Origin of the sequence: Paenibacillus sp. UMB4589-SE434, from assembly GCF_030226685.1 — a bacterium.
GTDB lineage: Bacteria > Bacillota > Bacilli > Paenibacillales > Paenibacillaceae > Paenibacillus_B.
Window position 1 is genome coordinate 1,384,110 of sequence record NZ_JASOYK010000001.1, and the last position, 461,373, is coordinate 1,845,482.

Annotated in this window: 392 protein-coding genes, 3 pseudogenes, 3 CRISPR repeat arrays and 4 riboswitches (2 of these 402 running past the window's edge); of the genes and pseudogenes, 74 read left to right on the forward strand and 321 right to left on the reverse strand. The window is 44.6% G+C overall.

All coding sequences use genetic code 11. The annotated features are described in order from the left end of the window. The 3 genes from fabD (QP775_RS05560) to QP775_RS05570 form a co-directional block, all read right to left on the reverse strand. Window positions 1-1,423 carry the start of an ACP S-malonyltransferase gene (gene fabD / locus QP775_RS05560; RefSeq protein ID WP_285104309.1) on the reverse strand. 1,964 nt of this gene lie to the left of the window's left edge, so the window shows 1,423 of its 3,387 coding nt (coding positions 1-1,423); it begins with the start codon at window positions 1,421-1,423; its stop codon lies off the left edge, out of view. 89 nt (window positions 1,424-1,512) lie between these two features. Next, a complete protein-coding gene (locus QP775_RS05565; protein ID WP_285104312.1) occupies window positions 1,513-2,328 on the reverse strand; it encodes a hotdog family protein in 816 nt (271 codons plus the stop codon). Window positions 2,329-2,344: 16 nt separating this feature from the next. After that, on the reverse strand, window positions 2,345-13,267 hold the full coding sequence (locus QP775_RS05570) for an SDR family NAD(P)-dependent oxidoreductase (protein ID WP_483311990.1): 10,923 nt from the start codon (window positions 13,265-13,267) through the stop codon (window positions 2,345-2,347). A 954-nt stretch (window positions 13,268-14,221) separates the two neighbouring features. On the opposite strand from QP775_RS05570, the gene QP775_RS05575 reads away from it, so the two are divergent. After that, window positions 14,222-14,920, forward strand: a complete 699-nt coding sequence (locus QP775_RS05575) for a DUF4386 domain-containing protein (protein ID WP_285104316.1) — start codon at window positions 14,222-14,224, stop codon at window positions 14,918-14,920. Window positions 14,921-15,106: 186 nt separating this feature from the next. On the opposite strand, the gene QP775_RS05580 is transcribed toward QP775_RS05575, so the two are convergent. From QP775_RS05580 to QP775_RS05600, 5 genes are all read right to left on the reverse strand, one after another. Next, complete coding sequence (locus QP775_RS05580; RefSeq protein ID WP_285104318.1) at window positions 15,107-15,709, reverse strand: class I SAM-dependent methyltransferase; 603 nt, start codon at window positions 15,707-15,709, stop codon at window positions 15,107-15,109. A gap of 36 nt (window positions 15,710-15,745) precedes the next feature. Further along, window positions 15,746-18,361: a phosphoenolpyruvate synthase gene (gene ppsA / locus QP775_RS05585; RefSeq protein WP_285104320.1), complete on the reverse strand. Its 2,616-nt coding sequence runs from the start codon at window positions 18,359-18,361 to the stop codon at window positions 15,746-15,748. A gap of 386 nt (window positions 18,362-18,747) precedes the next feature. Beyond that, window positions 18,748-20,658 carry a M56 family metallopeptidase gene (locus QP775_RS05590; protein ID WP_285104322.1) on the reverse strand — a complete coding sequence of 637 codons (1,911 nt, stop codon included), beginning with the start codon at window positions 20,656-20,658 and terminating at the stop codon, window positions 18,748-18,750. Next, window positions 20,658-21,068, reverse strand: coding sequence for a BlaI/MecI/CopY family transcriptional regulator (locus QP775_RS05595; RefSeq protein ID WP_285104324.1), 411 nt, complete (start codon window positions 21,066-21,068; stop codon window positions 20,658-20,660). Before QP775_RS05595 ends, QP775_RS05590 begins: the two co-directional genes overlap by 1 nt. A 206-nt stretch (window positions 21,069-21,274) precedes the next feature. Continuing rightward, window positions 21,275-22,012: a hypothetical protein gene (locus tag QP775_RS05600; protein ID WP_285104326.1), complete on the reverse strand. Its 738-nt coding sequence runs from the start codon at window positions 22,010-22,012 to the stop codon at window positions 21,275-21,277. Window positions 22,013-22,420: 408 nt separating this feature from the next. Here QP775_RS05600 and QP775_RS05605 point away from each other — a divergent pair, with 408 nt between their 5' ends. After that, window positions 22,421-22,975, forward strand: a complete 555-nt coding sequence (locus tag QP775_RS05605) for an SMI1/KNR4 family protein (protein WP_285104328.1) — start codon at window positions 22,421-22,423, stop codon at window positions 22,973-22,975. A 127-nt stretch (window positions 22,976-23,102) separates the two neighbouring features. On the opposite strand, the gene QP775_RS05610 is transcribed toward QP775_RS05605, so the two are convergent. The 14 genes and pseudogenes from QP775_RS05610 to QP775_RS05675 all read right to left on the reverse strand — a co-directional run bounded on the left by QP775_RS05610 (window position 23,103) and on the right by QP775_RS05675 (window position 36,265). Continuing rightward, window positions 23,103-23,546, reverse strand: coding sequence for a DMP19 family protein (locus QP775_RS05610; protein ID WP_285105725.1), 444 nt, complete (start codon window positions 23,544-23,546; stop codon window positions 23,103-23,105). Window positions 23,547-23,673: 127 nt separating this feature from the next. Then, window positions 23,674-25,341, reverse strand: coding sequence for a DUF6138 family protein (locus QP775_RS05615; protein WP_239327904.1), 1,668 nt, complete (start codon window positions 25,339-25,341; stop codon window positions 23,674-23,676). An 84-nt stretch (window positions 25,342-25,425) separates the two neighbouring features. After that, a complete protein-coding gene (locus QP775_RS05620; RefSeq protein WP_239327905.1) occupies window positions 25,426-26,133 on the reverse strand; it encodes a DUF4274 domain-containing protein in 708 nt (235 codons plus the stop codon). A gap of 47 nt (window positions 26,134-26,180) precedes the next feature. Continuing rightward, window positions 26,181-27,473 (reverse strand): DUF1963 domain-containing protein, encoded by a 1,293-nt coding sequence (locus QP775_RS05625; protein ID WP_285104331.1) that lies wholly within the window; start codon window positions 27,471-27,473, stop codon window positions 26,181-26,183. Between the two features lie 30 nt (window positions 27,474-27,503). After that, window positions 27,504-27,848 (reverse strand): hypothetical protein, encoded by a 345-nt coding sequence (locus tag QP775_RS05630; RefSeq protein ID WP_285104333.1) that lies wholly within the window; start codon window positions 27,846-27,848, stop codon window positions 27,504-27,506. Between the two features lie 92 nt (window positions 27,849-27,940). Next, window positions 27,941-28,615, reverse strand: coding sequence for a hypothetical protein (locus tag QP775_RS05635; protein WP_285104335.1), 675 nt, complete (start codon window positions 28,613-28,615; stop codon window positions 27,941-27,943). Window positions 28,616-28,746: 131 nt separating this feature from the next. Next, a pseudogene (locus tag QP775_RS05640) lies at window positions 28,747-29,543 on the reverse strand (hypothetical protein). Between the two features lie 83 nt (window positions 29,544-29,626). Further along, the gene (locus QP775_RS05645) at window positions 29,627-30,478 is read right to left on the reverse strand and encodes a metallophosphoesterase family protein (RefSeq protein ID WP_285104336.1); all 852 of its coding nucleotides are present in this window, start codon (window positions 30,476-30,478) and stop codon (window positions 29,627-29,629) included. Between the two features lie 176 nt (window positions 30,479-30,654). Continuing rightward, window positions 30,655-31,971: a WD40 repeat domain-containing protein gene (locus tag QP775_RS05650; protein WP_285104338.1), complete on the reverse strand. Its 1,317-nt coding sequence runs from the start codon at window positions 31,969-31,971 to the stop codon at window positions 30,655-30,657. 339 nt (window positions 31,972-32,310) lie between these two features. After that, window positions 32,311-33,063 (reverse strand): class I SAM-dependent methyltransferase, encoded by a 753-nt coding sequence (locus QP775_RS05655; RefSeq protein ID WP_285104340.1) that lies wholly within the window; start codon window positions 33,061-33,063, stop codon window positions 32,311-32,313. 183 nt (window positions 33,064-33,246) lie between these two features. Further along, window positions 33,247-33,567: a thioredoxin gene (gene trxA, locus QP775_RS05660; protein ID WP_239327912.1), complete on the reverse strand. Its 321-nt coding sequence runs from the start codon at window positions 33,565-33,567 to the stop codon at window positions 33,247-33,249. Between the two features lie 168 nt (window positions 33,568-33,735). Continuing rightward, window positions 33,736-34,656: an NAD(P)/FAD-dependent oxidoreductase gene (locus QP775_RS05665; protein WP_285104343.1), complete on the reverse strand. Its 921-nt coding sequence runs from the start codon at window positions 34,654-34,656 to the stop codon at window positions 33,736-33,738. Window positions 34,657-34,791: 135 nt separating this feature from the next. Further along, complete coding sequence (locus QP775_RS05670) at window positions 34,792-35,178, reverse strand: Rrf2 family transcriptional regulator (RefSeq protein WP_285104345.1); 387 nt, start codon at window positions 35,176-35,178, stop codon at window positions 34,792-34,794. Window positions 35,179-35,236: 58 nt separating this feature from the next. Then, window positions 35,237-36,265, reverse strand: a complete 1,029-nt coding sequence (locus QP775_RS05675; protein ID WP_285104347.1) for an AraC family transcriptional regulator — start codon at window positions 36,263-36,265, stop codon at window positions 35,237-35,239. A 148-nt stretch (window positions 36,266-36,413) separates the two neighbouring features. Here QP775_RS05675 and QP775_RS05680 point away from each other — a divergent pair, with 148 nt between their 5' ends. Next, window positions 36,414-36,995, forward strand: coding sequence for an NAD(P)H-dependent oxidoreductase (locus QP775_RS05680; RefSeq protein ID WP_239327916.1), 582 nt, complete (start codon window positions 36,414-36,416; stop codon window positions 36,993-36,995). Between the two features lie 645 nt (window positions 36,996-37,640). After that, window positions 37,641-38,648, forward strand: coding sequence for an alpha/beta hydrolase family protein (locus tag QP775_RS05685; protein ID WP_285104350.1), 1,008 nt, complete (start codon window positions 37,641-37,643; stop codon window positions 38,646-38,648). Window positions 38,649-38,710: 62 nt separating this feature from the next. Here QP775_RS05685 and QP775_RS05690 read toward each other — a convergent pair whose 3' ends face one another. The 5 genes from QP775_RS05690 to QP775_RS05710 all read right to left on the reverse strand — a co-directional run bounded on the left by QP775_RS05690 (window position 38,711) and on the right by QP775_RS05710 (window position 45,062). Beyond that, on the reverse strand, window positions 38,711-41,302 hold the full coding sequence (locus QP775_RS05690; protein WP_285104352.1) for an ABC transporter permease: 2,592 nt from the start codon (window positions 41,300-41,302) through the stop codon (window positions 38,711-38,713). Beyond that, on the reverse strand, window positions 41,299-41,982 hold the full coding sequence (locus tag QP775_RS05695) for an ABC transporter ATP-binding protein (protein ID WP_239327919.1): 684 nt from the start codon (window positions 41,980-41,982) through the stop codon (window positions 41,299-41,301). The genes QP775_RS05690 and QP775_RS05695 overlap by 4 nt, the downstream gene beginning before the upstream one ends. 95 nt (window positions 41,983-42,077) lie before the next feature. Next, window positions 42,078-43,079 (reverse strand): sensor histidine kinase, encoded by a 1,002-nt coding sequence (locus tag QP775_RS05700; RefSeq protein ID WP_285104354.1) that lies wholly within the window; start codon window positions 43,077-43,079, stop codon window positions 42,078-42,080. Then, entirely contained in the window at window positions 43,080-43,763 is a 684-nt protein-coding gene (locus QP775_RS05705; RefSeq protein WP_285104356.1) for a response regulator transcription factor, read from the reverse strand. It abuts the gene before it with no gap. A 396-nt stretch (window positions 43,764-44,159) separates the two neighbouring features. Next, window positions 44,160-45,062, reverse strand: coding sequence for an ArsR/SmtB family transcription factor (locus QP775_RS05710; RefSeq protein WP_285104358.1), 903 nt, complete (start codon window positions 45,060-45,062; stop codon window positions 44,160-44,162). Window positions 45,063-45,273: 211 nt separating this feature from the next. Between QP775_RS05710 and QP775_RS05715 the strand changes: the two genes are divergently transcribed. Next, window positions 45,274-47,022 carry a glycoside hydrolase family 2 protein gene (locus tag QP775_RS05715; RefSeq protein WP_285104361.1) on the forward strand — a complete coding sequence of 583 codons (1,749 nt, stop codon included), beginning with the start codon at window positions 45,274-45,276 and terminating at the stop codon, window positions 47,020-47,022. Between the two features lie 73 nt (window positions 47,023-47,095). Here QP775_RS05715 and QP775_RS05720 read toward each other — a convergent pair whose 3' ends face one another. The 3 genes from QP775_RS05720 to QP775_RS05730 form a co-directional block, all read right to left on the reverse strand. After that, entirely contained in the window at window positions 47,096-48,121 is a 1,026-nt protein-coding gene (locus QP775_RS05720; RefSeq protein ID WP_285104363.1) for a YdcF family protein, read from the reverse strand. A gap of 56 nt (window positions 48,122-48,177) precedes the next feature. Continuing rightward, window positions 48,178-48,306, reverse strand: a complete 129-nt coding sequence (locus QP775_RS05725) for a hypothetical protein (RefSeq protein ID WP_275444555.1) — start codon at window positions 48,304-48,306, stop codon at window positions 48,178-48,180. A 112-nt stretch (window positions 48,307-48,418) separates the two neighbouring features. Beyond that, on the reverse strand, window positions 48,419-49,546 hold the full coding sequence (locus tag QP775_RS05730) for an NAD(P)/FAD-dependent oxidoreductase (RefSeq protein ID WP_285104367.1): 1,128 nt from the start codon (window positions 49,544-49,546) through the stop codon (window positions 48,419-48,421). A gap of 593 nt (window positions 49,547-50,139) precedes the next feature. On the opposite strand from QP775_RS05730, the gene QP775_RS05735 reads away from it, so the two are divergent. After that, window positions 50,140-51,480, forward strand: a complete 1,341-nt coding sequence (locus QP775_RS05735; protein ID WP_483311991.1) for a lytic polysaccharide monooxygenase — start codon at window positions 50,140-50,142, stop codon at window positions 51,478-51,480. A gap of 98 nt (window positions 51,481-51,578) precedes the next feature. Here QP775_RS05735 and QP775_RS05740 read toward each other — a convergent pair whose 3' ends face one another. Beyond that, the gene (locus QP775_RS05740; RefSeq protein ID WP_285104369.1) at window positions 51,579-52,469 is read right to left on the reverse strand and encodes a GNAT family N-acetyltransferase; all 891 of its coding nucleotides are present in this window, start codon (window positions 52,467-52,469) and stop codon (window positions 51,579-51,581) included. Window positions 52,470-52,630: 161 nt separating this feature from the next. Beyond that, complete coding sequence (locus QP775_RS05745) at window positions 52,631-53,149, reverse strand: hypothetical protein (RefSeq protein ID WP_285104370.1); 519 nt, start codon at window positions 53,147-53,149, stop codon at window positions 52,631-52,633. A 486-nt stretch (window positions 53,150-53,635) separates the two neighbouring features. Beyond that, window positions 53,636-54,080: a CRISPR direct-repeat array (repeat unit 32 nt; unit sequence GTCGCACTCTACATGAGTGCGTGGATAGAAAC). 186 nt (window positions 54,081-54,266) lie between these two features. Between QP775_RS05745 and QP775_RS05750 the strand changes: the two genes are divergently transcribed. Further along, the gene (locus QP775_RS05750) at window positions 54,267-54,428 is read left to right on the forward strand and encodes a hypothetical protein (RefSeq protein ID WP_285104372.1); all 162 of its coding nucleotides are present in this window, start codon (window positions 54,267-54,269) and stop codon (window positions 54,426-54,428) included. Between the two features lie 526 nt (window positions 54,429-54,954). Here QP775_RS05750 and hpaB read toward each other — a convergent pair. The 7 genes from hpaB to QP775_RS05785 all read right to left on the reverse strand — a co-directional run bounded on the left by hpaB (window position 54,955) and on the right by QP775_RS05785 (window position 63,716). Beyond that, window positions 54,955-56,406, reverse strand: a complete 1,452-nt coding sequence (hpaB, locus tag QP775_RS05755) for a 4-hydroxyphenylacetate 3-monooxygenase, oxygenase component (protein ID WP_285104374.1) — start codon at window positions 56,404-56,406, stop codon at window positions 54,955-54,957. Window positions 56,407-56,945: 539 nt separating this feature from the next. Then, a complete protein-coding gene (locus QP775_RS05760) occupies window positions 56,946-58,409 on the reverse strand; it encodes a HAMP domain-containing sensor histidine kinase (protein WP_239327930.1) in 1,464 nt (487 codons plus the stop codon). Beyond that, window positions 58,385-59,086 carry a response regulator transcription factor gene (locus tag QP775_RS05765; RefSeq protein WP_239327931.1) on the reverse strand — a complete coding sequence of 234 codons (702 nt, stop codon included), beginning with the start codon at window positions 59,084-59,086 and terminating at the stop codon, window positions 58,385-58,387. The genes QP775_RS05760 and QP775_RS05765 overlap by 25 nt, the downstream gene beginning before the upstream one ends. 21 nt (window positions 59,087-59,107) lie before the next feature. Continuing rightward, on the reverse strand, window positions 59,108-60,406 hold the full coding sequence (locus QP775_RS05770; RefSeq protein ID WP_239328671.1) for a hypothetical protein: 1,299 nt from the start codon (window positions 60,404-60,406) through the stop codon (window positions 59,108-59,110). A gap of 329 nt (window positions 60,407-60,735) precedes the next feature. Continuing rightward, window positions 60,736-61,353, reverse strand: a complete 618-nt coding sequence (locus QP775_RS05775) for a DUF3298 and DUF4163 domain-containing protein (protein ID WP_239327932.1) — start codon at window positions 61,351-61,353, stop codon at window positions 60,736-60,738. 204 nt (window positions 61,354-61,557) lie between these two features. Further along, window positions 61,558-62,289: a phosphonate ABC transporter ATP-binding protein gene (locus QP775_RS05780; RefSeq protein ID WP_239327933.1), complete on the reverse strand. Its 732-nt coding sequence runs from the start codon at window positions 62,287-62,289 to the stop codon at window positions 61,558-61,560. Between the two features lie 248 nt (window positions 62,290-62,537). Further along, window positions 62,538-63,716: an MFS transporter gene (locus QP775_RS05785; RefSeq protein ID WP_285104379.1), complete on the reverse strand. Its 1,179-nt coding sequence runs from the start codon at window positions 63,714-63,716 to the stop codon at window positions 62,538-62,540. 428 nt (window positions 63,717-64,144) lie between these two features. On the opposite strand from QP775_RS05785, the gene QP775_RS05790 reads away from it, so the two are divergent. Then, window positions 64,145-64,798, forward strand: coding sequence for a beta/gamma crystallin family protein (locus tag QP775_RS05790; protein WP_285104381.1), 654 nt, complete (start codon window positions 64,145-64,147; stop codon window positions 64,796-64,798). 341 nt (window positions 64,799-65,139) lie between these two features. On the opposite strand, the gene QP775_RS05795 is transcribed toward QP775_RS05790, so the two are convergent. Together QP775_RS05795 and QP775_RS05800 are read right to left on the reverse strand one after the other, a co-directional pair. Continuing rightward, window positions 65,140-65,481, reverse strand: a complete 342-nt coding sequence (locus tag QP775_RS05795) for a hypothetical protein (RefSeq protein WP_285104383.1) — start codon at window positions 65,479-65,481, stop codon at window positions 65,140-65,142. Window positions 65,482-66,134: 653 nt separating this feature from the next. Continuing rightward, window positions 66,135-66,395, reverse strand: a complete 261-nt coding sequence (locus tag QP775_RS05800) for a DUF6794 domain-containing protein (protein ID WP_239327937.1) — start codon at window positions 66,393-66,395, stop codon at window positions 66,135-66,137. Window positions 66,396-67,081: 686 nt separating this feature from the next. On the opposite strand from QP775_RS05800, the gene QP775_RS05805 reads away from it, so the two are divergent. Together QP775_RS05805 and QP775_RS05810 are read left to right on the forward strand one after the other, a co-directional pair. After that, on the forward strand, window positions 67,082-67,996 hold the full coding sequence (locus QP775_RS05805; RefSeq protein ID WP_285104386.1) for an ArsR/SmtB family transcription factor: 915 nt from the start codon (window positions 67,082-67,084) through the stop codon (window positions 67,994-67,996). Window positions 67,997-68,084: 88 nt separating this feature from the next. Next, the gene (locus tag QP775_RS05810) at window positions 68,085-68,861 is read left to right on the forward strand and encodes an HAD family hydrolase (protein WP_285104388.1); all 777 of its coding nucleotides are present in this window, start codon (window positions 68,085-68,087) and stop codon (window positions 68,859-68,861) included. 138 nt (window positions 68,862-68,999) lie between these two features. Here the strand turns inward: QP775_RS05810 and QP775_RS05815 are convergent, their stop codons facing one another. From QP775_RS05815 to pdhA, 8 genes are all read right to left on the reverse strand, one after another. Then, window positions 69,000-71,357, reverse strand: a complete 2,358-nt coding sequence (locus tag QP775_RS05815) for a type IA DNA topoisomerase (RefSeq protein WP_285104390.1) — start codon at window positions 71,355-71,357, stop codon at window positions 69,000-69,002. A gap of 202 nt (window positions 71,358-71,559) precedes the next feature. Then, window positions 71,560-73,047, reverse strand: coding sequence for a glutamate synthase subunit beta (locus tag QP775_RS05820; protein WP_285104392.1), 1,488 nt, complete (start codon window positions 73,045-73,047; stop codon window positions 71,560-71,562). A gap of 242 nt (window positions 73,048-73,289) precedes the next feature. Next, window positions 73,290-73,781, reverse strand: a complete 492-nt coding sequence (locus tag QP775_RS05825) for a dihydrofolate reductase (protein ID WP_285104394.1) — start codon at window positions 73,779-73,781, stop codon at window positions 73,290-73,292. Window positions 73,782-73,861: 80 nt separating this feature from the next. After that, window positions 73,862-74,656, reverse strand: coding sequence for a thymidylate synthase (gene thyA, locus QP775_RS05830; protein ID WP_285104395.1), 795 nt, complete (start codon window positions 74,654-74,656; stop codon window positions 73,862-73,864). A gap of 279 nt (window positions 74,657-74,935) precedes the next feature. After that, window positions 74,936-76,351 (reverse strand): dihydrolipoyl dehydrogenase, encoded by a 1,416-nt coding sequence (gene lpdA / locus QP775_RS05835; protein ID WP_239327944.1) that lies wholly within the window; start codon window positions 76,349-76,351, stop codon window positions 74,936-74,938. Window positions 76,352-76,355: 4 nt separating this feature from the next. Then, the gene (locus tag QP775_RS05840; protein WP_239327945.1) at window positions 76,356-77,648 is read right to left on the reverse strand and encodes a dihydrolipoamide acetyltransferase family protein; all 1,293 of its coding nucleotides are present in this window, start codon (window positions 77,646-77,648) and stop codon (window positions 76,356-76,358) included. 35 nt (window positions 77,649-77,683) lie between these two features. Continuing rightward, window positions 77,684-78,661, reverse strand: coding sequence for an alpha-ketoacid dehydrogenase subunit beta (locus QP775_RS05845; RefSeq protein WP_239327946.1), 978 nt, complete (start codon window positions 78,659-78,661; stop codon window positions 77,684-77,686). A gap of 78 nt (window positions 78,662-78,739) precedes the next feature. Further along, window positions 78,740-79,807: a pyruvate dehydrogenase (acetyl-transferring) E1 component subunit alpha gene (pdhA, locus tag QP775_RS05850; protein WP_239327947.1), complete on the reverse strand. Its 1,068-nt coding sequence runs from the start codon at window positions 79,805-79,807 to the stop codon at window positions 78,740-78,742. Between the two features lie 303 nt (window positions 79,808-80,110). Here pdhA and QP775_RS05855 point away from each other — a divergent pair, with 303 nt between their 5' ends. Continuing rightward, the gene (locus QP775_RS05855; protein ID WP_239327948.1) at window positions 80,111-80,842 is read left to right on the forward strand and encodes an alpha/beta hydrolase; all 732 of its coding nucleotides are present in this window, start codon (window positions 80,111-80,113) and stop codon (window positions 80,840-80,842) included. 166 nt (window positions 80,843-81,008) lie between these two features. Here the strand turns inward: QP775_RS05855 and QP775_RS05860 are convergent, their stop codons facing one another. Then, on the reverse strand, window positions 81,009-81,488 hold the full coding sequence (locus QP775_RS05860; RefSeq protein ID WP_285104399.1) for a low molecular weight protein-tyrosine-phosphatase: 480 nt from the start codon (window positions 81,486-81,488) through the stop codon (window positions 81,009-81,011). Between the two features lie 151 nt (window positions 81,489-81,639). Here QP775_RS05860 and QP775_RS05865 point away from each other — a divergent pair, with 151 nt between their 5' ends. Together QP775_RS05865 and QP775_RS05870 are read left to right on the forward strand one after the other, a co-directional pair. Next, window positions 81,640-82,299, forward strand: coding sequence for a thiamine diphosphokinase (locus QP775_RS05865; protein WP_285104401.1), 660 nt, complete (start codon window positions 81,640-81,642; stop codon window positions 82,297-82,299). Between the two features lie 353 nt (window positions 82,300-82,652). Then, on the forward strand, window positions 82,653-83,285 hold the full coding sequence (locus QP775_RS05870; protein ID WP_285104403.1) for a C40 family peptidase: 633 nt from the start codon (window positions 82,653-82,655) through the stop codon (window positions 83,283-83,285). Window positions 83,286-83,324: 39 nt separating this feature from the next. Here the strand turns inward: QP775_RS05870 and QP775_RS05875 are convergent, their stop codons facing one another. From QP775_RS05875 to metH, 28 genes are all read right to left on the reverse strand, one after another. Further along, complete coding sequence (locus QP775_RS05875; protein WP_285104405.1) at window positions 83,325-84,110, reverse strand: winged helix-turn-helix domain-containing protein; 786 nt, start codon at window positions 84,108-84,110, stop codon at window positions 83,325-83,327. A 138-nt stretch (window positions 84,111-84,248) separates the two neighbouring features. After that, on the reverse strand, window positions 84,249-85,451 hold the full coding sequence (gene chrA, locus QP775_RS05880; RefSeq protein WP_285104406.1) for a chromate efflux transporter: 1,203 nt from the start codon (window positions 85,449-85,451) through the stop codon (window positions 84,249-84,251). 28 nt (window positions 85,452-85,479) lie between these two features. Next, on the reverse strand, window positions 85,480-86,154 hold the full coding sequence (gene thiE, locus QP775_RS05885; RefSeq protein WP_285104407.1) for a thiamine phosphate synthase: 675 nt from the start codon (window positions 86,152-86,154) through the stop codon (window positions 85,480-85,482). Beyond that, a complete protein-coding gene (gene thiD, locus QP775_RS05890; protein ID WP_350338960.1) occupies window positions 86,151-87,113 on the reverse strand; it encodes a bifunctional hydroxymethylpyrimidine kinase/phosphomethylpyrimidine kinase in 963 nt (320 codons plus the stop codon). Before thiD ends, thiE begins: the two co-directional genes overlap by 4 nt. Continuing rightward, a complete protein-coding gene (locus QP775_RS05895; protein WP_285104408.1) occupies window positions 87,110-87,886 on the reverse strand; it encodes a thiazole synthase in 777 nt (258 codons plus the stop codon). Before QP775_RS05895 ends, thiD begins: the two co-directional genes overlap by 4 nt. 7 nt (window positions 87,887-87,893) lie before the next feature. After that, complete coding sequence (gene thiS, locus QP775_RS05900; RefSeq protein ID WP_239327956.1) at window positions 87,894-88,097, reverse strand: sulfur carrier protein ThiS; 204 nt, start codon at window positions 88,095-88,097, stop codon at window positions 87,894-87,896. Between the two features lie 17 nt (window positions 88,098-88,114). Continuing rightward, window positions 88,115-89,305 carry a glycine oxidase ThiO gene (gene thiO / locus QP775_RS05905; RefSeq protein WP_285104410.1) on the reverse strand — a complete coding sequence of 397 codons (1,191 nt, stop codon included), beginning with the start codon at window positions 89,303-89,305 and terminating at the stop codon, window positions 88,115-88,117. A gap of 43 nt (window positions 89,306-89,348) precedes the next feature. Continuing rightward, window positions 89,349-89,963 carry a thiamine phosphate synthase gene (locus QP775_RS05910; RefSeq protein WP_285104412.1) on the reverse strand — a complete coding sequence of 205 codons (615 nt, stop codon included), beginning with the start codon at window positions 89,961-89,963 and terminating at the stop codon, window positions 89,349-89,351. 237 nt (window positions 89,964-90,200) lie between these two features. Further along, window positions 90,201-90,306: riboswitch (TPP riboswitch) on the reverse strand. Between the two features lie 95 nt (window positions 90,307-90,401). Continuing rightward, window positions 90,402-91,373 (reverse strand): hypothetical protein, encoded by a 972-nt coding sequence (locus QP775_RS05915; RefSeq protein ID WP_285104414.1) that lies wholly within the window; start codon window positions 91,371-91,373, stop codon window positions 90,402-90,404. Further along, on the reverse strand, window positions 91,360-91,911 hold the full coding sequence (locus QP775_RS05920) for a hypothetical protein (RefSeq protein ID WP_285104416.1): 552 nt from the start codon (window positions 91,909-91,911) through the stop codon (window positions 91,360-91,362). Before QP775_RS05920 ends, QP775_RS05915 begins: the two co-directional genes overlap by 14 nt. Before the next feature lie 11 nt (window positions 91,912-91,922). Beyond that, entirely contained in the window at window positions 91,923-92,306 is a 384-nt protein-coding gene (locus QP775_RS05925; protein ID WP_239327961.1) for a hypothetical protein, read from the reverse strand. Window positions 92,307-92,327: 21 nt separating this feature from the next. Further along, window positions 92,328-92,807, reverse strand: a complete 480-nt coding sequence (locus QP775_RS05930) for an ABC transporter permease (RefSeq protein ID WP_239327962.1) — start codon at window positions 92,805-92,807, stop codon at window positions 92,328-92,330. Between the two features lie 12 nt (window positions 92,808-92,819). Then, a complete protein-coding gene (locus QP775_RS05935) occupies window positions 92,820-94,769 on the reverse strand; it encodes a GTPase SAR1 (RefSeq protein WP_285104418.1) in 1,950 nt (649 codons plus the stop codon). Window positions 94,770-94,908: 139 nt separating this feature from the next. Continuing rightward, entirely contained in the window at window positions 94,909-96,861 is a 1,953-nt protein-coding gene (locus QP775_RS05940) for an ATPase, T2SS/T4P/T4SS family (protein WP_285104420.1), read from the reverse strand. Beyond that, a complete protein-coding gene (locus tag QP775_RS05945; protein ID WP_285104422.1) occupies window positions 96,834-97,769 on the reverse strand; it encodes a hypothetical protein in 936 nt (311 codons plus the stop codon). The genes QP775_RS05940 and QP775_RS05945 overlap by 28 nt, the downstream gene beginning before the upstream one ends. Beyond that, entirely contained in the window at window positions 97,759-98,490 is a 732-nt protein-coding gene (locus tag QP775_RS05950; protein WP_285104424.1) for a hypothetical protein, read from the reverse strand. Before QP775_RS05950 ends, QP775_RS05945 begins: the two co-directional genes overlap by 11 nt. A 23-nt stretch (window positions 98,491-98,513) precedes the next feature. Further along, the gene (locus tag QP775_RS05955; protein WP_285104426.1) at window positions 98,514-99,704 is read right to left on the reverse strand and encodes an SAF domain-containing protein; all 1,191 of its coding nucleotides are present in this window, start codon (window positions 99,702-99,704) and stop codon (window positions 98,514-98,516) included. Window positions 99,705-99,736: 32 nt separating this feature from the next. After that, entirely contained in the window at window positions 99,737-101,281 is a 1,545-nt protein-coding gene (locus tag QP775_RS05960; protein WP_285104427.1) for a serine/threonine protein kinase, read from the reverse strand. A 206-nt stretch (window positions 101,282-101,487) separates the two neighbouring features. Next, entirely contained in the window at window positions 101,488-102,567 is a 1,080-nt protein-coding gene (locus QP775_RS05965; RefSeq protein WP_285104429.1) for an SAM-dependent methyltransferase, read from the reverse strand. 53 nt (window positions 102,568-102,620) lie between these two features. Next, window positions 102,621-102,953: a thioredoxin family protein gene (locus tag QP775_RS05970; RefSeq protein ID WP_285104431.1), complete on the reverse strand. Its 333-nt coding sequence runs from the start codon at window positions 102,951-102,953 to the stop codon at window positions 102,621-102,623. Further along, window positions 102,950-103,288: a cyclic-phosphate processing receiver domain-containing protein gene (locus QP775_RS05975; protein WP_285104433.1), complete on the reverse strand. Its 339-nt coding sequence runs from the start codon at window positions 103,286-103,288 to the stop codon at window positions 102,950-102,952. The genes QP775_RS05970 and QP775_RS05975 overlap by 4 nt, the downstream gene beginning before the upstream one ends. A gap of 67 nt (window positions 103,289-103,355) precedes the next feature. After that, window positions 103,356-104,255, reverse strand: a complete 900-nt coding sequence (locus tag QP775_RS05980; protein ID WP_285104435.1) for a deoxyribonuclease IV — start codon at window positions 104,253-104,255, stop codon at window positions 103,356-103,358. 75 nt (window positions 104,256-104,330) lie between these two features. After that, window positions 104,331-105,140 carry an Fpg/Nei family DNA glycosylase gene (locus QP775_RS05985; RefSeq protein ID WP_285104437.1) on the reverse strand — a complete coding sequence of 270 codons (810 nt, stop codon included), beginning with the start codon at window positions 105,138-105,140 and terminating at the stop codon, window positions 104,331-104,333. Window positions 105,141-105,168: 28 nt separating this feature from the next. After that, window positions 105,169-106,002, reverse strand: a complete 834-nt coding sequence (locus QP775_RS05990; protein ID WP_239327974.1) for a TIGR01457 family HAD-type hydrolase — start codon at window positions 106,000-106,002, stop codon at window positions 105,169-105,171. Between the two features lie 161 nt (window positions 106,003-106,163). Beyond that, the gene (locus QP775_RS05995) at window positions 106,164-107,249 is read right to left on the reverse strand and encodes a Gfo/Idh/MocA family protein (protein WP_285104440.1); all 1,086 of its coding nucleotides are present in this window, start codon (window positions 107,247-107,249) and stop codon (window positions 106,164-106,166) included. Window positions 107,250-107,551: 302 nt separating this feature from the next. Beyond that, window positions 107,552-108,523 (reverse strand): metal-dependent hydrolase, encoded by a 972-nt coding sequence (locus tag QP775_RS06000; protein WP_285104442.1) that lies wholly within the window; start codon window positions 108,521-108,523, stop codon window positions 107,552-107,554. Window positions 108,524-108,657: 134 nt separating this feature from the next. After that, entirely contained in the window at window positions 108,658-109,578 is a 921-nt protein-coding gene (gene rnz, locus QP775_RS06005; RefSeq protein ID WP_239328673.1) for a ribonuclease Z, read from the reverse strand. Between the two features lie 137 nt (window positions 109,579-109,715). Next, on the reverse strand, window positions 109,716-113,153 hold the full coding sequence (gene metH, locus QP775_RS06010) for a methionine synthase (protein ID WP_285104444.1): 3,438 nt from the start codon (window positions 113,151-113,153) through the stop codon (window positions 109,716-109,718). A gap of 175 nt (window positions 113,154-113,328) precedes the next feature. On the opposite strand from metH, the gene QP775_RS06015 reads away from it, so the two are divergent. After that, a complete protein-coding gene (locus tag QP775_RS06015; protein ID WP_239327978.1) occupies window positions 113,329-113,871 on the forward strand; it encodes a 1,2-dihydroxy-3-keto-5-methylthiopentene dioxygenase in 543 nt (180 codons plus the stop codon). Window positions 113,872-114,022: 151 nt separating this feature from the next. On the opposite strand, the gene QP775_RS06020 is transcribed toward QP775_RS06015, so the two are convergent. The 5 genes from QP775_RS06020 to QP775_RS06040 all read right to left on the reverse strand — a co-directional run bounded on the left by QP775_RS06020 (window position 114,023) and on the right by QP775_RS06040 (window position 117,032). Beyond that, window positions 114,023-114,451, reverse strand: a complete 429-nt coding sequence (locus QP775_RS06020) for a FixH family protein (RefSeq protein ID WP_239327979.1) — start codon at window positions 114,449-114,451, stop codon at window positions 114,023-114,025. Between the two features lie 278 nt (window positions 114,452-114,729). Beyond that, on the reverse strand, window positions 114,730-115,542 hold the full coding sequence (locus tag QP775_RS06025; RefSeq protein ID WP_239327980.1) for an HAD family hydrolase: 813 nt from the start codon (window positions 115,540-115,542) through the stop codon (window positions 114,730-114,732). A 20-nt stretch (window positions 115,543-115,562) separates the two neighbouring features. Next, window positions 115,563-116,081, reverse strand: a complete 519-nt coding sequence (locus QP775_RS06030) for a methyltransferase (RefSeq protein WP_239327981.1) — start codon at window positions 116,079-116,081, stop codon at window positions 115,563-115,565. Window positions 116,082-116,319: 238 nt separating this feature from the next. Beyond that, window positions 116,320-116,529, reverse strand: a complete 210-nt coding sequence (locus QP775_RS06035; RefSeq protein WP_239327982.1) for a DUF896 domain-containing protein — start codon at window positions 116,527-116,529, stop codon at window positions 116,320-116,322. A 125-nt stretch (window positions 116,530-116,654) separates the two neighbouring features. Next, entirely contained in the window at window positions 116,655-117,032 is a 378-nt protein-coding gene (locus QP775_RS06040) for a LysM peptidoglycan-binding domain-containing protein (protein WP_285104449.1), read from the reverse strand. Between the two features lie 193 nt (window positions 117,033-117,225). Between QP775_RS06040 and lexA the strand changes: the two genes are divergently transcribed. Beyond that, window positions 117,226-117,855: a transcriptional repressor LexA gene (gene lexA, locus QP775_RS06045; protein ID WP_239327984.1), complete on the forward strand. Its 630-nt coding sequence runs from the start codon at window positions 117,226-117,228 to the stop codon at window positions 117,853-117,855. A gap of 179 nt (window positions 117,856-118,034) precedes the next feature. On the opposite strand, the gene QP775_RS06050 is transcribed toward lexA, so the two are convergent. The 4 genes from QP775_RS06050 to QP775_RS06065 all read right to left on the reverse strand — a co-directional run bounded on the left by QP775_RS06050 (window position 118,035) and on the right by QP775_RS06065 (window position 125,142). Beyond that, entirely contained in the window at window positions 118,035-118,787 is a 753-nt protein-coding gene (locus tag QP775_RS06050) for a YhcN/YlaJ family sporulation lipoprotein (RefSeq protein ID WP_285104451.1), read from the reverse strand. Window positions 118,788-119,098: 311 nt separating this feature from the next. Further along, the gene (locus QP775_RS06055) at window positions 119,099-120,403 is read right to left on the reverse strand and encodes an MFS transporter (RefSeq protein ID WP_285104453.1); all 1,305 of its coding nucleotides are present in this window, start codon (window positions 120,401-120,403) and stop codon (window positions 119,099-119,101) included. 37 nt (window positions 120,404-120,440) lie between these two features. After that, complete coding sequence (lanKC, locus tag QP775_RS06060; protein WP_285104456.1) at window positions 120,441-123,143, reverse strand: class III lanthionine synthetase LanKC; 2,703 nt, start codon at window positions 123,141-123,143, stop codon at window positions 120,441-120,443. Window positions 123,144-124,263: 1,120 nt separating this feature from the next. Further along, complete coding sequence (locus QP775_RS06065) at window positions 124,264-125,142, reverse strand: LysR family transcriptional regulator (protein WP_285105732.1); 879 nt, start codon at window positions 125,140-125,142, stop codon at window positions 124,264-124,266. A 111-nt stretch (window positions 125,143-125,253) separates the two neighbouring features. Between QP775_RS06065 and QP775_RS06070 the strand changes: the two genes are divergently transcribed. Next, window positions 125,254-126,534, forward strand: a complete 1,281-nt coding sequence (locus QP775_RS06070) for an adenylosuccinate synthase (protein ID WP_239327988.1) — start codon at window positions 125,254-125,256, stop codon at window positions 126,532-126,534. Between the two features lie 114 nt (window positions 126,535-126,648). On the opposite strand, the gene QP775_RS06075 is transcribed toward QP775_RS06070, so the two are convergent. The 5 genes from QP775_RS06075 to QP775_RS06095 all read right to left on the reverse strand — a co-directional run bounded on the left by QP775_RS06075 (window position 126,649) and on the right by QP775_RS06095 (window position 134,045). Continuing rightward, on the reverse strand, window positions 126,649-127,638 hold the full coding sequence (locus QP775_RS06075) for an inorganic phosphate transporter (RefSeq protein ID WP_239327989.1): 990 nt from the start codon (window positions 127,636-127,638) through the stop codon (window positions 126,649-126,651). A gap of 259 nt (window positions 127,639-127,897) precedes the next feature. Beyond that, window positions 127,898-128,341: a MarR family winged helix-turn-helix transcriptional regulator gene (locus QP775_RS06080; protein ID WP_239327990.1), complete on the reverse strand. Its 444-nt coding sequence runs from the start codon at window positions 128,339-128,341 to the stop codon at window positions 127,898-127,900. Window positions 128,342-128,637: 296 nt separating this feature from the next. Further along, window positions 128,638-129,927, reverse strand: a complete 1,290-nt coding sequence (locus QP775_RS06085) for an alpha-L-fucosidase (RefSeq protein WP_285104459.1) — start codon at window positions 129,925-129,927, stop codon at window positions 128,638-128,640. 312 nt (window positions 129,928-130,239) lie between these two features. Next, on the reverse strand, window positions 130,240-131,076 hold the full coding sequence (locus QP775_RS06090) for a YitT family protein (RefSeq protein ID WP_239327992.1): 837 nt from the start codon (window positions 131,074-131,076) through the stop codon (window positions 130,240-130,242). 308 nt (window positions 131,077-131,384) lie between these two features. After that, a complete protein-coding gene (locus QP775_RS06095; RefSeq protein WP_285104461.1) occupies window positions 131,385-134,045 on the reverse strand; it encodes a phosphoenolpyruvate synthase in 2,661 nt (886 codons plus the stop codon). A gap of 212 nt (window positions 134,046-134,257) precedes the next feature. On the opposite strand from QP775_RS06095, the gene QP775_RS06100 reads away from it, so the two are divergent. Continuing rightward, window positions 134,258-134,890, forward strand: coding sequence for a TetR/AcrR family transcriptional regulator (locus QP775_RS06100; RefSeq protein WP_239327994.1), 633 nt, complete (start codon window positions 134,258-134,260; stop codon window positions 134,888-134,890). Window positions 134,891-135,035: 145 nt separating this feature from the next. On the opposite strand, the gene brnQ is transcribed toward QP775_RS06100, so the two are convergent. From brnQ to QP775_RS06130, 6 genes are all read right to left on the reverse strand, one after another. Further along, window positions 135,036-136,367 carry a branched-chain amino acid transport system II carrier protein gene (gene brnQ / locus QP775_RS06105; RefSeq protein ID WP_285104463.1) on the reverse strand — a complete coding sequence of 444 codons (1,332 nt, stop codon included), beginning with the start codon at window positions 136,365-136,367 and terminating at the stop codon, window positions 135,036-135,038. Window positions 136,368-136,564: 197 nt separating this feature from the next. Continuing rightward, window positions 136,565-137,560 carry a class 1b ribonucleoside-diphosphate reductase subunit beta gene (gene nrdF / locus QP775_RS06110; protein WP_239327996.1) on the reverse strand — a complete coding sequence of 332 codons (996 nt, stop codon included), beginning with the start codon at window positions 137,558-137,560 and terminating at the stop codon, window positions 136,565-136,567. 13 nt (window positions 137,561-137,573) lie between these two features. Beyond that, entirely contained in the window at window positions 137,574-139,628 is a 2,055-nt protein-coding gene (gene nrdE, locus QP775_RS06115) for a class 1b ribonucleoside-diphosphate reductase subunit alpha (protein ID WP_285105734.1), read from the reverse strand. Between the two features lie 10 nt (window positions 139,629-139,638). After that, complete coding sequence (gene nrdI, locus QP775_RS06120) at window positions 139,639-140,010, reverse strand: class Ib ribonucleoside-diphosphate reductase assembly flavoprotein NrdI (RefSeq protein ID WP_239327997.1); 372 nt, start codon at window positions 140,008-140,010, stop codon at window positions 139,639-139,641. A gap of 436 nt (window positions 140,011-140,446) precedes the next feature. After that, on the reverse strand, window positions 140,447-142,015 hold the full coding sequence (locus QP775_RS06125; RefSeq protein ID WP_285104466.1) for a diguanylate cyclase domain-containing protein: 1,569 nt from the start codon (window positions 142,013-142,015) through the stop codon (window positions 140,447-140,449). A gap of 229 nt (window positions 142,016-142,244) precedes the next feature. Beyond that, a complete protein-coding gene (locus QP775_RS06130; RefSeq protein WP_285104468.1) occupies window positions 142,245-142,769 on the reverse strand; it encodes a hypothetical protein in 525 nt (174 codons plus the stop codon). A gap of 448 nt (window positions 142,770-143,217) precedes the next feature. Here QP775_RS06130 and QP775_RS06135 point away from each other — a divergent pair, with 448 nt between their 5' ends. The 4 genes from QP775_RS06135 to QP775_RS06150 all read left to right on the forward strand — a co-directional run bounded on the left by QP775_RS06135 (window position 143,218) and on the right by QP775_RS06150 (window position 148,500). Further along, the gene (locus QP775_RS06135) at window positions 143,218-145,266 is read left to right on the forward strand and encodes a serine hydrolase domain-containing protein (protein ID WP_285104471.1); all 2,049 of its coding nucleotides are present in this window, start codon (window positions 143,218-143,220) and stop codon (window positions 145,264-145,266) included. A gap of 187 nt (window positions 145,267-145,453) precedes the next feature. Then, window positions 145,454-146,302, forward strand: coding sequence for a DUF72 domain-containing protein (locus QP775_RS06140; protein ID WP_285104473.1), 849 nt, complete (start codon window positions 145,454-145,456; stop codon window positions 146,300-146,302). An 85-nt stretch (window positions 146,303-146,387) separates the two neighbouring features. Then, window positions 146,388-147,077: a response regulator transcription factor gene (locus tag QP775_RS06145; protein WP_239328002.1), complete on the forward strand. Its 690-nt coding sequence runs from the start codon at window positions 146,388-146,390 to the stop codon at window positions 147,075-147,077. Beyond that, complete coding sequence (locus QP775_RS06150) at window positions 147,058-148,500, forward strand: sensor histidine kinase (protein ID WP_239328003.1); 1,443 nt, start codon at window positions 147,058-147,060, stop codon at window positions 148,498-148,500. Before QP775_RS06145 ends, QP775_RS06150 begins: the two co-directional genes overlap by 20 nt. Before the next feature lie 122 nt (window positions 148,501-148,622). Here QP775_RS06150 and QP775_RS06155 read toward each other — a convergent pair whose 3' ends face one another. From QP775_RS06155 to QP775_RS06175, 5 genes are all read right to left on the reverse strand, one after another. Next, a complete protein-coding gene (locus QP775_RS06155) occupies window positions 148,623-149,099 on the reverse strand; it encodes a C40 family peptidase (RefSeq protein WP_239328004.1) in 477 nt (158 codons plus the stop codon). 525 nt (window positions 149,100-149,624) lie between these two features. After that, the gene (locus QP775_RS06160; RefSeq protein WP_239328005.1) at window positions 149,625-150,488 is read right to left on the reverse strand and encodes a DUF421 domain-containing protein; all 864 of its coding nucleotides are present in this window, start codon (window positions 150,486-150,488) and stop codon (window positions 149,625-149,627) included. 113 nt (window positions 150,489-150,601) lie between these two features. Beyond that, window positions 150,602-151,189 (reverse strand): histidine phosphatase family protein, encoded by a 588-nt coding sequence (locus tag QP775_RS06165; RefSeq protein ID WP_285104477.1) that lies wholly within the window; start codon window positions 151,187-151,189, stop codon window positions 150,602-150,604. 289 nt (window positions 151,190-151,478) lie between these two features. After that, window positions 151,479-152,357 carry an AraC family transcriptional regulator gene (locus tag QP775_RS06170; RefSeq protein ID WP_239328007.1) on the reverse strand — a complete coding sequence of 293 codons (879 nt, stop codon included), beginning with the start codon at window positions 152,355-152,357 and terminating at the stop codon, window positions 151,479-151,481. Window positions 152,358-152,603: 246 nt separating this feature from the next. Further along, a complete protein-coding gene (locus tag QP775_RS06175) occupies window positions 152,604-153,758 on the reverse strand; it encodes an AI-2E family transporter (RefSeq protein WP_239328008.1) in 1,155 nt (384 codons plus the stop codon). Between the two features lie 306 nt (window positions 153,759-154,064). Here QP775_RS06175 and QP775_RS06180 point away from each other — a divergent pair, with 306 nt between their 5' ends. Beyond that, the gene (locus QP775_RS06180) at window positions 154,065-154,274 is read left to right on the forward strand and encodes a hypothetical protein (protein ID WP_239328009.1); all 210 of its coding nucleotides are present in this window, start codon (window positions 154,065-154,067) and stop codon (window positions 154,272-154,274) included. 63 nt (window positions 154,275-154,337) lie between these two features. On the opposite strand, the gene QP775_RS06185 is transcribed toward QP775_RS06180, so the two are convergent. Together QP775_RS06185 and aspA are read right to left on the reverse strand one after the other, a co-directional pair. Further along, window positions 154,338-154,847 carry a GNAT family N-acetyltransferase gene (locus tag QP775_RS06185; RefSeq protein ID WP_239328010.1) on the reverse strand — a complete coding sequence of 170 codons (510 nt, stop codon included), beginning with the start codon at window positions 154,845-154,847 and terminating at the stop codon, window positions 154,338-154,340. Window positions 154,848-155,443: 596 nt separating this feature from the next. Beyond that, window positions 155,444-156,868, reverse strand: a complete 1,425-nt coding sequence (aspA, locus tag QP775_RS06190) for an aspartate ammonia-lyase (RefSeq protein WP_285104482.1) — start codon at window positions 156,866-156,868, stop codon at window positions 155,444-155,446. Between the two features lie 324 nt (window positions 156,869-157,192). Between aspA and QP775_RS06195 the strand changes: the two genes are divergently transcribed. Both QP775_RS06195 and QP775_RS06200 read left to right on the forward strand, forming a co-directional pair. After that, window positions 157,193-157,717, forward strand: coding sequence for a DinB family protein (locus tag QP775_RS06195; protein ID WP_285104484.1), 525 nt, complete (start codon window positions 157,193-157,195; stop codon window positions 157,715-157,717). 93 nt (window positions 157,718-157,810) lie between these two features. Next, the gene (locus QP775_RS06200; protein ID WP_285104486.1) at window positions 157,811-158,728 is read left to right on the forward strand and encodes a DMT family transporter; all 918 of its coding nucleotides are present in this window, start codon (window positions 157,811-157,813) and stop codon (window positions 158,726-158,728) included. A gap of 195 nt (window positions 158,729-158,923) precedes the next feature. Here the strand turns inward: QP775_RS06200 and QP775_RS06205 are convergent, their stop codons facing one another. Further along, the gene (locus QP775_RS06205; protein WP_285104488.1) at window positions 158,924-160,147 is read right to left on the reverse strand and encodes an MFS transporter; all 1,224 of its coding nucleotides are present in this window, start codon (window positions 160,145-160,147) and stop codon (window positions 158,924-158,926) included. 224 nt (window positions 160,148-160,371) lie between these two features. Between QP775_RS06205 and QP775_RS06210 the strand changes: the two genes are divergently transcribed. From QP775_RS06210 to QP775_RS06230, 5 genes are all read left to right on the forward strand, one after another. Next, a complete protein-coding gene (locus QP775_RS06210; RefSeq protein WP_239328015.1) occupies window positions 160,372-160,977 on the forward strand; it encodes a TetR/AcrR family transcriptional regulator in 606 nt (201 codons plus the stop codon). 192 nt (window positions 160,978-161,169) lie between these two features. After that, window positions 161,170-162,642, forward strand: a complete 1,473-nt coding sequence (locus QP775_RS06215; protein WP_285104491.1) for a spore germination protein — start codon at window positions 161,170-161,172, stop codon at window positions 162,640-162,642. Beyond that, a complete protein-coding gene (locus QP775_RS06220; RefSeq protein WP_239328017.1) occupies window positions 162,639-163,736 on the forward strand; it encodes a GerAB/ArcD/ProY family transporter in 1,098 nt (365 codons plus the stop codon). The genes QP775_RS06215 and QP775_RS06220 overlap by 4 nt, the downstream gene beginning before the upstream one ends. Further along, window positions 163,733-164,851, forward strand: a complete 1,119-nt coding sequence (locus tag QP775_RS06225; protein ID WP_275444558.1) for a Ger(x)C family spore germination protein — start codon at window positions 163,733-163,735, stop codon at window positions 164,849-164,851. The genes QP775_RS06220 and QP775_RS06225 overlap by 4 nt, the downstream gene beginning before the upstream one ends. 206 nt (window positions 164,852-165,057) lie before the next feature. Beyond that, window positions 165,058-166,530, forward strand: coding sequence for a flavin monoamine oxidase family protein (locus QP775_RS06230; protein WP_285104494.1), 1,473 nt, complete (start codon window positions 165,058-165,060; stop codon window positions 166,528-166,530). Window positions 166,531-166,593: 63 nt separating this feature from the next. Here the strand turns inward: QP775_RS06230 and QP775_RS06235 are convergent, their stop codons facing one another. Both QP775_RS06235 and QP775_RS06240 read right to left on the reverse strand, forming a co-directional pair. Continuing rightward, window positions 166,594-166,800, reverse strand: coding sequence for a cold-inducible protein YdjO-related protein (locus QP775_RS06235; protein ID WP_028545394.1), 207 nt, complete (start codon window positions 166,798-166,800; stop codon window positions 166,594-166,596). A gap of 222 nt (window positions 166,801-167,022) precedes the next feature. Continuing rightward, window positions 167,023-167,339, reverse strand: a pseudogene (locus QP775_RS06240) (magnetosome magnetite crystal formation protein family). A gap of 605 nt (window positions 167,340-167,944) precedes the next feature. Between QP775_RS06240 and QP775_RS06245 the strand changes: the two are divergent. The 6 genes from QP775_RS06245 (at window position 167,945) to QP775_RS06270 (ending at window position 173,913) form a co-directional block, all read left to right on the forward strand. After that, window positions 167,945-168,871: an ABC transporter permease gene (locus QP775_RS06245; RefSeq protein WP_239328021.1), complete on the forward strand. Its 927-nt coding sequence runs from the start codon at window positions 167,945-167,947 to the stop codon at window positions 168,869-168,871. A gap of 1 nt (window position 168,872) precedes the next feature. After that, window positions 168,873-169,832 carry an ABC transporter permease gene (locus tag QP775_RS06250; protein ID WP_285104497.1) on the forward strand — a complete coding sequence of 320 codons (960 nt, stop codon included), beginning with the start codon at window positions 168,873-168,875 and terminating at the stop codon, window positions 169,830-169,832. A gap of 13 nt (window positions 169,833-169,845) precedes the next feature. Beyond that, window positions 169,846-170,880 (forward strand): ABC transporter ATP-binding protein, encoded by a 1,035-nt coding sequence (locus QP775_RS06255; protein ID WP_285104499.1) that lies wholly within the window; start codon window positions 169,846-169,848, stop codon window positions 170,878-170,880. Beyond that, complete coding sequence (locus tag QP775_RS06260) at window positions 170,861-171,814, forward strand: ABC transporter ATP-binding protein (protein ID WP_285104501.1); 954 nt, start codon at window positions 170,861-170,863, stop codon at window positions 171,812-171,814. The genes QP775_RS06255 and QP775_RS06260 overlap by 20 nt, the downstream gene beginning before the upstream one ends. 63 nt (window positions 171,815-171,877) lie before the next feature. Next, entirely contained in the window at window positions 171,878-173,527 is a 1,650-nt protein-coding gene (locus tag QP775_RS06265) for a peptide ABC transporter substrate-binding protein (protein ID WP_285104503.1), read from the forward strand. A 2-nt stretch (window positions 173,528-173,529) separates the two neighbouring features. Next, entirely contained in the window at window positions 173,530-173,913 is a 384-nt protein-coding gene (locus tag QP775_RS06270; RefSeq protein WP_285104505.1) for a DUF3899 domain-containing protein, read from the forward strand. Window positions 173,914-173,970: 57 nt separating this feature from the next. Here QP775_RS06270 and QP775_RS06275 read toward each other — a convergent pair whose 3' ends face one another. Then, on the reverse strand, window positions 173,971-175,197 hold the full coding sequence (locus QP775_RS06275) for a family 8 glycosyl hydrolase (RefSeq protein ID WP_239328027.1): 1,227 nt from the start codon (window positions 175,195-175,197) through the stop codon (window positions 173,971-173,973). 511 nt (window positions 175,198-175,708) lie between these two features. Here QP775_RS06275 and QP775_RS06280 point away from each other — a divergent pair. Further along, window positions 175,709-176,422 (forward strand): GntR family transcriptional regulator, encoded by a 714-nt coding sequence (locus QP775_RS06280; protein ID WP_239328028.1) that lies wholly within the window; start codon window positions 175,709-175,711, stop codon window positions 176,420-176,422. Between the two features lie 161 nt (window positions 176,423-176,583). Here QP775_RS06280 and hutG read toward each other — a convergent pair whose 3' ends face one another. The 12 genes from hutG to QP775_RS06340 form a co-directional block, all read right to left on the reverse strand. Continuing rightward, window positions 176,584-177,549: a formimidoylglutamase gene (gene hutG / locus QP775_RS06285; protein ID WP_285104508.1), complete on the reverse strand. Its 966-nt coding sequence runs from the start codon at window positions 177,547-177,549 to the stop codon at window positions 176,584-176,586. Beyond that, entirely contained in the window at window positions 177,546-178,841 is a 1,296-nt protein-coding gene (gene hutI / locus QP775_RS06290) for an imidazolonepropionase (RefSeq protein ID WP_285104510.1), read from the reverse strand. Before hutI ends, hutG begins: the two co-directional genes overlap by 4 nt. A gap of 17 nt (window positions 178,842-178,858) precedes the next feature. Then, a complete protein-coding gene (hutU, locus tag QP775_RS06295) occupies window positions 178,859-180,523 on the reverse strand; it encodes a urocanate hydratase (protein ID WP_285104512.1) in 1,665 nt (554 codons plus the stop codon). 125 nt (window positions 180,524-180,648) lie between these two features. Next, a complete protein-coding gene (gene hutH, locus QP775_RS06300) occupies window positions 180,649-182,211 on the reverse strand; it encodes a histidine ammonia-lyase (protein ID WP_483311992.1) in 1,563 nt (520 codons plus the stop codon). A 281-nt stretch (window positions 182,212-182,492) separates the two neighbouring features. Then, window positions 182,493-183,350 carry a fumarylacetoacetate hydrolase family protein gene (locus QP775_RS06305; RefSeq protein WP_285104514.1) on the reverse strand — a complete coding sequence of 286 codons (858 nt, stop codon included), beginning with the start codon at window positions 183,348-183,350 and terminating at the stop codon, window positions 182,493-182,495. Between the two features lie 56 nt (window positions 183,351-183,406). Then, window positions 183,407-184,180: an SDR family NAD(P)-dependent oxidoreductase gene (locus QP775_RS06310; protein WP_285104516.1), complete on the reverse strand. Its 774-nt coding sequence runs from the start codon at window positions 184,178-184,180 to the stop codon at window positions 183,407-183,409. A gap of 12 nt (window positions 184,181-184,192) precedes the next feature. Then, window positions 184,193-184,579 carry a D-ribose pyranase gene (rbsD, locus tag QP775_RS06315; protein WP_239328034.1) on the reverse strand — a complete coding sequence of 129 codons (387 nt, stop codon included), beginning with the start codon at window positions 184,577-184,579 and terminating at the stop codon, window positions 184,193-184,195. After that, entirely contained in the window at window positions 184,576-184,785 is a 210-nt protein-coding gene (locus tag QP775_RS06320) for a hypothetical protein (RefSeq protein WP_239328035.1), read from the reverse strand. The genes rbsD and QP775_RS06320 overlap by 4 nt, the downstream gene beginning before the upstream one ends. 23 nt (window positions 184,786-184,808) lie before the next feature. Next, window positions 184,809-185,489, reverse strand: a complete 681-nt coding sequence (locus tag QP775_RS06325; RefSeq protein ID WP_285104520.1) for a cyclase family protein — start codon at window positions 185,487-185,489, stop codon at window positions 184,809-184,811. Between the two features lie 11 nt (window positions 185,490-185,500). Continuing rightward, window positions 185,501-186,292, reverse strand: coding sequence for an SDR family NAD(P)-dependent oxidoreductase (locus tag QP775_RS06330; protein ID WP_285104523.1), 792 nt, complete (start codon window positions 186,290-186,292; stop codon window positions 185,501-185,503). 80 nt (window positions 186,293-186,372) lie between these two features. Beyond that, a complete protein-coding gene (locus QP775_RS06335) occupies window positions 186,373-187,533 on the reverse strand; it encodes a UxaA family hydrolase (protein WP_481857258.1) in 1,161 nt (386 codons plus the stop codon). A gap of 16 nt (window positions 187,534-187,549) precedes the next feature. Next, on the reverse strand, window positions 187,550-187,864 hold the full coding sequence (locus tag QP775_RS06340) for a UxaA family hydrolase (protein WP_239328039.1): 315 nt from the start codon (window positions 187,862-187,864) through the stop codon (window positions 187,550-187,552). 144 nt (window positions 187,865-188,008) lie between these two features. Here QP775_RS06340 and QP775_RS06345 point away from each other — a divergent pair, with 144 nt between their 5' ends. Beyond that, on the forward strand, window positions 188,009-189,025 hold the full coding sequence (locus QP775_RS06345; RefSeq protein WP_239328040.1) for a LacI family DNA-binding transcriptional regulator: 1,017 nt from the start codon (window positions 188,009-188,011) through the stop codon (window positions 189,023-189,025). Between the two features lie 140 nt (window positions 189,026-189,165). Here QP775_RS06345 and QP775_RS06350 read toward each other — a convergent pair whose 3' ends face one another. The 3 genes from QP775_RS06350 to QP775_RS06360 all read right to left on the reverse strand — a co-directional run bounded on the left by QP775_RS06350 (window position 189,166) and on the right by QP775_RS06360 (window position 190,955). Next, window positions 189,166-189,522 (reverse strand): DUF1048 domain-containing protein, encoded by a 357-nt coding sequence (locus QP775_RS06350; protein WP_239328041.1) that lies wholly within the window; start codon window positions 189,520-189,522, stop codon window positions 189,166-189,168. Window positions 189,523-189,526: 4 nt separating this feature from the next. Then, complete coding sequence (locus QP775_RS06355; protein ID WP_275444559.1) at window positions 189,527-189,829, reverse strand: PadR family transcriptional regulator; 303 nt, start codon at window positions 189,827-189,829, stop codon at window positions 189,527-189,529. A 367-nt stretch (window positions 189,830-190,196) separates the two neighbouring features. Beyond that, window positions 190,197-190,955: a DUF4184 family protein gene (locus QP775_RS06360; RefSeq protein ID WP_285104527.1), complete on the reverse strand. Its 759-nt coding sequence runs from the start codon at window positions 190,953-190,955 to the stop codon at window positions 190,197-190,199. A 390-nt stretch (window positions 190,956-191,345) separates the two neighbouring features. Between QP775_RS06360 and QP775_RS06365 the strand changes: the two genes are divergently transcribed. After that, complete coding sequence (locus QP775_RS06365; protein WP_239328043.1) at window positions 191,346-191,990, forward strand: metal-dependent hydrolase; 645 nt, start codon at window positions 191,346-191,348, stop codon at window positions 191,988-191,990. Between the two features lie 136 nt (window positions 191,991-192,126). Here QP775_RS06365 and QP775_RS06370 read toward each other — a convergent pair whose 3' ends face one another. From QP775_RS06370 to QP775_RS06380, 3 genes are all read right to left on the reverse strand, one after another. Continuing rightward, window positions 192,127-193,128 carry an AI-2E family transporter gene (locus QP775_RS06370; protein WP_239328044.1) on the reverse strand — a complete coding sequence of 334 codons (1,002 nt, stop codon included), beginning with the start codon at window positions 193,126-193,128 and terminating at the stop codon, window positions 192,127-192,129. 335 nt (window positions 193,129-193,463) lie between these two features. After that, entirely contained in the window at window positions 193,464-194,387 is a 924-nt protein-coding gene (locus QP775_RS06375) for a DMT family transporter (protein WP_239328045.1), read from the reverse strand. A gap of 155 nt (window positions 194,388-194,542) precedes the next feature. Further along, window positions 194,543-194,692: riboswitch (FMN riboswitch) on the reverse strand. A 286-nt stretch (window positions 194,693-194,978) separates the two neighbouring features. Beyond that, window positions 194,979-195,380: a VOC family protein gene (locus tag QP775_RS06380; protein WP_285104531.1), complete on the reverse strand. Its 402-nt coding sequence runs from the start codon at window positions 195,378-195,380 to the stop codon at window positions 194,979-194,981. A 460-nt stretch (window positions 195,381-195,840) separates the two neighbouring features. Between QP775_RS06380 and QP775_RS06385 the strand changes: the two genes are divergently transcribed. Together QP775_RS06385 and pdaA are read left to right on the forward strand one after the other, a co-directional pair. After that, window positions 195,841-196,623, forward strand: coding sequence for a polysaccharide deacetylase family protein (locus QP775_RS06385; RefSeq protein ID WP_285104533.1), 783 nt, complete (start codon window positions 195,841-195,843; stop codon window positions 196,621-196,623). 60 nt (window positions 196,624-196,683) lie between these two features. After that, the gene (gene pdaA / locus QP775_RS06390; protein ID WP_483312005.1) at window positions 196,684-197,433 is read left to right on the forward strand and encodes a delta-lactam-biosynthetic de-N-acetylase; all 750 of its coding nucleotides are present in this window, start codon (window positions 196,684-196,686) and stop codon (window positions 197,431-197,433) included. 46 nt (window positions 197,434-197,479) lie between these two features. Here pdaA and QP775_RS06395 read toward each other — a convergent pair whose 3' ends face one another. Further along, complete coding sequence (locus tag QP775_RS06395; protein ID WP_239328049.1) at window positions 197,480-198,445, reverse strand: NAD(P)H-dependent flavin oxidoreductase; 966 nt, start codon at window positions 198,443-198,445, stop codon at window positions 197,480-197,482. A 212-nt stretch (window positions 198,446-198,657) separates the two neighbouring features. On the opposite strand from QP775_RS06395, the gene QP775_RS06400 reads away from it, so the two are divergent. After that, a complete protein-coding gene (locus QP775_RS06400) occupies window positions 198,658-198,912 on the forward strand; it encodes a hypothetical protein (RefSeq protein WP_239328050.1) in 255 nt (84 codons plus the stop codon). Between the two features lie 98 nt (window positions 198,913-199,010). Here QP775_RS06400 and QP775_RS06405 read toward each other — a convergent pair whose 3' ends face one another. Then, window positions 199,011-200,168 carry an MFS transporter gene (locus QP775_RS06405; RefSeq protein WP_275444585.1) on the reverse strand — a complete coding sequence of 386 codons (1,158 nt, stop codon included), beginning with the start codon at window positions 200,166-200,168 and terminating at the stop codon, window positions 199,011-199,013. A gap of 169 nt (window positions 200,169-200,337) precedes the next feature. After that, the gene (gene infC, locus QP775_RS06410) at window positions 200,338-200,811 is read right to left on the reverse strand and encodes a translation initiation factor IF-3 (RefSeq protein WP_285104540.1); all 474 of its coding nucleotides are present in this window, start codon (window positions 200,809-200,811) and stop codon (window positions 200,338-200,340) included. 63 nt (window positions 200,812-200,874) lie between these two features. Between infC and QP775_RS06415 the strand changes: the two genes are divergently transcribed. Further along, the gene (locus tag QP775_RS06415) at window positions 200,875-201,183 is read left to right on the forward strand and encodes a hypothetical protein (RefSeq protein WP_239328053.1); all 309 of its coding nucleotides are present in this window, start codon (window positions 200,875-200,877) and stop codon (window positions 201,181-201,183) included. A 53-nt stretch (window positions 201,184-201,236) separates the two neighbouring features. Here QP775_RS06415 and QP775_RS06420 read toward each other — a convergent pair whose 3' ends face one another. From QP775_RS06420 to QP775_RS06435, 4 genes are all read right to left on the reverse strand, one after another. Next, complete coding sequence (locus tag QP775_RS06420; protein WP_239328054.1) at window positions 201,237-201,836, reverse strand: DedA family protein; 600 nt, start codon at window positions 201,834-201,836, stop codon at window positions 201,237-201,239. A gap of 8 nt (window positions 201,837-201,844) precedes the next feature. Beyond that, window positions 201,845-204,007, reverse strand: a complete 2,163-nt coding sequence (gene secD, locus QP775_RS06425) for a protein translocase subunit SecD (protein ID WP_239328055.1) — start codon at window positions 204,005-204,007, stop codon at window positions 201,845-201,847. A gap of 76 nt (window positions 204,008-204,083) precedes the next feature. Continuing rightward, a complete protein-coding gene (locus tag QP775_RS06430) occupies window positions 204,084-204,443 on the reverse strand; it encodes a hypothetical protein (RefSeq protein ID WP_239328056.1) in 360 nt (119 codons plus the stop codon). Between the two features lie 261 nt (window positions 204,444-204,704). After that, on the reverse strand, window positions 204,705-205,937 hold the full coding sequence (locus QP775_RS06435) for an amidohydrolase (protein ID WP_285104544.1): 1,233 nt from the start codon (window positions 205,935-205,937) through the stop codon (window positions 204,705-204,707). A 204-nt stretch (window positions 205,938-206,141) separates the two neighbouring features. On the opposite strand from QP775_RS06435, the gene QP775_RS06440 reads away from it, so the two are divergent. Beyond that, the gene (locus QP775_RS06440) at window positions 206,142-207,035 is read left to right on the forward strand and encodes a LysR family transcriptional regulator (RefSeq protein ID WP_285104546.1); all 894 of its coding nucleotides are present in this window, start codon (window positions 206,142-206,144) and stop codon (window positions 207,033-207,035) included. Between the two features lie 56 nt (window positions 207,036-207,091). Here the strand turns inward: QP775_RS06440 and QP775_RS06445 are convergent, their stop codons facing one another. From QP775_RS06445 to QP775_RS06460, 4 genes are all read right to left on the reverse strand, one after another. Continuing rightward, the gene (locus QP775_RS06445) at window positions 207,092-207,796 is read right to left on the reverse strand and encodes a hypothetical protein (RefSeq protein ID WP_239328059.1); all 705 of its coding nucleotides are present in this window, start codon (window positions 207,794-207,796) and stop codon (window positions 207,092-207,094) included. Further along, the gene (locus tag QP775_RS06450) at window positions 207,793-208,677 is read right to left on the reverse strand and encodes an ABC transporter ATP-binding protein (RefSeq protein ID WP_285104548.1); all 885 of its coding nucleotides are present in this window, start codon (window positions 208,675-208,677) and stop codon (window positions 207,793-207,795) included. Before QP775_RS06450 ends, QP775_RS06445 begins: the two co-directional genes overlap by 4 nt. Before the next feature lie 229 nt (window positions 208,678-208,906). Beyond that, the gene (locus tag QP775_RS06455) at window positions 208,907-209,518 is read right to left on the reverse strand and encodes a hypothetical protein (RefSeq protein ID WP_285104550.1); all 612 of its coding nucleotides are present in this window, start codon (window positions 209,516-209,518) and stop codon (window positions 208,907-208,909) included. Between the two features lie 133 nt (window positions 209,519-209,651). Further along, window positions 209,652-210,353, reverse strand: coding sequence for a DsbA family oxidoreductase (locus tag QP775_RS06460; protein ID WP_239328062.1), 702 nt, complete (start codon window positions 210,351-210,353; stop codon window positions 209,652-209,654). Between the two features lie 201 nt (window positions 210,354-210,554). Here QP775_RS06460 and QP775_RS06465 point away from each other — a divergent pair, with 201 nt between their 5' ends. Both QP775_RS06465 and QP775_RS06470 read left to right on the forward strand, forming a co-directional pair. Next, complete coding sequence (locus tag QP775_RS06465; protein WP_285104552.1) at window positions 210,555-211,298, forward strand: YwaF family protein; 744 nt, start codon at window positions 210,555-210,557, stop codon at window positions 211,296-211,298. 461 nt (window positions 211,299-211,759) lie between these two features. Next, window positions 211,760-212,155, forward strand: a complete 396-nt coding sequence (locus tag QP775_RS06470) for a hypothetical protein (RefSeq protein ID WP_239328064.1) — start codon at window positions 211,760-211,762, stop codon at window positions 212,153-212,155. A gap of 69 nt (window positions 212,156-212,224) precedes the next feature. Here the strand turns inward: QP775_RS06470 and QP775_RS06475 are convergent, their stop codons facing one another. The 9 genes from QP775_RS06475 to QP775_RS06515 all read right to left on the reverse strand — a co-directional run bounded on the left by QP775_RS06475 (window position 212,225) and on the right by QP775_RS06515 (window position 235,472). After that, window positions 212,225-213,331 carry a hypothetical protein gene (locus QP775_RS06475; RefSeq protein WP_239328065.1) on the reverse strand — a complete coding sequence of 369 codons (1,107 nt, stop codon included), beginning with the start codon at window positions 213,329-213,331 and terminating at the stop codon, window positions 212,225-212,227. Window positions 213,332-213,380: 49 nt separating this feature from the next. Continuing rightward, a complete protein-coding gene (locus tag QP775_RS06480; RefSeq protein WP_239328066.1) occupies window positions 213,381-214,523 on the reverse strand; it encodes a radical SAM/SPASM domain-containing protein in 1,143 nt (380 codons plus the stop codon). Window positions 214,524-214,591: 68 nt separating this feature from the next. Further along, complete coding sequence (locus QP775_RS06485) at window positions 214,592-214,861, reverse strand: acyl carrier protein (protein ID WP_239328067.1); 270 nt, start codon at window positions 214,859-214,861, stop codon at window positions 214,592-214,594. Between the two features lie 42 nt (window positions 214,862-214,903). Continuing rightward, on the reverse strand, window positions 214,904-218,422 hold the full coding sequence (locus tag QP775_RS06490; protein ID WP_285104556.1) for a beta-ketoacyl synthase N-terminal-like domain-containing protein: 3,519 nt from the start codon (window positions 218,420-218,422) through the stop codon (window positions 214,904-214,906). Then, the gene (locus QP775_RS06495) at window positions 218,419-222,546 is read right to left on the reverse strand and encodes a type I polyketide synthase (protein WP_285104558.1); all 4,128 of its coding nucleotides are present in this window, start codon (window positions 222,544-222,546) and stop codon (window positions 218,419-218,421) included. Before QP775_RS06495 ends, QP775_RS06490 begins: the two co-directional genes overlap by 4 nt. A 35-nt stretch (window positions 222,547-222,581) precedes the next feature. After that, window positions 222,582-226,406, reverse strand: a complete 3,825-nt coding sequence (locus QP775_RS06500; RefSeq protein ID WP_285104560.1) for a non-ribosomal peptide synthetase — start codon at window positions 226,404-226,406, stop codon at window positions 222,582-222,584. 24 nt (window positions 226,407-226,430) lie between these two features. Then, entirely contained in the window at window positions 226,431-229,574 is a 3,144-nt protein-coding gene (locus QP775_RS06505) for a cyclic peptide export ABC transporter (RefSeq protein ID WP_285104562.1), read from the reverse strand. Between the two features lie 43 nt (window positions 229,575-229,617). After that, entirely contained in the window at window positions 229,618-230,871 is a 1,254-nt protein-coding gene (locus tag QP775_RS06510; protein WP_239328072.1) for a macrolide family glycosyltransferase, read from the reverse strand. Between the two features lie 71 nt (window positions 230,872-230,942). Further along, window positions 230,943-235,472: a non-ribosomal peptide synthetase gene (locus tag QP775_RS06515; protein ID WP_285104565.1), complete on the reverse strand. Its 4,530-nt coding sequence runs from the start codon at window positions 235,470-235,472 to the stop codon at window positions 230,943-230,945. A 513-nt stretch (window positions 235,473-235,985) separates the two neighbouring features. Here QP775_RS06515 and QP775_RS06520 point away from each other — a divergent pair. Further along, window positions 235,986-236,285: a hypothetical protein gene (locus QP775_RS06520; protein ID WP_239328679.1), complete on the forward strand. Its 300-nt coding sequence runs from the start codon at window positions 235,986-235,988 to the stop codon at window positions 236,283-236,285. Window positions 236,286-236,407: 122 nt separating this feature from the next. Here QP775_RS06520 and QP775_RS06525 read toward each other — a convergent pair whose 3' ends face one another. From QP775_RS06525 to QP775_RS06570, 10 genes are all read right to left on the reverse strand, one after another. Beyond that, entirely contained in the window at window positions 236,408-237,268 is an 861-nt protein-coding gene (locus QP775_RS06525) for a hypothetical protein (protein ID WP_285104569.1), read from the reverse strand. A 64-nt stretch (window positions 237,269-237,332) separates the two neighbouring features. Next, entirely contained in the window at window positions 237,333-238,961 is a 1,629-nt protein-coding gene (locus QP775_RS06530) for a multicopper oxidase family protein (protein WP_285104571.1), read from the reverse strand. A 550-nt stretch (window positions 238,962-239,511) separates the two neighbouring features. Beyond that, entirely contained in the window at window positions 239,512-240,249 is a 738-nt protein-coding gene (gene gpmA / locus QP775_RS06535; protein WP_285104573.1) for a 2,3-diphosphoglycerate-dependent phosphoglycerate mutase, read from the reverse strand. Between the two features lie 85 nt (window positions 240,250-240,334). Then, a complete protein-coding gene (locus tag QP775_RS06540; protein ID WP_285104575.1) occupies window positions 240,335-241,282 on the reverse strand; it encodes a D-2-hydroxyacid dehydrogenase in 948 nt (315 codons plus the stop codon). A gap of 3 nt (window positions 241,283-241,285) precedes the next feature. Next, window positions 241,286-241,858 (reverse strand): TVP38/TMEM64 family protein, encoded by a 573-nt coding sequence (locus QP775_RS06545; protein WP_285104577.1) that lies wholly within the window; start codon window positions 241,856-241,858, stop codon window positions 241,286-241,288. A gap of 167 nt (window positions 241,859-242,025) precedes the next feature. Further along, the gene (locus QP775_RS06550) at window positions 242,026-242,952 is read right to left on the reverse strand and encodes a hypothetical protein (RefSeq protein WP_285104579.1); all 927 of its coding nucleotides are present in this window, start codon (window positions 242,950-242,952) and stop codon (window positions 242,026-242,028) included. Between the two features lie 256 nt (window positions 242,953-243,208). Then, window positions 243,209-243,901, reverse strand: coding sequence for a DUF1266 domain-containing protein (locus tag QP775_RS06555; protein ID WP_285104581.1), 693 nt, complete (start codon window positions 243,899-243,901; stop codon window positions 243,209-243,211). 18 nt (window positions 243,902-243,919) lie between these two features. After that, entirely contained in the window at window positions 243,920-245,302 is a 1,383-nt protein-coding gene (locus QP775_RS06560) for a J domain-containing protein (RefSeq protein ID WP_285104583.1), read from the reverse strand. After that, a complete protein-coding gene (locus QP775_RS06565) occupies window positions 245,299-246,996 on the reverse strand; it encodes a molecular chaperone HscC (RefSeq protein WP_285104585.1) in 1,698 nt (565 codons plus the stop codon). The genes QP775_RS06560 and QP775_RS06565 overlap by 4 nt, the downstream gene beginning before the upstream one ends. A gap of 83 nt (window positions 246,997-247,079) precedes the next feature. Beyond that, window positions 247,080-247,595: a ClbS/DfsB family four-helix bundle protein gene (locus QP775_RS06570; protein WP_285104587.1), complete on the reverse strand. Its 516-nt coding sequence runs from the start codon at window positions 247,593-247,595 to the stop codon at window positions 247,080-247,082. 269 nt (window positions 247,596-247,864) lie between these two features. Here QP775_RS06570 and QP775_RS06575 point away from each other — a divergent pair, with 269 nt between their 5' ends. Both QP775_RS06575 and QP775_RS06580 read left to right on the forward strand, forming a co-directional pair. Next, window positions 247,865-248,770 (forward strand): helix-turn-helix transcriptional regulator, encoded by a 906-nt coding sequence (locus QP775_RS06575; RefSeq protein WP_285104589.1) that lies wholly within the window; start codon window positions 247,865-247,867, stop codon window positions 248,768-248,770. 105 nt (window positions 248,771-248,875) lie between these two features. Continuing rightward, entirely contained in the window at window positions 248,876-249,718 is an 843-nt protein-coding gene (locus QP775_RS06580; protein ID WP_239328084.1) for an undecaprenyl-diphosphate phosphatase, read from the forward strand. Window positions 249,719-249,841: 123 nt separating this feature from the next. Here the strand turns inward: QP775_RS06580 and clpP are convergent, their stop codons facing one another. The 8 genes from clpP to QP775_RS06620 form a co-directional block, all read right to left on the reverse strand. Then, complete coding sequence (gene clpP, locus QP775_RS06585; protein ID WP_285104592.1) at window positions 249,842-250,420, reverse strand: ATP-dependent Clp endopeptidase proteolytic subunit ClpP; 579 nt, start codon at window positions 250,418-250,420, stop codon at window positions 249,842-249,844. Window positions 250,421-250,443: 23 nt separating this feature from the next. Then, window positions 250,444-251,187 carry an RNA polymerase sigma factor gene (locus QP775_RS06590; protein WP_285104594.1) on the reverse strand — a complete coding sequence of 248 codons (744 nt, stop codon included), beginning with the start codon at window positions 251,185-251,187 and terminating at the stop codon, window positions 250,444-250,446. Window positions 251,188-251,339: 152 nt separating this feature from the next. Next, window positions 251,340-251,786, reverse strand: a complete 447-nt coding sequence (locus QP775_RS06595; protein WP_239328087.1) for a MarR family winged helix-turn-helix transcriptional regulator — start codon at window positions 251,784-251,786, stop codon at window positions 251,340-251,342. Window positions 251,787-252,438: 652 nt separating this feature from the next. Beyond that, window positions 252,439-254,493 carry a serine hydrolase domain-containing protein gene (locus tag QP775_RS06600; RefSeq protein ID WP_285104596.1) on the reverse strand — a complete coding sequence of 685 codons (2,055 nt, stop codon included), beginning with the start codon at window positions 254,491-254,493 and terminating at the stop codon, window positions 252,439-252,441. A gap of 136 nt (window positions 254,494-254,629) precedes the next feature. Continuing rightward, the gene (locus QP775_RS06605; protein WP_285104598.1) at window positions 254,630-255,901 is read right to left on the reverse strand and encodes a sensor histidine kinase; all 1,272 of its coding nucleotides are present in this window, start codon (window positions 255,899-255,901) and stop codon (window positions 254,630-254,632) included. A 1-nt stretch (window position 255,902) separates the two neighbouring features. Continuing rightward, the gene (locus tag QP775_RS06610; RefSeq protein WP_285104600.1) at window positions 255,903-256,643 is read right to left on the reverse strand and encodes a LytR/AlgR family response regulator transcription factor; all 741 of its coding nucleotides are present in this window, start codon (window positions 256,641-256,643) and stop codon (window positions 255,903-255,905) included. Between the two features lie 885 nt (window positions 256,644-257,528). Continuing rightward, window positions 257,529-258,860 (reverse strand): methyl-accepting chemotaxis protein, encoded by a 1,332-nt coding sequence (locus tag QP775_RS06615; protein WP_285104602.1) that lies wholly within the window; start codon window positions 258,858-258,860, stop codon window positions 257,529-257,531. Between the two features lie 76 nt (window positions 258,861-258,936). Then, window positions 258,937-259,350 carry a DedA family protein gene (locus QP775_RS06620; RefSeq protein ID WP_285104604.1) on the reverse strand — a complete coding sequence of 138 codons (414 nt, stop codon included), beginning with the start codon at window positions 259,348-259,350 and terminating at the stop codon, window positions 258,937-258,939. A 230-nt stretch (window positions 259,351-259,580) separates the two neighbouring features. On the opposite strand from QP775_RS06620, the gene QP775_RS06625 reads away from it, so the two are divergent. Then, window positions 259,581-261,572 carry a serine hydrolase domain-containing protein gene (locus tag QP775_RS06625; RefSeq protein WP_285104606.1) on the forward strand — a complete coding sequence of 664 codons (1,992 nt, stop codon included), beginning with the start codon at window positions 259,581-259,583 and terminating at the stop codon, window positions 261,570-261,572. Window positions 261,573-261,830: 258 nt separating this feature from the next. Here the strand turns inward: QP775_RS06625 and pepF are convergent, their stop codons facing one another. The 12 genes from pepF to QP775_RS06685 all read right to left on the reverse strand — a co-directional run bounded on the left by pepF (window position 261,831) and on the right by QP775_RS06685 (window position 276,274). Beyond that, window positions 261,831-263,645 carry an oligoendopeptidase F gene (gene pepF / locus QP775_RS06630; RefSeq protein ID WP_285104608.1) on the reverse strand — a complete coding sequence of 605 codons (1,815 nt, stop codon included), beginning with the start codon at window positions 263,643-263,645 and terminating at the stop codon, window positions 261,831-261,833. Between the two features lie 328 nt (window positions 263,646-263,973). Continuing rightward, window positions 263,974-264,756 (reverse strand): formate/nitrite transporter family protein, encoded by a 783-nt coding sequence (locus QP775_RS06635; RefSeq protein WP_285104610.1) that lies wholly within the window; start codon window positions 264,754-264,756, stop codon window positions 263,974-263,976. Between the two features lie 37 nt (window positions 264,757-264,793). Beyond that, window positions 264,794-265,141, reverse strand: coding sequence for a nitrite reductase small subunit NirD (nirD, locus tag QP775_RS06640; protein ID WP_285104612.1), 348 nt, complete (start codon window positions 265,139-265,141; stop codon window positions 264,794-264,796). Between the two features lie 23 nt (window positions 265,142-265,164). Continuing rightward, window positions 265,165-267,606, reverse strand: coding sequence for a nitrite reductase large subunit NirB (gene nirB, locus QP775_RS06645; protein ID WP_285104615.1), 2,442 nt, complete (start codon window positions 267,604-267,606; stop codon window positions 265,165-265,167). Between the two features lie 258 nt (window positions 267,607-267,864). Next, entirely contained in the window at window positions 267,865-268,998 is a 1,134-nt protein-coding gene (locus QP775_RS06650; protein ID WP_285104617.1) for a Ger(x)C family spore germination protein, read from the reverse strand. Next, window positions 268,995-270,116: a GerAB/ArcD/ProY family transporter gene (locus QP775_RS06655; protein ID WP_285104619.1), complete on the reverse strand. Its 1,122-nt coding sequence runs from the start codon at window positions 270,114-270,116 to the stop codon at window positions 268,995-268,997. Before QP775_RS06655 ends, QP775_RS06650 begins: the two co-directional genes overlap by 4 nt. A gap of 24 nt (window positions 270,117-270,140) precedes the next feature. Continuing rightward, window positions 270,141-271,649, reverse strand: coding sequence for a spore germination protein (locus QP775_RS06660; protein ID WP_285104621.1), 1,509 nt, complete (start codon window positions 271,647-271,649; stop codon window positions 270,141-270,143). Window positions 271,650-271,895: 246 nt separating this feature from the next. Next, window positions 271,896-272,570: a ribose-5-phosphate isomerase RpiA gene (rpiA, locus tag QP775_RS06665; protein WP_285104623.1), complete on the reverse strand. Its 675-nt coding sequence runs from the start codon at window positions 272,568-272,570 to the stop codon at window positions 271,896-271,898. A 54-nt stretch (window positions 272,571-272,624) separates the two neighbouring features. After that, a complete protein-coding gene (locus tag QP775_RS06670) occupies window positions 272,625-273,164 on the reverse strand; it encodes a GNAT family N-acetyltransferase (RefSeq protein WP_285104625.1) in 540 nt (179 codons plus the stop codon). Between the two features lie 205 nt (window positions 273,165-273,369). Further along, window positions 273,370-274,140 (reverse strand): class I SAM-dependent methyltransferase, encoded by a 771-nt coding sequence (locus QP775_RS06675; RefSeq protein ID WP_285104627.1) that lies wholly within the window; start codon window positions 274,138-274,140, stop codon window positions 273,370-273,372. Between the two features lie 88 nt (window positions 274,141-274,228). Then, a complete protein-coding gene (locus tag QP775_RS06680) occupies window positions 274,229-274,822 on the reverse strand; it encodes an MFS transporter (RefSeq protein WP_285104629.1) in 594 nt (197 codons plus the stop codon). Then, a complete protein-coding gene (locus tag QP775_RS06685; protein WP_285104631.1) occupies window positions 274,823-276,274 on the reverse strand; it encodes an FAD-binding oxidoreductase in 1,452 nt (483 codons plus the stop codon). 255 nt (window positions 276,275-276,529) lie between these two features. Between QP775_RS06685 and QP775_RS06690 the strand changes: the two genes are divergently transcribed. After that, on the forward strand, window positions 276,530-276,763 hold the full coding sequence (locus tag QP775_RS06690; RefSeq protein WP_285104633.1) for a DUF3951 domain-containing protein: 234 nt from the start codon (window positions 276,530-276,532) through the stop codon (window positions 276,761-276,763). On the opposite strand, the gene QP775_RS06695 is transcribed toward QP775_RS06690, so the two are convergent. From QP775_RS06695 to QP775_RS06705, 3 genes are all read right to left on the reverse strand, one after another. Then, a complete protein-coding gene (locus QP775_RS06695; protein WP_285104635.1) occupies window positions 276,760-277,038 on the reverse strand; it encodes a hypothetical protein in 279 nt (92 codons plus the stop codon). The genes QP775_RS06690 and QP775_RS06695 overlap by 4 nt on opposite strands. Before the next feature lie 170 nt (window positions 277,039-277,208). Then, the gene (locus QP775_RS06700) at window positions 277,209-277,730 is read right to left on the reverse strand and encodes a GrpB family protein (RefSeq protein WP_285104637.1); all 522 of its coding nucleotides are present in this window, start codon (window positions 277,728-277,730) and stop codon (window positions 277,209-277,211) included. Between the two features lie 97 nt (window positions 277,731-277,827). Next, a complete protein-coding gene (locus tag QP775_RS06705; protein ID WP_285105739.1) occupies window positions 277,828-278,286 on the reverse strand; it encodes a DinB family protein in 459 nt (152 codons plus the stop codon). Between the two features lie 382 nt (window positions 278,287-278,668). Here QP775_RS06705 and QP775_RS06710 point away from each other — a divergent pair, with 382 nt between their 5' ends. Next, window positions 278,669-279,187: a DUF1572 family protein gene (locus QP775_RS06710; RefSeq protein ID WP_285104639.1), complete on the forward strand. Its 519-nt coding sequence runs from the start codon at window positions 278,669-278,671 to the stop codon at window positions 279,185-279,187. A gap of 66 nt (window positions 279,188-279,253) precedes the next feature. Here the strand turns inward: QP775_RS06710 and QP775_RS06715 are convergent, their stop codons facing one another. The 4 genes from QP775_RS06715 to QP775_RS06730 all read right to left on the reverse strand — a co-directional run bounded on the left by QP775_RS06715 (window position 279,254) and on the right by QP775_RS06730 (window position 283,895). Further along, entirely contained in the window at window positions 279,254-280,381 is a 1,128-nt protein-coding gene (locus QP775_RS06715; protein WP_285104641.1) for a sensor histidine kinase, read from the reverse strand. Next, window positions 280,378-281,052, reverse strand: coding sequence for a response regulator transcription factor (locus QP775_RS06720; protein ID WP_285104643.1), 675 nt, complete (start codon window positions 281,050-281,052; stop codon window positions 280,378-280,380). The genes QP775_RS06715 and QP775_RS06720 overlap by 4 nt, the downstream gene beginning before the upstream one ends. Before the next feature lie 32 nt (window positions 281,053-281,084). Then, a complete protein-coding gene (locus QP775_RS06725; protein ID WP_285104645.1) occupies window positions 281,085-282,863 on the reverse strand; it encodes an ABC transporter ATP-binding protein in 1,779 nt (592 codons plus the stop codon). 201 nt (window positions 282,864-283,064) lie between these two features. Beyond that, complete coding sequence (locus tag QP775_RS06730; protein ID WP_285104647.1) at window positions 283,065-283,895, reverse strand: NUDIX hydrolase; 831 nt, start codon at window positions 283,893-283,895, stop codon at window positions 283,065-283,067. A gap of 133 nt (window positions 283,896-284,028) precedes the next feature. Here QP775_RS06730 and QP775_RS06735 point away from each other — a divergent pair, with 133 nt between their 5' ends. Beyond that, window positions 284,029-285,054, forward strand: a complete 1,026-nt coding sequence (locus QP775_RS06735; RefSeq protein ID WP_285104649.1) for an alpha/beta hydrolase — start codon at window positions 284,029-284,031, stop codon at window positions 285,052-285,054. Between the two features lie 50 nt (window positions 285,055-285,104). On the opposite strand, the gene QP775_RS06740 is transcribed toward QP775_RS06735, so the two are convergent. From QP775_RS06740 to QP775_RS06750, 3 genes are all read right to left on the reverse strand, one after another. After that, window positions 285,105-285,599 (reverse strand): GyrI-like domain-containing protein, encoded by a 495-nt coding sequence (locus QP775_RS06740; RefSeq protein WP_285104651.1) that lies wholly within the window; start codon window positions 285,597-285,599, stop codon window positions 285,105-285,107. Window positions 285,600-285,642: 43 nt separating this feature from the next. Beyond that, a complete protein-coding gene (locus QP775_RS06745) occupies window positions 285,643-285,876 on the reverse strand; it encodes a hypothetical protein (protein ID WP_285104653.1) in 234 nt (77 codons plus the stop codon). A 202-nt stretch (window positions 285,877-286,078) separates the two neighbouring features. Next, on the reverse strand, window positions 286,079-286,564 hold the full coding sequence (locus tag QP775_RS06750; protein WP_239328110.1) for a DinB family protein: 486 nt from the start codon (window positions 286,562-286,564) through the stop codon (window positions 286,079-286,081). 193 nt (window positions 286,565-286,757) lie between these two features. Here QP775_RS06750 and QP775_RS06755 point away from each other — a divergent pair, with 193 nt between their 5' ends. Further along, a complete protein-coding gene (locus tag QP775_RS06755; protein ID WP_285104657.1) occupies window positions 286,758-288,422 on the forward strand; it encodes a helix-turn-helix domain-containing protein in 1,665 nt (554 codons plus the stop codon). A gap of 180 nt (window positions 288,423-288,602) precedes the next feature. Further along, entirely contained in the window at window positions 288,603-289,886 is a 1,284-nt protein-coding gene (locus QP775_RS06760; RefSeq protein WP_285104659.1) for a chitinase, read from the forward strand. A gap of 63 nt (window positions 289,887-289,949) precedes the next feature. On the opposite strand, the gene QP775_RS06765 is transcribed toward QP775_RS06760, so the two are convergent. The 9 genes from QP775_RS06765 to QP775_RS06805 all read right to left on the reverse strand — a co-directional run bounded on the left by QP775_RS06765 (window position 289,950) and on the right by QP775_RS06805 (window position 300,145). Next, complete coding sequence (locus QP775_RS06765; protein ID WP_239328113.1) at window positions 289,950-290,429, reverse strand: MarR family winged helix-turn-helix transcriptional regulator; 480 nt, start codon at window positions 290,427-290,429, stop codon at window positions 289,950-289,952. Between the two features lie 18 nt (window positions 290,430-290,447). Then, window positions 290,448-291,263 (reverse strand): ABC transporter ATP-binding protein, encoded by an 816-nt coding sequence (locus QP775_RS06770; protein ID WP_239328114.1) that lies wholly within the window; start codon window positions 291,261-291,263, stop codon window positions 290,448-290,450. A 92-nt stretch (window positions 291,264-291,355) separates the two neighbouring features. After that, window positions 291,356-292,387, reverse strand: coding sequence for an NAD(P)/FAD-dependent oxidoreductase (locus QP775_RS06775; RefSeq protein WP_239328115.1), 1,032 nt, complete (start codon window positions 292,385-292,387; stop codon window positions 291,356-291,358). Window positions 292,388-292,466: 79 nt separating this feature from the next. Further along, a complete protein-coding gene (locus QP775_RS06780; RefSeq protein WP_285104664.1) occupies window positions 292,467-294,182 on the reverse strand; it encodes an ABC transporter ATP-binding protein in 1,716 nt (571 codons plus the stop codon). Window positions 294,183-294,236: 54 nt separating this feature from the next. Beyond that, window positions 294,237-295,271, reverse strand: a complete 1,035-nt coding sequence (locus tag QP775_RS06785; protein ID WP_239328117.1) for a FecCD family ABC transporter permease — start codon at window positions 295,269-295,271, stop codon at window positions 294,237-294,239. 2 nt (window positions 295,272-295,273) lie between these two features. Beyond that, on the reverse strand, window positions 295,274-296,329 hold the full coding sequence (locus QP775_RS06790; RefSeq protein ID WP_239328118.1) for a FecCD family ABC transporter permease: 1,056 nt from the start codon (window positions 296,327-296,329) through the stop codon (window positions 295,274-295,276). Window positions 296,330-296,750: 421 nt separating this feature from the next. Further along, on the reverse strand, window positions 296,751-297,926 hold the full coding sequence (locus QP775_RS06795; RefSeq protein ID WP_285104668.1) for an MFS transporter: 1,176 nt from the start codon (window positions 297,924-297,926) through the stop codon (window positions 296,751-296,753). A gap of 33 nt (window positions 297,927-297,959) precedes the next feature. Then, window positions 297,960-298,931 carry an ABC transporter substrate-binding protein gene (locus QP775_RS06800; RefSeq protein WP_285104670.1) on the reverse strand — a complete coding sequence of 324 codons (972 nt, stop codon included), beginning with the start codon at window positions 298,929-298,931 and terminating at the stop codon, window positions 297,960-297,962. A 233-nt stretch (window positions 298,932-299,164) separates the two neighbouring features. Continuing rightward, on the reverse strand, window positions 299,165-300,145 hold the full coding sequence (locus QP775_RS06805; RefSeq protein WP_239328121.1) for an AraC family transcriptional regulator: 981 nt from the start codon (window positions 300,143-300,145) through the stop codon (window positions 299,165-299,167). 162 nt (window positions 300,146-300,307) lie between these two features. Between QP775_RS06805 and QP775_RS06810 the strand changes: the two genes are divergently transcribed. After that, window positions 300,308-300,691: a MerR family transcriptional regulator gene (locus QP775_RS06810; protein WP_239328122.1), complete on the forward strand. Its 384-nt coding sequence runs from the start codon at window positions 300,308-300,310 to the stop codon at window positions 300,689-300,691. Further along, entirely contained in the window at window positions 300,679-300,999 is a 321-nt protein-coding gene (locus tag QP775_RS06815; RefSeq protein WP_239328123.1) for a thioredoxin family protein, read from the forward strand. The genes QP775_RS06810 and QP775_RS06815 overlap by 13 nt, the downstream gene beginning before the upstream one ends. 90 nt (window positions 301,000-301,089) lie before the next feature. Here the strand turns inward: QP775_RS06815 and efeB are convergent, their stop codons facing one another. The 9 genes from efeB to QP775_RS06860 all read right to left on the reverse strand — a co-directional run bounded on the left by efeB (window position 301,090) and on the right by QP775_RS06860 (window position 309,008). After that, window positions 301,090-302,409: an iron uptake transporter deferrochelatase/peroxidase subunit gene (gene efeB / locus QP775_RS06820; RefSeq protein ID WP_285104674.1), complete on the reverse strand. Its 1,320-nt coding sequence runs from the start codon at window positions 302,407-302,409 to the stop codon at window positions 301,090-301,092. Between the two features lie 287 nt (window positions 302,410-302,696). Beyond that, window positions 302,697-303,215 carry a DUF2569 domain-containing protein gene (locus QP775_RS06825; protein WP_285104676.1) on the reverse strand — a complete coding sequence of 173 codons (519 nt, stop codon included), beginning with the start codon at window positions 303,213-303,215 and terminating at the stop codon, window positions 302,697-302,699. A 26-nt stretch (window positions 303,216-303,241) separates the two neighbouring features. Further along, on the reverse strand, window positions 303,242-303,787 hold the full coding sequence (locus tag QP775_RS06830; RefSeq protein ID WP_239328126.1) for a GNAT family N-acetyltransferase: 546 nt from the start codon (window positions 303,785-303,787) through the stop codon (window positions 303,242-303,244). A gap of 81 nt (window positions 303,788-303,868) precedes the next feature. Further along, on the reverse strand, window positions 303,869-304,522 hold the full coding sequence (locus QP775_RS06835; RefSeq protein WP_239328127.1) for an HD domain-containing protein: 654 nt from the start codon (window positions 304,520-304,522) through the stop codon (window positions 303,869-303,871). A 151-nt stretch (window positions 304,523-304,673) separates the two neighbouring features. Further along, the gene (locus QP775_RS06840; RefSeq protein WP_285104678.1) at window positions 304,674-306,368 is read right to left on the reverse strand and encodes a M3 family oligoendopeptidase; all 1,695 of its coding nucleotides are present in this window, start codon (window positions 306,366-306,368) and stop codon (window positions 304,674-304,676) included. 122 nt (window positions 306,369-306,490) lie between these two features. Then, a complete protein-coding gene (locus QP775_RS06845; RefSeq protein WP_239328129.1) occupies window positions 306,491-306,895 on the reverse strand; it encodes a RidA family protein in 405 nt (134 codons plus the stop codon). A 118-nt stretch (window positions 306,896-307,013) separates the two neighbouring features. Beyond that, window positions 307,014-307,379, reverse strand: a complete 366-nt coding sequence (locus tag QP775_RS06850) for a glyoxalase superfamily protein (RefSeq protein WP_285104681.1) — start codon at window positions 307,377-307,379, stop codon at window positions 307,014-307,016. 237 nt (window positions 307,380-307,616) lie between these two features. Then, the gene (locus QP775_RS06855; protein WP_239328131.1) at window positions 307,617-308,018 is read right to left on the reverse strand and encodes a DivIVA domain-containing protein; all 402 of its coding nucleotides are present in this window, start codon (window positions 308,016-308,018) and stop codon (window positions 307,617-307,619) included. A 174-nt stretch (window positions 308,019-308,192) separates the two neighbouring features. Beyond that, entirely contained in the window at window positions 308,193-309,008 is an 816-nt protein-coding gene (locus QP775_RS06860; protein WP_285104684.1) for a phosphotransferase family protein, read from the reverse strand. Between the two features lie 113 nt (window positions 309,009-309,121). Here QP775_RS06860 and csaA point away from each other — a divergent pair, with 113 nt between their 5' ends. Next, window positions 309,122-309,451 (forward strand): chaperone CsaA, encoded by a 330-nt coding sequence (gene csaA, locus QP775_RS06865; RefSeq protein ID WP_239328682.1) that lies wholly within the window; start codon window positions 309,122-309,124, stop codon window positions 309,449-309,451. A gap of 113 nt (window positions 309,452-309,564) precedes the next feature. Here the strand turns inward: csaA and QP775_RS06870 are convergent, their stop codons facing one another. The 8 genes from QP775_RS06870 to QP775_RS06905 all read right to left on the reverse strand — a co-directional run bounded on the left by QP775_RS06870 (window position 309,565) and on the right by QP775_RS06905 (window position 316,028). Continuing rightward, on the reverse strand, window positions 309,565-310,299 hold the full coding sequence (locus QP775_RS06870) for a class I SAM-dependent DNA methyltransferase (protein ID WP_285104686.1): 735 nt from the start codon (window positions 310,297-310,299) through the stop codon (window positions 309,565-309,567). A 123-nt stretch (window positions 310,300-310,422) separates the two neighbouring features. Continuing rightward, a complete protein-coding gene (locus tag QP775_RS06875; protein WP_285105742.1) occupies window positions 310,423-311,214 on the reverse strand; it encodes a lipid II flippase Amj family protein in 792 nt (263 codons plus the stop codon). 396 nt (window positions 311,215-311,610) lie between these two features. Continuing rightward, entirely contained in the window at window positions 311,611-312,312 is a 702-nt protein-coding gene (locus QP775_RS06880) for a DUF1361 domain-containing protein (RefSeq protein ID WP_285105744.1), read from the reverse strand. A 329-nt stretch (window positions 312,313-312,641) separates the two neighbouring features. Further along, window positions 312,642-313,289, reverse strand: a complete 648-nt coding sequence (locus QP775_RS06885) for a 3'-5' exonuclease (RefSeq protein WP_285104688.1) — start codon at window positions 313,287-313,289, stop codon at window positions 312,642-312,644. Between the two features lie 223 nt (window positions 313,290-313,512). Next, window positions 313,513-314,028 carry a DinB family protein gene (locus tag QP775_RS06890; protein ID WP_285104690.1) on the reverse strand — a complete coding sequence of 172 codons (516 nt, stop codon included), beginning with the start codon at window positions 314,026-314,028 and terminating at the stop codon, window positions 313,513-313,515. 181 nt (window positions 314,029-314,209) lie between these two features. Then, entirely contained in the window at window positions 314,210-314,749 is a 540-nt protein-coding gene (locus tag QP775_RS06895; protein ID WP_285104692.1) for a histidine phosphatase family protein, read from the reverse strand. A gap of 199 nt (window positions 314,750-314,948) precedes the next feature. Next, window positions 314,949-315,224, reverse strand: coding sequence for a hypothetical protein (locus QP775_RS06900; protein ID WP_239328138.1), 276 nt, complete (start codon window positions 315,222-315,224; stop codon window positions 314,949-314,951). 93 nt (window positions 315,225-315,317) lie between these two features. Beyond that, window positions 315,318-316,028: a DsbA family protein gene (locus QP775_RS06905; RefSeq protein ID WP_285104694.1), complete on the reverse strand. Its 711-nt coding sequence runs from the start codon at window positions 316,026-316,028 to the stop codon at window positions 315,318-315,320. A gap of 318 nt (window positions 316,029-316,346) precedes the next feature. Here QP775_RS06905 and QP775_RS06910 point away from each other — a divergent pair, with 318 nt between their 5' ends. After that, a complete protein-coding gene (locus QP775_RS06910) occupies window positions 316,347-317,078 on the forward strand; it encodes a response regulator transcription factor (RefSeq protein ID WP_239328140.1) in 732 nt (243 codons plus the stop codon). Continuing rightward, window positions 317,075-318,505: a sensor histidine kinase gene (locus tag QP775_RS06915; RefSeq protein ID WP_285104697.1), complete on the forward strand. Its 1,431-nt coding sequence runs from the start codon at window positions 317,075-317,077 to the stop codon at window positions 318,503-318,505. Before QP775_RS06910 ends, QP775_RS06915 begins: the two co-directional genes overlap by 4 nt. 112 nt (window positions 318,506-318,617) lie before the next feature. Here the strand turns inward: QP775_RS06915 and QP775_RS06920 are convergent, their stop codons facing one another. From QP775_RS06920 to gcvH, 3 genes are all read right to left on the reverse strand, one after another. Continuing rightward, window positions 318,618-318,980, reverse strand: a complete 363-nt coding sequence (locus QP775_RS06920) for a VOC family protein (protein WP_285104698.1) — start codon at window positions 318,978-318,980, stop codon at window positions 318,618-318,620. Window positions 318,981-318,985: 5 nt separating this feature from the next. Continuing rightward, the gene (locus QP775_RS06925) at window positions 318,986-320,839 is read right to left on the reverse strand and encodes a sigma-70 family RNA polymerase sigma factor (RefSeq protein WP_285104700.1); all 1,854 of its coding nucleotides are present in this window, start codon (window positions 320,837-320,839) and stop codon (window positions 318,986-318,988) included. A gap of 450 nt (window positions 320,840-321,289) precedes the next feature. Next, window positions 321,290-321,679 (reverse strand): glycine cleavage system protein GcvH, encoded by a 390-nt coding sequence (gene gcvH, locus QP775_RS06930; RefSeq protein WP_285104702.1) that lies wholly within the window; start codon window positions 321,677-321,679, stop codon window positions 321,290-321,292. Window positions 321,680-321,977: 298 nt separating this feature from the next. Next, a riboswitch (glycine riboswitch) is annotated at window positions 321,978-322,080 on the forward strand. Window positions 322,081-322,332: 252 nt separating this feature from the next. On the opposite strand from gcvH, the gene gcvT reads away from it, so the two are divergent. The 4 genes from gcvT to QP775_RS06950 all read left to right on the forward strand — a co-directional run bounded on the left by gcvT (window position 322,333) and on the right by QP775_RS06950 (window position 326,900). Further along, window positions 322,333-323,439 (forward strand): glycine cleavage system aminomethyltransferase GcvT, encoded by a 1,107-nt coding sequence (gene gcvT, locus QP775_RS06935; protein ID WP_285104705.1) that lies wholly within the window; start codon window positions 322,333-322,335, stop codon window positions 323,437-323,439. Window positions 323,440-323,518: 79 nt separating this feature from the next. Continuing rightward, window positions 323,519-324,880 (forward strand): aminomethyl-transferring glycine dehydrogenase subunit GcvPA, encoded by a 1,362-nt coding sequence (gene gcvPA / locus QP775_RS06940; protein WP_239328146.1) that lies wholly within the window; start codon window positions 323,519-323,521, stop codon window positions 324,878-324,880. Continuing rightward, window positions 324,877-326,385, forward strand: a complete 1,509-nt coding sequence (gene gcvPB / locus QP775_RS06945; RefSeq protein WP_483311993.1) for an aminomethyl-transferring glycine dehydrogenase subunit GcvPB — start codon at window positions 324,877-324,879, stop codon at window positions 326,383-326,385. Before gcvPA ends, gcvPB begins: the two co-directional genes overlap by 4 nt. A gap of 191 nt (window positions 326,386-326,576) precedes the next feature. Then, window positions 326,577-326,900, forward strand: coding sequence for a hypothetical protein (locus tag QP775_RS06950; protein ID WP_239328148.1), 324 nt, complete (start codon window positions 326,577-326,579; stop codon window positions 326,898-326,900). Window positions 326,901-327,161: 261 nt separating this feature from the next. On the opposite strand, the gene QP775_RS06955 is transcribed toward QP775_RS06950, so the two are convergent. The 5 genes from QP775_RS06955 to QP775_RS06975 form a co-directional block, all read right to left on the reverse strand. Next, window positions 327,162-327,398, reverse strand: coding sequence for a hypothetical protein (locus tag QP775_RS06955; protein ID WP_239328149.1), 237 nt, complete (start codon window positions 327,396-327,398; stop codon window positions 327,162-327,164). A 42-nt stretch (window positions 327,399-327,440) separates the two neighbouring features. Further along, a complete protein-coding gene (locus tag QP775_RS06960; RefSeq protein WP_239328150.1) occupies window positions 327,441-327,920 on the reverse strand; it encodes a spore coat protein in 480 nt (159 codons plus the stop codon). Window positions 327,921-327,946: 26 nt separating this feature from the next. Further along, on the reverse strand, window positions 327,947-328,327 hold the full coding sequence (locus tag QP775_RS06965) for a spore coat protein (protein WP_239328151.1): 381 nt from the start codon (window positions 328,325-328,327) through the stop codon (window positions 327,947-327,949). Window positions 328,328-328,468: 141 nt separating this feature from the next. After that, window positions 328,469-328,921: a hypothetical protein gene (locus QP775_RS06970; RefSeq protein WP_239328152.1), complete on the reverse strand. Its 453-nt coding sequence runs from the start codon at window positions 328,919-328,921 to the stop codon at window positions 328,469-328,471. 244 nt (window positions 328,922-329,165) lie between these two features. Next, window positions 329,166-330,194 (reverse strand): serine hydrolase domain-containing protein, encoded by a 1,029-nt coding sequence (locus tag QP775_RS06975; protein ID WP_239328153.1) that lies wholly within the window; start codon window positions 330,192-330,194, stop codon window positions 329,166-329,168. A gap of 299 nt (window positions 330,195-330,493) precedes the next feature. Here QP775_RS06975 and QP775_RS06980 point away from each other — a divergent pair, with 299 nt between their 5' ends. After that, entirely contained in the window at window positions 330,494-331,933 is a 1,440-nt protein-coding gene (locus QP775_RS06980) for a magnesium transporter CorA family protein (protein WP_239328154.1), read from the forward strand. A gap of 36 nt (window positions 331,934-331,969) precedes the next feature. Here QP775_RS06980 and QP775_RS06985 read toward each other — a convergent pair whose 3' ends face one another. From QP775_RS06985 to QP775_RS07015, 7 genes are all read right to left on the reverse strand, one after another. Continuing rightward, window positions 331,970-333,520, reverse strand: a complete 1,551-nt coding sequence (locus QP775_RS06985; RefSeq protein WP_239328155.1) for an ABC-F family ATP-binding cassette domain-containing protein — start codon at window positions 333,518-333,520, stop codon at window positions 331,970-331,972. 96 nt (window positions 333,521-333,616) lie between these two features. Then, window positions 333,617-334,465, reverse strand: a complete 849-nt coding sequence (locus QP775_RS06990; protein ID WP_285104712.1) for a sugar phosphate isomerase/epimerase family protein — start codon at window positions 334,463-334,465, stop codon at window positions 333,617-333,619. A 57-nt stretch (window positions 334,466-334,522) separates the two neighbouring features. Further along, the gene (locus QP775_RS06995; RefSeq protein WP_285104714.1) at window positions 334,523-335,569 is read right to left on the reverse strand and encodes a DUF6005 family protein; all 1,047 of its coding nucleotides are present in this window, start codon (window positions 335,567-335,569) and stop codon (window positions 334,523-334,525) included. After that, window positions 335,566-335,865, reverse strand: a complete 300-nt coding sequence (locus QP775_RS07000; protein WP_239328158.1) for a phosphopantetheine-binding protein — start codon at window positions 335,863-335,865, stop codon at window positions 335,566-335,568. The genes QP775_RS06995 and QP775_RS07000 overlap by 4 nt, the downstream gene beginning before the upstream one ends. Next, the gene (locus QP775_RS07005) at window positions 335,862-337,115 is read right to left on the reverse strand and encodes an AMP-binding protein (protein ID WP_285104717.1); all 1,254 of its coding nucleotides are present in this window, start codon (window positions 337,113-337,115) and stop codon (window positions 335,862-335,864) included. The genes QP775_RS07000 and QP775_RS07005 overlap by 4 nt, the downstream gene beginning before the upstream one ends. Window positions 337,116-337,138: 23 nt before the next feature. Then, the gene (locus tag QP775_RS07010) at window positions 337,139-339,070 is read right to left on the reverse strand and encodes an IucA/IucC family protein (protein WP_285104719.1); all 1,932 of its coding nucleotides are present in this window, start codon (window positions 339,068-339,070) and stop codon (window positions 337,139-337,141) included. A gap of 116 nt (window positions 339,071-339,186) precedes the next feature. Continuing rightward, entirely contained in the window at window positions 339,187-341,178 is a 1,992-nt protein-coding gene (locus QP775_RS07015) for an IucA/IucC family protein (RefSeq protein ID WP_285104721.1), read from the reverse strand. Window positions 341,179-341,450: 272 nt separating this feature from the next. Between QP775_RS07015 and QP775_RS07020 the strand changes: the two genes are divergently transcribed. The 3 genes from QP775_RS07020 (at window position 341,451) to QP775_RS07030 (ending at window position 344,694) form a co-directional block, all read left to right on the forward strand. Beyond that, complete coding sequence (locus tag QP775_RS07020) at window positions 341,451-342,461, forward strand: FecCD family ABC transporter permease (RefSeq protein ID WP_239328162.1); 1,011 nt, start codon at window positions 341,451-341,453, stop codon at window positions 342,459-342,461. Next, window positions 342,454-343,500, forward strand: coding sequence for a FecCD family ABC transporter permease (locus QP775_RS07025; RefSeq protein ID WP_239328163.1), 1,047 nt, complete (start codon window positions 342,454-342,456; stop codon window positions 343,498-343,500). Before QP775_RS07020 ends, QP775_RS07025 begins: the two co-directional genes overlap by 8 nt. Before the next feature lie 195 nt (window positions 343,501-343,695). After that, on the forward strand, window positions 343,696-344,694 hold the full coding sequence (locus QP775_RS07030; RefSeq protein ID WP_285104724.1) for an ABC transporter substrate-binding protein: 999 nt from the start codon (window positions 343,696-343,698) through the stop codon (window positions 344,692-344,694). 224 nt (window positions 344,695-344,918) lie between these two features. Here the strand turns inward: QP775_RS07030 and solA are convergent, their stop codons facing one another. From solA to QP775_RS07055, 5 genes are all read right to left on the reverse strand, one after another. Continuing rightward, window positions 344,919-346,088, reverse strand: a complete 1,170-nt coding sequence (gene solA, locus QP775_RS07035; RefSeq protein WP_285104727.1) for an N-methyl-L-tryptophan oxidase — start codon at window positions 346,086-346,088, stop codon at window positions 344,919-344,921. 121 nt (window positions 346,089-346,209) lie between these two features. After that, on the reverse strand, window positions 346,210-347,406 hold the full coding sequence (locus QP775_RS07040) for an amidohydrolase (protein WP_285104729.1): 1,197 nt from the start codon (window positions 347,404-347,406) through the stop codon (window positions 346,210-346,212). Between the two features lie 61 nt (window positions 347,407-347,467). Beyond that, on the reverse strand, window positions 347,468-348,220 hold the full coding sequence (locus QP775_RS07045) for an amino acid ABC transporter ATP-binding protein (protein WP_285104731.1): 753 nt from the start codon (window positions 348,218-348,220) through the stop codon (window positions 347,468-347,470). A 34-nt stretch (window positions 348,221-348,254) separates the two neighbouring features. Then, the gene (locus QP775_RS07050; protein WP_285104733.1) at window positions 348,255-349,601 is read right to left on the reverse strand and encodes an LLM class flavin-dependent oxidoreductase; all 1,347 of its coding nucleotides are present in this window, start codon (window positions 349,599-349,601) and stop codon (window positions 348,255-348,257) included. 133 nt (window positions 349,602-349,734) lie between these two features. Next, window positions 349,735-350,655, reverse strand: a complete 921-nt coding sequence (locus tag QP775_RS07055; RefSeq protein WP_285104735.1) for a LysR family transcriptional regulator — start codon at window positions 350,653-350,655, stop codon at window positions 349,735-349,737. A 365-nt stretch (window positions 350,656-351,020) separates the two neighbouring features. Here QP775_RS07055 and QP775_RS07060 point away from each other — a divergent pair, with 365 nt between their 5' ends. Further along, window positions 351,021-351,653, forward strand: coding sequence for a nitroreductase family protein (locus QP775_RS07060; RefSeq protein WP_285104737.1), 633 nt, complete (start codon window positions 351,021-351,023; stop codon window positions 351,651-351,653). 110 nt (window positions 351,654-351,763) lie between these two features. Here QP775_RS07060 and QP775_RS07065 read toward each other — a convergent pair whose 3' ends face one another. Then, window positions 351,764-352,192, reverse strand: a complete 429-nt coding sequence (locus tag QP775_RS07065; protein ID WP_239328171.1) for a YuzC family spore coat inner layer protein — start codon at window positions 352,190-352,192, stop codon at window positions 351,764-351,766. A gap of 247 nt (window positions 352,193-352,439) precedes the next feature. Here QP775_RS07065 and QP775_RS07070 point away from each other — a divergent pair, with 247 nt between their 5' ends. Next, a complete protein-coding gene (locus QP775_RS07070; RefSeq protein ID WP_239328172.1) occupies window positions 352,440-353,012 on the forward strand; it encodes a thymidine kinase in 573 nt (190 codons plus the stop codon). A gap of 69 nt (window positions 353,013-353,081) precedes the next feature. Further along, window positions 353,082-353,444, forward strand: coding sequence for a VOC family protein (locus tag QP775_RS07075; protein WP_285104740.1), 363 nt, complete (start codon window positions 353,082-353,084; stop codon window positions 353,442-353,444). A gap of 80 nt (window positions 353,445-353,524) precedes the next feature. Here QP775_RS07075 and QP775_RS07080 read toward each other — a convergent pair whose 3' ends face one another. The 9 genes from QP775_RS07080 to QP775_RS07120 all read right to left on the reverse strand — a co-directional run bounded on the left by QP775_RS07080 (window position 353,525) and on the right by QP775_RS07120 (window position 362,843). Further along, window positions 353,525-354,019 carry a DUF3939 domain-containing protein gene (locus QP775_RS07080; protein WP_239328174.1) on the reverse strand — a complete coding sequence of 165 codons (495 nt, stop codon included), beginning with the start codon at window positions 354,017-354,019 and terminating at the stop codon, window positions 353,525-353,527. Between the two features lie 294 nt (window positions 354,020-354,313). Next, the gene (gene metE, locus QP775_RS07085; protein WP_285104743.1) at window positions 354,314-356,680 is read right to left on the reverse strand and encodes a 5-methyltetrahydropteroyltriglutamate--homocysteine S-methyltransferase; all 2,367 of its coding nucleotides are present in this window, start codon (window positions 356,678-356,680) and stop codon (window positions 354,314-354,316) included. A 367-nt stretch (window positions 356,681-357,047) separates the two neighbouring features. After that, window positions 357,048-357,237, reverse strand: a riboswitch (cobalamin riboswitch). A 355-nt stretch (window positions 357,238-357,592) separates the two neighbouring features. Then, on the reverse strand, window positions 357,593-358,015 hold the full coding sequence (locus QP775_RS07090; RefSeq protein WP_285104745.1) for a GTP pyrophosphokinase: 423 nt from the start codon (window positions 358,013-358,015) through the stop codon (window positions 357,593-357,595). 99 nt (window positions 358,016-358,114) lie between these two features. After that, a complete protein-coding gene (locus QP775_RS07095) occupies window positions 358,115-358,366 on the reverse strand; it encodes a YolD-like family protein (RefSeq protein WP_239328177.1) in 252 nt (83 codons plus the stop codon). A 53-nt stretch (window positions 358,367-358,419) separates the two neighbouring features. Then, a complete protein-coding gene (locus QP775_RS07100) occupies window positions 358,420-358,875 on the reverse strand; it encodes a macro domain-containing protein (RefSeq protein WP_285104747.1) in 456 nt (151 codons plus the stop codon). A gap of 312 nt (window positions 358,876-359,187) precedes the next feature. After that, window positions 359,188-359,469: a HesB/YadR/YfhF family protein gene (locus QP775_RS07105; RefSeq protein WP_239328179.1), complete on the reverse strand. Its 282-nt coding sequence runs from the start codon at window positions 359,467-359,469 to the stop codon at window positions 359,188-359,190. A 186-nt stretch (window positions 359,470-359,655) separates the two neighbouring features. Beyond that, complete coding sequence (locus tag QP775_RS07110; protein WP_285104750.1) at window positions 359,656-362,070, reverse strand: heavy metal translocating P-type ATPase; 2,415 nt, start codon at window positions 362,068-362,070, stop codon at window positions 359,656-359,658. Between the two features lie 182 nt (window positions 362,071-362,252). Further along, a complete protein-coding gene (locus tag QP775_RS07115; RefSeq protein ID WP_285104752.1) occupies window positions 362,253-362,453 on the reverse strand; it encodes a cation transporter in 201 nt (66 codons plus the stop codon). Between the two features lie 27 nt (window positions 362,454-362,480). Then, window positions 362,481-362,843, reverse strand: coding sequence for a metal-sensitive transcriptional regulator (locus QP775_RS07120; RefSeq protein ID WP_239328182.1), 363 nt, complete (start codon window positions 362,841-362,843; stop codon window positions 362,481-362,483). Between the two features lie 222 nt (window positions 362,844-363,065). Here QP775_RS07120 and QP775_RS07125 point away from each other — a divergent pair, with 222 nt between their 5' ends. After that, window positions 363,066-364,025, forward strand: coding sequence for an L-lactate dehydrogenase (locus QP775_RS07125; RefSeq protein WP_285104755.1), 960 nt, complete (start codon window positions 363,066-363,068; stop codon window positions 364,023-364,025). A 437-nt stretch (window positions 364,026-364,462) separates the two neighbouring features. On the opposite strand, the gene QP775_RS07130 is transcribed toward QP775_RS07125, so the two are convergent. From QP775_RS07130 to fabD (QP775_RS07145), 4 genes are all read right to left on the reverse strand, one after another. Next, window positions 364,463-365,212, reverse strand: coding sequence for a thioesterase II family protein (locus QP775_RS07130; protein WP_285104757.1), 750 nt, complete (start codon window positions 365,210-365,212; stop codon window positions 364,463-364,465). After that, a complete protein-coding gene (locus QP775_RS07135) occupies window positions 365,209-366,162 on the reverse strand; it encodes a 4'-phosphopantetheinyl transferase family protein (protein WP_285104759.1) in 954 nt (317 codons plus the stop codon). Before QP775_RS07135 ends, QP775_RS07130 begins: the two co-directional genes overlap by 4 nt. 92 nt (window positions 366,163-366,254) lie before the next feature. Next, window positions 366,255-366,473 carry a hypothetical protein gene (locus tag QP775_RS07140; protein WP_285104761.1) on the reverse strand — a complete coding sequence of 73 codons (219 nt, stop codon included), beginning with the start codon at window positions 366,471-366,473 and terminating at the stop codon, window positions 366,255-366,257. A gap of 183 nt (window positions 366,474-366,656) precedes the next feature. Continuing rightward, entirely contained in the window at window positions 366,657-367,967 is a 1,311-nt protein-coding gene (gene fabD, locus QP775_RS07145) for an ACP S-malonyltransferase (protein ID WP_285104763.1), read from the reverse strand. Window positions 367,968-369,534: 1,567 nt separating this feature from the next. Here fabD (QP775_RS07145) and QP775_RS07150 point away from each other — a divergent pair. Then, complete coding sequence (locus QP775_RS07150; RefSeq protein WP_285104765.1) at window positions 369,535-370,812, forward strand: hypothetical protein; 1,278 nt, start codon at window positions 369,535-369,537, stop codon at window positions 370,810-370,812. 637 nt (window positions 370,813-371,449) lie between these two features. On the opposite strand, the gene QP775_RS07155 is transcribed toward QP775_RS07150, so the two are convergent. From QP775_RS07155 to QP775_RS07260, 22 genes and pseudogenes are all read right to left on the reverse strand, one after another. Next, entirely contained in the window at window positions 371,450-371,587 is a 138-nt protein-coding gene (locus QP775_RS07155) for a hypothetical protein (protein WP_285104767.1), read from the reverse strand. Window positions 371,588-371,822: 235 nt separating this feature from the next. After that, a CRISPR array of direct repeats spans window positions 371,823-372,593; the repeat unit is 32 nt; unit sequence GTTTCTATCCACGCACTCGTATAGAGTGCGAC. Between the two features lie 189 nt (window positions 372,594-372,782). Continuing rightward, a complete protein-coding gene (locus QP775_RS07160; RefSeq protein ID WP_285104769.1) occupies window positions 372,783-373,688 on the reverse strand; it encodes a DUF6602 domain-containing protein in 906 nt (301 codons plus the stop codon). Further along, entirely contained in the window at window positions 373,685-374,560 is an 876-nt protein-coding gene (gene cmr6 / locus QP775_RS07165; RefSeq protein WP_285104770.1) for a type III-B CRISPR module RAMP protein Cmr6, read from the reverse strand. The genes QP775_RS07160 and cmr6 overlap by 4 nt, the downstream gene beginning before the upstream one ends. Next, a complete protein-coding gene (cmr5, locus tag QP775_RS07170; RefSeq protein ID WP_285104772.1) occupies window positions 374,557-374,940 on the reverse strand; it encodes a type III-B CRISPR module-associated protein Cmr5 in 384 nt (127 codons plus the stop codon). The genes cmr6 and cmr5 overlap by 4 nt, the downstream gene beginning before the upstream one ends. Then, window positions 374,940-375,887, reverse strand: coding sequence for a type III-B CRISPR module RAMP protein Cmr4 (gene cmr4, locus QP775_RS07175; protein ID WP_285104775.1), 948 nt, complete (start codon window positions 375,885-375,887; stop codon window positions 374,940-374,942). The genes cmr5 and cmr4 overlap by 1 nt, the downstream gene beginning before the upstream one ends. Before the next feature lie 35 nt (window positions 375,888-375,922). Next, a complete protein-coding gene (cmr3, locus tag QP775_RS07180; RefSeq protein WP_285104777.1) occupies window positions 375,923-377,344 on the reverse strand; it encodes a type III-B CRISPR module-associated protein Cmr3 in 1,422 nt (473 codons plus the stop codon). Then, window positions 377,322-379,139, reverse strand: coding sequence for a type III-B CRISPR-associated protein Cas10/Cmr2 (gene cas10, locus QP775_RS07185; RefSeq protein ID WP_285104779.1), 1,818 nt, complete (start codon window positions 379,137-379,139; stop codon window positions 377,322-377,324). The genes cmr3 and cas10 overlap by 23 nt, the downstream gene beginning before the upstream one ends. Further along, window positions 379,139-380,728: a type III-B CRISPR module RAMP protein Cmr1 gene (gene cmr1 / locus QP775_RS07190; protein WP_285104781.1), complete on the reverse strand. Its 1,590-nt coding sequence runs from the start codon at window positions 380,726-380,728 to the stop codon at window positions 379,139-379,141. Before cmr1 ends, cas10 begins: the two co-directional genes overlap by 1 nt. Before the next feature lie 880 nt (window positions 380,729-381,608). Beyond that, window positions 381,609-381,935 (reverse strand): annotated as a pseudogene (locus QP775_RS07195) (IS4 family transposase); the annotation flags it as partial. Between the two features lie 148 nt (window positions 381,936-382,083). Further along, window positions 382,084-382,440 carry an Imm3 family immunity protein gene (locus tag QP775_RS07200; protein ID WP_285104783.1) on the reverse strand — a complete coding sequence of 119 codons (357 nt, stop codon included), beginning with the start codon at window positions 382,438-382,440 and terminating at the stop codon, window positions 382,084-382,086. 93 nt (window positions 382,441-382,533) lie between these two features. After that, window positions 382,534-382,830, reverse strand: a complete 297-nt coding sequence (locus QP775_RS07205) for a deaminase domain-containing protein (protein ID WP_285104785.1) — start codon at window positions 382,828-382,830, stop codon at window positions 382,534-382,536. Then, entirely contained in the window at window positions 382,831-383,169 is a 339-nt protein-coding gene (locus QP775_RS07210) for a hypothetical protein (RefSeq protein WP_285104787.1), read from the reverse strand. 1 nt (window position 383,170) lies between these two features. Beyond that, window positions 383,171-384,043: a hypothetical protein gene (locus QP775_RS07215; protein WP_285104789.1), complete on the reverse strand. Its 873-nt coding sequence runs from the start codon at window positions 384,041-384,043 to the stop codon at window positions 383,171-383,173. 131 nt (window positions 384,044-384,174) lie between these two features. Further along, a CRISPR array of direct repeats spans window positions 384,175-384,966; the repeat unit is 32 nt; unit sequence GTTTCTATCCACGCACTCGTATAGAGTGCGAC. Window positions 384,967-385,475: 509 nt separating this feature from the next. Next, a complete protein-coding gene (locus QP775_RS07220) occupies window positions 385,476-386,444 on the reverse strand; it encodes a serine/threonine protein kinase (RefSeq protein WP_285104791.1) in 969 nt (322 codons plus the stop codon). A gap of 152 nt (window positions 386,445-386,596) precedes the next feature. After that, window positions 386,597-388,102, reverse strand: a complete 1,506-nt coding sequence (locus tag QP775_RS07225) for a nicotinate phosphoribosyltransferase (RefSeq protein ID WP_285104793.1) — start codon at window positions 388,100-388,102, stop codon at window positions 386,597-386,599. A gap of 44 nt (window positions 388,103-388,146) precedes the next feature. Then, on the reverse strand, window positions 388,147-388,701 hold the full coding sequence (locus QP775_RS07230; protein WP_239328193.1) for a cysteine hydrolase family protein: 555 nt from the start codon (window positions 388,699-388,701) through the stop codon (window positions 388,147-388,149). Between the two features lie 111 nt (window positions 388,702-388,812). Beyond that, window positions 388,813-389,223: a PaaI family thioesterase gene (locus QP775_RS07235; RefSeq protein WP_285104795.1), complete on the reverse strand. Its 411-nt coding sequence runs from the start codon at window positions 389,221-389,223 to the stop codon at window positions 388,813-388,815. Between the two features lie 173 nt (window positions 389,224-389,396). Continuing rightward, a complete protein-coding gene (locus tag QP775_RS07240; RefSeq protein ID WP_285104797.1) occupies window positions 389,397-391,115 on the reverse strand; it encodes a long-chain-fatty-acid--CoA ligase in 1,719 nt (572 codons plus the stop codon). Between the two features lie 66 nt (window positions 391,116-391,181). After that, window positions 391,182-392,981: an acyl-CoA dehydrogenase family protein gene (locus tag QP775_RS07245; RefSeq protein ID WP_285104800.1), complete on the reverse strand. Its 1,800-nt coding sequence runs from the start codon at window positions 392,979-392,981 to the stop codon at window positions 391,182-391,184. 1 nt (window position 392,982) lies between these two features. Next, entirely contained in the window at window positions 392,983-394,233 is a 1,251-nt protein-coding gene (locus tag QP775_RS07250; protein ID WP_483311994.1) for an acetyl-CoA C-acyltransferase, read from the reverse strand. 18 nt (window positions 394,234-394,251) lie between these two features. Continuing rightward, on the reverse strand, window positions 394,252-396,654 hold the full coding sequence (locus QP775_RS07255; protein WP_285104802.1) for a 3-hydroxyacyl-CoA dehydrogenase/enoyl-CoA hydratase family protein: 2,403 nt from the start codon (window positions 396,652-396,654) through the stop codon (window positions 394,252-394,254). Between the two features lie 228 nt (window positions 396,655-396,882). Continuing rightward, window positions 396,883-399,084, reverse strand: a complete 2,202-nt coding sequence (locus QP775_RS07260; protein WP_285104804.1) for a (Fe-S)-binding protein — start codon at window positions 399,082-399,084, stop codon at window positions 396,883-396,885. A gap of 270 nt (window positions 399,085-399,354) precedes the next feature. Between QP775_RS07260 and QP775_RS07265 the strand changes: the two genes are divergently transcribed. After that, window positions 399,355-400,170: an electron transfer flavoprotein subunit beta/FixA family protein gene (locus QP775_RS07265; protein WP_239328200.1), complete on the forward strand. Its 816-nt coding sequence runs from the start codon at window positions 399,355-399,357 to the stop codon at window positions 400,168-400,170. Window positions 400,171-400,195: 25 nt separating this feature from the next. Beyond that, window positions 400,196-401,194 (forward strand): electron transfer flavoprotein subunit alpha/FixB family protein, encoded by a 999-nt coding sequence (locus QP775_RS07270; RefSeq protein WP_285104807.1) that lies wholly within the window; start codon window positions 400,196-400,198, stop codon window positions 401,192-401,194. Window positions 401,195-401,393: 199 nt separating this feature from the next. On the opposite strand, the gene QP775_RS07275 is transcribed toward QP775_RS07270, so the two are convergent. From QP775_RS07275 to QP775_RS07530, 52 genes are all read right to left on the reverse strand, one after another. Next, complete coding sequence (locus QP775_RS07275) at window positions 401,394-401,810, reverse strand: YlbF/YmcA family competence regulator (protein ID WP_285105750.1); 417 nt, start codon at window positions 401,808-401,810, stop codon at window positions 401,394-401,396. Window positions 401,811-401,957: 147 nt separating this feature from the next. Beyond that, window positions 401,958-403,511 carry a tRNA (N6-isopentenyl adenosine(37)-C2)-methylthiotransferase MiaB gene (miaB, locus tag QP775_RS07280; protein WP_285104809.1) on the reverse strand — a complete coding sequence of 518 codons (1,554 nt, stop codon included), beginning with the start codon at window positions 403,509-403,511 and terminating at the stop codon, window positions 401,958-401,960. A 561-nt stretch (window positions 403,512-404,072) separates the two neighbouring features. Further along, window positions 404,073-404,642, reverse strand: a complete 570-nt coding sequence (gene pduL / locus QP775_RS07285) for a phosphate propanoyltransferase (protein WP_239328203.1) — start codon at window positions 404,640-404,642, stop codon at window positions 404,073-404,075. A 113-nt stretch (window positions 404,643-404,755) separates the two neighbouring features. Further along, on the reverse strand, window positions 404,756-405,622 hold the full coding sequence (locus QP775_RS07290) for a 2-oxoacid:ferredoxin oxidoreductase subunit beta (RefSeq protein ID WP_239328204.1): 867 nt from the start codon (window positions 405,620-405,622) through the stop codon (window positions 404,756-404,758). 1 nt (window position 405,623) lies between these two features. Further along, complete coding sequence (locus QP775_RS07295) at window positions 405,624-407,357, reverse strand: 2-oxoacid:acceptor oxidoreductase subunit alpha (protein ID WP_239328205.1); 1,734 nt, start codon at window positions 407,355-407,357, stop codon at window positions 405,624-405,626. A 206-nt stretch (window positions 407,358-407,563) separates the two neighbouring features. After that, window positions 407,564-408,523 carry a dipeptidase gene (locus QP775_RS07300; RefSeq protein WP_285104812.1) on the reverse strand — a complete coding sequence of 320 codons (960 nt, stop codon included), beginning with the start codon at window positions 408,521-408,523 and terminating at the stop codon, window positions 407,564-407,566. A 260-nt stretch (window positions 408,524-408,783) separates the two neighbouring features. Beyond that, complete coding sequence (locus tag QP775_RS07305; RefSeq protein ID WP_006286829.1) at window positions 408,784-409,044, reverse strand: stage V sporulation protein S; 261 nt, start codon at window positions 409,042-409,044, stop codon at window positions 408,784-408,786. A 277-nt stretch (window positions 409,045-409,321) separates the two neighbouring features. Next, on the reverse strand, window positions 409,322-410,116 hold the full coding sequence (locus QP775_RS07310) for a TIGR00282 family metallophosphoesterase (protein ID WP_239328207.1): 795 nt from the start codon (window positions 410,114-410,116) through the stop codon (window positions 409,322-409,324). 72 nt (window positions 410,117-410,188) lie between these two features. Then, window positions 410,189-411,733: a ribonuclease Y gene (gene rny, locus QP775_RS07315; protein WP_285105752.1), complete on the reverse strand. Its 1,545-nt coding sequence runs from the start codon at window positions 411,731-411,733 to the stop codon at window positions 410,189-410,191. A 292-nt stretch (window positions 411,734-412,025) separates the two neighbouring features. Further along, a complete protein-coding gene (locus tag QP775_RS07320; protein ID WP_239328208.1) occupies window positions 412,026-412,700 on the reverse strand; it encodes a regulatory protein RecX in 675 nt (224 codons plus the stop codon). A 107-nt stretch (window positions 412,701-412,807) separates the two neighbouring features. Then, window positions 412,808-413,863: a recombinase RecA gene (recA, locus tag QP775_RS07325; RefSeq protein WP_285104860.1), complete on the reverse strand. Its 1,056-nt coding sequence runs from the start codon at window positions 413,861-413,863 to the stop codon at window positions 412,808-412,810. A gap of 402 nt (window positions 413,864-414,265) precedes the next feature. Next, entirely contained in the window at window positions 414,266-415,522 is a 1,257-nt protein-coding gene (locus QP775_RS07330) for a competence/damage-inducible protein A (protein WP_285104862.1), read from the reverse strand. A gap of 84 nt (window positions 415,523-415,606) precedes the next feature. Next, complete coding sequence (gene pgsA, locus QP775_RS07335; protein WP_028545224.1) at window positions 415,607-416,185, reverse strand: CDP-diacylglycerol--glycerol-3-phosphate 3-phosphatidyltransferase; 579 nt, start codon at window positions 416,183-416,185, stop codon at window positions 415,607-415,609. Then, the gene (gene rimO, locus QP775_RS07340) at window positions 416,182-417,510 is read right to left on the reverse strand and encodes a 30S ribosomal protein S12 methylthiotransferase RimO (protein WP_285104866.1); all 1,329 of its coding nucleotides are present in this window, start codon (window positions 417,508-417,510) and stop codon (window positions 416,182-416,184) included. Before rimO ends, pgsA begins: the two co-directional genes overlap by 4 nt. A gap of 178 nt (window positions 417,511-417,688) precedes the next feature. Beyond that, complete coding sequence (locus tag QP775_RS07345) at window positions 417,689-418,177, reverse strand: YajQ family cyclic di-GMP-binding protein (protein WP_239328211.1); 489 nt, start codon at window positions 418,175-418,177, stop codon at window positions 417,689-417,691. Between the two features lie 132 nt (window positions 418,178-418,309). Continuing rightward, on the reverse strand, window positions 418,310-418,474 hold the full coding sequence (locus QP775_RS07350; protein ID WP_211234327.1) for a hypothetical protein: 165 nt from the start codon (window positions 418,472-418,474) through the stop codon (window positions 418,310-418,312). Window positions 418,475-418,601: 127 nt separating this feature from the next. Further along, the gene (locus QP775_RS07355; protein WP_239328212.1) at window positions 418,602-419,516 is read right to left on the reverse strand and encodes a helix-turn-helix domain-containing protein; all 915 of its coding nucleotides are present in this window, start codon (window positions 419,514-419,516) and stop codon (window positions 418,602-418,604) included. A gap of 57 nt (window positions 419,517-419,573) precedes the next feature. Beyond that, window positions 419,574-420,338 carry a DUF3388 domain-containing protein gene (locus QP775_RS07360; protein WP_239328689.1) on the reverse strand — a complete coding sequence of 255 codons (765 nt, stop codon included), beginning with the start codon at window positions 420,336-420,338 and terminating at the stop codon, window positions 419,574-419,576. Between the two features lie 227 nt (window positions 420,339-420,565). After that, entirely contained in the window at window positions 420,566-420,820 is a 255-nt protein-coding gene (locus tag QP775_RS07365) for a DUF3243 domain-containing protein (protein ID WP_239328213.1), read from the reverse strand. A gap of 124 nt (window positions 420,821-420,944) precedes the next feature. Continuing rightward, on the reverse strand, window positions 420,945-421,691 hold the full coding sequence (gene ymfI, locus QP775_RS07370) for an elongation factor P 5-aminopentanone reductase (protein WP_239328214.1): 747 nt from the start codon (window positions 421,689-421,691) through the stop codon (window positions 420,945-420,947). Between the two features lie 103 nt (window positions 421,692-421,794). Continuing rightward, window positions 421,795-423,075, reverse strand: a complete 1,281-nt coding sequence (gene yfmH, locus QP775_RS07375) for an EF-P 5-aminopentanol modification-associated protein YfmH (protein WP_285104873.1) — start codon at window positions 423,073-423,075, stop codon at window positions 421,795-421,797. Window positions 423,076-423,078: 3 nt separating this feature from the next. Next, window positions 423,079-424,368, reverse strand: coding sequence for an EF-P 5-aminopentanol modification-associated protein YfmF (yfmF, locus tag QP775_RS07380; protein ID WP_285105754.1), 1,290 nt, complete (start codon window positions 424,366-424,368; stop codon window positions 423,079-423,081). A 183-nt stretch (window positions 424,369-424,551) separates the two neighbouring features. Continuing rightward, window positions 424,552-425,310: a spore cortex-lytic enzyme gene (gene sleB / locus QP775_RS07385; RefSeq protein WP_239328217.1), complete on the reverse strand. Its 759-nt coding sequence runs from the start codon at window positions 425,308-425,310 to the stop codon at window positions 424,552-424,554. Between the two features lie 86 nt (window positions 425,311-425,396). Then, window positions 425,397-428,168: an FtsK/SpoIIIE family DNA translocase gene (locus QP775_RS07390; RefSeq protein WP_285104876.1), complete on the reverse strand. Its 2,772-nt coding sequence runs from the start codon at window positions 428,166-428,168 to the stop codon at window positions 425,397-425,399. A 178-nt stretch (window positions 428,169-428,346) separates the two neighbouring features. Beyond that, entirely contained in the window at window positions 428,347-428,562 is a 216-nt protein-coding gene (locus QP775_RS07395) for a YlzJ-like family protein (RefSeq protein WP_239328219.1), read from the reverse strand. 2 nt (window positions 428,563-428,564) lie between these two features. Continuing rightward, complete coding sequence (locus tag QP775_RS07400) at window positions 428,565-429,470, reverse strand: ClpP family protease (protein WP_483312006.1); 906 nt, start codon at window positions 429,468-429,470, stop codon at window positions 428,565-428,567. A gap of 223 nt (window positions 429,471-429,693) precedes the next feature. Further along, window positions 429,694-431,370 carry a ribonuclease J gene (locus QP775_RS07405; RefSeq protein ID WP_028545212.1) on the reverse strand — a complete coding sequence of 559 codons (1,677 nt, stop codon included), beginning with the start codon at window positions 431,368-431,370 and terminating at the stop codon, window positions 429,694-429,696. 391 nt (window positions 431,371-431,761) lie between these two features. Beyond that, window positions 431,762-432,655 (reverse strand): 4-hydroxy-tetrahydrodipicolinate synthase, encoded by an 894-nt coding sequence (gene dapA, locus QP775_RS07410; RefSeq protein WP_285104880.1) that lies wholly within the window; start codon window positions 432,653-432,655, stop codon window positions 431,762-431,764. 65 nt (window positions 432,656-432,720) lie between these two features. Continuing rightward, entirely contained in the window at window positions 432,721-433,938 is a 1,218-nt protein-coding gene (gene dapG, locus QP775_RS07415) for an aspartate kinase (protein WP_239328221.1), read from the reverse strand. A 71-nt stretch (window positions 433,939-434,009) separates the two neighbouring features. Beyond that, window positions 434,010-435,053: an aspartate-semialdehyde dehydrogenase gene (locus QP775_RS07420; RefSeq protein WP_239328222.1), complete on the reverse strand. Its 1,044-nt coding sequence runs from the start codon at window positions 435,051-435,053 to the stop codon at window positions 434,010-434,012. A gap of 78 nt (window positions 435,054-435,131) precedes the next feature. Then, window positions 435,132-435,734, reverse strand: a complete 603-nt coding sequence (locus QP775_RS07425; protein WP_285104883.1) for a dipicolinate synthase subunit B — start codon at window positions 435,732-435,734, stop codon at window positions 435,132-435,134. Further along, window positions 435,731-436,630, reverse strand: coding sequence for a dipicolinate synthase subunit DpsA (dpsA, locus tag QP775_RS07430; RefSeq protein WP_285104885.1), 900 nt, complete (start codon window positions 436,628-436,630; stop codon window positions 435,731-435,733). Before dpsA ends, QP775_RS07425 begins: the two co-directional genes overlap by 4 nt. Before the next feature lie 193 nt (window positions 436,631-436,823). Then, window positions 436,824-437,282 (reverse strand): dUTP diphosphatase, encoded by a 459-nt coding sequence (gene dut / locus QP775_RS07435; RefSeq protein WP_285104887.1) that lies wholly within the window; start codon window positions 437,280-437,282, stop codon window positions 436,824-436,826. Next, a complete protein-coding gene (locus QP775_RS07440) occupies window positions 437,251-438,525 on the reverse strand; it encodes a M16 family metallopeptidase (protein WP_239328225.1) in 1,275 nt (424 codons plus the stop codon). Before QP775_RS07440 ends, dut begins: the two co-directional genes overlap by 32 nt. A 54-nt stretch (window positions 438,526-438,579) precedes the next feature. Then, window positions 438,580-439,584: a polysaccharide deacetylase family protein gene (locus QP775_RS07445; RefSeq protein WP_285104890.1), complete on the reverse strand. Its 1,005-nt coding sequence runs from the start codon at window positions 439,582-439,584 to the stop codon at window positions 438,580-438,582. Between the two features lie 181 nt (window positions 439,585-439,765). Further along, window positions 439,766-441,973, reverse strand: coding sequence for a polyribonucleotide nucleotidyltransferase (pnp, locus tag QP775_RS07450; RefSeq protein WP_285104892.1), 2,208 nt, complete (start codon window positions 441,971-441,973; stop codon window positions 439,766-439,768). Between the two features lie 267 nt (window positions 441,974-442,240). After that, window positions 442,241-442,510 carry a 30S ribosomal protein S15 gene (rpsO, locus tag QP775_RS07455; protein ID WP_028545203.1) on the reverse strand — a complete coding sequence of 90 codons (270 nt, stop codon included), beginning with the start codon at window positions 442,508-442,510 and terminating at the stop codon, window positions 442,241-442,243. Window positions 442,511-442,653: 143 nt separating this feature from the next. Further along, window positions 442,654-443,601 (reverse strand): bifunctional riboflavin kinase/FAD synthetase, encoded by a 948-nt coding sequence (locus QP775_RS07460; protein ID WP_285104895.1) that lies wholly within the window; start codon window positions 443,599-443,601, stop codon window positions 442,654-442,656. A gap of 112 nt (window positions 443,602-443,713) precedes the next feature. Further along, the gene (gene truB, locus QP775_RS07465) at window positions 443,714-444,637 is read right to left on the reverse strand and encodes a tRNA pseudouridine(55) synthase TruB (RefSeq protein ID WP_285104897.1); all 924 of its coding nucleotides are present in this window, start codon (window positions 444,635-444,637) and stop codon (window positions 443,714-443,716) included. Beyond that, entirely contained in the window at window positions 444,634-445,644 is a 1,011-nt protein-coding gene (locus QP775_RS07470; protein ID WP_285105758.1) for a DHH family phosphoesterase, read from the reverse strand. The genes truB and QP775_RS07470 overlap by 4 nt, the downstream gene beginning before the upstream one ends. Before the next feature lie 52 nt (window positions 445,645-445,696). Next, a complete protein-coding gene (rbfA, locus tag QP775_RS07475; protein ID WP_239328231.1) occupies window positions 445,697-446,059 on the reverse strand; it encodes a 30S ribosome-binding factor RbfA in 363 nt (120 codons plus the stop codon). A 28-nt stretch (window positions 446,060-446,087) separates the two neighbouring features. Beyond that, entirely contained in the window at window positions 446,088-448,823 is a 2,736-nt protein-coding gene (infB, locus tag QP775_RS07480; protein ID WP_285104899.1) for a translation initiation factor IF-2, read from the reverse strand. After that, entirely contained in the window at window positions 448,816-449,145 is a 330-nt protein-coding gene (locus QP775_RS07485; protein WP_239328693.1) for a L7Ae/L30e/S12e/Gadd45 family ribosomal protein, read from the reverse strand. The genes infB and QP775_RS07485 overlap by 8 nt, the downstream gene beginning before the upstream one ends. Next, complete coding sequence (gene rnpM, locus QP775_RS07490; RefSeq protein WP_239328233.1) at window positions 449,132-449,446, reverse strand: RNase P modulator RnpM; 315 nt, start codon at window positions 449,444-449,446, stop codon at window positions 449,132-449,134. The genes QP775_RS07485 and rnpM overlap by 14 nt, the downstream gene beginning before the upstream one ends. A 108-nt stretch (window positions 449,447-449,554) precedes the next feature. Then, window positions 449,555-450,652 (reverse strand): transcription termination factor NusA, encoded by a 1,098-nt coding sequence (gene nusA / locus QP775_RS07495; RefSeq protein WP_028545195.1) that lies wholly within the window; start codon window positions 450,650-450,652, stop codon window positions 449,555-449,557. 98 nt (window positions 450,653-450,750) lie between these two features. Continuing rightward, on the reverse strand, window positions 450,751-451,212 hold the full coding sequence (rimP, locus tag QP775_RS07500) for a ribosome maturation factor RimP (protein ID WP_239328234.1): 462 nt from the start codon (window positions 451,210-451,212) through the stop codon (window positions 450,751-450,753). Between the two features lie 247 nt (window positions 451,213-451,459). Beyond that, window positions 451,460-455,776 carry a PolC-type DNA polymerase III gene (locus tag QP775_RS07505; protein WP_239328235.1) on the reverse strand — a complete coding sequence of 1,439 codons (4,317 nt, stop codon included), beginning with the start codon at window positions 455,774-455,776 and terminating at the stop codon, window positions 451,460-451,462. Between the two features lie 126 nt (window positions 455,777-455,902). Beyond that, on the reverse strand, window positions 455,903-457,351 hold the full coding sequence (proS, locus tag QP775_RS07510) for a proline--tRNA ligase (protein ID WP_239328236.1): 1,449 nt from the start codon (window positions 457,349-457,351) through the stop codon (window positions 455,903-455,905). Window positions 457,352-457,427: 76 nt separating this feature from the next. Further along, window positions 457,428-458,702: an RIP metalloprotease RseP gene (gene rseP, locus QP775_RS07515; RefSeq protein ID WP_239328237.1), complete on the reverse strand. Its 1,275-nt coding sequence runs from the start codon at window positions 458,700-458,702 to the stop codon at window positions 457,428-457,430. Window positions 458,703-458,836: 134 nt separating this feature from the next. Beyond that, a complete protein-coding gene (locus tag QP775_RS07520) occupies window positions 458,837-459,982 on the reverse strand; it encodes a 1-deoxy-D-xylulose-5-phosphate reductoisomerase (protein ID WP_285104905.1) in 1,146 nt (381 codons plus the stop codon). Window positions 459,983-460,013: 31 nt separating this feature from the next. Beyond that, window positions 460,014-460,811, reverse strand: a complete 798-nt coding sequence (locus QP775_RS07525; RefSeq protein WP_239328239.1) for a phosphatidate cytidylyltransferase — start codon at window positions 460,809-460,811, stop codon at window positions 460,014-460,016. Window positions 460,812-460,829: 18 nt separating this feature from the next. Then, window positions 460,830-461,373, reverse strand: partial view of an undecaprenyl pyrophosphate synthase gene (locus tag QP775_RS07530; protein ID WP_239328240.1) — the 3' portion only. It continues 227 nt past the right edge of the window; the window shows 544 of its 771 coding nt (coding positions 228-771); the start codon falls outside the window, past its right edge — the gene reads right to left on this strand; the stop codon is at window positions 460,830-460,832.

Sequence of the window (461,373 nt, forward strand, 5' to 3'; positions counted from 1 at the left end):
GGGGATGCTGTTTGAGCACGCGGCTGACCGTCTCGCCGTCTAAGCCGATTACAGCTGCCATTCCGCCACCCGCAGCGCGACTCATCAGCTCCCCCCTTTTTTTCACCAGCTTCAGTCCGGTAGGGAAATCAAAAGCACCCGCTGCAAATAAAGCATTATACTCACCCAAGCTATGTCCTGCAAGCAGATCGGGTTTGACCCCTGAGTCCTCTTTCGCTTTCAAAAACATCAATGCATTTACGGTATAAAGAGCAGGCTGGGTGTAGTCCGTCTGATTCAATTTCCCTTGCGGATCTTGCAGGCACAACTCTTTTATCGAATAACCGAGTATTTCATCCGCTTGGTTCGTAATTTCAGGAAATCGATCGAACAATTCCCCTCCCATTCCTTTCCCTTGAGATCCTTGTCCCGGAAACACATAAGCAAGCATCGGTTTCTCCTCCTTGGTCACCGTAACCTTGTTCTTGCTTGAATACTGGGCCACTATACGGCTTACATTTGACGTCTCATGCTGAAAAGGCGTTAGCACAGGCAGAATGATTTCAGTCTCAGCGCTGTTTATCGAGCGTTTCATCAGGGCAGCAAGTGTTCCCGAAGGACCCAAGTCCAAATAAACGCCACGCCTTATATGTTTCTGCAGAAAAGAGATTGCGTTGGTAAACAGAATCGGCATACGCACGGCTTTCCATAAATAGTCCTGCTCCAATTGATCGATCTGTCTGCCATAAACGCTTGATATAAATGGAATTTGTGGATTCTGAAACTTAAATCTTCTTAAAAAGCCGATATACTCAGCTTCCGCCGGATCGAGCATGGAAGAATGAAAGCCTTGGGTAACAGGAATATTCTGGCATAAAATACCTTGAGCCTTGACATGTTGCTCTACTTTTTTTATTGATTCTCGAGCTCCCGCTACAACAAAATGGGCCTCGTTATTGATTGAGCCGATTTCACAAATCTCGCGCAGAACAGAGTCGGAGTTGTACCATGCGCGATCATGTAATATCGCAAGCATACTGCCTGGTAAACACAAAGATTCCAATTGTATTGCTTGAACGGCAATCGCATGGAGCGCGTCTTCAACACTAATAACTCCAGCTGCTACCGCTGCGGCAAATTCCCCCAGACTCGACCCAACCACAATGTCAGGCTGCAATCCGCTCGTTTTCAACAATTCGGTCAAGGCATGCTCCACCATAAAAATAGCGCAATGTGTGTACAGGGTGCGATCGAAGGGTGTGCTGCGGCTTTTTTCTGGATGGTACAGCTCGTTCAGTATCGATTCGCCAATCCATTCTTGTAATTGGTTATCCATACGCTGCATGTGCGATCGAAATATTGCATCCTCTTGAAACAACGTCCGTCCCATCTGATAGTATTGTGATCCCTGACCCGAATACATAAATATGATAGGTTGTCTCACCATTATTGCTCCTTCTTACGCCAGCTTCCTTCATCATGAAATAGCTTCCAGTCTCAGCAAGCGACTATACTTCTTGAGGCGATCTTATATTAAGCCTGTGCTGTGCTCCAATAATGAACAAGCTCCGAAATCTTGCTTCCATTGGAAGCAAAAAACTCGAGCGTCGTGAGATGCAGCTTAGGTTTGCGTTCTACCGGCTTGGCGATTCTAATCCAGCATTCCTTGTCCATTGTCCTAGCTGCACGGAAGGATTCGCAATACAGTGGTATGAACAGTTTCTGCTCCCCATTCATTGCTTGCGGGAACCATACTCCGCTCCCGATAATCGCGCCTTCAATCAGTGCAGGATGGAACATGAACCCGGTCGCACCGGGGAGTGCTTCTTTCCCCAGCACAACCTTCAAGCAGCATTCACCGTTCTCTCCTTCATATCTTATCCCTTCCACAAGCATAATTCCTTCATGAAACAAGTTCTGCTGGCGACATTTTTCGTAATATGCAGCTAGGCGCTCTTCCTGGTTGGTTTCAAGTTGAATGCGGGCAATATCCAATCTTTCATGAAACACCAAGCTCTCACGCATATACATTCGCGCCGTGATCAACAACTGACGCTCATTAAGCCGTTTTCCACTTGGTTCTTCTTCGCTTTCAATTCGAATGTCCCAAGATCCCGCTTCTATCTCTCGGGATTGAATACATAACAGAACATCCTTGTCATTTCTGATGAGAAATGGGGCATAGACGGTAAGATTGCGGAGCTCAAGCCGTGTAAAATCATATCCCTGCTCGCGAAACAACTGGAAGATGAGATCAAAATACGAGCTAACGGGAAGCGAGCCTTGCCCTTCATACTTATGATGTTTGACAATCGGATGGTCCATTCGAATTAGAAACTGTTCTTTCATGAAGGCACCTCATTCCTTACATCTGTCTCCATACATTGCCTCCGCTCCACACAGATCGAGCGGAATTCTGGCAGCGAATATCTTTGGGCTGCAGCAAAGGAAGTGGCTTCGGAGACCTTATATTCATCCTTTGTAGCGCCTCTTCCAAGTCCCCAATAATTACATGGGCGTTAGTTCCCCCATCTCCAAAGCAATTGACGGCTGCAATACGAGCTTCCATGTTCCATGGAGCCGTATCACGGCAAAATTTGAATGGGCTGCCGCTCAGGTCAAAGTGCGTTAACGTTCCTTCTCCGGATAGGAAAGGTACATGCTGTCGATGATGAAGCATTAATACTACTTTTATAAAGCCCGCAATACCTTCGGCAAAAAGAGGGTGTCCGATATTCGGTTTCATGGACCCGAGACCGAGCGGCGCCGAAGAGTCGGAACGGTAAGCCGAATATATGGTCTTCAACTCCAGAATATCTGTCGCGATTGTGCCCGAACCATTTGTCTCGATATAAGAGACTTGCTCTGGCCGCAAACCGCTTTTGGTCAATGCTGCTTCCAGGACATGCTGTTGTCCTTCTAGATTGGGGATAGATATACCAGCCGTTCTGCCATTATTATTGATCGCTATTCCTTTGATAACCCCGTAAATTCGATCCCCATCTCTAAGCGCCTGCTCCACTGTCTTCAGCAGCACCAAGCCTGCGCCCTCACCGGGAATGACTCCCGAAGCTCGGTTATCGAATAGATGGAACTGGGGCTGTTCGTTCAAAATGCCGCGCAGCTTGAACATTCGGTGGGTGGCATCAGTTGACAGCAGGTTAGCGCCACCTACGACGGCGGCCTCAATGTCTCCGCCTTGAAGTGCCTGCACGGCCATATTCATCGCAACCAGAGCTGATGAGCATGCAGTATCCACTACGGCACTCGGTCCCCGCAGATCAAAAAATTGCGATATGTTGGCCGCTAAATAGTTTTGCCCGACGGCAAGAATAGGGTTGGCTGCGCTAAGCAGATCCAGTTCACTCTGCATGTAGTTGCTGCGGGCACCGAGATATACGCCGATCGCTCGGCCTTTGACCTCCTCATAATCGTATCCCGCCTGATGCCATAGCTTAAGGGCTTCCTCCAACAGAAGCAGAGCTTGCGGGTCCATCACCTTCGCGTCTTGTTCGGAAATTCGGAAGAAAGACGTATCAAACTTGGTGATATCGTCAAGCAGCCCCGCATAGTAGTTCGTCGAATACTCCCAGCGTGAATAGGGTACTTGACGGATTACGGATCGTCCTTCGGTCAACAGCTTCCAGTACTGCTCAGGCGAATCCGCTCCAGGTAGCCGGCAGCTCATGCCTACGACTGCAATATCCGAGCTTCTATGCGCCTGCTTGTCCTGTATCCAAGAGACTGCTTGCCCATGCTCACAAGCAGCATCCGATTGCAAAAACTGACCAGCTGTCTCGAGGGCTTGTGCCATCTTAGCCGGCATAGAAGCATCGTTGTGTAATGTGATCAACACAGCATTCAGTGCATCCTTATAGCTTCGTTCCAAGTAGCTCGCCAGTGCTCTAATGGTGTGATACTCCATCAAGAGAGACGGATCGAGCTGCTGCTCTAGAGTCTGTCCGATCTTTTGCAGCAGCTGTGCTTGAATGATGGAGTCTATTCCATATTCATGAATCTCTGTGTCCGTATCGAGAAGAGACGGATCCATCTTTAATTCCTTGGCAAACAAACCAACGAGCCAAATCTCGGCTGAACGTCCCTCTCCATTACCGATCCCCTGTTTCCATGACAGGTTCTCCATGATAGTCCGTGTATTGGCTTGTCCCCTACCGCTGACTGCTTTTATTTCAGGGGGTGAGCAAAGTTTGGCAGCTGGCCTGCCACGATCCGCTCTGTCTAGCTGCAATAGTGTCGTTGGTTTCCAAACTGCTGGATTGACGATAGCCGGCATAAGGACCGGTCCGATTTTTTTAGCAAGCACATAGTCCAGAAATTCGAGACCCTCCTGATTCGTGATGGGGACAAGGCCCGTTAGATCATATGCCTTGTTCCGAATTTCCCCCATGCCTGTTTCCTGCCAACTCGGCCACTGCAAGCTGACGATGGGCAGTTCCTTACTTCTCGCTGCGGCGACATAGTCCATATAGGTGTTGCCGACTGCATAGTCGCTCAATCCCGCTGCCAACGAAGGAAGCAGAGCTGACACAGAAGAGAATGCTACAAAAAATTGCAAAGGTTCTTCCCGAAAACAGGAAATTAAATGATTAATACCTGTTATTTTCGGCTCCAGCACTTGGTTGATCCCGTTCATGGTTTTGCGGATGAACGCTGGATTGTCCTTATCCAGCGAGCCTGCACAATGCAGCACGCCCCCGACAGGACCAAAGCGCTGATGAATTTGCTGCAAGCTCTGTGCGAGTGCCCGCGCATCTGAAAGCGGAACAGATAACACTTCCACTGCTGCTCCATCCTCTTCCAGCGCTAAAATGGCCCGAATTTTTCGAGCGGCGGAGGTATGCTGCTCGGTATACATATTCCATTGCTCTCGCGGAGGCAGACTCTCACGCCCAGTCAATACCAGACGCTTGACACCGTAGTGTTTGACAAAATGCTGGGCACATAAAAGTCCGATACCTCTCGTTCCTCCCGTAATCCACAGCACGTGATGCTCGGGGAAAGACAAGCGCTCCCCTTGAAGCCCACCTTTTTCTCGTTCACGAAGCACAGGACGGTAGCGTCGGGAATTTCGATAACAGATTTCCATTTCACCGCTATCCGCCAAATATTCCTGCACGATCAGTCGAGCAAGTGTCGTCTCGTCACTCGATCCCTCTATATCCAAATGTCTTGAACGCAAGTGGGAATACTCACATTGCAGCATGCGGTACAACCCTGCTCGCATTGCTCCTGTCAAATTGACTTCATCGTGATCACCAAACCGTTCAAGGTCTTGAGTAACGCCCAGAAGCATCAGCCCCTCCCGATGTTTCTGGTCAATCAAGAGCTGCAGCCACCGCATCCAATCGGACGAATCATGACAATCCTGTGTGCAGCCCGCTAGATCGATCAGCCCGTCAAAAGCAGACCAATCGAATTCTTCTGACACATGACGCACATCAAACAATCGACTGTGGGGTAGAAGATTCGCAAGCTCTGCGGACAGTGCGCGCAACTCCGGCGTCGCCAGAATGGCCACCATGCCGTGCGCACGGCGAGGTGATCTAATCTCGCACAGCTCCCATTCTTTTGTGACAAACACCTTCTGTCGCATCGGATCAGATTGATGTAGAGCTAATTCATTTATCGTATTGGGAGACGCTCCATAAAGTGGCTGCTGCGGAAGCGATCCGCATTCCGTCGGAAATCGGTATCTCTCCTTGGCGAAAGGATAGCCAGGCAGTGAAATACGCCGCGGTTGGTAATTCATAAACAGGAATCGCCAATCGATGGACATCCCTTTCACCCATAAGCCGAGAAGCTTGTCGTATTTCTTTTTGGCGGACCATGACTTGATGACAATCTGCATATCCTCATCATGGGTTAGAAGACTCAAAGCTTCTTTGTATTCTTTAGCCTGTCCCCGGTATACGGAGCCCCCTTTGCTGCCAGTCAAAAAGTCTTGCAGCTTCGAAGTCAGTTCTTGAAGCGATCCAGCAAGTAAAGCTAACCGCTCCTCCATCGGTTCCCGGCCAGTCAGCAAAGTAAATGAGATGGCGGGAAGGTCGGCGTCCGTATATAGGCCACTGTAAATGGCCTCCACCAGTTGTTTTGCCTGCATTTGCAGGCGGTCGGTATGTTTGGCTGAGAGCAGGAAAATAAACGAAGTCCCCATTATATCAAGCTTCGGCTTCGTGTCCTCTGCCATGTATTCACAGACAATCGCATGGGCATTTGCTCCCCCGGCACCGAATGACGAAATGCCCGCGATACGAGGGATTTGCTTTATCTCACCATCAATCTTTATGTCCGGCCGCTTCCAATCGCTAAGTTCACGTGAAACGATGAATGGAGTATTGGCAAAATCAATATTTGGGTTTAGCGGGTCCGAATGGAGAGACGGTGCGATCTGCTTGTGCTTAAGCTGCAGCAGGACTTTAGTCAAGCCGGCAATACCTGCACTGGCTTCCAAATGGCCGATATTCGACTTAAGGGAGCCGATCGCACAGAACTGCTTGTCCTTCGTATATTTGGCAAATGCATGCGTCAAACCACTAATCTCAATGGGGTCTCCAAGCGCCGTTCCGGTGCCGTGAGCCTCAATGTAACTTATCTTCCGCGGGTCCATATTCGAGCGCTCCAGCGTTTTCAGGATGACGCCTGCTTGCTCGGTTGGATTCGGTACAGTATAGCCGTTGGTCTTCCCACCATGGTTCACCGCGGTCGCTTTGATAACTCCATAGATATGATCGCCATCTTTGATCGCGTTTTCCAATCGTTTCAGAAGGACCGCGCCTACGCCTTCTCCAGGAACATAACCGTCACCATCGGCGCCGAAGCTCCGGCACTTGCCGTCTGTCGACAGAAATCTGTATTGACTCAAAAACAAGTACTTGCCCGCACCAATTGATACATTAACGCCGCCTGCAATGGCGATGCTGCTTTCATCCGTTATAAGGCTTTGACAAGCTAAGTGGAGAGCTGTGAGCGAAGCCGAACAAGCTGTATCCACGGTTAAGCTCGGACCATTGAAGTTGCAGAAATAGGAGACTCGATTGGCAATACTGTACAAGTATCCACTAGGACTTACGTGCTCGCCATGTGACTGTGCTATTGCTGCAAGCTCCTGATAAGGCTGCCACATCGCACCCACAAACACGCCTACCGTGTCATCGGAAAGACTTTGTCTCGTATACCCTGCATCTTCAAGCGCATGCCAAACGACTTCCAGAAATAATCGTTCCTGCGGATCCATCAATTCAGCTTCGCGTGGGGGAATGTTAAAGAACATCGGATCGAATTCATCAACGTCTTGCAGGAAGCTGCCCCACTTGCTATACAGTTTGCCGTGCTGCTTATCGGGATTGTAATAATGCGAACGATCAAAGCGATCGAGCGGGATCTCTTCGGTACAATCCCTGCCGGACCGAAGATTGTCCCAGAATTCAGCGAGCGATTCCGCTTGTGGATAGCGCCCAGCCAGTCCAATAATCGCAATATCGCGCGAAGCCGGAGCATGCCTTTCGGCATGGGCCACAGCAAGTGCCTCAGGCTTTATGGTCACTTGTGAGATGACTTCACCTTCTGCCAACGGATTGTCGCATACATCCACGACAAGATTGCTTATTTCTGGAGAGGATTCTGGCGGAGCAATTAGGTCACTTGGTGTCTCTGTGGGGATGAGCAGCTTATCGCGCAGCATATCTGCATGCTCGTCTACGAAGTAGTCGATTAATTCTGCTAAATTACGATATTCGAAAAACAGCGTTTTGGACAAGCCGGCATCAAACGCATCCTCAAGCTGTTTGTTCAACTCCAGAATCAAGATGGAGTTGATGCCGTATGACTCGAATGGCTCGTCTGGCACGATCATTGTCTCCTCTAGTCCTATTGAATCCGCCACGAGCTTACGAAGGAATTGTGCCGCATGTTCCTTTAGCATCTCTGCTCCAATCTGACCATCAATTGGTAATTCAGATTCCTTCATGTTCCCTTTCCCCTGACCTGACTTTATCGCAAGTCCATCCTGCATGTCTTTCCCAACTCGCAACTCGTCCAAAATTCTTTCATCCGTCTGCTGCGCAGCTGATTTATCGTACTTTACCACTTTAATCGAAAAGTTGGTCAAGCGTGCTGCCACAACCCCGTCTTCCCCACATACCTTCAGATTAAATTTTTTGATATCCGGATTATCTTTTGTTTTAAGGTTCATCTCGCAATACACATGACATTGGCGAGGGATTATACCTATCATCTCCACACAATCGATGCCTACAGGAATAAAGTCGCGATCATCATCGCCATGATAGCGATTGTTTATCAAAGCTGTCTGAAACACGCCGGTTAACATGGTCGGATGGAGCAGGTAATCATCATATGTTCCATCGATGTTCTCCGGGAGCTTTAGTGTTGACAAAGCCTCACTCTCACTTAACACGATTTCTTGCATCGGCATAAAGCTTTCCCCAACGATAAGACCTTCGGCATGAATTTGCTGATACACCTGTTCCCGTGTCCAGCTTGTCGTGCATCGCTGTCTGATTGCTATCAAATCAAGGAATTCATTGTTTACTGCTGACGAATCAAACTCGGCATATTGCAGTTCTCCTGTTGCATGAACAACGGATTCCGATTGCTCCATACTGTATATTTCATAAGTAGTACGGCTGCCTTTTTGCATCAATTGAATATAGACATCAAAAGGCTCTCCTGCCGAGGAAAGCTGCTTGGCCCAATAGCAGTTGAGCAGTTTGTTCACCTTCTTGGTCGGCAGTAACAGTGCCCCAGCTTGCCTTGCCATTTCCGCATAGCAGGCGCCCGGTACGTTATACTTGTTATCCACAACATGATCCAGCTGATAAAACTCCGTATTGTCGTACCGACGCTGAAACAAGGATCGATCCCGTTGAACCGTATGCAGATCGATGAGCCCAGTACTCCGATAGAGCGGAGCTAAGGCTCCAAGCTTGCCGTACTGTTCAGCAATCGTTGCACGATGCTTGTCCTGCAGCAGGAAATCTACAATTTGCTGCGGCGTCCCATATTCAAAGAGTAGAGTCGGCTTAAAATCAACGCCTAGACTCTCGGTAATTAGCTTGGAAATAGTCAACAATGACATCGAATCGACTCCCAGTTCATGCAGTGGCTGTTTCGCACCGATCTCATCGAACGGCAGGTGCAGCACTTGCGCTAGGATCGTAAATAAGTCGCGTGTAACCAAGTGAGTAAAATCAAGTTTCTGCTCTGTTTTGTTGTCTTGAAAAATTCCAAAATGACGGTTAATTTTTATCTGATCCCCTTCAATGCCGACTATGTGTGAATAACCTTTACGACGTGCCAACCCAAGTGCTTCTTCGAACAGCTGCAAGCCACGACTCGCTGCAAGCGGCTGCATTCCAAACACGTTCCAGAGATGTTCCCGCTCTTCCGGTTCCACCTGCATCCCGCCGTTTGCCCAAAGCGGCCAATTAATGGAAATCGTGAGACCACTTCGCTGCCGAGATGCTACGAGCTGACGGCGATAGTTTGCATACCCATCCATAAAGCTGTTGCCGGAGGCATAGTCGCCTTGTCCTTGGTTTGGCATCAATGCCGCTATAGACGAGAACATAACGAAAAAGTCCAATTCATCACCAGCCGTAGCGCGATCAAGATGAATCGTGCCTGCTAGTTTTGGCCTTACTACATTTTCAAACGAATCGGCGGTTTTACGCAGAATAAAACCATCATCGATCATGCCGCCTCCGTGCAATACGCCATCAATCTTACCGTATTTCAAACGAATCATTTGTACTGTCTCTGTGACCTGAGCTTCGTTCCCTAAATCCACCGGGATATATTCGCCCGTGCTGCCCAAGCGCTCCAACTGAGCAAGCTGTGCTTTAATCTGTTCCGTTAGCGGTCTGCGGCCAAGCAGAACGATCGATGCCTGTTGGGTCTCTGCTAAGTAGGAAGAAAAAATGCGGCCGAGTCCGCCTGCCCCGCCTGCAATGAGATAAACTCCGCCACGTTTTAGAAGCGTCTTCTCTGGCATTGAATCGCCCTGTATTGCAGACATGATTCGTGCATGCCGCAAGCCGGATTCATACTTTACTTCATGCAGCGGAGCCTCGGATGATGTGAACAACTCCTCTAAAAGCGCGTGGCCGCAGCTGTTGAAGCTCTGGTCAAAGGTTACAATCTCTAGCCGGAGGCGCGGATATTCATATTTCAGTGTACGGGCAAACCCGCCAGCAGATAGCAGCGCGGGCAATTGTTTCTCACGCACAAGTTCACTGGCATAGACCATTTTAATCGCCTGTTTGAACTTAGACTTGATTACGACTTGTGCCAATAAGAGCAGCATTTTTAAATCTTCCGCACCAGGACTCTCCGCCGGCACAATCATTTGCCGCAGCGGAAATCCGCTTTCTTTCAGTGCAAGAAATGCCTCCAGACAGGCCTCGTGGTCATGGGGCTTAATTTTCAAATGCAGAAATGGAACTTTGTCGGCAAGCTCCGTCAACATCTGCTCTTCCAACTGCTCAGAACCGTTCACGAGAAGTAATCCTTTTACTTCTACTTCCGGAGCACATACTTCCTGACGCCAATCAGATGTATAGAACAGCATGGGCTGCACCGTTGGAATCTCTAATATCTTTTGAGTTTGGATAGATGTTAAAGGTCTTTTCGTGAAATTTTTCACTATACCAAGCACATGTCCTTGCTCATCGCAATAATATAGATCGAACCGGAGCGATCCCTTTTTATTTCCTTCATGCTGCTTTACATAATAGAACCTGACCGTTTCCAAGGTGCTGTAGAATTGGAATGTTTCCGCAAAGTACGGCACATATTGCGCTTGTGAAGCCGTTTGATTACTTACGCTTAAGCCCACCGCAGCTTGGAGGGCACCGTCAAGCAGTCCTGCTCGAATTCGTTCCGAACTTGATGTGACTATCTCGGCAAGTGCCTCTCCGCGAGAATAACGGAGTTTGCCTATTACCCGGAATGAATCCCCGTAACCCAAGCCATGTTCGAAAAAAAGATCATACAGCTCATCCTGCACTAGTTCCGTTACGCAGCGCTCCCGAATGGCCTGCAAATCAATTCGTTTATCTGTCATATCAGCGTTGCCGGCAAGCATCATGCCTTGGCAATTCTGGTCGTTGCCAGTATGAAACTGCACAAATTCCCCGTTTCCCCTCGCTTCGACAGTCAGTTCCACATTACGTGATTCCTTTTCTAATACGAGTGGCTTCAACCAATATATATCTGCAAAGGTCCAGACAGCTCCTGCTTTCTGTTCCAAGGTTCGTGCAATCAAGTCAAGATACCCTACTCCAGGCATTACCTTTTGTCCATGTACGAGATGATCCTGCACGAGCGGATCGCGATTCGAAATGGTGAGCCGAATCGGTGCTACTGGGTATACAGAAGTAACGACAGACGATCCAAATGATGGTTCCTCATCCACTGCCCTTGTCTTTACTGAGTCTGAATCAGCAGGCGCAACTGATTTCTGTTCAAACCAACAAGGAATGCGCTCGAACAGATACCCTGGAAGCACAATGCGGCGACCGTCGTAGATTTCCTCTGCCCATGCAAGCGGTTCGCCCCTTACCCACTGCTCTGCGAGCATTGACGGACTATCCGTTTTGTTAGGAACGATTAGAGCTTTGTCCTTTTTCACTACAGCAATGCCATGAACACATCCTGTCGTGTCCCCGCGTAAGAACCGTTCCAACTCGTTTAGAACCTGCGTCGTAGACTCTGCAATAACAGCCAGGCGTTCCTCGAATTCATCTCGTCCGAACATGAGTGTAAATGCCAAATCATCCAAGCTTACCGCTTGTCCAGCCTTACTTCGCAAAAAGGTCACAAGCTGCTGGACCGTCGCCTGAAGTCGCCCTTTTTTTGCAGAAAGCAGGATCATTCGTTCACGGCTTGTCCCCTTTCTACGCTGTTTTAAGGGAGGTGATGGCTCCTCCAATATCACATGCGCATTGACTCCACCCATGCCAAATCCGCTCACTCCAGCTTGTCGTGACAGCGTCTTGCCATTGATCCGGCGTCTCTTCCATGTTGTTGGAGCGGTAACCAGAAAGAACGGTGATTGCACGAGCGATATGTAAGGATTTGTTTCTTTATGGTTGAATAAGCCAGGCAGTAACCCATGCTGCATTGCGAGCAGCACTTTAAAGATTGAAGCCATGCCTGCCGCGCTTTCCAAATGTCCGATATACGTCTTCACCGATCCTAATCCGCAGCTGTTCTCATCAGGTTCAAATCCCTTTTCTTCAAAATACTGTGTATATGCTTTCTTCAATGCGTTGATTTCGATCGGGTCTCCTAGAGGTGTGCCCGTCCCATGTGCTTCGATGTAAGAAATATTTCTGGGATCAACATTGGCATGCCGTAGAGCGCTGTAGACGACCTCTGATTGAGCATCCACGCTCGGTGCTGTCAGGAAATTAGAGCGTCCCCCATGGTTGATCGCTGATGATTTAATAATGCCTAGAACGTTATCACGATCCTTTCGTGCTTGAGTGAGCGGCTTGAGGAACATCGCTGCCACACCTTCTCCCCTAACATATCCATCTGCAGAAGTATCGAATGTCTTACATTGACCATCCGCTGACAGCATCCCAGACTTGGCGTGGGAAATATACATGCGTGGACTCAGCAGCGCATTAACCCCGCCGACGATCGCCGCCTCACATTCTCCTTCCCGGATATCCCGACATGCATGGTGCAGTGCGACTAGCGAGCTGGAACATGCGGTATCGATCGCTTCACTCGGTCCCCGAAAATTAAAAAAATGGGACACACGATTTGCCAAAATTGAATGTACAGTCCCAGTAGAAACAAATGCACTAATATCTTCGGTGTTAAGCAGCTCCGCATAATCATTTTTTGAAACTCCGGCATAGACGCCGACCTTCTTGCCAGACAGGCTGTTCGCCCGGTAACCGGCGTTTTCGATTACCTGCCATACCGTTTCCAGAAAGATGCGGTGCTGCGGATCTATATAGTTCGCTTCTTTAGGTGAAATGCCAAAAAAGAGTGGATCAAACTTGTTAATATCGGCAATAAATCCGCCCCATTTGCTGTTTGTCTTGTTCTTTTCCTTTTGCGGATCGCCGTATACATCCTGCCAGTTCCAGCGCTCGTTCGGAATCAGAGTAATACTATTGATGCCTGACTGCAGATTTTCCCAAAACTCCTGAACACTAGCCGCTCCCGGAAAACGACCAGCAATTCCGATGATGGCTATGTCTTGCTTCGGCGTCATAGTCATTTCTCTCACTCCACTTTTATTAGTTTGTGAACACAAAAAAAGAGGAGAATCTCCTCTTTCTTCATCATCTAATATTCATTTATTAAGGGCAGACCCTTCCCAGGTCGTCTGTAATCAATTACACACTACAATACAAACAACTATGTCCCACACCGGCTTTTTAACGTACCGCAGCATCGATTAAAAATCCCAGTGTGTTCACAAAAACGGGCATTGGGGTGTCTATTAACGCTCTAGGTGTTGTGTTCAGGTTGATGAAGAGATATCAGATCTGCTACCACATTCATGTCGTTAAATGAAATACGTCAAATTGAAAATTCACCTGATGTTGAATGTGTCGTATAGAAGTTTGTTGAAGCAGGAGGTTAGCGATAATTCTCATTAACACTAACAGTTAAAAGTGCGGGAAATCTAGTATTATTATCCATCAATATCCGCCAAAAGTAAATATCTGCGATGCTGTAATAACACTATTTATGAATTCTTTACGGCAAATCTATGAATAGTCGTTGAACTTATTAATCTAACTATCCATTATGTTTACATATAATTAACATGCTGATTTATAACACTGCGAAAGAACATAACACATCATAAATTCATAAAAACATAACATCTCTAAGGACGTTGTGTTGTGAAGAACCATCAAAAGAAAGAACACTAAAATAAACCATTGGTCAAATTATAAGGGGACAGTATATGGATGAGAAATACCAGCAGCAGGGTGAGTTTGGACTGATGGATCATAGCGAGGACGACGGGAAACATTCGCCAATAAGATATTGTTCAAAACGTAAACAGGTGATGCCAATTCATGTACTAAAGGCAGTTTCAGCCCCGTAAAGTAAAAATAAAAAGCTACTATATCGATTCGGAACAGGGATCATTTTTTTGCAGCAGCTGGGGCTTCAATTGCAGGTTCTGAAAATGCCGCAAAGGTTAGGTACAATAAGGAGGTTAAGTATGTTGACGAAGCGTGCAAAACCGGGTAAAAGGTCTGCCTTAATTACGGGAGTGTTATTATTAGTCGGGTTGCTTACAGGTATATTTAGTGTTGTTCCTGTTATAGATGGAGCAGGCTATCTTGTTAAATCTTCTTTAAATGAAAACCAAGTGATAACAGGTTCATTTTTCCAGTTGTTAATGATTGCTGCCTATGTAGGTATTCCTATTTTGATGTATCCGATTTTAAGCACGTATAATAAAGGTTTAGCTCTTGGATCTGTTGCTTTCGGCATCATTGCGGGTGTGTTCATTATTATTGGTGTAATCATTCTTCTGCTGCTATTGACATTAAGCCATGAATTTGCAAAAGTTGGAACTCTGAATGAGTCGTATTTTCAGACCCTTGGTGGATTGTTACGGGAAGGCCGTGATTTGGTGAACCATGTGGCAACGACACTGACATTCGTTTTAGCTATGTTCTTGTATAACTGCATATTTTACCAAACCAAATTGGTTCCACGTTGGTTGTCAGTTTCGGGCCTTATCGGGTCTACATTGTCCGTCTTGGCAAGCTTATTATTTATGATTCGGTTCATCGGTCTGGATGAAGCCTATATGATATTGAACATTCCGATAGCCTTTCAACAATTGGTTTTGGCTATATGGCTAATCATTAAAGGATTCAATCGGCCGACACAGGATTCTGTATCTTACTGATAAACATATCGTTGTTAGAAATGAATGAGCCGTTTCACCACATATTCCGCCGTTATTTATGGTACGGTTCTCCGCGCTATCCATAGCGGAAAGTTTAAAGGCCGCCCTTCACGGGTGGCCTTTTGCTGATCTCGTTATCTTAATCGTTTCACGTATCTAGTTACGGGATAATTTCCGCCCACAAGTTTACTTTTGAGCATCAAGAATAAACATAGATGCATCTTGTCCCATGAATATTTTACTTCCATGATAAAAAGTTTTGGATTGAATATTTTTGTACCCTATTTTAGTCATAATGTCAGTTAGTTTTGCTTGATTAAATCCATTATGAACAATATCTGATACTACTTTTTCATTTTTATTAAAATCTACGATTAGCACATGTCCCCCTTCATTGAGAACATCAAATAGTTTTGATAAAACGAATTCAACATCATTAATATGGAGCAAAACCTGAACCATAAAAATATAGTCAGCACGCAAATCCGATAATACGCCCTTTTCAAAATCAAAGCATAATGTATCTACATTCTGAATATTAAAATCAGAAATTTTTTGCTTTATTTGATTAATCATGTTTTGTGAAGTATCCAGAAAAAGTATAGAATTAAAATCGTTTAACAAGTTCATGCCGACAAGACCAGTTCCACACCCAAAATCAATCGCTTTCTTACGATTAGCATCAACTACATACTCACGAATGGCATCCGATGATACCTTTGCAATATGAATTCTTTCAGAAGTGTCATAACTATGAGCTATCATTTCAAACTTATCTGTATTTCCCATTATTATCTCTCCAATCTGCGGTAACCACCCTATTATCTATATTATTTCGATATACCCTTCTGTTCCATGCACGCGAATTCGCTGCCCATCTTTTATTAGTTTGGTAGCATTCTCCACTCCGACAATTGCAGGCAAGCCATATTCACGTGCGATTACGGCTCCATGGGTCATCAGTCCACCAACTTCTGTGACTAGTCCTTTTATGGATACAAACAATGGTGTCCAGCTAGGATCAGTAAACGCGGTGACTAATATATCCCCATCCGCCAGATCAGCATCTTCCATGTTTAAGATGACACGCGCTCGTCCCTCTATAACTCCGGAAGAAACAGGTAGACCTACAATCGCTTCGGCTGGGAGATTTTCTCGCTTGTACTCACCTGCAATGATTTCACCATCAGACGTGATAACACGTGGTGGGGTTAGTTTTACATATAATTTGTACTCGTCTTCTCGTTTGCTGATGATCTGGTGATCTAGTTTATTGGTGCGTACGACTTCTTGAAGTTCTTCAAAAGTGAGAAAATATATATCTTCTTGTTTATGAATAACGCCCGCTTGAACGAGTTGTTCGGCTTCTTTCAATAGAGCCCGCTTGTATGCGAAGTAGCGATTAACCATACTATACTTTGGATATTCCCTATACCCGCTGAAGTTACGGATCAGATCGATCATTTGTTTTGTTTCAATGGCTTTTTGTTCACCAGCTGGTAATTGCTTCAATCGCTCTAATAACTCTTGTTCTTTTTGTGCAGCTTCCTGTAGCCCTTGCTCAAATTTTCGATCACCAGCATTTGGCTCATGGTTTTTGATATTACTAAGAATCATGGGGATCAGTGTAGTTGGCTTTTCGCTCCAACGAGTTTTAGTTATATCGATTTCTCCGCTACATCGCATCCCGTATTTATTGAGATAAGCATAGATAGCGGCTTGCGTTTCCTGGCCACCGTCAAACGCAACCAGTTCGTCCAAAAAGTTATCGTCTTTTACATGTTGTAAATAATAGATGATTTCTGGATAAGGACGAATCACATCTGCGACATTCAATAGCGCCAGACCCATTTCCGAAGTAATATTGCTTTGTACAGATTGAGAAATCGTATCTGCTGCGTTTTTTTCACCTAACCACTTGTTCATGTTTTCATTGATCCATGTTGAAGCATCCATAGCCGCCATAATTATACCCAAGCTTTGTGGGTCAAACAAAATCTTCTTTAATTGCTGAATATCTTCTAGAATAAAATCAAATAAATCTGATCCTGATTTCGTTTGGATGTTTTGTATTAGCTCTTCTATCGAAACTTGACTACTCTTAATCAGTTCAGAAACAATTGTTGGATCATTTTCGATTTGTGCTTGAAAACCCGCAGGCGACTTACGTTTATTGATATTACTGAGACGTGGTTCTTTTTTATCATTTGATACCGATTTTATAAAATCTCCTCGCTCTATTAGAGTCACAAGTGCGTCTTTAATGAGCGGATCCGATTGTCCCAGGGAATTCAATAAATTGTCTCGGCTATCAGGTGAAGCCAACATAGGTGTAACATCAACAAATAACCTTCCACCAGCTTTAAACCTGGCTCCAAAAGATGTTAACTGAAATATAGACATTCCTAATGGTTTCAAGGGTTCGGTCATCATTTGTTGATGACCGACTGATACGTAGACGTGACCTTCTTGATCATTCGCTTCAGGGATTGGATATAAAGTCGTGATTGGCCGGCTCTGGACAATATAAAAGGTATCATCAACCAAACACCACTCAATATCTTGCGGACAATCAAAATAAGCTTCGATCTGTCTTCCAATGCGTGCCAACTGTAATATTTGTGGCTCCGTAAGTGTTTGAGTCGTCTGCTGATCAGGATCGATCTGCTTTGTCTCAGTACCGCCTTCTTTTCGGCCATAGATAGCCAATTTTTTAGTTGCTATCCTCTTATCAACGATTTTACCTTCCTGTACTTTATAACAATCGGCAGATACCAAGCCAGCGACCAATGCTTCTCCAAGTCCATAACTGGCATCGATTGAAAGCAGCTTCCGGTTAGAAGTAATCGGATCGGCGGTAAATAAAATTCCTGAAGCCTGTGGGAAAACCATTCTTTGAACGATTACGGATAAATTCACTTGACTGTGATCAAATCCATTTTGCATACGGTAGATTACTGCGCGATCCGTAAATAGGGACGCCCAACACTTGCTGATATGCTGCATGATTGCTTTTTTGCCGATGATATTTAAATAGGAGTCTTGTTGACCAGCAAAAGAGGCATGAGGCAAATCTTCAGCAGTCGCACTAGAACGCACTGCGTAAGCATGTTCTTCTCCTAACCGGGAGAGATAATGAGTAACTGCATCCATAACATCGGAAGGAAGTTCTACTTCCATTATGATTTGTCGAATTTGCCTGCTGATTTCACCAATCTCATTTCGATCTTCTGCTTTCAGTATGGTTAGTCGATTGAGCAAAGCGTAATACGCTTCGTTTTGTTCGAGAGCTCTTTGATATCCCATTGTTGTAACACAAAATCCTTCTGGTACTTTTATTCCTTTAATTTTTGACAATCCCCCCAGATTTAAACCTTTTCCGCCAACGAGCAATAGCTGCGTTTTATCTATTTCTTGAAGATCGAGCACCAAAGAACTCATTCAACATCTCTCCTAACCATTAAATTGAGAAAAACATTTGACATGAGTTTACCAGCATGATATAATTAGATTGTAAAATGCATTAATTATGTCTTATTTATTTTTAAAATCGTGATTTGATTATAACATTGTGTATGTTGATATGCAATATTAAAGAACCTGATTAAACGATCCAGGTTCTTTTTTTATTTCTCGCTATCTTAAGTCACATTAAACGATGGATAGAGTCTAACTCTATTTATTCGAAGTTTGCAATCTAATTTTTAACCCCGTACTGAACTTGGTGAGAGATATATTAGTCCTTGTTCAAATAAAATAACCCATACAACCCTATTTTCAGGACTGTATGGGCTTATAATTCAAGACCTATATCTGGATCAAGAATATTATTTCTCTACGGCTGCTTTCAGAATTTCGATCTTCTGTTCCCTGCTCATATCCGATGAGGTTGAAATACTATATTCAAATTGGTCGGTATTCCAGAAAACATATTTTGGATATATATGCTTAGGGAAGTTATCCTCGAAGAATCCCTTTTTATCAGTTTCTCCTGTGTCTAGCATATATCTAGAAATAGTTAACGTGTCTTTCCCATTCGTGTACTCTAAACGGAGGGTTGCAGCCTCGTTCCACTCCATCTTTTTCGTATAGAGAGGTTTGCCACTCTTTTTGCCCTCGGCTCTTAGGTCATCAATGAACTTGCCCTCTGTTGCTGTTGGACCATCAATCCTTGCTTTGGAGAACGTATATCCCTTTGGAAGATTATTAGGTTCCTGCACGAGAGGCCCCTTCAAAACAGACGCATTTTTTAAATAGTCCTCGTAGGAAGTGTATTCAAGTGACACGCCTCCCCAAAAGCTAAGATCAAATCCACTATTCAAGTCCTTATATTTATGGTACATAACATAAGAAACACCTGTTTCTTTTGGCAATTCCTTCACTCTCTTAGTTTCATCCTCGATAAACTTTTTTTCCTCTCCGGTTAGAGCCTTAGCTGCTGCTGCGGCTTTTTCAAGATTTTTTTCCACTTCTTTCTTGTAAAGCGTGCGGTCTATATCCCCTTCCGGATAGATAATCTCTGGCTGACTGTTCACAGCGGCTTTGGTATCCTGTTTCAATTGAACGGAAGCTGCTTGTAGCTCACTCCCAGCATTGCTTTCCTTTGCGTTAACTAACGTCACACTGCCAAGCGCGAGTATCATCGTGATCCCCAGAATGGACAGGCGATATGATTTTTTATTAAAATGTTTGATCATTATAAGTCTCCTTTTCATTTGTTTATGCGTAGCAGATAAACCAGCAAGTCCCGGCTTATGATGGTTTCCTGAAAAATGCTCCAGCACATGGATGATCGTTTGCCCGTATGCACTGTTTTGCTGTGGACTCATCTGATCCAGCACGCATGCATCGCAGGCCATCTCCTGATCCTGTCTTGCTTTATATACGGCAAGCCATAATAGTGGATTAAACCAGTGGAGTATCAGGATGCTGTGCACGATCCAATTCACCAGTACATCTCGTCGCCTAATGTGGGCGAACTCATGCGCCAGAATATACTGAAGCTGATCCTTTTGCAGCGTAACGAGTAGACTTGGCGAAATGACGATCGCAGGCTTGCGAAAACCGACCACGGCTGGCCCAGGAATACGCTCGCTGGCTACAAACTGCACTTTGCGCTGCACGCCCAATAATTGTTTTGTCTCCTGAAACACGGATGATAAATAAGGCGTTTCAATATATCGGCCTGCACGCAGGGCTTGTTTCAAGCGAACTTGATCGAATACCGTTTTCGCGGCAAACAGCAAAACACCTACAAGCCAAACCCACATCAGCATATTTATGAAATCCAGTTGCTTGAACCCGCTCCACCAGAAATGCCTTTCCTGCACGGTTCTCGATTCATACGACGGAACTGATACTTGCACGGATCCCCTTATATGGATGCTTTTCTCTGCGTTAAAAGAATGTACTACATGAGCTGTTGGTTCGCCCATGTCCACTGATCCCTTCCACAATTTGTACCACAACGGCGAAATTTGACCTTGCTGCTGAATACCGGGCGCCATGCTCTCCAATGAAAAGACATTGTAGAGGCTAAGCGAAGACTCCGGTGCCCACGGAAGCAGTAAACGGATAGCCACAGGTAGCCACAACAAATATATCCATCTTGCTTCAAGCTTGTTTTTCAGAAGAAATTTCAGGATCAGGACAAGCAAGACCAAGATGCCGGCCATGATCGATCCACGAATTACCCAGCCAAAAACTGACATTAAACTCCCTTGTAATGTAAGACTCATCAGCTATCTCTCTCTTCTCGCTCACCGCCACTGTCATTATCATCAAATAATGCCTTCAGATCCTCGATCTCTTGCCTGTTCAGCTTTTTATCCTCCAAAAAGTTAGCCAACATCGGCTTTAATGCCCCGCCATACAGCTTTTTCATAAAGGATTTGGTTTCAGATCTCAGGTAGTCTTGCTCACTGAGAAGTGGATAAAATAATTGAGCACGTTTCGAACCCTTTTCTAACTTTGCCCCCGCCGCTTCTTTCTGTACTAGACGACTGAGAAGCGTCCTGGTTGTATTCGGGCTCCATCCCATCCGATCCGTCATGTGCTTGACGACCTCGCTGGAAGGGCAATCCGGATTTATCCACAACACGCGCATAATTTCCAGCTCAGCATCCGTAATAGGTGGTATTTGGTTCATGCATGTAACCTCCAAAGTCAATTTAATCAGACCACGTATGTAGTTATAATTAATGCTACAATTGTAGTTTGATCATGTCAATACGTTTTGTGCATCTCCTTTGTTCTCATTGCGGTTACATGCATACATAATACTTACCACTGCGGGAATGATGGTCAGCACGTGAGTTCACAAGCCACTTTTTAGGGATGTCCAATAATGAAATATTATTTCTTTATTGCTGCTTTCAATATTTCAATTTTCTGTTTCCTAGTTATATCTGATGAAGTTGAAATGCTGTAGCCAAATTTGCCGCCATCCTGCCAATAAACGTATTTTGGAAAAACTTTCGCCGGGAGGTCATCGTCAAAATATCCTTTTTTCTTACTTCCCTTTGCATCTACCGTATACTTTGAAAAGGTCAGCGTATCTGTTCCGTTTGTGTACTTAAGACTGATCGTTGCTGCCTCTTTCCAATCCAACTTTTTCGTGAAGATAGGTTTTCCACTCTTTTGACCCTCGGCTCTTAGCGCTTCAATGAACTTTCCACCTGTTGGACCTTCAATTATGGCTTTGGAAAACGTATATCCCTCTGGAAGGTTTGAAGGCTGCTGCAAAATGGATCCCTTTAAAATAGAAGCTTTTTTCAAGTAATCCTCGTAAGATGTGTATTCGTGTGTGAGCCCCCAATAGCTGATATCTAGTCCGCTATTTAACGCCTTGTATTTATAATACAAGACATATGTATCACCCGACGCTTTGACCAGTTCCTTTACTCGCTTGACCTCATTTTCGATAAACTTTTTGTCCTCCGCAGGTATTGCTTTTGATGACTTGGCTGATTTATTAACAGCGGCTTTTGGGACATTCTCGTTCGGTTTCGCTTCGGCCATCAAATTCACCGTCGAACCTAGTAATAACATACTGCTTAGTGCTGCGACTGCTACTTTTGTTGCTGTTTTCATGTTTTACTACTCCTCTCCTAATCGTTCTGCAATATTTGAACTACAGACGTAGTTATAAGTTAATACTACAACTGTAGTTTTATAATGTCAACACTATTCTTTTTTGCATTGCTTTCCAGTATTTCGCCTCCTACATGCAACACGGGTAATGCGAAAGTATCTCTCATTCCTAGTTAATTTTTTTATGTTGTATATTTCGAAATGAATATCTTGTCTAATGCAGTAGATAGATTGGAGCAAATTGTTCTGACACGGGCGGTGATCCACAGTGGACAATTATCGATATCTCCCTATATAGTAGGACATGTTGGGGTAGGATTAAGGCTGGTTTATATAACAGAATAAATTGAGATGAATCTAATATGAATACGTAATCATTCAGCAAGATTTCAAAGGAGGTATGACGGAATGAACTGGAAATCCGTATTCGAAGTGCGTTATCAAGAGCTTCCCGGAGTGACAGAACAAGAATTGGAACACGTTCTGGACAATTGGAACAAACCGTTATCCAAGGACGAAATAATAGAAATTTCGGGGAGACAACGCAATCCCTTTCCTAAGTCTGATCCCATGCATCATTTATTCCAGCCTTTTGATCCGTCAAAATGGTCCATTCCAAGAAAGCGTCTGCCTGCCACATATCTTGATCTACTTCGTTATTCCAATGGCGGCGAATTCGCAAATGGTGAGCGGCATTTTCAGTTTTTTAGCGCCGATGAGTTAAGAGTCATGCTTCTGGCTTATGAATTTCCACAATATATGCCGGGGGCGGTCTCCTTTGCCATGGATGGGTGCGGGCATCATTATGCTTGGGATATGCGCAGTGATCAGGAGCAGACCGAATATCCTATTCTCGTGACTCACTCGGGAAATCTAGGTTACGAGGACGCAGTACATATTGCGGGTACCTTTATTGAACTATGCAAGGGGACGATTTCAGTAGAAGATTTGCTATATGAGTAAGGATTTTTTAGTACGCATTAAAGACGTATTGGTCAAGCAACGAAAAGAGCCCACGTTCGATGAACGCGGACTCTTCTTTTTTAGTAATGGAAAAGCCACTTTGCAGCGGCATTCGCAATCTTCTCTTCTACGGGGTGTGGATACCTAACGTCTCCACGTAATATCGATGTGCCATTTCCGCGATATGGTCCTGGTCTTCCCAATATTGCTCATCCAGCTTATCCAGCCGTTCGATCTCTTCCTCAGTAAGGTACTTCGGAATATCCCATAGCTGTGCAAGGCGCTTGTCTCCAGACAAACGGTCGATACAGGAATATCCGGACTGAATGATTTCGAGTGCATGCACCGCTCCAATTGCTTGTAACGCTCGAATCGCATGGAGATATGCCGCTTGTCCCCAATTGCAGAAAAACTGAATAAACCCGCCGTTATAGAGGTCAGCTTCCAGCAGCCACAATGCAGCAATCTCTTGTTCCTCCGAGGTCAAAGCGTCCCAGCCGGATTCATTCTTCTTATCCACAAAGGCCATGGCAAAATTGAACCATGTGTCGCAGATATCCGTCTCTTCCATTTTATTTCCCCCATTATGTGCATATCTTCGTTTATTCATAACATCATTTATACACTTCATCATCTATAAGCAAAAAGTCGCGGCCATCCTAATTATTTATCTTTTCGCTTAAATTATTTCAAATGCGTTAACAGCGTGAGAGCGCGAGCAATTGCTCCAGCCTTTCTTTTAGCGGTGCTTTAGCTTTTCGTACCGCTCCCTCCAGCTTCTTCACGCTTCCAAAGACTCGGCACACAACCATCTCACATTGATAATTCTCTTTGTCTTTCAATGCTTCGATAAGCGCCTCGGCAAGCTCAGGGCGGTCGATAGTCAGATTTTTTACCTTTGTCCCCTCATCAATGCCTCCCAGGAGCATGGAGACGATCACTGGCATATGCTCTGCCTTGACGCCATGCGCCTCTATAAATGCCTGTGGATAGCCGTCCTGCACCATTTGATGCTCCGTATCCACCATGCCCATATAACGGGATACCAGCGGGAAATAATCCTCGCTGAATAAGCCAAGACCTAATACGGCATAAGTGCCCGGCATAGCCGATTTCTCGCTCGGCTCCACATCACCGTACCATGCGAACTCCTCCATTGCCGTATCCGCATATTCTGCAACTTTGGGGAACAACGCCGGATAGCTGAGTGCATTGGCAAAAAAACGATGCAGCTTGGACTTCGCCAGCTTTTTATACGGAAGCACATGCTTTTGGCTGCTTTTCAGCTTAAGGTTGTATTCTTTGGGAAATTCCTGCCGCAATAGATCGATGATATAATCGAGCGCTTCACCGTAAGCCGCTTCCTCTTCAGAGAGAATCCGGATGTCGATCGTCTTCGTTACGTCATTGTTGCGGGCCTCTACTTTCTCTCCCCGATAGGTGCTCGCAAATTTACCGCTGCCTATTTTCAAATAATCTGCTGCTCGCTTGGAACCCAATTGCGCCGCAAGTTCCAGATACTTCAGCCGATTATCTGGCTCGGTTAAGCCAATCTGTAGGGCTGCATAAATAAAGAACTCCAATTCTTCAGCATCTGCGGAAGAACGAATCGCTTCCTCCTTCAGCACCCATTCGTTACTATAATAACCGGTTTGGTTAAAATGCTGCGGTAAAAAGTGATCCTCTGACCAACGTTTGAAGGTATAAGTATATCGGTGGCTCCAATCCCGCTTGCGTTTCTGGTTCTCCTTCAGCTTGTCATTCAGTCTTCGGATCAATGGTTCGATCTCTTTTACTTCCTGCTTCATGAGATCAGGATTAATCAAATGGCTGGCAAAAAAGAAATAGTCATCTTGTGCGGGTTGCACAGGGGGATCAGATAACACCTTTGTTTGAATAAACTGCTCTAGTGTCTGTTTCAGTTGATTTAACTTTGGCTCATTTATGAACTGTTCGTTAAGTGATAATTTCGACTGTTCCCATTCAAACTCCAATACAACTTCAAACTTATAATCAAAAAAACGCGCTCCCAACTCCTCAGAGTGGAACAGTCGCTCTACACGATCGCACAAAGCAGGAAAGAATTCCTCAATGAGAAGTTCATCGGTTAACTCCGTGATGTATGCACCTGCTTTGACTTTATATGAATTGTCACTCCAGGATAACGGCTTGTAGTCATCGATATGAATGTTCCCCGCGGCCCAGGTAAACTTGCCTTTTCTCCATGCGATTCGAAGATAATCCTTGACCCCAGCCTGTAAACTTCTTTTATCCTTAAACTCGTTGAGCCTTTTGCTTTCTTTTGCGTAAATCGAATTAATTTCCTCCCATACATCATTCAGAAATGCTTCAACAGCTCGATTCAATGGTTTCTCCTCCTGCTCAAAACATAAATATATGTTCACCTTCTACACTGCTGTCCACCATACATGTCGACATGAAAACTGGCCTCAGTTCGCTAAGGTCTGCTCCAATCTCCCCTTCAACCCTACAGCAAGTTCCTTCCAACGCATCCCCTCTGTTGATTTCTGGAGCTTCGACTCATCCTTCTCCAGCCAGTAATCCCCTTCCAGCAGCTCGTACATGTCCAGTAGAGTGATCTCCAGGATAGCGGGATTCTGAAAGGCGGCCAACATTGGTTCCGACCCATCGTCCCAGTTGTAGCCATTCACGACAGCATGAAGCAGTACGGGAGAATCTAAGAGACGAATCTTCTTACTCATCATACTCAGAGATTCCTCATATAAAATCTCATCAACGGTCTCCTCTTCTTGCGCCGTCAACGTTAGACGAACCGCTCCCTTTGTATCAAGCAGCAGATCAGCGAGTCTGTTGTCGCCGCGAGCTGCATTCCAAGCGGTGGCTAAGATGCCCCGCGGCGAGTCGAGCTTGGCACCTGCCTCGATTAGCTTCATTATCGCATCAGGTTGCTTGAACTTGATCGCTTTTTTCAATGCCGTATCCCCAAGCTTGTCCTCCAGCTCAAGCGCAGCCCCCTGTTCAATCAATACCTCGATTGCATGAACAGGCATTCGATTCGTCAGAAACAGCATCAGCGGCGTTCTGCCCCGCTCGTCCCGTTCATTCACATCCAGTTCGGCAGCAGCCGTTCGAACGACATTGAGGTCTTTCGTCTTGCTGACTTCCTTCCAATTCACTAATAGATCCTCCCTTGTTATAAGACAGGGAATTGAGCATGTATGAATCAGCTTTGCTGATACAATGTCGCCGTCAACCTATCCTCTGTACAAATAAACATATAAAAAATGCCTTCACCATACTGGTCGAAATCCGCCCAGTCCAGTTGACCGATAAACCGCATTCTTGTGGCACAGCAAGGGCAAAGCGGATATTCGGCATCCTGTACCCAACTTGGATGCCCCCCGATTTGCGAATCCAGCTGAGTCAATGCCCAACTCGCAGCAAAGTACGGAGATTGCGGCTCGGATGCTAGGCTAAGCTTAGCTGAGGCTGCTGCAGCGCTGCTGTCCTCATCATCCAAACCAGGCAAATAATCGGGCTTCTCGTTATACTGGCTCCAAATCGGCACACCCTGATGATCGAGCTCCATGTAAATGGTGTTGAAGCATCCGCATTGCTCGCATGATGCCACTTGCAGGCGTTCTATAGACAGGCCGAGATAGGCCAAAGATGGATGAGTGGTGTCAGCATCTATGAAAACAGTCAGCTTCCTCTCGCACCATGGGCAATTCGAATTGCTCGTTTTAAGGAAATGAGCATCAGGCGTTTCTCCTGTACAATCCTGTTGTTCATCCGTTGCCCGAATCGCATAACACAAATTACTGATTAATTCGCGTCTTTCCCCATTCGATGCAAGCTCCCATCCCCCCTCTAATGCATACATGTCAGGATTGACGAATAACTGTTCCGCCCACTTTGGCGGATTCAGCCGCCATTCCTCAAACTGTCTCACAACCTCAGCGTCACCAATCCAGCTTAATATGAGCAGGAGATGATTGCGGTTATCATCGTCCCATTTCACCTGCTGCAGCAGCCGGTTACGGATCTCGGGCGGCACATCCTTAAATAAGATCGAGGAATGATACATATCACGCTCTATTAGCTTGGGCAGAACTCCTGAAATATCATCATTGCGGTAACATACGAGCGATAATAGGATTTGCTCTGCTCCATCCTCATTGCCCGCATCCAATAGCTCCACCGCATACCTCAGCATTTGACCTGCCTCTTCAGCCGTTATTGATACATATACCTGCTCTTTACTTAACGGGTAAGGAACATACTGAATCAGCGGGTCATACCGCCTCGGCTCATGCATGATCTTCAAAATGTCCACTCGGCCCGTCAAATCTTCATACAAATCCACCGTTCTCCGATGCTGTTCAATATACGCTTGCCGTTTTTGCCGTTCCTGCTCCTGATGGCAGGGCATACAGAACCCGCCTGTTTTGGCCGCCGTGGTTGGCAGAATCGTCGCGCCGCAGCCTTCCGTTTTACATGGAATCCGTTCAATCATTGCCTAAGTTACCTCCGTCACATAGAACGTTCATTTACTACATAATTTCGGAAATCTCCCTTGAAGATAGGACTCCCATAAGCTATTGATAAATTCATGATCATGATTGCTGTCGAAAGCTTTGGCAATGAGGCCAAGGTCATCAGACACATAACCAGCCAGCTCGGGATTTTGCGTGAGCCGAAACGTTTGCTTGAATGTAAACTCCCTAATATTCCTAATAATTTCATTCTCAGATGGATCTAAATCATGTACTGTTTTGTAGCTAGAGTTCCATGCCTCATCGAATGCAGAAGAATCTCTAGCATCTAATTCTGCATCCCAATCCACTTCTTTTTGGAAAACACGCTCAAAAAATCCGTCAGCACGAATCATAGTTGAGATCTCATTCGGTGTTATCAACGCAGCCTCGCCTCTTTCAACTCTTTTTTGTCACATATTATCACGCATCAACATACAACTTCCGTTCACGATCCGATATACAGCTTGTGCTCTGAAAAGGTTGCGAAATACCCTAGTCGATACAGCTCGAAATACGCGTCGAATGGGTCGCCCTTAAGTCCGTAACGGTGCCATTGCAAATAATAAGAGATCCAATAATCGCAGGCAATCGAGTAATAGGCCTCATCCAGAATTTCAATCGGTGCATCGTAATCCTTGTGCTCACTCACAACTTCAAATAGCGCCTCGTACACATGAGGATCATGTGCTTGGCGGATCGTGTTTATTTTCCCATGCGGTAGAAGCTGAACTTCTTTTATTCCTGACAGGTATGCCGCAGCATCTGCCACACCATCCAAATCTTCAAACTCATCAAGCAGCTCCTTCAGCCCTTTAATAAGCTGCTCACCATATCTTATCAGCACATCTTGAGGCACATCTCCAGTTTTGCTGTTGAAATAGCCGGGCACTGTGTCTCCGTTGAAATCCTCTGGATCTAGCAGTTCATACATCCGTTTAATCCGCTGTAAATAGGCATCTCCATCTTCAAGTGGCGCAAATGTAGCTTCTACACCTTCTCCACTAGGCATGTACATTTGAAAATATCCATATAGCTCATTATCTTCGATGACTGCATCATCGGAATCTACTTCCTCATCCATAAGACGGAGTAGATATCTTGCGTACGACTGCTTATCCATATGTACATTCTCCTTTTCGCAAGTAAGCGCAGTTTTGTAACCCAATTAATCCACGCTATCAGGATAGCTGGCCGTGTCCTTTCCAAATTTCTTCTGCGCCATCTACATGTTTAACTCATCATCGTAGAAAACTAGAGATATTCTCCGAAATAGAACTCAAGCTTCTCCGAAGAATAGCCATCCTCGCCTCTCCAGGTAGCCATTGACATAAAGTCAGTTCCCCTGCCGCGCTCTTTACGGTAATCATTCTGGGATTGCAGCAGACCAGCATATCCCCATATTTCCAGCACACAGTCTCGTTCATGCTGATTGGAAGGAAAAATATCCTTCCACCGCTTTTCCAACTGCCTCGCTGCATCCTTTTCCGTGCTGTCCTCTATGGCTTGAATCATTTGGTTCAGGATCGCCATATCCTCGTCTTTGACTTCAAGCTCCTCTTCTTTGCTGAGGAGTTCCAGATCCATCAGGCAATAGATCAGCCAATTTAAACGGACGCCCCCCATTTGATTCGTTCAAAGTTAAGCACGTTCAAATCTTCGTTAACATAATGCTCTTTCGCCATGAGCTTCCTGTCATTGCAATCACCGCAAGCACAGTAGCTTATATGTATTGCCGGGCGCTGTGCGAACGTGTGCGGCGCTAGATCATGCGTCAATGCAAAACTGGATATAGCGCTTCTCAAATACACCTTGCGCGTGGACAGACTGTGTAGAAATGCGCGGACCGCTTTTTCTTTAGTGATTTTTTGCTCGTGCAGCTCTTTTAACTTCTGGATACATTCATCGTGTGACAGAGACACCGCGTCGAACATCAGGCCCTTGCCTTTCGCATATTCAAAGTCCTCATCCGAGCAGAAGAAACCTCCCGCTCTCCAGCCACCGGCGCTCCAAAAAGCGTTCATCAAAACTTTCTTGGCTTTGGGATCCATCCTATTCCGCCTCCTATTATATGAATGGATTTTGTCTGCTCATCAGTCTAGCTATGTTTAACCACTGCAAACCTTACAGTTACCTAATCCATTTCTGCAGCGGTGAATACGAGCACACGCCCATCTGCATTGATCACCTGAGTGCCGTTGTCTAACTCTGCAATCGCCTGATCCCAATGTACGTGTCCGCAGCAGATTAGCATTGGAGGAAAAGCTTCCACCATCCGCCGCATACCTGCGTGGCCGGGAAGTCCTTGACTAGGAAAGTCGGGTCCCTGATGAAGCATGAGTACCTGAGGACCACGGTGAAGCAGCTTTTGTAACGTGTCCAAGTACTTCTCTTCTGGCATACGGTTCGGCTTGTCTGCTCTTCCGATAACGCCACCCAGTCCGGCAACGGTCATGCCACAATATGTGGCTATTTTAGGCTCGGCAAATAAATTCACGCCTGAAGCAGCCTTCAGCCAGCCTGCTCCCTCCGCCGTAAATAAATCGTGATTGCCTGCCACGCCAAGCACGGTACCGAAATGCTGATGGAAGGCCTTCCATACTGGAAGCGGATCTCCGCTCGCTCCTCTTTTAAGCGGATCGCCATATAAGTCGCCGCACAGCAGCACACCGACTCGTTCAGGATCATATTGAGGCAGGATACTTTCCAATAGCAATGCCACTATTTCAGGCAATTCCTCACCAACTAGCTTGGAGGAATGTTCCTCGCGGGTTCCATGACCTGCTATGCCCTGAAGATCAGAAGTCACGATCAAGGCATCTAACTCGGCTGGAAGTCCTAGTATTTCTCCTAGGTATATCGGCAAATAGTCGTAAGATACGCCTTGGCTCCCCGATGAGGCGGTGGTGTAGGCAAGCTGTTCGATCGGTTCCTTTGCCATACAAATTACCTTTAAGGGCGCTTGTCCTCCGGCACGTTTTTTCATCGTGGCACTCCTTATTTCGTCTTTATCCGATGGCAGATAGTATATTTCCGTCCTGATCTATGTAAAAGAATCGGCGGAAAATGGAATGAACACATTAAATCGCCGATATAACATGAATACGAAGCTTGCTTTTCGTATTATCAATGTATATTTTTTTAAATGTCATGCAAGCTAGCCTACCAACGCAGCGGCTCCTGATTTTTCCACAGCAGCCAGCGGTCTGTTTCCAGAATTGGTGCTGTTCCGATACTGTACTCGCTCTTCTCACCGCTATCCAGCCTCAGGAGATGGAGCATGCCTCCGTACGTCCCGACCGCCAGTATCTTTTCGTCAGCGCTTACCGTCATCCCAAAGATCGTACTGCCCACAAAATAACGCCAGATTTCATGTCCTTCCCCATCGATCAATTTAAGATAGCCGTAGGCATCACCTAGAATGTGTCCCTCTTTTAAAGCAGCAGCAGCATAAACCCGCATCTCCTCATTCATTTCGGGCCATTCTTCAGCAATGCCATCAGGAAATCCCTCTTCGACCTTCTTGAGTGGTACCTTAAATGTCGACCCATTATAAAAATGGCAAGCGTTGTACCACACCTCTCCATTATCCTTGGAAAAGCGGGCAAAATGCGGATAGCTGGATGTCGGTTCAAATGCAAACACTTCACCGCTTCGCATATCCTTCAGCAAATGCTCCCTGCTCTGCGATCCGTACGCCAACCACCGCCCGTCAGGGGATACGTCACCATGAACCATATCTATGATCGTGTCCTCGATTTCGAACTCTTTCAACTCTGAGAGTGCAGGATGAAGCAGCTCAGCTTCTCCACCGACACCCAGCAAATAAATTCCATATCTGCTTACGAGCAGCAAACTTCTTCCCTCGTTAAAAGGAATGACTTCCTCTATCACGCTCTCGGGGTGCTCCTCATCGGCCAAGGATTTAAAGTCTGATATTGATTCTTTAAGCTTGCGCTGTACATCCTGCCAAGAGTAAGCGGTAACTTCCTCTCCTTCTGAGTCGGCAGTCATGTTGCTGACTACCTGAATTCCCTGCTCATTAACAAGCGCAACGTAAGCGCCGTCCCGTGAGCCTCCGGCGTGGCTCACTCCGGGAACTATATCGAGGTTTTCTCCGTTCACCATGTACACGGTGCTACGTAGACCTAAACCTCCAACATGCACCAGCAAACTCCCGTCCTTCAAAAAAGCTACAGGTTTTACTGGCTGCAATTGATCCTCAAACTTCGACGTAATCGGCCAGGATGAAGGCGGTATTTCCTCACGTAATATCTTTGTTTCTCCGGCACGATTAGCCGCACGAATCATCTCGACGATCTTGGTTGCGAAGCTGCTGCGTTGATCTTCTTTCGGAGTCTCTAAATTTTCCGACCAACCCTGTTCCATGCCGATCTGTACGTATTTATTAATTTCGGAGGCGTACCGTTTTCCTTCAATCCGCCAACGCTCTGCTATTTCTTTGTTCAACCAGGCCATTAAGAACATTCTCCTTATGTAAGTTAATAGGCAAGCAGTGCTTATGCCCGTATTGGCACGATCACATGCTTTCGCGCCATGCCTTTGATTATAGATATAACTCGACAACTGCCCCATCGATGTAAGTTGATAACTGAGCTAATCCTATCTTTTCATAATACACTTGAAAGGTCTGGAAGCGACAGGTGTAAATTACCAAAAAGACTAAAGACCGCATGCTACCTTAATAGCCGATCCTATTCGAAGGATCGGCTATTAAGGTAAACAATTCAGTTATAAACGCTTATAACCACATCAAAAGGAAGTAGTAATTCATAATTCGTTTCTACGACGATAAATCTATTTATGTGATACCTTCCTACAGACAGTAATGATAGATGAAGAAAAAGTAGAAAACGGAGTTTTATCCCAGTCCGAATATTGGCTTTCGATACAGAATCCGTTGCTTGTCAACATAGACTTAAGGGTATCATTATCGGTAAACCGACAGGCAATTCGGGAAGTAGATTTCTTATGTCCCCAATCACGGAAGGTGACCCAGTGCATAATATGATTCGTGTCATCATAGGATTGCGTTCCAGATACCTTCACATGATGTCCATCCTTATCTATAAATTGCCCCCAAGTTGATTCTTCTTGGCTTGATAAGTCAGTTCCCAGCGGGTTACGTGTTTCAAAGACAAATATCCCATTAGGTTTTAAATGCGTATAAACGGTTTTGAGCAAGCAAGTTTGGTCTTCATCGCTCAGAAATGCTTGAAATGCATTTCCTGTTAAATAAATCATGGAAAAACGCTTCTCCGATTTAAATGTCCGAGCATCCCCATCAAGAAAAATGGCAGGCAGTCCTTTTGCTTTAATCCGTGCATATTCAAGCATTGTTGGAGAAATATCAACACCCGTAATATTTATACCAGACTGTGATAAAGGTATTGTTGTTAATCCTGTTCCACATGCAAGCTCTAGAACTTCTCCTGGGTTCGATTTAGCAAGCTCAATATAAAAATGATATTTGTTAATCTCACCACCAAATTCTAGATCATAATTTATCGGGTCTAGATATTCTTCGAGATTATTGTGCTCAATCATCATAGTATCACCCACCATTTATAAGTATTTTGAAAAGATATAACGATAACAGCAGCTTCTATTACGGACTCCTTATAGTGTACTATAAAGGTGCTATTGATTTCTCCTGATCTGTGACAAGTTTATCCACCTGTTGATACAAGCCGCCGATTGTGCGGGCGGCTTTCGTTTGGTGTTCTGCGTTGTTTAATTCATTTTATTTATTATGAACTGTTTTAATTTATCAATGGGAACAGCCCCAATCATTTTATCGATCGGCTCGCCATCTTTAAAAAGAATCGTAGTTGGCAGACTCATAACCCCATAATGAGAAGAAATATCCGGGTGTTCATCTACATTGACTTTCAATACCCTCACTGATTTGCGATACTCCTGATCGAAACCCTCGAGTATAGGTGCAAAAGCGCGGCAGGGCCCACACCAAGGCGCCCAAAAATTAACCAATGTAAAACCATCATTTTGCAAATCACTTTTAAAGGTTGAATCCGTAGAGTGACAAATCGTCATGTGTATCTCCCTCCATTTCAATATTATTTACACATGTAAAATAACAGCTAACGAACTTCTCTGGATCTCATCACCTCCTTTAATTAACACGTTTGAAATCGAAAGCGCGTAGGACGTATATGTTTAATTCAATTTTTATGAGATATTAAAGGCATTTTATATCCGCAATTAGACATGGGGTAAACTACTAGTAAAATACTCTTCCGTCAAATCCAAATTCACACTCATAGCCGTTTGGCTGCCGTCTGCTGCAGCAAAAACCACTTGGGAGGGAGCTACGTAAGAAGTATCTCCAGCGATATATAATCCAGGTATTGCGGACCTCCCCTTTCCGTCCGTTTTTATCCCACCCGCGGCTAACATTTCACAGCCCAATCGTTCTGCAAACGGGGCGCTTTGCACAAAGGTAGGAGTCACAAAGCCACCAGCTCTTGGAATTTGAGTGCCGTCTGCAAAGCAAACATGTTCAAGCCGCCCATTCTGGCCGATGAAAGCTGCAATCGCTTGCTCCATGACCACAATCCCTTTTGATTGAAGCTGCTGTTTGTGCTTATCCGTCAGAGAAGCCTTTCCGTTCGTACAGACAACCAAATCCTTGCTCCAATTGAGCAGCAATTTGGCCATATGAAACAGGTTTGAAAATTCAGAAACAACAACAAGCGCTTGATCTTGGAGTTCCCATCCGTCGCAATAGGGACAATTGAACAAGCTCTTCCCGTAAAGCGGATAAAAGCCTTCAATCTCTGGATATATCTCCTTTACACCTGTAGCCAAGATTAGCTTTCGTGCTTGCAGACGGTGGCCAACAGAATCAACTAACTCAAACCCGAATGGGGTAGTGTCAACGGACACAACTTCGGATTGCAGATGATCCACTAACGGATAACACTTTACCTCCTCAAGCGCAATTCTGCGAAACTCGGCTGGCGTTACGCCGTCCCTCGTAATAAAGCCGTGAGACGCATGTGTAACAGCATTTCTGGGTTGATTGTTGTCCATAATAGCCACCTTTCTCCTTGCTCTTCCAAGGATGAGGGCTGCATTCAACCCGGCTGGTCCACCACCAATAATGGCGCAATCGTAAATCATATACACAACCCCCTTATATAGATATTACAGACTTATTATATCTTTAATTGAATTAAAAAAATCTTGTACTACGCAGCAGTGTGCAACCGACTATACCTCCTTTCCGCATAAAATAACGTAAGCTTAAACTTTCGCTTACTTTTGAATCAGATCTGTTAACTTTGTATTTTTAAGATGGCTTTCCATCTTCTCTTCCGCTTCCTTCATTACAGCTTGAATCGTGCATTCGTCGCCGTGGACAAAGTCACATTCAAATAAAGATGCGTTGCCCTCGATCGCATGGATTATATCCAAAAACGTAATATCGTCTTTCTTGCGAGATAAGCGGTAACCTCCGTTGACCCCAGATACGGACTCGATCATCCCTGCTTTCACAAGCCTTGTTAAAATTTTGGATAAATAGGTTGGTGAAACACCTTGTAATTCTGCTAACTGCTGAACACCTATCGGCTTAACCTGAGAAGCCTCATTAAGCGCAAGCATGGTGTGCAAAGCGTAATTGGTTGCTTTAGTAAATTTCACGGTTACACCTCATTTAAAGACTTATTGTATCTATAATATCTCCGAATTCGATTAGGTGTCAAGTTATACTCTTTTTATCTAGTACACGTATTTGGTTACGATATTGTCCTGGTGTTAAACCCGTCCACTTCTTAAAAGCGCTTTGAAATGCACTTGGCTCCGAAAAATGCAGCAAATAGGCGATATCGCCAATGGAATACTCTCTTTTTTGCAAATAACTCATGGCCAGTTCCTTGCGTACCTGTACAGATAACTCATTATAGGATGTTTGCTCAGCCTTTAGTTTATTTTGGAGTGTTCTAATGCTTATTGTGAAATATTCCGCTGCTTGCTGCAAGGTCGGAAAAAAGGAAGGAACACTTTCTTTCATCCACAGAACTACCCGATCTGAAAACAGACTTGACTGGGTCAGCTCATCTTTGGTTTCTCGCGCCATTTTCTCAAAAACACCCAGCAGTTTTGAGTCAGAGTACAGAATCGGATAATTCAGCACGTCCTTACTCATGCGCAGAACATTATCTTTCCCGCCAAAACATGGTTCTTTGCCGAATACCTCCATATAGGGTCGTAAATCTGCCGACGCCTCATGTACAAACCGAATTTCATGCAACAGGATGTGTTGGTTACTAAGCTTGTTGATCAAATGATACAGCGAACTCGCCATCTCTTCTACGACATGACGCGAAATGTGACCGGGAAGCTGTAAAGAAAAAAAGATAAGGACATCATCGCCCTCCATTTCCCATTTCAAAGTGAAAACGCTGCATAGAATCACATTGTATCTCTGATAAGCACTCAGTGCATCAACTACGGTTTTCGAGTGAAGGATCACATAACCGAGAATGCCCATATCGGCAAGCTCTATGATTTGTCCTTGGTGCAAGCCAAAATGATTGTCCTGCGTGTAATTTGCGGCAGCAATCATCAATCGCTCCAATTCCTCTTCAGAAATACGAGCCTCCGTATCCTGCAATAAATTGCAGTCAAATGAAGAATACCTAAAATATTCCTCTATATCAAATCCTTTATGAACAATAGACTTCATAATCGGATATACCGCTGTAATGGGAACTCCCGGGTTCTTCAATATCCACTCTCCCTTTGCGTAAATAAGCAAGTTTATTGCGCTTTTGATGATACATTTATCTTTCGATTCGTACTATTCTAATTGAAGTCATGCATTATATTATATCGCAAACCGTAAATGAATTCGTTACAACAGGAGGAAACTGGTTATGAAATCAAAAATTCTCGTTATTAATGGACACCCCGACCCACAAAGCTTTTGCGCAGCCTTGTCCGATGCCTATATGAAGGGGGCTGTGGCCAGTAAAGCTCAGGTTCGCTCTATAGAGTTGAGCAAGATCCAATTTGATCCGAACTTAAAGTTTGGATATCGAAAAAGAACGGAATTAGAGAAAGATCTGCTAGAAGCGCAAGACCTTATCCGCTGGGCGGATCACCTCGTATTTATTTATCCTACATGGTGGGGGGTAATGCCGGCTATCCTTAAAGGATTTATCGATCGGATTTTTCTCCCTGGCTTTGCTTACAAATACCGAGAAAATTCTTATGCAGTGGACAAGCTTTTAGCCGGTAAGTCATCGCGTTTGATCGTCACTGCTGATACTCCGCTCTGGTACAATAAGCTAGCATATAAAAACGCAGAATACAATGTGATGAAACGCAACATACTGAAATTTTGCGGAGTATCGCCTGTACGGGTTACTGAGTTGGGGCCGATCAGAGGATCATCAGATAAAGCGCGAGCGAAGTGGCTGGCGAAAGTGAGTCAGCTCGGGTCGCAATTAGCTTGAAACGGCAATAGTCATGTAGTTACGTTAAATAATATCTACGTAGGATTGAATTCAGATCTCAAGTGCATATTCAATAAGGAAGCGATATTGCGATCGCTTCCTTATTCTCCTTTTGCTCCCCCTTATACCACAGTTCTGGCGAATGAAAAAGGCAAGCATCATTCCTGAACGATAGATGCCTTTCGATTTTTTGAATATACTCATACCTTATGCATGAATTAAATTCGTTCGATTGTCGCCACTCTTGCAGAAGTATCACCTCCCTTTAATACCGCACATCCCCCTAACCTCATATCCAAGCGTGTTCATTTCTATGTCCTCTCTATAAAATTAAAATTAATCATTAAGACAAATACTACTTGACCTTAGGTCTGGCCTAAAGTGTATCGTTGAGGTATTCAAAGCTCAAATCTCTTTTAAAACAAAAGCTTCCATAAAGTTAAAAAGCTATTTTGACAGTAGACGCAGCACATAGTGCAAACCAAGCCACACTCAGATGTGCTTGCCTTGATGTCGTAGGGCTTAACCTACGTGCCAAGGATTTGGATGAGAACTGCTTCGTGCAGCATCTTGTGTTAAATGAATTAAAATGGAATTAAATGGTATTTAAACTAAAGTAATCAGCAAAAACGAAGGAGCCATCATATGAAACATAAAGTTACCATTTCTATATTAATCATCTTCCTGCTGGTTGGCGGTGCAGGACTTTATATTATGATGCAAAACAGCTTTAACATGGTTGAGCAAGCGGTTGAAATCCAAACGCCTCAAGGCAAACTGACCGGCACCTTAGTACTTCCAAAAAACTACACGAGTAAGCTGGGATTAGTATTGTTTATTCATGGTGACGGCCCCATTGACGCCTCTCATGATGATGGCTATAAGCCGCTATGGGAGCGGCTAGCTTCTCTTGGGTATGCTTCTTTGTCTCTTAACAAAAGAGGCATTAACGGTTCGGAAGGCAATTGGGAGCATCAAAACATACAAGACCGTGTGGAAGAAGCCCGTCAGGCTATTGCTTGGGCAAAAGAGCAGCCAATGATTGATGAGAAGCAAATTGGGGTGTGGGGAGCGAGTCAAGCGGGCTGGGTCATTCCGAGGCTTGCCAAACAGGAGACGCTTGCTTTTAGCCTACTTCTATCTCCGGCGATCAACTGGATTAGTCAAGGTCAATACAATACACGCAGTGAAATGCTGGCTGAAGGAAAATCGGAAGCAGAAATTCAAGATAAACTGGCTTATAACCAACAAGTGCGACAATTATTAGAGAAACATGCCTCCTATGAAGAGTATGTCAAAATCGCACGTGAAAATAGCTTGATGTCGAGAGACAGATGGATATTCGCCGGTAAAAATTTATTGTCAGATGCTACAGATGATCTTCGCAACTTCAACTCGCCTGTACTATTGATGCTAGGTGAAGAAGATATAAATGTCGATGTGAAGGATACAGAGCGGGTTTATCGAAATGTTGTAAAACCTGAACTGCTGCGTGTAGCTGTCTTCCCTGACGCTGATCACTCCATGCTTGCCAAGCAAACAGCGAATTCGAATTTGCGGGCAATCCTCATTAGTCTTTTTGCTCCCAGACAAATTACGATACCGGGGTATATGGATGAGATCGAGCAGTTTCTGAGGAAACTTCCTGAATAACATCATAGCCAGCCGTCGATTTGTGGTCGACGGCTGGTTGCACAAGTTTGTGAGCCTGCAATTTATATACTCTCCTGCTTAAGTGCATCAATAATGTTTTCCTTTTTTACTTTCGCGCTGGAATATAACATAGCCGCACTAACAATAACAAAAACGGCAGCAATGACAGAAAGAATGCTCATCCATGGAAACACAAACCCATAGCTGAATTTTTTAGCCAATGCCCTGTAGATCAGATACATCACTACGAAGCTAATGGGAAGCCCGAACAGCAGCGACTTCAACCCATAAAAAATGCTTTCGTAATTCATCATCTTCGCAAAGCCTTTAGGCGTCATGCCAACCGATTTCAGCATCGCAAATTCCCGCTTGCGAAGCGTTATGCTCGTCGAGATCGTATTGAAGATATTCGCGATTGAGACAGCTGAAATTAACACAATAAAGCCATACGAAAAGACAGACATGATCAAAATCCTTTGTTCTTCCATTACTCTGGACTGGTATTCATTTAAAAAGAACAGGTTAGACGCTCTGAATTCTTCGATCTCCTGCTGTGTTTTCATAGGATTTTTGCTTTTTAAAAATAATTGAGATTGAACGAATGACATACTCTTTTCGTCCATGAGTCGCTCCATGACACGTTTGGATACGATAATATCTAAGGTCCCTAATTCTGCTGAACGCATTCCCATAGGCAATTGATCCGTCATCGCAGCGATGGTTACCTTATTTAATTGCGTTTCTTTATTTGTCTCTTCGTTTATATAGCTCAAATTGAGGCTTTGACCATTTTTTGCATGAATGGCTTTCGTGTTTACAAATTTACCGGACGTCTCGTCTTTATAGTGAATCGTATCCACAACGATCGCGGCGGGATGATCTGGATTCGTCAGCTGTTCGTAATTTGCGCCGACCGCTTTGGCATAGGCTTGCAAGCTCGAATCGTTCATTGCATTAATCTTTATGCCATAAAGGTATTTCCCTTCCTTCAGTGCACTTCTATCCTGCTTAACTGCCTTCCGCAGCTCATCAGCAATTGCTGCTTCATCAAACCAGGCATTCACCATGTTCCATTCAATCACATTGTATTCGCTCACATCGTCCAGGGATGCAATCGATTGAACTGTCGAATCGTCTAATGGTTTCCAATTGCTGTACCAGATTTGAATGTCGTAATTAACACCTTCCTGTGAGAGTGCTAGAGATTGCTTTAGATTGGCGGTAAAAAAGGACACAGTTAAAAACAAAACGATACTGATAACGAGTGAAAATACGGTGGCATGGTATCTTCGCTTGTTTCGTTTAATATTTTTTAATCCAATCTCGGCTTCGATGCCGATGAACTTGCGCATGAGCTTCGACGTTTTCACGGCTTTCGGTGTAAGTTTCACATCGGCAGTTTGGCGCATTGCGTCAATCGCGGAGATTTTGGAAGCTTTTATTGCCGGGACAAATGTCGAAATGAAAATCGTCAACATCGACACAACACAGGCAATCAGGAGCGACATTGGCGTGATGATAAGTGTCAATTTTTCCGTAGTCCCCAGTGCCCCTTGGATGATGGAATTAATGAACAAGAAAGTTATCCCTATCCCAGCAAGGCCGCATAGGATCCCGATGGGGATGCTAATTAATCCGATAATGACACCTTCAAAGAACACCGAGTTCCGCTTCTGCCGCTTTGTAGCACCGACGCTTGCAAGCATCCCTAGATGACGGGAACGTTCCGAGACAGATATCGCAAACGCATTGTAGATTAACGAAATCGAGCCGATCATGATGACTGCCATAATAATGAGCGCCAAGGAAATAATCGTGCTGCTAGAGGCTTTGCTTTTTGACAAGCCATAATAGTGAAGCAAATCGTGATTATATTCGACAGAGTCGATGTCGTTCATTTTCGCCAATTGATCTGCATGGTCAAACAAAGATCGATCAATAGTTTTCAGGGCGACGGCTGCATTAACTCGATCGGTTGCCTTCATGTTGGTATCATCGATATAACTTATGATCGTATACCCAGGGGCCCACGCCGGTTCCATGACGGGACGTTTGATGAAACCTACCACTGAAAGTTCTCTGTTTGTGATTTGCTGTAAGGATTCATTCAATTTTCCATCTTCACGACGCAATAGCTCAGATTGATCCAGTGGTTTATCGCTGCCCTTTTCGAAGCGTTCACCAACTGGGAGTGTTAAATGATCACCGATTTCATATTTTACCTTTGCATTTTTCACTATGGCTTCCGAAATCACGATTTCCTTGTCCGTTTTGGGCAGCCGCCCCTTGCTCAACTGAATGGGAAATTGCGTGAAACCTTGCTCGTTGTATGCCTGAATAAACAAATAGGGCTTGGTCGAGTTGTCTGCTCCTACTAATCTGGCATAGCCCAGATCTTTGGTGATCGTGACGACTTTGGTTGCATCGTCGTTTTGAATAGCTGCGAGTTGTTCCTTGCTCACATCTTTATAAAGGACATGCCATTCTCCACCCTCTGCGATGGTCTGCCTTTGCATAAGATCCAAAAAAGAAAAGCCGAGCGTGGCCACAGCCGTCACCATGGCAACCGAAATGATGACACCGATGATCGTGACCAGCGTACGCCTCTTATTTTGCTTCAGATGTCTGATCGTGAGTCGATTGACGATGTTCATGGACGGATCACCTCGTCCTTGGCAATTCTTCCGTCTTCAATGGAAATGATCCTATCGGCCTGCAGGGCGATTTGTTCGTCGTGTGTAATCACAATCAGCGTCTGCTGATAGGTCTTATTTAGCATCTTTAATAACTCAACGATCTCACTGCTATTTTTGCTGTCCAAATTCCCAGTCGGCTCATCTGCAAGCATAATCGCAGGATTGCTAATGAGTGCTCTGCCAATCGAAACCCTTTGCTGCTGCCCGCCAGATAACTGATTAGGCAGATGGTTTAGCCGATGCTTCAGATCCAATGTCTGAACCAGCACGTCCAATTGTTTTTGATCTACCTTCTGTTTATCCAGTAGAAGCGGCAGCGTCATATTCTCTTCCACTGTCAGGACAGGAATGAGATTGAAGAACTGATAAATCAGCCCGATTTGTCTGCGCCGAAAGATGGCCAGCTGCGTTTCGTCCAAGGTATACATATCCGTATCCTCTACGAATACTTTCCCACTAGTCGGTCGATCCACACCCCCCAACATATGCAAAAGTGTCGATTTCCCCGAACCGGACGGGCCGATGATGGCGACGAATTCCCCTTTTCGTACTGAAAAAGAAATATCATCAAGCGCTTTTACCGCAGATTCGTCTTTCCCGTATTGTTTAGACAGATGTTCGATTCGTAAAATTTCCATAGTTATAACCTCCATAGCATCGCTGATGGATATCATTTTATCTGTCCAACATGACTTTCAAGTGACTTGGAAAGTGACGATTTAGTCACTTACGGTTAGATCACTTGTTTATAAAATTTAATTCGAAACTCCGTGCCATCTACGCTGCTGCTCCTTACATCAATCACTCCGTTCTGATTGGCCACAATGCTGTGCGCCATTGCAAGACCGATGCCGATGCTCCCCTCAGCAGCATGCTTCCCTTTATAAAACCGTTTAAAAATGTAGGGCAAATCTGCTTTTGGAATGCCTTTTCCGTTGTCAGCAATGATGATTTCAGTAAATAACGCGTTCTCGGTAAAAGAAATGGAAATTGCTCCGCCCTCTTGGGTATGTTCGACACCGTTCTTCAAAATGTTGATGACCGCTTCAACAGTCCAATTAAAATCCCCTATAAAAGAGACGCCGTCATCTCCTTTGATCGATACCGTCTGTTCCTTAATATCCATCGGAATCAAGACAGGGTCTAACGCCTTCCGGATAAGCTCTTTTACTAGTATTCGATCTCTTTTGAATGGAATTGTTTTGGCATCGATCTTCGATAGCTTCAACAGCGACGACACAAGCCAATCAATTCGTTCCAGTTGTATCCGAATGTTGTGAGTGAATTCCATTCTTTTGGCTGGTGGCAGGTCAGATCCGCTTAACAATTCCGCCATAACCGTCATGGAGGTAAGCGGCGTTTTGAGCTGATGCGAAATATCAGAAATGGCGTCCGTCAGTTGCATTTTGTCTCGCTTTAGAAGCGAACGCTGTTCAGATAACATAAGCGTCACTTTATAAATATCATTCTTTAAGATGCTAAGCTCGCCTTCTTGATTATCGCGAACGTCAAGTTTGTCATTACCGCTGCTAATTTCGCGTAAATAGACGGATAGCTTCTCAAGTTCGCGGTATCTCCAGCTTGTAAATATATAGCAACTTCCCATAAGCAAAAGTGACAGGATAACAACGAGCACCACCGCAGCAGGTGATATATAAACAGCGGTAACGAGTGCCGTTAAGCTGATCAAGCTCATGACGAGCAGTAATAGTTGAATTTCTCGATTACGCAGCATCTAGTCACCGACCTTATATCCGAGACCACGGACCGTTTTGATCAAGGTTGGGCTCTGCGGATCATCCTCCAGCTTTTCCCGCAGCCTTTTGATATAAACGGTTAACGTATTGTCGTTTACGAAATCGCCTGCCACATCCCAGATTTGTTCTAAAAGCTGATTCCTCGTGAGAACTTGACCAATATGGTTGCCGAAGATCAACAGCAAGCGGTACTCTAGTGCCGTCAACAGAATTTCAGCTCCGTTTTTAGACACCGTTCCCTCCATAGTGTTAATGTGTACATTGCCGATATCCATGATTGTTTTCGCCTGAGATGGCTTTTGGTATCTCCGCAAGACAGACTTGATTCGAGAGAGAAGCTCACGAATTCGAAAAGGCTTCGTAATATAATCATCAGCCCCCATATCCAGTCCCATCACGACATTGACTTCATCGTCGATAGCTGTTAAGAAAATAACCGGAATATCTCTTCGCTCCTTTACCAGCTTGCACAGCTCATATCCGCTCCCATCCGGAAGCGATAAATCAAACAAGCATAATGTAATCTGCTCGATGCCTTCGGAGAGCTCCTTTTGAGCTGATGCGACATCATGGCACAGGATCGTAGAAAAGCCATCTTGCTGCAGCGAATATTCCAGACCGGTTGCGATTGTTTTATCGTCCTCAACGACTAATATCTTCATAAATTAGATCATTCCTACTCTTTAATGAGATTCATTCTTTTTAAGTTAGTGTCATTATTATACTCCATCATTTTCTGTACTGCTCTTAAGTAATCTTATTGCATGAGATGTAATCATCTTTTTTCTGGATTGTTCTTGCCTCTGTTAAAAAAACAATATCCCTACGTTTAGAAAGTAGTAAACCAGAACTATCAGGAAAACTGAAAGTAACCCCTTAATAACCGGCATTCCATCTATGCAAATGGCCGACAGCATCTCATTCGAGTTGCTGTCGGCCATTGTTTCGCTTCTTCTCAGAACTCGCTATTCAGTCGGGTCACTTCAATCATCTCATCACTTTTGCGTTAAAACGCCCTCACGATTGGAAGGTCACAGCTGCTTTTCATTAATTAACGATTAATAATACATATTCACCACGATGTCCTGGTCGTAATTACCATATCCCGCGCCAAATAGTGTTACTCCTCCGCAATTGTCCGCTGTTGTTGGCGATGCTATTCGTAGTCTTACCTCTTTGTTAAATTCAATGCCAAGCATGTGTACCGACACATCCGAAATCCGAACCCCGTCCATGTAAGTACCCTCTTCCATAACAGCGATCGTCTTGAGCAGGCCATGCTGCGTGCCGTGATTCCACCAGTCCGGTGTGTATAAGCCACGTTTGTTACCAAAATCGCCTGGTGACGTCCACATACCAACTTCGACTCCATTGATAAAGAAACTAATATCCGATGGCCACAGCTCATTGAATCCAGGCGCCTCCGAACATATTTCAAATGAAATTTCTAACCGTTTGAGCTCCTGATTGCTCAGCAAAAAATTTGGAAGACAATACTCGACCCATCCGCTGCCAAACCATAGAAGATTCGCCTGCACATGTTCTGGATCGGCAAAATAACGAGGATCATCAACCATACCAATCATTTTAGATGCCGAAGCAAGACCACATGTCGCATTCACATCGAAATTGGTGTAGTGACCAACTGGTATCGAGGCCACGTAGCTTTTTTTAGGCTGCGCCTGCCTTGATCTGAATTGCAAATGAATACAATCCAATTTGAGAAAACATAGCTTCTGCATGCCTCGCTTGCCAACAGTACTTTCGCACGCTATGATCCCCGCACGCTCCATCTTCTGAATATGCTTCGTGATAATCGCAGAAGAAACGGCAAGCGCCTCGGCTAACTCTCCAATATTCATGGGTCTATCGTTTAACATTTCAATGATTCTAACCCGAGTAGCCGACGATAAGCACTCAAGAAACGACATGTTATCAATGCTTACTTCAATGGATTGCATGATGTTCCTCCCATTTCCTCATTTCTTACATCTATTATATAACTTTTAAGTTAACCAATCTACAAAATTTGTATCCATGCTATACATTCTATTTAATTAGGGGCGAGAATCACATTGACAGATGATGAATACGCCACTATTATGATGGTGTATCGTTATAATACGTTAATTAATTAACTTTTTAGTTAAGTATAAAACAAGGAGGATTCTTATGCCTACAAACAAGTTACCCCGTCCTGAATATCCAAGACCACAATTTATACGTGAACAGTGGATAAATTTGAATGGAGATTGGCAGTTCGAGATGGATCATGGATGCAGTGGGAAGGCACGCGGTTTACAAAAGGATGACGTCACATTAAACCAGTCGATCGTTGTGCCTTTCTGTCCAGAAAGCAGCCTATCCGGCATTGGCAATACCGACTTTATGAATGCCGTCTGGTACAAACGCAGCTTCGCAACGCCTGAAGCGTGGTCCAACGGCAGAACACTGCTTCATTTCGGAGCTGTTGATTACAAAGCAGAGGTGTGGATTAACGAGAAACTTGTCGGGTCACACCGTGGGGGCTACTCATCGTTTTCGTTCGATATCACGCACGCCTTGAAGCATGGTGACAATACCATAACGGTATATGCTGAGGATCATATTAGATCTGGTCTCCAGCCGCGCGGCAAGCAATCTGGCGAGTATCATTCCCATGGTTGTGATTATACGAGAACAACTGGCATTTGGCAGACGGTATGGCTCGAATATGTACCCCAGACCTATATCTCATCCTTCCGCATAACGCCAGACCCTGAGAACGCATGCATACATTTGGAAGCAAAAATAAACGGCGCTGTGAAGGGGCTTCAACTTACTTGCGATGCTTCCTTCGAGGACAAGTCAATGGGTTCAGCATCTGTGAACATCGGAAGCTCATTGGCAAAGTTGACACTTTCATTAACAGATGTTCACCTATGGCAAGTAGGTTCGCCCAACCTGTACGATTTGAATTTAAGTCTCGTTTGCGATGGTTCAATCATCGATTCCGCCATCTCCTATTTTGGTCTACGTTCTATCCATCTCGATGGAATGGCTGTCCGAATTAATGGCAAATCGGTGTTTCAGCGGCTTGTCCTTGACCAAGGGTTCTATCCGGAGGGTATTTATACCGCTCCAAGCGATGATGATCTAAAGCGCGACATCGAAATATCGATTGGACTTGGCTTCAACGGTGCAAGACTTCATGAGAAGATGTTCGAACCCCGTTTCCTATATTGGGCTGACAAGCTAGGCTACCTAGTATGGGGTGAGCATGCTAACTGGGGATTGGATATTTCTACTCCGCAAGGACTCTTGCGATTTTTGCCGGAGTGGATAGAAGGCGTTGAACGTGACTTTAATCATCCGAGCTTGATCGGCTGGTGTCCTTTCAATGAAACATGGGATTCAGGTAATGGTGCACGTCAAGATAATGAAGTATTGCGGATTGTATACGAAACGACCAAAGCACTTGATCCGACTCGGCCTGTAATTGATACGAGCGGTAATTTCCATGTTGTGACCGATATATATGATGTGCACGACTACGATCAAAATGTAGATACGTTCCGTGCTCGTTATGCACCTATGGCTGAAGACGGCGAAGTGTACAACACTTACCCGGATCGCCAAACTTACGGAGGACAGCCTTATTTCGTCAGCGAATATGGCGGCATCTGGTGGAATCCGAGCCAACTGGATCAGAAATCCTGGGGGTATGGAGACCGACCGCAGAGTGAAGAGGAATTTATTGCGCGTTACGCTGGCCTCACGACAACTTTGCTCGATAATCCAAAGATGTTCGGCTTCTGCTACACACAGCTGTATGACGTGGAACAGGAAGTCAATGGTTTATACACTTACGATAGAACAGCTAAATTTGATCCGAAGATTATTCGCGCGATTAATACGAAAAAAGCAGCAATCGAGGATTAGATACAAGCTTTTCAACCAAAGAATAATAAAGGATGGGCTATATGCGACAAGCACAATAACCCATCCTTACTTTCTACTTGGTGATATATAATATCGTCATACCAATTAGTGATAAACCTAGTACTATTCCGACTACGGTACCATGACGCTTTTTATTCATGACTACAACGGCAATATATTCGCGAATCATCGCGTTCGGCCAATAGTACAGAGCCGTCTTAGCCCCGATGCCTTGACTGGACAATCCTGCTGCTCGCGCAAACAATCCAGAACGGAACAAATGAAAATTATTAGTTGCGAAAATACTGTTGTATCTATCTTCATACATAGTGTCCATGATCTTCTTGGAGAACACCATATTCTCAAAAGTATTCGTCGAACGATTCTCTTGTATCGTATGTTCGATCGGGATCCCCTTGTCCACTGCATAAGCTTGCATCGCTTCAGCTTCCGACACAAGCTCATCTGACCCTTTTCCACCAGATAAAATGAGGGTAGGCGGTGTTGTCACTGCTTCCTGCCTACGGTAAAATTCAATCGCTTTATCAATTCGATTTGCGAGTAGTGGAGGGACCTTGTCGCCCATTAACCCGCTTCCAAGCACAATAATGAAGTTTTGATTTAATTTCGGCTTGTTGAACTGATACAAGAAATACGCGGATAAAAAGCTAAATAAATTTACAAGAAAATAGAGTAGTATGAACATGACCCCGGAATAAAACAGCTGTATTTCCTGTGGCAAGTATCGAACTGGCTTCATAAATGAGAACGTAATAAAGATCAAAATACAAATCCCCAATAATAACGTGAGATAATTCGAAAATTTTCTTCCTTCTTTACGAATCAATATTTTGGCATTGAGCAGAAGTGCAATTACTAATGCATATCCCCCAAAGGTTAACATGAGTCCAAACAGAATAATTGGAACGATCGCAAGTATCATAAGAAAAGGATTACCGGATAAGAAAGCTGCAGAAATGCCTAACAATCCAGTCGAGCAAATAAGAATATTAAATAAAAAGCCATTAATCGTTCTTCTCGGATCTCTTAGGTAGAACCAAAGGAAAAGAACAAGCAATACGATCGGAACCAACCACATTATTGCATACATACTATGTTGAACACTCCATCCAGACCATTATTTCTAGGCAGTCGTTAATCAATAAAATTGATCGCCTCTTCTACAAGTACAAAATCTGTCCGATTTGCTTTGCCAATCACAAGGCCATCATAATAACAAGCCATACCATCGTTCTTAGCAGCGTTACTCCATACTGCCCTCAATACATGGCAAAGCAAATTTCTCTATTAGTGGATGGCGAGAAACGAATCATTCTTACGTTAGGAAGTTAGCGGCGCTTCTTTTTGCATGCTGAATCGAATTGAACCTAATTGATCAACTTTCATCCATTGCCTTTCGAATATCGTAATCATCAAGATCGATATCCAATTTCATTTCGAGTGCCAATTTTGCAAGTTGGCAGCCTAGAAATGGGCCTACTGTCAATCCGGATGATCCCAGCCCATTTGCTGTGATAAGCCCCTCCCAACCTGGGACAGCGCCGATCACCGGAAGAAAACCAGGTGTGAATGGGCGGAATCCGACTCTTATCTCCTGCACGGTGCTATTAACTAACTGAGGTGCTACTGTTAGCCCTTTATTCAGAATTTCCTGTATCCCCCCTGCTGTGACTCTCGTATCATAGCCTTCTACCTCATTTTCATGAGTTGCGCCGATCACGATCTTTTGATGATCAAAAGCAAGCAAATACTGATCCGATGGCGGTATAATTAAGGGCCAAGTACCCGTGTCTTGTGGATCGGGAACCTGTAAATGCATAATTTGTGCTTTTTGATAACTAACCTGAAAGGGAATACCCAGAGGCTGAAACAGTGAATTTGCCCATGCCCCCGCACAAACAATGACATGATCAGATGAAAAGCTTTTTGTTCCCACACTTACTCCGGTCACTCGGTTAGACACATATTGAAGCGAGGCATCCCCGTTTATACGGATTGCTCCGTTTCTTTGTGCGGACCGCAGCAGCGCATCGCGCAGTGCACGACCGTCCACTCGTGCAGCACCGCTAATATGTACGGAGTGATAACCTTCTGCTAGCAGCGGAAATCGTTCTCGAGTTTCTTCTTCATCAAGCAAGGTAATCTCACCAATTTCCGGTGCATCAGCTTTTCGTACATGTGCTCGTTCCTCTATCTTGCTGAGCTTCTCCGTATCATTATGAATACACAGAGCTCCAACTTGGGCATAGCCTGTCTCTGTTTCTCCCTCGCTGCTTAGTTCTTGAATCAACTTAGGATAAAAATGTGCCCCTGCCTTTGCCAACTTGTACCAAACTTGATTACGTCGCTGTGATAGCCATGGACAGATTATTCCGGCAGCAGCGTCCGTAGCCTGTCCATTATCATTGCGGTCAACTATCAGGACGTCCATCCCCATTTTGGCTAAATGGTATGCAGTCGATACTCCAAGAATCCCTGCTCCCACTATGATGACTTTCTTCATGATGACATTCCTTTCTGAACTCATTGTGTGTCCATTATAACGAAATTCGCATAAAAACATACTATGACCTATGTATTTTACAGGTTTGTCGAACGTAATCCCATCTTAATTCTATAAAATTTACAATCAAACATGTTCAAAACTAGTTGCTACTGAAAACGTATAATGATATATTTTATTGCATAGTAATATTTGGGTTATTGATATAATACTTTCACACGAATCACTTTTATCTACACAAATGTATCCGTTTACACGCGATCTTACCTAATAATCAACGATTAAGCAGCATAGCTATATTCGTTGCAAGTTCAACTTGATTACGATAGTCCTCCAGATAACTACCCTATGATATGAATTACATCTGCATGATACCGCTTCTTGTGCTCTAGATTACACCGCTGACAATTCGACAATTCCATTCATACATTTCTTCATTAGTAGTCTGATCAAGCGATTCATTTGGTCTTGATAGATACTGTTATAAGCTCCTATACGAGTTTATATATACATTTATCTTACACAGGAGGTGTTATCAGAACAGAACTAAATAAGGGATTACCAATAAAATGAATGAAGTGGAGGAATTTATGATGTTTAATGTATGTTTATCCGATGCAAAAAGGCTAAAATTTCTGATTACTGGCGGTACCATGCTCGCACTTCTTTTTGTGATGTCCCTTACACTCGCGGATACAGCTTCTGCCCACGGTAACGTGACCAACAGCCGTGCAGGTCTTTGTGCAGATGGCGTTAATAAGAACTGTGGACTGATTATTTATGAACCATATAGTTTGGAAGCACTTAAGGGATTCCCCGCCGGCGGCCCTGCTGATGGGAAGATTGCTAGTGCAAATGGTGCATTTGCGCCACTTGACCAACAATCAGCAACCCGCTGGTCCAAAGTTAATATTAGCTCAGGACCTACTACATTTAATTGGAAGATTAAAGTCCCACACGCAACAGCGAGCTGGAAATATTACATTACAAAACAAAACTGGAATCCTGACGCCCCCCTTACTCGTGACTCGTTCGATTTAACACCATTTTGCAATGTACCATACAACGGTAAAATGCCTGGCAACACATACTCCGACACGTGTAACGTTCCGAGCCGGACTGGGTACCAAGTTATTCTTGCAGTTTGGGAAATTTCGGATACCTTAAATGCTTTCTATAACGTAATTGATGTTAATTTTGGGGGAGACGTCGACAATGTAGCTCCTACTGCCCCAACAGGAGCGGCAGTATCCAATATTGGGTCGACAAGCGCAACCATCTCATGGAGCGCTTCCACGGACAACGTTGGCGTAACTGGCTACCGGATCTTTAGTGGCTCCAACCAAATCGGAGCAACAACAGGACCGTTAACTTCAAACTTGACTGGTCTGACTTCCAATACCTTGTATACCATTACGGTAAAAGCGGTCGATGCTGCAGGTAATCTATCCGCAGCAAGCAATACGGTAAGCTTCACAACACTTCCTGTGACTGGACCGGATACAGCAGCGCCTACAGCGCCAAACAGTCTTCATGTCATGGGAAGCTCAACTTCTACAACGGTACCATTAATGTGGAATGCTTCCACAGATAATGTTGGTGTAACGGGATACCAAATATTTAAAGGCACGACGTTGATAGCAACAGTCTCTGGATCAACAGTCGAATACCTTGTAACTGGTTTGACGGCAAACACGCTTTATACTTTCTCCGTTAAAGCGATCGATGCTGCTGGCAACGTATCACCTGCAAGCAATGTCCTGAACGTTACTACACCGCCCGCTCCAACTACATATCCAGCTTGGAGCGCAGCGGCAGTGTACGTAGCTGGAAATAAAGTTACACATAATGGCGTAAATTACGAAGCAAAATGGTGGACACAAGGTGAAACACCAGGCACCTCAGGAGCTGACGTGTGGAAAGTAATCTCTTAGGTCCTGTGTGTCATCCATAACTGTAATAGGGCTGACAGCATCGCATTGAGATGCTGTCGGCCCTTTTTACGCACTTGATTCCTATTCCAACTGCTTCCTTATGAATGTGAAGTGAGTGGCATGAAGAAGTGTTTTTCCCCTATTTCAAAAAACGGACGAATAAACAAAGTATCTTCCGCCTCTGTTATGAACGCTTTATGCAGGAGTTCATAATCATAATCAGGTGTAAAATAAAAATGAATGCTCTCTATATCCGCAGTAACAATGTAAGGTAACAATTTGTTGTACTCCACTTTTTGTTTGCTGATGATATCATAAATATGAAGCTGCCTATCCTCTTCCCTAATAAGGACGATAACATCCATCTCTTTAATATAATAAATCGAATCGTGAAAGGCGACGATAAAATAAAACATTAATAAATGCTCATTATTCTTCACACCCATTATTGAAGATACAGGTATTCTTTCAGCGGCAAACTGCTCCATCATTCGGAAATCGTCTGTATTGTTTATCTCTAACCTACGCATCGTATGTGTTGTTGCAGGTTGTAGTGCCAGTTCTGACATGTTCAGCGAGAAACTACTTTCTTGCACACTAACAAACCCAAATCTAGGATAAAAGTCTAGCACCGATTCATTGGCAAATAAGTAGATAAAATCATAATCTTGTTCATATTTCTCAATAATATGGTTTAGCAATTTTCCTGATAATCCTTGATTGCGGTAATCAGGGTGTGTCATCACTGTACCCACTTGTATAGCGTTATACTCTTTACCATTTAATACAAATGTCATTTTGTTTATGGAAGCATTTGCAATTATTTTATCTCCATCAAGGTATGAGTAGCATATATAATTGTCGGTCCAGCACCCTTTTTCATACCATTTTTTGAAGTCGAGCTCAAATACGATTTGTGCTAATTCATTAAAGCTTTCCTTATATCTATTGATGTCCTTGTAATCACTGATAAGTTGATAATTAGTCATATGGTTATATAATCCTTTCTTTATGTAGTTTCTTAAAATTACCACACCTGAGAATCAAATGTAATACAAATTAAACCTTTCATCAAGCTTCAAGCTGCTGCTCAAATTTATTCCCCGCCAAATTGGCTGCTTATTGCAATCTATTACTCTGCCATACGATTTTAAGGTGATGCAGCGGTTATACTAGAATATAATACGTTTTCTTGAAAATCCAACCCTCGAATAACGGGCGAATGCAATAGGTCTGTAACAGTAAAAAAGATTCTACGATCGTCATTCATCGTTAGGATGATAATGCTGCTCTGGTCAATAGAGTCTATTGCAACCTTACTAATGCTTGCATCCTGTATCTCACCTGTAATTACGGAGTACATTCGATTTCTAGAAAAGTTCCAATTCATCTTTTGCTGTGTTGGCTGGGGGATAATGATTGAAGATAGGATTTTATTTTCATAAAGAGTAAAGGCATAAATATTATTTGATTGACGTTTGTGGCAGAAAACCAACGTATGTGCATTTATTTCGGCTACTTTCAAGCTGTCTTCCACACAGTTTTGATCATAGTTCAGGACAATTCTAGCAGTGGAGTTTTGAGGGTGAATAGTAAACATCAAAGTTAAAACGAGGACGGATATACATATAACATATAATGGAACGGTGCTGTTATTTATCTTAATCATTTGGAATCTCCTTTTTGAATTTTACTTTCATTTTTAGTACATATATTCTAAAAGCTAAATATGTAGTATCGTAATTGTTGATTATCCTATCCTATAACAGTATCACTGGAGGGATATCTATTCACGCGACTGTATGCTGAAGAAGTTGCAGGCATAAATCTTATGATTAGTAATCGCTTAGCACGGAAAAAGTGTTTTGGTGTGAATCTTAAGTGTACCCAGAGATTACTTTTTGGAATTGTATTCTACTATTTAATAAGCGATAATTATAATAAGTGAATTATGTATCTAATATCAGTTTGTTATGGTGCGAATGTGAGGTGCACATGAAATCCCCGGGAGATCCGCACCAAATATTTTCTATTTTGTACCATTTATAATAGATTTCACAAGTCTCTGGTTGATCTAATTAAATGTTTTGTTCTTTATTTTGATGTTTTCACTCATATTTATTGTAATTTTGGATTTTAATGATCAAATTTCGCAGTCGCACTCTACATGAGTGCGTGGATAGAAACAACGGGAACCATGATGGACTTAGTAACGAGCCCGAACGTCGCACTCTACATGAGTGCGTGGATAGAAACACCAAAGTAAGGGGGTGAGGTAAAAATATGGCTGATGGTCGCACTCTACATGAGTGCGTGGATAGAAACACAAAATGAGGCTAACTCAGCTACTCAGCAAAACAATGTCGCACTCTACATGAGTGCGTGGATAGAAACATAAAACGCGCAATCGATGAGTATTGGACGCCGGAGACGTCGCACTCTACATGAGTGCGTGGATAGAAACCAGCCTTATGCTAACCAGCCAGGACAAGAGCCAAAGGTCGCACTCTACATGAGTGCGTGGATAGAAACCTCAAGCTCTCTTTCAACCGCTTGCGGGATTTTCTCGTCGCACTCTACATGAGTGCATGGATAGGAAATGATAGAGCGCTTAACATCTTCATAATCACTCCTATGCACTCTATACGAGTGCAACGATAGAAACATTAACAAGAAAGCCCTCTCATTTACTGACCAAATGGAAATAGCAGACTTCTAGATCAAACAAGGATAAGAGATTAAGCTTGTTTTAATGATGGTAAATCGCCGAAGCTCCAGCTATTATTATGATCAAAACCGAGAAGTTTCGAAGTAAAATGGGAAGTGAGGAACCCTTGCAGCCAGACTATTCCTATCAAAAACGAGGTACACGTATAACGGATGAGCAAATTGAAGAATGTCTTATGGAATTGACTGCAGACGATAAACGATTGCTGCATTACAGGTGAGGATTGCATTTTCGAAATCCAATCACTAATCGATGAGTAATCGTTCCAATGCAGCTTACCATATCGGGCTAAGCTGCAACGTGCTGTGCTGAAGCGTCAATTATTTGGTATACCTCCAGTGCCAGCACGTCGCCTACATCATAAATGAACCGTAGATTTTTTATTATGTCATTGAATCGCCTGTGAAGTGCTTGGAGTTGAGTATGAACCCCCTCATGGAGATTGGTTTTTCGTTTACCACTATTTCCTTAAAAAGGTACATATAAACACTAAAAGAACAAGCTACAGCAAGTGTACTATCTGTAACGTTATTCAGCTCAGTAAGAAGAGCACAAACAGTAGATGTGTGATGAGTATTTTGCGTATACTCGCCTTCCCCCATGCTTGCTTACCCTGCCATAGCCCAAAATAAAAAGAACCGGAATCAACGCGCTCTTAGTTTTCCTATCTAACTTGTTATAGGTATAAACACGTAATATTGCCTGTTTCAGTTTATCTTAATGCCCATATAATTATGATACCTCAGTTATGACAAAAAGGTTTTGATCCGATCCATATACTTGTGCCTGCCACCTTGGTAATCTGTATAGAGACGCTTGTTCACCATAGAGGAATTTCCAAAGAAAAAACGCTCATAGACGGTCTGCCGACCACCAAATGAACTGACACTTAGCTCCCATGCTAATCTGGACAACTGCACATTTTTTTTGGCTGAAATGTCTATGTTCTTCATATATCGATTCAATTGATTGCTCATATCGGTATTAAATTCTTTTTCATCCAGAATCATAATCAAATTACTGGCACCAATTAATTGAACGATTTCAATTAAACGTGGATATATCTTTTGAAAATATACATTCGCAGCCAACAGCGGCTTCTTATTAGGAAGCATAGAGCCCCATTGATCTAGAGCTGCTCCATTCTCTGCCGCAAGCTGAAATGCTTTAAGTGTCTCTAAAGCTACGATTACCTCGGTAACTTTCTCGATAATATGGTCATGACTATCCAATCCAGCAGCTTCAACCATCATTTCTATAGTCCCCAACAAAAACTCCGTTTTGGCAATATTTTTGCACATAATCTGTGTGCCTGCATGGGTATGAAAATGACTTTCTTCCATTAATCGGGACGACATATTTTCATCACCGTACACAAAGACACGGTCCCAAGGAACTGTTACATCATCAAACAGGACAAGCGTATCCATTTCTTCAAATCTAGAACTGAGCGGATAATTATAAGTGGATTCTCCGCCTACAAAGCTCTCCCTGCACACATAACTAACACCTTTAAGATTGCTTGGAACAGCAAAAGCAAATGAATGAGGACTTTCCTCAGCTACTGACAATGAGAATGGCGGAGGAAACACAAAAATCTCGTCCGAAGTTGCTCCTTGTGTATCTAAAAGAAAAGCTCCACGAATTACGATCCCATCTTTATTTTTCTCTACTACTCGAGCGGATTCCGGCTCCTCGAATGTCCGAAGGAAAGTAGAGGCTCTTCCCGCTTTAGGTTGAATGAACACGTGAGAAAGCGTAATATCATTCTCCTTGCAATATTCGTAATACCGCTTCAGGTTAGAAGCATACTCGGGATACTTCTCTTCAAGTACCCCCGCTGCAGCGGAGAAAGCCATAATGGCGGTGTTCATGTAGTCTGGAGAACGTCCCAGAAAGCCGTGATGGACGCTTGCCCATGACTGCATCATCTGCCTGCGCATAACAAGATCTCTTTTGGTTTTGGGCTGTTTGAAGGACAACCCGACCGGATCGCCTGTCAAGGACGAACAATAAATCATTGTTGCTTGCGATTCCTCGGCATGCTGCATGTCATACATAGAAGCTTGTGTAGCCATGAGTCCTTTGAAGGCTTTATGTTCCGAGATAGGTCTCTGTACTCGCTCTCCAGCGATCCAGACATCGGGGAGATTTTGGTTTATCCGCTCTATATACTCGCTGCCGGTCTTTACTGGCATTATAATCGCCTCCTCGCTTCTATGGATACTGTATTCTTAACAGGGCTGATTGGCATAAACGAATACCTAAGCACAGCTTCATTATTGTAAAATACCGCGCACGATTGCATGTACCAAGCTACGCTTTTGTCTTGGCCGGGAACGGTTGTTTCTGCATTGGGCGTCATACTGCTGCTCCTTTCACTTACGAGTCTTGTTTATGTAGTATAGTAATTTCATCATAAGAAGTAGGTGTTTTTCACGGAGTAAAGGATATTTACACAACTTCGAGGAGTGTTACATGAGAAATATCAAGAAACATAAATAAGGCCCTTCCAACTTCTTATTAGGAAGCGAAAGGGCTGATGATTCATGATCTCGTTTAATGCTGGAGTGCTTAATCTATAACCGTAAGTTTTAACCATTCTTCAATACGCTGTTCAGTCGCAAGGCAAATACGAACGAACATATCTCGTAAATCTGCAATCATGTGCGCAACAGTCTCGTCCAAGAAATACGACAATAGAGTACCGACGCCAGCTTGCAGCCTAGCTTAGTTTCTATATGCTTGTCCGATTCATCGCAACAGGCGGCTCATGACGACTCGGCAAGGATACCAGCACGGTTGTGCCTTGTCCTGCCTCACTTAGGATCGTCATCTCGCCACCGTGAACTTTAATAATTTCATCTGTTATGGCCAGACCCAGTCCCGTACCTCCACGATCAGGGTTCACCTGATAAAACTTATCCATCACTTTAGTCAGATGATCTTCACTTATGCCAATACCTTGGTCAATTACACGAACCTCGCATTGTTGATCATTCCACTCCAGCCTGACGGTGATTGTAGAATGCAAAGGTGAAAACTTAATAGCATTATCGATTAAATTAAGAAATACTTGCTTTAATCGATTCGTGTCTCCATACAATTCACATTCTGAGTGGAATGATTCAGAATGTTCCAGTTTAAGTGTAATATCCTTCTGATCAGCTTTCATCTTAACCTGGAACAGCGTCTCTTCCAGCAAAGAATGGAGCTTAACAGGCTGCCAATGAAGCTGAAGACGATCCTGCTGGAGCTTTGAGAAATCAAGCAATTCCTCTACCAGACCAATAAGACGATCTGTCTCCTTCGTAATGATGTTCAGCCCAAGCTTCATTTCTTCCTGGTCGGTCATACTGCCTGACTGTAATGTCTCACTCCAGCCTTTGATACCTGTTAAAGGTGTTCGAAGCTCGTGAGATATAGAAGAGATAAAATCATTTTTTAATTCATTACTGCGTACGATCTCGTGTGCCATAAAATTCAGTGTCTTGGCCAAATCACCAAGCTCATATTTATAGCCTTCTTTCACTTTGATGTCAAATCTCCCTCGTGCCATCTGTGCAGACGCTGCTGTAATTTCATTAATGGGGCTGACAATTGAGTTAGCTAACCCAAAACTTACAATTAACACTAACACCAGCACAGAAATAGATACCACAATGGACAACAATACGATGTTGTTTAACCTGCTGTTTACGGTTTCCATTGATGTTACCAGCCTAAGTATATACTGTATATCGCCTTTTCCCATTAGCGGAGTAGCCAGCGACATGACCGTTTCTCCCGTACCGATCTGCTTGCCAACCCACCTTGTAGTCTTCAGATCTTGCGAGGCGGTAATCACGTCTGATGTCTTGATCACATCACTGATCTGAAATCCACTTGAAGAGATGAGCACATTGCCGTTCTTATCCAATATTTGCACTTCTGCTTTTTCCAGATGAAACAGCTTCAGTAATTCTGGCAGCCAGGTTCGATCATCTTCAGAATACAAAATGCTAACGTATCGTTGATAGTAAGATGATGTCGCAGAAGCGTGGTACTTGAGATGATTGGAGACTGAATCATAATAATAAGTCCGTACTGCCAGCATAAAGATAATTTCCAATATCAACATCGTTAAAAACACAACGATAAAATAGTGCATTACGACAGAACGTCGAATGCCTGGTTTTATGAAGAAACGGTTCCCTTCCATTTGTATCCATGTCCCCAAACTGTTTCAATGTATTTTGGTGATGAGGGCTCGTCTTCTATCTTTTGACGTAAACGCCGAACGTTCACATCCACAATCTTTGGATCACCCATATAATCTTTGCCCCATACATGATCCAATAAAATATCTCTGCTAAGTGTCATTTCTTCCTTTTCCATAAAATATTGGATTAAGGAAAATTCCGTTGGTGTTAAGTCAATGACCTCGTCGTGTTTGAGAAATCGCTTTGCGATCAGATCCAACGTAAATGGTCCTGAATGATAAATCACTTTCTGAGATGCTTGCTGGTACGAATGTACACGCCGCAATAATGACTGAATACGCGCAACAAGCTCTGTTGGACTGAAGGGCTTGCTGACATGATCATCAGCACCGACAGACAAGGCATACACCTTGTCCTGCTCCTGCACTTTGGCAGTCAAGAATATAATGCCGATTCGTTCATTTTGCTCCCGAATGCGCCTACATACTTCGAATCCATCTATCCCAGGCACCATCACATCCAGGAGAGCAATATCAATGGTGGGATCTACTAACAGTTTCTCCAACGCTTCATTACCATTTGAGGCCTCCACAACCTCAAACCCATTTCGTTTCAAGTTAATGACAATAAAGCTGCGAATGGACTCTTCATCTTCCATAATTAATATTTTAGTCATTTCTGGTGACTCCTTTCTACTTTACGGCTTTACTGCTTCCTCGGGTTTGGTCTGTTCTACGGTTGGCAGCTTAGGCGTACCGTCGTTCAGCCGCAGTTGTTCTTTGCTGTATATACCGATGACTTCGTCACCATAAGCAGCTAAATAAGTCCACTTATCTTTGTAACGCTCCCATGTCTCGACACTGAAGAAGCGAACCTCCGCTAATGTTTCATTGGTGTTAAAATCAATAAATCTTAAGTATTCATTAATATTGGACTTTGTATCAATGGATACGCGTCCATACCAGGACACAGGAATCGTAAAATGGAACCGCTCCATATAATCTCTGAACTGCTTCTGGACAAGCCGTAAATCATTTTTTCCATCCCATTGATAATAACTTTGGAAAAATGGGATCTCATACTCTTCATAATAGTCTTCCCAACCCTCAGGACGCTCTGGGATGGGGATCTCAATAATACCATCTGCGTTAATATCCGAACTTAAAATCGTTCGTTTTTTGATTGTCAGATCCTTCGGAAATACTTCTTTTAGCTCTCCAGATTCTGATAAGGTAACCGCTATTGTAAAACTGTAATTAGCACCCGCGTTAGCATCCATAACAATGCCCCGCTTGTCCTTGCTAATATAACCAGACATGACATTCAAGAACCCATTGATCTCATTGTCCATCACTTTTTCCGTCATCTTCTTCAACTTGTCTTCATCGTATTTATACTGACTTAATACCGGTGGCTTCGACTTGTGGTTCGTGACTACATACAACTCGTTCTTCATATTCCGATCAAGATCGTCAATGACATATTGTGCATACGGCTGCTCAAATATTTTAGTTAATTGATTGTTATTAAATGAATAAATAATCATTCCCTTATTGGAATCTGATTCCGGGTAACTGTATCCAATCACCAGGTCCAGCGTATTATCATTGGTCAAGTCCACGATATCGACGCGATCCAGTTTAACGCCTTCTCCATCAAAATCAACCGTCTTGCTCCATGTCTTGCCATCACTTTGTAGAATCATCCCGTGTATTCGAACTTCGCGGTCAGGTGTCTCGTAGAATACGATAGCCTCAGCTTGTCCATCGTTATTCAGATCGGCAATCCGGATCGCACTATTGTCCGACGAATTCGTTGGACGAATAATAGCGCCTCCCTCCGGCAGATGCGAAGTTATGATGCTCATCAGGCTCGCCTGTTCATCAGGCAATCTAGGCACACTTAATAAGGATTTGGGGTCTTGCACCCATTCGCAACCGCTCAGCAGAAAAGTGAACACAACGAGCACTATCCATACGCTGCGTCTTGAGCGCACGCTTCTCAATCTCATCCCTCTTTTCATACCCATTTCTTGTTTACATTGTTCGCAAACAATACTTAATTATACGAGTTATTTGGTGAATTAGTAACGAGAATACATATTCTATATATCTAGTTAGCCTTGTGCTGAACATTTACTTACAACTGAAAGCGCACATTCACTTTTATGTTGCCGAGTTCAGTCTTAGTCATCAGGATTAGAGACCCATACTGCTCCCTGCGCACCTTTCTCATTATAAAAAAAAAATGTCACCAATAGGTGACAAACCCATTACAAAGCAAGTTGCTCTTCCTCGTGAATAGCACAGCGTGACCTGCTTAATATTAGTACCACAATGTATCTATGACACCATTTTCAGCCTTAATATCATTCAGATCATAAATGGAAATCGGAAAATATAAAAAACCATAAACATAAGCAGCCAATTCATACAAACCAAAGAAAAGGACCAGTGCTTTATCGGTCATGTAAAAATCCTGATCCGGTCTAATTTTAGTAAAAGGTTCCAGCGTAGGGATGTCTCTTTGCTTAATCTGTCGACTCACATTGGCGCTTAATAACTCCACATAAGGGGCGCTTGGCTTAAATAAATCAGACAACATATACAGCTTTCCTGTATTAACATCAAATGTCAGGCCACGCTGATAAGTCATGCCATGCGCTGCTCCTTGCGGATATCCGTACACAGTTAACGTTAAGCTGAGCAATCCTCTTTCGTTTAGCTTGATTTCAAAAGACCCCATAACTTCTGTCTGTTCGTTTTCTTCATAACCAGTCATCCGAATGAGCTCAATGACGGTTTGGTGAATCATCTGATTGATCGTCTTGGCTGCGAGCGGGGCTTGGGCATTTAAAATTTGCGGCACATATACTTCTAACTTCGGTTTATTGATCTTGTGAGGTACGATAGGCACAGGAAGCGGATATAACGTCGTAGCCATCTTAACACTCCTTTAGACTATACTAATAAAAGAATATGACAGCAAACGGACATTATTAACAATCCCCATCAATTACATTTGATAAAAATAATATTCATCCTCACGATAACAACGAATGGACACTTCCTCCATAATAAACAAATAACAATCCCACCTTTGAAATGGCTGTTGTTCCTTCCATTTAAACGGGCGGGATTGTTATTTTTATAGTGATAATTTCATCTTTTCACCATGCAGCAGCCTACGGCCGCGAATATCAACTTTAATCTCCCCATCAGCCAGTCCCCAAATTCTCGAACAATATTTCTCTGCTAATTCGACTTGATGAAACACCGCAATGACCGTACATTGCTCACGTTCACACAAATCTTTGAACGTGCTCAGAACTGACTCGGCTGATTTCGGATCTAATCCCAATACAGGTTCATCTGCCAAGATCACCTTCGCGCCATGCACCAATGCTCTTGCTATAGCTACTCGCTGCTTTTCTCCACCGCTGAGATTGGATGTAATCATATGCGCTTTATCGAGCAAGCCGAGTTGTTCAAGCGTATCCATCGCTCCCATATAATCATCGTTCCGGATCATCCCTGTTACCATCCGCCATAACGGTGTTTGATGCGCTCTGCCAATTAACACATTTTTTAACGCTTTTCGGTTAGATGATAGTACTGGATTTTGCTCCAAGTAAGCGCATTCTCGTTTGACTTTACTTTTACCTGATGATCCAAGCTTAAAAATGTCTGTACCATCAATTGTATATTTACCGCTTGTCCAACTCTCCTGCAGCGCCAAGCATTTCAGCAATGTCGACTTTCCGCTTCCGCTAGCACCTACAATACCGATAAACTCTCCATTATGGATATCTGCAAATACGTTACGCAGCACCGTCGTTGAAGGTGGATATTGTTTGTTCAGCCTCTCTATTTTTAACATGACCTTGTCTCCTCCCCAACCCTAATCCATGATCACAAGCTTACACCAATGCCGATTTCTTCCTTTATACGTCAAAATGGATTCCTACTTAAGTCTACCAGCGCCTCTTTATATGTAATTATCTTCACTTAGACGCTATCCTTAAATTATAGAAAAGGTCGCCACTTCGTGCAAGCGTCTTCCAACTCTTGAACAAAGTAACGACCTGAATGAAAGTTTACATTATGATCGTGATAATAACGGAATCATCATGCTGCTTCTCTTACTTTCCCACGGAAACGGAAGCCCATCACCGAGAATAAAATGTACCAGATGCCAAGCAGGTAGAACATACTTCCAATCGAGACATATTGAATACCCAGACCACCGAGATTAGGGCCAATAATACTTCCGATACTGAAATGGATGGATGCTATGACATTGGAAGATGGCAAGTAAGCGCGCGGCAATATATCTGCCGCATATGCCAAACCAAGGGAGAAGAACGATCCCACTAATCCACCCACTAACATAAATAATACGAGAATAGCCCAAGGGTTATCTCCAACTAGTGGGATGAGGAAAAATCCTCCCCCTCCAAGCAAGCCGCAGCTGATTAATACGGCTTTACGATTAACCCGGTCACTCAGCATACCTAATGGCAATTGAAGAATTAGCCCACCTATGCCGAAGAACGGCAGTAAATAGGATATCCAGTGCTGCTCAAGCCCAATGCGGAGCGCATAAATTGGGAAGTTGCTGTTCATTGATGCTTCCATATATCCATACAGAAGCGGCGGCAGCAAAGCGAACCAAGCCCACTGGTATGAGCGGCGGTAGCGCTTCTCCGGGCGTTCTGCGCCATGAACTGCATCTGCTTGCTGGCTAGGAAGCTTCCACCACACGATCAAAATGACAACCAAGAACATACATACGATCGCGATAAATGGAGCAGCATCGCTGATTTTCAACAAATTGATACCTAACGGCCCGAAACTGAAGCCTACTCCATACGCCATGCCGTACAGCGAGATATTCCGGCCGCGACGATTGGCAGGACTTACAGACACTGCCCACAGCTGCGTCGCATAATGCAAGGCGCTGTCTCCCATGCCAACGATAATTCTCAACACAAACCATACGCCTATGCTAGGAAACAATGGGAACAATCCCAACGCCACCGTAACTACGATCATTCCTCCAAGGAGCATCCGCTTGTATCCGACCTTAATTAGGATACGTTCAACTAAGAACATCATGCCAAAAACACCTACATATAAAGCTGTGGCATTTAATCCATTGACATCGGACGGAACCCCCATCCTTTCCAAAAATATCGTCAACAAAGGTAGCAATAAGCCTTGGCTCAGCCCTGTGAACATAACAACTACGATTAAGATAACAAACTGCCACGTAGAGGATGTTGTGGGACGACGAGATGCTAACATTTCATTCCCTCCACTATATCTGTAAATTACACAACAAAAAGCATGGATACGATCTGACCCATGCAATGACAAGCCAACCTTTTAACATTATATGATGAGTGCTTAACAAAGCAACCTTTTGTAGCAAGGTTTCCACCCGTGACTACATACAAAAATCACAAAAAAGTCACAAAAGCATGGGATTAGTAAAGCATCAGCCCTTTTTAATGTTTAATTAAACATATGTCAATTTTATTGCGTATTTAAGTTATATAGTTTAGCAACAAAACAAAATATAAACATAAAAACCGGTATCTATCAATGTAAAAGTTATAATTATACGTAGTATCCCAAATAAATGAACAATTCACATTAATTCTAATTGCCATATTTTGATAAATGCAATAGAGTATATCTGTATTAAAAATTAGCTAATAGGAGGGATTTACATGAAAGGTGTAGTTAAGTTAATAGGAGCTTTTACAACGTTTGTGCTGGTATTTATCACACTAGGGTCAATTCCAGTGTCCGCGGGCATATTCGACCCACCACCTCGACCAGTTGCCTATTTATGCCAGGATGCTGACTATCAGGGTTATTGCATAGATCTAGTTCCAGGTGTTATTTATAGGCTTGATGAGCGTGGCTTCAATGACAAGGCTTCTTCTATCAGATTTGTAAGTGATCGTGCACAAGTTACTGTATTTGAACATCTAGCTTATCTTGGTCGCAGCACCTCTTATAATTTTAGCGATCGAGACCTGAGTGATGAGTATATTGGAAACGATACCGTCTCCTCTATCATTGTTTCAACTTACGACAGTAACGCTGATCTTTTCGGTGTTTACTTGTATGATCATGCTGGAATGAGCGGTGATTGGATTAGATTACTTTCTAGCGCGAACACTATTCAACTCAATGATAAAGTTTCATCGATTCGCATTGTAGGAGCATATGACATAACCATCTATGAGCATGCCGATTTTACTGGAAGAAGCTTAAGTTTCAGGGGCGCAGCCATTTATCCCGGAGTGGAATTAAGCGACTTGGTTCCTTATGGATTTAATGACATTACATCTAGTATAATCATTTCAAAACTCTGAACTCCAAATTCCTCTTGTCTTCCTATCACCTGTAAGACATCACGTCTTAGCCTCCATAATTAATTTATGACTTACCTTCTTCTCTTTTATTTATCGAAATGCAATTCCTCTCTATTCTCTCAAATCTCCTTAGTGACAACATCATATGGAAAATAGTCATTTCTGTCCTGTTCCTTTAGTACTTTTCAAACCGAATAGAATCCAAGCAGCCAGAATCTCACGGACTTGGATTCTATTCCTTCTTAAAGAAACTAATCTACTTTACCAAAATAATCTTTTTTCATTAAATATTCCCCTTTAGATTATTCTGAGATTTCACTATCCCCCAAGAAAGTCAGCTTTTATTCTTGTTTAAGTGCATCTAAAGGCACTAAATAAACCTCCATACTGCTATCCTCTACAAGAGCCAAATTTTCTTTCTCATACTCGTGAAGTAATACAAGTTGCGTATGTGCTGAAAGTCCCTCTATTGATTTTGTTATCGTAACGATCTTCTCTGTTTTATCATCTGGATAATAATTAGAGATTTGAAGCAGCTCAGAATAAATCTCATCTAATTGAAAAGTTAATTCGGTATACCTGTTCCTAAGAACTTCATCAGTTTCTTTCGAAGATAGCTCATTATACTCGTCTGCCAATGTTGCAATTTTCTTTGACACTTCAAATGTATTATTAATATTCATGCTGTCATCTCTCCCAAAAAGATATTATTTAACTATAGGGTTTATAAATTGTCTCCACCTTATTGTTCAGGCTTAGAGGAGCCTCTTCCGTGTTTCAATAAGGGCGCTTGGGTTGGTATACGGACGAAGGGAAAGCCAAGGTGGAATGATTTGAAGCATGTCAAAACGGAACCGGAAACACGCTTTCGTATACGCCTGCCTCAGACTCTTACTGCATTTGAGGTATAATGAGGCCATTTTTCATTTGTAAACATCTCAAGTCTCAGTCCACCACTACATTTATCGTATTTTTATTGACAGCTCATCTAAGAGAAAGTCACCATGTTCAATACGAATCTGTTGTTTTTCGCGGTAATATTTCCAACCCTTATCAATGGCATATGCAATTAAAATAGCACAAGTCCGTGGATGATGCAGGTTTATGAACCAATTACTACCCCAAGAGAAAAACACCTCGAAATAGGATGTCTTTGTATTGGAGGGATAAATCCTAAAACAAACCGATTTATTACTTGGAATTTCATTAATCACACATATAAACATAAATCCATTTAAAATCACTGTTCTCGTCTGCTTTTTGAACTTATTCATCCCCATTCAAAGGTGTGTTTTGACATCATGTTTAGTCGCCTTCTATTTCATAAAACCACTTTTTAAGCACTATCAGTTAACTTTCTATGGATTTCTTTTAATACCATCAATGAAACGTCGTCTCTATGAGTTGGAAAGAATGAATCACCCTCATCAAAAATCACGTCATACTTATTCCGTACATGCATCCCTAAGGTAAAATGTAAATTGATAATTTCGCTGCTATCCAGTTGAACAACAAAATCCCTTGTTTCTTGATCAAGGTCATTTGCAATTATGTATGCTGCTGCCTCTGCAACTGAATTGAATTTCTTTCTAGCCATGAGGAATCTCCCCTATAATCATCGTTTATTAATCGAAAGACCATTTTATAATTTCATCGGTGTTAATACTTTTAAAGAAGGCCATCTCATCCGATTTAATTGATATTGAGAAGTTCTTCCTGTTTAAAGTCCTAGTAACTTTTTCTACTGTACTTTGATAAGTCGTATTACTATCGAAAACTGATACATGCCGATAGAGTGAATCATGCGTTTGGACTGTCACGGTTAACACATAACCAATCCTTTCTTAATTAAAGTAAATAACTACTACAGTAACTTCTGCTTAGCTTGAATTAACCTTCTTTCAAATTTCAAGTTTAGGTAATATATCCCCATGTTTCTCATAAACAATCGGCTTGAATGCATATATTGCATGTGCCAAAACTCTATACCAACTTCAGTTATTCTTTTTTGTTTCTATATATAATACATAATCTATCTTAAGAAATATTTCCATGATATCTCTAACCATTTGATCAATCTCATTGGCATTATTATGACTTACTTCGCTGATCATCTTCAAAAATCTATTCTGACAAACCCTTTCCACTTTATAGCAATAAATTTGATTTTGTAAGAAGAATATCGAGGCATTTCAACATTATAGTAGACAATTGTATGCAATTCAATTCATAATGAATAAGTAATACCGACCATAGAACCCTTATCTAAGGAGGTTCCAACGCATGTCCCTTCATGTTCGTATCGATTGCTCACCGATCTATGAGCTTATTGGCAGTTACATGCTGTACGTGCATCGGAAATGGATTCGTAACGTGGAAGGCGGTCCGAATTGGATTCAACAAGTGGAAGCGCAACTATCGACAGATGCGATTGAACAATCCACCCTGCTTCGAAAATATTCCATGCATGAATTTGATATATTTTTTGCAGCCGCCCTGGAAAGAGAACACCCACACGACATTCCGTTATTTTTGACTCAACTGGGTCGCATGAGCGAAGATGACTGGTCGCGCATCATTCAATTGTACGGTCTGCCTTATGATCAAGCATGTATAGATCGGATTCGCCAGGTTTACATACCCGCCCTCATCCTGTGGTATGATCACTACTTAAGATGGTCTGTGCCATTATGGGAACCAGCATTAATTGCGGATGCGAATGAAAAGCGCCGACTTATGAGCAAAATGAATCCAACAGATCTGATTGAAATTGCCACTAACGGTGTTGTGTTGGATACGGATGGGGAAATTCAAGAGGTCGTGCTTGCACCGATGTGGCACTATCGGCCGATTAACAATACGTGTACGTTTAAGCATTCCACTCTGATGCTGTATTCCATCGATTTGCCCGAAGACACGGCGGATACGCCTCCGCAATCGTTAAAAAGGATGATCTCAGCCCTTGCAGATGATACGAGATTGCGCATATTACGAATGATCGCAGTTAACCCTGTTACATTTGCAGAGTTGTCTGAGCATCTTAATCTAGGCAAAAACGCGGTTCAGCATCATCTAGCTGTGCTGCGTTCAGCCGGCTATATTCGCACCTATTGGAGCGGAAAAGTAGAACAAATCGCTTTAAGGCAAGAAGGTTTGGCGGACTTATCCGTCTTTTTAGAAGATTACGTGCAGCCTTGACGCTTTCGAGTTTATGCAGTTGACTTTATACGCTTTATAAGCTAAGTCATTTCCAATCGAACGTCAAGCAAGCTTGGAGGTGACTGTGATGCCTAACGCATCCAAACATTCAAACCAAACGATACTGTTTGATCTAGACGATACACTTGTATACTGCAACAAATACTTTGACGCTGTAAGTGAACAATTCCTTGATTTAATGACGACCTGGTTTGCAGCTTATCGCGTTAACGCGCAGGATGTGCAGCGTGTTCAATCCGAATTTGACATCACAGAAGTACAGAAAACCGGATTTGTAAGTGAACATTTTCCACAATCACTACAACACACATTAATACATTTCAGCACGCTGACCGGAAGAGAAGTCTCTCCACAAGAGATGGAACTGCTGTGGAAACTCGGCATGAGTGTGTATGAGACTGAAGTAGAGCCGTACCCCGGTATGATTGATACGCTGGACAAGCTGCGTGACGAAGGACACGAGTTGTTCTTATACACTGGTGGAGAAGCTGTCATTCAACAGCGCAAGATTGACCAGATGCAGTTGTCTACCTACTTCGGCGATCGAATTTTTATCCGTCAGCATAAGACAACTGAGGCATTGGAATCCATTGTCGAGCACCTTAGACTAGATCGCTTCAAAACTTGGATGATTGGCAATTCTCTGCGTACAGATGTAATGCCTGCATTAACCAACGGACTTAATGCTATCTATCTGAAGCAAGCTACAGAATGGGCTTATAATTTGGTGGATCTCACAGTCAAACCTCAAGGAGCTTTTGTAACGATTGAGAAGCTGGTGCAAGTACCCCAGGTTATTCTGGATTGGCAATCTGGACAAGGAACACCCAAGTTATCCCTTTAATCTTGCTCATGATTGCAGACATGCATTGTGACACTTTTCTGACATAAAGATTGGACGATGATCATATCGCTCACTCTTACTCACAGAAAGCACACCCCTCATCGTGGAGGAGTGTGCTTCTTTTTGTTCCCTACAGTATTAAGCTTCTGTTTGTTCTATGCTGAGGTCGCCATTCACCGGATTAGACAATAACAATCTGCCTTTAAATTTGCTTCCCCCGTTAGTAAAGGAAAGTAGTTGCGTCCTGCCCTTCGTCAGCAAGTCCAGCAGCATCGTCTCCGAAATCGTCTTACCGGACGCTTTTTGCTTCTTCCAAATGACAAATGAGCATCCTTGCTTAAAATGCGTGCATCCGTAGCCCTTACGACCTTCGATAATTAGCCCGCCACATCCCGACCGCGGACACGCTCCAAAGCCTGTATTGGTGCGGAGCGAGGGGGACGAGTTGGAAGAATCGCTTTCAGGCAGCCCTTCGGGAGCTTGAACAGAACTTTTTTCTTGACCTTTTCCTTTGGCCCGATTCGAGATTGACTCTTTTTTAGACTTGCCAGCAGTCTTTGATCCCCGTTTCTTGCTGCCTTCCTCTTCCATCTGCTGCACGAGCTCTCCAGATAAGGGACGCTGCTTGTCCACACAATCAATCACATGAAGCGTAAATTTCCGTACAGCTTCCATAAAAGTAGTGTTGGAAGCTTCTCCACGAGCAATTTGTGTCAACCTGCGTTCCCACTGTCCAGTCATCTCTGGCGAAGTTAGCAACTGAACACCTGCATGACGGATGAGTTCCACTGCCGTCTTACCTTTTAGCGTTAAGGTGATGCGCTTTCCTGTCATCCCTACATACCCTACTTGCTTTAGACGCTCAATTGTTGCCGCACGTGTAGCTGGCGTACCTAATCCTGAATCTTTCATGGCATCACGAAGTTCTTCATTTTCCAGCTGCTTGCCTGCACTTTCCATCGCCTTCAGTAAAGTACCCTCAGTGTATGCCTTCGGCGGCTGTGTCGTCTTCTTTTCTACCGCCAACTGCTTGACACTTACCGTATTGGCAGCATCCACATGAAACGGTTTGTCACCATTCCATTCTTCTGGCTCATCCTGCCGCCCTTTCTCTCCGTCATCGTCTGCTGGCGATCCTGGGCGCGACTTCTTGCTGCTCGATTTAGTCCGTTCATCTTGGTCGTAAAGTACTTTCCAGCCCCGATCTGTCCACTGCTTCACATTTGTCTTAAAAGTTTCTGTATCCACTTCTGTAAGTACAGTATATAAAGTGAAGGTTGCAGGTGGATAAAAATGAGACAGCATCCGGCGCACAATCATATCATATACTTTCATCTCATCGGGTGCCAACGTACCTGGTCTCTTTTTGGTTGGCAAAATCGCATGGTGATCTTCTACTTTAGATGGCTGACAAATGGCCTTGTTTCCAGTGTGAACGCGATTCGGCTCTGCTTTTGACACCCATTCGCGATATTGATCCATACTGTTCAGCATACGCAGCGCATCATGCATAGACCCCACATTCTGTTCCGTTAAGTAGTTGGAGTTCGTACGCGGATAAGTTATTACTTTATGTTTTTCATACAAAGACTGTGCAATGTCAAGTGTCTTCTTCGCTGAAAAGCCATACTTTCCATTAGCTTCACGCTGCAATAACGTAAGATCATACAATCGATAAGGAAATTCTTTGCCATCTTTGATTTGATAATCCGCAATCCGGCCAGGCTTACCTGTTAACTTAGCTTTCAGCCGTTCAGCCTCCTCTTCACTGCGAATCCTATCCCCTACCCGTGTTCCTTTGTAAATGAGTTCTTCCTGCTGAAATTGTGCAGTCACCTCAAAGTAAGAATCCGATTCAAACTTGTCAATCTCCTGCTGACGATCGTAAATAAGCGCCAACACCGGTGTCTGCACCCTACCGACTGATAGCAGCGTCTTGTGTCTAGTCGTAAAGGCGCGCGACGCATTCATGCCAATTAGCCAATCCGCTTCACTCCGCGCCCGTGCTGCCGCTGTCAAATTTGCGTACGCGCTCGCATCCTGTAATTCATCAAACCCTCTCCGAATCGTTTCCGGTGTCAAGTCCGATATCCAAAGACGCTTAACAGGCTTGCGCCATTTCCAATACTGTTCGATCAAAGCAAAAATATACTGTCCTTCACGTCCGGCATCACACGCGTTTACAATCGAGTGACACTGCTTGCCCAATTCTCCAATCGCTTTAAGCTGATCCATCGTCCTGCGTGAAGCCACAATCTTAAAAGCATCAGGCATAATCGGCAAATCACGGAAATTCCATCGTTTATATTTAGGATCATAAGAATCCGGCTCAGCAAGCGTAATCAAATGGCCTATTGCCCATGTGATGATATAACGTTCACCTTCTAAATGTGTACGATACTTTCTGGCTCTTGGTTCAATCACTTGCGCAATCGTCCGTCCCATGTCGGGTTTCTCTGCAAGGACAAGAATTTTGCCTCCATTCAGGCTGTCCATCCACGCCCCCCTCTCTGCTCATCTTTCTTAGTGTATCAGATTGCAGCGCTTCCCGTCAGGCATAAATTGCAACGACCAACAAAAAAACTGCGCACTAGTAACTAGGCGCAGCTTCCAGCTGTCTTCTTCAAAACGAACATCTATATGCTACTAACGAACATTTGATAATAATCCAATTCTGTGCAACATACTGGATCAAAAATTAAGGCAGCAACGTTGTTCCCATCAAATGACGGTCCACTTCACGGGCAGCCTCACGACCCTCATTAATAGCCCAAACAACCAAGCTCTGCCCTCTGCGCATATCACCTGCCGCATATACTTTGTCTACATTAGTTGTGTACTTGCCGTATGGAGCCTTAACGTTAGAACGACGATCTGTTGCCAGACCTAATTGCTCGATGATCGTTTGCTCTGGCCCATCAAAGCCGATTGCCAGCAGAACTAACTGGGCCGGGAATACTCGTTCCGTACCTTCTATCGGCTTATATATCTTGCGTCCCGTCTCATCGACGATACGTTCAATCTGAACGGTATGAAGCTCTTTAACGTGTCCATTCTCATCACCAACAAACTTCGTGGTCATGATCGAGAATTCACGCGGATCTTCGCCGTACAGTGCCTTTGCTTCTTCATGAGCATAGTCAAGTGTATATACATTAGGAAACTGAGGCCATGGATTATTGACGGTATCACGCTCAAGAGGAGCTTTGTTATGTGTCCCGAACTGTGTAATGCTGCGACAGCCGTGACGAAGAGCTGTGGCTACACAGTCTGTACCTGTGTCTCCTCCGCCGATGACGATAACATCCAGGTCCTTGGCGCTAATGTATTGCCCATCCTCCAGCTTAGAATCGAGATAGCTCTTAATGCTGCCGTTCAAGTAATCCATAGCATAGTGGATGCCTTTCAGCTCTCTACCCTCGATGTTGAACTCCCTTGGCTTGGTAGCACCCCCGCAGAGTACGACGGCGTCAAAATCTTGCGTAAGTTGTTCCGAAGCAATATCCTTGCCGATCTCCGTGTTTGTAATGAATTGAATCCCTTCCGCATCGAGCAAATCTACACGACGTTGAACGACATCCTTCTCCAACTTCATCGTCGGAATTCCGTAAGTCAGCAATCCGCCAATTCGATCTGCGCGTTCGTACACTGTAACTAGATGTCCTGCTTTGTTCAACTGTGCAGCGCAGGCTAGCCCTGCGGGCCCAGATCCTACTACAGCTACTTTCTTGCCAGTCCGCTGCTTCGGCGGCTCAGGGCGCACCCATCCTTCGTCAAATCCGCGATCGATAATCTCTTGTTCGATTGTCTTAATCGTGACGGGCTTGCCAATCAAACCCACTGTACATGAGCCTTCACAAGGGGCTGGACATACTCTGCCTGTAAACTCGGGAAAGTTATTTGTCTTATGCAAGCGTTCCAACGCTTCACGCCATAGACCTCGGTAAACCAAACTGTTCCACTCTGGGATTAAATTGTTAATCGGGCAGCCTGAGGTTCCACCCGTAATCTCAATGCCGGTATGACAATAAGGTGTTCCGCAGTCCATACAACGAGCTCCTTGAAGTCGAAGCTCTTCTTCGTTCATATGCTTGTGAAACTCTTCCCAGTCCTTTAATCGTTCCAATGGATCCCGATCAGCCGGGATTTGTCTTGTATATTCCATAAAGCCAGTAGGTGTTGACATCGTATTTATCCTCCATCCGTCTGTCCGTATCTCTATTCCCATGTAAATTTATCTAACAATATATACTTACCGCGTCACTGTGCAACAATATTTTATGTGATTTTCGACAGTCTATTTCACAATATCTTATTAGAAGCACAGTAGATTGGACATAGAGTAAACGTCCTAACATTTGCACTAAATGACGAATGAAATACGCATTTAATCATCAGATCGTTCGGTAATGAATACAGCTCATTGAATTAGCATTTCCGCTGATATATTGTAAATCGATGAGCATATCGGTTCAACTCATCAACTACACCAGGTATATCCTCTACTAATTTCCACTCTGATTCATCGTAATCAGGAAAATAATCATCACCTTCAAATTCATGTTCAATCCGTGTTACATATAACTTATCGGCATAAGGCATCATCAGACGGTAAATCTCCGCCCCCCCAATGACCATAATCTCTTCATCTCCGGCTGCCTTATCAACCACGTCCTGAACGCTATGAATGATCTCTACTCCTTCGTGAGACCAATCCAAATTGCGTGTCATCACGATATTTGGCCGTTTTGGAAGCGGCTTGCCACCAATAGAATCAAACGTCTTTCGTCCCATCACAATCGTCTTGCCCCGCGTCTGTGCACGAAAAAACGCCATATCATTCGGTAGGTGCCACGGAAGCCCATTGTCCTTGCCAATCAGACGGTGACTATCCATGGCCCATATCATACTAATACCCATATCTAGATACCTCCCTCCCTACTTAGTATCGTTATCCGATTGAAGTGGTCTCAATCACGAGTTATATACCTAACATGCTATCATACCGCCACAATGGCTTTAATTGTGGGATGGTACTCATATCCCTCAAACTCAAAGTCTTCAAACTTATAATCAAATATAGAAGCAGGCTGACGCTTGATCACAAGCTTAGGTAGTTGGAACGGTTCTCGTGCAAGTTGGGTGTGCACCTGTTCCATATGATTGGAGTAAATATGAACATCTCCACCTGTCCAAACAAACTCTCCAACATCCAGTCCACACTGCTGGGCTACCATATGGGTAAGCAGCGCATAGCTTGCGATATTAAATGGAAGCCCTAAAAACGTATCAACAGAACGCATATTCAGCATACAGCTCAGTTTTCCGTTTGCCACATAAAACTGAAACACGTAATGGCAAGGAGGCAATTTCATATGTTCCACCTCACCAACGTTCCAGGCAGACACAAGCAATCGACGAGAATCCGGATTCGTTTTGATCTGCTCTATTACGTTTGTAATCTGATCAATGACCCTGCCGTCCTTTGTTTCCCAATGTCGCCATTGCGAGCCATACACGGGACCAAGGTCGCCGTTCTCATCTGCCCACTCATCCCAAATCCGAACGCCATTCTCTTTCAGGTAACGAATGTTAGTCTCTCCGCTAAGAAACCAGAGCAGTTCGTGCACGATTGATTTTAGGTGCAGACGCTTTGTCGTTACAAGCGGGAATCCTTGCTGCAAATCAAAGCGTAACTGCCGTCCAAATACGGATACCGTCCCGGTTCCGGTTCGGTCCTCTTTATGTACGCCATTATTCAACACATCCTGCAGCAATTCCAAGTAAGCTTTCATTTCTACATTTCACTCCGTTCTAATTCCTCAAGGTTGAGTTTCATTTTAACATTGGTGACCTCAAAAAGTCACCAATCTAGACGAATCGTATATTTGGTAGCCGCTATAAAAACAATTAATCACTTTTGCTATTGACTATGCTGCATTAACGCTTTGATCATGCACTTAACAGGCGTCTGATAAAAAAATCCCCCGCAGCTCCAGAGCCCGGGGGTATCAGCATTATATATAGAACCGTAAACAGAATTCAAACAGAACCTTACAGAAAGAGTGAGACAATTATTTTACAGTGTGAATCGGGTGGCCAAGAACAACCTCAGCCGCTTCCATTACGATTTCACCAAGAGTTGGATGCGCATGTACAGTCAATGCCAAGTCTTCCAATGTAGCTGCCATCTCTACTGCCAAGCCGAGCTCAGCGATCAAGTTGGAAGCTTCTGGTCCAACGATTTGGGCACCAATTACTACACCTGTCTCAGCGTCAGCAACGATCTTCACAAAGCCATCAACGCTGCCGCCAAGGGACAACGCACGTCCGTTACCCGCATACGGGAATTTACCCGACTTCACGTTTAAGCCTTTGCCTTTTGCTTCAGACTCAGACAAGCCTACGCTTGCACACTCTGGATCTGTAAAACATACAGCCGGCATCGCTTTGTAATCCACAACGCTAGACATTCCGGAAATAGCTTCCGCAGCTACTTTACCTTCGTACGAAGCTTTATGCGCAAGCGCAAGACCAGGTACGATGTCGCCAATCGCGTAGATGTGTGGAATACTTGTGCGACCTTGGTGATCAACTTCGATCAAACCACGATCCGTCATTTTCACGCCGATCATGTCAAGACCAAGCTCTCCGTCTGTGTTTGGACGACGGCCTACCGTAACCAACAGGTATTCAGCAGTTACTTCTTTTGTTTCTCCGCCAACAGAGAATTTAACTGTAACGTCTTTGTCTGTTTGGGTAGCGGACTCCGCTTTAGCACCCGTAAAGATTTCAACGTTAGTTTTCTTCATGTTTTTGGATACGATTTGTGTCATATCTTTATCGAAGCCTGGCAATACCATGTCAGCGCCCTCGATAACTGTTACTTTTGTTCCGAACTTGGAGTACATTTGACCAAGCTCAGCGCCGATATATCCACCGCCGATAACGATCATGCTTTTTGGAATTTCAGGCAATTCAAGCGCTTCTGTCGAGGACAAGATACGGCCGCTAAACGGGAATGCCTTCAATTCAATCGGACGGGAACCTGTAGCGATAATACAGTTGTTGAACTTGTAACGTGGTGCTTCTTGGTCATTAAACAAACGAGCTTCTGTCTCATTGATGAACATTGCTTCACCTTTGAAAACTTGAACTTTGTTTGCTTTTAAGAGCGCGCCTACGCCGCCAGTCAATTTTTTAACTACGCCTGCTTTGAACGATTGGACTTTGGAGAAGTCAACGGTTACGTTCTCAGCCGTAATACCAATTGCTGAAGCGTGCTGTGTTACTTCATATTGATGAGCTGCGCTGATGAGAGCCTTGGATGGAATACAACCACGGTTCAAACATACGCCGCCAACTTCGGACTTATCAACGATCATTACGCTTTGACCCAGCTGTGCAGCACGAATAGCTGCTACGTAACCGCCAGGACCTGCGCCAATAACCAAAGTATCAATATTTAAAGATGCGTCTCCCACTACCATTTGGTTACACCTCCATTACAAGCAATTCAGGATTAGCCAGCAATTGCTTGAGATAGTTCATAAAGTTTTGTGCTGTTGCGCCATCAATGAGACGGTGGTCAAAGCTCAAGGACAGAGCCATCACTGGTGCTGCAACGATTTCACCATTTTTAACAACGGCTTTCTCGGAAATACGGCCTGTACCCAAAATAGCAACTTCTGGATAGTTGATGATTGGAGTAAAGAACATACCGCCAGCAGAACCGATGTTTGTAATCGTGATTGTGCTGCCTTTTAATTCGTTAGGACCCAATTTGCCGTCACGACCGCGACCAGCAAGGTCTTTAATATCATCCGCGATCATCCAGATGCTGCGACGATCTGCGTCTTTAATAACCGGTACGATAAGACCATTGTCTGTGTCTGTTGCGATACCGATGTTGTAGTATTTTTTGTAGACGATTTCTTGGGCTGCTTCGTCGATCATTGCGTTCATAGCTGGGAACTGACGGCAAGCTGCTACCAATGCTTTAACGATAAATGGCAAGTAAGTTACTTTTGTACCTTTCTTCTCCATGATCGGTTTCAAGCGAGTACGGAATGCTACGAGATCCGTAACGTCCACTTCATCCATAATCGTAACGTGAGGAGCTGTATAAGCCGATTTAACCATTGCGTTGGAAATCGCTTTACGGATACCTTTAAATGGTACACGCTCTTCTTCAACGTTGCGATCTGCAGCAGCCACAGGAGCAGCTGCTTTAGCTGCAGGTGCTGCTTCGGAAGTGTTAGCTTCTGCTTTAGGTGCTGGAGCTCCGCCTTTAGCAAATGCTTCTACATCTTCGCGGGATACTTTGCCGTTGTTGCCTGTGCCAGGAACTTCAGCAATGTTAACACCCAATTCACGAGCCAGTTTACGCACGCTAGGTGTCGCCAACACTTCATGATTAGGTGCAGCAGGTGCCGCTGCTTGAGCATCAGCTTTAGGTGCTTCTGCTGCTGGAGAAGCCGTTGTGTCAGCTCCACCTTTAGCTGCTTCCGCTTCTGCTGCTGGTGCAGCTTGCTCAGGCACGTCGCCTTCAGCATCGATAATAGCTACAACTTCGCCCATGTGCATAACTTGACCGTCTTTAGCCAGCACTTCAAGTACTGTACCGTTAACAGGACATGGCACCTCTACGATTGCTTTATCGTTTTGTACTTCCATGATGATATCGTCGTCCGTAACTTTATCACCTGGTTTAATAAGCATTTTAATAATTTCGCCTTCGTGCAATCCCTCGCCAAGCTCAGGGAAGCGGTATTCAAATTTTGCCACTGCAAATTACCTCCTCTATCTGTTGCGGTTCTATATTAGAAGTTCAAAACTTTGTTAACAGATTCTACGATACGCGCTGGAGTCGGAAGCCATTGATCTTCGATCTGTGCGTATGGATACACCGTATCAGGACCTGCAACACGAAGTACTGGAGCTTCAAGGTGAAGAATCGCTTTCTCGTTGATTTGGGCAATAACTTCAGCAGCAACACCGGATGTTTTTTGCGCTTCTTGCACGATAATACAACGGTTTGTCTTCTTAATAGAAGCAACGATTGTATCGATATCAAGCGGCATCAATGTGCGCAAATCAATTACTTCTGCTTCAATGCCTTGTTTTTCGAGCTCAGCAGCAGCTTTCATTGATGTATGAACCATTAAGCCGTAAGAGAGGATCGTTACGTCTTTACCTTCACGCACAACGTTAGCTTTGCCTAGTTCTACTGTATATTCGCCTTCAGGTACTTCATCACGGAAAGCATGGTACAAGTTCAAATGTTCCATGAAGAAGACAGGGTCATTGTCACGAATCGCAGAGATGAGCAAGCCTTTTGCATCATATGGATTCGAAGGAATTACAACTTTGATACCTGGAGTTTGCACCAACAAACCTTCCAAGGAGTCTGTATGCAATTCAGCCGCTTTTACACCGCCACCAAAAGGTGTACGGAAAACGATTGGTGAATTGTAACGACCACCGGAACGGTAACGCATACGTGCAGCTTGTACGCACATTTGGTCGAGAGCTTCATAAATAAAGCCTACGAATTGGATTTCAGCGATTGGACGGAATCCTTGTACGCCAAGACCTACTGCCATACCGCCAATAGCGGACTCTGCCAACGGCGTATCAAATACACGATCCTCACCAAATTCTTTTTGCAAACCTTCTGTTGCACGGAATACCCCGCCCACATGACCTACGTCTTCACCGAACAAGATTACGTTAGGGTCACGTTTCAATTCTACGCGCATTGCGTCACGAATCGCTTCTTTCATATTCATTTGAGCCATTGCTTCGTTTCCTCCTTACCGTTATCGCAAAGTCCTTATGCTTTGCAGTCCCGTTCAAGCTGTATCAGCTTCTGAAATTTATTTAAAATCCGCTTTTTGTTCTTCTAAATGTTGTGGTGTCTTTTCGAACATTGTGTCGATCAGACCCGCAATTGTCATTTTTTCTGTTTGCTCAGCGCGTTTGATTTCTTCATTGACTTTCGCTTTCGCTTCGTCTTTTACGCGAGCTGTTTCTTCTTCAGTCCACAGACCTTTTTTCTCCAGGAACTTACCGAAACGAACGATTGGATCTTTGATCGACCATTCTGCTTCTTCGTCTTTCGTACGATACTTGGTTGTATCGTCCGCCATGGAGTGAGGACGGAAACGGTAAGTCAACGCCTCGATCAGTGTAGCACCTTCGCCTTTACGTCCACGTTCAGCAGCCATTTGAACGGCTTTGATAACAGCCAATACGTCCATACCGTCGATTTGCATGCCGTGAATACCAGCTGCAACCGCTTTGTGAGCAATAGACTTAGCTGCAGTTTGCTTAGCAAATGGCGTTGTGATGGCATAACCGTTATTTTGTACAAAGAAAATAACAGGCAATTGGAATGCGCCTGCGAAGTTCAAGCCTTCGTAGAAGTCGCCTTCGGAAGATCCACCGTCACCTGTATACGTAATTGCAACTTGTGGCTGTTTTCTTAACTTAAAGCCCTTCGCAATACCCATAGCATGCAAAATTTGCGCACCAATGATGATTTGCGGCATAAGAACATTAACGCCTTCTGGAATCTGTCCGCCGTGCTGATGACCGCGGGAATACAAGAATGCTTGATACAGCGGCAAACCATGCCATACGATCTGAGGCATGTCACGGTATGCAGGAACAACAAAGTCTTCCTTTTGGAGCGGATACACGCTACCTACCATGGAAGCTTCTTGACCAGATACTGGCGCGTAGAAGCCCAAGCGGCCTTGACGACCTAAGTTAATCGCACGATCATCCCATGCGCGTGTAAATACCATACGGTACATAACTTCTTTTAATTGCTCGTCAGTCAATTCAGGCATCATGTCTGGATTGATGACTTCGCCTTCCGGAGACAACACGGACAATGGTTGTACATCTTCCGTCTGAACTTCAAATGGGAACTTGCTCATCATTTTCACCTCAATAAAAGTTTGAAGAATTTGTTTCTCTGTTATAGAATTATTATACACCTGTTTTAGTCGTTTGGTCAAAACATATCGCGAAAAAAGTGAATATTTTGAGAATTGTTGTTATAACAGGCGTATTTAAATACTATAACAGAGTACTACAAAATTGTCTAAGTTGTGAAAAATAGTTGAAATCTTATTCATCCTTTTCACATGTTTTCAACCCTTTAATTACAAGCGGTATGTACATCATACTGCGATAGTGTTTCCTAATTTGGATAAAATATTGCATAGGTGGTGCTTAACATGACTGATTCTGCTTATCTCAAGCGTACTGTCGTTAAACATGAAATAGCCTGTCCGCTATTAGCAAGCGGCAGCCGTCCCGTTCGCGTCTATTTACCTCCAGGATATCAAGCAGTACTCAGCTATCCTGTTGTCTATTGTCAGGATGGAGAAGACTTCTTTAATTTTGGCCGAATTGCGACAATCGCCAACAAGCTTATATTAGATGAAGATATTGAACCCTTTATTATAGTAGGAGTCGATGTCGACAAAAAAATACGAACAGAGGAATATTCACCAGATGGAGAGCTGTTTGAATCATATACGCGATCATTTGCTGAATATATCGTACCAGCCATTGAGAAACTGTATCCCGTTCGTACCGATTGGACCAACATCATCGTGGCAGGTGATTCACTTGGTGGTACGGTATCTCTTCATCTGGCGCTGCTTTACCCTGAGAAATTTAGACAAATCATCTCACTCTCTGGTGCCTACTATGCTGCATCGCAGGCTATCATTACTGAACAACGTGACCTGAGTTGGCTGCATCTGTTTATGATTGTTGGTTTGCAGGAAACAGCATTTGATACAGACCGCGGCACTTTTAACTTTGTGGAATTGAACCGTCAGGCAAGAAGCTTGTTTGCTGACAGAGCAGCTAATTTCCACTACGAGGAGCTCGACGGGAAACACCAATGGGGTTTCTGGCAGCAGCATATCCCGCAGGCACTTCGATTTTTCCTGGAATAACATGTGCCTATTCTCAAATGGTGTTCCTTCTTATTGAAACAAATGAAAGAAGTGACATACAAGGATGTATGTCACTTCTTTATTAAATGGCGATTGTGATCGATATCGTCATAACCCGTACTTACAATACGATCAATAGAACCAACTCTCAAAACGCAATGAGTTCTCAAACTGACAAGTGATGTTCACGAACAATCTTAGCCAACAGCTGCTTGCAACCTTCTGACACCAGACGATATACTTCATCAAAGTTGCCTGTATAATAAGGGTCTGGCACGTCTGTTATTGGCTCTTCAGGCAGCAGCGACATAAAACGAAGCACTTCAGCTGTTCGATCATGAGCACCCTTCCATGCCATAACATTCCGTTCATTATTTTCATCCATACACACTATATAAGTAAAATTCGTGAAATCATTTTCTTCTACCTGTCTTGCTTTCATTCCTGCATATGAAATTCTCACTTGATCAAGCATCTGGCGAGTTCCTTCATGCGGCGAATGGCCGATATGCCAATCCCCTGTTCCAGCGCTGTCTATTTGAATATGTGTAGACAACTCTGCCTCCTCTACCTGATGACGCATCACAGCTTCGGCCATTGGCGAACGACATATATTGCCCAAGCACACAAAAAGTACAGAGATCATCTCAATTCCCCCTCAACAAGCAGCTTCTTTATTGTAACGTTTGTTCATTTCTGTTTCAACTCTTGGTACATCCAGCAGAACAAGATATACTAAGATGTAACATTCCTACGATAAGAAATGTAAGAACTTTGGATTAAAGGAAGGTCTACTAATGAAACAACACAGAGATCCACATCAGCGTGAGATTGTAATCGTATCGGGTGGAAGCCCAGATGCAGACATCGCTACTGTATTGGCACAAGCTGATTATATCATTGGTGCTGACCGCGGAGCTGCCGTTATTCTTGCACTTGGATATACGCCTGACCTTGCGCTTGGTGATTTTGATTCCGTTCACGAATGGGAACGCGAACATATTCAAACTTCCAGTCATCACTACATAGGCTGTGATGCCATTGACAAAAATTATACGGATACGGAGCTTGCCTTTCTAGCGGCCCTTGAACATCAGGCAACTTCCATCACTTTATGTGCAGGCACTGGAACAAGACTGGATCACACGTTGGCCAATATTCACTTGTTAAAACGAGCTCTTGAATTACAAATCGACATGCGTATTATAGATGGACATAACTGCATTCGTCTTGCGGATCGACAGTTAACGGTTAAAAAAGAGCATTACACCTATTTATCCTTACTCCCACTGTCGTTGGAAGTACATGGTATTAACCTGATTGGGTTTCAGTATCCATTGCACGATGCGTCACTTGTTATCGGTCAATCCCTGGGCATTAGCAACAAATGGATAGCCGAGGAAGGCAGTGTGTCCATCAGAGAAGGTCTGCTGCTTGTCATTTGCAGCAACGATTAGATTCCATCCCATCAATTTGTAGGTCTAACGTCATGTAAGTAATATATCAAAAGAAGCCACCCTTCTCTGTGATTGCAGACACTGCTTTTCCATCAAGGTGGCTTCTTTAGGTTTCTACAAAAGGTCTTTACAAGTATGATAAAAAGAGCTCTCCATGAATGTCCTTACGACTCAAGGCATGCCCCTTTTTGGATATGAAAGCGCAGTAATGGCACTCATCAATTTTTAATGTAAACGCTTACTGTGTTAATGGGCAAAGGATTGCAGACATTTAGTATATTTTAGTATATAAACATAGTAAATACACTTTGTTATACTTTTGTTGACAAAAAAGTAACGAAAGGATGACAAAGATGACACTTTTAACATATCGCCGCATCGCAGTCGTCGCCATTATGACAGTTGCTCTTACAGGTATGTTGCCTGAACATACAGCATTAGCCGATTCAGCTAATAGCGGAAGTATCACTTCAACTAGACAGACTCAACAAGCGGATTCTAATACTGATGCGCAGCAGACACAAGCAACCTATACAACCAACACTTATACTGCACAAGCCGCTAGCAATATCCTTAGAAAAGGTGAAAAATACTTAGGAACACGTTACGTCTTTGGTGCGAAAAGCTTCCAGACGCGCAGCTTTGACTGTTCTTCTCTGGTTCAATACTTATTTAATCAAGAGGGTGTTGACCTGCCTCGAACCTCCTACGAGCAGGCTAAAAAAGGCACTCACATTACACGATCAGCGCTACAAAAAGGAGATCTGATCTTTTTCTCTAGTGGTCGCCCCGGCAAAGGAAAGATCACTCACGTTGCTATTTATGCAGGTAACAATAAGATCCTGCATACTTTCGGGAAGCCTGGAGTTACTTACTCCAACTTAAACTCAGATACGTGGAGTGATCGATATGTAACTGCACGCCGCGTGTTGCTGCACAACAATCCACATATCATTCATACACCTGAATCTAATTACTATAATTAATCATGCCAAAAATCGCTAGTTGAGCAGATGGAAAACAAGTTACCTGGTCGGATCTTTAAGTTGATAACCGTAGCCTCTTACGGTATGGATCAGCTTAGGGTTCCGGCCTTTATCGATCTTGCGCCGTAAATATCGAATATATACATCGACAATATTGGTTGTTGTATCGAAGTCTATGCTCCATACATGTGCCATCAAGAACTTGCGACTGACAGGCCGACTATGATGCTGAGCCAAAATAACCAAAAGTTCATATTCGCGCGCAGTCAGCTGCAATTCTGTTGTGCCCCGTCTTACTGTGCGCGATTGCGGATTAATAATCAGATCGCCAATCTGATATATATTTGTGGAATCATCGTCTTGCGTCAATACATTCAGCTGCGTACGCTGTAATCTGCAGTCCCATTCCATGCGGGAACATGGGAACTGTATGACATCATCACCACCCAAAAGCAAAAATGTATAACTGTCGGGTTCAGGTTGATGAGGCACAAACAGCATACATATTAGAAGTTGTCTGCAAGTCAGTCTTGTACTCATTCTCGCTGTATATAATGAAGAGATTTCCGTGATCACCTGCTTCCATTGACAGGATAACGATCCTGCTCCTTCTACAAACAACAAAACACGCCTCTTCACCATCAAATTGCTGCTTGTATCGCCTGATAAGTTAAAATCAATCTCAAGCTGCTCACAAATGAGATTTGCGTTCCATTCCTTGATTCGAGTCACATCTGTACCCGACTGCTCGAGCCATAGAGCGGCCTCGTCAGCGAGCTCTGTTCCATCATCAAGTATCCATACCTCAACAGGTTCCGTTTTCATTCATATTCCCTTACTGCTTATCTTCTAAAATAAGAGATAAACATTACAATGTCTACGTGCACCTATTGTGTACATTATTGATAGATTTATACAGCCATCATCTAACTGAATGTTGGCTTAACATCATTGCAAAACTGCTTATGGTGTAAAGAGCAGTGATCCAGCTATAGCAGAAACAAACACAATGCTCCACGGAGGTAATTTCCAGTATACGAGTAATACTAATGCTGTAACCGCAACGACAAACTGCAGCGGCGTCTGAACCGCCGAAGTGAATATAGGGTCGTACCACGCTGCAATCAATAGTCCTACCACTGCGGCATTCGCGCCTTTCAGCGCCCTAGAGATCCAGACGATACGATAAATGTTCTCTATAAAAGGAAGCGCTGCTCCCATCATCAGATAAGAAGGAAGGAAGATAGCAACTAACGCAATACTTCCGAACATAACTGCTTGAGCCCCTTCTCCGATGGAGGCTCCTATATACCCCGCATAAGTAAACAATGGTCCTGGTACCGCTTGGGCTGCGCCGTAACCGGCAACAATGGTCTCTTCCGTCAGCCATCCCATATGAGCAAGTTCACTCTTAATCAGTGGCAATACGACATGTCCTCCGCCAAATACAAGCGATCCTGTTCTAAACATCATATCAAACAAACTTAAAGCGATGCCTGAGAACAAGGAAACCAGCCACGGAAGCAGACATAACCCGCTAATAAGTACTATTAAACTTACAAGACCACTTTTTCGTGATATCAAGGGGGCGATCATATGATTATCAACAGGTGACACTGTTATTGCTTCATGTCGGTAGAGCCAACAGCCAGCACATGCTGCTAAGATCATAATAACCACTCCAGTATAGGGCGAAGCAAAGAAATAACTTGCAGCTAACGCAGCAACTGCTATACTCATCCGTTCCCGATCGGGAGTAAAGTGTCTCGCCATTCCCCATACCGCATGCGCAACCACTGCCACAGCTACCAACAAAAGGCCCTGAAGCCATCCCGTCTGGCTCGAGCTCCATGATTCTAGACCAAGTGCAAACGACATCAACAAGAGAGCTGAAGGCAATGTAAAGCCTAGCCAAGCCGCGGCCCCTCCTAGCCATCCAGCTCTTAGCATACCGATTCCAATCCCAAGCTGGCTGCTGGAGGGCCCAGGCATGATTTGACACAAGGCATTTAAATTACCGAACTGCGTCTCATTTATCCATTTTAGACGTTCAACATATTCTTTATGAAAGAAGCCGATATGTGCAACTGGTCCGCCAAAAGATGTTAACCCTAGTTTTAATGCTGTAACAAATACTCCACCTATTGCACGCCACCTAAGTGACACTTCATATTCCTCCTCTAACGAGACATCGCTACCCAATACTACTTACACAAGTGTACAATGCGCCCACTTCCAGCTCTATTTCTCTTGCTGCCGAGATCGCCTGTACTACCGCAATCCCATCTGCGCCAGCATCCATGACCTGTTTCACTCTTTCCCTGCGAATGCCACCTATACCGACAATCGGTATAGTCAGCTTTTCAGCACGAATGGAGGAAATAACAGACGGTCCTGAAACCTGCTGAATGTCCGGTTTAGTAAGTGTATGAAACATCGGTCCCACACCTAAATAATTAGCCCCATCTGCGACGGCCTGTCTTGCTTCTTCAACATTATGCGCGGACATTCCGATAATAACATGCCGTGGTAATATTTGTCTCGCATGAAAGACCGACATATCTTCTTGTCCCAGATGAACACCGTCTGCCTCCAGCTCTACAGCCATGTTCACATCATCATTTACAATAAACATAACTTTGTGAGCTGTACACCATTTACGAATACGACGTCCCAAGAGTGTTCTCTGCTTTGCTGTCAGTTCAGACTCGTAACTTTTCTCCCGCCATTGAAACGATGTTATGCCTCCCTTCAAAGCAGCCAGCAGTGTATGCTCCAAGCCTAATGGACAGTTGGCAGTACCGGCCACAAACATTAGCTTTAATTGATGACGAAGGGTTCGCTCACTACTCATTGTTTTGTTTATCATGATCCCCCCTCCTTTGCATACCTTTGTCGATGTGCCCAGTGATTCACTGGCCCCTGGCCATGACCGATCTCCAGCGGTTCACTGATTGCAGCGTACACAAACTGTTTTGCATGAAATACTGCCTGAGCAACGGACGCGCCACCTGCAAGAAATGCAGCCATCGCTGCTGATAACGTGCAGCCTGTTCCATGTGTATGAGGCGTTATTCTTCTCTCACTGGAGAACCACCAAGTTGTGTAACCATCGTAAAGCAAGTCATCGCAAGTGGACAACTTGTTGTCGTGTCCTCCCTTGATATACACATATTGAACCCCATTTGCGTGGATACGCTCAGCCGCCTGAATTCGATCTTCGAATGTGTGAATCCTCATTTCAGCCAGCGCTTCTGCCTCAGGAATATTTGGTGTCACTATTGTGGTCAGGGGCAGTAGCTCCCTTCTCAGCGTATCAATTGCTGAAATACTCAAAAGTGTGGACCCACCCTTCGCGATCATGACAGGGTCTACCACTACATTTGACCATCCATAGGTTCTCATTCTATCGCTGATTATACGAATCGTTAACTCATCCACCAGCATGCCCGTTTTGACTGCATCCGGGACAATATCCTCTTGAACAGCATCGATTTGTGAAGTGATATGTTCAAGCGGTATAGGATGAACATTTCGAACCCCATACGTATTTTGGGAAGTTATTGCCGTAACGACTGACATGCCATAAGCTCCACACTCTTGAAAGGTCTTAATATCCGCCTGTATTCCCGCGCCACCGCTGCTATCCGAGCCCGCTATTGTAAGTGTTCGCGGAACACACGTAAGTGACAAATGAGATGCGTCAAAAGACCCTGACTTCTCCATTTTAATCCTCTGTGCCACCCCATCAAACGGCGCTTGATCCTGTACAGCTTCAAATAATGTCCTTTCATTGAGGTGTGGAACATCTTTAGATACAACAATCATACGGGCAATCCTTCTACAGGACTACTTGCCGATGCATATCGTTTCATCGGAATTCGACCAGCAATGTAACCAAGTCGCCCAGCTTGAACAGCTAGCTTCATCGCCTCCGCCATCTTAACCGGATCAGTCGCTCCCGCCACAGCCGTATTCAACAATACACCATCTGCACCAAGCTCCATTGCCTTGGCTGCATCTCCGGGAGTACCTATTCCTGCATCAATAATGACTGGGACAGTCGCTTGCTCCATAATAAACGATAAGTAATGAGGATTAAGCAAACCCAACCCAGTTCCGATAGGAGAGGCACCCGGCATAATAGCATGAACCCCTAGCTCTTGCAGTCTTTTAGCCAAAATAACATCGTCTGATATGTAAGGGAGTACAGTAAAGCCTTCTTCCAGCAATATCTCACATGCGCGATAGGTCTCGATCGGATCTGGCAGGAGTGTCTTTGCATCTCCGATCACCTCAACTTTAATCATGTCACACAATCCCGAAGCTTGTGCAAGACGAGCAATGCGAACCGCTTCTTCTGCATTGGATGCTCCTGCGGTATTAGGCAGCAATGAATATTTGGAAAGATCAAGCTGTTCTAGGAAATTAGGTTGATTGGGGTCAAACACGTTCATTCGACGTACGGCAAATGTTAATATTTGAGTCTCCGATACTTCAACCGCTTGCTGCTGTACTTCAAAACTTGAAAACTTCCCCGTACCTAACAGCAAACGTGATTGAAAGCAATGGGATCCTATTTGTAAATGTGATGTTTTCATCTTCTAGTCAGCCTCCTCCAACAAAGTGTACAATTTCGATACGATCACCGTTCATGATAGTAGTCGCCTCGTATTTATGTTTTGGTACAATCGTGCCGTTATGTTCCACAATTACAATCCTGTGTGTCATATGCAAATGTTCAATCAGATGCTGGATATGCGCCTCCTGCATCGATAATTCCATATCATGGCCATTGACCCTTAGCTCCATCGTAAATCCCACCTTATCTAATAATTACTCGTTCCCACCAGCTGCGTGGCCTTGCTACGTTCAGGATTAAACGCTTCCATCCACATCCATGGCACCTCACCTTTTAATAGCCACCTCGTCATACCGATAGCTGTAGCGGCACTTAACAAAATCCCGTTACGAAAGTGGCCTGCCGCTATCCAAAGGCCTTTAATATGAGATATTGGTCCCATAAATGGAAGTCCATCTGCCGTTGCAGGTCGAAGACCAGACCAAGCTTGTTCCCACTCCGAATGCTCCAGCTCAGGAATGCAACGACACGCCTTTTCCATAAGCTTCATGACGGAACCGACTTCAACAATCTTGTCATAACGATTTGGATAAGAGGTTGCACCGATAAATATTCGTCCCCTACCCTTTGGAACAATGTATACACCATCTCCATACATCACACTAGACATGGTTAACTTGGACCGAACAACAGCCAATTCACCTTTCACTGGGTGGAGAGGAAGACTAATTCCACATTTATCAGTTAACATATTGCTATCCAATCCTGAACAGATCAGCACATGATCGCTGTACCAGCTGCCGGATCCAGTACGAACTCCTTGGATACGCCCATTTTCAATTAAGAAGTCAACCACCTGTTCATGTTCATGGAACTGGACACCTAGTTTTTTACTGGCTGTGAACAAAGCTTCCATCAATTTTATAGGAGATAGATGGCCTTCTTTAGGTAGCATATACACCCCCTCAATGGCGGAGTCGTGATAATAAGGCAGAGCTTGAAGCATCGAATTATCGATCCACTCCACCCCATAATTAATTCCATTTGGATGTGATTCGACTGCTTTGTGAAGCTGAAGACCAATTGCTGTACAGTCACTTCCTTTCATCACAGGAACATGAATCCCTCTCAAACGCAGTTCAAGATCGACTTGCGATAGTTCCCACAACTGTTCACTCCACCCTGGGAATAGATCATGACTAGTACAAGCAAATTGCGCGAGTTCATCATGTTGGATACGCTCTGCAACAGGAGCCAGCATCCCTGCTGCAGCCCTAGAAGCTCCTTCTCCGATCCGGTCCTTCTCCAATACAGTTACTTTCAGTCCATTTAATGCTGCCTCATAAGCGATCGCACAACCAATTACTCCCCCTCCTACAACAATCAAATCAGCATGATTTATGCTCATGGTTGAAGCTGCAAGTACAGATGCTGGCATGTGTATCACTCCTTTCAATGGTCATCATGGAATCTATAGTTACTCAATGAACAAGAGAATGCATGGCGTCTCTATAACGCCGCACCATATTCAAAGGTGATGATGCTTCCCATATTGGTGACATGACAGCAACTCCAGATGCCCCTGCGTTTATCACGCTTGTAACTCGCTCCGGTGTAATTCCACCAATAGCAATAATAGGAATATCACTCTGTTGCCTGCATGATATTAATCCCGCAAGCCCACGACCAGCCAAACCTTGCTTGCATGTTGTCTCGTAAATATGTCCGTACATCGCATAATCAGCGCCGCCCTCCGCACAAGACATGATCTCTGCCGGACTATGAACAGATACCCCTACTGTCAGCTGCGGATATAGTGGTCTAATTGTATAGACAGGTAAGCTGTGATACGCTAAATGGACACCTCTCACACCACAGGAAGCGGCCACATCCGCACGGTCGTTCACAATCCACTTATGCATGGGGATACCCTCTAATCTCGCTGTTTCTAGAACATTCCACATTTGAATGGCACTCCATTTTTTCTGTCGCAGATGAACAGCATCTACCTCGTGAGCAAATAACTTCACGGTCTGAACGATGACCTTCGCAGACACACCTTCAGGAGTAACAATATGAAGCCATGGCACAATCACACTATTCTCACCTCTTCTTTTACCCAAGTGTCAACACATGAACTAACACAAAAAAACCACTCTCACGTAGAGAGTGGTTGAAGATTGGCCTCATTCAGGTTCCTACTCCCAATCCAATTGGAAGTAACGAACACCTAGTGAAATCAGGTAGTTATTAGTTTGCACTAATACACTTCGAACGGGATATTTATCCAACTAAATATCATTAATTCGGAGTGTCACCATGATTCACTTGAAGAATTCCAATCCACACTTCCCTACGCTGGCATGATCCAGATCAGGTGCTAAGGGTCCGAAGCTTACGCTTCATCTCAGCCGATATACGGCCCCCCTAGTGATGGATAACTATGACAATAATTTGATTGCTACGCTAGTTTATCACGAAACTTATATTTTGGAAAGAGACATGCCCTCGCATGTCGTGGTCACACGTGGCAGTTATGAACAATACTTTACGTAATAGCCTCGCTTCACAGCTTCTCTAGAATTAGACAGCACCTCTTCCACAACAAGTGGTTTACATTTCTCCGGAAGGGCTATCTTAATCCCATCCCGCACGGTTCCATATAATAAATCCTTTCTTATTAACCGCGCACCACCAATAGCATAATTGTTGTACTTATAAGCACCCATTGGAAGATCCTGTACGAAAGCCAGCACACCAACATCGTTTATAGAATTGTTCCATTCCTCTTCTGATATAGTAGGAAACGTAAAATTGTATGCCGTACCTATCCGTTTCGAATAATAATTATGCCTGTTTATTCGATAGGCAAGCTCGTCCTGCACCTTATTCACAATCGTCGTGCGCCGAACGGATTCAAATAGGGTTCCATCCCTTAACAGGGGTAACGCTGTATGCTGCATAAGCTCTCGCTGATAACCTTTAATCCATAACTTCAACTTCGGTAAGTACACCGTAACATAATCGTCTAATGTGAAAGCATAAACGTAACCGTTTTGATCGGTGTAGGTAAAGGGGATTTTAGGAAGCCATACATGTTTTAAATGTGATTTCCCCGTACTATCAACATATTCCTCCTCTGTCCAGATATCGAGTCCATCATAGTTCACAATAGCTATTGCCGGGATATAAGACATAAGCATATCTTGGCTAATTCGATCATCCACAATATTAATATTTATGAAAAGCGTTTCCAAGAACGCTCTTAATGCAGCTTCCTTATTAATTGAAATTAGCTTCGGTGATTCGTAACCCATTTGCTTATCGATGTCAGTTGGATTTGCGTGGAGGCTTGTCGCCGCATCATCGACGGCAGTGTCTAGAAAATAATTATACGACTGTACGGTACGTAAGTGCCGTAACTGCTCCTCGGCCTGTAAACGATTATTCCAAAACCACGGAAAACTGATGGCTACCATAAGGAGAGCGAGCTTAATAATCTTCATTTCGAACCATTCCTCCAACTGAGACGTCAATTCGCTTCCATTCAGCAAATGAGGACGTCAGCCACTCCAACATAACATCATCTGCTGTTTGTTGCCGGTTATGAACGATTACTTGTACATAATCGCCTATCTTCAGCAGGTATCGGCGAGTTAATGCTTCTTTCGGTTCCGTATTATTCGGAAATAACACCTCCATAATGCCTGCTGTATTTGTAATTTCGTGGCGTACAAGGAATTCCTCGTGAAAGGTGGCTGGCTCTAATGGATCATCGTAAATTGGATCATACTGCTTCGAAAAATGCTCCATGTTAATATCCATCATCATACCAAGCTGCGTAATCTCGTCCTGAAAATCTAACCACATTCGCGGTGTAATATAGCCCTTATCCCGGATTGCATCCGTAAATTCAGTCGTACTCTTAAACACATTTAAGTACTGAATATCCGCCTGCCTTGCGTACGACTCTTGCAATGGAAATATAAATAGGAGAAGAATGGCTATGATGATTCCTAGCAGTTTTGACAATGCATCAACCATCACATGTCACCTTACAAATAACGTATACGAACAATCCGGCCTGAACGATCACGATATGTTGTCTCACTATATGATTTATTCAGCTTGATCATAGATACATTAACCTCCTCAAGGTCCTTGGCATTTAACTGTACTACCTCATTTCCAATGACTATTTCAATTGTTTCCTCCTGTAAGAAAGCAAGGGACATCACGATGTCAGCTCCTGTCAAGGTTGACTCAGATACCATTCCGATTGTGGAATGAACTGTGTGATCTTTGTTTGTATTAGCTGCACTTAATTGCTGAAATGTTCTTGCTGATGTCTGTGCGCAGGACAACGCGTGTATTAAGGAGAATACAAACAGCAGCACAGCAACAGACAATTCCACCGCATCTCTACCATTAGAACCCATAAATCACTCCACTCGTCTATATTAACGTTGTTCAAATACAATTCCTCTAGTTACATTTGATGAATCAACGATTAGACTTGCTTTAAATTTACCGCTTGGATTTACGTATGTATCTAATGATTCTGTAGTTGCCAGCAACATCGTGCTATTCGGATTAATGGTATTGTTAATCGTACCGTCTAGGTTTACATCGTAACCATAGGAGATTCCAGGGTGGCCTGCATTAGTAACTTTGTTTTTGCCCGTAATTACACGTATACCGAACTGTTCCTTTTGATTAAATTTTCGAATTGCGTTAACAACCTGCGAGCCACTTACAGTTGTATTGTCATAAACAGTAAATGAAGCTTTGCTTAATTCTGTCTGTATAGAAGAGAACTCGTTCTGTGCTGTCTTTGTCGCTTCTTGTGCTGAAACAAACAACAGTACAACGATCGTAATCAATGCAATAGTCAAAAATATGCCTGCCGCCACTTTAAGTGCCGATTGTGCATTATTCATTTACATCATCCCCTAAAGATGTTGAATTTGTGTGAAAGACTGATTCATCTGTCGTGCGCTTATCCATACCAATGGAAGTACTAAATATAAAAACGTAATTGCATACATCGGAGCAAATCCAAGCCACTGGCCCCAGACTGCTTTCACCTCTACACTTTGCTCTTCCTGTTGACGTCTCCACTCTTGGTCAAATAGCCAATTCTGCTCCACATCATCAAATGCTTCTTTTAATGGTACGTGCTCATACGCCGCCTCCAATTGATCAACAAACCTTACAAATTCGGGGTACGGAATATCACGCCGAAGCGTATTAAGCGCTTCTTCTGCACCACTTTCCCACATCATCTGACAATGTAACAAAGCCCCACGGCAACTGCTTGAGCTTCGGGCCATCCAATCAATTAATTGTTCTGCCGTCATTCGCTCAAACGATCTTAATAACATCGTCAAAGAGTAAAATTGACTTAATTCAATACGAATGTCCATCGTGCGTATACGCTTTTTAAGAACAAGCTGTACACTTGGGAAATAATAACCCATTCCGCTAGCAGCTATAACTAGCAGCACTTCCCACCACTTAAATCCGTTGCGTATAAGTTCAGTAGTCATTTCTACAAGGCGTTCGCTAAGCCTGTTTACCGCCTGCTGACTCCATTGCGGGTATTGTACGGCTATCTGCTCTTGCAGCGCTTGTTGCTGCCCACTATTTGTAAAGGAAGACGGTTTTGCGTCCTTCACCAAGTGTTTGAATTGTTTTATACGTTGTCTGTCTTCATCCGTAAGTTTACTTTCGCCGTTTACGCTCGACACTGGCGGTTGCCATCCCGAAAGTGCAGTTGTTGTTGGCAACAAGGCTGTCCACCTCCTGTCCTTATTCCAAAATTCATAGTCAATACTCACATGGATGCCAATACATATTATCGAACTGACGGCGAGACAAATAACTGATGTAAGCAGGCGGCGCTTGTACCACGCAACGATAGATATCCCTATATTTGACTCCTGCAGCGAGCGCACATTTGCCTGAAGTGTTCGGCTCGGAATGTGTCCTATCCAACTTAGGACAAAACTAGTGACCCACCTTGCCTGTGGGATGCGTTTAGCGGAAAAAACTTTGTAAGGTGTACGGACAGTAGTAGCTTTGTGATATTGCAGCTCTCCAAGTAAGCGATGGCATGCTAATACAATTGCTATTACAATAACTTTCACAAACCATCCCCACTTACTGGTATAAAATTCATTCATTGAAGGAAAACAAGTTCTGGCCCACTGCTCGATTGGTGATGCAAAAAGTACAGGGATGACTGCGATTACCTTAAGTCCACTCATGTGCATGTTAAGTTTATGACGCAAAAGTTGTTCCGTGTGCATCTCGCGAATCAACATCGAGATACCCTGCAAGAAAACAGATCGATGTTCGTCCACAGGATCGCCATATTCGGAGACCATTCTGCTCAATCGGGCAAATAATCTAAAGTATCGATGCGGCGCCGCTTCATCATAAGCCGCCAATGCAGACTCATCCTCCGTATCGACTATACAATGCAATAGCCTCTCGCCATGAGGTCTTATTAGTGGGGCCGCACGTTGTAACGCCTCTTCAATGGAAAGCTCAATCATACGATGCCGATGATAGGCATGCCGAACATAAGATAACATGCCGATGGATTGATGAAGCAATTTCCTTTCCGCCTTATCTATAACTAAATCTATATATAAGCTTTCAGCCACACTAAGTACGATTAGAAGCATCAATATTGAAATCCAGTCCTGATCAAACATACAGAACACAATAATTACAGCAGCAATAGTTCCAAGAACTCCCCAGATAACTTTTGCCGTCTGTTCCCGCAAAAGCCACTCATTGTAACCATATAACCCACTCAGCCTGAGACGTACATTTCTTACTTTGAACTTAAGTAAGGGAATACGGCACAAATAACGATAACTTTTCCGAATCACTTTTCGTATACTTGAAACTTCTGTTCGGTGCTGGAAATAAATAGACTTATTCCACGGCGACCGCTCTAACCTTTTGATCCTAATCCACATTACCAGGGCACACATACTACTTAATAAGAGGATAACAACTAATATTAAGTTAAGAGACACGTGACTTCCCCCTTGAAGATAACCAATCTTGGCATGCCTGATTATCTTCCTCTGTCATTTCCTTAAGCATGTTCGTTGTTAATTGCTCCGTTAAACCATTCACCCATATGTATTGGTCATTCTTAAATTCCACAATGTTACGATAATCATACAAATTTTGATTTAAACACTGTTTGTAATAGTTGCTTGCCACCTCAATAAAAGGCGACCAGCTGTTGATCGGATAGTTCCCAGTTATCCCCTCTGCAGCTCCATCTAACAAAGAAGCAGTATGTCCTCTCCTTGATAGTGGAATGCACTCCGTAATACGTTCAATATAACGCTTGCCTGAAGTGTCTCTTCCCAAATGTACATTAACATGAATAATTGAAGCCACTTGTTGTTCCGCAATTCTTTCGTCATGAAACATCCCTGTCTTCAGCAATGAATTCCGCAAAGACATTATCAGGTCTGGAAACGTCTTGGCATGATGCGTGAACACAGTAAATAAACTGGCTACTTGGGCCATCTGAATCATCCATGCCGCAATTGGATCAGTAGACACCTCGCCTAATATATGAACAGATCCATCCGTCTTCTTTTGAACGTCTAGACCAGCTTGCCCACTAATACGTTCCGTCTCTCGTAAAGTCAAAATGTTGCGCTCCGGGTATAGTTGACGCAAATGAAGCTCAAATGCCTGTTCTTGTACACGAAGCGGGTAAAATGGATAGATGGCTTCCACTATTGCCATCAAAAGCGTTGTCTTACCCGAGCCTTGCGCGCCAGTTATCGCCGTTACGCAAGCTCCCTTCATCAAATATCGCAGCAATTGAATTACGTCCTGTGAGCCTTTATCAGGGATAAGCTTCTCCAGAGAAGGGTTCGTCCGGTCAAACTTTCTTAAAAAAAATGCCCACGACTCTGAGAAAGGAGGACGCATGACCACGATCCTTGAGCCATCTTTCAAATCATTAACTCGATAACCATCTGCTTCTGTTAAAGGCCCTGGTGTTCGGTACTTGTAAATGTTATGGCATACACGTCTAAGTTCTGCTTCATTACCAAAGCTTAAAAATGACATTCGAATAGACTTTCCTTTGTAGAACAACCACACACTGTCATAAGAGAGTGGAACAACTGAACGAGGTTGCTTCCCGTCTATCTCGTTTGCACGGAAGCCACTAGCATATACTTGCTCAAATGTTGAGGTGGACATTCCGCTTACTCCTCCAGATATGCCATCTACACGTTGATCACGCAGCTCATCTATTACGGACAAACCTTTATATTGTTCGTAAATACGCTGAGAAATAAGGCGAATTCGCATTTCGTCCTGTAAATGAAACCGTTCTTGACGAAAGGCATCATTAATATCCTCTTCGCTAATTTCATAAGATGGTTCCCATTGTCCACTTGAGCTATAGCGGCGCCTCATTTGATCCCATTTATATTTCTGGATGAGCTCATGCATGGCATCTGCACCGAATCGATCTATATATACAAACAATAAAATATCAAATTTATCTTTAATGCACATTTCGGATGACTTCTGGAATGGAATTAAAATATTGTACTGCTCTTCTGACCAAACAACATGTGTAGTGATCAGCTCTGAAATCATATCCTTTACGAACTCCTTCTGAGTTCGATCCCCGCTATTACATACACGCAATGCACGACGCAAAGATTCTCGCCTTGTATAAACCCTACGATACGTCTCATCACTGTCGTAATGGTCCAGCAGTGGATCACTCGTCCATTGCTGGAACGTCTCACGTACAAATTGGGCCAGCTCCTCCCAGTTCCACATTGTTGTAGGGGGATGGTAAGCTTCGTGCTTCCACATCCATTTTCGTCGAATCAGCCAAATGATGAGAATTGTTATAAGCAATGTCGTAGTAACAATCAAGAGCACCCCATATGGCCCCAATATTATCCCCACTGCCTTGCACCATCCCATGACTGGCGTCCTACTGTATTGGAACAGAGGATGATATGTTCAACAACCTTATCGATTCCTCTTAATAATGGCACATGCTCTCCTTGCCCCATGCGATAGCTTAGCCTCATTAAATATGGTAATAATGTGCCACCCGCACTGCTATTTCGAAGTGCTGAATCGTAAGGAACTGCAAACACTGGTTGCGACTTGTATTTTCGCCTTATATGCGTTAAATTTATTAACAATTCCGGATCATACATGTTTATTAAGCCTAATCGGTGCTTAATTGGCGATACACACTCTAAGGGATCTGGATCTAGACGAAGCACATGCGCAGCCTTGTCCTTGTCGGTACGCACCTGACTCATGATCTGAATTAGGCCGTACGATTCCTCTGTAAACCAGTTAAATAAGTTATATTGATTTAATATGCTGCTCTTTTCTTCTTCCTTCTTCGTTACAGAAGAAATAAGAATGTCTCGGACATTCAAGTCCCATATTATAATGTCATAAGCAATAGTCATCCATTGAATACAACTCGGCATAAGCTCATTCGTTTCATTTGAATCTTCTTTTCTTGGTTGAACAAGACCTGTAACTCGAATAATGTCCAACTTTGGAATTACTGGAGTCGTACACGACACAAGCAGCTCAGAATTTAACTGATGTGACCTTAAATATCGTTGTACCGCAGTCCAACCATCAGGCACATCACCATATCGCTCAGTGGACGCTATCATGTGTCTCGAATGAAGTTTTGAGCTGCACAGCAGTTGCTCTGACCCACTATTTAACTCGTCATTATGTACGATTAACACGCGCATCCCGTGTTGAGCAGCCAACCTAACCGCAATGATGGATGCCATAGTCGACTGCCCGAATACATGACGAGATGCAGTAGATAAACACCAATGCTTACATGGCATTATGTAACCACATCCCTTTCTGAGGCTGTTTCATGCAATGACGCCACACTTTGTCAGCAAGGGGTCCGAAATGCGATTCCACAATCTTTCGCCATGCCAACTTGGTAGCTCGTGCGTATATCGATACATTGATCATATCCTCAGTTTCGTTGTGCATCTTTGCTGTCCAATCGGATTCATCGTAAGGTATGACAACACTTTCACTGACAGAATGATAACCTGAAGTATTTAAAAGTCCCTCTACGTATAACTGATCCTGCTCCTTGTCTACTGCATGCAGAATGATAAACTGCAGCTTGCCATCCAACTTTGTGTCGTGCAGCAAGCTAAATGTTGTCAACCATTCCAGGTTCCTGTGCAACGAATGACTTTCAACCGTCTGCACAATATATCTAGCATGTGCCTCTATAAATAGATTAGCTTCACTAAATGCAACACGATCCGTATCGATAAAAATATCATCATATTCACTAAGTTGAATATTGTACCCACTAGCTAATTCTTCAAGCTCATCCCAATTCATCACGGTAGACACCGTATCGATACCTTTCCAATGAGACCATTTTTCTTTCGTTAACCAAGTTTGATTGCGATACTTTAGCCATGGTGACGACATTGCGTCTACTAACAACACTCGCCGATTCAATCTGCTCAGCAGTGTACATATTCCGAGCAGCATGTCACTCTTATCACATGCACCCACAAAATAAGAAAGCTTCATCAAGTTTACAGCTCCTTGTAGACTTATTGAGATTGTTTCATTTCAAGCTCTGGCGCTAATTTACTAACTTCATTATTAGTTGAATTGGGTACGTGTGGACCAGCATCATTTGAAGTTTTCGGTTTAGCAACGGGTTGTCGCGGTATATTCGGCTGCTGGGAAGCTGCGGAAGGGCCCCCGGCTTCTTCAGACACACTTAGCGTGTTATCCTTCTGCTGCCCTGTAAATGGAGAATCGTATTCCATAATAGAATCATGACCTGTAAATGGTGACAGCGGGAGAACATTTGGAGTCTGACTGATCTTGCTGGGAGTGGACGAGAATGGATTCTGGCTGCCTTCATAAGTACTCGCTTGCCCGCTAAAGAAGTTACTTCGCTCAGGTTCAATTACTCGCAACTTATCCAAGTGGGACTCCAATACACGACGAGATTGGGCCGACAATACCGCATTGGAGGTCTTAACTATGTTAGGGTCTTTCTCAATCAATGCCATGACTTCAGCATTTACCGGGTAGTTAATAATAGCTCGTTGCTGCAGCATGGGGTCAACATAACGAACAGCGTATAATTGAGCACTATTCACATAAGCATCGACACAAGCACTTGACATCATCAACAGTTCCTGCTCTGAAAACTGCATCCATATGATAGCCGGTTTGAGTTTCTCCACCCTTTTATGAGACAACACAACAAAATCTTGCCCATCTGCAAACCGGATTCGCACATCCAAAACGTCACCTTCCAATAATTCAAGCGGGAGTTGAATAGCTGTTGTCTCAATCCAGCGGACATCGTCCACTAATCCATCCCCTTCTATAAGCATGGATGCCAACACAGGCGTCCTTGCGGTCACATCCAATTTGAGCAGCTTGCCCACGATATCCTCCTTTTTCGTAATTTGCTGGTCAGGAATCCAAATTGACGGAAGCACAATCCGTTCAATGTCCTGCTCAGTTAATCGATATCCCGATTCCAAAGGCTTCTTGAATCTCCATACATGCTTAACTCCAGATGAAGAATTTGTGATCAACTTAGGGGAGGATGCGGCTTGCTTCCTCGCTTTCTCTAAAGCTAATTCCAATTGTTGGCGTTCCTGTGACCACACTTGCTGCGAGTAGATCATAACAGTTCCACTAATAATACCTACACACCCTGCACTCATTGTTACAGCAACTACAATCAGCTTCGTTCTTCTCGTCCAACGTCTGATCACAGCTTCACATCCTTATCACAATCTCACTTTGCTCATAACTTTCCTGAGGGAATAAGCCACTTCGGCCATACAAGTCTGCGCTTTGCGTGTCTATTGATCCCCGTCCAGGATCGTATCCACTCCCATACATCTTCATTTCCACTAAACGGGTCAGCACAAGTCGGTATAGAAACGACATGCTGACTAGCCTTCTGCGCAGGGTGCTTGAGGAGATCAGCGTTCTCATAATGTGGCACGCCATAACACCAATAGCTATATTTCCTCGATGCAAAAATGTTAATAGCTGCTATCGTCTCTTGTTGACGCCAAATAGCAGACGATCCCACTAATAAACTGTAGGATGCTCTCATAAACTCATCAATACCGGTATGTGCGTGCACACTTCCCAAGTCAAGAACAACGTAGCTGTATTGCGTCTGCAAATGCGGTAATATGTGACCTTCATGCTGCTCTTTAAGTTGTTGCAAGCTTAAGTACGTGACCCCCCTCCACTCAAACGGCTCCTCTGTATCTCGCCATCCGTTTTCCCCTTCTACCGCCTGTATAATTGGCTCGACAACCGAACAAGAATGTTTCTCGTTACTATAGTCCATATAAGCAACCTGAACCTTAAGCCAATTACTTAACGCATGTGCTATCATAATCGATGTATGGGTAGTGCCCATGCCAGCGCCTGATCCCATGACGGCAAACACTTCTCCCCGTGATGATTGCATACTCTTACCCGATTTGCCTTTAGGAGGGGCAACAGATCCCCGTGTTCTTAAATCAATATCGTTACTTTCCGTATACTCTTGTAAGACATCGCGTAATTGTTCTGCGCTCTGGTACCTATCCTGCGGATTCTTTTCTAACAGCCGCAGCAATACGATTGCAAATTGTTCAGGCACGTCCGAACGAAGCATTTCACATCTAAAATCAGACATGCCATACCACCGCCCATCCGTTAGCATATGTGCCATCAAAGCACCAACTGCATATAAGTCTGTACGCGCATCACTTTGCTTGCCGGCATATTGCTCCGGTGCTGCAAATCCAACTGTACCTAGCTTGATTGTGTCTCCTTGTGTGTCCTCCCGCATCTGTCGCGCAATACCAAAATCAATTAACTTAACTCCGCCTTGAACTGTGAGCATCACGTTAGATGGCTTCATATCCCGATAAATAATAGGGGGAACATGCTGGTGTAAATAGGCCATTGCTGCGCATAACTGAATGCTGCAATCAATCGTTTCCAAAAATGAAAATGACTTTCGTGTCATACGCTCGGCAATAGTCTCCCCCTCGATATATTCCATCACTAGATAGGCGTGGCTGCACTTATCATCCGGGGGAAAGAAGTCTACAATTAATGGCAAATTAGGATGCTTTAATTCCGTTAGCCATTGGGCCTCCCTAACTAAATGGTACTGATTATGCCTTAACGGGATGGATTCTTTAATAGCCCATTGCTTGCCCATTAGTCTCTCATCCTTGGCAAGGTAAACGTAGCTCATTCCTCCAGAGCCAATTAGTTTCATAATGCGATAACGCTGCTCAAACAATCTGCCCTCCTGCAACCTTGATGGTACACGCACTTTATCCCTCCTTATTCATGTAAATAAACACAAAAAAACCCGAACACAGCCTATGGCCGCGCTCGGGATGCTTTCCCACATTTGAATATTTTGGTACGTGTTGATGTCATTATAAAAGGCACACGTTCATTTGTCTACACTTTTTTCCATACAAAAATCCGGAAATGCATTTTTACATGGTTAATCGAATTAAATATTGTACTACATTAATACTTCATCATATACAACGTAATTTCATCTCGATTGTGAAACAACTGCTTCGCACGAACAATCTGTAGATGTTCTGCAAACATCTCCATGCAATCCCGTATTGTTTGCAGTGGCTTCTTGTGCATTAACTTGACCGTAACGATAACAGTTCCCCCTGGCATCACAGCTTCAAGCAACTGGATGACAAGCTGAGCTGTATGTTTTGGGCTCCAACTCATATCACATACGAGCAAGTCGAACTCATGCGGTTCAAATGCAACCTCTCCTGCATTTCCTTTAATAATCGATAATTGCGGATGGTCAATCAGACTCGGATGCATATTGGCAGGATCCACTGCTGTTACTGTCAGACCTCGCTCTAATAGCAGGCTTGTCCATCCGCCTGGGGCTGCTCCTATATCCAACGCATGCTGATAAGCGGACAAATCAAGCCCTAACGTGCGTTCAGCCTCCAGCAGCTTAAACTTCGCACGGGATATTTGTCCTACTTCACGTTGGAAACGAATTGCTCCACCAGGCCAGTCAGAACCTTGATTAGAAAGTGTCGCCAAACCTGCGTAGATATTACCTTGATGTTCAAAAATTGAAACGATATACTGAGGCTGCTGAAGGACCACCTGGGCCCCATGCCGTTCCAACGCATCTTTAATAAATGACTTTAGCGAACGCTGCTCCGCTTCATCCGCTCCTTTGCCACTTCGACGCAAATGGATCGATACAGCATCCATAGATTTAAACGCAATACCACTTCGTTCTTGCATGATCACTAAGATCTGCTCAGCTTGCTCTGCGGTAGTTAGTTCTACGGCTTCCACTACGACTTGAACTGGAAACATGTCCCTAACAAAAATAACAGGTTCGGCGTTCATATCCTGCCAAATGTCTTGGACTGCACGCGGAAGTTCCATAAGTGCCACTTCACCCGAGACAAAGATCTGACTTTTGAGCTCAGCATACCTACGTCGCAGCTCTTCCTGAGCGTATGGGATATAACCATGGTTAGACGTTATAATCCAGTGCGACGATCCCTCATAATTTACTGGTAATTGTATTTCCTGCATATTTATTTCTGACAAAATAAAATTCCTCCACGACTGCTTGTTTCTTTGCGTTTGCCCAGTTCTATTATTCAGCCACGTCCTCTACTGAGCTGCTCATACAAATAAGTCACCGATTGCATGGCGTATATGTATTGAGCAGGTGCTGATGTGTCTTGACGATCCCATATAATAAGACAGGGCACGCTTGTTATTTGTAATAAAATAGCCGCCTTCGCTGCATCATTAATGTTCATCCGATATATTCGACATTGTGGCAGTGCTTCAAGTGCAATCGTCAGCATCGTCTCACCTAACGCACAAGTTCCGCATAAAGGCGAGTAGACATACACTGCATCCAACCTATCTCGTAAAGTGCCATCCTGCACCTGATCTATTAGCTGTTGCGCGGATATCGACTTCATAGCCTCCCTGCACTTACTAACAACAGCACTTCAGGGGGCATAGGACCATTTATAAGCAGCACATGATCAGGCTTATGCTCATATAACATCTGATACATACGTTGTCTCCCAATTGCACTGGAAGTATGCAAATAAATACGACGAGCAAACAGCTTTCGATTAATCATCTCACGAACGAGTTCAGTACCTGTTGGCTCATCTGGTCCTAGGTCATGATCGAGCGATAAAATATCCGTCTCTTCATTTTCAAGCAGCAGCAAGCATTCCTCAGCATTTTTAGCTAATACGAATCCCGCCGGGCATCGCCGCCAGTCATCCAAATAAACATGTATCATGCTGTACACCCCCATGCCATTCATTCTGTGTAGGAAGTTACCTCATCACAATAAGTTAACTATTCTGCTATTTATGATGGGATGTATGATGGTCCAGAGCATACCATGCTCGTATTAATTGCCACTCTTTACTATGCAGCCGTTCACCCGATTCAGGCGTTTCTAAAATCAACAGCTTATCTCGGAGTTCTGCAGACGTTAACAACTGCTCCATCGCTGTAGGACTGATCCTGCCCTGCCCAATTGCCGCGTGTCTGTCTCGCTTACTGCCATAGGCCTCTTGGGCATCATTCACATGAACAGCAGAAACATATGGCCAATAGTCCATATTCCGTCCATGCTCCAGCAATTGGGACGTTCCTTCCGTATGATCTGCATTCCACATCCCACTGACATAGGCATGGCAGGTATCTAGACAGAAACCGATCTGGTCTGGTTTATGGCACAATTTACGAATCTGTACACATTCATCCAGCGTGACACCCAATCCGCCATGTAGACCCGCCTGATTCTCCAACAAGATCAATGCATTTCCATGCCAAGAGTCAGTTACTACATTCAGCATCGTGATTATATCACGATATCCCTGTAATTTGTCACTGTGCTTAATCACACCAAAATGAACGACAACCCCAACTGCCCCACAGGCATCAGCGATGACAAGATCATTAAGCAAGCTCATCGCATGAGCCGTAAACAATGTACTGTCCGGTTGCATCGATGTAGCTATATTCAACACATATGCAGAGTGAATAATCGTCTTAATTGAAGCCGTTTCTAACAATGACCTGCACTCGTGAGCATCCTGCTCGTAATCCAACTTTAGCTGTAAGCTGCGTGGATTTTTAGCAAAAAACTGAAAGCAGCTGCATCCCTCTAGTTCAGCTAACCGGATGGCTTTGTTCCCCATTTGTGTAAAGCTGCCATGTGAACGAAGGTGACATCCGTAACGAAGTGTACCTTTCATCGTATACATCCCTACGCTGACCGCCGTACCAAAAGCCCATCAACAGCTACATATCCGGCATGCAGGCCGCAGCCGCTAGACGCCTTGCGGTTCACTAACCTTTACATGCTCATGTTGGCAACTCGGACAGTATACCGCCGTTTTTCCATTAATGCGCAGCTCTTCTAGTTTTGTTTCGCATTGGAAACAAGGTTCTCCCGTGCGCCCTGTTACCGCATACGTATGCTGAGTAGCTTGTGATTCATCAATCGCTTCATGCAGCCATTCTACCATCGCCCGGTACAATTCCGCCCAATCTTCCTCCGTTAACGTTTCAATGCGAACAGAAGGGAGTAGACCTGCTCGGAAACTGATCTCATCTGCTATCAATGGTGTCAAACCTGCAATTAAAGCCGGATTTGTTAACGCCGTTTTTAAAGAAGAACGACGTTTGGCAAATCGACGTTTGAATAGTTCGAACGTCAAATTACGCGACAGCGGCTCTGGTCCCCAAGCTTTTAGCTGCTCATCAAGCTCTTTTGCCGTTATCCATTGGAGCGACAGCGTGCGTGCTCCAGCTATGCGCCAGCTGCCTTGTTCAAATTTAATTTCCAATTGCTGTTTGCTCGAATCCACTTCGGCCTCAGCATCATCATGGCTAAAGCTGAAATATGCATCTACGCCTACATGCAGCAATAGACGTTTTCCATCATCCAAATGAAAAATAAATGCCTTACCTCTACGTTCAACAAAAAGCAACTGACGACCTGTCACAGCAGCAGACAACTCGCCTAGAGAAATATTTATCCAGGATTCCTTTTGTACCTGTATTTCACATATGCGCTGTCCTACAAAATGTTGGTCGATCTTTCTACGCTGCTGTTCAATTTGCGGCAATTCAATCATGCTTACATCTTCCTCTCTATCTCTATAATTATCGGCCCAGTTGTTTCGCCAGCCACTTTTTCATTTCATGAAGATGCTGACAGACAACCTCAGGGTTTACACCAGACTTCTCTTTATACGATGCTAAATTATCAGAAGTGGTCACACCTGTAAGGACTAATGCCGTGCGGCACCCCGCGCTAGCCCCTGCTAACATATCCGTCATCATATTATCCCCGATTACAAGCGTCTCTTCCGCCTGACAGTTTAATCGATCCAATGCAACATTCATAATGATCGACGATGGCTTGCCGATAATAATAGGTTCTGTTGCGGATGCAGCTTGAAGCGCCGCCATTAACGTCCCTGCCCCCGGAGAAAATCCTTTATCTGAAGGTAGCATGTAATCCGGATTGGTGGCAACAAAAGCTGCCCCGCCTCGAATCGCACAAGCGGCCGCCTCAAGTTTCTCATATGAATACTGGCGGTCAATTCCCTGCACAACTACGTCAATCTGCTTTTGCCATACATCTGCGGGTTGATCCGTCCATTCCACCCCTGCTTCTGTAAGCGCCGCACGAAGTCCTAGTTCTCCAATCATATAAACAGTCTTTCCAGCAAACATGCTGGAAATATATTGAGCTGCTGCCTGAGCAGAAGTAAGCACATCTTCCGCCTTCGCCGGAATCCCCATTGATTGAAGTACATCCGCTACTTGCTCTGGCGAACGTGATGAATTGTTAGTGACAAATAAAAATGGAACGTGCCACTCTAACATGGCGTGTATGAGTTCATCTGCCCCTTCGATTCTTGTTGACCCCTGAAACATCGTTCCGTCCAGATCGATAAGAGCGTGAAGCCGACGCTGATTCGTTACATTCATCTCATAATTCCTTTCTTTCTCGACAACTGCTTATGTTAAAAGCATGACAAATCCTCGAGTAGAAGATATCGAGCGGTCAATGTACCTTATGATACCAAAATATTCAGGTTTTTTTCGTTCTTCACACCCTTAAATCTCATCTACTCCTCATGCTCAGACCTCTATTTGCGGGATTGTGAAGCAATAATATGATCTATCCAGCGTTCTACCGCATATCCATCTGCTAGCGTAGGAGCAATATCAGTCCATCTCAGATCCCCTGCTTGTCGAAGCACAAAGTGATGAAGCGCCGCAAAATGACTATCCTGAAATACGCCCATCGTAGCTTTCTCATCTGGAAGTAACTGTATGGCATCAGGCACAGGTAGTGTAGAAGATGAACCGCTAATGAGGTGCAGCGAAGGTTGCGTATCCCGTTCCAAGTCGCAGATAATACTGCCTTTTGAACCTACGATATCTATTCGGAATTCATCCGCGCCCAATGCTATTCGTGATACTTCAACTTGTCCTCTGACTCCCTGCTCAGTCTCGTAAGTCATCGTTGCCCAATCATCTACGTTAATGTTGGTCATTTCAGCAGAGCCAGCAGCCGTTGGCCTGCGGGGGACAAATGTATGCGTCTTGCCTTCTACGTACTTATATTCACCGAACAAGTGACGAATCAAATCTAATGCATGAACTCCGATGTCTGTTATAGCGCCTCCCCCTGACATGGAGTCGCTTAAACGCCAACTAACAGGCCGATTTGCATTAAGGTAGCCAGAACGCATATACGAAATCTTGCATTGCAGCACATCCCCAATAATATCCTCTTGCAGCCAAGCTCTTGTCCGCAGAACAGCCGGATGATAACGAAATACAAATGCAAGCTGTTGCGGATAACCAACCGGCACATCCTGAAGCAGCGACGCAGTCTGAACCGCAGATTCTGTTACTGGCTTTTCACAATATATAGCTAGTTGATTGGACACTGCTAGACGAACTTGGTCCGCATGCATTGCATTAGGCGTACAAATGCTTATAGCCTGCGAAGTCCCCTCAGCCAGCGCTTCCTGCAAATTGCTCGTTACATGACGAAACCCAATCTGTTCTGCCTGTTCACGCAATGTATCAGGTCGACGAGTAACTAATGTATCCAGAACCGGTGTAACCGGAAGTGACTTTATAATCGGCATGGTGCGTAATGCTACCATATGCGTTTTGGCAATCGCCCCGAATCCTACAATTGTAAAACCAAGCTTGCTCATGGGGTTACCACCTTTCTATGTATGTAACATGTGTGCGTTCACTACCGATGCAGCTTCATTCATTGTAATGAACCACTCGACAGCATGCAAGGGCTGGAGCACAGCAGTTTCGACGAAAAATGACGTTGTCAACGGAAGTTATGACAGAATTACTCCCATCTAAGGGTTCTTAAAGGACAAAGCTGTCATTTCCTGCGCTTTCCCGGAAAATAATAATAAATTGGATACTTTAACTTCTGGCGGATGAAAAAAGAAACGGATATTTCACCGTCTCTTGTTTTCATTTTAGTGTATCATATTTATTAAACGTAAGGGGGCTCCCAGCCCTTCTTATTCCAGCCCATTTTGGTATCTATCACATTATATTCCACGTCCAGCTCCACTTCGACTCGAAACGGAAGCCGGTGGTTGTGCCAGAAACGAACATCACTGCAAATGACCCGATAGCCTTCCTGCCATTGTTGACATTGCACGTTTACTCGCTCCGCAAAAGACAGAAATGCTCGTACCCCATCTGTTGTCATCGCTCGGCTAACCGCCTCCGGCTGCGTAGGCGATTTAACATAGGTGTCTTCTTCTCTAATGAATCGATTGTTAATAATCCAGCCAGTTACAAAGCAATCTTCCTGTTCCACTAGGAACTGCCAGCGCGACCATCGGATGCCGGGAATTAGCTGTACATGAACCGCATCTGCATAGGCCAGTCGAAGCATTGAACGTACATACTCATGCACAAGCGTTCTCCAGCCAATATACAAAGCGGTAAGCACATACACACTAACAAACCACATTACTGCATCTGTTCGTGGCAGCCATAGCCAACTGGACAACGCAGCAGCATGAATGATAAACAAAAAAGGATCAAACAAACACAACACATCTAAATGCACCCATTTACGTGTCCAGGGCCTAAGTACCTGTATACCATATGCGTTAAATGTATCAAGGACGATATGAATCATGACAGAAGCACAGCTCCAAATCGCTATGATTGGCCAATAATCCCACACACCAAACAAGGCCGCCATTGGCAAAGCAATAAGGAGAGGCCACAGTAAAATGGCTGGGAGCGTATGAGTCCACCCCCGATGATGCCTTATATACGCTGAATAGCTATGAAGCCGGGTTACGGTATCAAAGTCTGGTGCGTGAGCACCAATCAACGATGCAGTCAAAACCGCATAAAATAATTCTGTATGTCCGGCAACAGAAGGGTCCGCGCATGCCAACCCTGCCAAAGTGGCGCCAAACAACAAATGACTTCCCGTATCCATAAGAACTCCTCCTCGGCATTAGAGGGTGGCATTCTTGTGCTAAGCTTTCGTATTGACATTGACGTTCAGCACATACCATAGCCCTTCCTAGCAAGAGCATACCTAAGGAGCGTTAACAGAACATTTTATCCATGTTAAGATGTCGTAATGATGTGATGTTCGTCTGCCAGTTCCGTATTTGGAAAAATAGACACAGCCTCTTCCAGCAATTGTTGTATTAAATCATCATCTTTGTATCTAGAACTGAAATGGGTCAATGCCAACTTCTTGGCGCCTGCTCTTTGTGCAATCGTAGCCGCCTGCTTCGCAGTAGAATGCCCAAATTCATGTGCATTTTCCGCCTTCTCCTCCAAGAAAGTCGCTTCATGCACCAACAAATCAACATGACGTGCTAATCGAACTGCATTGTCACAAGGTCGGGTATCCCCCATTATTGCTATTTTCTTGCCTGGAATCGCCTCTCCCAGCACAGAAGCTGCAAATACTAACTCGCCGTCTGGTAATTGTACGTCTATACCTTGCTTTAATTGTCCATATAAAGGTCCTGGCGGAATTCCCTTATCTCGCAGCATCTCAAACTTTAACCGGCCAGGACGATCTTTCTCTTGAATTCGATAACCAAAGCTGGGAACACGGTGTTCTAACGGCAGTGCCGTAACTGAGAACTGGTCATCAGACCAGATGACTCCTGCTTCAATTTCTTTGATCAGCAATGGATACGGCACCTCCGTCTGGCTGACCTCAAATACAGTCTTCATATACTTTCCGAGCCCTCTTGGTCCAAACACGGTTAAGGGTGTTGTGCCACCTTGATGAGCCCTGCTGGATAGCAGGCCTGGGAGCCCAAATAAGTGATCTCCGTGCAGATGGGTAATAAAAATAAATTCACACTTACTTAGTTTGAGAGGCGAACGCAGGATTTGATGCTGCGTCCCTTCTCCACAGTCAAACATCCAAAAACTTCCTCGTTCTTCATACAATCGAAGAGCCATACTGCTGACATTACGTCTTGTCGTTGGCATACCTGCTCCTGTACCTAAGAAGTAAACGTCCAAAATAACACTTCCAATCATTATTGATGTAATTAATATTTAACGTAGTTATATCAAGAAACATGTTATATGTTATGGTATTGCCGAAAAGCCCCTGCATCTAGTCCTAGATACAGAGGCTTTATTATCCCTACATTTCCCTATGCTTTATCCACGTTAAAGTATTGTGCTTGTGGATGTGCAAACACCATCGCGCTTACAGACGCCTCCGGTTCCATCATGCAGCCCTCTGTTAGTATAACACCAATATCCTCTGGCTGCATTAAGCGAAACAGCGGCTCCTGGTCCTCCAAATTCGGACACGCAGGATAACCAAACGATACTCGAATCCCTTGATATCGTGCACCAAACCGTTCCTTCATCGTCATATCCTCACGGTCTGGATAGCCCCAAGTCTCACGCATCATATGATGGATACGTTCGGCCAAGCCTTCAGCCATCTCAAGGGCCAGCGATTGCAGCGCATGCGAGCGCAAATACTGCCCTTCCTGCTTCATTACTTCAGCATGATCACGAATTCCTCTTCCGGCTGTCACAACCATAAAGCCTACGTAATCCATTACGCCGCTTTCCTTGGAGCGAAGGAAGTCGGACAGACACAAGTACGGCTCCACTTGTTGACGTGGGAATGTAAATGTATGCAGCACCTCTGACACATTGTTCGGATTATAAATGAGAATGGAATCGCCTTCGGATTGAGCTGGGAAAAAGCGATACATGGCGTTAGCCTGAAGCCAGCCTTTCTGCGAGCCTTCACGGAACAATTGATCAATCGTTTCCTTTAGATCAAGCGCCTTTGGATCTCTTGCCGCGAATAGCTGATCAACATTCCCTTTTAAGCCAAGATGGTGACCGAGCAGCATCTGCATATTGACATAAGGAATGATCTGCGGAGTAGGTATGTCCCTCAGCACATGGCGATCCAAGTCAGGTGGGATGTATACATCTGCCTCCTTGATGTTGGAACGCACCGCTCTTGTCAGCTTAGGCAGCGATTGCTGTTGTTCGCCTTCCCTTGCCAATCGTTCCTTATGGGAGCGCAGCTCTTCTACAAGCACTCGACGTTCATTTGAGTTCATAATCTTATTCGCCAAGTCTAACCCGTCCATGGCATCCTTCGCATATAACACAAGTCCGTCATATTCCGGACTAATCCGATTCTTTGTAAACTTTCGAGTTAATGCTGCGCCACCGACCATAATAGGCACATCAATACCTGCTGTGCGCATGTCTTGAGCTGTAATGACCATCTGCTGCGCTGATTTCACAAGCAAGCCCGACAACCCGATTGCGTCTGGTTTCTCGCGGCGATAAGCTTCGATTAGATCCTGGGGAGGAACTTTTATGCCTAAATTAACGATCTGGTAGCCATTATTGGCAAGTATGATCTCTACCAAGTTCTTACCGATATCGTGTACATCACCTTTTACAGTAGCCAACAAAATTTTCCCTTTAACAGCGGATTCGTTCTTTTCCATATAAGGTTCAAGGAAAGCAACAGATGCTTTCATCACTTCAGCACTCTGGAGAACTTCAGCCACGATCAGTTCATTGTTGTTAAACAATCGACCGACTTCCTCCATCCCCGCCATCAACGGGCCGTTGATGATTTCGAGCGATGTATATTTGTCGAGCGCCAAAGTGAGGTCTGGAATTAGTCCTTCTTTTGTTCCTTCTACAATATAGGCGCCTAGCCGCTCTTCCAAAGGTAAATTGCTAGTTTTCTCTTTCTTCTCCACCTTGCGGTCCCGGAATGCTGCTACAAAGGTAGCAAGTGTCTCATCATTAGTATCATAAAGCAGGGCTTCAGATAACTTCCGTTCATGTTCAGGGATAGAGGCATAACGTTCCAGCTTTTCCGTGTTCACGATTGCATAGTCAAGCCCTGCCTTTGTACACTCATATAAGAACACAGAGTTCAGCACTTCTCGCCCAGCCTCCGGCAGCCCGAACGAGATGTTGCTGACACCAAGTATCGTCTGACAGTTCGGCAAAGCTTCTTTGATCAGGCGTATTCCTTCTATCGTCTCTTTGGCTGAACCGATATATTGCTCATCGCCTGTCCCTACCGGGAATACGAGCGGATCAAAAATAATATCCTTCGCTTGGATACCAAATTGATGAACTAAAATATCAAAGGAACGCTTGGCAACTTCTAATTTGTCTGCTCTAGTAATCGCCTGACCGCGCTCATCAATCGTACCCACGACAAGCGCCCCTCCATAACGATGGACGAGTGGAACAACCTGTTCGAACTTCTCCAAGCCGTCTTCGAGATTAACTGAATTGATGATCGCTTTGCCTTGTGTATATTTTAATGCCAATTCAAGTGCCTTCGAATCTGTCGTATCAATGACAAGCGGCACTTTGACCTTCTTCACAACTTCTTGTAAAAATAATTTCAAATCTTCAGCTTCGTCTCGGTCTGGATCCTGCAAGCAGACGTCAATGACATGTGCACCGTTCTTGACTTGAGCGCGTGCTACTTCTGCCGCTTCCTCTATTTTACCCTCAGCAATTAACCGCTTAAACTTTCTTGATCCAAGTACATTCGTACGTTCACCAACCATGTAAGGTCGGCCTTCATTTTCGATATATACGGTCTCAATTCCAGATACAGCAGGTGGATGCTCGCCAAACTGACGTCTAGGCTCATATCGAGCAAGTGTCTCCGCAAGTACACGGATATGTTCAGGTGTCGTACCACAACACCCGCCAGCAATGTTCAACCAGCCCTGCTCTGCAAATGCAGCTATTTTGCGTGCTAATGATTCCGGTGATTCATGATAGTGTCCATTCTCATCGGGCAAACCTGCATTTGGATAGCAGCTAACCGCTGCGTTGGCGATTCCAGCCAACGTTCTGAGGTGATCTCTCATAAATTCCGGACCTGTTGCACAGTTCAAGCCGATTGAAATCGGCTGCAGATGTTCTAACGATACATAGAAAGATTCAATATTTTGCCCAGCAAGTGTCGTTCCCATCGGTTCAATCGTGCCGGATATCATAATGGGGAGTATTTTCCCCCTTGCTTCCATTGCACGTTGAATACCGATTGAGCCTGCCTTTACGTTAAGCGTGTCCTGTGATGTCTCTAGCAAAAGGGCATCTACGCCACCGTCTATTAATGCAAGTGCCTGCTCGTAATAACTCTCAACCAATTCGTCAAACGTGACCCCACCTGTTACCGATAGCGTCTTGGTTGTAGGTCCCATAGCCCCTGCTACATAGCGCGGATGGTCTGCCGTTGTATACTTATTAGCAGATTCAACGGCAAGTCTAGCTGCTTCCAAGTTTAACTCTACTGCACGGTCTTGCAGATCATATTCAGCAAGAACAACACTAGTAGAACCGAACGTATTGGTTTCAATAATGTCGGCACCTGCCGCAAAATATTGATCATGGATGCTGGAAATGACATCCGGACGAGTTAATACAAGCATTTCATTACAGCCGTCCAAATGCTCCCCGCCAAAGTCTTCCGGCGTGAGATCAGCTTGCTGTATCATAGTACCCATGGCACCATCTAAAATGAGAATGCGGTCTTGAAGACGCGCTTGTAATGCCGGTTTATTCATTCCTCAGCCCACCCTCTATGTCTGCTCTGTCTAAAAACGTTAGAACTAAGTTTAACAGAACTCTTACCAATAGGAAAGATGGGGATTAACATGAATGAAAATGTTTCTTGCCCAATCATTTCCTCTGTACTATAATACGAATAAAGTAATCATATTGGAGAAGTGAGGGATTCACATGGCACAGATTCGAATTCGCAACACGGACGAATTAATCACCGGAGAAGAGAACATTCAAGCCTTTCTGGAGGCACAGGGCGTACTATACGAACATTGGGATGCTGGCAAGCTTGCGCCGGCATTAAGAGATAAATTTGCTTTATCAGATGATGAGAAGCAACAGATTCTGGAAACGTTTGATGTTGAGATTCGTGATCTAGCGCAACGTCGTGGTTACTTGACGTGGGACTTGATCTCACTATCAGACGCTACACCAAATATCGAAGAATTATTGAAGAAATTCGAGCAGGTCCACACGCATACGGAAGACGAGGTACGTGCGATTACAGCTGGCGAAGGATACTTTGTTATTAAAGGTTCCGACGATGTTGGTTATATGGATGTGCTAGTTGAGCAAGGCGACGTTATCTCTGTACCAGAAAACATTCCTCATTTCTTTACATTATCGGAAAGACGTGAAATTGTCGCTGTCCGCCTATTCATTGAGACAGAGGGCTGGATTGCACATCCTTTCGAAGACCCTGCATTTATTAAAGCTTAATAAGCTTAGCTTACGATCCCGACAGGCTGCTCCTGTCGGGATATTTTCACCCTGCTGCGCCTTGCCACTCGTGCGTGTATTTACATATTTTGAATACAAAAAGAACAGCCTCTTATGCTTAGAGCCTGTCCCCTTATTTCATCTTCCTACCTTAATTCTTAACTTCAAACGATTTCTTTGGCATCGAATGCATTCCATTCGCCGAGACATGAGAGATGATCGTATACTTACCTGGCTGATCAAATGTTTGTTCTAATTCATAGTTACCATCCGCTTTAACACTGACTTCCCTCTTCTGATGCTCTGCACCTTCCAGCCACCATTCGAATTCAACTTTTTCAGCGTCATTGATCGGTTGTTCCTTTAACGTAACATGTGCTGTAAATACAGCTGGCTCATTGACCTTTATATTTTCGGGAATTTTTAGTTCAACGGCAATCAACTCCATCTGACCACCAGTTGCTTGGGTCTCCATCTCCATACTGTGCCCTTCATGACTTGAGTTGGTCCCTTTGTCATTCGAGCACCCCGTTATAAGCGCTAATACCAGCATGGCTGATAAGGCTGTTTTCTTCCACATCGCAAGTTCACTCCTTATGTATACTTGTCACACTGTGTTTGTTTACATTATATCCATGATATACCTTTTCGTTATGGCCCGATAGGGCTATATCATCACTTTAACTGTGAACTAATTATGACAATTATCACATACAACATAACATAAGTAATAGGTTTACTTCTAACTCCTCCTACAAAAAAGAACCTGCACATGTGCAGGTTCCCTCTTAAATGATGATCCATTTAGTTTAGTTGTTACATAATTGCTGCAAATCAAGCTCACGTTAATGATCGTCCTTATACAGCAGCTTGCTGATTGTTAATTATGCGGATAATTTCGGATATTTGTTGTAAACTGTTGATTTCAAACTCCGGATGTACAACTCCTGATAGCTCTTGATTAGTTCGGTTAACCCAAGCGTTATGCATGCCGACATTAATAGAACCTTGTATGTCAGTGGTCAATTTATCCCCTATCATCAATCCTTCATGTGGCTCAATGCCAAGTAAAGACATTGCATGTTCAAACAAACTAATGGCTGGCTTGCCCTCTGCAAAATTGCCAGATATCACAATATGGTCAAAGTACTCAAGGATACCCGGCACGCCATCAAGCTTCTCCTGTTGAAGGCATGGAGCTCCGTTCGTAAGGAGCAACAACGGGTATTGTGCCTTTAGCTGTGCCAATACTTCAAATGTTTCTGCATATACATAAGGTCTCTGCCGGCGTTCTTTCATAAATAAATCAGCGCAGACTCTTCCTAGACCCTCATCTTCTATGCCAAGCGCACGAAGTCCATGCGTCCACGCTTCAACGCGATACTGTGGAACAACATGCTCCAACCTGCGAAACTCTTCATGCTCCCCGCCTGTGAAATGAGCCCACAAAGCTTCAAATGGGTTAATGCCAATCAGCTTCGTAAACTCAAACGTATCATATGATGCATATAACGTGCGAGCTGCTTCACGTACTTCTTGTTGCAGGGCGTCGGGATTAACTCCCGACACCGTTTGAGCATACTTGCATGTTTCTGAAAATGCTTCCTCTACACTGCGGTCATCCCATAATAACGTATCGTCCAGATCAAATAATACTGCTCTGATCGTCATCCCTTTCCCCCCGCTTCCACTTACTTCGACAGTTGCTCAAGCTCAATCTGATGTTGATTTGCAAACTTAGTTAAACGCGCACCCATTAGCTCTGTATCGTAACGATTCATCACGCGAGAGAATACCCAATTAGTACCGCGCTTTGATTGCTGAACAACAACATATCCAGGTTGAATCGTAATCTTCTTGATATCCTTAGCGTACAATACACGTACTCGATTCCATTTAGTAGTCATAATGTTGTCTCGACCAACCTTCAGGAACGGCCGCTTTGCAAACAACACCAAGCCAAGTCCGATATACGCAATTACAGTCACCCAATACATCAATGTAGATTGTTCCTTGCTCCAAAACATACTTCCGATGACAGCATACATCAGTGCTAAAATAATGAGAACAGATGGCAGAATAAAGTTTCTCCCCCTATACTCGTCATATTGCTCTTGCCCAGCTTGAATAACCGGTTTGCCGTCCTTCTGCAGCTTCTTGTTCAATACTGAACTATTCTTGCGTACTTTACGTTCCCAACTGCGTGACATTACAATAACTACCTCCTAGATATAGGTGTAAACGGCTATATACATCAAGCAAAGATCGAAAAAAAATTCACATAGCATGATAGATTGCGACCGTTTGCTGGAATAGTACAGCACTTGTTCATTATAAACAGATGATCGCCTAACTCTTATCACGTTCATGCCACTGCCAATCTTGCTCGAAAATGTGCAAGAAGCGAACCACTATAGTAGTGTTCGCATCTCACATGATCTATTTAATTTAGTGAACCGTACCTGAAGACGGACCTTGTTGCTCTTCGTCTTCCGCCCACCGAATAGTGTCCAAATTATTACGTACTTGCTTCCTGAATAAGGCTAAATACTGTTCACGCAACTGGGCACGTTCTGCTACTTCCTCTTGAGTCAGACCAACCGTCTTATGCTTGCGTGCCAGCTCATTAATACGCGCTATCATCATATCGATGTTCATATTCTACCTCCATGTTGTACTGGCGTTAACCTTTACTTTGACATGGTGGAAGATCGTTGTCAAGCTTGATGGTATGACAGCCTATAACAATAACAGCTCGAGTATGAACGTAAGCTCTAGCTTCTCTATGGTGAAGAAAAAAGAGGAACCTCGATCACATCACCTGCTTGTATTAGCCCGCCATTCAAGTCGTTGTTCTTCATAATGATATAAACGTAATCTCGGATGTCCATGTCAGCGGACAGATGTTCCTTTGCAATGGCCCACAGTGTATCTCCCGGTTGGATGATAACACGGATAGAAGTCTTGGCAGGTATCCCCCTCTCACTATCATTATCATTAGAGGAAATAGCTTGAACAATGGTACCAAATGCAATAAACAGTCCAATAATTACGGTTATCGCCAAAGTAAATCTCTTGATACGCAACTTGCGAGCTGACTTTCCGTTATATGTAGGTCTAGTTGATTGAGTGTAAATTGAACGATATGTAGTATACATCATGGTAATTCCCCTCCAAACGTGCGTTCTCTTATTTAAGCAAAAATTTAGCACGAACACACGTTTGAGTCAACACTTTTCTTAGAACATTCGTTCCCTTTTTTTAGTTATCGCTATCCCTTAGAACTTATGTTTGTACGAACGGAGGTTCTGTGATATAATCTTTGCAAAAGTGTACTCATTGGAGTTGATTCTATTGTCGAAAATTTCAAGCCGTCAACAAGCGATTCTTGAATTTATACGTACTGAAGTTCGATTGAAAGGCTATCCCCCTTCTGTCCGAGAGATTGGTGAAGCAGTAGGCTTAGCTTCCAGTTCCACTGTTCACGGGCATTTAGATCGTCTAGAGAAGAAGGGCTTTATTCGGCGTGACCCAACCAAGCCTAGAGCGATAGAACTGTTAAGCCATGATCAATCTGAGCGCGGCAGCGAGTTCAGTCACACTGTTGTACGTGTGCCGATCGTTGGTAAAGTAACCGCTGGCGAGCCAATCACAGCAACAGAGAATATTGAAGATTATTTCCCATTGCCGTTCCATATGGCAGGCGACGATGATAACGTCTTTATGTTGTCGGTTCATGGGGAAAGTATGATTGAAGCCGGCATACATAATGGAGACTTCGTTATCGTTCGTCAGCAGCAGACTGCGAATAATGGCGATATTGTGGTTGCTATGACAGAAGAGAACGAAGCTACGGTGAAGACATTTTATAAAGAGAAAGATCATATCCGTCTTCAACCAGAGAACTCGGCCATGGAGCCCATTCGTTTGACGCATGTCACTATTCTTGGCAAAGTTGTTGGCTTGTTCCGCGACTTTCATTAATAATAAGCACTTGCCTATCATGCATTCAGGTTCAAGTTAGCAGACACTTCCTTTTTAAGCTTCTTGCTTAATACGAAGTGTCTTTTTTTACGTGCTGCACATCAAAAAAGCTCACCTCATACAACTGGAGGACGAGCTTCTCGTTATTTATGGCACAGAGCACAGTCTAACAGTTCAAGCTACTGATTTCTAGGCAGCATGCGGGTACGTTTATCATCAAGCCTATCCAGCGGGAATACATAATTCGCTAAATTTTGAAATTCTACATTCAGGCCGCTTAATTGGTGACCTTGTTTGACGTACTGCGTGTACTGATTTAAACGTTCGATCAAGCTTGAATCAGTAGAAACGAACACTTCTTGACAGTTCGGTTCCATTTGTTTTACTTCTTTTTTAATCTGGGAGATCAATTGATTACTTAATATTTGGGATTGCATCCCGGTATTGGACGTTCGTGCATGATAAGAACCCATACGTTCAGTATCCATATAATCCGTCTTCATGCGGCTGTTACGACTGCCTTGTTTATTAGTTATGGATGCCCTTAATTTCAAGGCAACGCCAACGTAAGCATTTCGATCCGTTACCAGTACTTTTGCGGACTGAATCTCATGTATGCCTTCTAATCGTTTAGCAATCTTATCGTTCATAACCATCTTTTTAAAAGAATGTTTGGAGCCATTGTTAGTGGTGACATAATTTCGATCTATCGGATTAGCCGTTTGTGTATGATTAACGTTATAAGTATAGTACCGTCGTTCCAACTGTTTAGCGCTGATATTGGATGATTTGTTTGATTTGGGATGAATTGCTGTCTGTGTCTGTGGATGTGACGTTTTTGCTTCCATATTATTATTTGAACCACAACCTGTCATTCCAATCACAAGCACGCTGCTGGCTATGACACTCCATACAACAACCCTCATATTCATAAATGCGCACTCCTATCTGACTAAAATTCAATTCGACTTGTTGTAGCATGCGCATTTAACATCATCTTATACGGTGGTGCAGCAATCACCACAACACTAATTTCTAGTTCATTTACATTATGCAGCAACTCAACACCTTGCTGGCATGTACTGATGGTACAAAAATCACACTGCTTTACATTTGATGACGTTGGAGTGCTGACAAGACAAGCAAAAGAGCCGCAAACGATTGCTACGACTCTTTTCTGAGATCACCCTATTGGAACACTGAATGTACTTATCAGGAGGAAGAAACTAAGCGCTTTAGGAAATCACCGTGATGACGTGATACCCGTTTGCGCAACCAGATCCTTCTTTGTGTGCGACTCATAAATGGTGTGCAGGCGAAGCGTCCTTATTTCCTTTTTAACTCCTATAAAGGAAGCACAGCACAAAAACCAAATCCCCCCTACAATATAGAGTGGTGCTGCGCCAAAGAAATCTGCTGCATATCCCCCTATTAAACTGCTTATAGGGATAGCAATCACCGCAAGACTGGATGAGATTCCCCAAGCTCTACCTCGATATTCTTGGGAGATCACTAATTGGATCGCTGTTCCCATCGCAATATTAGTCATCGTCATGCCAAGCATACGAATGGTAAACAGTAACAATGTAAGCGGAAGCCAGGAAGACATCGCAATACCTAGTACAGACAAGCCAACAATACATAAACCTATGATCATGACACGTCCAGCACCAATTTTTCGTTCCAGAGAGCCAGCGAATAACCCGGCCAGAATTGCTCCAACAACGGCAGCTGCCTCAATGCTGCCCAATGCCGCTGCTCCAGCATGAAGCTGTTGATCAACCAATCCTGGCAGCAGAGGCCCCATAAATGAAGCTACATTAATGAGCATGCCTAACATAATAATCGTTTTTAATACAGGGATTTTGGTTACTTCCTGCCAACCATTCCTCATCTCGCGCAAGAAGGAAGACTTTTTAACTGGATCTTTATCCGACTTTGTGTTTACCGGCAATTGGAGGGGGAGAATAAATAGTGCCGCCGCCAGAAAAGAGCATGCATTAACTATAATCGCTGATAGTACTCCGTAAAAGGAAATGAAAATACCTGCAACACTACTACCTACGATATAAAATACACGAGATAAGATGGAATAAGTGCCAGTAGCGTCTGCGAGCAATTGAGGTCCTACCACATCAGGTATAACTGAACTTTGTGCAGGCGTCATAAATGTCGTGATACCATTGAGGAGAAATACAAAACAAAGTGTTACAATGACGGGAGGATTATCCCACTTCCAGACAACAACAGCCAGTAATCCAATAATTGAACTTGCCAAAATATTTGTTGTTACCATAATCAATTTACGATTGTAACGATCAGCTACAGTACCTGCTACAAATCCCATCAACAGACGATTGACATGCCAGACGACTTGTACAAGTGAAGATTGAAGCATGGATTGACTATGCGAATAGACAGCCCAAACAATCGCAATGTTAAAAAATATATCTCCAACTAAGGAAATAATCCCGCCGCTCCACAGCATCATCAACGTACGATTCCTGAACAACTGCGAATAAGTAGATAGATTAAATGAAGGCTTCATACGATCATCACTCTTCCTTGGTACTCTATATGATGCATTACACCATAACGCTGGAATCCTTACATAGATGAGTTTTGCTGTCAGGCTCCAAGAGATAATCAAGTGTAAAGTTAAAATTGCTCAATTTCTGCTCACTGTGTGCCAGACGATGCAAAAATAATGCCACGCCTGCTGAGCCGGTTGCATAATCTGTTGATACTTTCATTAGTTGTTCACCTGGGAACGTAATGCCGTTAGGTCGCTCCAATCGGTACAGCATCACACCACTTGCAGCTCGATGCGCTGCTTCAAGATAGTACTCATCATTTGTAAATTGGTACATATCTATAAGCAAGTTGCCTAGGCCAGACAGCCCTTTGAATAAGCAAGGGAAATTGGTGTACTTTTTGCACGTATCTTTCGCAAGCCTTGTTAAAACATGATAGTATGGGGACTTTGCAGTATGTGCCCAGTATCGAACCAGTACACTGGCCACGCCTGCTGAACCGTCCTGCCAATAATGCGATAACACATGGTCTGGGGCATCCACCTTGCCGCGTGGAACACTTAAATGACCTTCCTCGATTTCCCCTAAATGTCCAAGCTCAAATGCAAGCGCTTGTTCACCTGCCTTCAAATAGCTGGAGTCATTCGTCGCAATGCTCAAGTACAACAAATACAACGCGACACCGCTTGATCCATTCGCGAGACCGTACCAAGCTTCACCTTCAGCATCCAGCCAATAACTCCCCTCCTGTGCATCCTGCTTGGAAGCAAGAATATAATCACCTACCCGTATAGCTTGCTGCAACCAATGATCGTCTTTTGTTGCATGGTAAAAGTGTAAACAAGCCATGCCATATCCTGAAGCTCCTGTAAATAAATTCGCTGATTGCCATAACATTGGGTGCTCCTGAATGTTGTGCATCAGACGTTCGGCCGGTTCTCGCAAACCTGCATCTAACAGTACCCATGCTATTCCAGAGGTTCCTGTAAATAGCCCTGGCGGAATATGTTCGATTGACATCGTACGTGCCAACATCCAAGACAACACCGGCTTAGGCACTTCGCCCGTAATAATGCGTAGCGAATGGGCAACCCCGGCTGCACCATGCGCAATACTAAGCGGATTCAGTTGGAATAGTATGGGATCTCCTGGAAATAGACGGTCCGTCCGATAATAATCTGCGTTATGCATGACGTATCTGACCATGCCATCGATTGTGTCTAGTAATTGTTCCTCCGTTATTCGTACGAGTGGTTGCTCCGGAACGATTTCAATTTGCAAGTTCTCCAAGCATTCCACGATGTTCTGAGCGGTTGGACGCGTTGAAGGATCAGGATGTATACAAGACCGTATTAAATGCTGCATACCCGTCGGCATACCCAGATCCATCGCAAACGCTTCTAAAAATGTATCTTTTTTTGAGGGATCAAGTTCATAAATACTATTTACAGGCAGCAGCAGCGCCAGCATAATGGCTCCTAATGAATAGATATCATCCTCGAACCTTGGTGCCTGGTTCACATCTCGCGTAGAATAGCCAGGCGTAAAAATTGAACTGTAGCGATCCGTTCCATTACGAAAACCTGATTCCATGTCAATGAGCGTTACGCAGCCTTCTTCTACATCACGCAGTATAACATTAGTGATAGATAGGTCACAGCAAACCAGATTGTGATCATGGCATTTCGCAACACAAAGAGCGAGTGACATCCATATCTTTTTTAAGTTGCATAAATAATGGTGTTTCATTTCGTCACTTGGGTCCCCATACATAAGCGGTGTGTGTGTCACAAAGAAGCGGTTAAGTGGTATGCCAGCAATGAACTCTTCCACCAGAAAGGTATGCTCCCAATCCTGGAACAGATCAAGGGGTTGTGGTGCCACTTTTGCTTCAGAGAGGAGCCTCAAAATATCATATTCTTTTCGGAGACGGTATACAGCATCGTGTCCTTGTTCGTCCACTTGTGTGTATGGTCTCGCTTCCTTCACAATGACTTCCTGATTGGTCGTCATATCTGTCGCGATGTACACACCTCCATGCATGGAGAAGCTTAATGCACTATCAATACGGTAACGTCCATCTTTTAGATAAGGGGAATCACTGCTGTCTTCATTGTCGGGGAAAGGATCATCCACCCATGGCGGTGGAGTGAAATACGGCATGCGCATATCGGGGTGGTAATCTCCCTCTGGTGACACTAAGTAGTGCCGTCGGTCCCCCATCGGCGTTAATAACGAGAATCCATCAAACCCTCCGTACCGATAATAGACCGTACTGGAATCTTTGTACCTGCGGTCCGTTAATATGTAAGGTCCTTTGTATAGTTGCAAGGCTTGTCTCAACTGTTCGATGATTGAGGTAAATATATCTTCATTTTTGGGGTATATAGTAATAAACTTTCCTCCGGCCTCACGTCGCCACATCTTTCCCCCTGACAATCGAGCTAATCTTGTATCTCGTAAAAATTTAAAAGGTATGCCCTCTGCAAACAACATATCTGCAACTACCTGCAGTACTTCACAGCAATGTTGGGGAATTGAAGAGATATGGATTTTCCATCCCTGACGCGGCTGCTTATATCCGAATGGTGTTACATAGCACCATACATTAGATTGGCGGGTCACCCATTCTGACGGCAGCATGGGGTGAATGACCGCCATAAGTTCATGCGTTGGGATGTATCTATCAAAAGATTCATAATATTCACTTTTAATTACTCGGTTTAATTGATACCTCAGAAATTCCTGCTTCATAGGATCAACATGCCTCCTTTATTCCAAATACACACGACTACAATTAAGTAGAAGGACAGTGTGAATCACACTGTCCTTCGCTCATCCATTTACAATTAGCAGCTTTGAGAATCACAAGAAGAAATGCTGATTGCCTCTTGATCCAAGTCAGACCACTTGCTTGCCGTTTGCAGCTTTTGAAGATTGAGAATTCTACCCATCTGGATAACCTCCCTTCAAATATAAATGGATAATTATTTCATATATGTATTTTCTTGTTTGTAATGCTATAATATACATCTTTTTTTCAAATGTCAAGTAGATTTAGAATATTAATTTCAAACAAATTTTCTCTATTTTGACGACCAGAAATCATGTAAATAGACATGGTTATACTTCTCCGACAAAGGAATAATTGTTATTACCATTCCAAGGGTTTAATTTGTAAGCGTATTCAATTAAAATGTAGACATAATGAAATAAACCTACTCAAATCCAGTAAAAATCTGAGGCGCTATAATAGCTAAAAAAGTATGGCCTATTCAGAAAACAAAGGGCAATTGCTGAACATTTTCTAATATAAGATTAGGAGAGGTTACTACTGTTAATGAATGTAGAGTTCATTCAACATAAACAGAAGTTATGCATCATTGAATATAATGTAGTCTGGAGGTATGAGAAGTGAGTAATGAAGGAGAGCACATAGAAAGACGATATTGAGAAAGGAGATCATGTGGATTCAATTCAAATGGAGATCATTATTCCAAAATTCAAGTTAATGGATGAATACGATTGGAGTAAGCAGCTCACAGCCAAGCAGTTGGGAAGGATGTCCTACATTCGAATGGTGTGTAATGCACGGAGGAAAGTCTGGGTGACCTCATTAAGGAGACGAGCGCGATGAGCGTGGTTCCACCTGACAATCAATAGAATAACAGGTAATGACGTCATCATATTAATATAACTAATATAATATAGATGCTAAGCTAAATCGTCAATAGCTGAATTGTATTCAATCCAGCTACCTACTCGACCACTACAATAGATATATGCAGTTAATAGTAATTCCTGTCCGCATACATAAGATCACACTTCTAAATAAAGTTATCATTTACTTACTACTATCATGATGTATCACCCCCTAAGGTAGCAGTTCTAAGAACCGGGCAGAAGCAGCAGAAAGCGGTACTCCACGCAGTGTCGCAATACCTATTTGACGCTCAGGTATAGGAGGAACTAGAGGAATCTCAACTAAATCTCCAGAAAAAAGTTCGTTCTCCACGTAGTTACGTATCACAAAAGCGAGTCCAAAGCCGCTGCGCGCAAACTGTACAAGCAAATCGATGCTGCCCAATTCGAATTCAGGTTGAAGGGTTACACCAAGTTTGGAAGCATACGCATCAATAAAATGCCTGGTACTGCCTCCTGATTCCAGCATCAATAGTGGATAATTATGAATATGTTGAAGCGGCAAAGCTACACCTTGGTTGTCTGCGTAACGTCTGCCCCCCACAAGACAATCTTGCAATATGGAGCTTGTACGGAAATCCACTTTATGGTCTTCCACCGGCAAATTAACGATGCCAAAATCGATTTTCCCTTCTTTCAACAGCGAAAGTGTCTCCGGCGTTGTACGGTTAGTGACTCGAATCCGAATGTCGGGGTACTGCTCATGATACTGCTCCAAATACGGCAGTAAATAATGTTTGCATAACGTATCACTTGCTCCGATATTTATTTCTCCTGTTTGGAGCTTGTGCATCTCACCAATTTTTTTCTCGCCAGCCGCCATAAAGCTGAACGCTTGCTCTACATATTTGAACAACACCTCCCCTTCAGTTGTTAACTTCACTCCCCTAGATGTGCGAACAAACAATTGCCCTCCAAGCTTCATCTCCAATTGCTTCAAGGTGTGACTTACCGCAGGCTGCGAAATGTGCAGCCGCTCGGCTGCTCTCGTTAAGCTGCTCGTGCAAGCGGTCCAATAAAAGACACGATACCATTCCATATTAATTTCCATCACTCATTATCACTCCTTATGACAGATATAACTAATATCAATTTTATTTATGAATATGACTTCATTATAATAAGGGATGTAGCATAATCACAAGCTCGGGAGGCGGAGAAATTGACAGTTACAGCAATAGTGGGTGCAAACTGGGGCGATGAAGGCAAAGGAAAGATGACGGATGTTCTTGCTACAGCGTCAAGTTATGTCGTACGTTATCAAGGCGGCAGTAATGCGGGACATACCATCATTAACGACTTTGGAAAGTTCTCATTGCATATGTTGCCATCGGGTGTATTTTACTCCAATGTGACCAATATAATTGGCCCAGGCACAGCGCTAGACGTTAATGTATTGCTGCAAGAGCGAGCAGCATTAATAACAAGAGGCGTGCCAGAACCAAAACTTGTTATATCTGATCGTGCGCAGATTGTCCTGCCTGTGCATCGCCTGTTTGATGAACTGGAGGAGCTGCGTCTAGGTGCTCAGGGTTTTGGTTCAACCAAGCGAGGCATCGCTCCATTCTACGCAGATAAATATGCCAAGCTGGGCATCCAGGTTGCTGATTTATATGATAAAGTGCGACTTCGCAGCCGTCTTGAACAATCACTAGCATCTAAAAATGTATTGTTGGAGCATTTATATCAGCACAAGCCTGTACAACTTGAGCAGATGCTGACGGAGCTTCTAGAGCAAGCAGAGCTGCTGAAGCCATTTGTTGGCGATACGACTGCTATGCTGCATGAAGCTTATGCCAATGGTGAAGATATCTTACTGGAAGGACAGCTTGGTGCACTTCGCGATCCTGATCACGGGATCTATCCTTACTCGACCTCTTCCTCAACGCTTGCGGGATTCGCTCCTGTAGGAGCAGGACTTCCTCCCTATGCGATAACAAGGGTCATGGCCGTTGTCAAAGCATATTCGAGCTGCGTCGGTGCCGGACCTTTTGTTACCGAATTGCATGGAGCTGAGGCAGAACAATTACGGCGACTTGGTGGCGATGCGGGCGAATACGGTGCAACTACAGGCAGACCGCGCCGTGTCGGTTGGTTGGATACAGTCGCGACTCGTTATGGATGCAAGCTTCAAGGTGCAACCGAAGTTGCGTTAACGAATCTGGATGTACTTGGTTATCTGGATGAAATTCCGGTGTGTATCGGCTACAAGCTGAGCGATACAAGCGTAATCAGTCATTTTCCTGCAACAGCCCAACTGGAAGCTGCAACTCCTGTCCTGCAACATCTACCAGGTTGGAAATGTAATATATCACATGTGAGATCATTTGCAGATCTTCCAGTGGAAGCCCAACAGTACGTCCATTTTGTAGAGGCTGCAATTGGAGTAAAAGTTGCAACCATATCAGTTGGCCCACGGAGAGAACAAATTATTACCTGCTAAAATCAATAACACAAATGATAAATCACATTCAATCATAAATGTTAACGAAGCATATCCTCATTAAAAAAGGGTTGAATGAATCGCCACAACTGGCGAGCCATTCGACCCTTTCTCTTAGAACAATATCTTATATAATATGCCAGCTAGCAAGGCAGTTATCGGAATCGTAATAAACCATGTAACAACGATTCGTCCAGCAAGTGACCATTTGACTGAAGAGAAACGCTTGGCAGAGCCGACACCAAGAATAGCAGAAGTGATAACATGTGTCGTACTGACCGGCAGATGGAGCATCGTTGCCGTAAAGATTACACTGGCTCCAGTAATATCGGCTGCAAATCCATTAATCGGTTCGATCTTGAATATTTTGGAGCCCATCGTCTTAATGATCTTCCAACCGCCAACGGATGAACCTAATGCAATTGCTGTGGCGGCAGACAACTTCACCCAAAGCGGCACAGCCAATGTATCCTGCGTGCCTGCTGAGACGAGGGCAAACGTAATAATGCCCATCGCTTTCTGCGCATCATTTGTGCCATGCGTAAAGGCTTGAAGTGCAGCCGTAAAAATTTGCATGGTACGAAATCCTCTATTGACGGAATGCGGATTACGGCTGGCAAATATCCATTTGAGCAGCTTCATAATGATGTACCCAATTGCAAACCCAATCAGCGGTGAGAAGATGAGCGCCTTTACAATATCGATAAAACCATTCCACTTTACCATGCTAGAGCCAGCTCCAACAAAAACTGCCCCTGTCAGCGCCCCAATTAAGGCGTGAGACGAGGAAGAGGGAATGCCAAACCACCAGGTCACCAAATTCCATATTATCGCGGCAATAAGTGTGGCGATAACAATCTGAATACCATTATCCAACTCGGCGGGGTTAGCAACGCTTCCCCCTATCGTTTCAGCTACCCCTGTGAATAAGATAGCACCGATAAAATTCATTACAGCGGCAAGGATAATCGCAGCCTTAGGTGTTAACGCCCGTGTTGAAACGGAAGTGGCGATCGCATTAGCTGTATCGTGAAATCCATTTATAAAGTCAAAAGAAAGTGCCAGTACAATAACTAATCCCAATATCCAGAAGTTAATATCCATGTCCGAGCCCCTAATTCATATGTAGAATGTATGTAATATTCAGACATGCAACTTACGTCTTCATCTTATTCATTCTCTTTTTGCAGCTCATATATTCGCCTATCTTGTCCATATACTCAGCTCCCTCATGCTGTTGATCCTGAAAATCCTTACCTAATTATATCACTTTGTGAAACGAAGCACTAAAGTGATCGATAACCCTTACAAAACCGTGCCAAAGCTTTACTACACACGGCTTTTTTAAGCATACCTGCATGGGTTATAGATTGTTTAACCGCCAATCCTTCATCGTATCCGTATATCGACACAATAGGTCAGCAAACTGCTTGATATCGCCTTCATCCCATTGCTCCAATATTCTTTCTAATCCATATGCACTCTTATCCAAAAACTTCAACAGCTCCTCTTCCCCTGTCAAGGAGATGCTAATCATACTGGATCGCAGATCAGCAGGATCTGACGTCACCGAAATATGACCGGATTGCTTTAAAGCTTGAATACGTCTAGTAATGGAAGAAGGGTTAAAATGAAGCTCGTTGGCAATATCAGACGGTCGTATTCTACCTCGATTCTTGACCATCATCAATATTTCAAACGTAATGCGATCCACTTCAGTTCGCAGCTCCTGCGCTTTCTTGAACTCTTGAACGAGACGAATGGTTCCGAGCGCGAGCTTGCGTAACTCGTCGTGTGAAGATGACATATGAACCCTCCGATAAATTATATAGTTAAATATAATTTATTTGTTTGCTCAAAGCAAATAAATAATTTTACATCTTCTCAACATTAACAAACATATACAATATGCTGCCCACTATCTCCCACAGCCGCTAGTTCAGTACAGCCAGCCGCACGATATCAGCATCATATTTGTGTCGTTTCATTTTAAGGACAAAAATAAAAACAACGGGGACGTTCCCACGTTGTTTTTATGAGTTATCGATATCTCAAAATAGATAATTAAACTACCTGAACCTAGCATTCAAAGGGTTCTTCCCCTTAATTATGGGTAACTACAGCACCAGAACCTCCGTACATATCAAGCTCACCTTCAAGTTCCAATTTAAGCACAGTGACCTGCTCATGCGTATCCTCTGGGGTCATATGAATCCATGTCGTTCCTGGAATGTTAAACCAAGGCACACCACCATGTATATCATGTGTTAGCTCTTTACCTGAATGCAGAACGGTAATTTTATTAATCTTATTAGACAGACCTTTTAAACAAATATTTTCCTTAGGAGCATCATATACGAACAAGTATAAAGATCGTTTGTCCTCCGATACCGTACTGCCGCCAAGGTAGTAACGTGTATGGATACCTTCAGTTGTCCCAAACACAGCTTCCTCATGCGTACGAATCCAGTCACCCAAGCCAAGCAAAATATCTTCCTGCCGCTTATCGATGGTTCCATCTTCCAATGGTCCAATATCAAGCAGCATGTTACCTCCCATGGTGATACAATCACAGAACATACGAATAATCTGATGAAGTGATTTATAATGGTCATCTTTCGGCTGATATCCCCAAGAACTATTAATCGTCGTACAGAACTCCCAAGGCCCTTCTGGCCGAGTTATCGGTATCCCTTGTTCCGGCGTTTTATAATCACCATGTCCTTGCAGACGGGAGTTTATAATAATGTTTGGGTTAAATGATTGCAAATACTGCTTGAACTCCGGCAAATTCCATTGTTCTGCGCTTCTTTCCCAATCACCGTCAAACCAGAGAAGATCCACCTGGCCATAATTCGTTAACAATTCGCGCAGCTGGTTATTATTAAATTCAAGGAACCGCTTCCATTTCTCTTCATCTTGAACACCGTCGATTGGGCTAGAGAATCGATTAACCGAACTCAGATCCTCTGGTACTTTGCCACCTTCAAATACGCTTGGATAATCCGGATGGGACCAGTCAATTAAGGAATAGTACATCCCAAGCCTGATTCCCTTCTTGGTGATGGCATCTGCATACTCTTTTATGAGGTCACGCTGCACAGGCGTCTGCTTCACAACATTAAGATCGCTGTACAACGTATCCCATAACGCTACTCCATCATGATGCTTTGTTGTAAGCACCGCATACTTAGCACCTGACTGCTCGATCAAGTCAGCCCACTTGTCCGCATCGAACTTGCTGGCAGTAAAGCCGCCTAGTTGCTTCATGTACTCCTCGTGGGAAATGCGTCCGTTGTAAAACGACCAGGATTCAGCTATGCCGTCAACTGCATAAATCCCATAATGAATAAAAATGCCAAGCTTGGCTTGTTCGAACCACTTTTGTACCAAGGTCATACTCCTCCTTTGAGTGGGTAGTCCTCCGTATTATCTCACACTTTGTCTTCAAATGGTTTATATATTTATAAATTGTGCATTTGTGCATTTACTACTTTGGTTAGCCCTTAATCCAGACCTGCCCTTTGTCCTTGTTGCAAAACAAGAGGCTATTTCCAACATCTCAATTGGAAATACAGCCTCTTTTTTAGCCCCTATCTTGTTATCAATACAAATATTCACGACCGTATGATCAAATATTCTGCATATTAAGAATATCGCATGTCCATTCATCAACTTCAATATCCAGTGGACCACTGTAATATACTACTTCGTAATATCAATAAAACCCTCACCAAACACATCGCGTACATCGTGGATCGTAATGAAGGCATCCTTGTCGGTTGATCTGACGATCTTCTTTAATGCAGATACTTCCTGCTTGCTGATGACTATATATAAAATTTCTTTTGGATCTTTGGTGTAATAGCCATGCCCTGAATATACGGTAACCCCGCGATCCATCTGTACATTCACTTGCTCAGCTATTTTGTCAGGTTCCGTCGAAATAATCGTCACGGCTTTCTTTGGATTGACCCCTTCAATAATAAAGTCCATCACTTTTGTGCCGACGTACAGCATCGCTATCGTTAACATCAGACTTTCAGCACCAATGATAAAATAAGAAGAGAACGCTACTATCAAATCAAAAAATAAAAGACCGTAACTAATATTCCAATCCAAATATTTGTTTGTAATTCGAGCCAAGATCGTTGTCCCAGCTGTCGTGCCTCCTACTCGAATAATCATGCCAATGCCCACACCTGCAAAGACGCCGCCAAATATAGCGTTGATCATCAGCTCATCTGAAGGAATATGCCAATTTTTCGTCAAATGTAAAAACAAGGAGTTAAAAAGGACAGCTATAATCGTATAAACCGTTGTAGTCTTATCTAAGAATTTATAGCCTACAATCAATAAAATAGCGTTTAGGATGAGATTAACTAGGCCCGGCGACCAGCTAAATAAGTAATAAAGGATAATCGTTATGCCGGTAACTCCACCTTCACCAAATTGATTGGGGATAACAAAAAGATTAACAGCTAATGCAAAAATAAAAGCGCCTGCCATAATGATTAGTATATCTTTAATTGTCTTCTTCATGAAATGCCCACCCTTTATAAGACAGCAAATTTGCGTTATTAATGTTCTCCGTAACAAACACAAATATTAGTCCGTTTTGACACACAATTCATGAATTATATCCAAGCTAAAAACGTTAGTCAATACGGGAAAATACGATATTAGCTATATGCAATCATGAAAATATGCGTATTTCTTCAGATATATACATGTTTGCACCCTTTTTGCCATGTTTTTATATTGTTCTCGCTTAAAATGTATATTTTACACTGGTTTGGAGCACAAAAACGTCGATAAGAGGGTCTACTCCTATCGACGTCCGTATTGTACTACACTTGTTGCTGAGCTTCCTGTAGCACCATTACATGCCCTTGGGTCCCATCCAATCGAATCCAATCGCCATTTTGGATGCGTGTTGTTGCACGTTCAATACCAACAACAGCAGGGATGCCATACTCACGGGCAACGACCGCGCCGTGTGTCATCACACCGCCGATTTCAGTAATAAGTCCCTTCGCCTGCAAAAATAGCGGTGTCCAACCCGGATCTGTATACGGCGCTATTAATATCTCGCCCGCTTTAAGAGCAGCCGTGCTTGGGTCCAATATGATTCTTGCTTTTCCCTCAACGACGCCAGGCGAAACTGGTGTTCCAATTAATGAACCTACTGGCGCATCTCCACTATCCATTCTGCCTTCAATGATTTCACCTTCACTTGTCATAACACGAGGTGGATGCAATCTTCGATAGTGCCTGTAACTCTCTTTGCGAGTCATGATCAGCGACTGAATGTCTTGCTGCATTGAACCCGATATGACCGCCTTCATTTCAGGCAGGGTCAGATAAAAAATATCATCTCTTTGCTGAAGAATACCTTGTGTGATGAAGCTATCGGCAAGATCAAGCAAAGCCCGCTTATAGTGCCAAAAATGACGGACCAGCACGAACTTATGATGCTCTCTTAAACCCATAAAACTGCGATATACCGTAATAAGTCTGGAAATGATACGTTCCTTAAAAAGTCCATCTTCCCTGCTGCGAACTTGTGATAAAATATGTGCAGCCGCCCTGTCAGCCGCAACTTCTCCTTGCTGGAAACGTTCACGGTGCTCCCCTTGTTTAACGCTGTCCATATGTCCTACAATTGATGAGATCAGCATGTATGGACGTTCCGACCAGCGTATTCTCGCGATGTCGATCTCACCAGGACAGCGCGGTCCATATCGTACGAGCCACCGCTCGAAGGCTGCCTTAAATTCCGTTCCCCCGTCAACAGCCGCTAGACCTTCCATAAATCCAGGTTCTGGAGCATGTCTTAAATAGTCAGCCAGTTCTGGGTATGCCCGGGCAATATCAGCCAAATCACCTAATTCAAGTCCCATTTCACCTGTGACATTATAAGGCAAGGATTTATTAAGTGTAATTAACTCTCCACTATCAAATTCCCACCATTTTGCAAGCAGTTCAAGCAGCTGCTGTGCGACGACCGCTGCCATCATATAATGAAAGTCTTTACTCATAAAATTTTGGAATACAAACTCGCAATTTTGCTGAATATACGTTATTTTGTTGGCTCCCTGACTTGCTTGTAATTGCTGACGGCACAGTTCCAAGCTATCCTGCGCATTCCCTTCCACCTCTGCATATGCAACTTTTCCGTCTCCATCAAATAAATCCTTTAATACCTGTGTAGCAAGGATGGGAATCAGCTCTGCCATTTGATCTTGATGTAGTGACGGCGCTTCTTGTGCAGGTATACGATCCATAAGTTGTTTAGCTGCGTTACCGATCAAAGCATCCATCTTCCCAAGAATCTGCAGCATTATTTTTCCGCCTAAGCCAGACTGCAGCGTATGTGTCATATCCATAAATAATCTGCCGCCTGCTTCTAGAAATGAATCTACGCGGTTGTCATCCGAAGAGCCTCGTTCCATTGGTACTTTCCACAGCGAAATAGCTGCTGGTGACATCACATCTGTCATCATTTGCAAATGGCCAAACGAGCAAAAAACGCGCAGTCTATCATCCCCCACAATGGGTATTGGGAACAGGGAAGTAATCGGTCGAGCCTGTACGATAAAAAATTGTCCTTCTGACAAGCACCATTCGATGTCTTGCGCCGATCCATAATGGTGTTGAATTTGCTCGCCTAATTGGGCCAGAACTACAATCTGTTCATCTGACAGTGCCTGTACCATTTGCTTGTGATCAGGCACTCTTTCAATGACTGTACCTCCATTGTCACGGGGAAGCACCGTCGTCTGTTTACGCGAGACTTGTTTCTTCACAATTGCACCGTGTCGTACCTGGTACAAGTCAGGTGTCACAAGTCCCGCGACAAGAGCCTCTCCCAACCCAAAACTCGCATCGATTGAAATGGTGCCGCGATGTCCTGTAACGGGATCAGCCGTGAACATAACCCCTGCCACTTCAGGTATGATCATACGCTGGATAATGACAGCTATACGAACTGCACGATGATCAAAGCCATTTCTTATTCGGTACGCAATCGCTCGCTCGGTGAACAATGATGACCAGCACTGTCGTATAGCTTCAAATAGCTGCTGCTCGCCCTTCACATTAAGCAGCGTATCTTGCTGCCCCGCAAAAGAGGCAGTAGGCAGATCCTCAGCCGTCGCACTGGAACGAATGGCATATACGCCATGTTCCCCCATCTGATACCAAGCGTCCAAAATAGCTGTCATCAGGTCACTCGGGATAGATAAACCTAAGATATGCTGCTGCATATCTTGGCTGACGCGTCGAATCGCAGCTGCATCCTGAACCTGTAAGCGGTCAAGCTCAGTGTAGAAACAAGACATTCGATCCGATTGCTTGATAACTGAGTCATACGCCGAAGTAGGGACACAAAATCCGGGAGGAACAGAAAACTTTGCTTGTATTAGTTCTCCTAAATTAGAACCTTTTCCACCCACGAATGGCAAATGGGTTCGATTTACTTGCTCCAAATGCAGGATATGAGTCGCCAACAGCTTCAACTCCTTCATAAGATAGGTTTTAATCCCCACTAATGCTAGTTCATGCATGTATTGTTGCTATTCATCCAATTGGATGTTTATAATTCTACCAAGAGTTGTTAGTTGTTCAATGCGCAGGTTTCTCTCTTCTGTTCATTACCGTACAAAGGAAGCCGATTTGTTGATTATTTGTAAATTATTTTCGAACAAGAAGGTGATTAGGAATGCCCAATAAGTCCAACACGGCGGATCGACGGGTCAAAAGAACAAAAAGAAAAATAAGACGCGCACTAATCGAATTGTTAAACGAGAAAGATTTCGGGGCCGTCACGGTGCAGGATATTGCCGAGCGAGCTGATATTAACAGGGGAACCTTTTATTTGCATTATCAAGATAAGTATGACTTATTTGAGCGAATGGGAGATGATATGCTGGAAGAACTATCTAAATCCATCGGCCCAACGGATAATGAGAAGCGGAACACCTCCCACACTTATCCAGAACAGCAGGTAATCCGATTATTTACCCATTTTCATCTTCATCGTGCTTTTTACAAAACGATGTTCAGCCACGATGCAAGAACGTACTTTCACAAGCGTTTTCTGGAAATGCTGTACCAGCAATTCAGCCAAGCCTTTGAGACGTTAAAGCTGATGCCCTGCACTGTAAACGGTATGAACAAAGATATTGTGAGCCACTATGTACTATTTGCCCATCTAGGTGTATTAGTCAGTTGGTTGGAGCAGGATACACCTCATACCCCTGAATATATGGCCAAGCAATTGGAATCAATCTACGATTATGCCTACCCATTTACGCGACCTAGCGATGTACATCTGAATCGTCGAGATCGATAATACTCCGCTTAACAATATCTTGTCTTGTTAATTATCATGCGGCCTGATCATCGTTTTTCATTATTCGATCGCCAAATAAAAGAGCCTTTCAGAATAAATCCCCTGAAAGGCTGCATGCATTGTCGTTCCTTATTTATGAAGTGATTTATTTCCCAGTGGCTTGGGAGTGTTTGCTATTTATTCGTCCCCACACATATCCAATACATGCACCGACTATCGCTGGGATGACCCAGCCTACCCCTTGTTCGTACATCGGAATATGCTTTAAGTACGGTACAGCAAAGTCAATGGATATCTTAGCTGCCTTTAATCCATCAAACAAACTAATCAGTGCTGCTCCTAGCAATGCGCATCCGTACACGGCTGGGATGCCTCTAAACCATTTATGCAGGAAGGATAACAAGATAAGTGTAATCGATACCGGGTAGATAATAAGCAATATCGGCTTAGATATGGATAAGATGGTATCCAGCCCTAGATTTGCGACTATTAATCCTAACAAGCAAATCCCGAATGTAACCCAGCCATAGGATACCCGTGTCTGCAACGATGCAAAATATTGACTGCATGCGGATACAAGCCCAATACATGTCGTCAAACAAGCCAAAGTCACAATTACGGCCAGCAGAATCAAGCCATAGTCACCAAACAATTGCTGCACGACTAGTGTCAGCAGTTGACCGCCGTTATTCGCATATCCTAGTGACACGCTTGTAACGCCCATATAACCTAAAGCCGCATATACTAACGATAGGCCAATACCAGCGATCACACCAGCTTGAATGGTTGCTTTGGTAATCATCTTCTTGTCTTCTACACCCTGATCACGGATCGAATTAATAACGATAATACCAAATGCTAATGCGGCAATGGCATCCAGTGTCAAGTAGCCTTCCATAAAACCTTTTATACCCGGAGAGTCCACGTATTCATTGAGAGCAGGGCCGCTTTCACCAAGCGGAAATAGCATGGCCGCAATAAATAAAGCAGCTATCGAAAGAAGCAGTAAAGGCGTTAAAATACTACCTATCGTTCCAACAAGTTTGGAAGGATTTAAGCTCAGCCAAAATACGAGCGCAAAAAATAAGAACGTGTACAAGAACAGCGGCCAATGGTTAGTAGCCAAGTCTGTACCAAGAAAAGTGCTGAAGCCCATCTCATAAGAAACGTTAGCCACACGAGGGATCCCCATGGATGGTCCAAGCGATACGTATACAACAATCGCAAAAAAGATACCAAACTTCGGACTGACCCGGCTAGCAAGGTACTGCATGTCCCGACCGGTTAACGCGATTGCAATCACAGCCAGCAACGGCAGACCAACACCTGTAAATATAAAACCTGCAATCGCAGGGATAAAATGCTCTCCTGCTTGCTGACCTAAAATGGGTGGGAATATAAGGTTTCCCGCGCCGAAAAACAAAGAAAACAACATTAAGCCGATAAAAAATACATTTTTGTTTGATATGCCCTTCAAGCTGTAACCCCCTAGATGTCTTAACCCAGATGTGCCATCCCCTATTCGTGTAGTCGTATACACCTCGTGAACAATATGGAGATGGATGAGTAACGGTGCAACGGTATGTCATATCGTATATACACCACGTACAACTGCTTGTATCTCTCATTTATAACAAAACAACTGGGTCTTTCAACCCAGTTGTTGTTTATTACTTAGAAGATATCGGATTGCTTAACACGATCATTCAGCACCACAAAGTCCTTGTCCTGTAATGGCTCGACTTTGCCCTTCTGATATCCGCTGCCCTTTGTCGAGAAGAAATCATGTGTGCTCGTTTCTGTACGGATACCGTTAAGAACAACAGGATTCACTTCTTCTTCTGGGAAATGCGGTTCGAAGCCCAAGTTCATCAATGCTTTATTACCGTTGTAGCGGATATACTTCTTAACCTCGTGGGTCAGGCCGATTGCATCGTACAGGTTCTCGGTATACTCCAACTCATTCTCATATAGCTGGATAAGAAGCTCATGTACATAGGTGTACAACGTTTGCTGTTCCTGTTCGCTAAGGCGGCTATAAATTTCTTGCGCCAACAAGCCCACATAGACACCATGAACACTCTCATCGCGAATAATAAGCTTAATAATCTCGCCACTCGCCACCATTTTGCCTTGTCCTGCGAGGAATAAAGGATAGAAGAATCCGGAATAGAACAAGAAGCTCTCCAAAAATACAGAGGCAACCATCGCTTTATACAAGCTGACAGGATCATTGTCCGTAATTCCTTTATAAATATCGTCAATGATTTCTGTTTTATGCTGCAGATGCTTGTTGTCTTTAACCCACTCAAACGTCTCTTCGATCATGTCAGAGCTTGCTACAGTCGTAAAGATCGTGCTGTAGCTCTTCGCATGAATTTCTTCCATTGCAGCTTGAAAGATAAGAATCGCTTTCTTCTGCTTGCCTTCCACATGTTGAGCGATTAGAGGCATTCCCACATTACCTTGCTCCGTATCAAGCAACGTTAAGCCGCCCAATACGTGCATATAGGTCAATTTTTCGTCGTCACTCATCTTGGACCACGCTTTTAAATCTTTGGATATCGGAATTTCCGTATCTAACCAAAATTGAGAAGTGTTCTGCGTCCAGAGCATCTCGATATAGTCAGATTCAGGAGCATTCCAGTTTACAGCTTCAAATTTTCTCATGGATCAACTCTCCTTAGATGACACAACTGACACATTCATCAATCGTCTTTTTTCTCGTACGTGTATAATACAGCGTTTTTAAGCCTTTTTTCTGTGCGTAAATGTAGTATTTCGCCAGATCGCGTGTTGTCAGATCGTCTTTGACAAACAAAACAGTTGAGATAGCCTGATCAATATGAACCTGTACATCAGCTACCAAGTCGATCAAATTAAACATGTCCATGTCATAAGCTTCTTTATAGTAGAAATAGTTCTCTTCGCTTATAAACGGCATTGGATATATAGTTTTGGAGTCACCATATTCGCGTTCTTCAATCTTCTGTGTAATCGGGGCAATAGAAGCCGTTGAAGACTGCAAATAAGAAATTGAACCTGTTGGGGCAATCGCCAAGCGATAAGCATGATACAAGCCATGCTCCATTACCTGCTCTTTCAGACGTATCCAATCTTCCATCGTTGGCATCGCATGCCCTTCAAACAACTGCTGCACACGTTCCGTTTGTGGACGGAAATCCTTTTTCATATAAACATCAAAGTAAGCGCCACTTGCGTACTCACTCTTCTCAAAATCTTTAAACGTCTCATTACGCTCCTTGGCAATTAACATCGAACGTTCAAGGGAATAGAAATTGAGCATCATAAAGAAGGCACGTACGAAGTCTCTAGCTTCCTTCGATTCGTAAGCAATTTTATTTTTGGCCAAATACCCGTGCAAGTTCATGGCGCCCAAGCCAACGGAGTGAAGCTCGCGATTCGCTTTTGCGACTGATGGCACGATGCTGATATTGCTCTTATCCGTCACTTCTGTTAAAGCGTCCATTGAACGGTGAACCGTTTCTTGCATTCGTTTGTTAGCCATAACATTTACGATATTAAGCGAGCCGAGATTACATGATATATCACGGTTTATGACGTCATCTACGCCGTAATCGTTAATGGTTGAAACCTCGCTAAGTTGCGCGATTTCGCTGCAAAGGTTAGAAAATTTCACTCGCCCAAGCTCTTTTAACGCATGGTACTCGTTTGTATTATCTACAAACATGATGTAGGGATAACCGGATTCCATTTGAATCTGGGCGATCTTCAGTATGAGGTCACGTGCAACAATCTTTTTCTTGCGGACGTTCGGATTGTTGACCAGTTCATCGTACATTTCAGAGATGTCCATATCGTCCATATGTACACCATATTCCTGGTATATCGTGTGCGGATAGAACAGATACATATCTTTATCTTTCTCAACCAGCTCAATAAACTTATTTGGTGCGACAACACCAAGCGATAACGTCTTGATTCGAATTTTCTCGTCACTGTTAATCTTCTTCGTGTCCAGGAACTCATGAATATCGGCATGGAACACGTTTAAGTAAACGACGCCGCTGCCGTCACGCTGCCCGAGTTGATTCGCGTAGGAGAACGCATCTTCAAACAACTTCATGACAGGAAGCACGCCACTCGCCTTGCCGTCCAGTCCTTTGATCTGTTCGCTAGAGCCGCGAATCTTACTTAAGTTAAGGCTGACGCCTCCACCAATCTTGCTGAGCTGCAAGGCTGAGTTGATCGCAAAACCGATCGAATTCATAGAATCATCTACTTCCAGAAGGAAGCAGCTTACCAATTCACCTCTGCGCTTCTTACCTGCATTTAAGAACGTTGGTGTTGCAGGCTGGTACTCTTGCGAGATGAGTAAATCTGCATATTCCATCGCTTTCTTCATATCCCCGTTTGCCAAGAACAAGGAGACAACTGCCAGGCGATCTTCATACCGTTCCAGGAACTTCGTATCGTCATTTGTTTTCATCGCATAATTGTTATAGAACTTAAACGCGCTCATAAATGAAGGGAAACGGAATTTTTTTGAATAAATATACTCATACAATTTTTTGACTTCTTTAAACTCATATTTGTTAAACAGATTGTCCTCATAGTACTCGTGCTCGATTAAATAATGAATCTTTTCTTCGAGGTTGTGGAAAAATACTGTATTTTGATTCACGTAATCGACAAAATAACTTTTTGCCGCTTCACGATCCTTATCGAATTGAAAGCTTCCATTTTTCTGAACCATGATCTCATTGTTAAGCTGTATCCACTTTGGTATCAATGTTATGGACCTCCTGTATAAATTGTTCTACGTCTTTTCTTGTGCCGCTAAGCTCAAATTTCATCAGAACAGGTACGGAATAGAGCTCGGCAATATGATCCGCAGCCATTCCATAACGCATCCCCCAGTTCATGTTTCCGCTGGAAACGACACCTCGCAGCAGATGGCTTCGCTGCTTCAAGAAGTCCATCGTTGACTGTGGCGCCTGCCCAAAGCCTGTCGTATAGGTGACAAGGACAAACGGTTCGTTTGTCTCTGCATCTTCGGACACCCGCACACACTGCAAATCAAGCTTGTCCACGAATCGTTTCACGTTACCAGTCTTAGAATCATAGGCAATAAGCACGTGATCCCTCCGTTACTATGTTTGGTGCAACAAACGAAATAAGCTTGTCTCGCAGCAAATGAAAGAAACGACAGCAGTCATGACAGCCCAAATAATGTATCTTTTAACAAACAGATACATATCAAGCCTCGTCCAGCCGTATCTTTTCTCCATTTTGTATACTGCGAAACCATCAAGAGCAGGCAGTTTGACCAAGTTGCAGGGTCAGCTCTGGATTATACCAGAATCCCAGCTCCAGCGTCACATTCCATTTATTTACTCAACATATAGTATGATAACAAATTATTTCTCACTAAATGTAGTGTTACGTTGTAGCATAAACAATTTCTACACAATAATCAAGTTCATTCTTAGGCCGTCTGATGAAGCTAGATAGCCTCTAATCTCTCGCATAATACCCCAAAAACGCGTATCCCGCGTTTTTTGAATATTGCTATCATTTTATAGCGCAAGCAGCACCTGCAGCTTTGACTCTATTTCTACCTTCCGTCTTCGCTTCATATAAAGCCTTATCCGCTAGACGGACGAGATCCGAGGATGCTGCTATGCCTTGCTGACGTCGAGATGCAACCCCAGCGCTAATAGATACCACTCGACCTGCTTTTGACGATTCATGAGGTATCGCAGTCTCCTCTATTTGGCTTCGAACTCGTTCAGCCGTTATACGCGCTTGCTCCAGATCAGAGCCCGGCAGCAAAATGGCAAACTCTTCTCCCCCGTAACGAGCCAGCACATCATCATTAGCAAGAGTACTCTGTAACTCTCTCGCTACTTTCTTCAGGCAATCGTCACCACTCTGATGACCGTAAGTGTCATTGTATTGTTTAAAGCAGTCAATATCAAGCATAATTAGTGATAATTCGACATCGTGCTTTGAGGACTGCTCCCATAATTTTATCATATCCTGATCAAAGCTTCTCCGATTTGGAATATCCGTCAGCCCGTCTATTGTAGAAAGCTTTTGCAGCATTGCATTTGCCTCTCTCATCTTGGCTTCGGCTTCTTTCCGTTCCGTTATATCAGTCGCGACTCCCAAATAACCAGCCGCCTGACCGGAGCTGTCCGTAATAGATGTTACGATTAGGTTAACAGTGATAACATTTCCATCCGATTTCCGATAAGTCCATTCACTTTCATATGAATTCGATGTATGAAGTACATTCAGAAATATTTCACTACCCGATAGTTGATAAGCCGCTGACTCGGATTGACTGCGTGTAAGTTCCGAAATTTCAATGACATGGTCAAACAGCATGCTAGTTGATCTACCGACCATCTGCTGTTCTGTATAGCCGAGAAGGACCTCAGCCCCCTTATTAAATAACGAAATGCGGCCCTTGTGGTCTGTAGCAATGATGGCGACGCCAGTTGCTGATTGAAGAATAGCTTCCAAATGAGAGTGAAGGAGCCGATAACGTTCTTCATTAGCCCTCAGCTCGGTCTCCTGTTTGTTAGTGGACATAAAGTAGCGAACAAGAATAGCTTTAAACAATCCACCTACCATCACGAGCACGCCAAATAGAGGCAGGATGGCATGACCTTCGTCACCCAACAAAATATAAGTACAAGTCGACACCACGATAATACTAAATACAAGACTATAAATCCATTTCCTCCAATAACCTCGAGTGTAAGTGCAAATGAAACCACAGCCGATGCCGACCGTCAACGCACTTGTCATCGCAATAATGGATGAAGAGTTTAATGTGCCAGAAAATATTCCCCTACCGATCACAATGATTAAACTGCTTATGAGAGCAGATGGGATGCCACCAAAAAAAGCTGCGCTAATAATTACAATTTGCCTGAAATCCAAAATGACGGTTGGTGTTGCATTCACGCTGAACAGCATTAACAAAATACCAAACGATCCGTATATCACTCCTACTATCATTTTCGTTTTGATGTCCGAATGAATACCGAAAGGTTTACTCTTGTATATCAAACTAAACAAAAACGATACGGCTAACATAAGTGAGAGATTCGCTACCAAATTAATCATCATCGATGTAGAATTCACCTCAAAAACGACAAAATATACGTTATTATATCATACCTCAACCTATTCATTATGAAGAGGTTTAAAACTTTTCCAAAGATAGCAAGGATATGTTCCATTCTGTAATAAAAAAATCCCGCAGTGCGCAGTCTGCAGGATAGATGAAGTATATTACGTTAGTGCTGCCCATTTTCTTTCCTAATAGTACAAGTAATTGTTATAATGAAGACTAAAGCTATTCAACATTAATACGTTCAGGTACTGGAATACTCCAATTCAGACCTGTAAATAATTTATCTGTTACTTTCCGTGTTAACGTGAGCTGCTCCGGTACATGCTGCAAACCGTCAATGAGGGCAAATGGTCGTGCTTCAGGGGTCCCCCCGCTTAAGGTAAGTGTCATTCGATCATCTTGTACATGATGATAAGAAGCTGAGCCCGATCCATTGATGTATACCTGATAATCCTGACCGTTTTCATCAACAGCCACCCATTCATCATGAGTAAAGTTATTAACAAACTCACCCGAGACGATCAGCTTTAAAGAAGTTCCTTTACCGTGCTCAACATAAGGACGTGAATCTGCGAATCCAACTACTTTCTCTACAGTCAGCACATCACCTTGTGTCTTCCAAACAGCAGCTTGTGTCTTTAATTGTGCTAAATTAATAGTTATCGAATCCGTTGTTTGCACGGGAAGATTGTAATTTTTAATTACAATTCGAGCTGGTTCGGGCACGTTCTCCCTGATGTTATACACGGTGTACATACAGCTGATAACATCAGATTCCCCCTTGTTGTCATCGCGGCAGTACATGCTGCCTAAACTGCTGCGGTAATCCTCATCCTTATGGATACTCAGGAGCCAGACGATAATCGACGGCCAACACGATGATATCCATCTTTTTAAACATCGATACATTCCCAAAATTAAAAAATGGAATTAAGCTGTTAATTGTACCATACATTTCCCAATTATTTGACCATTGCTCTTATCAACATTTTTATTTGTCCTCAAGTTATCAAACATTATAGATGATCAACTAGCAAAAATATCACTATTTTTTCCAACATAAAAAGCTTAGAAAAACTTCATTTTTGAATATTTTGAAGGGCAGTGAACGGATACTCCTGTCTTATTGGATAGTAACGAACGAAGCCCTATTATGGTTTGCCTTTCACTCATCTAAATAAAGGAGGAACGTGTAATGACCATTGAACGACATGCCGCTCCCCGCCGGTCCGGCAAAAAAGCGCTTATCACCACAATTGCGCTTGCAACAGCCATCACCTTTTTCCACCCGCTCTGTTTATCAGATGCATCCGCAGCCGAGTCCCCGACTACAGCTTCACATCAAACTTTACCTACAGCAGCAGGTCCGACCTCTCCCCAAGAAGTAGAAGCATTTGCCGACAAACTATTCGCGTCATCCAAGATGAAAGACATCCCTGGCGCTGTATTTGTAGTCGTAAAGGATGGAAAGCTGTTATTAAATAAGGGATATGGATATTCGGATGTTAAAGCAAAAACACCGATGGACCCAGACAAAACGGTTATGCGAGTGGCATCCATCACCAAGCCATTTACAACTGCGGTGCTGCTGCAGCTTGCCGAGCAAGGGAAGCTAGACTTAAAGAAAGACATATCCGCTTATTTGGGGGACCTACACATTCCTCGCAAAGTAGAGGGTGATTTAACTGCCGAGCACTTAATGACCCATACAAGCGGATTTGAATTCCCTGATCCCCCTTTAAGCACCCATTTGACAACTAACGCTGAATACTTACGACACTACACGCCTACGGTTGTTCGCAAACCGGGAGAATCCTATATGTATGACAATATGGGCTTTAGCCTTCAAGGGTATATTGTTGAGAAAATTACAGGTGAGCCTTTTGACAAATATGCAAAGAAAAGCTTGCTTGATCCGCTTGGCATGACACATAGCAGTTTTATTATGACCCCTGACACAAAAACTGCGTTGTCGCTGTCATATGATTCGAATGGCGAACCAATGCCTCCATATGAGATTAATCCAGCTGACTCCCCAGATGGCAGTTTATTGTCCACGGGTGGTGACATGGCCAAGTTTATGTTCGCTATGCTTAATGCAGGCAGCTATAATGGTCAACAAATCTTAAAACAAGAGTCCGTACGCAGCATGCTTGAGGTTAAAGTATCTTCAGTTGCCGAACTGCCTAACACTTCGTATGGATTTGAATCCCTTTTCCGTGAAAACTTCAACGGTCAGAAAGTGCTTGCCAAGGGTGGTGATCTCCCCGGATTTAGTTCCTGGATGTGGTTATTGCCTGATCAAAAGACTGGGGCATTTGTTATCTTTAATCGTAATGACGCGGCTAATGCCTACTTCCGTGAGCACACTTTCACCTCTTTTATGAACCATTATTACCCGGACAATAAACCGGCTCCCACTATCTTAAAGTCAACGCAACAAGAATTGCAGCAGTTTGCAGGAGCTTATCGTGACCTTCGCTTAGGCTTTGAACTTATACGAGTAGAAGCAAAACCTGAAGGCGTGCTGGAATTATCAAGCTCAACGGCCAAACAGCAATTACAGCAAGTCGGCCCGCTCCTATTTAAGACCGAGTCGAACAAACTCATTGGTTTCAAACGTGATCCTAAAGGAAATATAACGTACATGGATCAGGGAAATGTATCATGGCTGCAGAAGCTGCCAGCACCAAGCGTAACCATTAGTGACATTAACGAGAATCATCCTTATCGCAACTATATAGATGATTTGCTCCTGCGCGGTGGCATTGAATTGGGATCAGGGAATACATTTTTACCAGATCAAGAACTAACACGTGGTGACTTCATCTCACTGCTCATTTCCAGTATGCATATTAGAAAATCGGATAATACCTCTTCCTTTGCGGACATTAAAGGACATAAATATGCAAAAGACATTCAAACGGCTGTCGAGTTTGGTCTAGTTACAGGAACACATACGAATCAATTTAGCCCGGACACACCTATAACACGTCAAGAAGCAGCCGTAGTCATATGGAGATTAGTCCAACTTATGGGGGCTGATGCTCTGGATGCCAAGCTGGTTGGCGAAACTGATAAATGGGCCCTGACTGCGGTGAAGTATGCTGTCGCAAGCCAGATTTATGGTCCCGAGGTATCCCCTCGTGCTGACGGTTCAGTAGACTATGGCTCTAAACGTAACTTGGTACGAAAAGAAGCCACAGCCATGATCAGTCTGCTTCTGTCTGGACCGATTTCATAGGACATTTTTCCATATCCAAATACGCTATCGCGTATAAATAACACATAAATCTATCCTATTCTCCAGCCTGCAAATCTATAGCCTCGTTCCGTCACACTGGAACGGGGCTTTTTGATCTTTGTAATACCCTTTATTTGATTTTAAGCTTAGAACCCTATATCTTTTTTATAACAGGAGGGGAACAGCAATGATTGAAATTGGTCTTGCGGGCTGGGGAGATCATAACGACCTGTATCGCAGCGGAGTCGCAGCCCGCAACAAATTAAAAGCATACAGCTCCCATTTTCCCGTTGTGGAAGTTGACAGTTCCTTTTACGCGATTCAAGCAGCTTCAACATTTGAGAAATGGTCGAAAGAAACACCTGATGAGTTTGGTTTCATCGTCAAAGCCTATCAAGGAATGACCGGACATGACCGCAAAGGGATGGCTTATGACGCTGAAGCAGAAATGTTCCGCAAGTTTATCCACTCTATTGAACCAATAAGACAGTCAGGTAAGCTCAAATCGGTCTTGTTCCAATATCCGCCATGGTTTGACTGTACACGTGAACATGTACATACGCTAAAAAAAGCTCGGCACCTCATGGGTAATATGCCCTTGTCGCTTGAATTTCGCCATCAGAGCTGGTTTACCCCTGATATGAGGGCAAGAACTCTAACCTTTATGGAACAGCAGCACTGGGCGCACAGCATATGTGACGAGCCTCAAGCAGGACAAGGATCTGTCCCCATAGTGCCGCATCCAACAAACCCTGATGTGACCCTTGTACGGTTTCATGGACGTAACGTTAGTGGATGGAAATCACATGGCCAGACGAACTGGCGTGATGTCAGGTACTTGTATCATTACAATAAGCAAGAATTATCGGAATGGAGGGATCGCTTGCTTACCCTTCAGCAGCATTCAAAGCATATTTATGTCATCTTTAATAATAACTCTGGTGGGCATGCAGCCCAGAACGCAAAAGATTTAATCCAATTGCTAGGGATTACCTATGAAGGGCTCGGACCACGGCAGTTGGATCTGTTTGAGTAAAAAATCTTAATATCCATGGATTAGCATGTTCCCCTGCTCCTCGGGCATAATAAATGCAAATTAATCGTAATGCGAGTTGAGCATGATGGATGCAGACAAAATTTTGCTAGTAGAAGATGAACACAACGTTTCTCAATTTATTCAATTAGAGCTTGAACATGAGGGTTATGAAGTAACAGTGGCACAAGATGGCGAACAGGCATTGGAATATATCAGTCAGGACAGTTGGAGTCTCATCCTGCTCGACTGGATGATCCCCAAACTGAATGGACTTGAAGTATGCCGCCGAATCCGCAAGACGAGTGATGTTCCTATTATATTAGTAACTGCACGAGATGATATTGGCGACCTGATTGCGGGCCTGGATACTGGAGCTGACGATTATATTACCAAGCCATTCGAAATTGAAGAAATGCTGGCTCGTATCCGAACTGTTCTCCGCAGATATAATTGCGCTGTTGGTACGCCGAATGCTGCTCTACATCAAATTGAAGATTTAGTCGTTGATGTAAAAAAGCGTCTTGTGAGCAGAGCCGAGTCACGCATTGAACTGACACAAAGAGAATTTGATCTCCTCTTATTCCTGCTAGAGCATCAAGGTGAAGTCATCTCAAGAGAGAGGCTGTTATCTGCTGTATGGGGCTTTGATTTTGTAGGAGAGACAAACGTTGTTGATGTTTACATTCGATATCTTCGAAACAAATTGGATCGTAAATATAATACAAAACTTATACATACGGTTCGAGGCGTGGGATATGTCATACGATCAGAATGAGGAAGCTATGCCCCAGCATGGGAAACAGACACTAAGAGCACGGCTTGTGCTCAAAATGAATACCCTCATGTTTCGATTTACATTTTGGTATGTGCTCAGTTTGCTAACGGTTATCTTATGGATAGGCTTGTTTATCATCGGCAACGTGAGTCATTACTTTATTGCCGATACAAAGTTGGAGCTGCTTGCCGTCGAGCAAAAACTAAAAAGTACCCTTCAAGATGAAATTCATGAGGACTGGAATCTGACTTTAAATGATCTGCTTTACCCCGAGCATGTGAACTACGACGTCAGGATCGTAGATGCCGCGGGTAACACAATGGCTCAATCAAGAGGTTGGGATGATAATATTAGCAATGAGGAAATCGAAGTTGACCTTAAATGGACCGATACCATCTGGTGGAGCTGGAAAGGCGGCTTGTTCTTTCAGGATGAAGTCAAGTGGCGGCAAGCTAATGGAAAATGGGGTACCTTCTATATTCATGTTCACCTCAATGCAATCGAACGTTTGTTAAAAATTATTATTAAAGTACTATTATTTACGGCCATTATTAGTGGAACGCTAGGGACGTTTCTCATTTACCATATTACACGCAGAAACTTGTCCCCCCTGTTCTCCATTACCAATGCCGTTCGTAGAATGCGTAATCTGCCGAACTTGAATCAGCGTATCCCGATTCCTGTAACACCAATCGAGCTAACAAATCTGGCACGTACGATTAATCAGCTATTAGACGAGCATAAGGGACTGCTGGAGCGTGAGATGCACTTTATTACGAACGCTTCACACGAATTGCGTACACCGCTTACTGCTTTTCGCGGGCACGTCAACTTGATCAAACGTTGGGGTAATCAGAATCCAGTTGTGCTGAATCAGTCCATTCAAGCGCTGGATCAAGAAAGTCAACGCATGCAGCGGCTCATTATTCAATTACTGGCTGTTGCACGAAACGCAAATATATCCATTAAAAAGGATAAAGTCGATTTGACCTCGCTACTTGAAGAGGTACTACGTCAGTTATGGAAGCAAGAGTATCAAATATCGCTTCAGGTTCATTATGACCAACCCATTTATGTCATAGGCGATAGAGAGCAATTAAGACAAGTTGCCGTCATCTTAATCGAGAATGCGATTCGCTACACCAATCCATATGGTCGTATCGATATATGTGTAACGCAAAGCCCACAACACGTATGTTTCTCCGTTGCGGATACCGGGATTGGTATTCCGCAAGCAGAACAAAGCAAAATATTTGACCGTTTCTATCGCGTAGACAAAGCACGCTCTCGTGTAACCGGAGGCACCGGTCTCGGGTTGTCGATTGCAAGGCAATTAGTCAACAACCATAATGGAACGATAACGGTTGAGAGCGAGTTGGGACGCGGCAGTACGTTTACCGTCTGTTTTCCTTCACCTGTCTAAGCTATGTACGGCAAGCTATAGAAACGGAGTGAACGTGGCTCCTTTCTATAGGCTTGTCCGGTCTATCTATAAATCACTGCGTGTATGAGCTACACAGTACGAATACTCGAATAAATGGCACGTTACAAAACTCGACGAATCTTAGTGATTCGTGAATTCCAAGTGCTGAGCTTGGACACCGTCACACCCGGTTTACCATAAGTGTGCAATATCTTGCCGTTACCCATGTACACAGCTACATGATGAATCGGAGAGTAGAAGAAGATTAAGTCTCCTTTTTTGAGTTGGCTTTTCTTTACTGCATGACCCACTTTGGACTGCTGCCTAGAGTCCCTTGGCAATTTAATTCCATGCTTTTTAAAAATATATTGAGTAAAGGAGGAGCAATCAAAGGATCTTGTTTGTCCAGTTGCAGCTCCGAACTTATATCGAACTCCCATATATTTTTTCCCAGTCGCAATAATTTGATTTGCCTTTGAACTTGAAGTTATTGTAGCCGCTTCCGCAGATTGCAATGGAGCAACTACGCTCCCCGCAAACAAAAATGATGCACTTAAACTTACACATACGAGCAATTTGCCGAATTTGACTTTATTCAACAATCGAACTCATCTCCTTCAGTTATTTTTTTGGGGTGGTTAACCCTTTCCTAAGATAACACAAGGTATTTCCCCACAATTTACCGCCGATTGTTGTAAGCCAGTACTGCTCATGCTTCAAGCGATTCTATGAAAAGACCATTATAAAATTCTCATTAAATTCACCTTGACAACATAAGAACAAAACAAAATCAGGCGGGACGTGACTTATATCCCCCCCTTCGTCGTCGAGCCGCTTCGAAAAATAAGACACTACAAGTGAAAAACGCAGTTACGAACAGCTACGCGGGCACTCATTAAGAATCGAATTCCTCCAAAATAACATGCGGCTGTTTACATGTGTTCTGCAAAAACATTCGCTTTTTCCTGATTTGCGACAGCTACAAGGTTGATTGTTATTCCGAAGGCTTGATGTCCTCACGTCGTCAGTACATACTAAATAGAGCGCTTAAGAGGTCAACCCCTAAGCGCTCTATTACATGTATTAAGATGAAAAATGCTAATCTGCTACACCTGAAGCTTAGGTCATTTCTTTGAAAGCTCGGTAATATCGGGCATTACCCGTTCCAAATCAGACCTAAAACGTTCATACAACTGCTGTAGTTTCACATCATCATCTGTACCTTTTAACTTCCTCAATTCTGCCTCGCATTGCTTAAGCAGCATAGTTAATTGCACGTTCGGTTTCTGCTGCGTCCCTACACTTAATTGATCGTCATACAGATCAATATACAACTGATTATTGGAATCCACTTGTCCAAGAAATACTTCTTCCAACTTATACCCAACCTTCTCCAGCTCATGATGAAGCCAATTAAGGTCTAATCCCAATGCTCGCAGCGGTTCAGGCAGCAGCTTGCCATCCATAATAACGAGTTGGGGTTCTTTCTCGTTCGGCAGCACAATTCCTAAATCCTTGGCTGTCAACGGTTGATTTTCCTTCTTCAACAGCACATTGATTTCGCCACTCGGTTCAATCACCGCAAATTCTACATCAGCTACTCGGAATGCATTATTCTTGCGTAACTGCTGCATAAGTTCATCTGAGGTAATGCGTTCTTTATGTAAATTTTTCTCAAGTACTCTACCACCCTTTATTAACACGGTTGATTTGCTGTCAATAAAGTTCCGCAATTTTTTCGTTTTGATCTGCAGATATTCGATTCCGAGTGAGAATCCAACCCACACCACTAAAGAAATTATGCCCAAATACCACTTTGCTTCTGCGTCCAACGAAATGTAAGCAGCAATGCTGCCAATCGTTATGCCTGTAATATACTCAAATAGTGAAAGTTGTGATACCTGTCTTTTCCCTAGCAACTTGGTTAAAAAAAAGAGTACAACAACGGATACCAATGTTCGTATGGCAATTTCAAATCCCTCAAGCAAGTATGTTCCTCCATTCTTTTAACGTGCTGTTGGATTTAATATTTGCCATACATCACAAAGTTATGCCTCACTGACCATTTGAACAGGCCTACGACCTTCTCAAGTCGCGTTCGTTATAGATTTGTTGATGTCAGATGCTGTGTACAATTGTGCAGTTCGCAGGACCATCCCTTTTCGGCATGGACCACACAAGTGAGAGAGGTATTGTCCAGTGGTCCATCACGGTCTGGATGAGGAACAATCTCGTTTAACATATGTTTAATAAAGGCACCGTGGCTCACCACAAGTACGTTCTTTCCGTAGTGTTCACGAAGCAGCACCTCAAACGCGGACATACCGCGTGCCACTACACTCTCTTTACTCTCCATACCTAGATCGATTTCCCACCATTTTAAGCCCCATTTTGCTACACGCTCCGCTTCTGTCGTTCCTTCTATCTGTCCTCCGCTAGCTTCTCTTAATCGATCATCCAACAGAAGTGGAATGCTGCCGAACTTTCCCTGAATAATTTCTGCCGTTTGCTTGGCCCTCAAGAGAGAGCTCGACACGATTAAATCCCACGGTTCTAAGCAAAGTCTTTCCCCCAAGAGGTGAGCGTCACGTTCACCTGCTTCATCAAGCGAAATATCGGAGTTCCCCTGTGCTCTGCCTTCTTTATTCCAAGGTGTGCTGCCATGTCGTATAATGCCAAATCTTGTCATGAGATATCCTCCGTAATCATGTTAGTTGTTAGATGAATCTATACTAATAGTATACACAAACGACTCCTGCCTTTCTAAATTACACAAAAACACTTGGAAACCCAAGTGTTTTGTTCGACAAGAATATTGTCACATCCATGCAGACGTTTAAAAACATAGTTTTATTACAACTTATGTATGACCGATACGCAGCCATATTAGGCAGCCATAAAATATGGCTAATTGCTGCACGGGAGACTCGAGAATTAGTTCTGCTTCCTTCCTGCTTACTTGGCTAATAACCTGCAAACTAGACGGATTGCTTGATTGGGATATAAATAGACATCTTCATCTGATCCGGATAACGGGAGTGACCCACGTCTGTTATTTCGAAGTCAGGTCCTTCCAATCGTTCATAATTGGAATTGGGCAACCAGGTTCCGTATATAAAACGTCTTGTATTCTGTACCTCATCAGCATGTCCATGAACCTTAAATTCAGCATATAGGCCTTTTGGAAGGCTATATCGAATAAGATCTTTTGTCAGTACATCATCTGAAGGGTATACAGCCTCACCTACGATAAACGAAAATTGACCATTGTCCTGAAATCGGCACGAAACGCCGTATGCCATCCCTGGAGCAGCTTGATGGGGAATGTGCAAGTAATACTGCTGTTCACCAAAGTGATGATAGAAGCCTGGAATGTCGTGAAAATAAGCTTCCTGCTGAAGATTGGTTATATACTCATACCCAACGATATCTACGGTCGCCAGCGTGGTAATACGAGGTTTATTCATTTGCAAGTCTCCTTTTGCCTGATTTCGATAATCTATAAAGTTTATCTTCAATTGATACGCCAACTGCTGGCCAGATGCTCGATATTTAGCTGGTGTAACGCCAAAGCAACTATCAAAAGCACGGGTAAACGCCTCTTGTGAACTGTACTGGTAGTCTAAAGCCACATCTAATATGTTCCGGTCTGTTGACTTAAGTACGATGGCTGCTTCTGATAAGCGTCGTCTGCGAATATAAGTTTGGACCGAGAAACCAGAAATCGCCTGAAACAACCTCTGAAAATGAAAAGCTGAAAAGCATGCAGACCTTGCGATTTGCTCAATACGGAGATCCTCTTGTAAGTGCAGTTCCATGAAATCGATAGCTGCTTGGATCCTATTATAATGGTCCATCTATCTCTGCTCCCTTCCAGACATAATGATGTATCGTTATTGTACATGATGTTCTCAGTCCCATTTTGATAGGTTGTGCTTTTTTATTTATTACAGTTGAAATAAGCAAAAAAAAGACCACATCCGGCGTAAACCGAAGCAGTCCTGTTGCTTACATGATGATAGCAACCGCAGTGGTACTATCTAGGTGTAACTTATAATCTGAACAGCCTTAGTTCACTTGCTGAGCTCACGATCCGACACGGGCTATGTGTCATACAGTCCAGAACGCGACTTGAACCATTGGAACAAATGGGTAGCAACTACTTTCAGCACAGCATAGCCTGGTACGGCTAGTATTATGCCTACGATACCAAATAGGTTACCGGCTGTTAAAATAACAAAAATAATCGTAATAGGATGGATTTTTAAAGTCTTGCCCATAATTTGCGGAGAAATAAATTTACCCTCCACCAGTTGGACGACAGTCCAGACAATAACCATCTTTAGCAGCATAACGGGAGATGTAACAAGTGCGATGATTAAAGCTGGCGTAATAGCAATCGCTGGGCCCAGATAAGGAACGATGCTCGTACATGCCGCTATAACAGCCAGCACAAGCGAATACTCAAGACCGATAATCAAGTAGCCAATATACAATAAGATCCCGATACAGAAGCTGACAATAATTTGTCCACGGATATAGGAACTGATTTGACCGTTAATATCTGACATCACTTTGTAAGAGCGCGAGCGGAGACCCATCGGGACAAAGTTGGTGATATAGCCTGGAAGCTTTTTCCCATCCTTGAGCAAATAAAATAATATAAACGGCACAATGACAAAAGCCAACACAAACTCTGTTATTTTCCCTAAAAATGCCCCTAATCCTTTAAACGTATCATTAAAGAAGGACGATGCTTTCGCGGTTAGGTTCTGCACAAGCTCAGAGGCGTTAAAGCCTAGACTTTGCTGGACCTGATTAAATACATCACTGCCAATCCAGGTTTGGAACAACAGCTGTGCTTCATGATAATACTTAGGGAAGTTCTCCGATAAACTTATGATTTGATCACGTACAAATGGAACGATGGCAACGATCAGGAATGTCACCAATCCAGCAATGAGCAAATACAACACCAGTATGGAATAAATACGTTTGATCCGAAAACGCTCCAGCACATCCACGATCGGATTAAGTAAATAATACGCCACACCTGCTAAAATAATGGGCAGTGAGACGGTTGTGAGCAGTACTTTAAAGGGCTCAAAAACGTATGATATTTTGGTAAATACATATACGTTTAATCCAACCAGCAGCAGAATAAGTAAGAACAGAACAAATTTCTGGTGGAGGAAAAATTGCAGCAGTTTACCGCTCCAATTGGTTGGTGACTTGACACGCGATTCGTCCGAATTCAAGTACGACTCACTCCTTATTATATTGTATATAAGAGAGATCTTTCTCTACTCCCTGTCCAATGTACTACGCACAAAGTTGATCATAAGCGTCATAAATGTCAGCATTATTCTGAGTGTTATTGGCAAGCCTATGGTGAACTTTTCATCAATTGGTTGAGTTTTCATTTTATTATATGATTTGTTTGGGCCATGCTCAACTCGTTTGGAATAAGATGATACGCTCACAATCCACACATAACCCGAAACCAGTTTAGCACCGCTTTCGTATCGTCTGTAAAATGGAATTCGAAGAGGAGGCATTCATGTATGATGTCACGTCTCAGTACAGTCACCTATAAAAAATTTGGTATTGTGGCATTTGCAGCTATAGTATTAGGTGTTATTATTGCGCTTGTACCTAGTGGTATGGTTCGCACCCTTGCTATTATTGCCATTACGCTTATTGCATTTGTACTGCAAGGTACGATCATCAGTGACAATAATACCAGCATAGATCAAACAGACGATAAAGATTGAAGCACTTTGGAACCCCTTCTTAATTAAGGGACACAGATCTCCTCTTCCCATTGTCGTCTATCCCTATGACGGAACAATGGGAATCCAATACTTGCATATCCCGTTCTGAATTGACGTAAGGCGTCCATGGTTGGCTTCAACCACCCTCCTGGACGCCATATTGGTTTCATCTACAGTTAGCAGTACTTCCTGCAGCGCTCTGTTACATGCTTCCTCTAGTAATAACTTTAAAATAATCGTCCCATATCCTTTATTCCGTTCGCTTGGTCTGATTGCATAGCCAATATGGCCGCCTCTCTCTGCTAAAGATTCATTTAGATAATGCCGTAACTTCCCAAGTCCAACAGGCTGATCATTCGAGAGAAGCCAGTAAGAGGTTTGCGGCACAAAATTTGGTGCCAAAGCTAGCCCACGTGACATCTTCTCAGACTGACTCAAAGCAAGTCTGAACTGCTTGGGTGTTAATCCGTACAAGCTATTGTGAAATCCGTTCTCGCCTGGTCCCATTTCTTGCGACATCTCATAGTAACGATAATCATCGAATTTCGTAAACCTACGAAGTTTGATATTCATAATCGTCTCCCCCTCAAATAACACTTTATGATGCGCTGGAACTAAAAATGAAGCATACATATAGGGTTGAGCCTAACAGTTACTCGGTCACCGAGCCAATTCGAAACCTCATCTGAGTCGCATTCGGTATTCCCCACTCATTTTTGGCCATTCCGAACCCTTGATTTACGAGTAAGAACCCTACTCTCGCCATCAAGACGGAACCGCTAAATTTCTGCTTCGATACTGCAGCTATACACTTCCTTTAGAAGTTTGCAGTACTTTGCCACTTCTGGTATCGTCGTTTGCATATATCCTTTGGAAGCAAAACAAGTTCGTTGCGGATAACAATATGGTCGTCATTTTATCTGGCAATAAGCCATTAGACGGATCGGTCATTTTGATTAAACCTTCCAAGAACCTATAAGTTCTATTATTGTCTCACAGGTTCTGTTGTCGTAACAAAGATAGTTCTATGATACAAACTGATGTTACATTAGCTTTCAAAATGGCTTGCTTTCTGTTTGCCATTAAATAAAGAATGTCAGCATTTAATGGATATTTATATCACAAAAGGCAGCCCTTAGGGGCTGCCTCGTCAATAAATAAAGTATGTTCTATTCTCTATCAAATAAAGCTGCCCCTGCAATCCCAGGCTTGGTCATCTCATGAGCGTCCAAAATAACATCCAGTTCCTCTTCTGTTAACACTTGATACATCAAGCATAGCTCTCGAACGGACTTCCCGCTTTCTGTCGCTTCGCGAGCAATACGTGCAGCAACCTCATAACCCAGATGCGGGCTAATCGCTGTAATGATCCCTACACTATTCTCAACGTACAAGCGACAACGTTCCTCATTGGCTTCGATTCCTTCAAGGCAATGTGTGCGGAATACTTTAAAGACGTTGTTCATCATGCTCAGTGATTGCAGCAAGTTAAACACCAGTACCGGCTCCATCACATTAAGCTCCAACTGCCCTGCCTCAGATGCAAGACAGATCGTATGATCATTGCCAATCACTTGGAATGCGACTTGGTTCACCACTTCACACATGACCGGATTCACTTTCCCTGGCATTATCGAAGAGCCAGGTTGGCGTGCCGGTAAGCGAATCTCACCGAATCCGGTACGGGGTCCAGATGCAAGCAGACGCAAATCATTTGCAATCTTGGACATATTCATCATACAGACCTTTAACGAGGCGGACACTTCCGTATACGCATCCGTATTTTGCGTGGCATCGATAAGATGCTCAGCATGCTTAAGAGGCAATCCGCTTAACTGTGCTAACAATTCCACCACTCGTTGAATATAACGCGGGTCGGCATTTAAGCCTGTTCCAACCGCAGTAGCGCCCATATTTACTTCATACAAATGTTCCTTTGTGTGCTCGATTCGCTTAATGTCTCTAGCAAGCATTCGGCAATAAGCTTCAAACTCTTGACCTAGACGAATAGGAACGGCATCCTGAAGATGCGTACGTCCCATCTTAATTACATGATCAAACTGCTCAGCCTTATCACTAAAGGTCTGATGCAGCTCTCGCATCGTGATAAGCAGCTTATCTATAAGCGTTAAGACAGCGATGTGTATCGCAGTCGGAAAAGCATCATTAGTAGATTGTGCGCGATTCACATGGTTATTTGGGCTTAAGCTCGCATAATCGCCTTTAGCCTTGCCGAGCAGCTCCAGCGCGCGGTTCGCAATGACTTCATTGGCATTCATATTGATCGAAGTACCGGCTCCACCTTGAATCGGGTCAACGATAAATTGCTCGTGCCACAGACCTTGAATAATCTCATCAGCCGCTTGTGTAATCGCTTGGCACAAGTTAGGCTGTAATTGCTTCACTTCCATATTGGCAATCGCTGCCGACTTCTTGACAATCGCTAACGCACGGATCAACTCTTCACTCATCCGATATCCGGTAATTGGGAAGTTCTCTACTGCCCGCAGCGTCTGAATACCATAGTATGCCTCGTGGGGCACTTCTTTTTCTCCAAGGAAATCTTTCTCTGTTCTTGTTAAAAGTGTAGCCATAGGATTCACTTTCTTTCTGTAGGTAATAGAAAACAAATCAGTAACACACTAGTAAGCGTTTACAGGATAAGTATACCATTGATTACCATACTTATCTATTATAATCTTATGATTTTCATCACATAATTTTAACCAGTGTATTATTATGATTGATATTTTGACCACTCCTTCAATAAATACCATATTTTAATCATTGCATTAGATACTCAAAAATTTAAATATTATGATCTAAACGCAAATGGGAAATCCATCATTTTGTGTTGATTTTATTTGACTGAAACGAGATTCGATGAAATATTAAATATAAAAACTGGAGGAGCAGACATGGATTCCAAACAAGCCTTTACAAGGTTTGAAGAACTCTCGCAAGTTTACATAACAACCATTAAACGCTATAGTTACGAGGAACTACTATTTAAACCCTCTCCTACTTCCTGGTCGCTTGGCGAGTTGAATAACCATGTAGTGGGTACAGGCTTCATTCAGATGGAGACTTTAATGAATTGCAGGACAGCCGCGGCACTGCCAAAGAAGAAATCCTGGTCTGGCAGGATTGTTTACTTTATCGGTTCGATACCACCAATTAAAGTTAAAATGCCCGAGACTATTGAACACACACCTTTCCAACCGTGCAGCAAAGATCAACTGTTAGAGCGCTGGCATTCCTTTTTGAATACGATGAGAGAACTGGAAACCCTTGTATCTACCATTCCTCGAAATCAAAAAATAGAACAGCCCTATCTGGGTTATCTGAATGCAGAAGAATGGTATGAGCATATTGTGATGCACGTTGCTCACCACTTGCGACAGCAGACACGTATCGAGCGCCTGCTCCGCAAGCGGGTATAAGACCACAATTAAGATTCACTTAGCGCTCATTTTACTGTATACTTGCTGATGGTTGAATTGATCAAAATCCATCGTGTCGAGGTGTTAAGCAGTATGACGTCCAAGAAATCACTGCATTTGTATATTTGTATGTTTATCGGTATCATTGCGATTTCATTTTCGGCTATTATCGTCAAATGGTCGGAGGCTCCTGCTTCTATACTGGGCATGTATCGACTACTGCTTACTAATCTGCTGTTGCTGCCATGGATGTGGTCTTATCGTGAGGAGTGGAAGACCGTTCGCGTGAACGATTGGTTCCGGCTGGCAGCATCTGGATTATTCTTAGGCATCCATTTTTTGCTGTGGATGGAATCACTGCGTTACACCTCCGTATCCAGTTCTACTGTCATCTTGACCTTAGAGCCTGTACTGATCCTTATTGCTTCCTATTGGCTGTTTCAGCACCGTATTAAGCGTTCCGCAATCTATGGTCTTGGTCTTGCCTTAATTGGTATGGTATTGATCGGTTGGGGCGATTTTCAGATTTCCGGTCAAGCCTTATACGGGGATCTTTTGTCCGTGCTTGGCACGATTGCTGTTGTTATACATATGTTATTGGGTCAAGACTTAAGGAGCCGCGTCACCTCATACGTCTACAATTTTTCCGTATTTCTAGTAGCTGGGGTCAGCTTGGCCGTATACAATTTATGTACAGGTATTGCTCTAGGTGGCTACTCTTCCAATGAATGGCTCCTATTCGCCTTAATGGCAGTCATTCCAACCGTGCTAGGCCATATGTTGTTTAACTGGCTGCTCAAATATTTAAGCGCCACTTCGATCTCGATGAGTATCCTCGGAGAACCGGTGGGTGCTAGCTTGCTGGCTTGGATACTGCTCGGTGAGACGCTTGGTACGTTACAGTTGTTTGCTTGTGTGCTGCTCATTCTCGGTGTCTGGATCTTTCTGCGGAATGATAGGCCTTCAACCGCGTCACATCATGCGGCTTCACAACCTATCTCTCCACAATAAAGAGTGCGTCAATGAGGCATTTTATAGAACGAGTGATCGATTTTCCAACAGAATAGATCATCGTCTATAAAAATAGAACCCCCCGCATCACTATCGTAGTGGTGCGGGGGGTTCGTTTAATTACTTAGAAGTGGTGTTACACTATGAGAGAAACAACCCCATCTTCAATCAGCATAAATGAGCATTTTATAAGCATTAACTCATGTGGGATTCAATCGCTGCTTTGTTCGCCGACTTAGAAGAGTTCCTTCCCCATATGACCGACAAACCAAAGCTTATCACAAGAATGATGGCACCAAACGAATAGGGCAGATCCAAATGAATGTCAAATAATATACCTGCAAGCGCCGGACCAAAGATGTTACCTAGACTCATGTACGCATTGTTCATACCAGCTACGAACCCTTGCTCCTCGCCTGCAAGCTTAGACAATAACGTGTTAATCGCAGGACGTAATATCGATGTAAACGTAAAGAAGAGCACGATCATCACAAGCATATACGACATATTCCCTGAAAATAACATCAACACCAACGTTACTGCTGATGCCAGAAAGGTTACATTAATCAGCCTACGCTCCCCAAACTTCTTCAGTAATTTATCGATAAACAACGCTTGAATAAACACACCAACCAATGCTCCCACAGTAATTAAAATCGAAATGTCACGTGCTGTATAACCATATCTTTGATCAACAAAGAGTGGAAAAATAGCTTCAAAATTCGCCAAGCCAAATGTTAAAGTAAACATGAGGAACAAAAAGATCCAATAGGGAGCTTTTATAGACTGAGCCAATTGTTTGAAAATATTTTCGGCTTTCTGCTTATGCTTCATCAACTGTTGCCGCTGTTCAACCGACAACGTCTCTGGGAGTACAAGCAAGGAGACAATCATAGCGATCGCACCTACACCTGCCGATACATAAAATGGCGCACGAATGCCCAGTTCAGCTAAAAATCCGCCAATACCAGGCCCAATTACAAATCCTAGTGACATCGAAGCGCCAAGCATACCTAGTCCTTTGCCTCGACTTTCAACACTGGTTACATCCGCTACATAGGCCATCATGGAAGGAATCATAGCCGCAGCACCTATTCCTCCAATAAACCGAGATACATAAAGCATCCACATTTGATCTGCAACTGCAAAGATTAAATTGGAACCACTAAACAGAAGAAGACCTGCAATGATTAACTTTTTGCGTCCGAATCGATCGGACCACTCACCTGCGATCGGTGAAAAAATAAACTGCGTCAATCCCATCGCTGCCACCAGATACCCCGCAGCCTTACCACTAGCACCGAATTCCTTTAAAAACTCAGGCAGTACCGGGATAATCAGACCGATACCTAACATGGCAATAAACATGTTAACCATCAAGATCAGCAATGGCCCTTTATTCATTTCCTTACCAGACATAGTTGTTTGCTCTCCTCCACTTCAGAACACTTATTCCATTCTGCATGATTGGTTTGTTACTATCTTTTTTTCTGTAAGAAGAAGTATATCTCACAGATTGACCCAAAGTCAATCTGTGAGATATTAAATTTTTCCCTTTAGCCAATTGCTTGACAGTTCTTTCAGACACGCTCTATCATAAATAGGTCTTACATATGTAAACCAGTAGGGGGGAGGATGGCAAAGTGGCCAGAAATGAAGAGAAGGACCGAGAACTTCGCAAGGAACGTTGCGAGCAGATTATGTCTGCGGCAGTTGAGTTATTTGCCAAGAATGGAATGAACTCTACGAAGATATCTGATATCGCCAAGCAAGCCGGCATGAGTCACGGACTTGTCTATAATTATTTCAAATCCAAAGATGAAATCTATGTATCTCTTTTAAATAAAAATATAAACAGCTTTAAGCATGAATTGGCTCGTATTACGCAAATGCAAGCAACTGCAGACGTAAAATTAAAGTGTCTCGTGGAACAAGTATATGTATACAACTGGGATGATGCTTTATTTCATCAATTGTTTATGGAACAATTTATGACATCCGATTCGACTAGTGTGGAATTAAAGGCTGCTGTGAAACTGCAGATGAATGATAATTTACAGATGGTTGCCTCCATAATGGCGGATGGCCAAGCTTCCGGACATATCGTTGACGGATCACCAAGTGTGCTCGCTTATTACTTTCTAGTTTGCCTTCAGTCCATTCTTCTAGCCGAAGCAAAAGATCTGTCATTTATCGAGCAAGATTCGGCCATGCACATTTTACATTTATTTCTACGCCATCAGCACTAATTCAACAGTCACACAGTCACTTATCGAAAATGGCCTCATCAGCTGCATGTTGATCGAGGCTGCTTTCAACTACCTCCCCCTTACTTCCGCATCCTACCTACGATCCCATGTTCACATTCAATGCGCTACTGCATAAAAAAAGAAATATTTACGCAAACTTCCCACATTATGAATAATGTTGGGGATGAGACTATGGCAAGTTCCAATGGAACAGTACACGAACAGTTGCAGCACAATATTTCACAATTGCAATCGATCTTTACGCTGGCTCCAGACCTTGTCATACGGAGCATGGATACCGAGCAAGGTGCGTCTGCAGTTGTTGCCTACTTTGAAGGACTTGTAGACATGAATTCCATTAATAACGATGTGCTTCGTCCCTTTTTCCAAAGCATTCAAAATCAGGAAGGTGTTGTTCCTGTTACTGTTGGCAACATCAAGAACACAACGATGTGGAGTGAAATAGAACACGGTTTATTAATCGGTAAATCTGTCGTTTTTATGGAAGGACAAGCAGAAGCTTATCTGTTAGACACGAGTGGATGGCCACAGCGCGCCATTGAAGATCCACAGATAGAAGCTTCGATTAAAGGTGCTCATCAAGGGTTCGTGGAGACAGCGCAGCTGAACATTGCGCTTATTCGCAGATACATTCCTAATCGTGAATTAAAGATAACGCAGTTGATGGTTGGCGAGCGCGGCAAAACAAGCATCTCCATTATGTATCTCAATGATGTCGCCAATCCCGAGATACTTGAAGAGCTTGTTGAACGTATTGGCAAAGTTAAAGTTGATGCCATTATTAATACGGGAGAATTATCAGAATTTGTGGAGGATCGCTCGCTCTCCCCTTTTCCACAGCTCTTAATGACTGAGCGTCCAGACTCTGCCGCATCCCACATCTTGCAGGGGCGATATGTGATTGTCGTCGACCGTTCACCAAGTGTCTTAATCGCTCCTGTCACTTTTGTGTCGTTCTTTCAAAGTGTAGATGATTACAGTATGAGATGGTCGATTGCGACCTTTATTCGTTTACTACGCATTTTTGCGTTTATGATCGCCTTGTTTTTACCTTCTATTTATATCTCATTTTTAACCTATAATTTCGAAGTCATCCCGATCCAACTCGTACTATCGATCGCCGAGTCCAGAGAAAAAGTTCCCTTTCATCCGTTCCTAGAGGCCGTGATGATGGAAATAACACTGGAGATGATGCGCGAAGCTGGCATTCGTCTACCTGCACCTATTGGGCAAACCGTCGGCTTGGTAGGGGGCATAATAATTGGACAGACCGCAGTACAGGCAGGAATTGTAAGTAACATTATGGTTATCGTAGTATCCGTTACGGCCATTGCCTCGTTTATCATCCCGAACTATGATATGGGCGCGGCCATTCGTTTCCTCCGATTTCCGATGATGCTGCTTGCGTTTATGTTTGGCATAGTAGGCCTAGTCTCCGGAGCCATGATGCTTGTTTCACACCTAACAGCCCTGACCTCGTTAGGAGCTCCTTATGGCAGCCCGTTGTCACCCTTAAAATTTTCAGATTGGAAGGATGCATTTGTTCGATTACCACTTTGGAAAATGAGTTCCCGCCCCACCAGTTCCATGCCAAAGCAAAGTAAGCGGCAGGGAAACAACAAACCAGATGGTGATGCAACATGAAAAGAAAACCCGTCATTACATTCCTGCAATTCTCGCTCCTGATCCACAGCATGCAAGTTGGCACGGGAATATTGTCACTCCCACGGCAGCTGGCTGAAGTTGCGGGAACAGACGGCTGGATCTCCATCATACTGGCCTGGATGATGAATGTAGGGTTTGGCATCGTTATGGTTTTGGTTATGCGACAATATCCGAATGATACACTGCCCGACTTGTGTATGCGCCTGTTTGGCAAAGTAATTGGGCGAGTATTTATTCTGCTGCTGGTCATTCATTTTGTGTTTTTCAGTTGGAGCGTGCTGGTGAACACCATGTTGTTTATTCAAGCCTGGTTCCTGCCTTCAATGTCCATGACGATGATTATGGCTTTGTTTGTTGTTCCTGCTTATATGATGGCACGCCATCATATTTTAGCAGTAGCCAGATACTGCGAATTTGTTTTTTTTCTCTCGTTATGGATGGGCTTAGTATTTATCATTCCTTTGCGCGAGGGTCAGTTGATACACATGCTTCCTCTCATTAAGGAGGGGTGGCAGCCTATCCTTAATGCTGTAAACACGACAACCTTTTCATTTATTGGATTTGAGATTATCTTTCTGACCTATCCATTTCTGAAGCGGAAAGAGTTGGCCATACGTGGTGTTTTGCTAGGAAATACCTTTACGCTGCTGCTTTATGTATTCAGTACGATTGGTTGTTTTGTGTATTTCAGTCCTGATGAGATTACACAATACAACCAGCCATTCTTATCGCTGCTTAAAGTGGTGGAATTCCGCTTTCTAGAGCGGTTCGACATTATCTTTTTAGCGATGTATTTATTTGTCGTCTCAACAGCATGGGTACCTTATATTTATTCCGCCGCGTATTGCAGTTCTCGCCTGCTCGGTACATCCAATCATTCCATGCATGTGCTTGTGTTTTGTCTAGCTTCGCTTGTGCTTGTTACCATTACACAGCCGTCATGGAATCAATCTGAACTATGGAAGACATGGGCTGGCTATTCAGGGCTGATTGTCGCTTATGTACTCCCGGTGCTGCTGCTGCTGTATATCAAGTTGATACAGCTAGTTCCGAAGAAAGAGGTCCATACATGATAAATCGCTGGCTGTTACTCCTTGTGTGCCTCTTAACCATGTCGACAATTTCAGGCTGCTTTGATCAGCACAGTATCGAGAATCTTACAATTACGATGGTAGTAGGTGTGGACGTCAACGAAGATGGACAGCTCATTATTTCACAATCAAGTCCCGTATTCAGTTCAGAGTCTAAAGAAAACGAAGAAGACTATGAAGTGGTTGCCAACTCCTTGCGCAGCGCGCGGGATCGTTTCGATACACTTGCACTAGGTCTCACTTCGTCAAATAAGGCGCAGGTCGTGCTAATTGGGAGGAATCTAACCAAGGTAAAGGGCTGGCAAAGCTTGATTGACGTCTTCTTTCGGGACTCTCGAAACACTGTAAGTTCACGTATGGTCTACGTCGATGGGCCTGTAAGTGACATCATTAACTTCAAACCAAAAGACAAGCCACGACTGCCTTTTCATCTGTCTAAGCTCATAGACACAGCCCTGAAGCGCAATGATACGACCAGAACTACGATCCAGGACTTTCATCGTCAGATCCACGAGAAAGGAATTACCCCAAGCCTTACTGCTCTGCGGAAAGAAAAAGATATTGTATTACTGGGGACGGCCTTGCTAGATCGGCAAGCTGCATTTCAAATGAACATTACACCTGGCGAGACAAGACTGCTCTATATTTTAGAGAATAAGACACGAGGAGAGTTTCCCTATACACTGATTATGCCTATGAACGAGCCTGTAGGGCTTATTAATCAGAACATCCTTAGTTTTAATATCCAAAATATTAACACAAAGGTAAAAGCGTCGTACAGCGAAGGCAGGTTTAAATTTAATGTACGTGTAAATGGTCAAATCTACCTAACTGAAAAGTTGTTCACAAAAGGGATCCGTAACAGTTTTCATGAGATGGAACATAAGATTAGCGCGCTGATGAAGCGAGATTTTATAAAGTTAGTCACGAAGTTGCAACGAGCCACCATCGACCCTGCTGGCTTTGGTATGTACGCAAGAGCTTATGCTTATCCAGAATGGAAAAAAGTGCAGGAGAATTGGAGCGAAGCGTTTAAGGAGGCTGAGGTTAACGTTGACGTTAACTTCAAATTAATGGGTGTCGGTGCAGTAGATTAGTGATTCACAGTTGCACACACGCAAGAAAAGCAGACGATTAGGTCTGCTTTTCTTGCGTTTGGGAGGACGTAAATATTCAAGCTTAATACCTCTCACCCTAATTGTATTCTTGTGGCTAAATATAGACAAAACAGAGCATATATGCCCATATCAGCACATAAAATGGGTAAGCTGACTCTAAGCCTATCGTGAGAGGAGCAATTCGAATGTCTCTTGCCGCTGCCTATCAACTGCCACCTCAACAGATGATTGATATGATTCATAACGGACTACCTGCTGCCAAGCAGCCACACCGCATCCTAATTGTAGGAGCTGGCATGTCAGGACTAGTCGCTGCATCGCTTCTGCGATCAGCTGGACATGAAGTTGAGATTATCGAAGCGAACAGCCGAGCTGGCGGCCGTGTGTTCACGATCCGCACCCCGTTTAGCAATGGTTTATTTTATAATGCAGGAGCCTACCGGATTCCAGATGTCCATTATTTAACGATGGCATATGTAAAAAAGTATAATTTGCCTCTCGACAAACTACGACAATCAGATCCATTGGATCTATTATATGTAAACGGTCAAAAAATACGTCGGATTGAGTATGAGCGCAATCCCGCTTTGCTTCGATACCAAGTAGCTCCCCACGAAGAAGGACTAACTGCATCCACTTTATATCAGCTCGCGCTTCAGCCCATTGTAGATTACTTTCATCAAGATCCCACGCAGCATTGGCCGCATATCGTAAGCAGCTACGATTCATTGTCCTTGGATAACTACTTGAGACAGTGCCCGTCTGCCTTCGGTGTCCCCCTGTCTGCTGGCGCCATAGAAATGATTAACGTCTTGCTTGATAACGAAGGAATGAAAGAGTATTCCTTGCTCGAATTTCTTATGTCCGCACTAACCTACAATCAGCCAGGAGTCACATTTTACGAGCTGGTAGGCGGAATGGACCTGCTTCCCGATGCATTTCTCCCCCAGTTGTCAGACGTGATCCACTATAATAACAAGGTAACCAAAGTGATACAGCATGCTGACCAGGTAACCCTATCAGCCAGACAAACACGTACGAATCAAGTGTCCACCTTTTCAGCAGATTATTGCATCATCACCCTGCCCTTTTCCGTTCTCCGACAAGTGGAACTCCTGCCTTTTACGAGCTTCTCGCTTCCTAAGCGTCAAGCCATTCGTGAACTGAGATATATGTCAGGTACCAAGGTAGCGATTGAATTTAAGCATCGCTTTTGGATAGAGCAAGATCTGAATGATCGTCTCACTGTCTCAGATCTACCGCTGCGAATGACGTATTACCCCGATCATGTGCCCGTCTCCACAGGCTCTGGTATTATATTAGCTAGCTATACATTAGGCAATGATACGACAAGTTGGGACGGTTTAAACAATGAGGAGCGAGTCCGTTCTGCTCTGCAGCATCTCGCCGTGCTGCACGGTGAACAAGTCTACACACATTTCGTTAAAGGAACCTCATTTAGTTGGAATCATAACCCCTATTCATGCGGAGCTTTTTCATACTTAATTCCCAACCAGGCAGGAGAACTGTATCCACATCTATGCACACAAGAGGGCAAAGTATTCTTTGCTGGTGAGCATACGACGTTTACCCATGGATGGGTGCAAGGAGCCATTGAATCAGGAATACGGGCTGCTTATGAAGTGAATCTCAAGTAACGGATCAAATAAATAAAAACGGTCGCAGGCTTGTCGCACGCAGCCGTTTTGCTGTGTAATCGTTTAGAATTCGGATTTAGGTTTGCGCGGCTTAGGCTTTACTTTATTCTGAACCTTAGCTAGATGCTTAATACTGCGAATCATAGGTCCTTTACATAGCGGACATACTTGGTCTGCAACTGCAAATTCTTCTCTGACCCATGCTTTACAATCTGCATTTCTGCACTTCAAAATCTTGGTAGGCATTAATTGCGGCTTTTCTTCTTCCATAGTTGTCACTTTATTACATCCCTTTCTCTCTGCTAGTAACACAAGACTGAGTAGAAAATATATCACTGATACCGTATTCAAGTCAAAAAAAAATCCTGATAACACAAAACGACTGCTTGTCTAATGGGAAGCAGTCGTGCCAAATGATATTTCAAAGCCTATTTCGTTATCCAGTTCGTTACTTTTCTTCTCTCGTTCGAATACGGCAGCAAAAGGATTACATTAAACTTCTTTTAATACACGAACACCCTTAACTACATTCCATACAAAATAATAAATGCCCACTACAAAGGAAACGATATATGTTAAGGATATTCCAATCCCAAGAGATGTCACATTCTGGATGCCAAATCCAACACCTGCAGAGACAATTAATCCTGTGATCAGTAACGCATAGGGTACAAAATGCGTCCACAGAGCTTTTTTGGCATGTGCTTTGACTTCATCTTCAGCAACAAGCCACACGATAATGGGCAGCAGAAACGGTGCAAAAAAATACTAAAGTAGCATAAAGAAGATAGAACATTATTGGTTTTCATATTTAATCACCTCGTGGTTTATTGTTTATCTCTTGTTGATAGTCCCATTATCCCACGAGTCATCTTCATGTCCTATTTAATTCCCTTTCAGTTAACTGGCATTTTTGTAAGGAAGCTATCGTTCACTTCATTTGTTACAGGAGAATTGCTCATCATGTCTTGCATCCACATATTTTTGAATCAGACCATCTATTACGATCAGCAATGTTTTTACCTTATAACGTAATCCGCGCTGCGTTTTCCTGACAGGATCCTGCTGTGTAAAAAGTTAAAATTTTGCTGAAAAAAACTCAAATATCTGTTTAGTTCATATCATTTCTCATATGCGCACTAATTATTTTAATCTTTTTTATGAATGCGCTAACAAGCACAGCACGTCTCATTTCCCCCCCTATTATTACGACCTTATGGCCCTCAAAAAATGAAAGTTTTACATATTGACACGTTGACATTCCCCCTTCACTGCCCTATTATTCATACTAATCCTATCAGATTTAATATTTAACAACTGGTTAAAAAGATCAGCGTTAACACTTTTCCATAGCTATTTATCCTACTATACATAGTGTATTACTTAATTTAAATAGACAGGAGAAGAAGATGTTATGTATGTTGTAAAACGGCTGTTTACGATGCTAGTGACTTTATGGGTTATCGTCACCTTAACCTTTCTCATTATGCATCTAATACCTGGGGATCCATTTGCTACTGATTCCAAGGCCATTCCTGAAGCCGTACTGGAAAATATGCGGGCCAGGTACAACCTGGACAAGCCCTTGTCCACGCAATATGTATTGTATTTAAAAAATTTGCTGACTTTTGATCTAGGCCCTTCCATCCAGTCGAAGACCACGGATGTGAACACACTTATTGCCAGAGGGTTTGTCCCCTCTGCCTTATTGGGAATTCAGTCTATGCTGTTGGCGCTTTTTGCAGGCATTATGCTGGGCACGATAGCCGCGCTGCACCATAATCGCCCCTTGGACTTTATATCCATGTTTATTGCGATGTTAGGGATTTCTATCCCAAGCTTTATTTTGGCGCCCTTGCTTATTAAGTATATGGCTGTGCAGTGGGGATTGCTTCCCGTCGCGGCGTGGGGCACATGGAAGCATACGCTGCTGCCAACATTCGCATTGGCCGTCACACCTATTGCGATCATTGCGAGATTCGTGAGGACAAGTATGCTCGAAGTCCTTCATCAGGAATACATTCATACGGCAGAAGCCAAGGGATTGCCGACATGGAAAATCGTACTCAAACACGGCTTAAGGAATTCATTGATCCCGGTGCTGTCCTTTATCGGACCATTATTTGCCTCTGTTGTCACAGGTACTTTTGTCGTAGAAAAGATATTCGCCATACCTGGAATTGGAAAGTATTTTGTGGACAGTATTTTTAATCGAGATTACCCCGTCATTATGGGAACGACAATATTTTATAGTATTGTCCTCGTTGTAACCTTGTTCTTGATAGATCTGTCATACCGCTTTATCGATCCAAGAATCAAATTGTCCAGCAAAGGAGCTTAGCATGAACGTTACTTCAACCAAGTTGGATCAGCCTTTGGATCATTTGTTCCATCCTGTAGACCGTAGTACATTAGCTGATCAGACATTAGCCTATACAAGTGTACCGATGTGGAAAGACAAAATAAGAAAGCTTGTACGAAACAAACTAGCAGTCATTGGGCTAGCCCTGCTGCTGTTGATTATGCTGCTTGCAGCAATAGGCCCTTCATTGCTGCCCCACTCGCCAAGTGCGCAGTCCTTGACACAAACGAATCTGCCGCCATCCGCGGAGCACTGGTTCGGTACGGATGATCTCGGTCGCGATGTATGGGCACGAACGTGGGCAGGAGCACGAATATCGCTCCTGATTGGATTTGCGGCAGCTGCCATAGACTTGGTCATCGGCATTATAGTCGGAGGAGTTTCCGGCTACATGGCTGGCAGAAGCCGTTTTGGAGATCGGATCGATAGCATATTGATGCGGATTGTGGAAATTTTGTATAGCATTCCGTACCTGTTGGTGATTATCTTGCTTTTGGTCGTCATGAAGCCAGGTATATTGACAATGATCGTAGCGCTATCCATTACAGGTTGGGTAGGCATGGCCCGGGTTGTGCGCGGGCAAATGCTGCTGTTGAAGCAGCAGGAGTACGTGTTGGCCGCTTCAAAGCTGGGAACATCACATGCCAAAATTATTTTTAAGCACCTGCTGCCAAATGCAGCAGGCATCATTATCGTCAATTTGACATTTACAATTCCGGCAGCCATATTTTCCGAGTCGTTCCTGAGCTTTCTCGGCTTGGGTGTGCAAGCCCCTATTGCCAGTTGGGGCACTATGGCCAATGACTCACTTGGTGTCATTTTAAGCGGACAATGGTGGCGACTGTTTTTCCCGGGATTTATGATATCCCTTACGATGTTTGCGTTTAATGCATTCGGTGACGGGCTGCAGGACGTTCTGGATCCCCGCTCACATCACTAAAGGAGGTGCTCACATGAAGCATTTGCTCGAGGTTCATCATCTGAATGTCGTGTTCCGCTCCCGTGAGAAGGAACTTCAAGCCGTGCGTGACGTGTCCTTTCATATTAACGAACGAGAGACGTTAGCCATTGTAGGCGAAAGCGGAAGCGGCAAAAGCGTAACAGCTCGCGCCATCATGGGGATGCTCCCCTCTCCATATGGACTGATTAAAGATGGGGAGATTCAATTTAAGGAACGGAATATTACACGCCTCTCCAAAAAGGAAATGCAAAAAATTAGAGGTTCTGAGATCGGTATGGTCTTCCAAGATCCGATGTCGTCCCTGAACCCGACCATGAAAGTCGGCGAACAAATCAGTGAGGGTTTACGCCAACATCAAAAATTAACAAGATCCGCTGCTCGTAACAAAACAATCGAATTACTGATGCTTGTAGGCATTCCCGATGCCAATAATCGTTATCAGCAGTACCCGCACGAATTCAGTGGCGGCATGCGGCAGCGTGTTTCCATTGCAATCGCACTTGCCTGCAGCCCGAAACTGCTCATTGCGGATGAACCAACGACGGCTCTTGATGTGACGATCCAAGCACAAATATTGGATATGCTGACTGCTCTGCAAGAACAAATGGGAAGCTCTATTTTGCTCATCACCCATGACTTGGGCGTGGTAGCAGAAGTGGCCCATCGGGTTGCCGTCATGTATGCCGGAATCATTGTGGAGACAGGTACGGTAGCGGACATATTTGATCGCCCTAAACATCCTTATACATGGGGATTGTTGCAATCCACTCCGAAGTTGGATGCAGATGATCAGGAGCGCCTTATTCCCATTGAAGGGACGCCGCCTTCCCTGCACGCATCAATTGATGGATGCCCTTTCGCCGAGCGATGTCCTTACGCCATGGATGTCTGTGTCCATCATTTACCTGCATCCATATCATTTACAGAGCAACATAGCGCGCGCTGCTGGCTGAACGATCCTCGATCTCCTGCCCTGCACACGCCTGCCGTATCTAGGAGGGATAACTATGCCGAAGCCTATTCTTGAGGTTCATGAGCTGCGCAAACATTTTAGTACCGCAGCGGATCAGGTCGTCAAGTCAGTTGACGGCATAAGCTTAACGATTCAACCGGGTGAAACGTTGGGGCTTGTAGGGGAAAGCGGAAGTGGCAAGTCAACCCTTGGCAAAACAGTCGTCGGACTGCTTGAGGCGACTTCTGGAAAGGTGGTGTTTCATGGACAAGATATTGCAACTGCACGAGGCAGTCAGAAACGAGAACTGAATCGCAACATGCAGATGATCTTTCAAGACCCGCACGCTTCCCTTAATCCAAGATTTCGAATTGGAGATATTATCGCTGAGGGTATTGATGCCCATCGCTTAGCGCGAGGGCAAGCAAGAAGAGATCGTGTGGCCGAGCTGTTAGAGCGAGTTGGTCTGCACCCGGATCACGCTGCACGATATCCACATGAATTCAGCGGTGGGCAAAGACAACGGATCGGCATTGCACGAGCGTTAGCGGTAAAACCGCAATTCATCGTTGCAGATGAACCGATCTCGGCACTCGATGTATCCATTCAAGCTCAAATTGTTAATCTGCTCAAAGACTTGCAGAAAGAAGAAGGACTCAGCTACCTGTTTATCGCACACGATCTCGCCATGGTCAAGCATATAAGTGATCGCATTGGGGTGATGTATCTAGGCAAGATGATGGAGCTTGCAGACCGCTATTCTCTATTTGCGGAACCACTACATCCCTATACAAAAGCATTGTTGTCCGCAATACCAGCTTCTAATCCATCAGCCAGACGACTACGAGAACGCATAGTTTTACACGGGGACCCGCCAAGTCCGCTCTCACCGCCAGCTGGATGTCCCTTTCATGCTAGATGCCCGGCTGCAACTGAAATATGTGTAAGTCACATGCCAGAAAGCAAAGAAGTACGTCCTAATCATTGGGTTGCATGTCACCTGTTTTAACTTTCTCGATGTAAAACCTGTTATGAAGCTTAACATTTAATCTTATGTAATGGAGGAACAATCATGAAAAAATGGAACATCATGTTGGCAATTTTAATTCTCACTGCGGCGGCGCTTACTGGCTGCTCTGGCAGCGATAACAGCGGCGCGAAAACAACTGAGCCTTCGAAGGACACTGCTGCAGCTGGTGTGCCCCAAGTACTAACTGCGAATCTATCAGGAGGCGAGCCTTATACGTTAGATCCTGCCTTTGCATCTGATACGACTTCTTATTTTATTATCGACAATCTGTACGAAGGTCTGTACACCTATGATAAGTCCGGCAAAATTGTGGAGGGTGCTGCTAGTAAAGTAGACATATCCTCTGATGCCAAAATCTATACGTTTACCATTCGTGACGGTGCTAAATGGTCCAATGGCGACCCTGTAACTGCACACGATTTCGAATATTCGTGGAAACGTATTTTAAATCCGAAAACAGCAGCCTACGATCCGTCTTCCTTGTATTACATCAAGGGAGCAGAAGAATATAATAAGGGAAAAGGCAGTGTTGAAAATGTCGGGGTCACGGCCAAAGACGACCGCACGCTTCTTGTTGAGCTTAAGGCTCCGCTCGGTATTTTCCCAACGATTGCAGTAGGCCATGCTTATCTTCCAGTCCGCTCGACAGTTGTAGACAAAAATGACAAATGGGCAGCGGAATCCAATACGATCGTTGGCAACGGACCTTACAGCACACAAGAATGGAAACATAATGAGCAAATTACACTCACTAAAAATGCGCAATATTGGAATAAGGATGCGATCTCTATGGAGACGATCCATTTCAAGATGGTACAAGATGCAACAACCTACTATCAAATGTACAAAACGGGAGATCTGGATCTGATTCTGGCACTTCCGCTTGATACAATCGATCAGGAGAAAGACAACAAAGAATACTTGTCCCACCCTTCGTTCAGCGTGTATACATACTCGTTTAATGTGAAGGAAAAGCCATTTACTAATCGTAAAATTAGACAAGCCTTCTCATATGCAATCAACCGCGAAATACTCACAAAGAACGTGACAAAAGGCGGAGAAAAAGCGGCCTTCGGTTATGTGCCTTATGGTGTTTCCAATCCATCAGGCAAAGATTATCGTGACGAGGCGCCTGAAAAATACTATGAGTTCAACGCAGAGAAAGCAAAGCAATTGCTTGCAGAAGGATTAAAAGAAGAAGGCTTGACGCAGCTGCCTACTGTGACGTTTAAATACAACACAGCTGACAATCATAAAAAAATTGCCGAAGCACTGCAAGCGATGCTTTTGGAAAATCTAGGAGTTGAAGTAAAGCTCGAAAATCAGGAATGGAAAACGTACATCGATACATTTAAACAAAAGAACTTCCAAATTGCCCGCATGGGATGGGAAGGCAACTATTTAGACCCGCTCGGTGTTCTTGGTCATTATACGTCCAGCAACTCCAATAACTTTACGAATTGGAGCAACAAAACTTATGATGAGTTGATTGAAAAGTCAACGTATGAATTAGATGCGAACAAACGCGTGGCACTGACCCAGCAAGCCGAGAAAGTACTTATGGAAGACTTGCCGATTATCCCTATTCTATTCTCGGCGGATACCGCACTTGTTAGTCCGAAAGTCACCGGCATCATTTTTGATGCTCGCTCCAATCCGGATCTGCGCTTTGCAACACGAGTTGAGAATTAAGCATGCGTAAGCATTATATACTTGCCTTTAGCCTGGCCACTGTCATGCTCTGCGGCGGATATATTCCGATCGTGTCCGGCTACAGGAACGTAGATTTAACAATCATCAATTCATTATTCCTGTACGGCCTATCCGCGTGTATAATTGGGGCCGTTATGTACGTGATCCGAACTGGCTTTCTCACGCCAGTGTATCGAGGCTTTGCGACGATCAGTTCGGCTTTTCTACCAAAGTCTAGGGCATTGCAAGAGGAAGAGAAGCATTCTTCCCACACTGCTCCGTTCGCGTGGAAGAACGCTGCTGTTCAAAAGCTGGGTGCCTATTTTCTCGGCGGAGGTATAGGAATACTGACTGTCTCTGTGATCATGCAATTATATTATTTCTAAACATTTAAATCAGGCTATCCTGCATGTGCAGGATAGCCTGATTTTAGTCATATGCTTTTAAGGTGTCCACCAATTACCAGACATCACAATCAAGGAAAACAGCTTGATGCTGTCCTCATAATATTCTTCCGCAGCACTATTGGCAACATGTGTCCACACCGAATTTAGCCAGCTCTGATTGGAGCTGTTAGTCATGGCACTTACACCGAATGGTGCGTGGAAAGCACCGCTGTTGTACGAGCCATAATTGCTGCCATTCAGCTTATAGCCGTCAACAATGTTGGCAGGTGAATTGCCTGTTTTTGCCTTGATCCAGCTGTTTAATTGATTCAACTGTGACAGTGCACGGTTATCCCCGCTAATTAAGTAATCGGTTGTAATACGCCAAGGTGTGCGGCAGGAATTGTAATGATAATGACCGTCATGTTCAGATTCGATTAATTCTCCTGAGACTGGCTTATAGACTCCACCTGATAAGATGACAAAATCAGGCAGCAGCCCGGTATTCGGACTATTGTTCGTATATAAAGTGTTAATGATGCTGTAGGTTTTGTTAATGACGTTCGTCCATTTGGCATCGCCCGTAGCTGCCCCAAACGCTTTCATATGACTCAACATAAAATCAGAAGGACGTGTAGCCGTGTCCTCAGTTCCGCTTGTAGCCCAATCACCCAGCCTTGTGGTCCATTTGGATTGATTCACATCTTTTGCCATGATCGCATTGATCATGTTAATCGCTGCCTGCAAATAGTTGATTGTGCCACTGCTGCCCCATTGTTTGTCAGCAAGCAGCAAGGCGTAGGCAATATCCATGTCGCCATCTGTAGCAGAATTCGCACCTCCTATATTTTGGAAACTGCTGTTCTGCTTCCAAGCCATCAAGTATGAATTATTGTTGCTCGGGTGGGCTTTGTAATATTGATACAATCCATCGAAGTAGCCTTGAGCGTTTGCTTCATGCCCAGCCATAATTACGGTGAGCAGCATGCCGTAACCATGCGCTTCGGACACCGTTTCTCCTTTTGAATTGTATTTGACATAATATTTTCCTGTACCTGCTGGTTTTAAGTATTTGGATTTCCAACTGTTCCATTTACTTTTAACTGTATTATCCATCGCGCTTTGCGTAACATGATTAGGCTTAATAGATCCACTTGTGTAACTAGTATGCTGCGGAAATGGTCTGTCCGGACCCGCTGCAGACACGATCCCGCTCACGGGAACAAGCATTGCCACTAGAAGAGCAATCATCGCCGTCGCCTTAAGCTTATAGCTCTTGAACATAAAGGTAAACACTCCTTCATCATGAATTGGGTTTCTTCAGTCCATGTGACAAGTTACATTTGCCTCATTACAGCAGCCTAACTTCTGTGATTATCCATGTGGGCTTGTTCTCATTTGTATCGTTCTACGTTGGATTTGAACTTCTTACACCACCTCCTTCATAAACAGACCACGTTTACAGTATGACATCGCAGTTATGCTTGCGATTGAAGGTTACAATCACAGCACCAAGCAGCTTTTTTTATTTTGTTGGATTTGTGTTGGATAAGTGATGACATAAACGGTTTCATTTGGGTTGCACACAGGAGTGGATTAAAGAGGAGTGAATCCTGGAATTGACCATACAATTGGTAATTACCTTTTCTAAATCATAGCTTTTGTAATGACATATGTCAATTTCATTCTTAACTAACTTTATTACGCTATCACTGTATCTCATGCAAATATCTGGGAATACACTCCAAACTTCTATATAATAACTTTATAGACTTCGTATCGGGGGAAATTGGTTATGACAAAGAGACACACGGATTCATTGTATGTAAAAGTTAAGGAACAAATCCTAAAGCATATCCACTCAGGCGTTTATCCGGTCGGCTCCAAAATACCCACAGAAGTGGAAATGTGCAGGATGTACAAAGTAAGCCGCACGACAATCCGTACGGCCCTGCAAGATTTAGAACGTGACCGTTTACTAGAACGTACACAAGGCCGAGGTACGTTTGTGAAGAAACACGAGCTTCAGATGAAGCCAACCCGCAGCTTTGCTGATGATGTGCTTGCTTACGGCAAACGGCCCAGCAGTAAAGTTGTGAAGACAGCAGTTGTGCCTGCCACCGCACCACTGGACGAACTGCTAGGCATCCCGTTGAACTCGGCGGTGCACCAAGTACTGCGTGTCCGTTACGCCGATGATGAGCCTGTCCTGTACGAACAATGTCATATTCCGTGGAATCACGCACCCGGACTTGCCAGTGAATTAACGGATGGGTCATTATATGAACTATTGCAGTGCAAATACAATCTGCATGTGCGAACCTCCACTGAAAAGCTGAAACCTGTACTCGCCGATAACACAGCCAGCAGGCTGCTGGGCATTGAAGAGGGCACTCCGTGCCTGCAAGTCGTTACGTTATCTTATCTTGACGATGAAGTACCGCTTGAGTATACGTATGGCATTTTCCGCGGGGATGTATCCTATTATGTAATTGAACGAACCTTTTAATATACATGAAGAGCTGCCGGATTCTAAATCGGCAGCTCTTTAGGTTTCTACTTTTTAGTATCCATTTGACGGACTTATCCTTATCCGTACAGACATTGTGCTTCACAACCCTCTTGCTGCCAGATGAAAAGCAGGCGTCTAAGGTTCATATACTGTTTCGTTTAACACCGACGTGCCATGCCGCTGAGAAAACTTAACATAAATTGGACAGCCATCCGTGAAGTCACGTTCCGTACATCAACCGTGGGATCAATACACACAAAGTCGAGTCCCTGCACCTGCGGCATTGCGCCCAGCCGATAAAGCGCATCCAGTGCGTCCCATGGATTCATTCCCCCTGTCCCTACGGCAGGACAGCCAGGGGCATATGCTTGGTCAATGACATCCACATCAAAGCTGACGTAAATGGCTTCTGTTCCATCCCCAGCTAACGCTACTGCCTGATCCAGCACAGCATCAATTCCGAGTCTACGTATATCTCGCGATGTATAGATATGCACACCATGGCTCTTCACGTAATCATGATAAGGCTTAGAATTCATAAACCCTCGAATGCCAATCTGGACAATGTGTTTCCCTTCGACGGAGCCCGACTCCAATATTCCACGGAATGGGGTCCCATTCGTGACGCCCCCATCTTCAAAGTTCCGTACGTCATGATGGGCATCAAAATGGATAATGCCCACCTTTTTTGAGCTGTATCGTTCGACGAATGCTTTCACAGAAGGACACGTAATGGAATGATCCCCACCAACAATAATAGGTACAATATGGGGTTGGACGGTGTACAGACTTTGCATGCTCTCTTCAATGCGTCGATGACATTCGCCAATATCAGTTGCGTGCATTCGAATATCCCCGAGGTCACGTACCGGAAGATGCTGCAAGTCTACGTCATACTCCATGCTATATGTCGTAAAGGATTTAAACGCGGCGCGAACCGCTGCAGGCGTGCTGAACGCACCGGAATGGGAGATAGAGGACTTCGAGAGCGGAATCCCAACAATCCCTGCTAGCAGTCGTTCCTCGCCATCCCACTGTCTCAGCCAATGAGCTACTTTAGTCTCCATCTGATCTCGGAATACGGCCGCCTCTGGAGCCGTCAAATAGGGAAAATGGCTGCTCATTCAACATCGCCCTCTCTGCTGACGCGCTGACGATTCCACACGACTGTCTGACCACGCTTCACTACGCCAAATGTATGATTGATGCCAAAATGGTAAGGCAAGTAGGAAAGATTAGTCGCATTCCACACGGTTAAGTCCGCTTGCTTCCCAATCTCGATAGAGCCTATTGAGGACTCACGCCCAATGGCAGCAGCCGCATTCAGCGTACAGGCCGTTAAGATTTCCTCTGGCGACATCTTAAGATTTAATGAAGCAAGCATCATGATAAGCTGAATCGATTCTGTTGGGCATGATCCTGGATTATAGTCTGTTGACAGCGCAACTGGCAATGCGAATTTATCGATCATGTCGCGGGCACGCGCATGCTTCGTCAGCCCTAAATTAAACGATGTACCAGGCAGTACCACAGGAACGACACCTGATGCCGACATTGCAGAGAGCCCTTGGTCAGTTGCTGCCAATAGATGCTCCGCGGAAATAGCATGAATTTCACCAGCCAACTCAGCTCCACCTAGAGCGACGATTTCATCAGCATGGATTTTGGGCTTAAGTCCATAACGCTTCCCTGCCTCCAAAATACGTCTAGATTGCTCCACTGAAAAGACGCCATGTTCACAGAACACGTCACAAAATTCAGCCAACCTCTCTGCAGCAATTACAGGCAGCATTTTTTCAATAATATCATTTACAAATTCATCGGTTCTGCCCGCATATTCAATCGGAACAGCATGCGCTCCCATAAAGGTCGAGACCAAGTCAATGGGGTGTGACTCCTGCAAGCGCTGCACCACTCGAAGCTGTTTTAACTCAGCTTCGAGTTCTAGACCGTAGCCACTCTTCGCTTCAATCGTAGTCACGCCTTGTAATAGCATCTCGTCAAGACTTCGCTTGGCTTGATGATACAACTGCTCTTCACTTGCTTCACGTGTCGAACGTACCGTACTTAAGATGCCTCCACCTTGAGCCAGAATGTCCAAGTACGGTACCCCTGATCGTTTTAAAGCCAGTTCATGCTCGCGCGAACCACCGTGAACGAGATGTGTATGCGGATCAATCAAGCCTGGTGTTACCATGTTGCCCGCTGCATCAAGCGTTCTGTGAATAGAACGTCCCTCCAGCTCTTGCTGTAACTCCGCTTCCTTGCCTATAGCTACGATATAGCCTTCATGTACGGCAATGGCCGCGTTTGTAATTTCGCAGACCTCGCTCATGTCGCGACCTCGGCGTGCCTGCTGCCCAATCGGGGTAACAAGCCTTCCGATTCCCTTTACTAGCAGATCAAGCTGTGACATATGAAGATCCTCCTGTTCTATGACTGGATTCGCATCGGAATTCGAATCTGATGCTGCTCGGCCGTCTGAATAGCTTCCTCATAACCCGCGTCCACGTGTCGAATCACACCCATGCCAGGATCAGATGTCAGCACGCTGCGCAATCGTTCAGCAGCCTCATCTGTACCATCTGCAACTACTACCATGCCGGCATGTAGAGAGTATCCCATGCCTACGCCTCCCCCATGATGAACAGACACCCATGATGCACCTGCTGATGTATTAATAAGCGCATTTAATATCGCCCAGTCGCCTACTGCGTCAGACCCGTCCTTCATACTTTCCGTCTCACGGTTAGGTGATGCGACTGAACCACAATCCAGATGATCGCGGCCAATGACAATCGGTGCGCTTAATTCGCCGCTCTTGACCATCTCGTTAATAGCAAGGCCAAACTTGGCACGCTCTCCGTATCCTAGCCAACAGATTCTGGCTGGAAGACCTTGAAACGCGACCCGTTCGCGTGCCATCGTGATCCAGCGGCGCAGATGCTCATTTTCCGGAAATAACTTCAGAACAAGCTCATCTGTCTTTCGAATGTCTTCTGGATCCCCCGACAAAGCTGCCCAGCGGAAAGGTCCCTTTCCTTCACAGAACAGCGGCCGGATATAAGCCGGCACAAACCCAGGAAATTGAAACGCCTCTTTCACACCTTCGTCATAAGCAACTTGGCGGATATTGTTGCCATAATCAAATACGATCGACCCTGCCTGCTGCAGATCCAGCATAGCTTGCACATGCAAGGCCATACTGGCCTTTGACAGCGCAATATAACGATCTGGATCTTGTGCACGGAGCTCCGCAGCTTCTGATAAGCCCATACCTGCTGGAATGTATCCAATCAACGGATCATGTGCGGAAGTCTGGTCCGTCACAAAATCGGGCTTAATACCGCGACGAACGATTTCTGGATATATTTCGGCGGCGTTGCCTAGCAAACCGATCGACAACGATTTTTTTTCGTTTTTTGCGGTCATAGCTAATGCAAGTGCTTCATCCAGCGTCTCCGCAATGACATCGCAATAACGTGTTTCAATGCGGCGTACAATTCGCGTTCGGTCCACTTCAACCGCAATGACGACCCCGCCGTTCATCGTAACAGCTAAAGGCTGTGCTCCCCCCATACCACCTAATCCCGCCGTCAGCGTTAACGTACCTGAAAGAGTACCACCTGTATGCTGCCGTGCCGCTTCTGCGAATGTTTCATAAGTCCCCTGTAAAATACCTTGTGTGCCAATATAAATCCAACTGCCAGCCGTCATCTGTCCATACATCATCAAGCCTTTTTGCTCAAGCTCGCGGAAATGCTCCCAATTCGCCCAATTGGGTACAAGCACGGAATTCGACAGCAATACGCGTGGCGCACGCTCATGCGTACGAAATACACCTACAGGCTTGCCGGATTGAATAAGCAGTGTCTCATCACTTTCCAGTCGTTGAAGCTCACGCACGATAGCCTCATAGGAAGGCCAGTTGCGAGCAGCTTTGCCAATACCTCCATATACGACCAAATCTTCTGGCCGCTCAGCCACATCTGGGTCTAAATTGTTCATCAGCATACGCATTGCCGCCTCTTGAACCCAGCCTTTACAGGACAGTTCGGTTCCTCTCGGTGCGCGAATCGTTCTTGTTGTTGTATTCATGGACATACTCCTCCTCAAGAGAAACTATATTGTTGAATCGCAAACAAACACTTCTACGAACGACCTTACAGCAATCACGCAGCTGCCTTAATGACTGAACATGAGCTGCGAAATTTTAGCTCTACCTAGTAAAGTGGCCCACTAACATCCTCAATAAAAGGCAAAAATTCCCCCTGAAGCAAAGCGGCAGCGATCCGCTCAATATCAGCGCTCGTCGAACGATCCGTTAATACGGGAGGCACCAGCTCTCGCACCTTGTCAAATAATACACGTGTAGCCGGGGCCAACAGTTCTTCCCCGCGAAACTGAATCGCTTCTGCCGCGCAGATCAGCTCAATAGCAAGCACCTTGGCTGAATTGGCGATCACTTGTGCGGCATGCCGCGCCGCAGTTGTCCCCATGGAGACATGATCTTCCTGGTTCGCGGATGATGGAATAGAATCAACGCTTGCCGGATGAGCAAGCACTTTATTTTCCGACACTAAGGATGCGCTTACATATTGTGGAATCATCATCCCCGACGCGATGCCAGGAGTATGGCTTAAAAAGGCTGGCAAACCACCTGACAGTGCTGGATTCACCAACCGTTCAGTTCGGCGCTCTGAAATGTTAGCAAGCTCGCTCATGCCAATCTTGAGGAAATCCATTGCAAAGGCAATCGGCTGGCCGTGAAAATTGCCACCCGATATGACAACCCCCTCCTCCATGAACAGTAACGGATTGTCGGTAGCCGCGTTCATTTCGATCATGAGTTTATCTTCAACATAAGCTAACACTTGACGAGTTGCACCGTGCACTTGCGGCAAACAGCGCAGAGAGTAAGCATCCTGCACACGCAATTCACCTTGTCGCGTTGCAAGCTTGCTGTCAGTCAACAAGACCCGCAAGTTCTTGGCCACTCCGATCTGCTCTGGATAAGGACGAACCCGCTGGATCTCCTCTGCAAACGCATCTGTAATGCCTTGCAGGCATTCGGTAGTCAGCGCCGCGATCACGTCGGCCATCTTCGCCAGATTTTGTGATTGAATATATGCCAATGCACCTATTGACGTCATAATCTGGGTGCCATTAATAAGCGAGAGTCCTTCTTTCGCCTGCAATTGAATTGGCTTAAGTCCTGCGCGGGCCAGCGCTTCTTTGCCTGACATACGCTCACCTAGATAAATGGCCTCTCCTTCTCCCATTAGTACAAGCGCCAGATGCGACAAAGGTGCCAGATCACCGCTCGCTCCTAGTGAACCCTGCTCTGGCACGACAGGATGTACTCGTCTGTTCAGACAATCAAGCAGCAATTGTAATGTGTCAAGTCGAATACCGGAATAGCCTTTTGAGAGCGCATTTGCGCGCAACAGCATTAATGCTCTCACCGTAGACTCCGGCAGCGGCTGACCAACAGCGCAAGCATGGCTTCGAATCAAATTTGCTTGCAGTTGGGCGCTGTCCTCGGGGGAGATGGTCACATCACTGAACTTGCCGAACCCGGTTGTGACACCATATACAACCTTGTTTGACGCCACTAATTTTTCGACCATCGTTCTACAATCCGCAACGCGCTGCACCGCTTCTTCTGCAAGGACTACAGGTGTAAAGTCATAAGCAATTGCACGAACTTGCTGTAAAGTTAATTCTTCTCCATTCAATACGATAGCAGTTGGAACAAAGTCGTTAGGTGTTGATTGTACGCTCAATTTTGTCATCCCCTTTCTTGCTTTAGCAAAAGAAAGAGGCTGTGCGGAAGGTACTCTCTTCCACACAGCCTCTTATTAAAAGAGTGAACTATGAAATTGTTATCACATCTTCGATGATCGATAAAAATCATGAGCCACACTCTTTTCTCAGGTATTTTTAACCATTTGTTCCACTATCACATGAGTATGGCATTCTGTCAAGTCCCGTTCGAATGTTTATCGTCGATTTCATATTTATTTATCGCAAGACCAGGTTTGCACTCATTTAAGTTTGGTGCATTTCATTCCCTGATCATTTCATTGACCATCCGATTTGTCAGTTTGCCCAAACCTTCTATTTCAATAGTGACAATGTCTCCATCCTGCAAATAGACTCGTTCTTCCGGTGGCAGCCCAAGGACTACACCCTCGGGAGTTCCCGTCAATATGATATCTCCTGGCGCCAAGCTCATATGCTGCGAAATATAACTGACGATCTCATCACAATAAAAGATCATGTCCGATGTGTTGGAAGATTGCCGCACTTCTCCATTAACAGTACAGGAGATAGCCAACTGATTCGGGTTGCCCACCTCATCCGCAGTAACCAGATAAGGACCAAGCGGACTAAAACCGTCACACGATTTGCCGAGCAGCCATTGCTGCGTGCGCATTTGCAAATCACGCGCAGATAAATCATTGACATTACAATAACCAAATACGTGCGCAAGCGCTTGATCCTTATCCACGTACTTTGCCGCTTTGCCTATTACAATAACAAGCTCTGCCTCATAATCCACTTCAGACGTCACTTTGACAGGCAAAGCAATGTCATCACCGCATGCCGCAACTGTATTGTTGAATTTGTTAAACAAGATCGGGTACTGCGGGATGGAGGCATTGGTCTCTTCCGCATGCTTGCGATAATTTAAGCCTACACAGATGATTTTCCCAGGATCAGGAACACAAGGCCCAAGCTGCAGCTTAGTTTCATCCAGATAGTGATCTGATTGCTCAGCCGCTGTACGCGCTTGTTCTAGCTTCACCTTATCGGCAATAATCTCATGCATAGTTCCCACATTGCTAATATCAACTATCCCATGACTGGTCTTGACTCCTGTTTTAAGAGAATGATTTTCGTAATAAGTAAGCAGCTTCATCTTCGTATTATGCCTCCTCTTTTTCCTTTACTTCTCACATCAGTTTATTATGCGTTTTATGCGTTTTTCCCAAATACAACGCCCCCATCAATATATAAAGGAGAGCCCATCATAAACTTGGATTCATCTGAAGCTAAAAACAAAGCAGCTTGCGCCACATCTTCAGGTGTACCGAGATCGCCGCTCAACTGACGTTTCTTCAACGATTCATAGGCTTCATCTGGATTGTCATAGGATTGACGCAAGTATTGCTCGACAAATGGCGTTAGAATCGTGCCCGGAAGCAGCGCATTTACTCGTATATGATAAGGTGCATAATCGACCTGCATCGACTTGGTTAAGGACAGCACAGCTCCTTTAGTTGCCGAATAAGAAGCCCGCCGAGCAAGACCTATCTCGGCAATGCAAGAAGACATGTTGATGATAGAGCCCCCACCTTGCTTCATCATGTGGGGAATTATATACTTACAGGGCAAAAACACGCCCCGGATGTTAATGTTGATCACACGATCCCAAGCATCGGGTTCAATTTCATGGATAGCACCTATGCCGCTGACGCCTGCATTGTTAAACAATACATCGATGACACCATATTGATGGATGACTTGTGTCACCATCTCCTGAACTTGCTCCGGGCTCGTCACGTCTGCCTTGATAAAAACAGCTTGCCCACCTGCTTGCTGAATGAGTGCAACCGTCTCTTCACCTTTTTGCTCGTCAAGATCATTTATGATTACGGTCGCTCCTTCTCTAGCAAATAATAATGCAGTACTTTGTCCGATGCCAGAGCCTGAACCAGTTATAAGACACACTTTTTGCTGAAGACGCATCTATCATCCCTCCTAACCAGATACTAATATGACGTTTGCATATGGAATTGTATCCCCTGTACGAACGACTGCCCGAGATTGTTCACTTAACGCTTTAAATTGAACGTGCGGAACAGCAACTATTTTGATGTGCGGCAGCGCCAGTTCCAAGGCTTCAACATGTTTGGGACTGATGCTCTGCATCTCCTCGGTAAGAATAATCCGATCAATGCTAAACTCTGCATGAATGCTGCGCACAACATCCAATACCGTTGGCAGATTGTCCGTCAGCGCCAGATCTACCCGTTCTACCTGAACAGGAATCGGAAAGCCGCGGTCTGCCACTGTGATATAGTCTGTATGTCCTGTCTCAGCCAACACGCGGTTAAGCTGAGGATGAAGAATGCCGCCTTTTCTCATTGTTCTGCCTCCACCATGCTTTGCTGATTTAAATCGGCACGCTGCTCCAAAGTGATCTGTTCCCGCAATGTAGGCAGAGGACGCTTAAGATGGTATCTTTCAGCTTGATTGCAACAGGTAACACTAACTAATTCCCATCCTAAGATCCCCACTTCCTGCAGCTTTGTTATTGATTCTGTGCTCATATACTCCCACTGTACGTACATTTGGCACTCTCCTTTGTACATCTCTATCTCGAACACGTCCATTGCAACGCTACAATTCGGGCAGGAGCTCCACTGCTGTCCCTAATCTTGACAGGCATCGCAAACACATGCCAATCCCCCTGCAGCAGCTCCGTATCATTTAGCTGTAAACCTTCCGCAATCCAGATACCCGCTCCTAGCAGAATACGATGCGTTTCTTCATTGTCGTGTCCGGTTCCCCCAATGCTGAAATGATCGATGCCAACAGCTTTTACCTGGTTATCTATTAAATAGCGGGCAGCCTCATTCGACAAATAAGGCGACTCATAAATCCATTCCTTTGTCCAAGCCCGTTTCTCACCCCACCCTGTATAAAATAATACGATCGTATCCGCAGTTAATTGTTTACTGTAGGGTATGATATCTGAAACTGCAATCTGTTCACCTGCAATTTTAGAAGACACATCCACCAGAACCATCTTTCCTTGGAACTGATCGATGGGAAATTGATCAAGCGTCTTCTCAAATTCCCCCATATGAGCAGGTGCATCCATATGCGTGGCAGTGTGAAGATTCATTGTAATCTGCTCCAGCTTCCAGCCGTCGCGGGGGCCTACACAAATATAATCCAACTTTGGCGGCTCAAATGCGGGAAGCACTGGGCACAGATGATATATGTCCTGCGACAGGTCAATCATCTTTTTGATGCTTGGTATATTATTCAATCGACACTCACCTACCGTTCCATATGGTCATCTGGCTGTGCCGCCTTTACCGTCAATCCGCCATCCACCATCAACAGATGCCCATTCACCTGCATGGCCTCGTCGGAAGCAAGGAACACAACGGCATCACCAATCTGCCGCGCTGTGCCGAGTCGTTTCATCGGATTTGCTTGGATTTCTTTTTCGCGCATACCAGGTGCCGCTAAATACTCCGTACACATGTCCGTGTCCACTGTACTCGGCCCGACCGCATTCACATTAATGTTGTACGGACCAAGCTCAATTGCCATTCCTTTGGTCAGCATATGCGCTGCTGCTTTGGAGGATTGATAATGTGGGATCACCGGACTAGTCACGACAAGACTTGCCGTGGACAATACGTTTACAATCTTGCCGTATCCCTGTTCGATCATGGAAGCAGATGCCCGCTGCGAACATAAAAAGATCGATTTGACATTTGTATTGTAAGTGCGATCCCACGTTTCTTCCGTGACCTTCAAAAAGGACTCGAACGGTGCTATGCCAGCATTGTTCACGAGGATCTCTACTTTACCCAGCTGACTCTCCACTTCTTGGAACATGGTTTGCACATCATCAAATTTACCGATATCCGCTTTCACGATAATAGCTCGACGCCCGATCTCCTCGACCTTCAGCTTCACTTCTTCAGCCTTCGCTTTAGACGCATCGGTATGATAATTAATGGCGATGTCAGCCCCCTCCTCAGCTAATCGAATAACGATGGCTTCTCCGATTCCGCGGCTGCCACCAGTTACAAGTGCAATTTTATGAAGTAAACGCATAGTCCTGTACCTCCACTATTCATTATCAAATTAATTAACTTAGCGATAAATGCTGTAAGCTTCACAAGTCATCGACAAACTTATAGACTCGGACCAATACGATTGATGCTAAATTCGGTATGCCCCAGAATCTCAGCTTTAGTTAGCTTGCCCCCTGCTACAGCCTGAATTTCTGACCATATGGTATGACCGCTATCCTCGAGACTCGTTCCCCCTCCCATTAGCGCGCTTACGTCTATGTCCATATTGTCAGACATTTGTTTGTACATCGCCGCATTCCCAGTAATCTTGATAACTGGGATAACGGCAGCGCCTGTAGGTGTGCCCCGCCCCGTCGTGAAGCATACAAGATGAACTCCGCCTGCCGCCATCCCGGACACACATTCGATATCGTTGCCAGGCGAATCCATAAAGTACAACCCACCACTCGGCACCTGCTCCGCATACTCGACAATTCCTTCAATTGGCGCCGTTCCACATTTGCTGATACAGCCGAGCGACTTTTCTTCAATCGTACTTAGGCCGCCTGCGATATTGCCTGGACTCGGATTGCCACCGCGCATATCCGCTCCCATGCGCTCCACTTCTCGCTCAAAGCGATTCACAATGTGGTAAAGACGTTTAGATGTCTCCTCACTGCGGCACCGTTCCGCCAGTACATGCTCAGCTCCGATGATCTCGGTTGTCTCGCCAATGACAACCGTCCCGCCAAATTCAATCAGTCGGTCTGCTGCCACGCCCAAAGCAGGGTTGGAAGCGATCCCTGATGTTGCATCTGATCCACCGCATTTTACACCGATCTTCAGCTCGCTAAATGGGATCGCTTCCTTTTGCATCATATCCAGCTTCGCTTGCATCTCAGTTGCAAGGCCTACCCCATGCTCTATCGCCTTAATGGAGCCACCAATAGATTGGATATCAAATACTTCTACCAGCTTGCCTGTGCTGCGTATCTCGTCTGCTAATGCGATCGGATCGACTACTTCACATCCCAGACTAACGATAATAACACCACCTACGTTCGGGTTCTTGCCTGTACCTGCTAATACATCAAAAGTCCGCTGCTTGTCTGCCCCAATCTGGCTGCAACCATGCTGATGGGGAATTGCAATGCTGCTTGGAACAAGCTGCTGAATACGATTACAAACTTGATTTGCACAAATGACCGTCGGAATAAGAAGCAAATGATTTCTGATACCGATAACATTTTTATTGCGACGATAGCCTTGAAACGTAGATATCATATCAAATCTCCTCCTACTGACGGGCTTGATCTCCCCGTCCTCTAATACCTTCTAGATTGTGGACGTGCACATGCTCACCTACAACAATTGTACGTGCAGCTCTGCCTATCACTTCTCCATATTTGCGTACCAGCACACCAGCCTCCATGTCTAAGAGTGCTAGTTTATGACCTAATATAATGTCCTGTTTCAACCGAACACTATACTCTTGCCCTTGTACGATATAACTAACCTGCTCGCCAGACTGAAGGAACTGTAAAGCTGTAGCAACATGATCCCGTTCATCCATGACGATAATTTTGGCATTGGTTTGAATCGGAGTGGACATATAAACACCTCCATTTACTGGGATGATACCGATATCTCAAAACTATCATTTAACCCCCTTGCTGTCAATTCAAAATTTAGACTACAATAGAGATAGCACTTTTTTTAATGGATGATCACATTTCACACGGAGTGATAACAACGAATGACCACGATATATGATATTGCCAAGCTTGCTAATGTTTCACCGATGACGGTGTCGAGAGTTATTAACAATAATGGCAGAGTGAGCGATAAGACTCGGGCCAAAGTAAAAAAGATAATGAAAGAATTGCATTACGTTCCAAATTCCATGGCACGAAGCCTTGTCCTGCAGCAAAGCCACATCATTACGCTGCTCATTACAGATATCGCGAATCCGTTCTATACCACCGTCGCACGTGGCGCGGAAGATGCTGCAAACCGTAATGGCTACAAGTTGATGTTCGGCAACACGGATGAAAGTCTGTTTAAAGAGCAGGAGTATGTAGATACTTTTCTCTCTATGCGAGTTGATGGTGTCTTGTTTGCGCCGGTCGGCGACGATTCCAAGCCGCATCTAGAGCGGCTGCAGCAGAATAATATGCCGCTTGTCTTAATCGACAGAGAGGTGCCTGGCATTACAGCTGATGCTGTCATCGGGGATAGTAAAGATGGTGCACGCAAGCTGGTTGAGCTGCTCATCCAGCAGGGGCATACGCGAATTGCGCTTGTGAATGGTTCTAGTCATGTATCCACGGCACGTGAGCGTTTAAATGGATACATGGAAGCTTTAAAACTGAACGATCTGCCAGTAGATCCAAGCTATGTTACCGAATGGAAATATAATCAGACTGGCGGTGACCGTGAAGTGATTCGAGGCTGGATGGAACGAGAGGATCGGCCTACGGCAATCTTCGCAGCTAATAATATACTCGCACTGGAAACGTTAAAGCTGCTTCGTTCGATGGACATTCGTGTGCCGGACGACATTTCGCTGGTGAGCTTTGATGACTTCGGACAAGCCGACGAGGTGTCACCGTTTCTGACCGTCGCCTCACAACCTGCTTACCAATTTGGCGTCCTCGGCATGCAGATGCTTATCGAGCGCATTCAGAACAATGAACAACCTGCGCGCAAGCTGGTACTGCCTTGTTCTATTATTAATCGTACATCCAACATGCCACCATCCCACTTGCGCTGATCATCAAACTGAGCCTTCAGCTGTCAGAAAAGAAAGCATTAGACTGAGCCTAGAAATGGAAACAGCGATAGCCAAGGACGAAAAATAAAGTCCTGGACTGTCGCTGTCCGTGGTAGTCTGCTCCCTGATCTCTTTATCCATTACTTTCCCAGTTTTTTCAGAATGTCACGGTTGAACGCTTCGCGCCAGTTTTCCGTGTATGTGCTGACACTGCGTAAAAGCTCCTCGCAGAACGCGGCTACGTCCTCGCCAGTAATCTCCAAAACATGTTTGCCGTCCGCCGCACCGGCCTCAAATAGATCTATCAGGCCATAATGGATCTCCATCATGTCATATCCGGATCCCGCCGCGAACTTCCACATGTGACCCTGAATTTTCTTGAATACATATTGATAGTCTTCCGGCAGAGCCTCTACTCTTGCCATCTGTAGCTTGTATTCGCGCTTGCTCTCAATGATTTTTTTGATATTCAAGTAATTATTAAAAAACTCAGACATTTGATTATTCCTCCCTTAATTGATTAATTTTCGACGCGACGAACTCCCACTTTTTCCAGAACCGACGCAGTTCCTCGTACCCTGCATCGTTGAGACTGAAGAAGTTTCGTGCTGGCCCCTTGTCGGATGGCTTTTTGGTGACATGTACCAGCTTGTTTTTTTCAAGCCGGAGCAGTATGGTGTATACCGTTCCTTCTACCACATCGGTGAAGCCGAGAGCGTTCAGCTGTCGCGTGATTTCGTAGCCGTAAGTTTCTTTGCGGCTTAAAATTTCAAGTACGCAGCCCTCAAGCACGCCTTTGAGCATTTCCGTCAGGTTTTCCAGAACAATCCCTCCTTTATCTATTTTGTATCACTGGTATGCAGTATTACTTACTACCACTATAAAGTAACACTAAATAGTTAGTTTTTCAATACCGTTTGCTCTGATACGCATTTTACATTTTCAACTATCCTGCCCCGCTTAATGAAAACTCGTCAGTCTACAACTTTATTTTTCCAGTTTATCAAGACCTAAATTTATAAATTTCTGTAATAATAAAGGGTTCTGCATATTAGTCATGACTAATATGCAGAACCCTTTATATGATTTGATGTTCTTAAGTTTAGGTCATGATAATTCCGAGTCCAATACTTTATTACTTCAGACATCGGCATTCCGTTTAGGAAATGACTTAAGACTCAGTTCTTGAATGAGCGATGACATATCCACAAGAAACGATAATGATCGCAGATGTTACACTGCTCATCATCGTTACAATCCATACTCCGTATGCATAAACAGAGATTCCTCCCCGTAAATAACTGCTTAGCCCGAGGATGACTAGCGCAACAATCGCAATTAGCAGCCAGAATTTCAATTTAACAGATACTGATACAATAGGAGCAAGATTTTGCCCCTTATCTCTTATCCGATAAGCCCACACGATCACACAGATCCCGCCGATGAGCGTGCTGCCATGCTGAGCCAACTTATAGAATGGAATGTGCCAGTACCCGATCTCTATCGAAGCAGCCAATAAAGGGATTCGGGTGACCGCATAACCTTGTACATGCGTAAATGCATCCCACGCCACATGTGTCGCCATTCCTAGCAGCGCAGAATAAACAAATATAATAAAGGAATGAAGTGAGTGTATCCCCCATGTTTGAACTGCATGTGTCCTATACCAAGTTGAGATCGGTTCCGGCAAATGTGGAATGAGCATTCGTTTTACGATACCGTGATACACATAACTGCATAAGAAAACAAGCGGCAAATTAAAGTATAAAAAACCTGACCATGAATGTCCGATAAGCCCATGCGGTGCGAAATATATAAAGTACTCAAAATCTGGTGCCATACTGCCGAGCACTAGCGCTGTAAAGCAAAACATATGTTTTCGCTTATATAAGGGAACAACAACAGCTGGGTGTGCTAACGTAAAAGGCATATATTAACATCCCTTTCATATTTACATACATAGTTTCGTCATTGCAGTAACTTGGCCCAAGGTAACTACACAGGAATGACAGTCTTCGAACAGATGTAGAGTCACAACACTTATTCTTTATATAACTCCCGCAATTCTCTTTATCAGCTTATACGAAGTGCTCACCCGATTCAATCTAATGTCAGCTACACGCTGCGCATGGTTCCAGTTTCCAGTCGTCGCCTCATCCTGAGATATGGCAATATACTTAGTTACGCTAGTAACCCCGCAATAAGCGAGTTATAACTTAAGGGTTGCCCTCTGTTGTCTCCTTCGTCGCATTGCTGTATAATCAATTAGCAAACATATGTTTGCATTAACATCTAGAGATACATAACGAAGGAGGACACAATGAAAGGAAGGACACATCTTGGGATAGGCTGCGCAATTGGAGTGGCAGCTGCAGCCTACTACCCATTTACCTGGCAGAATGCCACACTCTACATTGCAGTGTCGGCCTTCTCAGCGCTGAGTGCTGATCTGGATGGCCCAAGTCTATTAACGAGCAAGCTTGGGAAGGTATCCAAGCTGCTTCGTGAGTTAGGACTGTGGATAGGGGCCTTGATGGTGACGGGTATCATTTATCTATATGCCAATAATTACGAGGTACCTCCTGGTCTCTCCTTATGCGCAATCGCAGTCATGTTGCTCGGTATCGTAGCACGGGATGGATTTATCCGTAATGTACTCGCCTGCCTAGCAGGCTGCGTAGTCGTTTACTTCGGTTATCGAGAACAGATGGATTGGCTGCTTCTGCTCGGCTTGTTTATCGCAATCGCCCCTTGGCTTAAACACCGGGGCATGACACATACGATCTGGGCAGTCATCCTCTGGGGGTATATCGGATCTGGACTGGAAGGCTATTTGCAGCTTGAAGGCATCATGTGGACAGCAATCGCAGGATACGTCTCTCATCTAGCAGCAGACACCGTCACGCCAAGAGGTGTGAAGTGGCTATTTCCTCTTTACAAAAAATCGATACGTCTCCCCTTCTAGTTGACGTCCCACACCAATTTAGCTTATAAGTCTAACTGATAAATGGTGGAATACAAAAAGGGCAGCTCTCCGCAATTATTGCGGGTGAGCCTGCCCTTATTTCGACAAGTTGACTGTAGACATCTGTTATGAATCGTTAATCGACCTGTTTCTTCACATCTAATATATCCAACAGGAAGACAAAGATCGGAATACCGATAATTAAGCCCCATACTCCCATAAAATGCTCGGAGAACAAGAGGACTAGGAACGTATAGAAGACAGGAAGATGTGTCTTGGAAGACATCAGCTTCGGATTCAGCATGTATGCCTCAACAGCATGGATGACCGTAATTAATATGATTACGTAAATGATATACTTCAGTCCGCCAATGCTGAACGCAATCGTACACAGCGGCACTAATGATATAAACACACCAGCTACTGGAATAAGACCCAATACAAAAATGATAAGCGCTAATCCGATAAGCTGAGGGAAGCCAAGCATCCACAAAGCAAGTGTAGTCAGAATACAATTGATCAACGCAATCAACAACTGAGTTTCGAGTACTTTTCCGAATGTCTGTACAAATTTGACGCCAAAGTAAGCTACTTCATCAAAGAACCAAGATAGTTTACTGGACTTGAATTGTGCTGTAAATTGCGTAACCTTCGTCTTCTCCAGCAAGAAGAACAGACTCAAAATTAAAGAAATAAACAATTGTAAACCAAAATGGCTTATCTTAAACACAAAATCCATGCCCGGCTTGATGTATCCTTTAATGTCAAAGGAATGCAAGAATGACACCACGTAATCAGGAAGTCCGTTAGCCCTAGGATGTGTATAAATGGCCACAATATAATGATACAACTGCAGAACCTGCTCCCATATCATCGGGAACAACTTATACGAACCGAGTACGATAATTGCTACAAGCAAGACGTACAATATTGGCAGGACAATCTTAGGGTGAATTCGCATAACCCGGTTAAGCGGCTTGGTCACCATCTCATGCAGCCTGCCCATCAGAAAAGTAAAGATAAACGTTAGCAATATAACATTCATCATACTTCTAACGCTGTACAACACAAAACAGAAAAGAGCCAGTATGGCAAATCGTCTAACGCTCTTACTCTCAACAATCCTCTTCCAATCCATAAGATTCCTCAATTCTATTTAAGTAGACTGAACAATTGACTATACGTATGACTTCATGAAAAGAAACAAATACTTCATTATCATAACGTCTGTCCAATTATTTTACAAATAGTGAGCATGTTCTTTTTAAATATACAATGAAGCACACCTTGTACAGCTCCTCTATACATACTTATTCATGATTGTCGTGGTTTCTTCCAATTTTTTCTCCTCTCATAAAAATAACCAGACAAGCCGCTCGGCAGTGCCTGGTTATTAACCATATATAAAGTTCGATCCGGTGATCCAACAAGCTAATTAGATTTTGATATGAGCTAGGCTACTTTCAACCATGATCATTGCTGCCTGGATACAAGATACAAGGCTACCCATATAAGTGCAAACCCTGTGACTTGAGCTGTCGTCACAATTTCTTGAAACACAATCCAGTTCATCAACATGCCTACCAGTGGAAATGAAAGTTCTGCCAGCGTTGCATAAGAAGCCTTCGTTGTAGACAAGCCCCGGTAGTACAGCAGCAAGCTCACAAGTCCTGGAAGCAGCGCCTGCAGCAGAATATAGAACGTCACCGTGCCCCATTCGGAGCCGGGCACATTCCAGCTTGGAGCTTCCGTCCATGTGATGACAAACAACAACGGGAGCGCTAGCAAGAAGCGCAGTGAAGTTACGGTTTCGTATTTCATCTTGCCGAGCATATATCTGCCCATGACTGTTGAGCCGCCCCATAAAAACGCCGCCCCTAGTGCCAGCAAACTGCTTGTTCCAATGACATCGCTCATATGACCAACAGGTGATGACCAGCCGAATGTTAATAAATACGTTCCTATGACAGCTAGCAATAGCAACGATGAGAAACCTTTCGGCAGTGACTCCTTAAGCAGGATTCTCGCCAACAATACGGCGAAAATAGGTTGCAGCTTTTGCAGCAGCAGTACACCATTTGGATTGCCTTGTGCGAATGCATCTGTAAACATAATGGTGGCAAACACAGAACCGCCCCACGAAATAAAGAGCAACGCAAACAAGTGACGCCATGAACACCCCTTTAACTCATGGCGATGCAGCCATAAGACAGGCGCCGCAAAGACAAACAAGATCAAATGCTCAATCAGTACAATCTGTGATGAAGTTAATAACTCCAACAACAGCACACGGAACAGAGGTCCAATGCCCCATAAAGCAGCTCCCATTGCAACCAGCCATACGCCAGTGCGCGAACTCCCCATTCTGCCTTGATCCACGTTCAATCGGTTCTCCATATTCAATAACCTCCCAAGGTCGTTGAATATAGGATCTAGACGTGCTTGAAGAAGACATACCCCACCCAACTATAGAACTATAGCTGGTTGTGGTATCAGCGAATTTCACTTTCGATCTGTAGTTACAGTTCATCCTGTGGAAATGCTTGCTAACATGCGATCTTCTTCCATCCGGACTTTACCGTCGGCCTTGGATTCCCACCAAGTCAGTCGCTGTACACGCTTGCTGTACTACGAGTCGCGGGCTTAGCGTCAAATAACGCCTTACCGCCGGTCAGGAATTTCACCCTGCCCTGAAGATCCTATTTCAATTTATGTAGTAACAAAGTCAACTCGAATACGATAGATGACTAGTCCCGTTATTTATTATAACGTCATTTCACTATAGAGCAATGATGATTTATGTAATTGACAATATTGGACTTATATGCAGATAACGAGATGTAATCCGCTGCATCAGTGTATTTACTTGTGAAAGGGTTACCAACGTTGAAAATCGAAAATATAAATATGCCTCAGTAATGACAGAAATGAGATTATCCGGGTGTAAAAAACGCCGGTGACCTTAAGCAGGTGGCCGGCGTTTCCATATTAGCGTTTCGGCATTTTGCTCTCATCCATGTACAGCAGGTTCCAGCGGTGACCGTCCAGGTCGGCAAATCCTGCGCCGTACATCCAGCCGTCCATTTCACTTGGCTTGCCAAAGATGCTTCCTCCGGCAAACTCTACTTTTTGAATAAAGGCATCTACTTCTTCTCTGCTTTCCGCACCAATCGAAAATATTACTTCTGCGCTATGGGAAGTATCTGCGGTTTTTGAACCTGTAAATTTCTCAAACGCCGCATCCGGGAACAGCAGAATTGTTGTTTGACCTATAGCAAGCTTCGCTCTCTCGTTACCAACGCTCAGCGCATGGAATCCAATCTCATTGAAAAAGGCAGTTGACCTCTCAACATCTTTGACCGGCAGGTTAATCCAAATCTCCTGTGACACGGGCTGTCGCCTCCTGGAATATATTTCAACAACTCTTACTATACTCTACTTCTGGCAGCAGAAGCGAATCTTATAAAAGAAACTGCAATGTATGGCATTCCTGTCCTGCATCCTGTGGTTTCCGTAGTGAACTTATTTACTTGTCTGCTCCAGCATTGTCTCAATCAAGGGTTCGATCTGGCCAAAGAATGGATTTCACATCAAAGTAGAAGTGTGTTTTGTATTACAGCGGAACAACAATGCCGATCTAAACGGCCGGAAGTCCTTGCCAGATTTTACTTTTGGCAAGGACTTTATCTGCTCTTCGAATGTTTTCGTATACGAAGTGTTACAAAAATAATCGCTCTACATAGGCTTTTTTATTTCCAAAAACATTCAGTTTATTTCAACTTCAAGATTCGCACAATAGAGTAAATAATACCTGCTGGAAAGACTTAAGCTTCCTGAAAAGGGGATACATATGTTACGAATAGTTGTGAGTGTAATACTCTGCTTTTGCTTGTCCTTTTTAACAATAGAAGTTAACGCCTGGCCTACCCAAAAGAGCAGAGAAGATTATGAGAAGCAGGGCCACATAATATGGGAGGCAAAGACGGATCAACGCGTTATGGCTTTAACTTTTGATGACGGGCCTGATCCGATTCAAACAACCGCCATATTAAATGTTTTAAAACAGTATGGTGTAAAAAGTACTTTCTTTGTGCTCGGTCGCAGAGTGAAGCAGCATCCCGAAGTCGTTAAAAAAATTATTGCCGAGGGGCATGAGATTGCTAATCACACGTTCTCTCATACCTATTTCAACGCCAGATCGACCGCTTCCTTTATCCGTCAAGAGATTGAACGGACCCAACTCGCTGTTTATGAGGTGACAGGAGCAAAGCCTACTTTGTTTCGACCACCAGGAGGTAATTACAACGATCGAATCATCAACACAGCTCACCTGCTGGGCTTAAAATCAGTGATGTGGTCATGGCATCAAGACACCAAGGATTGGACGCATCCCGGTGTCGGCAAAATATGTGATAAGGTGCTTAAAAACGCGCACAACGGAGATATTGTACTATTCCATGATTATGTGCCTGGAAAAACTCAGACCGAGCAAGCGCTTGAAACTATTTTGCCTGAATTACAAAAAAAAGGGTTCCAGCTTGTTACCGTTTCAGAGCTAATACGTATCAGCGGCAATCAGCAGAAGGTCATTCACCCGGATCAACGCTCCAAATCAAAGCAAGTTGTGAAATAACAAAATTGGAGGAGTCACATGCTAAAACCATATCTAGCTTCGATGGTAATCGTGGTCCTTATGTTGGCCTCAACGGCAGCATGGTGCACTAACGTTCATGCACATCAAGGCCCAGCCTATCACTTTGGTTTCAAAAAAAGCCAAAACGGAAGTATGCCATCAATTAACGAGGAAGGATTCAAGCCCATCGTCGACAAATATGGAGCCGTATTTCTAGGAGATACAAACCGCAAAGTATTATATTTAACCTTCGACAACGGCTACGAAAATGGATTTACTGGTAGTATCCTGGATACACTAAAGGTTAAAAAAGTGCCAGCTGCATTTTTTGTAACAGGCCATTATGTTAAGACGCAGCCCGATCTACTGAAACGGATGTATGCTGAGGGTCACATTATCGGCAATCACTCTTGGAGTCACCCTGATATGACTCAAGTGTCCTCCCTACGCTTGCGAGAAGAATTAGACAAAGTGCAGACAGCAGTGTCCCAAGTAACCGGCCAACAAGAGATGCGGTATCTTCGTCCGCCACGTGGCATCTTTAACGAGCAAACGTTGGATGCGAGCCGACAATTAGGGTATGTGAATGTGTTTTGGTCCATCGCCTATAAAGACTGGGATGTAAATCAGCAGCGCGGGGCGCAATACGCATATGATAATGTCATTAAACAATTGCATCCTGGGGCTGTCATTCTTTTGCATGCTATCTCAAAAGACAATGATGGCGCCTTAGGCCGCATTATAGACGAGGCGAATAGACAAGGCTATCAATTTGTTAGCTTGGATGAGCTAATTGCTGGCAAGCGCTGATTTTTGTAAATCGTGTATGCTGAGAAAAGTGAACACCCTTGGTCTTTCAGCCAAGGGTGTTCCATCTCTCCGTAAAGCCAGCAGATTGTCTGAACTCTTGCTTTAGTTGATTCACAAGCTCACTAAGTGGCAGCACCCTATCTACGTCTCCTACTCCCTGCCCAGCCGACCATATATCTTTCCAAGCTTTCGCCTTCGTATCCAGATTCACCATACCAGCATGACGATGCGGATCAGAGAGGCTTAGGCTTATTCCAGCGTTCTCTAAACTGCTCTTTAAGTAATTAGCCTTTACCCCACTTACAGCATCTGTATAAATAATATCGTCTAAAGTTGACTCGATCAGCATCTGCCGATAAGCATCATTCGCTCCGCTCTCGACTGTTGCGATAAAGCGCGTCCCCATATAGACCGCGTCCGCTCCGATTGCTATGGAAGCACGAATATGCTGACCATTGGAGATGCAGCCTGCCAGTATTGTTATGCCCTTCCACCAGCGCTTTACCTCTGCCACAAAAGCATAGGGATGAATGGTTCCACCATGACCACCAGCTCCATTGCATACCAAGATAAGACCATCAACGCCGCAATCGGCTGCCTTTCTCGCATGTGTAATCGTACTCACATCAGATAGTACAATTCCTCCATAATCATGTACGAATTCAACAACCGATGCAGGATTGCCAAGTGAAGTAATGACGATTGGCGGCTGGTGTTTACGAATCAGCGTGGTGTCCTCCATCCATCGTTTATTACTGCGATGAACAATCAAGTTAACCCCCCACGGGCCAATCTTCTGTTCTGGATGGGAGTCGCGGAACGCTGTTAATTCCTGTGCAATGGATGTCATCCATTGATCGAGTTGTACGGTCGTACGAGCATTTAAGAGGGGAAAGGTTCCAACTAGGCCTGCTAGACAGCTTTCAATAACCATACGGGGATTGGAAACGAGAAACATCGGGGCAACAATGACCGGCAGCGATAAATCGCTTAACCACCGTGAGGAAATCATCTAATTGCTCACCTCTTTTTCATTGAGAAAGCATTTTATATTTAGTTTATTAGTTCACGGCGTCCATAATGACTGCCAACACGCTTTCTAATGATTCTATTCCAGTGCGTAAGCTAATGTTATATTATGGTAAAGTCATTGTTTCTCTCTACTTGTTCTTATATGCTCTAGTAGCAGGAAGAATCATACTAATTAGTTGTGGAGGGACTTCAATGCACAAAGGATTAAGGTCTGCCGTTTTATGTGCCGCAGTAGTTGTTTCCATGTGGGGTTCGACTTCAGCTGCTTCTGCTCATCCTCTAGTGAACCTTCACAGTTATACCAGCTTTAACACTTATCTGGATGCACTAACAAAGCAATACTGGACTGATGGCAGCAATGCGCATGACCAATGGGAGCTTGACGAACAGAATGCACAATATGAGGCCGACATCGCTGCTGCAAAAATTTATTTTGGCATCGAATAAATTATTTGTAATCCTATAAATAAAATGCGTTAGCTTGAAGCTCCTAGCTCTTTAGGAGCTTCCTCTGTATTTCTACGGCGGCACAAAAATAAGCACCGCTACATTTTAGCAGGTGCTTTTCTAACCTTTACTGCCGTTAATGCTAATACGGCCGCTACGGCTCCAGTAATCGCAAGTGTCAGGAACAAGCTCTTATTCGAACCATTCATGAGCAGTGAAGCAGCCATAGGTCCTGCTGCCACCCCTACGAAGCGCATACTGCTGTATAAAGAACTAATCGTACCTCGCTGTTCCTTCTCAATTCCCTCTGTTATAAAAGAGTCTAAACACGGCAAAGACGCGCCTAACCCCAATCCTGCAGCGCTGAGGCAAGTCATTATTCCAACCACTGACTGAAACAACAGACAAAGGATAACTGCGATGGTGGACACTGTGAATCCGATACAGACGATCCATTTCATTGCATACTTGTTTTCGCCTATCGACTTGCCTGCAATGTATGAAGCCACACTCAAGACGGCTAATGGAATCGCGATAATGCAGCCTTTTACAATACCTTTGTAGCCATGGGCTTCTTCTAATGTCTCAGACAAATAAAATAGCGAGCCAAATAACATAAACATGCCTATGCCGCCGATAACAAACAGTGCCATTAACCATCTGAAATTATCTTTAATCAATTGGATTGTGGTACGCAAAAAGTCTCGCACAGGGACGGATTTATGCTCGGTTGCAGCAGTCGGTTTTTTGACTAGAAACAGCACCAACAATATGGAAATAAAGCATAATACTGGCACAGCCCAAAAAGGTAAATACCAGACAATGGCAACCAAAGCCGAGCCCAAAATAGGGCTTAAAACTTTCCCGATTGTGTTGGAGGTTTCAATCAAGCCAAGACCACTGCTTACATCTTTTTCATTTTTGAACATGTCCCCGACTAACGGAAGCACAATCGGCATCGCCCCCGCTGCTCCAATCCCTTGCAGCACCCTGCCGATTAAAATAATGGAATAGGACTTATCCATCCAAACTGCTGCAGCGCCGCATATACCACCACCTATACCCGCAATAGCAAGACTCGGAATAATAACCGCCTTACGCCCAATGCGGTCTGATAAATATCCTGCGATTGGTATTAAAATAATGGCCATGACGGAGTAAGCGGTAATGAGCAGGCTTGTTTGAAAAGAACTGACTTTAAGCTGTCTCCTTATCTCCGGTAAGACGGGAATCAACATGGAATTGCCTAACGTCATAATTAAGGGAATAGATGAAAGCGCTAATAAATCAGATCGCTTGTCAGCTTGCAAAATCGGCACACCTCCGCACAAATAACCCATTTACGGACCTTAAACAGCTTCCTAAAATGATAATCTGCACGTCAATGACCTTATTTATGCCTGCACATTTATGTACCCCGTTAGTTTATAGTGGATTCACTTGAACGCATGCTTGTTTACCGCTTAATTGAATACCCGATTGCTTGTTGCCGGCATGTGCCAAGTCCACCAGCATTCGCTGCAGCAGCGCTTTGGCCTGCTCCCCTTCCTTACCGGTTATTTTGACAACCAATTGTACCGAATCTCCAGACTTTAACAATCTTTCTGCCTGATTAAGCTTGGTTTCATAATCGTGATCTTCAATTCTTGCCGTTAGTCTAATTTCTTTTACTTTAGAATTCTGTTCCCGTTTGCGGGACTGCTGTGCTTCTTCTTTCACCGCACCTGATCGAACTAACCTGCATGGTGGTGGACTGCTCATTAATGAGGTGCACACTAAATCGACTTTGTGCTGCTTTGCCAAGACCAGTGCCGCTTTTGTGGACATAATACCTAAGTCTTCACCATTGATACCCGTCACATGAACTTCTGCGGCTTTTATTTTTTCATTCTTTATCATTGTGATAACCCCTTTAGCTTCGCTATAATGAACCCATATTAACGTGATTAAGGAGATTAAGCAATGAACTCTAAAGAAATGGAAGAACAAATGATTCAAAGTTATCAGCAGGATGAAAACATGATGATTCTTGTATTTGCGCAATGGTGCGTTAACCATAAGCTGGACCCGGAACAATTGTACCAGCGTGCATATCCCCAACAGACTGCTAATCACGCACTGCAACAAGCAATAGAATTGACCGTCCCAGCAGATGAAGCTGGTGAGATACCCGATCACACGCTGCTTGCTGTCCTTTCCTTATTTGGAAACGAGGATTTGGCTTACATCGTGACAGAAGAGATTCAAAAGAGACCTCCTACGAAAAAATAAGCTTAACGAAATACAACCGACTGCCCTAATTGAGAGCAGTCGGTTGTATTAATTCAGACGAGTTTTACTTTTCGTTTTACATAATGATAAACAACAAAACAAACTAGAAGTACTGCGATTACTATCGCTACAGGCATCAAGTAGGCTTTTGCGAGTGGAGCAACGTCCTTCCATTTTGGCCCCAGACGATAACCCAGATACACATATAAGCTGGTAATCGGCAGCATGGCAGCGTAAGTGTAAGCAATAAATTTAACAAGACTCATGTTAGCCATACCGCATGGCAATGATATGGCAGTTCTTACGCCCGGAATAAATCGCCCAAAAAATGCAACTCCCGCGCCATATTTAGCAAAGAAACGTTCCGAAGCTACTATTTCCCGTTCGCGAATCAAGAAATACTTTCCATACTTCAAAATTAAAGGTCGCCCACCATATTTGCCAAGTGCATATAAGGTGAGAGGTCCTGTAACGCCTCCTATCGAACCCGCTAATATGGCAAGCCACAAGTTCATATCACCTTGAAACACCCAATAGCCTACTAAAGGCAGCACGATTTCCGCAGGGATAAATTCAAAGGTTAGCGCCATAATAATACCAGCATAAGATAATTGTTTAAACTGATGCACGATGTCAATAATAAACTGTTCCATTCCTCACCTCATGAAGATTTGCCAGATAAAGCTGATTTTTTTAATACGAGCCATACTTGTCCCGCAATAAACAAGGAAGAGCATACACCAAATATAAGTCCAAGTGTCATCGCAAGGGAAAATAACTGGATCGATTCACTTCCGAATACATATAAAATTAGCGAGGCCACCATTACTGTAAGTCCCGTATTCATCGACCGTACAAAAGTCTGCTTGATGCTGTTATTAACAAGTGCCGACAAGTCGTTCACGTTTTTCAGTGTAGCAAATCTTAAATTTTCCCGTATGCGGTCAAAAATAACAATCGTATCATTGATCGAGTACCCGATAATCGTTAGAATCGCAGCGATAAACGGCAGATTCACTTCCAACTGCAGTAGTGAGAATAGGGTAATTACCATAAATGCGCTGTATAACAAAGCAAGTACAGAAGCAAGTGCAAAGCGCCATTCAAATCTAACAGCTACGTAGATGATAATGCCAATACTGGCGAGTAAGACAGCATAAATGGCTTTTAAACCAAGCTCTTGCGCAATTCCCGGGTCGACCGTATGTTCTTCGCCAGATACTTGATCTCCATATGCCTTGCGGAAAGCCTGTATAATCGATTCAGCCTCTCCTTTGTCACTATTAAGCACCTTGTCAAAGCGAATTGTAATACGATCCTGCTCTGTTCCACCGATTGTCATTGTGCCAGGTACTAGTCCTGTCGATTGAACAATCTGATCCGCTTCGGGCTTTGTTATTGATTTCCCTATCGTAATGTCTATGGATGTGCCTGCCTTAAAGTCCACTCCGAAATTAAAACCTAAAGTCATAAGCGAAATAATTCCCGCCACTGTCATTGCAATAGACAGACTGAATGCCACCTTGCGGTATTTTACAAAGTCAAACTTCCCATTAGTTTCTGTGATCTGGCGAGTAGTGTTTGCTTGTTCAGCAATAGACGTGATCTGTGATGGCTTTACTCCCAAGTATCCAGGCTTCGTAATCAAATTACTCTTGAGCAATAATTGCAGCAAGAATCGAGCAAAGATTACATTCGTGACGATGCTCAGCAAAATACTTAAAATAAGGGTTAGTGCAAAGCCTTGGATCGCACCTGTCCCCATATAATAAAGTACAGCACCGGCTAAAATAGTCGTGATATTGGCATCCATAATCGTCCGGAAGGAATGTTTAGATCCTGCCTTTAACGCGGAGACCATGCTTTTTCCGCTTCGAATCTCCTCTTTGATCCGTTCATAGGTAATGATATTAGCGTCCACTGCCATCCCAATTCCTAGTACAAATGCGGCAATCCCAGGCAAAGTGAGTGTTGACTGTATAGCATTCATAACTAGGAGAAGCGCCCAGGCATACGTAATTAACGAGATGCTGGCCACAATTCCGGGAACCCGGTACAAAATAATCATAAACAGCAAAATAAATATAGAGGCCAGCGTTCCTGCCTTTACCGTCTGTTCTAACGATTGCTGCCCTAATGTTGCGCCTACAGATTGCGTATATTTTTCGGTCAGCTTAAGCGGCAGTGCCCCCATATTAATAACCTCAGCCAACTCGCGTGCCTCAGCTTGAGTATAGCTGCCTGTAATCGACGCGTTGCCATCTGTCAACACGGATCTGACAACAGGTGCCGACAGCTCTTCCTCATCCAAATAAATGGAGAGCGGCTGGTGAAGCAGCTTCTCTGTGACTTGCTTCAGTTTATCCTTGTCGCGTACTTTGATCTGGATTAACGGTTGATGAAGATCATCAAAGCCTACCTGAGCAGCACCTTCCACAAAATCACTGCCATGCAGCTCGATCTTGCCGTCAGGACCTCTAAACGTCAAGTTAGCTGGCTTCTTCATCATTTCCCGGACAGTTTGTTCGTCGGCTACGCCGGCAATTCGCGCACGAATTCGGTTCGTGCCCTCAGGTGTCACTTCCGGCTCAGCAACTCCGTAAGCATCGGCACGCTTTTCTAAGCTCCGTGCCGTCTGACGAAGCGCTTCCTTCGTGATCGTTCCGCCTTCTTCTACGGGCTGTGCTTCATACAGAATCTCAAAGCCACCTTTGAGATCAAGTCCGAGCTTCGTGTTCTGGATGAGCTGTGGTGATGTCACTGCAATGATTATAAAAGTGATCATAACCGTACATATAAATGCAGCAAGTCTTTTCATTTTCATAACGTTAACGCTCCCTTTATCGGCAATGTAGGCTGAAAAAGAGCAGCACAAAATAAACAGGCTGCCCTGTTTGCTGTTAAAGAGAGCAGATAATGGCTGTCGTTGTCCGTTTGATGGGCATTAGAAATAAACGTCTTATAGCGGTAGCAATATACGTGGAATGATAAGGGAAGCATATTCGTCTAATGGAGCTGATAAACAAACGATACATCACTACAATTAATATCAAATGCAGCAGTGTATATTTAACAGATAGAGCCGACTTGCGTACAAGCATCGCATCTGCCGATTCCAAGTTACTTCCAAATTCTATTGTTTGATGGATAGTAGGTTCACTCTGTGCTGCAAGCAGTGGAAGGCATAACGAACCCAGCAGCACGAGCACCATCATTATAACTGTGAAGAAATGATATCGACTATGAGTCTGCTTCGTCAACTTGCCACACCCCCCTACCATGATTTAAAGCATAATCTTATCATACGGAGCAAGAAGCAGACAAGCGATGAAAAAGGCAAGACTTTTTAATACTTCTAACAGCACCTGATACAGGCAACATTACGAATGGAGCGACTGTATCAAGCCCAGAATCCCACAACGTGTGCACAATATATAACACGATTGAGCAAAAGAAATCTTTGCCCAATCGGTTGTATTACGCTACTATTCCTCTAGCTTAAGCATCAAAAATGTACAGCTTTACTCCTCGCACATGCTTCCATACACTAGTGCACCTTTGTGAATAACCGCTTTTCTCACTGCTCGTCTGGCTACAGCTTCGGCTGTGCAGCTTGCTTCTACTAGCACAAGGCTGGCTTCATCGCCAATAGATGGCCACACTTGGTTTCCCTGTTCGTCTAAAGGTGAAATTCCATTGGTAATATATTTAATCGACTGGGATAATGCGAACTCAGAGCTATACCCGTACAATTCAGCCAAACGTCCTACCTTCTCCAGATTGTCTCCATTGCCGAATGGAGACCAATGATCCGTCACGCTGTCAGTCCCAAGCATGACAGGTACTCCATGATGGGACATAAGTGGGATGGGCATATTCATCCTGCCTATCGGCACCGTTGAAGTTACAGCTATGCCAAGCTCTCCAAACCGTTTGGCAAGCGCAGTAACTTCTTCCAATGCATTAGTAGCAAATGCAAACGCATGGCTCACGGTAACTTTGTCCTGCCATCCTGCTTCCTCCGTCAGGTCGGCCAACCTGACAAGGGTTTCTAATCCCACGGCACCCTGATCATGAATATGCACATCAATGCCTGCTCCCGTCTCAACAGCAATATCCATGACCGTTTGCAAGGAGCGCTCGATATCACGATCTACAGTCGCCGGATCAACAGCCCCTACAAACTGGGCACCATTTTGCACGGCTGCTCTGACAAGTGCTGCGGAGTCGGAGTGAAGCAGACCATGCTGCGGAAAAGCGACAAGCGCAGACGTAACTCGGCCTTTGTAATCATCGAGTGCCGAAAGTGTCGACTCCAGCATCCTCAAGCCGCTCACTGGATCGATATTCACATGTCCTCTCACATGAGTCGACCCATGAGATAACAGAAGATCAAGGAGATGGCCCGTACGCTGACGGGCTACAGGAATTAACTCCGGGAGTAGTTTACGTTCCTGCTCTATACGCTCAAATATGCTCGCTGCTGGGCGAACAGCTCGCCAACTTCCACCATAAAATGTCTTGTCCAAGTGAATGTGCGCGTCATGGAAGGAAGGAATCAGAAGCTTTCCATTTGCATCATACGTTGTCAACTGCTCGTCAACGATTATACTAGATCTCGGAACAATTTCCTGTATGAGTCCATCGGCTATCCGAATGTGAAACAATTCCGTACAGGTTCCTACCACTTGCTCGTCTTCATATAAGTATCCTGTGTCCAGACTGACATTTTTAATCCAATATGACGTTTTCATCTTAATACCTCCAATATCCAGCTAAGTCCATCGTCTTGATAATACGAGGTTGTCCCTGCCTATTATTATATAGATGCGCTTCAGCAATCACTCCATGCCTCATGCACGCTGCACACTTATGGTACCATTGGATTTCATATATGAAAAATATATAATAGATTGGGTTATCATATCTTTAACATATGAAAAGGTGGTGCAATCAGCATGGATATTAGACAGCTTCGTTACTTTATAGCCATCGCCGAAGAACAAAATATTACTTCTGCAGCCAGACGGCTGCATATCGCGCAGCCTCCTCTAAGCCAGCAGCTCAAACTTATGGAACATCAATTAGGAGTGGAATTGATTGCACGAAGAGGTAGAACACTAGAACTCACAGAAGCCGGTCGTACCTTGTATAAACATGCTTTGCGAATTACTGCTTTAATGGAGGAATCACAACTTGAGGTTCAAGAGACAGGTGCGGGGCAACGTGGCAAGTTATCCATTGGAGTCAACACCTTACCTTATCCCGACCTGCCTAACCTGCTCGTTCAATTTCGCTCGTCTTTCCCAATGATAGACTATAAGATTAAACAGAATGAATCTGCCCATCTATGTCAGCTTTTACGGGACCGCCAGATCGATTTAGCGATTATTAAATTGCCTTTGGAGCTGCAGGATTTCTCCGTAATTAACTTAATAACGGAACCGCTTCGTTATATAGCGTCACCTACCTATCGGTATCCCCGCAAGCAAGTCACTTTCGCTGAGATGGAACAAACGGCTCTTCTTGTCCCCAGTACAGAAGGTTTAGGTCTGCATCACATTATTGTGGAGCAATTTGCCAAAAGAAGTTTAAATCCCTGCTTTATATGCGAGTGCTCGGATATTTACACCATGTTGGAGCTGGTCAGGTCTGGATTTGGTGCAGCTATTGTCCCTGAATCACTACTGCAAGTTCATCGTGCAACAGAATTAAACATTTATACCATCGAAGATCTGCATGCCACTTCTTCCACAGCTCTGATTTGGATGCGTGATCATTATTTATCCAAGCCTGCCCAGCATTTTATAAATATGGTTAAGCAGAATCTTAGTGAGAAAGAAGCCCATTAAATCAGGATAATCGCTAAGCAAGCAGGCCAAGTAAGGTAAATGCACAGTTAATCCGATTATCGATAATGACGACTGTTTAGCCTGAGAAGCACCAGAACTAGCGCCCCTATGTAAACTGGCGTCATCAGAAGTACACAGTATAAGTCCCAGTTTGATCGTTTGCCTGCATTCATTAGCACGTCCATTACATGGTAAGCAGGCGGAATGAACCAGCTAAGCGGCAGCAGCCAATCTGGAAAGTTGTGCAAAAAAGCTCCTTGACATAAAGATAGGATTAAAGTTAGCACTAATCCTCCGAGAACCACGCTCCGCTTGCCCACTCCTTTGGATTGAAAACATGCTGTAATACACGCGGCTAGAATGGCTAACTCTAAATGGCCGATCAATCCCAATAGCATATCTTTCCATGTGACTGGTCGATCAAATACTTGCATGAGCACCGGTAAAAGGACAACAAACAAGCAACTGATGCCTATTAATACGCTTGCTGCAATTAATTTACTTAAGAAATATAAATTCGGGTTCTTTATGTGGACAATTGATATCATCTCTTGATAAGGATGCTCCGTGTGGCCGAACCCATAACAGAACCATGCCGAAATAAAAAACAGCATCACGGCACTAGCTGCATAACTATCTAATACTGGATTAGGTTGCATGGAGTACAGCATCATCAGACACAATCCTAACACCGCCAAAGGCGGAAAATAACGATTAGAGCGCACATATTGCCGTAGTAAATATGTAATCATCGTGCTCATGCTGAACAATCCTCCTCATCAGACACGGTACAGATCGTAGCATCTATTTTAAGCAGCAGACGCAGCATGTCATCACAATGATCGGCGGCAACTACCAGCGTATGCCGCTCTTCTGCAGTTATCCAGCCCATAAATCCGATCTGCTGCTGAATCACCGTCATTTGATCGTTGTGCCGCAAGCAGCATTTAATGCGCTTGTTATGTTGAGACGTGTTGTGACACTCACTATACTCCATGCCTATGACCAAGGACTCTAAATGGTCTGCCTTGGAGTAGGACTTTAATAGCTTGCCGCCGCTCAATTCCACCACTTGATCTGCATCTTTCGTTAATATGGATTCGTGGCACGCCGCAACAATCGTGGCCCCCCGCTCCCTATATGCCAACAATTGTCGTCTCAGCTCCTGTTGAGCCTCCTGATCGAGACCAGACATCGGCTCGTCGAGCAGCAGAAAGTCGGGTTGATGAAGCATTGCTTGCATCAGATTGACTTTCTGCAGCATGCCTTTTGAGAAGGTGCCCATGCGCTTATACTGCGAGTGGCTTATGCCCCACTGCCGGTGCAATTCTTCTATTCGTTGACTTAGTATTGTCTTGCTTATCCGGTGAACACGCCCCATAGCGGTGAGGTATTCGCTCGGCGTAAGCTGCAACAGCGGCATTCGTTCAGGTGCATAACCTATAGCATCCACGCGCGGGTCTATGCTGATCTTGCCTTTATCAGGCGCGGCCAGCCCAGCTAGCACTCTCAACAAGGTACTTTTTCCAGAGCCGTTTTCACCAACTAGTACAAGCAGTTGACTTGACTCCACAACCAGGGATAAGTCGTCAAGTACCCTTCTGTTTTTATATCGATATGTAAGTTGACTTACTTGAAGCATACAGTTGATACCTCCACAAAAATAACGAGCCTAGCAAGAGACTATTTCTGACATTTCTGATCCTTCTCTCATTTATTTATTATACGACTAAACAGCAGCATTTCCCAATAGATAGAGAATATAGGATACAATACGCCAGTTTCATAAGATGCTGCTTGTTTTTCTGAAAAAGGGATAACAAAAAGAGCCGTGGACAATGCCCCACGACTCCTCTACTGCATACAAAATGTTACATCTTCTTGCTGCCAGTTAAGCGACTCTGAATAATAATCCAACCTAATGTTGTCAGAATAACACTAACGAGCACAAATAACAGCAATGGACTAAAGGTAGAATCAAGCTGACGACTAGGCTTAGGCAGCTTGGCCTCTATACCATGTACAGCCAAATATTGCGTAAAATGCAATTGTGCATGGGGATCATCCTGCTGCTGCACTTTTGTGTCCTTTATGCGCACCATGCCATTAGTTCCGCCGACAGGTGTCATGAGATTAGTATCTAAGTCCCGCTCCAGAAACAATAGATACTCCCCGCCTGCATTCTGATGATCAAGAGCTCCCTGTTGATCATCTCGGTCAATTCCTGCGATTATCATTCTGGGGCAATACCCCTTTATAACGTGAGAGACCGTAAAATTATATCCTTCCCACATCGATGATTGATCTGCGGTGGGGTCGTTAAACGTATATATGCCTGTAACTACAAGTTGAGCCCGCTGAACGACCATTTCTGGCTCCATCCGAATCCAGCTGGTGGCGTGCACCTGATCGTGAACGTAGACATTAAGCAGCAGAACTATTCCTATTACACGAGCCCACAAAATCCTGCTTCGAATAAACACATGGATCCTCCTCGGCAGCAGCATACATTCATCTCTTACAAGCTTCTGTAAAATAGACGTAAGCTTGACCAATAAGGTTACATGTTATTTACATTTCATTATATGAACAATAACGCCAAGCAAGTTCACCATCTTAAATCGAACAAGCACCATCTGAGCATGAATCTCCTGTGCTTGACCCCGCTACCCCTTCTTGTGTTGCGGCTTCGTTCCAGGCTTTAAGCAGTTGTTCTGCAAATGCTTCCGTTGGTTGCGCACCAGAAATACCATACTTCTCGTTCAAGACAAAAAACGGCACCGCACGAATGCCAAGTCGTCCCGCTAATTGCTCATCAAAACGCGCATCCTGAGCATATTGCTCGCTCGCCAGCATCTCTAGAACTGCCTCTCGATCGAGGCCAACACCAACAGCTAAATCAGACAACACGTCATGATTGCCAATGTGCTTGGAGTCCGTAAATACGGCACGGAACAAAGCTTCGTTCATCTCTCGCATCTTGCCGTTCTGAGCGGCAAAGTGAGTCAATCGATGAGCATCAAACGAGTTGCTCAGCACCATCGTATCAAAATGGTAAGTCAATCCGACACTCTTCGCTTGCTCCGTAATGTTATCATTCATTGATTTTGCTTGCTGTACACTCATATTGTACTTTTTCGACAGCATCGTATGGACATCATAATCAACATCACGGGCAGCTTCAGGATCAAGCTCAAAGCTGCGGTAGATCACTTCTACTTTATCCTTATGCGGGAATTGATCCAGCGCCTCCTCAAAACGGCGTTTACCAATATAACAAAATGGACACATGTAGTCAGACCAAATTTCAACTTTCATAATAGACCTCCACATTTGATTGTCATCATATTTAATTAAGTACACTCATTGTAACTCTTATAGTTACAACAATCAAGTAACTTACTTTTATTTTGTTGAATATCGTTTCCCCTACTCAAATTATATATGCATCTTGTTCCTTTTATTGTAAAATAAATAATAAAAGTACATCACTTGGAAAGGAGTGACGAGGCTTCCGATATGAATCGTTATTTTGATGTCAATCATACCCAGCTCTTTACGTTTTATTCACCTGCACACTTGAGTGCATTATCTGCATTTGTGTTATGCCTGATTTTGTTATATGTCAATCGTCAGCGCCTTCACAAAAGCCACTATCGTAAATACGGACGATTTATCTTGGCTGCTGTTCTAGTACTATGTGAGGTGACACTTAATATATGGTACATCACACAAGGCGTTTTCCGTCTTCAGGACACACTCCCGTTGGAATTATGCAGCATTTCATTATATCTATGTGTTTTTATGCTGCTGTTTAATAATCGGTTTCTATTTCAGATTGTCTATTTCACTGGAATTGGTGGGGCACTTCAAGCCATACTTACGCCCGCTCTCACCTTTGATTTCCCTCATTATCGCTTTCTTGAGTTTTTTATTGCCCACTTTGCAATCATGTTGGCTGTGCTCTATATGGTATGGGTGGAACAATACAGGCCGACGTTTAAATCCGTAGGGCTAGCGATGGCATTCTTAAATGTATTGCTGGTAGTAGTCGGCTCCATTAACTATGCCGTAGGTGGGAACTATATGTTCCTGATGAAGAAACCGGACACAGCCTCTATGCTTGATCTGTTAGGTCCATATCCATGGTATTTACTATCTTTAGAAGCTGTGGCGTTTGTATTGTTTATATTGCTTTACTTGCCATTTATTTTTGTTGCACGGGCTCAGCTGTCACGCAATAAGCTCCCATTGTCCGAGTAACGGATCACTGTGAACACTGGTTCACATACATTCAATACGTTTCAGAATAAGAGGCTATCACATTTCGGCGGAGATATCAGGGCTCCGCTCTTTGTGATGCCAAGAATAATAAAATGTAAAAAAACGCTTCCAAAACAATTGAAACAACTAACCAAGTGTGATATAAATAATGTTAATAGAATTGCCATTTAACAACCCGCTTCGTAACGTTTGGCCGCCGACAATTATTAATCCTCATACCCTCATTAATTTTTGCTCGACACTCAACTTTTCATCATCCCATGTTAGCCTCTATTTTCTTTCTTTATTAATTCGGATATTCTCACTAATAGACGATACAGATGGACTGGCTCGAAATAATAGAGTGCTGGGGGAGGTGGTTGCAGCTCATACTGTTTAGCTTGCTCACAGCTATGGGTCGACACATGTAGCTTATACAAATCGAAGGGTGATGATGATTGATGAAAAGATTGTCCGGTGTTATTTTTTTGTATGTTATGGTAGCACTCTTATTCTCCTCACCAGCATCTGCATATGAAGGTTATCAATATTATCAACACAACACATATAGCCATCTGAATGTCAAAATTGATGTTGCATATAAAGGTCCTGAAACAAGCGGTACACGTCAGTTTGTCGTTAGATTGTTTAAGATTACCCCTTGGGGTGAGATGCCTGGAGAAAATGATATTTTTATTAATTTTGATTTATCAGAGCCCAAGCCTCATCCTAATGCCTATCGTATCAAAACGGTGGTTGATACCTTCTTCCAACTTGATCCTGGCCAATATGTGATCCGAGTATATGCTGACGGCGGTGCTGATAAATGGTCATACAGCATTGCGGCGCCTTATTAATTAGAACTTAAGAAGTTCAACCAAAAAGAGCAGACCTTCCAGTAGCATGGAAGCGTCTGCTCTTCTTATTTATGATATTGTGGCAGGCTCACTTGTATATACAGTTACAACCCTTTTATCAAGGGAAGACCGCTCGATGCCATTATTGACACAGAGCTCGTCAAGCAGTTGATCCAACACTACTTTTTCAGTCGTGAACAGTGTCTCAAGACCTTCATCTATTTTATCCAACAAAGCGGGAAGCGTTGTAAAATAATACTTTAACAACAAATTTCTCAGCTTCAGTGCCAAACGCTCCATACTTTCATATGCCTGAAGTGTTGTGCTGTCGGCATTTAGATACCCATGCTGTTGCAAATAACGAATTCGCTGCACCATAAATCTTTTGTGCTCCCAGAGCAAATGCAGAGGACGAACGTCTAAGGCAATCTGATCCTTCCCCAGCAGTTTGAAATAATGCTGTAGCGCCTGATAAACTTTCATTCCATATACACCTGGTTCCAAGTTGCGATATAAGCCCATCCGCCGGGATGAGTTAATGCCGTGGAGATACTCTGTCAATGATTCCATCATCACACCGAGATCAAAATCATATAATCCGTATTTCAAGTCATACTTGGTTTGTTCATAATTGTCAGCTTTACGGAACATACTAATATAGTTGTGTGTTGTTGGACTATTGTAGGCCGTCTCAAACTCTTCAAAACTAATTTCCCGGCAGCTAAAAGCCCGATCCCTATTAAAACCCGCAACCGTATAAGTCTGTTTGTCCAAATTGTACCCTAACACTAGCAGATCATGGGTCATGTGCCGGAAATTATAGCACAACGTGTTTGGAATGTAATATTCATCGATATAAGAGAAGAAGTAAAAGCCCCGATCTATATGATCGATAATAAAATCACGTATGTTGATATTCATTCGGGTCAACATCTCTTTATCCGTACGATGATAATCCAGCCAAGGCACATTGCCAAAAATAATTAACAGGTCCGGGTAAAAATCCAATCGATACTCACCTAGATCAATGTACTGCTGTGTTATATGAAGCTGAACATAGTTTGTGTAAAACCAATCCATACAGCGCTCGTCATCTTGAAGAACACCAAGTACATAGGCATGCCCCAGAAAACCATACAATTGTGGCTGGCTAAAAGGTAATATGTTCTCCCGCATGAAAATCCTCATTTCTTATCTGAGTAGTATAGTAGGTCAATAAAATGGATTAGAAAGAATCTTTATCTGCAAACATGCGGACACATCGATTACAAACCAATAAATTGTCATTTCGCATATAATTGCGGAATTTGACTGCACGTTCCCCTTCCCACATATCCTGGAACGTATCTTCGTAAATGTTGCCATATTTATAATCCGGGAAATCTACACAAGGGTATACATCCCCAGTACGACGGACAACCAGCTCATGCCATGGTGCAACACATTTGGTATGGCCAAATACGTTATCAATGTCGGTGAAATATTCATGAATATCGATATACTGCGAGGAATCGACTCCCTCCGAACGCCATATTTCTTCCATATCACGCTTTAATAATTGGGTATCGATGCCGATATCTTCCTCAACAAAGCCCTGCCAAGCAGGAGATACGTTGCAATCCAGATGCTCTTTCATTTGTTCTGCGTACATTAAACCGCGTTCCTGTGACGTAAACAGCAGTGGAGCGAAGTTAACCGACATATCGCGGCGCTTTGTCCAAGGTGTCTTCGTGTCATGCAGGACAATGTTGGCGTCCTTGAAGCGATCTCTGAGCGCTTGCATAAAGTTTTTGGTACTTTTGTAGTTATACTTGGACAATACCATCGTAATGTTGATAAACGGAAACATTTTATTGTTTCGTTTTTTCTCTTGAATCAACATTTCAACATTTTCACAGACCGTATTAAAGCTGCCTTTGCCTCGAATGGAATCGTGGAATTCTTCAGGTCCGTCCAGAGAAATATTCATGGCTACAATATTTTTCATAATAAACGGAATCTGCTTCTTCATTAATGAACCATTTGTCAACAAATAAATGTTGGCCTTTTTACTGCGCAGATGTTCAACCAGCTCATTTAAATGCTTGTACAGCATCGGTTCGCCGCCCGTAATTATGACACCCAACTTCTTGTTGTTCGCCGTCACCTGATCGATAAACCCTTTCAGAACGTTAATGTCGAGCTGTTCACGAATGACACGCTGCGGCTCCTTTAACGCCCAACCTGTCTCCCCCCAAATGTGGCAGAAGCTGCAACGATAATTGCACATCTCAGACGGGAAAAGTGTTAATTGTTTAATCTCTGGTGTTAAATTGCGGACATAATCATTTAGTGCTTCATCTCTTAAACCTATTGCTTCAGTTAACATATTAGTTTCCTCGCCTTCATCTTCTATATATAGGGTTGTGTTGCAGGGTCAACAGGCACATAGCAGGATTATTCGTTCTCGCCATCCGAAGATAAAATGTAGTTCATAATGCTGTTAATTGTCATAAAATTACGAAAATCCAAATCTTCATCTTTCCAAGTCACACCAAACTCCATTTCTGCAGCTATAACCAGCTTAATAAACGTAACCGAGTTGACTCCTAACACCGTCAGCTCATCATCTGGGCCTAGTTGGTCCAAAGCATCACTGTCATCAACATTGTCCTTCAGCATTTCAATTACACGTGCCCGCAAGTCGTTTTGAAGTTCGGTTGTCATTGTAAATTCCTCCTAAAATGTTTGAATGATGGATTTATATATTTAATTGCAAGGTGTAAGCAGCAGTTGGGTCAAGCGACGTTCTTCCTCCACAACTTCCTGTAACCTGATGCAGCAGGATTGGAACACTTCTGGTTTGTACACAGGCAGATACAAATAACGAACGACGCCTTTACGTACTTCATCCCATTTTTTAATGATGCGTTCGATGGACTGCAAAGTATCACTCTCAACTCCGTATAACTGCCTTATGCGATAGCTGTCCACATGTTTGGCGTTAATCACTTCGTTGCAGAATGCAATCGTATCGTCCAAATGGAGTTTGAGCTGCTCCTCATCGGATGTCCAGCGACGGAATGACTCGATATAAAGGGTAAGCGCCTGCACACTTTGTTCCAACAAATTCAAGCGTCCATTCAGCAGTGAGACATAAGCGTGAAGCGGCTGTTTGACTTCTCCATGGATTGTCAGGGAGGAAGATTCAGCGCTGAAAATATAGTGAGTCGCCTCATGTCCGCGATGCAAAAAGCGTTCACGGAAGCCAAGGTGTCCCTGCTCCAGGTCTGTGAAGGACAGAACACATTTCTTGTATGACAAGTTTTCTCGACGGTCATGCTCTATCACATGGAACATCTGTGCCGCCTTGTTGTAACCATATACAAGCAGCGTATGATCCAGATGTTCCTTTTCAAAAGTATCTTTGCGTATCGATTCGTGGTAAGCATCGACCCACACCACTACAGGACTACCATGTGAAATTGCTTCTATTAGCTCGGCCACAATGTTACTGGAATCTGCTCGTATATCCACCTTAATATTCAATTGCTTAAACATCTGCTGCATCGGATATTGCTCGTCGTAACGGATGCGGTACCCTTTGTCCAGATTTGCCTCATGCTGCCCGCTCTCTGCCTCGTGGTCATATTCATATAGAATTAGATCGTTAAGCATTATGCGCAGTGGGTCTTGACCAAAGTGCCGCACGATTGGAAATACCGAGTTAAAGAAACAATTTTTGTAGAACACATCGTTAAATGGCTCAATCGCCGGAATGATCACCTGTAGCGGTGTTCTATTCATCTCAGAGTCGGTCAACTCAACGAGTGCTGCTTCAGCTTGAGACACTTCTGCAATAGTCGCAGCAGCTTCTGTATGAGCGACTGACATTGTAGCGCTTGGCTCTTGTATATCATTTGATATTGCCTCATGACTTGAACCGACTACGTATGCAGCTAGCTCTGTGATTGAGCTAAATCGATACAGATCATCTGAGTTGATCGTGACGTGTTGCCGCCCCAACTCTACCTCCATTCGGATAGCTTGAATGGAGTTGCCGCCTAGCTCAAAGAATGAATCGTAGACGTCAATTTCAGTTATCCCAAGCAGCATTCCCCATACATTTGCAATTGTCTGTTCCGTCTCGCTGTATTGCCTGCTGTCCCTGCCCGTTAATTTCACAAACGCAATCGAAGACGAAGCTGCACTCACAACTGCCGCTTGATCAGGTAAGACAGGACCTCGCTCACCAATATCAGACGAGTACTTATCACCCCCTTTTTCTGCCTTTCTGTTCTCCTCTGTATAATCAGTCATTGATTCCAACCAGCAGCGTGACCGCTGAAACGGGTAGGTCGGTACACTGACCGTATATCGTTCTTCATCCAAATAAAGCAGTTCCCACTCGATGTCGGCACCTTGCGTATAAAGATGACATACCTCATACAGTCCGTCTGAATACGCTGATGTACGAGCCAGCATCTGTTGAATCAGTTCCCTGCACCGCTCATTCTTAGTTCTTAGTTCTTCACTTGTCAGTGCCCCTACTTGGCTTTCTCCTCGCTGTACATTTCGAATCCGATGCTCGCCGTAGTACACGCCCTCGAGCTGAAGAACTGGAGTTAGGTCTGTTTGTTGAAGTTGAGTCAGCTTTTGCCAAAGTTCTTTCTTGTCGTGTGCGGTTAAAGCTAATCGATATCCGTAATGTCCTCTACCCGTATTTGCTGTATAACAGATGGATTGTAGATCCGCTGATGAGTTAGGCAGTAAAGCTGCATACTCATCAATAAGCTGCTTAATTCCTAGTTTGCTTTTAGCCGATAAGCACAAGGCCACCAGCTCTTGCTTAGGCTGCTCAGCCACTCGATTAGTGGTCAAGAGCGCATGCTCAGTAGGCGCTTCCTCCAACACAACATGACAATTCGTTCCGCTAAAGCCAAAAGAACTGACTCCACATCTCAGTGGGGTATCCCCTCCTTCCCAGTTACGTAGTTGGTCATTTACATAAACTGGCGAGCTTTCAAATGAAATTTTGCGGTTGGGCCTCATAAAATGAAGGGTTGGCGGAAGCTGCTTATATTGAAGCGCAGCTATCGCTTTCACAAGCCCAGCTATGCCAGAAGCGCTATCCAAATGGCCCACATTCGTTTTGACCGAGCCCACCGCGCAAAACTGCTGCTTACTTGTGCGTCGTCTAAAGGCGCGCTGGATACCGTCAATTTCGATTGGGTCACCAAGCTTGGTACCCGTACCGTGAGCTTCGATGTAGGTGATCGACTCCGGCGGAATACCTGCGTCTTTCCATGCTTGCAGAAGCAGTTGTTCCTGCGCCTGCGCGTTGGGTGCAGTAATGCCTGCTGATGCTCCATCCTGATTAACCGCGCTGCCTTTGATGACCGCATAAATACGGTCCCCGTCCTCGACAGCCCGCTCCAATGGCTTCAGCAGCAATGCTGCTGTACCTTCTCCCCAGACCGTACCGTCTGAGCTGTCGTCAAAAGTGCTTGTTCTAGCATTTGACGATTCGATTCCAATCGCAAACACATCGTCCACTGGCATGAGGCATACCTTCACCCCTCCGGTGAGCGCTTGATCACAATCCCCGTTTCGTAGAGCCATACAAGCCAGGTGTACAGCTACCAAGGAGGAAGAGCAAGCCGTATCCACCAGAAAGGCTGGTCCTTTAAAATCTAGCAAATAAGAAATCCGGCTCGCGATTAGAGATGGCGTATTCCCAATACTAGCCATATCCACCAGTGTTGGCTGCCGCTTCGAAATGTATTGACCATATACGGGCCAATCTGCATAACCTAGGTATACCCCCGTACGACTTCCTTTCAACCGATTCCCGCCATATCCAGCGTCCTCGATTGTTTTCCAAGCCGTTTCCAGAAACAGGCGCTGATTCGGGTCCATTAATGCCGCTTCTTTGGGAGATAAGTTAAAAAATCCGTAATCAAATTGATCAATTCTATCCAAATATCCGCCTTGGCTGAAAGTAATTTCTTGTTCATCAAGGCTCGTAAATTGTGTAATAAACGGTCGAGTATCCTGCTGCCTCTCAAGCGGCAAGGGTCTGACAAATTGTTGGCCATCGCGAATATTAGCCCAGAACTGCTCTAATGTGTTCGCTTGAGGCATGTCCACACCAACGCCAATCACCGCAATATCCTTCACGCTGGGCGCGTGTTCCTGCAACTTGAGAGCCTTCAGAACTTGAAGTCCTGTCGCTCGATCCATCTTGCCGGCAGCCACATGTTCAAATATGATCTGAGCAGCTTTCATACTCGAACCACCTCCATTAAACGGTAACGTTCAACAGCTTCAGCGATCGTCAACGTTCCTGCCTCAATATGATCGAACCATGCGGACACCTCGGCCTCAAAACGGTCTTCCTCTTCCATTGGGACTGGCGCCGAAGCTTGCAGGCCAAAGCTAACATATTCGGCTAGCTTGGCAATGGTGGCATAGGAGAACATATCAGATATCGTCACCATGCCCGGATATTGAGCTTCAACCAGCGCATGTACTTTTGTGACCAGTATTGAGTCGCCGCCAATTTCAAAAAAGTTAGCGTGAATATCCAATTCCTCATAACCTAAAATGTGCCGCCAGGCTTCAGCAATACTCCGCTCGATGTTCGTATAATGACTATCTGCCTTCCCCTTAAGAGCAATTGCACTTGCTTTAATTTGCAAAGCAGGACTGCCTACGCCTTGTCCCTTGACGTGATCCTTCGCTTCAATCCCGATTACCCGTTTCTCCAACTGTTCTTGAACACGTTCAGTCATGCGGAACGGCAGCTTGTCCCCTAACTGGAACAAGACAGAATTTACATTTAATGGACCTACATACATTTGTGTAACTTCATGCCTTAACGCGTCAGCAAAAGCTTCGATCCCTTTTTTTACTGGCAGTACTTTAAACAGCTCTTTGTCTTCATCAACTTCCGAGTTCTCTGACAGACCCGTGTTATCCCATGCAGGCCAATTCAAGACAAACGTCCGCTTGCCTTGAATCAATGAACGGTTTGCCGCAACAGCATCAAGATAAGCGTTGGCAGCCGTGTAAGGTCCCGAGCCCATACCACCGACAAGTGTAATGGCAGAGGAGAACAAAGCAAGAAATTCCAGATTGTCATCTCGCAGTACCTGATCCAATACCCATGTGCCCTGCACCTTCGCTGCCATCACTTTTTCGAAATGATCCTGTGTCAACCGTCCGCTTATGTCTCCTTCAGCAATTCCTGCTGCATGAATAACACCTGTAACGAAACCGTATCGTGATCTAATATCGTCCATGATTGCCTTTATGTGCGTTTCGCTCGTAATATCAGCTTGTATACATACAATCTTTGAGCCTGATCGCTCTATTTCTTGTAGAGTAGCGATGGTACGACTTAAGTAGCCACCTGTCATATGCTGTTTCATTTGAGGTGCATGATGAGATGGATCTGTATTAGAAATTTCATGTACAGCTGTATGTGAAACGTCGTAAGAATTGTCAATTGTAAAATGGTGATTATGATCGGATAAACGTTCCTGATGTAAAACGTACTCGTGGTGGGTGGGTTGTTCTTGAAGAATATGGTTCCATTGTGTTTGCTCCGGGAACGGAGATCGGTTAAGCAAGATGATCTGAACAGGCTGTTGCGAAGCCAAGTATCGGGCTATGTGAAGTCCGATGCCTCCAAGTCCTCCGGAGATCACGTACACGCCATGAGGCTTGATCACCGGCTGATTGTCATCCATTTCTTTGTTTGGATTTGGCAAGTCCAGCTTGTCCAAGCGCTCTACGTAACGGATACCTTGTCGGTAAGCTGTTACATACTCTGCTGCGGGTGTATTGATTTCATGTATACAGCAATCCATGTCTGAATCCGAATCCATATCCAAACATCTGATGTGGATGTATGGATATTCCCATCCGATTGCTTTGCTGAATCCAAATAAGGACGCATGCTCAGGCAGCAACGGATCGGGCAGACCTTCAAACGACGCCTGCATCTTGCCTCCGATTGTCGAGGTGCCGCGGCGGGCAATGATCGTTAACTCCAATGCTTCATTCCACTCTTGACGAATGATCGCTTTAATGATGCGGTGGAGCCGATATACCCCGCTCTCCAAACGATTCTGGAGATCCGTAAGTGTTGCAGGTACTGTCGCTTCTTGTATCGTGCACATAAATACAATGTGGCGAACGTTCCTTTCCTTAAGCTGCTGCAGCAGTTTGTCATAGTCGGCTTCGCTGTCTTCTATCAGGTATGCATCCCTATCAACTTGCTTGTAACGTCCGGCATAACCAACTTCAATAACAGTTGTTCCTGACTGGCGAAGCTTATCATTAAAAGCTGCAGCAGCCCCATCGTCATTTTTGAATACAAGCGTTGTAGCTCGTCTCATCCCAGCCGAATAGTCCCCGGATAAGGGCTGTGGTTGCCATACAGTATGGTAGTAGCGATTATCATCTGTAGTCGCGGTTGTGTGCTGATCATAATCCGCCAAATTCAGCCAGCAACGTTTGCCTTCAAACGGATAGCTAGGTGCATGCAGCCTGTTTGGCCTTACTCTGCGATACAGCGTATTCCATTGAATTTCGGCACCATGCGTATATTTCTCAGCTACTTGGTAACACGCTAGTTGGTCCGATTCCATATAATTAAGCAATGCTCTATTACCTGCTAATGACAGTTCTTTGCGGTCACTATCGGATTCAGGTCCAGCATCATAATAGTAGTAATGCACTTGTCCCTGACGGAGTCCTTCTTGCTGTATCGTAAGCAGAGTGGATCTGAGATGCTCACTACTTCCCGTCACTACGGCCAGTCGATGCTGATATTCGCCTCTACCGGTCTGCAACGTATAACATAGATCACTTAAATTCATATCAGTTCCAACGTCTAAATAATGGATGTAATCTTTAACCGACTGCTGCAGTGCGTCCCTTGTTAAGGCAGACAGTACAAAAATGTATTCCTTCTTATCCGTCTGTAATCGGGGAGCGGAATTCAGATCCGTCGATTGACGATTTTTGACAGGTTGATTCGCTTCTTCCAGAACAATATGGCAATTCGTGCCGCTGATACCAAATGAACTAACGCCGCAGCACCGTTTTTCAGCAGGATTGCTGGTCCACTCGCGCAGCTTGTCATTTACATAAACGGGTGAATCCTCGAAGCTGATCTTACGATTCGGGCGCATAAAGTGAAGTGTAGGGAACAGCTCCTTATACTTTAAAGACAGTGCTGCTTTGACAAGACCGGCAATACCAGCCGAGCTGTCCAGATGTCCGATATTACTCTTCACGCCACTTATCGCACAGAATTGCACCTTGTTCGTATATCGCTGGAACGCACGCCGGATGCCATCCATTTCAATCGGGTCACCTAATTTGGTTCCGGTTCCGTGAATCTCAATATATCCCATTGCTTCGGGATTAATATTGGCACGAGACCATGCTTCGGCAAGCACCTGCTCCTGCGCTTCCGCATTTGGTGCGGTTATACCTACAGAAGTACCATCTTGGTTGACTGCGCTTGACTTGATAACCGCGTAGATCGCGTCGCGGTCTTCCTGCGCTTGTCGCAGCGGCTTCAACAATATGGCTACAGCGCCTTCTCCCGTGCCTGTTCCATCAGCGCTATCATCCAGTGCTCGTGTTCTTGATGTGGATGATTCCACCCCCACTTCAAAATCACGCACTGGAATGAGATGAAGCTGTATTCCGCCTGCAATCGCTAGATCGCACTCTCCATTGCGAATCGCCTGACAAGCCAGATGAATAGCAACCAATGACGAGGAACAGGTCGTATCTACGGTCATGTTAGGGCCTTTCAGATCCAGCAAATACGCAATTCGACTCGCGATCATCGGCCTAACATTGCCTGGCATAGACATGGAATAGGCCTCAGGCTCCACTAGGCTAATCATGTTTTTGTAATCAGCATCTGAACCATAACCAAGATATACGCCCGTGTTGCTGCCCGTCAGCATTGCTCCCCCATATCCTGCATCTTCGATGGCTTTCCATGCCGTCTGTAGAAACAGACGTTGATTGGGGTCCATCAATGCTGCTTCTTTGGGTGACAACTTAAAGTAGCCATAATCAAACTGATCAATGCCCTCCACATATGCCGCTGCACCATATTGAATGGTATGGGGATCTTTGCCGATATGATAAAAGTACCGATCCGTATCCTTTCGGCGCGCTTCCGGAAGATCACGGACACAATCTTTTCCTTCTCTGAGATTGTGCCAATATTGTTCCACAGTGTCGGCAAGCGGCAGCTTTAACCCGATTCCGATAATCGCAATATCGTAGGCCTCATCTACGTCGCTCTGGAATGGATCGGGAGCTGCTGCTGACTCCTCAAACAGCGAGTTTTTTAATGTAATGGAGCTAAAATCCAACAATCCCACCTCCTTCTCATCAAGCACACGTTCTTTTACGTACGAGCATAACGTTCAGACAACTGATGCAGCATATCTTGATAAGCTTGCAGCAATGCCGATATTTTCTCTTTCTTCAGTCGCTTATCATTAAATCTAAAGCTTGCAGTCAGGCCTGACCCTACCTCTTCTTCGTCCAATAGAAGCATCAGATCGTATGTCCTTAACCATTCGCTTCGCTGTGACACCTCCGTGTTATACGCTGCCAGCGAAAGTATTTCTTCATTTCCTTTAGACTTATGAACTAACATACGAGGCGCTGTGTTTATCGAATAGCGTACCTGAGGTTCTGAGCGTGTTGTATGCACAATACTGAACAACTGTGCAAACCCCTGCAATTCTGACAAGTTAATGGCTAGTGGAATGACTTGTTGACCATCTTCATCCATTAACTGGATCGTCGATTCCGTGCTGCCGTTAATCTGTGTTAGCAAATAGGCATACATGGAAAGCAGGAGATCAACTAACTCCGTTTCATGATCAAGCGCCATTTGTCTTAAAGAAGTCACTGTTCCATGCTCAAGCTGGCATTTAATAGACATTGAACCACCAGCTAAGGGTTGGTGCGAAAAGTATTCAGCTGGCAGGCGCTGGTAGGCAATTTGGGGAACCTCTGAAACTTGTGCATGCTTCAGATCGACATATTTTGCAAGCTTAGCAATGGTCGTATGTGTAAATAAATCAGTAACGGTCGTCCCCCAGTTGTACTTCTTCTCCAGCTTAGTATGGAGCTGCATAAGCAGGATCGAATTGCCTCCTGCCTCAAAAAACGGCTCGTGTCGTCCTATATGTTCTCTTCTCAGCACGTCCTGCCAAGCCTCAAGAATAAGCGCCTCCGTGCTGGTCAAATCTGTCTGATCGCCATCTTCCAGTGGATCATGCAGTCTTTGGTTAATCGCCTGCAGCGCCTTTTTGTCCACTTTACCGTTAATGGTTAACGGTACGGCATCCATGCGGTACATCACCGCTGGCACCATGTACGCAGGCAGTTTGTCCGCTGTGTATTCTCGTAATGTTAGCCCTGCACGCTCAGTCTCCGAATCATTTGTTAGCTGAATATAAGCCGCCAGCATCTTGCTCCCATAGCCATCATCTACTGCCATCACTATAGCTTCCTGAACAGCCGTATGATTGCGCAAATGGTGTTCAATCTCTCCTAATTCAACTCGATATCCCCTGATTTTGACTTGTTCATCGCTGCGGCCGACATAGTGGATGCTTCCGTCCGGCAACCACTTGCCAAGGTCACCTGTCCGATACATTAGGCTTTGTCGGTGTACAGGATCGAGTACAAACTTCTCTGCCGTTAACTCACTCCTATTCATATAACCTCTTGCAACACCATGTCCTGCTATACATATTTCACCAACCACACCAATTGGCAGCAGTTGAAGATAATCGTCCATTATATACACGTTATAATTGAAAATAGGTCGTCCGATCGGTACATCCTGCTGCTCGCTGCCTGTACAACGATGATAAGCCGCACACACGGTTGCTTCTGTGGGTCCGTACGTATTGTAAACCCGCCCCACTTGGACTAGCTGCCGGATATACTCGGGCTTTAACACATCTCCTCCACTAATATATGTGTGCACGTTTGGCAAACCATGGCGCTTGTTTATCTCATTCAACAACAGCGGCGAGCACGACACGATACTTACGTTATGATCGCGTGTGAGCTGTGCCAACCGTTCCAGATCGAGCACATCCTGCTTGTCGGCAACAATGACGGTTCCTCCTACTAGGAGCACGGGATACACTTCTTCCACGAATTGATCAAAAGAACAAGAGGACTGTTGAAGAAAGCGATCTGCACTTGTCAGCTGAAACTCTTGTTGAAAGGCTGCAGTGTAAGCCAATAACTGACGATGTTCAACGATTACTCCTTTAGGCTTGCCAGTTGAACCAGAGGTATAAATGATATAAGCAGCTTGTTGGGCTTCTACGTGTTGTGGCAAATTCTCAAAGTCTCGCTGTTCTACGCAGTCAGACTCCGCCGTCTCCAATCCAGGTTCCATCTGCAGTATTGTACCATTAAATGAAATACGGCACTGCCATTCCTCACTTGTGATTAGCACCTTAGCGTGGCTGTCCTGTAACATGTATTGAATTCGTTCCTCGCTATATTGATCATCTATCGGAATATAGACACCGCCAGCCTTTAGAACTCCAAGCATGGCAATGATCGTGCAAGCTGATCGTTCCAACAGAATCGCAACCGGCTGTTCTGACAAGAGTCCTTGTTCAATTAGACGCTTAGCCAGTCGATTCGCCTGTTCGTTCACCTGCTTATAATTGATAGGATTGCCGCGATGCACAATTGCCGGTTGATCACCAAAGACTGCAGCTTGTCGCTCAAATAAACGATGTACGGGTTCAACCGCATCCTGCGCAGCAGCAGGCTTGTTAAAACAAGTGGTGATGACGCTCCACTCTTCCTCGGTCAGCATAGCTAACTGGCATACCGGCTGCTGAGCGTCTCGAATGATGCCAAGAAGCATCGTCTTCAGATGACCAGCCATTCGTACCATCATGTCCATTGAAATGCGCTGCGGATCAAAGGAGAGATCAAATTCAATTATGTCCATCGTCATGACACCTAAAGTAACGTCGTAATGTGTCATTTCATGCATATGATAGCTGTCAATCTTCAAGATACGATTTGAGCGTATTCGTTCATCCAATGGATAATTTTCCAGAACGACAATCGTGTTAAACAATGATTCCGCCCCAGACAACCCGCTGTAAGTTCCAATGTCGATCAACGGTGTATGCTCAAATTCTTCTCGTCTTTTACATTGCTCATGAATACGGTTCACCAGTTCCAATGCTGGCTCTTCTTCCTTCATTGTGATACGCAGCGGAATGGTATTAATAAACAACCCCACCATATCTTCCACACCATCTAATTCCGGCACTCTTCCCGACACCGTAGTGCCTATTACGATGTCAGAAGACTGTAAGTACTTTTGCAGCACACTTCCCCACGCCGAGTATAAAAGGGATGCGAGAGTTATTCCATGCTGTCGTACAAAAGCAGAAACCTCATCCGACTCTATACCGGATAGGTTGACAGTTACATGCTTTACAGATGAGGCTGCTCTTTGCGCAATAAAAGCCTCGTTAGCCATCGGAAGCGACTTTCCTGCTTCTACACCGCTAAGCAAGTCATTCCAATATCTACGCTGTTTGTCGGCGTCCTGATTCTTTAGCCACTTTACCAGCTCTTTAAATTTTGTTTTTTGGGGCGGAGTCTCTCCGGAAGACATTGATTGTGTTGATAACCGTTCATATTCCTCCATCCATTCCTTCAAGACAACTCCATTGCTCCACCCGTCATATAAAATATGGTGCCAACTGATGATCATCTCGCATTGATCCGCCTGGATTAACAGCAGCGCAATACGAAACGGTTGCTCCTCTAACGTGATTGCAAGCTGTTCCGTACATGACAGTTCTTCTCTCCTTGCAAGCAGTTCGTCTTCTGCCAATGTGGTTCCATCGTACACATGCAGTACAGCAGGTTTATGCTTTAGTACAACTTGAATCGGACTCTCCAGTTTATCCCAACGATAGAGTGTTCTTAACATCTCATTTCGTGAGATGACGGCATCCCACGCCGAACGCATATGATCGACAGCAATTTGGCCTGTCAGTGTTAATACAAGCTGCTGCACATAAAATGAACGATTTTCCTGTCTAACATAATGGAACAGCATACCTTCCTGCGTAGGTGTTAACGATACGATGTCCTCTACATTTGACTTGTCTATTTTGTTGGATTGCCCAGTAGCAGCCACAACATTCATCCTCTCCATGTTCCATTGTGCTCCATATATTGCTTACGACAATGATTTCTTCTCGGAACTTGCAGTTGCTGCGATCTCAGGCAAGCGTCCAGCTTCCTGACGTACAATCTGGCCCATGTCCATCTTAATAATGTGATCCGCCAGTTCGAAGAATCGATCATCATGTGTAATCGCTATGATACATTTGCCCCGCTGCCGAAGCTCTGGCAGCAGCGTATGGTAGAAAAAGGCACGGAATTCTGGATCTTGATCTGCCGCCCATTCATCAAACAAATAGATGGGCCTGTCTTCTAAATAACTGATCAGCAGCGCCAACCGCTTGCGCTGACCGGTTGAGAGCTTAATCGTATTCAGCTTACCGTCTTCAATATTGACTTTGTCCTGCAGATGCAGTGTACGTAAATAAGTTTGAATTTCTGTTTCTTTATGTTCTGTTTCCAGTCCGTATAGTTTCTCGAACAGATGAAAATCGCTAAAAATGGCAGCGTATTTTTGACCAAGTGTTAGACTGTCAACGACCTGTCCATTGATAAACACTTCGCCCTTTGTCGGTGTATAGAGACCTGTGATCAGCTTGGCAAGTGTTGACTTTCCACTTCCGTTGCCTCCAGTAATGAACGTAATCTCTCCCGCCCGGAAGGAAAAATGAATCGGCCCTACCGTAAAGGTATCACCTTCCTTATTGTCATACTGATACTCTACAGCTCGCAGTTCTACATCAAGCGGCTGCTCCTCCACCTTCGTATTAGGTGACGTATGATCAACTTGTATCCGTTGCTGTTGTGCCCGATATTCGTCCAACTGCTTTGATAACTCACTGATCCGATTCCAACTTATCCGAACTCGGAATATATTCGGAATCGTTCCTAATATGCCATGGACAGGTCCTGTCATGTATAAAAGAACAAAGACATAGTTTCTTAACGCGTTCACTTTAAGATCAGTGAATAACAGCGGAAATAGAAAGGCCACAGCTCCAATAACTAAAGTAAACAATAGTTCACCGATAACGTTGACGTTGGCAAACTTCAATCCACCTTGAATCCGTTTCTCACGATACGTGTTGCAGCTTGCTTGCATATCCGCCTTAAAGTCCTGCTTTTTGCCGTCATGCAGACTCAGTTCTTTAAAGCCGGTAATCAAGTCATTTATAAACTTAAAAAATACATTTTGAATATCTCTTGTTTGTTCCCACAACTTGTTGGCCTGACGACCAATTGCAAAGTGTAATCCTGCTGCAATAAAAATAAAAGCTACCGACACAATTAGGCCATACACGCTGATAATGCCCATATATACAAAACAGCATATTAACGTAACAAAGCTGGTCGCCCCGGTAATTACGATACCGGAAAATTCGCTGATCGTTTCTGTGTCGTTGTTAAGCGAGGCCTGAATCGATCCGTCCTCTAAACCTTCGATCCGCTGGTAGGGAGTATCCAGAATTTTATCGATCAACTCTGCCCTTTTCTCATAAACCATGTCATTTGCAATGTAAATTAATCTTGTCCGAACCAGCTTCTGACCAACTACGTAGATCGCAATCCCCACCGCAAAGTACAGCAGAAGCCCACCCTGAAAGCCATCATCCCGATTAAGGGTCTCATTGACGATAAAAATAATAAGTGCGTTCCCGAATCCACTCGCTATGCTTAACAGCGTCAGCGTAAACATCGAGCGATCATTCTTCTTAGGAAATAACGTGGTCCAAATGAAGTAAAAGTTAAACAGCAGCACTGCAAAAAATAACAATATAATTGCTGTGATAAAGCTCTGTGGAGCCCACACCTTCACAAAACTCCACGATAACCCGCCATAAATCACATCTGGAATCCGGTACAAGCAGTACGTGAATCCTGACATAAACAGCAGGGAAATAAGCAGATTGGCTGCCAGCTTGCTGCCGCTACCGGCATACCGCCGCTTGCCTCTCACTGCTTCCCATACAGCAGTACCCGAGAACCAAATGATCATAAGCATCGCGGGAATAGAGATAAATAAGATAGCAGATGCGGTATTGTCCATGCTTTTATATTGATCTGTAGCAGGATCGGGAAGCTCTTTGCCTAACAGCATTTGCATAATCCCGTGTCCAATAGTCTGTGTATACGTCGAGTTCAGATTAGCGAGTACACCTACGCCGATCCCATCCTGCGGTCTAAACAAAAAGGCGGATGAAAAGTTGGGGTTCTCTCCCCCGTGTGTAATTTCACCGCTGCCCCGTTGGTGAACCGTCCAACCAGCAGCGTAGGACGATCCATCTCCACCTGGCATCACCGTCCGATCAGGTGCATGCGACTTATCGATAATTTGCTGTGGAAATGTAGGTGCGATACCGTCTTTCTGACCAAGCTGGATGCTCAACCATCTGCCGATATCATTGGCACTGGACATGACATAACCGGCTGGCGTGTTCCCTCTATATACAGGTGCATCGTATTCAATGGTTCTGAGCAGATTGAACTTATATCCTTTAGCCATCTCTTCAGCAGGAACGTCGCCCCGAAATAAATAAGTATGCTGTAATCCAAGCGGATTGAGTACTTGCTCAGTCACATATTGCTCATAGGTCTTACCTGTTACGAGTTGGATGATATAACCGAGCACATCATAGTTAATTGTAGCGTAAGAATACGTTTCCCCAGGCTTATCGTCCAACTCAAGACCTTCGAGTGTCTTCACCGTCTGTAGAAGCGCATCATCTCCGTCTGCTATCGGTATGTCACCGATCGTGTCAAACGGAATTCCGCTTGTGTGGTGAAGAAGCTGATACAACGTAATATCTACAGGTTTTCCTTCATACGTAACCTTAAATGTAGGAATATATCGATTTATGGTATCCTCCAAATGTAATTTGCCTTCTTCCACAAGGCGAAGCACAGCAATTCCCGTAAATGCTTTACTTGTCGAGCCTAATTCGAAGACTGTATCAGACGTTACCGGAGTAGACGACGATTGGTCAGCATAACCAAACCCCTTTGTAAACACCGGCTTATTATTCTGGAGAATGACAATGGATACCCCTGGTATGTCCCCTTTGGACATCTGCTGCTCAATGTAGGCTTCAATCTCTTTTTCCTTGCCCGCGAACAGATCAGCCGCCGACACTGATCCCATTGGAATTAGCAGCAAACAGCAGATAATAGCCAATATCGGAAAATGCTTTAGTCGAATCATATCGGACCCTCATTTACGATTTAATGGTTATGGAATAAGCGCCTCAACTATGGACTGTACTGCCGTAAAACTGGTTTACGTACTGGAAAATTCGCTCCACTGCGGCAGCTAGTCCACCTGCCTCGTCGAATCTTCGCTTCACATCCAGACAGTTTGTACGGTAGCAATCGTCACCAAGCACCCGCTCTACAGCCTGTTGAAGCATAACCGCAGTCGGCTCACGATCCGTCACATACAGGCCTGCTCCAACTCGATCCACCATCATCGCTCCCATAAATTCGTCGAACACTTGTGGGACAACGACCATTGGGACGCCGTGGGCAATACTTTCATAAATACTGTTTGCTCCACCGTGCGTAATAAACACGTCTGCCCGCTCTAATATTTGTAATTGCGGGACATAGGGCCGAACGATAAAGTTATCTGGAATATGCCCAAGCTCGGTAAGGGCAACTTGATGTCCTACCGACATGATGACTTGGCAATCTGAATCTGCAAAAGCTTCAAAGCACGCTTTGTACGTATCTATCAGCTGATTATAGATTGTGCCAAATGCCAAATAGATCAATGGTCTGCCATCTAATCGTTCAAACGGAAATTCTACAGCTTCTGCACGCGGAAAGATCGGGTACCCCAAAAACAAGTAACTGTCGTCAAACGCTTCTTCATGAAGTTGAAAAAAACGTGAGGAAAAAATAAGATTCAACGGCTGCTTGCTGCAAAAAATGTCATTGATGACATTCACATGCAACAAGCCGTATTTCTTGCTAATAAGCATTGACATCTTGTCGAGCAGCTTGCGATAAAGGATGCTGCTACCTTTAAATTTCTGATATAAGGGATCATTGGATGCCCTTAGAACATGTTCCACGAAAAAATCCGGATCCAGATCCGCCATCTCATCGATATACGGAAAGTTAGCACATAAGGATATACCTGGCACTCCGAGGCGTTCAGCACATACTTTTCCCCAATAACAAAAGGCGTCATGAATAATATAATCAGGCTTCCAAGCGGCGATCTCGTCATAAAAACGTTCTAGCACAGCTTCGGTTCGACTCAAAATAAAGTCAGCAAACACTAGAAATGTATCGATGCCGTGCCCATCATGGGTAGCAAAACCAACGGTTCCCTCATAACTTCGAAACTGCGCCCCCGTCTGTTCGACCTTCCCCTGAAACTGATTGCTGGCATAATAGATGACTTCCTCGCCGGATTCAACCAGCTTGTGAATCAACCCCAACGTCGGATTTACGTGACCATGGAGATCCACGCTAAAATATAGCACCTTTGCCATAGTAGCCCCCCATCCCCCACTTATAGATTGTTGTCTCTAATCTAAATAATCTGGCTCTTTCATTTATAGTTTCAATTAAACAGCTCGTCCAAATCATCCTGAGTAATCTGAACGGCATCAAAATCGGATGGCGTATAGTCCTGATCTGTCTTACTGCAACAGTGGTTCACGAGTTGACTCAACTCATCCACATACATGGCAACTAGTTCTTTTCCTTCACTTTCATTAAAATGCATGTGACTGCAAACCACTTCAACATGCAATTGTTGATCGATCACAATCGCCTGTACATCAAGTAAAGCAGTCATTACGTTTCGCAAATCACTCTCTGAACCTGAAGGCTCATGTGCCATGCAGAACCAATCGTTGTTAAAGGTGGTATCCACATCGCCCAAGTAATTAAATCGTATAGGTGGCTGGAGACGGGTATCCTTTAACGTCTTTGTATAATACCGAAGTACCCCATACCCAATTCCGTTATAGGGAATAGATCGCAGTAATTCTTTAATCGTTTTAATTTTATGGGTAATAGGTCCCGTATTATTCTGAATCCGCACTGGATAGATTGAAGTAAACCATCCTACTGTCCTCGACAAGTCCAAGCTGCTGTCTAACAGTTCTCTACCATGTCCCTCAAGCTCTAATACCACTTCATCAAGCTCGAACTTATGGAATATGGTCAAGGCTAACGCCGTGATTAGTAAGTCCTTAGGCTCTGTTCGGTATGCTTTATTTGCATCCCTTAAAAGATTAGCGGTTATACTTTTGTCAAATACGTGATGGTGCGTATGTGAAGTTGCAAGCACTGCCCCTTTTGTTGAGTCCTGAACGGGAATAACAGGGGGATCATGAATGACGGCTTCCCAATACGCCTGCTCTTTTCTTGCTTCTGCCTCAAGTCTAGTCATATATCCAGACCAATCTTGATAAGAAGATGTCTTGTCCGGCAAGTTAATCTTCCCGTAGTCCAACACTGATTGCTCCAGCAACTGAACCAAATCCTCCAGCAAAATACGCCATGACACACCGTCTACAACAAGATGATGGCCGATTAGCAGCAGGCGAATTCCTTGCTCTCCCAGATCAAACAGATGGGCTTTAAACATCATTCCGCGATGGATATCCATTTCCGACTTAAGTTGACAGCCTGTCGACTCCAGTCTTTTACGCTGTTCTTCTGCACTGTATCCAGTCAGATCGGTCTTTCCTATGGAAATCGTACGATCTGCATATTCTGCATGTTCCATATAAGCTAATTGCTGATCCTCTGCTCTAACATAGATTCGTAGGGAATCGTGATGATAAAATAAGACATTTAACATTTCTGTCAGTCGTTCTGTACTCACATCCTGCTTTAATTGCAGCAGTACGGACTGTGTATAATGGTTAGGGTGCTGCAACGCCAATTCACGAAACCAGGTTATGATTGGTGTTGCGCCGATTGTCCCTGTACGAGGGGACTGATCGATTTTAATTTCATCGTGTAATTGACGTACCTGCTTCACCATTTCGATTAATACAGGGTTGGATAGTATGTCTTTCACCTTTAATTGATAGCCTATGCTTTTGAACTTAGATGCCAGTTGAATGGCTTTAATTGAATCGCCGCCCAGATAAAAGAAATGGTCTTGCCATGACAAGCTGTACTGATTGAGCACTTGTTCAACTGTGGCCATAAAGATAGCTTCCAGTCCATCAATCGGTATACTCCGCTCGATCCTATCACTAGCTATCTTCGCAACTAAGGGCTCTGGCAGCTGTTTACGGTCTACTTTTCCATTTGCCGTTAAAGGAATGGAATCTAGTTCGACGAAATAAGCGGGAATCATATAATCTGGCAGGCTTTGCTTCAGGATAACTCGGATCTCATGCTCGGTAATTGACTCTTGCTTGATGATATAGGCACATAAATACACTTCGCCATTATCGCGCGTTCGATCAATCACAACCGATTCCTTGATCGCTGTCATACTGGTAAGGGCATGAACAATCTCGCCCAATTCTATACGATAACCTCTGATTTTCACCTGATGATCAATTCGTCCCATATAGATAATCGAGCCATCTTCCCTCATGAACGCAAGGTCTCCAGTCCGATACATCCGATATTCAGGATGGAAGGGATTGTCGATAAAACGGGCTGCGGATAACTCTGGCTGGTTCCAATACCCTCTGGCGACACCGTGGCCTGAGATATAAAGCTCACCGATACCGTAACACGGAAGTGGGTTCAAATGAGCGTCCAAAATATAGATCATTACATTGTCCGCAGGAACACCAATCGGGACAGACAAAGTTAACTCCGTACGATCGTATTGATGAATCATACAACCAACTACTGTCTCTGTTGGTCCATATTCATTATAAATTTCGATCTCATGATCAAAGCAGTCCTCTACCTGCGAAGCAAGTGACGTCTTTAAGTCCTCTCCGCCTACGATAAAACGTTTGACTGAGCTGTTCGGATAACGACGTTCTTGCAACAAGGACAAGTGGGCTGGTGTCAGCTTGATAACTGTTGCTTCGTTGTCTGCCAATATACGAAACAACACGAACTCATCCTCGTCATCACGGTATATTGTGACCAGTCCTCCACCAATTAACGGTGTGAAGATAGACGTTATCGTCAGGTCAAACGCTAGTGAAGAATATAGAGGGAATACGGCGCGTTCATTTTTCATATAAGTTTCTTTGGCCCACCAACTATAATTGACCAACCCGCGATGTTCAATCATTGTTCCTTTTGGGGTACCTGTAGAGCCCGATGTGTAAATAATATAGGCTAGATCGGAAGGATCACTTCCATTCGCTAAGTTTGACGCATCTCCGCGATAAAGGGATGCCTGACGGAGATCAATCACTTCACCTACATACCCTATATCTGCAAATAGATTGGTATTCGTCAACAATACGGCAGCTCTTGTATCCGCCAGCATATAGGCAATTCGTTCTTCAGGATGTTTCGGATCTAAGGGGAGATAGGCTCCGCCTGCTTTCATAATGGCCAATATGCCAATAATCGACTCCATCCCGTGCTCCGTGTACAATCCCACAATCGAACCGCTGCGTACACCTTTGGCATGCAACACGCGTGCTAATTGGTTTGACTTCTCATTTAACTGCTGATAACTGCACTGTTCTCCCTTAAATTTCACGGCAATGTCATGCGGTGTCCGTTCGACCTGCTCTTCAAACAGTCTTGTTATCGTTGTTTGTTCCGGATAAGGTACTTTTGTATCATTAAATCGAATGATTTGCTGCTGATATTGCTGCTCTGAGAGCAAGCTAAGCTCGTCAAGCGGTCGTTCTGGATGCGACATGATCTGTTCTGACATACTCATCATTCCGTTTATCATCATGGACACATACTGTTCATCATAATCAGTCGGTTTATAGTCGACATCCAGCGTAATACATCCTGTATCAGACCATTCCTTGATGACAAGCTGTTTCGCGTACAATTGATATCCATTATAGAATTCTTCATTTACTACTGGACAGCCATTCCAATCATTAACGTGCTTGGAATTGTAGTAATTGACACATACGTGAAACAATTGATCGAATCCCTGTCGTTTAAGTTCCAGGTCCTGCACGAGCAAATCATATGGGTATTTTTGGTGGAAATAGCATTCAATTAGCTGCTTGCCCATATGAGTCAGCATGTCAATAGCAGATCGATTTCCGTCTATCTGATAAGCAAACGGCATTGTACTCGTAAACATACCGATTGTTCTCTTCTCCTTGCGACCTGAACGGTTCAAGACTGGCGTACCGATCACTATTTCTTGTTGGTTGGTTGTTTTGTACATAAAGAGTAGGTATAGCATCACAAACAGCGTATTAAGAGAGGTCTTATGTATTGCGGTGAAACTTTGCATGCGAGCAGAAGTTAGCGGGTCTAAGGTGTGGGTGATCCTAGTTCCGACGATATGATCTGTGCCGTAGGACATATTCACATCAGGCAATGGCGTAAACTTATTAATCCAAAAGTGTCTATTCTTGTTATAACGTTCGGATTGTAAATAATTGCGTTCCGAATCAATGACGTCCAAATAGGAAGGGGCTGCTGCTGATTCGCTATTTTCGCCATTACTAAATTTGTTGTATGCATCGTATATTTGCTCCGTCATGATCTGCGTGGACCAACCGTCAGCAATAATATGGTGCAGCTTAATCAAATATCCGCTCTCACCGTCTGAGATTCTGAATAATTTCAAATCGTACAGTGGAGACTCTGTAAGCTGAAATGGTGTACGCGCTTGTTCTGACAGCCATAGCTGATAGGAAGCTTCAGGATCGCTGCTGCCAGAGAAGTCAACAAAATTTAAGCGCTCTTCTGGTACTGTACTCACATATTGGTATATTACATGATCCACCTCACGAAGACGAATCCGCAAACCATCGTGCTGCTGAATGACATGTCTGATCGCTGCCTCCAGCACATCCAAGTCAACGTGACCTTTAATACGGATCGTTCCTCCGATGTTATGAATCGGAATCGATGGATAAATGTTTTCGATATACCAAATACGTTTCTGCGGATGAGTCAGCTCATGCAGAACAATTGGTTCAGGTGCGAGATGAGCTGTATGGCTCATAGTCAATCCCCCATCATATGAGATTCATAATAGCGACATTCAGTGTATTGGAAATAATGCGTAACAACAGGAAAGGTGTATCGCGGAAGGGTGTGTTCAGGATGTCCGCAATGTATGAAACAGCAGCTATACAGCCGGGGAATGCCTAGTATGCAGAAATAATCTCGATGTAGATCTTGCGGATTCTTGCGAATCTATTTTTATATTAGCAAGTGCGATTTAGCTTTTCAAGGGTCCAAAGCGTGAACAAATCATAATATGTCGAGAACTGTAAAAAAGATAAGCGCTCTAATTTGTTGCTGCATCAATGTTTTTTAGATTTTTTCTCATGTTCAAATAGCATCAAGCTGAATAAAATTTTACCTAATCTTTAGCAAACAGACAATTTTAATAACCACTTAATCCCATTTATTATTAATGTTGTTACACTTATCTTGTGCATTCATTTTGTTATACTGAAATTAGACACAAGTAATCTACAACAAATTGTGAAGATAAAGGGTGAAGTATGGAATGGCTTTTGGCATCAATAGACAGGAACTCATCCAGTGGAAGCAGGACGTACTACGTGGTGAAATTGCGTATCTTACCCACTATTGGTTGGATGATCGCTATCCAGGCATCACTTCCGTCACAAAGGTTGGCTGCGCGGACATCATACGTTTACAGGAATGGTGTGTCAAGCACAAACTGCCGGTTCAATATATCCATAATCGAATTCCCTTTCCTCATTTTGATCTGATCGGAACACGTCAAAGGCCTATTCTTGAACAAGAAGGTCAATGGGGGCAGATCAAGCGCTTTAACTTATAAAATGTGTTGAAATCCATCATTTTAACATTCAAGCAGGACAAAGAAAACGGTCACAACAGATGTTTGAACTGCTGGTGACCGTTTCCTGTTATCATCAAAATGGTTTGTCTACCAACAAGTCCTTAAACCCCGTTCGCATACTGCTGGATACGTGCTATGCGCTCCGGCTCATGTGCGATCAGCCAATTATCGTGGCGTAAGCATTCGTAACTCCGAGCAAAGTAACGTCTTGCTTCTTCCTTGCGATGCAGCATAAGCAGGCATTCCGCCATCTCTTCATACACATATCCATCTGGCGTACTCGTTAACTCTGTTTCTGCCAGCAAGGCTTGCTGAATTACTAGCGACTCCTCTACCCGCTTTAGCAGGCGCAGTACTTTCGCCACACACCATCTGGCAATAAACAGTGCACCCGGTTCCCCTTGAGACTTGCGAAATTCTAAAGCACGCTCAAATAGGTCAAGCGCCTCATCAAGAGCCCCCGTCTCTACCTTTGCCCACTCGATATTGTTATACAAAGAACCCAACCATTTTCCGGCTTTAGGACTCTGTTCCGCGTGAGACAAAGCCTTCATGTTCCATGCCAGACGTGTCTCCGGGGTGGACTCGGATATTCCCAGCATATGTGCCGCATCAACCGCGTAGTAATCCTCTTTAGCCTGAACTCCTATTTCCCAAGCTTTTAGAAATAATGGAATTGCCTCTTCCTGTTGCGAGGAAGAATTATAGACTCTGCCCCGTTCCAACAAATAACGAATGCGGGCAGTATCGTCTGACTTAGGCAGCTGCGCTTCAACTTGATCAAGCGTTTCATGGGCGTCTATAAATTTTCCCTGCAACCCCTGCGCGCGTGCAATCTGAGTTAATAGCGCAGCCAAGTAGCCCACCTCTTCAGAACTACGAACCTGTTCCAGCTTGAGCCTGAACTTCTGCTCTGTTGCGTCCGGGTGCTGATAATCCCACATTTCGTCAAAATCGTACATACGTCACGCTCCAAATTTGTAGAATTCTGCTCTCTCATTTTAGCATTTTTGATTACGATCTTGATTACTCCGCCTTGTTTCCTACTTTTGGATCAGGTACATATGTCTTTTTATGTTCTGGATAATGGACGTCCGTGATCATTCCTGCAGCGGCATGATGTAGATCATGGCAATGGAACATCCAATCTCCGGGATTGTCTGCTTCAAATGCAATCACATATCGTTCACCAGGCTTAACGTTCAGTGTATCCTTAATCAGAGGCGAACCTTGAACAACTGTGCCATTTTTACTCAATATCTGAAAAAAGTGCCCATGTAAATGCATAGGATGATCATCTGACTTCGACTTATTCACAAACGTAACCTGCACTTTATCACCTTTTTTCACCCTGATCTTGTCTGTATTTGGAAATGTATTTCCGTTAATTGTGTAGACGGTGCTCCCATTAACAACCTTAGTGTCCAGATCCATCTGCACGTGCTGATCAAACGTTGTTTCCAATGAAAACACGTTATTCGCCGTGGCGCCGTATTGAACAAGGTCAAGCAGTGGAAGATCAGCAGCAGTGTTGGATGCAGATATAGGAGAATTATCATTTGTATAATGAATGACAGCCCTCATGCCAATTACCGCTTTGTTGATTCCATGTGCCTCTAACAGCCAATTACCCGGATTATCTGCCACAAATTCAATATCATACCTTTCCCCAGGGGCAATGGCGATTACCTGATCCTTCACTACTGCGGGACTATTAATAGCTTGTCCATCCGTTGCAACAACTTTAAATTCATGGCCGTGCAGGTGGATACGATGAGACAAATAGCCTGCATTTATGAGCCGAATGCGGATCTTTTCGCCATGCTTAACTTGAAGCTGAGGGATGGAGGCACCGCTTTTACCATTTATCGTGTACAGGTCGTACATACTCATGTCATGCTCGGCAGATTCTGACTTATCATTCGTTTCTCCGTGTGTCATGCTGCTATGAGCTGTCTCATTCCCCGCTGAATTTTCAGCAGAATGAGGCTGATTGTTGATATTGCCGTTAACCATACTCATCCATTCATCAAGCACAAGCGTATAATCCCGGTCATAAGACTTACGCACATCCTCAACGACAATTGCGCCATATAGCCCTTTATCAACTTGATTTACGCTGTCCTGATGCGAATGATACCAATACGTTCCAGGCACAGTCGCCTTAAATTCATATACGAAAGAGGCTCCGGGCACAACAGCATCTTGTGTCACACCAGGGATTCCATCCATCTCGTTAGGTACGGGGTATCCATGCCAATGGATGGAGACAGGTTGCTGCAGCTCATTTTTCAAAGTGACCTTCACGGTTTCTCCTACTTTCACTCGAATCTCAGGACCCGGTATACTCCCGTTAAAAGTCCAGACCGGCAGTGTAATTCCCGCTGTTGCCCGCAGGTTGGCAGGCTGCGCAGTAAGTATGACCTGTGTACCGTCAACTCGTTGAGGTGCCTTGGCCAATGACCCTTTATCGGGTTCAGTGCCAGGCTTCGGCATCCCGCCCTGACGGCCCCTCTCCTGCGTAGAACCATGATTCATCTTGGAGTGATCCATCTGATTCATCTGCTGAGCCTCGTCATTCGTTGAACAGCCTGAAACCAATAGGGTAGTAAGAATTATGATTGTTGTCCATCTCAATAGTGTGCGTTTAGTCATTGCTTTGTCTCCTTTACTTCGATCTCTGTTAAGGAGTATAACCACCAATTGTGTACAAATCGTGTAGACGCGTCAACGCTAGCACAAACTCACAAATTCCAGTCAGCCGCAGCAACGTATCTACCGTTAGAGCAAGCACAGGTTAGTTCATCATCACCCTACAACCTTTATGCAAATTTGTTTGTAAGGTGTCTCACGTATGTCTTGATCCTTTTCGACTCACTTCCAACTTGTAAATTTTGCTGCATAAGACGCTCTGGTTGGCTGCAATGTCTGAACAGCAAAAAGCCCCATTCGCACTGCTGGATCTTCTACACAGCATGATGCGGATAATGGGTTCTCGTTACTACTATTAAACTGCACAAATCTAAAAAAAGGAGACGATAACATATCTATCGTCTCCAACAGTTTGGTCAATGATTAAAGCGAAAGTAATAATCTAATTATCCCTAGTGGATTAATCAATTTTAACATTAACTTCACGGAATCGTCAAGGTTTGTTCTGACTGATATCTCCTAACTTATCGACTGCTTGACAGGAGTTAATGCTTTATATTTTATTAGGAATTTCGTCAGCTGGCAGTTCACCATCTGCCCCTATGTAATAATGCCTAATTGGCTTCAGCGTGACATCATCCAGCTCATATACGAGCGGAACGCCAGTTGGTATATTCAGATTTGCGATACCATCACTTGGCACATCGTCCAGGTACTGGACAAGTGCTCTGATTGTATTGCCGTGGGCCGCAATAACAATCCGTTTGCCGGCATGTAAATCTGGCAAAATATGCATGTTCCAATACTTGATTACACGTTCCTCTGTATCCTCCAGATTCTCTGTTAATGGAAATTCTCCTTTGACAAGCTCTGCATATTTAGGATGTTCTGCTTCATACCGCTCATCATCCATCTCTAAAGCCGGAGGTCTAACATCAACAGATCGGCGCCAGAGATGAACTTGATCTTCACCATACTTTTCTGCCGTTTCTGTCTTATTTAATCCTTGAAGCGCACCGTAATGGCGTTCATTCAACATCCACGTCTTGGTCACAGGAATCCACACAAGATCCATCTCATGCAGCACAATCCATAACGTTCGTATCGCTCGCTTCAGCACGGAAGTATGAGCCGTATCAAAGATAAAGCCATTTTGACGTAAAATAACCCCCGCCTGCCGTGCTTCATTTAAACCTTGCTCTGACAGGTCTACGTCTGTCCACCCGGTGAATCGATTTTCCAGATTCCACACGCTTTGACCATGACGAATAAGTACAAGTTTAGTAGTCATCGAGCAAACCTTCTTTCTATATCCTGCCGTATGAACAGCTATAAATCTCTATATATCTATTATACCCGTTTAGCCTGAATAGGAATCAATATCCCTTATCCAAATCAACTATATTGATTAAGCCTTCTCCACGGCGGTACAGATTCAGATTGTGTTCAAATACGGATATGCAGCGAGGCAAATACATTTTGGATATCCCCGAAATATGCGGAGTAATTATACAATTATCAAGCTGCCATAATGGTGAATGTTCTGGCAACGGCTCCACCTCAAACACATCCAAGTACGCACGTCGTATGCGCCGATCTTGAAGAACGGCAGCAAGTTCCGTTTCCACTACAATTTCGCCTCTACCCAAATTGATTAGTACGGCATCTTTCTGCAGCAGGCTTAGCCTTTCCTTGTTAAACCAATGTCTAGTCTCTGCTGTTAAAGGAGCTACCACAATAACATAATCTGCGGCTGGAAGAGCTTGATCAGCCATCGTATATGGATACACTTTTTCAAATCCTAGTACGCTCCGACCTGTATAGTTAACGCCGATACAGGTTATGCCAAATACGCCAGCTTTGCGAGCGATCTCTTGCCCGATGGCACCAGTGCCAACAATGCATAGCGTCTTGCCGTGCAATTCACTGATTTCCAGCTTGCGGCTCCATTCCGAACGCTGTTGATGCCGATACATCGGTACAAATTGCTTCGACTCTTGCAGCATGAGTCCGATCGCAAATTCAGACATCGGCACAGCATGAATGCCGCGTGCATTCGTCACGGTAATATTCCGCTCGGCTAATGTCCGCAATGGCATTTGGTCCACGCCTGCGCTGAACACCTGAATCCAACGAACCTGTTTCAATTGATCTAGCATCGCAGCTGTAATATCCGTACCATAAGTAATTACGATTTCTGCCGTACCTAACGTATCTTCGTATTGCTCTATCGGATTAACGATGTCAATCTCATCCTGAGGACATAACTGCTGTAAACGATTCATGAATTCAGGCCGTAACGGTATAGATGTAACGATATGCATGCCCTAGTCTCCATTCCTCTTATTTATCCGTTTGATCCCATAATATAGCAATCCTAACAATATAACCGATATGCACAATTTAAATAAAAGGTCATTTGTCAGAAAAGCTTCACCCACCATTGTCTCGATGTAAATGGAAGGAGCTTTGCCCACAAAAGTTACGAGTACAAAATCTGCAAGCCGCATGCTGGACAGAGCGGCAACCGCATTAACCAAGCCGGACGGCATAAGCGGAATAAGTCTTGCGACAGCAATAATCGCCAGCTGCCGTCGCCGCGGCGCTTGATTCAACCTTTGCAGCCATCCCCATCTGTCCGAGTGAATAAATGGCAGGCGCGATAAACCTTTACGATAGAGCAGTATCGTGATGCCAGCTCCGATCGTTTCTCCAAGCAGAGAAATAATAAATCCGTACCCTGTGCCAAATACAAGTACGTTAGCACCTGTTAAAAATACGCTGGGGATAAATCCGGCAGCACTAATCAGCACATTCATGAGCAGGCTGACTACAATAGCCCATGGACCAAAGCTGCGCAGCCAATCAACCGTGCTGTTTATATCCAAACTATGCAGCATCTTTTAAGTTTCCGTCTCTTCCTACAAATAATAGAACACACCTTGCCTTATAAGTCTTATTATAGCATAATGCCCCTTCTCTACTTCTTTCAGCATGCTATCTCCCCCAGCTAGCAACATCAGGCGACATTCGAAGCAGCAGCCCTATTTAGGACAGGAACTTAAAATTAGACCAACTCTTCAACCGCCACCTGATACAACAAATTCCCTGCACCGAACAGCACACGGTTTTTTCGGAAGTCTTGTGTAGTCGCCACGAGTGGCTTTGCTTGTTCATTTAAAAAGTGTACCTTGCACCCTTTGGTCAAAATCCCCGGTTTTTCATTTTTCTTGAGCACAAACGTTCCGTGTTTCCCATAACCGCCGTCGAATAAAAAGTGATAACCATCCGTACAAAACCCGGAGGAGCCGGAAATTCCCGGGTTCATAAAGGTGACCTTGGCTTGCTCGTGTCCGCCAGTGATACAGCCTAACGAGAAGTCCGTATAATAATAAAACCAGATCTCCTTTTCATTAACCGCGTTCAACGCATAACAATCGGCAATATCCGCTGTGTGATTTTCGTATATTTTATTGCCATGCTCATCCCAAGCCAGAAGGCCGTACGCGCCAATGGGGTTATTCCAACCGTAATTCCCAAATACGCCCTCATCGAAATAACTGGTCCAAATGGTATCTTTCTCTGTCACCTGAACACTTTGAATCCCATCTCCAAGTAAGAACTCTCGAACGGTGTGACCTTCATAATCACACACTTTGGCGTTCAAATCATATTTGCCTTTGTCATAGTAAGTGCAGCGCGCTCCGACCAACAGTAGATGATTCTCGAGAGGCTGTACAAAATGATAATTATAATACTGGCCCCAAATCACCACTTCGTCGATATGTTGATCCGTTACGATTAGGACCTTGTAAGTATACGTTTCCTTTAAAGCCGCTGGGACGAACATGCCACGTTCGCGTTCTGGGATCTGGTTTATGAGCAGGACATATACGCGTCCATCTGCACCGAACTGTGTTGATATAATCTCAAAACCCTCAACATGTGCTGAGATATCAACAAAGGGCTGTAACGCCACCGTTTTATTTAACATGCGAATTCCTCCAAAAAAGGTTAGTTATAGACAATATCTGAACTCGTTAACAACATTATGTATGTATAAAATGCATCTGAACATGGCGGAAGTATGGCAAAGTAAATAGCGTTAAATCATGTCAGGCTTCGTTAAAAATGCTGCGGCTGCGCATGAACCCCAGTTCTTCTTAGACATAAAAAAACAGAGCAGATGAGTCTAAGTCCCACCATACTCTGTATCTTTGATGTCTATTCCTTAAAAGCCTTACCCTCAGTTACGTTATCTTCTTATGCACGACTGGGTGTTCTAAATTCTGATTCCACGCCACCCGCTTGTACAACAGTGAACTGTTATTGATCAGTGTAAACATGCTTGTAGGCGACATATACTTTTGGAGCTCCGGTTTAGCTTGGTTGAAGTAGCTACCGATGGAGAAGGCAATGAAGAAATCTCCCCAGTTATCATAAGCTGCTTGAATCAATCTGGCTGCTTGCACTCTATAGGCCCAGGACTCCTCTTCTGTAAGCATGCCTGCAGCCTGACCCACTCGACATAGGGCAATGACCCATGAAGCACCATAGCCAACAATGTTGCCGGAAGACAGCTGATGCAGACAAGTATGAACCAGCACCAACTTCGCATAATCCTCATGGCTGCGATACGACTCCAGATATTTGATGCGCGCCTTCTCTGACAGCCCATTCAACTGCGCATGGAGTAATTGATATTCTAGACAGAAATTGTTTCCTAGCAGCACATTGATTTGGCTCTTCAATTCATCAGCATTTGATATATTCCAGTGTCTGAGTACCTTGGAGATTTGCCCCTTGCTGGACGCGAAAAAGTTCGATGAGAATTCATGTATAACAAAATAGTTCCCGATTGCCCCATTGAAGCAATTAGCCGATAGACAACGGAAATAGAGATCCAGCTTATACTTCTTTATAGATTGATAATTTTGAAACATAGGGTTGCCCTCCTACCATTAGGTCAACAGCAAATATGTAGTTCGAATGGCCTTCCATGTCCGCCACAGCATAGCCCCTACCGCAACATATGCGGGCAGAGACCCAAAACCAATAAAAAAGCCACTAGCAGCATAGATGAACAGGAGCAGCCAATTTAGCTTCCAGAGTAGAAGGAAAAAGTCCAATATCCGATATCCCATAACATTTAGTGTGTTGTTAAAGGTTTTCTTTCGAGACTTCTGTGAATGTAAATGTTTGTTGCAAAGAGCCATCATAACAGCATAATATCGGAAATGGGCCTTGTTTGAGTCATGCTTTATCGCCCATGCTCCCTCTAGTTGATTTAGGGCGATACGACATTCCATAGCTAGACATATTACATCCTGCGAGTCCGGAACATGCTGAAGCAGCAGTTCAGCATCTTGCTGTGCTTCAATATACTTTTTCCAGTTGAACAGTAATCGTCCCCGCAGCAAATAAGCTTCCCATTCCTTTGGATTATAACTGATCACTTGATTGAGAATATCCAGTGCTTCATTAGACGTTCCATTCATTAGGGCTAATTTGGCCCGCATCAGTTGCAGATCCGGGTCCTCCTGAAATAACTCATTTGCCTGAACCAATCGCTGTTGGGCATCCTCCAATTGTCTTCTCATGAGAAAAAACTGGGCTTCTTCTCTAAGTCTCAGGTAATCATCAACGTCACATTCAAGCTGCCGATCTAGTAAACATTCATATCCCAATTCCAACGCACCGCTAATTTGTAATGTGATATACTCGATCACATCGTTATCATAGCGCTCCTGCATATACTCGAAATTGTTACTCAGCTCAAACATGGAATCAAGCATGATCCATACGTCAAGCGGCATGTATCGGTTCTGGGTTAAAAAGCGAATAAGCACATCAAACCGCTTCTCCACAGACCCCACATCCCACATAAAATCTTCTTTCGTTAATGTTTCCCATTGCTGTGGGTCTACACGACGACTAAAATCCCTATAACGTTCATGGAGCTCCTGCCAAAATAACTGAAGTGGATCAAGACGCAACTTCGCTAGAGACTCATCTTCAACATCGTCTTGGGATCCATAAACCATATCGTCAATGATTTCGGGTTCCATTACAGATGACAATAGCGAGACCCTATTCAAACGATCTGAATCTGACGCAGCATCTTCGACAAGCATAGGAAGAGCTATCTCTGGTCTGGATCGCCCTCCGGCAAAGTGCTCCGGTTTGCCAGCCTGCTTCATCGCTGCATCGTATGCCTCCCTAAGCCGCTGATACTCTTCTGGATTATCTTCGGGATGATAGATGCGGAGCTGCTTAGCATAAGCTTTCTTAATAACAGCCTTATCGTCAGTCGGGTTTATGTCTAACATTTTCCAATTTATCACGAGAAGTAACTCCATCCTTCCATCTGTGCAAGCTGCTCCTTGTACCACTGAGCTACTTTTTTAATTATCCGGTCGTCTTGCGTATGTAGTGCATCCTCGAATTCCTTTAGACACTTCGCAATAAATTCCCTCCGCTGACCAAGTGACTCCTCATATAGCCGTTCTCCTTTGGCAATAAGCAGCCTGTTCTCCGTTCGATCCCGAGGGTGAATCTTAATACTTGCAATCTCTAGCAGACGTGCTTCAATCTGTTCCTTGCTCATTGCCCCCACATGCTGTTCAATGATCATCTGCTTCTTCTCACCTGTTGCCACGCTGATAACCTCGACCTCAAGAATACCGTTAATATCATAAGTGTAACGGACATCGATACGCTGTTCTCCTGCTTTGCCCGCCGGAACACAGATATCCATTTTACCAAGCTTCAGATTGTTCTCAACCAGCCTACTCTCGCCCTGGTACACATCCACGTTCAACACTTTTTGCATATCATAAACAGTGCACAAACGCTCCACCCGGCTGACGGGAATAGGCGTATTTCGTTCGATAATCGGTAAATAGTGACCGCCGCTTAGCTTTCCTTTTGCTCCTTCCTGTATCACACTAGTACCCAGTGTATAAGGACAAACATCCGTTAGAATGATTTCTTCCAACGCCTGATTCCGCTCCTTCAAGGCAGCTTGAATGGCCGTCCCAAGTACAACAGCCTCATCCGGATCAATGGAAGCGTACGGCATCTGACCAAACATCCGACCAATGACATGCTTCACGAGCGGCATTCGGGTTGCACCGCCTACCATTACAATACCATCCAAATCGGAGGGCAGCAGTTCTGCGTCCCGCAGCGCGCGCTCTACCGGTTGGCGCAAACGGATAAGGAGAGGCTGTGCCAACTGCTCAAACTCTGACTTGGTTATGTGAAGTATAAGTTCCCGTTCCTCCATAACCGTGCGTATGCACCCTGCAGTTTCAGAACCTAGACTGCGCTTGCATTGTTCCGCTTGCTTGTAAAGTGAAGATGCAGTTTTATCATCAAGCTGTTCCAGCTTAAGCTGATGATGCTGAACAAAATGAGAAACAAGCAACTCTGTAAAGTCATCCCCACCCAGATAATTGTCGCCGGCAATGGCTTTGACGTCCATCACGCCCTCAAACAGTTCTAAAACGGACACGTCGAAAGTTCCACCACCGAGATCAAAAACCAAAAACCGCATCTCCTCCTGCCCTTGGTGCAGGCCATATGCCAGAGCCGCCGCTGTAGGTTCGCTAATCAGACGCTCCACCTTCAAGCCAGCCAGTTCCGCTGCTTTTTTGGTCGCTTTACGCTGGGCATCATTAAAGTAGGCCGGGACACTAATCACCGCTTCATCAACTGATTTTCCAAGATGAACCTCGGCATCTTCTTTTAACGTTCGCAAAATGAACGAAGACATTTCCTCCGGTGTAAACTCAAATGAACCCAGCTTATATTTTTTCTCTGACCCCATAAATCTCTTAAAGGAAGCTCCCGTTAGATGGGGGTGTGTAATTAGACGTTCCTGTGCAATTCTTCCTATCAATATTGCTCCATTATCATCAACACTTACAACAGAAGGCGTCAATCTTTCCCCCAAAACATTCGGGATCAGCGCAGCCTGTTCACCATCCCAGTAAGCAACCAAACTGTTTGTCGTTCCCAAATCGATTCCAATCATAAGCTCATTTAGCCCTCTTTCAGCATTGGAATAACACAACTTAACTAATACTATATAACAGAACTACAGAAAAAAAGTATGAACTAATGTTCATACTTTTTCCATCTTCTCAGCTTTGCACGAAATGTCTTAAATGGCGCAGCAGAATTAATATGAATCCATCTGGACATAGGCCAGTTCGTCTTCTCCCCTGTCCATTTACGAGCCCCTTGTGTAAATAGTTCCTCCTCGCTTAATGTGTCTACCCAGCAGAGCCACTGCTGCTCCGCCTGCTGAAGCAGCATGCGCAGCTCATTTAGAGAATAGCTGGCATAAGCTGCATAAAAAGAACTGTATAACGCACCGAGTTGATTCCATTTATAACCAGGCGCTGGCATGTGCACTTCTTGCCCCGATCGCTCAGCCTTCTCCCAGCCCATAACCAGGTCAAGCCAACCGAGCTGATATGCGATTATTTGTGCAGGTGTTTTGTCTACTTCCGGAATCAGCACATCCTTTTTATTATTATCAATGTCCTCAAATTCCTGATCCAGCAATAAGTATGCAGTATGTATAGCATTTGTTAGTGCCTCTTTAGACGGATAATCATAGCTTGCCATAAGTAAGCTCCTTTACAACGTTTATGGTTATCGTAGCATACAGTTGTGACACCCCTATGACAAGTTACACAACCTATTTGCAATCGAGCGTAAACTAGCGCTGGGCTTGACATAGCACAGAGTCCACATGTGCCAACGGGATACGAGCAGATTGCTCAAAGTATAGAACATATAAATTATAGATGGTATACTCAGACATGAGTGCCATGTTAGAAGATTTCATTTATGATATCCCAACCTAAATATTCTTCATAAGAAAAGGTGCCCTCATGCCAACAATTCATTTATCCGCCCCACCACTGCCTCATTTCATCAATAGCGGTCATCGTATTATGCCACCAGGGAACAAGCCGCCTGCCAGACGTCATATCGATCTATTTCAATTAATCGTTGTCCGACAAGGATGTCTGTATATCGGAGAGGAAGAACAACACTACGAACTATCCGCTCAACACGCACTGATATTACTTCCAAACAAATATCATTTTCCTACAAGTGAATGCCAGGAAGAGACCTCATATGATTGGATTCATTTTCAAACAAAGGGCTGCTGGACGTTGACCAACACAGAACATGCACCACCGCTACAGATTGACTCGTTCACTCCCAACACGCAGCCAACCGACACCGGATTAGAATATCCTGACATCCCTATCTTTGCGCAGCAATTCCAACTGCGGCTGCCGCAGTTCAGTGCTATTGAGCAGCCTGATCCATTTATTTCCCTGTTAAATCAGCTCTCGTCACCCCTTCTGAACGATCACCTAACTCTCAATCGGTGGCAGCAGCAGCTACTCTTTCAACAACTGCTCTTACAGCTAGCCAGCACAGGCGAGGCTGTAGGTCACTCATCCGCTTCCGAATGCGCTGTACTAGCGGCGACGTACTTGCGCGATCATTATCAAGAGCATATCACCGCAGAGTTGCTGGGTGAGAATATTAACTTTCATCCTGTTTATATTGCAAGGTGCATGCAGCGGCAGTTCGGCTGTTCTCCATTTGAATACTTGCAAAAATATCGAATTGAACAGGCCAAGCTGCTGCTCTTGCAGACCGATGACTCAATTGCTAGAGTAGCCGCTTTAGTTGGCTTTAATCAAGCTGCTTACTTTACGGCATGCTTTGCCAAGCTTGAAGGCATCTCCCCCCGCCAATACCGTCAGCGCTTCATTTGACAATCATTTCAAGGAGCACTACTTTCACACTCTCGCAAAAAGCTATATAATACAGTTTGTGTGCTTGTCATTATAGAAGGAATGTATGTAGGAGAGTGAATCAGCTTGAATTGGTGGGAAACGTTTGTCGCCTTTATACTAGGCGTCGTTGAAGGATTAACGGAATTTGCTCCGGTATCTTCAACGGGACACATGATTATTGTGGATGATTTTTGGTTTCAATCGAAAGACTTGTTTTCTCCAGAGGTAGCAAACACCTTTAAAGTAGTTATTCAGCTTGGGTCCATTTTGGCAGTCGTTGTTGTATTCAAAGACAGATTTCTAGATTTGCTTGGACTTAAGCGTAGACGTTCACAAGATGCTGTCCAACTTGGACGGGGTGGACATCTCAATCTTCTGCAAGTCTTGGTTGGGCTTATTCCGGCAGGTGTGTTGGGTGTACTTTTCAACGATTACATTGACGAATATTTGTTCTCAACAAAGACCGTTGTCATTGGTCTCGTCATCGGAGCAATTCTGATGATCGCAGCAGATTGGTTCCGTCCTCGAAGAGCAAAAGCAGAGACAGTCGATCAGATTACCTATGGTCAAGCATTTGGGATCGGACTCTTCCAATGCTTAGGATTGTGGCCTGGCTTCTCCCGCTCCGGATCAACGATATCGGGCGGCGTTCTACTTGGTATGAGTCATCGCGCTGCATCTGACTTTACGTTTATTATGGCCGTGCCGGTCATGGCGGGCGCTAGCGGCCTGTCACTTCTGAAGCACTGGGAGAACTTCACGTTGGATTCCCTGCCATTCTTTATTGTAGGCTTTATCAGCGCATTTATTTTTGCTCTAATTTCAATTCGTTTCTTCTTGAAACTGATTAACCGCATTAAACTGGTACCTTTTGCGATTTACCGTTTGGTGCTGGCTGCCATAATTTATTTCGTCTTTATTATGTAATGACGTGTCATTGAACAAAGGGGATATCCCACAGTCATCCAAAATGACTAGAGGGATATCCCCTTTACTGTACATGTGTGTCGTGAATAGAAATGCAATCCATTACATTCGAAAGCATATCGTCTATCGTGTAATAACACCATCAATGAGCCCGTAAGCCTTGGCGTCATCCGCGCTCATAAAGAAATCGCGGTCTGAATCGCGCGCAATTTGTTCCAGCTGCTGCCCCGTCCGTTCAGCCAACAGCTCATTGATCTTTGTGCGTGTCTTCAAAATCCATTGCGAGTGAATATGAATATCACTTGCTTGGCCCCGCGCGCCGCCCAGAGGCTGATGGATCATGACTTCACTGTTCGGCAGGGCGAAGCGTTTGCCCTTCTGGCCGCCTGCCAGCAGCACCGCTCCAAAGCTGGCCGCCATGCCGATACAGATTGTCGACACATCCGGCTTAATATGCTGCATTGTGTCGTAGATAGCAAAGCCCGCTGTGACAGAACCGCCGGGGCTATTGATATACATTTGGATGTCCCGGTCCGGATCATCTGCAGCCAAAAACAGCAGCTGGGCAACGATGGCATTCGACATCTGATCCTGAATCTCATCGCCTACGATGACGATCCGATCCCTGAGCAATCGCGAATAGATGTCATAGCTGCGCTCCCCGCCCTTGGACTGCTCGATTACATAAGGAATTACCCCCATATTACATCCCCCTTCACACTTCGTCAGGCAGCCATCAATAATCGCGTTGAGTCATCTGTTTGTGGAACTGCTCGATAGCCTCGTACAGTTGGCGACACCCTCACTTGGCTTGCTGCATACGTATGGCTAACAAGTTCATCCTGAATAAGGGACAACAGCCGCTGGGCGTCCTCTTCCATAATCGCTGACACATACGCCTTCAGCATTTGTTTATCTTCCAGCTCCTGTAAACAAACGGCCTGCAGCACGAATTCAGAGTCATCTTCACGAATCGAACGGACAGCAAGACGTGCCCGATTAAGCAGCGACTTGATTGCACCTTCAGTTCGTTTCAACATGGAAGCCACTTCCATAGTGGAATAACCCAGCACCTCACGCAGCAGAAATACAGTACGTTGAAGCGGCTGTACACGCTGTAGAAGCAGGGCAACAGCTAACTCGATATCCATCACTTTGTCGCTCGAGCAGGAATTCAGCTGCATCTCGTACGCAAGCAGTTCTACCTTCCCCTTTGACATGTGATACCTTCGGCGCTGATCTGTCCACTTGTTCTTCGCAATCCGCAATGCAAACGCGACAGGACTAGGATGGCCCTCGTTCCCCTGTAAAACAGGCAGCATTTTCAAAAATGTATCTTGCGTCAAGTCTTCTGCATCCCAACGAGAACCCGTTAGTCCCGTACAGTAGCGAAAGATGACGGATCTCATCTGGCCCCATTCGCCCACAGCCGCCCTCTCAGTCGATTCCACTTGCTGGTGATGAGTCATGTGCAGGCCTCCTATGACCTTAGAATTAATGGATACACCTTATTAACGATTGACTTCCTCAAAAAGATACGCGCAGCGTATATCATCGCATCACTATTCACTAAAACCCCTGAAATTAGCCATACAGCAGGGAGGGGGAACCTGGAAGCTGGCTAAATCTCTTCTTGTGAGGCATGTGTATGCTGCTCTAACTTTTCAAACAGCGCAGCAAACGTCTCAAGCTCCTGTGGTGTAAACACCGATAAATAACGAATAAACACCTCACGCGAAGCTTGTCGTGTCTGATCCAGTATGTGGCTGCCGTTATCCGTTAACGTAATAATAACCGCTCGTCTATCCTGCTTGTCCATCTGACGCTCGATAAAGCCGCTTTGCTCCAAGCGGTCTAACATAACCGTAGCTGCGCTTGGCTTCACGTCCATCCGCTCTGCAAGCTTGGCTACCTTGGCAGCCCCTTCCTCATCAATTAAATTAAGCAAGTAAAATTGAGGCCCTGTAAGGCCCATCTGCTTATGCTCCATCACTTCCGAGGACATTTTCCGCTGCGTGCGCCACATGGACATGCCGATTCGGTTAGCGTAATCCTGTATATCGTCCATCATATATGTTCCTTTCGATTATGTTATCGCTATTATATGTATGCCCTGAAACAAATAAATCATTTAATATTTAAATTGTAAAAATAATAGCTGCGACAGTCAATGGGTAAACATCATAGGTAACGGAAAACGAATTCAAGGAGTATGTGGACCTGTTCAAGCAGTTGATGCAATTAAAGATGAAGATCACCGATGAAAATGGGGTCAAACATGAGGTAAGCAGGGACCCATCAAATCTGGATTTGGTCCCTTTTTCTCGACCAAAGGTAGTACCTGCGAAGCTACTACCAGGGGTGTATTCATGCGGTGAGTTGGATTATTCATGGGGACGAAGAGCATAAACATGATTCCTTACGTTAACGAAGAACGATAGTTAAACATAAAGGGAGTCAAAAACTTTATTTTCAAGTCCTAGTCTGTAACTCCTTTTTTACGGGGCAGTCTATAACTTATTTTACAGTGGCTGATGATTTTGCTATTCAAAAACTGCTTAGAATCAACAAACTCGATCTAATACTATATTTTCCTTTGACAGATGAATAATTGGTATAATCCTCATAATTAAGGAAAATATACATCTCGAGCATTGGACAAAAACTTATATCCTTAAATCAAAAAGTCCGCTGACTATGCGGACTTTTATGTTACAAATCTATTTTTTCTTCAAATTAATTTTAAATATATCACCCGCCTTCCCGCCAAAAACGATCATCCCACCTTCAGGTAGTACTACCGAATGTTTGCTCGTTACCTTTGAAAAGTTCACAACCATTCCATTCGCGTCATAAACGGCAAATCCCCCACTTACCGGAGTCTCAACGTTCATGACTCGATTGGCTGATTTTCCATCAATTTTATACCATACAGCCTGACCATTGGATGGTATGTTGCAAAATGAATCATTCCCTTCATAAATGGGTTGAATCGCATCTTCTCTGATGTAGGATTGTCCATCGATCACTAAATGTTCTGCATGGTTCACGTTATAGAAATTCAAATCAAAAGTGTCTCTTCCCTTCATAATAGGAATACTCATCACATTTATTGCTTTATTCTTATCAACAATTTTAGTACCGGATGCGTATCCATGGTTGATATCAACGGATATATTTTTGGCCACCAGTGCTTTAGTAAGATACATGCCTGAAGTTATCTTTTCATCCAAGGCGTAGTAACTTTTTCCATTTCTATCTTCCCATACCGTTTTAGTTGCCTGATTTAGAGAATTAGAATCTAACTTTTGATATTCATACATCACCATAACCGTTTGACCTAATCCTGGAATATTGATGTAAGCGTTAAGCTTTAAATAGGTTTTTCCATTCTTCGGTTGGTCAAAGCTTAGAGTTACATTCCCATCGTTGTTTTTGAATTGTCCATTGCCCGTATATACATATTTTTGAGGCGGCAGCAATCCATTTCCTAGAACTGGTAGATCAATCTCTCCGTTCTTTATCCCCAGATTTACCGTTTTACCTACGGTACCGTATAGTCCAGAGTAAGCAATCAAATCCGATGGCATATCCACTTTCAATGGAGCTTCAAATGTTTTTTCAGGTAGGATCTCTTTAATGATGCCCTTGGCTCTTGCATATTCCAATAGAACATTAGATGCAAGCATACTATTGTACAAAGAACTCCCGCCTGATGAAAGCACAGCTATAGAAATATCATGTTCGGGTAGGGTAGTCAAAGCAGCGTGATACATTAACGTATCTCCACCTTTATATAATGCGGTTATTCCGTAATCACTAAACGGCGCTAAACGGACGGCATCCCAACCAAGACCATAATTAACGGTGTTTGTCTCTTCAGAAACCCACACCCCTTTTCTATACTCATGACTTTGCATGGCCTTTGCTGACTTCTCGGATAAAATATCTGTTCGATTCCCGATTAAGACTTCTGCGAACTTACTTAATTCCTCAGCTGTGGAGTAGATGCCCCCTGTCCCAAGGAGATTGGCATTCTCAACAGGTAAAGACTGGTCGATCCCAGGAAAATAAGTTTTTGTGAGCCTGTCTCTATCAAATGAATCACGTTGTGTTTTGGTTGAGGTTAATTGAAGAGGTTTGCTAATATAGGTTGCAAGAAATTCGCTATAACTTAAACCGCTCACTCGTTCAATCAAGAGTTCAAGCAGCTGAAAACCATTATTACAATATACCGAAAACTCGCCGGGGTTTGACTTTAAGTGTTCTGATTGTAATTTGATCAATAATTCATCATGATTTTTCGCATCATGATCATCAAACAATACACTATTCGCATAGTGACTACCGTAAATTCCTGAAGAATGATTCATCAACATGCGTGGCGTAATCTCTTTATATCGTTCATCTGCCATTTTAAAGTCCTTGATATACGTGGTTAGCGGTTTATCAATATCAATTTTTTTAGAATCAGCTAGCATCATCGTTGCAGCAGACACATACGTTTTACTTACCGAGCCAATTCCAAACATGGTGTCTTTGGTGATCGGATTTTTGGTCGCTTTATCGTATACACCAGCGCTATCGGATAGAACAATGGATCCATGATCCATAATTGCATATTGCAACCCACTTACACCATAATCGGACATGATCTTCGAAGCCAGCTCCTGTGCCTTTTCCTTTACAGTATCATGGTTCGTTAGAGCAAAAGCAGGGGTGACCGGTATTGCAATAAGTACAGCGGTCATGAATACAGAAACCATCTTCTTCATTAATAATTCCTCCTCGAATTCTTTCTAGATGTGACTTGCTGAATTCAGCATACAAGGAAGAAGGCTGTTTTATGAAAAATCACCCTGAAACGAAAAAAACAATCCCTAAACAACATGTTGTCTAAGGATTGTTCGTTTAAAATGGCAGTAGGACCATATTATGAAATACGTTATGTTTCGTTTCAATGGTCATATGACCACCGTACTTGTCGCAGATTCTAGCTATGTTTGTTAATCCAATACCATGAAATTCCGGGTTTGGTTTGTGGCTGTATAATTGGGCAACTTCATTCTCCATATGATTCAAGATGTGAATGAGAAGGGTAGACTCAGTAGAATGTATTTTGATAAGCATGTACCTATCTTCTGCGATTTTCAACTTTTTAGAAGCTTCTATTGCGTTATCTAGCATGTTTCCAATGACAACACATAAGTCATAACGGTCAATATGGACTTCTTGTGAACATAAGTTAAGCTTCGTATCTATTCTTATGCCATTGGCTTGTCCAATATTAAGCGTATTCGTGACAAGAGCATCGATAACCAGATTCCCCGTATTCACCCGGTGATAGGCTCCCTCGACTTTATTTAATGTCGTCTTAATATGTTCCATGGCTGCTGATAACTCATTTCGCTTAATACACTCTTCAATATACAAAAACTGTTGATTCGTATCGTGAATGATTCTTTTAATGGATTTGAAGCTGTGAACGACTTTTTCATAATTCGCATCCTGATAGTCCATCTGATGTTGCAACTGAGTATTCTCATGCATGAATTGAAATTTATCAACGATATGATCAAAAATATAGACAATCATAACGTTTAAGAAAAGAAATCCAATAACGGAAATGAAAGAATAAACGTCTTTATAAGTTAGAATACTCAGCTGGTAAACACTTACGATAGGAATAACTAAGAATAATACGTAGTAACGATTATCTAAAGATAAACTTCTGCGTTTTGCAACTAGTCGTATGATCTGAATGATCGCAAACATGATCACACAACCGAGTATAATAGCTTTCGTGTTGGCTATTTGATCTTGTTCATTTACAGGATCAAAGCTAAAGTCAACTGAATCTATGGTATAAAAAAGATAAAGGGATATAAAATTAGTGAGAGTTATTAATACAGCGTAAAGTATTGAAAAAGTGAACTTGGTTTTAAATTCTATTTTATAAGATTGCGCAAAACTAAATATCATTAGCAAGGTGAGAATCGAAGATAAAATAGGAGTGACGGGAATAACGAGATATAGGTAATCGAGCAACCCAAAGATAATGAAGTAAATGAATCGGTTTTGTTTTTTAGCTGATTTATCAAAAATCGAGTTGAAGAAAAAATTAACTTGAACACCCATCAGAAGTACAATGCTACAGACAATAAGAAAATTATTTTGAATCATATCAATCGACCTTCATAATCATAAATTTGGTGTATACATCTTTAACCTCTTTAATTTTAGAACGGCCTATGGGTAATTCCAACCCATTGGACATGAGAACAACTCCGCTAGCAAACTTCCTCACATGAAGCAAGTTAATAATGATGGAACGATGGATTTGCAAGAAGTTACAGTCTTTTAAGGCCACAGCATAATCTGAAATGGTGCCTTTGCTTTCATATGTTTGGTTCGTAGTCGTAAAATGCAGTTTGCTTTTTATGGTTAAACTCTTGGCAGCTTCAATACTGATAAGTTCATCATATTTTAATACGACTTCTTCATAGCCTGACTTGATGACCATATACTTTTTATTAAGTGCTTGAAAGTATTGGTGCAGCTTGATGATTTTCTCTTCCAAGATTGAGGGGGCAATGGGTTTTATCAAATACTGGAATGTCATGACGTCAAAACTTTCCACCATATATTGAGGGTAGCTTGTCAGAAAAATAATTTGTTCATCCAGGTTATTTAACCCTCTTATTTTATGGGCTGTTTGAATCCCGTTTATCCCACCCATTTCAATATCCAAAATTAAAATATGGAATGGAGTTTCATGGCACTCATAATAGGATACCAACTGCTCTCCAGAGCCGAATGATTCGATTTCAAAATCGATATTTGTCTTTATCGACAAAGTAATCAGAATGCTTTTAACGAGTTCTCTTTGTTTGTCTTCATCATCACAAATAGCCACTCTATACATAAATGATACACCTCGTTCCATTACCTTTGTTCTAAAACTCTATTATAAACATGATACAACCGTTTGACATTATATAGATAGATTTTGGATGAAATGCAAATTTGAATCCCTTAACGTGATGAATGCCTAGAGACTTAACCTAATTTGTCTCCAAGTGGCTGCAGCGTTACTTTTACCCACTAGATCATCGCCGAGCAATTTCTACCTTGCAAGTAATACCTTAAATTCGTTACCTACTTTGCTTCTCAGCAATAAAAAACGCAATCTCCTGTTCTGGATACAGAATGCATTCCAGATTAAATGAGTCCAATGCTAAACCATGTAGAGTTATCTAGGATCGTATCGTCTAAGTCCAAACTATATATAATCAAATCGTCTCCCCTATTGAGAGCGTCGGCTGCTCCTCCGCAGTTAGTGAAACCATACCTATACTTACCATTAACATCACACCAAGTCTTGAATAAATTTCTTTGTTTATTCCACTATTCTGCCCGTAAGTTGAGAAAATGCAGCCGATCACAAGAAGCCGGCTGCATTCAACTGTCTTTATTTAATTATCGTGTCCCTGATTGATTCAAATGCTTCTAACTGCTGACCCAAATGGTCATTAAGTTCGTATTCAAAAACCCCATCGCTGCTTTCGATGATTAAATTATTGGAATCAGAAAAGATATAAAAAGAGACCTTTGCCCTCGGCACAGTTTGGCTATAGAAACGCTGGATTTCGTTAAAATTCTGAAGTATGATACGTTTCACTTAAGGGGCATATCTTGCGAAAAACACCACAAGAAAAACGAAAAGACACGTAGTTTTTGCTACTAAAGTCAGGCCATATCCAAAGCTTTAAGATGTTACTTGGACACGGTGTTGTCCCTGACGCATTTCCTACAAGTTGAACCTCTTAATCGATTCCCTTAATTGATTGGACATTTCGGCTTGTCCCTCCATGGAATGAGTGACTTTATGCATCATCTCATTCATTTCACCTAGACTTTCCTTCATTTCACTGGTATAATTTGCAGCCCTAAAAGAGCTTTCGGCAACACTTTCAATGACATTTTCAATGTCCTCTACGGAAGAACCCATTAATTCCGTAGAAGTATGTACTTCCTCAGAAAGCGACAGAAAGGCTTGTGCATCTCGCTGGTATTGTTGACCAGTCTGGATAAGCAGTTCATAGTCTGCTTTTACCTCCTTGTTCATATAGTCCAATATGTCCTGTGAGCTCTTCCCCAGTTTTAGGAATGCATCTTTCACTTGAACGACCATTTCATCAATATGAGATATGGCTTCAGTCGATTCGCCAGCCAATTTTTTTACCCTTTCGGCTACAACCTGAAATCCTTTCCCTTGTTGACCTGCTCTCGCTGCCTCAATGGAAGCATTTAGGGCTAATAGGTTGGTCTGTGAAGAAATTTCCTTAATACTTGCAGAAATAACATGAATCTCATCCACGATGCGCCCAGCATCAATGGCATTCCGAAGATTCTGCTGCTTCTCCTTATACGTTCGAATAGCATTCTCAAGGGAATGAACGGCCTCGACTTCCATTTGCGTTGCTCTTGTCCTTATAGCGCTAGAGGTTTCTAAGGAAGCCTTTACTTTATGTGATAATTCATCATTGGATCTAGTCATTTCAAGAAGGGACAACTTAGCGCGTTGTGTATCGTTTAACAAATTTGTCGCGTCTTGCGCAAGAATATGTGAATTCGATTGAATCCTTGCAATATTCGCTGTTGAATTGCGCGTTGCGTCCAACATTGCCGAACTAGATTGTTGTATGTTATTCGATGCGTTATCAATTCCCACCACTAAATTCTTGATACTTGTTGAGCCTGTATTTAAAGATTTACTTAACTTGCTTATATCATCGTTCCCCTTGAAGTATAGTTCAGAAGACAAATCGCCTGCTCCAAGCTTATCTGTAAATCTCGCAACCAATTGAAGTCTCCTTAGGATTAGTCGATCATACATGAATACAATAATTAGAACCAATATTAGTATGCTGAAAATAGAAGATACGTATAAGCCAATGTTCCCCTCCATAAAATCGTTTTGGATTCCTGCTTTGGCGATAACTTCCTTACCGGTATCCAATATAAAGTTAACGAACTTACCAATATTCGTACCAAGAATTTGAACGAGCACGATGGGGAAAATTAGCTTGAATTTAATGGATTCTAGCGTCCATTTCTTTAGGGTGACAATAATTTTCATAAATTTCTCCTCAATAAATGATCTAGATGTTAGAAATGATGGCTCCCCTTTCAGAACAATGTCATCAGAAGAATAATCAGAGAACAGAAGCATGAGCATCGGAGAAATCGGCCGATGCTCCAAGGATATAGCCGATGGATATAAAAAAGGCACACCAAAACAGAGCCCCTGCGATCGAGTAGAGTAGGTATCTCCTAAGGCTCATAGCGCTCATACCTGCCAGATAACAAGTTAGATGCCGGAGACCCGAAATATAATAGCCTGTACATATTGCCCAGGGGCCATAACGCTCGAACCAACTTTCTGTTTTCTCCAATCTTTTTGTCGTGAGCCTGATCCATTTCCCATACTTCCACAGCAGCGGCTTGCCGAATTTCCGTCCAAGGGCGTAACTACACAGCATTCCAGTCATGGCCCCGAAGACGCTAACCGAAAGAGATAACGGGAAATAAAGCAGCCCAAGTGAAGAAAAATAACCGATAGTCGTCATTAAGCAAAGAAATAATTATTCGGCCATTTGAGGGAATCTTAATTCTTTTATGGTCATAAATCCTAGTGCCAAAATGTCATATGACATTTTGAGGTGTCTTGGCATTGTGAGTGACTCAATGAAACTTGTTAATTGGTGACGAATAGTAACTTGTTGATATGACATGTTTTTTGCCATACTCGGTTCAGCCAGTTGTTACGAGGCAAATACATTTTGAGGAGAGACCATTTATGAACAAAAAGACTCGCACCATCGCGGCTCTACTATTATCCGCTATGGCAACGACTGCAATTATCCCACCTAGCAGCCAGGTAGCGGCTGCCGCGACAACGTCCACAACTAATGCACCTGTAAATTTTAGCTTGGAGGGGCCCCGCAATGCCAAGGAAGTAGAGGCATTTGTAAATAGTGTTTTTAAGGACCTGATGAAGAAGCATAACGTACCCGGTTCTAATTTCTCGCTCGTAGCCGATGGGAAAGTGTTAGTAAGCAAAGGTTACGGTTATGCCGACAGAGAAAAGAAGATTCCCGTTGATAAAGACACCGTTTTCCAGATCGGCTCTGTTACCAAGCAATTCACGGCCTTAGCTGCTATGCAGATGGTCGATAAGGGGAAAATCGATTTACGAGGCGACATTCAAAAGTACTTAGGAGGATTGAAGATTCCGAATACAACGGGGAAAAAGCTGACCATGTATGATCTGCTTACCTATTCAACCGGATTTGAAAAGCCCGATATCGCTTCGTATTATTCAACGGAATATGTTAATAAAGAATATCCAATAAAGGATTTTCTTAAAACACATATGACAACGGTTGTGAGACCTCCGGGAGAAACTTACGTTTATGACAATTTTGGGTTTTTGATAGCGGGGTATGCGGTAGAGAACGCCTCGGGAATGCCCTATTCGAAGTATATGGAGAAAAACATTTTCAACCCGTTAGGCATGACCTCAACGAGTGTGCGGAATACGCCCGAACTAGTAGGCAGAATGGCTGCTCACTATTCACTGAAGGGTGAGAGGATCCCTATGGATGGAACAATGCCTACAGAAAAGCCTGAAGGTGGTATGATCTCAACAGCAGATGACATGGCGAAGTATCTCTTAATGCATCTGAACAAAGGAAAGTATGATGGCAAAGAAATTGTGAGCCAAAAAAGCATAGAGCAAATGCACACATACCAGTATTTTGCTGATAAAACGGTTCCTATTACAACAATCGGGTTCGAAGGCTACTTCCCTGAGATGATGAATGGTCAACATGTGATTATAAAAGGAGGAAATGTTACAGGGCATTCATCCCTGATTGTTATTCTGCCTGAGAAAAATGCAGCCTTTTATATGACCAACAATGACGACAACCCCTGGTTTAGCATTGAAGTGTATCAAGCGTTTATGAATCACTATTATCCAAAAAAGAAAGAGGTAAAGCCAACCTATTCGGCACTCAGTGAGCAGCAAGCCAAAGCGTATGTCGGATTATATGAAAACATTCGTATGAATAGTTTTAGATCTAAGGTTTCTTATTCGAACGGGCAACTAGTTTCGGAAACACCTTCAGGCAAGCATACGCTGAAGATGATCAGCCCTTCATTGTTCGAAGATGAATCAGGTAATAAAGTGACGTTTAACAAAAACGCAGCTGGCAAAATTGCATATATGTATGTTATGACTCTACCAGAGGCTGCTTCAATGGCAGAGAAAGTTAACGTTGATTCACCATTCTCTGATGTACCTGCGAGCAGCAAGTATAAACCATATATTAATAATCTCAACGCCTTGAAAGTCATGAGCGGGAAGTCTGTCCATATCTTTGATCCAAAAGGAACGATCACTCAAGCTGAATTCTCAGAAGTGCTGCTTCGCGCCCATGGGTGGTATAAACAGCCTTACATGATTGAACCCAATAAGAAGCAGATGGTAGCCGGACTGTCTAATTTTTATCCTAATTCTCCGATCACTAGACAAATGGCGGCGGTAATGATCCAAAACCTGAAACAGGTAGAGCTTAGAACGAAGATTAAACTGAATGGCAAAACGGACGCTTGGGCAGTTAAAGCCATCGAAGCGCTTGTATCCCAAGGGATCATGGACCCGGATACTAAGGTTAAATCTGATGGCTCCGTGAACTTCCGTTCAAAAGAGCTTTTGAAACGTCAAGAAGCTAGTGCCTTATTGGATCAAGCATTTAATTACTATGCTTTACCCATCCGTCACTAATGAATTCGTTTCATGAACTCTAGCCAAATTGAAGGCCTATATAGTAAGAAACAAGCGGCTGCCTAGGCAGCCGCTTGTTTTTAGTTATTGCCATGTCCAGCGGCATTCTACACCGAGCGATAAGGTTATTCCAACAGATGACAAAACGTATAGTCCACCAGTCTGTGACGACTGTGGCCGAACTCATTCAGCTGCAGTTCACGTAATTAGTTCTTCCGGATTTCCTCATCTTCATTCCCTCTGACATAGCCACACCTTCTATCCGTCTATTTCATCGAATAATTGCTCTAGCTCTGTGATCAATTCACCGACATAACGAACAGCTGCCTGAATCGGCTGCTTGGTGGACATATCAACGCCAGCAAGCTTCATTAATTCAAGAGGGCTTAATGTTCCGCCTGCCCGTAATGCTTGCAGCCAGCGATCAACAGCCGGTTGGCCTTCTTCTTGAATAAGCTGGGCTGCCGCTGTTGAAGCCGTCAGTCCGGCTGCATACGTATACGGATACAACGACATATAATAATGAGGCTGGCGCATCCAGGTTAAACCCGCGCCCTCGTCAAGCTCAACGGTATCACCCCAGAAGGTAGACAGTGCGCTCAACTTTAATTCATTTAATCTTGTTGCATTTAATGCCTCGCCTGCCGTGGCTGCTGCATAAACCTTACGCTGCATCTCCCCCTCTAACAAGTGGGTGACATAGTTATGATAATACGTGTTCAAAAGTTGTTCAATGACCCATCTACGCATTCGTTTATCGTCAGACTGCTTCATAATGTGTTGTGCAAGCAGCAGCTCATTCATCGTAGACGGCGCTTCAATAAAATACATGGAAGGTCGCGCGTTGATGCAGCTTTGGTGACGCCCTGTGAGCGTAAAATGACCAGCATGCCCGACTTCATGCGCTAATGTAAATGCACCGCGCATATTGTCTGCCCATGAGATGAGTATGTAGGAATGGCTGCCGTATGCTGTTGAACAGAACGCCCCTGTAGACTTACCGACATTGTCCGCATAATCTACCCAGCGATCGGAAAAAGCCTCCTCTACAATAGCACTGTATTCGGGCCCCATAATTTGAAGAGCATCCTGAATGAGACGACATGCGTCCTCATAAGTTGTTTCCGGATTATAATCAGGATCGAGCGGGGCTTTAAGATCGCTGTACAGCATCTTGTCCAGCCCAAGCACGCGCTGCTTCAGACTGGCGAAACGTCTCATATGCGGAGCCAGTTCCTCTTGAATGGTATCCAAAATATTTTGATACAACTCTTTCGATACTTCCTGCGGCTGCAGCAGCATATCGGTTACTGAATCGTACTTCCGCAATCCCGACATGACCACTTGCTTCTTCACTTCTGTTGCATATGTCTCGGCAAATGTATTCTGATAAGCAGCCAGCGTCTTCGTAAAGGAATCATAGGATGCTCTTCTCAGCGCCGTGTCAGGCGATTGAATATATTTATTCTCATATAATGCAAAGGATACGGGCCATGTCTCTCCTTCACTGTCCTGTACAGACTCAAAAGACATATCCGACAATTTACTGCGCAGATAAATACGATACGGTGCCCCCCATACTTCACCTAGAGAAGCAAGCACAGCTTCTGTCTCCGCACTTAATTGATGAGGCTGAACGGCCATTAAGCGGCTCAAGTAACGACGGTACAACTCCAACTTCGGCTGATCTTTATAGTACTGTTCCAATGCCCCTTCTGGAAGAGACAATATTTCTGACGACACAAAAGATAGCGCTGCTGAAGCTTTGGACACGATGTCACCGGATCGCGCTGAACGTGCTTGATTATCCGGATTGGTATTGTCTCCTGAGGTATGTAGATGTGCGTATGAAGCAAATCTCGAGATGCGGGCCTGCACATCCTCCAGCGACTCCAGACATGCAAGCAGCGTATTAGCGCTTTCTCCCAATCTACCTGCATATTGTGTGACAGTACGCAAATCATTTAAGAGCTGATCTGCTTCCTGAAGCCATAATGCAGATGTTGCAAATAAATCTTCCAGTCTCCATGTTGCTTCCAAGGGCACGTCAACCCGAGTCAGTCTTTTCTGCATATTGGTTCTTCCTCTCTGGTTTAAAATGGATTGCGTTATCATCGCTGTGAAGAAATAATACCACATATTACGGTAGTTTCGTAAAAAGCATTTCCGCACAATTGCGTTATTTGTAATAGCGTTCTATTTGTTTTCCTGTTTTTTTCTAGATAAGGCACTCTCCTGCGTGAAAGCAAATCAATTGACCCTAGGCAGAAAACACAAAAAGAACCCGCACCCGCTATCTCGACCAAGAGACGGGGTGCTAAGGTTCAGTTCGATTTGATTTACTGTCATTTTCTCTGCCTAAGATGTAACTGAAACAGGGTTAGTAATTAGCTTGGTTCGCTTATTTAGATGTTTTTGCTGAACTCGTATACCAATAAGCCATCCCTACAAAGACTGCACCACCAATTACATTTCCCAATGTTACGGGAATCATATTATGAAGCCAACCACCCAATGTAATTGTTTCTGGATGTTGGGGTAAAATTAGAGCAACTGTCATTAAAGACATATTGGCAACGCTGTGCTCATATCCAGACGCGATGAAGGCATAAAGCATCCACCAGATCAAAATTAATTTAGCCGTATCCTCTTTAGCACGCATCGAGGTCCAGATTGCCAGACAAACGAGCCAATTACATAGGATACCTCGGAAAAATAATTCAGATATAGGCATGCTCATCTTATTGGCAGTAGCCAAAAACAACAAATGGTCTGGAGCGATCTTGCCGAATATGCCAGAACCGTATACAAGCAAGCTGAACAAGACAGCACCAAGCAAATTCCCGAAGAAAACGACGATCCAATTCTTAAAGGTCAGAGACCACGGTGTCCGTTTGGATAAGCTGCTTACAGTAAACAACATGTTATTTCCCGTAAACAACTCAGATCCAGCGAAAATGACAAGCGTGAGTGCGATACCAAATGACATCCCCATCACCACTGGAGTAGCTGCCGCCCCCTCAGCTTTAAACGGGCCACCTACTGTAAAGATCAGCATAATTCCAAATCCGACGTAAGCACCGGCAAGCAAAGTGGCGACTACATAACGCATAAAGCTTGATTTCATTAACGACTTCTTAACTTCTACCGCCTCATTAACCTGCTCGATCGTAGCCTGATACATCTCTCTCCCTCATTTCACGATCTATCATCTACTTTACTTACTTGCTGACCAACTGATCCCCTGCTAGTAAGAGATACACATGCTCGCCTTCAACAACAAGTGGAAACGTCTGGACTTGGCCGGTATCAGGTTCTTGCACCTTGCCATCTCGCATATCTATCTTCCAATCGTACAATGGATCGTACACGTAGCATCCCGAGACGATGCCTTCATTTAACGGGCCGCCCTTCGGATGGGGACTGTGATCGAGTAGTGCATACATTTGCTCAGACGTTCTAAATACCGCTATTACTTCTCCTTCAACCTCAACGGCCCGCCCTACCCGCTCCAAGAAATCATCCTGCTTGCCGATGCATACCTTTCTTTCAGCTACAGCTTGAGACATAAGCTAACACCTCTTTCTTTCGTTTAATGTGCAACTTTTTCAGTGACAATAACTTTTTCGAACAACGCATTTCGCAGCTTTTGATCCCCCACCATTTTCTTCCACGGATCTTCGAGCTTGCTAAGTGCAATTTCCATTCTAGCAGTTAGTTGCTGCCGTTGTTCTGCATCATGCACGATCGTATTTTGAACTTGCTCTAGTCCAATCCGTTCAATCCATTCTGACGTCCGTTCCAAATAATTGGCAGTTTCCCGGTAATACTGCATTGTTGCAGATATCATTTCCATCAGTTCATCATCTGTCTTTACCTTGCACAATAAATCAGCGAGCCTTGCTTTAATCCCGCCATTACCGCCAACATAAATCTCCCAGCCACCGTCATTACCAACAATGCCAATATCTTTTGTGCACGATTCTGCGCAATTTCGTGGACATCCATTCACAGCAAATTTGAACTTAGCAGGCATATCAACCCGTTCAAACTTCCGTTCTATCAAATCTCCGATCCCAAGCGAGTCTTGTGTGCCAAAGCGACAATAAGTAGAGCCTACACAGGTCTTAACTGTACGAAGAGCCTTGGCATAAGCGTAGCCAGAAGGCATCTCCAGCTCTTCCCACACTTTTGGAAGGTCTTCTTTTTGAATCCCAATGATGCCAATTCGCTGTCCACCCGTCATTTTCACGAGTGACGCTTTATATTTAATCGAAACGTCCGCGATTTTCTTCAGATCCTCTGGTGTTGTCATCCCACCGTACATACGCGGAACTACCGTATAGGTACCGTCTTTCTGAATATTCGCATTCATCCGTTCGTTTACAAATCTCGAAGCCCGCTCATCCTCATAGGTTTCCGGCCACATCATTCCCAAGTAATAATTTAAAGCCGGTCTGCACTTCGAGCAGCCCTCGGATTGACTCCATGCCAGCGCTTGTGTCACCTCCGCAATGGTATGCAGATTTTGTTCCTTTATCGCCGTTACAATCTCGTCTCTAGACATCGAGGTACATCCACAAATACCTTGCTTGGTTTGTGTTGATTGGAAGCTTTCGCCCAACACATGCTGCAAGAGCTGCTCCACCATAGGCTTACAGCCGCCGCAGGAACGGGAAGCACCTGTTTTCATTTTCACAGCATCCAATGTAGTTAAGCCATCGATCTGAATCGCATCCACGATCATCTTTTTGGTCACACCGTTACAGCCGCACACGATATCATCATCGACCAGTTCAGCGGCCATGTTGGACTTGGCTTTGCCTCCGCAGCAGCCTCCCGAACCTGTTAACTCCTGATACAGCTCCTCCGTCATCTGCTCGCCCTTTTTGACCAGACGCTCAAGTCTTGACGAATCATCGATGTTGCCGAACAGGACAGCCCCTACAACGACACGATCATGCAATACAATTTTCTTGTATGTTCGATTCCACCCGTCATGAAGCCTAATAATGTCATGATGAGGTTCTTCCAAGAATGTTCCTGTAGAAAACACGTCCACGCCGGATACTTTTAGCTTTGTAGATACGATTGATCCCTCATAAGGTGCTGTTTCAACACCCGCAAGTGTCTTCGCCAGCACAGCTCCCTGCTCAAATAAAGGCGCTACTAGTCCATAGCAGATTCCACGATGTTCGGTACACTCACCTACTGCATATACGCCCGGCACCGAAGTCTGCATATAATCATCTACCACAATTCCACGGTTTACCTGAATGTCACTCCCCATCGCGATGTCAATGTTAGGCCGAATCCCAACAGACATGACGACCAAATCAGCTTCGAGTGATGTGCCGTCAGCAAAGGTTAGCCCCGTCACTCGGGTACTCCCCGTTAAGGCTGTCGTCTGTTTGCCAAGTGCAAACTTTAAGCCTTGCCGTTCTAACTCCTGCTGCAGCATCTTGGCCGATGGTACATCCAACTGCCGCTCCATCAAGTAATCCGGCAAGTGTACTACTGTAACCTCCATGCCCAATTGGACAAGCCCCTTGGCTGCCTCAAGACCAAGCAGTCCACCACCTATCACCGCTGCTTTCTTATATTGTTTAGCAGCCTCCATCATCGAATCACAATCTTCTATCGAACGGAATCCAATGACACCTTCCAAAGTCGATCCTGGTACAGGTAGGATAAACGGATTCGAGCCCGTTGCGATCAACACACGATCATACGCGGTTGCTGATCCATCTTCCATGATTACTTGTTGAAGTGTTGTATCCAGTCGCACCGCCTTGCAGCCAGTGATTAACTGAATGCCAGCAGACGCATACCATTCCCGATTATTTATGATAATATCATCAATTGACTTGCTTCCTTCCAACACATAAGACAGCATAATACGGTTATAGTTCGGGTGAGGTTCTGCACCAATTACGATAATCTCATACCGATCAGTAAGCTTTAACAATTGCTCAATCGCATTCATACCTGCCATTCCATTACCGATTACGACCAATTTCTGTTTCTCTGTCATCGTTGTTTCCTCCTCATTTCCAATTGCAGTCATTCATGGAAACGCCTCATCTACTCTTGCACTTCATTTGTCATATTCATCAATGGCTAGAAATAATAATGTTATTATTTTCACATAGTTAAGTAAAAAAAGTGAACTGTTGCCTGACTTTCCTCATCATGTGCATTACAGTTCACTCTTTATCTTTACATTAAAATAGACGGCACAATATATTAGTGATTACACTCACACCAATTATGTCGATTTAGTGTACAATAGTTACTCAATCGTCCCGGTTCTAATGAGGTTAACCTCCACTTGAGCATCAAAGCGAGCATTTGTAAATAGTTTTTGCCAGACTTCTGGATTTAGTTTGGAGTTTCGGATTGAACTTCGATACACCTCCCCAAACCCTACAACATCCGCATCTAGCTTTTGAAAATGATGCAAGGCTTCCATCAGTTTTGCGCTCATATTTTTACTGAGCTCTGCTTGTAGATTTCCAATTGCCTCTTTATCTGTGAAATCATAATTTTCAGAGATTTCTTGCAGCTCGGCCTTCATCTTTATTCGTACTTTAAATGTTAGTGGAGAGGATGCTACAAGCTTAAGCGAAGATGAGCTGCTTAAGTTTGAAATCACTGCATTTACTTTGTTGTGTACCGTCTCCCCTTTTTTGATAAACTTGCGCATTCCGTCCATTGGCATAACAACTTCAAATTGACTGGGCTGCCTCTCCCTCAACAGCAGCTTTAAATAGGATCCTTGCTCTCTTGTTGCCTCACCGACCATCTTGCCACCTCTGAACAAAGCAAGGGACTTAATGAGAATTTTGCCATTTTGACGAGCAACTATCGGCAGTACCGGCTGCTTGCCAATACTGTAATAATCTCTGCGGAATTCATGAACGGTGCAGGAAGGGACCCATTCATTCCGTACATTCTGATCAATCATTCCATACAAGTACAGCCCTATATTCGGATATTCAGCATAATCAAAGCTTAATAGTTCACGTGTCGACATGTCACTGACGACAAGATAGATCATATCTCCATAGGAAGGATCGCGACTTAACGTATCCGCAATGTCAATGACGCCTTCTTTTGCTAATTTATCATTATATAAAATAACTCGGATCTGGCCGCTCACGAGCAGGCGGGCCATCTGCTGATTCATGGCCATTCTTGCACCTTTGCTTGTCAAAGCTTCAACTGACACGACTTGGCGTTTCTCCTTTGCCTCTGGCACAGACGCCAGTGTAACCGTTGTAACAGACATCTTATTATCCGGCAAACGATCGTACCCAACGGCTACACCTAAAGATAACCGCTCCAGCACCGATGTACGGACGCAGCCTGTCATCAAGAACAAACAACAAACTAGAAGCACAGCACGCTTAAAAGTTCTGTTCATACTTCCTCCTTGCTGCTGACACGATTCTTGTCCAAACTCGACTTAATGAAAATGGCAACATAAATAAAAAGGGGGTATGCAAAGCTGAAAATCACGGCTGATTCACTTATGTAGTCATTTAACTTGTCGATCTGTCCGCGGTTGACAAATAAAATCGAACAAATAAAGATAAATCCAGAGATGACATACCTCATGCGATATTGGCGAAAACCAAATAATCGGTTTAATCCATTGGACGTAATCCACGTGATCAGCATGATGGTCGGAATTAAAGTAATCATCCACAAAGCAAGCGTAACAAACTCCAACCTCTCGATGAACGGATACTTTACGATTTTCTGCATGTTGATCGAACTCCACGTTCCTTTTAACAGCTGGTTTTCACTAAAATAGACAATGGATATGACCATCACCAAAATAAGCAGCACACTTGAAATGGCAATACTAATTTGTATATTTCTCATTGTTTTTGGCTTGTCGCGAACAAAAGGATATAGAAAATAAATGACCTCGAAGCCAGTCATTGTAAAACCCATATGCTTTGCACCAGCTAATATCTGGGATGGACTTGCTTCCAGTAACGGTAACAGTCGCGTCCACTGCGCGTATCTTAAAGGATAATAGTACAAACTTGCAATCAAGAATATAATGACAAAGCTGATCAGGCTCATGCCCACGATCACACGAATACCACCTGCCCCACCGTACAATGCCAGGCTCAGCATCATCAACACCATTAGCCAAGTCGGGAAACTAGGGAAGATCCAGGATTGAACCGCTTCAATATAAGTACGTATGATCGTTATTGTGATGGAGCTAAAGTGAATCATAAGCAAGACGCTGAGAAAACCACCAATCCATTTTCCAAAAACATCCCGGTGAATTCCGTACAAGTCTGTAGATTCGTAACGTCTTAATACGGATACGATCAGCCAGGCGGAGCCATGGCAAAACAGCGCGGCTACGAGTACAGACACCCACGCATCATGTCCCGACTCCCTGTATATATATCGCTGGAAGCCAAAAATACCTACGCCTATTTGACTATTGAGCACCATAAAAATAAGCATATAAGCTTGAAACATATAATGGGGCTTGGGCCGAATCATGATGTCCATCTGGTTACCTCATCTATCTCCATTTTATTCCTTAACGCCTGTTTTGGCCTGTTGGTGTTGGCTATTGTGTTGTTGATTGTTGTGTTGGTTGCTGTGCTCCTTACCCTGCTCTTGCTCATCATGCGTATGCTCATTTTGGGTAAAACCTGACTTATGTAGAAAATGGGAATCGTGAGTCACCAGCATGTCTCTCCAAATTTCCTTGACGCGAAATGGGAAAATCGGGTACATGTAAGGCCTGCCAAGACTGGTCATTTTCAACAAATGAATGATAATGAGCGCTGTCATAAAAACGATACCTATTACTCCCCACAAGCCAGCGAATACGATGATCGGAAATCTGACAAATCTGATCGCTCCGCTCATCATATAGTTTGGTGTCGTGTACGACCCTAGTGCGGCCAAAGCCACAAGCATGATAAGAATATTACTTGTAAAACCAGCCTGGACAGCAGCCTGCCCAATAACAATACCGCCTACGATGCCCATCGTCTGACCAACCTTCGTTGGCAGCCTCGCCCCTGCTTCCCGCAGCAATTCCATCGTCAGCTCCAAAACTAACGTTTCAATCAGTGGTGGAAACGGAACCAAAGAGCGGGATATAATTAGAGGTGCCAGCAAAGTTGTTGGGATGATTTCATAGTGGAAAGTTAACGCCGCCACATACCCAGGGGTTAGAAATACGGACATAAACAAACCGATAAGACGAATCATACGATAAAAAGTCCCTAAGCCCCATGAAGAGAAACGATCCTCGGTAGACACGAAGAAATCAACAAACGAATTGGGACCAATGATCACTTGCGAATTACCTTCCACAATGACAACAATTTTTCCCTCCAGCAAGGCTTGTGCTGCTCGATCTGGCCTTTCCGTCAAACTAAGCATCGGAAATAAATAGTAGCCGCTGTCTTGAATTAACTGTAGAAACTGTGCGCTTCCAATGACACCATCGCTTTTCATGTTTATAATCCGCGTTCGTACCAAGTCTACATATTGATGATCCGCCACATCGTCCAGATAAAGTAAGCAAGCTTGTGTTCGTGTCCGTTTGCCCACTGCGTACTGTTCATTGCATAGAGCCGGGTCCGTAATAAAAGCACGCATCAGCGCAACGTTTCTGTCGAGCGATTCAATAAAGGCCTGCATCGTACCAAACATTAACGTTTCATTTTCCGCGTTGGATGGCTGACGGGTTGGAATGTCTGCTGCATTAATCATCACACAACCCTGCTGTCCGCTTACGGCGATTAATACCCGGCCTTGCAGCATCTTAATAGCTGCCGTGTCATCTATGTCAGGTAGGATTTCGCTCCCGCCTATCGGAATTACCGTCAGTACCTGCTCCAATGTAAGTCGGTGATCCTGGTTCATCAGCACAGACAGGATGTGTGTGTTCAGTTCGCTGCACTGTACCACGCACGACATATACGCAACTGCCATATCATTGCCCACACTCTTTACGACCAAATCAGAGCTGTTATTTAGCAGCTTTCCTAATTTATCAAAGATTTGATAACTGAATGTTGACAATTTCCGGATCTCCTTTCACCTGTCGCATTCCATGACAATATGTCTTTTCTCTATATCAGCTAGTCTGCTAACAATGTATCCGAATTGTTCCCTTCTTTACTGCATATCATGCACATGTTCAAGTAAAGAGATGTTCATGCTCGTAAAGCAGAAGATAAGTGTGGTGCCTCTAATACACCGCGTATGATGTTGTAATGGCATAAAAAAAGACCAGAACTACACTTTGTGTAGTCTAGTCTAATAAAGTTAATTGCCGGCCTGCCTGACCTCACAATGGCCATCTTCATATCCAATGATGAGAGTGGAAGCCAGGCTGATGAAAAGTCCATTATCAACAACACCTGGAATCAAATTAAGCTGCTTATGCAGTTCAGCAGGGTGCTGAATCCAATCGAACTGACAATCTAGAATATAATTTCCGTTATCGCTAACATATACGGAATTATCTCTCATTCGCAGTGATGAGCGACAGCCCAATGCTTGAATATGTCGATTGGTCATTTCCCAAGCAAAGGGCACTACTTCTACCGGAAGCGGAAACTGACCAAGTTGTGTCACCACTTTTGTAGCATCCACAATAATGATCAGCCGCTCGCTTGCGAATGCAACAATTTTCTCACGAAGCAGTGCGCCCCCACCGCCTTTGACCAGCTGCAAATCACCATCCACCTCATCCGCGCCATCGATCGTAAGATCAATCCGATCGATGGAAGACCACGGAAGCAGAGGGATGCCAAGTCCACTCGCTTGCTCTTCAGAGGCGCGCGAGGTGGCAACTGCTTGAATGCGCAGACCAGCTTGCACTCTTCTACCTATTGCCTCAATTGCCCAATAAGCAGTAGAGCCTGTTCCCAAACCGACAATCATTCCGTCTGCAACAGAGGCTACAGCGCGTTCAGCTGCAATCTTCTTGCTATTCACTTGTTTGACTCCTTTCGTTTCACACGCTTACCTGCCTGCATATCCGCTCCCCCATTAATCAAAAGGAACATGACCCTGATGCTCTGCGAGCGGCTTCGCCAAGTAGATGAGCAGATCATCATCTACACATACCGTTGCGCCAGGTGTTACCGTCTGATTGTTATACTGAATGCCTTTGCCATCTGGCACGTATCCGAGCCGTGCATAACATCTCTGGGCAGGTCCGTAATCAGGATATAATCCTACGCCAATCCCAACATAGTTCTTGCCACGATTCACCGCTTCCAACTCAAGTTCGCTTATCAAACGTGTGGCAACTCCTAAGCGTCGATATACGGGAAATACAAACAAATCATTAATCTCAGGGACATCATGCAGTGCGAAGTAAGCATAATCCGATATCAACTTTAAGTGAATGCATCCGGCCAGCTTGTCATCAACGTACGCCAGCAGACTAACGCGGTCACCTTGATTACATTCATGATAACAGCGTTCGAAATAACCTTCTGGTCGTTGCACACCATGAATCGTAAAGGCTTCCTGCCACTCTTCTAATACCTTCTCCGAATGTAACGCTTGAATAATAAGTCTCATGCAGCCACCTCATCTCTACTTGATTTATCCCCTGCTTCACCTTTTTTTGTGGATCTCTTTTATTTATTCGACTCGTTTTTGCTTCACCGACCGCCCAGTCATTCTTCAACAAGAAACAAAAGACACCAAGTCTGAGTTTCTTGATGTCTTCACCCAAGCGCTCCATATCATCATAAAAATCATTATACCACTATGAAGGCTTAAGTTACGATTCCTTTTTGCGAGCAGCAAGTAGAAATCTGTGACATGTCACGTCCACATAACCTTCCGTCACAATTCGATCATGTATATTTCGTAACTGCTGTTCATAACGTTCCACACTAAAATCCTCCACTTGCCACTCGATAATGTTCAAATAATATATAATGGCACCTACATCAAAAAATCGAGTGATCCCCTTATATTCCTGCTGCGCTATTATTTCCAAACCCGTCGCCCTTAATCCTTCAGCAGCACTCTCCATGTTCCAATGCACGTATTCAGGATCCGAAACTCCCAACATATGGTTAAACTCAATATCATTGTGCCCGCCACACTGCTGCGTTATAAACAAGGCATTCGGTTTGAGCATCCGATACACTTCTTGCGATGCAAACGATTCATGTCGATTCATAATCAGATCAAAGTGAGCAGAAGGCAGCGGCAATTGTTGCTCATCTTCATATGCGATCACTTTGACGTCCCAAGGCTTCAATCTTTCTGCTGCGATGAGTACGTTAGGCATGTATCCCTCGGTGGCATATGTATTAGGCGGCAATGGCGCCAGTCGACTTAAGAACTCACCACCCCCTGTTCCCATGTCAAGCATGCTCTCTGCATCTCGTATAATAGGCTCGATCATCGTATACAAGTTCCAGGGAAGCGGACTTTCACACATCCGACCTGTAGCTGCCAGATAAGAAAAGTCCCAGCCTGTAAAGCTCTGCTGAGCATCTGATACATAATAGGAAAACGGTCGTGCTTGAAGTGTAGACATTTTCAACATCCTCTCTATAATGATCCTGGCTTGATACTCGTTATCGTTAAAAGCATAAAAGCAGGTACCTGACTCCATTCATAAGAGCCTATGTATGATCGACCTCAGCGCGCTGCTCTTTGACTCGCAGCACCAAGATTCCACTAACAAACGACAATATAGAGCCGAAATAAAACATGAGGTCAAGCGTAAATAAATCGATCAGGAATCCCCCAGCAATCACCGCCAGCCCGGCGCATAAGGATACACCTGCTTGATACCTTCCGATCTGTTCCCCGCTTCGCCCGCTATCTGTCATATCAGCTAACAACGCCCGTTCACAAGTACGCTGCATGGCGCCGAAAATTCCCATTACGACTTGAAGCACATAAATCTGCACAATATCCGTTACTAAAGGAAATATCAAAAACAACACCGATGTTCCCCACGCACTTAGGACCAAGTAACGTACTTTGCCGTAACGGTCAGAGGACTTGCCAAACCATATACTAAGCAGGGCTGCACATAGTGTAAACAACCCATAGGCTAAGCCAAACTCAGTAAAGTCTCCACCGATCTCTTTTACAAATATGATATAAAACGGAAATACGATACCCGCCCCAAAAGTCATCATGCTTTGGGAGAGCATCAGCCATCTTAACCTAGAAGTGGCAGCCGTTCGTGCTTGAACAATAGACTTCATTTAATTGTACCTCGCATAAAATTCGTTCATAAATAGCTCTTCCGGATCCCAAATCCGCTTTATGCGGAAAAACAGTTCCGCCTGCGGATAGGCCCGTCTGAACTGCTCTTTAGTTGGAAAAGGTAAATACGTTAAATAGTAGCTCCCTTTGAATTGCAGTGACAGTTCCACAAGACGTTGCGTAGCTGTTTGCAGATGCAACATGTCCGCAGCGCTTTTTTTATGGTTGATTAACAATACGATACCAAAGCTGTCCTGTCTGGCGTACGAGAGCAGTGCTGTGCTCGACCTAGGTACGTACCGCACAGTAATGTTAACAACATTTAGGTTCTCTTCCTTTAAGATATGTCTTAATCCATCTACAAATGGTACAAATTGTTGTACAGGAACGAAGTATTCTTGCAGCACATCCGTCTTCTGCACATCTCGATATTCGGTAAATGTAATGTCCGGTCGCATAGCATTGTTGCGGGATATCAACTTACCTTCGTCATGAGCGAAAAGACGTTTTTGCAGCTTCCAGCTTGTATTTTTACCCCAATCCCATTTGCGTGCCAACCCGAATATAAATTTTGCCGTGCCTATACCGCGTTGGTCCTGCAGTTCACTGTATTCGGGCGTTAATGGCTGATCAGTACGCTCATAATTAATCGTGTACATTTGGGTCAAGAAAGAATGAGGTGCAGTCGATAATCTTGCGACTGTCAATGCTACCATAGGGTTGGACATTATATTATTGTCAAAGTATTTCGGAAACTGTTTGTAAGTCATAGGCACCATATGCTCAACGTATAACTCATCATCTGTCAATTGCAAGTCTACGTCCAAAATAACTCCCATTAAGCCAAATCCGCCATTTACAGCTCGGAAAAGTTCCTTGTTCTCTGTGCGGCTTGCTTGAATGATTCGTCCATCCATTGTCATAAGCCTAAAGGACTGGATACTCTCAATCAGCGGGCCTTCATTCGGATCACGACCATGCGCATTGGTGCTCATCGAACCTCCGACTGTAAAAATATTAGGAGACTGCATAATACGAATAGCTAAACCGTGAGGATTAATATAATCCTGTATCTGCTCCCAAGTCGCCCCACTCTGAACACGCAGCACCTTATGCGACTTGTCCAGCCCTAGCATCTTATTGTAATAGCGCATATCAAGAACTATTGCATCTTCGTAAAAGGTATGGCCTCCCTGGCTATGCTTCGCACCTGAGACGGATATTTTCTTATGCAGACGCCGCGCCTTGGATAGCGCTTGTTGGATGTCAGCGTCAGTCGACACGTTGATCTTCTCAAAGATTCGAGCAGACATGACTCGTCCCACATCCGTCATCTCTAACTGCTCTCGTTCATTAAATCGGTACCAAGCCGACACTGCAAACAGTATTAAGTACAAGATAACGACAGCTGAAATCTTCCATTTTGACGCGTAACTTAAACCACGAATCATGTGAAGGAACTCACCACCTCGTAAATATATAGTAAATAATATGTTTATTTACTATATTCTTCTTATATTATACTAGGTGATTTTAGGGATTTCTACTTACAGGGCTAGGTTGACCCTCGTCCTACCTGCTCAATTGACACATTTTTAAATATATTAAGAACCATTTTTCTGCTGGATTGAATAACTTTAAGTTGCAACCACCCACCATCTGAATCGTAATAGCTTCTAAACCAAAGCATAGGAGGCATGATTAGCTTGGATATCGTACCATTTATGATATTATCCTTAATTGTCCCCATCATTGCTATTCTTGTTATTATTTCACTAAAGATTATTCGGGGGCGAGCTCTCCCAAGCAATGACTATACGCCATTTGACTACGTTACTGGTCAATCATCCGTTGAATTCCACGAGGAAAAGCAGGAGAAAGAAGAAGAGGACGACGAAGGCGATGATAAGGACAAGAACACTTTATATCCGCGTATCTAAGGCTCTGTACGTTCAACATCATGGCCGGAATGAGCAAAATGAACGATTTCAGCGTCAGGATGGCTGGTCAAATAATGATCAAGGTCAGCATCCTGAACGAGTGATCCTGCTAATGTGCCCCGCATTACGAGCAACCGGATTTGAGAAGGTACTTGCAGTTCCACCTCCACCGATTCCTGTTGTATTCGGTAAACAGCCTCAGATCTGATGTGAGTTGTTCGTGCAAATGGAATTAAATACTCATGAATATAAGCGTCAGCCCAAGACTCGTCCATTCGTTTATGTACAGCGGGGTAATCGAGTACAGCGAGTGATAATATGAACCCCTCCTGAATCTACTATTGGCTATGCTAGTTAATAACATATACTATCATATTTGTATGAGTATTTAATTCTAATTAAAGGTATTCAGCTTGAAAATACATCTCTTTCTGCTCTATAACGTCTATAAGGCCGTTCTAGTTGTCGCGGCTTTAAGAAGGATATGCTTAATATAACGATCCTTGCCACTCGTGTAAGCAACTCGGTCATACTTATGGCACTGCTCAAGCTGTTTTTTTAACTTATAATATTGCTCCGCTTCTAGAGGATGATCACGCAAGTAATTTCGGAACAACAATTGATTCGACCAACATTCACTTCCCAAAGCATACATATGAAGATGATGAGTTCCTGCCCTCCACTTACCACGGCGAAAAAATAATCGATCTGGAAATTCAGGCTTAGGCACATATTCATAGCCGAATTGCAGCAGGCGATCCATATGGTGCTCCTTTACAACTGACAATTCAGCTATACCCACCATAATATCTATAACAGGTTTCGCACCTAGACCCTTTATTGCGGTGCTGCCTATATGCTCTATCTGGATGGGCAGATCTAGTAGCGCCTCCTCAATTTTAATACGCTCTATCTCATACTCATGCACCCAATTAGTCGAGTATTCTACCACAATGACTTCTTCCATTCAGTGACCTCCGTTTATGATCGCTAAAAATTCAGATAACGAAATCAAACAGGCCGAGCCTCTGGCAAGCAGAAGTCGGCCTTCATCTTATACCTTACTATGTCTGGCTAATAGGTATGCGCTTACGAATCCATCTGATCTGACCCCGATGGTTAATTTCATCCTCGAACACATGGAACCATTTAAAATAATGGTTAGCTGGTTTATTATACCAGAATGAAGTCGTTTGTTCCAGCCATTCATCCTCCCGCAATTGCAGCTGACGTATCGTATTCTCCCTTACCTCTTGCATTGCTTCCAAGTAGTAGGTTAACGGATTGCCATGTATATGACGACCACGTTCACCCAGATCTAGAGCAGCCCCCCACAGCTCCAGCTCTTCCTCTGTCAGCTCCCTGTTATCAAATGTTTCTCGTTGATACGCATATTCAACCGCTGCGGCGTGAAGCAATAAAGAGCCAATTGAATTTGAAGTTGCATCCATACGATAATCCAGTTCATCAACGGTACATCCCTGAACACTCTCTAACGTCGTGTGCCGTACATAATTCATCATGGACACTAATCTGCCGATCTGAGGTGTTAGGCCTTCCAAAGTCGTAATCAGATACAATTGCGATGTGCTCACTCATTATCCCCCGTTTCATCATGTATGGCAGGTAGAACAACTAAAATATGACATGTTCTAAAACCAATTATAAGGAAAAAGATTCCATATAATCAGTTGTTTGTAGAATATTATTCACATTTCACAATTTGTTCATATATTCCACGCTGTACGTCTCTCCCAGTTTTATTTTCTTATGATGTGATTAATTGTATTAATAGACCTAAGAAATTATACGATTTGGTCATCATTTCCACGAAATGATATGTTATGGATATGATTCATCACAATAGTGTCGGCATCATAATCCACTTGATGGAGGTTATGTCCAATGACAGCAGATCAGTCAGTTTCATTAGGAGAACATTATTTACAAGTCGTGGTAGAGAAGTTTCTGGAATTAAAATCGGTGACAGAACGTACATTTGACCAACTACGCGAGGACGAGTGGAACTGGAGCATGAATGCAGACTCGAATAGTATTGCAACAATCGTCAAGCATATGAGCGGCAATATGATCTCACGCTGGACCGACTTCCTGACATCGGACGGCGAGAAACCGAATCGCAATCGGGATTGTGAGTTTGAAGATGAGGATAATACCCTAACAAGGAACAGGCTGTTAAACGTCTGGGATCAAGGATGGGACGTATTTCTCGAAACGCTGGGAGAATTAAGACCTGAACACCTGCAGCACACGGTATTTATTCGTCAACAGCCACATACCGTCTTGCAGGCCATAGAACGTCAACTCTCCCATTATGCCTATCATGTCGGACAGATCATATACATTGCCAAGCTGCTTCGAGCCGATGAGTGGTCCTCTTTAACGATACCTCGCAGGAAATAAACGGTACCGTAATTTTGGATAAACAAATGCTAAAAAGCGCCCTTCCCTCGTTCATGAGAAAGGCGCTTATTTCGTTGTCGGGTTACGAACAACCAATTCCCCAACATTAGTGGTCCGCAGCGGCAGCTTCAGCGTAAAGGTTGTACCTACTCCTCTTGTGCTTTCCACATCAATTGTTCCTTGATGAAGCTGCACGATCTTTTGCACAATCGACAACCCTAATCCATTGCCGCCTTGCGCACGATTACGTGATGAGTCCGCCTTAAAAAAACGTTCGAACACGTGTGGCACATAATCCGCCTCAATTCCGATACCGCTATCCTGCACAACCACTTCCACCTCATGATCGGATGCCTTCATATTGATGCGAATTAGCCCCTTATCCGGTGTAAACTTGATCGCATTATGAATCAGATTCACCCACACCTGACTAAACATATCTTCATCCGCGACAATATCTACCTTCGCCAAGTTCAGGTCGATGTCCAGTTCTTTTGTCGACCATTGTGGCTCACTAACAAGGATCAGCTTGCGAATTTGGCTGTCCAGTCGAAACAATACCGGTTCAATCAGATGATGATCCGATTCTAATGATGTTAATTTCAGTAAGTTATCACTCAATTTGGATAAGCGCATCGTTTCCATCTCAATGATTTGTAAATAGTGGTGCCGCTCGTCCTCACTTAACTCCCTATTCTGTAACACACGAGCAAACCCACGAATGGACGTTAAAGGAGACTGAATCTCATGAGAAACATTGGAGATAAACTCTTGGCGCATTTTCTCCATTTGTCCTAGTTCTCCTGCCATGTGGTTAATACTTTCCACCAATGCGCCAAATTCCTCCTCAAAGTCTTCCTGCGGCGTAATCTTAACATCAAAATCACCACGGGATATTTGTTTGACGGCATCAACGATAGATAGGTAGAACACCAAGTGTTTATTGCGTGCTAATGGAAGGAATATGCCTATAACTGCGCTTAATAGGAGTAAGGCCACGATACAAACCATGACAAATGCCCAGTAGTCTGTAAGACTCCAACCTGCCCAGGTCATCAAATACGGTGTAATGAAATAGGAAATAGACCAGCATGCAAGCATAAACAACAAAATGACGGCGATGCCAAATACCAGTTTGCAAACTCGCCACATCTTGTTCGTCTTTAGTCTTCTAAGGCGTTGTCTTAGACTCATTCAAGCACCTCTAATCGGTAGCCTAAACCTCTTATCGTTTTGATTTTAAACGTATGATCATGCTCTGGGAATCGTTCACGCAAACGATTGATGTGTACATCTAGTGTTCTTTCGTTCCCCTCAAAGTCATATCCCCAAATGTCTTCGATCAACTGTTCTCTAGAAAAGGTCTTCCCAGGGTATCCCCCCAGCTTAAAGAGTAGTTCAAACTCTTTCATGGGCAGCGTTATCTTTTGATTCAACAAGGTTACTTCAAACGTCTGACGGTTCATCGTCATTTGCCCGAACTGAACCGTCTGCGATAACGCGATCTGATAGCGTTTCAGAAGCGCCTTCACTCGCACAACCAATTCCATAGGATCAAACGGCTTAACTAAATAATCATCCGTTCCCAAATTAAATCCCTTTACCTTTTGCGAGGTTTCCCCTTTGGCGGTCAGCATGAGCAGCGGAATCTCATATAAAGATTTCAACTCGCGGCATAATTCCCATCCATCCATATTAGGCATCATAATATCGAGTATGACGAGATCCGCTCGATCGATCTCCATCAGCTGCATGGCCTCGACTCCGTCCGAGGCTTCCGTTGTCCGGAAGCCCTCCTTCTGAAGAAACACGGTCACTAATTCACGAATATGTGGATCATCATCAACGATTAAGATCGTGTTCATACTGACACTCCGCCTTTCACGGGTAATTACTTTTATGAACTGTGCTGCTCTTGAATGCGCAATTGCTGCGTCGCAAATTCTCGATACATCGCATGGCTTTCCAGCAATTTATTATGGTTGCCGCTGCCTGTCAGTTTCCCTTTCTCTATAAACAAGATCTGATCTGCATCCACCACGGTTGACAGTCGATGGGCTATCACTAACGTGGTCCGACCTTTCATCAAGTTGTTTAGAGCTTTCTGTACCACAATCTCGGACCTGCTATCCAGACTGGATGTCGCTTCATCCAGCATCAGAATCTGAGGGTTACGAAGCAGAGCACGCGCAATGGCGATCCTTTGCCGCTGGCCACCTGACAGCTTGATGCCGCGTTCGCCAACTTCTGTCTCATATCCGTCCGTCAGCTCTCGGATAAATCCGTCAGCATAAGCCATTTCGGCTGCCCGTTCCAATGCTTCCTGCGATACTTCCTCACTCATGCCATAACATATATTTTCCCGAATTGTCCCATCAATTAAAGGGCTTTCTTGAGATACATAACCGATCTGTGACCGCCAGGATTGCAATGAAAATTCATTAATTCCCTGCTGCCCTAACTTGATTATACCCGAAGTTGGCAAGTAGAAACGCTCGAACAACGAGAACAATGTAGTTTTGCCACCACCACTCGGTCCAACGATGGCCGTTACTTTCCCTGGCTTGATCGTAAAGTTAATATTCTCCAGAACAGGCTCTGCTTCTGAATAAGAGAAGTGAACTTGTTCAACCGTGATCGGCTGGTTGGCCTGCTTGACTTCTGCGCCACCGCTATGATCCTCTTCTTTTGTGTCCAGTATGGAGATCATATGCTCGGTAGCGCCAATAGCCTTCTGTAGTTGGGTAAAGAACATCGACAATTGACTCATCGGCATCACAATTTGAATTAAATACAGTATAAATGCAACCAGTTCACCTGCTGACAACGCTCCAGATGACACCCTCATGCCGCCATATCCGATCACAACGACAAGCAGTACCATAAGAACAAAAGACATAATCGGTGAAATTAGTGCCTGCACAACCCCTTCTTTAATCCCAAATCGCTGCAGGCTGTTAATGCCTTTGCTGCCATTCTCGTACTCACGAGCTTCCGCATTAGAAGCCTTTACCAACCTAATTTCCGACAACACCTGACTTAATACAGCCGTAAACGAAGCTGTCTCATCCTGAAGGCCTTTTGAGATTTTAAACATTTGCTTGCCGAGCGGAATTAAAATAAGTGCCGCTAACGGAATGACAATGAACATAATCAGCGTCATCTGCCAGTCAAGGTACAATAACACGATAAACGAACCGACGACGGATACTATTCCCGTAAAGAAGCTCGCAAGGTGCTCGGTTATAAAGGCCTTAACGATACCAGTATCATTTGTTATTCGACTGACCGTTTCGCCTGTTTTATTCTGATCGTAGTACGAGACCGGAAGTACGAGCATCTTTTTCCACAACCGATCTCTTAAGCCTGCAACAGCTTTCTGTCCGATCAAATTCAGCAAGTAAATGGACAGCCCTGCAGCAATCGTCTGTACAATAAAGGCTCCCGCAAGTAAAGCAATCTGCATTGCATCTAACTTGGACATGGAAAAATTGTCTACCATCCCCTTTGTAAACATCGGAATGACCAGCGACACCGCAGTCGAACCGATACTCATGAGCAGCGCGACCATTAACATTAATTTGGAAGGCTTCGTCTCGTTAATTAAGTTCATGAATTGCCGCCAGTTGCTGATAGATCCTTTTTGTGATGCTGTTAATTCTCTCTTATCTTCCATAACTTCCACTCCCTCATCTTGACCGCATTGCTTATGGGATACATCATAATGCGTGAATGTAAACGGAATTTAAACAACTGCTACTGGATCAACCAACAATGCATCGCACGAAAGCCCCTTCTTCGTCATGGCAGACAAAGAAGGGGCCATTGAGTCCACTTTATTTGGAATGGAGAAACCATAGCTTTATGAATTCATTAACTACTTTAAATGGAACGTCTCTATTCTGTCCATGATCTGATACGGCTTTAGCTGAAACATTTCAACTGGCAGGCACGTTCCTTTCATCGCATCCAGCAGTCGTGTACAGAAATGTTCCCTCGTTATATACTGGGCTGCGCTTTGTTCTGTCAGCTTAACAAATTGTACATCGGTCGTCTCGCCTGTCTGACATTTAAGATCTCCATCTATGTAAGTGCCGCGAAAAACAATACTAATAATCTCACTGCTCATATTCTGATATATGCCAGATATACCATCAATACGAATATTTGCGCCTGTTTCCTCCGCCACCTCGCGTATAGCAGCATCAATCAGGGACTCGCCAATCTCGACTTGTCCACCTGGCATTTCCCAAGTATCCGAACGGTACGCTGTCTTAACCAGAAGAACATGATTTTTATCATTAGTGACATATGCGCTTGTAGCTATAATGTGCTTAGGAGGATTATACAAATCTGTAGTAGAGGTTAACCAATCCTGACGGGTATCGCTCAACATGTCGCCCCTATTCAATAGATGCTGCTGCAACCCGTACTGCCCTTCTTCTTCTTGAATCTTCTTCTCCACATTTTCGTAATGTTCCCTATCACGATATGCCCACACCTCCATTATCTCGTGCTGCTCTTCTGTTTTCCATCGACCAACTAACTTAACACCATATTGGGTAAGACTAGTAAGAACAAGCGAGTGAAAAAAATCATTATATGCATCCACGTGCTCCGGATATAACTTGTACGTCTGTCGTCTGTATATCATCAATCGTTCCTCCGCTGTATAGGATCGCTCTACTACACTAATCATGCTAAGCATTCGAGTAGTTTAAGTTGCAATCTGTATGTTGCCACTCTGCATAAAAGATCCATAATTTTTTAATTTTTGAAGTAGTTTTTCTGTTCATAATTGTCGTATTCTATTAAACGTAAAAGATAGGGAGCGTGTTCGCATGTTAATAGATTCGAATACAGCTGTAATAGTCCCCCGCAAAAAGAAATGGCCCCGAGTAGTACTTATCATTTTTGCTGTTCTGCTGGTGCTTGTTTGTACAGGGATGCTGTACCAATTGTTTGCCGTGAAGCAGGATCAGGCACAGTATCCCCCAGTTGGCCAGCTTCTGTCCATTAACGGGCACCAAATGCATCTCTATAGCATTGGTGAAGGTGGGCCAACTGTAGTACTGGGTGCTGGACTTGGCACACCAAGTCCGTATGCGGATTTCTATCCGCTCTACACAGCGCTTGCTAAGCATACTCGTGTGATCGTTTATGAGAAAGCTGGATACGGGTGGAGCGAGCCAACAGATAGGACGCCTGATATTGATACGGTTACGGATGAATTACATCTAATGCTTAAGCTAGCTGGAGTAAGCCCCCCTTACATCATGGTCGGGCACTCGCTTGCCTCTTTAGAGGCGATTCACTTCGCACAGAAGTACAAAAGTGAGACCGCAGGGGTTGTCCTCTTGGACGGAGGAAACCCTGATTTCTACAAAAATAACACGGTAACTTGGCAGCAGATTCTTCCTATGTATGCCATTCGACTCGCAACAAACATCGGGCTAGTACGAACATTATCCTACATCCCTGATGTAGCTGACTTTATTACAACTATAGAAGCAGGTTATGGAGATCAACTTCCCTCACAATTAAAACAATTAAGCCTGGCGATGACTCTAAAAAATGTCTACAATCCAATGATAATTAATGAATTAAACTGTTCCATCGACAATGCGAGTAAAGTATCCGCAGCCGGTCATATCGGAAATATACCATTACTCATCTTCACCGCTGGTCGGACAACTCTCGCCGAATGGGTAACGACGCAACAAAACCTGACTGATTGGTCTAGCCAAAGCACGCAATTCGTCCTGCAAGATGCAGGGCATTATGTGCATCATCATGACCCGAACACCATTAATGAACAAATAATAAAGCTGATACAGCAACTCAGATTACATTCTAAAACCTCATAAAATACAAAGAAGAAGGAGGGGGATCCCCTCCTTCTTGCCTAATCTATAGACTAATCATGCAGTGACTTGACCGGAACATAGATATCATAGTCAAATTGTTCAATAACGTCAGCTGGTATCTGGAAGGGATTAACCGGTTGCAAGCGATTCGCCTCTACGCTGTAGCTTCCATGGCCGCTTAATCGTTCGTATTCGTGTTCACTGATCCATCTATCGATTGAAGCATAGATCGACAGCATATGATTGCGATCACCAGTGCAGCGCACTTTCATATACATCCCTGCTGGAATGACCTTTGTATCAAGCCTTTCAGGAATATGTTCCAAGCTGTGCGTCTCCACACCAACCCACAGTTCTTTCACCCCACTAGCCCACTGCCACTCCGGCACGATCACATACCCTATACTTCTATTATTCCAATTCACCTCGTGTGTCTCCAGTTGGTGCTGAATCTCAGACCACGCTCTTCTAACATCAGCGCCGTTCTGTTCGGCATGTAGCACGATTAACTTTAGTTCAGGTCTTTCCACAATTATCGGTTCCATTTACGTGGCCCCCCCATTCCGTTCATCTCCACTCATTATACTGCTAGTCTTGCATAATAGCACTCCATATTCGTTTGTAGTATACGATCGAATGGGGTACAAAATGAGATGAATCGAAGATGGCTGTATGTGGTGTCGTACTATCGGTGCTTGTCTCAACGATTATTCCCAGGCCGCACACGGAAGCAGCATTTCCCTCGATCATAGCCATAACGGCTGTTAACTTGATAAAATATAGCCCGGCCAATTCTTCGATCTGACGTCGGAACTGTTCCAACGGAAGTATACAGTAGTATATATGTACGTGGCAAAATTCCCTATCCATCACTGAATCACTTATCTGTTGTTCCTCAGCTGCTGTACCACAGGCCGTTAATTGTTCACACTCAACTTAGATGCCAAGTTCCTCTTCTTGTTCCCGCACACCATCACATGCCTGCTCTCCTGCGTTCAAAATCACTCAACTTGACTTGACTCCTTTACGCCTGCTCGTGTACCAATGTGTTGGCCATTAACGCCTCGATCTGACTCATATGGTGTTGATCGTGCCTAATAAAATCATGTAAATATTGTAACACATTAAATTGATTGCCATCTATCATCGGATAATCTTGCTCACACTGTTGTGGCGACATCGACTCGATGCAATCCAGAATAGCGCTTCGATACACAATTGATTCCGATACGATGCGAGAGATCGTATTGGAATGCCCATACAGCTTGGCATGCTCGTTAAAAGAATCAAAATCAACGTGCTGAAATGATAAAGGAGCATGGTCTGCTAGTTTGCGAATCGCCTCTTCATAAAAAAATTGATCCCATAACATGATGTGACTGACTACTTCTTTGACGGTCCACTTGTTCTCCGCTATCGGCTGACTCCATATTTCTTCTATTTCAAGAAGCTGCTGCAAAAATGGAATCCATATTTTAAATTGCGTAATAAGCTGCTGTTTGTCGTACATGTTGTTTTCCCCTTATCTGCAATATATCATTATCAACTCATATATTCATAATTCTATGTACTTACCACGTTTTCCTGTTGAAACATCATATTTATTTATGGGCTGGATCTTTCTTTACGTTGAAAAGCTTTACTATATTTAATACAATGATATCATTGATAATGATTATCATCAAAGAGAGGAGTTACACCCATTGACACAACTTAGCATACATACTCCTCCATTACGTTCCTTGTCCTTCCAATTGTCCGATATTACTCGAGTCGAACAGTTGGCTGATTGGCACTCTACTTCAACGGATTGTACGATGCACACTTTACTCGTATTTGAGCGTGGCAGCGGCAGCCTCCATATCAATCAGACGACTTTTGAATATATGGCTGGAAAGAGTTACCTCGTATCGCCAGGAACTTCACTTCGTGTAGATAGCGACGGTAGTAGTGAAATTTGTGTTTACCGGATCGCATTTACAATTATTCAGACCCATTCAGATGGTGAGCATTTAAGTTACTCACAGCAGCTGTTTCCAGGCCGTTTTGAAATATCAACTTATCCTTGGTCAAGACTGCTAAGAATGATTGAAGAATTATACGCTGGCAAGCCAGGCAAGACGGAAATGGAATGGTATACACAACAAGTTCGTTTCGTACAGCTAATGGGCTTCATACTGGAGCACAACCTTCGCTCAAACCATTCTCAAGGAACGAGTCAATCGGTGCAGAACACCATCCAATATATGCAGAACAATTACATGAATCCAATTACCGTCAAGCAGCTTGCTCAACTTGCCAATGTGTCACAATGGCGCTATACGCCAATATTCCAAGAATTAACGGGAAGAAGACCGCTTGACTACTTGACAGAACTTCGTATAACCCGTGCCAAAGAGCTGTTAAGCTGTTCAGATCAGCCTTTACGTGAGATTGCTGAGCGCGTGGGTTTTACGGACGAATACTATTTTAACCGTCGTTTTCGCCATACTACTGGCATTACACCTAAACAATATGCACGACGGATGCAAGGCAAAGTTCGTGTCAAAGATTGGACCGGTCATGAAGTGGACATACCCGTTACACCACAGCGTATTATTTATCATGGTGAGACTTATGGTGATCTAGTTGCGTTAGGTGTAAAGGCTGTTGGCGGCTCCTCCTATTTTATTCAAGGTACAATTTGTGAGGAATATGTGCATCGGATTGAGGATGTTGGTCATCCTTGCAACCCGCACGCCTCTCGAATGCTGGAACCTGACTTAATTATCATGGCAAATGAAGACGAAAGCTTGTATCGTTCTATTTCACAGATTGCGCCAACTGTTACGTTTAATTCCTTTGCTCCATTGGATCAACGCCTGCATACACTTGGCAGCCTTCTTGGCAAGCAGCGTGAGGCCCAGCAATGGCTTGACACCTATACGGCCAAAGAAAATGCCATGTGGCGTGAACTACGAGCCCATATCAAGCCCGGTGAGACAGCTTCTGTCTTTATTTATGATCACGGTGATCGACTCTTTGTGATGGGCACTACAGGGCTGTCATCTGCTCTATATCATCCTGTTGGATTTAGACCAGTGGACAAGATCCAACATATTTTAGATTCTGGATCTGGCTTTATGGAGATTAATTCTGGACAAGTTGCCGACTATGCTGGAGACCGTATCTTTATGCTGATCAACGGCAATGAGCTCTCCAGGCAAGCAACGAGACGGCTTATGTGCAGCGATAGCTGGCAACAACTTTCGGCCGTTCGCGCTGGGTACGTATACCAAGTAAACGCCTTACACTGGAATCTCAGCGATGCTCTAACAAGAGAGCGACTCCTTCAGGCACTTCCCTTACTGTTAAGCCAAACCTCCTAAGAATTCATAATTGACTTCCTATACCTTCGAAGCCGTCGATTATTCTCGACGGCTTCCTCACGTATAAGGCTGCTCATACTATCTGTTTCTGGTTAAGAACATGTCAAACAGTCAAATTGTACATGATTAGTTGAGTAGGTGAATATGTATGAACCATTCCCTAATTAAAGGAGGATGATTATGTCCGCAAGGAAAAATTGCTTAACACGCCGCCTGGTGCACCGGACTGTCTCTTTGTCTGTTGGCGCATCACTTGTTATGGCACCGCTTACAGCCTTTGCATCTGACCTCTCTGCTGCAGGTAGAAACATCTCAACCTATTCTACCGAGCAGGTACATAACAGTAGTTCCCATCACAAATCTCACACTGGCGATCGGTATAATCAAGAAAGTTCGCTGCAAGTTGGCGAGAGCAGACTTCTCACTCGAAAGGAAATTCGTAAAGAATGGGACGGTATTGACCCTGACTATGTGCCGGATAAAGCGGTAGAGGCGGTCAAGGCAGCGTTACCACAACAAGATTATGAACAATTATTTCCTTATCGCTTAGGTTCTACCGAATGGCACAAAGCAGCCAAAGGCAAAGATTATTACAATGCCAACCAGACGGATTATTTCTCCTACGACAATTTGATTCAAGCCGTAGCTGAAGTTGCAAACATTAAGTACAAGGTCATTAGCCGAGAAGGTGACCTTAATGCACAGGAAGTATACCGATTCGATAAAGATGCCAGATCAGAAACGCTAGTATCTCGTTCTGCAAACTTTAACTCTGATATCAACCGCAAGCGTAATTTAGTCGTCCAGATTGTCGATTACGGCTCGTTTTTGAAAGAAGGTACCAAGAAAGACCGTAAGCGGGAACTTGCGGCTTTACTCGCGAATCTCTCACATGAGACAGGCGGCGGCTGGGACACAGCTCCAGGCGGTCCGCTGCGTTGGGGACTGTTCTGGAACGAAAATATTGCAGGTAGAACCGGTAAAAACACATCAAACTTTGTGGATCCGAATAGCAGCGAACTCTACCCTGGCTACAAGGACAAAAGATACTATGGCCGGGGGCCGATCATGTTGAGTTGGAACTTTAACTACGGCTTGTTCAGCTCCGTTATTTATGGAGACAAAGAGATCCTGCTCAAAAATCCTGAAATTGTTGCCGCAGATGGAAAGGTCGGATTTATGACAGCCATTCTGTTCTGGATGACTCCACAAGCGCCAAAGCCATCCGCACATGATGTTATGGTCGGAAAGTGGAAACCAACTAAGGAACTGACTGCGAAAGGACTAAGTTCACCAGGATTTGGTGTTACGATCATGGTTCTGAATGGGCTCGAGGCCAATCTTGGCGAAACAGATGGCAGCCCAGTTAAGCGTCGTGCTGGACATTACCGTGATATTACTGGAAAGATGGGAATTAATATTTCCAATGAGAAGCTGGATACATTGGGCATGAAACCTTTTTGAGATTCCGAGCTAAAAATGTAAGCGATACAACTCCTGAACGAAATGAGAGGCGAGCGGTCCCGCTTATGGACTGCTCGCCTCTTTTTCTACCATGTATCCAAAAGGATCTATAACAGAATCGTCCGCACTCTGAAGTTGGGCCGCTGCTGCGGTTTGTTGTTCAACATCACATACCATTTCATTTAACAATTCAAAGAGTTGCTGAAATTCTTGAACAGCACTGCCGCCAACATGCTGCTGCGCCCACTTCATTCGGCCTGCACGAACAGAATGCGCTATTTTAATGCCCGTGCTTGTAGGAACGATCACTGATTCTTTGCCGGGCACCCATTGCGCCAAGCCGCTAATGACCAAGCTATGGATAGCCTCTTCAACTGCAGCAGACGTTAAAGATAGCATATTTGCCAGATCGGCAACTGTACAATTGTTATGCTCGCTCATAATTTCCAGAATGACATACTTTGTCCCGAACATTTTACTGTTTAAATAGCGATGCCACTTGCGAATAATTTGACGGATCGTGTATATGGATTGTGCATCCATCCCATCCCCCTCCCGTCTTTATGCTTTCACAGCAGACAAAGCGGCCAATTCGTACGGCAAGCAAAGCGGAACCCCGGACCTCGGATCAGGCATAATATCTGCTTCTATCGCAAACACTTCCCGCAGAACCTTCTTATTCATAACTTCAACGGGAGTACCTTCACAAATAACAGTCCCCGCCTTGATGGCAACCATATGCTGTGCATATCTTGAGGCATGATTTAAATCGTGTACAACCATAACGATCGTTCGTTTCTCTTCCCGATTCAGCTTATGAAGCAATTGCAGTACTTCCAGTTGATGTGCCATATCCAAAAACGTTGTCGGTTCGTCCAAAAATAAAATGTCCGTCTGCTGCGCCAGCGACATCGCAATCCAAGCACGTTGACGTTGACCACCAGACAACCTATCTACTGGACGATCATGAAATGAAGTCATGCCCGTCACTTCAAGCGACCATTGAATGATCTTCTTGTCCTCACCCGTCAAGGAGCCAAAGCCCTTCTGGTGCGGGAATCTCCCGTAAGAGACTAGTTCAGACACTGTTAATCCATCGGGCGCAGTTGGATTCTGCGGCAGTATAGCCAATTGCTTTGCTACTTCCTTGGTTGACTTCGATTGTATGGACTGTCCGTCCAGCAGTACTGCTCCTGCATTGGGTCGCATAAGTCGCGCCATCGCCTTTAGAATCGTAGATTTGCCTGAACCGTTGGCGCCAACTAACGCCGTGATTTTTCCATCAGGTATCGTCAAATTCAAATTTTTAACGATTGGCGTATCCCCATATGCAATTTGGAGCTGCTCGGTATGAAGACGTTCTTTTAGCACTTGCATCCTGGATGCCTCCTTCTTAATATCAGATGATGCCTTTATGACGTGCAGTATGATGAAAGCTACAACATATACCTAATGTAGACAGGCCGCACTTAGCTCTCTACACCAAGCGCCTTGTTTTTTTCTTTAAACCGTTCGTTGTGAGAGGAAACATAGGCCACTGCAGGTGCTTCCGGGTCCATGTAAGTCTTGGCACTATTTAATGCAAGAGCTGCATCTGTAAACGCACCTGCAATTAAGCGAACTTTGCTCTCAAAATTAACAAAATCTCCAGCGGCATAGATGCCTGGTATGTTAGTTTCCATTTTCGGACTAACTAACGCTGTCTCGTCCTCCATCGCTAATCCCCACTGCGCTAGCGGACCATAATCACATTTCAGGCCATGGTTTACAATAACTGCATCCACATCCACCAGCTCGGTCTCCCCCGTTTCGATATGAGAGATTGTTACCTGTTGAATGGATTCGCCATTACTGTGCAATTGACTAACTGCATAAGGCGTTTTGACTTGAACAGAGGATTCTTTCATCTTCACAACATTGCGCTCATGACCGCCAAATTGATCGCGACGATGGACAATAGTAACACTTGCAGCAATTGGCTCCAATTCATTGGCCCAGTCAACGGCCGAGTTCCCACCACCTGAGATGACAACCCGCTTGTCTCTAAATACCTCGAGTTCCTGCACCGTATAGTGCAGATTAGTCACCTCATAACGGTCCGCACCTTCTATCTCCAATTTTTGCATCGTTAAGATTCCATAACCGATTGCCAAAATAATGGTACGTGTATGATGCCTCTCACCTGTGTCTGACATTAATATAAAAGTTCCGTCTGCCTGCTTCTCCAAGCCCGTGATCTGCTGTCCAAGCACAATAGTCGGGTCAAACGTCTTAGCTTGCTGTTCCAATTGCTCAATCAGCTTTCCGCATAAAATAGGAGTAACGCCACCCACATCCCAGATCATCTTCTCTGGATATATCAGCATACGTCCGCCCAGCTCGTTCTTCGCTTCGATCAGTTTGGTCTTCAGATCACGCATGCCGCTGTAGAAAGTCGTGTACATGCCGGCGGGGCCGCCTCCTATAATGGTGACATCATACAGTTCCAATTGTTCTGACATGTCAAATCCCCCAAGGTCCAATGGTGTATTGTTAGATTACGAACGATCAAGACTTTGATGCTAGCAGCAGCTTGATATGTTACGCGCCAAATTGTGCCTCGTGTAATCTGCTGTAAGTACCGCCTACTTCAAGAAGCTGTGCATGGCTGCCCTGCTCTGCAATTCCTTGATCCGCAACCACGACGATACGATCCGCATTCTTAATGGTAGCTAGACGGTGTGCTATAACAAGCGTTGTTCTTCCTTTCGATAATTGAGTGAGCGCCAACTGGATAGCAGCTTCCGTCTCAGTGTCAAGCGCCGACGTTGCCTCGTCGAGAATGAGGATCGGAGGATTCTTCAAAAACATACGTGCAATAGACAAACGTTGCTTCTGCCCCCCTGAGAGCTTCACGCCGCGTTCCCCAATTACAGTATCCAGACCCTCTGGCTGCGCCAAAATTACTTCTTCCAGCTGCGCACGCCGCGCTGCTTCCCAGATTTCATGTTCCGGAGCGCCTAATTTACCGTAAGCAATATTTTCGCGAATCGTCCCATCAAATAAAAAGACGTCCTGCTGCACGATACCAATATGACTGCGCAATGATTCTAAAGTCATATCTCGAATATCGATGTCATCAATGGTGATTGCACCTTCATCAATCTCATAGAAGCGAGGCAGCAGGCTGCAAATCGTCGTCTTGCCTGCGCCAGAAGGTCCAACAAGCGCCACAGTCTCACCCGCTTTGATCGTGAGATCAACTTTACGCAGCACCTTATCTTTATTTTCGTATCCGAAGGTAACACCTTTATAAGCAATATCTCCCTTTAAATGTTTGACAGACTTGGCATGCTCAGCATCTGCAATATCAGGCGCCATTTCCAGCAGTTCCAGATATCGTTTGAAGCCCTCGATACCTTTAGGGTAGGTCTCAATAACGGAGTTGATCTGCTGAATAGGTTGTAGAAACACCGCTGAAAGCATCACAAAAGCTATAAATTCACCGTATGTCATTTTTCCTTCAATAACAAACCAAGTACCGCACACGAGCACAAATAACGATACAAATTTCATTAAAATATAACTTAATGAAGAGTTCCAAGCCATAATCTTGTACGTGATCAACTTGGTTAGACGGAAACGTTCATTACGCTCAGCGAAACGAGCAATCTCGTGCTTCTCGTTTGCAAATGCTTGCACGACTCGAATGCCGCTGACGTTGTTCTCAACGCGGGCATTATAATCAGCTATATCTTTGAACAATCGATCAAAAGCTCGCGACATCTTGCGGCTGAAATATAATGATAAATAAATCATAAGTGGAATAATGACAAAGGTAAGCACCGCCAACTGCCAATTAATCCCCAGCATAATGCCGAATGCGCCTGCCAGCGTCATAATCGCAATAACCAAGTCCTCAGGGCCGTGGTGTGCAATCTCCCCGATATCCATCAGGTCATTGGTCATACGAGACACAAGATGTCCTGTCTTGTTGTTGTCAAAGAACCGAAACGGCAGCTTTTGTACGTGATCAAACAATTTCTTTCGCATATCTGTTTCAATGTTGATCCCCAATTTATGGCCCCAATAAGTAACAACAAAGTGCAAAAATGAGCTGATAACATAAATCCCTAGTAATCCTGCACAGCCCCAAAGAATCCAATCCCAATGTCCGCTTGGCAGCAGCTTATCTACTACCTGATTTACGGCTAGCGGGAATGCAAGTTCTAATGCCGCAGCAATAATGGCACAAGAGAAATCTAATATAAACAGCCATTTGTATGGCCTGTAATAGGCGAAAAAGCGTCGCAGCAATTATATTCCCTCACTCTCATCTTAAAGTTCTTTGACACTGCGCTAGTAACATACCTATGCTTTGGACTTTGCAAGCAGGTATAAAAAGTACGGTGCGCCTACCACAGCAACTACGATTCCAGTAGGTACCTCAGAAGGCTGGATGATCCAGCGTCCAATCGTGTCCGACACGAGGACAAGCAGTGCTCCAGCTAATGCGGAGGCAGGCAGCAGCAGCTGATGCTTCGGACCAACTAGTCTCCGTGCTAAATGCGGACCTATCAAGCCGACAAAGCCAATACCACCGCTTACTGCTACACACGCCCCCGCAAGTCCGACTGCAGCCGCAATCAAGGCGAAGCGTTCCTTTTCTACAGGGGCACCAAGTCCAGTTGCCGTCTGGTCTCCCAGATTTAAAATGTTCATTACTCGTGCTTTATAGAACACATATGGAAGCAGAATGACAATCCATGGGAGTAGCGCCAGCACAAACTTCCAATTGGAGCCCCAAATACTTCCGGCTAACCAGGTCGCTACAAATTGATATTTTTCCGGGCTCAGCTTTAAGGTCAATACGATCATCGCAGCGCTTATTCCCGCTGCAACTGCAATCCCTGTCAGCAGCAAGCGCGTCGGAGACAGACCTTCATGCGGCTTGTAAGCAAGCGCGTAAATGAGAGCTGCTGTTAAGCCTGCTCCAATCAATGCCAGCACTGGGAGCAAATACACTGGTGCAGCAGCCGTCGTCGGATAGAAGGAGATAAACAGCATCACCATTAACCCTGCTCCTGCATTGATACCCAGAATGCCGGGGTCCGCTAATGCATTCCGTGAGATCCCTTGCATAATGCACCCTGATACAGCCAATCCCGCCCCAATTAAGGCAGCTATAACAATTCGAGGCAAGCGGAATTCAAATAAGATCAGATTTTGCTTTGCTGTGCCCGAGCCGAACAACGTACGTATCAACTCCATCGGGGATAGCCGGATGTGCCCGGTATTTACGCTGATCATTAAAGCAATAACGATTAATACACCTAATATGACAAGCACAGTTACGCCACGCTTTTTCCTCCGCCGCTCACTTAACGCTATAATTGTATTTTCCATCTCTACAGCTCCCTTCTTTCTTTACGTGCTAGATATAAGAAGAAAGGAACACCGATAAGGGCGATAAGAGCGCCAATTGGCGTCTCGTACGGTGGGTTAATCATTCTAGCCGCTAAATCTGCAAAAACAACTAACAAACTACCAAGCACAGCAGAACACGGTATAATCCAGCGGTAATCAACACCTACCAGATAACGAGTCAAGTGAGGAATAATCAAACCGACGAAGCTGACCGCACCCGCAACCGAAACCGCAGCACCCGCTAGAATAAGTACAATGATGGTGCCAGCGAGCTTAACCAGACCGGTTCGTTGACCCAAGCCTTTTGCAATATCCTCCCCAAGACTTAACATCGTAATCGAACGGGACAGAATCAGCCCTCCGATTATTGCCGCTGCAATCCAAGGAAACATAATCTCCAAATGGTACCACTTCGTACCCGCTACTCCACCTGCGCTCCAAAAGGCCAAATCCTGACCAATGCGGAAGTATAATGAAATTCCTTCTCCTAATGCAGACAACAGTGCGCTTAATGCTGCACCTGCCAATACTAGACGTACAGGCGTTAAACCGCCTTTCGCAAGTGATCCAATACCATATATCAGCCCAGCACCCACAGCCGCCCCAATAAAGGAATACATGATGAGATACATGTACGGCAGTCCAGGTAAAAAGGCAAAGCATAACGCTAACACAAAGCCAGAGCCTGCATTGATGCCTAGGAGACCTGAATCCGCCAGCGGATTACGTGTCATCCCCTGCATAATCGCACCGGCAACTGCAAAGCACGCACCTACCATAGCTGCTGCTAATACACGAGGAAGGCGAAGCTCCTGTATGATCTGATGCTGCGTCACTTCTCCATTAAAGTTAAAGATTGCATCCCATACAGTAGGCAGCTTAATATCTGCTGCACCCAAGGATACCGAAATACCGATCCCAAATATTAAGGCAATGACACCCCCAATAAGGATCAACGTTGCAGTCAATGGCCGAGATTGGAACTTAACTGCTGGTTCTGCTTCTGCTTCAACTGCTGAACGAATAGTTTGACTCATGATTGCCACCCTTGTTCTCGAGATGATGTTCCAAAAAAGTAAATTATATTGATATTGATTCTCAATCGCACATAAAACATATTGTAGGCCAGAGCCTAACCACACTGCAATGGACAAACTGAACTGTTTTTTTGTACAAAATAGACAAGCAACACATAAATAGAAGCTTTTCAGTCCTTCGACTGAAAAGCTTTATTTCAATTAGCGGGCTGAACAATTCCCCATCAATTACCCGAGCTTATCATGTACATACACAATAGCAGTCTTTCTAACTGCTCTCTATTGACTGGACTGCTATCACCATCTCCCTTATCGTCTAAGTAAATCCGTTAAAACTATAAAATTACATTACAATAAATAATGATAATCATTATCAATATTTTGATTATACTTTAATTCTCTCTTCTCGTGAAGGAAATAATTACATTGCGGTTTGCCGCACTTGTCTTTTGCGCCATACAAACAGTAACGACAACCCCATTAACGTAATGCCGAGCACATAGGGAAGCTTAATATACGTCGTATACAGCATTGTTCCGAGTAACGGACCTACAAATGCACCTCCACCTTGTAAAGAAGCAATATATGACGCCACACTTCCTTGTTCATGATCCTGCACAGCCAGTGATGCACCTGCGCTGTATCCAAGCATCGTAAATCCGATACCAACCCCTAGTATGATAAAAGCAACGTATGCATAATCCACAAACAAAACAAAGCCCAACAATCCTATTCCAACACAGCTAAGACCCAAATAAAGCTGACCGGTTGTACTCCAGCGTAAAAATTTACTGATCACGACCTGAGACACGACTACCATTACACCAGAAAGGGCCAAGCCCGTTCCAATTAATTGCATCGTAGCGCTGGCATCATAGTGCAGCTGATCTTGGATGTAAAATCCGATCGTCACTTGAACGATATTTAGCGCGACGGATAAAATTAGGCCTATCCCTAAATAAAGGCGGATACGGCTATCATTTGGCGATAATGAGGCCGTACGAGTTCTCGTCTCTTGATATGGCATATTGGGAATCCATATCCCGAATAAAATTGCCATTAAGAGTAGGAATATCGCTGCCGTATACATCGGTGCTGTTAAACTAATCGGTGCCATTGCACCGCTAAGTGCAGGGCCCATGACAAAGCCGAGTCCATTAGCAGCCCCAAAAAGCGCCATTCCCTTCGTCCGGGTATCTGCTGTTGTCCATCCCATGATGTAGGCCTGAGACAAGGAAGGAATTCCGCCATAAAAGAAGCCTGCTACTGTACGTAGTACAAAAAATATCCAAAACAAGCCGGTAGTGCTTGATGTAATAGCAGTTGCATGATCCGCAAGCCAGCCGAATCCGAGCAGTGTCAACAAATACACGACCATGACCATAATTAGCATCGCTTTCCTCGGCATAAATCGTTTTCTTTCCCAGTAATAGCCTCCAAGAAGCCAGCATAATCCCGATATCGCTACCAGACATCCCGATTGGAACTCGCTTAATCCCAAGTTACGAGACAAGGGTCCAATTATAGGATTAAAGGCAGCAATCGAAATCATGGCACCTAGCACGATGCAGAACATGATCATGAATCGACTTTTCATCTCTTATTCTCTCCTTCACATTCTCGTAAAGCACTAGTGTCCCATCGCTTGAATGATATCTTCGATGCCGTTAATCTTGGCTAGTGCCATCGGTCCTGGAAGTGATGGGTCTTCCAGATAATAAACCTGATCCTTCTTAACAGCCTCCATGCTCCGCCAAACCTCATTATCCTTTAACGCCTTGCTTACGCCTCCCTGGATCGGATTTTGCCAATTATTTATGACAAATATATGATCCGGATTTAGAACTGCCAGGCCTTCTAAAGTTAAAGGCCCCCCTTTTTCCGTACCTGGTACTGGTTTAAGTCCTAATCCATTGTAGAATGGTTCGAATCGCTCCCATTCCCAAGTGATGAATTGTTCCTTGCCGCTGTACATCGCAAACAGTACAGTCTCATGTCCGCGCTCGGCAAGCTTCGCTTTGTACGCTGCCGATTTCTTGTCAAAGGCAGCCAGTACACTCTCCGCCTTCCCTTCCCTGCCGATCATGTCAGCAAGCTGGATTAACGTCTCCCGCCAATTTCCAGCCTGAGGCAGGATGACGGTAGGTGCTATCTGCTGAAGTTGGTCGTACTTATCGATCATGTCATCCGCAGCAATAATGAGATCTGGATTTGCGGCTAGCAGCTTCTCCATGCTCACTTCCATACCAAGGTCAATGATCTCCTTACCTTGCAGCAGCTTGCTTAGATTCGGAAAATTTTGATTAATCGTGCCTATCCCTTGCCCCGCAACCGGATATACGTCCAGTACCGCCAAATAATCCACAAAAGCGATATATGGGGTCGCAATCTTGATTGGCCTATGAGCAATCACAGTCTCACCGCTCAAATGAGTAATCGTTTTCGGGAAGGTCGCTTCTGATTGTTGAACAACTTCTTGGTTATCATTTAAAGGCGTCGCTAACCGACCTTCACTAGAATTTTCACTGGAGGATGCACAACCCACCGAAAATAATACCGTTATCGCAACCATCATCATTGCTATTGTCTTTTTTCTCCACATACGTAATATTTCTCTCCCTTTTCTCGGTGGCACTTATGGCAACCATATAATAACGATTCTCATTATCGTCATTTGCATGTTACAATGTGCAGCGGTCACACATCTACCAGTAGACGGAATACGGCACTGGTTGGCGGGATAAGTGCCAGCAGCATGCAGCACAAAAAAGCCAGCCTGTTGATCAGGCTGACTCCTAAAATATTGCAATACACATTCGATGCTGAAAAATACGTTTATATGCGTCTAACGAACTCTCCAGGATTAATGCCGTACTTGTCGCGGAATGCCTCCGCAAAATAGCTCGGGTTGGAATATCCGACAGCACAGCAAGCCTCTGTCACATTTACGTTTCCTTCCTGCAGCAATAAAAAAGCTTTCTCAAGCCGTTTCTCACGCAAATAACCAAATACGGTGTTGCCATACATCTCCTTAAAGCCAATCTTTAACTTATAATCGTTCATTCCGATCATTCGCGACAGTTCTAACAACGTCGGTGGATTTATCATTTGCTGCAGCATAATGTCCCGGGCATGCTTCAACATGTTCATATCACTTCTTGTCAACTTGCTCGATTCTGCTTGGCCTTCTAGTAGAAAGGAACGAAAAGCTGATGAAAGCAATTCCAACACACCGCACTCCATTTCAATATTACGGGTGCTGGGCAGTTGGGATGCCCGAATGATTCGGTTCAGAAGGATTGAATCCGCAGGCTGAATCATTTGATTAAACATCCGATATGGACGTCTATCCATGATATCCTTAAACTCAATAGCTCTATCACCATTTGCCTGCTCGATGAAATGATGGAAAGTGGCGACAGGGATCGCCATACTTACCATATAAAAAGGCTGGCTGCTGTCAAACTCAAAATGAACCTGAACATCATCAATAAATTGCAGCATACACGTACCAGGCACGACTTCGTGCTCGCTGCCCCCTATACTCACGGCTCGTCTGCCTTTGACACAATAACTTAATTCCACCATAGGATTGTTGGCATATAAGCTGATATGGTGTTGTTGGTGAAATTGATACTCCGAAATGATCACTTCCATATCCATACGCGGTACATATCGATGTATGCTACCATGACCTAATTGAGCATGGAATGCCATACTTTCTGTCCTCGCTCGATCTGATCTATCCAACTGCAGCACATCAAAAAATTGATTAAAATTGTGATGAAAATCAGGCTGATAATTTCTTTCTTTCATACGCTTCGCTCCGATATCGTATTGATCACTTGTAATTGATAACTATTATCAAGCATTATAACGGATTGAGCCGAGCATGCCTATCCTAAGAAATTTTACTTGACCCTAACACTAATGATAGGGATTATGATATACACAATCCCTCGCGAGGAGAGAACAGATATGAAAATTGGGGAACTGTCGGCACGTACCGGCGCAAGCCTGCGCTCGCTTCGCTATTATGAACAGCAAGGCTTAATAAAACCAATTCGGCAGCCGAACGGTTATCGAGAATATTCATCCCTTGCTGTCGAACAAGTACAGACGATTCAATTGTATTTAAAATTAGGTTTGTCAACTGAACAAATATCAAGCTTTTTGCATTGTGTGCTAAAAAATAAAGAAGCCTTTTGCGAGGAAGTATTGCCAGTATACCAGCAAAAACTGGAGGAGATCGATCGTCAAATTACACTGTTAACGATGATCAGATCTAATCTGGTAGAGCGTATTTCATCGATTACAGCCGATATGGCTCATCCAAAGGAGGACGATCCATGCAATATGTAACGGATCACAATGTGACTGAATATATTCAAAATATTGGTGTAACTTTATTATACTTTAGTGCTCCATGGTGTTCACCCTGCAGGGCACTAGCCCCCCTATTGGAAGAACTCGAACAAGAACACAGCAAGACGGTTACGATACTAGCAGTAAATGTAGACGAATCGCCTGCCACAGCAGCGGCATATGGCATTATGTCTACCCCAACCGTGTTGTTCCTAAAACAAGCAGAGGCTGCTGACAAGCTGGTTGGACTGCGTGCTAAGAGCGCATATTCCTCACTTATCAAGAAGCACAGCTCCATCGCATAACCGCGATGAAATAGCCTTCAATGACACCCCAACACATGACAAAGCGGATTAGGCATTCAATGACCTGATCCGCTTTGTCTTGCTTATGAGCTATAACAGGGTTTCTCCAATATATCCCCCTTCACGAGCACCAGGGAAGCAGGCAAACGTAGCACTGCCTACGTGAACAATATACTCATTTAACTTATCCGTAGCTGCCAGTTTCTTCTGCATGGGAATAAATTGAGTACGCAAATCTTGTTGGTAGCAAATAAAAAACAAACCGGCATCAATCTGCCCTGTTTTTGCATCAAGACCACTAGAATACGAAAATGCACGACGTAAAATTTGAACTTTGCCATCCATATGCGCCAGTCGAGAATGTGCTGTGGCTGGGATCACAAGTTCTCCGGCAGCATCTCGCTTCTCCAGATCAAGAGGCTCGAATTCATCGGTGCCGCCAAGTGGAGCTCCTGTCGTTCTATGCCTTCCGAAGGTCACTTCCTGATCTTGAAGGTTAGAGCGATCCCATACTTCGATTCGCATCCGAATTCTGCGCACGACCATGTAACTGCCGCCCTCCATCCAGGAAGTTCCACTGCCTGGTTGGACCCACACGACCTCATTCATCTTCTGCTTATCATTAGCATCTGGATTACCCGTCCCATCCTTGAAGCCCATTAGATTACGCGGCGTGCTGCCCGATGGATCAGCATGGCTGGAGCGCTGGAATCCGTCCTGCGTCCACCGTAATACGGCTGTACCGCGAGCAATCCGCGTAAGATTACGCAGCGCATGGAACGCAACTTGCAGATCGTCCGCGCATACCTGTACGCAAAGATCTCCGCCTGACCATTGCGGCTGAATATCATCTGCCACAAATTTGGGCAAGTCCGGAAATGCAGCCGGACGCTTGCTTGCCAGTCCAAAGCGGCTGTCAAACAACGCGGGACCTGCTCCAAAGGTAATCGTCAGCCGCGAAGTTGATAAGCCCACTGCTTCCCCCGTGTCGGAAGGAGGCATATTCAGATTATCGTTCATATCTCCAATCATCTGACCAGCGGACATCACAGCAGCAGCTTTTGTCCATGTTTGAAGAAGCTTGCGTACATCTTCGATGGACGTTGTGGTTAAGTCAAACGCGCCAAAACAAACAAAGTTCTGAGCAGGTGTCGTGATGCCAGACTGATGTGTTCCATAAAATGAAACTTTATCTTCAGTGGATGAAGGTAGACTGTTCGTTGTGGAGGAATCACTGCTTGTAGCAGAAAGAAGACTCCCTACACTAGTCCCTCCAAGCAACAACCCAATTCCCCCAACACCAGCCATTTTTAATAATTCTCTACGACTTAGCTTACTGTCAGCACCAGAAGATTCAGAGTCGACCTTATTCTCTGTGGTGTTAGTTCTATTATGAGCTCTCTTCTTCATGACTTACACTCCTAGCTATTTCCCCATTTTAGACAGCAGTCTCAGCCAATATGTTAACATTAAGGCTTAATTTGCCAATTCCATCATCCATTAACTTTCTACTGTATAGATAAGCATCGACCACATTAATTGATAATGATTATCGATGACGTATTTATCATAAGACCATCCCTTCATTCCGTCAAGAAGTCGCATTCAAATTTATCTGTTATAGGCACAGCAAACAGCCAGAAAGAATTCTCTCTGGCTGTTCTTTAGCATGATACATTCGATACAAACATATTATGTCATCGTCTAAACGTATTCTGCACACGCTCCGAACGAAGAAAATAAGGGATCCAAACTACACAATTGAGGATACTCCGTACCAAATCTTTAGGCGAATTCATGTCAGACATTTCATTTAACAGCGGAATCTGCATAATTAGTGCATAATCAATGATTTGGATAATTGCAAACATAATGTAAAGGGTTATGATTAACTTTGGAAAACTTGATTTCTTGCGATACATCTGGACCAAAGCAAAAATCGAAAGGCCACCTACTACTAGGTTAAGGACAATTTCAAATAAAATAGTTGGCGCCAATAAAGGGTGATAAAATTCCCAACTTTCCGTTGTGATCATATCCCACATATTTTCTGCAAAAACAAAATCCCAACTTTGATAAATCCCTGCAAGATTCATTGCTACAGTAGCGAAAAGCCCCATTTGAACTATAATAAGCCATCCACCTAGACCCGACACGCCCAAAGGAGGCAACGACTCCGCTTGCTTGTTCACAACTTCATTAATTCCCATACTCATCTTATTCCTCTACCCCTATGTCTCTGTTATTTATCTCTATTACCTTTTTGCAAAATGGCAAACAATGAAGCATCTACAAACTTACCTTTTTCAAAGAAGCACGCTCTGAGCAAACCTTCCTCTTGCATGCCGATCTTTGTCAACAGCCTTCTGGAGGCTTCATTCGCAGGATCAATAAACGCTTCAATACGATTCAGCTCCAACTGCTCGAAACCATATCCGACGATCGCATTTACAGCCTCCGACATGATCCCCTGCCGCCAATAGTCTGGATGAAGCTCGTATCCGACTTCCGCTTTAAAATGTTCCTTAAACCAGTTGTGAAAACCACATGTACCGATAACACGGTTTTCGGACTTTAAGGTAATTCCCCAACGGATGCCCTCTTGCCGTTCATATCGGCTCACCCAACTCAAGATGAGCTCACGAGCCTGCTCACAGTTCGTAAAGCTGTCCAGATCATAAAATTCAGTCACCTGATCCAGTGAAAAGTAACTAAACAAATCTTCTGCATCATCTGCTCGTAATTGTCTTAATAGCAATCGATCCGTGTGTAATTCCGGAAATGTCATATTTGCAGGCTTCAAGTACACCATAAATCGCAGCATTTATTGCGGCATACCACAACAGGCCAACCATCTATGTCCCCTTTGTTAGGTATCTCGTCCATCCCATTCCTCATAAAAGCGTGCCAAATAGTCTACCATGTACTGGTGCCGGCTTGCAGCCATTAACTTACCCTGCTCCGTATTCATCAGTTCTTTTAATTTCAGCAATTTCTCATAGAAATGATTGATCGCAGTGCCCTGGTGCTGACGATAGGCAGCATTCGTATCAAAATGAATCGGCTCTATTCCCGGATCATGAATGACTCGGTTCCTGGAGCCGGAATAGGCAAAGACACGAGCGATCCCTACGGCACCGATTGCATCCAAACGATCGGCATCCTGAACAACCATCCCTTCCAATGTCTCCATCAATGGATTATGGCCTCCATTGTATGACATCGTCGAGATGATAAGCATCACTCGCTGCTGCACTGCTTCATCCAGATCAATCGAAGCCATCCAATCGTTTACTTTGGCAAGTCCAGCTTCTTTTGTCGGATTTAATTTCTCATCTGCTACATCATGGAGCAGAGCCGCCAATTCGCAAATAAAGACATCTGCCCCTTCTTTCTGGGCAAGCTTGACAGCCATATTCCGTACCCGAACGATATGCCACCAATCATGTCCGCTGCTGTCATGTTGAAGCTGCTGCTGGACGTAATCCTCCGTAAGCCTGATCCATTGCTGTTGGTCTAACATAATCTATCCTCTCTTTACAATATCCATATTGTTCCTCTAAAGTTTAATCATAACACATTTCTACTATTTCTGAATAGCTTGCTGCTCTAAATGAAAGAAGCCGCATGCGTGTGCATGCGGCTTTCAAGCGTTTCAGTTGATTCTGAGATTGTTACAATATGGTGTCGTCTACGCTGTTAAGCCAATTTTCAATCTCACCAATAACGGAAGCAATACAGCCATCCTGGAAGGGAGAAATAAGACCTGCATATTCAACCAAATTAACAAACGATTGGCTGCCACCAGCTTGACACAGCTTCAAGTAGTCATCCCAGGCTGGTTTGAAATCAGCATTCATACGTTTCCAGAATTGGAAAGCACATAGTTGAGCCAAAGTATAGTCAATGTAATAGAACGGAGTTGAGAAGATATGACCTTGCTTGTGCCAGAAGCCACCGCGCTCCAAGTAGTCATTGTTGTCATAATTGCGATGTGGTAAATATTTCTTCTCAATTGCACGCCAAGCACTCTTACGTTCAGCAGGTGTTGCATCCGGGTTCTCGTATACAAAGTGCTGGAACTCGTCGACAGACACACCGTAAGGAATAAACAGCAATCCGGATGACAAATGATCAAAATGATACTTATCTGTATCTTCTTTAAAGAAGAGCTTCATCCATGGCCATGTAAAGAACTCCATACTCATGGAGTGGATTTCACATGCTTCATAGGTTGGCCAGTTGTATTCCGGCACTTCAAAGTGCTTGCTCTCATATACTTGGAACGCATGCCCTGCTTCATGAGTCAGTACGTCAATATCGCCTGATGTTCCGTTAAAGTTCGAGAAAATAAATGGCGCTTTGTATTCAGGGAAATAAGTACAGTAGCCGCCGCTTTGTTTGCCCTTCTTACTAACCAAATCCATCAAGCCGTTGTTTACCATAAAGGAGAAGAATTCATTCATCTCTGGAGACAACTCTGAATACATGGTTGAACCGTTAGCGACGATCCAGTCTGGATCTCCTTTAGGAGTCGGGTTGCCAGACTTAAAGCTGAAACCTTCATCATAAAACTTAAGAGTGTCTACACCAATTCGGTTGCTTTGGCGTTCTCTCAGCTTCGTTGCTACTGGGACGATATGTTCTAATACCTGATTGCGGAAGTTCGCAACCATTTCCGCATTGTAGTCGGTCCGGTTCATACGAGCGTAGCCAAGCCCTACATAATTGTCATAACCAAGCTTCTTTGCAATTTTCGTGCGTACTTTTACCAGATCACTGTATATACGGTCAAATGTTTCTTCATTCTCCGCCATGAACTGATAACGTGCTTCAGAAGCACGGCGTCTCATCTCACGATCTGTAGACTGTTCGAACGGAGTCAATTGAGACAACGTACGCTCTTCACCTTCAAAAACAATTTTAGCGGAAGCAATTAATTGGGAATACTCCGTCGTTAATTTATTTTCCAATTGTAAATCTTCAATAACATCTGGGCTAAAAGTCTTCAAGGACAGCTCAGCTAATTGGAACAATTGGGCGCCCCACTTGTCCTCAAGCTCTGTTCTAAATTTAGAATTAACTAACGCACGATAGTAATCCGTTATGTACTCTTGAATGACCGGACCCATTTCATCCATATACTCTTGTTCTGCTTTGTAAAATTCGTCCGTCGTGTCGATAGAATGTCGCACGCTTACGATTGTTGCTTGTGTGTCGATGCTGCCGCGTAAATGATTAATGTCTGCCATGTATTTATCCTGCTCTTCGAAGCTGGAAGCTGAATTAAAGCCATTTAACAATTCTTTAAACCGTTGTTCAATTTCTTTAATGTCAGGACGTTCATACTTAAATTCATTAAACTTCATAGTACACGCTTCCTTTCAATTTATAATCTACGTTCTATTATACAAAATCTTAACCTAACAATACCATTAATTTGTAATATATTTTAAGTTGTTAGATCGGCGTAAAATATGAGGCACTACGCTTATCCAATCGCTCTATCGTTGTCCACGATGGCTTGAACCTCGATTTCTACAAGTAAATCCGGATCAATTAATGCCTTTACTTCCACCATCGTTGCTACCGGCCTAATCGTGTTAAAGTACTCCCCATGGGCCCTCCCAATATCCTCCCATGCAGAAATATCCGTCACAAACATACGGGTCCGTACTACATCCGATAGGCTTGCTCCCACCTGTGCCAGCACCTGTTCAATCGTCTGTAAAATGTATCTGGTCTGTTCATACGCATTACCAACTGCTATGACTTTCCCATCCTTCATTGCTGTCGTCCCCGCTACCTCCACTACATTTCCTACTCTAATCGCTCTACTATAGCCTACTAGAGGTTCCCATGGAGAGCCTGTGCTTACGTGTTCACGACTGGACATCATGATTACATCCCTTCTATGCCTTATGTTTATGTTATAATCAACACTTACAAATATACGCATCCTGCATCCACTTTTACAACAATCGGATTACTGCTATAGAATAGAGGATCTGCATTTATCTGGCTTTGTGGAAAATCAGACGGTTACCAAATGGATCGCTAATAGCCATTTCTGTCGCCTGATCGTCAAGTCCAGGTCGTGCATATCGATATGGCCGGGAATGAAGCAGCTGATGGAATGCTTGAATATCACTGACTTCTATTCGAAGTCCTCCACCTGGGCAGCAATCTCCATAATGTTCTGTCAAATGAATGACGCATTCGCCCCAAGATACCTGCATATACAGTGGGAAGTCATCACCGTAACGATGCTCCCAGTCCACTTGGAAGCCCAAGTACTCCACGTAGAATTCTTGAGCTTTTGCCACGTCAAATATGCGCAGCATCGGTATCGAGCTCTTCATCAAGATCACGTGATCCATTATACTTCCTCCATTCTGCAAACCACATATTTGATTATCAGGGGTAAAAAAGCTCTGTAAATTCTACCTGCTGTTACGATACATTATATTCCATCTTCATCGATTTTGACGAGCCAATTACGTTCCCTGCACATGCTCCGCTGCCGCTGCACCACGCTAAGTATCGGCCAAAAACAAAAAAATCTGCAGCATAAGCTGCAGACCCCATCTTATATCCTATATGTAGCACAAGTATAATTAGTCGCGATATCTCCCAAACACTTGCTTCTCTAGTTCACGAACACGGAACAGCAGTTCCTCCAACTCAAAGTGAGGCAGCATAGAACGTTGTTGAACAGGCTGCGTAACTGGTGGTTGTGCAGGCTGAGACGGCTGCATAAATTGAGGAGGCTGCACAGGAATCGACGGCTGCTGCCGCTGATGAGCAGCACGTGCATTAAGTTCGTCAATCTGCTTCTGCATATCTCGAATAACCACAGCGAACTTCTGGTAGTCCACAATAATGCGGTCCAAAAACTCGTTGACCTCATCCGAATCATATCCCCGCATACGGGTTGCAAATTCTTTCTCGTGAATCTCAAGTGCCGTCAGCTCAATACCAACGTGCTGTAGTGAATCCGGTTTATTGGGCTTATTCATAATAGTAATATTCTCCTTCCCTACAAGTAACCACTCTATTTTAACACAAAATTGTGCTTCATTTCTCCCTAAGAACAGGTAAATTGTCCCGCCTACCTAAAGACTAGGCGATCCATGCCACCTCAAACCTTATTAAAGCGATAAATGAAAACATGTTGTGATTCAGATCAACATTCAAATGCTCATGATATGCAGCTGTTTGCGAATATAAGTAGTCAACTGAGACTTCTCCACTTCAGGCACACCTTCAACTAGCCTTGCGGCTGCTACCGGGATCATCCAATCCTCTATCTCCTTCAGCTGCATTCCAGTTAACTGCACATAAGACTTTTTATAATGGTACACGAGCTGCCTCCTTATATAAGAAAGCAATGATTGTAACCAGCGGGAAGTTCCTTCAGGCACTGCCCCCATCTCCAACAACACTATCGTTCTTGCTGCGTCTCCAGCAGGATTGCCAGACATCCCGGTCATCCAATCTAAGACCCATTCTTGTTTCCGGTCAATCATGACATTATCAGGATGGAAGTCTCCGTGGCATAATTGTCTGCCTTCTGGTAAGCTCAGCAATTGGTCCATGACCCTCTTTTTCTCAGCGTGGGTTAAACTGGGGGCCTGCTCAATTCTCTCTGCCAACACACGATGCTGCTGTGGCAGCTCCTGAATGGATGCAGCGTGTATGGCCGCATGCAGCCTAGCAAGACGTTTCCCTTCGCTCCGTATGTTCCACGGTCTGCTTCCGATCAAACTTAACATTGTCCTCCCAGCTAAACGTTCATATACAATACCTATACGTTGTTCATATTCGAGAAGTTCAATTGGCTTAGGCCCGGAAACACCCATCTGATATACAAGTTGACTAATACGAAACTCTTCTTCCGCAAATGATCGAGGAATGTGAGGTCTGAACCATTTTAGTACGTAGCATTCGCCATAACCAAGTATTTCTGCTGTTCGTCCTTGTGCTACTCTTGCATTCTGCACACTCATGATTCCAACTTCTTTCTTATTTCCATTGCAACGCACATTCAATTATAATGCTAGTATTAAATACTTTCCAAATTACCTTTCAAAGAACGAGGAGATTAGTTATGACATCGGATATGGCAACAATTGAAGACCTTATTAAGCTGGATATTCGGATCGGTACCGTCATTCATGCTGAGCCCTTTCCGGAGGCAGCCAAACCCGCTATTAAATTGCAGATTGATTTTGGTTCATTGGGCATTAAGGCATCTTCTGCACAAATAACGAGACGTTATGAGCCGAACAAACTTATTGGACGACAAATTGTAGCTGTGGTTAATTTTCCGCCGCGTCGAATTGCAGGTTATAAGTCAGAAGTTCTTGTCCTGGGCGGCGTGCCAGAGGAAGGGGACGTTATATTGTTAGCGCCTGAGTTTCCTGTCGCGAACGGGACCCCAATAGCCTAATTAAATAAGATTAGAGCATACGGGCACAAATACGACAATTCGGATGGAGCCCGTATGTTTAAAGATCCATGAATCATAGCAGTTGTTCCCCTCTGCTATCTGACTTCTCCGCGCTAATTTTTATTACCTTCCAGGAACAAGAATAGCGGAATTCGCATTCTCCTCAGAAAAGCCTCTTCATTAGCAAATTGTACCCTTCGTGGCTTGGATTCACGTAGACTGCCCACAACAAAGCCTGCTCCCTGCAGGGCAACATAATAATCCTCCACTGTCCGATGGAACTTCAACGCTATTCCACCCAGCCACTCCTGTTTACGAACACCTGTATCAAAGTATCCGTCCACTATCCAATCCTGCTTTAACCCCTCCTGTCTGGTCATACCAAAGGAGGAAGTCATAACAGGATGTTCCACAGAGAAGACAAAACTTCCGCCTGAACACAACGAAGCAAACACTTTGCCAAACAAAGCGTCCAAATCCTCAATATAATGTAAAGCTAGTCTTGAAATGACTAGATCATACGTGTTGGTTGGGTTCATCCACTCTTCCATAGCGGTATGTATGACTTTACTGTTGCTGCGATTAAGCACCTGCTTCGCCCGAGCTACCATGTTCTGCGAGCCTTCAATACCAATATAAGAAGAAGCTCCAAGATCTAACAACTCATTTCCAAATGAACCTGTGCCGCACCCCAAATCACAGATGTGCTTCATACCAATATTGCCAATCATCTCCATCACAATAGGTTTCTCTATTGTGTCATTTACATTATCGTTCCAGGATCTCCGTTCAATATAGTTATCAAAAGTTTGTTGATTATCATAGAATTCATAACCTCGCTGCGTCATCCGATTCCTCCACCATCATTTGTTCAAATTGCATCACCTATTCTGCGATAACAAATACACGGCTCTTTCAGAAATAACATCCGCAGATGCTCAGATAAGAACATGATCATGTATAATATTTCCCTAGATCAGCCCTACAACCCAACTAATAAAATAAGCTGCCGGCACGATTAGTGCTTGTGCCAGCAACGTACCCAAAAAGCGGGAGGTCATCAGCAAAGTATAAATCTTCCCCAGTTGCTGTCTTGACTGTTCATCACGCAGGGCTTTATCGGTGATGAGCCCCAATTGCGGGTCAATAAATATAGTAAGTAAAATCGTCGCAACGCCATTAATGATGCCAGAAGCTTGAGATGCGGTTGTACTGAACGCCGGCAATAGATGGGCTGCATATAAGGACGAGAGTACACCTACCGTGTAAAAGGCCGTCACAATGACATTTAATAAGATAAAGCGCTTGGGTATGCCCAGCACTCTGAATTGCTGCAATCTTAATGATGGTCTCTTCAAGTAGTGCTTGGTGTTTTTTAATTGGCCAATCGTCACGCTTGATACTAATCGCGGAATCGAGCCTGCTATCTCCAGTTTTGCAATTACTCTGCCAAACAAATTTACAAACGTCGGAAACAAAATAATCGCCATGATCGTCCCAATGGACGCTGCAAATAAAATAATACGAAGATGGCCAAGCAAGTCAAAAGTGGGATGCAATTTTGCGTAATCAACAAATTTGGCGGTTAGCGGCGCTTGAATCAAATTAGCTGTTCTTGACACGAGTACGATAATTCCTGTTAAAGATAACGCAACCGCTATCTTGTTTAATTTAACGCCAGCATATCTTACCGAATAAGACAAAGTCTCAGCCGTATGGATAATCATCGTAAGAATAAATACTACGATCAGGCTGTTGGTCATTCCTATTTCAACTCCATTGCCAGTAGATCGATTCAATAATCATATCTTAGAATTAGCATGCCCCTTAGTTCGTAAGTTAGGGAGCGGTGCTACTACTGAACCGCCTAATAGATTATTATTGCAGTGTCTCCATTGTGGCCTCCATAATAGCTAAGCGCTCACCATGTTGTTAACGATGATGATGCTCGTATAGAGGAATCGCCCTAATCAAACATTGAACAACCCATCAGACGTACGCGTTGTCCATAATTCTCATAAATCTTTCTATTTCCATTCCATTATTATATAACTTCATGATCATTCGTGTAACACTCCCGTCCAAGTTCCTCATAATTCCTCCATATCTAATTTCCATTTACAGCAAAAAACCGCTAATTTAGCGGCCCTGTAACCCTATTACTTGCGGATAATTGTAAAACAGTACACACACCCGTAACTTAAAATGGTAATGCCGAAAATAAGGAGCGAAAAAGAGCTGAGATGATATAAACGAACGGGATCAAAGAGCATATGGTACAACTCTTGTATCCGAATACCCGGCTTGGTGAGCAGGTCCCAACTGTTCCAGCGCACAAACCTGCCAATATAGATGCCCACACTGCTCAGAGCCAACACGACGATAGCAAACGACCAGCCCGTAATCCAGCCGAACGATCGGGCCACTAACGAGTGCAGGATGTAGAGGGAATAGATCCCAAGCGTTAAGCCTATCCAAGCTGCGGAAACAAAGACAAGCAGATGATGCCAAAATTCGATGTCATGCGTAAACCGGATCCCTGCCGCAGGCTTATAATGCACAAAGGGATGGAGCATGTCCGTAATCAAGTAAGCTGAATTGGGATAAAAAGCCAACCATATCAGACCTAACAGCGACATGATTAAGACTCTGATCCTATGACTTGTCCACTTGCCCCAATATACGAGTTCAATCAGGAGTACACAGAAAACAGGGACCCATGCCAAAAATATATCCCAATGTAAAAAGGTATACACGTTGCGTCCTGTATACTGTCTTATATATCTTGCCAAGAACAAACAAGCTAGCGAGAACACACATAAAATACCGAGTATTGCCAGTCTGCTTTGCACATGCTTCATCCGCAGCAAACGAGTACCCTCCCTTCCTACGTAGAAATGTATACAAAGACATCCATCATCAGTTCATGCCAACTTCCTCCATTTTCTTTCTTTAAAGATGGCGTATCAATGCACTGCATCCCCTATGATCATGGAAACTACAATGCCCATCATGTATGTCAACAATTATAGAAATCGATATTGGGATATTGATTTAATTACATTAGATGTAAGAGGGCCACCGTCAGCGCGATACCTATCAGGATCAAATGAGGCGGCCCCTATAAGTTGGTATAAACTCTTCTGTAGATCAATCTAGGCATATCGTCCTCACTCACTAAAAAATTCATCTACAATAAAGGCTTCACTTGATACCTTTTCACAGTCACTGGTTGTGCGAACTGAACATGCTCAATATTACGCTCGGCCATTTCATCCAACATTTTCAACAATATACGCCCTGTCAACACGCTGTCTCCAAGCGCATCATGCCTTCTAATATTAGTATCAGCGACGTTATAGTATTGAATCAAATAATCCATAAACAAAATATCCGAAATTTCCGGATGAAGATATGAAAATAGTGCTTTAATGTCCAGACATGGTGAATCGAGCATTTGTAAGCGATTTCTAGAACATTCCTGATGTAATAAGGGGAGGTCGAATTCGTAACCGGCGTGTGTGACTAGAATACTCTCTTTTGTAAATTCAACAAAATCTTTGTAAATAACTTGTAAGGGGGGAGCATCTTCGATATCTGCATTATAGATGCCAGTAAATCGTTCAATTGCGGCTGGAATAGGCTTCGGGGACTTAATATTGGTCTTAAATACTTTGGCTTGTTGAATCTGCTGATGCTCAATGATGACCGCGCCGATCTGAATAATATGTTCCGTTTCGTGGTTAAGCCCTGTTGCTTCAATATCAAATACGCAGAACCTTTGTGCTTGAATATTGTGAATCATTAACCCCGATACATGATAATCTTGATCCGACACGTAATTGATCTCCATTGAACTCACCTCAACTTAGATTTAATCGGCCTCTGCCTAGTTTATGACGCGACCACGCTTACAATGACGCTGGTCATCGACGGTGAACGTCAACTACGAGGATAAGGCCATTCTATCTATTACGAACTAAGGCAGATTCAAAACAACGCTTAAATTGATTCTGACTGCCTTAGGATGAATAGCGTGAGTAAATGATTCCAATACTGGATTACTTTAAGTACCGCTCTTGAATGATATTAAGATGATGGATTTCATGCCCTGCTATGATATAAGCAAGCGCGCGGGCGGTTACTCTGCTGCTATTAGCAATACCTTCCCTTAGCCAAGCTGATTCTTCCATCCCATTACACAATGAGATCGTAGCATGACGAACTGCGAGATAATCCGCTTGAAGCTGTTGGATGGAATGGGTCGCAAAAGATGCGCTTTTCACATACGCCTCATCATCATAACCTGCCAGCGGCGTGGCATCTCCCCGAGCGATGCGAAGCAAGCGGTAGCTCATAATACGCTCCGTATCAGCAAGATGGCCAAACACTTGCTTTATACTCCATTTATCTGGAGCGTACTTATGATTTGCCTGGGTTTCCGTTAGCGTATCCAACAGATTAACACTGACTAGGATCTGCTCCTTTAGACGCTCAATTACGTTCCCTTCAGAGACTAAACCTATGTACTTCTCATAATAAATATCATACTCTCCAATTGATGGTCGTTCTGGCATCCCTTGTTTCCTCCAGTTCACAAGCTTCTAAAATGACTTGTCGTATTATTTCTGAATGAAGACCTATTCACGTTCAGCGTCAACACTTGCCATGTGTGGTTGAGTAAAGCTCTGGATATAGTATACATCATCCTCAGCTTCTTTACATTAAATCCCTGTGATGATTGTAATAAGCAGCTCCTTACAATTTCTCGTACGTATACAAGTCCCCATTACGAGGGACATTAACGGATGGTCCTTCATAGCCCCGCACCCGCAGCTGTTTATTTAATACTTTAATAAACATCCCATGGCTGACGACCAATACGTTGTCTACTTGATACGACTCTATTAGATCGATTACGTGCTGCGCACGTGCAGTAACTTGAACTCTCGATTCCAGCTGAGAACGGTGTGCAAAGTACCACGCAAGCCGGCCTAACGCTAGCCATATATTAGTATGAAGCCGCACTCGCAATCGCAGAATTGGAGCTATGTCAATTTCTCTTAAAAGGTTCAGACATTGAATATCACCTGAATATACGATATTTGCCGTGTCTCGTGCACGTATCAGGTCACTTGATAAACATATATTCCAATCCGTATCCATTACCTGAGTCTGATCGGGAATAATGTTCGAATGGTTATAATCTACTATCCATTGGTCGAATTCATCTGCTGTCATCCAATGGTTAGCAGGCGTCCAATCTACTTTAAAGTGCCTCATTAAGCCAATTTTCATTGTGATCCTCCTGTTTACAGCGTGTGAGCTAACTTACCTCGTTAATGCTCCTTTCATTTCCATGATTATATTATATTGGACAACTAGAGCAAACCTCATTTTCTTTTCATAATATACGTAAAAAAACCGTTGTTGAAAGAGTGCTTCCCCCTTCCATCAACGGTCTGACACAGCCTATTTTTTGTGCTGCTCCTCAATTTTACATTTGGCCCATCATATGTGACATATCATTTCGATCTCTCATCATTGAACCGTCATGAACTTGACGATTGCGATCTGATTTTCCATGGCAGTTCTTTTCCATTTGATCAATCTGTTTCTCCGTCATCTCAGGATGCATCTCTCTCATATAAGACATTCGATCTGTCTTGCTTGTCATATCCTTGTTCATCCATGCCGAAGCGGCATAAGCACCTGTACCTAGCGCCAAGGTGAGCACCAAACTAGCTGTAAATATCCAACGACGTTTTTTCATGTTGATCTCCTCCTCTGGCTCCAGTATATCTTCAAATTGTGTAGAATTGATGTAATCCATCTAATAGCCACGTTTCACTTGTTATTTTGTCCATTATTTAGTAGATTCGTCAGTTGTCGCCTGAAGCTCCGCTTCAATCATGGCTTTTAAAGACTCATAATCCCCATCTGGCGCCATCTTCCCATTTATAAATATAGTTGGTGTACCGCCTACTTCAAACTTGCGTGCCACTTCAATATCCGCATTTACCATAGATTCGAATTCCTTGGCTTGAAGCTTGCTTTGGAAATCACTTTGATCTACTTCTGGAAAATGCTCCTCCATTAATTGAATGAGAAATGTTTCGTTGGCCCATGCCTCTTTTTTAGCACCTTGCTTCTCATTCATTAATTCATGATAGCGCCAGAACAAACCTTCATCCTGCTTGTGGAGGTACTCTCCCGCTAACGCCGCTAATGTGGAGTCAGGAGCTAGAAAAGGGTCATTCATATAATAAAATGCGGCTTTCCCTGTCTTCACATAGTCACGCTCAAGCAGCGGATATATCGTATCCGTCCATACTTTGCAAGACGGACATTTGTAGTCACCAAATTCTACGATTTGGACTGAAGCTTTTCGGTCACCCTTTACAGGCTGTTGCGATAGATTCATTTGTGCAGTAACTGTATCCAAAGCTAGCGTTGCAGTTGCCACCTGTTGGTCATCCGTTTTTTTCTTCTCCCATGAAGTCATGCCTAGTATAAACACACCCACCAAGATCACTGCCGCAGCCAGCGTAATGAAAAACACGCGGTTTCTTTTCATTTTATGACAACCCCTGTCTTGTTATAGTCTTCGTATGTATAGGATCGATGTTGGATAAGCCATTATATCGAATTGTCGCAGCGTTTCGGTATGCTCTTTTTCACATGTACCTGCCTAAATAAGCAGTGCCATCAGTGACAAATAACCCGAATATATGACAAATCGCTCAAAAGGGCCCCGTACACATATTCCATACATTTATCTGATATCATCAGCAGGGAGAAATGACTAACCTTCTATTCGAGCTCCAATTTTCGAAAATGGTTTATTCAAGGTACAATGCACTTACGTACTTTTTTAATACTGGGGGAATTCCTAATGAGGTTTGCTGAGACTCCTGCACAATATCGTATCCTTGTCGTTGATGATGAGGCTAACATGCGCAATTTATTACGGATTCATCTGAAACGTCACGGATATGGGATAACGGAAACGGCAAGCGGTGAAGAAGCACTTCGACTGCTCCGTGAAGAGAAGTACGATCTCATTATCCTTGATATTATGATGCCCGGCATAGACGGCTGGGAAGTATGCTCCACGATCCGCGAAACGATGAACATTCCCATATTAATGCTGACTGCACGCAGCGATACGCAGGATCTTGTCAGCGGCTTTAACCACGGAGCAGATGATTATCTGGTTAAGCCCTTTATTCCGGCCGAGCTCATCGCGCGTATTGGGGCTTTGCTTAGGCGTACACATCAGTTCAACATGGCAGAAAGCAAAGAAGAGCAGCTGCAAATACGATTTCCTAACTTGGAAATTAATGTGGATAGTCATGAAGTTAGTATCAACGGCACCCTTATTGACTTTACGCCAAAAGAATTTGAACTACTGCATCTGCTCGCGGCAAGCCCGCAGCGGGCTTATTCGCGCGATCTCATCCTAGACAAGCTCTGGTCTATCGACTTTGTTGGAGACAGCCGCTCCGTTGATAATCATGTCAAGAACATTCGCGATAAATCGGATCGCGCCGGGCTTGGCTATGATCCAATTCAGACGGTATGGGGCGTCGGCTACAAATTCAATCTAAAAGGTACTCCGATATGAACAGACCGTGGAAACGAATTGATGTTAAGATCGGATTTACGATCATGTCGTTGTTTCTTATCATCATTGTCCCGATGAGTTTGATCACAGAACGTATTTTAACGAGCTATAATGTCCAGCAAGAGCATCGGAAAACAAATGAACTGGCTATACACCTTATTACGATGATGAGCGCAGGTGACAATATTAATTTGGATGCCATATCAACTATGGCAGAGTTTACGCAGGTTCATGTGTTTGTCCTTGATCCAGAGGGTAAGCTTGCGGCCAAGAGCAAGCATCATCATGGGATCGGCTTTACCTTTTTGACAGCAGCGAACTTGGAACAGTTGCGCCAGGGTCACCCACTCGACACAGAGATGCGTTTAAACAAAGAAAATTACATCGTGGCAGGACTGCCTATGATGATTCAGGATCGCTTTCGCGGAGCCGTTATTGTGGCGAGCTCCTTGCAAACAGTGGAGGAATTTATTGCAGAAGTTCGACAAGTTCTGTTGCTGTCTACGCTTGGCTTGATTGTCATTGCCATTGGATTCACCTATTTGTTGTCACGGAAAATGTCCAAGCCCCTGCTCCAGATGGCAAGCGCAACACGACATATTGCGGCAGGCAAGCTGAATACGCGCGTTCCGGTTCATTCCGACGATGAGATTGGTGTGCTCGCACGTTCTATTAATGAGCTGGCTGTTGAATTAAAGCATTATCGGGATTCACGCAATGAATTTATCGCTAATATTTCGCATGAATTAAAGACACCGATAACTTATTTAGAAGGATACGCGCAGGTGATCGAGGAGGAATTATACGAAAGTGAGGAGGAAAAGAAGCGATACTTGGCAATTATCGGCTCAGAGGCCAGAAGATTGGATCGAATCATCCACGATCTGTTTGATTTGTCCAAAATGGAAGAAGGTCAGATCAGCATGAAATTGGAGCACGTTGATATTCGTTTAATTACGGCGTATGCCGTAGAAAAAGTATTACGCCTCGCGACTGAGAAAGGGCTTAATCTTGAAGTCGAAGCTGGGGACCCGCCATTATTCGTATGGGGCGACCCGGTACGACTGGAACAATTGTTGTTAAATTTACTCGACAACGCCATTCGGTACACGAAGCAGGGCAGCATTCATGTATCTATTCTCCCCTCCGAGGCGCAAGTTCAAATCCATATTAGGGACACCGGTCAAGGTATTCCAGAAGCGGAGTTGCCCTACATATTTGAACGCTTCTACCGCGTGGAAAAGTCACGTTCACGCGAACATGGCGGCTCTGGACTCGGCCTTGCCATCGCCGCTAAGCTCACAGCACTTCATGGAGGCACACTACGAGCGGAGAGCTTAATAGAACAAGGAACTACATTTATTGTTATGCTGCCACGGTCACAGCCATCTGATCTTGTTACAATCGCTACGGGGCATTCCCTTTGATCATGAGACAGCATTAACCAGACAGTCAAATAGCCCCGTCCATTTCTATTGATAGGTAGACGGGGCAGCGTTTGTAATTATTTATTATGACTGGCAAAACACATTTATCCTATTAAGGGCCTACTAGCACCAATACATTCCCATCAGGCGCTTGCATAACAGCAACATTTCCGTCTTCTACTTGAAAAGGGGTCTGAATCCATTTTACTTCAGGATCTTGGCTTAAGAGCTGATACACCAAACTGACACTCTCTACTTGAACTTCAATATCGATCTCTTTTAGCTGCGGATTATTCTGCAGAACCAGCTGCGCCCCGCCATCAGGAAATTTCAGACCGGTGAGCGTCCACTCTTGCCCGCCTTCTAGCGGTCGTTTCACTTCCCACGCAGGCTGAACGCCCAACTTGCCGTAAAATGCTTTTGACTTCTCAATGTCCTCTGTATATAAAGCTGCACAATGTATGGATTTAAACATTTTCATCATCCTTTCGTCTCTAAAGAGCGTTCCATTTTATAAATAAGTTCCTGCATCACTGCTGCCGCTTCCCGCTCCGCATCTTGAGCCTCTGTTAGATCCGCGACCGCATAGTCAACTGCTATTGGATCACGCGGGTTTCCCCCAGTTGGGAAAGGGAACCGTTTCGCAACTCTGAGGAGTGCTTGACCGGCTCGATCATACAGTTGTTGCAAACACGCGGCATCATTCATCCACGCCTCGTACTGTATCTTCTCGCTTATGGATTGCTGCTGCTTCAATTTGAAGTATGTTACCCAGCTCGAAAAAAATTGCGCAGCGTAGCTGCGATCATCAGCCGCCGTTGCTGCTTGATAGGCATTCCCTAAAACATCAGCCGTACCGCTGCGCAGCGCATGAACCCACGCCGTGTATGCTTCAAGCCCATGGCTAAAATGTAAAATGTGCCAATCTTCCCCGCGAAGATGCCGTACAGCATCCTGTAAAGTCATGCGGAATGCATCTATGGACCTAAGCTTTTGCTGGTAGCGATAAGCTGCTACAAACAACTCTCCCAATTGCCTACGGCCCAACTGTTCATAAGAAATTGGTCCATCCCCAAGCGGATCAATCGCATACACAACCTGTTGTTTGTCATCGTAGCCATAAATCAGACCAAATTCAGATACGTGCATATCCCACACCATAACCGGTACTCCCTTATCAATGCTCTCCGTAATAAGTCGAAGGGCATCACTCAACTGGTCTGCAGTCGGGGCTTGAAAGCAATCGGTGCCAACAACACGAATCTCAGCCCCACAGCGCTGCATCCCTTGCCGAAAGACATGCTGCCAATCGTAAGCTGTCGGGCCCGCAATATCTACGGTGCCCTCCTTAACTTGCAGACGGAATGGCAACGAGCTCAAGCCCATGACTTCATGCAAAGAGATGTTCCGCTCCGGTTCTGCACTTGATAACATTCCATACATTGCCAATCCTGCTGATGACCATGCACATGGCTTGCCATTTGCCCTGCGGAACAATTGCTTATAACGTTCCGAATCCAGCACTTTGCGTTTCATCAGGCCATGCTCCTTCCTTTCGTGTATCATGAAGCGGAGCGTTGAACGAATAACTTGCTGCTGAAGCTTAGCTTTGGATCGATGGATAGACGTGTAGATAACACCCGTTGATACTTGCAGCAGTTCGGCGATCTCGGCAGGCGCCAGCTGCTCAAAGAAATGAGCCTCAAAGATGCGTCGTTCTTTAGGCTTTAGATGCTGCAGCATCTGCACCATAAAAACGGCTGTTTCGCCGCGCATCACTTTCTCCAGTGTCTCATTACCTCTACTCTCACTGGCGGTAGAGCCCGAAGTACTCGCTAAAGTGCCTGCTTGTCTCGAGGCCACGTGTCTGGCAATGCTCTCTACATTGGCACAGTCCACCCCAAAGTTATGAGGAGGCGCTTCATCATATGAAACAGGCGTTTCTTTGGCATATGGACCGCCACGGCGCAGCTTCGTGTAGGCTTGGTTGCGAACAATACGATGGAGCCAAGGTACAAATCGGCTTGCATCCGTTACCGATCCCACATGCAAGAATGCTTTTAATAAAGCATCTTGTACGATATCTTCCGCCAGCGCATCCTGCTTGGTTATCTGCCTCGCCCAACGAAATGCCTCTTGCCGATGTCTGCGCACGAGTTCGCCAAATGCACTGCGATCCCCAAGCTGAGCCAGCCTCACAAGCTCTGACTCTTCACGCGTGTGCTTCTCCTCCTCTGTGTCATGAACTGTGGAAATTTCCGCTGCCGCTGTCGTATCAATTGATTGCGCAGCTGCGCTCTGACGGAACAATTCGCCTGTTGTCATCACCATCATCCAACCTCATTTCCTCTGCTGCAAGTTACAAAATCTTTGTTGTTCTTGCCATGATTATCCGCTTCTATAGAGACTGATGCCAGAAAAGGAGCATGTCTTACCATTTCAAGCATTATTTTTATTTATTGTTTCAAAAGTTGTTGTCCATGTCATTCAACAAGTGCAGTCTAATTAGAAGTTTGAGTCTGCTCGGAATGTAGTTTAAGCATACGCAACCCGCGCAGCACTAGTAAGAGGCGTACATAGCGCCCGCGTATCTGACACACGGTTCAACGCCAAAAAGGACTGCGTTCTACTACCATTGCCCTGCAGAAAAAGTGCAGGCAATGGTAGTAGAGAGCATCAGTCCCTATTGTTCATATAACAAAGTATAAACTTGTGGGTATACGATAATCCCCGTATTCACAGATGTACAGACTCGAAATATGTAACACTCGTACTATAGTACCCTTATTCTGTAATAGCCGCGTAACGTTCAGGGGAAAGTAGCTGTTTTAAGGCGTCTTCCATACTGCCTTCAACTTCGATCTCAACAATCCAGCCACCCTCATAAGGTTCTGTATTTACTTGCTCGGGCGCATCTTCAAGCCCTGTATTAACTTTCGTCACTTTACCTGTAACCGGTGTATACAATTCAGACACCGTCTTTACCGATTCAATGGAACCCATACTGTCGCCAGCAGACAACGCTGTACCTACCTCAGGAAACTCAATAAAAACGATGTCGCCCAGTTGATGCTGTGCATGATCTGTAATGCCGATACGCACTGTGCGCTCATCAATAACCAGTGCCCACTCATGTTCCTCACTGTACAGCAGGTTGTTCTTAATTTCGCTCATCATAGAACCCTCTCTTCTTTGCGTAATCATAACAAAATGACCATAAAGAATATATAAAGGAATGAATACACTACTTTAAACATACAGACAACTGACTGATTCTGTGTGTGCAAACAAATTGCTTATATGTTCCATTTATTCTTAACGCCTGTGCAGGCGTCCCCGAGTTACCTCTAGGGTAGTGCAGTTGGATAGTGCCTGTCAATACTCTTATCTTTTTCGTCAAAATTGAATAAATGGATTGACAATGTCAGGAATGTTCAAGTAATAATGTAGATATAACAATTAAAAACAGCGGATGAAGGTAAAGGGAGAGATTACGGCTTAGCAATCTAGCGCGTAACGCCGAAGGAGTAAGCCATGAAGGTGAATCTCTCAGGCAAAAGGACTTTTACCGGACGCACCTCTGGAGAGAATCTTGCCAGTCGCGAGCCAACGGCTTGTACTTGTGACAAGGTCACCCAAGGGGAAACTCATAAAGAATGATGTAAGCGTTCACCCCGAGTAACGCGATCGCTTCTAAGCTATGAGGACACTCTCAGGTACAAAGGACAGAGCGGAAGATATGAAGGCTGATTCATTAAGCCTGCGTTTCTTTTGCCTGTCCTTTTTTGCATGTGTTGCTGGTCAAACAGATAATACGAGGTGATGACATGACAGAATTGAAGCGAACCCCCTTATTTCCGCAATATGCCAACTATCTTGGCGCCCGTTGCATTGACTTCGGTGGCTGGGAACTTCCTGTTCAATTTTCCGGTATTCAAAAAGAACATGATGCCGTTCGTCAACAAGCCGGCTTGTTTGATGTGTCGCATATGGGTGAATTTTGGATTGAAGGCCCTCATGCTGAAGCCTTTATTCAAGGAATGACCACAAATGACGTTACCCGCATAGTTGATGGTCAAGCACAATATTCTTTGCTCTGCTACCCACATGGCGGCGTCGTAGACGATCTGCTTGTCTATCGTGTTGCCGAGGGTCGTTATATGTTAGTCGTTAATGCCTCTAATATCGACAAGGATTTCGCTTGGCTGGAGCAGCATTTACCCGATAGCGGCGTTAGCCTCCGTAATGTATCCGACGAGACTGCATTGATTGCGCTGCAAGGACCAAATGCCGTTGCCATTCTAAGTTCACTTACAGACACACCTGTGGCAGAATTGAAGCCTTTTCACTTTAAGGAGCGCGTAGATATTCAAGGTCTGACTGCACTCGTATCCCGTACGGGATACACGGGAGAGGACGGCTTTGAGTTATATGCTGCATCCGTAGATGCACCTAAGCTGTGGGACATCATTATGGCTGCTGGGGAGCCTCACGGACTCGTGCCAGCAGGACTTGGCGCGCGTGACACCCTGCGCTTCGAAGCGAGACTTCCACTGTACGGGCAAGAGCTCTCACAGGATATATCGCCGCTTGAAGCCTCACTTGGCATGTTTGTTAAGCTGGACAGCGGGCCATTTATCGGAAGTGATGCCCTTCAGCAGCAAAAGCAAGCTGGCCTTAAGCGCAAGCTTATCGGATTGGAAATGATTGATAAAGGCATCGCCCGTTCGCACTACCCCGTATACGCTGATGGCGAGCAGATCGGTGAAGTAACAACAGGTACACAATCACCCACATTCAAGCGTAATCTTGCTTTAGCTCTCATCGATACCAAATACACGGACCTCGGAACCGAAGTGTACGTGGAAATACGCGGAAAGCAGTTGAAAGCCCAAGTAATCAAAGCACCATTTTACAAACGTAATCAAGCATAATGACACTATGTTCATTTCATACTTCATACAGCAAGCATCTGTTGACTAATCCATCCTGACCGAAGGAGAGAACTACAAGATGAAGCAGAAGCATCGTTACATTCCGATGACGGAACAGGATCAAGCCGAGATGATGAAGGTTATTGGCATTTCCTCCGTGGAGGAGCTGTTCCACGATATTCCCGAAGCTGTTCGTTACCAAGGTACGCTGCCGATGTCAGAAGCGCTGGATGAGCCGGCGCTCTTGAAGCATATGAAACAGCTTGCTGAGCGCAACGCCGACTTCGAACAGTATGTCAGCTTTCTTGGAGCAGGCATCTACGATCACCATGTGCCAGTGGTTATCAATCATGTCATTTCTCGCTCGGAATTTTATACCGCCTATACACCGTATCAGCCAGAGATCAGCCAAGGCGAGCTGCAAGCAATATTCGAATTTCAGTCCTTTATATGTGAACTAACTGGGATGGCCGTTGCCAATGCAAGCATGTATGACGGGGCAACCGCGCTCGGTGAAGCAAGCGCACTCGCCAGTGCACATACAAAGCGCAAGCAAATCGTGATCTCTCGAACCGTTCATCCTGAAGCACGTGAAATTGTATACACGACCGCAAAAGGACTTGATCTGGACGTCGTTGAGGTTGATTATAACGAGGGCACTACGGACCTCAACAAGCTTAAGGAACTTGTATCGGATCAGACAGCTGCGGTTGTCGTTCAGTCCCCTAACTTCTTTGGTGCCATTGAAGATGTGAGAACCATAAGTGACATTGTACATGCCCATAAAGGTTTGCTCGTGATGAGCACCAATCCGCTCTCACTGGGATTATTGGAAACACCAGCCAAGCTCGGTGCTGACGTTGTCGTTGGAGACGCACAGCCATTTGGCATATCCGCTTCACTTGGCGGACCGACATGCGGATTCTTCGCTGTATCGGAAGCGCTCATGCGCCGTATGCCTGGACGTATCGTTGGACAGACCGTAGACCTCGATGGTAAGCGTGGCTTTGTACTGACCTTGCAAGCACGAGAGCAGCATATCCGTCGTGAGAAAGCAACGTCCAACATATGCTCGAATCAGGCGCTGCTTGCTTTATGTGCATCTGTATACTTGTCCACCATGGGCAAAGCAGGCCTGCAAGAAGTCGCACAACTTAACGTTCAGAAAGCGCATTACGCAGCCAAGCAATATGAACAAGACGACAGCCTGCAGCTTGCCTTCTATGCCCCATTCTTTAATGAATTTGTAGTTAAGCTTCCTGACGGAGCATCGATAACAGCCATTAACGAGAAGCTGATTGCTAAAGGTTACATCGGCGGCTATGATCTCGGTCAGGCGTATCCAGAACTATCTGGACATCTGCTGCTTGCCGTAACTGAACGACGTACGAAGGAAGAAATCGACGCCTTTAAGGCGCAGCTCAAGGAGGTGCTCGTATGACGGACCAACACACACAACCCGAAGCTCAATCTCGAGCGCAAGCCCCTATCCAGCAGGATAAAAAGCTAATCTTCGAGCTAAGCCGACCAGGGCGTGTCGCTTATTCCCTTTCCGCTTGCGATGTACCTATTGAAGATGTGGGGAGTCTGATTCCTGCTAACTTTTTACGCAGTCAACCGGCCGAACTTCCAGAGGTATATGAAGTTGATGTCATTCGCCATTATACAGAGTTATCCCGCCGCAACTTTGGGATTGACAATGGCTTCTATCCGCTTGGTTCGTGTACGATGAAATATAACCCTAAGATAAACGAAGACACGGCACGCTTTAATGGCTTTGCCAAAATCCACCCGTATCAGCCAGAATCCAGCCTGCAAGGCGCGTTGGAGATGATGTATACGCTGCAGCAGGATCTCGGAGCATTAACGGGAATGGATCAAGTGACGCTACAGCCAGCTGCAGGTGCTCATGGTGAATGGACTGGGCTGATGATGATCCGTGCCTATCATGAAAGCCGCGGCGAAATGCGTACTAAAGTTATCGTGCCTGACTCTTCACACGGCACGAATCCAGCAAGTGCGACTGTCGCAGGGTTAGAGACGATAACAATCAAGTCCAACGAACAAGGAATGGTCGATCTTGATGCCTTGCGAGCTGCAGTTGGTCCAGACACAGCTGCACTTATGCTGACGAACCCAAGCACACTCGGCTTATTCGAAGAACACATTGTAGAAATTGCCGAAATCGTGCATAAGGCTGGCGGATTACTCTATTATGATGGAGCTAACTCTAATGCCATTATGGGAATCACCCGTCCCGGCGACATGGGCTTTGATGTCGTTCACTTGAACTTGCACAAGACAATGAGCACGCCACACGGTGGCGGTGGTCCAGGTGCAGGCCCTGTCGGCGTGAAGAGCAAGCTGATTCCATTCCTGCCGAAGCCGATTGTCGCAGTACGTGCAGACGGCACCTACTATCTGGACTATGATCGTCCTTCATCGATTGGACGTGTCAAAGCTTATTACGGCAACTTCGGCATACTTGTGCGCGCATATACCTATATGCGTACTTACGGACCTGAGGGGCTTCGCACTGTATCTGAATGTGCCGTCCTGAACGCCAATTACATGATGCGCCGCCTTGCACCATACTTTGAACTTCCATATGACCAAGTATGCAAACACGAATTCGTCATGTCTGGACGTGCGCTTAAGCAATACGGCGTCCGCACGCTGGATGTAGCCAAACGATTGCTGGACTTTGGTTTCCACCCGCCTACCATCTACTTCCCGCTTAATGTAGAGGAATGTATGATGATTGAACCGACCGAGACTGAAAGTAAGGAAACACTGGATTCTTTCATTGATACAATGATACAGATTGCACAAGAAGCAAAGGAGAATCCGGAGCTGTTATTAAATGCACCTTACTCTACCCAAGTCCGTCGTCTAGACGAGACACAAGCAGCACGTAAGCCCGTACTGAACTGTGCGTGTAGTTAACAACTCGTTTTTGTCAGTCAATTAGGGCTGCAATCGCAGCCCTCGCCTGCTTGTATCGGCTAATACCGTACAAGCAGGCTTTTTAACATGAGCACCCATTTTTTATCAATACAAATAGAACGAGGACAAAGGAACATCCCTTTCATAATGGGCTTTAATATAATGAACTATCACTGAAAGGAGTTGTTTGCATGTCTGGTCATCGTGAGTGCCGTCCAATTGATCCGATTCATTGCCGCCCAACGGTAATCTTTCAGGATCGTTTCGTCCCCCAAATTATCCCCATCATTCACCCGATTGAGATCGTAGAACGTATTCATTGTGTCCCCGTACCTAGACACATCCATGAGTGTCATCGTCGTGTTGAGAACAATTTTAACGACGGATTTGGTGGATATGGTGACGATGGTATCAATATTAACAGCAAGCAAAAGCAGGCCCTGAAGAAAACCAGAACATCCAGCAAGCCATTACACAAAACAAAGGGGAAAAACCGTTCCAGCCGTAGAAAATAACACCGTCTTACCCTACAAACCAATGATTTATTCTCCAATTCCTATTGTTGTTTCAGCTCATAGACAAGGTCGTAAAGCCATCGCTGCTGTCCTCTTATAAATACCACCTCACGGCAATCTCACATCCGAGCAGCCTCGGGCCTCCTGGGGCTAGCTCGTGCCTTTTCAGTGCTCACAAGTTGGCACCGCTTCACCGTATACTATGTATACCTGCCGTATTTAACGGCAGGGGAAATGATGGTACCCTCATGATCCAACCACTTATTTTTTGGATAATTCTTGAAGCAGCGACACCCATTTTTCCATCGTAACATCAGAAGGGGATGAGGCAGAGGCTGGAGCTTCTACTTCTTTAGATACTTCATCTGGTGCTTGCAGCCGCTCAAGTTTACGTTGTGCTCTTGCTTCTCTAAGCTGCGCCATCAATGATTCCATCTTACGTTCATTGAATTTCTTAATTTGAGCGAGTACGTCTTCCATATTATTAATGTTTTCCAAAGGAATCCCTCCTCCCTTCGGTAAAATTAGCATCTTCACGTATTACAGCACATCAATTTGAATGACCAGAGCAAGCAAGATTTGCAGGAGTACTTGAATGTTGACCGAAACGAATGAATCCGTAGTGGATACGACAACACCTTTCGAATTTTGGATCACGACGCGTTGACGATTCGTCTGCTTCACATCGATTTTTTGCAGCAAATCGTTCACGATCGATTCTGCACGAGTCGAACTACCGATCGAAATGCTGATAACAACCACTAATGCTGCTTGCAAGGAAGCCTGCAGGGACGCTGCGATCTTCGTATCCGTTGTTGTCACATTGACATCACAGGAATCCTTAATAATGACTTCCTCATAGGATGCCTGTACATTTTCGATAATCTGATCTGCGTCTTGGTTAACCGTAGAATGATCCAATGGATGACAGCAATGCTCCAGTGCCGACCAGTGATAATGTTTCTTGTGATCATCGTTGCACTTTTTGTGTTTTTTCTCATGTTTATCTTGGCAGCTCATAGGGTTCACACCTCACTTTAGTATTTTTACAAGACATCAATCTTAATGACCAACGCCAACAAGATTTGCAGCAAGGCCTGTATATTTAACGATACATCTGTGCTTGTCGTCGAAACGTTAACATTAGCGGAGCGTTTGATGATGGTTCTTTGATAGCTCTGTTGTTTCACTTGTACCTTTTGCAGTAATTCTTGCGTAACCGCCTTCGCACGCTCCCCATCCGCAATCGTCAGATTGACGACGATTGCAATTGCAGCTTGCAAAGCTATTTGTAAGGTTGCTGTAATCTTTGTATCGGTGGATTCCACCGTGACACCACAGGAGTCTTGTATAAATATGAGTTCTTCTGAGCCTTGCCATGTGCTCGAGATTTGATCAGCCTCTTGGTTAACATCTCCTCTGCTCATGAACTTCACCTCCTCCTTGATACTCTATTTCTATTCGATAAACAACCAAATGGTATAGATGAATTCTCTATTAAAACGCACATTCTATTAATATATGGGGAGAAGTATTTTAAAAAGCGCCCTAAGGCGCTTTTTATGAGGTTACTTTTTCTTCGGTTTCTTTTTTTCCTCGCTTTTTTGTTCCTTTTGCTTTTTAATAAGTTTTTTTCTTTCTTCACTCTCTTTCTTGGAAGAAGCGGCTGGTTTCTTGACCGGCGGCTTCGAAGTCTTCATTTCGGCAGGTTTTATCCGCTGCGGCTTTTCTGCCCGTTCTGCTTTTCTTCGTTCTTCTTTCATAAATTGAACGTACTCTGGTTTCATTTCAGCCTTCTTCTGCTGTTCCTCCAACTTTTTCTGCGACTCCATATACTGTTGAACCTGCTTAGACAAATCTTCTACCATGGTTTTAATTTGTGTCTTATGTCCATCTGCAATGGGGAGTTGATCATCAGGTGTTATGCCATTACGGTGAAACGAATCTGATATTAGTAAATTCAATACACTGTTTGGCAGCAGAAGCGAAGCTGGTTTTTGATCTTTTTGATCTTCACTCATCAGACATTCATCCTCCTACATCGATCATTTTTGTATCTTCTCAGACATATTCTATGTTTTGGAAAGGTAGTTTGACTGGGTGAGATAGAGAGTGAGAATATCTGGAACAAGAAGTCCAATAGGTTTCGGTATCACTGTCATAGATTATAGGCGGTGCTAACAACATAAAAAGCCTTGCACATTGCAAGGCTCAGCTAAAAATATCTATTTGATACAAACAGAAAAACCCTAGTAAGTTTGTCTATTACCGCTTCGACACTTGAAAAAGAAGTTCATTGATCCGATGACCGAGCTTGCTTGCTCCATTTGTAAGGTTACTTAGAACATGTACCCGTGCCTTCGTTTTCATGTATAAGGAAGATATCAGCCCTACTCCAGGGTCACATCCCATCACATAATATTTAATTACTTCATTATCAACGGTGTTGATCCATACACCGTACCCGTAACTTACATACTCGCTTGATTTCACAAATGGTGTCAGCATCGTACGTGTGATCTCCTCAGTAAGCAAACGATTGTTCACTAACGACGTCCAAAAGATATCCATATCCGCCGTAGTCGTAAATGCACCGCCGTCAGGCAAGCTCATAATCGGAATAGAATACATATTCGTCCGCCAAGCTCCTTCTTTATCGAGCATATATCCTGTCGCCGTACGCTCCGGAAGCTGGTCCAACCGATAGTAACCGGAATCTCTCATCCCACAGGCTTCAAACACATGCTGTGTAACAAACGCATGAAACGGCATACCCGATACATTTTCCACAATAATACCTAATAGAATATAACCTGAATTATTATAAGAAAAGCGCTCCCCGGGGTTAAACTTCATTGGCTGGTCTTGGAACAAAGGCAGCATATCCCGCGGCGATAAGATCGTATACATCGGAGTAGTTTGCCACAATTCACTATAATCTGTCATATATTCTTCATCAAAGTAATCTGGCACACCGGAACTGTGCGTTAGCAAATGATGGATCGTAATTTCTTGGCTCCAGCTTGTGCCCGATATGTCCATACAAGTGTGAAGCGGGGTCTCAAATGTTAGCAATCCACGCTCTACTAATTTACAAATGGCAACTGCCGTAAATATTTTGCATCCAGAGGCCATTCCATATCTTGTATCTACTTGGTTAGCCATTTGCTCGCTCCGATTAGCCAGTCCATACGCCTGTTGAAGAACAGTTTGCTCACCATCATGTACTAGAATACTTCCCGCAAATGAAGCATGATTCCCCTCTATTTCCATTGTTAGCTCAAATACGTTCATCCACTATTCCTCCACGGTGTTCGATTAATGATTCTAATAAAGTGTAAAGTGTATTGGATCACCTTGTGCAACTATTCAATTGAGGCTAGATCTGCTTTCCCTAACATATCATTCCTCTCAAACACCTCTCGTGTATTATGTATTATTGATTATACATTCATATTTAACACCATCAAATGGTTATTTGGCAAATGTTATCATGTTTTCAAACAGATCACCGACGCCCTATGTTATTTATAGCTGTCTTTGGTTTAAAATAGACTATGCAATACAGACCGGAACAAGTTGGAGGCCAATCCATGCAGCAAATATCGCTTAAAGAGAAAACAGCTAGCACTGTCTTGCACCAGTTTATATTTCCGTTCTCTATTCGGAAAGCGGCATATGCCGAGATGAAGCACGATCTGCAGCTTAAAGGCTTCTGTCCGTTCCAATTAACAAATACAGAGCTGGAACATGAATATTACGGTTCCCACTATCAAGTTTCCCACCGGGAAATGGAGCATATGTTTTTGCCTTTCACAAATCAGTTTTTGTTTCCGATCAAGGCGAATGAATCGCTCAGCTTTCAACGTTACTCCAAGAAGATAGATTTAGATTGTGAATTTTATATGCCGGATACTATTATCCCGTTTCGAATCCATTCTGTTGACGTCATTTTGTGCCCCTATGAGATCGGGATGTTAACCATTAGAACCGAACTGGAGCAGGATGTCTCCTACAGTCAAGGGCTCGAATTTGCCAAGCGATTCCGTACGCTGGAAAATTTAGAGCCAGAAGACGAGGTCACTTATGTAAAGACTGAACATGCCGTCCACAGGGAAATTGTTTCTTTCTGCAACGATGAGCTTTTCCCTGGACTGTTCGACTGGATGGATCAAGAAGAGAATGATGATAATGTATTTGCAAACCTACCCTTTTTTATTAACGAACGAATGTTTACGATTGCGCTTTATGGACTTGATGCAGATGAAACGGTGACAAATGCCGACTTGTTCCGTGCCGTGCGGCTGAATGGCCTTGATTCAAAAGGGCAGCCTTATATTGGCTCAAGCAACGCAGACTATATTGCTAATTATGTGCATCAGCGTGTGTATGACCGATGGGCCCCTAGCACCTACCACATTGCAGACGAACATGTATTTAGCTGTGTCACCAATGAAACCAATGCCGTTGTTAAATCATTGGCAAGTAAAATGTTCGGCAGCTACTATTATGCATTTTTGCTAAACTTATTCCACAAGATCGTACTATTAAAGTTATCGAATCACTACGGAAGACTGCGGCTAGACCGCAATCGCGAGCGCGTAGAAGACCTGATACGCGGCATTACGCTGTTCTCCTCTCGCTTCTATTATCGCGAGATGGTAGCAGAGTCCCAGCTTCACGATATCTTTCATCTGCTGCGTCGTCTGCATGGCAACGATGAACTGCTCAAAGATGTAAAGCTGACACTGTCCGCTTTGTACGACTATCAGTCCAACGCCACCAGCAAGCGTTCTGACTACATTCTGACGGTCCTGACCATATTTACCGTTATTAGCGGCATCTATGGCATGAATCAAGTGATTGAGGACCTAAAGGCTCCGATTGACTGGACAAAGGCACTGCATTATTCCTTGTTTGAATATTTGGCACTTGCGGTTACCTTTACTGGCATAAGCGTCAGTATCGTACTTGCTATTACAACACTGACGAGTATAAGCAAAGAGTATTTCCGACGCAAAAAGAGGCAGTAACCCCTATTAGGTTACCGCCTCTTTGCTTATCCTTGTCTAGCTTTGCATCGACCATTGTTCCACGTCCCAAACCTTGGACACCCAGCCTTCATAGAAGTCTGGTTCATGGCAGACGATGACAACTGTCCCTTTAAATGCTATTAAGGCTCGCTTCAGTTCTTCTTTGGCCAGCACATCCAAATGATTGGTAGGCTCGTCAAACACGATCCAGTTGCTTTCCTGCATCAAAAGCTTGCACAAGCGAACCTTTGCCTGCTCACCACCGCTCAAGTGACTAAGCTGACGAGTAATATGTTCATTCTTTAATCCGCAACGAGCAAGGGCCGCACGAACCTCATGCTGATTCATATGCGGATACTCATTCCACACATCATCGATTGGTGTCAAGTTAGGTGCTTTGACTTCCTGCTCAAAGTATGCCGGATACAGAAAATCACCCATAAACACCTCACCGCCAAAGGGCTTGATAACCCCGAGCATCGTCTTCAGCAATGTTGATTTGCCGACACCATTGCAGCCGACGATTGCGATCTTCTCGCCACGTTCAATCGTAATATTCATCTTGGGCAGCAGTGCATAGTCATACCCTACCTGTAGTTCTTTAGCTTCAACCACAAGACGTCCACTCGCACGGGACTCCTTAAAGTTAAAGGTTGGCTTGATCGCATCTTCCGGTTTGTCGATTCGTTCTAAGCGATCCAATTGCTTCTCACGTGACTTGGCTCGGCTCGACGTTGAATAACGTGCTTTGTTCCGTTGGATAAAATCTTCTTGCTTTTTAATAAATTCCTGCTGCTTCTCATAAGCATTGATATGCTGATTCTTGTTCATTTCCGCCATCTCCAAAAACTTCTCGTAGTTCGCCGAATAACGAGTCAGCTTTGCAAATTCTAGATGGTAGATAACATTAACAACCTTGTTCATAAATTCCGTATCATGAGAAATCAACATAAACGCATACGGATAGTTCTGCAAATAATTCGTTAGCCATCCAATGTGCTCGACGTCCAAATAGTTGGTAGGCTCGTCCAACAACAGAACGTTCGGCTGCTCAAGCAGCAACTTCGCCAACAAAACCTTTGTGCGCTGGCCACCGCTTAATGAAGCAACGTCACGGTCGAGGCCGATAGCACCTAATCCAAGCCCATTTGCCGTCTCTTCCACCTTAACATCAATCATATAAAAGCCGCTGTGATCGAGTTCTTCTTGGATCTCACCCATACGCTCCAGTAATTGTTCTAATGTATCTGGATCGGCATCAGCCATCTGCTCCGTAATCTCAATCATTTCCTTTTCTGCCTCAAACAAAGGCAGAAAAGCGTCACGTAATACATCACGAATCGTTTTCCCTGGCGTTAGCTTCGTATGCTGATCCAAATATCCGTAACGAATACGTGGTGTCCAATCCACTCGTCCATTGTCTTTCAATACACTTCCTGTCAGGATGTTCATTAAGGTGGACTTACCTGCTCCATTTGCACCAACTAAACCAACATGCTCACCTGGCAACAGCCGGAACGATACATCGTTAAACAATACACGCCCACCGTAGCTGTGGCCTAATTCCTCTACCGTTAACAAGCTCATCTGATTCTAATTCTCCTAATACTATAGAGTACAAGCACACCACTTGATTCAAAGTGCGCGCAACTCTCAACATCTTCCTAGAGAATCAGTCAGTTGTCAAGTAGGGAGGCACGGATAGGCGTGAAGCTGATTGCGCGTCCAAGCCAGATCTTCAGATAACACTTTATAAGGAGAATCGCCAAACCACTCTAATGAAGCAAAATGATCAGCATGTTGAATTTCCTTTAATATATAGTCATAGCGGATTTCTCCATTCCGCAGCGCGACCATACCCTCACGATTGCCGCTTGAAGCGTACACATTATGTGGGTCAAATATACGAAGTTGGCTGCGGGAATGAATATTTTTTAGATGATAGTGTCTTGTCCACTGTTTTAGGGCTCTATCCGCTACAACGGGATCGGTCCCTGCCTCCCATATATGAAGAAAGTCTAAGTTAACACCTATTCCTTCATGATTAACTTCTTCCATCAGCTCGATCGTAGAGGACAACGAATCCGCGAGCGTATTCGGATGTGTCTCAACTAATAAGCCTTTTCCGTATCTGCCGCACTCATCAGCAAGCAGTCGAAGTTGAGAAACCATTCTTCTGCGTTCTCCCCGCTCCACAGATGCACTCGGCAACTGACCCGCAAACGTGCGAATATAAGGCACCCCAAACAAATGAGCCGCTTCAAGCAGCCTAAAGCAGCGAGTTACCGTGGATGCTTTAAGCATAGGACCGTTAATGTCCAAGTAGTCACTAATTAATGGAATAGCTAGATGATGCAAGCGCATATAAGCAATAATCTCGGAAACGTGCTCTTTTCCCTGCTCCATCTCATTAAGGGCATGTACGCCCCATAATTCAATTCCGTTCGCTTCCTGGCTATGAGCAAAACGTGCGATATCGGACAACCCCACCAGATGATGACGGAACGATATCGTGCATACGGACAGCTTCATGTAAATCCCACCTCTAGTTTCTCGTTGATCCGATAGTATCTTGCTTGGATAACCGGTTTATGTTTGTACCGTTGGCCTGACGTCAGTGTTCACATTTAGGTCGAAACCGCCAGTTGAATCCCCAAAGGGAAGCAGTCTGCGTTCCGCATCAATGGTCATTTCTTTCCAAAGCTCATACTGCATAACAAGTTCTCGCTTAATCGCAAGTTCCATTTGATCGATAAGGTCACACGTTTGCAGCACAGAGGGCAGCAGTTTCGTGTGTCCAGACATTGACATTTTTATCGCCAAGTATTGAATCTTATTAAGTCCTTTTACGATATCTTCCACGCGATCCGTCCAGTATTCAAATCGTTCCTCTGAATAATAAAGCCGATCTTTAAAATACATAAATGCATATTCATAGCTATACTTACGAATAGCGATCACTTTCATCTGCTTCACGGCAGGTGTTAGCATCGATAACGTAAAGCCATTCTTCTCCTCAGCCATCGTCAGAATCAGATGACGAAGGACTGATGTCAGTTCATTGTAGGAAGAATGACAATGAGCTTCAAAAATTTCTTCCACTTCCTTCGCAGATGGAGCTCGCAATTGCGAAGCATCTACTACAAAACCACCGCCTAGCGGGTTATGTTCTACTGCTTGAAGGATGCGTTCCTTTTTCATAATGCCTTCCCAACGAAAGTCTGGGTCCAGTACAAACCATTCGTCTTCTGTTTCAGCTTGTTCCACCATTAAATAATGCGGGAAAGGACTTTGATTAAACTTGTTCTCGCGCTCTGGCAGCAACGACATATCCAATTGTAAAATAATATGCTGATGCTCTTGCTTGTTAGCGACAAGCTCTAGAAGACGGGCCACATTGTCCTGCTTCGTCTTAGTTTGATCGTACCACTGCACTACTTTTGTACCAAACAGCTTCTCATACCAGGTCATGTAAGAGGAGTAATCATCGCCGTCCGAATAATAAGTGATCTCGCCACGGTCTGTTTGCTCAAAATTCGCATCCCACACCCCAAAGTAGAAAGGCCGATAATCAATCATGCTGCGACGTTTTACAATTTCACATAAGCAGCTGACAATACAATGTACTTTAATCATTGTTTATCCTCCGTGTTGGACTGTACGCTCACCTGATGCAGATCATTTCGTTCTAATGTAGCTATAAAGTCTATAAGCCCTTCCACTGTTTTAAAGGTACTCGGTTCGATATCCTCGTCAGGCACTTCATACCCCATCTCCAGCTCAATGTACACCAATAACTGAATCAGCGTAACAGAATCGATTCGCAGTTCTTCTTGTAGATGCATCTTCTCCTCTAGCCTTTCGATATGATGCAGGTTAAGCTTGGTACGCATAACTTCCAGTAATTGTTGTTTGCACTGATCACGATTCATCTGAACGTGACCTCCTTTTCCAATTGTGTGCGGCTTATTTTGCCAGTGGGTGACTTAGGAATATTATTCACACAGCTAATGTGAGCTGGCACTTGATAGGTAGGAAGCTGCTGGATGCACCATTCCCGAATCATATCTGGTGTGAGCTGTGAGTCTGCTACAACGTGGCATAAAACTTGTTCTCCCATCACCGGGTGTATACCGCGAAATACAACTGACTCCACAACACCAGGCATCTGAACGATAATTTGCTCGACTTCCAGCGGGAATACTTTAAGCCCGGATACATTAATGACGTCATCCATGCGGGAAACGTACCGTAATCCCCCTGCTGTTGTCATATAACCAAGATCCGCCGTATGTATAATAGTTTCTGACTGCCTAACTACAATCTCACCAGGATGCTCGATATCCGTTCCAGCAGTGACTTGATAATGATTAAGCGCAAAGCCAAGATCCAAATGTGAGTCCATCTGGCTGCTGATGCTAATACATCCTGCCTCCGAGCAGCCATATTGCTGCATCATAAATGCAGTCCGCTGCCTCAACTCGTCGAATACACCAGGGGGAATAGGCATTCCCGATGTCATCAGACGATGGAACAACGTCCGCTTCCCTGTCATCTCGTCCAGCATGCGCAGCTGCGCAGGCACTCCATACACGATATGCGCTGGCAGCTGCCGTATCACGCTTAGTGTTAATTTGGGGTTGGCAGCAGTAACAATGATAGGCTCTGCTCCTCTTTGAAATGCAGCCAGGACGCCACACAGCAGGCCGTATGAGTGTGTAACCGAGGACAGTACGATAGGCACCTCTGCCTTGTCCAATTGAATGGCTTCATTATAAGAACTTATTTCGTGGTCGATGCTCTGCCAGGTTCGTTCTATGAGCTTCGGTTCCCCCGTGGTGCCGGAACTGAACTGCAGCAGCGAAGGTGCCTCACGGGATAAAGAAACTTCACCCTCGGCTATAAGGTGGAACTGATCGATCTCATCATAAATCACGATGCGGCAACCCGCTTTTTCTGCCAATCTCATGACAGTTTGTAAGGGCGTATCCACTCTCACCAGCATGACAGACGCCCCGTGTTCCTTAAAATACAAGACAAGGGCAATCGTATCCAGCACAGATTGTATGCAAATCGCGTAGCTGCATCCAGAAGGATTTTGAAGATATTCAATGGATTGATAAGTTTTTATACGTTCATCATACGTCTTTCTATCCACATACTCTCGATTGATGCTAAACATAACCGTTCCTCCTGTACGTGTATTTACCGTGATTTCATCTTTAACGTATATGCCGTATGTAACGGGTTCGGCACATGATGAAGCAGCCACTCACTGCCATTGACCAATCTCCGATATGCAAGCTTTTCGACAGCGCATTCTTCTCGATAAAGATCATAAGCTGCAAACTTCTCGTTAAACGTATTGTCTTGCTGACGGTGGCTTTCAATGACATCAACAACCACACGCCAGAACTCCTTCTCAGTTATAAGATTAGCGTGCTGCAGCTTGATAGCAAGCTCACTAAGATTAAACACAAACAAGCAGTCATGCGTTAATGCAGTCAAATAGTTGATGTCGCTCATCTCATAATGTTCATCACGGTCACAGCTTTGATAGACTGGGTGCAGACTCGCGAAATCTGGACAATGTTCAGGTTCTGCCAGGTGAGCATGTACAAACTCGACTCCTTCATGGAAGTCCTTGAGGGCAACACGGACAGGACGTCCATCACGGTGAATAATAATCATGTTCTGGCCATGGGCTTCAAGCGCTATGCCATGCTGCACCAGCAAATGAATCACAGGAAGTACACAAGTTTCTATTAACTGCTTAAGCCACTCAACTGCACCATATGCTTCCAACCAGCGTTTTACATACAATTGCCCATCCAGATCTAGCGCGAATAAGGCATGAAAAGGGGCAGCTTGCTCCCCGTCTTCCAGCTTATCAACGAGGCTTTCACGCCAAATGCTTCCTGTCTTATAAGCTATCGAATCGTTCCCATCGGTATCGGAATTGGAAGGTCGATCCCAATGACAGTAGCAGCCGGCATACTCTTGCAGGATGATTACTTTTGCTTCCTGGCTTAAAAATAAATCCCTCTCTACAATTCCATGAAGCCACGCGGATATCGCTGGAGCGCTGGCGATTGAATGTGGTGTAATGGATCGTACCGAGGAGGTATTGGTCATATGCAGGGATAATTTAATATAAGGCAGCAATGCATCCGTATAATTGGTTAGCGTACGCAATGACTGTTGCGGACGATAGATCGTGCCCGTCGTCCCCAATACAACCACCCATTTTTGAGCTATCAGTGGCTCAACCTCTCTGTACAACTGGTTATACCATTGCCAAGGATGAACGGGAACAAATGCATACTCTTTCTCAGATTGTCCGGCTGCTCGCAGCATGCGGGTCAGGAAATCCCATTGCTGCTGTCCCATCGCACTTTGCCACGTCTGTTTATATGAATGCCCGATAGGCATTGCAAGGTGCACATACGCTGTACGCACGGCCAGCCAAATGAGTTCAATGCTTGGACTGAATTCAGGGCTGTAAGCCCTATGATCATTCACGTCCCACCCCATACGAGATTTGTAGCACGGGTGGTACAAGTGACCCTCCATTAATGCGCTTTCCAGCTCTTCATAACTTTTCCCGGCTAATGCGATGCCTTTCTCTATGCGCCGTTTCTGACACATGCTGTCGTTAATCACGGTTTGCTGCAGCTCGTCAATAAAGCGATGTGTCAACCTGCCTTCCACGTTATGATGAGCCAACAATTCAAGCACGCATTGCTCGATATCCAATGCTTCAGCCTCGATACCATCTTGAATCCGAATCACAGGCCCATGGTCTAGACAATAACGTCCATAAGACATCATCCTGCTCCCCGAGCAACGATATGTAATATCAGGAACAGCATCACAGCTTGTACGCTGAGCCGACTCCTTATACCTTGCAGTTACTGGATGCCCTTTTATAATGAATAGCGATGTGTGCTCTGGTCTGTCCATGCTTTGAGGCTGCACCTCGACTTGGAACATCCCCTCATAAAGTCCTGCTTCTATAAATTGACGAATAACTCTGCGTTGAACGGTGTGCAACACGCTTTGATTACTTTCATGCGTAATGAACGGTGGTTGTTGTTGAAGAAATGGCCTATATGTTTTACTAATAGGTGCTCGCATGCTTGTCCCCCTGAACGCTTTTAACACTTCAATTACTTATCGATTCGTACATGAAAAAGCTCATACGGCTGCAACCTTCATTGTCCTATATAGCTTTTGACGAATAAACTGCGTACTTATGGTGCAACTGATAACGTTTCTTCCGCAGGCAGAAGGGATTCTTGCACTGAGGGAATGTCAACTTGATTTCGAGTAAGGTATGCGAGCGGGTTGAGAATGCGGATGTATACGGATGGGGTCTCATCAATTCCCTCCAGTTCATCAATGTCATAGAATCGGGTCATAAGGTTGGCTTTGCAAGGAATTGTATCTTCTTCTAATAACTTTTTAACAATACTTGGAGTCTCATCCCCAGAAGACACATAAGCCGACAACTCATCACGCAACACGCTGAGAAGCTCATGCTCACCTGCCAAATTATCACGACCGAAACTGTTAATCAGGCCAAAAATATGGTTAACGATGACATAATACCGGAATCTGTCTTCTACGAGTTGATCAGAATACCAATTACGACTCTTCTCGCCTAGACCAGGAACAAGCTGCTGCAGCTTCATTTTCTGGGATTCGACATAATAAAAGCCTTGATTATCCCGATAATAATATTGTGTTGGGTATCCATCCTGGATCTTGACTAAACTGTTCTGCTGATGTGCTTCTAAAGCGATCCCGTGTTCGACGTACAACCAGACCATCGGCTTCAACGAGATGTTTAAATATCGCACAAACCAATCCAGACTCACCTCACGCACCGTGCGGCGCTCTTCTTCCGCTAAACGATGAATGATTCGAGATAGTCTAGACTGCCTATCTGGGAGGGGCTCTTGTACAAGGGAGGCCAGCACGGTTACCTGCTCCGCTTCTTGTCCAACAAAAGGATTCGCCCTGATAACAACTTCAAAGCCAGTTTCCCCACATGCTTCCATCCGCAGCTTCTTTGCTCCCTTGCCTGAACTGCAGTTAACACCGATGTCCTTTCTGCGTACAGCTTCTTCAAGCAGCGAAGAATCATCAGCGCCAATTTGCTCCTCATACTGTGGCTTTAGCGTAATAGAGGCTGGATCACCAATCATACAAAATTGTGGAAAATTCGTTCTTAATAACTCCCCAAGCTCCGTATTCATCAGTTGATTCATCTCAACACCACTAGGCAATTCTTTTACTTTGTTAATTCGCATCGAATTTGTTACTTTCACTGGAAATGATAATTTGAACATATATGCTCTGTCAGGGTGGTATACCGTTCTCAAGGATGAAGTGGCATAATAATGAGGTCCAAGCGGTCCTAAATAAGCGAGTTGCCCGCTGTGGATACGTTCGATTACGTCCTGCTGCTGCATGAGCCACTCGGCTTGCAAAGGATGCACCGGCAGCAGACACTTGGCAGTATCCAGCTCCAGCAATTCTGCAGCACTAGATTCAGCGGCGGCATCGCCAAGTAAGCAGTTACGTATCAATTCAGATGCCGATGACGGCAAAGAAGATTGATCTTCAATTAGATCTTGAGGTGCTTCGAAATAATGAAGTTGAAATTTTCCTCCTAATTCAGGGGAGTAGAGGGGTACTTGCCTATCGATGATGCCTTGACGGCTCTTGGGTGTAGGATGAGCGCAATGGCCAAACAGAAGAGATTGCTCCGAATCAATAAAGCTGAACCTCTCGCCGTAAAGAAGCTCTGTGTCCTGATTCCTTTCCTCAATAAACCGCTGCATGCACCTGCAGCTTTCAATCATGCGAAGCATAAGCTCGTCATAGCTGCCTTTCCTGCCGTAAGTCATCGTCAGTTCTTTCACTAATAGTGCAGTTAGCGTAACATAATCAGCCTCCATATAGTGTGACTGCTGTGCAAAACGATAAACAGCTGGAAAATGAAAGCTATGCATCCCTGTCAAGGACCGGTAGCGAACAGGTATATAGCAAGCAGCCCCATGTATCGGTAAATAGCACCTATAAAATGATGTAGATGATAACGGCACTCCCATATCGTGATAGAACTTGAGCAGACTGCGGTCCCCTTCCACCCAAGTCCCCTCTCCCGTCTCACGAATATAGCAGTTCAACAGGCTCTGCATCGACATGTGCTCGGCAACTGATTTAGCATTTACCATGTATTTGCTCCTTCTGCATCATGCATTAAGCGTCGACGCATTATCCAATAAAAATATTGTGAGAACAATTCTCACTATCGCTCGTGCTCATTTTAAGTGATAGCAATTATCATTTCAAGCATTAAATGAAGATCTTGAGAAAAAACTTATAATTTAAAACAAATTCATGTTTGATTCTCATTTTCATTGACAACGGAGACGCAATTATTTACAATTCTTCTGTTTAATACGAATTGCCTCATACATTGATACATAAGAAAGGAGCTTTTTGCGTGGTAAGTCTGATCCAGAAAAGCAGCCTTAAGCTTCTACTCCTCGGATTCGGAATCGTTGCACTGCTCTCTAGTATGTTAGCTAGCATGTTGCTAGGCATACACATATTTGATCTTCAAACGTTATGGCTCTCCATCACCCAATTTAACGGATCACAAGAGCATCTTGTGCTGCGGGGTGTCCGAATTCCAGCTGCATGCATTGCCGCTGTAGTCGGAGCTAACCTCGCGATTGCCGGCGCATTAATGCAAACGCTAACCAAAAATCCATTGGCTTCTCCTTCCGTATTTGGAATTAATGCCGGAGCGGTCATGTTTATCGTGTTAAGCCTGTCTGTATTTAAAGTGGACTTGCCCTTTGAGCAGATGATTTACATTGCCTTTGCAGGTGCTGCCGTCACCGCCGTTATGGTGATTACACTCGGATCAGCAGGCAAAGAAGGCTTTATGCCCGTTAAGCTTACACTTGCAGGTGCGGCTATCGCGGCTTTTGCATCTTCTGTTACATCCGGATTAATGCTGCTTAACAATGATTCCTTGACGGAAGCTTTATTTTGGTTAGTTGGGGCGGTATATGGCCGCGAGATGAGCGAGCTCCTTACTGTACTGCCTTATATGTTAGCAGGATGGGTTATCGTGGCTTTTATGTTTCGTCCGCTAAATGTCATGGCTATCGGTGACGATGTCGCCAAAGGCCTTGGTCAACGAACTATGCTGACCAAGATTACGATCATGGTCGTTGTTATTTTATTGGCTGGAAGCTCCGTAGCTCTTGCTGGACCGATTGCGTTTATCGGCATCATTGTCCCTCATATTTGCCGTTATTTAATCGGCAATGACCACAAATGGCTAATCCCATTTTGTGCAGTAGCAGGGGCACTTCTCCTAGTATCAGCCGACACCGCAGCAAGATTTCTGCTTATGCCGAAGGAAGTACCCGTTGGCGTGACTACCGCTTTGCTTGGCGTGCCTTTCTTAATTGCAATCGCCAGAAGGAGAACGTATGAATAAGCAAATCACGATTCGAAGTTCAAAGACTGCATTTTCAACCCAGCTATCGTCAAGGGGAATTCGTGTTATTGCCCTTCTCATAATGCTCATTGTTGCAACCTCTGTGATCAGTATTTCGATTGGCAGCATGCAAATACCGCTTGGTGATGTAATCTCTGTCCTTCTTGGAGCTCATCATGAAATGTACTCCATTGTCATTTTAGACTTGCGTTTGCCGCGGACGCTGCTTGCGATTATGATCGGTGCAGCTTTAGCTGTATCTGGAACGCTGCTTCAAGGTGTCATTCGCAACCCATTGGCTTCGCCAGAATTAACCGGGGTGACCGGTGGTGCTTCCGTAGCTGCCGTCGCTTTTATGACGCTCGGCGGTGGTCAATGGAGCATTCATTGGATACCCTTTATCGCAATTATTGGCGGCATGATCATTGCCATGCTGAATTATCTGTGTGCCTGGAAAGGTGGAGTATCCCCTTATCGACTCGTACTTATCGGCATCGGTTTTTCGACCGCGATGTCTGCATTAACGACATTTCTGCTAATTAGTGGTCCAGCCTATCTTGCCTCACAGGTACTAGGCTGGATGACAGGTACGATATATGGCTTGTCGATGGATTACGTCTGGGTAATACTTCCTTGGTTTTGTATCTTTATGCCCTTATCTCTGCTGCTTGCACGGGTACTCAATGTGCATTTGCTAGGAGATCCGGTCGCTTATGGTGTAGGAAATACCGTTCAGCGCCATCGCTTGCTGCTGTTGTTTATTAGTGTCGCCCTGTCTGGAGCTGCGGTTGGGGTTGCGGGCGGTATATCGTTTATCGGCTTAATGGCACCCCATATCGCCCGCAAGCTAGTTGGTCCGCTGCATGGCGTACTAATCCCAGTATCAGCATTAATTGGTTCTTTACTGCTGCTAGTGGCGGATATGGCAGGTCGAACGGTGTTCTCGCCAACTGAGATTCCGGCAGGTGTATTTACGGCAGCGATTGGCGCGCCCTTTTTCCTGCTATTGCTGTATAAAGGACGCAGCTCAACTGCCTAACTGGATAAGTGACTTGGTTTAATTTAGCACTAAAAGAATTATATGTTATTAATTATATATCAACCCTTTTTAAGAAAATTTTTGTTGACATACTTGTACTAGTTGTTCCACAATAGAAAATGATAATGATTATCATTGTAAAATATGCGTATAGGAACATGAACGCATAACAGACTGAAGGGAGAATAACCAAATATGATTCGTCAAAGAGGGTCTCGTTTGTCCGTAACATTGGTTATCTGTACGATCTTTGCTTTACTCGTGTCCGGCTGCGGTAGTAAAGCTGCAACCAGCGAACCAACTGCTCCACAAGGGACATCTGCTGAAACACCAGCAGCGACTGCTGATACGGAACGCGAAGTAAAGCATGCCATGGGCACCGCCAAGATTAAAGGTACCCCTGAACGGGTCGTTGTTCTGACCAACGAGAGCACTGAAGTAGCGCTTGAACTAGGAGTGAAACCGGTTGGTGCTGTGAAGTCCGGGGCCGGTGAGACATGGTTCCCCCATATCAAAGCTGAGATGGACGGTGTCACAGAACTTGGTGAAGAAACCGAGCCTAACTTGGAGCTGATCGTTAGCTTGAAGCCCGACCTCATTATCGGCAATAAAGTCCGTCACGAAAAAATTTACTCTCAATTAGATAAAATTGCTCCTACCGTTATGTCAGAAGATTTGGCGGGGCAGTGGAAAATTAACTTAGCATTGTACGCTGAGGCGTTAAACAAAAAAGCAGAAGGCGATCAAGCAATCGCTAACTATGATAAGCATGTTGCTGAAGTGAAAGACAAAGCAGGCTCCAAGCTCAGCACTAAAGTTTCCGTTGTTCGCTTTACGCCTAAAGCCGTTCGCATTTATCAGAAAGATACATTCTCCGGCATCATTTTGAAAGATCTCGGATTCGCAAGACCAGCTTCCCAAGATAAGGACAACTTTATGGAGGTTGTCACCAAAGAACAAATGTCCTTGATTGATGGTGACATCATGTTCTACTTTAACGCCGATTATGATGAAAGCAAAGCCGGTACTAAAATGCAAGAGGAATGGATGAATGATCCTCTTTACAAAACACTTGGAGTTGCCAAAAATAATAAAGCGTTCAAAGTTGATGAAGTGATCTGGAACCTGTCTGGCAGCATCAAATCTGCTAACCTGCTGCTTGATGAAATCGCTGGCTACGCAGACAAAATGTAACAACAAAACCTTCTTGGCGCCATCGCTACATGGTGTCAAGAAGGTTTTTGTTTTCTATTTCGTCCGGTCACATCTCACGCATAAGAATCTCTATTTTCGCGTACAAAATACGAATACAGACATGTGATCGCAGCATGAGTACAGCAACAGGTTTATCGACAACCAAAGAGCAGTATTCCGATACTCGTTCAATTGATGTATTTATTATTGCACCTAACTTGCACCTAATCTGAATAAGCGATTTGTTCTTGCTGCTGATGGAATCTGGCTAATTGGAACCGATCAAGTTTCCATTCTGTTTGCCCCTTCTCCACCAGATCTGCCAGCGTCTCACCCACCACACTGGCAAATTTAAAGCCGTGACCGGAAAATCCACCGGCCAACCAAACATTATCATAGACCGGATGCCGATCTATAATAAAGTGTTCATCCGGTGTAAGTTCATATTTGCACACAGCGCCCAGCAGCAGCCTTCCCGCTGCCTTGGGCATATAGGTTTCCAGCAGATGACGTATATCCCCCTCATCTTCTGCGTGATCGCCAAATGGCGGTAAAGGAGCATTTGCCTGCCAAGGCAATCCGCCATCATGCCTGCCAATTTTAAGCCCCTTGCCGTTAATGTCAGGTACGCTATAATAATCACCTGAAGCTGTACTCATTGTGAAGCCCGGGAAGCAATCACTACCGTAAAGTTTGTTATCCACTTCAAACCAGCCTATTACTTTGCGTACGGGTCGGATTGGCAGCTTCACAAACGGCTCCAGCGTCTGATACCACGCACCGGTAGTTATCACCATTTGACGAGCAAAAAACTGTCCATTATTTGTTGTCACCGCAGCACCCTTTGCCGGTTCTTTCTCCACTTGAATATGTTCAACTTTAGTATAGGGCAAGAGCAGCGCTCCGGCTTCAAGTGCAAGTCGACGGTAAGCACGAATACAAGCTTCGCTAAACAATACGCCTGCCTTCGGCTCGTATAATCCTCTCATCGTATCGGCAGCACAGATGCCCGGCCATTTCCTGCTTATGGCTTCAGCATTTATTACTTCGTATGGAATATAATGCTGTTTGGCACGCAGCGCTTTCTCCACTAACGCTGCTTCTCCTGTTACAGATAAATGAAGTACACCGCATCGAAGCAGGAGTTGCTCCCCTGTTAAAGCTTCAAGTTCCTGCCACAACACATCCGCCCTCAACGCCCAAGCCGAATACAAGGCATCACCACTATACGCATGTCGGATGAGTCGAGTCTCGCCATGATGGCTTCCCTGCTCATGCGGTGGATCAAACGCATCAATCATCAACGTCTTAAGACCGCGTCTTGCCAAGTAATACCCGGCACTCATGCCCATCGATCCTGCTCCGACAACAATGACGTCATATCCCGATTGCATGCTGATTCCCTCTCTCCCTTGTGTACTGCCTCACAGCAACTATTAAACAGCTTAATTTCCATTATATTACAACATTAATGATTATTTCACACGAATGCTGCGCCAAAGCTGGCTACCCCACTCAAGTATGCTTAATCTCTTCTGCCTCCGGAATCGTCAATTTCAGCAGTGCCAATTCCGCTAAGGCTTCAAAGTAGCGTGCGCTTTTCCATATCGCACGTTCGTTCACTGTAAATGCAGGGTGATGCCACTCATGATTACCTGATGTCCCCATAAATACAAACGCACCAGCCACATGCTGCTGGTAGTAAGCAAAATCTTCACTTGCTGTTGACGGCTCAGGTAATATAACGTGTAATCCTGCTTGCTGCGCTGCCAAGCCAGCAATATCTGCTGCAAGTTTGTTATTGTGAACTGCAGGTGGTCCATCTGTCCAGCGCAGCTTGATCTCCGCACCAAACGTCGCCGCGATACCTTTCGCTATTTCTTCTATCCGCTGGCGAATAAAAATCCGGGAATCTGGCTGCAAAGTGCGGACAGTTCCCTCTAATACAGCAAGCTCAGGGATTACATTCCATGTATTTCCCGCATGAATCTGCGTAATGCTGATAACCGCACTGTCCACAGCACTTACATTCCGACTTACAACAGTTTGTAGCGCGATAATTAAATGAGCGGATACTAAAATCGGATCAACCCCTGCATGAGGTATCGCTGCATGCGTGCTTACCCCCTTGATCTCGATACGCAGTCCATTGACACTCGACATCAACGAACCTGGTCTGATCCCAATCGTTCCGACGGGCAGATCTGGCTTATTGTGCATACCAAAGATGAGCTGGACGCCGTCCAATGCACCACATTTGATTATCTGCTGTGCCCCAATCCCCTTCTCTTCAGCAGGCTGGAACAAGAGGCGCACACAGCCCCGCAGCTCCTTTTCTTTGCGCTTTAATAACGTGGCCGCTCCAAGCAATGAAGCTGTGTGGAAATCATGACCACATGCGTGCATCTTGCCAGCTACGCTTGACGCATATGATAATCCCGTTGCCTCCTGAATAGGCAGCGCGTCGATGTCAGCACGCAGCGCCACGACAGGTCCAGGCTCCTGTCTGCCAATCTCAGCCACAACCCCCGTCGCAAGCGGCAAATCAAGCAGCCGGATGTCAACGTTTCGCAGCCACTCCCGTATCGCTTCTGTTGTTGCGTATTCTTCATTCGCAAGCTCTGGATAACGATGAAGCTGCCTGCGTATCGCAATTAACTTGGCTTCCAGCTCGTCATCAGCTCCATGCAGGCCATCTACCGGCTCCCCCATAGTAGGCGCTGGCACCTCCAATCAACATTCTATTATTTTCCAAATATCAACCTATTCCTTGCTAAATAGAATAATTCCACTCTGGTGTAATCCGCTTGAGAAATTGCTTGGTGCGTTCTTCCTGAGGATGATGAAAAATGTCATTTGGCCTGCCTTCTTCCACAATAACACCTTGATCCATAAAAATGACATGGTTAGCGATGTCACGAGCGAAGCCCATTTCATGGGTAACCACAATCATCGTAATTCCATCCCGCGCGATACGTTTAATGACTTGTAACACCTCGCCTATTAGTTCAGGATCAAGGGCAGAAGTCGGCTCATCAAACAAAATAACTTCCGGATTCAGAGCAAGCGCCCTTGCAATACCAACTCGCTGCTGCTGTCCTCCTGACAGCTGGCTGGGATAAGCATCCTGCTTGTGGAGCAGACCTACTTTTTCAAGAACGCTGACGCTCACGGCTTTAGCTTGTTCAACAGGCTGCTTCTGCACGACCACAAGCCCTTCCATCACATTTTGCAGCACCGTCTTGTGTTTAAACAAATTGTAATGCTGAAACACCATGGCTGTCTTTCGCCGTAGTAACAATACCTCTTGTTTAGTGGGGTGAGGACAGTTCAAAGTAAGGTCCCCGATCGTTAGACTCCCTTCATTCGGTTTCTCCAAGTAATTAACACAACGCAGCAGCGTGGTCTTTCCAGATCCACTTGGACCTAATATAACAACAACATCACCTTTTTGTACCGTCATATCGATACCATTCAGCACCTTCTGCTTGCCAAACGATTTGTGAATATTCGTGAGTTGAATCATGTCAGCGTCCCCCCGTATGTAATCACCGCTGTTTCTAGCGATGATGCACTTCTACCTGTGCTTTTGCGGCTCTGTATCGATTCTCAGGCACGCCTAACCCAAGGTTGCCACGCAGCGTGTCTGATTCATAGTCCTTACGGAATAAGCCCCGATCTTGTAATATTGGAACCACTTTATCTACAAAGTCATTGACCCCTTGTGACAGCACTAGAGGTGAGACGATAAACCCGTCTGCTGCACGTGCCTCGAACCAACGTTGGATCTGATCTGCAACTTGGTTTGGCGTACCGATAAAAGCACTTTTTGGCGTTGTCACTTGAAGTGCGAGTTGACGCAGCGTTAGTCCCTGCTCCTTTGCAATCTTCTTAATCTTGTCCGAAGTGCTCTTAAAGCCCTCTGAACCAAGATTGCCCAGATCAGGTAGCGGCTCATCAAGCGGGAATTGTGCGAAGTCAAAATGATTAAAGAAGCGTCCTAAGTAATGGAGTGCGACTTGAATATCGACTAAACTCGCGATCTGTTCATATTTAACAAGCGCTTCGTCCTCGGTGTCCCCAATGATGGGTGATATGCCAGGAAATATTAAAATGTCGTCCGGGGAGCGACCAAAGGCTGCTGCACGCTGCTTTACATCCTGATAAAAGCCTATTGCTTCCTCAATTGTCTCATGTCCCGTGAAAACGGCGTCTGCCTCACGAGCAGCTAGATCCTTGCCCGCCTCGGATGAACCAGCTTGAAAGACCACTGGCTGTCCTTGCTTGGATCTTGCAATATTTAGCGGGCCTTGGACAGAGAAAAATTCTCCTTTATGATGAAGTCGATGCATCTTATCGGGATCGATGAACTTGCCCGACACTTTGTTACGTACAAATGCGTCATCTTCCCATGAATCCCACAAACCTTTAGCCACTTGTATATACTCATTTGCAATACGGTAACGGAGCTCATGTGACGCATGTTGTTCCTTGCCATAATTTAAGGCTGAACCTTCCAGCGGTGAGGTTACAGCATTCCATCCAGCACGGCCACCGCTAATCGTATCCAATGAAGCAAACTGTCTCGCGACTGTATAAGGTTCGCTGTATGAGGTGGACAACGTCCCAACAAGTCCGATGTGCGATGTGCTGTCCGCAAGCGCAGACAAAATTGTAATCGGTTCAAATCTATTTAAAAAATTTGGATGTGATATTTCAGTAATGTACAATCCATCAGCGACAAAGGCGAGATCAAACTTGCCTGATTCTGCTTTTTTGGCAATTTGCTTGTAAAATTCAAAATTGACGCTGGCATCGGCTGGTGAATCAGGATGCCGCCAAGCTGCAATATGACCACCTGCTCCATGAAGCATGACACCAAGCTTTAATTGTCTGTTTGTACGCATAAACGCCCTCCTCTTATATAATTCATATCGGATTTATCGGATATATTTCAGCAAATCTAACACATCCTACATTATTAGTAAATATTTTTACGATAGCGTATTTAGATCTATTAATAGAAGTTATCTATGCATCTTAGTTTAGGGGATGTGATAAACTTGATACAGTTTGAAAGGAATTAACCCAAATACGTTTGCGGAGCTCTAGAAGTGTTGAAATAAATGGCGAAGGTTGTTCTTTTAAATAAATTAGATTAGTCCGTAATGAGATGTCTTCCAATTCAGGAACTGCAATAGAATGCAGCGATCCGCTCTTGACTTCTTCTTGCACACACAGACTTGGCAATAGGCATATGCCACAACCTTGAAGCACCAATTTCTTAGCCGTTTCTAAATGGTCAACGTGGTATACAATTCGTGGCGGGTAATCGAGGGACTCGAACAAACGATGAATACGAACCCAATCCAGCGAACCGCATTCGAAAAATACGAGTTCTTGCCCTGCCAGCCTTTCCAATGAGATGTAGCTCTCTCCTACAAATGGATGATGTTCCGGTACAAACAGTTTGATTGGGTCCTCATAGAAAGCTACGGACTGCAGACTTGGATGTGTGATATTACGAACAAAGCCCACATCCAGTTCTTTATTGAGCACTTTTAATACGATGTGATCTGTCAACTCCGTTGTTAATCTTGCTTGAAAATGTTCGTGCTGCTCTCTAATAGCAGGAAGCAGCCAGGGAAGAATATAATTGGACACAGATATCGTGCAGCCGATCCGAAGCTCTTGTCGATCAGGCGTCTGCAGTTGTAGCTTTTGCATGCCCCGCTCATAGACTTGAAGTAATTGCTTAGCATATGGAAGAAATATTTTACCTTGCTCAGACAACTCTACTCGTCTGCTCTCGCGGTTAAATAGTGTGCAATTCAGCTCCCTTTCCAGCGTCTGGATACGTGCTGATACCGATGGCTGCGATAGAAATAATGCCTCAGCAGCTTTATTAAAGCTGCCATAGTGAGAAATGTAAATGAAGGCTTCTATATGATCGATGTTCATATCCATTCTCCCTTCTTTTGGGATGTACCAGCGGGCGGTTAACATTCTCGATGTGGCCCATAATACAACAGGAGGCCCCTTTTGTAAGTAAGGGGCCTCCTGTTGACAGGTCAGCATGTCACACCATTATAATTGTATATTCCGATAAGTTTAGTTGTATTTCTTGTGGAGTTACTTTAACATAGGATTAATTACAGTGTCAAGGGTGTCATTTTAATAAGAGAACAAACCGGACGCCCCATTAATTTACCTTTGATTTGTTGCTTACTTCATGTTACTATGTTTTAGTAAGTTAATAACCAAGGTGTTTAAGAAGCTTCATATGCGAATACTATAATTGAATGATATGAAAGGATGTATGACACTTGTCCACACCAACTAACCTGACTGCAGCGGAAGCTATGCTCTCCCGCCATTCTGTACGTAAATATGACCCTGCACATCTTATTCCTGAAGCAGAGCTGAATGAGATTCTTGAACTTGCAGCTTCCGCTCCTTCTTCATGGAACCTTCAGCACTGGCGTTTCCTTGTTATCCAGGAAGAGGCCAACAAGCAAAAGCTGCTGCCAATCGCCTACAATCAGCAGCAGATCGTTGACAGCTCGGCAGTTATCGTTGTACTTGGCGACACAGAAGCCAACTTAGTAGCAGAAGAAGTATACGGCCCTGCACTGGCTGGTGGATATATTACACAAGAAGTACATGATACTTTGGTAGGAAACGTAACCCGTGCATATGCCAATTCGACAACGATTGGCCGCGAAGAGGCCATTCGTAACGCCTCGCTTGCTTCCATGCAGCTTATGATCGCTGCCAAAGCAAAAGGTTATGACACATGTCCAATTGGCGGCTTTAATCCCGCCCAACTGATTGAGACGTATAACATTCCTGGCCGTTATGTACCGGTCATGCTGATAACAATTGGCAAATCGCTTTCTCCAGCTCATGGTTCCGGTCGTTTCCCGTTGGAGCGGTCCGTTATCCAAGAAACGTTTTAATTCATATTAGCACATATAGGCGGACCGTTCAGTCATCAAATGACACGGTCCGCCTATATTATTACTTCTATTACACCCACTCTTTAAGCCATCACTTCCTATAACTTTAGTTACTCGTTCCGCCTAGTCCAACGCAGCATCACTTCCGTAATGCAGCAATAATTTTCTGTAGGACCACTTGAAAAACGCATGTGAAGTCCGTCTGGTGTGAACTTGACGCTTATATCTGCGCTTACTTGCGTACTTTTTAACAGGCGAATTACTTCCTTTTCATTTCCACGTTGAGCGGCATCCATCACCTCTGCTGCATAGTCCTTAGAGTCTCGTATACGTTGTAATACTCTATTCATCTGTTGCATCAAATCTAGAGAAGACCCTGCAGAAGAACTAAAGACAGCAGTATTAACAGGGAGATACAAATCAGGACGTGACATGCTCCGATAAGTTCCCTTAGGTGACATGGCTTGCTTGTTAGTAAGTGGACGCGATGTCGTTGCAGACTGCGCCGTACCAGCCCGACGCTTCGAATTAGCATTCATGCTTGTTGTCTCCTTTACACCATTCGCTATTACATCAGCCTATGACAGCGCCCAGACAATGGTGACGACACACTGATGTAAGCATCGTTCTATTTATTTGATAAGAGTTATATTAATAAAATCCTTCGCAATTCATACAACAAACAGTTAAAAAAATAACCATTCTGCTGCTGATTATTATTCACTTTTGGGGTCAATATGCTATGATATATTTTCGACCATATTGATCAGATCGGAGTGGCTGAGGTTGGCTCAATTATATTTTCGCTACGGCGCAATGAATAGCGGTAAGTCTATAGAAATTTTAAAAGTGGCGCATAACTATGAAGAACAGAACAAATCCGTACTTATTTTTACTTCGGCGTTGGACAATCGCGATGAGGTAGGCTACGTCAAGTCTCGCATCGGCATACGAGCCAAAGCAACTGCTATTTATTCGGATACAGACGTATATGCCCTTACGGCAAGCTGCCAGGAAAAGATATCTTGCGTGCTCATTGATGAAGTACAATTTTTGAATCAAAACCAGATTTTGCAGCTAACCAGAATTGTTGACGAACTTCGTATACCTGTGATGGGCTTTGGATTAAAAAATGATTTTCGCAATGAGCTGTTTGAAGGCAGTAAATATATGCTTCTTTACGCGGATAAGATTGAGGAAATGAAGACGATTTGCTGGTTCTGTGAACGAAAAGCAACCATGAACTTGCGTGTCAACGAGCACGGGCAGCCTGTATATAGCGGAGAACAGATTCTTATTGGTGGGAATGATACCTATTATCCGGTCTGTCGCAAATGTCATGCCCAACCCTCATTATAGCTTGCATTTATATACATTCATGTGTACATTCATGGTAAAGCAAACTTTGTCCTATTCAGAGGTGTTATCATGATTAATCATATAGCGACAGCGGCCGTATATGTAGCAGATCAACAACGCGCCAAGGCATTCTGGGTCGAGAAGATCGGATTCAAAGTTATAGCCGAATATCCGATGGGCCCTTACGCAACTTGGCTTGAGGTCGGGCCAGCAGGTGCTGCTAGCCGCCTTGTCATCTACCCTCGTGCTTTGATGGAAGATTGGCACGAGAAACGGCCGTCTGTCGTGTTTCTGTGCGAAGACGTCCAAGCGGCCTACGATACGTTAAAGGCAAGGGGTGTTGTATTCCAGGGTGAACCCCAGCAAATGCAATGGGGTACATACGCTACGTTTCAAGATGAGGACGGCAACTCCTTTTTACTCAAACAGTGAAACGGGACCGCTTGCGGATACTAATAGTTGGCGCAAATAAAGCAGGCCATTAATGGCCTGCTTTATAAATTGAAAACAACTTAATTGACATAGCTTTGATGCCAGTCGGAATCGTGTGTCAACAAAAACTCCTCTGTTGTTACATACAGTGGAATGTTAGGTAATTCATTTAAATAGTGTCCTTGAATTAATTTATCATAGTGAACCTGACGGTTCCTTGTCCCGTTAACGACAGGCAGCTGGGTATTCTCATCCATGTAGTCATCAACCGCAGCTTGTACCATGTCCAAATAACGAGGAATATGCTTGTCTTGTTCTTCAAATATTTGATACGTGAAACGGGACATATAGAACTTCTGATTGGAGATCCCGCCCAGATAACGACGCAATCGATATAAATCGATACTCTGGTCTTCACGTAATAATTGTGTACGTATCATCTGCTCAGGCATATCATGTTCCCAAGCTAACATGGCACGCTTTACATCTTTCAAAGTGACCACTACTTCTTCATACTCATAATTTTTATTTTTCGCTTTAACGACGCTGCGGTACCAGTTAGTCAGCCATTTCATGTCTGAACACTCCTCTCAATACGGCATTACTTATAGAAAGTAAATAATTAAACCGCTATGTTGTATCCGCTTACAATTATATTATAGCACAAATTAGCTGTCTTGAGAGCCTTTATTGTCTAATTCCATATATTTAGATTTAAATTATAAAAACAATATATGTGTAATCACGTGATAAAGCCGTGTCCGCATACGCTGCACTATTATAGACACTCGAGTCCCTCATTCCATCATTAGGATTGTTGTCTATTGCAGCGTACGCAACACGGCGTTAAGTTAATTCTAGCTTATTAATTAGGAGTTCTTGGTCGTTAAATGTTCACGAGCTTGCTCCGCTGCTTTAACCATATTAGACAATGCAGCGATCGTTTCCTGCTCATTTCTAGTCTTCAAACCGCAGTCTGGATTAATCCAGAAGGTACGTGCAGGCATCACTTGTAGTACCGATTCGATAAAGGAAGCCATTTCTGCTGTAGCAGGTATGCGCGGACTGTGAATATCATAGACACCAAGCCCGATACCCAGCTCATATTGATGCTTAGCGAATACTTCTACGATGTCTCCTCCGCTGCGTGCTGTTTCTACGGAGATGACATCTGCATCCATTTCCCGGATCAAGTCGACCATATCCGAGAAATCACAGTAACACATATGTGTATGCACCTGCGTCTCCGGTTTTACGCCACTTGTCGTCAGGCGGAACGCTTTAACCGTCCATTCACGGTATCCTTGCTTGTCATCTGGATGCAGCGGCATACCCTCTTTGACCGCTGGCTCATCGACCTGAATCATGCCAATGCCCGCTTCTTCCAAAGCTTGAATCTCTTGACGAAGAGCCCATGACAATTGGTAGGCTGCTTCCTCACGTGAAATATCATCGCGTACGAACGACCAATTCAAGATGGTCACTGGTCCTGTTAACATTCCTTTTACCGGTTTGCTGGTAAGGGATTGGGCATATTCCGTCTCGACGACCGTCATCGCTTCCACAAATGCTACATCCCCGTACAATACAGGCGGCTTCACGCAGCGCGAACCGTAAGATTGCACCCAACCGTTCTTGGTAAATACGAACCCTTCCAACTTCTCACCAAAGTACTCTACCATATCTGTACGTTCAAATTCACCATGAACAAGCACATCGATACCAATTTGTTCTTGAATATCAATCCATCGTTTCATTTCGGCTTGCAAATACGCTGTGTATGCAGCCTCACTCCACTCGCCTTTGCGGAACTTTAAGCGAGCTTTACGAACTTCAGCTGTCTGCGGCAAACTCCCGATTGAAGTTGTAGGCAGCAGCGGGAGGTTGGACCAGCGAGCTTGATGTAATGCCAGACGTTCGGAGAACGGAACACGTGTCCACGCTTCCTCAGACGACTGAATCCGTAATAATTCTTCTTTCACCTGCGGGCGGTTGCGTTCTGGCAAGCTGCGCCATTCAGCAACAGCTTGCGCACTGGCAACGATACCAGCTTCCGTGTCCGCCGTAGGATTCGCGAGATGCTGGGCCAGAAGTTCGAGTTCAACCAGCTTCTCATCCGCTCCGGTTAAGATCGTACGTACATATTCTGGAAGCTCAGTCTCGCTGCTTAACGTCAATGGAACATGCAGCAAGCTGCAGGACGGCTGCACGATCCAACGTTCAGCTGGTACTTGAGGCTTCACATATTGTGTCAACAGCTCTGTCACTGCGGCAAGATCGGTCTTCCAAATGTTGCGTCCATCGATGACGCCAAGAGCAATGCGCTTATCAGCAGGGAATCCAAGTTTTTGAATTGCCTCCAGGTTACGCGCTTTTCCATGTACAAGATCGAGACCAAGTACGTCAACTGGCAGCTCTACAAACGATTCATAGTCAGATACGCTTTCAAAGTAAGTTTGCACCCAAATGGAGAGGGATGGAGACTGTGCACGAAGATATGTGTATATCTCTTTGACGGCTACCCATTCTTCTTTATTCATCGGCAGCACGAATCCAGGTTCATCCAACTGAACATTTGTAACCCCTTCAGCAGCAAGAGCAACAAGCACTTCGCCATATACGACAGCAAACTGTTTTGCGACAGCAGCACGATCGGCCGCAGCAATTCCTTTCATTAAGCGAACAAATGTATAAGGTCCGACGAGGACTGGCTTCCATACGGACACGTCCACACTTCCCGCCTGCTTCGCACGGCGTACTGCTGCTACCGGATGGTTATACAACAGTTCAGGTGCACGGTCTTCCCATTCTGGAACGATGTAATGATAGTTGGTATTAAACCATTTTGTCATCTCGCATGCAGTTGATTGTGCAGTACCGCGCGCCATGCCAAATGTAACATCTATTATCGCTTGGGGTGTACCAGCAGCATCACTTTGTGATGACTTCAATGTGTCCAACTGATCGGCAAACTCATGACGGAAACGTTCAGGGATAATATCAAACATAACTGCAGTATCCAGTACGTGATCGTACCACGTATAATCTTGCACAGGAACATAAGACAGCTTGGCGTCAACCAACGTCGTAAGACGCTCTGCTTCAATACGGTTTAACTCCGTTTCCAATTGTGCAGAAGAAGTTTTGCCTCCCCAATATTGTTCCAAAGCTTTTTTCCATTCACGATTGTACCCGATACGAGGATATCCGATGACACTAGTGTTTAATTGACCCATTGTTGCAGCCTCCCCAAATTGAATGTCAAATTATAATTTGCTGTTACGTCATTACGTCGTTACGTCTTCGAAAACACAAAAAAGGGCATTGCTATCTTTGCATACAAAGATAGCAATGCCCGTAAACGTCATGTCAAAGAACAACATCAGATGTGCGTATAGCTCCTTGAATTCAACTACCTCTTACATTCTATCTGCTTACGTCAGACGAATGCAGTCTTGCGTATTATACGCATATGACAGCAGTTAAACACCAAGATTATCCGCGATACATAAAGCTTTCCTCGGTCTGGTTCTATGCCAGCCATCAAGCCTTATGAAGGAACATCCGTGTTCACGTAACACCTCCCTATCTCCCGTAGGTTATGCAGTGTCGTCAGAACGGGCAGGTCTCCTGGCTTCAACCTCATCGATGTCAACTGCCTTCCCGATCATCAAGACCAGTGGCATAGTTAGCTGCATCTCAGCTGTTACAGTGGCGGGACCGCGTCGGTATTGCACCGACTTCCCTATTAAGCTTTGACGTTACCCAAAGCACCTGTTCTCATCTATTCAATTGCGTTGGTTATCGTAACCAATTGTCCTGATTATATCTGCTGCATGAACAAATGACAAGCTTTTATTATCTAGTGTATTTATCGGAATAGAGGTAAATACAATTAAATTAATCAAATAAACAAAATTTTCTCGCGTCTTGGGCTGATTCGTCTTCCCAAAATCCATTTCATTTTATTCATCTTCACCAAGCCCCATAACTAAAAATACTTATAGCCGTCAGCAGGCTTGCAAATTTAACTAGGGGCATCCGCTACCGTACCCTTAACGAAAAACTAAGTAATAACAGGACGTATGTTGCATTGCACTTTGAGGTAAGAACCGTTATGCTGCACAAGAGTTGTTAATAGCTTTGATTTAATCTGACAGCAGCTCGTCTAGCGCTTTTTGATATTTCAAATTTCTTATATAATCTTGTTCAGTCGGCGACTCAATTCTTGATAAGTTCATGTTATCCATAATATCTGCAATCTTAACGCTTCTAGCAACGGGAACAGATTTCAAACGCTGAATGAACTCGATATACGATTCATCTTTATGCCTAGTCAGACATTCAATTGCAAATACTGCATCTTCGGATAATCCGAGCTCAAGTAATTCTTTGCTATTGAGCTCGGTATCCTCTAGAACATCATGCAGAACCGCTACAATTTTTTCTTCCTCGCTTTTCATTTTCAACATGACACGAAGCGGATGCAGTATGTAGGGATTACCGCCTTTGTCCACTTGTCCATCGTGAGCTTTTGTAGCGAGTATGATAGCTTTGCTTATGTTGTTCAACGAATCAGCTCCCATACACTGATTTTTAGTTCAAGCCACTATTCAACGATCATTCTATCATTTTCCACTATCCGACCTGATCGCACATTGGATTCAGACTTAGTCTCTTGGATAATCCAGACTCATAATATCCATAAACGGAACCTTAATCGTTGCACCTTCTTGATTTACATGTACTTTACCTGTACGAGAGTCCAATTGGACAATCTGTCCTTTCACTCCCTCATCCCATCCCCATACTGTAAGGACAACAATAGATTCTTCTTGATAGGCTTCTGTTATCTGATTACCAAGTTCCTCTAGTACAAATTCATCACGTGTAGGTCGTTTTGGTACTTTTGCCTTTGCCATGTGTCAACCTCCTGTACTCATGCTAGTATAAATTTAATAATCAATCTTTATTATCATTTAAACCTATACAAAGTGACTTCATATTCCATAAACACTTCACTTAAAATGCTACTTACTGCGTCCCAATCCCCATTTGCCAACCCGCAACCAATGTTATAAGGCAAAGCTACACTTAAATTATTTAGTACTGCGTAATCTCTTAATGTTTCTAGGGCAGCTTTAAGAGCTTCATAATTAGTATACACTGTTTTTTGTCTTCCATAGTTTAATTGCCCATATAGATTGGCTACTTCATTCGATCCAGTATTAATGATCTGACACTTGCCAAGCAATTGGGACGGGCTCTGGTGTTTGGAGCAGAATTCTTTATACATGGGATAGAGGTTAGAATAGGCTGCCCTCAGCGACTTGGCGATACCTGATCCCATTACACCCTGACAATTAACTTGATGCCCAATGATATCTTCTGTTGCTTTTAATAAATCACCCTCTACAATATACACAGCCATTTGTAACTGTCTCCTCTTAATATATTCATTCAAAATTAATATACTTATTCAAAATTTGTTGCTATGGCCTCCGCCTTCTTCACATGTGTAAACGTTTAATTGTTCGGCCCTTCTTGGCCACAAAAATGCACCCCCTAGAATCATTGGATACCCTAAGGGTTGTTCCAATGTGCATTCTAAGGGGTGCACTTTATTAATAAAGGCGAAGGTATCCAAGTGTAGTTGCACGAATATAATTTAGCTATGTGCCGGTTATACGAACCATACATCGCTTCATTGAATATAACGACCGCCAATTTGCAGTAAGATCAACTAGCCTTCCCGAACAAAGACTATTTCTTCGTTCCGCTCGTCAATTGTCAGCTGCTCATTCTCCAAGAACCAGATATCATTCTGCTCCATGTAAAATGTGATGCCGTTCAACTGCACCGTCACAGCCGGATATCGCGGACTATCCTTCATAATACCAAATGAGTAGGGTCCTGTCGCGCTGAATCCACTGTATCGGACAAAGACACGTACGCTATCGCCAGCTACAAATCCCCATTCAGATTGAAAACGTTGTACAGCTTCAGAGGTTACCCGCAATTGCATATGACTTCCTCCTCTATCATCTTCTATTAGCTCATCCTGATGTATTTGCGATGAACTTCTGTAACAATGATCATAACATGTTATGTCCAAATTGCCTACTCATACCCTATTATCTATTACCAAATTTAAGAAAAGAAGCAGCGCCTATGCTCAGCGCATTGATTCTGCTTCTTTGTATTACAAGCTTTAATTATTTTGCTGCATTTTCACCCGTTGCAGGCGCAGCGCATTAAGCACAACCGATACCGAACTGAAAGCCATTGCCGCGCCTGCCAGCCATGGCGCTAATAGGCCAAGTGCTGCAACCGGTATGCCAACAGAGTTGTAGAACAACGCCCAGAATAAATTCTGTTTAATATTACGCATGGTTCTACGGCTCATATCCATCGCATCGGCAATACCATTCAGGTCGCCACGCATTAGCGTCACACCAGCCGTCTCCATTGCTACGTCAGTACCCGTACCAATCGCAAACCCGATATCCGCCGAGGCAAGTGCTGGCGCGTCGTTAATGCCGTCGCCGACCATCCCAACGACCCGACCTTCTTGCTGGAACTGACGCACATATTCTGCTTTTTGCTCTGGCAGCACCTCAGCGAACACCTGATCAACGCCGACTTCCTTCGCGATCGCTTCTGCTGTTCGCTGGTTGTCACCTGTTAGCATAACAACATGCAATCCTTGCTCATGCAGACGGGCGATGGCTGCTTGGGAAGTCGGCTTCACGCGGTCAGCAGCAGCAACGATACCTGCCAACTTCCCGTTGACTGCAATTAGCATGGCGCTTTTACCGTCCAACTCCATCTTCTGCATATCCGTTTCAACAGGACTATAATCAATCTCATGTTTGGCAAGCAGACGACGCGTTCCAATCAGAACTTCATGGCCTTCGATTGATGCCTCAATACCATATCCCGGAATCGCTTGGAACGTCTCGGGCTCCTCAGCCTCAACCTGCGACTGCAGCCCTTCGACGATCGCTTTAGCCAACGGGTGCTCCGAACGACGCTCCGCCGCCAGCACCATCCGTTTTACCATCATTTCTTCGAATTGTCCCGTAACTACAAAGTCTGTGAGTGCAGGCTGTCCTTCTGTCACCGTTCCCGTCTTATCCAAAACAATTGTATTTACACGGTAAGCGGTCTCTAAATGCTCCCCGCCCCGGAAAAGGATACCAAATTCCGCCGAACGGCCCGTTCCCGCCATGATTGAAGTTGGCGTAGCCAAACCGAGCGCACAAGGACAAGCGATCACAAGAACCGCAATCATACGCTCTAATGCCGTTCCAAACTGTTCCGGTTCGAGTAGAAAATAACTCAAAACAAATGTTAATACTGCAATGCCAACTACAATCGGAACAAATATGGCGGATATCCGGTCAGCAACGCGCTGAATCGGCGCTTTAGAACCTTGCGCTTCCTCGACGATACGAACGATCTGTGCCAGCGCCGTACCGCTGCCAACTTGTGTTGCCCGTATGACAAGTGATCCGTGTGCATTTACCGTAGCGCCATACACTTGATCACCCTGTTGTTTATCTACTGGTATGCTCTCTCCTGTGAGCATAGACTCATCAATTGTGGACGTTCCAGATACCACTTCACCATCCACTGGAATCTTATCACCTGGGCGTACACGAAGCAGTTCTCCAACCTTTACTTGGTCGACAGGCACTTCAACGTCAGCTCCATCACGTATAACAGTAGCCGTCTTTGCCCGTAAGCCCATGAGAGCACGAATAGCTTGTGAAGAACGCCCCTTAGCGGAGGCCTCAAACCATTTGCCAAGCAGAATCAATGTTATTAATACGGCACTTGTCTCGAAATACATCTCTGCATGATGGAGGGCACCTGTCTGCCACTGCCAGGCCAAATACACACTGTATAAATACGCAGCTGTAGTCCCAAGAGATACGAGTACATCCATGTTCGCACTGCTATTACGCAGTGCTTTCCAAGCCCCCCGATAGAAACGCGAACCGATAATAAACTGCACAGGTGCAGCTAAAACCATTTGTACCCACGGGTTCATTAGGAATTCAGGCAGCCATATCCAGGAGGTGAAGCTAAAATGGGACACCATTGCCCACAATAACGGAAAAGATAACACTGCTGATATCATAAATGTTGTCTTTAGCTGCTGCGCGCTCCGATTAATTGGTGACTGCTCTTGTTCCAGGCTCTCTTGTTTCTTATACGCTTTGTAGCCTAATGAATCCACTTTGCCAACGATATCATCCAATGTTGCACCGCTTGCTTCAATATGGGCCGTCTCCGTCGCCAGATTCACCGCAGCATGCTCAACTCCCTTGAGTCTTGACAGACCCTTCTCGATCCGGGTCGCACAGGCTGCACAGGTCATCCCCTCAATCTGCAGCTCATACGTCATTTTAGGAACCTGGTATCCTAATTGTTCGACTTTATGAACCACATCTTCCCATTTGATGGTGTCGCTGTTATATTTCACTGTCGCTTGTTCTATTGCGAGATTGACAGATGCATTCTCCATGCCATTCATTCGCTTCAAGCCCTTCTCAATTCGAGTCGAGCATGCTGCGCATGTCATGCCTTCAATCTGAAATGTCCGTTCCTCATGATTCATGGTGTATCAGCTCCTCTTCGTATACCCCCACACCCTATATTATAGGGTAAAATAATATTCCTACCCGTCATCTTAGAAGACGTTGTTAGGAATAAGGCTGCTGCGTGAGTGCTGGTGCCGATAGCGTAGCAGCTATACCACGATTCCGGCAGATCCAGCAGTCACGCACACTTCATGTCTACTTATACAATATCGTAACCTTGATCTTCAATAGCTTCACGCAATACTTCCGGAGTAACTTTCTCTTTGTCATACGTAATCGTCACTTGCTTATCCGCCAAATTCACCTCTGCTTGTGCTCCTGCATTCGCTACCGCTTTCTCTACTGCTTGCTTGCAATGTCCACAAGTCATACCTTCTACATGCCATGTAACGTTTGTCATATTGGACGTCCTCCTTCAGATTATGGTTTACTTCATCAACTTGTTCATCGTCAACAGCAGCTCATCCAGCACTTCATGTTCTCCCGCCTGTATGCGTTCAACCACGCAGCTCTTCATGTGTCCTTCCAGCAGCAAGCGCCCCACAGAATTCAGAGCTGACTGAACAGATGCGATCTGATGCAGAACGTCATCGCAGTACGTATCCCGTTCGATCATTGCTTTAACACCTCTGATCTGGCCTTCAATTCGGTTCAAACGATGTACAAGCTTCTTCTTCGTCTCATCCGAATGATGGCTTCTGCGTTCACCCGTTCCGCAATGTGATTCATGATCATCGGAACAACAGTTACCGTCGTCTGGTGTATGATGCGGGACATCGTGTTCATTCATAGCGACAACCTCCTTCTTGAATTCATATTAACATACCCCCCACCCCTATTCAAGTAATTTTTATATCGGGTATGATTTTTTCTTAAAATGGGTATTTTAACCGATATAAAGCCCATTTATGATTAACATTTGCCAAACTGTCAGTTTAATGGTTAAAATTTTACTAGATACATATGATTCACATCACATATGATCACACCAAGAATGTAAGGAGTGTTTGTTATGAAACCCGCTGGAAAAGTATCCCGTGTAGCCCTGATCGGTTCTGGATTTGTAGGTGCGAGTTATGCCTTTGCGATGCTCAATCAAGGTGTCGCTTCTGAATTTGTTATTATCGATCTCAATCATAAAAAAGCAGAAGGCGACGCAATGGATTTGAACCATGGCATTCCATTTGCCAGTAATATGCGTATTTGGGCAGGCGACTACAGTGATTGCAAAGATGCGGATATCGTCGTGATCACAGCCGGTGCCAATCAGGCTCCCGGTGAGACGAGACTTGATCTTGTCGGAAAAAATGCTGCTATTTTCAAAAAAATTATTGACGCTGTTATGGCGAGCGGCTTTGATGGAATCTTTATCGTAGCCACGAATCCGGTCGACGTCCTTACCTATGCAACATGGAAGTACTCCGGCTTGCCTGCCAACCGTGTGATCGGTTCAGGCACAATATTGGATAGCGCGCGTCTTCGCTCTCTGCTCAGCAACGAACTTAAAGTCGATCCGAGCAGCGTCCATGCCGTCATCATGGGAGAGCATGGCGATACAGAATTGCCGATCTGGAGTCATGTGAACGTTGGAGGCATGCCGCTTGAAGATTTCCAAGCCACCCATGGTTATCCTTCACAAGAGAAATTGGATGAAATCTTTGTAAATGTGCGTGATGCTGCCTATCATATAATCGAGCGTAAAGGTGCTACCTACTACGGGATCGCGATGGGTCTGGCCCGCCTGACCAAAGCGGTGCTGCGCAACGAGAACAGCATCTTGTCTGTATCTGCTCTGATGGATGGCCAGTACGGTCTAAACGATCTTTATATCGGTGTACCTGCTGTTATCGGACGAGAAGGCATTCGGGATATTATCGAGCTCAAGCTCACACCGAATGAACAGCTGAAGTTCGAACATTCCGCTACGGTTATGAAACAAGCCATTAAAAGCATATTCCCGGAGCATGTTTAATTGTAAACTGTACAGCCGCAACGATTAACCATAAACAGCCCTTGTCTTGGCTGGTTCTGCGAACCTCCTGACAGGGGCTGTTATGGTTCATAATTGTGTGTATGTTTGTACATATATTCATGTGTGGATGTTGATTCATTGCTGGTGTAACTGAATTCGTAGTTCTTAGTCCCCATTCAGCAAAAATGCACCTAACGTTCACTACTACGCACCTGAACTTCTCCGTCTGGCTTAGTTAAACCGGATCGATGAAAGCGACTTCTTTTGACGATATGCAAAATAATTGTGTATCAAAGCTCAAATTTCCTTTTATATACCCACCAGGGGTAAATATTTGTTCACACCATCGACCGTCCACAAGTGTTAATCCGGCAGCGCGCATGTAAGCGAGGCCAATTGCTTAATATATTGCTTTAGCTGTTCCATAACTCTTACTCCTATACCTGCAGTTGCTCCTGCATTATCGAGTAACAGCAGGCCGCCAGCCTACTGACAACTAGCTCCTCATGCTCAACAATATAAAAATGGTTTCCCGGAAAGCAATCTACCTGAAAATCGTGCTGGAACCAATTCTTCCAACCTTCCATCTCGCCGCGTAATGAATTATCGTCCTCGCCGTACCATACCTGGACAGGCACAGGGATCTTGTCCGCTTCTTTCTTGCTTTCGATACTTTGTTGCGTGTGGCGTTCAATTATAGCAAAGTCAGCGCGTAATATGGGCACAAAAACATCCCGCATTTCAGGCAGGCTTAGGACAGAAGCATCTGCCGCACCATAATCGGCCACTTTCTCAATAAAGGGTCCGTCCGGCAAGCCAACAATCGACTCCTCCATCTTAACGAATTGGGGAGCAGAGCGAGCCGACAAAATCGCACGTTCTGGGAGTCGCCCCCTGTTCTCGTGCTGCCGCCGCAGCCATTCGTAGCTCAACAAAGCACCCATACTGTGGCCAAATAGGATAACAGGCTTATCGTCTGACAAAATATTTTGCATCATAAGATCTATATCACTGACGGCATCTTCAACAGAAGAGTATGGTGCTTCTCCAAATCTTCTTCCTCGCGCAGCGAGTTCAAGCGGGATTAACTCGATATAACTTGGCAATTGGCGTTTCCACCGCATATAGACAGATGCAGACGCCCCCGCATAGGGAAGGCAGCACAGTCTAACTTTAATTTCACTCATAGACGTCCCCTTTCCTGTGTCATATACTCTTCCCACATCTCGATAAGCATCTCGTCCGTTAACATGCACACGAAAGGCGATGGCGAGTTGCTTGACATGCATATCGATGCGCTGTAATTTGCAGCTATACTGCCATACTGCAGCTTAACACGCTCATCTTGCTCCAGCTGATCACCTTTAAAGCATCCTGCTTCACGCCACAAAAATGGCTCTACGTCCATCCTTGTTTGCAGCTCCAACGGAACAGCATGCACTTGCTGCTGCGGTAGAATAGCAAACTGATTCAGTCCGTAAGACAACCCCCTGCCGTCCCACTTGACATAACTTTCTTTAAGAGTCCACCAGTCACCCAGTGCAGCCTGCTGATCAAGCGCTTGTTGAATCCGCTCTGCCTCAGCCGGATGGAACCATCTTTCTGCTATGTCATATGAGATGCGTCCGCGCTCCTCAATATCGATGCCTACTGGCTCTATATGCCCAATCACTCCAATCCAATCACCAGAGTGTGACAGATTTACATGCCACGAGTGCTTAACATCGTCAGGATCGAGCGTATCTTCCTCTTCCTCTGCAGAATCAAGATTTATCTGCTGTTGACCTGCTTTATTAAAGCCCCAGCTCAATTTTCCATACGGGGTCCTGCTCCAAGGCTGATCAACTGGTTTTATTTCTGTCATCTTAGCAGTTAGCAGGCGAACAGCCAAATACCCAACCAAGCATCGGACTCGATCAGCGTGTATCCGATAAGACAGCACACGACAGTACTCAGAAAGAGGCAGCCTGCTTTTCCATTTATTTGCCTGCTCGCCTTGCTGCAGCTCATAGCGATCAGGCTGTACTCGAATGAACCATACTATCGGTTTCTTCCCGGACACCGGCAAATATTTGCCATGTTGGCATTCCGCATTAACCTGTTTTATTCCTGCGGTTTGATCGGAATATGCTACCATATGATCTGCTCCATATCTTCAAGTGAAATTTCTCCAGCAGCTAACTATCCAGCACATCTGATACACCTTATTTGTCTACTATAGCTTCCCTATTAAATCGATGCACTTTCTTTACTGTATAATGTTCGACTTCTGCAAATGGAATCCCTTGTTTTATCCATTAAGACAACCGAACAAGAGATCGTCTCCGTTCCTTTTACAGGCTTGCGGATCAGCTTGGTATCGCCATGAAAAGAAGTTTGCATAGGCCATGGGCGATCCATCCGCTCGGTGACAAAAATCATCCGTAATGCAGCGTGCCGCCTCACCATCTAAGCAGCAGCCTGCCTAATCTTTGCTTCATCTCATTGCCCGCGCACATGGATGATGACTTGATTGATATTGACGTGCTCGTTCCCCGCTAGCAGATCTCCCTTCCTGAAGAGGGGAGCAAACTCCCCCGTTCAGTCTTGGCCTCCGTCTTCGGGTGTGTGGACATTCAGCCCCTACTCTGCTCAGCTTAGGACAGCTTGTCTCCAATTCCATACCGTAAACAACGGCTTTGTATCCGTCTCGTCAAACAGCTGCTCGAACCGCTCATCCCGTTCTTGATCAGGTGTTCGTTTGGTTTCAAATACTGAACAAAGCATATGGAGTGCCCTGTCCATCTGATCCCGAGTAGGAATAGCACCCGTTCGATCCAGTTCCTCTTGAATTTGTTGAACTTCACGGTAAGGTTCGATTACTCCCCGACGATACTCATCATCGTTCCAATTGCTATTTTTGGTGCATACAGCGATCGCAAGCGCTCGAATTACAAATTTTTTAGCTTTCTCGTTTACGATGTGAACATCCTCGCCAGAAGTATGCTCAGCCGTGACTGCTGGCATGGCGTTTCGTAAATCAGCCGGTACTTGTTCCCACTCTTTTGGCTGATTGTATGTATAAGTTTTAAATGGCATGCCGCCTCGTGCAGCAAGCTGAGTCAATACTTGATTTGGAGCCATCTCGACGGCATACGTAACTCCTTCTGCTTTCATCCAGTCCATCATCGCCTGCCATTGCACCGCTGATGTCATCTGCCGAGTCAGCAGCGGAATGATCTCTGCCTCCGAGACATAAGGCTTGGCGGTTACGTTAGATAGTACTGGAACAGCAAGCGATTTAAATGAGATCGCCTGCAGCTCGGATTGGAACTTCAACGATGCCTGTTCCATATAAGGGCTATGGAACGGTGCGCTTACCTTTAAGGGAATCGCAATTCCGCCCAAAGCTTCCAGTTGGGACATTGCCCGTTCTACAGCTTGAGATTCCCCCGAAATAACCGTCTGAGAACGATTGTTATAGTTTGAAACAACAACCGTCCCGCTTTCGTTTGAACATTGGGTACATACCTTGTCGACCTGCTGTGCCTCCAAGCCTTGAATTGCAGCCATAGCCCCTCCGCTAACTGCTGCTTCCTGCATGAGCTGGCCTCGGCGATTGACGAGGCGAACCGCATCAGCAACACTCATTGTGCCTGCGGCTGTAAGTGCCGACAATTCCCCCAAGCTGTGCCCAGCCAGCACGTCAGGCACGGTTGAGAAATAATTTTGAAATACTCGAAATGATGCAATACTAGTTGCTAAAATAGCCGGTTGTGCAAATTCGGTTCGTGTAAGCTGATCCAGTGGTCCTTCAAAGCAAAGCTTGGTCAAGTCAAAACCTAATGCGTCATTGGCTTCTTCAAAAACTTGTCTGGCCTCTGTGTATTTTTCTGTTAATGCCTTTCCCATACCTACCTGCTGCGATCCTTGGCCTGGAAACCAAATTGCCCATTTTGTCATTGTCCTTACCTCCACATGGAATATTAAATTACAGTTGCTAAACCTTCTCTTATCACCCGTAAAATTGGATATTCATCATCGGCATGGTCATGCAAGCGAATCTGCGTAACCGTAAGATGTGGAACAAATAGAGATGTGACCGTTAAATTGAAGGATAGACCGGTTGAACCTGACGTTTAAATCATATAAGCAAGTTGTCTGCATGAAGGCGGCTTCCACGATGAAGGCTATTCCGTTGTCTTGTCTAATCCTGCAATTTGTATTGTAGGCGAATGTACAGGGTATGATATCGCTAATCTTCACCACCGACAGAATTCCAAGTTGGACCATTCATCGCCTAGTAAAGTCTCGTCAGGTATGACACAACACACATCTGTGCATCCGAAATCGTCCACGTCTGACGTTCAAGCCTGTAAAAGGAGATCGAATAGGTGTTGGCAGTTCGGCGGTGTTCAAAATTGTTCCCGTCAGAAAAAACGATCGCGCTTCTTGGGCAAAGATGCGAATTAACATACTTCTCGCTCCATGTATGTGGCATACAAGCGTGAAGTAGACTGTGAATAAGGTTCGTCGTGATCTTCTGGAAATGGATCATTGTGCTGATCATATTGAAAGTAACGCTTCCATGTACCGGCAGTCATCATAGTGACCAACCATCGGCGATCAAGTAGTGAAATTAGGAAATTAGGAGTAGTCGCCGATTCTTATCGGATCAATGCAAAATAAGCCAAAATGGTATGCCTGAACTTGAGGTTAGAGTCTTACATGATGTGTGTTGCGGAATCGAAAACATTTGTGAAATGCAGCTTCTGGAGATGAGTCTGAGGTGAAGTCTTATGTAAGGATTGGAAATCATCTAAAAGGTTCAAAACGCTGGTGCGGAATTCTGTTCTCTTCGTGAAATAGCACCACGGCTCTGATCACATCATAGTGGTTGCTCACGCTCTGATAAATGGCGGCTCTTAGCTGCGGTTCATCCAACTTACTTTCAGCTGCTGCCCATCCAATAATACAATGCATGCCAGCATCTTCATGCCGTTATTCTGTCTACCAGATTCGCTGCTACGGATGCGAAAGCGGAATGTAAGAGTTGGTCTTCACATCGGCCTCTGACATATATAACCTACCTTTCGGATCAGGTTTACGTTCAGTATACGAGAATTATTCCACTTTGGAAATATGAAGATTTTCATTCTTTAACATGAAAAAGAGATATTGTCCCATTTTACGAGATATTGTAGCGTATTTCGCTCTAATTGGATAGTCATAATATCGATATAAGTGAATATTTTTGCCGTTTCATGCGCTTTCCGGAGAAATAAAAGGGTCCCTGCTGCTGCCTCATTTGTCTCTGTCGATCAATTATATACACCTACAACCTGAGCCTATCTTCAATTACGCGATTTTTAATTATGACAGAAAAATTATAAAATGGTTTATAAATTGCCCAATCCGTTTAATGTACATCCTACTCATTTACAGCACATATGGATAACTAGTAATGAAAAGTAAAAATTAGATAAATGATAAACCGTATTTGTAGACCTATAAATCGAGGTGGATAACCATGGAAAATAAAATTAAAGAAATTATAGAGACCACCAAACTCAAATTTGGATTGGACAACTATCATTTAGGTCAGCAAGAACTTTATCGAGGCATAAATGAGTTTAATGAGACGATCTACAGTCTCAGTATGGAATGGTATCCGGCACACATGATGGAACAGGATGAGGAAGGAGTAAACCCGAAAGGGACTGCTGTCATTCAATATCAATTAGACACGGGTCAATACAGGAGTGTCATCTTTGTACAAGGGATGTCATACGCAAATGGGCCTATTTGTTCACCTCTCAGCTTAAATGAAATCATTAGATGGGTGGAAAGGGAATCTACTCTGGTCTATGGCAAGCAGTTTCAATTATCACAACAAAAAGATAACAGGTTCCAATTTTTCATTTGTGTAGGCGGCATTCCTATCGCTCCTTCTGGGCAAATCGAGGTTCATCTCGATCACATGGGAAAACTTGTGCAGTATTCGATATATGGTCAATATCCACCTGCAGCCAGCATACAAGAGGAGTTGTATTCGCTGTCACTGCATAAAGTAGAATCGTTTGCTAAGAAGCAATTGCAGCTGATTGAGTACCCCGCCCAAGAGCAACAGCGTTACATTCCATTTTATTTAATGGAAGAAATTTATGTGAGCAATGATGGACAGGGGATTTTGCCATTTCAGTTCACAGCAAACAGCCCAACTCACCTAACTATCGATGAGGTCGTGGCGTGGGATTTTACAAATATACAAACCGAACCTTTTGAAAGAGTAGACGTGAACTTGTCTGAGATCATTAGCGTAGAACAGGCTGTTGTACGCGAGCCTCATCCTGACACCTTTCCCATCACAACGGAGGAGCAAGAGAAATGCATCACGGTAGTAAAAAGAGCAATGGTACAGCTTTATCCTGACGATTCAGGACAATGGGTGCTCAAGGCCTTGCAACGTGATCGAGGGTATATTCAAGCGGTACTCCGAAAAAAGAAGACAACGAATCATATGTTTCAACGCAAACTGCTGCTGTTCATAGATACAGAGCGTAGTGCCGTCGTAAATCATATGGACAACATTACATTGCTCCGTATGTTTGATCCATTTGAACGCGCAGAAGATGTTAAAATCAGTCACGAGGAGGCTTTCTCCAAGCTTAAAGACTTGATTGAGCTGTCACCCGTTTATGTTTATGATGCGACCCAGACAAAGTATATATTGTGCGGAAAATTGGACTGTCATTTCGGTGTGCATGCCGTTAATGGAGAGGTCTTGTCCTTGAATGATTTGCATTAATGGGACAACTACTTTGCAGTCATATTTGTCAGTGCTTACTATAGAAAGAATAATAGGATATTATAGTTATCTCGATATCCACTGCCAAGTCGAAGCGAGAAGCAGTTAGCTTCAATAATTGTGCTCGTATTGACCGTTTTTTTTAATTGGGTAAATTAATTATTAATTATAAAATACGCGTACCAGCAGCACTTCTTTTTACGCCAGTTGCGGCTGAGCACCGAATCTTTAACAATAATACGCGCACCCCACTTTGGAGAAACGAGACGGTTTAGACAGGGGAAGTTGTTGTAACTATTCATCCTCGGTCCAGCATGGAATTCTCTGAAGGGCCGTATAACACTTTAAAATAGGACTACCTCTATTAGAAACCAAATTACAGCAATTGATACGGTTACCTGCCAAAAGTGCAAGTCGTCGCCAAGCTTATATTCTACAGCATTGAGGTGTCATTCCTTTGTTTCAATTTTACGCAGTAAAAGCCAACATATATAACGCTGGTATTGTCGCTATACCAGATATACCCAACAATACATATGCTGCTGAGTCATGAAACGAAGATATAGACTACACCATGTCCCCGCCTTGAAAGTATGCTCCCACAACGAAGGAGATGTTTGTTATCATATGCACCAGGTTAGCTGGCCAGATTGATCGTGCGCAGATTACGATTAGCGATGACACCTACGCAGCGAAAAACAATTCCATTAGCCTGTAACGTTTGAATCTGAATCTCCGTAGCTGGCGGACGAAAATCACATGAATAGTTGCCCACGTCTCCTTCAAACAATTGGATTAGCAATTCACCGTAATTCTAATTTAATCTTTCTCGAAGTGGTCCTATAATTTTTTCTACATACACTCTTATTCCCTCCCTGATGAGATAATAAACCAAAGCAGCTATTCACACCTACCGATGAAAGTTAATAGGTAGAGGGAGCAGACCATTAAAACTATTGTTACGTTGAAATACTTGTGGTTTTATATAATGTATTTCTGCCACTACGTGTTGTTCTATCCATACACACGTACAGAGTGCGACGATTTTTGGCTTGGTGGACTGCTATTGTGGTTTGTTTCTATCCACGCACTCGTATAGAGTGCGACGTTTATTCTTGTGGTACTTCAATTACTGCTTCCCAGTTTCTATCCACGCACTCGTATAGAGTGCGACGTAGAGGAAGAACAAATAATTGATAGACTCGTACTGTTTCTATCCACGCACTCGTATAGAGTGCGACTATTGGCACTAAAATTTACTGATTTTAATTTAGATGTTTCTATCCACGCACTCGTATAGAGTGCGACAGTTGTCCTCATCCTTCTCAAATTCGCACATGTCCTCCGTTTCTATCCACGCACTCGTATAGAGTGCGACTTCTTGCTGATCATCGGCATCACCATCCGCGCCAGTTTCTATCCACGCATTCGTATAGAGTGCGACGACATCATTTGTTCGGCGTTTAGTCCCAGCATCTGTTTCTATCCACGCACTCGTATAGAGTGCGACGGATACAGGGCTAACATATTTAGAACTTGCAGTTGCGTTTCTATCCACGCACTCGTATAGAGTGCGACTGGTTTGGAGTCCCGGCCTTAAGGATCGGTACTTGATTGTTTCTATCCACGCACTCGTATAGAGTGCGACCCGCGACTGGAATACTGCGGGAAATAGCCGCATGTTTCTATCCACGCACTCGTATAGAGTGCGACCAGATAGACAAAACGGCACTACAAGCCATCGGAGATGTTTCTATCCACGCACTCGTATAGAGTGCGACAGCGGGTACAAAAAGTCCTTGTCCCACTAAGGCTCCCAGCCCCAAAAGTGCGGATCTCCAAAATACAAGGCAAACTTAACTGACAATCAACTGACAAAATGCCGGAATCCCTTGTGTAGCAAGAGGTGCGGATCCCCCAGGGATTTCATGTGCACCTGGGGTTCGCACCATCACCTCCCCAATTCGTCTCTACTCCTGAATGGCACCCTGAAACAAATTCACATAAGCCAAATGTGGGAACAAAATCGGATTGTTTATCAGCATAAGCAGTTGGTTGAGTTGAAACGTTAAGGATAAAAGAGACACCTCACTGCGACAATCCTCTGGTACAGCAACACGATAATCAGAAAGTTTAACCCCAGTTAATGCTTCGTCAGCCTTTTTAATGGATATACCTTTATCTGCTGCGCCATAATGATTTAATTGCTCATACCACCAATCTAAACTTTTAGCTTCATTAGGTAATACGATTCGCAGCTGTTCCCCTTGAGGGTGAATAAGGATATCAAATAACCCCTTAACTTTAGTACCAGCTGACTTTGTGCTGCACAATATTTTAATAGGTCGTGTGGCCGTCTGTGTCGATAGCCTGCCTGTTTTTGAACTGGTCTGACTTTCAAGTACCTGCAGTTTTGCTTCAAACCCTGTACATACCACTTCCGAGGCCATGCGGACTATGGACTTGGAAACGGTGTTTAGCTTATCAATACTGTCGGTCCATGTCTTGAGATTCTCTTCATCCACATTGGTACTTTTACACTGAACAACCACAGCCACCGCTTCAATGGGAATATATTTCATCCGGCCATATCGAAAAATATAAGGGGTATACTGTTCATCAAATATTGCTAGATCAACCTCATTCGAAACCTGTCCCTCAGAATCAATGATAAAGACAGACTGTTCGATAGAGAATTTACGTGGAATCATCTGTTCAAACATCACTTTCCAGACATCTTCTCGAAAGCTTCCCATAGTTAAATCATGCTGCACTCTAAAGTTTAACTCGCCTACAATATTACGTTCCATCTGCTTGTAATTGTCTACTAACTTAATCAGCACGCCGTGATTTGGCCCTGTTTTCTGCTGACTCATGCCATTCCCTCCTCACATACCTCGAGTACCATTCTTCCATATCCCGCATTCGTTTTTCCACCAACACCCTCGTGCTGTACCGCAGCAGCTAGTATTTCGGCAGCAATTTGCAGCCACTCAATCCCTTCAGCACCTTTCATAGAGCTAGTGAGCAAAAGCTTAAAGTCCGCTTGGACATTAAGAAAATGAACGGGCACAGGGGTATCATCATCATGCGGTGCTACTTTCTCTGCCTCGCGACGAGATTGAAGCAATAGATTCCGTTCTGCCGAATCCACACACGCCAAGCCAGCAGCAGGGCGTAGCACAATTTGGTTATAATCCTGATGATGTGGAGTTAACACATCCAGAGAAAGTGCTTTCGAGACTGTAGCAGGGGTCACCCACGCATCATGGTAACAAATACTTCCCATCTGTCCAGCTGTACCGTATAAACGCTCATAGTAAGCACCACCCACACGGAAGTGTTCATCTTCTTCACCCAAATATCGATGACAATAATGAGCTGAAATTCCTTTTAAAGCTGTCCCCGAAATATACGGAATTCCATAAGTCGGATGTAACGTTAAATGCGTCTCTAGCACTGATGGCTGTCCCTGACCGGTCACAAGCGGAGACCGCCCTCTTAGGATTCGATTAGAAAGAGATTCACCCACCATTTGAGATAATCGACTATAATGCAACTCAAAAAAAGTATCATACCATTTATGCTGTAACGTTTTTTGTCCATCCTTGTTCAGCCAACTGGAGTAATAAGCCTTTAAATAATGCGTATAAAATGTTTGCCGGGATGCAGAGTTTTCTACCGTCTGTTCCAGCTCAGATTTCGGCTTGCTGGCTAAATGCTTAGTCAAGTTCAAATAGGCGTTCATAGTCCCGCCTCCGTCTGCTCATCCAACACGTCCTCAGGGCTAATCCCCAACACCGCTTCTGCATACCGCTTGTACCAGACAGAAGCCTCAAGCACTTTGTGCGTCAGTACACGATATTCCTGCATAGTAGCTGGAAAACTAGCAGGCTTGAGGGTGAAATCCTGGATCGCTTCATTGATATGGTCTAAGAAGGTTCCTCTCATCCCTTTTTGAATAGATAAAAAAGCTACCGTTAGACGCAAACCGTTTAATTGCACCATAGCCGGAAAACGATGACATAAGCTGCCGTACTGCTGGCGATCGGCTGCACTACATTTTGCTTGGATCGTATGGATATGACGTAGCGCAGTTGTTGCATAATCGTGCTGCACTGATTTCATTATTCGCCACCTCCCACAACGCGGAAACGGACTCTTCCTTTCCCCACGCTAGCATTTGCACCCATCTGCACCACCTGCTCCGCTTGGGACAAGCGTTCTACAAATTGGCGTGATGCTCTAGCCTGCTGTGAGGTCCCTGTATGATCACACCAGGTTAATCCATACAATACAGCTTCCGCAGGTATGTATTCCTCACTCCAGAGCGCTCCACGTACAGTTGTTTTCGTCTCTTCTTGAAGACGTATACGTGGTATAATCTCACAACAGTTCCTCACCATATATTGAAACGCCTCATCAGGAAGCAGCACAAAGCGTTCTCTAAACATCTGTTTTGAAAATTCATCTACAAAAAGATAAGCTGCCAGTTGATCCACCCACAACCCTAAAGCAGCGTCAACTTCTGCCTTGCATTGAAACTCGTCCAGTTCGACGGTAACTTGCGCTGCTTGACGGGGGTTATGATGGAGGATAACCGCATCCTTAAAGCCGACTAGCGCACGATCCTCTTTTTCAAGTACAGATACGATGTTCGCCCAGTCAAGTTCGGGCAGTAGCGACAGGTTAGCCGCCCCCATATCCCGTAACAGTCGCTTTATAGCAAGCGGACAGCTGACATATGCAAAAGTTCCGACGCTGCTGGCAACCGGAAAAGCAAGCATACGCGCATCTGACAGCGCGATCGCCCCAGCCACAGTATCCGCTGCTTCCTTGCTTTGTTGCAGATCGCTCCCAAATAAAGTTTCCAACCATTCTTGATCTGCTTGCCCAAATGAGTGATGGCGAAAATAATCACGCTGGACCCCTTTTACACTGGAACCAGGCACGAAGGGCCATCCTGTTAATTTTTCTCTTATAATAGGCATATCAATAATTCCTGCGCCTTCGCCCGCTCCGATATGTAAAGGTGTAAGGCAATGAATAAAATACAAATTGCACGTCTCGCTCATGTCCAAACCTCCAATGATTTCATAAAATGGTGTGATTACTTTTCTGCACAATTCGGACGCCACAATCCCCACATGGCAAGCCCAAAACCATCCTCTTTATCAAATGCCCCTTTGCGACGGTTGGCATCCGATACTGATCGCAGCCAGTCATGCTTAAGCAAATCCGATGGCTCACCTTCCATCACCTTAAAGAAATAGACACTGCCTGCTGGCACCATCCGACGTAACGCCTTACTCTTGTTCTCCGTATAACTCCATCCCGATACAGGTTGCCAGTCTGATAGGCAAGCCCATACTAGTTTCAATGAAATATTTTCGAGCCAACCCGCCCTTTCGGTCAGCAACGTTTCCGTATTCACCCATCTGGGCAACCAGCCTTTCGCAAAATAAGCGGGCGTAGCCAAAACCATACGAACATAACACGCGTCGCGCTCCAAGCGTATAGCGCTTGGGTCTGGGTCTCCCTCTCCGTTCCCCAATTGCTCCGTTCTGTCACATTGTCTATCTGCCGAATTTTCTGCCATTTTTTCACTCAGCTCCGCAGGGCAATTCCAGACTTGTGTAGATAACGACTCCTGGATATGAACCAGTCGTTTCTTTCCCCCCATCGAATGAATCGTCGCCAATGAACCTTCTGGCCATTCCTGTCTAACGTTTGACAAATCGCACTCCGCCAGCACGCTTAATCCCTCTGGTAATACTAGCATCTCGGTGCCAAATAAATGCTCGTCCTTTGCACCATATGTCTGTTCATCTATCGCCGTGTGCGTCCGCAGTTCATGCTCGAACGCTGCCATAAAATAAGGAGCCGATATCTGTTGATGATGGTGAGTGGAAGATGTCATCTGCATTGGACGCTCATTAGCTAATACTTGATTCCAAGTCTCAAGCGCTGTAGAGCGATCCTTACAGACTGCGCTCCATTCCTGTAAAGCGGTTTCCCAATCGCTCTCCGTTAACTCATCTGCCAACCAACGGGTCATCCATGATGCGGAGACAAAAGCTGGTTTCTTAGGCCAAGGTTTATCAGTGGCTGCATGCAGTACGGGCAACAGCTGACCTGTATAACGACTATTCGTATCCGTGCCGAGAAAGCCCTCATCCTCATTCAGGTGAGTCCGTGGCCGTCTAAAATGAACCTTAATTTCCCCATCTACTTCTGATACATCCACATCCTGTGGAAATGGATAATATACTTCACCATACATGCTGTGCAGCGGTCCACGCACTACGGATTTTGTAATCGATTTTCGAATACACTCGATTTGGTCCTTAGAAACGGATGGCGAACAAGATGACTGTATATGTTTATACATCGCGGTCCGCAATGTTCCAGCCACTACGCTTGGTGCAATGGTAGATGTACTTCGCGCCACTACTCCAGGCGTCCTGTTAAATGGACGTCCGTCTCGTATTAACAAAGGATCAAGCGGCTCAATACGCAACGTCTTCTTCAACTACGCTACCCTCTTTCATCCATGTAATGGCCATAATAAACTGCTCTGCAAATTGGCGGAGCTGTTCTAACGCTTCTTTATTCTCACCCTGAATGCGTGCTAGTAATGGCTCTAATGCCGACTCCACCTGTTCCGTGTCCCAGCCTGAAGCCCTTTTTTTACGCGCCAGCCTCAGAACTTCTTGTCGTAATAGTAGATCAAGCTGTCCCCCATAAATCGATTGATCGTGGCTTTGCGCCAGCATTGCTTCATACTCCAGATAAAGTGATCTCAATTCGTAGGCAAAACGGGCTGAAAACATACCCTGTTCGTATAAATCCTGCATCTTTTTCAAACCCGCAATCGGGTCGTGTACAAATGAATCGGTGAATTGCAACTGATCTCCACCACTTCGCTTCTGGAAATGAATCGTCAATGCGTTCCGATTCTGCTTGGACTGTTTCTCTGCTGCGAGTGCAAGACGACGTGCTTCCCCCAGCGGCTCGATCATATGTACTATTGCAATCCCCACCGAGCTAGTGGGCAAATCTCCTGTATCCAGGCTTTGCGGAAAAGCTTGTGCCAACGTATGCTGGAACACCTGCTGCAAATCCGCTACCGCTTCTAAGCAGGATGTCATTGGCAAATAAGCCATAACGTCATCCCCGCCACTATATACAAGTTGCCCTTGATGCTTTCGCACGATATGTTCGACCTGTTTGGCAAAATGGGAAAGACTCTCACTAAAGTGCTGATGCTCTTCAATCGTACGCAAGCTGCTCAAGCGTCTCCCTATACGGTCTCCATCACACATAAGAAAGGCATAATAGGAAGGCGGCCGCAGCTTCACCCTCGTATAAAATTGTTCCAATCCTTGTCGTATACTAGCCGTTATGTGTTCCTTTTGGCTTGCCGCGACTTGCTTTGTAAGATTCTCATCCACCCACTCCGCAATCCGATTGTCATAAAATAAATGACTATCCCAGCCCTTGTGCTGCATCATGCTCAAATCAAGTTCATTCGACCACTGGTTTAATACGGTGCCGTATTCATGAAGTGCATCTTTCCATTTTGGTGTAGAAAGAAGGGGCTGATACGGTTCAAATGCAACGTCACAAACCGACTTGAATTCTCGCTCTTGCATGACGTAACGCGACATTCGCTTCACAAGCGAGATGGCATCCAGTGTTTCGTTTGACTTGATTCCATAACGTGCAACCTGAGCATACTTTTCCTGATGAAGTACAGATTCTCTTCTACTGTCCAGTGTAGATAACTCATCTCCGAATATCCGAATAGGCTCATTCGCACGAAAGTCTCTTAACGTTTTGCGAGCAGCCATCAATTCCTCTGTACGCTTACGTACAACACTGTAATCAGCACCTTCAGGATATGCCGTCCAAACCGCGTAGAACTCAAGCAGATCCTTTACTTGGCGCTGCCACATTTCCTCATGAACGCTGCCATCTAGCTTTTCCCGTACTTGATGAGCATAGTTCCGCCATTTATCATTAACAGCTTTGCGAACAGTAAGTGCAACCTCACGCGGATCGTTTGTATGAATAACAGCTACTACTTTATTGGAAATGTGGCCTACCTTGGTAGCCGTACTCTGCACGTCATCCTCCAACTGAGCAGCAGCAGGAAATATCAGCTCGCTGTTTAAGTTATGCAACGTAAGCGCTGCTTCACGTGCCAATTCAGACAACAAATACGATCCAAACCAAAGGTCCCGTGTCTTTCTCGCCTGCGCAATAAATTGCTGTACAGGTCCAATCGTGCACTGGATGATATACCGTTTTGTCAACTGTTCCATCAACGTTCTCCTTTCGACTTGTTGCTTCTATGGTGCGAATTCGGTTTCATAGAACGATTTTGCTGCTGATTATTGTGTTGGTAGGGTGATGGTGTTCTGCCTTGCTTATTAGAGGGAGATGAATTATAGGTACGCATCTCATGATTGTTCTGTTTACCATCCATCCAATTTTTAATGAAAACACTTGAAAGGAAGGCAGCAATAGCGCATGTAGTAGACGTTTCATTTTCCGCTTTCATCGGACTTCTGGAATACGTTAAGTTGGGATAAATATGGTGATGTGATATAGAGGTATGTTCCAGCTTGTTTTCCACCTCATGGAGAGCATACTTCTCTCTTGTTTCAAGCTTGAGTGCAGTTAATGGTTTATGATTCAACAGTATTATGGCACCAACAGCTTTTTTATTATCTATTGCAATAGGTTTTAAAATAAGAGGTGACGCCAAACGTGTCTTGCCTACTGGTGCAAGCTCTGTGTTGTACGGTTCGCGTAAAGGATATTTCGCTTTACAATCTTCTGACTTAAACTTAAATATAATTGGCAATCCTAATTGCGCTCGTGGAAACGCGTACCTGCCTCTTATTTTATCTCCAGGACAAATTTTACTATGTTTCTCCACCGCCATACCTGTAATTTGACGAATCGAATCAGCCTCTGGCCATAACGAGCGTGCGAATTTACAGGTTTCAGAATCATCTTGTTTCCATTTGTTACGCTGTTGACGGAAAAGCTGATAAACCAAAATAATGTCTTTCCATACTATTTTCGGTTCCTTGACGTGTGTTGCGCTCGGAACTTGGCTATAAATTTCATTACATAAAGTTGGCCATTGCCGATATTCTCCTCGTGGCAGTAGTTGCAGCTTATGTTTGGTCATCCAAGCCGAATACCAATTTTGTAGCTGTACATGGCCATTGCCCATACGCTTTATCGAAAATTCCTTACAGTATAGACTGCCACAGCCACGTCTCGTTCGGCCCCCTAGCCCACCAAAATGGATCCAGGCAGATAACGCCGCTTCTACTTCTTCTTTTAATTGTACTATGGTTAATTCATGAGAGTTACGTGGTAGGGAATATTGAATGTACAAGCGGAATGAGAACGGCTGGAGAAGCTGCGATGATGAAGGTGTATCAGTCTCCCTTAAAGGGAATAATACATACGGAAGTAATCTCTTGGCAGATATTGCATCCAACTTCTCCGCCTTATCGTCCATTTCTATACTTATTTTCACACGGCTAGGCGTAGTTGTATCACCAAAGATAGCCACTTCGCGCTCACGCAAATCATAAACACTCGAATACGCAGCCCCGCGAGTAGCCCTCCACCAAAAACGTAAATGACCGCGGATTGCCGCACTACGGACAGGCACGACCTCTTTCTGATGTTCTATCAGACTCGTATCACCAAACATCGGCGTAATCAGTTCAACCTGATACTCCTGTGCACGTATATTTTTGCACTTTTCGCACTCTTTACAATCATTACACTCTTTATTCGGAATACTAGCATACGACTGTTGAATCTTACCGATTCTAGCCTGTACCTCTGTCAGGCGAATAATAGGAGCTGATTGTTGCTCTGACATTAGTTTCACCTCTTCATGGACATTATGGGATCAGTCATAAATCGACCTGAATCGAAAAAAATAAGGCAATGAACGTACTAGAATGTAAGTCTTTTGAACTATTCACTATACCTATCATATCAGATCATATATTCAAATAACAAATTAATATTTCTATTTAATCAAAATTAAACCATTAAAGTTAAATTTAAATATAACGACAAAATAGATCATTAATTCCCAATTTGCAAAAGCATCATCTTGATTCTATTTAGGATTTTTTTATCATTTCCCGCTCTCAGACAGACATTTCCAAAGCAAAATAGGCCGCTTCCGTTAAAGGATACGACCTATGTTTGTAAATAACAGGGTTAATTTGATTCCTTTAAAAAGGGAATTCATGTTGATAAGATGTGATCCCTCATTGTTGCTTGCAGTAGCCATTTGAAGTTGCAATTTATGCGCTCGTGTAGAGTGCGACATTATGATTGGGATTTAAAAACGTATATGTTAATGTTTCTATCCACGCACTCGTATAAAGTGCGACCGCTTATAGTTTTTACCAAATATTATCTTGATGTTAGGTTTCTATCCACGCACTCGTATAAAGTGCGACTGCGGGTATAAAAAGCCCTTGTCCCACTAGGGCTCTCAGCCCCAAAAGTGCGGGTCTCTAAAATATAAATCAAACTTCACTGACAATCAACTGACAAAATGCCGAAATCCCTTGTGCAGCAAGAGGTGCGGATCTCCCAGGGATTTCATGTGCACCTGGGGTCCGCACCAAACCCTCGTATCAAGCAACAATAACTCTCACCACTTCTGTTTAGTATCGCCTAAGGAATGCAAAGTGACAAGTGCAGGACTTATTTTCCTCTACGTCCCCATAACAGCGCTCGCATCCTCCGGTAAATCGGCCTGTTGTATGGTCGAATACTCTGGCAAGCAGTTCTGCCTTTTTACTGCGATTGCGCTGCATGGTGGAGTCTTCAATGATGAATACTTTTACACGCTTGGCTGAGGTAAGTGAAGTAGACTGTCGAACCACCGTGTCAGGCTGAGCGAATGAAGAAAAGCTCGCCATGCAAAGCCCGGATGATTCAAGAAACGGTAGACCACATCTTTGCCTGGCAACGAAGCGCCGCGGCTGCTCTCCAACAGTAAAAACCAATTATTTCCATAAAATAAGCGAGAATAGTAATTGAAAGACAGCCAGCGCTGAGAGACCTCATTGCCCAGTAAAATGGTATCTCGCCAAAGCTCGTATCTCGTTTTGTATTCTATCATTGCACATAATACTCTATGATGGTACAACAATCATGAGCCTTCTATTTCTCACATAATCAACCGATGTTACCAATCCTTTATAAATATCACTACTCTGCTGAAGGATTATAATCAACCTCTGCATTTTTTAGTCCTTCTATTACTTTATTTATTCGTCTCGATAAGTCTTTTATTTCTTCTAATGTTAGTTCGTCTTCTGCTTCTTTTGGGTTAAACATACTTAAACTCTTTGTTAAACCCTCAACGTAACCAACGAAAACTTTATCATAAGTGATTAAAATCTCTCCTATAGCAACATCTACAATAATATCCTCTATTTTACCTAAGTTATTGAAATCATCTACTATTCTTGCTATTGCATGTCTATGTCCTCTATTTTGAGATAAAAACTCTTTATATACCTCTTGAATTGTTTCAAACAACTCGTTGTATGTCCAGTCTTCCATTAAAAATCTCTCCATTACTTATTAGTTGGGTTTTAGTCTTTCTCCGTTATTATGTATTACTTCTAGTTCAAGATTTTTATATTTTTTTGAAAATTATGCCATTACTTGGTTACAACTATCGCACGTATCTAGTTCTGTAAATAACTTAATTCTTCCTGTCGCCTCAGTATTGTTTCCAAGATGAGAAGCAATATCATTTAATATTTTATACTCTGTATCAGAATCCCTTAAATACATACTTCCTTTTTTGTCTGGTGCTTCTATTGCATTAAACATAGGATTTTGGGGTTGCAAAGAAATATTAGGCACTCTTTCCTTTATACTATCTGTAAGCTCATCTATGCTACTTTGAGCAAAAAACTCTGATTTATCAATACCATTAACATTCACTTATGCTAGAGCAAAGTTCCCAGACTTTTTATATCCACTAGTCAAATTCCCTCTCAGTTCCTTCACTCTATCAATTATATGCGCTTCTGCTACTGAATCTATTTGTCTCGTTGGATACACTTTTCCAGTACCCTTAGAAGCCTCCCCTTGATCAATCCGGTTCACTGGCGGATGAACCTCATTAGGCCCACTTATCGAATTTCCTGCAAAAGCAGGACTCCGAGTAGACGGAATGTTGAGATTAACCCGTTCTCTCAGCTTCTCAAGCATCGAGCGGATATCCGTATCTGACACTATCGTTTTAAACTTCTTCCCTAATCCACCTACGGATTTGGTCACTTTAGCGACCTTCGAAAGTTTGAAGACTCTCCCCAATGGGGTAAAGTCGTGTATTAGTGGACCCATCATCTCTATTCGCTCTGTTTCCGAGCCTTCTACAAAGTCGGTATATGCCTTCTTTGCCGCCTTCAAACTGCTGATGCTGAATCCCCATCGCCTTCAGCAGTTTTCGGCTCGCCTTAGCCTGCTTATGCGCCTGCTCCATCAGCTTCTTATTGCCGTAGCGCTTGTACACCTCATACGCAACCTGTGACTTCGCGATCAGGTTACGCGCATCAAAGATCGCCTGCAACTTCTGCTCGCTCTGGATACGGAGCCCGTCCGGCAGCCCTTGTGTGCGCAGGAGCTGCTGCAACTGCTTTACCGTAGGGTCATGGCTTAACTCGTCTTGGCGGAACATTTGGGCGATACGCTCCACGAGATGGTTTGCCGCTTTGCCCATGCTGCCCACGACCTGCACATAACTATTTACGGCCTGCTGCTGGTACTTCCCGAGCAAATGGGTGAGATTCATCGCCTGCTGTGCCCATTTTTCAGCCCCGCGCTGGTTCTCCTGCTGCACCTTCTCCACACCCTGCACCGCCTTGCGAACCACCTCGGCTAGCTTCTCCGCATCCTCGGTCAGCCGGTTGATCTCCCGCTGGGCCTGATGGACTGAGCCCCAAATCGGCAGCTCAGTGCTCCACGAGTTAGCCTGGCCATTGAGGCGCTGCCGCAGCAGGTTGGTCTCTTCGCTCAGCTCAAGCAGCTTGTTTTGCAGCTGTCGGATCTGATCCGACTTAAATATCACTTCTTTTGAGGACATGTCACCCCTCCTGTGGGTCATCTCAAAACGATTTCTTTCCGACCCACCCTGATCTACCTCTCTAGTCAACCTATACCTTCACCACAATAGTAGATATATCCGGTTTTACTTTTAAGCTGTGTACTACCTTTAATTTCCTTTAAACGTTCTACTTATGCTTTTTTGTTCTCACGTCAGCTCAATCTTGGTCGTGTAAGTGTACGTCTATCCACGTACTCGTATAGAGTGCGACACCCAGACAAAAGATTTCATCTGTGTATATCATGTGTTGTTTCTATCCACGCACTCGTATAGAGTGCGACTAAATGAAACTTATGGAAGAATTAAGTGTGCATGTTGTGTTTCTATCCACGCACTCGTATAGAGTGCGACCCGTTTGACATTCAGGCGGATTTACTTGGAATGACACTGTTTCTATCCACGCACTCGTATAGAGTGCGACTCTCTCATATGGGCTACGCAGGATGATGTTGCACAGTTTCTATCCACGCACTCGTATAGAGTGCGACTCTGATGGTGGTACGGCTGGTGTTAGTGGAGCTCAGTTGTTTCTATCCACGCACTCGTATAGAGTGCGACGGGTGCTACTTTGACGGCAATATCGATAGCCATCGGGGTGTTTCTATCCACGCACTCGTATAGAGTGCGACTCATTCAGGAGAGTCAGAATTAAAAGATTACTATGTTTCTATCCACGCACTCGTATAGAGTGCGACTACTCTTAGAGCTGGACTGCTAACTACAAAAGATGTTTCTATCCACGCACTCGTATAGAGTGCGACGCAAATGCTGTTGTACTGCGTAAAGTTAAAGATACATTGTTTCTATCCACGCACTCGTATAGAGTGCGACAATATCCATATCGCCTCCGTCTATACGAAGCTCATATGAGTTTCTATCCACGCACTCGTATAGAGTGCGACTAAACATCAAGCCAATGGGAGCAGTACGTATGACGCAGTTTCTATCCACGCACTCGTATAGAGTGCGACTGCGGGTACAAAAAGCCCTTGTCCCACTAGGGCTCCCAGCCCCAAAAGTGCGGGTCTCCAAAATACAAGGCAAACTTCACTGACAATCAACTGACAAAATGCCGGAATCCCTTGTGCAGCAAGAGGTGTGGATCTCCCGGGGATTTCATGTGCACCTGGGGTTCGCACCAAAGTTACTTGTTCGAGTAAAACTAGCCAAGCCACTTATGTTTAGTATCGCTTATGGAATATAAAGTGGCAAGTGCAGGGCTTATTTTCTTTTACGTCCCCACAACACATCACAAGCACATTTCTGGCTCTTGGTGTGGATACCTCGCAAGCGCAAAAAACATAGCGTTCTACACACAAAGAAATCCTCAACTATAATGACAAAATGTCCATTACAGTTGAGGATGGTAAACCAGAAATTGAGCTTCGATATAAAACCATTAAGTCGAGTACTCATCTATCCGTTCTAGGTTCGGAATAGAGCCAGAAACTCCTTGCGATAAACCCTCTTTATATGATTGTCACTGTCGATCAGACTTAGCACTGGAATTAACATTCCTGCCAACCTTAGACGGCAGCCAGCGTGCTTTGCCTTTCCATATGAGCCCCTCAAGGTACACCGCTTTTTTGAACCAGTGCAGCGAGGGACACCTCTTATTCGTCTTGACAACCAGTCCCCATTGGATGACACTTGACAGCACTGGACTCACAATCCGATTTCTAGTTCGAACGGACTCGAGGCTATCGTCAAACAGTCGTTTCTTAACATCTGTAGGGGCTGCGCCGCTAAGACAAAAATATAGGGTTGCCGCCAGACTATAAATATCAACGAGACTGTCTTGTTGAGCTCTCTCCGAATACAGCTCAAGCGGTGAATAACCGGTTGATGTAAAGATAGCATGTTCTGGCTTTCCCGCATCCGCGCATTGTATACGTACAGCAGAGCCAAAATCGATAAGTTTGGCTTGCCCATCCTCTCCTATGACCACATTATCAGGTTTTAAGTCGCGATGAATAATACCCTGCTTATGAATGTACGCTAACGCGTCGATTATCGATAACATGGTACTGGACAGAAATTCAGAGTTTAACCTGCTGCCATCTGATCCACAATACTGATCCATCGTTACACCACGGCAAAATTCCGTTACCACGTAGCTAGTGCCGTTCTCTTCAAAATGGTCAATAAGCTGCACGATATTGGGATGTTCAAGTTCACTTAACAATGCCGCTTCTTGATCAAACGAACGTTTTAATGACTCAAATTGCGTAAAGGCTGCGGACTGCCTGCACTTCACAGAACGACGATCAATCTCCCTTTTTGCCAAAGCGTCTGGGAAAAATTCCTTGATCACATAAGTAAGCTTGCTCTCGTTATGCCGAGCAGCATATACGATTGACAGATGACTTCTTGAAATGACTTTCCTTATTTGATAAGTCTGGTTCAGACAAGTGTTTCTGCCTAAACACATTTCCTTATCAACCTTCATGTCTGATCCCCCGCTTGCTCTGCTTTACTTTTTGTCACAAACCGCTTATCGATCACAGACCTGCTTGCTGCACTAGTCACAACCTCGGCACTTAAACGTGTTATACTGTGGATGCGAAATAAATGCTATTTGTTCTATTCATATGTCGACATTCACAAATCGTCGTCATGCACTTCTTCTGTATCATGATCTTGACGCTCAGCCCGCCACTGCGCTTTCTCCTGAACGTGTTCTTCAATCAAATCACGCTTTAAATTCCAAGCCTCTATGCTAAAATCGACATGATAAGGCTCCGGGTTGGTTTTCCTCAAATATTCGGGCCAGAATCGCTTTAATTGCTTCTCATGGTAGGTGCGGATCTCCGCCAGCGATGGACGATCATATACAAGCTTGCCTTGTTGATAGATCGGCTGCAGCAACCGCTCTGACAAGTAATGATCTACATGCTTGTGCATATAAGGATGAAGCGGATCAAACAGCTTGAGCCTTGCTTGACGCTCCACATCGTCTTCTGTTGCCAAGCAAATGTAATCGGCAATCGCCTTTTTCTTTTTCGGATGAATAATACGGTATACGTCCTTCTTGCCAGGGTAAGACACCTTCTCTGGATTAGCGGAGATCTTAATTGTAGGCTCCATCTTACCATCAATCTCTCTCTCCACCAGCTTGTACACACCACCAAGCGCTGGTTGGTCAGAAGCCGTGATCAGTTGTGTCCCTACTCCCCAGCTATTAATCTTGGCACCCTGCATCTTCAAATCGGAAATGGTGTTCTCATCCAGATCATTGGAAGCGACGATCTGGACATCTGTTAAGCCAGCTGCATCCAGCATCTTACGTGCTTCAATGGATAAATAGGCCAAATCCCCGCTATCGAGACGAATGCCAAGTAAGCGTTTGCCCTTCCGCTCCAGCTCTTGTGCGACACGAATCGCATTCGGAATACCGCTGTGCAGCGTATCGTACGTATCCACCAATAAAGTGACCTGATTTGGCAGCGCTTCTGCAAATTTTTCAAACGCGTCCAGCTCATTCGTGAAACTTTGCACCCACGCATGCGCATGTGTGCCTTTGGTCGGAATGCCGAACCGTTTGCCCGCCAGCATATTGGAAGTTGCATGGAATCCTGCAATATAAGCGGCACGTGCTCCCCATAATGAGGCATCTGCTTCTTGGGCGCGCCGAGTTCCAAATTCCATCAAAATGTCGTCTTTTGCGACTTGCTTGATTCGTGATGCTTTGGTGGCAATCAATGTCTGGAAGTTCATAAAATTAAGCAAAGCTGTCTCGATGAGCTGTGTCTCGAACACTCTTCCTTCTACGCGGATAAGCGGTTCATTCGCAAATACGAGCGTACCTTCCTTAACAGCATCCAACTGACCAGTAAAACGAAATGCACGCAACTCCTCCAAGAAGTCTGCGTCATACTGCTCTTCTTGTAAGCTTAAGTAGTCAATATCATCTGCCGTAAAACTGAGATTCTCCATATATTCAATGATACGCTCCAGACCGGCAAATACAGCGTAGCCATTGCCGAACGGCATCTTGCGAAAGAATGCCTCAAACACAGTCCGTTGGTTATGCGTGCCGTTTTTCCAATGTGCGTACATCATATTAATTTGATATTTGTCCGTATGTAAGGCCATTGATGTATTCATGATTGTAATCCTCTTTTCTTCTAGATGAACATCGATATGATGGATTATACCGTTGTTACGCCTTGACTCACAATCAACGCTCCGAGTGAGTTGCGGAAATGCTGAAGCGCCCACTCATGGGCTTGTCCGTTAAAAGTCGCTACAGCGTCTTCGTGCACGACGATCTTGTAGCCTAAGTTATAGGCTTCTACTGCCGTGTGAAGCACGCAAATGTCAGTGCATACCCCAATGAGATGCACTTCTGATACACCTCGCGCACGAAGCCGGAGATCCAGATCCGTACCGCAAAATGCGCTGTAACGTGTCTTATCCATCCAATAGATTTGGTCCTTAGATGTCTCGTACACATTCATCACTTTACCATATAAATCTCTGCCTGAAGTTCCTCGAATATTGTGCGGTGGAAACAGCTTCGTTTCAGGATGATAAGGGTCATGTTCATCATGAACGTCCACCGCCATGACGACTTCATCCCCATGCTGAACAAATTGTTCCACAAGTGCAGCCACCCTGTTCTCAATCGCTATGGCTGGATCGCCGCATGGCAGCTTGCCATTTACAAAGTCAACCGTGTAGTCAATAACAATAAGTGCTTTCATGGCATGTGCTCCTTCTATATGTCTTAGTCAGTTCAAATGCTGCAGATTAACGTCATTATGACAAATTAAACCGAAAAGTCAACTTCCCAATATGTAAAACCATTTTTGGTTCTATTTCCGCTTGGCCCGAAATGTTCCTGTCCCAATCGAGCCAACCTGGCCAAATTCATCGGTTACCGTTGCATAACATGTAAGCGAGCGGGTCGTTTCGTGTATAATATGGGCCCGCGCCTCAAGCACTTCTCCCGTTAGGGGCGCTACAAAATGTAAATTTAAATTACTAGTGACCATCGGCGTATCTGGACGCACTGCATTTGTAATCAAGCCCATCGCATTGTCAATCAGGGAGGACGTAACCCCGCCGTGAACGATTCCCATCATATTTAAATGATGAGGTTTTATCGCTATCCGTACGATCGCTTCTTCATCCGTCAGACTGACTATTTCGCATCCCAAGTGACCCCAAAATGTAGCCTGTGCCTGCTTTTCCATCGCCTTTAAATCATCCTGAGTGTACCCCATGCTGACACCTCACTTGTATGCGTTAAGGGTTAGGCTTTCGCCCATAAAGCTGCATATAAACCGGCCGTTGCCATAACGACCGGCTTAGTCACAACCTATGATTGTATCTACATTACTTCTGAGTAAAACGGTACCTAATTCTACATTACCCCATTCCAACACGTCCAATCAAGCTATTCCGTCTTATCAACCACTTTTTCATCTGCCAGTGCCTGCTCGATCTGTTCTTGTGCGACCTCTTCAAGCAGTTTGCGCCGCAGCACTTTACCGACCATCGTCTTTGGCAGCTCTGTCCGAAATTCAACAAGCCGCGGTACTTTAAAAGCTGCAAGATGTCCTCTGCACCACGCTATAATTTGCTCAGCCGTCACATCCGAGCCATCCTTGAGAATAACGTAGGCTTTCACTGTTTCCCCCCTGTAAGCATCGGGAACACCAATCACGACGGCTTCTTTGATGTCTGGGTGTTCAAATAACACTTCTTCCACATCACGTGGATATACTTTGAACCCACTCGCGTTAATCATATCTTTTTTCCGGTCTACGATATAAAAGAAGCCCTCTGCATCCATTTTCCCCATATCTCCTGTGTACAGCCAGCCATCACGAAGTACCGCCGCCGTCTCTGCTTGCCGCTGCCAATACCCAACCATCACTTGCGGACCGCGGACGATAAGCTCACCAATTTCTCCAACAGCCAGTTGTTCACCCGTTTCGGCATTCACGATTCTTGCTTCCGTATCTGGAAATGGTATCCCGATTGAGCCCAGCTTCCGGTAATCCCACACGTTGTTGGCATGGGTTACGGGTGAAGCCTCGGTTAAACCATAACCTTCAATCAGTCTGCCTCCAGTTAACGCCTCAAACTGCTCCTGCACTTCTTGCGGCAGCGGCGCTGAACCGCTTACACATGCACGTATAGAGCTAATATTATATGATTTCACCTCAGGGTGATGGTTAATGGCAATATACATCGTAGGAGCACCTGGAAAAATGGACACTTGTTTCTTTTCGATTACCGCAAGCACTTGCTTCGGATCAAATCGCGGCAGCAGTACAATTTGTCCTGCCAAATGTACCGCTTGATTTAACAGCACTGTCAAGCCAAATACATGAAAACAGGGCAGCGCCGCTAGAAATACTTCTTTTCCTCTTCTGGCTTGATAGAACCAGTTTGCTGTCTGGATCGTATTTGCGATCAAATTGTAATGGGTTAACATGACACCTTTAGCGATGCCCGTTGTCCCCCCCGTATATTGTAGGATTGCTACATCACGCTCGGCATCCACCTCTTTGCATACCTGATGAGGATGACATCGTTTCAGCCAAGCTTTAAATTTATAAACAGACGGAAGGTCCGGTACATGCAAATCTTGACCATCTTTTTTTGCTTTTATCGGATATATCCAGTTTTTAGGAAACGGTAAATATTCAGCTATAGAAGCCACTATAATATGCTGTACTTGCGTATGCGGCTTGACTCGGAGGACACGCTTGAAAAGCAAATCAAGTGTAACAATGACTACTGCGCCTGAGTCTGACAATTGTTGTGTCAGTTCCCCCTCCATATAGAGCGGGTTCGTCATTACGGCAATGCCTCCATAAAGCAATGTGCCAAAATAGGCTATAATCACCTGCGGACAATTGGGCAGCATGATGGCGACACGCTCGCCAGGCTTGATACCTAAGCTGTGCAGTCCATCTGCAAAACGGTAAGCACCATCCAGTAGTTCCTGATACGTTAGTTTCCCTCCCATAAACTCCACTGCTGTGTGTGTGGGAAAGGCAGAGGCTGCATCGATCAGCAGCCTCCCCACATTGTGCTTCGGATAGTCGAAGGTTGATGCGACTTCTGCGGGATAATGGACGAGCCATGGTTGATCCCCCAACATGACTATCCACTCCTTCCTGCCGCGGATGAGCGGCCATAGTCATTCCCTGCTGACAGACGTGATGGGCTACGTAGCGACAGTGACATAACCTTCTTGCGCAACTACTTGGCTGGCAATGGTTCTCTTTAATGGGGTCAAGGAAGACGATTGGGTGCGAACTAATTTTTTTAAGATTGAGAGCTGTGTCTTTAACGTATCCCCCGTTGATATATATGCCAGAAGTTCTTTCGCGCTAATATCTGTGGCAGCAATACTATCGCGCAGGTAGATTAACGTCATTGCAGCAGCCAGTGCGGACTTCTCTTGCCCGTAGCGTTCAGCCAACTTCGCAGCTCGCAGCAGTGCACTCTCAGCGGCATAAATCGATATAATCATATCTGATAAGTGCGCCAGTACTTCCTGTTCCTCATCTATACCCTGACCAAATTTCTGAACAGCGCTTCCTCCGACAAATAAAAATATCGTTTTTAACCGGGACAACAACTCGCTCTGCTCAGACAATGAGTCATGAAACGGAGATGCTGGCGGGAGAGGGGCAAGCAACTCCTGCTGCAGCGACTCTAATCGTTCAATGAGCGGAAGCTCTCCTTTCATCGCTTTTTTGAGCAGTGTACCGGGTATGAGTAAGCGATTGATTTCATTGGTCCCCTCAAATATACGGTTGATACGTGCGTCCCGATAGATTCGTTCGACCTTGTATTCCTGCGTATACCCATAACCGCCGTGAATCTGCACCGCTTCATCTGCCACGAATTGGAGCGCCTCGCTAGCAAATATTTTATTGATGGAACACTCAAGCGCATATTCTGCAATCGCCTTGGCGGATGCTTTGCCAGCTTCAGCACTTTGATGATTCATATCGCTCAGCATGCCATCGATGTAGCCAGAAGTACGATAGACCATACTTTCCAGTACATAAGTAATGGCGTTCATATCCGCCAACTTCTGACGGATAAGCGTAAAGTGGCTGATGGGCTTTCCGAACTGTGTCCGTACATTGGCGTACGAAGACGCCAACCGAATCGCCTCCTTTGCTGCCCCCAGGCAACCTGCTCCCAACTTAAATCTGCCGATATTTAAAATGTTAAAGGCGATTAAATGACCTTTGCCGATCTCGCCAAGCACATTCTCAACCGGGACAGGCATGTTGTCAAAATATAGCGGGCACGTGGAAGAACCTTTAATACCCATCTTTTTCTCCTCAGGACCAATCGTAAAACCAGGAAGCGAACGTTCCACAATAAAGGCCGTAAATTTGGTGCCGTCCACTTTGGCATACACAATAAACAAATCTGCAAAGCCTGCATTCGTAATATAGATCTTTGACCCATTCAGCACGTAGTGCTTGCCGTCATCAGACAGCTTAGCCGTCGTGCGTGCGCCAAGCGCATCAGATCCGGATGCAGGCTCTGTAAGGCAGTATGCGGCGATCTTGGCGCCTGATGCCAGCTCAGGCAAATACTTCTGCTTCTGCGCCTCCGAGCCAAAAAATACGATTGGCAACGTTCCGATGCCAACATGCGCGCCGATCGATAGGGCAAATGAGGAGGATTGCGCCAGCGTCTCATTTATAATCGTAGAGCTGACTTTGTCAAGGCCTAAACCACCGTAAGCCTCCGGCACATCTGCTGCCAGCAAGCCCAATTCACCCGCCTTGCGCATCAGCTTAACTGTCAGTTCATAATCCAGCTTCTCCAACTGCTCATCATTTGGAAGCACATCCCCTTCCAAAAATGCTTGAGTAGTGTCCGCAAACATGCGCTGTTCTTCTGTAAAGTCTTCAGGGGTAACGATTTGATCCGGTAAAGATTCATACAACAAAAAACCGCCGCCTACCGGTTTTGAGACTACATGTTTTGCGTCCATTTCATTCGCCCTCCTCTGCTGATGCTTTTGGCGCATGAACCTCGAACAAACCCGCCGCGCCCATACCCCCACCGATGCACATCGATACAATGCCGAATCCGCCTCCTTTTCGACGTAAATCCTGAACCAAACTCGTAGTAAGCTTAGCTCCTGTACAGCCGAGCGGATGTCCCAATGCAATCGCACCACCATTTACATTAATCTGTGCCTCGTCTAGCTCTAGCTGCTTTATAATGGCGAGACATTGCGCTGCGAATGCTTCGTTTATTTCATACTGGTGAATATCGTTCTTTTCCAATCCTACTTGTCGCAGCAGCTTTGGAATTGCTTCCACAGGGCCGATTCCCATTACTTCAGGGGCCACTCCCGCTACCGTGAAGCCTCGAAATGTAGCAAGCGGCTCCAATCCAAGCGCCTCGGCGCGTTCTCGGCTCATCACCAGCACAGCTGCAGCACCATCGCTTATTGGTGATGAATTGCCAGCCGTCACCGTGCCTCTGGCTGCAAACGAAGGTTTCAGCCGTAAAAGAGCCTCCATGCTCGTATCAGCGCGAACACATTCATCATGCTCGAAGGGCTTATAATGAAGTGTGTAATGTCCACTCGGCGATTCCTTAGAATGAAGTGACTGAACGGGCACGATCTCATCGTTGAACAGGCCAGCTGCTTGTGCTGCCGCAGCTTTACGGTGGCTGTTCAAGGCGAAGGCGTCCTGCTGCTCGCGGCTAATGCCATACAGAGCAGCAACTCGCTCCGCCGTATGTCCCATGCCGATGTATACTTCTGGCATCTCCTCCGCAATTCGCGGATGCGGCGCCAGCTTGAAGCCGGTCATAGGCACATGCGACATGCTCTCTACTCCCCCAGCAATCACGATATCTGAACTTCCTGATTGAATTTGTTCGGCAGCGTAAGCGATTGCCTGCAGCCCAGATGAACAAAAGCGGTTTACCGTCACTGCAGGCACGGATGATGGCAGACCGGCATACAACGCGATAATTCGCGCTACGTTAAGCCCTTGCTCCCCCTCTGGCATTGCACAGCCAAGGATGACGTCGTCGATCACTTCCCGGCTTACGCCAGGTGCCCGTTCCAGCACGGCTTCAATAACAGCCCGCCCCATATCCTCTGCGCGTGTTTCTGCGAGCGCCCCACGTTTTGCTTTGCCTACAGCCGTTCTTGCCACAGATACGATCACCGCTTCCCGATGTGTCGGTATTGGTGTTCTTGTGCCTGAAGATGGTTTCATCATCTATTCATCCCCCTTCCATCAATTGCGTAATGGCTTACCGGTACGCAGCATATGCTCCATCCGCTGCTGTGTCTTCTGTTCGCCGCATAACGACAAGAATGCTTCCCGCTCCAAATCCAGTACATATTGCTCCGATACAAGTGCTCCGCTCGGCACGTCGCCACCTGACAGTATATGAGCAAGCTTATTTGCGATCAGAGCATCATGCTCGCTTATGTAGCCACCTTCGCGCATCCCCTGGATAGCCAGCTTCATCGCAGCTTTGGCTTCTCTGCCAGCCACTCGAATGACGGGTGAATGCTCACTGCTAAATCCAGAGGCATCCATTGCAAGCACGATTTGTTTCGCCTCATAAAAGCGGCGTTTACTGTCAATTAACACCTCATCCTTTGGCCGTCTGTAACCAAGCCTTTCTGTATCAAAGCCGCTTGTTGATACTTTAGCCATCGCAATTGTCTCGAATATCCGCAGTACATGCGGCGTCAGATCATCCTCCGCATGAGGAAACCTTGCCGAGAGCTGCTGCAGCAGTTCTTTGCAGCCGCCACCTGCCGGAATTAAGCCCACTCCAGTCTCAACTAACCCAAAGTAGGTTTCTGCACTGAATAGAATGACGTCAGCAGGCAAGCAAGCTTCAACACCACCGCCAAGCGTCATCTGATGAGGCGCGGCCACAACTGGCTTCTGCAATCGCTTCAGCCGCAGCATCGACTGCTGAAAATGCTTAATAATATCATCAATTTCTTCCCATTCTTCCGCTTGGGCCTCTGCAAGCAGCTGCATAATATTAGCGCCGACACAGAAATGCTTGCCTTCGTTAGCCACTACTAAGCCACTATATTGCTGTTCCACGAGTTCTACGCTGCGTTGGATCATTGACAAAATATCTCCACCGATTGCGTTGTTCGGCGAATGAAACTCCAGGCAAGCCACGCCGTCACCAAGGTCGATCAGACTAGCTCCTGCGTTACTGGCTATCGTCGCGCCAGCGTCTTTTAGCTCACGCAGCGAAATATGTTGAGGGGCAGTTTCCACATTTCGATAACCACCAAGATGGGCGTATGCTTTCCCCTTACTCGGTAGCTTCATATAGAAAGTTTCGTGTCCTGCTGCCAGCCACTCCAGCACCCAAGCAGGTACGTCCACCCCCTCTGCCTGCATCCGGGCCGTTGATTCTCTAACTCCAATGGCATCCCACATTTCAAATGGACCCAACTGCCAATTAAAGCCCCAGCGTATCGCGTGATCAATATTCTGAATATCGTCTGCGATAACACCAACTAGCGATGCAGAATAAACCAACATTTGTTTGGTCGTATCCCAAGCAAAAGTTCCATATTTATCCTTGGTATTCAGCAGTGCTTTCAGCTTATTACCCGTTCCTTTAGCTCGCTTTGCGGCTTCGAGCGAAGGGGCTTGAACATATTGTCTGTCTGCATACTGCATCGTATCGAAGCGAAGTGCTGTAATACGGCCCTTGCCCTCTTTTTTATAGAAGCCTTGACCTGCTTTCTCTCCAATATGACCTTGTTCTACCAGCTTGTGGTACCAACTCGGGAGCTTGAACAATTGACGTTCAGATTCAGTTGGCGCATGTTCTGTCAAGTTACCAACAACGTGCATAAACGTATCCAGTCCGACAAGATCCAGCGTGCGGAAGGTTGCACTCTTGGGCCTCCCCATCGCTGGCCCAGTTATCGCATCCACTTCCTCGATCGTTAATCCTGCACGTTCCATTTCTTGAAGAGTTGTCACGAGGCTGTAGGTACCAATGCGATTGCCGATAAAGTTGGGCGTATCTTTAGCGATAACGACACCTTTTCCAAGTCTGCGCTCGCACCACTCGCGTGCCTGCTCTACTGTATCGTGAGCACTATCCGCGGTTGGAATCACCTCAACCAAGTGCATGTATCGCGGCGGGTTAAAAAAATGTGTGCCTACAAACGATTCCTTGAATGCCTGCCCACGGCCCTCTGCAATCGCAGTCAGAGAAATTCCTGAGGTGTTGGAGCTGACAAGCGTGCCAGGCGTCCAATGTGCCTCGATCTCATCCCATACGACACGCTTAATATCCAGACGTTCGGTTACAGCTTCTATAATCCAGTCTACGCCTCGTAAACGGGGCATATCATCCTCGGTGTTGCCTGCTGCTATCCGATCCGCAAACGCTTCCATATACAAGGGAGATGGATTTGTTTTCTTCAGTCGCGCTATGCCCTGAGTTGCTAAGCGGTTGCGTACAGCCTTATCTGTTAGGGCGAGCCCTTTTATTTCTTCTTCGACGGTTATGGAGTTCGGTACAACATCAAGCAGTAGACATCGTATGCCTGCATTCGCTAAATGTGCAGCGATAGCAGCCCCCATAACACCTGATCCGATTACCGCAGCGGTCCGTACCTCATTCCATCGTTTTAACGCCACATTGTTCACTCCTTTACGTTCTAGGAATCTGTCGTTTCATGGATTGGTTGTTCCATGAATCAGCTAACAGTCCTACTCGCTTATAAAGCCTTACTACTGCTATATTGGAAAACAACTTGTGTTATGCGTATCATGAAGCAGCTGCATTTATTGTTCGCTCGCATCTTCTGTGCAAGCGTAACTAGTAAGAAGAAATAAAACACAGCGAATACCTAATCGTTTCATCGATTACTCACGTTCGCCAAGGACTGACATCGCTACCAATTCAGCAATGTCATACGATCGTATCTCATCACGTTCCAAGCTTTTTGTACCGTCTTCCATCATCGTGAGACAATACGGGCATGCGCTCCCGATCACAGTCGGTTCCGTGAGCAATGCCTGCTCTACACGGGTCACATTAACTCGCTTGCCTTCTGTCTCTTCCATCCACATCCGGCCGCCGCCCGCTCCGCAGCACATTGCATCTTTGCCGTGCCGTTCCATCTCAACAAGGGATAGTTGCGGGATAGCTCTTACCAATTCGCGCGGAGCATCGACGATGTCGTTATAGCGAGCAAGATAACAGGAATCGTGCCAGACCACTTTTTCGTTCACCGCATGTTTAAGCTGAATTCGTCCTTCCTGCCACATTTTCCATAACCATTCGGTATGGTGATACACTTCGATGTCTGCGCTTAACCCAAAGTCTGGATATTCCTTCTTTATAGTGTGATAGGTATGAGGGCAAGCTGTTACAATCTGCTTAACGTCATACTTCTTGAACAAGGCGACATTGTCGCGCGCTAACTCCTGATACAGAAATTCATTGCCTAGTCGCCGAGCTGTATCTCCTGAGCTGCGCTCTTCATTACCTAGCACAGCGTATCGGATACCGGCCGCCTCCATGAGACGAATAAGCGAGCGGATGACACGTTGAGAACGACGATCATACGCACCCATAGAACCGACAAGCAGCAATACATCGTAAGCCGTTGATTCCTTTACTACCGGTACATGACGGCCACTGCTGCGCTCCCAATCCAGTGCCCATTGATGCCGATCGTTACGATTGATGCCCCAAGGATTGCCTTGACGTTCAATATTGGTCATTGCCCGTTGAGCATCAGCCGGGAGCTCGCCGCGTGTCAGCACGAGGTATCGCCGCATGTCAATAATCTTATCCACGTGCTCATTTCCGACTGGACATTGATCTTCGCAATTTCGGCACGTTGTACAAGCCCACAATTCCTGTTCAGACATAACATCACCAATTAATTCCAATGACCGTGCGTCATGAGCATTCTCGGTTGATTTGATATGTGAGCGTTCACCGACCCATTGCTGTTTCTGGATCGATAATGTATATGAGATAGGCGCGGCAGACTTTCCAGCGGCACGTTGTAATACATCAGCACCTGATTGCTCAATTCCAGCAACAGGATGTGCATCCGTTAACTGGACAAGCACTTCACTTTCATTACTCCCCATATTTATCCAACGATGTGTCATGACGCCAGCATGTAGAGCAGGAACCCATGGTGTAGTTGAAGTAACGGCAGCACCTTTTTCCGTTAAGTGATCGCGTAACTTTGTAATCAAATGCATCGGTGACAACCATTTTCCTGTACTGGCTGCAGGACATACATTCGTACAACGGCCACACTCTACACATGCATACAAATCCACTAGCTGGTTCTGCCTAAACTGCTCAATAGCACCAACACCAAAGCTTTCCGCTTCCTCCTGCTCCAAATCAAGCGGTTCCAGCTTGCCAATCTCATGCGACGAACGTTGGAGGCCTAGATTGATTGGAGCTACTATTAAATGAAAGTGCTTGGACTGCGGCACATACACCAAAAAAACAAGCAGCACCACTAGATGAAGCCACCATGAAATTTCATAACCAATGGTCAATATAAACAGTGGCGAATGTACGATTGAGGAAGCAATCCATGCTGTTAACGACCCTGTCACTTCTGTTGCACCCTCCAACGCACGATCAAACACCATCGTTCCAACTACGCTTACCATCAGCAAGACGATAAACAACAGTACCCAAGCTGGCTTCATGCCTCGTTTTAATCGCGCCAGCCGTTCTACGTAACGTCGATATCCCGCGTAAAGAATTGCAGCCAGCACAATCATGACCGTGTATTCCTGTGCAATGACAAACGCCTCATATCCTGGCAGTGGCAGATGATTCCCTGTTAATCCCTTCCATATAATATCAACTGCTCCAATCTGCAGATGAAGGAAGCCATAGAACAAAAACAGATGCATCAGCCCGCTGCGCCAATCCTTCCACAATTTCCCTTGAGTCATTGTCTTTAGCAATGCTTGCCACACCCTGCCGCTCACGTTGTCCAGAACAGTAGAAGGCATGCCAAGACGTACATACTGCCAGCGCATCCTTATCACGTGTATAAACATCGTCATTCCGATGGACATGCATGACAGACATAAAATCCATTTGACCAGCAGAAGCATTATCATCTCCCCCTTCTTCTCTTCTGCCAATCTATGTTCATCATGGTGGTATTAGGACAACATACGGCTCCACGTTCTGAGCTCGTATTAGTCCTTATGGTTGATGGATATGAACTTATTACGTAAAAAATGCTTGATGAAGAAATGTTCGTTGTCTTCCCCACATATATATAGACAAGTAATGATTGAAATGAAGGTCCTAAGACCAATGCTGCAGAATCGAGGTGTGCTATGACTTTTTTAAGTAATGAATCAGCTCATTCACCGCTTGATATTGTTGTCTTACTGAAGCAAACGTTTGATACGGAGGAAAGAGTGAGCATTGTTAACGGACAAGTAAGTCAAGACGGTGTAAAATGGGTGATAAATCCTTATGATGAATATGCCGTTGAGGAAGCACTGCGTTGGAAGGAAGCCTATGGGGGCAAAGTAACCGTCATTTCTGTCGGTCCTGAACGTTGTGCGGAAGCGTTACGAACAGCATTGGCGATGGGAGCAGACGAAGCCGTTCTCATCCATGTCGAGAGCAGCGCTGCTGAACAGCTTGACGAGCATGTGGTATCAAGCCTGCTGTACGCCGCGCTTAAGGATCAACCGCCGCAGCTGCTGTTAGCTGGCCATTTCAGCGTTGATCAAGGCAGCGCTCAAGTAGCTATTCGTTTGTCTGTGCTCTTGGACATCCCGCACGTATCAGCAATTACGAAGCTTGAACGAATGGAAGGACAGCGTGCCAAAGCTGATCGAGACGCCGAAGGGGACACGGAACGTCTTGAAGTGACACTGCCTGCGTTATTTACAGCGCAGCAGGGATTAAATGAGCCGCGCTATCCTTCACTTCCAGGCATTATGAAAGCAAAGAAGAAGCCGCTTACCCAGATTGATGCAATGACATTGTGTCCTGACTTCTCACAAGCTGCCGGTACGCTGAGGACCTCGATCGAGCTCCCTCCCCCCCGCCTATCTGGCAAGCTGTTCGCAGGAAGCCCTGCTGAGCAGGTCGAACAATTGATTCGAAGTTTGCGTGATGAAGCCAAATGTATCGGATAACGATAGATGAAAGGAGTGCGATCACATGGGACGCACGATAGCAGTCATTGCAGAGATGAGAGGTAATCAATTGCGGCAGGTAACCTTCGAAGCGCTTCATGCTGCGGAACTACTTTATACGCCTGGGGATCGAATTGTAGCATTGCTTATCGGTCATCAATTAGATGCCGTCAGCAGTGTTCTATTGAAAACTGGGATTCAAGAGCTCATTATCGCAGACGACGATTCGTATAAGTACTATGAGCCTGAAGTTTATTTTGCCGCTGTGCGCACTTTTAACGATATCGTATCACCCGATATCGTCCTGTTTGGCCATACTGCGATGGGCAGAGATTTAGCTCCTATGCTTGCAGCTCATACAAAGAGCGGACAATTGTCTGACGTCGTCTCTTTTCAGGCTTCTGAGACAGGCTGGACCTTCCGGCGCCCGGTATATGCGGGAAAAGCGTTCGAATCCCGCCAGTTTGCTAACCAAGCTACCCCATGGATTATCACGATACGTCCTAATAACTTTAAAGCTATAGATCACCTGGAGGACAGTCTGTCAGCTAATGCCGCCGACATTAAGCAGACATTCCTGCCTACCCCCTCCCCATCGCTACGATCTGTCGTTCATGAGGTGGTTCAGCGGATGTCTGGGGCTATAGACCTGACTGAAGCCAAAATTATTATTTCTGGCGGCCGTGGCGTTAAGAGCTCAGACGGCTTTAAACCATTGGAGCAGCTGGCATCTGTATTAAACGGTGCTGTGGGGGCTTCACGAGGCGCTTGTGATGCAGGATATTGTGACTATTCACTTCAGGTTGGCCAAACTGGAAAGGTAGTCACCCCAGAAATTTATTTTGCATGTGGGATTAGCGGAGCGATCCAGCATCTCGCAGGCATGAGCCAATCGCGGGTGATTGTAGCGATTAACATTGATCCCGAGGCGCCAATCTTTCAAGTGGCTGATTACGGCATAGTGGGTGACTTATTTGAGATCATACCGCTGTTGACATCCGAGTTTCGTAAAATGTTAACCTGAAGGTACAAAAAGCACCCTTTGACAGCTGGTGTTTCTCATCATGTTAATCGTATAATGTTAATCATATATTCGTGAAACGATTCAGCTTCGCCAATCACAAAACACCCCCAATACTAATTGTATCGGGGGTGTCCTATTATCCGTATAAAATGATGCGCTGACGTCATCAAGCGAAGCGCATCATAAGTATAAGCGACCGTTAATCACTGCATGTATCCGGGTCGGATTCGGCACCGGTTTCTACATTGATTCTTTCGGACACCGTATCTCTAACAACAGACATAACAAGCTGCAGCAAGTAGTTTACATCTGATTGACTCTGTTGGAATTCAACCACAAGCGGCACATTATCCAGTTCATCTTGCAGATCATTGATCTCTCCTTCAATCTTCTCAATCATTTGGTTATTTTTGAAAGATTGGAACGCTACAATCTCTTTCTGCTTCTTCTTCAACTTGGCAATAACCTCTTGAATGTGCGTGTGATCCTGAATCTGCTTCTCTGCTTGCTGATACTGCTTCACTTCTTCCGTCGTGCAGATCATATCGGCCAATTGCTTTGCCTTCTCCATGATATCTTCGCGCACGAGCAGGTCACGCGTATTAAAGGAAGGCATACCACAACCTGTATGGTTGTGCGCATGTTCCTGATGCGAATCCTGTATATGTTCAGCCAACGAGAACCTCTCCCATCTCTAACGTCAATCTCCTCAAATGAGGTTTTAAACATGCTGAGTCTATTGTAACTGATAACCTCGATAATATTAAGAACTCATTTTTATCGGTTCTGTGACAAGGTCACCTTTAATATAAAATGTCTTACTGTCCGTCACTTTAACCTGTACAAATTGACCAATCAACTCTTTGCCGCCTGCAAAGTGAACCAGCTTATTCGTACGCGTTCGGCCGGATAGTATCTCGCTATTGTTCTTTGACTCGCCTTCTACCAGCACTTCAACCGTCTTACTGACCATTTGTTCATTACTGCTGCGACTTAATTCTGCCATCACTTCATTTAACCTCTTTAGACGTGCCTTTTTAACTTCCATTGGCACGTCGTCAACCATATGTACAGCTGGAGTCCCCTCACGAGGTGAATAAATAAACGTATAAGCCATATCAAATCCGACTTCCTGAAGTAATGACACCGTCTCTTCAAACTGCTCATCTGTCTCACCTGGGAAACCAACAATAATGTCTGTCGTAAACCCAACGTCTGGCATAGCCTGCTTAATCTTGCGCGCCAGATTCAAGAACAGCTCTCGATCATATTTGCGGCTCATCTTCTTAAGCACTTCACTGCTGCCCGATTGGACTGGTAAATGGATGTGCTCGACCAGGTTGCCCCGCTTCGCAAGCACTTCGATTAAATGATCATCGAAATCACGTGGATGGGATGTCGTAAATCGAATACGAGGAATATCAATCTTTCGCATATCATCCATCAAATCACCGAAGCGATAATGGATATCTTCGAAGTCCTTGCCGTAAGCATTGACGTTTTGCCCAAGCAGCGTAATTTCTTTATAACCTTGACGAGCAAGTTCACGAACTTCCGCGATTACATCTTCTGGACGCCTGCTTCGTTCTTTGCCGCGCGTATAAGGAACGATGCAATACGTACAAAACTTATCGCAGCCGTACATAATGTTCACCCATCCACGCATACCTGAACGCTTCTTAGGAAGATTCTCGATAATATCGCCTTCCTTGGACCATACATCAACGACCATCTCTTTATTAAAGAGCGCATCCTGAACCAGGTACGGCAAACGGTGAATGTTGTGGGTGCCAAACACCATATCTACAAATTGATGCTTCTGCATAATACGATTAACTACGTTCTCTTCCTGAGACATACAGCCGCATACACCTAAGATCAGGCCCGGTCTTTCCAATTTCAGCGTCTTCAAGTGCCCTAGTTCTCCAAATACTTTATCTTCAGCATTCTCACGGACCGCACATGTGTTAAGTAAAATAAGATCAGCCTGCTTGCGGTCTTCTGTCCTCTGGTAACCCATCTCCTCCAGCAGACCACTCATCGTCTCCGTATCATGCTCGTTCATCTGGCAACCGAACGTATAAATAAGATAGCGCTTACCATGACCTAGCTGGCGAAGAGACTCCGGCACCGCTTCTTCATAGTGTACTTGAATGCTCTGTTTGCCGCGCTGCTTCTCTTGGTTATGCTTCGGTTCGGACATAATATGAATCTCACGTCCGTTGATTCTAATCTTCTTGCCATGCTCATCCTCTTTAATGACTTTAGCTTGAGAGAAATCAAAATATTTGGAATAATCCTTCTTCTCCTGACCCATCCTCAATAGTCACTCCTTTTATCTATGTCTGTCGACTATATTCAAACATTGCAGTAATATGGCTAAATCAACCAATACCTTTAATTATAACATTCTCATCCTGCGTTTCCAAGACACACAAAAGCATCTCCCAACATGAGCATGCCGGGAGATGCGGGGGCGGGATGAACTTAAGTCGATCAATTGTCAGTCCTTGCCGAGGAACTTCTCCAATTGAGGGGATTATCGTTCAGACTCCGAATTATATAAAGGTAGGTAAATGTCATAGTAAATATTTGCTTGATGTACATTTATTATAACCGTTTCTCAGTTCGAAAAAATCCGCCATAAGCATCAATCCCTAGACAGGTTACGACAGTTCATATTACAAATACTTCATCAATAATAAGAGCAAGGCACTATATCCTCCACCCTTACGCTACTAGAGTCCTGCTTATATAGACTTATCCTGCATGGACCCAATTAAGCTAGGATATCCCCTGTTTTTATCTAAATTGGCAAACAAAAAAACGGCCCACTGGGGACCGCTTTTCTGATTGTTCTTGCCATTCAAAGTATGAATTATTCGACGATCTCGGCAGTGTCACCATTCTTAACGCCTGCAGCATTAGCTTCGTCTGTATCGATATGCATGTCCAATGCAAAGTTCGCATGAACACGTGCAACAACATTTTCAAACACGACGCCACGTTCCCCACCGACACGAACACGGAGCTTCTGTTTATCCTCAATGTTCCACTTAGCAGCATCTGAAGTATGGAAATGAATGTGACGAGCTGCCACAATAACTCCTTCTTCCAACTCCACTTCGCCATGTGGACCTACAAGCTTCACGCCTGGTGTTCCAGCAATGTCGCCAGACTCACGCACAGGAGGTTTTAAGCCGAGCGAAAAAGCATCCGTACGGGATACTTCCAATTGGGATGCAGGACGAGCTGGTCCAAGAATACGAACCGATTTAAAAGATCCTTTAGGTCCGTGTACTTCTACCGTTTCATTGGCTGCATACTGGCCAGGTTGGGATAATGCTTTGAATTCAGTTAATTGGTGTCCTGGGCCAAACAAAGCCTCAATATGTTCTTGAGTCAAATGAATATGACGTCCAGATACGCCGACAGGTACAGTTTTCATGTGTCTTCCACCTCTCGATTTCTCTCTAGTTCAAGTACCAAAGTGTATTATACTACGAAATTAAACAAGGCATACGTCAATGACGCATGCCTTTTTCAACAATTTTGCGAAAATTATTTGAATTCTTTCAGCAGTTTATCAAAATCTTCCACTGATATTTGCAAATTCTGATTAGTTAATGGCTCCGGGCGGAAACCAGTAATTAAATTCTCATAAGATCGCTTATCTTGATTCTGATAAATAAGTCCTGTTATCATACCATTCGTTTCCATAAGCTTGGTCATCGCCATTACACGATTGGATGCATCGTAACCTTCCACTGAATCCAGGTTAACAATATTTTCTTTAAACCAGTCATACGTATTAATCTTATTAAACGTGACACAAGGGCTAAATACATTAATAAGGGAGAAGCCTTCATGATTGATGCCTTGCTCAATTAACGACGTCAACTGCTTGAGATCGCTTGAGAAAGACTGGGCTACGAAGGTAGCACCCGCAGCGAGTGCGATCTCCAGTGGAGACAAGGTTGATTCTATCGAACCCTCCGGCGTGCTCTTGGTCTTGAAGCCAACAGCGCTCCGCGGAGATGTCTGTCCTTTGGTCAAGCCATAAATCTGATTGTCCATGACAATGTAGGTCATGTTGATGTTACGTCGTATCGCATGAACGGTATGCCCCATCCCGATAGCAAACCCGTCGCCATCGCCCCCGGAAGCAATAACCGTCAAATCCCGATTCGCAAGCTTCACGCCTTGGGCTATTGGCAGCGCGCGTCCATGGATGCTATGGAAGCCATAAGCATTAATATAACCTGAGATACGGCCAGAACAGCCAATTCCAGAGATGACAGCAAGCTTTTCAGGCTCCAAGCCGGCGCTCGCCGCAGCACGCTGAATGGCAGCCTGTACCGAAAAGTCACCACAACCCGGGCACCAGTTAGGCTTTACATTGTTGCGGAACTCTTTAAAAGTTGCCATGCTAGACCAACTCCTTGCTTTGTTTATATACTTCGCTAGGCAAGAAAGGGGTACCGTCATACTTCGTAATGTTACGAACTTTGTCGCCAACTCCAACGTTCAGCTTAATCTGATTTGCCAGCTGCCCTGTTGCATTGTTCTCCAATACAACAATCTGCTTAGCACGATCAGCATAAGCCTTGAACTGTGCAACCGGGAATGGATAGATTTGACGGATGGTAACGTGATTGGTCTTAATGCCATCTTGTTCGAGCTGCATACGGGCCTGATCAATAGTTCCGCCCGTTGATCCCATACCAACAATAAGCAGATCTGCGTCTTCATGTGGTGCATCCACTCGAATTGCATTGGTTACTTGCAAATTATCTAGCTTGTGAAGCCGCTTATCCATCATCTTCTTACGGTTAATCGCGCTTTCCGATGGGCGTCCTGTCTCATCATGCTCGACGCCTGTCACATGATGCAGCCCACCTTTTTCACCTGGAAGAACACGTGGAGATACGCCTCCTTCAACGAATTCATAACGTTTAAATAGCACGTTATCTTCGGAAGGCGGTACGTTGGTTACAAGATTGCCGCGATCGATAATAATCCGCTCATAATCCAAAGGCTCACACGACTGCTTGCCGAGCGACAATTGCAAGTCTGTCAGTACGATAACTGGACACTGGTAACGCTCAGCAAGATTAAAAGCTTCGACCATGTCATAAAAACATTCTTCGATAGAGCTTGGTGCAATTACGATCTTCGGAATCTCCCCGTGAGTACCGTAGATCATGGCGTTGACATCACTTTGCTCCTGCTTGGTCGGCAACCCTGTACTTGGACCGCCGCGCTGTGTATTCACGATGACAAGTGGCGTTTCTGTCATTCCTGCCAGTCCGATAGCCTCCATCATCAACGATAAGCCAGGCCCGGCAGAAGCCGTCATCGAACGAACACCAGCATAGTTCGAACCGATTGACATCGTAACGGCCGCGATCTCGTCTTCCGTCTGCACGACCGTACCACCAAACTTCGGAAGCTGCTTAATCAGGTATTCCATGATCTCGGAAGCAGGCGTAATGGGATAAGCCGCCATAATCCGGCACCCTGCCGCCAACGCGCCTAGCGCCATCGCGTCATTGCCAATCATAAACAACTTTTGCTCACCATCAGCAGGTTCCAATTGGAACTCACCAAGCGGTCCTCCAGCTTGCTCCAACACGAAGTCTGCTCCACGACGCACAGCCTCCACGTTTTTCTCAACGACTGCTGGACCTTTACGTCCGAACTCTTCTTCTACAGCTGTATTAAATACTTCAAGCGGCAGCCCGAGCAGCGCCCAAGATGCGCCGGAAGCAACCATATTCTTCATTAAAGACGTTCCCAACTCTTCGGCAATTGCCGTAATCGGCACGGCAAATAACCGTGCTTCTACACCTTCTGGTACCACGGGATTAAACTTGGCATCAGCTACGATTACGCCCCCCTGGCGTAATTCATGTGCGTTCAAGTCAATCGTTTCTTGGTCAAATGCGACCAAAATATCCAGATCATCTGAGATTGCACGAATTGGCTTCGTACTAATGCGAATCTTGTTGTTTGTATGGCCACCCTTAATCCGCGAAGAAAAGTGACGATAGCCGTACAAATAGTAACCTAAACGATTTAATGCTGTCGAGAAAATACGATCCGTACTTTCTACGCCTTCCCCTTGTTGCCCCCCGATTTTCCATGACAATTGACTTATCAAGCTCGCCCACTCCTTTAAAGTGACTCGCACTGGCCTCTCCCACTTCAGAGACGCATTATGATTTGACAAATGTAAGAAGTAAAATTTTTCTAATGCGTGAGTCACCACAATTGTATGTCCGGTATTCTTAAAAAGCAAGCGTTTTCGCTGCGCCTCTTAATAGCAACTTTAGATAGATTTAATACCGTTGCGAGATGAATTAATGCTTATTGTTCGCGTCTTGGCAAGTGCGCAGCCAAAAATCGCTTTGCGTTGCCAGAAGCAATCTCATCTGTGAAGGCCGCACCGTAGTTCTTATCCAGTACAGATAACAATTCTCCATGCATCCCAGCATGTTCCAGGCCAACAATCTTTTTATCGATTCCGTCAAAGTCAGAACCTAACATAATATGATTGTGTCCTCCAAGCTCACATATCCGATCAATATGGCGCACGAGATCTTCAATCTCAACACGCCCTTTTTCCGCTACAAAATACGGCACATATGTAACCCCTATTCGGCCGTCCCGTGCAATAATCGCCCGAATCTGCTCGTCTGTCAAATTGCGTACGTGCGGCATAATGTAGGCACTGTTAGAATGTGATGCGATAATCGGCTTGTCCGTTAATTCAAGCAATTGCCAGAATGCCTTCTCATTTAAGTGACTTACATCAAGTGTGATTCCTAAACGATCACACTCCTGTATTAAAGTGATCCCTTCTCTTGTAAATCCGGCCTTACGCGGCTCCTGCGCCCCGTCTACGGCCCAGTTGGCATTGTTCCAAGCAAGACCCAGGAATCGCACACCAAGCTCGTATATCGTACGCAGATACACCATATCCCCTTCCAGTGCATCAACACCTTCCAGTGACAGAATCATCCCAAGCTTATCGGGCTGTTCGTTCCATCGTACCAAGTCTTCCTGCCAGCGAATGTCTATCACATCCTCATGTGACTGGATATGTTCCCGGTAGAGATCAATTGCACGTAATGCTTGTGAGAACCGTGGTGGACCTGTTAGCAAATGAGGCTCAAGAAACAACGCAAGTACCTGGATACCTACATTTCCTTGCCGAAGTCTTGGAATCGTAACGTCCATAAGGTCTTCTTGCGATATATTCACCTTGCCCTCGTACAGCATCTTATATAGTACATCACAATGAAAATCAATAACTCGACGAGTCATATCGTGTCATTCCTTCCTTTATTCACATAGACTTGGACTTCAATTGGTGCGAGCGCGTCGTATCCACCTACAGATAATCGTGCTCTGCATAGCTTTCGCACCGTCTACAGCTTGTCCGATCCAAGTATGCATTCTACAATATAGATTAACACACCCAAGCCCTGATATCGTAATCAAGATCCTGATCTAATGACAGCAAAAAACCTGCTTACAACGTAAACAGGTTAAGACATAGGTACAACGTCTGCTGCATTTCGTGCTTATCGTGGCTCCACGATTAGCTTAATAGCCGTGCGGTCTTCTCCATCGATGACAATATCGGTGAAGGCGGGTATACAGATTAAATCTACTCCGCTTGGCGCTACGAACCCCCGTGCGATTGCAACTGCTTTAATAGCCTGATTTAAAGCACCGGCTCCAATCGCTTGTAATTCGGCAGCTCCCCGTTCGCGCAACACTCCTGCTAGAGCACCAGCTACCGAATTAGGATTGGATTTTGCTGAAACTTTTAATACTTCCATGGAAAGTACCTCCTCGGGAATGTGGGTGAGATTCCATTAATACAGCATATTCGTGAACATCGTAAACATTCCTGTCCTGATGTGCGGTTTACGGACAACACTTGCACAACGGTCATGCACGTTTATCGCTATGTATCACTACTATGCGCGTGCTTGGCATCTCATTCCCGAAGTTTTAGAAATACCTTCTTTTCCCGGTTCAATCAATTGGTAATAAAAACGTGTAATCCACCCCTGACAGGTTCGGATTACACGTTAGATCTACCTTATCCATTTGTTAGCTCATAATCCATTCATCTTCTCGCAGGCGAATCTTCTCTATCTTTTTGGCTGCCCCCGTCTCATCGTCTATTTCGACAATGATGGCGTGGAACTGCCATTTTCCTTCACATACCGTAAATCGAACTGGAAGTTGGGACTTAAATTTGCGCAACACAGCTTCCCGTTCCATACCCAATACGCCATCTTTTGAGCCGACCATGCCGCAATCCGTTAAATAAGCGGTACCGCCTGGCAAGATAGTCTCATCGTTTGTCTGAACGTGTGTGTGTGTGCCGACAACGATCGAAGCTCGGCCATCTAAATGCCAGCCCATTGCGATCTTTTCTGAAGTAGCTTCAGCATGGAAATCAACAAGTACAGGCTTGCGCTTTTTCCCTAGCGAAGCAATCAAATCATCAACCTCGCGGAATGGACAATCTATAGCTGGCAAGAAAGTACGGCCTTGCAGATTGATGATGACAAGCTCTTTCCCGTTCGCTTTAATTGTTGCTATCCCATGACCTGGTGTTCCTGGCGGGAAGTTTGCCGGACGGATGACCCGTTTCTCATCGTCAATCCAATCAAATATATCTTTGTTGTCCCATGTGTGGTTGCCCATCGTAAAGCCATGAACACCCAATTCCATAAATTCCTTGATAATTGCCGCAGTAACCCCGCGTCCAGCTGCAGCATTTTCCGCATTTGCAATAATGATGTGCGGATTATACTTCTGCTTCAGTTCTGGCAGCAGAAGCTTCAGAGCCTTACGGCCGGTATTCCCGACGATATCGCCGATAAACATGACTTTCATCGGATCCAGTCCCCCTTACAAATGAGAGAAGTGGCCGCCACCGGCCACTTCTCCATCTTCCCGTTATTCAACTTACTTCGCGTATTCCACTGCGCGTGTCTCTCGGATAACCGTGACTTTAATATGCCCCGGATAATCGAGTTCACCCTCGATCTTCTTCGTAATTTCACGAGCAAGACGATAAGCTTCACTGTCATCGATCTTATCTGGCTGTACCATGACACGCACTTCACGCCCCGCTTGAATAGCATACGATTTCTCGACACCTTCAAATGATTCGGAAATATCCTCAAGCTTCTCCAGACGTTTAATGTACGTCTCAAGTGTCTCGCGGCGTGCGCCTGGACGTGCTGCAGACAAGGCGTCTGCTGCTCCAACCAGCATAGCTATAACAGAAGTTGCTTCACAATCACCGTGGTGGGACGCAATACTGTTAATAACAACAGGATGTTCTTTATATTTCTTCGCCAACTCTACGCCGATTTCGACGTGAGATCCTTCCACCTCATGATCCAAGGCTTTGCCGATATCATGCAACAGACCGGCACGCTTTGCCAATGTTACATCCTCGCCTAGCTCTCCTGCCATTAGGCCAGCAAGATAAGCTACTTCCATTGAGTGCTTGAGCACGTTCTGTCCGTAACTTGTACGGAACTTCAAGCGGCCAAGAATCTTGATAAGATCAGGGTGCAATCCATGAACGCCAACTTCAAAGGTTGCTTGCTCGCCGTACTCACGGATGCGCTCATCCACTTCCTTACGTGATTTCTCGACCATCTCTTCGATGCGTGCAGGGTGAATTCGTCCATCCGCAACCAGCTTCTCAAGTGATGTACGAGCAATCTCGCGACGAATCGGGTCAAACCCTGACAATATAACCGCTTCCGGTGTATCGTCAATAATCAAGTCAATACCAGTAAGCGTCTCAAGCGCACGAATGTTTCGACCTTCACGGCCAATGATGCGGCCTTTCATCTCTTCATTAGGCAATGCGACTACAGAAACGGTTGTCTCTGCTACATGGTCGGCTGCACAACGTTGAATCGCAAGCGTGATAATGTCACGCGAGCGCTTGTCCGCTTCTTCGCGAGCTTGCTGCTCGATTTCCTTGATCATTTGGGCTGTCTCATGTCGTACTTCCTGTTCCACATTGGTCAGAATAATCTGTCTTGCATCCTCCATGGACAGGTTCGAAATGCGTTCCAATTCGGTAATCTGCTGCTGATGAATACGATCAGCCTGTTCTTGTGTTTCTTCAATTCGTCTCTCTTTGAGAACCAGTTGTTCTTCTTTACGTTCTAGCGAATCTAACTTCTTGTCCAGCGACTCTTCTTTTTGTAGTACACGTCGTTCAAGTCGTTGAATCTCGTTCCGGCGTTCACGGGTATCCTTCTCCGCTTCGGTGCGAAGTTTATGGATCTCGTCTTTAGCTTCGAGCACTGTTTCTTTCTTCAGTGCCTCCGCTTCTTTACGCGCGCTTTCCACTATTTGTTCCGCGGCGTGCTCGGCACTCGTTATTTTCGCTTCCGCAAGCGATTTGCGAATCAGATAACCGATTCCAAACCCTAAGAACAATGCGGCCACAACGAGAACGATATCGAGCCAAATTGGCATCATTTCCACCTCCCCGTTGGTTCCTCCAAGCACTGCTTGGGTTAGGTTTTTTTTCGGTTGTTCGTGCGTTTCATTCCAATTCAATTGAAGGACCGACATCATATGTCGGCGAAAGTGCACGCGCTTGCATACACGTGTATCGCCCTGCGGCGATATTCGGAAACCATTCATTGGCGAAATGAATCATTTAGAAATCAATATCTGGAAGGAGAGATTGATTTCGTGAAAATAAAGATACATGTTCATTTTAGTATTCAGTTAAAGATATTGTCAAGCAATCGTCAACTATACCTTGTCATTCATCGCTAGTTTCATCGTCTGCTATTTCCATATGTTGAGATGCTTCATAAGCTGCCTTTCTCGCCATGTCTGTTGGGAACCCTCTGCGAGCCAGATAAGCAGCTACCTTCTGCCGTCTCAGATGCGCCTCTCCGCTTGTCTGACGCCACTTCTTACGTGCTGCATGGAATGCACTTTCCAACTCCTGTTCAGGGTCTAGAGAGGCCATTGCGTTTGCAATATGACGTTCATGGACTCCTTTCTGCTTCAGCTCATGCTGCACCCATCTTCTACCCTTAAGATGTCGGGTCACCCGCTGTTCCGTCCATTGCTCTGCGTATGCACCGTCATCAACCAGCCATTCCCGTTCCAATTGTTGCACAACGATTTGGATAATCTCCTCATCGTAGCCTTTTTGGATGAGATTCCGTGAAATTTCGGTACTTGTCCGCGGCTTGCGCTGCAAATATTTAAGTGCCTGCACATAAGCCCTTGTCTTCTCATCCGCTCGTACAATCTCTTCCATAAAATCGAGCGATACCTCGGCCCCTCTTAACAAGCGGTACTTTATCATAACATCTTCATGCACGTTCAATGGAGCCGCATGTTCGAAGTGGATCGTATACCGTCCTTTTTGTGCTTCATCTTGCTCTACTCGTATAATGACAGTTGTCTGTCCCTGTTCACTCACAACGTGCCCCCTCTGCTACTCTCCATACGTGCCTATATGCAACAGGACAAGCACCCCCTCTCATTAGATGAAGGTGCTTGTCCCAAGTAACAGCTATTGCAAAGCTATTATTCCTTTTCCAATTCCAACAATTCCGCTTCGTCCTCGTCATCAACTGAAGCATCACTAGAGATTACAGTAGTCAAGTTACTTGCCTCACGTATCTTGTTCTCAATAACAAGAGAAATGTCCGTATGTTCCTTTAAGAACTGCTTGGCATTCTCACGTCCTTGTCCAAGTCGTTCTCCTTCATAGGAATACCATGCGCCGCTCTTCTGCACGATATCCATCTCGGTACCAATGTCTACAATACTGCCTTCTTTCGATATGCCTTCACCATACATTATGTCAACATCCGCTTGCTTAAACGGAGGTGCAACTTTATTCTTCACGACCTTAATTCGGGTTCTGTTACCTACCATATCATTGCCTTGCTTGATTGATTCCACACGACGTACATCCAAACGAACACTAGAATAGAACTTCAAGGCACGTCCGCCAGGTGTTGTCTCTGGATTACCAAACATTACGCCAACTTTCTCACGAAGCTGGTTAATAAAGATTGCAATAGTCTTGGACTTGCTAATAGCTCCAGATAACTTCCGAAGAGCTTGCGACATAAGTCGTGCTTGAAGACCTACGTGGGAATCTCCCATCTCGCCTTCAATCTCCGCCTTAGGTACCAAAGCAGCTACGGAGTCAATAACGATAATATCCACTGCTCCGCTTCGTACAAGCGCCTCAGCAATCTCCAAAGCCTGCTCCCCAGTGTCTGGCTGAGACAAGAGCAACTCATCAATGTTGACCCCTAACTTGCTGGCATATTGAGGATCCAATGCATGCTCCGCATCAATAAATGCAGCTTGTCCACCTGTCTTCTGTACTTCCGCAATCGCGTGAAGGGATACGGTTGTCTTACCGGATGATTCAGGTCCATACACCTCAATGACACGGCCACGAGGCAATCCTCCAATACCAAGTGCGATATCAAGTGCTAACGATCCGCTAGGTACAACTTCAACTTGCATGTGGTTGGATTCTCCAAGCTTCATAATGGAACCTTTACCGAATTGCTTCTCTATTTGACGCAATGCCATTTCTAATGCAGCACGACGATCTGACACATACTCACTTCCTTCATTAACGTTGTATACTCATAATACCGTGTTTTTGTACCTTTGCCAAGCATTTTTTCGAACATACATTCGATTTTTAGAACAACACCACCTTTTAAATGGATTTAAAACCTCTTTTTTACATTTTGTTCATACTAAAAAACCGCAACAAGGCTAATAGCGCCTTATTACGGTTCTTCCGCAGCTAAAATCATGAAAAATATACCATACTTCATTTCTAATCACAAGACCTTATATGCTTGCTCTCCAACATTCACCATATCTCATCATATACAATATGACACGGCGGCAGTCCGATATAATAGGCACGAAATATGACATAGGTTCTGAAAGTCCAACCGCATCGTGCGGTTTGCGAAGTAGAAAAGTAGATTGTCATACAAAAGCCGACTACTTCCGCTCCTGCAATAGCCGCCAAATACGATGCAGCAATATTTTGACCGCACGCAGCCTGATCATATCTCGATTACCATTGAGCCGCAGTTCCTCAATCAACGTCTCCTGTCCAGCTTGCGCTATTCCGATAAATACCAAGCCAGCTGGCTTACGCTCCGACTGACCTGGACCTGCAACCCCCGTTATAGATACCGCAATATCAGTACCTGTTAACTGAAGCAGGCCTTCTGCCATCGCTCTCGCCGTCTCTTGGCTAACCGCCCCTGGAGCATTCTCTCCTTCTAACAGCTCGGAGGGAACGTTAAGCAGCTTCTGTTTGAGTGCGTTGGCATACGAGACTACCCCTCCATGGAACATCACCGAGCTACCCGGTACAGATGTAACCAGCTCGGAGAACAAGCCCCCCGTACAGCTTTCAGCAGCAGACAAGGTTAGACCTAGCTTTGTCATTTGTTCCACGATGACATGCTCCAAGGAGACATCTTCTGTTGCAAATATATGCTGTCCCAACCTGCCGCGGATAACAGATTCCAATTCATCCAATTTGCGACCTGCTTCTTGCTTCGAGTCGCTTTTGGTCGCGAGTCGGATCAGAACCTCTCCTTCCTTTGCATAAGGCGCAATCGTCGGATCAGACTGAGACTCGATCAGGTCAAGCAACTGTGCTTCCAGATTCGACTCTCCAATGCCTGCAAACTTTAACATACGAGTATACAAGGACGTCCGTTCATCAAACAAATGCTTCTCCAGCCAAGGGACAACTTCCAACTGAAACATAGGCTTCATTTCTTTTGGCGGTCCTGGCAATAAGATATACGCCACGTCCTCATGCAGGACAGCATTCCCCAAGGCTAAACCTGCCTCATTGGCTAGTGCATCTGAACCTTCGATCCAATTGGCTTGACGGCGGTTGCTGTCTACCATATGTATGCCTCTACCCTTGAACATATCCTCCATCTTGCGCATGGATGGCTCATGAATTAGCATGCCTCTCCCTAGCAGTTCTGCGACAACATCTTTTGTGATATCGTCCAAAGTAGGGCCCAGGCCACCTGTGAGCAGTACGATGTCTGCTCTCTTGCTGGCTGTCTGAATCACATCTCTAAGACGATGGGGATTGTCACCGACTACTGTTTGGTAGTAGACATCCACGCCCAATAGAGCGAGCTGTTGGGATAAGTATTGTGCATTTGTGTTAACGATTTGACCTAGCAGCAATTCAGTTCCTACAGCAATCATTTCCGCTTTCATAACAATCGTCTCCTCTGAAAGCAGTAATAGGCCCCTCCCTTTCGCACTGCGAAGGATTGAACCTATTACTGAAGTGTCCGTATATTATGACATGTGTAGTACGCTTTTGTTTTTAACAAAATAATCGATGCCTGAATAAACCGTAATCAAAGCTGCAAGCCATGTTGCAATGATATCAAATGGAATATCAAACAACACAAACGGGAAATTGTTAAGCAGCATCGCAATAATCGCAGTGATCTGCGTTGCTGTCTTCCATTTGCCCCATTTGCTTGCCGCCACAACTGTTCCCTCAAGCAAAGCTACTTGCCGTAAGCCTGTCACGGCAAATTCCCGGCTAATAATGACGATCGCTATCCATGCATCACATTTGCCCATCTCAACTAGCGAGATAAGAACGGCAGCAACAAGCAGCTTGTCCGCCAGCGGATCAAGCAGCTTGCCCAGATTTGTGACCATCTTCCGACTTCTGGCGATGTAACCGTCCAACCCATCCGTACTAGCCGCAATGATAAAGATAAGCGCGGCTATGATTTGATTATACGTAATCGAGAAATCGTTTATCTGGATAGGCTTGAAATAATCAAAATTCACCAGCAAAAAGAACATCATAATAGGCACTAAGAAGATACGAACTAATGTAATCTTATTAGGCAAATTCACTGGATACCCTCCCCAGCCAAATCAAACTCCAACGCATGCGTAATCCGAACCTGTGCGAGTTCTCCGATGCTGAGCTTGCTGTTGGAAATAAATACTTCGCCGTCAATTTCTGGCGCATCAAACTGCGAACGACCAATAAACACGTCATTTCGCCCGTCGTAACGTTCAACAAGCACATCAATGACTTGTCCGATCCGCTTCTCACTTACTTGCTTCGACACCTCACGTTGAATCTCCATCAACGTATTGGCCCGCCATTCCTTCACTTCTTCGTCTAAATGCCCCTTCAGTCGTGTAGCAGGTGTATCTTCTTCACGAGAATACGTAAATACTCCGAGCTTGTCGAACTGCATGTCACGAACAAATTCACACAGACGGTTAAAGTCTGCTTCCGTCTCCCCAGGGAACCCCACAATAATGGATGTTCGCATTGCAACGTTCGGGATGCGCGTACGAATCTTCTGTACTAATTCACGAGCATCACGTTGTCGGCCAGGCCGCCGCATACGTTTTAATACATTATCTTCGCTATGCTGCAGCGGCATATCAATGTATTTGCAAATCTTAGGGTTGCTTGCAATGGTCTCAATGAGTTCATCCGAGAAAAATCCAGGATATGCGTAATGAAGCCGTACCCACTCAACACCTTGAACATTGCTCACTTGATTCATCAGCTCAGGCAGCTTAAAACCATCGTAAATGTCAGTACCATAGTTCGTTGAATCTTGAGCAATGAGACTGATTTCTTTAACGCCCTGAGTTGCAAGCTGTGTGACTTCAGCCAGAATGGACTCCATCGTGCGACTACGGAAGTTGCCACGCATAATTGGAATACTGCAAAACGTACAATTGTTATCGCAGCCTTCCGCAATCTTAACGTAAGCCGTATATCTAGGAGTTGCCACCTTGCGCGGGAGCGCCTGATCATAGTTAAATACGGGATTACCAACATGTATTGGCTTACTGCCAGCAAGCGCTTCATCAACGATTGTAGCAATTTTGTCAAAGTCGCCCGTACCCACGATACCATCTATCTCAGGCATCTCGTCCAGAAGTTGTTCTTTGTAACGCTGTGTTAAACAGCCAGATACAATCAATGCCTTGAGTTGTGCCGTTTCTTTGAGGTCTGCGAGCTCGAGAATAGTGTTAACGGATTCTTCCTTGGCAGCATCAATAAATCCGCATGTATTGACAATAATAACAGTAGCTTCTAGTTCATTAGTGACCAATTCATATCCACGCTCATGAATCAGACCGGACATAATCTCGGAGTCAACCAAGTTCTTGTCGCAGCCTAATGTCACGATCTTAATCTTCTCTGTCATGAATGCATCCCCCAATTAGGTATTGCAGTTCGTCTTCTGCCGCGCAATGAAGCCTCTCTGAACGGCCCTATTTATCTAGTCAAGTATAATACAGGGTGACCTCTTAGTCAAAATCGTAATCAAAACTAAACATATCACCTTATAGAGCGGCAATTCCCGCGAAAGGATATGCTTTTCTCTAGCGATAATTCGTGAATTGCAAGTCAAGCGGCAAATCAGCATCGACCAACAATTTCATGACTGCCTGTAAATCATCCTTGTTCTTACCCGTTACACGAATTTGATCTCCTTGAATTTGACTCTTAACTTTCAGCTTAGAATCACGGATTAAAATATTGATCTTTTTAGAAATATCCTGTTCAATTCCTTGCTTCATCTTTACACGCTGACGCACGGAGCCGCCTGATGCACCTTCCAATTTGCCAAATTCCATGTTTTTGATGGAGATTCCACGCTTAATAAGTTTGGATTGCAAAATATCTATGACACTTTTCAGCTTGTATTCGTCATCCGATGCAATAATCAATTCTTCCTTTTCCAGCTTAATGGAACTCTTGCTGCCTTTAAAATCAAATCGGGTTTCGATCTCACGCTCCGCCTGTGTTACCGCGTTGCTTACCTCTTGCAAATCTGTTTTAGATACAATATCAAATGAACTGTCTGCCATTTGCGATATCCTCCTTCATAATAGGTTCATATAATTCTTAAATTATGTAAGAAAATGCACAAGGGCATCCCCTTGCAATCGAAATCGCAAAAGAATGCCCATGTGCTGCTGTTCATCGTGTTTGAACCGGGCTTAGTAGCGGCCTCGAACTGGTGTGCGAAACATGTCCAGCACCCCAAGCACAATATGGGCCAAGCCGAAACCAAGAATCCCATAGCCCCATGCACTAGGCGTCAAATAATAACCTAACAAGCTGACAATGACACCGAGACCTGTAACAACCCAACTTGCTGCCATGATAACGACCCCTCTCTAAAATGAGAATAAATCGCCGCCTCCCTATTCTCTCCCGAGGAGATCAGATTATGCGGTAATGGCAATCAAGAAAAATTATCCACCTCTCCGAACAGCTATGATTAGGACGTTATCCGTTATTCGTATCCGCAGTGGTTCCCGTATCATCACTCACAGACGAACCTTGTTTTAGTTGCAATGCCTCTTCATAAGTCTTCCATTCGAACCGAACTTTCTTGTTCATTCCTTGTCCAATGTCAATAGTCTGGCCATTAATGAGCACTTTGCAACGTCCTGCATTACCAAACGTGATATCCAGCCCGTCTTTTCCCAAGTCAAACGTCTGATCTTGCCCTTTGTCAAATACATCCTTAGCCAGTTGGTTGGCATTCGTTATCGTACGAACTCCAAGCCACACGCCGTCTTCGATCTTAATTTCAAGCTTAAACGGCTTCTCATCTGCAGCAGAGACGACTACAAGTGCAGGGCTAACCTGAGCAACAATCGGATCTTTAGTTTCTTCCGGTTCAGGTGTTGGCTCTGGTGTTGTTGTCTGGCCATTACCTTGTGTGTTGTTACCGCTGTTTGGCTTTTCATTCTGATTAATGCCATTCGTAATATTACTCGAATCTGCACTATTCGAATTATTGCCAGTATCGGACGCCTTCACCCAGAAATAGTACACAATAACGATAATTAAAATAACGAATGACCACATGAGCAGTGTCGTCGCCCATTTCCCAAATTTGTCACTATGTTGAACGGAACGCTTTTTCCGAATCATAGGTTCAATAGTAGGCTCTGGTTCTGCGGCAGGAATGTCTTGACGATAATACTGAGCAACCTCATCCGGATCCAGCCCGACAGTTTCCGCATATGTCTTCACAAAGGCGCGTACGTAAAACGATCCCGGAAGGATCTTATAATCCCCTTCTTCGATTGCTTCCAAATACCGTTTTCGAATCTTAGTAGCTTCCTGTACATCATCCAGTGACAGACCTTTCTCTAATCGGGCCTTTTTAAGCAATTGACCTAATTCTGACACAATTTCACCTCCTGTCTAGAATGTATGTCCCAACTTTTTAGACTATATATATATCTATTATAAATCGTTGTAATTGACGGTAAACGTTTCGTACGTAATTTCTTCATCAGGCGCGTTGCGCAGCTCGATAATGTAATCAAAGAAATCATAATCATAATGGGTCTCACGGACAAAAATATCCGGATGCTCAATTACTTTAGTAGAAGGCATATTCATAATTTCCTGCAGCAGCATCTCGTGTTTCTCATTCGAACGAATTGTTGACACGATCCCGTCAATGATAAAAATGTTATGTGGGTTCATCTCTTCCTCGGACATTTGACTACGTACAGTCTGGCGCAGCAGTGTTGAGGATACAAATGTCCAACGCTTCATTGCACATACACTGCCAGCAATAATTGACTCTGTCTTGCCGACTCTTGGCATCCCGCGGAGACCTATCACTTGATGACCATCACGCTTGAAGATTTCACCTAGAAAGTCAACCAACAGACCTAGCTCGTCCCGCGTAAAACGAAATGTTTTACGATCGTCTGAATCACGTTCGATATAACGGCCGTGACGAACAGCAAGGATATCCACTAACTTGGGCTGCCTCAGTGCAGATACCGTGATGTTATCCACCTTTTTCAGCATCTGTCCCATCATCTCAATTTTCTCGTCGTCGTCTGTCTGAAGAAGCATTCCTCTTGTCTTGCCCTCGACGCCATTGATCGTTAATATATTAACCTCTAACATCCCGAGCAGTGAAGCAATATCACCTAATAGTCCGGGACGGTTCTTATGTATCTTATATTCCATATACCACTGTTTATATTCCATGACACACCCCAATCTGCGATTGTCCGATTCCATTCTACAATACAAACCACCTGAATTCCACTATACAGCCTAAAAATTAAAATTAAAGCGCTTATCATAGTGAAACCCATTGGTGAAGTTGGAGCCGCTATTCATTATAGCAGATAGTGAGCATGTATTCATGTGTCATTTGAAAAAAAGAAGCGGAATAAGGACTTTTGTCAAGTCCTCTCCGCAAAAATTCACAATTACCCGTTTTTTTCGGCCAGCTTTACCATTAAACGAGCGATCGTTTTGCGATCATCGTCGCTGCCTACATCCCATAGTTCTTTGATAGCACGTTCTTGAAGGTTTTGTGGATCTACTTTCTCGTCGAGAAAAGAACCGATTTCAAACGCCAGTTTAGCGATTGTCTCTTCGTTCATTCCTAAGTTTTTTGCCGTTTTAACACGGTCTCCAAGAAAGTTTTTCCACGAATCGAAGTTTTTTAATACAGATGACATAAGTAAGCCTCCTTTAAGCGCATAGTAACTAGCCCTGTGTTTGTACACAGCAACTTACAGTCGTAATATGTGCGAAAGACAGCTTGCTTATTCGTAACGCCATCGAATGTTAGCTCCTAAAGCTTTAAGCCTGCCAACCTCCATTAGGGCTAATGATCTGACCGGTTATGTAGCTGGATTCAGGCAGCGCAAGGAAATAAATGAGTGACGCAATCTCATCGGGGTTTGCCATTCTCCCTGCCGGAATCTCAGCTTGCAAAGAAATCCGTTCTTCTTCATCCAAGTGTTTCATCATATCCGTATCTACGGCTCCAGGAGCTACTGCATTAACAGTAACGCCTGATGGAGCCAACTCCTTAGCTAATGCCTTGGTGAAGGCATTAATTCCACCCTTTGCAGCTGAGTACATGACCTCGCAAGAGGCGCCCGCTATTCCCCAGACAGAGGATACATTAATAATTCTGCCATAACGTTGACGAATCATATGTGGAACAAATAATTGACTGCACATAAATGTGCCTTTTAAATTGATCGCCATGCATTCGTCCCATTCTTCCTCGGTTACATCTGTAAATAATCCATAGTAGGACACACCCGCATTATTAACCACAATATCCGGAACAAAGCCCTCGGCATCAAGCTTTTCCTTCATCCTGCGCAGCTGTTCTTTGGAACGCAAGTCTGCACTAATCGTCATCACTTCGCTCCCAAGCGCAATACAACGGCGTGCAACTTCATTTGCCGCTTCATGTGCTTCTAAATAATGGATGACAATCCGCATTCCTACTGAAGCAAAGCGCTCAGCTATAGCTGCACCAATTCCCCGACTGCCTCCCGTTATAAGCACGGTCGTTTCTGATAATAATTTCATTGACATCCGCTCCCCTATATAAGAGTGTGTAAAACATAACGCCACATAATAAAAGGCGTACCTTCGGTAATGAAGGTACGCCTGAAATCGTTACATTCCATGCTTAAGGCTGCTCAACGATCGATACCGCCAAGCGGTCCCATTGGAAATGACTGCGCAGCCTGTCGTTAACTTCATCCAACTGTAAGGACTCGTATACCGACAGTATATCAAACAAATCAGTTTCACGGAACTTGTATTTGGTAAACTCATTAGCAATAGATTCAGGTGAATTCAACATTCTTAAGTAGGTTCCAATTCGTTTGTTACGAATCCGTTCAAACTCTGCTTCTTTAAAGCCTTCTTTCTTCTTTTCTTCAATCGCAGCCTGTACCCGCTTCACCAATTCGTCAGGGTCCTTCGTCTCGCCGCCCATGATAGAAAATGCATATTCGGTCTCACAGTTATATTCATGACCTATATTATCAGACGTCAGTCCTGATTCATACAACGATTGGGACAAGGGTGAGCTGCTGCCGAGCATTAGATCCATCATAACTCGTGTTGCGAGCTCAAACCGAAGCAGCTCAGTTCCAGTTAAACCAGGACGAGGCTCTTTGCAGCCAAACAGACACTTAGGACTAGATACCGGCAGCTTGGTGACAAAACGAGGCGTTCTTACCGTTTCGGGTTCTTTTTCAAAAATCCGCTTAATCTCACCCTGCGGTTTAAATGGTTTGGCTGCTTGATTGTCGCGCACGAGCTTCATAATCGCCTCAGGATCTACACCACCTACCACAAATAGCATCATATTAGTAGGGTGGTAGAAGGTATGATAACATGTAAACAACGTTTCTTTGGTTATGGTATTAATGGATTCAACGGTTCCCGCAATATCGATATAAATCGGATATTGATGATACATAGCTTCAATCAATCCAAAATATACGCGCCAATCCGCGTTGTCACGATACATGTTTATTTCCTGAGCAATAATCCCTTTCTCTTTATTGACGTTTTCGTCTGTAAAATAAGGGCGCTGCACAAAATCAACCAGTGTACTTAAGTTCTGGTCAACGTGATTTGTTGCCGAGAACAAATAAACCGTCCGATCAAACGTAGTAAAAGCATTAGCCGAGGCACCTTGCTGGGCAAAGGTTGCGAAGATATCGCCCTCTGGCTCCTCAAACATCTTGTGCTCCAGAAAATGTGCGATCCCATCCGGCACTTGAATCGGTGTCTGGCCTTCCACTTGAAAATGATTGTCTACCGAACCGTATCGAGTTGAGAACGTCGCATACGTCTTTTGAAAGCCCGGCTTAGGCAGTACAAATACATCTAAACCATTATCCATCCGTTCATAATACAACGTTTCCTGCACCTGTTTAAACTGTCGTTGTTCCATTCCTCATACCTCCTCTCGATTGCGCAGAACATATATCGTATCGAGGTGGAACGTCGATGCCGCTGTCTGAATCTGGTCTGCTGTCGTGTGTATTAACTGTTCGATCAAGCTGCTTGTAGTTCGTTCTTTGCCGGACAAAACACGGTTAAAATCAAAGCCAATCATTTCAAATGCGGAGTCGTCAATTTCACGAAGCTGGTTAGCCAGCATGGCCTTTGTCTGATCCAACTCCAAAGCTTCAATCTGCCCTTGCTGCATCGCATCCAATTGCTGCTTAATAATTGCCGTAGCCTTCTCAATCAGATCAAACTCCACACCAGATTGGATGGCGCAAATGCCTTTATGACCGTCATACCGAGCAGAGGCATAATATGCTAAACTGTTTTTCTCACGGACATTAATAAACAATTTAGAGTGTGGATAACCGCCCAGTACACCATTATATAACAATGCAGCGGGATACGAATCGTCATGGTACGTGATCGTAGAGCGCAGTCCCATGTTTAACTTTCCTTGTGTGACGTCAAGTCGATCGATGACTTGCTGCGCTTCGCCTACGCGAGGGACGGGCACTGTTCTTGCATATTTTGGGGCTATCTCTTGACGACTGACATGAAAATGCTCACTCACACATTGTTCAATCTCATTCAAATTAGTGTCACCTATGACGTACACATCAATACAAGCTTGATCAAGCCACCATTTATATCGCTCGTGCAATTGTTCTGCTTCAAGCGGAGGCAACTCAGACCGGTTACCGAGGGGATGAAGTCGGTACGGCTCATCCTTACACATTTCTTCCAAGCATCGTTCCTGTGCATAACGTATTTTATCATTAACGATAGCCTCGAGGCGCTTTCGCACCGTTTCCTTTTCTTCCTGCACATATTTCGAACGAAAAATGCCGTTTTCCAATGCTGGTGATGTAATTACATCGCCTAGGAATTGAAACCCTCGTTTTAACAGGGGATCCTTCGTTTGAACAAAAGCATCATTAATGATATCCATACGAAATTGAATGATCTGATAATCGCCGCGTTTGTACACATCAAAACCAAAACCAGCACCATACAACTCATCCAAACGTTCTCTAAATTGGATTGTCTCAGGCAGCTCCGCAGTTCCACGTCGTAACACGAATGGCGTCAAAGCCACAGGTGTAACCGTCTCTTCCCGAAGCGGAATTCCAATATATACAGCAATTGCAAACGTCTTAAATCGTGTCGTAGGCATTACATGCAATCGTATGCCATTAACAGCACCTCTCTCAAAAGCAGGTGTCCGAGTTGTCATCATAGCAGGCTCTCCTTTTCCCGCATCAAGCAGACTACGGTTGATCATATCTTATATTCGATATATATGCAGCTATAGAGCATTGCTATCTCTTTAGCCTGCATAAACGTTACGGGCAGTCTTGAATACAAAACGAAGAAGCAGATGGTTCTGCCATCGCTTCTCCCGCTTTCTGCACACACATTACATACAGAATATGTGCTTGCCTATTGTTTTTACCTGAGGTCTAGACCAAATCCACTTGGAAGTAGCGGTTACGGGATTAAAATAATACAAACAACCTCCCGAAGGGTCCCAGCCGTTTATCGCATCCTGAACGGCTTGGCGTGCTCTTTCATTAGGTGTTAACCATATCTGACCATCCGCAACAGCAGTAAAGGCTCTCGGTTGAAAAATGACGCCAGAGACTGAATTTGGAAAGCTTGGCGACTTCACACGATTCAATATGACTGCAGCTACAGCCACTTGCCCTTCATACGGCTCACCCCTAGCCTCTCCGTACACAGCGTTTGCCATTAGCTTCAGGTCATTCTCGGAGTAACCCATGTTGTTTGAGTTGCTAACGTTAGAATCCGATGGTTTTGAGCTTGGCGGTTTACTTCCTCCTGATGACGAAGAGGACGGCTTCCAGTTTTTCGTGGCTTTGACCAGCTTATCCTTAGTCTTAGCACCCACGATTCCATCCACTTTAATACCAAATTCGGACTGGAACCATTTGACCGACTTCTGTGTAGCCGTCCCGTATACGCCATCTATTTTTCCATAATAATAACCAAGAAATTTGAGACGTCCTTGAAGCTCGTTAACATCCTGGCCTTTAGAGCCGTATTTCAACGTGGCGCTGCTGAACGTAGCAACCGTATCAGATACGTGCTTCAATTGATATGCGCCAAACAGAACGAGCACGATGCAAGCTGTAATCCAAATCATCCGTTTTCTCATATCTAATGTCTACCTCTCTCTTGATGTATTGACAGGATTGGCAACATTATTATGAGAAAATGGTAATCGTTCTATACATGAATTCCTTAAGAGGATATCTTCGCCTGCTGGTATTGCTCCAATGTCACAAGCACTTCACGTGGACGACTACCGTCCGGAGGACCGATAATGCCTTGCATTTGCATAAATTCAATTAGCCGGCTCGCACGGTTATAACCGACTCTCAGTCTGCGCTGCAATAACGAAGCCGAAGCTTGCTGCCCTTCTAGCACAATCTGAACAGCTTGTTCATACAAATCATCGACTGGTTCATCAGCAGCCATACCATTTTCATCTACTTCAGGTACAAGTCCCTCGTCGTAATTAGCTGCAGCTTGATCGCTGCAGTAGGACACAACAGCTTCCACTTCCTCATCGGATAAGAATGCTCCCTGCACACGAATTGGCTTGGAAGAGCCCATCGGCAAGTACAGCATGTCTCCGCGGCCTAACAGTTTCTCAGCCCCAGCCATATCTAATATCGTTCGGGAATCGACTTGTGACGATACTCCAAAAGCAATTCGAGACGGGATATTGGCTTTAATTACACCTGTAATGACATCAACGGATGGGCGCTGCGTTGCAATGATAAGATGGATACCAGCCGCACGCGCCATCTGTGCCAAACGGCATATTGCATCCTCTACATCGTTGGCTGCTACCATCATTAAATCAGCCAATTCATCAACGATAACAACAATATAAGGCAACACTTTATCCTTATCTGCTTCAACATGCTTATTATATCCTTCTATATTACGAGTGCCTGACTTAGAGAACAGTTCATACCGCTTCTCCATCTCAACAACAATCTTCTTGAGTGCAAGCGATGCTCGCTTAGGGTCTGTTACAACAGGAGCCAGCAAATGCGGGATACCGTTATACACGTTAAGCTCCACCATTTTCGGGTCCACCATTAGAAACTTCACTTCATCTGGCTTCGCCTTATATAAAATGCTAGTGATAATCCCGTTTATACAGACAGACTTACCTGAACCTGTTGCTCCTGCAACGAGTAAATGGGGCATTCTTGCCAAGTTGCCAATGATCGGTGTGCCGGCGATATCTCTACCTAGCGAGATCGTTATCCTCGAAGCAGCATCCACAAAGGTTGGCGTTTCCATCACTTCGCGCATCGTAACAATCGATACATCATTGTTAGGCACTTCGATACCTATAGCCGACTTACCTGGTATTGGCGCTTCCATACGAATATCTTTGGCAGCGAGTGCCAGCGCAATATCATCCGTCAAACTAACGATACGGCTCACTTTCACCCCAATATCAGGTTGAATCTCATAACGTGTTACTGCTGGGCCACGAACAACTTGCAGCACCTTTGCTCTTACTCCGAAGCTTTCGAGCGTTGCTTCAAGCTTACGTGCAGTTTGCATAAAATCAGCCTGATCACCGCCTTTGCCACTGCCTTGCGGCTTGGACAACAATTGAAAGCTTGGCAGCTTATAGGGCTTCACAGGAGGCTTGGGTGGCTCAACAGGAGTTGACTCCACTTGATCTGTCCCCTCAGTCTCTAAGCTTAAGCCTTCTTGTTGATCCACGGCTGACGAAATGTTATTGTCAAGTCCCATACCTTCCAATTCCTCTTCCAGCACGACTGGAATATCACCAAGAGCTTGTGCATGGGGGTTTGGTATTATGGGTTGTGCAGACCAATCATCATCAATGTCATCCTGTCCAGGTATCGTATGATCCTGCTGGTCCCATGACGATTGATGCGCTTCGGCAGTAAAATCATGGAACACAGGCCCTTCATGCTGCGCATCAGATATCGCTGACGTAAGATGAGCCCCACCAGCAGCCAAAGCTGCAGATCGTCTGGCATTAACATTAGTAGCCGTTGGATTGGATACACTTGCTGTTGGTCCCTGCTCCTCATGGAATTCATGCCAATCAGCATCTTGACTATCGTCGCGTCTGCGCCTTCTGCTTGGCTTCGCCTCTGGCGCTTCCCAATCATCATTTGCATCTTCCATATCTTGACCGCGCTCCAGTGTTCGTTTCATATTAAACAATTGGAAAAAGACAGGTGTCTTATAACCTTTCTTAGGCGGTCCATATTCATCATCATCCTCAGAGAAGTCAGGAATCGGTTCACGTTCAGACTTTCTAGCGGGTCGCGTCCCTTCCTCCAGTCGACGTTCATTCAAACGTGCCTTACGTTTCTTCATAAAGGCGGAATAAATTTTCTTCATTTGAGTTCGAATGAGTCGAACCAATTCCACATACGATAATTGGGTTGACAACATAAAACCAATAAATAAAAGTACAATAGTTACTAACTTCGTGCCAAGTGATCCGAAGAGCGCATACAGGAAGCAATACGCCAACAGACCTATGTATCCACCGCTAATATTTTTGTGCAGCATATCACTGACTGTGCCTGTATGAACAGGCTTCCACAACTCGGCAAGCATGTCCTTGTTAACTTCGCTAAATATTTTGCCTGCACTTAGCTCCCCTTGCATTACTGGTGTATGGCGCACGATGACTTCATTAGCCGCTGCTATGGTGCTGATTAAAGTAAGCGCAACAAGAATACACGCGATGCCTGAGATGCGAGGATTCCAGCTTAACTGCCAATTGCGCCTGATCATCACGCTAAGACCTGAATAGATCAAGGTTAAAGGTATGAAAAAATAAAATTTACCAAGCATAAAACCAAACAGCATGGACAACACACGTCCAAAGGGTCCTACGCCAGACAATGCGAGAATAGAGCTTGTAATAAGCAAAATGCCGTATATTTCATATTTGAGATTCTTGCTAAACGACTGCTTCTTGCGTTTTCTTCGGGCCAAATGTTGCCACCTCCAACGGACATTATATCACAGAACAGCCGTTCTTCCTATGTGCCGTTAGCGCTGTCATTGCAGCATTCCGCACAAAGAACCGTACATGATCTGTACGGTTCCATCCTATGCATTATGTCAGTCCCCGACAATTTCTGTAGACTAACCACGCAGGGTGTCGTTTTCACTATGAGAAGCGAATAATATGTCCGGGTTGCAAAGCAGCTTCTAAGTAGTCGCTAATTGTCGTACCTTGAAGCAAGCGCTCTATTCTCACCTCATGCATAGAGATCCGTTCAACCAAGAGCATCCTGCCCTGCCAGCTCATTTCCTCAAATACTGGTTTATGACTGTCCATTCCCTGCGTCACCACTTCAAGCGGCATTATTGTATACATCGTCATGATTAGTTCCCCCGTCCTGGAGGATTCGTTTGTTGCGATATCGATGACTGAGAATGTTCTGTATACATTGGTGCTGCAGGCTGCTGCCCCTCTGCTAAGTTATTTGGTATATGTCCGTTTTCGACGAGACCTTTTTTATTCACAATACTATCCGTGGTCCCTGTAGCCCGCTTCACTTCAATAAGACGATTTAGATGCTGTAAAGCAGTCTGGATACCGCCGATCTCATCTATCAGTCCTACACGCACTGCGTCTGTGCCGATCACAGTTGTACCTATATCTCTTGTCAGCTCACCAGTCTTAAACATTAATTCTTTAAAGGCATCATCTGTGATATTTGAATGACTTACAACAAACCGAACAACCCGCTCCTGCATTTTATCCAAATATTCAAACGTCTGAGGCACACCAATAACTAATCCAGTAAGTCGAATCGGATGGATCGTCATTGTTGCTGTTTCTGCAATAATCGAGACGTTGGATGCTACCGCTATAGGCACACCTATGCTATGTCCTCCGCCCAACACCAATGTGACCGTAGGTTTAGACAATGAGGAAATCATTTCTGCAATCGCCAAACCAGCCTCCACATCTCCGCCAACCGTATTAAGAATAACAAGAACGCCTTCAATCTTCGAATTCTGCTCTGCTGCAACCAATTGCGGAATGATATGCTCGTATTTTGTTGTTTTATTCTGCGGAGGTAAAATAATATGCCCCTCCACCTGCCCTATAATATTAAGGCAATAAATATTCGATTCCCCAGGACTAGGTATAGATGCAGTACCTAGCTGCTGTATGTTCTGTACAGTTGGGGGTGCTTTATCACCGATCGGCTCTTGCGGAAAAGCAGGCACCTGAGGCGGTTGATCATTCGTAATCCAATTTGAATTAGGCACCTTATTCATATTAAATTGGGGAGTTCCCTGATCCGACTGTATTTCGTTTTGTGACACATCGTTCCCTCCATTCTATACCGATGCTGTCATAGGTTGCTCTATCCGGTATAGACTTATTCGGAAACCAAAAAAGCTCTTGGCAGTATCCCTGCGGTAAAGGGATATCACCAAGAGCTCTAGACATGCAGTGACTTGAGTGCGACCAAAGGTCACACTACTGGTATTAATAACATTAAACTTCCATTATTATCGGCAGAATCATTGGGCGACGTCGAGTCTGCTCATACAAGAAACGACCGAGCGCATCCTTGACGTGAGTCTTCAATGACGCCCATTCGTTGACGTTCTCACTCATTAAGCGCTGAAGAGTCGACGTAACGATTCGGTTCGCCTCATCAAGCAGCCCTTCTGACTCGCGTACATAAACGAATCCGCGAGAAATGATGTCTGGCCCCGACAGAATCGTGCCATCCTGCTTGCTCAAAGTGACCACGACTACCAAGATGCCATCTTGCGACAACAGCTTGCGGTCGCGTAGCACAATGTTACCCACATCTCCTACACCAAGTCCGTCAATGAGTACATATCCGGATGGAACCTTGGATCCGCGGCGTGCAACGCCATTCTGAATCTCTACCGTGTCACCGATATCTGTGATAAAGATGTTCTCACGCTCAATACCGACAGCTTCCGCCAATTGCGCATGATGACGAAGCATACGATACTCACCGTGGATAGGAATGAAGTACTTCGGCTGCATCAGATTCAGCATAAGCTTTAATTCTTCTTGACTACCGTGACCTGATACATGGACACCTGTAGAAGATCCGCCATAGATGACGTTAGCCCCTAGGCGATACAATTCATCAACAGTTCGTCCAACATATTTCTCGTTACCTGGGATAGGTGTAGCAGCGATTACGACGGTATCGCCTGGTAAAATATCAACTTTACGGTGCGTAGAGCGAGCCATACGAGTCAATGCTGACATCGGTTCGCCTTGACTTCCAGTTGACAAAATAACAACACGATCAGCAGCCATCTTGTTAACTTCTTCTGGCTCGATCAACATCCCGTCTGGAATGTTAAGGTATCCGAGTTCAGAAGCGATAGTGACGACGTTCACCATGCTTCTACCTACTACGGTTAACTTGCGATTAGTGGCATGTGCTGCTTCAATAACTTGCTGCACACGATGAATATTGGAAGCGAATGTAGCTACTACTACTCGCTGTTGAGACTTTCTAAAGATCTCTTCCAGTTTCACTCCTACACTGCTCTCGGAAGGAGTAAAGCCTGGACGTTCTGCATTAGTACTGTCAGACAGTAATGCCAACACCCCGCGCTTGCCAATCTCGGCCATTCGGTTAAGATCTGCATACTGCGCGTTCACAGGTGTATGGTCAAACTTAAAGTCCCCCGTATGTACGACTGCACCTTCAGGTGTGTCCAGACATACGCCGACCGAATCTGGAATCGAGTGATTTGTCTTAAAGAAGCTCGCTGTGATCGTTCCAAGCGGCACTTCCGAATCAGCTGTTATCAAGATACGCTTTGTGTCACCAAGCAAATTCGCTTCACGCAGCTTGCTTTCGATCAAGCCGAGTGTCAAACGTGTGCCGTAAACCGGAACGTTCAAATGACGTAATACATACGGCAAACCACCTATATGGTCTTCATGTCCGTGCGTAATGATAATTCCTCTAACTTTGTCACGATTCTCAGTCAAGTATGATATATCAGGTATGACGATATCGATTCCGAGCATATCCTCTTCTGGAAACTTTAATCCGGCATCAATTACTACGATATCGTTACCGTACTGAACGACGTACATGTTTTTTCCGATTTCACCTACGCCGCCCAAAGCAAAAATAGACAATTTATCTGTATTGGTCTTCTTCGACAATGTAATCTTAAACCTCCTATATATTCAGTTGGCCGTCGCACCAACGAACACTCTTTGTTATGAAAAATATACCGCACCCAGTCACTTGATAATCATTATACATGAACGTTAGGAAAAAACACAAGTCAGCGTTTTGATACGAATATCTTCCCCTAAAAATGAAAAAGAGATGCTGATATCAGCTAATTCGGATAAACTTCTTATCATTTCACTCATAAAAATAGCTAAAATGACCGATTGGATGGCTGATTAGACATCATAAGCGATCCTAGAATGTTCTCATAAAAAGAAGCGGCCTAAGGCCGCTCCTCTTACGTATCCATAATTAACAAGCAGTAAATAAGTATTATTGATAACTGAAATGATAATAAAATTCTCGAAAATTAGGAGCTTAAAGTTCGACTGATTTCTGAACCAGTTGTCGAATAAAAGCCTGCTCATCAATCGAAGCCGGTACGAGAGGAAGCCGTACACTGCCCACCTCGTACCCTATTAGCTGTAGAGCATACTTGACTGCCACAGGGTTCGGCACGGGATGCGGCGCTTCGAAAAGCCCCTTAAAAACAGGATGAAGCTGATGATTAAGGTCCACTGCCTCTTGCACATGACCAGCCACATATGATTCTATCATCTGCTTCATTTGAGCACCTACAAGATGAGCTGCTACGCTCACGATACCATAGCCGCCTACACTTAAACATGGCAAGGTAGCAGCATCATCTCCGCTGTACACACGGAATGAAGCGGGCGCTCCCGCAGCGATTAATGACATCTGTTCAATAGAAACACATTCCTTTGTGGCAACGATATTCGATACGTCTCGTGCCAATCGAAGTGTTGTATCTACACTGATGCTTGCACCTGTCCGCCCCGGTACATTGTACAACATAACAGGAAGTCGAGTAGACTCTGCAATAGCTTTAAAATGCTGGTACATGCCTTCCTGATTTGGCTTATTGTAGTATGGAACAACAAGCAGCACCCCGTCTACCCCTGACATTTCAGCAATACGCGTCAGATGGATGGAATGTGCTGTATTGTTGCTGCCTGTTCCTGCAATAATACGTGCTCGACCGCGAGCCTTCTCTACAGCAAAGCGGAACATGGCCGCTTTCTCTTCATCCGATAACGTAGGTGATTCGCCAGTTGTCCCACAAATGACAAGACTATCATTTCGTTGAACGTCAATTAAGTAATCGATTAATTGTTCTGCTTGCTGCCAATTAATTGTCAGGTCCTCATGAAACGGCGTAACCATCGCCGTAATTAATCTTCCGAATTCCATTAGTGGACTCCTCTCTTGCGCATTCATTCTGCAAGCCAAGAAAGCCAATTACACAACAAATGACTTTAGCGATGAAGTTCAAACTTGGCATGCAATGCGCGTAATGCACGTACCATGTCTTCTTTACGAACAAGTACCCAGATGGTAGTGTTGGAATCTGCCGATTGTAAAATTTGAATCTCCTGCTTCGTAAGTGCTTCTACAATATGGGCCATAATACCTGGCACTCCATTGATGCCTCCCCCAATTACAGACACTTTAGCGCACGCTGGCAATGACTTCGGCTTATAGCCTAGTTGGTGAAGTACTTCAAGTGCCCGCTCCGCATCACTATCAAACACCGTATATACGGCGCCAGATGGGGTAACATTAATAAAGTCAACACTTATCTGGTTATGCGCCATCGCTTTAAATACGTTTAACTGGAGGTCTTCAGCACCATCGTGTGCCTCAACCGTAATCTGTGTAACGTTACTAACGTATGCAATTCCCGTTACAAAGCGATCAACAATACCTGGGTGGAAATCACTGAACCCTTCGGGATGAGTTACCAACGTCCCTTCATCATCTGAGAAGGTTGACCGTACGCGTACAGGAACTTGCGCCTGCATAGCAATCTCAACCGCACGAGGATGAATGACTTTAGCCCCGTGATGGGCCATATTGCATATTTCAGCATAGCTAACAATCGTTAAAGGCTTCGCATCCTCTACCAGACGTGGGTCTGCTGTTAATATTCCGTTAACATCGGTATAAATATCCACGATTTCGGCACGTAATGCCGCACCAAGTGCTGTTGCCGAAGTATCACTACCACCACGTCCCAATGTCGTAAAGTCACCTTGTTCTGTTTGTCCCTGAAACCCAGTTACGATAACAACCTTGTTCTCTTTTAATGCATTTAGAACACGATCAGGACGAATATCGAGAATGCGAGCATTGCCGAAATGCTGATCTGTCTTAAACCCTGCCTGTGCTCCTGTAAATACCGTGGCAGGTATGCCTTCGCTTAACAATAAACTGCATAAAGTGGTAGCTGATATAATTTCACCGCAGCACAGCAATAAATCCTGTTCGCGAGCAGGTAGTTGATTGCCATTATGATCGATCCAATCTAACAAAGTATCCGTTGCGTAAGGTTCCCCTTTGCGTCCCATGGCGGAAACGACAACAGCAATGTGATACCCTTGTGCCAATTCACGGCGAATATGGTGGATAACCCGTTCTCTGGCTTCAGATGTAGATAAGGAAGTTCCACCGAACTTCTGTACAAGTATACGCATGCGTAATTCCTCCAACAATGAAGACTGACTGCCAGAACGTAGGTCTGGACAAAAAAGCAGGAGCGGTCTTGCTACTCCTGCCGCTCCGATGCAATGTACTCTGCAATTTGTACCGCGTTCCAAGCAGCGCCTTTTAACAAATTGTCGGAAACGACCCACATATTGAGTGCTCGAGGATGGTACAAGTCACGACGCAAGCGGCCAACAAATACATCTGGCTTGCCCGCTGCTTCTGTAGCTAACGGATAAGATTGAGTGGCGATATCGTCTTGCAGCGTAATGCCAGGAGCATCTTGCAGCAATTGGCGAACTTCTGCCAAGTCAAAGTCGTCTTTCAACTCAACGTATACGGATTCCGAGTGGCCATACACGACCGGTATACGTACGCATGTCGCAGTAACTTGGAGATCTTCATCATCCATAATCTTTTTCGTTTCACGGATCATCTTCATTTCTTCCAACGTAAAGCCGTTATCTTGGAATTTATCAATTTGCGGAACTGCGTTAAATGCAATCTGATGCTTTACCGGTAAAGAAGACACCGGCAAAAGGTCAGGCTCAACCGCATTGCCATCCAATACTTCCTTGGATTGACGGAGCAGTTCGTCAATAGCACGACTACCTGCGCCGGATACTGCCTGGTAAGTAGAAACGATAATACGATCAATGCCATAACGGTCATACAGCGGCTTGAGAGCTGCTACCATTTGAATCGTCGAACAGTTCGGATTTGCAATAATCCCCTTATGCTCTTTAATCTTATCCTCATTGACTTCAGGAACAATTAGCGGAGTGTTCGGGTCCATACGATAAGCATTCGTATTGTCGATACAAACCGCACCACGCTCGACAGCCGCTGGAGCAAGTGCTTTTGTTACATCTCCACCTGCACTGAATAACGCGATATCAATTCCATTAAAGCTTTCTGGATGAGCTTCTTCCACCGTATGCTCTACACCATTAAAGTTGATCTTGGTGCCAGCGGAACGGGCAGAAGACAAGAGCTTAAGTTCCTGAATAGGAAAATTGCGTTCTGCGAGCAGCTTTAAAATCTGCTCCCCAACTGCCCCTGTTGCGCCTACTACTGCTACATTAAACCGCTTTTGATTCGTCATTTGTCGTTTCTCCCCTCTACCCCGCATAAGTGCGTAAAGAGCGTGATATCATCGATCATCACGCTCGGTCAAGCCATGTCATTTATACTGAAAGCGTTCAATGATGAGCGGCTGCAACTGTTTCCCTTCAAGAGCCGCTGCACACGCTTCAGGAATCAATTCCATTCTAGCAACTAATGAATTCGGCTTCTGTGCCGGATTATCCTGACCATACGGGACAAAGTATATGTTCTTCGTTACAAGCAATTTCGCAATGTTAGCTGCATTCAGACCCAACCCATCATTGGTGGATATCGCAAGCACTAGCGGCCTTAAGTTGCGCATCTGTGCTTTAGCAGCCATTAATACTGGACTGTCTGTTACGGCGTTTGCGAGCTTACTTGTTGTATTCCCTGTGCATGGTGCGATAACAAGTACATCCAGCAGCTTGGAAGGCCCTAATGGTTCAGCCTCAACAATTGAAGAAATCATATCATTCCCCGTAATATCTTTCAACTGCTGCTGCCAGTACTGCGATTTCCCGAAGCGGGTATCTGTTGTCATAACCGTATTGGATACGATGGGAACAACACGTGCACCCAAATCTACAAATCGCTGAATCTGCGGCATTACTTCTTCGAACGTACAATGAGATCCCGTCAAAGCATACCCGACGGTAATCCCCTTATAATCAAGGCTCATGCCTCATTCCCCCGCTTCTGCGTAATCTCCGACAGCAGTTGGCTGATGATGTGAGCGAGAATGCGGCCCGCGGTCTTCGGTGCTACGATTCCTGGCAATCCAGGGGCTAACATGGCTTTAATTCCGCGCTTCTCAGCGAAACGAAAATCAATGCCTCCTGGCTTAGAAGCCAAATCTATAAGCACCGCACGGTTCGGCATCTGAGCGATGACCTGTGCTGTGACTATCATAGTCGGTATCGTATTAAAAAGCAAGTCGATATTTGTCACTTGATTTGACAATTCACCCACATAAAACGGCTTAAAACCCATCTCGGTAGCTCGTGCAAAATGTTCATCTCGGCGCACGCCAATACGCACATTTGCACCCAGACCTAAGAGGCTTCGAGCCATTGTGAAACCTGTTCTTCCCATGCCAAGAACAATTGTCTCAGAGCCATGAAGAGTAATATCCGTATGCTGGATCGCCATCATAATGGCACCCTCCGCTGTCGGAATCGAGTTATAGATAGCTACGTCATCACGTTCGAACAATTCCACCAACTGGATATTGTGTGTTCCGCAAAGATTGCTTAAGTAAGGTTTGGCCATGCCTGTAAAAACAACCGCATGCTTTGGAAGCGCTGCGACTAGCTCTTCTGTCAGCGTTAACTCTTCGGAAGTGAATATCGCATGTACACGACCGTTCTCGTCCGTTCCGACTGCCGGCAGCACAAGTGCATCTGCGGACTGCAGCAGCTCAGGAGACAACGGTTGACGTTGTACACCATGGTAGGGATTCGACAATTGGTCAAATCCGATTAAGGTCACGCTGGCATCCAGCTCCGCAAGCTTCTGAAACATTTCGAGTTGTCTGGCATCTCCGCCTATGAACACGACATGAACTCCGGTCAACATGTTCGCCCTTCACTCCTTTCTAATTGCCCTACTACACATATAGAACATTTTATGCAATAGCCTAGAAAGGGTGCAGCAGCTGTCGCACTAAAAATGTAGAGATGCACTCATGAAAGAAGAATATCTTTATTTCCGCGTAGTGATAAAAAAACAGCACAGCCTCCTAACGGAGGTCGTGCTGTTCATTATGACATTATTTAGTACCTGTGTGGCCAAATCCGCCTTCACCACGTACCGTCTCAGACAAATCATCAACCTGAATAAGGTGGACGGTTGGAACTTCTTGAATCACCATTTGAGCAATACGTTCATTTCGCTCGATCGTAAATGCCACCTGACCATGGTTAATTAATAACACCTTGACCTCACCACGATAATCGGCATCAATTGTGCCTGGTGAGTTAAGGCATGTTACGCCATGTTTATACGCTAACCCGCTTCGTGGTCGAACCTGTGCTTCTAACTGAGGCGGTAGCGCCATCGCAAATCCAGTGGGTACAAGCGCACGATGTCCTGGAGCGAGAGTTATTGGCTGTTCAACTGCTGCATATAGATCAAATCCTGCTGCCAATTCAGACATCTGCTGTGGCATCGGAACATCCTCGTTACCTGGTAATTTCTTAATTTGTACCTCGTAAGTCGCTTGCAACAAGATAATCCCTCCTAAAAGCCGAAATCGCCTGATCATTGGCACCTACCATGGACACAGCAAAGGGCTTGGAAACCATTTGCTTAATGATGTGATCCACATCATCCATCGTAACAGCTTCAATGCGAGCGATAATTTCATCTAATGTATAATGTCTGCCTACCATCAATTCGTTCTTGCCTAGACGATTCATTCTGCTGCCTGTACTTTCCAGACTCAGGATGAGACTGCCTTTGAGCTGCTCTTTGCCCTTCATCAGTTCGTCACTGGTTAATCCTTTTGCTGTCATCCCTTCAAGCACTTCCAGCGTTAGGTTAAGCACGTCAGTCGTCTGCTTTGGCGCAGTACCCGCATACACCGTAAATAGGCCGCTGTCCGCATGAGAAGAATGATAAGAATATACAGAATAGGCGAGACCACGCTTTTCACGTATCTCCTGGAACAAACGAGAACTCATTCCGCCGCCAATGACATTATTCAGAATAATCATCGCGTATAAGCGTGGATCTGTCATTGAACAACCAGGAAGACTCAAGCAAATATGGTTCTGCTCTGTCTTCTTCTCGTGATACAACAAATCGCTGTGAAATGCAGGTGCATCATATTGCTGCTCTTCATGATCGTTATGATAATGACCAAAATGATTTTCTAACAGCTCTATGATTGAGTCATCAAAGTTGCCAGCAACCGCAACAACCGTATTTGCTACACTATAATGCTGCTTCATGTACTGACGCAAATGCTCGGCCTTCATCGGCTGCAGCCGCTCTTCAGTTCCCAAGATCGGGTAGGCAAGCGGATGAGATCCGTAAGCCGCACGTGTCACCAGATCGTGAACCGTATCGTCCGGTGTGTCATCATACATCGCAATTTCTTCTAAAATGACGTTCTTCTCTTTATCCAATTCTGATGGGTCAAAATTAGATCGGAAAAACATATCTGAGAGTACATCTACCGCGATCGGAAGATGTTCATCTAACACTTTTGCATAGTAACACGTATATTCCTTCGATGTAAAAGCATTAACGTTTCCGCCAATAGCATCGAATGATTCCGCGATTGCTTGTGCATCGAATCTCTCTGTTCCCTTGAACAGCATATGTTCAATAAAGTGGGAAATTCCGTTCGTTGTCTCATTCTCGTTACGGGATCCAGTCTTGACCCAGATACCAAACGAGACCGAACGGCATGTAGGTATTTTCTCTAATACGACTCTCAAGCCGTTACGCAATTGCAATTTCTTCAACGGAGGTCCTCCTCAACCGTGATCAATGCCTATCTAATCCTATCAAAAAAATGGTCACGGCTCAACTTTTAACTCCCCATGCCGCTTCTCCGACAATATTTCGCTTACCGTTCCGAGAGCCAGCTTCTTCTGTTTGATCACATGAATCATACTTTGAAGGGCTGAACTTGAAGACGATGTCGGATGCATGAGAATTAAGGTACCCGCCTCGAGCTTCGCCCTTAGCCGTTGGACGATCGTCGCAGGGCTTGGATGACGCCAATCCAACGTATCAAACGTCCACATAACGGTTCGCATCCCAAGCGAAGCAGCTGTTCGGACTGTAAGAGCATTAAAATCACCAGAAGGTGGGGCAAACCACTTACTATTCACACCAAAGGTCGCTTTAACTACTTTCTCGGTCTTTGCTATTTCTTGATGCTGAAGTCCTTCACTAAGCGTACTCATATTAGGATGTGTATAAGCGTGGTTGCCAACCTCATGTCCTGCCTTATAAATCGCTTTAGCCAGCTCTGGATTTTTGGTTAGCCAAGATCCATCAAAGAAAAAGGTCGCTTTTACCTGCTCACTTTGCAGTGTCTCTAATATGGGCTCGATAAATTCGTTTCCCCACGCCACATTAATCATCAAAGCAGCCATAGGTTTATTCGAATTACCTTTAAACACGGGGCTCGGGGGAAGCTGCGACAAGGTAACAGTCGGCTCCGTTTCGCGATAAGCAAGCTGAAGCGGCATCTTCGTTTCATCCACACGTTTATTAAGCGCATAACTTTGTTCAACATCTACTTCAAGCCCATTGTAACCTGGAATGGCTTTCCACACACGATCTATCGTTGCGTTTATAGGTTGAATTGTACGAGATTTTGCTATATCCATAATACGTTCCATTAATGGATCAGCTACCATAACCGACTGTTCATTACTGTCAAAGGCATGCATCCATGAAGCAGTGGTTTTTTGCTCTTTGATAAAAGAGCCTACCTCTGTCAGCCGTACAATCGCTAATACAAAGATGCAGCTCATTATGACCGTTATTGCTTTGCGTATATTTGGCCCCATCTTGTCCATCCCTTCTCATACCATTGTCCTTTTCCATTCTATGCTAAAAAGGATAACGTTATGCGGACAAGTCTAATAACCTAATATTACAAATGCAAAAAAAGAGCCAGAATTGGATCTGCCTCTTTCCTTAACGGTATAAACAACCTCTTAGTACATATTGTAATAAGAGGTTGGGCAATTAGGATTGTGTCGGACGATCGTTACGCGGCGGACGTGGTCCGCTGTTTGGTCTGCGATCGCGGTCCGGACGATCAGAGCGCTGCGGTCTTGATTGTGGAGCCGATGCTGCTGCTCCTTCTGCTCCCGCAGGTTCAAGCAATACACGACGTGACAAGTTGATACGACCTTGTTGATCAATCTCGGTCACTTTAACCTCGATCTTATCGCCAATCGCTACAACATCCTCAACCTTAGCCACACGTTCTGTCGACAGCTGGGATACATGAACCAAGCCCTCTTTGTTCGGAAGTACTTCAACAAAGCAGCCAAATTTCTCAATCCGCTTAACAGTTCCTGTGTACACCTCACCAACAGCAACCTCACGAACGATGCCTTCAATAATTTCACGGGCACGTTCATTCGATTCCTGGCTCGGCGAAGCGATGAAGATACGGCCGTCTTGCTCAATATCGATCTTGACGCCAGTTTCTTCAATAATCTTGTTGACGACTTTACCGCCAGCGCCGATTACGTCACGGATCTTGTCAGGATTAATATTCATCGTCAAAATCTTAGGCGCATATGGAGACAACGTTGCACGTGGCTCTTGAATGGCTTCCATCATCTTGCCGAGTATATGAAGTCGGCCTTCACGTGCTTGTGCCAGCGCTTGCGTCAAGATATCGCGGTCAATACCATTGATCTTAATATCCATCTGAATGGCAGTCACACCTTCAGCTGTACCTGCTACTTTAAAGTCCATATCGCCAAGGTGGTCTTCCATCCCTTGAATATCAGACAAGATTGAGAAATGTTCTCCATCTTTGATCAAGCCCATTGCAATACCCGCTACAGGAGCTTTAATAGGTACGCCAGCATCCATCATAGCCAAAGTACTTGCACAAATACTCGCTTGTGATGTAGAACCATTGGATTCCAATACCTCGGAAACGAGACGGATCGTATATGGGAATTCCACTTCAGATGGAATAACTTTGGACAAAGCACGTTCACCTAATGCACCATGACCGATCTCACGACGACCTGGCGCACGCAATGGACGAGCTTCACCAACGGAAAACGGAGGGAAGTTGTAATGATGCATAAAACGTTTGGACTCTTCCAGGCCAATGCCATCAAGAATCTGCACATCACCAAGTGCACCTAGCGTACAAATCGACAAAGCTTGTGTCTGACCACGTGTAAACAGACCAGAACCGTGCGTACGTGGCAATTGCTTCACATCACACTCGATAGCGCGAATTTCCGCCAATTGACGACCGTCAGGACGAACTTTGTCATGTGTAATTAAACGACGAACTTCTTCCTTCACGATGTCATAAAGAGTTTCTTTGACGTCATCCAGCTTGTCCAGTTGTTCAGCGTACATTGCAGTAAAATGTTCAACTGTTTCTTGATTGATAACATCAATTGCATCTTGCCGAGCATGCTTTTCAGGAATACGGATAGCTTCCACTAAGCGCTCCTGAGCAAATGCACGAACCTCTGTATTCACTTCTGCATCAACCGTATGAAGCTTTACAGCCATCTTTTCTTTGCCAGCTTCAGCCACAAATTTCTCAATCGTAGCTACGATTGTTTTAATTACATCGTGACCAAACATGATAGCTTCCAGCATCGTTTCTTCGGATACTTCATTTGCTTCAGCTTCCACCATCATAATGGCATCCTTAGTACCTGATACAACTACGTGCAGATCGCTTTTCTCTTCTTGCTCTACCGTTGGGTTAATAATAAATTGTCCGTCAACACGGCCAACGATTACGCCGCCAATTGGTCCGTTAAATGGAACGTCCGATATTGAAAGTGCTGCGGAAGTACCGATCATCGCTGCAATTTCTGGTGGACAATCTTGATCCACGCTCATAACGATATCCATAATCTGAATATCGTTGCGGAACCCTTCCGGGAACAATGGACGAATTGGACGGTCTATGAGGCGGCTTGCCAATATTGCTTTCTCGCTTGGACGTCCTTCGCGTTTAATAAATCCACCTGGAATTTTACCTACAGCGTACAAACGCTCTTCATAGTTAACTGTGAGCGGGAAAAAGTCTAAATCTTTAGGTTCTTTAGATGCGGTTACGGTACACAACACAACTGTATCTCCGTAAATCACCTTAACCGCTGCGTTTGCTTGTTTAGCCAAATGGCCGTACTCCAAGGCAAACGGTCTGCCGCCGAGATCCATCTCGATGCGATGCATGGGAAATCCCTCCTTAATGTAACGTTACTATTTTCTATGCTAATCCCATTATTTCCTGCTATAAGCCGCAAAAACCGTGCTCTTCCCAACTTTATTATGACAAGGGCAATCGGCACTAATGCCATCTATAGGACAACAACCATTAGTTATGTATAAAGCACCCGAAGGTGCCTCAGTGAATAACATCCGCTTTACGATAAAAAGCAACCCGGTTGCAGGCCGCGTTGTCGGCGGCGTATCACAACCAGGCTGCTTGGGTTCAAGCTATTAACGGCGCAGACCGAGTTTGGCGATCAAAGCGCTGTAACGGGTAACATCTTTGTTTTTCAAGTAAGCCAACAGCTTACGACGTTGACCGACCATTTTCAACAATCCACGACGGGAATGATGGTCTTTCTTATGCGTACGCAAGTGATCTGTTAAGTTTACAATGTTTTCCGTGAGGATAGCGATCTGAACTTCCGGAGAACCCGTGTCGGAAGCATGAGTCTTGTGCTCTTCGATAAGCTGTTGCTTACGTTCTTGAGTCAAAGCCATCCTATTCACCTCCCAAAATAAATAATATAGTATATCCGAAAGCCTCGTCACCGTCGGTGAGATCGAGTAACCAAGCTATGGACAAGCCGCGAATAACGCGACAATGTTATCAGTATATCATCAATTCCGCGCAAAGTAAAACATTATGACGGAAACGCCTGCAGACGTTTCCGTGCTGCATCCGCATCGCGTTGAATCTGATCGATCAACTCGTGCACAGAAGAAAATTTCTTCTCGGAGCGCAAATACTCTACTAAGTGCACGGTCATGGTCTCGCCATAGATATCTTCATCGAAATCAAACAGATGCGCTTCGATGACCGGCTCCATGATATCGCTGCGGAACGTAGGCTTTAATCCTATACTCATTACGCTGTCATACATCTTGCCGCGTACAAATGCACGAACCGCATATACGCCAAGACGCGGAATAAAATAAGGCTCCTCTGGATGAACATTAGCAGTCGGATACCCGATTGTACGTCCACGTTTCTCACCATGCACAACCTCGCCGCGTATAGAATAAGTGCGCCCAAGCAAATGGTTAGCCTGCCTCATATCACCTTCGAGCAGACAACCCCGAATCCGTGTACTGCTAACCTTCACACCCTCGTCATCGCAAGGCTCTACAATATCAACTGTAAAGCAATTGCTTCCAGCCACCTTCAGGTTCTCAGCAGTTCCTGCTCCGCGATGGCCATATCGATAATCAAAGCCACACACCACATGCTTGGCACCAAGCCTGCATACAGCTTGTACAAATTGTTCTGGCGTAATAAGTGCAAAGTCTGTGTCAAAGTCGACTACATATAATCGATCCAGTCCCATCTCAGCCAAAATACGTTCCTTCTCATGCAGTGGCGTTAAATAACGGTCGTAACCTGTTCTGCCAAATACATGCTTCGGATGTGGATGAAAAGTCATCATACCTACAGAAAGGCCATGTTCTCTACCATGCTTCAAAGCACGCGCAATAACATGTGCATGCCCTTGATGTATGCCGTCAAAGTGACCGAGAACGAGCACTTGTTCCGCATGGTTCAGCTCCCAAGTGGCATCCTCTAATGAATTTTGAAGTACTATTGTCTGCATTGTTCTCTAAACTCCTACATCCACCCCGGGATTAGTATGTTCTTCCATTCACAATATCTGCTGCGAAAAGGGCGCAAGCTTAAACAGCGACTTCATGCTTGCGCCATCTTAATTAAGTTGTTGATGGTAAAAACACTTTAACCGGTCGCAAGCACGTATCTTCGGCAGGTACGTGGAACAACCCGTAAAATGCTTCTTGTTCATCATACAACCGATACAACTGATTCGTCAAAGGTTGGAATGAACAGGCTCGAAATGGAATGCCTCGACCTTGAACGGCATAATGAGCAAAAGCGTCAAGCATGTGTAAAGCAGGTACATGTGACATCGCTTGCTCAACTGGCTGCAGAAGCGCCTCGACCGATCCCTCATTTGCCGCCTGCTGAATCTGCTCTATCGTATAACATTGTTCTGCAGTATACTGAGCAGACATCGTTCGAATTAAAGATTCCATCGTAGATGGCACCTCTAATGCCCGTCCAATATCCACGCATAAAGTGCGAATATATGTCCCTTTCGAACAAGTGACCCGGAATCGAACTGTTGGTTCGCTCACACTCAGATTCATATCCAACACTTCAATATCATGGATGGTTACGGTGCGTGATTTACGTTCCACCGTCTTGCCTTCACGAGCTAATTCATAAAGTCGCTGTCCGTTGACTTTTACGGCCGAATACATCGGTGGAACCTGATCAATCTGACCTGAGAATGATGCCATAACTTCTCGAACCCGTTCCTCTGTAAGATGAGCAGCATCCATTCTTTCCATAACAGTTCCACTGCTATCTTCCGTGTCCGTAGCAACTCCAAAACGAAGCACGGCTTCGTACTGCTTGGGCAGCTCTTGCAAATATTCCACAATTCGTGTTGCCTTGCCTACACATAGCGGTAACACACCGGTTACTTGCGGATCAAGTGTCCCCGTGTGGCCGATTCGCTTCTCTCTTACGATGCCGCGCACTTTGGCGACGACATCATGTGATGTCCATCCTTCTGGCTTCCAAACCGGAAGGATGCCATTTAGACTTGTCATAATCGTTGTTTCACCTGCTCTAATACGGCTTTTATCGTGTCATCCAGCGGCTCGGTCAACGTACAGCCTGCTGCTCTCACGTGTCCTCCACCGCCAAACGTTTGTGCAACCTCAGCTACGTTGACTTTACCAGCTGAACGCATGCTCACTTTAATACGGCCATTCGCATTAACTTTAAACAACAAACCTACCTCGACACCCTCTACATTTCGCGGGTAGTTGACCAGCCCTTCCAGATCCTCGTTTAAAGCACCCGTCTCCGTCATGTCTTCTGGTGTTATATACAACCAAGCAATCCGGTGATCATCTGAAAATGCAAGTCGGCCAAGACCTTTTTGAATCAGACTCATTTGAGCAAAGGACATCTTTTCTAACAAACGATCTGCTATATCATTGCCATCAACACCCAGCGCAAGCAGTGCAGAGGCTATTGCCATTACATGAGGTGTAGTGTTGCTATAGCGGAATCCGCCTGTGTCCGTCAGCAATCCCGTATACAGCATCGTAGAGACGTCAAGGTCCAATGTGACCTTGCCTTGTGCAAACATATCAAACAAGATCTCAGCCGTTGCGGCAGCATTATCGCGAATACATGCAACACTTCCATAACGATTGTTAGTCGGATGATGATCGATGTTCAGCAGAGGAACGTCTGACGTAATCCATTCCTTGATCCTGCCAATTCTGTCATAATCCGCACAATCTACACATATGACCGCTTGAAAAGCAGGCGCTTCTGCCTGATCCAGCTCCTCATGTATCATGACGTTGTCTGTATTAGCCATAAATTGCAAACGGACTGGTATCTGATTCTCATTAACCATGGTAAACGTTTTGTCCCACAAGTTCAGCAGCCAGCCGATAGCAAGCGTAGAGCTTATAGCGTCACCGTCAGGATTTACATGTGCCACAACCAGAAACTGATCATGTTCCTGAATAAACCGCAACGCACGATCAAGATCGTGCGCATATGTAGGGTGGAACAACCCATCTGCAGAAGTATGCATACTCACTGCAGATGTTGTTATTCCCATATTTAATTGATTGGCAGCATCAAACTTATTCGCCATGGGATTCGTTCCCATCACGAACATCATTTAGCAACCGTTCAATGCGGCTGCCGTACTCAATGGACGTATCCAACTTGAATACAAGCTCTGGCGTGTGACGAAAACGAATACGTTTGCCCAGCTCCGAACGAAGATATCCGTTCGCTTTATCCAGTGCCTTTAAAGAATTCTCGCGGGCTTCTTCATCTCCCAGAACACTCAAGTACACTTTAGCTAAAGACAGATCATTCGTTACATCTACACCTGTGACGGTGAGAAAGCCGATACGAGGGTCTTTAAGTTCTGTCTGGATAAGCAGACTTAATTCTTTCTTAATCTGCTCACCGACGCGACCTGTACGAATCTTAGCCATAAAAATCACCTCTTATTCTCGGTAGCGACTACTTGCGTTCTACTGTTTCCATTGCGAACGCTTCGATGATGTCGCCTTCCTTAAGATCATTATATTTCTCAAGCATAATACCACACTCATAGCCTTGGGCCACTTCTTTGGCATCATCTTTGAAACGTTTCAAGGAATCGATCTTGCCTTCGAAGACTACAATACCCTCACGAATAACACGAGTCTCCGCGTTGCGCACGATCTTGCCGGATGTTACCATACAACCTGCGATTGTACCGACTTTACCGATCTTAAACGTGTTACGCACTTCAGCATGACCAAGTACTACTTCTTTATATTCTGGATCAAGCATGCCCTTCATCGCTTGTTCGATTTCTTCAACGATCTTGTAGATGACACGGTGCAAGCGAACGTCAACTTTCTCTTGATCTGCCGTCAACTTAGCTTGTGCATCAGGACGAACGTTAAAACCGATAACGATAGCATTGGATGCTGTTGCCAAAATAATATCAGACTCCGTAATCGCACCCGCACCGGAAAGAATAATCTTCACGCGCACGCCTTCTACTTCAATCTTCTGAAGGGAGCCTTTGAGGGCTTCAACAGAACCTTGAACGTCGGCTTTGATGATTACGTTCAGTTCTTTCATTTCACCATCTTTGATGTGCTTGAAGAGATCATCCAATGTAACGCGTGTATTGGCGCCTAATTGGCTTTGGCGAAGTGTCGTTGTACGCTTTTCCGAAATGGAGCGTGCTTTGCGCTCGTCTTCGAATACGATAAACGGATCCCCTGCCTGTGGAACCTCAGTCAAACCAGTAATCTCGATTGGAGTAGACGGACCCGCTTCTTTTAAGCGACGGCCGCGGTCGTTTACCATGGCGCGCACACGCCCGAAGGACGTACCAGCGATTAATGGATCACCGACTTTAAGCGTACCTTGTTGAACCAGAATACGTGCAACTGGTCCACGACCTTTGTCTAGCTCAGCCTCAATAACTGTACCACGAGCCAGCTTATTAGGGTTCGCTTTGAATTCATTCACCTCAGAAACAAGGAGAATCATTTCCAGCAACTCTTCTAAGCCCGTACGCTGCTTAGCAGACACATTTACAAAGATAGTGTCTCCGCCCCACTCTTCTGGAACGAGCTCATAATTTGTTAATTCTTGTTTAACACGGTCTGGATCAGCACCAGGCTTATCGACTTTGTTGACAGCTACAATAATAGGGACACCAGCTGCCTTAGCATGACTGATTGCTTCTACCGTTTGCGGCATAACGCCGTCATCCGCTGCTACAACGATAATGGTAATGTCCGTAACTTGGGCACCACGAGCACGCATTAATGTAAATGCTTCGTGACCTGGTGTATCCAAGAAGGTGATTTTTTTATTGTTAATCTCGACTTGGTACGCACCGATATGCTGCGTAATACCGCCTGCTTCTGCGCTTGTAACGTTTGTTTTACGAATCGAGTCAAGCAGCGTCGTCTTACCATGGTCAACGTGACCCATGATCGTAACAACTGGAGGCCGTACGACTAAGTTCTCCGCTTCTTCTACTTCTTCTTCTTCTTCAAACGGATCTTCTTGCACTGGAAGCTTCACTTCTACCTCGACCTTATAGTCGTCAGCAATTAATTGAATCGTATCCAGATCGATCTCTTGGTTAATTGTAGCCATAAGACCCATCAAAAAGAGCTTTTTGATAACTTCGGAAGCATCTTTATGAAGCAGCTTTGCCAGATCACCAACAGTCATATCTCCGCGCACGATAATTTTCTTTGGTGTATTATCAACCTTTTCGCGCACTTCTCCATGACGTTGGTTCTTGCCTCTACCTTTACCTCTGCCACCACGCATATTACGGCTGTCGTCAAAACGTTTATTATCCGTTCTGCCGCCTTTGCCCGTGCCTCTTGCACCTGGCTTGTTTCGATCCCCTGCACCTTTGTCATCATACTTAGTAGGACGGGTACCTTGGTTCAAACGAGCCGGTTGCGGCTTCTCTCCAACTGGACGAGCTGCTGCTGGAGCAGCAGGCTTCTGGAAGGAGCTGCGGTTAGCACCAGGTGCTCCACCGCTCTGTGGACGACGGTCTTGACCGCCTCTGTTATCACGGTTGCCTTGTCCTTGACCTTGGCCACCTTGTCCTTGCGGACGGCCTTGGCTGTTGTATGGACGGGACGGACGATCTCCTTGTCCTTGACCTTGGCCACCTTGTCCTTGCGGACGACCTTGGCTGTTGTACGGACGGGACGGACGATCTCCTTGTCCTTGACCTTGGCCACCTTGTCCTTGCGGACGGCCTTGGCTGTTATACGGACGGGACGGACGATCTCCTTGTCCTTGGCCTTGACGATTACCGTCACGACGTTGACCGTCACGATTACCGCCGGATTGACCAGTCCGTTCACGACTGTCTTGAGATGGACGACTGTCTCGTTCTCCCGTGCGTTGTCCTTCTGCACGTTCTTGACGTGCAGGCTGATCCGAGCGCTTCGGCGCCTCGGCAGATGGATTTACTTGGCTGACTTGCGCTTCTTGCTTCGAAGGCTGACCTTCACGCTTCGCTTGCGCATTTGCTTTGACGTCTTTAAAAAACTGTTCTACTTTACCCACAGCATCATTCTCCATTACACTCATATGATTGTTTACAGGATAATCAAGTCGCTTTAGAATCGTAATAATTTCTTTACTGCTCATATTCAACTGCTTAGCATACTCATAAACTCTTAGTTTATCCTTATTTTCCTTCTCTTGTTTACTCAATATACTCCACCTCCGACAAAGTAATAAGCCCGTTCTTCATCATGCTCGCGAAGCCGTTGTCTGTCACACCCACAATTACTCGGTCCAGCTTCCCTAAGCTCTCCCCTAGCTCATCGCGTGTGAATCCAATGACAAGCGGTACGTTATAGGTCTGGCATTTGTCACGAAACTTCTTCTGAGTGTTCTCCGAAGCATCGCTTGCCACAAACACTAAACGAGCTTGATTGCTGCGTATTGCTTTAAACACAATGTCGTCTCCGGTAACTAACTTCCCGGCGCGCTGTGCAAGTCCTAGCTGAGACAGCACTTTATTCTTCATCATCATGATCCCGCTCCTTGCTCGCGAGAAACTCATCTTCGACGCGAATAAAATCTTGCGCTAACTGTTCATATATATTGGCGTGCACTGGATGTTTCAGTGCACGGTCAAGAGCTTTAGATTTGTGAGCCAATTTAAAACACGATAACTTACCGCACAGATAAGCGCCTCTTCCTGACTTTTTGCCTGTCAAGTCAATCAGCACTTCATCCTCTGGAGACTTAACCACACGGATAAGTTCCTTCTTTGGCATCATTTGTTGACACGCCACACATTTGCGCAGCGGAATTTTTCTTAGTTTCATGACGATCCCCCTCCTTACGATCCGATCTTTCCTTCAACGACTGAAGTTATCATCCCCAGCCTCAGCTGAAGGCGACCGAGTCATACGGTATTGGTTCACCTTCAACAATTAATGCATCGATCTCATATCAAGCTCGTCGCTCCATGTTATGCCGCTTGAGTTCGACTCTGGCTGCTCGACCTGGGATTCACTCTTGATATCGATCTTCCAACTCGTTAACTTCGCAGCAAGACGGGCATTCTGGCCCTTAATGCCGATAGCCAATGACAATTGGTAGTCAGGCACGATAACCCGCGCCATCTTCTCTTCTTCATGCACATCAACTTCGACCACCTTAGACGGGCTGAGTGCGTTAGCTACGTACTCTTCCACATCTTCAGACCAGCGAACGATGTCGATTTTCTCGCCGCGAAGTTCATTTACAATCGTTTGGACCCGCAAGCCTTTAGGCCCTACGCATGATCCAACCGGGTCCACTTCCGGGTTGCGGGAATATACCGCAATCTTGGAACGTTGACCTGCTTCACGAGCAACGGATTTGATCTCTACTACACCCTCGAAAATTTCAGGTACTTCCAGTTCAAACAAACGCTTCAGCAACCCTGGATGTGTACGCGATAAAATGATTTGTGGCCCCTTAGTGGTATTCTCCACTTTCGTAATGTATGCCTTAACACGATCCCCGTGCTTAAACTTCTCGTTTGGCATCATTTCGTTTAATGGCAGCACAGCCTCTACTTTACCCAGATCAATGTAAACATTGCGTGTATCTTGACGCTGCACAATCCCTGTAACAATATCATCCGCTTTGTCGATAAAAGCGTTATAGATAAGCCCGCGCTCCGCTTCACGAATGCGCTGTGTTACAACTTGTTTTGCCGTTTGTGCAGCAATACGCCCAAATTCTCGCGGTGTAACTTCAATGTCACAAACATCATTTACCATGTAATTTGGATTATACTCGCGTGATGCGTGAACAGAGATTTCATGACGCGGATCCATCACTTCATCAACAACCGTTTTGCGGGCGAATACTTTAATAACACCTGTTGAACGGTTAATATCCACACGGACATTTTGCGCAGCGTTGAAATTACGCTTGTAACTGGAAATTAAGGCCGCTTCTATCGCCTCGATCAAAATCTCCTTGCTAATCCCTTTGTCTCTCTCTATCTCGGTTAGTGCCTCGATAAAATCAATACTCATGTGATTGGTTCCCCCTTTCAGCCAATAACTGGCTCATTCGCGTTCTTTGAATATGAATTAAAATGTGGTGTGTACAGAGCACTAAAAATCATACCAATTTAGAAAATAATCGCCAATCGGGCGCTTGCAACCTTATCATAAGGCAACAAATGCTCTTTTTTGCCGACTCGAACGACTACTGTTGCTTCATCAAATGAAACAAGTGTTCCTTCGAATTCCTTATTGCCGTCAATAGGCTCATATGTAGTCACGTACACATGTTTACCGATAGACTTCATGAAATCTTTAGCTTTCTTGAGTGGACGCTCTGCTCCTGGAGAAGATACCTCCAAAAAATAAGCGTCAGTAATCGGATCATTCTCATCCAGCTTCTGACTCAAATATTCACTGACGCGGCCGCAATCTTCGATATCGATTCCGCCATCCTTGTCCACATACACTCGTAAAAACCAACTGCTGCCTTCCTTTACGTACTCAACGTCCACCAATTCAAATTGATGTTCTTCCAAGTACGGATTGACCATGTCTTCAACGACCGATCTGATGTTCGGTATGCTCAAGCTGGGTACCTCCCAAATGACGAATAAGGTGTCACTCACTAATATGTTGAAACCCGCTGCGGTGCACCAAGCCCGAATAAAGTCGGTATCAAATATGAAAGAGTGGGTTTCCCCACTCTTTACGCAACGGATGTATCCACATGATTACCAAAAAAATTATATCATAGCCAGTTGACAAATGGCAAGGGTGTGACCTTAACAACCCCTTTACCAGTGGCCTCTCGACACATGTGCACACGACTTACTTTTAAAACAAGGAGAGCTGATTGCTCTCAGGCAGGCCGCGGAAGCAGCCCATTTGCGTCAGCATCTCTACAATCGTCTTAGTAGCTTTCGAGCGCTGCTGGAAATCTTCAATAGATAAATATTCAGTTCCTTCGCGGGAAGCTGCAATATTTTTCGCGGCATTCTCACCAATTCCTTGCACAGCAGAGAACGGCGGAACGAGCGAATTACCGTCAACCTGGAATTTGGACGCATCTGACCGATATAGATCAATCGGCTTAAATGAGAAACCGCGAGCGGTCATCTCAAGCGCCATTTCCAGAATCGCGATCATACTTTTTTCTTTCGTTGTTGCTTGGAAGCCCTTTGCCTCGATTTCATCTATCTTGCGACCAATCGCTTCATACCCTTGGCAGCACAATTCGATATCAAAATCTTCCGCACGCACAGTAAAGTAAGTGGCGTAAAACTCAATCGGATGATACAGCTTAAAATAGGCAGTTCGCACAGCCGAGATGACATATGCAGCAGCATGGGCCTTCGGGAACATATACTGAATTTTCAAACACGAATCAATATACCACTGCGGAACGTTACACTTCTTCATCTCGTCAATCCAGTCTTGTGACAGCCCTTTCCCTTTACGGACATTCTCCGTAATCTTAAAGGCAAGGCCTGCGTCCATCCCCGCCTTGTAGATCAAAAATAACATAATCTCATCACGACAACCAATAACGGTCTTAATCGTACATATTCCGCTCTTGATTAACTCCTGCGCATTGCCAAGCCATACACCTGTACCATGCGAAAGTCCAGATATTTGGAGTAAATCGGCAAAAGTAGCCGGCTGCGCTTCAACTAACATCTGTCGCACAAACCGCGTCCCCATCTCAGGCACTCCATAGGTGGCTACCGGAGTACGAATCCGGTCTGATGTGACACCAAGCGCTTCAACGGAGTTAAACATGCTCATTACCTTCGGGTCATTCATCGGAATCGTAGTCGGATCCACTCCCGTTAAGTCCTGCAGCATGCGCATCATCGTCGGATCATCATGCCCGAGAATATCAAGCTTTAACAAGTTAGCGTCAAAAGCGTGATAATCAAAGTGCGTTGTCTTCCACTCCGCATTCTTATCATCAGCGGGAAACTGTACTGGTGTAATATCTTCAACATCCATATAGTCAGGTACAACGACAATACCACCTGGATGCTGACCTGTGCTTCGCTTAACTCCTGTACAGCCAGACGCGAGCCGGTTCAGCTCCGCTCCACGCCATTTCTTATGGTAGCTTTCCTCATATTTCTTAGCGAATCCAAATGCGGTCTTCTCTGCTACTGTACCAATCGTACCCGCACGAAACACACATTTCTCACCAAACAAAACCTTCGTATAGTTGTGGGCAATCGGCTGATACTCACCTGAGAAGTTTAAGTCGATATCTGGAACCTTGTCCCCTTTAAAGCCGAGGAAGGTTTCAAACGGAATATCTTGTCCGTCTCCTCTCATCGTCTGGCCACAGTTCGGACATGCTTTATCCGGCAAATCAAATCCACTAGGAATGCTGCCATCCGTGAACCACTCGCTGTGCTTGCAGGACTCATTACGGCATACATAGTGAGGCGGGAGCGGATTAACTTCTGATATCCCAAGGAACATTGCTACGACAGAAGATCCGACAGACCCCCGGGAACCAACCAGATACCCATCTTGATTGGATTTCTTCACCAAACGCTCCGAGATCAAATAGTTGGCCGAAAATCCGTATTTAATGATCGGTTCCAGCTCTTTCTCAAGTCGTGCTACCACGATTTCTGGCACGGCATCACCGTATATACGCTTGGCGGTATCATAACACGTATTACGCATCTCTTCATCAGCGCCATCAATTATTGGTGTAAACAATTTATCAGGGAACAAGTTGATCGTCTCGAACCGATCCGCCAATTCATTTGTATTAGTGACAACGACTTGATATGCTTGTTCTTTGCCAAGAAATTCAAATTCTTGCAGCATCTCTGTTGTCGTGCGGAAATGGGCATCCGGCTTCTTTATGTCCTTTAACGGGCTAAATCCGGTAATGCCATGAATCGTAATATCACGGAACAATTTGTCTCGTGGATTTAAATAATGAGCATTTCCTGTCGCGACTACCGGCTTGCCCTGCTTGGCTCCGATATCACAGACTTTGCGCAACGCGTCCTCTATCTGAGAGGGGGAGCCAACAAACCCTTTCTCCACCAAATGCATATACATGGTAACGGGTTGAATTTCTAGTATGTCATAAAATTCCGCAATAACTTCCGCTTCTTCCTGCGACTTGTTCAGCACGGTCTCAAAGAACTCACCCTTCTCACAACCGGACATCAGCAGCAAGCCTTCGCGCATTTCAACAAGCTTGCTCTTCGGGATGCAAGCCACTCTGTGGAAATATTGCGTATGTGACATAGAGACAAGCTTATACAAATTCTTCTTGCCGATATCGTTAAGCGCATAAATGTTGCAATGGAATGGGCGGCTGTTAAATAAGTTCTGACCTACATAATCATTAAGGCGATCGAGCATCTCTATCCCTTTGATCTGATAAGCATCATTTAACAAGCCTTGAAGGATACCACATAATGCAGCCGTGTCATCAATCGCGCGGTGATGATTATCAAGGGAGATTTTATATTTATCCGCCAATGTGTTCAAACGGTGATTTTTAAGAGTTGGGAAAATCAAGCGTGCCAGTTCCAACGTATCCAATACTGGATTCGTCATCTCAGGCAGTCCTATTTTTTTGAGATTATGTTGTATAAATCCCATATCAAAACGAGCATTATGCGCAACTAAAATAGCATCGCCTGCGAACTCAATAAAGCCCTTTAGCACTTCATCTACTTCCGGTGCGCCCGCAACCATCTCATCTGTAATATTAGTTAACTGTTGAATGTTGTACGGGATACGCTCATGAGGGTCAACAAATGAACTGTAACGCTCTAATTCCTTGCCATCCTGCACCTTCACAGCCGCAAGTTCAATTATCTTATTGTTGGATACAGACAGACCTGTAGTTTCAATATCATATACGACATAAACCGCTTCTTTAATATTGCGCGGCTCCGCATTTAACACAACTTCAGTGCCGTCGTTAACTATATTGGCCTCAAGGCCATAGATCACTTTAACACCATGTTTCTTGCCTGCTTTAGCAGCATCCGGATAACATTGAACATTAGCATGATCCGTAATCGCGATTGCTTTGTGTCCCCATTTTGCAGCCTGCTTCACATAAGCATCTACAGAGGCTACAGCATCCATCGCACTCATTGTTGTATGAAGATGGAATTCGACCCGCTTCTCCTGTGCTGTGTCTTTGCGTTCCGGCGGGGCCGTCACTTCATGAATGTCGGATGCGATCATAACAAGCTCCGGTGTCATCATAAAGCGATCATATTCAACACGCCCGCGCACCTTCACCCACTTACCATTGGAGATTAAGTTCAGCTTTAATACATCTTCTTTGTTTTTGCCGAACATTTTTACCAGCATAGAATCGGAGAAATCCGTCACGTTAAACGTATAGAGTGTGCTGCCGTTTCTTAACTCCTTTACTTCTAAACCGAATACTGTCCCCTGAAGGGTCACACGCTTCTCTTCATCCTGCACATCCATAATAGAAACTGGTGCGTCTTTGATGTCATAGCCGTACTGCAGCTTATCTGGGATCTCTCCAATTTCAGCAGCCGCCTGATCAGCAGCTTCTCGCTCAGCATCTTCCATCAATTGTTGGATAGCCTTGCGCTCTTCTTGCATTAGCTTCTCTTGGAACGCTTCCACTGCCTCTTGATCTTGCGTGCCAACCTTCATCTGAACCCGCAGCGAACGAGAAAAATAAGTCTCAAAAAACGTTTTAATGTAGGTATCAATTTGTTTCTTCTTCGCCATTTCCAACGTCATAGCGTCGGTTAACAGCAGGTGCAAGAGATCACCTTCTACTTCGAATTGCGCCCGATGCAACCAGCCATTAACAGAGGCAACCTCACGTTTGACCCACTCGACAAACAAGTGCCAATACGCTTCTACCACTTCTTGATGCGGTACCATATCCTCATAATGAAAAATGATACGTATCTTTGCAATATGCGACATCTTGTCCTGTACCTTCAAACAGAATGTACGGTAAGCGTCAGCAGGCAGGACGGATTTTTTGCCGATATGAATTGTCCACTCCCGATTGGAGCGGCTTGTCTCCACCTGTTGAATCCAGCTATCGTGAAAATAGTTGGTCACCAGTTCAAAAGGCAAATCAACCTGCTTCATTAACAGTTCCAATCGTTGTCTTTTATCATCCATAGTTGCTTCATCCCCCCTGTGCAAAAAGAACAGAAAAGGCCCCCATCTGTCGAGTCATCGTCCGGTGTTCCGTTGGATGTTCCCGCATAGGAAGCCATTTCATCCATTCCAATAAATCTATCGTGCTTAATAAGCGCGGGCAAATACTACCGTATGCTTTGAATCCTCTCCACAAACAAGACATTTCGTCTTCTTCTCTTGGGGCTCAAACGGAATATTACGGCTAGTGGCACCTGTCTCGTCCTTGACATGCTTCTCACAAGCCGTAGAACCACACCAACCAGCAATTGTGAAGCCGCGCTTCTCGTCCATAAGCAGCTTCATCTCGTCAATCGTTTCCACGGAGTAGTAATGCTCATTGCGGAATTCAAGTGCACGGTTAAACATCTCATCGTGAACGTCCGCCAGCATTTTCTTCACTTCTGCAGCAAGATTCGCTTGCTCTACGACCCGTTTCTCACCCGATACTCGAGATACGAGTACACAAACGCCATTTTCCATATCGCGTGGCCCTATTTCCAAACGGACAGGAACACCGCGCATTTCGTATTCATTAAACTTCCAGCCTGGGCTCATGTCCGCTCTGTCATCCATACCAACACGAATGCCCGCAGACTTCAATTCTGCGAACAGCTCATTTGCACGACTAACGACTTGCTCGCGCATCTTGGCAGGACCGATTGGAATCATAATCACTTGAGTCGGCGCCACCTTCGGAGGCAGTACCAAGCCGCGATCATCTCCATGCACCATAATAAGCGAACCGATAAGGCGAGTACTTACACCCCATGAGGTTGTATGCACATATTCCTGAGTATTTTCACGGCCCAAAAACTGAATATCAAACGCAACCGCAAAGTTAGTTCCTAAATAATGCGAGGTGCCCGCTTGGACGGCGCGACCGTCTTTCATCATCGCCTCGATGGAATATGTGTCTACAGCTCCTGCAAACTTCTCAGAAGGAGTTTTCTGACCTACGATTACCGGAATTGCCAAGTAGTTCTCCACAAAATCACGGTAAATGTCGAGCATTTGCATCGTTTCTTGACGAGCCTCATCTTCTGTCTCATGAGCAGTGTGCCCTTCTTGCCACAAAAATTCGCTTGTACGTAGGAATGGAAGCGTACGCTTCTCCCAACGGACTACGTTAGCCCATTGGTTAATGAGTACAGGCAAGTCACGGTAAGATTGAATCCACTTGGAATACATATGCCCAATCATCGTCTCTGAGGTTGGACGTATTGCCAATCTTTCTTCGAGCTTCTCCCCACCTGCTTCCGTCACCCATGGAAGTTCTGGATTAAATCCTTCCACGTGCTCCTTTTCCTTCTGGAAAAAGCTCTCTGGAATAAACATAGGAAAGTAAGCATTACGATGTCCTGTTTCCTTAAAGCGGCGGTCCAATTCTTCACGAATATGTTCCCAAATCTCAAAGCCGTCAGGACGGAATACGATACACCCGCGAACAGGCGAATAATCCATCAAATCAGCTTTCTTTATCACATCAATGTACCAGCGCGAGAAGTCCTCTTGCTGTGGTGTAATTTCAGTAACGAACTGCTTCTCCTTCGACATAACGGATATGATCCTCCCGTAATTAGGCACATACAAAATAGCTTAGAGCTAAACCTCATATGTGCCTTAAACATTATTAACCTTTGACTAATCGTAATATATCGTTGTAGGTAACCGCAAGCATGAGCAGCATCAGCATCGCAAAGCCAATAAAATGCACCATACTCTCGCGGTTTGGATCTATAGGCTTGCCGCGCACACTCTCGATACCTAAGAACACAAGTCTGCTTCCGTCCAATGCCGGTATCGGCAGCAAGTTGAATATACCAAGATATAAGCTGAGTATTGCCGTCCACAACGTGAGCTGGTCAATACCCTGCTTAGCAAATTGCCCAGTTACTTCAAATGTTCGCACTGGACCACCCAAGTCATCCAACTTGAACTGACCAAAAATAAGTTGTCTGAAGCCTTCAAATATATTTTTGGTCATCGTTACCATAGCGTTGCCGGCATAATTAATCGTCTCACCAAAAGACGCCGTTCGTGTCGGCAAGATCGGGGCAATACCTACTTTGCCGCCCTTCTGTCCCGCCATGCTAACAGGTGTCAGCGTAACGTTTAATGGATTCCCATCACGCAAGATGCTCCAATTCATCGGTTTCCCCTCTGAATTTTCAATCATCTTAATTAATCGCTCACGATCGCCGCCAATGGCAATACCATTCACATTGTTGATGACGTCACCTTTGACCAAACCAGCTTTGGCAGCTGGCATCTTGTCTGTGACTTCACCAATCTTGACATAACTCGGGTTCTCCACTGGCATACCCGCCAGCTGTATGTACACCCCGAACAAAACAAACGCCAAAATAAAATTCATCAGCGGGCCCGCAAAAATGGCCATTGCACGCTTGCCTACGGACTTGCTGCCGAATTGACGGTTGTAAGGTGCAATCTGAATCTCTTGTCCTTTAACTACCATCATGGCCTGGGGATGAATCGGGTATGTGACATGTTCCCCTTCCACATCCAGCGTGACACTTAACTGATGCTCGATGTCAATAGACTCTACTTCCCCACGGATAACCTGCTTGCGCAGGTCAAGCTGATCGAGATACAACTTTGTCACTTGATTGTCTTTTAATCGAACGGCTATCGTCTGGCCGGGCTGTATATCAACCACTTCCGGGTCTTCGCCTGCCATACGAACAAACCCGCCTACTGGCAGCAGCCTCAAGGTATATCGTGTCTCTTTGTGAGTATGAGAGAACACCTTTGGCCCAAACCCGATTGCGAACTCACGCACCAGAATACCCGCACGTTTCGCAAAGATGAAATGTCCCCATTCATGTATCGTGACGATTACGAAAAACACGAGTATTGATAAAAATACGACTTGAACCATTTGCACAGCGTTGCATCCTCCTTTACGTTTTCGGGTCGCCGTATGTCTTATAGATTAACATTATTCTCCGATCTCGCACAAGAGAATCCCCTTTTGTCCACTTATGGATGCAATGCGCCAATTTACCCCGTATTTTATTTTTATAGAAAAGCTTTATCTGCTTCCTGACGTGTCTTGCGATCTGTCTCTTCGATCTCTTCCAACGTAGGTTCTGCCGCAACTTGATGACGTTCCAATGCTTGTTCTACGATACGCTCAATATCCAAAAATGAAATTTCTCCACGAAGGAATCGTGCAACAGCAACTTCATTGGCAGCGTTAAATACTGTAGTAGCTGTACCACCCAATTTGCCGCTTTCATAAGCATAACGGACCATCGGGTATCTTTCCATGTCCAATTCACGGAAATGAAGAGTGCCAATCTGCGCCAAGTTCAGCTTAGCAGATGAATTGTGGAAACGTTCTGGGTAAGTGAGTGCATACTGAATCGGCACACGCATATCCGGTGTACCCAATTGAGCAATAACAGAGCCGTCCACGTATTCCACGTAAGAATGAATAATACTCTCTGGGTGCAGCATCACATGAATATCATCATAATTGAGTCCAAATAACCAATGTGCCTCAATTACTTCTAATCCTTTGTTCGCCATCGTTGCAGAGTCAATCGTAATCTTGGCTCCCATGGACCAATTCGGATGCTGCAACGCTTGCTCTACTGATACACCCTCAAGTTCCGCTCGCGAAAAATCGCGAAAACTTCCACCAGAAGCCGTCAGCGTAATGCTTTCAAGTGCTCGTCTTGGTTCTCCATTTAGACATTGGAAAATAGCTGAATGTTCGCTGTCTATTGGCATGAGCTTGACGTTATTTTGTGCAGCCGCCGCAGTAACCAAGTGTCCTGCTGTTACGAGCGTTTCCTTATTCGCAAGGCCAATCCATTTTCCCATCTCTATTGCAGCTAAAGTTGACTTCAGTCCAACACTGCCCATGACAGCTGTCACAACGGTATCGGTAGCCGGATGAGCCGCGACTTCAATTAAACCTTCATCTCCATAAACAAGCTTAGTCCCTTGAGGCAGCTCAGGGCGTATTTGGTCAGCCGTAGCTTTATCCTGAACGGAGACCAGTTTCGGATGGAATTGTTTAATTTGCTCTAAAAATAAGGCAGCATTTCTACCTGCTGCCATTGCTTCAATCTGAAAATGTTCGGGATGATTAGCAACAACATCTAGGGTCTGAGTACCTATAGATCCTGTCGAACCAAGTACGGATATCCGCTTCATCCTAACACCTCTTTATCTATTAAATTATAGGCTATAGCGTAATTAAGCCAATCAGATGTATAAATGGGAATACAATAAGCCAACTGTCACAACGATCAAGCACGCCACCATGACCCGGCAGCAAAGTACCAGAATCCTTGACACCGCGAATTCGTTTATAGGCCGATTGAATTAAATCCCCCATCTGTCCAACGATTGATGCAGCAATTCCAATTCCTAGAGCTTGCGGCACACCCAGTACATCGGGCCGAACGAAGAGAGCAAGTACACACACAACCATTGCTGATATAATGCCGCCTACCGCTCCTTCAATTGTCTTATTCGGACTGATTGCAGGCCAAAGCTTATGCCTGCCGATAGCTCGTCCTGTAAAATAAGCCCCGATATCGGAGGCCCAAATTGCCGCAAACATAAGTATTGTCCAGAACAAACCCTCGTCTAGCATGGTACGGGTAAGTATCATATATTTAAAGCCGATACCGATGTAAAATGCGCCAAGCCATAACTGAGACGCGGTCTGAATCGGCACCCTATTCTTAGTCACAACCGTTACACACAAAAAGGCAAACATAACGAGCCACATCGTTGATTCCATTGACACATGGAAGCTGACTCCCCATTTGGCCCACGGCACAGCTAGTATTAATACAAGCGCATAACCGACAATTGATGCCAGATCAAATGCCTTTTCATGATGCATACGAGCGAATTCGAAATAACCGATGAGTGCTAAAGCAATCAACAGCAATTCATAAGGGATGCTACCGATATACACGAACCCTGCAAATATCGCTCCTCCAATAACCCCCGTGATGATGCGCTGTTTCATAGCGATTAATCCTCCAACCTATTGTAGTCCACCGTATCGCCGGGAACGGCGTTGATATTCAGCCACAGCTTCTTTCAAATGCCGTTCATTAAATTCTGGCCAATACACATCTGTGAACCAAAGTTCGCTGTATGCGATCTGCCATAACATAAAGTTGCTCAAACGCAATTCACCGCTCGTTCGAATCAACAGATCGGGATTGGGCAGTTCGCTGGACATCAGATGCTCCTGTACTACGGCCTCTTCGATATCCTCAATCTTTAGTTTGCCGGCTTGAACATGTTGTGCAATCGAACGCACACTTTCTACCAATTCCCGCTGCCCACCGTAATTTAATGCGAAGTTTAAAATGAGTCCTGTATTATGCTTGGTCTGCTCAATTGCTTCTTCAAGCGCTTGAATCGTATGACTTGGCAGGCCATCACGTAATCCCATCATCCGTACCTGAACATTGTTAGCGATCAATTCATCTAACTCAATCGCAAGAAACTGCTGGGGCAGCTTCATTAAGAAATCGACTTCTTCCTTTGGGCGTTTCCAATTCTCTGTTGAAAAAGCATAC

Excerpts from the sequence above, each read along its gene's own strand:
- QP775_RS06420 (WP_239328054.1), bottom strand. The coding sequence starts at position 201,836 with ATGGAACAGTTTATTATTGACATCGTGCATCAGTTTAAACAATTATCT.
- QP775_RS06655 (WP_285104619.1), bottom strand. The coding sequence starts at position 270,116 with ATGGACATCATGATTCGGCCCAAGCCCCATTATATGTTTCAAGCTTAT.
- QP775_RS07000 (WP_239328158.1), bottom strand. The coding sequence starts at position 335,865 with ATGAATCGTGATCAGTGCAAACAACAATTACTGGAAGTTATGCGTACC.
- QP775_RS05975 (WP_285104433.1), bottom strand. The coding sequence starts at position 103,288 with ATGATACATGTTTATTTGGATGACTGGCGGCGATGCCCGGCGGGATTC.
- QP775_RS06360 (WP_285104527.1), bottom strand. The coding sequence starts at position 190,955 with ATGCCTTTTACGTTAGCACACCCAGCTGTTGTTGTTCCCTTATATAAG.
- QP775_RS06165 (WP_285104477.1), bottom strand. The coding sequence starts at position 151,189 with ATGACAAGATTTGGCATTATACGACATGGCAGCACACCTTGGAATAAA.
- QP775_RS06725 (WP_285104645.1), bottom strand. The coding sequence starts at position 282,863 with ATGGAAGATAAGAGAGAATTAACAGCATCACAAAAAGGATCTATCAGC.
- QP775_RS06220 (WP_239328017.1), top strand. The coding sequence starts at position 162,639 with ATGAAAAGAAAACCCGTCATTACATTCCTGCAATTCTCGCTCCTGATC.
- QP775_RS07095 (WP_239328177.1), bottom strand. The coding sequence starts at position 358,366 with ATGGCAAAGGCAAAAGTACCAAAACGACCTACACGTGATGAATTTGTA.
- QP775_RS07030 (WP_285104724.1), top strand. The coding sequence starts at position 343,696 with ATGATTCGTCAAAGAGGGTCTCGTTTGTCCGTAACATTGGTTATCTGT.
- QP775_RS07485 (WP_239328693.1), bottom strand. The coding sequence starts at position 449,145 with ATGATGAAGAATAAAGTGCTGTCTCAGCTAGGACTTGCACAGCGCGCC.
- QP775_RS05860 (WP_285104399.1), bottom strand. The coding sequence starts at position 81,488 with ATGATCTCTGTACTTTTTGTGTGCTTGGGCAATATATGTCGTTCGCCA.
- QP775_RS06125 (WP_285104466.1), bottom strand. The coding sequence starts at position 142,015 with ATGATGATTAATTTGGTAGCGAATCTCTCACTTATGTTAGCCGTATCG.
- QP775_RS06365 (WP_239328043.1), top strand. The coding sequence starts at position 191,346 with ATGAAAGGAAGGACACATCTTGGGATAGGCTGCGCAATTGGAGTGGCA.
- nusA (WP_028545195.1), bottom strand. The coding sequence starts at position 450,652 with ATGAGTATTGATTTTATCGAGGCACTAACCGAGATAGAGAGAGACAAA.
- QP775_RS05775 (WP_239327932.1), bottom strand. The coding sequence starts at position 61,353 with ATGGCTACGACGTTATATCCGCTTCCTGTGCCTATCGTACCTCACAAG.
- QP775_RS05635 (WP_285104335.1), bottom strand. The coding sequence starts at position 28,615 with ATGGATAAGCAGTCGTACGCAAGATATCTACTCCGTCTTATGGATGAG.
- QP775_RS06525 (WP_285104569.1), bottom strand. The coding sequence starts at position 237,268 with ATGTACGATTTTGACGAAATGTGGGATTATCAGCACCCGGACGCAACA.
- cmr4 (WP_285104775.1), bottom strand. The coding sequence starts at position 375,887 with ATGAGCGAGACGTGCAATTTGTATTTTATTCATTGCCTTACACCTTTA.
- QP775_RS06890 (WP_285104690.1), bottom strand. The coding sequence starts at position 314,028 with ATGCCAGAACGACCATCAATTGGAGAGTATGATATTTATTATGAGAAG.
- QP775_RS06965 (WP_239328151.1), bottom strand. The coding sequence starts at position 328,327 with ATGAGCAGAGGAGATGTTAACCAAGAGGCTGATCAAATCTCGAGCACA.
- QP775_RS07250 (WP_483311994.1), bottom strand. The coding sequence starts at position 394,233 with ATGATGAAACCATCTTCAGGCACAAGAACACCAATACCGACACATCGG.
- QP775_RS06635 (WP_285104610.1), bottom strand. The coding sequence starts at position 264,756 with ATGTATCAGGCTACGATCGAGCAGGTTAATGAGGCGGTAGAAGTTAAG.
- QP775_RS07045 (WP_285104731.1), bottom strand. The coding sequence starts at position 348,220 with ATGATTCAACTCACGAATATTCACAAATCGTTTGGCAAGCAGAAGGTG.
- QP775_RS07425 (WP_285104883.1), bottom strand. The coding sequence starts at position 435,734 with ATGAGCCTTGATTATAAGGGGATTACCGTCGGGTATGCTTTGACGGGA.
- QP775_RS05820 (WP_285104392.1), bottom strand. The coding sequence starts at position 73,047 with ATGTCAACACCTACTGGCTTTATGGAATATACAAGACAAATCCCGGCT.
- QP775_RS06540 (WP_285104575.1), bottom strand. The coding sequence starts at position 241,282 with ATGCATATCGTTACATCTATACCGTTACGGCCTGAATTCATGAATCGT.
- QP775_RS06415 (WP_239328053.1), top strand. The coding sequence starts at position 200,875 with ATGAACTCTAAAGAAATGGAAGAACAAATGATTCAAAGTTATCAGCAG.
- QP775_RS06900 (WP_239328138.1), bottom strand. The coding sequence starts at position 315,224 with ATGAAAAAACGTCGTTGGATATTTACAGCTAGTTTGGTGCTCACCTTG.
- QP775_RS06870 (WP_285104686.1), bottom strand. The coding sequence starts at position 310,299 with ATGACGCAGCGAGGTTATGAATTCTATGATAATCAACAAACTTTTGAT.
- QP775_RS06200 (WP_285104486.1), top strand. The coding sequence starts at position 157,811 with ATGACGTCCAAGAAATCACTGCATTTGTATATTTGTATGTTTATCGGT.
- QP775_RS06850 (WP_285104681.1), bottom strand. The coding sequence starts at position 307,379 with ATGGATCACGTGATCTTGATGAAGAGCTCGATACCGATGCTGCGCATA.
- QP775_RS05690 (WP_285104352.1), bottom strand. The coding sequence starts at position 41,302 with ATGAACATCGTCAATCGACTCACGATCAGACATCTGAAGCAAAATAAG.
- QP775_RS06925 (WP_285104700.1), bottom strand. The coding sequence starts at position 320,839 with ATGATGGTGATGACAACAGGCGAATTGTTCCGTCAGAGCGCAGCTGCG.
- QP775_RS06435 (WP_285104544.1), bottom strand. The coding sequence starts at position 205,937 with ATGAAAACGTCATATTGGATTAAAAATGTCAGTCTGGACACAGGATAC.
- QP775_RS06510 (WP_239328072.1), bottom strand. The coding sequence starts at position 230,871 with ATGGCAAAGGTGCTATATTTTAGCGTGGATCTCCATGGTCACGTAAAT.
- hutI (WP_285104510.1), bottom strand. The coding sequence starts at position 178,841 with ATGTCACAGCTTGATCTGCTAGTAAAGGGAATCGGAAGGCTTGTTACC.
- QP775_RS07505 (WP_239328235.1), bottom strand. The coding sequence starts at position 455,776 with ATGGATGATAAAAGACAACGATTGGAACTGTTAATGAAGCAGGTTGAT.
- QP775_RS06995 (WP_285104714.1), bottom strand. The coding sequence starts at position 335,569 with ATGATTAAAGTACATTGTATTGTCAGCTGCTTATGTGAAATTGTAAAA.
- QP775_RS07120 (WP_239328182.1), bottom strand. The coding sequence starts at position 362,843 with ATGAATGAACACGATGTCCCGCATCATACACCAGACGACGGTAACTGT.
- yfmH (WP_285104873.1), bottom strand. The coding sequence starts at position 423,075 with ATGGAACAACGACAGTTTAAACAGGTGCAGGAAACGTTGTATTATGAA.
- QP775_RS06760 (WP_285104659.1), top strand. The coding sequence starts at position 288,603 with ATGTCCGCAAGGAAAAATTGCTTAACACGCCGCCTGGTGCACCGGACT.
- QP775_RS07365 (WP_239328213.1), bottom strand. The coding sequence starts at position 420,820 with ATGTCATCTGTATTAAAAAACTTCGATTCGTGGAAAAACTTTCTTGGA.
- QP775_RS06720 (WP_285104643.1), bottom strand. The coding sequence starts at position 281,052 with ATGAACACGATCTTAATCGTTGATGATGATCCACATATTCGTGAATTA.
- nrdE (WP_285105734.1), bottom strand. The coding sequence starts at position 139,628 with ATGGTTCAGAAAAATGGAAGCTTTCAATTCGATAAGGATCGTGAAGCG.
- ppsA (WP_285104320.1), bottom strand. The coding sequence starts at position 18,361 with ATGAGTTCTTTGGTGCTCGATCTTCAAGAAATAGATAAAACGCAGCTA.
- QP775_RS06740 (WP_285104651.1), bottom strand. The coding sequence starts at position 285,599 with ATGGAACCGATAATTGTGGAAAGACCTGAACTAAAGTTAATCGTGCTA.
- QP775_RS06030 (WP_239327981.1), bottom strand. The coding sequence starts at position 116,081 with ATGTCACGCAGTTGGGAACGTAAAGTACGCAAGAATAGTTCAGTATTG.
- pdaA (WP_483312005.1), top strand. The coding sequence starts at position 196,684 with ATGTTGGCCTCAACGGCAGCATGGTGCACTAACGTTCATGCACATCAA.
- QP775_RS06375 (WP_239328045.1), bottom strand. The coding sequence starts at position 194,387 with ATGGAGAACCGATTGAACGTGGATCAAGGCAGAATGGGGAGTTCGCGC.
- infC (WP_285104540.1), bottom strand. The coding sequence starts at position 200,811 with ATGATAAAGAATGAAAAAATAAAAGCCGCAGAAGTTCATGTGACGGGT.
- efeB (WP_285104674.1), bottom strand. The coding sequence starts at position 302,409 with ATGAAGAAGAGAGCTCATAATAGAACTAACACCACAGAGAATAAGGTC.
- QP775_RS06475 (WP_239328065.1), bottom strand. The coding sequence starts at position 213,331 with ATGCGGGAGAACATATTACCTTTTAGCCAGCCACAATTGTATGGTTTT.
- QP775_RS05810 (WP_285104388.1), top strand. The coding sequence starts at position 68,085 with ATGCCTAACGCATCCAAACATTCAAACCAAACGATACTGTTTGATCTA.
- QP775_RS06545 (WP_285104577.1), bottom strand. The coding sequence starts at position 241,858 with ATGCTGCATAGTTTGGATATAAACAGCACGGTTGATTGGCTGCGCAGC.
- QP775_RS06245 (WP_239328021.1), top strand. The coding sequence starts at position 167,945 with ATGTATGTTGTAAAACGGCTGTTTACGATGCTAGTGACTTTATGGGTT.
- QP775_RS07470 (WP_285105758.1), bottom strand. The coding sequence starts at position 445,644 with ATGCATACTTCTGCAGATGGGTTGTTCCACCCTACATATGCGCACGAT.
- QP775_RS05720 (WP_285104363.1), bottom strand. The coding sequence starts at position 48,121 with ATGTGGTTGGTTCCGATCGTATTGCTTGTTCTTTTCCTTTGGTTCTAC.
- QP775_RS05710 (WP_285104358.1), bottom strand. The coding sequence starts at position 45,062 with ATGCAATCCATTGAAGTAAGCATTGATAACATGTCGTTTCTTGAGTGC.
- QP775_RS06340 (WP_239328039.1), bottom strand. The coding sequence starts at position 187,864 with ATGTCCACTCCGATTCAAACCAATGCCAAAATTATCGTCATGGATGAA.
- QP775_RS06705 (WP_285105739.1), bottom strand. The coding sequence starts at position 278,286 with ATGATGAATTATGTACGGCACACGACGTTAGAGAGTGTTCAGGGATGT.
- QP775_RS07305 (WP_006286829.1), bottom strand. The coding sequence starts at position 409,044 with ATGGAAGTATTAAAAGTTTCAGCAAAATCCAATCCTAATTCGGTAGCT.
- QP775_RS05705 (WP_285104356.1), bottom strand. The coding sequence starts at position 43,763 with ATGAAGATATTAGTCGTTGAGGACGATAAAACAATCGCAACCGGTCTG.
- QP775_RS07400 (WP_483312006.1), bottom strand. The coding sequence starts at position 429,470 with ATGAATAAGGTGCCTAATTCAAATTGGATTACGAATGATCAACCGCCT.
- QP775_RS07010 (WP_285104719.1), bottom strand. The coding sequence starts at position 339,070 with ATGCGAGCACCTATTAGTAAAACATATAGGCCATTTCTTCAACAACAA.
- secD (WP_239328055.1), bottom strand. The coding sequence starts at position 204,007 with ATGAAAATGAAAAGACTTGCTGCATTTATATGTACGGTTATGATCACT.
- QP775_RS06145 (WP_239328002.1), top strand. The coding sequence starts at position 146,388 with ATGGATGCAGACAAAATTTTGCTAGTAGAAGATGAACACAACGTTTCT.
- QP775_RS06990 (WP_285104712.1), bottom strand. The coding sequence starts at position 334,465 with ATGAAGCTGTCCGTATGCACGATATCGTTCCGTCATCATCTGGTGGGG.
- QP775_RS06695 (WP_285104635.1), bottom strand. The coding sequence starts at position 277,038 with ATGGACGAGTCTTGGGCTGACGCTTATATTCATGAGTATTTAATTCCA.
- QP775_RS07015 (WP_285104721.1), bottom strand. The coding sequence starts at position 341,178 with ATGGTAAATGCTAAATCAGTTGCCGAGCACATGTCGATGCAGAGCCTG.
- QP775_RS05765 (WP_239327931.1), bottom strand. The coding sequence starts at position 59,086 with ATGACTAAAATATTAATTATGGAAGATGAAGAGTCCATTCGCAGCTTT.
- QP775_RS06915 (WP_285104697.1), top strand. The coding sequence starts at position 317,075 with ATGAACAGACCGTGGAAACGAATTGATGTTAAGATCGGATTTACGATC.
- thiE (WP_285104407.1), bottom strand. The coding sequence starts at position 86,154 with ATGATAAACAAAACAATGAGTAGTGAGCGAACCCTTCGTCATCAATTA.
- dapG (WP_239328221.1), bottom strand. The coding sequence starts at position 433,938 with ATGCGTATACTTGTACAGAAGTTCGGTGGAACTTCCTTATCTACATCT.
- nrdF (WP_239327996.1), bottom strand. The coding sequence starts at position 137,560 with ATGAGAAAATTTGAAGCTGTAAACTGGAATGCTCCTGAATCTGACTAT.
- QP775_RS06280 (WP_239328028.1), top strand. The coding sequence starts at position 175,709 with ATGACAAAGAGACACACGGATTCATTGTATGTAAAAGTTAAGGAACAA.
- QP775_RS06400 (WP_239328050.1), top strand. The coding sequence starts at position 198,658 with ATGCACAAAGGATTAAGGTCTGCCGTTTTATGTGCCGCAGTAGTTGTT.
- QP775_RS06065 (WP_285105732.1), bottom strand. The coding sequence starts at position 125,142 with ATGGAAATTAATATGGAATGGTATCGTGTCTTTTATTGGACCGCTTGC.
- QP775_RS07310 (WP_239328207.1), bottom strand. The coding sequence starts at position 410,116 with ATGAAAGTCATGTTTATCGGCGATATCGTCGGGAATACCGGCCGTAAG.
- QP775_RS05800 (WP_239327937.1), bottom strand. The coding sequence starts at position 66,395 with ATGGCTAGAAAGAAATTCAATTCAGTTGCAGAGGCAGCAGCATACATA.
- QP775_RS06610 (WP_285104600.1), bottom strand. The coding sequence starts at position 256,643 with ATGTATAGAGTGGCTATTTGTGATGATGAAGACAAACAAAGAGAACTC.
- QP775_RS06075 (WP_239327989.1), bottom strand. The coding sequence starts at position 127,638 with ATGGATATTAACTTCTGGATATTGGGATTAGTTATTGTACTGGCACTT.
- trxA (WP_239327912.1), bottom strand. The coding sequence starts at position 33,567 with ATGACGATTTGTCACTCTACGGATTCAACCTTTAAAAGTGATTTGCAA.
- QP775_RS05845 (WP_239327946.1), bottom strand. The coding sequence starts at position 78,661 with ATGGCTCAAATGAATATGAAAGAAGCGATTCGTGACGCAATGCGCGTA.
- QP775_RS06765 (WP_239328113.1), bottom strand. The coding sequence starts at position 290,429 with ATGGATGCACAATCCATATACACGATCCGTCAAATTATTCGCAAGTGG.
- QP775_RS06000 (WP_285104442.1), bottom strand. The coding sequence starts at position 108,523 with ATGGATACGGGAAGTCATTTGTTGTTTGGCGCCACTTTGGCAGGGTTG.
- QP775_RS06920 (WP_285104698.1), bottom strand. The coding sequence starts at position 318,980 with ATGTTTAAATCCATACATTGTGCAGCTTTATATACAGAGGACATTGAG.
- QP775_RS06140 (WP_285104473.1), top strand. The coding sequence starts at position 145,454 with ATGATTGAAATTGGTCTTGCGGGCTGGGGAGATCATAACGACCTGTAT.
- cmr6 (WP_285104770.1), bottom strand. The coding sequence starts at position 374,560 with ATGAACGCCTATTTGAACTTGACTAAGCATTTAGCCAGCAAGCCGAAA.
- QP775_RS05685 (WP_285104350.1), top strand. The coding sequence starts at position 37,641 with ATGAAACATAAAGTTACCATTTCTATATTAATCATCTTCCTGCTGGTT.
- QP775_RS06570 (WP_285104587.1), bottom strand. The coding sequence starts at position 247,595 with ATGGCAAGCTATGATTATCCGTCTAAAGAGGCACTAACAAATGCTATA.
- QP775_RS07055 (WP_285104735.1), bottom strand. The coding sequence starts at position 350,655 with ATGAACATCGATCATATAGAAGCCTTCATTTACATTTCTCACTATGGC.
- QP775_RS06620 (WP_285104604.1), bottom strand. The coding sequence starts at position 259,350 with ATGACGACTATCGGTTATTTTTCTTCACTTGGGCTGCTTTATTTCCCG.
- thiS (WP_239327956.1), bottom strand. The coding sequence starts at position 88,097 with ATGGAGCTAAGGGTCAATGGCCATGATATGGAATTATCGATGCAGGAG.
- sleB (WP_239328217.1), bottom strand. The coding sequence starts at position 425,310 with ATGAGAAAACGGATGATTTGGATTACAGCTTGCATCGTGCTCGTTCTG.
- aspA (WP_285104482.1), bottom strand. The coding sequence starts at position 156,868 with ATGGCTACACTTTTAACAAGAACAGAGAAAGATTTCCTTGGAGAAAAA.
- QP775_RS05700 (WP_285104354.1), bottom strand. The coding sequence starts at position 43,079 with ATGCTGCGTAATCGAGAAATTCAACTATTACTGCTCGTCATGAGCTTG.
- QP775_RS06055 (WP_285104453.1), bottom strand. The coding sequence starts at position 120,403 with ATGAAGCCTTCATTTAATCTATCTACTTATTCGCAGTTGTTCAGGAAT.
- QP775_RS06370 (WP_239328044.1), bottom strand. The coding sequence starts at position 193,128 with ATGGATTGGAAGAGGATTGTTGAGAGTAAGAGCGTTAGACGATTTGCC.
- QP775_RS06135 (WP_285104471.1), top strand. The coding sequence starts at position 143,218 with ATGACCATTGAACGACATGCCGCTCCCCGCCGGTCCGGCAAAAAAGCG.
- pduL (WP_239328203.1), bottom strand. The coding sequence starts at position 404,642 with ATGAAAACTGTACCTGTCGGCGTATCTGGACGTCATATTCATTTGACT.
- QP775_RS06215 (WP_285104491.1), top strand. The coding sequence starts at position 161,170 with ATGGCAAGTTCCAATGGAACAGTACACGAACAGTTGCAGCACAATATT.
- QP775_RS06255 (WP_285104499.1), top strand. The coding sequence starts at position 169,846 with ATGAAGCATTTGCTCGAGGTTCATCATCTGAATGTCGTGTTCCGCTCC.
- lpdA (WP_239327944.1), bottom strand. The coding sequence starts at position 76,351 with ATGGTAGTGGGAGACGCATCTTTAAATATTGATACTTTGGTTATTGGC.
- QP775_RS07200 (WP_285104783.1), bottom strand. The coding sequence starts at position 382,440 with ATGGAAGACTGGACATACAACGAGTTGTTTGAAACAATTCAAGAGGTA.
- QP775_RS05745 (WP_285104370.1), bottom strand. The coding sequence starts at position 53,149 with ATGATTAAGATAAATAACAGCACCGTTCCATTATATGTTATATGTATA.
- QP775_RS05735 (WP_483311991.1), top strand. The coding sequence starts at position 50,140 with ATGTTTAATGTATGTTTATCCGATGCAAAAAGGCTAAAATTTCTGATT.
- QP775_RS07330 (WP_285104862.1), bottom strand. The coding sequence starts at position 415,522 with ATGAAAGCGGAAATGATTGCTGTAGGAACTGAATTGCTGCTAGGTCAA.
- rny (WP_285105752.1), bottom strand. The coding sequence starts at position 411,733 with ATGATGCCAATTTGGCTCGATATCGTTCTCGTTGTGGCCGCATTGTTC.
- QP775_RS06835 (WP_239328127.1), bottom strand. The coding sequence starts at position 304,522 with ATGTTAGACCAACAGCAATGGATCAGGCTTACGGAGGATTACGTCCAG.
- QP775_RS06320 (WP_239328035.1), bottom strand. The coding sequence starts at position 184,785 with ATGTACGTACAGTGGGAGTATATGAGCACAGAATCAATAACAAAGCTG.
- QP775_RS06845 (WP_239328129.1), bottom strand. The coding sequence starts at position 306,895 with ATGTCCAGTCGTGAACACGTAAGCACAGGCTCTCCATGGGAACCTCTA.
- QP775_RS06195 (WP_285104484.1), top strand. The coding sequence starts at position 157,193 with ATGGATTCCAAACAAGCCTTTACAAGGTTTGAAGAACTCTCGCAAGTT.
- QP775_RS05625 (WP_285104331.1), bottom strand. The coding sequence starts at position 27,473 with ATGATTGAACGGATTCCATGTAAAACGGAAGGCTGCGGCGCGACGATT.
- QP775_RS06090 (WP_239327992.1), bottom strand. The coding sequence starts at position 131,076 with ATGAAGAAGACAATTAAAGATATACTAATCATTATGGCAGGCGCTTTT.
- QP775_RS06015 (WP_239327978.1), top strand. The coding sequence starts at position 113,329 with ATGGCACAGATTCGAATTCGCAACACGGACGAATTAATCACCGGAGAA.
- QP775_RS06020 (WP_239327979.1), bottom strand. The coding sequence starts at position 114,451 with ATGTGGAAGAAAACAGCCTTATCAGCCATGCTGGTATTAGCGCTTATA.
- QP775_RS07225 (WP_285104793.1), bottom strand. The coding sequence starts at position 388,102 with ATGAATACATCAATGGCCTTACATACGGACAAATATCAAATTAATATG.
- QP775_RS05760 (WP_239327930.1), bottom strand. The coding sequence starts at position 58,409 with ATGGAAGGGAACCGTTTCTTCATAAAACCAGGCATTCGACGTTCTGTC.
- QP775_RS05785 (WP_285104379.1), bottom strand. The coding sequence starts at position 63,716 with ATGTTAGCATCTCGTCGTCCCACAACATCCTCTACGTGGCAGTTTGTT.
- QP775_RS06450 (WP_285104548.1), bottom strand. The coding sequence starts at position 208,677 with ATGCTTCAAGTAAGTCAACTTACATATCGATATAAAAACAGAAGGGTA.
- QP775_RS06170 (WP_239328007.1), bottom strand. The coding sequence starts at position 152,357 with ATGGACCATTATAATAGGATCCAAGCAGCTATCGATTTCATGGAACTG.
- QP775_RS06025 (WP_239327980.1), bottom strand. The coding sequence starts at position 115,542 with ATGACGATCAGAGCAGTATTATTTGATCTGGACGATACGTTATTATGG.
- QP775_RS06310 (WP_285104516.1), bottom strand. The coding sequence starts at position 184,180 with ATGCGTCTTCAGCAAAAAGTGTGTCTTATAACTGGTTCAGGCTCTGGC.
- QP775_RS07080 (WP_239328174.1), bottom strand. The coding sequence starts at position 354,019 with ATGAAATGGCTGACTAACTGGTACCGCAGCGTCGTTAAAGCGAAAAAT.
- rimO (WP_285104866.1), bottom strand. The coding sequence starts at position 417,510 with ATGACAGAGAAGATTAAGATCGTGACATTAGGCTGCGACAAGAACTTG.
- QP775_RS06350 (WP_239328041.1), bottom strand. The coding sequence starts at position 189,522 with ATGTCTGAGTTTTTTAATAATTACTTGAATATCAAAAAAATCATTGAG.
- QP775_RS05595 (WP_285104324.1), bottom strand. The coding sequence starts at position 21,068 with ATGAACCAAATACCACCTATTACGGATGCTGAGCTGGAAATTATGCGC.
- QP775_RS06910 (WP_239328140.1), top strand. The coding sequence starts at position 316,347 with ATGAGGTTTGCTGAGACTCCTGCACAATATCGTATCCTTGTCGTTGAT.
- QP775_RS07150 (WP_285104765.1), top strand. The coding sequence starts at position 369,535 with ATGGAAAATAAAATTAAAGAAATTATAGAGACCACCAAACTCAAATTT.
- QP775_RS06860 (WP_285104684.1), bottom strand. The coding sequence starts at position 309,008 with ATGAGTGTGCAGAATGCAAGAGTAGCACAAGGACGAACAGCAGAAATA.
- QP775_RS05590 (WP_285104322.1), bottom strand. The coding sequence starts at position 20,658 with ATGAGTCTTACATTACAAGGGAGTTTAATGTCAGTTTTTGGCTGGGTA.
- QP775_RS06605 (WP_285104598.1), bottom strand. The coding sequence starts at position 255,901 with ATGATTCAAAATAATTTTCTTATTGTCTGTAGCATTGTACTTCTGATG.
- QP775_RS06770 (WP_239328114.1), bottom strand. The coding sequence starts at position 291,263 with ATGCAAGTGCTAAAAGAACGTCTTCATACCGAGCAGCTCCAAATTGCA.
- QP775_RS05950 (WP_285104424.1), bottom strand. The coding sequence starts at position 98,490 with ATGAAGCTTTCTTATTTTGTGGGTGCATGTGATAAGAGTGACATGCTG.
- QP775_RS06905 (WP_285104694.1), bottom strand. The coding sequence starts at position 316,028 with ATGAAAAGAAACCGCGTGTTTTTCATTACGCTGGCTGCGGCAGTGATC.
- cmr5 (WP_285104772.1), bottom strand. The coding sequence starts at position 374,940 with ATGAAATCAGTGCAGCACGATTATGCAACAACTGCGCTACGTCATATC.
- QP775_RS06980 (WP_239328154.1), top strand. The coding sequence starts at position 330,494 with ATGCAGCAAATATCGCTTAAAGAGAAAACAGCTAGCACTGTCTTGCAC.
- QP775_RS07050 (WP_285104733.1), bottom strand. The coding sequence starts at position 349,601 with ATGCGTACAAACAGACAATTAAAGCTTGGTGTCATGCTTCATGGAGCA.
- QP775_RS07220 (WP_285104791.1), bottom strand. The coding sequence starts at position 386,444 with ATGAAGGTTGATAAGGAAATGTGTTTAGGCAGAAACACTTGTCTGAAC.
- QP775_RS05645 (WP_285104336.1), bottom strand. The coding sequence starts at position 30,478 with ATGAAAAAACGTGCCGGAGGACAAGCGCCCTTAAAGGTAATTTGTATG.
- QP775_RS06260 (WP_285104501.1), top strand. The coding sequence starts at position 170,861 with ATGCCGAAGCCTATTCTTGAGGTTCATGAGCTGCGCAAACATTTTAGT.
- QP775_RS05665 (WP_285104343.1), bottom strand. The coding sequence starts at position 34,656 with ATGATTTACGATTGCGCCATTATTGGTGGTGGACCAGCCGGGTTGAAT.
- miaB (WP_285104809.1), bottom strand. The coding sequence starts at position 403,511 with ATGGGTCAGGAGAAGAAGGATTATTCCAAATATTTTGATTTCTCTCAA.
- QP775_RS07360 (WP_239328689.1), bottom strand. The coding sequence starts at position 420,338 with ATGGAATATAAACAGTGGTATATGGAATATAAGATACATAAGAACCGT.
- QP775_RS05855 (WP_239327948.1), top strand. The coding sequence starts at position 80,111 with ATGACTGATTCTGCTTATCTCAAGCGTACTGTCGTTAAACATGAAATA.
- hutU (WP_285104512.1), bottom strand. The coding sequence starts at position 180,523 with ATGAATACAACAACAAGAACGATTCGCGCACCGAGAGGAACCGAACTG.
- pnp (WP_285104892.1), bottom strand. The coding sequence starts at position 441,973 with ATGCATCGCATCGAGATGGATCTCGGCGGCAGACCGTTTGCCTTGGAG.
- QP775_RS07270 (WP_285104807.1), top strand. The coding sequence starts at position 400,196 with ATGGGACGCACGATAGCAGTCATTGCAGAGATGAGAGGTAATCAATTG.
- QP775_RS05795 (WP_285104383.1), bottom strand. The coding sequence starts at position 65,481 with ATGAATATTAATAATACATTTGAAGTGTCAAAGAAAATTGCAACATTG.
- QP775_RS07275 (WP_285105750.1), bottom strand. The coding sequence starts at position 401,810 with ATGCCTTCCTTTAATACGCGTGACCTGCTCGTGCGCGAAGATATCATG.
- QP775_RS06960 (WP_239328150.1), bottom strand. The coding sequence starts at position 327,920 with ATGAGCTGCCAAGATAAACATGAGAAAAAACACAAAAAGTGCAACGAT.
- QP775_RS05610 (WP_285105725.1), bottom strand. The coding sequence starts at position 23,546 with ATGGAAGAGACGGATATCTGCGACACATGGTTCAATTTTGCCATGGCC.
- QP775_RS06460 (WP_239328062.1), bottom strand. The coding sequence starts at position 210,353 with ATGAAAGTTGAAATTTGGTCTGACTACATGTGTCCATTTTGTTATATT.
- QP775_RS07005 (WP_285104717.1), bottom strand. The coding sequence starts at position 337,115 with ATGTTTAGCATCAATCGAGAGTATGTGGATAGAAAGACGTATGATGAA.
- QP775_RS06805 (WP_239328121.1), bottom strand. The coding sequence starts at position 300,145 with ATGAAAGAAAGAAATTATCAGCCTGATTTTCATCACAATTTTAATCAA.
- rbfA (WP_239328231.1), bottom strand. The coding sequence starts at position 446,059 with ATGGCTAAGATTCGTACAGGTCGCGTCGGTGAGCAGATTAAGAAAGAA.
- QP775_RS06225 (WP_275444558.1), top strand. The coding sequence starts at position 163,733 with ATGATAAATCGCTGGCTGTTACTCCTTGTGTGCCTCTTAACCATGTCG.
- QP775_RS06715 (WP_285104641.1), bottom strand. The coding sequence starts at position 280,381 with ATGAGTCTAAGACAACGCCTTAGAAGACTAAAGACGAACAAGATGTGG.
- QP775_RS06735 (WP_285104649.1), top strand. The coding sequence starts at position 284,029 with ATGTTAATAGATTCGAATACAGCTGTAATAGTCCCCCGCAAAAAGAAA.
- QP775_RS05825 (WP_285104394.1), bottom strand. The coding sequence starts at position 73,781 with ATGGGTATTAGTATGATATGGGCCATGGATAGTCACCGTCTGATTGGC.
- fabD (WP_285104763.1), bottom strand. The coding sequence starts at position 367,967 with ATGACAAAATGGGCAATTTGGTTTCCAGGCCAAGGATCGCAGCAGGTA.
- QP775_RS06505 (WP_285104562.1), bottom strand. The coding sequence starts at position 229,574 with ATGATTCGACTAAAGCATTTTCCGATATTGGCTATTATCTGCTGTTTG.
- QP775_RS07140 (WP_285104761.1), bottom strand. The coding sequence starts at position 366,473 with ATGGTGAGGCGGCACGCTGCATTACGGATGATTTTTGTCACCGAGCGG.
- lanKC (WP_285104456.1), bottom strand. The coding sequence starts at position 123,143 with ATGAAGCAGGAATTTCTGAGGTATCAATTAAACCGAGTAATTAAAAGT.
- QP775_RS06385 (WP_285104533.1), top strand. The coding sequence starts at position 195,841 with ATGTTACGAATAGTTGTGAGTGTAATACTCTGCTTTTGCTTGTCCTTT.
- QP775_RS07265 (WP_239328200.1), top strand. The coding sequence starts at position 399,355 with ATGACTTTTTTAAGTAATGAATCAGCTCATTCACCGCTTGATATTGTT.
- QP775_RS07115 (WP_285104752.1), bottom strand. The coding sequence starts at position 362,453 with ATGACAAACGTTACATGGCATGTAGAAGGTATGACTTGTGGACATTGC.
- QP775_RS06230 (WP_285104494.1), top strand. The coding sequence starts at position 165,058 with ATGTCTCTTGCCGCTGCCTATCAACTGCCACCTCAACAGATGATTGAT.
- QP775_RS06595 (WP_239328087.1), bottom strand. The coding sequence starts at position 251,786 with ATGGACGATATACAGGATTACGCTAACCGAATCGGCATGTCCATGTGG.
- pdhA (WP_239327947.1), bottom strand. The coding sequence starts at position 79,807 with ATGAGCAAGTTCCCATTTGAAGTTCAGACGGAAGATGTACAACCATTG.
- QP775_RS06395 (WP_239328049.1), bottom strand. The coding sequence starts at position 198,445 with ATGATTTCCTCACGGTGGTTAAGCGATTTATCGCTGCCGGTCATTGTT.
- cmr1 (WP_285104781.1), bottom strand. The coding sequence starts at position 380,728 with ATGTCAGAGCAACAATCAGCTCCTATTATTCGCCTGACAGAGGTACAG.
- QP775_RS06785 (WP_239328117.1), bottom strand. The coding sequence starts at position 295,271 with ATGGAAAATACAATTATAGCGTTAAGTGAGCGGCGGAGGAAAAAGCGT.
- QP775_RS06345 (WP_239328040.1), top strand. The coding sequence starts at position 188,009 with ATGACCACGATATATGATATTGCCAAGCTTGCTAATGTTTCACCGATG.
- QP775_RS06800 (WP_285104670.1), bottom strand. The coding sequence starts at position 298,931 with ATGTGGAGAAAAAAGACAATAGCAATGATGATGGTTGCGATAACGGTA.
- QP775_RS06050 (WP_285104451.1), bottom strand. The coding sequence starts at position 118,787 with ATGAATATGAGGGTTGTTGTATGGAGTGTCATAGCCAGCAGCGTGCTT.
- QP775_RS06615 (WP_285104602.1), bottom strand. The coding sequence starts at position 258,860 with ATGAAAATTATTGTCACCCTAAAGAAATGGACGCTAGAATCCATTAAA.
- QP775_RS06590 (WP_285104594.1), bottom strand. The coding sequence starts at position 251,187 with ATGACTCATCACCAGCAAGTGGAATCGACTGAGAGGGCGGCTGTGGGC.
- QP775_RS05605 (WP_285104328.1), top strand. The coding sequence starts at position 22,421 with ATGAACTGGAAATCCGTATTCGAAGTGCGTTATCAAGAGCTTCCCGGA.
- QP775_RS05940 (WP_285104420.1), bottom strand. The coding sequence starts at position 96,861 with ATGGGATGGTGCAAGGCAGTGGGGATAATATTGGGGCCATATGGGGTG.
- QP775_RS07135 (WP_285104759.1), bottom strand. The coding sequence starts at position 366,162 with ATGGTAGCATATTCCGATCAAACCGCAGGAATAAAACAGGTTAATGCG.
- QP775_RS06810 (WP_239328122.1), top strand. The coding sequence starts at position 300,308 with ATGAAAATTGGGGAACTGTCGGCACGTACCGGCGCAAGCCTGCGCTCG.
- QP775_RS05915 (WP_285104414.1), bottom strand. The coding sequence starts at position 91,373 with ATGAAGATTATTAAGCTCGCTCTCCTTATGGTAGCCATCAGTTTTCCG.
- nirD (WP_285104612.1), bottom strand. The coding sequence starts at position 265,141 with ATGTCTCAAGCTGTAGCTGAAAGAAAGGTATGCATCGGCAAGCAGGAT.
- clpP (WP_285104592.1), bottom strand. The coding sequence starts at position 250,420 with ATGGGGGTAATTCCTTATGTAATCGAGCAGTCCAAGGGCGGGGAGCGC.
- QP775_RS06520 (WP_239328679.1), top strand. The coding sequence starts at position 235,986 with ATGGCTTTTGGCATCAATAGACAGGAACTCATCCAGTGGAAGCAGGAC.
- pepF (WP_285104608.1), bottom strand. The coding sequence starts at position 263,645 with ATGCAGAAAAGACTGACTCGGGTTGACGTGCCCTTGGAAGCAACATGG.
- QP775_RS07525 (WP_239328239.1), bottom strand. The coding sequence starts at position 460,811 with ATGAAACAGCGCATCATCACGGGGGTTATTGGAGGAGCGATATTTGCA.
- QP775_RS06680 (WP_285104629.1), bottom strand. The coding sequence starts at position 274,822 with ATGAAGTCTATTGTTCAAGCACGAACGGCTGCCACTTCTAGGTTAAGA.
- QP775_RS06405 (WP_275444585.1), bottom strand. The coding sequence starts at position 200,168 with ATGACGTTAGGCAATTCCATGTTGATTCCCGTCTTACCGGAGATAAGG.
- QP775_RS07100 (WP_285104747.1), bottom strand. The coding sequence starts at position 358,875 with ATGGCTGTGTATATTGTAGAGGGTGATTTATTAAAAGCAACAGAAGAT.
- QP775_RS05930 (WP_239327962.1), bottom strand. The coding sequence starts at position 92,807 with ATGAATAATGCACAATCGGCACTTAAAGTGGCGGCAGGCATATTTTTG.
- QP775_RS05630 (WP_285104333.1), bottom strand. The coding sequence starts at position 27,848 with ATGATTCGTGCTGACGGATTTTTTGAGCGTGTTTTCCAAAAAGAAGTG.
- QP775_RS05920 (WP_285104416.1), bottom strand. The coding sequence starts at position 91,911 with ATGGTTGATGCATTGTCAAAACTGCTAGGAATCATCATAGCCATTCTT.
- QP775_RS06465 (WP_285104552.1), top strand. The coding sequence starts at position 210,555 with ATGAATCGTTATTTTGATGTCAATCATACCCAGCTCTTTACGTTTTAT.
- rpsO (WP_028545203.1), bottom strand. The coding sequence starts at position 442,510 with ATGGCTTTGACTCAAGAACGTAAGCAACAGCTTATCGAAGAGCACAAG.
- thiD (WP_350338960.1), bottom strand. The coding sequence starts at position 87,113 with ATGATTGTTGTATCTAAAGATGTTCCACACCTCAATGAAAGGACATTA.
- QP775_RS06355 (WP_275444559.1), bottom strand. The coding sequence starts at position 189,829 with ATGCTCAAAGGCGTGCTTGAGGGCTGCGTACTTGAAATTTTAAGCCGC.
- QP775_RS05750 (WP_285104372.1), top strand. The coding sequence starts at position 54,267 with ATGATCAAAACCGAGAAGTTTCGAAGTAAAATGGGAAGTGAGGAACCC.
- metE (WP_285104743.1), bottom strand. The coding sequence starts at position 356,680 with ATGGGTCAATTAAACACTAGTGTCATCGGATATCCTCGTATCGGGTAC.
- QP775_RS06830 (WP_239328126.1), bottom strand. The coding sequence starts at position 303,787 with ATGACATTTCCGGAATTACACACGGATCGATTGCTATTAAGACAATTA.
- QP775_RS06445 (WP_239328059.1), bottom strand. The coding sequence starts at position 207,796 with ATGAGCACGATGATTACATATTTACTACGGCAATATGTGCGCTCTAAT.
- QP775_RS05985 (WP_285104437.1), bottom strand. The coding sequence starts at position 105,140 with ATGATTGAATTGCCGCAAATTGAACAGCAGCGTAGAAAGATCGACCAA.
- gcvPA (WP_239328146.1), top strand. The coding sequence starts at position 323,519 with ATGAAGCAGAAGCATCGTTACATTCCGATGACGGAACAGGATCAAGCC.
- QP775_RS06040 (WP_285104449.1), bottom strand. The coding sequence starts at position 117,032 with ATGATGTATACTACATATCGTTCAATTTACACTCAATCAACTAGACCT.
- QP775_RS06080 (WP_239327990.1), bottom strand. The coding sequence starts at position 128,341 with ATGTCATCTTCACACGACGAGTTACGCAAGCTCGCGCTCGGAACCATT.
- QP775_RS06600 (WP_285104596.1), bottom strand. The coding sequence starts at position 254,493 with ATGAAGAAGATGGTTTCTGTATTCATGACCGCTGTACTTATTGCAATA.
- QP775_RS07460 (WP_285104895.1), bottom strand. The coding sequence starts at position 443,601 with ATGCAGACAATAGTACTTCAAAATTCATTAGAGGATGCCACTTGGGAG.
- QP775_RS05650 (WP_285104338.1), bottom strand. The coding sequence starts at position 31,971 with ATGGCCTGGTTGAACAAAGAAATAGCAGAGCGTTGGCGGATTGAAGGA.
- QP775_RS06670 (WP_285104625.1), bottom strand. The coding sequence starts at position 273,164 with ATGAGACTTATTATTCAAGCGTTACATTCGGAGAAGGTATTAGAAGAG.
- QP775_RS05875 (WP_285104405.1), bottom strand. The coding sequence starts at position 84,110 with ATGAAAACGGAACCTGTTGAGGTATGGATACTTGATGATGGAACAGAG.
- QP775_RS06750 (WP_239328110.1), bottom strand. The coding sequence starts at position 286,564 with ATGTACGACAAACAGCAGCTTATTACGCAATTTAAAATATGGATTCCA.
- dapA (WP_285104880.1), bottom strand. The coding sequence starts at position 432,655 with ATGGAATTCGGAAGATTAATTACGGCGATGGTTACGCCGTTTCATGAG.
- QP775_RS06480 (WP_239328066.1), bottom strand. The coding sequence starts at position 214,523 with ATGTTAACTGAAGCAATAGGTTTAAGAGATGAAGCACTAAATGATTAT.
- ymfI (WP_239328214.1), bottom strand. The coding sequence starts at position 421,691 with ATGAAATTATTATCAGAAACGACCGTGCTTATAACGGGAGGCAGTCGG.
- QP775_RS07110 (WP_285104750.1), bottom strand. The coding sequence starts at position 362,070 with ATGAATCATGAGGAACGGACATTTCAGATTGAAGGCATGACATGCGCA.
- QP775_RS05600 (WP_285104326.1), bottom strand. The coding sequence starts at position 22,012 with ATGAAAACAGCAACAAAAGTAGCAGTCGCAGCACTAAGCAGTATGTTA.
- QP775_RS06840 (WP_285104678.1), bottom strand. The coding sequence starts at position 306,368 with ATGAAGTTTAATGAATTTAAGTATGAACGTCCTGACATTAAAGAAATT.
- QP775_RS07290 (WP_239328204.1), bottom strand. The coding sequence starts at position 405,622 with ATGGCAACTTTTAAAGAGTTCCGCAACAATGTAAAGCCTAACTGGTGC.
- QP775_RS05575 (WP_285104316.1), top strand. The coding sequence starts at position 14,222 with ATGTTGACGAAGCGTGCAAAACCGGGTAAAAGGTCTGCCTTAATTACG.
- QP775_RS07350 (WP_211234327.1), bottom strand. The coding sequence starts at position 418,474 with ATGGCAGCAAGTTGGGTTGTTACAGGTCTCGGTGTCATTGTCAGCTTG.
- QP775_RS06485 (WP_239328067.1), bottom strand. The coding sequence starts at position 214,861 with ATGACAACCGAACTTCAAAACGACTTGCGGGCACGTGTAATTGAAATG.
- solA (WP_285104727.1), bottom strand. The coding sequence starts at position 346,088 with ATGCAATCGGGATATGACGTCATTGTTGTCGGAGCAGGATCGATGGGC.
- QP775_RS06730 (WP_285104647.1), bottom strand. The coding sequence starts at position 283,895 with ATGCTTAGCATGATTAGTGTAGTAGAGCGATCCTATACAGCGGAGGAA.
- QP775_RS07125 (WP_285104755.1), top strand. The coding sequence starts at position 363,066 with ATGAAACCCGCTGGAAAAGTATCCCGTGTAGCCCTGATCGGTTCTGGA.
- QP775_RS06700 (WP_285104637.1), bottom strand. The coding sequence starts at position 277,730 with ATGGAAGAAGTCATTGTGGTAGAATACTCGACTAATTGGGTGCATGAG.
- QP775_RS06970 (WP_239328152.1), bottom strand. The coding sequence starts at position 328,921 with ATGAGTGAAGATCAAAAAGATCAAAAACCAGCTTCGCTTCTGCTGCCA.
- QP775_RS05790 (WP_285104381.1), top strand. The coding sequence starts at position 64,145 with ATGAAAGGTGTAGTTAAGTTAATAGGAGCTTTTACAACGTTTGTGCTG.
- hpaB (WP_285104374.1), bottom strand. The coding sequence starts at position 56,406 with ATGCCAGTAAAGACCGGCAGCGAGTATATAGAGCGGATAAACCAAAAT.
- QP775_RS06790 (WP_239328118.1), bottom strand. The coding sequence starts at position 296,329 with ATGAGTCAAACTATTCGTTCAGCAGTTGAAGCAGAAGCAGAACCAGCA.
- QP775_RS06815 (WP_239328123.1), top strand. The coding sequence starts at position 300,679 with ATGCAATATGTAACGGATCACAATGTGACTGAATATATTCAAAATATT.
- gcvT (WP_285104705.1), top strand. The coding sequence starts at position 322,333 with ATGACAGAATTGAAGCGAACCCCCTTATTTCCGCAATATGCCAACTAT.
- QP775_RS05895 (WP_285104408.1), bottom strand. The coding sequence starts at position 87,886 with ATGAAAACATCACATTTACAAATAGGATCCCATTGCTTTCAATCACGT.
- QP775_RS06035 (WP_239327982.1), bottom strand. The coding sequence starts at position 116,529 with ATGAACATCGATATGATGATAGCGCGTATTAATGAGCTGGCACGCAAG.
- rnpM (WP_239328233.1), bottom strand. The coding sequence starts at position 449,446 with ATGAAACTAAGAAAAATTCCGCTGCGCAAATGTGTGGCGTGTCAACAA.
- QP775_RS05580 (WP_285104318.1), bottom strand. The coding sequence starts at position 15,709 with ATGGGAAATACAGATAAGTTTGAAATGATAGCTCATAGTTATGACACT.
- QP775_RS06490 (WP_285104556.1), bottom strand. The coding sequence starts at position 218,422 with ATGAAAGCTGCTCAGATCATATTTGAACATGTGGCTGCCGGCAAGATG.
- proS (WP_239328236.1), bottom strand. The coding sequence starts at position 457,351 with ATGTCGAAGGAGAAGCAGTTCGTTACTGAAATTACACCACAGCAAGAG.
- QP775_RS06275 (WP_239328027.1), bottom strand. The coding sequence starts at position 175,197 with ATGTTCAAGAGCTATAAGCTTAAGGCGACGGCGATGATTGCTCTTCTA.
- metH (WP_285104444.1), bottom strand. The coding sequence starts at position 113,153 with ATGAATAAACCGGCATTACAAGCGCGTCTTCAAGACCGCATTCTCATT.
- QP775_RS05680 (WP_239327916.1), top strand. The coding sequence starts at position 36,414 with ATGAAATCAAAAATTCTCGTTATTAATGGACACCCCGACCCACAAAGC.
- QP775_RS05865 (WP_285104401.1), top strand. The coding sequence starts at position 81,640 with ATGAAACAACACAGAGATCCACATCAGCGTGAGATTGTAATCGTATCG.
- QP775_RS06500 (WP_285104560.1), bottom strand. The coding sequence starts at position 226,406 with ATGGAGAGGATGAATGTTGTGGCTGCTACTGGGCAATCCAACAAAATA.
- QP775_RS06100 (WP_239327994.1), top strand. The coding sequence starts at position 134,258 with ATGCCCAATAAGTCCAACACGGCGGATCGACGGGTCAAAAGAACAAAA.
- QP775_RS06675 (WP_285104627.1), bottom strand. The coding sequence starts at position 274,140 with ATGTCTACACTTCAAGCACGACCGTTTTCCTATTATGTATCAGATGCT.
- QP775_RS06185 (WP_239328010.1), bottom strand. The coding sequence starts at position 154,847 with ATGAATATCAAACTTCGTAGGTTTACGAAATTCGATGATTATCGTTAC.
- dpsA (WP_285104885.1), bottom strand. The coding sequence starts at position 436,630 with ATGTTGACCGGAGTTCATGTCGTGTTCATAGGCGGAGATGCCAGACAA.
- QP775_RS06515 (WP_285104565.1), bottom strand. The coding sequence starts at position 235,472 with ATGAGCCATACAGCTCATCTCGCACCTGAACCAATTGTTCTGCATGAG.
- QP775_RS05970 (WP_285104431.1), bottom strand. The coding sequence starts at position 102,953 with ATGAAGTCGATATCCGCGCAACAGCTAATAGATCAGGTGCAGGATGGC.
- gcvPB (WP_483311993.1), top strand. The coding sequence starts at position 324,877 with ATGACGGACCAACACACACAACCCGAAGCTCAATCTCGAGCGCAAGCC.
- QP775_RS07105 (WP_239328179.1), bottom strand. The coding sequence starts at position 359,469 with ATGCAATTGCGGGTAACCTCTGAAGCTGTACAACGTTTTCAATCTGAA.
- QP775_RS06180 (WP_239328009.1), top strand. The coding sequence starts at position 154,065 with ATGATGTCACGTCTCAGTACAGTCACCTATAAAAAATTTGGTATTGTG.
- QP775_RS06265 (WP_285104503.1), top strand. The coding sequence starts at position 171,878 with ATGAAAAAATGGAACATCATGTTGGCAATTTTAATTCTCACTGCGGCG.
- QP775_RS07130 (WP_285104757.1), bottom strand. The coding sequence starts at position 365,212 with ATGAGTGAAATTAAAGTTAGACTGTGCTGCCTTCCCTATGCGGGGGCG.
- yfmF (WP_285105754.1), bottom strand. The coding sequence starts at position 424,368 with ATGACAACTCGGACACCTGCTTTTGAGAGAGGTGCTGTTAATGGCATA.
- QP775_RS07230 (WP_239328193.1), bottom strand. The coding sequence starts at position 388,701 with ATGAAAGCACTTATTGTTATTGACTACACGGTTGACTTTGTAAATGGC.
- QP775_RS06270 (WP_285104505.1), top strand. The coding sequence starts at position 173,530 with ATGCGTAAGCATTATATACTTGCCTTTAGCCTGGCCACTGTCATGCTC.
- QP775_RS06950 (WP_239328148.1), top strand. The coding sequence starts at position 326,577 with ATGTCTGGTCATCGTGAGTGCCGTCCAATTGATCCGATTCATTGCCGC.
- QP775_RS06825 (WP_285104676.1), bottom strand. The coding sequence starts at position 303,215 with ATGAGTATGGGAATTAATGAAGTTGTGAACAAGCAAGCGGAGTCGTTG.
- QP775_RS06565 (WP_285104585.1), bottom strand. The coding sequence starts at position 246,996 with ATGATTGGAATCGATTTGGGAACGACAAACAGTTTGGTTGCTTACTGG.
- rbsD (WP_239328034.1), bottom strand. The coding sequence starts at position 184,579 with ATGAGAAAAGGCGGCATTCTTCATCCTCAGCTTAACCGCGTGTTGGCT.
- truB (WP_285104897.1), bottom strand. The coding sequence starts at position 444,637 with ATGACAAGTCTAAATGGCATCCTTCCGGTTTGGAAGCCAGAAGGATGG.
- QP775_RS05780 (WP_239327933.1), bottom strand. The coding sequence starts at position 62,289 with ATGTTAAAAATAGAGAGGCTGAACAAACAATATCCACCTTCAACGACG.
- QP775_RS06650 (WP_285104617.1), bottom strand. The coding sequence starts at position 268,998 with ATGAACAGAACTTTTAAGCGTGCTGTGCTTCTAGTTTGTTGTTTGTTC.
- QP775_RS07075 (WP_285104740.1), top strand. The coding sequence starts at position 353,082 with ATGATTAATCATATAGCGACAGCGGCCGTATATGTAGCAGATCAACAA.
- QP775_RS07520 (WP_285104905.1), bottom strand. The coding sequence starts at position 459,982 with ATGAAGCGGATATCCGTACTTGGTTCGACAGGATCTATAGGTACTCAG.
- QP775_RS05565 (WP_285104312.1), bottom strand. The coding sequence starts at position 2,328 with ATGAAAGAACAGTTTCTAATTCGAATGGACCATCCGATTGTCAAACAT.
- QP775_RS05715 (WP_285104361.1), top strand. The coding sequence starts at position 45,274 with ATGCCTACAAACAAGTTACCCCGTCCTGAATATCCAAGACCACAATTT.
- QP775_RS06205 (WP_285104488.1), bottom strand. The coding sequence starts at position 160,147 with ATGTCTGGTAAGGAAATGAATAAAGGGCCATTGCTGATCTTGATGGTT.
- QP775_RS05815 (WP_285104390.1), bottom strand. The coding sequence starts at position 71,357 with ATGGACAGCCTGAATGGAGGCAAAATTCTTGTCCTTGCAGAGAAACCC.
- QP775_RS05990 (WP_239327974.1), bottom strand. The coding sequence starts at position 106,002 with ATGAATGTAACGAATCAGCGTCGGCTTCACGCTCTTATCGATCTGGAC.
- cas10 (WP_285104779.1), bottom strand. The coding sequence starts at position 379,139 with ATGGAACAGTTGACAAAACGGTATATCATCCAGTGCACGATTGGACCT.
- QP775_RS06235 (WP_028545394.1), bottom strand. The coding sequence starts at position 166,800 with ATGGAAGAAGAAAAGCCGCAATTAATGCCTACCAAGATTTTGAAGTGC.
- QP775_RS07235 (WP_285104795.1), bottom strand. The coding sequence starts at position 389,223 with ATGGGGTACACTCAGGATGATTTAAAGGCGATGGAAAAGCAGGCACAG.
- QP775_RS05730 (WP_285104367.1), bottom strand. The coding sequence starts at position 49,546 with ATGAAGAAAGTCATCATAGTGGGAGCAGGGATTCTTGGAGTATCGACT.
- QP775_RS07345 (WP_239328211.1), bottom strand. The coding sequence starts at position 418,177 with ATGGCAGACAGTTCATTTGATATTGTATCTAAAACAGATTTGCAAGAG.
- QP775_RS05655 (WP_285104340.1), bottom strand. The coding sequence starts at position 33,063 with ATGATGATTGAGCACAATAATCTCGAAGAATATCTAGACCCGATAAAT.
- QP775_RS07260 (WP_285104804.1), bottom strand. The coding sequence starts at position 399,084 with ATGTCCATCGGAATGACGATGTTTATACACGTGATAAGGATGCGCTGG.
- thyA (WP_285104395.1), bottom strand. The coding sequence starts at position 74,656 with ATGAAAGCTTACTTGGAATTGCTGCAGGATGTGTTGAATAATGGCGTA.
- QP775_RS07040 (WP_285104729.1), bottom strand. The coding sequence starts at position 347,406 with ATGGGGGAGCCGGTAGATGGCCTGCATGGAGCTGATGACGAGCTGGAA.
- QP775_RS05925 (WP_239327961.1), bottom strand. The coding sequence starts at position 92,306 with ATGGGTTCTAATGGTAGAGATGCGGTGGAATTGTCTGTTGCTGTGCTG.
- QP775_RS05980 (WP_285104435.1), bottom strand. The coding sequence starts at position 104,255 with ATGAAAGGTACACTTCGTTACGGATGTCACCTTCGTTCACATGGCAGC.
- QP775_RS07240 (WP_285104797.1), bottom strand. The coding sequence starts at position 391,115 with ATGTTGGGGGATCAACCATGGCTCGTCCATTATCCCGCAGAAGTCGCA.
- QP775_RS07160 (WP_285104769.1), bottom strand. The coding sequence starts at position 373,688 with ATGAGTCAGCAGAAAACAGGGCCAAATCACGGCGTGCTGATTAAGTTA.
- QP775_RS06985 (WP_239328155.1), bottom strand. The coding sequence starts at position 333,520 with ATGAGCTTGTTAACGGTAGAGGAATTAGGCCACAGCTACGGTGGGCGT.
- hutG (WP_285104508.1), bottom strand. The coding sequence starts at position 177,549 with ATGAGCAGCCATTTTCCCTATTTGACGGCTCCAGAGGCGGCCGTATTC.
- QP775_RS07395 (WP_239328219.1), bottom strand. The coding sequence starts at position 428,562 with ATGACGATGTATACAATAATGCCGCTTGAAGTGGTGACGCAGGGAATG.
- QP775_RS06875 (WP_285105742.1), bottom strand. The coding sequence starts at position 311,214 with ATGACCAACAGCCTGATCGTAGTATTTATTCTTACGATGATTATCCAT.
- QP775_RS06975 (WP_239328153.1), bottom strand. The coding sequence starts at position 330,194 with ATGAACGTATTTGAGCTAACAATGGAAATAGAGGGGAATCATGCTTCA.
- gcvH (WP_285104702.1), bottom strand. The coding sequence starts at position 321,679 with ATGAGCGAAATTAAGAACAACCTGCTGTACAGTGAGGAACATGAGTGG.
- QP775_RS06895 (WP_285104692.1), bottom strand. The coding sequence starts at position 314,749 with ATGAAAATTGGCTTAATGAGGCACTTTAAAGTAGATTGGACGCCTGCT.
- QP775_RS06555 (WP_285104581.1), bottom strand. The coding sequence starts at position 243,901 with ATGTTTCAAAATTATCAATCTATAAAGAAGTATAAGCTGGATCTCTAT.
- nirB (WP_285104615.1), bottom strand. The coding sequence starts at position 267,606 with ATGACAGAGAAACAGAAATTGGTCGTAATCGGTAATGGAATGGCAGGT.
- QP775_RS05995 (WP_285104440.1), bottom strand. The coding sequence starts at position 107,249 with ATGAGCAAGCTTGGTTTTACAATTGTAGGATTCGGGGCGATTGCCAAA.
- QP775_RS06250 (WP_285104497.1), top strand. The coding sequence starts at position 168,873 with ATGAACGTTACTTCAACCAAGTTGGATCAGCCTTTGGATCATTTGTTC.
- QP775_RS07420 (WP_239328222.1), bottom strand. The coding sequence starts at position 435,053 with ATGACGAATCAAAAGCGGTTTAATGTAGCAGTAGTAGGCGCAACAGGG.
- QP775_RS06795 (WP_285104668.1), bottom strand. The coding sequence starts at position 297,926 with ATGAAAAGTCGATTCATGATCATGTTCTGCATCGTGCTAGGTGCCATG.
- QP775_RS05695 (WP_239327919.1), bottom strand. The coding sequence starts at position 41,982 with ATGGAAATTTTACGAATCGAACATCTGTCTAAACAATACGGGAAAGAC.
- QP775_RS07025 (WP_239328163.1), top strand. The coding sequence starts at position 342,454 with ATGAATAAGCAAATCACGATTCGAAGTTCAAAGACTGCATTTTCAACC.
- QP775_RS06550 (WP_285104579.1), bottom strand. The coding sequence starts at position 242,952 with ATGTTAAATAAAACGGTGGCGTTACAGCCCTTTGTTGATATCTCAGCA.
- QP775_RS05740 (WP_285104369.1), bottom strand. The coding sequence starts at position 52,469 with ATGACTAATTATCAACTTATCAGTGATTACAAGGACATCAATAGATAT.
- QP775_RS06330 (WP_285104523.1), bottom strand. The coding sequence starts at position 186,292 with ATGCGTTTACTTCATAAAATTGCACTTGTAACTGGTGGCAGCCGCGGA.
- QP775_RS06710 (WP_285104639.1), top strand. The coding sequence starts at position 278,669 with ATGACAGCAGATCAGTCAGTTTCATTAGGAGAACATTATTTACAAGTC.
- QP775_RS06530 (WP_285104571.1), bottom strand. The coding sequence starts at position 238,961 with ATGACTAAACGCACACTATTGAGATGGACAACAATCATAATTCTTACT.
- QP775_RS07065 (WP_239328171.1), bottom strand. The coding sequence starts at position 352,192 with ATGAATGCTAATTCGAAGCGTCGGGCTGGTACGGCGCAGTCTGCAACG.
- QP775_RS06470 (WP_239328064.1), top strand. The coding sequence starts at position 211,760 with ATGAAAAGATTGTCCGGTGTTATTTTTTTGTATGTTATGGTAGCACTC.
- QP775_RS06685 (WP_285104631.1), bottom strand. The coding sequence starts at position 276,274 with ATGATTCGTGGTTTAAGTTACGCGTCAAAATGGAAGATTTCAGCTGTC.
- QP775_RS07445 (WP_285104890.1), bottom strand. The coding sequence starts at position 439,584 with ATGGGGCCAAATATACGCAAAGCAATAACGGTCATAATGAGCTGCATC.
- QP775_RS05945 (WP_285104422.1), bottom strand. The coding sequence starts at position 97,769 with ATGCCATGTAAGCATTGGTGTTTATCTACTGCATCTCGTCATGTATTC.
- gpmA (WP_285104573.1), bottom strand. The coding sequence starts at position 240,249 with ATGACTACTAAACTTGTACTTATTCGTCATGGTCAAAGCGTGTGGAAT.
- thiO (WP_285104410.1), bottom strand. The coding sequence starts at position 89,305 with ATGCCAGCATCTGTACTTGCAGCTTCAACCATGAGCATAAATCATGCT.
- QP775_RS07300 (WP_285104812.1), bottom strand. The coding sequence starts at position 408,523 with ATGACTCGTCGAGTTATTGATTTTCATTGTGATGTACTATATAAGATG.
- QP775_RS06855 (WP_239328131.1), bottom strand. The coding sequence starts at position 308,018 with ATGAATAAGCCCAATAAACCGGATTCACTACAGCACGTTGGTATTGAG.
- QP775_RS05805 (WP_285104386.1), top strand. The coding sequence starts at position 67,082 with ATGTCCCTTCATGTTCGTATCGATTGCTCACCGATCTATGAGCTTATT.
- csaA (WP_239328682.1), top strand. The coding sequence starts at position 309,122 with ATGGCAACAATTGAAGACCTTATTAAGCTGGATATTCGGATCGGTACC.
- QP775_RS06575 (WP_285104589.1), top strand. The coding sequence starts at position 247,865 with ATGCCAACAATTCATTTATCCGCCCCACCACTGCCTCATTTCATCAAT.
- QP775_RS06775 (WP_239328115.1), bottom strand. The coding sequence starts at position 292,387 with ATGTCAGAACAATTGGAACTGTATGATGTCACCATTATAGGAGGCGGC.
- QP775_RS06150 (WP_239328003.1), top strand. The coding sequence starts at position 147,058 with ATGTCATACGATCAGAATGAGGAAGCTATGCCCCAGCATGGGAAACAG.
- QP775_RS06880 (WP_285105744.1), bottom strand. The coding sequence starts at position 312,312 with ATGAAGCATGTGCAAAGCAGACTGGCAATACTCGGTATTTTATGTGTG.
- QP775_RS06440 (WP_285104546.1), top strand. The coding sequence starts at position 206,142 with ATGGATATTAGACAGCTTCGTTACTTTATAGCCATCGCCGAAGAACAA.
- QP775_RS06625 (WP_285104606.1), top strand. The coding sequence starts at position 259,581 with ATGAACAAAAAGACTCGCACCATCGCGGCTCTACTATTATCCGCTATG.
- QP775_RS06305 (WP_285104514.1), bottom strand. The coding sequence starts at position 183,350 with ATGAAGCTGCTTACTTATTACGAAAATCATTCTCTTAAAACAGGAGTC.
- QP775_RS07245 (WP_285104800.1), bottom strand. The coding sequence starts at position 392,981 with ATGGACGCAAAACATGTAGTCTCAAAACCGGTAGGCGGCGGTTTTTTG.
- QP775_RS05870 (WP_285104403.1), top strand. The coding sequence starts at position 82,653 with ATGACACTTTTAACATATCGCCGCATCGCAGTCGTCGCCATTATGACA.